This window comes from Hyphococcus formosus (genome assembly GCF_046736345.1).
GTDB lineage: Bacteria > Pseudomonadota > Alphaproteobacteria > Caulobacterales > Parvularculaceae > Hyphococcus > Hyphococcus formosus.
In genome coordinates, this window is record NZ_CP157210.1 from 946,707 (window position 1) to 1,408,079 (window position 461,373).

Here is a 461,373-nt window from a genome sequence, read left to right on the forward strand (position 1 = left end):
CCCAGGCATATTGCGTGGTCAAGAAATACTGTCCGGCAAAATTCCAAACTTCGTTTGATATTGTCACATAAAGTGTTCGGTCAGCCGGATAGCCGCTATCGATAAGGCTTTCGACAAAATGGTCGGCATATCGATCCCACTCCGGGCTAGCGAGAACTTGTTCCGGGTTTTCGCGCACTAGCTTGCGGTAATTACCAGCCCATCCGCCGAAGTCCGGTACGATCACTTCCGAGTCAAAAATATCCAGTGGCGCGCCAAGTGTGATCGGCACATGGGTCCAAAGCATGTTATCTGCTTCCACGGCCATTTTGAAAATTGGCTCTAGTGGCGCAGATCGATAAGGCGGTTTGTGAGACGGATTATTGATATAGGCAATATTGCCCCAGAATGGGGCATTTTCACCCGGTAAATCATCAATAGACCTGACGGCTGCGCGATTTGTCTCTTGCAGGTCCATAGAGCGAACGATGTCATACTTACCGACCGCATTCGTGAATTTTGGTGTGAATACCTTCCCTGCACGGAGCGCCTTTTCGTTTTCTTTTCGATAAATGCGTAAATCTTTTAATGGCTCTTTTAATCGTTTCACCTGAATTGCGGCGTGGTATGGTGTTTTTCCACCTTTAAAATCACGCGTAAATTCAATTCGGTTTTTCGATGCTCGCCATTGAAGTTCTTTAGGTAAGTAGAGAATAGACAGGTCCGCTTTACCTTCCCATTCTAATACCCACTCTCCGTCCCAATGCCCTTTCTGAACGTCGGAATTGCCTGTAAAATAGACCCCCGTCGTTAACGTCTTCCCGTTTGGTAACTCGACTGGTAATCCCGTAGACGGATCAATATAGCCGCCCTCTAAAAGTTCTTTGGTGTTTTTATCGTCTCCAGACCACTCAAGCGAACTTGCGTGCAAAATATTGATATAGGGCTCTTCGATATTGAAGGTCGCCGGGTACCATGGTCCGACTTGAGACAATGGCGGCACGTCTGGCTTGGGTTGGACGGCCTCAACCGGCGATCCCGCGAAATAAAATGCAGCTGATAATCCTGCAAAAAGCGCTACAGCGGCGCTCCCCCCAATTATTTTGACCATTTTTACAATGCCTTTTGTGTGCTCTTTATTAGTGCCATTGTTGCGCAACTTAATTTGCTCGTCCACATGAACCGAAATTCCAGCCGATTATTTCGATAGAGTACGAAATCGGCCATTGGCGTAGCCCAATGCCATTAATGTGCCGTTTCTGATCCAAACCGGCAGTCCGATCCGGTCTCTCCTCACCGAACGTAACATTTGAGTGATTGCTCAATAAATCTCTTGAGTGACCGCTCAAGAGCCCTATTTCTCAGATCGCGGATTGAGCCGCGCCACTGAAAAGATTGGAGAGAACCCATGACCGAATTCACGCTCTATGACGAAAACAATGCCCCCGAAGAAAGCAAACCTCTTTTACAAAACTCAATTGCAGCATTTGGGATGATCCCTGGCTTGCACGCCGTTATGGCTGAAGCACCAGGACTTCTGGAATCCTATCAGGTCGTGCACGATCGTTTCACAAAATCCAGTTTTGACAATGACGAACAAACCGTTGTTTGGCAGACCATTAACGTTGAAAACGAGTGTCACTATTGTGTTCCGGCACACACAGCGATTGCGAACAGCATGGGTGTTGATAGCGCAATTTCTGAAGCCCTGCGCAACGAGACGCCATTGCCAAATGCGCGCCTCGAAGCGCTTCGCGATTTCACACTAAGTGTCGTTCGTGACCGCGGGTTCGTTGATGAAGCAAAAATTCAAAAGTTTCTCGATGCAGGCTTTACAAAACGTCATATCCTTGAGGTGGTCTTAGGCTACGGACAGAAGATTATGTCTAACTATACAAATCACCTTGCGAAGACAGCAGTCGATAAACCTTTCCAAAAATATGAATGGAAAAAAGCTAAATAGGAATATTCTATTCCTGTAGGAATTTCATGAAAAAGCTCGAGCAATCGATCATTGCTCGAGCTATTCTCATTCTGCGGACCATTTTAAAGCTACAAAATTTCAAATATGTTTCTGATCTGAATTCTAGATAGCTCGACTAAAAGGCTTCGGTTTTTAGAAGATCAAAGCGAGACGAAAGTTTGCCTCGCTTTGATCGTATTATTTACCCGCCAAAGTTATATCTTAGACGGAAGCCATACATTCTCGGCTCATTATAGATCCGCTGATTAAAGCCTAACCCCGAGTTTACGAGGGAGGCACCAGCAATTTTATAGGTGGTGTCCGTTAGATTTGTGACGAAGAAATTCGCGTCTACTGAGCTTCCACCTACATTGGCCCAGCTTACATCGAGATCAAGCGTATTTGACGCTCCTTGCGAGCTTTCGCCGTCGAAAACATTTGAACCATCTGGCAATGTTATGAAGGGAACAAGGCCCAAGATCATGCTTGATTTATGTGCCCAGTTTAATGAGGCCGATAGATCCCCTAGACTATCGTCCAATGGTGCGTTCAATATAAGCGCAACATTGACTTTATTTTTGGGTGTAAATGGGAATATTCGACCAGACTGAAGCGAGGGTTCTCCAGTAACCGGATCTCGCCGTGTGTAATCTTCAAATTGGCCATATTCAGCATCTGTATGTGACCAACCGGCTATAACTTCAATAAATTCGTTCGGCACGAAAATAGCGTCAACATCCACACCACGAACTTCGGCCGTCGCTGCATTTGTCACGGCACTGACCGTGACACCGCCGCCACCCGTAAATGTTTGGTTGAGCTGAGCATCATCTAGGTTCGATGTATAAAGCGCGATGTTGGTACGTACGTCCATACCACCTAATGACCAGTCGCCTTTCAAACCAATTTCCCAGTCCGTAACAATTTCTGGTGCGTAGGCAAATAAACCCGCGGCATTTGGAATTGGCGGCATGGCTGTCAGCGCAGGCCCGGCTAGCGGGTTGTATCCACCGGCGCGATAGCTCCGCCGATGGGTCGCATAGACCATTACGTCGTCCGTAACATGATAATCCAGACCAAAGGTATAGCTATCACTCGTTGCTGGTGCTGATACGCTCTGCAGGCAATTAAACGACGTCGACGGATCTGGCGCGGGAGCACCAACGTCACCTGTAGTACAGCGACCATTGTCTACTTGCGATATTTCAACGCTGCGCTCATCATCGGAATATCGATAACCCGCCGTTGCCTTAAGGCCATCAAGCAACCAGTCAGAAAGATCTAATGTCGCCTGGCCATAGACGGCCTTACTGGTGTCATCGATAAACTGATTGATATCGGTGTTAAGGCCGAAGACCCCAATCGACCGGTGGATGTAATTGGCGTCAGGCGATTTCGTTGTCAGATAGAAACCGCCGATTGTAAAATCCAATCGGTCGTCGAGTAACGTACCGGTAAGTTGCAACTCTTCGGTAATCTGACGAATACTGATTCCCCAAGGTTCGCCTGTGGCCATCGTATTACACAAAGCTTCGGTTGCGCAGGTGTCGAAGTGTAGTAGTGGCAGGCTTGATCCGTCAAAGTCCCACCGGTTTATCTGCCGTAGCCTGCGAAAGCCAAATATATTTTTCAGTGTAAGGTTATCAGCAATTTCGAATTCAGTTTTATTCGCGATGCCCCATGATTTGAGGATATTCACCGTTGGCGAATCTGTCAGCGAAACGTAAGGCCCTGCGGCAATTTTTGCGTCGAGAGCTGCTTCCACCGCACCACCGAGTGCACGCGGAATGCCTGCATTGGAATTCACCAAAGTTATATGGTTGGAGCTTCCATTATTGTCACGATCGAGAATATCAAAAACCAGTGTGTTATTTATTTTCTCATGCGGTGTGAAAATGGCAGATACACGTCCGGCCCAATATTCTCGATTGTCTTGAGTGCCGCCGACCGTTGCATTTTCGGTAAATCCATTACGTTGATGTGCACGTCCTGAAACACGCAACTTAAAAATGTCGGAAAACGGAAGGTCGATCGCGCCTTCAATCGCCATATGATCATAATTTCCGTATTCAGCCTGAAGATATCCGCCATATTCGTCGCCGGGTAATCGTGGCTGGAATAGAACGGCACCACCAGTTGCGTTACGGCCGAAGAGCGTGCCTTGCGGACCTTTCAAAACCTGAACATTCTCAAGATCAAAATAACGCCCAGCGCCACCCCCATCGCCGATTGGCAGCGGGACTTCGGAAAAATACGCGGCGACGGTTACCTGTTGACCAGTGATAGACGCGCCAGAACCAGATTGCCCCCGCATAACGTAATTCTCTTCATCACGACTACTTTGCGCGGATGTCAGGGCCGGTACAATTTTTGTAAGGTCCGTTGCATTATCAACATTTCGACGGCTTAGCGTCTCGCCATCAAAGCTTTGAACCGATAATGGAATGGCCTGTAGATTTTCTTCTTTTCTGCGCGCCGTTACATATATCGTATCTAATGCTGACGCTTTCTCTTCCTCAACAATTTCCTTACTTTGCGCTGGTGCACCGCTCGCCAACGCAAGCATGCAAACTGATGTAAGTAAAAAACTAACCTGTTTCATTAAATTACCCCTCTTTCACTCCCTAAAAAATCAGCCCTTATTCATTCATTCTTGGATTGGTCAGGCCGCCATCAATCGGAATTGCAGCGCCGGTGATGTATGAGGCATCGTCGGACAATAAAAATGCTAATGCGCTTCCGAATTCTTCGAGATCGCCGACGCGGTTTAAATGCGACAGCTGGTCTAAATAATTTTGCCGTTCGTCCGTACGGGTATGGTGTGGTGGGTTACCTAAGATCGCGGCATTTATATTGACGCCGAATCTCGCCGCTTCCTTACTCACGGAGCTAACCAGTGCGTGTAATGCGAGTTTCCCGGAGGCATAAGCACAGCCATATTCCTGCCCCAAGACTGCGGAAATAGAGCTAATACAAACGACTTTCCCGTAACCGCGCTCAATCATTCCAGGTAAAACCTTATGAAGGACCATGGCTTGACTGAAAAAATTCAATTCAAAGATTTCGCGGAAATGGGAAAAGTCACATTCGCTAAAGCCCTGCCACGGTATATTAGCGGGCCCTCCGCCGGCATTATTTAGAAGTAGGTCAATTCGCCCATGCTTGCGCGTTACATCGTCAATCATATCCGTGACAAAGTTTTCATCGGTGACGCTACCTTCGTGCGACGTTACATGTGCTCCAATTTTTTCTAATTCCGCTTTGGTCTCACGTAACGTTTTTGGATTTATATCATTGAGCGCGAGATCTGCGCCACCTGAGGCGAGTATTCGAGCAGTCGCTTTTCCGATGCCCTGCCCGGCTCCTGTAACCAACGCTATTCGATCACGGAACGCGGTCATTTTTCTGCACGTTTCCCAAACATGGGGTTTGCAGCATTATTGGTCCAAATCAGGTGTTGAATAAATTGCCAATCATCGCCGTTATTAATAAAGCTAAAGAGATAAGTTCCTTCGTGTAGTCCGTGTTCCCATTCTTCGTTTTCTTCCCCCACGAGCGCCATTTGATAGTGACATAAAGCCCACGCTTTTTGGTCATCGTCGCTGATGCGAGTCATGAGCGTGCCAATTAAATGGCGTATCTCTAGATTTTTTATTTTTGTAAAATCACGATGCTCAAACTGAGAACCCTTTTTGCGCGGTAGCGCTGGCTTTTCGTGGAGGGCAATAAGCGCATCGCGCCCCTTAACATATTCGTCGAGCGTGCCCTTCATGATCCGCTCGATATCTTCGTGATATATTTTTCTGAGCACATCCCATGACCGGCTATCGCAAGCAAAGGCGTATTCGTTGACAAGATCTCGAATACGTTGCTTGTTCCAGAGGTGGTTCGTGCGCTCGGAGTCAGTTTCCCGGCCCCGTTCCCATAGCGGGGTTTTTTCTCGCCAAGTTTTGTAAATGTCAGCCAGCATTTATTATATTTCCTGTTATCGCTTACACCGGACCGCGTATGCCGCCGGTGACATTGATCAGTTCGCCATTAATGAATGAGGCATCATCGCTAACGAGAAATGCTATCGTCGATGCAATATCTGCAGGTTCTCCAACACGGCCCGTGAGGGTAATTCCTGCCAGAAATTCGATTTCTTGTTCGCTGCGATTTCGACGCATCAGGGGCGTCATGATTGGGCCGGGCGCAATGGCGTTGCAGCGGATCCCACGCGATGAATGATCGATTGCGAGGGCTTTCGTAAACGCAATAAGGCCGCCTTTCGCAGCAACATATGCTGGATTCTTTGCCATTCCGGTTACGCCTGCCCCGGATGATACATTGATGATCACACCACGACCTGCAGATTCCATTTCCGGAATTGCGGCGCGGCACATAAGAAACGCAGAAGTGAGGTTCAAATTGACCCAATGTTCCCAGTCATCAAGGTCAATCTCTGGTGTGGTCAAGCCAGGCCGACTGCCCCCTACAACATTTGCTAATGCATGAACGCCACCAAATTTCGATTTTGCGAACTGAACTATCTCTTTTGCACCACTCTCGGTCGTGACGTCAGATTTGATAATTTGCAAATGTTCTTTGTTGCTCGCTAATCGGCGTGTCTCCGTTAAACCGATCTCATCAACATCTGCGGCAACAACAGCATATCCCCGGTCAACTAGTTTAAGTACAGTAGACTGACCAATTCCCGCGGCTCCGGCTGTTACGATTGCAACGGAATGGGCTAATGAAGACATTCGCTTCCCCTAATACCTACTTCAAGCAAGGAAACGGAATGCTCTATTGGGTGGAGTAAGGAAAATATCGCTTGAAATTTCTTTCCGTCGCGTCGCCCGGTTGATTTTTTGCACAGCGCTATCGTTTCCGCGCTGCCGATTCTGGCATATGCGGGCATCTCTTCCCTCCCATAGTGGCTACATGTCAGCCTACGCGTTTTTGCGTCTTGTTATATAAATCTTTATATAAATGAAAATCTATAATCGGTCAACGGATTATTTGAGTCGATATATCTGTGCTCTCTTTTTGCAATTGCGAAGTGTTGGAAAACCTATCTAACGCCAGTATAAATATAGGATTAGTGAGGATAATGGTTTTTGAGGAACAGCATCGTTAAGACTGTTCAGTTTTGCGCAAAATCGTTATTATATAAATCAATAATAATACAGGAGAGGATATGCCACCCACAAAAGTCGGGTTTTGGACAAAGTTCTGGTTTGGTTTCGGGCAAGGTGCCGAAGGAATTAAAACCGGGGCGCTGACGTCAGTTTTATTCTTCTATTACAGTCAGGTTTTAGGCTTAGATCCAGCACTTACCGGCTTGGCTTTGTTAATCGGTGTAGTAACCGATGGTTTTAGTGACGCCTTGATTGGGTCATGGTCGGATTCGTTGAAGCACAAATGGGGGCGTCGGCATCCATTCATGTATGCTTCTGCGGTTCCGTTCGGATTCAGTTTTATATTGCTTTTTTTGCCACCAGACAGGCTCGTTCAATGGCAATTATTTGCGTGGTTAGTCTTCTGGGTGGTGCTAGCACGAAATTTTATGACATTGTTTGTTGTTCCCCATTACGCTCTGGGTGCGGAATTATCCTCTGACCATGACGAGCGAACAAATATTGTCGCCTATAGAGCCTTTTTTGGATATGTCGGGTCAACGCTGGTATTCGCTTTGGGGTTATGTTTTTTTGCGTCCACTGACCTTTACCCTGTCGGCCAGTTAAATCCAGAGAAGTATCCGTTATACGGAATCGTTCTTGGAGGAGCGATCAGTATAATGATAATATTCTCTGCCTTAGGCACACACAGCGCAATTCCGACGCTGCCTAAACCAAACACAGCCGCTTCAGGGGTGTTGGTCCGCACAACAATTTCTGACATTAGAAGTATTTCAAAGGGAGCGGCATTTCGACATTGTCTTGCTGGTTATTTTGTGTGGGTGATCGGCATAATCCTGATGCGAACACTAGAAATTTACATGGGAACCTATTTTTGGCGACTTGAGAAGTCTTTGGTCTTTTTGTTGCCTACGATTGCTACGCTTACGATGCTAGCCGGTACGCCCTTTTGGCCTCTAATAATCAAATACATCGGAAAAAAGCGCGGATTCATGCTCAGCGTTTGCGGCTATGGTGGCGTGCTCTCGGCAATGGTTCTGATGCATGTTTTCTCGCTAACTCCAACTCAAGGTACGAAAAGCTACTTAGTTTTTGTGTTTGGCGGTACAATCGTAGCTAGTTTATTCGCCGCCGCTCCCCCTGTGGTTGGCGGCTCTATGATAGCGGATATCGCCGATGATCATGATTTACGCACGGGCATGCGGAATGAAGGTATTTTATTCGGTGCCATTAGTTTCACAACCAAGTTTTCAATGGGAATCGCGGCGCAATTGGCCGGGCTCATCCTATCGTTAATCGGGCTTGAGGCCCGTTCAGATCCGGCTGCTGTGCCAACGGAAGTAACATTGCGTTTGGGTTTTGTTGCAGTGTTGTTATTGCTGGTGATTGGTACGGTGACGCTTCTTGTTTTTAGAGGGTACCCAATTTCGAGAGAGGCGCATGATCAGATTAGAAAAGAGCTTTCAGAACGAGACCGGAAAGCTGCGCTGGATGAGACGCCGACTTCAGTTTTGAAATCATCCAATCAAAACATTACTCAAAGGACGATCAATATATCTGACAGTCTGCAATCCACGTGAGGCAGCACGGCTCAAGGTAATTCGTCTCTGAGGTAACGAGACGTCGCATTTCTCTTTCTCCCTAATCTCAATGATTGGGGAGAATAAAAGGCTTGACTCTTTTTTGGTAATGAGAACAAAATAGGAACATTATGGAGGAAGTGCCAACCAGAAAATTTGCTATTAGCAGTGTAAGCAGGGAAATTTACCCGAACGTTCAGGGATTAATTGCCTTAGGCGACAAGGCTGTACTCCATCCATGTCGAATACACGAGGTTATGGGGAGTTCCGCTGACGTCTTTGCGCTCTTCGCTGCATCACGCACTAGCGGGCCTGTGGTCTGGATTGCTGACCAAGCGAATAACGCCAGCTTCTCGCCAACAGGTGCTCAAAGTATAATTGATCCTACACGAATTATTTCGGTCGCTTGTGTGTCCCGCGCTGAAAGCCTTTGGGCAACCGAGCAAGCTCTACGCATGGGTGGAATTGGTGCCGTAGTTGTAGAGCTTTGGGATGGCCCCTCACTTAAAGAGAGCCGGCGCTTACAGTTGGCAGCAGAAGAAGGTGGTGTCCTGGGGATTATTCTTGTCGCTGGTCGCGCGCAAACCTCCGCCACACAAACGCGATGGTTTTGTAAAGCGTCAAGCAAGCGCGACGCTAAATGGGTGTGGGAAATGATCAAAAACAAGAACGGTCTGGGCGGTGTGTGGCGCGTCGATGTAGCAGACCACGATGAGTTAAAGTATGCGTCGGATCTTGTCCTTATGGCTGCCACAACTACCGCTTGATCGGCGTGTGCGGCTTGGCGACTCGCGGAACGAAGGGCCCTTCGCGATCATTAGCGAGGCCAAAAACGCCTGGCGCGTAACACATCTTAATGCTCATGCGCGTAAAGCGGGCGTTAGAGAAGGCCTTTCCCTACCCGATGCTCGCGCCATTTGTCCTGACCTTTTGACTGAGCAAACTGATACTATGCGGGAAGCCGGGCTCTTGCGTGCGCTATCGCGCTGGGCTGATCGCCTGTCTCCGCGAGTTGCAATAGATCCGCCAGATGGGCTTCTTTTAGATATTATAGGCTGCGCCCATCTTTTTGGTGGCGAGGGAGCCATGGGCGACCACGTGCGCGCACTCCTGAGTGACATGAATATCTATGCGCGGATTGGAATTGCTGACACAAAAATTGCCGCTCGCTGCCTCGCCCGCTATGGCGAAAACTCAGTTGCCATAGCACCTGCTGGTAAAACTGGTGATGCTCTTAGAACACTTCCTATTGAGGGGCTTGGCATCGACCATAAGATAGGTAGTGAACTCTCCCGTGCAGGATTTAGAGTCATCGGCCAGCTGTATAACGTAAAATCTTCAGAATTGGCCCGCCGCTTTGGGTTAGAGTTAACCAAAGCACTCAGTGCTGCCGTTGGGGTTACTCCTGACCCAATCCCCCCTACTGCGGCAGACTCGGTTTACGCGGCGCGCATAACACTACCGGAACCGATCGGGCTGTTATCAGATATCGAAGCGGCTCTTAATCGCCTAGCAGAATCCGTTTGTGGACGGCTAAAAAAGGATCAGAAAGGCGCTAGGAGGTTTGTTTTAACGATGCGCTGCGTCGACAGTGGTGATCGCATTACTTCCATCGGCTTTGCTGTACCCTGTTTTGAGACTGGCCCAGTGCTGCAGCAGTTCCGTCACCCTCTAAGCATGCTCAAAATTGAATACGGGGCTGACTGGTTGCGCCTTATTGCGGAGCATATCGAACCTATTCGTCCGCGTCAGGTAAACTTTAATGATTCCTCACAAGAAGCTGATGCGCGTGCGCGCCTCATTTCAACCTTGGGGAATCGGATCGGCTTTGACCATGTTACGCAATTTGTCGCAAACGACTCTCACTTACCCGAGCGTGAATTCGGCAGCGTCGAAGCGGCCGACAACAAATTTGATCGGCCTTGGAAATATGCACCAGCTAGACGCCCACTTCGACTTTATAAAATACCTGAGCGTCTGGTCTCGTTGAAGCCTGGCCGACCACCGAGGCAATTTGAGTGGCGACGTAACGCCTATGAAATCAAATCTGTGAAAGGCCCAACGCGCATTACCGCCGAATGGTGGCGCGACAGCGATCAGCGGACACGCGATTATTGGACGGTAGAAACAAAGAACGGTCCACGTTTTTGGCTTCTAACATATCCTGGTGACAAAAACGGTAAATGGTTTGTGGCAGGACGATTTCCATGAGTTATGTCGAGCTTTACACAACGAGTAATTTCACGTTTCTGACGGGAGCAAGCCATGCTGAAGAATTAGTCCGGAAGGCTGCTGAACTGGGTTTGGGTGGAATTTCAATCACCGACAAGAATACATTTGCTGGGATTGTGCGAGGTTATACTGCGGCTAAAGAGTTGAATATCCCTTATATTGTTGGTGTTCGTCTTGTTCTAAATGACGAAACTGAACTTCTTGCATACCCTAAAGATCGTGAGGCGTTCGGTCGCCTTTCGCGTTTGCTTACAATCGGCAAGCGACGCACAGTTAAAGGCGAATGTAGTCTAGACCTTGAAGATGTTCTCCAGTGGGGTGAAGGCTCAGTTTTGGTTGCTTTATACGGGCCGGAATTTCCTAGCATTCTTTTGACATTAAATGATGCTTTTGGTGATGACGTATTTGTTGGTCTACCCCCCTGTTATGACGGTTGTGACGAGGAACGGTTTTCCGAACGTGCAAAACAAGCTGAAACTGCAGGGCTTCGCCTCGTCGCTTTAGGTGATGTGATCATGCACGAGGCAAAGCGTATTAGGCTTGCGGATATCCTTTCCTGCATCCGAGAGAAAACCACCATCGACAAGCTGGGTCGCGTAGCATTGCCGAATGCTGAACGCCGTCTCAAATCAGAATTCGAAATGCGCCGGCTGTTCAAGAGCTATTCAGGTGCCATCACGAATGCACAGGCAATCGCCGAACAATGTAAATTCTGTCTTGATGAGCTTCGCTATGAATATCCAGACGAAATTACTGACGGCCGTGACCCCGACGAGCGTCTGCGTCACCTTACTGAAAAGGGGCTGATAAGGCGTTACCCAGATGGAACTCCCTTGAAAGTCCAAGCTATGGTCGAGAAGGAGTTAAGGCTTATCAAGACCCTCGATTATGCGCGGTACTTTTTGACGGTTCATGACATTGTCGAATTCGCTCGGGATAAAGGCATTCTCTGTCAAGGCCGTGGTAGCGCCGCTAATTCTGTAGTCTGCTACGCCCTCGGCGTGACTGAAGCCTCGCCCGAAACTATCACAATGGTGTTCGAACGCTTTATTTCCGAAGCACGTAATGAGCCCCCTGACATTGATGTCGATTTCGAACACGAACGGCGAGAAGAAGTGATCCAGCATATTTACGAAAAATATGGCCGCCATCGCGCGGGGCTCTGCTCTACGGTCGTTCATTATCGATCACGCCGGGCGATCCGAGAAGTCGGTAAAGCGATGGGGCTATCTGAGGATGCTGTCGCCGCTCTTGCAAGTCAAGTTTGGGGGACCTCCAACTCCGGGCTTGGGGCCGCACGCGCCAGAGCTGTCGGCCTTGACCTCAAAGACAGACGCTTGCGTCAAGCGTTGGAACTTGCCAAAGAAATTATTGGCTTCCCGCGCCATCTGTCGCAACATGTCGGCGGGTTTGTCATCACGCGCGGTCGCCTTGACGAGCTTTGCCCCATTGAAAACGCATCTATGGATGACCGTACCGTTATTGAATGGGATAAGGACGATATTGACGCACTAGGCATGCTGAAAGTCGATGTTTTGTCGCTTGGTATGCTGACTTGTATTCGTAAAGCCTTCGACCTTTTGAAGGTCTGGAAAGGCGAACGCTACGAACTGTCAACCATCCCCCAGGAAGATTCAGCTGTGTACGATATGATCTGTAAAGCCGATACGGTCGGTGTTTTCCAAATCGAATCCCGTGCGCAAATGAATTTCCTCCCGCGAATGCGCCCCCGTAACTTCGAAGATTTAATCGCCGAAGTCTCTATCATCCGTCCAGGTCCTATTCAAGGAAACATGGTTCATCCTTTCTTGCGTCGCCGTAATGGCGAAGAACCAGTCACCTATCCGTCCGAAGAACTGAAAGAGGTGCTTGAGCGCACCTATGGTGTCCCTCTTTTTCAGGAACAGGCAATGCAGATTGCCATTGTTGCTGCGGGTTTTTCACCGACGGAAGCCGATGCGCTCCGCCGGGCTCTTAACGGCTTCCGGCGGCAGGGAGCTGTCGAGGATTTCAAAGATCGATTCATAGAAGGCTGCGTCTCGCGCGGTTACAATCGCGACTTTGCGGAGAATTGTTTTAAGCAGCTTGAAGGGTTTTCAAGTTACGGCTTCCCTGAAAGTCATGCTGCGAGTTTCGCGCACCTTGTCTACGCATCGTCTTGGATCAAGTGTCATCACCCGGAAGTTTTTTGCTGCGCAATTCTGAACGCTCAACCCATGGGTTTTTATGCTCCGGCGCAGATCGTGCGAGATGCGCGACAGCATGGCGTTAACGTTCTCCCCGTTTGTGTCGAACGCAGCTATTGGGACAATGTTTTGGAACCATACCATGATGGTTCTCTGGCTGTGCGACTTGGCTTTCGGCAAATTAAAGGCTTTTCTGAAGACGACGGTCATTGGATCGCGTCAGCCCGCGGCAATGGTTACCGCTCCATTGATTCTGTTTGGCGGCGGGCGGGTTTAGGGCGTGCCGCGCTTTCTCGCCTCGCTGGGGCTGATGCTTTTGCGAGCTACGGGCATACGCGCCGCCAAGCCTTATGGGAAGTAAAAGCTCTTGGCGGTGATAAACCACTCCCCTTATTCGAAAATGACGGCGAAGGCCTGCCAGCGATAAAAACAAATCTGCCGAAAATGTCTAACGGAGAAGAAGTCTTCGAAGACTATGTAGCCACCCGACTTACCTTAAGAGAACACCCGGTTAAACTCCTCCAGCACGCTTTGGCACCCGTAACACCTGCATCATCGCTTCGCATGACCTCCGATGGTAAATGGCTGAGTGTTGCCGGGCTCGTCATTACCCGCCAACGGCCCGGTACAGCTAGCGGAGTTATTTTTATCACGATTGAAGATGCGGATGCTGTCGCCAACATCATTGTCTGGCCGAAAACATTCAAGAAGTTCCGTAAGGAAGTAATGGCGGGGCGTTTGTTACGCATTACTGGTAAGTTACAGCGCGAAGGCGTTGTTGCCCATATCATTGCGGCAAATATAGAAGACTATTCCTATCTGCTTGATGACCTCGGCGATACCCGAAACGGAGCTGGCCAAATAGATCCGAGCCATGACAACGCTGATGAGGCGAAACGTCCGATTTGTAAGGAGCGTCGTAGCAGACCACGCCAGCCTACCCGTCCCGTGTCAGAATCAATTTCGTACGAATTACAGCACGCGCACTATGGTGCCGGTGCCCGCCACCCTCGCGAACAGGCGAAAAAATTATTTTACAGCCGCGATTTTCATTAACTGGAACCCACTACCTTAGGCATCAAATCAAAAATTCTCGATAATTTTTATTTTACGAGAACCCATCAGTGTAAAGAAATATAGATATTCGACTGATAGTTTCGAATTGATGTATAGTGCCTGAATGCTGTGGCTGATACGATAACAGCAATCGTCCAGATGCTTGACACGCGTCAAATTGAATTGAATTTCAAGAGTAATGTGATTGCCTGAAAAATGGCAGGGGCGGAGGGACTCGAACCCACGGCCCTCGGTTTTGGAGACCGATGCTCTACCAACTGAGCTACACCCCTAGGCCAGCACAACCCAATAGTCTGACAAGCGCCTCTATTCAATAGCGGAATGCGTTATTTTCCCTCAATCAGGGATAAAACTGCCCGGGCGGCCTTATTCTCAGCCGGCTCAGAGCCTCCAGTCACCATTGGTAGGACCTTCGAAAACGCAACCAGCTGGCCCATTCTGGCATCTTCGTTCTGGAGTAAATCAGCCACGGAATCCGCCATTTTTTCGGGTATGCACTCCTCTTGTAGGAATTCGGGGACGACCGCCCTGCCCGCAGCAATGTTTACCAAGGACACATAGGGCGAGGTGATTACATGGCGCGCCCACGCGGCGGCTACAGGGCCAACTTTGTAGCTAACGACAATCGGTGTTTTTTGGATAGCAAGCTCAGTAACGACGGTGCCCGATGCTGCCAGCGCGGCGTCAGCGGCAGCGAAGGCGTCCAACCGCTCATCCCTTGATATGATAATCGGATTTCCCGCCCATGAAACAGCCCTATCGGAGACGGCACGGGAAACGTTGGGCGCAGCGACAACAACCGTACGAAGCTCGGGCACTCTTTTAGAAATTAATGCGACCGCCTTACCAAATGGCTCGCTCAAGCGCTCAACTTCTCCTCGCCGACTGCCAGGTAATATGGCGAGCAAGGGCGTGTCACTAGGAAGGCCGTGCGTCTTTCGAAATGAAGCACCGCTGTAGCGGCTGCGTTCAATTTCCTGAAAACCTGAATGCCCCACCCATTGGGCCCGAAGTCCGTGTTTTTCGAAATATGGGGCTTCGAATTCAAAAAGGCATAAGATTAAATCGAACAATGAGGCCGCGCTTTTTGCTCGGTTGGGGCGCGAAGCCCATACTTGCGGTGCCACATATTTCACGCATGCTGTGCTCGGCGATAACTTCCGTACCTGTTTCGCCGCCAGTTTAGAAAACGCCCAACTGTCGATAAAGATTGCTGCATCAGCTCGATGGTTTACACAGGCCGCTGCGAGTTCCATTGCAGCCTTTATTGCCGCAGGTAACGCCCGGAGCGCATCAACAGGCCCCATGACTGAAAATTGCTCTATGGGAAATATAGATGCGAGTCCAGCTTGAGCCATCATTGGCCCGCCGCAACCAACGAATTCGATATTATTGTTTTGAGATTTTAGCGCCTGAATAAGAGATGCGCCTAGTGCATCCGCAGATGGTTCAACGGCACTAATCATTATGGTGATGCGCTTATCTTCGGTCACGCGTTGCGTAAATCAACCTCTTTAAATCCGTAAACGAATAAACCGGCTTGATCAGCAAGTTTAATCACTTTTGGCCGGTCAACTATAAGCGCTACCGATGCTTCAATGGCAATCCCTGAAAGACCGACCGCGGCAGCACGCCGGATAGTCTCTGTGCCTATGACCGGAAGGTCTACTCTAAGCTCCTGACCCGGCTTAGGGCGTTTCACCAATACACCGCCAGCTTGGATATTGTTCGGCAACGTGCCGCACCGATCAAGCATCGCATCAGTACCTTCGGCGGCTTCGATCGCCAAAACAAGACCATTAGCGACGACCGCACCTTGACCGATGTCAAACTCACCTAGTGCGCGCACAACGGCTGCAGCTTTGCGGATATCCGACAGGCTCTGCGCATCAGGTGTTACTTTTCCTATAGCCCCTTCAGTGGCCAAAAGATCATTAACCGCCTCATCAACGCCGATGACGATAAACCCTTCAGATTCTAGCGTTTTGACCAGGAATTCCAATATTGCGCCATCGCCTTTGGATGCGGCGGCCAATAGCCCCGGAAGAATTGCCGCCCCGCGCCAATCCACTTTCAAATCTTTTAACTCAGGTCGCTGAACCATTCCTGCGAGTAGAACCGCATCACAATTCGCGTCTTTCAGTGAGCGAATTATTTTACCGGCCTCGCCGAGCGCACAATCAACACCCGGGTATTGATCCAATTCCGGGTCTGCCAAGCCCTTTAATCGGACGAAAAAAATATCTTCGTTTCGTGCTGCCGTTGCCGCGGCGACGGTAAGTGGAAGCGCGTTACCGCCAGCAATGACGCCAAGTTTTTTCCATCGAGACATTTAGTGCCGTTCAGGGGTCATCAATGGGCGCGAGTCGCCTTTTTCAATAAATTCAAGAATGCTTATAACCTTGGGGCAGTCGCCATGCTTCTCACGAACCGCTGCAACGCGCTCTTTAAAGGTCTGATCGCCATCAAAAAGTAACCGATACGCGGCGCGTAAATTGAATATTTCTTGCCGCGAAAAACCACGTCGCTTAAGGCCAATGATATTCAACCCAACAAGATAAGCGTGATTGCCAATAGCGGAGCCAAACGGAATTATATCTCCGGCCACGGCCGCGCAGCCACCAACAAACGCGTAATCACCGATACGGCAAAATTGGTGAATGGCGCAAAGGCCACCGAGAAAAGCAAAATCACCAACCTGGACATGACCGCCGAGTGTCGCATTATTTGCGAAGATTACGTTGTTGCCAATATTACAGTCATGGGCGACATGAGCACCGGCCATATAGAAACCATTGTTTCCGACCGACGTTGTGCCGCCTCCAGCTATCGTGCCCCGGTTCATCGTGACATGTTCGCGAATGATGTTGTCAGAACCAATTTTCAGATGGGTGCCTTCGCCATTACATCCGAGGTGCTGTGGCGGCCCACCGAGCACTGAAAACGGGTGAACTATCGTCCGCGCACCGATTTCGGTGGCACCTTTGACGGTAACATTATTCTGAAGAACGACATCATCATGGAGAATGACATCTGAACCCACATGGCAGAAAGCACCTATTGATGCATTCCCGATTTGGGCACCTTCGTCGATGATGGCGGTGTTATGTACACTCATTCTGTTACTATTATATCGCTGTTGCTAGCATGGCTGAAAATTGGGCTTCGGCCACCCGCTTACCATCGACGGTAGCGACGCCTTCAAACCGCCATACAGGAGCCCGCCGCTGGACTGTTTTTACAGCGATACGCAATTGATCGCCCGGTATAACAGGTTTTCTGAAGCGCGCCTTATCAACCCCCATAAACAGGACGACCTTTCCTTCGGTGTCGAGATTTTCAGTATAGGACGTATAAGCCGCAGCAGACTGCGCCATCGCTTCAATAATCAGCACGCCTGGCATCACTGGCTTTTGCGGAAAATGGCCTTGAAAGAACTGTTCTCCGTAAGAGACATTCTTAATCCCCACAGCGCCTTCACCGGGTTCAATATCAACCAACCGATCAACCAGCAATAATGGGTACCGATGCGGGAGAAGTTGCATCAACTCCTCTACTTCTAGAACACTTTTCCCGGGCTCAATTTTTGACATGGTTTCAACCATTCCTTCTTTTTGTAAGTCGTGTCAGAGCCGCGACTTCTCGCAACCATTGTTTTACCGGTTTCGCGGGGGAACCACCCCATTTTTCGCCCGCAGGAATGTCATGCATCAATCCGGAACCCGCTGCAATCTGTGCGCCATCGCCGATATTTAAATGATCGGCCAATCCGACCTGCCCACCCATTAAAACGCCATTGCCGATCGTGCAACTGCCTGAAATACCGGTTTGTGCAGCAATAATACAATATTGGCCAAGTGTTACGTTGTGGCCGATTTGGACCAAATTGTCGATCTTGGTGCCTTTACCAATCACGGTGTCGGCAAGCGCGCCGCGGTCAATGGTTGTGTTGGCACCAATTTCCACATCATCGCCGATAATCACCCGGCCCAGCTGCGGGACCTTTACCAATCCTGAGTCGCCTTGGGTGAAGCCAAAGCCAGATTGCCCGATACGGGCACCTGGCAACACATGAACATTTGCACCGATCAGTGCGTGCGTGATGGTCGCGTCGGCATCAATGACCGTATTGGCACCAATTTCAACACCAGGTCCGACTGTTACATTTGGCCCAATGCTGACGCCAGATGCTATCTTAGCGTCTTTAGAAACAATGGCAGTTGTGTCGACTTTAATACTTGCATCAAATTCGCGTTGACGCTCGCTGAGTGGAATTTCATCATGCAACGCAGCCGCAAGAATCGCAAAGGCGTGTCGCGGGAATGGTGTTAAGGTGACGGCACCGCCCGCAGGAATGTCGCCGGTATAATTCCGTGGCAGGAACAGTAAACCGAAGCGTTTCGGGAGTTCCTGTTTGGCCGGTTTTTCACAAAATATCAGTGTGTCATTACTGTCGGATTTTGAAAGTTCCTCAGCATAGCAACATTGACCGTCCGAAGATCCGTTGACGAGTTTTGCCCCAACGCGTTCAACAGCGTCTTTTACGGATATTGGTTTGTTCGTAGTGAAGAACCGGGGATCTGGCATGAATTTAAATTCTCGTTCTTTTCTACTCATACCGCGATATAGAAACGGCCGGCGTAATGCGCCGGCCGTCAATATCATTGAAAAAGCGGGCGATTAATTCTTTTTCGAATTCTGTGCTTTCGCCTGAGCTTCCTTGATCTGCTTCTCGATTTCCGCAAGTGAAACTTTCTCAACTTCCACTTTAGGGAATTTCTTGTCGAGCGCCGCCATCACTTCTTGCGTGATGTCCGTTTCCGGTGCCGCATACATAACGGCTGACCGGTCTAGCAAGATCGTCGCGCCACGTTTGTCGACGATGTCTTTCAGGATTGGTTGGCTCTCAACGAGAATTTTTGTCTGCGCTTGTTGTACAGCTGCGGAAAACGCTTGTTCCATTATCTGTACACGTTGTGGCAGACCATATTGTGAGCGGACAGCGAGGTCTTGCTCAGTCTTCTGCCGAACTTCATCAGACATTAGTGAAGCATTTTTCTGGAAGGACTCAATTTCTTTCTTGAGCTTTCCGGCTTCCGCTTCGAGTTCTTTCTCGACATTTGCTTTTAGTGATTGAGCCTGATCCGGAATGGTTTTCCCGGCTTTTGACTGGCTAATCAGCATAGCGCGGTCAACAATCAGGATGACCGGTGCCTTTTGAGCACTCTGGGCTTCCGCATTGTTAACGAATGCGCCACCGGCAAACGCAGCAATGGTCAACGCCATAGCGCCAGTTATCGCAATCAGTTGTTTTTTCATTCTATGTACCTCTACCTTTTGTGCCCTTAACCCTTAGAAGCTTGTCCCCGCGCTGAATCGGAAGCCCTCAGTCCGGTCGTACTCTTCCTTGATCAGGATCTCTGCAAAATCAAATCTAACCGGTCCGAAGGGAGAATCCCAGCTTACCGTTACACCTGCCGTTACCCGCAATGATAGGTCATCTTGAATTGGTGCCAATTCGGCAATGCCATCACCATCGACATCAAGATAGAAATCCGGGTTTGCATTCAATGCCTTAGTTTCCGGATCGACCATGCCGACCGTACCGAAGTCACTGAATAAAGCGGCTCGAATGCCATATTCCTTTGGTAATGGTAGCGGGAGTAAAATTTCAGCAGAACCGATAGCATACATCTTCGCGCCAATCGACTGTCCTACCGGCTGCGCATTCTGAATTGTCGTTAAGAAGCGCGGACCGACACCAGCAACCTCAAAGCCCCGGAATGTCGATGCCCCTTCGAAGAAACGGTCTGAAAGACGAACGCCATCACCGCCATAGCCATCGATATAGCCTGCACGACCTTTTAGGGCACCGATGAAGTTACCGATGATTGGGTGGTAAAAAGCACCGGTCACTTCGGTCTGGTAGTAATTCACGTCACCGCCGAGACCCGCAAGACTGACTGCGCCACCGGCGCGCCAGCCACGACGCGGTGTGATGGGATCATCGCGATGGTCGAATGACAAACTAACGCCAACAAGGGAGGTCAGGAAGTTGCCGCGAGATTCGCAAGTCGGTGTCAGTGCCTGAATAACGAAATTACAAAGATTGGACTGAACCGTTTGTAATTGATTTCCTTCACTATCCACTAGCGGCACAACATTACCGCTCGAGTCGAAAGTGGTCGCCGGCGTCACCGTATATTCTGACGGCAGAACACCAGTGGAAAGAACCGTCAATGGGTCTGCATCGAAGGCAATATTCTGGGTCAGAACACTGTCAATGACGACGCTATCGCGTGTCAGTGTATAATTGACGCCGCCACGGCCATATTCCGAAACCTGGAAACCGGCATTCAATCCAAAACCGATCCGGTCACGGACGAACCCGGATTCGCGGAAATCTGTACGCTGATTGAAAATAGACCCGCCTGCCGCAAGGTTTCGGTCAAGGAAGTATGGCTGCGTGAAACGCAGATCGACCTGACGTGTTCGCGAGCTCGCCTGCACACGGAAACGCAAGAACTGGCCGCGCCCCATCAGATTTCGTTCTTCTACGGAGAGATCGACAATGAAATTCTCGGTTGAGGAAATACCGACACCGACACTGAACGAACCGGTCGACTGTTCTTCAACAGTCACATCTAACTGGGTTCGGTCAGGCGCGGATCCTGGCTTCTCTTCGATATTGACTTCTTTGAAGTATCCAAGTGAACGGATGCGTGCCTTTGAGCGATCAACTAGGACGCGGTTAAACGCGTCACCTTCGGCCAAACGAACCTCACGACGGATAATCTTGTCGAGGGTTCGGGTGTTACCTTTAATGTTGATGCGGTCAACATAAACACGAGGTCCTTCATTCACTTCGAAGGTTATGTCGATGGTGTTGGTTTCCGCGTGCCGCGTAAGGCGCGGATTTACGTCAACGAACGCATAGCCCGCAGAACCTGTCGCGAAAGTCAGCGCTTCGACCGCTTTTTCGACACGCTCTGAATTGTAGACTTGGCCTTCTCGGATCGGAACGAAGTTAGCTAGAACATCGCCATCGAGTTTCGCCAAAGTGGTTTTAACGCGCACTTCGCCGATTTCGTAAAGCGGGCCTTCGTCAACTGTGAAGGTAACAAAGAAGTCTTTTCGGTCGGGCGTTAATTCCGCAACCGCAGAGACAACGGAGAAATCCGCATAGCCATTTTTGCCGTAGAATTCACGCAACAATTGGCGCTCATATTCCAATCGGTCAGGATCGTAGTTGTCAAAATTGGTGAAGAACCGCCACCAGCGGCTTTCCTTGGTGAGGATTTCGCCGCGCAGCTCATTATCCGTAAAGACCTCATTGCCGAGGAAATTGACCTTCGCGATACCAGTTTTGGGTCCTTCATCGACCTCGTAAATTACGTCAATTCGGTTTTGTTCAAGCGGCGTCACCTTTGGCGTGACGGTCGTGGCAAACCGGCCCTTCGCGCGATAAAGCTCGATTATTCTTTGAACATCAGATTGAACTTTTGCGCGGGTATAAACTGTCCGGGGCGCGAGTTGAATTTCGTCAGTGATTTTGTCGTCTTTGAGACGGCGATTGCCCTCAAAGATGACCCGGTTAACGATCGGGTTTTCGGCGACTTCGATAAGCAACACGTCATTCGGCTGCATCTCCAATTTAACATCGGAGAAAAGACCGGTACGGAAGAGCGTTTTCAACGAAAGATCGAGAAGCTCCTCATCCGCCGGCATACCGGGCTGAACCGGCAAATAGGAACCGACCGTTTCGGCCTCAATCCGCTGATTACCGCGAACCGCAATGCCCTGAATGATGGGTGCTGGCTCGGTAGAAAACAGATTTTCGCTCAGGGAAGGTCCCTGAGGTGTCGCTGGCTGTTGCGCCCAGCCTGCTGTTACGGTCGCTGCGATCGCCGCAACGATACCAAAAATAGTGCGCATTACCCCGCCCCCCGACTTATACAAACTCATGCCGCCGCCTTAGCTAATTGTTGAAAGCAGGTTGTTGATGTCGTTCCACGTTACAAAAATCATGAGCGACGCCAGCATGACGATGCCCATTTTAAAACCGATCGCTTGCGCCCTAGCCCCTAACGGACGACCTGCGACAGCCTCGTATGCGTAATACAATAGATGCCCGCCGTCGAGAACCGGAACGGGAAGAAGATTAAGGAATCCGATAGAAACTGAAACAACTGCTGCTAAAAAGATGAAATCAACGAGACTAGCCCGCAATTTAACAAGAAAAGACGGCGGTTCGCGATAAGACGAATCATCAAAGCCGGACATTACAGACTGTCCCGCATATTGCGCCATCTTCACCGGTCCACCGAGCTGACTCGCGTCTTCTTTGCCGAGAATCACCTTGCCGAGGAACTGAATCGTCAGTTGAAGGATTCGGCCGAGCTCCTGAACGCCCATTGCAATCGACTTGAGCGGCCCGGATTTCTCATAGGTGTAATATTCCTCACCAGGCGGCGCGATGCCAAGCTGCCAGCGGCTGACCTTATTGCCATAGCGATCAATATCTTCGATGCGTCGCGGTGCAACATTGATCGTCTGGATGCTCCCTTCGCGTTCAACCTCGAAGCGAATTTCATTACCGCCGCTCACCAAAACGGTGTCATATAGATCGCCGAATTTTTCGATTTTGCGCCCATCAGCGGAAACAATTCTGTCGCCAGCCTCAAACCCGGCCATTGCCGCAGGGCTGTCTTCTGACACGCCGCCAACGACGGGTTCTAAAGACCCGCGCCCCAGCGTCATAAACAAAAGGGCAAATATCACGACCGCGAGGACGAAATTTGCAATTGGACCAGCGGCAACAATCGCGGCGCGACGCCATACCGGTTTGAAATGGAAACAGACTTTACGCTCTTCCGCAGTCATCCCACCGGCTATTTCTTTGGCTTCATTAGGCCCGGGGAATTGCGTTGTGACCGGCTTTTGGGCGGCTTCGGCGGGGGCCTGAGAGGCCGCATTCAAATCGCCGAAAAATTTCACGTAACCGCCCAAGGGCAAAAGCGAAATCCGCCATTCGGTACCCTTTTTATCCATCCACCGAAGAATGGGCTTTCCAAAACCGATGGAGAATACGTCAACGCGCACACCCAAAAGTCGCGCCACAGAGAAGTGACCGTATTCATGAAAGAATACAATGATCATCAGCAGAAAGAGGAACGCAATTATAGAGATAGGCAAAACGAGCACAGCCTCGAGTGGGATCCCTGCGAGCGACATGTATCTTATTCCGTCCTAGTTAGGCCGCAGCTCTTGCTGCAACGCATTCTTCCGCCATACGGCGCGCTTGAGAATCGGCGTCCATGGCCTCTTCCAGTGTACTCAGAGTCGCCGGACCATTAAGCCTAACAGACCTATCTAAAACCTGCTCGGAAATTGCAGCGATATCAAGGAATTTGATCCCGCCACTTAAAAATGAAGCCACTGCGACCTCATTCGCCGCATTGAGTGCCGCAGGCATAATGCCGCCGGCAGAGATCGCCTCACGTGCGAGGCGAAGCGAAGGAAACCGAATTAAATCAGGTGCTTCGAAGGTTAATTTCGCGACTTCCGCGAAGTCGAGTTTTGCGCTTGGGCTCGACGTCCTTGTAGGCCATGCCAGCGTTGTCGCGATCGGTGTACGCATATCCGGCGTTCCGAGCTGCGCAAGGACCGACCCATCTACATATTCGACCATCGAGTGAATGACCGATTGGGGATGAACAAGGATTTCGATCTTTTCGTGGGAGACCGGGAAGATATGAGCGGCTTCGATCAACTCCAGGCCCTTATTCATCATGGTTGCGGAATCGACCGAAATTTTGGCCCCCATGGACCAATTCGGGTGTGCAACGGCTTGCGCAGGAGTTGCCGTCCCCATTTCCTCTTTGGTCCAACTTCTGAATGGCCCTCCGGAGGCCGTCAGGATCAGGCGCGAAATACGCTCTGGCTGGTCAAAATCGAAAACCTGAAAGATTGCGTTATGCTCGCTATCAACGGGCAATAGCGCGCCGCCAGCCTTGGAGATCGCGGCGGTAAGCACGTCGCCGGCGCAGACGAGACACTCTTTATTGGCGAGCGCAATGTCCGCACCGCGCTGGGCGGCTTTTAGTGTTGGGCGCAGTCCAGCAGCCCCAACAATTGCGGCCATCACCCAATCGGTTTCCATTTCTGCCGCTTCTTCAACGGCCGCAGCACCAGCACCGCATTTGATATCGGTATCCGCCAGTGCGCTGCGTAATTCCTCGCCTTTGCTTTCGTCCGCTACGGCAACGAAAGCCGGCTTATATTTCCGCGCCTGTTCGGCGAGCTTTTCGACATTGGTATTTGCGGTCAGCGCGACAATTTCAAAGTCGGCCTCGCCTAAATCATCCGCATGGTCGAGAACGCTTAGCGTGGATTCGCCGATTGAACCGGTAGACCCAAGAATTGCGATGCGGCGCGTCGCCGAAGTTGTTTTCGTAGTCCGCATGACTATCCCTGTAATTTTTCGATCAGCATATAGACGAACATGCCGCCCGTCATGGCTGTCGTCGCGAAAATCATTCCGTCCAACCGATCAAGGGCACCGCCATGGCCAGGAATGAAGCCCGAAATGTCTTTGAGCGAGAAGTTTCGCTTGAACCCAGATTCCACCAAATCACCAATTACCGATGCTGCTCCTAGCCCACCTCCGACAAGGAAATATGACAGCATCACATCTTGCCCGAACAGAATGACCCCGGTGGTCGCCCCTATAATACTGCCAAACAGGATGCCGCCGCAAATGCCTGACCACGTTTTGGTAGGCGACAATGCGTGACTGATCTTCGGTCCGCCAATGAATTTGCCGAAAACAAAAGCCCCCGTATCCGCTGCCCAAACGACGGTGAAAAGGACAATTGTCCGCGCTAAACCTTGTGGAAGGTCCAATCTAAGCCAAATTAACGCGATACAGGGCAGGATTATGTAGATCGCGGCGAAGGCAGACCATACGCCTGTGCCGGAGTTTTTTCGCGCGAAATACGCCGCAACGATGCTGCCAAAAAAGGCGATCACAAATGATATCAAATAATTACCGCTGGCCGCAAAGAACAGCGAAATCGCGCTGCCAATCGCGAGTGCGTAAAATCCATGCGTGAAGGGCTGTCGCTCGACCATACGTGACCATTCGAACAACATGATCATACAGGCGAAGGCGATCATCGCCGTAAACGCAGGGCCACCCAGATATATCGCACCAACGACAAGCGGTATCATCACGAACGCAGAAAGGATCCGGCTCGCAAGCGCGCCGACTACTGCCGGTTTTTCAGGCTCGTTATTGTCGATAATGGGTGACAAATTTTGTCCCTAACTCGTGCCGACGCCGCCATAGCGACGCTCGCGGTTGTAATATTCCTCGATGGCTTCCGCGAATTCCTTTTTGCTGAAATCCGGCCAAAGGACATCTAGAAAAATATACTCCGCATAAGCGGCTTGCCATAACAGGAAATTCGAAACGCGCTTTTCACCACTTGTGCGAATTACAATATCAGGGTCAGGCACACCGTCAGTATCAAGATAACCAGCGATAGTCTTTTCATCGATATCTTTTGGTTGCAGAGATCCGGATTTAACGTCTTCTACTAAAGACTTTGCCGCGCGTCTTATTTCATCGCGACCGCCATAGTTAAATGCGATCTGCAGAAGAAATGCCGTGTTATCGCATGTTTCTTTTTCAGCCTTGTTCACCAAGGCCCGCAGATCAAGCGACAGGTTCTCGCGATCACCAATAATCCGTACACGACAATTTTCTTTTTTTAGCCGTGGCAGATCACCAACGATAAATTCGCGCAGCAAACCCATAAGATCGCGGATCTCACCGGCTGGCCGCCGCCAGTTTTCCGTAGAAAATGAATATAACGTTAGATGTGTGAGGCCGAGATCACGGGCCGCTTCGACACAGCGACGCGCGGCCTGAACCCCTTCCTTGTGCCCTTCCGTACGCGACAGACCCCGCGCCTTTGCCCACCGACCGTTCCCATCCATGATGATGGCAACATGTTTTGGCGGGCTGAGATCGCCTTTTTCCGGCCGGGCAGATTGGGAATGTGCAGGTATAGCGGTCATGACCGAATTGGCGCCATTTCTCGCCTGCCTAACTCACATCCGCATTCCTGTGGCACAAAACTTATCCCAATTATACTTGCAGTATTTCTTCTTCTTTGTGGGCGAGGGCTTCGTCCACTTTTTTCACCATTTCATCCGTGAGCTTTTGAACGTCGTCAGACAGCTTCTTCTGCTCGTCTTCGCCGCCCTCTTCTTTTTTCACGGCTTCCATTCCCTCGCGGCGAACATTGCGGATCGCGACTTTGGCCTGTTCCGCATATTTCGCTGCGACTTTGGTAAGCTCGACCCGGCGTTCCTCCGTAAGCGGTGGGATCGGCACGCGAACACTCTGGCCGTCGACGACCGGGTTCACGCCCAGGCCCGATTCACGGATCGCCTTTTCGACAGCTCCAACGAGGCCTTTGTCCCATACGCTGATCGAGATCATGCGCGGCTCAGGGACGCTTACGGTGCCGACCTGGACCATCGGCATTTTGGAGCCATAGGCGTCGACGTCGATCGGCTCGACCAGACTAGCGCTGGCACGACCGGTCCGAAGGCCAGAAAATTCAGATTTGAGTGCCGCAATCGCGCCGTCCATACGCTTGCGTAAATCCTTAATATCAAAACCGCTCATGCCGTATATTCTCCTAAGTTTCTTATCGCCTGATTTTACGGTGAAAATCGGCTTCTGTCTTGTTCAGATTATGGCTTTTGATCGCTAATTACGGTCGAAGCGCCCTCGCCCGTCAATGCGCCAACGACGCCGCCGCCAACGCCAATTGGGAAAACCACAATCGGAATATCGCTTTCCCGGGTAAGTGAAATCGCTGCCTGATCCATGACTTTGAGATCCCGCATCAGGACCTCGTGATAGGACAAATGTTCAAAACGCTCGGCGTCAGGGTCCAATTTCGGATCTGCTGAATACACCCCGTCAACCTGAGTTCCCTTCAACAGGGCGTCGCATCCCATTTCTGCGGCGCGGAGCGCTGCCGCGGTGTCTGTCGTGAAGAACGGATTGCCGGTACCGGCGGCGAAAATCACGATCCGGCCTTTTTCCATATGCCGGAGCGCCCGCCTGCGGATATAGGGCTCACAAATCGCTGTCATCTCAATCGCTGATAAAACGCGGGTATAGAGGCCAATCCGTTCAAGCGCATTCTGAACTGCCAGCGCGTTCATGACCGTGGCCAGCATGCCCATATAATCGGCGCTGGCGCGCTCCATACCTTGCGCGGCCGGCGATACACCGCGGAAAATATTACCGCCGCCAATAACGAGGCAGATTTCTGCGCCCAGTTCCTTGGCTTCTTTTATCTCATTGGCGATCCGGCTGACGGTTTCATTGTCGATTCCATACTGACCGGGCCCCATCAGAGCCTCACCGCTGATTTTCAGCAAAACCCGACGATATCTAAGGGAGGCGGAGCTTTTCTCGGTGGATGATTGGGTCATGGTGTCAGCCTTCTGAGTCGCGCCCTTTTACACTACTGCCTACTTGGTAATTTGGCAGCCCCGGCGCTTACTATACATATGTAAAAGCGCCGCGAAGGACTGCCCCACGCGGCGCTTTTGAAGCGTTTGGCTGCCGCCGTCAAACGCCGACAGCGCCATTTTTAGTCTTCGTCGTCGCTTTTCTCGACGCCATCGCCCAATTCGAGGCGGGCAAAGCCGACGAGTTCGATTGGAGCGCCGACATCTTTTGCCGCGTTTTCGAGAACGGCACCGACTTTTGTCTCGCCGTCGATAACGAAAATCTGCTCAAGCAGGACAGATTCTTCGTAGAATTTACGAAGGCGACCTTCGACCATTTTCTCAATGATGTTTTCTGGTTTGCCTGATGCGCGAGCCTGATCGGCGAGAACGCTTTTCTCGCGCTCAATGACTTCTGGATCAAGATCTTCGATCCGGCTTGAAAGCGGCCGTGCCGCAGCAACATGCATCGCAATCTGTTTGCCAACAGCTTCGAGCTTGGCTTTGTCACCCGATGATTTCAGACCAACGAGAACGCCGATTTTGCCAAGACCGTCTGCTGCTTGACCGTGAATGTAGTTTGCAACGACGCCTTCTTCGACAACGATGCCCTGCGCGCGACGCAGGTTCATGTTTTCGCCGATTTGACCAACCATCTCTGCGATATGTTCGTCTACAGATTTGTCAGCACCTGGGAATTTTTCAGCGCGAAGTTTTTCGAGATCGCCATTAACTGACAATGCCGTCTGAGCGATATCGCGAACCATGTTCTGGAAGATTTCGTTCCGTGCAACGAAGTCTGTTTCTGAGTTCACTTCGACAACAACGCCAGTTGCGCCTGAAGCGTTTGCTTCAACGGCAACAGCAACCAGACCTTCTGATGCTGTACGGCCTGCTTTTTTCGCAGCTTTGGAAAGACCTTTTTTACGAAGCCAATCTACAGCCGCTTCCATGTCGCCATTGGTTTCCTGCAAAGCGGTTTTGCAGTCCATCATGCCGGCGCCGGTCATTTCGCGCAATTGTTTCACTGTCGCTGCGGTAATGCCAGACATTGGTTTGCTCCTTTGTTTGATTCGTTCAGCGCCTATATCGGCGCGTTTTGTCACAATTTTATTCGCGTTTTGCGAAAGGCGGGCGTTGGTCTTTAAACCGCGCCCGCCTTGTGTTCTTTGACGCTTTACGCGCCCTTAGGCAGAAGCGGCGTCTGAATTGTCGCCGCTTTCAGCTGGCTTTTCAGAAAGTGCTGCTTCCGCAGGGACTTCGTCGAATTCGCCAAGATCAACGCCCAGCGCAGCTTGGCTTTCGCCGATGCCGTCGATCACTGCGTCTGCCACAAGATTGCAGTAGAGCGAGATCGCGCGTGATGCGTCGTCATTACCCGGGATCACATAGTCGATATTATCAGGGTCGCAGTTTGTATCGACAACTGCGATCACTGGAATGCCGAGTTTGCGTGCTTCCTGAATTGCGATCGCTTCTTTTTTGACGTCGATGACGAACATCAGATCCGGCAGACCGCCCATTTCACGAATACCGCCAAGTGATGCTTCAAGACGCTCGCGTTCGCGGCTGAGTTGTAGAATTTCTTTTTTGGTGAGACCTGCGCCACCACCAGCAAGACGTTCTTCCATCTCTTTTAGGCGACGGATCGAGTTTGAGATCGTTTCCCAGTTTGTCAGCGTTCCGCCGAGCCAGCGCACATTCATGTAATACTGCGCGCAACGACGTGCGGCTTCTGCGACTGGGCCCTGTGCCTGACGCTTCGTACCAACGAAAAGAACGCGACCGCCACCAGCAACAACATCGCGCACTTTGACGAGTGCTTGATGAAGCAATGGAACGCTCTGCGATAGATCGAGGATGTGAATGCCGTTACGCTCGCCAAAGATGTAGTTCTTCATCTTTGGGTTCCACCGGTGTGTTTGGTGGCCGAAATGTACACCAGCTTCTAATAGCTGACGCATGGAATATTCTGGCAATGCCATTTTCCTATGACTCCTTCAGTTTTGACCGCCGCGGCGCGTGGAATTACCGACAAAGCCCAAAAGCCCGCCGGATCACTGAGGATCACGCCGCGTGTGAGATGGCGCGGCCTATACGACCTCTTACGTTTCGGCGCAAGTCAAAACCCCGATTTTCTGGGCGTTTTCGTTAGATTTCCCGTTGATTTCTCCAAAGGCGATTGCGGATACTATAAGGCCGTAGAAAAAGGCGTGGATAACTTTTTCTAAACAACTGAAAACTTTCAGTTTTTTCATGTTTTGCCGGGACCGGTACCCTATGACGGGGTGACGAACATGTTAGGTTTTGAACGAGCGAATTCTTGCGCAGCCATTTCAAGGGTGAGGTATAAGATGCGAAAACAGAATTATCTTATTGGCATTGTTTCGTTATTCGCGGTGCAGGCATGCGGAAACCAGGCCGCAACGGGCGAAAACGAGCAATCCGCCACCACGGAAACCGAAGAGGTCGCCGCATCCGAGGACGGTGAAATGAGCCAAGCCAATGATTGTCCAGTCATCGCAAGTCGGAATTGGAATGCCTGGATAAACGCAATGCCGGGTCCTGACGCTACGCGCTCCTTGCATGTCACGGGCGAGATTGATTTGCCGACACCGGGTTATGAGATCGAAATGATCGCCGGAGTTGCGGACCGAAGCGCCATCCCTACCCAGCGGCTCATTATCAAGGCCACGCCGCCATCCGGCATGGTCACTCAGGTCATTACTACCGAATCTGTTTCTTACTCAGGCCCGGCAATCGCAGATCTATATCGGTCAATTATGGTCCTATGCGGTGATACGGTCCTGACCGAAATCACGGAACTTCAACTCGCGCAGTAACTACTCTGCGCTTAATCGCTCAAATAACCTTTGCCCGGATGAGAAAGCGGCTCTTAGCTCATGTTCATCCGGTTCGGTTGGTCTTCCGTTCAGTGTCTTCCGCGCGTGTATGATCTTTTCGCCGTCAAATGCAATGTCGAAACTCTGCTCATACCAACCGTCCGACGGCGCACCATTGTCGCTGAGAACTCGTGACCATGCCTGATAGGCTCTCAAGCCAGAACCAGTATATTCGTATACGGTCCACCCCTCGCCTCGGTTTTCCAGTTGATAGTGCTCGATAACTTGATTGGGTTTTCCGTTGTCGATAAAGGCTATGTAATCAGTATTAATACCGTCAATGAGCGTTGATCCCACCAAAAACGGAATTCCGCCACGTGTTTCCGATGACATCTTATCGCTCGTCGCGCATGCGCAGAGCATGAAAATCAAAAAAACTGTAAGAGCCTGTTTCATTGCACTGCCTTCTGCATTCTAGATAACAGCAATTATAGGCCGGATTATGGCGCTTAGACGTAACCATGTAGCGACGCGCGTTTTTTCGTGATTTTGTCGATCTCTAACAGATCACTGATAAATGCTTCGAACTGGCTCATGGGAATCATATTCGGCCCGTCAGACATCGCGGCATCAGGGTCCGGATGGGTTTCGGCGAATACGGCCGCAACCCCAACAGCAACAGCGGCGCGTCCAAGGGTCGGCGCAAATTCCCGTTGGCCGCCTGATGTCGTTCCTGCGCCGCCAGGCGTTTGCACCGAATGCGTAATATCAAAAACCACGGGGCATTGAGTTTCCCGCGCCATTATCGGTAAGCCGCGATAATCGCTTACAAGAGTGTTGTATCCGAAACTCGTGCCGCGATCGGTGACAACCACCCTATCGTTTCCGGCTTCACGCACTTTCGCGACCACATTCTTCATATCCCACGGGGCGAGGAACTGCCCCTTTTTGATCTTGATCACTTTCCCTGTTTTCGCCGCGGCGACGAGCAAATCGGTTTGCCGACAAAGAAATGCGGGGATCTGGATTACATCCACGACCTCGCCCACTTTTGCGCATTGACCCGGCTCGTGGACGTCGGTCACGACCGACAGGCCCGTCGTCTCGCGAATTTCCGCAAAGACATCGAGCGCTTGCGAAAGGCCCATCCCGCGCGCAGAACTTGCGCTGGTTCGGTTTGCCTTGTCGAAGGACGATTTATAGACAAGACCAATGCCTAACCGCGCCGCGATTTCTTTTAACGCGCCAGCGCATTCAAGCGCGTGATCGCGGCTTTCCATGGCGCAGGGTCCCGCAAAAACAGACAACGGCAGGTGATTGCCGATCGAGACATCTCCGGCTTTGGCCGATATTTCGACAATCTTGCCATTTTCGGGCATGGTGAAGCTCCGTTAACTTGAATTTTCCGGGCGATTCCGGTGATGAGTGTACATGGCCCGAGCGCCCCAAATGGGCAAGTTTTCGAACGGTAATATAGTCAAATGATTGATCCCTTGAATATCGCCCGCGACGTCATTGTACAGGAAATCGCCGGGCTGGAAGCCCTGAAAAACTCGCTGGGCGAGGACTTTAAATCCGCTGTGGCGCTATTGGGAGGCGCAAAGGGACGGATCGTCGTCACCGGAATGGGTAAGTCCGGTCATGTTGCCAGAAAAATTGCCGCGACTTTTTCATCGACCGGGGCACCGGCAATGTTCGTGCATCCTGCCGAAGCAAGCCATGGCGATCTCGGTATGATTTCCAAGGACGATGTCATTCTCGCATTGTCGAAATCCGGTGAGACCGCCGAACTCGGTGATATTCTCGCTTATGCGGCGCGCTTTGATATTCCGATCACCGCAATTACTGCCGTCCCCGGTTCGGCATTGGCCAATAGCGCTACGGTCGCGCTTATTCTTCCGGACGCGGAGGAGGCCTGCGGGCAAACATTTGCGCCAACGACTTCAACGACCATGATGATGGCGCTCGGGGATGCGCTCGCCGTCGCCAAATTGCGACAACGTGGGTTTACCGCCGGTGACTTTAAAGGGTTCCATCCCGGCGGAAAGTTAGGGGCTGCATTACGCCGCGCCAGCGACCTTATGCACGGAAAAGATGCCCTGCCGCTTTGTCATCCCGATGCATCCATGCCAGAGATTATCGACGTGATTTCTAACGGCGGATTTGGATGCGTCGGCATCGTGAATGATGAGGGGTTGCTTAAAGGCATTATCACTGATGGCGACATTCGCCGTCACCTGTCAGGTGGACTAGACGCCAAGACCGCCGCAGACATCATGACAACAAATCCGCGTACTGCAGAAGCCGACACGCTCGCGGGTGATATCCTCTCTTATATGAGCAAGAATAAAATTACTGCGTTATTTGTAATCGAGGACAAAAAACCAATCGGTATTGTCCATGTCCATGATTGCTTGTCGATCGGTGTGATTTAACGCCGGTTGAGTAAACCGCGCAAAAGCGATCGCGGCTCCGTCGCCGCGCTTCGTGCTGCTGCTAAATCTTTATCATCTAAATCTTCGGTGCGTTGTTCGTTACTTGCGGGCTCGGGTGCCAGTTGGGAAGTGTTTCCGGCAACGGGTGTAGGTTCGTGCGATTTCAACTGAGCTGATAACGCCGCCTGACGATCAGCCAGGTCTTGCCAAGCGCGCTCAACCTGACCGGTCAAATCGCGCATTTCCGACATTTGACTTTTCAGACCCGCGACGAGGTCTTCGGCCTCGGCAAGGGTTGAACGGGCATGCGAAGATGCCCTCAACGTCATAATGGCGACGATTAAGGAACCAATAAAGAAAGCCAATGTTCCAATGAACAAACCGCTCACCAGAGCAGTTTCATTTACCGACAAAAAATCAGCCAATCCAGAAACGGATATAATTGCAGCAACACTCATCTAAATCCCCCACCCAAACGTTCACAAGACTAAGCCTGCATGAAACATCTGCGTGTCTACCAATACCGAATCGAACAAGCCGGGTCCACCCGGCGTTAACAGTGCGAATAATACATAAATGAAACAAAGCCCTATCATCGTTTGGTTTCGCAATGATCTCCGCATTGCTGACAACCCTGCCCTCTCGGCTGCTGCAAAGTTAGATGCGCCGGTCATTCCGCTATACATTTATGATCGAAATTTGCGTTATGCGCCCGGTGGCGCATCGCGATGGTGGCTGCATGAGAGCTTGTCGGTTTTGAATGATCGGCTCAAAAATATTGGTTCTAAACTGATATTACGCAGCGGTGACGAAAGCGACATAATCCGCAAACTTATCAAAGAGACAAACGCATCGGCCGTCTATTGGAACCGTAGATATTATAAGCCCGAAGTTGATACTGACAAAAAGCTAAAAACCGCATTATCCGATGCCGGAATAAATGTTGAAACCTTCAACGCATCCCTCTTGCGTGAGCCTTGGGAAATCGAAACCGGTTCCGGGACGCCCTATCGGGTATTTACGCCATTCTGGAAAAAGCTAAAGGAAGCCGGGCCTAATCGCGTGAAAATTCTTCCCGAGCCTAAAAAATTGAAAAGTCCAAAAAATATTTCGAGTGAAAACCTCAAGGATTGGCAGCTCCAACCCACCAATCCTGACTGGGCAGACGGTATCGCCGAGCAATGGAAGCCCGGTGAAACCGAAGCAATGAATAGGCTGAATGAATTTCTTGATGATGAAATCGATAGCTATTCCGAAGGGCGCGACAGGCCGGACAAAGAGTTTACCTCGCGACTTTCGCCCTATCTCCATTTCGGCGAGATCAGCCCTAATCAGATTTGGAATGCTGTAAAGTTGGGTATAGACGCGGATGCGTTTTTGCAAAGTGCTGGCTACAAATTCCTGTCCGAACTCGCATGGCGCGAATTTTCATATTCATTACTGTATTACAATCCTTCCCTGCCAAAGAAACCGCTGCGTAAGGAGTTCACATCTTTCCCTTGGCGTAAAGACACCAAAGCACTTTGGAAATGGCAGCGCGGCGAAACCGGCTACCCCATCGTCGATGCCGGCATGCGTCAACTTTGGCAAACCGGGTGGATGCATAACAGGGTACGGATGATCGTAGCGAGTTTTCTCATTAAAGACTTGCTTATACCGTGGCAGCAAGGCGCAACCTGGTTTCTGGATACGTTGGTCGATGCGGATCTCGCTAACAACTCTGCGGGTTGGCAATGGGTTGCGGGCTCAGGTGCTGATGCGTCCCCATTTTTCCGAATCTTCAATCCTGTCACTCAGGGTGAGAAATTCGATCCCCATGGTGACTATGTGCGCGAATTTGTACCCGAACTAAAAGACCTCCCCGATAAATACATTCATTCACCGTGGAAAGCGCCTGAGCATGTGCTGCAAGAGGCTGGCATAACGCTCGGAAACAATTATAATAAACCTATCGTCGACCACGCCGTAGCTCGAGATCGTGCACTTGCCGGTTATAATGAGATTAAAGGCAAGTAAAGGTGTTCGATCTTGCAACGGACGCAAATAACGTTTTTGCAGGAGCGAAAAATGACGAATACGAATAGCGTAGATCTGGATTTTTCAAAATTTCCATTTGCTTTCCGGCAGCTTTTAAAAATTGCGGATAAAATACGCTATGGCCGTCTGGATATTATTCTTCCAGACGGGAACCGGCTCACATTTTCTGGTGATGAAGAGCCGTCATCGGTTGGAGTAATTGAAGTCAAGAATTTTCGATTTGCGCGGCGCGTGCTTATTGGTGGCGACATAGGTTTTTACGAAAGCTTTGCGGATGGCGATTGGACCACTCCAAATTTAGCGGATTGCTTATATATATTCGCTCGGAATGCGGATCATATTCAAAATGCATTCACAGGATCACCGATCTGGGACCTCATCAACAATATTCGCCACGCTTGGAACAAGAACACCAAAGCAGGATCGCGCCGAAATATAATGGCGCATTATGATCTCGGAAATAATTTCTATCAAGAATGGCTCGATCAAACGATGACCTATTCCTCGGCATTGTTTCCGACACCGGATGCCGATTTGAGCGCCGCACAGATTTACAAATATGAGAACCTTGCCCGATCTATCGATCTTTCAGAAAACGATCACGTTCTTGAAATTGGGTCCGGTTGGGGCGGCTTTGCGGAATACGCTGCTAAAGAACATGGCGCACGAATTACGGGCCTGACAGTCTCACCGGCGCAATATGATTATGCGAAACAACGCATCTTTAATGCGGGCTTGGCGGAGAAGGTTGATTTCAGACTACAGGACTATCGCGATAGCGACGCGACTTTCGACAAGATCGCATCAATTGAAATGTTCGAAGCTGTCGGCAAAGAATATTGGAACACCTATTTTGAAAAAGTCCGTAATGCCTTAAAGCCTGGCGGTATTGCGGGCCTTCAAATTATCACAATCGCCGACCGGTTTTTCGATCATTATTCAAAATCAACCGATTTCATTCAGCGCTATGTTTTCCCCGGCGGCGTTTTGCCGAGCGAGTCAATTCTGAAAAACTTGATCAATGAATCCGGTTTGTCCCTTCGGAAAGCAAATCCCTTTGGTCAGGATTACGCCCGCACATTGAATGAATGGCATCAGCGATTTTTGTCAAAATGGGATACGATTCAAACGCTCGGGTTTGATGACCGGTTTAAGTCGCTATGGCAGTTCTATCTCGCTTATTGCGAAGCTGGTTTCAAAGCCGGCACGACGAATGTATCGCAGTTTTCTGTGGCGCGGGTCTAAGCTGGTTTTTGCTCTTCGATGAGCCGCTGATCACGAATTACAAATATTCTATCCATGCGGTTTGCAAGACGTTGATCATGGGTCGCGATCAATGCGGCTAGCCCTTCGGTTTTCACCAAATTTAACAACGCATCGAAAACAACGTCGGACGTTTTCGGGTCGAGATTTCCTGTCGGCTCGTCCGCCAACAAAATATCAGGTCGGTTCGAAAGCGCCCGCGCAATCGCCGTGCGTTGCTGCTCACCGCCAGATAGCTGACCCGGCTGATGATCGACGCGCTCCCCGAGCCCCATCAAGGTTAGCAACCGCCGCGCTTCTTGCTCGGCCTCTTGCTTTTTGATCCCAGCAATGAGCTGAGGCAGTGCCACATTTCCAAGGGCGGAGAATTCCGGCAAGAGATGATGAAACTGATAGACAAAACCGAGTGTGTTGCGGCGAATATGGGTCCGATCCGCATCACTGAGCTTCGACGTTGGCTGGCCGAGAATGTGCACCTCGCCCGCCGATGCGGTTTCTAGCAATCCTGCGATATGCAATAGCGATGACTTGCCCGAACCGGATGGCCCTAACAACGCGACAGTTTCGCCAGCGCGAAGCGCAAAGTTTATTTCCTCGACGATGACGAGATCACCATAATGGCGAGCGACATTCTCGAGGCGGAGTACGGTGTCTCGTTTACTCATAACGCAGAGCCTCTACCGGGTCTAAACGGGCGGCGCGGGATGCGGGGTAGAGTGTCGATAAAAACGACATAAAGAGCGAGAAGCCGGTGATTAAAAGGACTTCTGTCACTTCGAGTTTTGCAGGCACGCCATCGAGGTAATAAACTTCTGCGGGGAATAGATCGGTCTGGAATAGCGCCGAAAGACCGTTCTCAATCGCGTCAATGTTCAATACAAAAAGAGATCCCAAAATGATCCCCGCAAGCGTGCCAAGCGTTCCAATCATCGTGCCGGAGATCAGGAAGATCCGCAAAACCGATCCTTGCGTTGCGCCCATTGTTCGTAGAACGGCAATATCACCGGTTTTATCTTTCACCAACATAATCAAGCCGGTGACGATATTCAGTGTCGCAACAATGATGATTAAAAACAAAACCAGACGCATGGCAAATCGTTCGATCTGAAGCGCATTGAAATAACTTTGAAACTTTTGCTGCCAATCCATTACGCGAAGGCCCGGCCCTACCGCCATCAAAACGTCACGATAAGACTTTATCTTTTCGGGGTCTTCGACCATGACCTCGATCTGTTGAACGCTTTCACCGAAACCAAAGAAAAGCTGCGCTTGTTCAAGCGGCATGAAGCCATAAATCGCATCATATTCAGCGTTGCCAACATGAAAAATTGCGCCGACCGTATAGGTTTTACGGCGCAGCGTTCGACCAAACGCGGTTTCTGGACCTTGACCTGATATAAGCGTGACAGGATCGCCCGCCCGGACGCCTAACTGGCTTGCAATGCGGCTGCCGAGAGCGATCTCCAGCCCCCCTTTATCGCCGACGCCAAAATTCTCGAACGAGCCATCAACGACATGCTCCGGCCCCGTTACATATGAATTCTTTAACAGGTCTTCACGGCGGACCCCACGAACGACCATGCCTGTTTCGCCAGTTGCACTCACAAAGACCGGAAGCTCAATTAGTGGCGTGGCCGATGTCACGCCGGGTGTGATGGCAAGGGCTTTCGCCATTGAGTCATAATCAGCGATTGATTGTTCTGCGCTGACATGGGCGTGACCATTCACCCCAAGCAATTGATCCAGCAGGGTCAAACGAAAGCCCTGCATGATAGACATGACGCTTATCAGCGCAGCAACAGCCAGCATGATCCCGACAAAAGCAATGCGCGTGATCAGGGAGACGCCCTGCCCGGTTCGCGTCGCCCCCAGATAGCGCCGAGCCACCATCCATTCGAAAAACGAAAAGGGCTTCGTTTTACCCGGTGACGACGGTTGCTGACTGGCCATGCTTTTGCGCCCTATGCGTAATCGAGTGCTTCGGCGATCCGTTCAGCTAAAACGGAACCGACTTTATCAATCGCAAATGTTTCGCGTTCATCGGTAGAGCGATTCTTGACTTCGGCTTCGCCCTTGTCGAGACCGCGTGGCCCAATAACGAGCTGGTATGGAAGGCCGATCAAATCCATCCGCGCAAATTTCTCACCGGGGCGCCCGGCCGTGTCGTCATAAAGAACCTCGACACCTTTTGACGTGAGCTCGGCATAAAGCTTTTCACACGCCGCATCGGAGGCTTCGTCGCCTGTTCTGAGATTGACCAACCCGACCTGATAAGGCGCGACCGGGATTGGCCATTTGCAGCCATTTTCGTCGTGATAGGCTTCGATGATGGCACCCATCAAGCGCGAGACACCAACGCCATAAGACCCCATCTGCACAGGAATTTCATTGCCATCTGGGCCGGCAACTACGGCCTTCATTGGCTTTGAATATTTGTCGCCAAAGAAGAAAATATGCCCAACCTCGATCCCACGCGCAGAGACCTGATGCTTTGCATCGACATTATCGAACTCCGCTTTGTCGTGCATCTCATCCGTGGCGGCATAAAGCGACGTAAACTGATCAAAGATCGGTTTTAGATCGCCGTCAAAGTCAACATCCTTTTTAGGCGTATCCATTTCAACGAGGCGCTTGTCACAGAAAACCGCACTCTCGCCAGTTTCGGCAAGCACGATAAATTCATGGCTGAGATCGCCCCCGATAGGCCCCGTATCGGCGCGCATCGGAATCGCCTTGACGCCTAACCGTGCGAATGTCCGCAGATAAGCCACGAACATTTTGTAATAGCTTTTACGCGCCGCCTCTTCGTCGATATCGAAAGAATAGGAATCCTTCATCAGGAATTCACGGCCGCGCATCACGCCAAAACGCGGACGGATCTCATCCCGGAATTTCCACTGGATATGGTAAAGCAGTTTCGGCAGGTCTTTATACGAACGAACCCCCGCGCGGAAAATCTCAGTGATCATTTCCTCATTGGTCGGGCCGAACAGCATCTCGCGGTCGGCACGGTCAGTAATTCTGAGCATCTCTTTGCCATAGGCGTCATAGCGACCACTTTCGCGCCATAGATCAGCCTGCTGAATCGTCGGCATCAACATCTCGGCGGCACCGGCGCGGTCCTGTTCCTCGCGGACGATCTGTTCGATTTTCTTGAGAACCCGAAAGCCCAGCGGCAGCCACGCGTAAATGCCCGCGCCTTCCTGGCGGATCATGCCGGCGCGCAACATCAGACGATGCGATGCAATCTGCGCCTCTGACGGCGTTTCTTTGAGAACGGGTAAGTAATATCGGCTTAGACGCATATAGGTAACCAAAACTGCTGCTTCGGTTTGCCTTCTAGAGCGTTTTCGCCGGAAGTGGAAACCCTTTGCGCGCCTCAGCGCTCATCGGCGGCAATGACTATTCGGCGCAACCCTGTCCGTTTGCCGTTACGACGCCGGCCTGCGCCAGATAAAGCTCGCTCTGGGGCCCCGCCTCGGCCCACATTGGTTGGCTCGCGTCACATGGCTCTGATGCGGCCAGCATGGATTGCGCAAAACTGGCGATGCCCCAATAAAGGACAGCCATAATCACGATGAAAACGCCCATTTTCATTGCGTCCCCCTACAAAATACGCCTGAATTTCGGAAGGTTGGCCCATTTTCCTCGAGCCGTAGGTCAAACCGGGTCAAAAGCCGTTGGCTTGCCCAGCCATCAAGGCCGTGCTGGCGGAAAACGATGACATCGTTCTCGCCCTGCTGCGGATCCGTTAGGTTAATATTGATGATTGCGCCGCTATTTCGCGCCAATAAATAGCTATCCTGCGCGGCGCAGGCACCGGGGCGCACGATCACGGGTTGGCCCATCGCGCCCAAACCCGCAATCGAGAAACACACACCCGCAATGATGACCCGCCCTTTTTCCATAAGGTCGGATATGCATTGATCGTGCCTTGTTAACCCTCGCGCATGATGAAGGGTTAATTCATGCGGCTACTCTGCCGCCTCAAGCGCGCTTAGGTCTTGGGCGCGGATAGCCGATAGGTTGCGCGTGATCTTATCCGAAGGCCAATCCCACCATGCGATTTCTAAAAGCCGCGCGATGGTTTGCTCGTCGAAACGGCGCTTGATCGTCCGCGCTGGATTCCCAACCGCAATGCCATAGGCCGGTACGTCACGGGCCACCACGGAATAGGAGCCGATGATTGCGCCGTCACCGATTGTCACGCCGGGCATGATAACAGCATTGGTGCCGATCCAGACATCATTACCGATGGTCGTATTCCCGCGTGACCCGCGGGCCCAATCCGCATCAGGGTCTTCCCACCCTTCGCCAAAGATCGCGAAGGGATATGTCGAAAAGCCATCAAGCGCGTGGTTCGCGCCATTCATGATAAATTCTGCACCGGTCGCAATCGCGCAGAACCGACCAATCTTTAGCCGGTCGCCCATATGCTCGAAATGGTAACGCACACAATTGGCGAGGAAGTTTTCCGGGCCCGCCGGATCATCGTAATAGGTATATTCGCCAATCTCGATCATTGGGTGATCGACAATCGGTTTTAGAAACGCGACCTGATTAACGCCTTGCATTGGATGGGTTTGATCGGGGTTCGGGCCCCGTTTGATATCAGACATAAATGAACCTCAAAGTCAGAAATTTCAGGATATATGTAAAATCCGCCACCGGAAGAAAATTCGGCAGAGTGCGCATCGCGCGGCACCTGAAAAACGGATCTAGCTTTAATTGTTCACTGGTCTGAGTACCCTCTTTTGTAGGGTTCTAATGTTTCGATTTTCGCTCAGCGGTCAAGCAAAAAATCTAATCTTTTTTCTGATGCGATCCGACATTGCGGAGATACATGAACGCGCTGGCTAATCGAATTGGCTGGAGCATGATCCAAAAACCGACAACGACAACAGCTAGATTCGGCCAAAATTCGAATGAAAGAACATCACGATTAAGCTCGCCATTAAATTGTCGTGAGGGCTCGTTCAAAAACCTTATTAAATCAAAAGCAATCAGGGGAAGCTTGCCGATAATCAGCGAGAATCCAATCAAGAAACTCCCGATAGAGACTAACATCCGCGCGTCGACATTCAAATTTAGACCGCCGTCGGACTTGATCGTTCGCCTTGCCAAAACGGGAGCGGCAAACCAAATAAATATGGCAAGGGCTAACTGTAATCCCATATTCGCAACAAGGGAAAAATAACCATCGTGCAAAATCTCTTCCCACGACGAAGTTAAAAGTGGTGGCAAATAAAATAATGTCGATGGGAGGTTTGCAGCAAACGTCGCCGCCGCCCATAGGCGCATGATTACAACCAATATCGCTTGAATGCCCGTCATGCGCCTCTCCCCCGAGAAAATGGCTTAAAACTGATCGTAATCAATAGGCTTTGTACGGTCGATTGTTTGGCTATCGCTCGCCATGGGGTATTTAAGACCGGTTGCGCAGTTAAATAAAACGACTTTGTCCGATTTCGCAATTTGCCCGGTTTTTAACGCCTGTCGATAGGCCGCGTAGGTTGCTGCGCCTTCGGGGCATAACAAAAACCCTTCATCGCGCGCGACTTCGCGCCAGCTATCGAATATATCTTTTTCATCGACTGCAATCGCGAACCCATTTGTCTCGCGTACGGCGCGCAATATTAGAAAATCACCAACCGCTGCCGGAACCCGTATCCCCGCCGCCGCAGTCGTTGCATTCTCCCATAGAGGAGCGTGCTCGACGCCCTCTTCCCAAGCCTTGACGATAGGCGCGCAACCGGATGCCTGCACGACGATTAGCTTTGGTCGTTTTGACCCGATCCAGCCGATGGCTTCCAACTCGTCGAAGGCCTTGGCCATCCCGATAAGGCCCGTACCGCCGCCGGTCGGATAGAAAATTGCATCAGGCAGCTCCCAACCAAATTGTTCGGCCAGCTCTAGGCCCATGGTTTTCTTGCCTTCGATCCGGTAGGGCTCTTTCAGGGTTGAAACATCGAACCAACCGACTTTTTCTTTGCCTTCGCCGACGATTTTTCCGCAATCGGTAATTAATCCGTTCACGGTGTAAACATCTGCGCCTTGAAACGCGATCTCTTCAATATTCACGCGCGGCGTGTCATCGGGGCAAAAAACTGTTGTGCGCATATCGGCGGCTGATGCATAGGCGGCCAGTGCCGCCCCTGCATTGCCATTGGTTGGCATAGCGAGATGTTTGAGGCCAAATTCCTTGGCCATTGATACCGCAAGACATAAGCCCCGCGCCTTGAATGATCCCGTTGGCAACCGGCCTTCGTCCTTGACGATCAATTCGCCCGTATGGCCCTCTTTCCGCGCCATCTTTTTAAGCGGGATCAGGGGGGTGACGACTTCGCCAAGTGACACACGGTTTTCCGGCTCTGCCACCGGTAAAAACTCCCGGTAGCGCCAAAAGCCTTCGGTGCGTTTTGAAAGCTCCTCTTTGGTAATGGCTCCCTTAATCGCATCAAGGTCATAGCGCGCCAATAGTGGTTTACCCGCTTCCGACAAATTATGCGGCTTGCCCGCTTCGTATTTTTTGCCGGTATATGAACATTCAAGATGCGTCAGAAAACTCAACGTAGTTTCTCCAGTTTCTTTTGGGCCTGAGTGAAATTTGGATTCACATCCAAGGCGTTTTGATAGGCTTCGATTGCCTTAGCCGGTTTCTTGGTGGCTTCATAGACGAGGCCGATATTATACCACGCGGCCCACGGCTTATTTATTGAAAGCGCCAAGGCGCGTTCATAGTCCGAAAGCGCATTGTCATAATCGAGGCCGAGATAATAGCTGTTCCCCCTGTTGAGAAATGCTTCAGCTAGGGTTTCATCGAGGGCAATCGCTGCATCTAGATCCAGACGCGCGCGTTGATATTGACCAGCACGATTAAGAATGACACCGCGATTGACGAGCGTCTTTTTACGGTCAGCGCGGGTCATATCGCGCCGCTCCAGCGCAGCGTCACAATTCGCCGTGTCTGACGAGAATTGATTGGACGCGTCCTGATAGCATGCCATTGCCTCGGTCGCGCCCACGGTCGTAACCGACATCTGGGCCGAGGCTGTTTGTATGAAAACCGTGAAACTCAATATCGAAACTAAGGTAGACCGCATGGCTGTTCTCCCGTTTCTGCGCAATCCCTAGCCTATGATAGATTTATGAAACCTCGAAACGGGACGACGATTTGTGAGTTGTATTTATTGCGCCGCAGCAAATATGATAGACCAAAGAAAACTGATCAGAGGACGAAAACATGACTAAAACGCTCAACGCCGTCATCACTGGTTCTACCTCGGGAATTGGCCTCGGAATTGCGACCTCCTTCGCTGCTGAAGGGTGGAACGTCATGCTGAACGGCTTCGGTGATGCGGACGAAATCGAAGCGACGCGCGCAGGGCTGGCCGAAAAATACAATGTTGATGTCCGCTATAACGGCGCGGATATGACCAAACCGGACCAAATTGATGACTTGATCAAGGAAGCCGAAATTGCGTTTGGCCAGATTGATATACTCGTAAATAATGCGGGCATTCAATTTGTCTCGCCTATTGAAGATTTCCCTACCGAGAAATGGGACGCCATCATTGCCATTAATCTAACCTCAGCGTTTCATACGACCAAGGCTGTTTTCAAAGGAATGAAAGAACGCGGGTTTGGGCGCATCATCAATGTGGCTTCCGCACACGGATTAGTCGCTTCCCCGTTCAAAGCCGCGTATGTCGCTGCAAAACACGGTGTCGTCGGGCTGACAAAAACTGTCGCGCTTGAGGGGGCAGAATTTGGCGTGACCTGCAATGCGATTTGTCCTGGTTATGTTAAAACGCCCTTGGTCGAAGCACAGATCCCGGATACTGCCAAAGCGCGCAACATGAGCGAAGAAGAAGTCGTTCAGAAAGTCATTCTGGAAGCGCAGCCAACCAAACAATTTGTAACGACCGAACAGGTTGGAGCGATGGCGGTGTTTCTCTGTTCTGATCATGCGGCACAAATTACTGGCGCAGCCCACCAGATTGATGGTGGCTGGGTCGCGAAATAATGGCAGCGCCTAAAAAGATAAATCTTGCCTTTCAGGGTGGCGGCTCACACGGAGCCGTCACATGGGGCGTTGCGGATCGTCTGCTTGAGGATGAACGCTTAGAGATCGACTCGATTTCAGGCTCAAGTGCGGGGGCCGTCAACGCGACCGCCCTCGCCTATGGCCTCCATAAAGGCGGCTGCGAGGGGGCGCGTGAGGCATTAGACAACCTATGGAAACAGATTAGCCGCGCGGGCGAACGCTATAGTCCCGTTAAAGCTAACCCTTTTCCAATGGCTGTCGGTGCGACAGACCTCGTGAACGCATTCTCTTATCAGATGTTTGAAACCATCACGCGCGCACTTTCGCCCTATCAATTTAATCCGTTCGACATAAATCCACTTCGAGAAATTCTTGACCAATGCATTGATTTCGAAAGCCTGCGCGATTGCGATAAAACCAGGCTGTTTGTCGCCGCGACGAATGTCAGAAATGGTCGTGTGCATGTTTTTGAAACACACGAAATGTCGGTCGATGTCGTTAGCGCCTCAACCTGTCTTCCGTTTCTTTTCAAAGCGGTCGAAATTGACGGTGAACATTATTGGGATGGCGGCTATATGGGTAATCCGGTCCTTTTCCCGTTTTTCTATGAGGCCGACACATCGGATATAATTATCGTTCACGTAAATCCGATTGAACGTGATGACCTCCCTACGACACCAACCGAAATTAGCAATCGTATAAATGAGATCAGTTTTAACTCATCTTTGCTGCGGGAATTGCGCGCAATTAATTTTGTGCAGAAGTTGCTAGATGATGGTTGGATAAAAGATGAGTATCGTGATCGCCTACGGAATATCCGCATTCATTCCATTCGATCCGACGAAGCGCTTATGGATTTTGATGTTTCTACAAAATTCAGAACCGATTGGGCGTTCCTTTCGGGGCTGAAAGAAAAAGGCCGTGCAATCGCCGATAGCTGGCTCGAAGATAATTTTGAAAAAATCGGGCAGAAATCGTCAGTGAACTTACGCGACATGTTTGCCCGCGAGGGCCGCTTTAAACGCAAAGATCTATAAAGAGTTCCAACAATAATTGATTAAATTGATGTCATGACAAGGACGTCATGACACAGGCTTAACTTACATTATTTCGAACAGCTCCTAACTTTATCACTGCACGGCGTATTCACGCTACGTGTTCAGGAAGATAACAAAGGAGCAACCCCATGTTACGATCATCACTGATTAGCGCGTCCGCAATCGCATTGTTAACAACAGCTGCATGCGCGCAGGACACACCAAAGGTTGAAGCCACGAAATTAGATTCCGAAACAAAAATCGTAGATGCATCTCAGGTTGAAACCCGCGATGAGGCCAAATTATTTGCGGAATCTGAATTTGCACAAGCCGACCTAGATGGTGACGGACAAATCGATAAGTCAGAATTTTTGGCCTATGCATCTGTCCATGCGCCGGTCAATGAACCAGCGCTGACAAATGAGCCTCGCGCCGATCATGCCGCAGAAATTGCAGAAGCGCCCGCACAAGAGAAATCCGCAGAAGAAACCTTTGCGGAAATCAGCAATGGCGATGAAGCGATTTCAGAAACAGAAATGGTTGAAACGCGTGTTGCGCAATTTGATGAAGCTGACGCCAATGATGATGAAAAGCTCGATGAGCAAGAAAGTCAGCAATTTGCGAGCATGACCAAGCCGCCCGCAGTCGATACTCTTTAATGGATAGGAAAGCGGTGCCCGCGCAAAACGCGGGCACCGTTATTTTTAAAATTCCCCGCGAAGGGTCACTTTGAAATTGCGGCCTGGTAACGACGCAACGTCTTTCAGGAACGAAGTATGCAAACGCGCTTCTTCGTCAGTAAGGTTGTCGGCACGGAACTGAACGGAAAGGCCGTGACCTTTCCCGCCCGGACGCCAGGTCATCGCTAGATTTACGAGCGCATAACCATCAGTCGGAAGCTCTTCCACGGAAATCTTGTCTTGCTTGGCAGCGAGTTCGACTTCGCCACGAAGATCCACATAAGAAGAGTTTGCTTCGATACCGAGAATTGAACGCAATGGCGGAATGCGCGGAACGTTTCCGCCATTGTCTTTGAATTTAGCGCGGACGTAATCAACCTGTGCTGATGATGAAACATCGAAACCGCCGACCGTAAAGAGATCCGCTTCAATCTGTGTTTCGAACCCTTTGAAGACCGCATCCCGGGCATTGAATTCAAAGACAGGGAGTTCGTCTTCTTCTTCGCCAGTCGCAATAAGAGCAACGAAGTCATCATAGCTTGTATAGAAACCGTTTACAGTGACCGACAATGGGCCAAGTTCACCGTGAACAGTCGATTCGATGCCCGTCGCGGTTTCAATACCAAGATCCGGATCACCGACCTCATACGCATTTGTCGCAAGGTGCGGGCCGTCTGAGAACAGTTCCTCTGGTGCCGGTGCACGCTCCGTACGAAGACCATTTACGCCTATGAAAAGGTTTTCGTTTGGCTCGAAGCCGATACCTGCAGATACACTAAATGCGTCAAAGGTTCGTTTCAGTGCAATGGATTCGGCCTCAGTTGAGGTATGTTCATAACGGCCGGCCACCTGAACATGGACCGGGCCATTTTCATATTCACGCACGGTGAATACGCCGAACTGATTTGTTACGTTTGGCGGCGTGAATGCCTCTGCGCCAATCGCTTCGAAATCACGGTGCTTGTACTGGAAGCCCGTCGCGCCGCGGAAATTACCGAAGCGTTTTTCAAGGAATTCAACGCGAGCCTGATAGCCCGTATTGTTGAACTCGGTTCCGACTTCATCACCTTCGAGTTCGCGGTGAACATAGTCGGCATAGCCAAACCGGACCTTCGTTGTATCGATGAAGAAGAATGGCTTGTTTAACTCGCCCCGAACATCGAAACGTTTTTGCTCAAGTGCGATGCGCACGTCCTCTTCACCATGCGCATGTTCATCATCATGATCCTCGTCGTGATCTTCATCATGATCGTCGTCATCGTGATCATCATGTTCGTCTTCTTCATGTTCTTCTTCATGGTGATGATGGCCGCCACCAGGGATGCCGTAATTCGATTTGGTGGTTTTGCCAGAAATACCGAAGAAACCATCTTCGAAAATCAAGGAAGCACCGATTGAACCGCCTTTGGTCACCATGTCGGAATTATCGACAAAGCCAAACGCTTCTTCCTCTTCGTGCTCATGGTCATGATGCGCTTCATCGTCGTGATCATCATGATCGTCATGGTCATCGTCATCATGATCATCGTGCTCTTCTTCCTCTAGAGCACGAAGCGCTTCGGATTCAGCAAAACCAGGAATCTCGTAATCATCGGTTTTCCGATAGAAACCGTCGCCGTGGAAGACCAAGGCAGTGTCCCCGAACTTCCCGAGGAGAACATCAAAACCGCCAGCGGCCTCGATGGAATCATTCACCGTTCCATAGCTTGTGCGGAGCGCACCATCGATACCTTCTTCCGGCACTTCGCTAGGAATACGGCCATCGAATACGTTGACGACACCGCCAGCAGCCGAACTTCCGAAGAAGAGTGCCGCCGCGCCGCGTACAATTTCGATACGTTCGGCGGTCGCAGGTTCTACTGCTACCGCGTGGTCGTCACTAACGGTCGATGCGTCGATAGAACCGATACCCGCATCAAGAACGCTGACCCGGTCACCACCAAGCCCACGAATGATTGGGCGGCTGGCAGCCGGCCCAAAGAATGTCGATGAAACACCAGGCTCCTGACGGATTAATTCGCCAATAGAGGCCTCGCCCCGTGTGGCTAAATCCGCTTCGGTCAGAACAGAAGCCGCAATAATTGACTCATGTTCTGGATGAGCAATCGGAGATCCCGTTACGATGATTTCATCGTCTTCGTGACCATGGTCATTCGATAGGTCTTGTGCACGCCCACCGGCATTCACAAATAAAGTCGTGCACGCAGAAAGGCATGCGGTTGTCATAAATAGATTTCGCTTCACAGCATTAACTCCCAAATAGCCGCACGCAGCCAAATGCGTCGGCGCAACAATCACAGAAATGAGTGGATTGTTATTTGGAAGGCGGTCCGCGAGGGCGCGCAGCACGGATTGCGACTAACGCGCGTTCTGTCTGAGTAATTTGATCAGCTGCGCGCCAAACGGTAAACGCCACAAAAAGCACGAATGCAGAAGCTGGCACGGCTTTATCGTCACCCGATTTAACCAATGTCAGAACACAAGCCTGGCCATCATGCTGGTGGGGCCGGTCACCATATTTAGAGCTGTGAGCCGCTGACAGAAGTTGTGACAACAGAAACGCGGAGACCACTGCGATAAGCATGGCAGTCCACCGAGTTGGCCCCATTGTCGACGGTCGAAGCGTCATCTTCTATCCCTAAGCGATAAGGCGTACCCCTAGCGCGAATTGTTATAATCTCACAACCCAAAATAGTTGTCTAGGATGGATTAAATGCGATCATCCTCATTAATGCCTTCGCTATCGTCATCTTGTGCGGGTATCGCATAGCTGCCATTCAGCCACCGATGGAGATCGACGTCGGCGCAGCGTTTCGAGCAAAATGGCAGATATTCCTGCACCGTTGCCTGATTGCATATCGGGCATTTTCCACCCGAATTGTCATTACTGGCTACAGTCAAATGCCCGCTCCTTCAGTGCTGGGTTCTCGGAGATTTCGAAACGAGCGCCATAGCGCGCCTCCAGCCGGGATGTCCAGACCGGCTTCTCGGCCAAATATTTTGCAATTGCTGCGCCTACCCCAAGATCCACGGTGTTACTCGTATTTTCTTTGAGTGCACTCTCTAGCGCCCATATCGCCATTTTTGCCGCGGTTTCAACCGTGAACACCCGCCCGGAAACCGGCTCACCACCGGAAAATTCGGTGAGTTGATCGAGCAAACTCAAGCCCCGCCGAGGGAGTAAAAAGCTATAGAGGCCCGATCTGGAAAAGCTCGGCGATTTCAGCCCGCTGACGCCTTTCGAACGCTCCGAAAGATGGGATGAAAATTTGGCTCTCGCTTTTGCGCTGGTGATCGAAGGAAAATCCACAACGACATGACCGCTAATATTCCGAATGCTGATTTGTCGGAAAAGCTCATCCGCCGCAGCGTAGGCCACGCGCTCTCGTAACCTCGCCGATGATGCGGCAATCATTGCTCCGGTATCAACATCGATTGAAGTAAGCGCCTGCGCTTCGTCAATTATAATTGCACCGCGGTTATTCAGTTCGACTTTCCGCTCCAACGCGCGTTCAAATTCTTGCGTCAATTCGTAAGCTTCAAACAAGCTTGTGGGCTTGCTGAAATGATCGATGTTTTTCAGGCCCGCTTTGATCAACACCTGAACCGCATCGCCATCATCTATTGTAATGCAGTCAAAATCAGCACCTAAAGCATCGAATGGCTCAATCGCGGCATCCTTGATCGGTTCTGACCTACCGATCGTTTTTTGGTCGCTACACGGATCGATGAAAATCAGTTCTGCGCCTTTTTCCTGTCGCGGCGGCGTTTTTACTTCTATTTCAATAAAAGCACCTTCGACACACGCATCTTTGAATTTAGGTTTTATGGATAAGAAACCGGATTGCTTATCGTTCAAGGCAATAAATGCAGCATTCAAGCTATTATCGATGCGGGAAATTTTTCCGATGAAGCGCCGCCCTTCTCGCGGTTCAATGTCTACGGCTTCATCACCGCGAGCAGGGCCAAACCAAAATTGAGAAACCTGATCATCCTGTAATAATGCTGCGCGCGTTTGCGCTACACCACATTCAATAATCAGATGACTGCTCACTTCTTGTACCCGGCACCGTCAAGGAGGTTAGCTGTCTCAAAAAGCGGTAAACCAACGACGTTTGAATGGGAGCCTGTGATCATGACTATATGTTTGGAGAATAACCCTTGAATGGCATAGCCGCCGGCCTTGCCATCCCATTCTCCGCATTCAATATATTCATCGATCGCCTGTTGATCGAGAACACGAACTTTGACGCGCGTCTCGACTGCTCGGCTGAGAACACGACCATCGGGCGTCACCAATGCAACGCCGCTATAAACCCGGTGAGATCTGCCAGACAACAACGTTAAACATTCACGCGCCGTGTTTTCGTCTTCTGATTTTGGTAAAATTCGCCGCCCACAGGCAACAGCCGTATCTGACCCCAGCACAAAAGCTGGCGCATTGTCTTGCGCAACTTTCTCGGCTTTTTCGCGGGCAAGTCGCTCGACATAATGATATGCGCGTTCGCCAGGCTGTTCCGTTTCGTCAATATCGGCCGGAATGATTTTGTCTGGCGTGACGCCAATCTGCGCCAATAGCGCCTTGCGCCGCGGGCTGGCGCTAGCAAGGATTAATGGCGATTTTGGCATTGCGGAGATCGGTTTACTTAAAGCGATAGGAAATACGGCCTTTTGTCAGGTCGTATGGTGTCATTTCCACCAGAACCTTATCGCCAACGAGAACCCGAATACGGTTCTTGCGCATTTTCCCGGCGGTATGCGCGATAATCATATGATCATTTTCGAGTTTTACCCGGAATGTCGCATTCGGGAGGAGTTCTTCAACAACCCCTTCAAACTCTAGCAATTCTTCCTTTGCCATAGGCGTCTCAACCTTGATAATCCCCTAGCGGTGGTTCACCCACCCTGAATCCGCGCGGAACCTTGGTTCCTAAGGCCACGAAAATCAAGACTTTTCCTTGATATCAGCGAACCTGCGCTCAATCTTTTCCTTTAGTGTGTCCCTTACTCTCTTATAGGACGCGACGATGGCGTCCCGTCCCCCGCGTTCTTCGGAGGGATTTTCGATATCCCAGAACTCGATTGCCGCCCGAGGCAACTTTCGGCGCGCTTCTACCGCAGCTTCCGGGGTCAGTGCGATGACGACGTCAAAGCTCTCCAGATCGACGTCATTCAGCGTTTTCGGCTCGTGATCATGCATCGCGACGCCCAATTCATTCATGACAATTTCAACGAATGGATCGAGCCCGCCTTCGTAAATTCCCGCTGAATCAACGCGCAGCGAATTTCCGGCTTTGAGGCGCAGCAATGCGGCCGCCATAGGCGAACGCACGGAATTCATATTACATGCAAAAAGCACATTGCTTGTCATTTGGTTCTCACCGCATATGGAAACTGCATATCAGCGTAAATAATCGCCGTGCAGTGTTTTCATCTAATTCAATCTTATCTTTGAGGCGTTCTTGTAATATCTCGGAACCCTCATTGTGCATGCCGCGCCGCGCCATATCGATTGTCTCAATCTGCGCTGGTGCTGCCGTGCGGATGGCGTCGTAGTAACTCTCACACAACATGAAATAGTCTTTGATGATGCGCCGAAACGGCGTCATCGACAGATGAACTTGGCCGAGCGCCTGTCCGCCCGCCATGCGAACATCGAAAACCAACCGGCGCTCTATATTCGACAAATACAGTTCAAATGGACCGCTCTCGGCACCAACGGGATGAAAATAGTTTTCCTCAAGCAGATCATAAACGGCGACTTTCCGCTCATGCTCGATATCGGCTGTCGCGGGCGCGAGGGAGCGTTCGTCAAGCTCAATCTTGACGATATATAGCTTCGCTTGGTTTTTCTCGTCGCCAGTCATCCCCGCTCCGACTCGGTTCATGATCTTTATTAACCGGCTGCGCCTTGCCAGTCACGTAGCCATTCGTCAACTTGCGTTATAAAGAAAAGCGTGCGACTTCCTTAGCCACTAATACTTACAGTTTAAGAGTAACGAGCCTGTCCCGATGCCCAAGCTTATGCCTGCGCTTTATGCGGTCCCTTTGTTTTTAGTTTCAACCGCTCAAGCGCAAGAAAGCCCGGCCATCCCTGATATCGCTCAGGCACTGCTCGACGAGGCCTATAAGACCGAATCGCCAGAAGAGATCGCCGCTGTAGCAAACGCGGTTAAGGCGGTTTTTCCCGATTATGCGGATCAAATCGTTGCACAAACCAGCGAAAAAATCGCCGCTTTCACGCCGCCTGAACCGCCAAAACAAAAAAAGCAGCCGAAAAAGACCCTCGCCGCCAAGCCAAAACCCTCTGCTGGGCTATTCGCGCTCGAGCCTTGGACCGGTAAAGCACAGGCCTCTGGACAGCTATCAACGGGGAATTCGGAAAATGCGAGCATCGGCATTTTGGTCGATGCAAAGCGTAGTACCCAGCGCCTGACCCATAATTTCAAGGGTTATATCGACCTTGGGGAATCGAATGGCGTAACCAACCAAAAACGTTGGGGCGGCTCATATCAGCTAGACGTCAATGTCAGCGACCGCAGTTATGCCTATGGCCGTGTATCTTTCGACGAAGACCAGTTCACGGGCTTTGATTACCGGATGTTTGGCGGTCTCGGTCTTGGTTATTACTTCAAACAGGCCAATGAATTCACCTGGAAGGTCGAGGGCGGTCCGGGTTATCGATACTCGCCAATCGCGGACAGTAAGGAAATCGACCAATCTTTCGCGCTTTATGCGTCGAATGAGTTTATTTGGCTGATCCGCGAAGGGGTGAAATTCGAACAAGATGTCACCGTAACCTGGACAGAACCTACAACGACGATTGAATCCGTATCTTCTCTAACCACCAAGATTTGGGGCGATATTTCGACAGGGTTATCCTTTGAATACCGCTATGAGACCGATCCACCGGAAGATAGCGAAAATACCGATACAATCGCTAAGGCATCACTTATCTACGGGTTCTAGTTGAGCCTGAGCGCTTGCTCGCGTATGACGCCCCCCATGTCGAATATAGTTGTTGCTGCTTTTTACAAATTTGCCGCGCTCCCGGATTACGCTGAATATCAGGCCCCGTTACACGATGAGGCTATGGATGCCGATGTCCGGGGCACGATTTTACTCGCTAAGGAAGGGGTAAACGGAACAATTGCCGGCCCTCGGGCGGGCATTGATCGCGTTCTGTCGCATCTTAAATCCCTGCCCGGTTGCTCTGACCTTGAATGGAAAGAGTCTTATGCCGACGAAAACCCTTTTTTGCGGATGAAAGTCCGCCTCAAAAAGGAAATTGTGACGATGGGTGTTGGTGATATCGAGCCGGAAAAAAGCCACGAAATGTATGTGGAGCCACATGACTGGAACAATGTCATCTCCGACCCGGATACAATCGTTATCGACACGCGCAATGATTACGAAGTCAGTATAGGGACCTTTGAGGGTGCGATTAATCCAAAAACGAAATCTTTCCGCGAATTCCCGGAATGGTTCCGAAAATTTCGCGAAGAGAACCAGGTTAAAAAAGTAGCGATGTTTTGTACTGGCGGTATTCGCTGCGAGAAATCGACGGCCTTTCTTCGTTCCGAAGGTGTCGATGATGTTGTTCACCTAAAAGGCGGGATACTGAAATACCTAGAAACCGTTCCGAAGGAAGAAAGCCGTTGGAATGGCGAATGTTTCGTATTTGATAATCGCGTTTCGGTTGGCCATGATCTTGAACCCGGCTCCTATGACATGTGCCACGCTTGCCGCCAGCCCATCACCGAAGAAGACAAACAGTCTGAACATTATCGCCCGGGCGTATCCTGCCCGAATTGCCATGACCGCCTGACCGAAGAGCAAAAGCGCAATTTTGCTGAACGACAGAAACAAGTCGAACTCGCAAAAGCGCGCGGCGAAACCCATATAGGAATGCAGACACCAAAATCGGAGGGATAAATGTCTTTACCGATCCTCTATTCTTTTCGTCGTTGCCCTTATGCCATGCGTGCGCGGATGGCGCTGGCGGTTAGCGGCCAAAATGTACGGCTTCGCGAAATCGTTTTACGCGACAAGCCCGATGAAATGATTGAAGCATCCCCAAAAGCGACCGTGCCAGTGCTTGTCGCCGATGACAAGGTTGTTGACGAGAGTATCGCCATTATGCGGTGGGCGCTTGGGCGTCACGACCCCGAAGCCTGGCTTGAGAAAGCAGATTTTTCTCTCATTGAGGAAAATGACGGACCGTTCAAGCACCACCTCGATCGCTACAAATACTCTACTCGGTATGAAGATGTAGACGCACTGGAGCATCGCGAGGCGGGCGTTGCGTTTTTGCGCAAACTGGAAGCTAAGCTCGACGACGCCCCCTATATTGCAGGTCAAAAACGGGGCCTCGCGGATATGGCAATTTTTCCGTTTGTTCGGCAATTTCGCATTGCGGATATGGATTGGTTCGACGAGACAGACCTGCCCAATGTACAGCGTTGGCTTTCTGAATTGATGGAATCGGAAATTTTCAAATCTGTGATGAAAAAATATCCGACTTGGAAGGAAAGCGGCGAAGAATTCGCCTTCCCCGCTTAAGGTCTATTTTAGCCGTACCCGTACAGAGTTTGCGTGGCTCGGTAAGCCTTCTGCGTCCGCAAGGGTCGCTGCGGCAGGACCAATCTTCGCCAAGGCGTCCGCATCACACCCAATGATGGATGTGCGTTTCATAAAATCAAGCACAGACAAACCTGAAGCGTAGCGAGCCGAGTGAACCGTTGGAAGAACGTGATCTGGACCCGCAACATAATCGCCGACTGCCTCGGGTGTATAACGGCCCATGAATATTGCGCCCGCGTGACGGATTTTAGTCAGGAGTTCTTCCGGGGCCTCGATGGCTAACTCAAGGTGCTCCGGCGCAATCCGATCGACGATTGCGGGCGCTTCATCAAGGGTTCCTACGACGATGATCGCCGAATTATCGTGCCACGCCGCTGCGGTAATCTCTTTGCGCTCACTCTCCGCAATTTGCTCATCAACCGCATTAGATACGCGATCCGCAAATTGCGCATCGTCAGTGATAAGAATGCTTTGTGACGAAGGGTCGTGCTCCGCCTGCGATAGCAAATCAGCAGCGATCCAAGCAGGCTCGTTCTGACCGTCAGCGACGACAAGGATTTCCGATGGCCCTGCGATGCTATCGATACCTACTTTACCAAATACCTGCCGTTTCGCCTCGGCCACATAGGCATTGCCCGGCCCTACGATGACATCAACCGGCGCAATCGGGCCAGCACCATAAGCAAGCGCCGCAATCGCTTGTGCGCCCCCGATACGGTAGATCTCAGTTATGCCGGCGCGCTTGGCCGCTGCTAACACGAGCGGGTTCATCTCGCCGCCTGGCGCGGGGGTTACCAAGGCTAGTCGCTCAACCCCCGCGACCTGAGCCGGGATCGCATTCATCAACACGCTCGAAGGATAAGCGGCGCGTCCGCCTGGCGCATATAATCCAGCCGCATCGACGGCGTTCCAACGCCAGCCGAGGGTCACACCCATATCATCCGTGTAACGCTCATCTTTCGGAAGCTGTTTTAGGTGATAGCTGCGAATTCTATCGGCGGCAAAATCAAGCGCCTTTAAATCTTCCGCGCGGCACTGTTTTTCCGCGTTTTCAATCTCTGCGTCGGTGATTTTGAGATTGGCTTCACTAAGTGCGAACCCGTCGAATTTCTGGGTCAGCTCTGAAAGAGCATCCATGCCGTCAGCGCGGATTTTATTGATCACTTCCCGGACGACTGCACTAACATCCGCGCCGCCGTCTCGGTCTTTTGATATGAATTGCTCAAACGCGGAAGCAAAATCCGCAGAGCTGCTATCTAGTCGCAAAACCATACTTCGTTACTCATCGTGTGCCGGTTTGGCGCGCGTACGCCACGGATCTGAAATGTCCGACATGAAACAATTGACGCTTTCGACATCAAGCCGAATGCCGCCGCCGCCTGCAAAATCAAGGTCGATCACCCCTGCGCCATCGTCTTTAGCACTGAAACGTATCGAAAGTAGTTCAATTACAGCGTCTTTCGTATCGGTTTTTAACCGCGAATATTGCGCTGATTTGACGTCATCAAAATGAATACCAGCGCGTACCCGCGCAAATGACCCGACTTTGCGTTTTCCAGCGCTTTCCCAAAGGAAGCGGTTCATCACAAAGGCAAAGCGTCTTTGTTCGGGAAGGTAGCTGAAATCCCCGATTTTACCGACCGCGTCTTGTAGGTAAGCAGAAATGACCTGAAGATCATCCGCATCACCGGCCATCAGGCGTAAGGGTTTATAGTCTTTGAGCGAGGCCAATGCCCTCTCCTATTCTTTGATCCGTTCAATCAACGCGCCGCAGGCTTGCAGCTTTTCTTCCAGCCGTTCAAAGCCGCGATCAAGGTGATAAACGCGATTGACCATAGTTTGCCCTTCGGCCGCTAGCCCCGCGATGACCAATGACATAGACGCACGCAAATCAGTCGCCATTACCGGGGCGCCTTTTAATCGCGCAACACCCCGAACGGTTGCGGTTTGTCCGTCAACGGAGATTTTCGCCCCCATTCGCCCAAGTTCCGGCGCGTGCATAAAACGATTTTCAAAGATGGTTTCTTTGATCGTAGACACGCCATCTGCGGTCGTCATAAGCGCCATAAACTGCGCCTGAAGATCGGTCGGAAAACCGGGGAATGGTTGCGTAACGATATCAGTCGCCGTGCAACGTTCGCCAGCGCGCTTAACACGCAATCCATCGTCCAGTTCCTCAAGATCGATACCAACCTCTTCTAGAACCGCCCACGCAGCGCCGAGTAAATCAGCCCGCGCGCCTTTCAGTGTTAGCTCGCCTCCGGTCGCTGCGACGGCCATAATATAGGCACCGGTTTCGATACGGTCCGGCAGGACCGCATGTTCCGCTCCATTTAATGCGGCCACACCTTCAATCGTAATTGTTGAGCTACCCGCGCCAGAAACATTCGCCCCCATAGCGTTGAGGCAATTGGCAAGATCAGCGATCTCTGGTTCGCGCGCAGCGTTTTCGATGGTCGTGGTGCCCTTGGCACGCACAGCGGCGAGCATGGCATGTTCCGTTGCGCCGACCGACACAAAAGGAAATGCGATATCCGCGCCCTTGAGGCCGTCTGGGGCTTCTGCAAAAACATACCCCTCGTCGAGCTCAATTTTCGCGCCCATCGCTGTAAGCGCCTTAAGGTGTAAATCGACCGGACGTGCCCCAATCGCACAGCCGCCCGGAAGCGATACTTTCGCCTTGCCTTCTCGCGCAAGAAGAGGTCCTAACACGTTGAAACTAGCGCGCATTTTTCGCACGAGATCATATGGTGCTTCGGTCGAGATTATGTCTTTTGCATGCAGCGTAAGGGTCGAACCTTCAAACTCACTGACGGCACCATGTTGCTCAAGAAGACGCAAAAGCATGTCCACATCTGCGAGACGCGGGACGTTTAAAAGCTTCAACGGCGCGTCGCTCAACAGCGATGCAGCCATAACCTTCAGGGCCGAGTTTTTCGCGCCGCTTATCGGGATTTCCCCATAAAGCGGTCTGCCGCCAATGATCGCCAACTTATCCATCAATTATCCTTTTTGTCAGTCCCGGTTGGACCTGCTTTGCGACGACGCAGATTGGCGCGCAAGGCAGCGGCCAAGCGGGCCTCTTTATCCTCGCGCTTGTCCTTGTTGACGGAGGCCGGCTTTTTCGTGGCAGTCTCTCGACAATCTTGGGGTTTTTCCTGCTTCTTATCCAATTGGATCAACTCTTTGCTTTGGTTCATACCTAGTCAGCGTAGCGGCGGACTAAAAGCCCTGCCGCGGCTGGCGTCAAGCGCATTAGCCGCATGAGCGCGTGGTGATTTCTACGCTTTCCCATGGCGACATGATGCCGTAAACCCGTGATCATGACACAAATGCAGCGTTTAAGCGGAAATCTGATCGGCGCGCAGTCCTTTGACACTGGGCCTATAATGACGCGTATCGCCCAAAAGGACGATATCGATGAACTCGGCCATGTAAATAATGCGGTTTATCTCGTTTGGGCTCAGGATATCGCTGTCGCCCATTGGAATAGCGTCGCGAGTGCTGATTTGCGCCAAGAAGCGGTTTGGGTCGCCCTTCGCCACGAAATTGACTATCGCGAACAGGTTTTAGAGGGAGAGACGGTCGAAATCCGGACATGGCTCGGCCGGGCTGCGGGACCCCGCTTTGAACGCCACGTCGACATTCGCAAACCTGACTCGCCGCGGTTCTCCGCAAAAGTCGTGACGGACTGGTGCCTCATCGATGCGAAAACCCGCAAACCCCGCCGCGTCGGAGCCGATATTTTGGCGTTTTTTGGTCTCAGCGGCTAAGTGCCTGTTTTTTCCGTTTGGTGCTTCCCAAGCCGCACTTCACGCGCTATACCGCCGCCTCTTTCTGGATGTCTTTTCAGAATCGCTGCCGTAGCTCAGGGGTAGAGCACTCCCTTGGTAAGGGAGAGGCCGAGAGTTCAATTCTCTCCGGCAGCACCAGTAAAACCCGCATAAAATATGATTTAAACACTGGGCTTGGGGCCTTTCTTAAATGCCCCGGTTTGTGTCCTTTTGTACGGAACTGCCCGTGAACGTCTGTTTTTTTGACGAAAATTGACGAACTTATTTGATCGCGTCGCCCGTCCGGTGCCGTCCTTATCCTCACGGATGTGCAAAGGGCGCGGCTTTGAAAATAGAGCCGCAGTGACCAAGAGCAGGTTAATATCTCTTAGGAACTATTGGAGGAATGGATGCGTTTCCTTGAAAGACAATGCGGAAAAATGATTCAAGAATTCTAATGGGAGAGCTGCATGAGCGAAAAGTCTGAACGCTATTGGCGTTTCGCCGCGATGATTGCGACTTCTATGATAGTAATGTTCGCACTCATGTATCTCCACACTTACGAAGTAGCCCATATTCGGTTCAGTGAGACCAGATTTTACATGGTGCTTATCATGGGTGCTGGGATGGGCATGGTCATGTTGACTTTCATGCTTGGCATGTATCGCAACACGAAAATTAACATCGGAATTTACATATTGAGTGTTGGTGTTTTCATTATTGCTCTTTGGCTAATGCGCACTCAATCGATTGTCGAAGACCGTTCTTATATGAACGCAATGATCCCTCATCATTCGATAGCCATCCTTACGAGTGAACGATCAAAAATTGAAGATGTTCGGGTGCGAGCATTGGCGGACGATATTATCCGCGCGCAGCGCCGAGAGATTCAAGAGATGGAGTGGTTGATCGAAGATATAACAAAAAATGGAATAGCACGTACATCACACGAGGCGGACGCACGACCCGTACCGAAATTTGAACCTAATGAGTAAAGGTTTGCGGGGCTAAGGATCTGCACTGATTAATGCGCAATTAACACGAAGCCTTCAGAGTCTCTCGAAACATTTCTTTGGCAATTTGCTAATTTTAGAAAATAATTGGTGCCCGCCGTTAGTGACATATGAACGGCGGGCACCGAGACGAGGCCCGGAGGCTTGTTACGCTACGCGCCTAAATCGGGCCTGCGCCCCATGGGCCATAGATCGCTAGCGTTACGCCAGGTGTTTGCACGTTCACGAACAACGTGTCGCCGGAGGCGTTAAAGCACGCACCACACCATTCCTTATTGCGGAAATCACCTTCTTCGATGAACGCAGAAGAAAGCCCGGCCTTCACGATATCGCTGTTGTCAAGCTGAATATTATTCTTGGCAAAGATGAATGGTGCCCCCGAAGGTGTCAGGCCCAAAAGCCGTTCACCGAAGCCAAAGTCATCTTCGACACCGCCGCCGTCTTCACAAAGAACGATCCCGCCACGTGGGCTTACCGTAATGTTGTCTGCGTTGTTTCCGGCCAATGGGTTCGACGAAACATAAATACAGGTCATGACATCACGATTAGGGTCAAGTGCCCAAACCGCGCCATCGCCGCGACCCGGACGACCATTGCTGTCGACGCCCGCGCCCGTATCGACGAAATAGATCAAGCCATCTTTGGTCGAATACCAACAGCCCTCACCGCGGCTCATGCGGATACCACCTTTGGCGCGCGCTTGAATGAACGGGCCACTCGCCTCACCTGAAACGATCTGGTCTGAATATTCTTCCGGATCGGCGTCTGGTTCTTCGATGCGAACCCATTCAAGTTGATAGCTATCCCCAATCGCCGGCGCATTAATGTCGACATTCTCCTCACCGACAACTTTTGCTGCATAAAGCGATCCGCCTTTGGCCAATGCACCGAAACGGAATTGCGGAAAGTCAGGGACATATTTATAGAGCGCGGCCATATTACGGCGGTCTTCGGTCAGATAGACTGTGCCCGACAATGGATTGACCGCAACGGCTTCGTGGGCAAAGCGGCCCATCTCAACGATCGGCTCCGCAGAGCGCTTATTGCCGTTCCAGGTTACTTCAAACACATAGCCATGTTTTTTGCCGCCCAGTGGACGAAGGTCTGTCGTTGTCTCCTCGCAGGTCAACCAAGTACCCCACGGGGTGGCACCGCCAGCGCAATTTGTAAGCGTACCGCCTAATGACGGAAGGGTTTTGTAATACTCGCCATTGCGCAAAATGACGGTCGTCGTGCCGCCGGAAACACCTTTTGGCGCACCGAGTTCTGCATTGACCGCATCATCATAGATCGCGCGCGCATCGATTAGCCCAAACGGGTTTCCGTTTAGGTCATTCACGACGCCATTTTCGTGGTTACGGATGAGCATTGTTAGAGGTCCACGCTCCTCAACAACGGCCATGCCGTCATGACGTGGTGGTGTCGGCTGACCATTACTCATTGGCTCACCGGTCCAACCCATTGAGCGATATGAAAAGCCTTCCGGAAGCTGTAAAAGTTCAAGACCCGTGTTCAAGTCTGCTTTCGGAGAAATCGGGCCATAAGGGCTAGCGATTGGCGTCGCATAAGATGATACGGCCGCCTGAAATGCAGCAAGCCCGCGCAAGGGCGTTGTGATCAACGCTGCGCCAGCAAGCGCTGCACCGCTTTTCATCACATCGCGACGACTAGGATTTAGACGCATAAGCTGATCGTTCGACATAAGAGAATCGTTCCTCCTGATATAGCGGGCGCGCAATATGGTCTGGCCGCTATCGGTGAGTTTAATGTTCAGGGTACGGTTTGTTACGCAACGATGGCTGCTTATCCCTATTGCTTATCACTTGTATGACATTGACGCGTCAGAACTACGACAATCCATCAAAGCTGATGTTACAAATTCAACGAATGCAAAAAATGCGCCTGAAATATACTTTCAGGCGCATTCAATGCATAAATAATTTTGGACTGATTGCCCTAGGGCATCATCTTTTCGATTGGCAGAACCAGTATCGCACTGGCACCAAGTTTCTTGAGCTCTTCTAAAGTATCCCAAAACACGCTTTCCCGACATACCGCATGTATCGCGACTTTGTCGGGATTGCCCGCGAGTTCCAACACTGTCGGTGCATCCGCGCCGGGAAGAAATTCGGTGATCGCCTCAACGGCGCTGCGCGGTGCATTCATCATGATGTATTTCGCATCTTTTGATCGCAGCACACCATTGATGCGTTTGATGAGAGCATCAAATATCGCCTGTTTTTCCGCGCTAAATTTTTCTGCGTTACGGATAAGGATCGCTTCTGAGTCAAAAACGGTCGCCACCGGCTTTAGGCCGTTTGCATCGAGCGTTGCGCCGGTCGACACAATATCGCAAACCGCATCTGCGATTTTCAATCGCGGCGCGACTTCAACCGAGCCTTTCATCATCACAACTTTGGCTTCGACGCCCTCGCGCTCCAACCACGCTTTGGTCAGTGCAGGATAAGAGGTCGCGATACGTTTGCTTGCGAGATCGTTGGCACCGTCAAAATTCCACTCTTTCGGCGCGGCAAGCAGCAACCGGCATCGAGCAAAGCCAAGCTGCATGACTTCTTCCGCCGGTGCCTCATGGGTCTCACTCAGCAATTCTTCTTCAAATACGTTTTGGCCCACAATGCCGATGTCGCAAGCATTATCTGCAACAAAGGCGGGGATGTCGTCATCGCGAAGCAACAGGACATCAATCGGCATTTCTTGAACCCGACCATAGAGCTTGTCCCGCCCACGAGACACTTTAAGGCCGCAACTTTTCAATAGCTCGAACGAGCCATCGGACAAACGTCCGGATTTTTGAATTGCGATACGTAACCGTTCTTCGGCCATTTTACTCTCCACTTGAATCTTTTGTCCGGTCCAGAACGAGCCTGTACCCTTGATGTGTTTCCTCGCGCAAAAAGCGCGCAACGCGGCCAACGGTGGTCGTCGAAGCCCCCGTTGCCGCTGAAATTTCTCGATAGGAATAACGCCCCTCGTCCAGCATTCGCGCAATTCGCCAACGCTCGGCAAAGGCTTCGAGTTCACCCGGCGTAGCGAGATCACGCAAAAACCGTGCGGCTTCGCGCCCGTTTTCGAGTTTTGAAAAAGCCGCGAAAAGCGCCTTTTGATCCCGTACGCGGCTTGTCTGATCCGGTTTTTTTATTGGCCCACGCATAAGTTAGCGTCTTTGTCACTCTGTTGGGCGGAAGAGATAACCATCATCCGCAACTGTATCGCTGTATTAACACGGTGATACAGGGACAAAACGAGATGTCAACGACGGTTTTATTAAAAAGGCCGTGAGAAATGCAGATTATCTACGCAGATACCTCAACGGCGGCCGGTACCAGCCAACGATCCAGAACATCCTCAACGGCGTCCTTTTTCATAGGCTTGCTCAGGAAATCATTCATGCCGGCCGAGATACATCGCGTGCGGTCACTGTCTAAAACATGTGCCGTCGCGGCAATAATTGGCACTGCGTTCATGCCTCGCGTTCGCTCATATTCGCGGATTTTTTGCGCGGCGCTTATGCCATCCATGACCGGCATTGATAAATCCATAAAAACGATCGCCGGAGAATGTTTTTGGTAAAGCTCGACCGCTTCTTCCCCGTTTTCAGCGATGATGATGTCGAACCGGCTTTCATCAAGGAAACGCTTTATCACGAGCTGGTTGACCTGATTATCTTCGGCCACAAGAATTGTTTTTCGGCCGGCTGCCGCAATATTCTTTCGTTCCTTCGCTATTCCTTCTTGGCGAATTTGCGCGCTTCGGCGCAATAGCCTTGGCGCACTATCCGATAAGATAGCAGCAATCGAATCCATCAGGCGTGATGGCCTTATCGGTTTTGATAGCAGCTTATCAATTCGCACGCCTTCTTTGGATGCGGTTGCCATAGCTTCATCAATAGATGTGAGAATGATCGTAGGAATATTTGCGAATTTCGGATCGGCCTGAATTCGTTTCGCTAAAGACACGCCGTCTTCGCCCGGCATCTGGTAGTCGAGAATAAGTGCATGATATTCATCATCCACAACCCTCGATTTCTCAAGCTCTGCCATCGCCTTGACTGGATCGCCGACGATTGTTGAGCGGAAACCCCACCCGTCCAGAAATTCCTGCAATATCCGTCTGTTTACCGCATTATCATCAACACCCAGAATTCGGACCTGATCAAAGGTGTCCTGCTTCACGACTGGGAGCGACCGGATTTCCTCATCGACCGGAAGGTTTAGTTTGAACCAGAAACGAGACCCGGCACCGATTTCACTTTCCGCACCAATTTTTCCGCCCATGAGTTCAACAATGTCCCGGCAAATGGCCAGACCGAGACCGGTTCCGCCAAATTTGCGCGTATGGGAGCCGTCGGCCTGCTCAAATTTTTCAAACATGCGCGGAATTTGTTCAGATGAAATCCCGACCCCGGTATCTTTAACGCTGAACATTAGATCGATTGTTGTACCGACTTTCTCACCGGTGACCTCGACCAGAACATAACCCTTCTCAGTAAACTTAACCGCATTACCAATGAGGTTACCCAAGACCTGCCGTAGCCGGGAATCATCGGCGATCACCCCTTCAGGAAGATCCGGCGCGTATCGGACAATTAATTCAATGTCCTGTTCGTGCGCCCGCGCCTGCATCATCGTCGTGACCTCATAAACGGTCTGTCGCAGATTAAACGGCCTTGGAGCTAGCTTTAACTTGCCGGCCTCCAGTTTGGCAAAATCGAGAATGTCATTGATAACCGCCATCAAGGCGTTGCCTGAGGAGATTATAATAGACGCTAATTCATGTTGCCGCTGATCAAGATCAGTTGACGACAGAATCTCTGCCATACCCAAAACACCATTCATTGGTGTACGAATTTCATGACTCATAGAGGCAAGAAAGTCCGATTTCGCGACATTGGCAGCATCGGCCGCTTTGCGCGCATTCATCAATGGTCTGACCAATACGCGGTGGATCACAAAACCAAGAACCACAATCATAAGCAGACAAGCGACCAAGGTTGCCACAGCCGCGGATTGCCGGAATTCATGGACGCTGTGAAACGCCGCGCGCTTATCAATTGATAGACCTAGATACCAATCCACTGACCCCAAATTTGGAATTCGATAGAAGCTAACGATTTGCGGGTTCTTCATCGTATCGAGATATTGAATTTCGTTGTCGATATTCGGTCGCTGTCCGGGATATGCGAACGCGATATCTTTCGAGACTAAATCCCGATCCGGATGAGCGAGGATTTTGCCGTCGCCCGTTACAAGAAACGCAAATCCCAATCCGCCAAGATTAGTCTCGGCGAGCATTTCCGCGAGGGTCAGGGTCGAAAAATCAGCGCCGACGACCCCCAATAATTCGCGATCACGATAAACGGGGGACGCGACCGTGATCGTCTCAACATTCGTTGTGATGTCAAAATAGGGCTCGGTTAGCGTTGCTTTTTTCGCCATGAGCGCCGCCGAATACCAGGGGCGCGACCGGGGATCGTAATCCGACGGCAACTGATCATCAGCAGGCCAAATGTGGTAGCTTCCGTCGACCTCGCCGAAATAGGTCCAAATAAAGGTCTTTTCGTAGACCGGGCTTTTGACGATTTCGACCGCATTATTCCCGTCAAAGGTATCTGCCAGCGTATCAGCGATATTTTCCGTCAATCTTGTCCGATGCGTCAGCCAGTTATCTGCGCCCCATGCGGTCGCGGTACCAACGGTTTCAAGATATTTTTCAAGCTCTTTTCTACGGAGATCGTGCTCGGAAAAGTCATGAAATGTGGCGAAAAGGCCGAATATCAAGAGAACAGTTACCGTTCCCGCCGCCAACGCCGACACCATCAGTCTTGTGCCAGACGGTCCGGTCCCGTCTGTACTTGCACTTTTCATTAACTTCATTTGGCTCTGCACCCAGTCTTGATAAACCCCTGAGGTCAAAGCTTAGCTCGGTTTAGTTAATGACTATTTTCTTTGGATAGAAATAGCTAACGATTAGAAGAAACGCCCATTTACGCCACGCTTAGCCCAGTCAAAGCGACGAGATCTCTTGCCCCATTGGGCCAAATTGGGCGGAAAACCCGTTCGATTTTCAAGCTGACAGGGCTAAAGTCAAAGGGGCACCGCCGTTAGGTAAAAATTTGCCCCATCGCCGCCTAAAACCGGGGGTTCAGCGCTTGCAGTCTTTAAGGCTTTGATTTATAGACCGCTCCTCAATTTGAATTTCCGCACTGCAGCGGGGGCTCGCATAGCGCTCCGTAGCGGTGGTTTTTGCGCTAAGGACGCCGAATAATCATGGCAACGACTGAAGTATTTTACTGTGAAGCTCGCGAAAAAACTGGCACTGGCGGTGCCCGTGCTGCGCGGCGTGAAGGTTGGGTTCCAGGCGTTCTTTACGGCGGCGACCAAGATCCCGTCGCGGTTAACCTTCGCAGCAATGAAATTTCAAAGGCCTATAATTCTGGCCGTTTGATTTCTCACCTCGCGAAAATCGACGTTCCCGGCGAAGACGGCCAGCAGCCAGTCATCGCCCGTGCGGTTCAGGTTCACCCTGTTAAAGGCATGCCAGTGCATGTTGACCTAATGCGCGTGAACGAGAAAACACGAATCGACGTTGCCGTGCCTGTTCGCTTCGTTAACGAAGAAGCATCACCGGGCCTCAAAAAAGGCGGCGTTCTCAACGTTGTTCGTCACGCGGTCGAAGTTTATGCACCGGCGACATCAATTCCTGAGATTTTCGAAATTGACGTCACTGGCCTTGAGGTCGGCGACAGCATCCACGCTTCAGCGATCAAACTGCCTGAAGGTGTGACCCACGTGATTACAGATCGTGATTTCACGATCGCGACGATCGCGGCACCATCTGCTCTCCGTTCGGCTGACGAAGCTTCAGACGAGGAAGAGACAGAAGCGGAAGCTGAAGGCGAAGAAGCAAAAGAAGAGTAGTCTTCCTGACCTCTCTTCTTATTTATTCATCGCCCAAATTCTTGTGGAGCGCTTAATGCTGCTTCTTGTGGGCCTCGGTAACCCTGGCGAAAAACATGCCCGCCAAAGGCATAATGTGGGCTTTATGGCGGTTGATGAAATCGCCAATGCCCACAATTTCTCTGTGGCAAAATCGAAATTTCACGGTGAAATCCGCGAAGGATTTCTCGACGGACCGAATGGCCGTTCAAAGGCGCTTATCTTAAAGCCCCTCACCTATATGAACGAATCAGGTCGTTCCGTGGGTGAAGCCGCACGTTTTTTCAAAATACCCAATGAAAACATTATCGTTTTCTATGATGAACTTGATCTCGCACCGGGCAAATTGCGGATAAAGACCGGCGGCGGCGCAGCGGGCCATAACGGTATACGCTCGATTGACGCGCATATCGGTAATGACTTTAAACGCGTGAGAATCGGTATCGGTCATCCCGGCAGTAAATCAAGAGTGACCGGACACGTTCTGGGCGACTTCGCGAAAGCCGATCAAGATTGGCTCCAGGGCATGCTTAGGGTAATCGCCAAATCCGCCCCAATGCTCACCACCGGTGACGGCAACCGATTCGCCACGGCTGTTGCCCAAGAGTTTGCGCCGGCAAAGCCGCCAGCGAAACAGGAAAAGACCAAACAAAAACCGGCTGAAACATCTAAACCGGTAACACAGTCGAATGAGCCAGACAAAACTGAGACAAATGCGTTCGCCGCTGCGTTCCAGAAAATCCTCGGCGGTAAGAAGTAGAAAGAAAAATCATGGGCTTTAAGTGCGGTATCGTCGGCTTGCCGAATGTTGGTAAATCAACCTTGTTCAATGCGTTGACCAAAACCGCTGCGGCGCAGGCAGCGAACTACCCGTTTTGTACAATCGAGCCGAATGTCGGTGATGTTGCCGTTCCTGAGCCCCGATTGAAAAAACTCGCCGACATCGCAAGCTCGAAAGAAGTCATCCCTGCACGGATGCAATTTGTCGATATTGCCGGGCTGGTTAAGGGCGCTTCTAAAGGCGAAGGCCTTGGCAATCAGTTCCTCGCGAATATACGCGAGGTCGATGCAGTTGCTTATGTTCTGCGCTGTTTTGAAGATGACGACATCACCCATGTCTCTAACAAGATTGATCCGATCGCGGATTTCGAAGTGGTCGAAACAGAGCTGATGCTCGCTGATCTCGAGAGCCTAGAAAAGCGCAAAACAAACCTCGAAAAGAAAGCCCGAGGCGGCGATAAAGACGCAAAAGAAACCCTCGAACTCGTCGAGCGTGCGCTAGTCGAATTAAATAACGGCCGCCCTGCCCGCCATGCCGAAATCGCCGAAGATGAGAAAAAAGCGTGGAACGGTCTGCAATTATTGACTGCAAAGCCGGTCTTATTTGTTGCGAATGTCGATGAAGATTCAGCCGCGGACGGCAATCAGTTTTCGAAAGTCGTAGATGACCGGGCTGCGGTCGAGGGCGCTGCCTCAGTCACAATTTCGGCGAAAATCGAATCCGAACTCGCGCAGCTTGATGACGAAGAACAAGCGGAATATCTAGAAACTCTGGGGCTCGATGAACCGGGTCTAAATCGATTGATCCGTACTGGCTTCGATCTATTGGATCTTCATACTTATTTTACCGTAGGCCCAAAGGAAGCGCGCGCCTGGACAGTCAAACGCGGCGCAACAGCGCCACAGGCCGCTGGCGTTATTCATACGGATTTCGAAAAAGGCTTTATTCGCGCCGAGACGATTGCCTATGCAGATTTCATTGAATTGGGCGGTGAGCAACCTGCAAAAGAAGCTGGTAAATTACGCCTCGAAGGCAAAGAATATATCGTCAAAGATGGCGACGTGATGCATTTCCGCTTTAATACCTAAGCGGAATAACGGCGCGCAAAATCGTTAATTTCCGTAAACCCTATAATCGTTTGGGCGCAAACGGCTTTTACATTAGATTAAAACAAATGCTCTAAATTGGGGGCATGAGCGCAAAACCGGAAACAAATAGTCGCCGATCCCCCCGCTTTAATGCGGCGCTCGAGGTGCGCTTTTCTATCAATGGCGGCCCCGAGGAAGTTTCCAATACATTAAATTTTACAACCCGAAGCCTCGCAATTCGAAGTGAATGTGACGTCGCAAAGGGTGACTCCGTCGCCGTGCGGCTTGGGGGATTACCCGTCCTTTCCGGTCAGGTCGTCAGGGTGTTTCCCGAAGGATTCGCGGCGACGCTTGATGACGCGTCGCTCAAACTGATGGCTGGCGGACAAAAAGAAGTATCGCTGGCACCGTTTGGCGAGGTCGATATCCGCGATAAATCGAAAAATAAAAGCAGCCCATTTATCAACGCCGAATCGAGCGTTCCGACACGCATTCAAATTACCACGAGCTTGGCGCATGAAATTGATGCGCACCGTCACCTCATCACGCTCGTCACCGCGGACCCGGCAGCAGTCAGCGGCATAAACACAATCTGGTTGTCCGCAAGCGAGACCCGCTGGACCGCTCAGGCACTAAAGTTTCATAGCCGCGGTAATCGCGGGATTGTCGTCATGAACCTCAATGACTGGCAACTTCATATGGCCGCAGCCTACGGTCTAACGATCAGCATGATCAAAGATAATCTCGATGAGCAGCTGATCGAAATTGATGCCCAACCGATCGCTGAACACCTTGCGCAAGTGATGCCCGAGAAAAAAGCCTCTAACTGTTAAGAAACCGACCAGCGATTACATTCAACTTTCGAATCATCGACTGATCGCGCGCATTTGGCGGCGTAATCACAGCCATATCAAGCGCAGTTTCAATTCCTAGCGGCGACGGTTTTCGCGTTGCGCCGAGACGCGGAATCAAGTGGGAAACCAAGCGCGCTGCATTCTTCGTGTTTTGCTGCATGGTTTCTAAAATGTGACCAACTTCAACGGCACCGGTGTTTTCGCGCCAACAATCGTAATCTGTCACCATAGCAAGCGTTGCATACGGAATTTCAGCTTCGCGCGCCAATTTTGCTTCGGGCATATTCGTCATCCCGATTACATCGCATCCCCACGCTCGATACATGTGCGATTCAGCGCGCGACGAAAATTGCGGGCCGTCAATCGCGAGATAGGTTCCCTTAGCCGCGTGCGGAATGTTAAGCGCCGCACAGGATTCTGCGAGTGCTGTCGCAAGCGCAGGACATATCGGATCGGCCATCGACACATGGGCAACAAATCCTGAACCGAAAAAGGTTTTCTCGCGCATCGTCGTTCGGTCGACGAATTGATCAACGACCACAAAACTGCCCGGTGCCAGATCTTCTCTGAACGAACCGCAAGAAGAGATCGAAATAATATCAGTGACCCCGAGCCGCTTCATCGCGTCGATGTTTGCGCGATAATTCACCTCATTGGGTGGAATTCGATGGCCATTCCCATGCCGTGCGAGAAACACGACTTCAACACCCGCAAGCTTTCCGCGGACCAGAGCATCAGACGGTTCGCCCCACGGGGTCGTCACAACAATTTTCTTCGGGTTTTCAAGCGCATCGACCGAATAGACGCCTGAACCACCAATAAACCCAAGAATTCGTTTTTGATCTGCCATGATCCGCTTCCCAATCAATTTTTGAAGCTATGATAGTATAGCGCCGTGGGATGGCTGCAATACGCAATATCGTTACCGCACAACATAAAAAAAACGCCCCGGACGAAAATCCGGGGCGTTTTAATGTCTACTCGGTCGAAAAATTAGTGCTCAACTTTCGACCAAATTTTCCGATACGACCAGTAAAGAATGATCGAGAGGATCAACAGGTAAATAATCGTCATTACACCGAGTTTCTTACGGGCTTCGAGCTTTGGTTCAGCAGCCCACATCAAAAACTCAGTGACGTCTTTCGCATATTGCTCAACCGTTTGCGGGGAATCGTCACCATATTCGATAATTCCGTCCGCCAGTGGTGGGGCCATCGCAAGGACACCACCGAGCGGCACATGGACGCCCTCGACCGGATCACCTTCTTCATCGAGATATTCTGGTTTCAACGCTTGCGAGAGGTCGCCGTGGAAATACGGGTTATAGTATTGACCAGGGCCAACCTCGACCGTTGATGGAACCTCTTCGTAACCTGTCAAAAGGCTATAGATGTAGTCAGGTCCACCATGACGCGCCTTAGTGATCAATGAAAGATCTGGCGGCAGAGCATTGTTGTTTGCCATACGCGCAATTTGCTCATTGGCATATGGACCGGGGAAACGGTCAGACGCCAATGGAGCACGGTTGAACATTTCACCAGTGTCATCGGGGCCATCAACAACCTGATATTTGTACTGTGCAGCCAGCGCTTTTACGATTGGATTATCGTTCGGATTAGAACAATCAACCGTATCAGGAATACCGGCCGGGCAATCTTCCAAATAAAACGGTCCACCTTTTTGACCAAGGTTCCGGAAGGAAACTTGCTCAAGGCCGTGGCAGTTCGAACAGACCGCTTCGTAAACCTGATAACCACGCTGTAGCGCGTCTTTATCAAAAGTGCCGAACGGGCCGTTAAAGTGCCAGTGTTGGTGCTCGTAATGTTTGGCCTCGCCAGCGGCCGCAAAAGCAGCAGACTGACCTGCTACAGTTGCCGCCAAAGCGATCGTTAGTGTGCGGGCGATGTTGATTAATTTCATCCCTCGTCCCCTATTCCGCAGCCGCTTTTACGCCCGGCGCGGCGGATGTTTCGGCTTTAGATGATTTATGCAGAACTGCCTCGGAAATGGATCTCGGCAGCGGTTTAGGCGTTTCCAGAAGACCCAACAGAGGAAGGATAATCAGGAAGAAGCCGAAGTAATATGCGGTCGCGATCTGCGCGAACATCACATAAGAGCCCTCAGCTGGTTTGCCGCCAAGCCATCCCAACGCGATACATGCGATGACAAAGAGCACAAACCACATGCGGGCAATCGGACGGTACCGCATTGAACGTACTTTTGATGTATCGAGCCACGGCAGAACGAAGAGGATCAAGATCGATCCGAACATCGCCATCACGCCGCCAAGTTTCGACGAAATCGGCCCAATATCAAAAGTGATCGCACGCAAGATTGCGTAGAACGGTAGGTAATACCACTCAGGCACAATCGATGCGGGCGTCGAAAGCGGGTTTGCTTCGATATAGTTGTCCGGGTGCCCGAGGCCATTTGGATTGAAGAATACGAAGGCCGCAAAGAGCACCAAGAAGACGACAATCGCGAAACCATCTTTCACCGTATAATACGGGTGCATCGGCAGTGTGTCTTTTTTGACGTCTTTTACCTCTACGCCGGTCGGATTGTTATTGCCCGGAATGTGAAGCGCCCAGACGTGAAGGATAACAACACCGAAAATAGCGAACGGCAGGAGGAAGTGCAGCGAGAAGAACCGGTTCAGCGTCGGGTTATCAACGGAGAAACCACCCCAGAGCAACGTACGGATGTCGTCACCGATAACCGGAATTGCTGAGAACAGGTTCGAGATAACGGTCGCGCCCCAGTAAGACATTTGTCCCCATGGCAAGACGTATCCCATAAATGCGGTCGCCATCATCAGGAGATAGATAACAACACCGAGCATCCAGAGAACTTCGCGCGGCTCTTTGTATGAACCGTAATAAAGGCCACGGAACATATGCAGGTAAACCGCAAGGAAGAACATGGACGCGCCGTTCGCGTGAACATAACGCATCAACCAGCCATAGTTCACGTCGCGCATAATGTGCTCAACGCTATCGAAGGCCAGATCGACATGCGGCGTATAATGCATCGCAAGGATAACGCCGGTCAGAATTTGGATGATCAGGCAGACGGCGAGGATACCGCCGAATGTCCACCAGTAATTGAGATTCTTCGGAGTTGGGAAATCGACAAAGCTGTCATGCGCAAGGCGGACAAGCGGAAGACGCTTGTCTAGCCAATTCTCGATCCCGGTTCCGGGCTTGTATGTGGAAGCATGGCTCATGGGCTTTTTGGCTCTCCTAGCCGATCTTCACGACAGAGTCGGAAATGAATTGATAGGGTGGCACGATAAGGTTCTCTGGTGCCGGACCTTTACGGATACGGCCGGAGACATCGTAGTGCGAACCATGGCACGGACAGAACCAGCCATTATAGTCGCCGCGATTCTCGCCAGCAGACGTACCAAGCGGAATACAACCAAGGTGCGTACAAACCCCGACAAGCACGAGCCATTCAGGCCGCGCCACGCCGAGCGAGTCGGTGACCCGCGCCGTGTCGGTCGCTTCGTCCTTGGCGGACACATTGTCATTTCGCGCAACGCCGTCTTTTAGGCTCGCAACAGGTGTCGCTTCAGCCTCTTTGATCTCTTCGGGCGTACGGTGACGGATGAAAACAGGTTTCCCCTGCCACATCACCTTGATCGCCTGGCCTACTGGCACAGAAGAAAGATCAACCTCTTTGGTGGAAAGCGCCAGCACCGAAGCATCGGGGTTCATCTGGTGAACCAGCGGCCATAAAACCGCGCCTGCCCCGACTGCAGCGGTCGCTGCGCCGAAAATATGGATAAAATCGCGGCGTGTTGTTTCGCCGTCTTCAGTCTCGTCAGGTGTCGTCATTGTCTATTCGCCTTTGGGCCCGCTTCACCAAGGATAGTCACGCCCTTAAAAACAAGAAGAATCGCCGGGGTGTTTGGCATGTCCTATGTACAAAGTCTAGGCGCGAACGCGCTGCGGCCTAGCGTCGCGAGTGGTCGCGACAAGGAACGAAATCTGTGTAAAAACAGCGCTATGAGACTTGCCCTATACCAACCAGATATTCCACAAAATGTGGGTGCCGCTATTCGGATCGCCGCCTGTTTCGGTGCCGGTCTTGATGTTATCGAACCTTGCGGTTTTCCACTTGATTCGCGAGAGGTTCGCCGCGTGGCCATGGATTATGGGGCAAAAGCTGGCCCGATTGCCCATTCTGGCTGGCGCGCCTTCCACGAAAACCTAGGAGATTCGCGGCTTATTCTAATGACGACCGCTGCTGCGGATAATATTTACGACTTTCAATTCCGGCACGACGACATCTTGCTCATGGGCCGTGAGAGTGCCGGTGCCCCGCCAGAAATCCACGATGCGGCCCATTCACGCATCTTCATCCCCTTGGCACCGGAAGCGCGCTCGCTAAATGTCGCAGTCGCCGCTGGAATCGCGCTGGCAGAGGCCAGACGGCAAATTGGATGGGAAACATCGTGACGGACTTGGAAAATAAAAAAAATAATGCCGCAGCGTGGTTTTCCGACCTGCGCGACCAACTATGCGCCGCATTTGAGCAAATTGAAGACCAGGCCGGCGCGCTTTATTCGGAAATGCCGGCTGGCCGATTCGAAAAAACGCCCTGGAAACGCGGCGATGGAACGTCCGATCAGGGGGGCGGCACAATGGGCATGCTGCATGGCCGTGTGTTCGAGAAAGCCGGAATCCATACCTCAACCGTATATGGAGAATTTTCCGAGGAGTTTCGCAACCAGATCCCCGGCGCGAGCGAAGATCCCCGTTTTTGGGCCTCCGGCATTTCTCTGATTGCTCATCCGCGAAACCCACATGCGCCAGCGGCGCACATGAATACGCGGATGATTGTCACAACCAAATGCTGGTTTGGCGGCGGCGGGGATCTGAACCCGATGCACCCGGCCTACCGGCGGGACGATCACGAAGATACCATTGCGTTTCACGCCGCCATGAAATCAGCATGTGACGCCCATGATCCGGAATATTTTCCCAAATTCAAAAAATGGTGCGACGACTATTTCTATCTCCCGCACAGGGACGAGCCGCGGGGTGTCGGCGGGATTTTTTATGACCGCCATGATAGCGGCGATTGGAACGCTGATTTTGCCTTCACAAAGGATGTCGGAAAGGCATTTTCACAATCCTATCCGGCACTCGTGCGAAAGCGGATGGACCAACCGTGGACGGATGACGACCGGGAAAAACAATTAATTCAACGCGGGCGCTATGCAGAGTTCAATCTGCTATATGATCGCGGAACGACATTTGGCTTGAAAACCGGCGGGAACGTAAAGTCGATTCTTTCCTCCCTGCCCCCGGAAGCAAAATGGCCGTAGAATAAAACCCGCAAACGGTATGGAGGACGATGCAATGCACAAAAGTAGCGTAGTTCCCGGGCCGCTCAATCTCATAACCGACATTCCGTCGATCAAAGTCGGAAATGCTTCAAGCGATGCTGCAAAAACCGGCGTAACCGTTTTACGCTGCGCCCGATCATTTTTGACCGCGGTTGATATTCGTGGCGGCGGTCCCGGCACCCGCGAGACAGATACATTATCACCGGAAAACCTCGTTGGCCGAGCTGATGCGATTGTGCTTGCTGGCGGTTCTGTTTTCGGCCTCGCCGCCGCAGACGGGGTAGCCGCCACACTTTCTGATCAAAAAGTCGGCCTCCGCTTGGGTGAAAAAGGACCGGCAATACCGATTGTTCCCTCTGCAATTTTACATGATCTCACCAATGATGGTGACAAGGATTGGGGTGCAACGCCGCCCTATCGTGATCTCGGGATCGAAGCGCTTGCCAATATTGGTGATCGCTTTGATCTCGGCAATGTCGGCGCTGGCATGGGCGCGATGGCCGGAACCCAAAAAGGTGGGCTTGGCTCGGCGTCGATCGTTCTGGAGAATAATGTAACGGTTGGCGCGCTCGTCGCTGTTAATCCGGTTGGGTCTGTTTTTATGCCTGATGGGAAATGCTTCTATGCGTGGCCATGGGAGATAGGCGATGAGTTTGGCGGGGTTAGCCCACCGACTGAACGCGATCAGCGTCATCCGTTCCCTGATCATTCGCGGTTGAAAAAAGCCCCCCCGGAAACGTCAAATACGATCATTGCTGTCATCGCCACCAATGCTGACCTTACCAATACCGAAGCTAAAAGGGTTGCGATGATGGCGCATGACGGCATTGCGCGCGCAGTCAGGCCGGCACATACGCCGTTTGACGGTGATACCGTATTTGCGGTTTCTACCGGTGATATTCCTTTCGAGGATCAATCCCCTGCCGCGCGTCATTTTGAGATTGCCCATATCGGCAGCGCCGCGAGTGATTGCCTCGCTCGCGCCATTGCCCGTGGTGTTTACGAGGCGCAGCGTTAACCAAGAATTGCATCGCCGATGCGACCGGCCTGATCCTTGTATATAAAACAGCTATCTGGCGGGATTTTCCCGTATTGAACCGGCGAACAAAGTCATGCGCGACATAATTTTGTTGATCTTCACTGCGCTATGCCTAAGCGCAGCGTTGCGGCATCCCTTTGTCGGCCTGTTAACTTGGGCGTGGTTTACCCTGATGACCCCTCACCAAGCGGCCTATGGGGTATTTGGCATTCCGCTTAATGTCATCATCGCTGGCGTGACGATCGCGTCTTACATCGTGTCGCGCGAATTCACGAAATTCCGGTTTGACCCGATCACAACGTTGATAATCATTTTTGCTGGCTGGCTTACGGTCGCGCAATATTTCTCGCTCGCGCCTGAAAGTTCCGCCGTTTACCATGATCGCTTCATCAAAACATTGTTGTTCATCGTCCTGTGCGCGCAAATGACGATTGACAAATTGCGTTTTAACGCGCTGGTCTGGACGACCGTTGTCTCTATTGGATTTCTCGCCGCAAAGGGGGCGGCATTTACCGTCCTGACTCTCGGCCAATATCGGGTGCAAGGTCTGACGAATACAATACTGGAGGACAATAATCACTTCGGTATAGCGGTTGCGACCATCCTGCCCCTGATTTTTTACCTGCGCGACGAAGCTGCACGGCCCATTGTCAGACACGGATTGCTCGCCCTCTTCGCTATGGCCGTTATCGCGATCATCGGTACGCAATCGCGCGGGGCGTTTATCTCGCTCGTGGTGTTCGGTGGTTTTTTCTGGCTACGATCAAAACACAAATTCACTATCGCAGCGGGCTTAGCCCTTTTGATGGTACCGACAATTGCGTTCATGCCGTCGAAATGGACAGAACGCATGGCGACGATTGGCGAAGCTACACAAGACGCTTCGTTCATGGGGCGCGTCGATGCATGGGTCATCAACTACAAACTCGCGAAGGAGAACCCGCTAACCGGTGCTGGTCTTCGAAATTCCTATGAGAAGGAAATCGCCGCAGCGGTAGACCCAGAGCGGGCCGAACGGGCAAAGGCCGCGCATTCAATTTATTTCGAGGTTTTAGGCGGATCTGGTTTTGTGGGCCTTGCAATCTATCTTGCGTTGCTCGCGACCGCGTATTTCTCAGCGTGGGGAATTAGCCTGAAACGAAAAGACCCAAAACTCGCGCCGTGGAAATGGCGGTTCGCCTATTATGCTCAAATATCCATGGTCGTATTTGGCATTGGCGGGGCATCGACCTCGATGGAAATGTGGGATGGCTATCTGGTGATTATCGCATTGATCGCGGCGCTAACCCGACTTGTTTATCCAGCACAAAAGAAAACCGGGCATGCATTGGCCAAGATCCGGGCCCGCTCTTGGCAACCGCCGGATACCCTAAAATCGAGCAATAGCTTATAGTTGGAAGTTGTTTGGCGTTGCGAAAGCGGCAGCGCTACCTGAACTTTGGTCGCTTGCCTTTTCAGGTGATTTTTCGTGTTTTTCGACCGGTTTGCTTGGCTCTGCCTTTTCAAGGCCATCAGGACAGTTCGGGCCAATTTCAATCTGAATCGTAGAGTCATGAATATTATAATTACGCTCTAAATAGCTCTTTGCCGAAGCGAGTGCGCTCGGCGCTTTTTCCGCATTGGCAACGCAAACATGCATGGTCAATCGCGGTTGTTCAGGCGTAATTTGAGAAATTTGAACGTGATGTACGCCGATGATTTCCGGTGAGGTATCAACAAGACCACGGCCGAGTTCATTGACATCAATATTTGTCGGCGCGCCCTCAAGCAAAATGAAACCAGTTTCTTTCACTAGGCGGAATGCAGAAATTCCGATCAAAACCGCAACAGCAATTGAGAGGATCGGGTCGATGGCCATCCAGCCTGTCAGGCCAATGACTATTGCTGCGATAATCGCTGCGACCGAGCCAAGCATGTCGCCCAGTACGTGCAATATCGCGCCGCGCATATTGACGTTTTTCTCGTCAGGGCGATGAAGGATTAAAAATGCAACCGCATTCGCCGCAAGGCCGGCAATTGCCACCCACAGCATCAAACCCGATGCGACCTCAACCGGTTCAATGAAACGACTGATCGCCTCGTAAATAATCCAAAGCAACAACACGCCAAGCAACAAGCCATTCACGAAAGCCGCGAGAACTTGTGCCCGCCGATATCCGAAATGAAGTCGCGAATCTGCAGGGCGCGCTGCGAAAAATTGTGCCGCAACCGCAAGCGCCAATGCTAACGCATCGGTGAGCATATGCGCCGCATCCGCCAATAGCGCCAATGAGCCAGAGATTATGCCGCCAACAATCTCAACGACCATGAATGTGGCGATCACAGCCAAAGCCGCGAGCAAACGCCCGGTTACTTTATCGTTTGGAGTATGGTGGTCGTGATGACCGCAATTGCTCATGCGTTTGCCAGTTTTTTTTCTTTGCAAAACTTTAATACGCGACGATTTGGCTGAACATTAGTCTGTTCGCGTTGGACAGAGCAAGGCGTTCCGACAGGGTTTCACTTTAAATTCACCATAATACCCTCGCTATATTCGCCACACCCATCCTCAAAAAAGAGTTATATGATAACATTTTTATTGCTATCTCGGCTCCCTTGTCCGATTTAGGGTGCGAGTGGCGCACTAGTGGCAGGAAGGGGCCCTGCAGGTTGAACGGGGATACAGCATATTTTTACGGCTTCGTTGCGAGCGTCATAGCCGCGGCGATGAGTGCGTTCGGAATATTCGCTATGGCGTCTTTCGGCGATTGGGCCAAACGCAATAGTGCATATTCATCATCTTTCGCCGTAGGGTTGTTAACAGTCGGGGTCCTCTTCCATCTAATTCCAGAGGCGGCGAGCGAATCCCAACTGGCATTATTATGGTTAGCCGTCGGTTTTGCGGGCATGGTGCTGATCGGAATCACCGTTCAGAGCATTTTCCATTCCGGACCAGAAGGCGCTGCCCTCACCTTTGGATATGCCTCAATCATCGCATTGGCATCGCACTCATTTCTTGATGGAGCGATTTACGCGGCGTCTTTTCAGGACGAGATTTTCACGGGCTGGATCGCGACCAGTGGGCTTTTGTTTCACGAATTTCCCGAAGGGGTAATCGCCTATGCCTTGCTGGCGCAGGCGGGTCTCCGACGCGGCCGCGCCATCTTACTTGCGATGATTGCCTCTGCGCTCACTACCATCGCCGGGACGATTATCTCGCTAATCCTTTTGGATGTAAGCGGTGAAATTCCAATCCCGGCAATGCTTGGTATTGCAGCTGGCGCGCTAATTTATGTGTTGATTGTCCACCTTGGCCCGGACGCCGCCAAGACACCTGGCCGGCGCGGCTATGATCTCGCTATGCTCGGCGTTCTGTCGGGAACAATCGCAATCGTCTTACAGCAATTAGGCGGCGGTCATCACTGATCTAGCTTCGGCATCCGGCGATGCCGGCCGTTGGCGAGACAAGGCTCCAACCGTGGCTGTCGGTGATCTTCACAACGCCCTGTTCGAGATATGATCCGCCATTAAACCCCAGCCCGAATTTAGCGTTTACCTCGACGGCCACGCCATCCGTACTCTGAAAAAGCTGGCTCTCATAAACGCCGTAACCGCTCGCCCCGCTATAGTCCATGCGGGATAACTTAACGAGGGTGCCACCAATATTGACCTCGGCTTCCTTGCCAGAGACATAGCGGAAAATCGCCTCGGGCCGATTACCTTCGAGCGTCCACAAAACCATGCCGCAGGCTTTCTCCGGCAAAGCGGCATCATCAAGCGCACCGAAACCATCCTGAGCAATGCGTTCGTCTGCGAGGCTAAGCGCTACCGGTTCTGCTGATGTATTCGCCGTTTTAACCGGTCCCGATTTCCCGCCGATTGTCGTGCAGCCTGACACGCAAAGAAGTGAGATGGCAATTGTTGTCATTCGGATCATGATCCGGCGCTCCTGAATATTCCGGCGGAACCATAAACCAGTTCGCCATCCGCGTCTTCAAAACCTAAAAAGCGCAGTGCAGAATTTATATCATCCTCAGGGGAATAGGCCCGCGCCGCGAGTTCATAGGCTAAATCCTTATTGATCCGCAGGATGATTTCCGCGCCCGCCCGGTCATTCTCGCCTTCAAGAACGACGAGCAATTGCTCCCCTTCGCAGGTTACATCTCCGTTTAACGGCAGTGCAGGCATATCATGCCGAAAAGCAGGCGCATTCAAGACGTTCGTCCAAAGCGTGCCGTCTGCGTTGATGCACCCCTTTTTCGGCGATAACGCAATTTTATCAGCGCTGACGCGCGCAATCCCCTGGGTGGGCGCGCCAAGAATACCGTATGGGGCTAAAGCACCTAAATCGAGATCTGCGTTCAAATCTGCGATAGTAATTCTTTGGGCTGGATTTACGGAAACAATCGCGTCGCCAATGACAGCGCCCTCCTTCGCCGATAGATCGAACTTCGGGAACAATGTCAGCAATGATAACGCCGAGAGCCGGAAAGAGATATCGCCCAACGGGGCTGAGCCAATATTGACGTTTTCGAATGACCCGTTCCAAATTGTGCCGTTCGCAGCCATATAAGAAACACGCTGGCGATCAAAATTGACAAACGTTGACACCAGACTGGCCGGCAACATCGTCACGACACCGATTAAAAAAACGGCGCACACAACGAGCCCCATAAACCGGCTCGATAATTCAGATGTTACTTTCTTCGTCATGACATCCGTTCAAAAACGATAATCTGCGCGTTGACCATGCCGTCCGATCCATTGGCGATGTCGGCAAACGCAACACTGATCCCATATTGGTTTTCGAGTTGCGCAATCCACGCAAAAAGCGCATCCCCGGCGAGTGGCGCAACCTGCACCTCGACTTGCCCTTCAGGCGTTTCCGATCCGATCCGCGTCAGGTCAACATTCCAATTTTTTGCGGTGGCAATCACCGCTTGCCGCAATGCCATGGGATTATATTGGTCATCGCCCCGATCCCCGGCGACCGCAGCGGCCGCGAGCGTAAGCTCGTACCCATCTCTTGCTGTTTGTGCCTTGCGCGCCGCATCGCTTTGCCAGTCCGCAATCGGGCGAATAACGAGAAGCGAAAGCACCACAGCAACCCCGAGACCGCCGGCAATCAGAATTAAAACCCGCTCGCGCGCGGAAAGATCTTGCCACCAAGCGGTCATGACGCACTCACTTTCAATTCACCGAGATAAATGCCGCCGCTGCGCCGAACGCCGCCCGCTTCGCTGGCCGATATTCCCTGCGCCGCAAGACTTTGCTTGAGCACCTCAAGGTCGTTGATGTCGGCGAAGCGCAAATTCAGCGAATACTCGTTGCGCAAAGCATTATACCGTATCCGATCAATTTGGATATTTTCGTTTTCTTCAAGACCTAAAGCGACCGCATTCGTCAATCGCGTAAACATTGGCGATCCGCTCCCGGAACCAAGAACCTGGCGCGCATGGGTACGCGGATTGACATTGGCGTAATCTGGAAATGCCGCAGCGTGAACCGCGCGCGCTTCGCGATTATACGCATCAGCGATGCGAAGGGAGCGTGCAGCATCAGCAATATTCAATACAAAAACCGAAAGGGCCAATCCCGCCGCAAGCATTGCGGCCCGCTGCCAAGGCTTTGCGGCGGCGCGCCAATTGCTCGTTTTCTTATAGGCACCTTGCAGAAAATTGACCGCGCCCGATTGCTGAAGCGCTCCGGCAAAAGTGGCGTAAAGGCTCTCACCTTCCAGCGCCGGACGGCGTTCCTGTTCAACACCCTCGGGCAGTGCGAAAGCATTCGAACCGTAAGTGATAATTTTTGAAACCGCACTATCGTTCAATAAGGTTTCGATTATATCATCCGCTATCGGACGTTCTAGCGAAAACCCCTGTAACGACACTGATCCGACAATTCGGTCATTCGCCTCGACGATTACTGCCTGTTCTTGGTCCGCTGGTAATAGCGCAAAATCGACCGTTACGATATCAGGAGTGATCCCGATATTGCCTAACTCATCAATCCATTCATCAAGAATCGCTTTTTTAACGGCCAAAACCAAACCGGCACCGCTTGGATGTCGCGCTATGGCGAAATGCACTTGATCAAGATTCTCAGCCAATTCGTCTTCTAATAGAAACCGAGCAGCATTCCGGAATTGAGCCTTTCCCTTGGGCGGTGACGGCATCATCCGCATCGCGACGTCTTCGCCGGGCAAGACAAGCGCCACCATCTTTGCCGCAGACGCACGTTGTCCTAGCTCGCTCAAGTGATCGAGGTTTTCCGCAATATCCGCAAGCTGAATACGTCCGTCCGACCAGAACGCCCATTTAATGGGTTCATCCGGACCACGCCCAACGATGAGAATTAATGTCTCGTTCACTTTTCTGCTCCGATCCGGCGCGACACGATACGCGCGCGGGCCCCATCAAGGGCTAGCTCTGATGTCATATTGAATACAGCCCTATCATAAACAATCTCTGCATGCGCGCGAAGATAACGCGACGTGATGTGAAACCGGCTGGTCATCTCGTTCGGCAAATGCAGTTCCTTAATGGCGGGCATGTTCAGAAAACCAGATACATCCGTATAGCCACCGGGTGGCCGCGCACCGATAATATCGCTCGCTTTTTGCATGCTGATGTCATCCCCAAGGATTGCCGCCAATATCGGTGCATCGCGGCGTTCGAGCATGTTCACATTAATGGGCGATGGGCCAGTGTTTTCCAGCGCGCAAACATAAGGCTCCAATGCCAGATAGATCTCTTGAGAAACGCCTCTGACCGCGCGAATTTCACTGACGCTAGGAATGACCTGATTTGCGGTTCTATAGGGCGATGGGCGCGTTGTGTAATATTCATCTTCTGCGCCTTGTGGCCGGCGTTGATTGTCAAAATCAATCCAGTCGGCGATTGATTGCCCCAATGCTTGTGCTTCGAATTCACTGACCCCGACTAAACTCGCCAGTCGAACAAATTCATTGAGGGCTTTTTCGCCCGCATCTTCCTCTGATGACTGCGCGAGACTGTTCAGGTTGAAACAGGCGGTCGCATCATCAAGCACAACCCGCGCAAAACCATTATCCAGCGGCAACTCAATTGGCTTGTTTGCCCACGGATCTTCGGAGGACATCTTGCTGTTATTCGCTTCGAATGCGGTTTCTATGGCTTTTTTCGCCAACACCTCAATCGCAAGCGCCTCCCAAAGCGCTTCACTCCGCTCGCTTACATTACCGACCCGCGCCGCCGTCAACGAGATCTTTTCCATTGTTGCGAGGGCGACGAAGGAAAGCGTCGCCGCCAAAAGCAACACGACCAGCAAAGCGGCACCACGTTGATTGGTTCTCTTGTTCATCATCCGCCCCCAACTGAATTGCCGAGGGTACCGAGCCAAAAGCGTTGCTCTAAGGCGGGTTTGTTAGGCCATTCCATAGTGATGGAGATCGCCCGAGGTGATCCGGTTGCGCCGCTGGCGGGCCACATTTCGGCCCAAAGCAACTCGCCGCGATATTCGCCGCTCAAATAAGAAACGGACACATTGTCGAGATTTTCGAACAAGACCCGATCGCGGGTTTGCGCATTCGGTGCCGCATCAAGATAGTCTCGTGTTCTGCGAATAAGCGTTCTGTCGCGATAGATATATTCAACATATTGCAAAGCGCTTCTTGGTTCTTTGGCCGCTATATTGATTGCGCCGTTGCGGACGAACGCCGCAAGAATTTGTTCGTCTTCGTCACTACGCGACCCAAAGCGCGAAACATTGCCAACAAAAACCGCATTGCGCGCAATTCCAAATTCATCGCGGATAGACCGCGGGCTGAGCTGGACGAAATCCGTCTTCATCAAGCTGCGCGCGATTTGAAATCGCTTTAATTCGTCGTCTGCCCGTTCCAACTGATCGCGGCTATCAACGCCCAATCGGAGCGCATAGACACTCGTCGAAGCAATGGCCGCAAATATCAGCAAGGCGACCAACACCTCCGGCAATGTCATGCCGTGCTGCTTATCTCGCTGTGTCACGGCACCCTCCGCATCGAGGTTGCACGGGCAATCACCTGATCGCTGTCTTTTGGCATGATGGCGATCTCAAGACGGAACACACCCTCGACACCGCTTTCGATGGTGGTTCGCCGGTAAAGCAACGGAATACTTCCGACGGTGGTTTCCCCTTCCTCGACACCAAGTTCGAGCGCCCTGGGCAATACCATCGCTTCGACCATCAAATTATCGGCTGCGATCATCCCCAGATGACGATTTTCGATGGTTGAAACAAAACGGGTGTTCTGTCCGATCAGCGCCAGCAAGGCGGCAATGACAAAACCCATCACCGCAAGCGCGACCAATGTTTCAACAAGCGTTATGCCCCGTTGATTATTCCGGCGCATTGGCATTCACCTCAACTTTGCCGAAATCATCCATCGTCACATAGAAAATTTCACGGCCGCGCCGAATTCCGACGCTCATCGGCATCGTTTCTCCGGTCGGGCTAAAAATTAGTGTCCGTATTTCTGGTTCAGACAAATCTGATTGCGCTTCGCGATTGCCGGTGTTTTCGCTCAGAATTTGCAAACTCGTTTCGCGATCCAATTCTATGTCGTGCAGGCCCGGCTCGCTTACGGCAATCCACGCGCCATTTTCATATTGGCGAAAACGATACCCGGTGGCGTCAATTTCTAACGCAATCGGTATGCCCGCCGTAATCGCCGTACCGGCCGCGTGATTCAGTTTCGCCGCAAACCGCTCAGCACTATTGCGCAGATCACTAACGGGTGGCGGCGTCGTCAAAATGACAACACCGGCAACCATGGCCAAGATCACCAACACCACCAATAGCTCGACGAGGGTTACGCCGCGCTGATGGTTTGGATCAAATGCGAAACGCCTATTCCGTCGTCCAGTTACCAATGTCCGCGTCCTGACCTTCGCCGCCGGGTTCGCCATCTGCGCCGTATGAATAAAGATCATAGGCACCGCCGCGTTCGCCCGGAAATTCATATTGGAATTCATTGCCCCAGCCGTCTAACGGCAAACCGCCGCGCAAATATCCGCCCGGTCGATAATTGGCGCTATTCTTCGCATCACTGGGCACATTCACCAGCGCTTCCAGGCCCTGCTGGGTGGTCGGATAGCTGCGCATATCAAGACGATACTGATCGAGCGAATTCTCGATGATATCAATCTGAATTCTCGTTGTGTCCACGGCGGCTTTATCCGCCGCAGGCAGAACATTGATGACAACAATGGCGGAAACAAGCGCCAGAATTGCCAATACAACAAGCAATTCGACAAGCGTAATACCGCGCTGGTTACGACGCTTTTTTGCTGATTTCCGTAGGTCCATCTTTTTCTCCATCATTACCCCGCCGCCAATGTATTGAACTGAAGGATAGGCATTAAAATTGACAATACGATCACCAAGACCGCTCCGCCCATCGCTACGATGATCGCCGGCTCCAGCAATCTTAACGCTACGGTCGAGGCGGTATCAAACTCTTCTTCGAGCTGTGTAGCGGCCTTGTCGAGCAGATCGGAAAGCGCACCGGAGCGCTCTCCCGCCGCCACCATGTGCACCATCATTGGCGGTAATGCGTTTGCGCGCTTTAGCGCTGCTGCAAGTGATGCGCCCTCGCCGACCATCGTGACAGTCTTATCAAGGCGCGCGCGAATATAGGCGTTGCTGACGGTCCGTTGCGCGCCGACAATACTGTCGATCAGCGGCGCACCGCCAGCAAATAGCGTCGCCAATGTTCGGCCAAAACGCGCACCATCAACCGCGCGGGCCAAGTTCCCAAATACGGGCAATCGTAGCACCCGTTCATCAACCCAAAGCCTGACGTTAGGCTCTTTCATCGCGCGCCAGGCAGCAAAGCCCAAGGCGATCAAAACAAAAAACGCAACGAGACCATATTGAACGATCCAGTCAGATATTCCGACCACGAGCCGCGTCAGAAAGGGAAGCTGTGCCCCGAAACTGTCGAACTGGGCGACGATCTTTGGGACGACATAGACCATCAGTGCCGTGACGACCCCGCCAGCGATCACGGCTAACGCGGCCGGATAGATCAGTGACGAGATAGCTTTGTTTTTGAGCGCGCGGTTTTTCTCGAGCATGGTTGCAAGCCGCGAGAGAACCCCCGGCAGGTCGCCGGACATTTCACCGGCGGCGATCACCCCCCGGTAAAGCGCCGGAAAGGATTTCTGATCCTCAGCCAAGGCGTCAGCAAAACGCCACCCTTCCATCACCCGTTCACGCACCGCAATCAGGCGTGTTCGACTACCGGGCGCTGATGTCTGTAACGATACCGCGTTCAAAGCCTCTTCCAACGGTGTGCCGGCACCAATCAGCGCCGCGAGCTGGCGCGTAATGGAAACAAGTTCCCCCGCCGGAATCCGCGCCGGTTTTTTACTGGCCGAAGCGGCGGTTTGCTCATGGCGTGGCGCAGAGAGTTTCAGCGGCGTGAGCTTCATTCGCCGCAATTCATTCCGCGCCTGCCGTTGACTATCCGCAGAAACGACACCTCGGCGGGTTTTCCCGCCAAGATCGACCGCCTCATATTCAAAGGCTGGCATTGTCGCCCTCCTTGCGGACAACACGCATGACTTCCTCAACGGAGGTGACGCCATTCAAAACATGCTTGAAACCAGATTGCGCCAGCGTATCGACATTTCTAAAGACGTAATCTTCTAATTCGTGCTCGCTGCCATTATCGTGGATCAGGCGTTTCATCTGATCATCAACGATAATTAATTCGTACACACCGATACGGCCTTCATAACCGGTTTGATTGCAACGGCCACACCCCACAGGCCGCATCAATTCGACATTGCCGCTAACGCCCAAGAGCTTTTTAGTTGCTTCATCGGCGCTATAGGTTTCCTTGCAGGACGGGCACAAACGCCGCACAAGGCGCTGCGCTAACACGGCCACCACCGTAGACGATAGCAAAAATGGCTCAACGCCCATGTCACGCAACCGGGTGATCGCACCCGCTGCCGAATTCGTATGAACCGTTGACAAAACCAGATGCCCGGTAAGCGAGGCCTGCACCGCAATTTCCGCCGTTTCGACGTCGCGGATCTCACCGACCATTACAATATCCGGGTCCTGACGAAGGATCGCCCTAAGGCCCGTTGCGAAGGTCATACCCACTTTTGGATTAATCTGGGTCTGGCCGACCCCATCGACCGCATACTCAACCGGGTCTTCGACGGTCAGAATATTCCGGCTCGGCTCGTTCAATAGGCTTAATGCGCCATAAAGCGTCGTTGTCTTCCCGGAACCGGTCGGTCCGGTTACGAGAATAATTCCGTTTGGGCGCTGGAGAACCTGTTTAAACCGCTCAAGGATCGGTGCCGGCATCCCCAGACCATCAAGATCAAGCCGCGCTTCATCTTTATCGAGAATACGCATCACCACGCGCTCGCCAAAACGGGCGGGAAGCGTAGACACACGCACATCAACCGTTCTGCCGCCAAGCGCGAGGGAAATTCGCCCGTCCTGGGGTACCCGGCGTTCCGCGATATCAAGCCGCGCCATCACCTTCACGCGCGATGTAAGAACTGGCGTCATCCGCGACGGTAGCGATAAAACTTCGCGCAATACGCCATCAATCCGTAACCGGATCGATAAAGTCTTTTCATACGGCTCAATGTGAATGTCGGAGGCTTTTACCTTCACGGCCTCGGCGATCATCGCGTTAATCAAGCGGATAACCGGCGCGTCATTTTCTGAATCGAGAAGGTCCGCTGTTTTCGGCAGGCCTTCTGCGAGCGATGCGAGGTCACTTTCATCGCCTTCAAGGTCGAGGTCAGCCGCCGAAATCCCTTCAACCGAATAGATCTCCGACAGGCGACGCTCGAACATTTCGGGCGGAAGAATATCGACCTTAATCGGTGCACCAATGGCGCGGCGGGCTTCGATGATCGCCCATGGTTCGGGCGTTGTCCCGCGCGCACCAAGCACAACCGGGCTTACCTCATCGTCTAAAACGATAAGGCCCCGCTCCTTTGCAAAAGCGTAGGAGAAACGCGCCGAAGAAATGGTGCTTTGTTCACTCATGGCCTGTTCGCCTATTGCGGTGCTGTTGTTCCCGTCACTTCATCGATCAGTTTTTCCATGCCGGAGATCGGTGTTCCATCACGCAGGAGTTCACGGGCGCGCATGTAATCCATTTTACGACCGGTCGCCAAATTCGCCGATGACTGATCGCGGATGATAGATGGTCTGATAAAGACCATCAGATTTTGCCGTCGCCGCTCGCGCGATGTGGATTTAAAGAGATTACCAACCGCCGGAATATCGCCAAGATAAGGCACCTTGGATTCCTTGTCCTCGCGGGTATCGTCAATCAATCCACCAATCACAAGAATATCGCCGTCATCAACCAGTGCGGTTGTCGAGATTTCGCGCTTATTGGTGATAAGATCCGTAGACGTTGATAAAATCGGGCCTGCGACACTAGAAATTTCCTGAACAATTTTAAGCGTGACGGTGCCGCCCTCATTCACCTGCGGTGTGACCTCCAGAATAACACCGACTTCCTGACGGCTGACGGTTCTGAACGCATTGGTCAGGTTATCGCCAACGGCCTCGCCAGTAGTGACCGGAATTTCCTGCCCGACCTGCAAACGTGCGGTTTCATTATCGAGCGTCATGATCGATGGGGTTGAGAGTACATTCGAAAATGAATCGTCCTGAATGGCCGTTAAAATAGCGCCGAAGAAGGAATTCTCGCCAAGTTTCCCTGCCCCGCCAAGCGCAAAGCCATTAAAGCCAAGCAGTGAATTCACCGCGGCTTCGGTAAGCGCGCTTTTTTGGTCGCTAAGATCACCGCCCACAACATCAGACTCGAGCAACGCTGCGCCCGCCGCTGCCAGAATATTCGGTTGCGCGCTTGAGAAATTGGTCGTCGAGAACGGAACTCGAGAACCTTCTGTTCCGGTCAAGAAATATTGCAGGCCAAGGTCGCGAACAGTCGTATCGGACACGTCAACAATAATCGCCTCGACCAGGACTTGTGCGCGCCGCACATCAAGCTGCGTGATGACATTTTGCAATGTCCGCTGAATTTCGGCGTCGCCATTGATAATCAGTGAATTGGTTGGCTTGTGATAAGAAACACTCGCGCGGGTGCGGCCCGGCGCACCATCAATGCCAGATCCCGATGTGCTGTTCACCACTTCGGTTAAGAGCGGCGCCATTTCCTCGGCGTCCGCATGTTTTAGATAAACGACCGAAAGGTTTGAGGTGGCCCCGCCAAATTGATCAAGTTCGCTGACCACCAATTCGAGCCGGCGCATTAATGATGGCTCTGCACGGATCAGCAGTGAATTGCTCGCCTCAACCGGTACGACAGAAAATGCACCGCGCGCGCCGGATTCCTCGTTCATCTCCGATGCCAATTCGCTGACCAAGCGCGATAGTTCGACAGCGGATGAATGCTGCAATGGGATCGTGCGATAAATCGTCGTGTCCTGATCGAGTTTTTTCAGAACCTCCGTAATGCGGGCTACATTATCGGCAGTATCCACAACGATAATTGAATTGCCGGTCCGTACCGGACTAACAACACCATTATTCCCGATGATCTGAGCGAGATTGGCCGCCGCTTCGCGCGCATCCACATAATTGAGACGTATGATCTGCGTTGTCAGGTCCGATCCGCGCCCTTCACCGACGGGGCCCGCAGCGCGCGCCGCCTCTTGAAGGGGGACAATCCGGTATTTCCCGTCACCTGCAGGGGTCGCCGCAAAATCATTGACCCGCAACACCGCCTGAAACAGCTCCCACGCCTCGTCCGCACAAAGGCGGCCATTCGGCGGTGATTTAACGGTTACCCGGCCTTGCACGGCGGGATCGAGCAAGAATGTCCGACCTGTCCGAATAGCGATCTCGTCAACAACCGCGCGAATATCAGCGTCTTCATAATTTAGCGCCGCGCCGCAATTCTCTTGTGCCATTGCTGATAAAGGCGTGACTGCCCCAATCGCCGCAACAAGAACAGCCGGTATGGCTCTCGCTAACTTCACCATTACTCATTTCCCCTTACGGACAAAACGATCGGGATTCTTTGCCCGTCACGCTCAATTACGATTGTTGCCTGACTTTCGCGCGAAAGTTCATTCATCATTTCAAGTAGCCCCGCCGGATCGCTTGGTGCCGCTTCGCCATTTACGGTGCGCAGGAAATCACCATTTTTGAATCCGATACGGGTAAAGACATTTGCATTTCGTCCCGCGTTTAATGCGATGACAGGTTTGCCATTATCATCGGTGGTCGATGACATGCGGATCGCGTCGGTCAATTCACGCGGTGTCACCGTTAGCGCCGCCGCAGCGTTTTGGGGCTCGCTGCGTTTTGGTGCCGGGATTTTTGATTCAAACCGTAATGACTCGCGCACACCATTTTGCTCGATGATGACTTGATCCTCGTAAACCGAAACCAACCGAACGCCGGATGATATGCTTTCACCAACCGCGTAGCGTTTGTCTTTGCCATACTCGCCACGGATAATTGCAGATCCGTCGGGCCCGTCTGGCCACACACCGGTGAGCTTGAGGTTCAATGACGTTTCCGCAACTTCGGGGGCCTGTTCGACCGGCGCGTTTGGCATCGGTGCCGATCCGAACGGATTTTTCGGCTCTGTCGTAGTCTGAATCCGCTGGCCTTGTGGGCTCGACATTGCTGCGCTGACCATATCGCCGCGCGGGGTCGGCAATGGCGCAAAAACCGATATTGCGAGTTTCGCAAGAACGAGTCCGATGGCGATCAATAGCGCGACCTCAATCACAAGGCGCAAGGTGCCAGCACCGCCATTCTTGAAGAAAGTGGTTCCTCTTCCCAGTCCGAATTTGTCGAAATCGACCAAAGTTAACCACCTGCGCCGTTTTGCGGATTAAGCGCTATCGCATTGCTCCCCCGGATTGATACCGAAAAACCCTTAGCAAAACGATATACAACCACCGAATTGTAAGGATGAATGCATGCATTTATCGTACCAGAATGTCCAAGAACCTCTTGAAATCCTTGCGAAATTACGCCTACTGCCCGCAAAATTTAACCTTTCCGACTATCATCGATTTCAATCAAAGCCCTTCACCCTCAATCATTCATGCCTAAGAGGCACAAAGGCGATCGTTCACCGTGAAAAAACGGGTAGAGAATTGGCTCAATGCGGATGGCCCCGATTAAGCGCGCACGCTTGTTGAAACGGACGCCCCACGCGCCAGCTTGTGCGCCCCGTTAGAAGAGCCGTTTGACAGCAGCGTGACAGGTTTATCTCAGTTATATGACATTCCCGTTTTTCACCCATTCATTAAGCGCAATTTGTGCATTGCATTTCAGGCGCAAAAAGCGCGCCTTCGTTAACGGTCTAAGCGCCCATCAAATAAGAACTTTTGACGCCTTTTAAGGTATAATTCTTTAATGCTACTTTACGCTCTAAAGCGCAGAAATTGCGCATCTATTCGGCATAGGAAAAACCCTAAATGATTCCGCAGTGGGTCCTTTTGACCACAATATTCATCCTTGGCTTATTGGCCGGTAGCTTCCTCAACGTGGTCATCTATCGCGGCCCGCGCATGTGGGGCCTGATCGATGGACCAGAACGCGGAAATCTGGCCTTCCCGCGATCATCCTGCCCGGAATGTGGCGAGGCGATTAAACCGGTTCACCTAATTCCGATCATTGGTTTTCTTCTGCTACGCGGGAAATGCGCGGCTTGCGGCACAAACATTCCAATCCGCTATCCACTCATCGAATTTGCCGGTGCCCTATGCGCGATCGGTTCCGTCGTTTTGTTTGGCTTTACGGTGACCGCTGGGCTGGCCGCGATATTTCTCCTCTTTCTTGTCACCCTTGCGGCGATTGATTTTGAAACCGGCTATCTGCCCGATGCGTTGACCCTGCCCCTCGTGGCGCTCGGTATTATTGCCAACGCGGTGGATCTCTTTGTCCCGTTCCTTGAAGCGGTTATCGGAGCCGTCGCCGGCTACGCCGTGTTTCGCCTGATCGACATTGTCTTTACGAAGCTGCGCGGCATCGAAGGTTTGGGCCAGGGTGATGCGAAACTTCTCGCGGCGATTGGTGCATGGCTCGGATGGGCCGCCCTTGCGCCAACGGTATTTGTTGCGGCCATGCTTGGCCTCGTGACCGTTGGGCTCATCCGCCTCAAAGGCCATGCAGTCACAAGCGATATGGCCATCGCCTTTGGCCCCGCTTTGGCGGCCGCAGCGATCATCATGATGATCGGGCGCGGGCTTATTTCCCTTTAAAAACGGGCTTTCGTTTTCCGAGTAGCGCCGCCACGCCTTCGCGGCAATCCTCAGTCGCGATCGCGGCCCGCTGGTTCTGCGCCTCAAAAGCCATCGCGTTATGAAGCCCGCCCTGCGCTGCAGCTCTGAAGACGCGCTTGGTCAATGACAGCGCCATCGGCGCACGTTGGGTCAGGCTTTTAGCCCATTCGACCGCATTAGATAAAACCTCCGTATTCGGCACAACCCGGTTCACAAGCCCCCAATCGAGCGCTCTTTTTGCGTCAAGTTTTTCCGCCTCAATCGCCAGTTGATAGGCCCGCGCATATCCTATTTCACGGGTCAGCAAATAGGATAGACCGCCATCAGGCACCAAACCGATATTTGCGAATGCGCTCATGAGATAGGTTTCCTCGCCCATGACGCGCAAATCACATGTCAGCGCCGTCGTCATCCCAATCCCTGCGGCCGGTCCGTTGATCGCCGCAATGACCGGTTTCGGCATCGTCGCAATCGTTGAAAGAAACGCCGCATATTCCGTATTAAGAACATCTTCGACATTGAATTTGTCATTCACTGCCGTGACATCCGCACCCGCACAAAAAGCGCGCCCTTCGCCGGTCATAACGACCGCGCGGATGGCATCATCCCCGGATGCTTCCCGCACGGCGTCTGCCAAATCCTTGCGCATTTCTCCATTGAATGCGTTCAACCGGTCTGGCCGGTTCAGGGTGATTACGGCGACACCATCATGCGGGGTTTCATAGGTTACGGTCATAATAATTCTCGCTGGAACCAAAGGATCTCGATTTAAGTTCTCCATCATCGCAGTGTTTTATCGGATTGCAAAACCTTGGTGCAGTGATATTCCTTTAAGGGGTTGAAAAACGGAGGCATTTTCATGGACAGTCGTTTCTTTCGGCAAGAGTGCTTTATTGGCGGTGAATGGCTGGCAGACAGCGCTGACGCGGTGATCGAGGTCACGAACCCCGCAACCGGCGAGAAAATGGGCACCGTTCCTGATCTTGGCCGCGAAGAGACGCGAAAAGCCATTGCCGCCGCCAGTGAAGCCTTCCCCGAATGGCGCGCAAAACCGGCCGCCGAACGGGCGAAATACTGCCACGACATCCATGATGCTTTGATGGACCATCAAGATGAACTGGGTGAACTTCTGACCCGCGAGATGGGAAAACCGCTTAACGAAGCGAAGGGCGAAATCGCCTATGGGGCCGCGTTCTTTAAATGGTTCGCCGAAGAAGCCATCCGTATTTACGGCGACGTCATCCCCTCGCCCTGGCCCAATAAACGCATCGTCGTCACGAAAGAACCTGTCGGTGTGGTGGCGTCGATTACGCCGTGGAATTTCCCGACGGCCATGATCGCGCGCAAAGCCGCCGCCGCGCTCGCCGCCGGTTGCCCGATTGTCTGTAAGCCCGCCAGTCAAACACCCTATTCCGCCTTGGCCTATGGGGTGATCGCCGAAGATGTCGGCCTGCCAAAAGGCGTATTGAATGTCATCACCGGATCGCCCGCACCGATTGCTGACGAGTTTTGTGAAAACCCGGACGTCAAGAAAATCACCTTCACCGGTTCGACCGCCATCGGTAAACAGCTCGCCGCCAATGCCATGAAACAAATGAAACGGGTTTCCATGGAACTCGGGGGCAATGCGCCGCTTATTATTTTCGATGACGCCGATATTGATCGCGCGGTCGAAGGCGCGATTGCATGTAAATTCCGCAATGCCGGACAAACTTGTGTTTGCGCAAATCGTATTCTCGTTCAATCGGGAATTTACGATCGGTTTGCGGAGAAATTTGCGGCGGCGATCAACGATCTTAAAATCGGTAACGGCCTTGAGGACGGTGTCGACCAAGGGCCGTTGATTGACGACAAGGCCGTGAAAAAAGTCGAAGAGCATATCGACGATGCGACCGGCAAAGGCGCGAATATCGTCACCGGCGGTAACCGCCATCAATTGGGCGGCACCTATTTCGAACCGACCTTGCTGCGCGATGTCACCAGCGAAATGCTGATCGCAAATGACGAGACCTTCGGCCCGGTTGCGCCGCTGTTTAAATTCGAGACCGAAGAAGAAGCGATCAAACTGGCCAATGATACCGAATATGGTCTCGCGTCGTATTTTTACACCAAAGACCTTGGCCGCGCCTGGCGCGTTATGGAAGCGCTGGAATATGGCATGGTCGCCATCAATGAAGGTATTCTGTCGACGCCCGTCGCACCCTTTGGCGGCGTCAAGGAATCCGGTGTTGGCCGCGAAGGCTCGAAATACGGGCTCGAAGACTACCTCAATATTAAATATGGTTTGTTTGGCGGGCTGGAATAAGCCCGCACGCCGCGCATATTGATATAATCCGTCCACTGCATTTCCCTTTCTTCATTGGGAGCGCCAGCATAGGACGGATATCGCAGGGGGTGGATATCTATCCACCAAATGCGGGATTGAGCACGATTTTCGCGCCTGTGGCGTTAAAATAACAACGCCTACACTTTATTCGGGTTTGGATTTTTCGGTATTTCTGAAAAATATTCCGCGAGTTTCGCCGCTTCTTTATCGACGTCATGGGCCGTTTCAATTCGGCGACGTCCCTCTTCGCCGAAAGCGGTTAATTGTTCCGGTGAAGCTTCTAGTGCGGCGCGCATGACGTTGAGCAAGCTCTGTTCGTCCCCCGCCGGAACAATCCAGCCGCAATCCTCGTCAATGAGTTCTGGAATACCGGCAATATAAGTCGAGATAACCGGCCGTCCCAATGCCAGCGCTTCCATGATGACAACCGGCAAGCCTTCGGCAAAAGTCGGTAGCAAAAAGACACGGGCATTACTGACGGCCTTGCGTACCTTTGCGTTTTCCATCCAGCCGGTGATTTCGATATTGTCACCAACGGAAAGCCGCGCAATCTCCGATTCAATTTCCTTGCGCGATGGACCATCGCCAATCAGGACCACTTTCACATCGGGATGTTCCGCGCGCAATTTTGCGACGACAGCGGGCAATTGCGCCTGACCTTTTTGCGGGCATAAACGCCCGACACACACAAACGTTTTATTATTTGGGACGGGCGTTGCCGTGAAATCTTCGAGATTAAGACCGCAATGAACAATCTTGATTTTGTCACTCGCGCTAATATCCGAAAACCGAATTAGCTGAGAGCGGCAGAAATTGGTAATCGCCGCAATAAAAGACGCATGCTGAATTTTTGCCGGAAAATCGAGAAGCGGTGCATCGGTCAATTCATCTGGCCCGTGCACCGTTGCGCTATAGCTTGGCCCGCCCATAATCCGCGCGAGCATCGCAACCGCGGTTGAGTTGGTCAGAAAATGAACGTGGACATGACCGATCTTTTCTTTTTCCGCCACCTGCCGAAAATAGATCGCCTCTAACAGATAGGCCACATGGCGGACCAAACCGCCGCGCGCCGACCGCAGCAATGAAAACCACGGCCCAATCGCTTTTGCCAATCCGCCGGGATTGGAAACAATCTCCCGCGCCAGCGCCTTTATGAGGCCAAGCTTATTGCCGGAAAGAATGTAATGGGTACGGTCGATCTCGGCGATATCAAGCGGATCGACCAATTGGTCGTCCCAACGGCGCAACGCAAATCGTTGCACCGTCACGCCTTGGCGTTCCAATGCCTCAATCTCACGCCGGATAAACGTTGTTGAGGTCAACGGATAAGTGTTCATCAAATAGGCGACGTTCACAAATAGACTTCCTGTTTGCGTCACTGATTAATGCCGCTTATCCGTTTATAATCTATGACCAAATTTGGCCAGAGAGCCTAAGCCGCGGTGTGGAATTTGACGATTTTGGTTGGCGTTGCTGGCGGCTCGCCAACATTGACCGCATCAACATTGTCCATGCCTTCAACGACCTTGCCCCAAGCGGTGTACTGACCATCAAGGAATGATGCGTCATCGAAACAGATAAAGAACTGGCTGTCCGCACTGTTTGGATCTTGGGCCCGCGCCATAGAGCACACACCGCGCTGGTGACTGACATCATTAAACTCGGCTTTGATCTTGTTGCCTGAACCGCCGGTGCCGTTTCCAATTGGGCAGCCCATCTGGGCCATAAAGCCGGAAATCACCCGGTGCAGGGTCAATCCGTCATAGAAACCTTCGTCGGCAAGTTCTTTGATACGGGCAACGTGATTTGGCGCTTTGTCAGGAAATGTTTCGATAACAACATCTCCGGTTTCCAGCGTCAGAATAAGTTTGTCCGTCATAATTCAATCTTTCCGTCTTTTTTAATCGGTACGCGTATTTCGCAAATATCTTTGACAAGACCATCATCGCTAAGCTGGCCACGGGTCTTTAGATATTCGATAAATACAGGTTCGCTCGTTTTGAGCACTTGAATATTTTCGCGCTCGGATTCGGGGATGTCCGCTTCAATCCGCGCACGAATAATGGGTGTTGGTCGTGAAGGCGGCTCGCCGCGAGCAATGCGCCGCGATGCCTCAAAACCATCGACAATCCAGCCCCATCCCGTATAGCGCTTATCGAGATTAAGCCGGGAATCGCCGATCATCAGGAAGAATTGACTGTTGGCGCTGTTCGGGTCGGTGGCCCGCGCCATAGACATCACGCCGGGGCAATGAACCGGCCAAAGGTCAACGCGGCTGCCTTTGATGAAGGTTCTTAACGCCTCCGGCTGTGCGGCAACGGGCATCCCGTCCACATAACCAATACGCGGCGCGATGCGGTCACGACCGATCACCGTCAGCCCTTCAACTTCGGCAGCATCGCGGGTGAACTCTGCCTTAAGGTTCGGCTTGTCCGAAGACCCCGTCCCGGTGCCCGTGGGGTCACCGCCCTGGGCCATAAAGCCTTCGATCACCCGATGGAAAACTACACCGTCATAGAATTTTTCGCGGGTCAGTTCCTTGATGCGCTGAACATGGTTCGGCGCAAAATCAGCCCGCAATTCGATGATGACCGTACCGGCAGGCAGGTCGAGATATAGCGTATTTTCAGGATCGAGCGAACGCCACGCATTGGCGGGCGCATTTTCGATCAACTCACGCGATGTTGGCTGTCTGACTTCGTCATCATCGGCAAGCGCAGATGTGGACAGCGCCAATGCCGCGAATAACCCGAATACTGGCCTTAAACGCATAAAGAAACTCCTTTGGCCCCTAGCCCCAAAACGTCAGCCGCCCTTCATATAGGGTACTCACCGGAAAAATGAAATTATGACTTGGCAAACTTGGCTTTCAGCCTTTTTTCGACGCCGCTAGGCACAAAAGATGAAATATCGCCATCGAGGCGGCAAATTTCCTTCACAAGCCGTGATGCAATTGATTGATAACGGGCATCCGCCATCAGGAAAACAGTCTCGATATCGTCATTCAAGACCTGATTCATGCCGACCATTTGAAACTCATATTCAAAGTCAGACACGGCCCGCAGGCCCCGGATGATGATATTTGCGTTCAGCTCCTCGGCGAATTTCATCAGCAAGGTTTCGAACGGCACAACGCGGATCGTCGCCGAGTTGGTCTTCGCAATCTCTGCGATTTCCTCCTCGACCATGGCGACCCGCTCTTCGAGCGAAAATAAAGGCGATTTGTCTCGATTAATCGCAACGCCAATGACCAATTCATCGACCAGTTTCACCGCCCGCTGCATCAGATCCACATGGCCTAGGGTCACTGGATCAAACGTACCGGGATAAAGGCCGACTAATTTCGTCATTCTTCTTCGCCCTCTTCCTCGCCTTCTACTTCTTCGACCCGGCCGACGGAGACAACATTTTCGTCCTCCCGGGTTCTGAAAATGGTGACGCCTTGTGTATTACGCCCCGCAACGCGGATGTCATTGACCGGTGTACGGATCAATTGTCCGCCATCGGTCACGAGCATAATCTGGTCGGTATCTTCGACCGGGAACGCCGCAACAACCGGGCCATTACGCTCGGTCGTCTGTATCGCAATGATCCCTTTACCGCCGCGACCAGAGGTGCGGTATTCATAAGACGACGTCCGCTTGCCATATCCGTTTTCGGTCACGGTAAGGATGAATTGCTCCGCTGCGCCCATTTCCGCCAGCCGCTCAGGGCTAATGGCAATATCTGCGGTTTCCGTATCATCCGGCTCGTCCGCATCGCCCTCGCCCGCCGCACGGCGCATCGCCGCTGCGTGTTTGAGATAGGCTTTTGACTCTTCGGAATTGGTGTCGATGTGATGCAGGATCGCCATCGAAATCACGACATTCCCTTCGTCAAGACGGATACCGCGCACACCGGTTGAGGTTCGGCCCGCAAAGACCCGAACCGCATCAACCGGGAAGCGGATGCAATAGCCTGCTGATGTTGTCAGCAAGACATCTTCGTTTTCGCGGCAAAGCTGAACGCCGACTAAGCGGTCATTATCATCAAGCTTCATGGCAATCTTGCCATTACGATTGATGCGCTGGAAATCAGAAAGCTTATTCCGGCGGACATTGCCCGAACGAGTCGCAAAAGTGATCTGCATTTCGTCCCAGGATTCTTCATCTTCGGGCAGCGGAAGAATATTGGTCACCCGCTCATCCGGCCCCAGCGGCAGCAGATTGACAAATGCCTTACCGCGAGAGTTCGGCGCACCTTCGGGAATGCGCCAAAGCTTGAGCTTGTAGACCATGCCCGTTGACGTGAAGAACAGAAGCGGGGTGTGCGTATTGCCGACAAAAAGTTGCGAGACGAAATCTTCGTCCTTGAACTTCATACCCGCGCGGCCCTTGCCGCCGCGTTTCTGCGCCCGGTAGGTCGAAAGCGCGGTCCGTTTGACATAACCCGCATGGGTTACGGTCACGACCATCTCGTCACGCGGGATAAGATCTTCGTCTTCGACCTCACCTTCCGCATCGACAATTTCTGTTCGGCGTGGCGTCGCAAATTCATCACGCGCGGCAATCAGCTCATCTTTGATGATCGCCAAGACGCGCTCACGATTGCGGAGGATATCAAGATAATCGGCAATCTTTTCGGCAAGGCTTTTCAGCTCATCACCGATTTCATCGCGGCCTAGTGCCGTCAGACGTTGAAGCCGCAGATCGAGGATCGCTTTCGCCTGTTCTTCTGACAGCGTTAGCGTATCGCCCTCGGTCATCATGTGACGCGGATCGGCAACCAAGAGCACCAAGGGTGCCAAGTCCTTGGCCGGCCAAGAGCGCTCCATCAATTGCGCCTTCGCGGTTGCCGGATCAGGGGCCGCCCGGATCAAGGCAACGACCTCGTCGATATTGGCGACCGCAATCGCCAAGCCGACCAAAATATGCGCGCGGTCGCGCGCTTTGTTGAGGTCAAATTTCGTCCGCCGCGTAATCACTTCCTCGCGGAAGTCGATAAAGGATGCCAACACATCCCGCAGCGTCATCTGTTGCGGCTTACCGCTATTGAGCGCGAGAAGATTGACGCCAAAGCTCGTTTGAAGCTGTGAATGACGATAAAGCTGATTGAGCACCACATCCGGGCTCGCGTCGCGCCGCAGCTCGATCACAACACGGATACCGAGGCGGTTGGATTCGTCACGAATATCCGCGATGCCTTCGATCTTTTTCTCGCGCACCAAGCCCGCAATACGTTCGACCATCACGGATTTATTCAACTGGAACGGAATTTCCGTGATGATGATGCCGTAACGATCTTTGCGAAGCTCTTCGATCGTCGCGCGGCCACGCATAACAACCGAGCCGCGCCCGGTCAGCAGTGCCGATTTTGATCCTGCGCGCCCGAGAATGATCCCGCCGGTTGGGAAATCAGGTCCCGGTACGATCTCGATTAGTTCTTCATCTGTGATCGCCGGATTGTCGATCATCGCCAAAGTCGCGTCACATACCTCGCCGAGATTATGTGGCGGGATGTTCGTCGCCATACCGACCGCAATACCGCCCGCACCATTGACGAGAAGATTGGGGAACCGCGCCGGCAGAACCATCGGTTCATGCTCTGAACCGTCATAGTTCGCCTGAAAGGCGACTGTGTCTTTTTCGATGTCCTCAAGCAGCGCATGCGCCGGTTTGCCCATGCGAACTTCGGTATAACGCATCGCAGCCGGGGGATCGCCGTCGATGGAGCCGAAATTCCCTTGCCCGTCTAACAATGGCAAGCGCAGTGAAAAGTCCTGCGCCATACGCGCAAGCGCATCATAAATCGATTGGTCACCATGCGGGTGATATTTACCGATCACATCCCCGACAACACGTGCCGATTTTCGGTATGGCTTGTTGAAGGCATAGCCATTTTCGTGCATCGACCACAAAATCCGGCGGTGCACAGGCTTTAAGCCATCGCGTGCATCGGGAATCGCACGGCTGACGATCACACTCATCGCGTAATCGAGATACGATTTTCGCATCTCTTCTTCGATATGAATGGTCGATACGCCGTCGCCTAATTGTGGCGGGGTGTTTTCTTCTGCATTATCCGGGAGATCGCCGTTATCTTCGGCCACGAAAGAACCTTTTGGAATCAGTTAAAAATGAACTGCTCTGACTAGCATTGCCCCCCAACAAAGCCAAGCATTTGACCTGTTTATTGCACGGTTTATTCGCGGAAGTACATCGGTTAACATAGACAGGCAATTTCATAAGGAAAAAGCATGTACTCAAAAGCAAAATTGCTCTCCATTTCAGTAGCTTCTATAATATTCCTCGCAGCCTGTGGAAAATCCGATAACCCGGGTACAAGCAGCAAATCTGACGCAGGTTCACTCTTACCCACGCTAGCCCCCGCCGATTGGGCGGATGCGGCAAGCAGTTTCATCGACACCGAAGGCAACGAAATCGGCTATGTCGTCTTTAAAAACGCGCCGCGCGCCGGCGTTTTAATCCGCGTTGACGTCAAAGGTCTCGATCAAGGGTGGCATGGCATTCACCTTCACCAGGTTGCCGATTGCTCTGACGGCGCTGAGGGTTTCAAAGCATCGGGCGGACATATCGACCCTGATGACAATCCGCATGGCTTGTTGCACGAAGATGGTCCCGAACGCGCCGATATTCCGAATATCTATGCCGGTGCCGATGGCCGCGCGACAGCAGAAATTTTCAACTCAACGATTGGCCTGTTTCCGAGCGAGGCCGCGGCCGCCGAATCCGGCCCACATCCGCTGATCGATGAAGATGGGTTTGCAATGATCATTCACGTCAATCCTGACGACCACATCACGCAGCCTATTGGCGGCGCTGGTTCGCGTGTCGCCTGCGCGGCAATCAAACCCCTCAATTAAAAAGCGTCAAACGATGAACGCTCAGGGTGACACGCTAACGCGCCTGCTGATGCAGGACCGGCGAGCTTCCTATTACAGATTACGAGGCGGCTTTCCGGTCTTGTTTGCTGGCGCAACATATTGGGGCGTTCTGACCGCCGCAGGGTATTTCGCCAATCAATATGCGTGGTTTCTGATCGCGCTTTTGGGCAGCGGAGCAATTTTTCCAGCCGCGCTTTTTTACAGCAAAGTTTTTCGCATTGATTTCATGCAGGACCGGACCTCGGTCACGAGCGTTCTTCTTCCGGCTTTTATCGCCATGCTTCTTTTCTGGCCGATGGCAATTGCAGCGCTTTGGGAAGCACCTGCAATATTTCCCCTGATAATGGCAATCGGCCTTTCTTTACACTTTCCGGTAATCGGCTGGGCCTATGGGCGCACGGCGATTTACAGCGCACATGCCCTATTCCGTGCTATCATCGTTTTTGTGATATGGTGGAAACTGCCGGAACACCGGCTGACATTGTTACCACTAAGCGTCACGGCGATATACCTGCTCACGGCGCTAATTGTTGTGGTGGATTCAAACCGGTTTCGGGATGTTGAAAGACCGGTTTTAGACTGAAGATATTATCTTCAGTGCGTATGGGGGTGCGTAAAATGACGAAGGTGAACAGAAGAAATTTCGTTCTCGGTAGCGGCGCAATTCTATCGGTGGGATTGACGACAAACGCGCATGCCAATGATGCAACGGGCGCATGGACTCCGCTGCGCGATATGCCCTTCCCCGTGCAGGAAATTTATCCTGCGGCTTTTCGGAAATCGTCCGATCCCGGCCCTTCGCTAAAACCAAAGCCGCTCGATATTTTGGTCAATGCAGGCGGCATGACACCCGATGATGAATATTTCAACGTCACCGATGCGGTGACCTTTTATGACCCCGCATATGACGCCTGGGGTTATGGCACACCCTTGCCTGAACCGCGCCATCATCTTTCGCTCGTCAATAATAATGGTCTTTTATATGCCATTGGCGGTTTTGCGCGGAATGATCGCGGCGGTTGGCAAATGCGTTCTGATTGCTGGCGTTTGCGCGAATTAAATGGCCGATGGGAACGCATGCGTTCTTTACCGCATCCGCAAGCCGAAAGCGTTTGCTTGTCACTCAACCGATATATTCATGTTGTCGGCGGCCGTGCTCCGGCGGGCAGTTCCAATGCGCAATGGTCAGACCATATCGACACAGACGAACATTGGTATTTTGATGCCGGCGAAAATCGTTGGCATTCACTTGCGCCTTTACCGCGACCGCGAAATTCTTCTGCTGGTGCTGTTGTAAATGGCGTTCTCTATGTGATTGGCGGACGCACGGTCAGCGACGGCAATATGACCGCGGTTGATGTCTATGATCCGCTCGCAGACCGCTGGGAAGCCGCAAAACCAATGCCGAAAGCACAAGCGGGCCTGGCGGCTTCGGTATTGAATGGCAAAATCTACGTATTTGGCGGCGAATATTTCAAACCCGGTAATGGCGGCGTCTTTGCGGAAGCATGGGAATATGACCCGGACAAAGACGATTGGCGCGCCGTTGCCGCAATGCCGCGACCACGACACGGCTTAGGTGCGGTTACACTTGGTAATGCAATTTATGTTTTGGGCGGCGCAAGTCAGCCCAGCGGCGTTGGCACAAGCGCCGCATTAGATCGTTTCGAAATTTAGTCCGCACTAATTTTGATCAACCGGCAGACAATCTGCATAAACCGGATTGCCGACAACTTGTTGGCTCATCCACGCTTGGCCGGCTGCACGACATTCCGCCTCGCTTTCATAGATACCGATAAATTCCGGTTCACTCGTCGGGCCCGGTGTTAAATATCCCTGTGCGGCCCATTGCGTAACGTCAGAACTTGTCGCGCATGCAGAAATCAAAAACAGTGTTGCGAACAATGTTGCAATGCGAAAGTTCATTCGTGCGTTTTGAATTTTTGATACGCGTTTTTTGAAACATTCCGTGATGATCATCTTTCATCCCTCCCCGGATGTTTGTTTCCTGACAATCAAACGCAACAACAATGGCGAAGACATGGCGTTGATGCGCAAACGCAAACTTATTCCGGTTATCGGAACTGATTTTGATACGGAAATCAAACGAGCGAAAAACAAATAAAGCCCCGGCGAATGTTGCGCCGGGGCTTTTGGTGAATTCATAAAATGAATTTCGGTAATTTCGAACGTAAACGTCCGGATAAACTCGCTGCGGACTGCCCCCGCATGCCATCGGCCCAAAACATCTTGATCGGCCCGATGAAAAACCCCTCTTGGTGCGTTTGAGATGCTTCAAAACACCTGAAACGCGAGCGGTGAATAGCAAAAAATAAAACGATTAGCGTGGTTTACGCTAAATCAGCCGCGTTTAGCGTCTTGTCGTCTTACGTTTTGTTGTTTTGCGCTTAGCGGTTTTTTTCTTGGCTGTTTTCTTTTTAGCCGTTTTCCGCTTCGCAGGAGCTTTCCGCTTCACTGCTTTCTTGGCTGTTTTGCGCTTAGTGGTTTTTTTCGCCGTTTTGCGCTTAGCGGTTTTCTTCTTGGCTGTTTTTTTCTTAGCCGTCTTCCGCTTCGCTGGCGCTTTCCGTTTTACAGCCTTCTTCGCTGTCTTACGCTTTACGGTTTTTTTCTTAGCCGTTTTGCGCTTGGTCGTTTTTTTAGCGGGTGACTTCCGCTTCACAGCTTTGCGCTTAGTCGCTTTTTTCGCTGTTGTTTTACGCTTTACAGTTTTCTTCGCGGTTTTTTTCTTAGCCGCTTTACGCTTCGTCGTTTTTCTCTTTACCGCCATGGTTCACCTCCGAATCATGCGTTGAAAGAGAAACTGTAACTTAATTTCCTAAAAAAGTATTGTATATGCGCAACGCTTAGCGTGCGCATTTGCATTTTTTTGCAATTTTTGATTCGTTTTTGCGATTAAAACGGAATGTCGTCGTCCATATCGTAATTTTGTCCGCCCGAAGATGGACCTTGATCGGACATTCCGCCTGCGTTGCGATCTGAAAAACGATCACCGCCGCCGCCGCCGCTTCTTCCATCGAGCATTACAAGCGTTGAATTGAAATTACGCAGAACAACTTCGGTTGAATAACGGTCATTGCCGTTTTGATCTTGCCACTTGCGTGTTTCGAGTTGCCCTTCGATGTAAACTTTCGAACCTTTCCGAAGATATTGCTCCGCAACGCGGGTCAAACCTTCCGAAAAAATTGCAACTGAATGCCATTCGGTTTTTTCGCGACGCTCACCGGTGTTGCGATCTTTCCAGCTTTCAGAAGTCGCAATCCGCAGATTGCAAACAGATCCGCCATTTTGAAATTTGCGAACTTCCGGATCTGCACCCAGATTCCCTACCAAAATGACTTTGTTGACGCTGCCTGCCATGAGACTCTCCTGAAATACCCGAATTCATTCTTATCAGAGCTAATCGCTCGATTTTCCATCAAGCTCAATGATTGGTTCTCCCCACCCACCAGTTCACTTTAGCCTGATGGGAACACAAATGTTCACACCTTGTTCTTGCTGTCAACGGCGATATATAGGACATTCACTGGCAATTTCCGGATTTATCGCCATATCGCGCGTCCAATCACCGACCTGAACCGTTTGAAGAAAAAAAGAAGTCCCTATGAGTTTGAAATCAATTCGCGTCGCTGGCGCGCGTGAGCACAACCTGAAAAATGTGACGCTTGAGGTGCCGCGAGACAAATTGATCGTGATGACCGGATTGTCCGGTTCCGGTAAATCCTCGCTCGCATTCGATACGATTTATGCGGAAGGGCAACGCAGATATGTCGAGAGTCTGTCTGCTTATGCGCGGCAGTTTCTTGAATTGATGCAAAAGCCGGATGTCGATCAAATTGACGGGCTGTCACCGGCAATTTCCATCGAACAAAAGACAACATCGCGCAATCCCCGTTCAACCGTCGGTACGGTTACAGAGATATACGATTACATGCGTCTGTTGTGGGCGCGCATTGGTGTGCCTTATTCGCCCGCAACGGGCCTTCCGATCACATCGCAAACGGTCACCGAAATGGTCGATCGATTGATGAACGAAGACGAAGGCGCGCGTTTTTACCTGCTTGCGCCGATTATTCGCGGACGCAAGGGCGAATATAAGAAAGAATTTGCTGACCTGATGAAAAAAGGTTTTCAGCGCGTCAAAGTTGATGGCGAATATTACGAGATCGCCGACGTTCCCAAACTCAACAAGAAAATCAAACATGACATCGAAGTGGTTGTAGACCGCGTTGTCGTGCGCGATGGGGTTCAGTCACGCCTTGCAGAGTCGTTTGAAACCGCGTTGGAACTTGCAGACGGTATCGCCATTGCGGAAAGCGCGGACAAAAAAGACAAAGACGGTGCGCCGCAACGCACAATTTTCTCCGCAAAGTTCGCCTGCCCCGTATCCGGTTTTACCATTGACGAAATTGAACCGCGGCTGTTTTCGTTCAACGCCCCTGCTGGCGCATGCCCATCTTGCGATGGCTTGGGCACCGAAATGATCTTTGATGAAGATCTTGTGGTCCCGGACGGTTCAAAACCATTAAATGACGGTGCGATTGCCCCTTGGTCGAAAGGGACCTCACCTTATTACGCGCAAACCCTTCAGGCTCTGGCCCGGCATTATAAGTTCAAAATCACCGTTCCATGGGATGAATTGGATGATACCGCGCAATCGGTCGTTCTCTACGGCACGGGCGATGAGGAAATTAAGTTCATTTATGCGGATGGTGCCCGCAAATTCGAAACCATCAAACCGTTTGAAGGCGTAATACCGAACCTGGAACGGCGTTGGCGCGAAACCGACAGCAATTGGGTACGCGAAGACCTTTCTCGCTTTCAGTCAATTACCGATTGCGATGCCTGTAATGGCATGCGTCTTAAACCCGAAGCGCTGGCTGTTAAAATTGATGGCTTGTCTATCTCTGAGGCAACAGCGTTTTCGATTCAGGCCGCGGGCGAATGGTTTAATGCGCTTGAGGACAAACTCAGCAAAAAAGACCTTGAGATCGCTGCACGCGTTTTGAAAGAAATTCGCGAGCGTCTTTCCTTCCTCAACAATGTCGGTCTCGACTATCTCACCCTTTCGCGCGCGTCCGGTACTTTGTCGGGCGGTGAGAGCCAACGCATTCGTCTTGCGTCACAAATTGGCTCTGGTTTAACCGGCGTACTTTATGTTCTTGATGAACCCTCAATCGGATTGCACCAGCGCGATAATGAACGATTGCTCGAAACGCTCAGTCGCCTGCGCGACCTCGGAAATTCGGTGATTGTTGTCGAACATGACGAAGATGCGATCCGAACTGCTGATCATATTGTTGATATTGGTCCGGGTGCGGGCATTCATGGCGGTCAGATCGTTGCGCAGGGTTCTGTCAAAGACATCATGAATACAAAGGAATCGCTTACGGGCGATTACCTCGCCGGTCGCCGCGAAGTGCCGATCCCGGAATCGCGTCGCCCCCATGTGAAACGCAAATCGATTAAAATTACTGGTGCGCGCGCGAACAACCTTAAAAATGTCACTGCCGAAGTTCCTATCGGGCTTTTGACATGCGTCACCGGCGTTTCCGGCGGCGGTAAATCGACCTTGGTGATAGAGACTTTATATAAAGCGGCGGCGCGCCGTCTTTATAATAGTAAAGACGCCCCTGCAGAGCATGACAAAATCACCGGCCTCGAGAAATTCGACAAGGTGATCGATATCGACCAATCACCGATTGGCCGTACACCGCGCTCCAATCCGGCCACTTATACGGGCGCGTTCACGCCGATGCGCGAATGGTTTGCCGGCCTGCCGGAAGCAAAAGCGCGCGGTTATAAACCCGGTCGCTTTTCTTTTAACGTCAAGGGCGGACGTTGCGAGGCGTGTCAGGGTGACGGCGTCATCAAGATAGAGATGCATTTTCTACCGGACGTTTATGTCACTTGTGATGTCTGCAAGGGCCAGCGCTATAATCGCGAGACATTAGAGGTCAAATTCAAGGGTAAATCGATTGCTGATGTTCTAGACATGACCGTCGAGGAAGGGGCAGAGTTTTTCAAAGCTGTGCCGTCGATCCGCGATAAGCTTGAGACGTTGAACCGTGTCGGTCTTTCTTATGTAAAGATCGGACAGCAGGCCACGACCTTATCCGGCGGCGAAGCGCAACGGGTCAAGCTATCAAAAGAACTTTCAAAACGCGCAACGGGGCGTACGCTTTATATTCTTGATGAGCCGACAACCGGCCTTCATTTCGAAGACGTCCGTAAGCTGATGGAAGTTATTCAAGAGCTAACCGAAGGCGGTAACACGGTTGTTGTCATTGAACATAATCTCGACGTGATTAAACAGGCCGATTGGATCATCGATATCGGTCCCGAAGGCGGCGATGGCGGCGGCACAATCGTTGCGGCCGGTACGCCCGAAGATGTCGCCGAAGTCCCCGAAAGTTATACGGGCAAGTTTCTAAAACCATTGCTTACGCCCAAAAAAGCGACGGCAAAGAAAAAGACCACGAAACGCAAACGCGCGGCTTAAATGGATCCCGGATTAAGCCCGGGATGACGGTTGAGAGGCTCACGTCCAACACAAAAAAAAGGCCGGCGGTGCGCCGGCCTTTTCAGTCAATTTATACCGTCTACTGATCGATAACATCTTCAGCAGCGTCACCGACATCATCGGCGGTGTTTTCTACGCCTTCGCGGGTTTTATCCCATCCTTTTTGAAGAGCGTTGCGGCTTTCGGTAAAGCGTGGCGAAGCGGTCAGTTCGGCCTCGGATAGATCGAGGACAAGGCCACCATCACCCTGCTCTACGGCGAGCTTGGAATAAGCAACCGCATAACGCTCACCCATACCGATCGAACCGATAGCGCTTTTCTGTACCAGCAGATGCTCTACGCGACCATCGGCTGAGAGAATAATGTCGTTGATGACCGCGTCATCGTCGTCATTATCATTTGCCGTCTCAAGATCGACTTTGGCACCGATAATCTCTGATGCGAGGCTGTAATCATTCATTTCTTCGGTACGATATTCAGCGACCGCCTGAATTGCCTCTTCGCTCAGCGAGACAGAAACGATTGGCTCATGCTCTGAGTCAATCTCGATGTCCATTTGCTGATAGTCGAGGGCACCGCGTGTTCCGCCAAGGCCGAATACGCCGCCTGACAGGAAGATGGCTTTACTTGCGTTACCGTTCGCATCGATTTCAATATCGTCGATGCGCGCAATTCGCTCGCCATCAGCGCCGCGAATACCTTCGCCCAATAGCTCTTTAGCGCTCAATGATGATGGGCTCATCCAAACTGTACCACTCGCTGAATAATCCGCAGTTGTGGTTGTGCCAGCCTCCATGTTTGTCCGCGCTTCGGCGTTCATTTCGGCTTTGTTTTGCGATTCAGCATTTGCGCTCAGCGGCAACAACAATGCTGACGCGGCGGCAGTGATAAGCAATTTATTCATAATAGTCCGTCCTTTCCAAACTACACCACCGCCAACAAAGCGATTAGTAATTTGTTCCAAGTCAAAAATTGATCTTTGGAAAGAAAGCCGGACCGGGCCTTTGCGTTACTGGGCCCTTGCGCTATTGAACCGCAATCATACTCGGACAACGATAAGGCGGTGGTGCGCTGACGACCATATTTTCAGAACTGAACCACGTTTTTTCAAGCTCATCCCAATAGCCTTCAAGGTCTTGAGCCATTACCCATTCGTTCAACGCCATGCGCAACTCTTCGCTATTCTGGTCAACGGCAAAAGCCTCAATCGTCCGTGTGAGGGCATATTCGTGCGGGATCACATATTTCCGGGATTTAATGTCTTTCGCGACCTCTAAATAAGGCTCAAACATGACTGCACCATCGACAGACCCATCTTCAAGCGCCTCAACGATCTGCGTAAAGGAGCTGAACGGTGTTAAATCTGCGCCCGGAAATTCACCTTTCGCGACCTCACCGGAAACACCGCCTTCCTGATATGCGATTTTGATGTCCTTGCGGTTTAATCCGCGGACAGTCCGCGCGCGTTTGGCAACCTTTTTGGCGACCACCACGAAATATTCGGTGTCGTGATAGGGTAAGGAGAAATCCAAGAGGCGTCGCCGCCACGCCATATTCGAATAGCCAGACGCGATCATATCGGCCTCGCCCTCGAGGACAGCATCGGCGAGTTCGCAAAATGGTTTTTCGATATATTCAATATCGACGCCTAAATGCTCGCCCAGGCCGGTTGTTGAATCGATTTCAAAGCCGCGCAGATTGCCCTCATCGTCACTGATGACAAAAGGCGAAAGGCTGGCCACCGCGACACGCAAGGTTCCGCGCGATTTTATTTCATCGAGATCCGCAGCCATTGCGTTGCCCAACAGGGATAAACCCGCGACCGCGCAGCCTAGCAATTTATTCATCAATGACGCCCTCCAAATCATATGGGCTATATGACATGCATTTGCCCGGAGGGACAACATCGTCAGAACAGTGCGACACCGGCAATATATTGATGCAGGTAAAACGCGACCGCCCCATAGGCGATAACACCCACCGCAACCGCGATCAGGTCATTCTTGATTGGCCCCGCTGTTGGCGTCGGCGCGCCGCGACGCTTGAGAACGATGCGGTCAATCACCGAAAACCCGAGAAACGAGCCGAACAACAATAAAGACCTGACATCACCATTCACCAATAAATGCGCGAATGCCCAAATTTTAACGCTCGCGAGCATCGGGTGTTTTGCGGCTGCAGCGATTTTACCGGCCGGCAGATACGCCGCCGCCAGAAGAATGAACGCAATCAAGACGAGCCCATAGGTGACATGCCGCAGCGCTGGCGGCGTGACATAAAGGACAGTCTTATCCGCGTCAGGCCAGCCAACAATAATCAGCGCCAAGCCGATAAATGCGACAAGTGAAAACAAGCCGCGATACCGCATCGGCCCAAGCCGGGTAATGACGTCCGCACGGGCGACACGGGCAAAGGCCGTAAAGAAATGCGCTCCGAAAAAGATAATCAGACCTAAGATGAATAACAGCATTTTCGCCGCCTCCCCTTCACTGGCCCTCGATGGCAATGGCCCGTATCGGCATTTTACTCGCCTTCGAACTCTACCAGAGCCGTCACGTTTTTACCGAGCGCGCGTAATTTATCGGCACCGCCCAAATCAGGTAGGTCGACAACGAAAGAACAAAGAACAACATCGCCCCCCGCCCGTTCGACCAGTTTAATTGCCGCCATTGCCGTACCGCCCGTTGCGATCAAATCATCGACCAGCAAAACCCGTTCGCCCTTCTCTATGGCGTCCGTATGAATTTCGACTTCGTCGGTCCCATATTCGAGATCATAGGTTTCGCCGATCGTTTCATAAGGCAATTTGCCTTTTTTGCGGATCGGCACAAAGCCAACTGACAATTGATGGGCGATGGCCCCGCCCAGAATGAATCCGCGCGCTTCGATACCGGCGACTTTGTCAATCTTCGCGCCCGCCAATGGTTGCACCAATTCATCGACTGCACGCCGGAAGCCCCGTGCGTCGGTCAACAAGGTGGTGATATCGCGGAACATGATCCCTGGTTTTGGATAATCCGGAATGGTGCGGATTACGGATTTCAGGTCCATGTGGTCTTCCTTTATGTCTGGCGTGTCAAATTCCGGCCCACAATGGCGGAATCGCTGCACCCCGGCAAGTCGGCTTTCGGCATTGCAAAAAAAGACCCGGAGCAATGATTTCAATGTATTTCCCTATCTGCCGGTCGGCTCATCGCCGCGCGGAAACGCTTTGTCCCGCGCCTCTTGCACTTGGAAATCAAATTACGAAATCTATTTCTGGGGAACGAAGCCTATATAAATAGACCGGAATTACGCGAGGAGATTATCTTGAAAAAGATCCTGTTGTGCGGCGTTGCTGCACTATCACTGGCCGCCTGTAGCCAAAACACCGATACGAACAACCCGGCTACAGAAAAATCTGAACCATCCACCACCGAAAAACAAAGCGCCGCTTTGGGCGCCGCATTAGGCGATTGGGGCGTCGAACTCTCGGATATTGATGCCGATGTCGATCCGGGCGACGATTTTTATCAATTCGTCAACGGGAAGTGGCTCGAAACATTCGAAATCCCGGATGAGTTTTCGAATTACGGCTCCTTCACTGTTCTGTTTGAGCGTTCAGAGGACCGGGTGAAAAAAATCATCGAAGAAGCAGCATCGGGGAATGCGCCGGAAGGATCACTGGAAGACAAAATCGGCGATTTTTATGCGGCCTATACCGATGTGGATACAATCAACGAAAAAGGCTTTTCCGTCCTTGATGACGACTTTGCCAAGATCAATGCGCTGAATACCCATGAAGATGTCGCACGCGCGATGGGTGATCCGCGGATTGGCGCAATGTCACCTGTGGGTGCCTTTATCTCGGTCGATTCGAAAAAGACCGATCAATACATCACCTATCTCACCCAATATGGACTGGGCCTTCCGAACCGCGATTATTATCTCGATGCCAAATTTGCGGATAAACGGCCAAAATATGTGGCCTATATCGAAAAGGCATTAACGCTGGGCGGTGTCGATGATGCGGCGGCGAAAGCCAGCGCGATCATGGATCTCGAAACGCGCATGGCCGAAGTTCATTGGGAACCAGCGAAACGCCGTAATCGCGACCTGACTTACAACCTTAAATCGATCGACGAGTTAAAGAGCTTCGCGCCCGGCATTCCTTGGGACGCCATGCTCGAATCTGCCGGTTTGGCCGATCAGACGCAGTTTGTTGTGCGCGAGGATGACGCGATTGCAAATCTCGCGCAGATATATGCCGACACGCCAGTAGAAACATGGAAGGCATATCTGAAATATCACCTTTTACGTGAAAACGCGGACGTACTGCCGACCGAACTTGATGAAGCAAGCTTTGCCTTTTTCGATACCGAACTACGCGGCACACCAAAACAGCGTGAACGCTGGAAGCGTGCTGTCGCTGCGGTCAATGGTGCCCTCGGTGAAGCGGTCGGCAAGGTCTATGTCGAAAAATACTTCCCGGCGGAATCCAAAGAGCAGATGCAGGATCTTGTCGAAAATCTGCGTCGCGCATTAGACGAGCGGATCACGGACCTTCCGTGGATGAGTGAAGCGACCAAAGCCGAAGCGCATGCGAAGCTGGAAAAATTCACACCGAAAATCGGCTACCCTGATAAATGGCGCGACTATTCCGGTCTTATCGTGACCGAGGGCGAAGCCTATGAAAATGCGCGCAATGCGGTCGCCTTTGAATGGAATTACTCGATCTCTCGTCTGGGCGGTCCCGTTGATAAAACGGAATGGGGTATGAACCCGCAGCGGGTGAATGCCTATTACTCGCCGCCACGCAATGAAATCGTATTCCCGGCGGCAATTCTGCAAGAGCCATTCTTTGATCCGCATGCTGATCCTGCTGTTAATTATGGCGGCATTGGCGCGGTGATCGGTCACGAAATCGGACACGGTTTTGACGATCAGGGCCGCAAATCCGATGGTGACGGAATATTGCGCGATTGGTGGACAAAAGAAGACGCGGAGAATTTCAGCAAGCTCACCGATAAGCTTGGCGAACAATATGCGAGCTACCAGCCGATTGACGGGTTCTTCATCAATCCGAAACTCACCATGGGCGAGAATATCGGTGATGTGGGCGGTCTGGCCATGGCCTATCACGCCTACAAGCTTTCGCTGAATGGTCAGGAAGCGCCGGTCATCGATGGCTATACGGGCGATCAGCGCTTCTTTATGGCTTGGGCGCAAGTCTGGAAACGCATAGTTCGCGAAGAGGCACTTAAAAACCAGATCGCCAGTGACCCACATTCCCCGGCCCGCTATCGGGTGAATGGTGTCGTCCGCAATATGGACGCCTGGTACGACGCGTTTGACGTTACCGAAGAGGATGATCTCTATCTCCCGCCGGAAGACCGCGTCGAAATCTGGTAATCACTCACCAAATACGTCTAAGGCCCCGCATGTTCGGGGCCTTTTTCTATGGTGGGTGAGGTGAAAAGCCCTCTTGGGAATTCGCTTGGCCGCGCCTATTATCCCGCCCATGACAGATAAAGAGAAAATCCGCGAAGGTTTTAAACGCGCCCTGCTCCAGACTGCACGGGCGCTATCGGCACAACATGATGTCGAAGTCGCCTTTGGCGGAGACCATGTACAGGTTCAGGGTAAATCAGCGCGTATTCCTTTGCCGGCGCGGGTTATCGACAAAAAAAGCGCTGCGATTGCGCGCGGCGAAAGTGATGCGGCGGCGCTTCGCCTCGCCCATCATGATCCGGAGGCCCATATGCGTCTTGCGCCGAATGGCGCGGAAGCCCGGGCGGTATTCACCGCCCTTGAAAATGCACGTTGCGAAGCGATTGGCGATATCGCCTTAAAGGGCGTGGGCGACAATCTTGCCGCATCGCTGGCCAAAGCAATTGGCGACAAAGGCTATGAACAGCTTGGCCCATCGGACAGCGCACCAATACCGGATGTTGCTGCGCTTTTATTGCGTGAACGCCTGACCGGGCGTGCGGCACCGGCCATTGCATCAAACATTATGGACGCATGGCGCGAAGATCTCGAAGCGCGCGCCGGAGATGCGCTCGACGCGATGGCGAACGCCGCCAATCTCGACGATCAGGAAGCGTTCGCGGCGCTCGCGCGGAATTTCATTCACGTCCTTGATCTCGACGATGATGATCAAGGCGACCAGACAAGCCAGCAAAGCGCCGAAGATAATCAGGACGACGATAAAGACAGCGAAAACGAAAATGAGGGCGATGACGAAACCGGCCCTGATGAAATGCCCGAAGACCCGGGTTCGGGCGACGCTGACCCCGGCGAGACCGAGATGTCGGAACAGGAAATGGATACCGACATGGAGGATGATGACGGCGCAAGTGAAAACGCCAAGATCTCGTCCTTGCAATCGCAATTCGATAGCGACAGCGGCGCGGCCTATCACGCCTTTACCACCGAATATGACGAAATCGCTGAGGCGGTCGATCTATGTGACCCCGAAGAACTGGCGCGCTTACGCCGATCGCTCGATCGCCAGCTTGAAAATCTTCATGCGGTGGTGGCGCGGCTTGCGAACAAGCTACAGCGGAAATTGATGGCGCAGCAGAACCGAAGCTGGTCATTTGATCTTGATGAAGGGGTGCTCGATGCGGCGCGCCTTGCGCGGATTGTTGTCGATCCGATGCAGCCGCTTTCCTATAAGATGGAACAGGAACAAGAATTCCGCGACACGGTCGTGACCTTGCTCATCGACAATTCCGGCTCCATGCGCGGGCGGCCCATTACGATTGCGGCGATCTGCGCTGATATTCTCGCACGGACGCTTGAGCGTTGCGGCGTTAAGGTCGAGATTCTCGGCTTTACGACCCGGGCCTGGAAAGGCGGCCAATCGCGCGAGAAATGGATGGCCGAAGGGCGACCGAAAAACCCGGGCCGATTAAACGATCTGCGCCATGTGATTTACAAACCCGCAGATGCGCCTTGGCGCCGATCGCGTACATCGCTCGGTCTGATGATGAAAGAGGGCCTCCTCAAGGAAAATATCGACGGCGAAGCGTTGCAGTGGGCGCATAACCGCCTTTTGGGCCGACCCGAAGCGCGCCGTATTATGATGGTGATCTCGGATGGCGCACCGGTTGATGACACGACCTCATCGGCCAATGGCGGTGCTTATCTTGAACGACACCTGCGCGAGATGATCCATTTCATTGAGACCCGTTCACCGGTTGAATTGCTTGCGATCGGGATTGGTCACGATGTTACGCGCTATTATCAACGGGCTCTGACTATCGTCGATGTGGATCAATTAGGCGGAGCCATGATTGATAAGCTCGCCGAGCTATTCGACGAAAATCCGCCCAGCGATAAATCGCGCCGTGGCCGCGCCGCTTAATTGCGGCGCGTCGCTTCGATCGTGAATTCTACCCGGACATTGAGTGCAATTTGTTCTTCATTGAGCCAGTCGTCATTTTCGCCGAGGCCATAATTCGTACGGATTAAATCAACGCCGCCATTGGCGCGCGCGTTGTTGCCATCAATCGTCAACTCAAACTCAAGCGTGATTGGCTGCTCGAAAGATTTGATCGCCAATACGCCATGCGCCGCGTAGCGGTCATCGCCAATCTGCCGGATTTCCGTCGAGGTAAAGCGGGCCTGATCATAGGACTTTGTATCGAACCATTCTTTCGAGGGAATATTGGAATCGCGTAGGCTGTCACCGGTCGTTGCAGACGGCGTTGCAACGGTCACTTCGATCACGGACTGGTCTAACGCTTCCGGGTCGAAATTGATATTCGCGCTAAATTGTTGGAACTCGCCCGTAAAGGGCTTGCCTTTTTCCTCGCCGATAAAGCGAAGCGTGCTCGCATCATAATTGACGGCCCAATTACCGCCTTCGACGCGCTCGAAGCTCGCATTATTGCTGGCCACACTCGGCACCGCGAGATAAACCAAAGACCCAAGAACCAACACGCCGAAAATAGCGGCGATCCCGCCCCAGCTTTTCGCACCGAAGGGCAACATCGAGCGCAACACCCCGTCTTTATTGAAGAAATGGTGTTTCAGCGCAGCGCCGACATGAAGTGCCAAAAGGAATAAAATCGTAAAGGCGAGATATTCGTGAATCTCTTTCCAGAGATCTTCTGCCGCTTCGCGATCAACCACGCCGCCAAAAAACGGTAGATGCGGTACCGGGATTACCCCGAAATATTTTGTCGGAATGTCGGTGGGCGAAACACTGACCATCACCCAGCCAGCAAGGGGCGTTAACACCATCAGGCCATAAAACGCCCAATGGGTTGCGCGGGCCACCAGCTTTTCCCATTGCGGCATTGCGCTCGGAAGTGCGGGCGCGCGGTGGGACAACCGCCATCCCAACCGAACAATGGTCAGGATAAGGACAGACAGCCCAAAAGATTTGTGAAATTGATAGAGGTCGAATTTAATTGCCGAGCTATTCGGCAAATTGTGCATGTATAAACCACCGGCGATCTGACCGATTATGAGAATCGCGATTGCCCAATGAAGGGCAACCGCGACAGCGTTATATCGCTCGGTGTTTGTCGACATGACTATTCAGCAGCCATGTTAAATTCGGTTTCGATCTGGATATCGACTTCGTCACCGACATAGGGAACATAAAGACCGAGGCCAAAATCAGAACGCTTAATTTGCGTCGTGCCTGAGAAACCAATTTTGTAAACGTTATTCCGTTCGTCAAAGGCACTCGTATTATAGACAACGTCCAAGGTCACCGGCTTGGTAACGCCCATCATTGTCAGGTCACCTGTAATCTCGCCCGTCGTCGCGCCGGTGGATTTTACATCGGTGCTGACAAAAGTAATTTCCGGATATTCCGCCGTGTTGAAAAATTTGTCGCCGTTCAGATGGCCATCAAAAACATCAACGCCCGAGTCAATTGAAGTTGCATCGATTGTTACGTCTACAGAAGATTCCGTCGGGTTTTCCGCATTCCAGTCGAGCGTGCCTTCCCACTCGCGCCAACGAAGCATTGGCCGCGACAAACCTTGGTGAAGATAGGAGAAAGTAATGTAACGATGGGTTGGGTCGGTCACATAGATGCCCGATACAGCATCAAAAGTCGGGGCCGCGTCTGTGCTTTCTTCAGCTTTCGGTGTTTCAGTTGGCTTTGGTGATTCAGCATTGGCTTCGGTCGACGCCTCACCGCATGCGACAATCGCAAATGCTGCGACAGCCGATATCCCGGCGTTCCTCATAGTCAGAAAAGTCATGATATTTTCCTTCTGGTTCAAAAGTCGGTTTTTAAAAGGTTGTAGGCTTGCAAATTTTCAACGTAATTGCCGCCCACCTCACCTGATTTTGATCAATCCTGATAATGCGAGACAAGCGCACTCATATCCGGACGACCACGTTCTTTCGGCATCTGCGTCGCAGTTCCAATATAAATAAAACCTGCGATCTTTTCATCTGCCGTCAATGACAGCGCTTTCTCGATTCGCTCGTCAAAAGCATACCATTCCGTCAGCCACTGCGCAGCAAACCCATAGGCACATGACGCAAGCAAAAGGTTTTGCCCTACCGCACCGGCCGTCAGAACCTGTTCCCATTCCGGCGTACGGTGATCTTTGTTGACGCTGGAAATCAACGCAATAACCACAGGCGCACGTTGAAACCGATTTTGCTCATACGCAATCTTATCTTCAGATGCGTCAGGGTTTGTCTCGACGAAAGCCTCTTTCAAGACCTCACCAAATTTTGCCCGCGCCTCACCTTCAAAAACGATGAAACGGAACGGCGCAACCCGGCGATGATCGGGAACCCTCGCGGCGATTGTCAGAATATCTTTAAGCGTTTCCGCATCCGGGCCTGGCACGCCCAAACAATCCGCGGTCGTCGACCGGCGCTGACGCAATAATGTCAGCGTTTCTTCACTTTGATGCGCCGCTGGCAGATCATCGCCTAATTCTGGGTAATTCAACAGTTTTCTCCTATCGCTATTCAACGCGCACTACTTGGCAAACCAAATTGGTTTGATAGGAGATAGAGCTATTGCGATGAAATTCAAATTCGCATATCGGATAGAATTTTTACGATAGGAAATCTATATGGCGGGGGCAATCGCAGCATCAGGTGATGGTTTTCTGGCACGGCTCAAGGACAATCGCCTGCCCGATGCCCTGAGCACAACCTCATTGGAGGACGCGGGCTTATCGCGCACAGACCTTGTTTCCCTATTTGAGAGCCAACTCACAAGCCGCTGTCTAGACCTGCAAGCCCGCCGTTTGGGTGCCGAACGCCGCGGCTTTTATTCGATCGGCAGTTCAGGCCACGAAGGCAATGCCGCGATCGCGCATGCATTCCGTGTCAGTGACATGGCGTTTTTGCATTATCGCAGCGGTGCATTTTACATTGAGCGCGCACGCAAAGTGCCGGGCGAAACACCCATCTGGAATATGGCGTTGTCGTTCGTTGCATCATCGGAAGATCCGATTTCCGGCGGCCGGCATAAAGTCATCGGTTCAAAATCGCTTTTTATACCGCCGCAAACCTCGACCATCGCATCGCATTTGCCAAAGGCGATGGGTGCTGCATTTTCAGTCGCCCTCGCCCGCACGCAAAAGAAACCCGATCCGGAAATGCCGATTGACAGCGTGGTGATTTGTTCGTTTGGTGATGCATCTGCAAACCATTCAACCGCCGTTGGCGCGATCAATGCGGCCGCTCATACGGGTTATCGCGGCTTGCCGCTTCCGCTCGTATATGTCTGCGAGGATAACGGCATTGGTATTTCGGTAAAAACGCCGGATGGATGGATCGCCGCAAATTATGCAAACCGCCCCGGTCTTCGTTACATCGCTGGCGATGGCCGCGATGTAGTTGATGCCATGCGCGCCGCCCGCGAAGCGGAATGGTGTGCACGCGGCGCACGCAAACCGGTTTTCCTCCACCTGCGGACTGTACGCCTGATGGGACACGCCGGTTCCGACGTTGAAAGCGCCTATCGCGACAAATCAGAAATTGAGCGCCAGGCGGATCAGGACCCATTATTGCATACTTCGCGCCGCCTGATCGAAAACAATGTGATGTCACGCGATGACATTATCAATCTCTATGCTGATATTATGGGCCGTTGTTATCGCGCGATGGAAGAAGCGACCACACGCCCGAAACTCACAAGCAGCAAAGATGTTTGTGAAGCCCTGATCCCGCCCAAAGCACCGAGACGCGCAATGCGCAAAGGCACGCTGATGCCGAAAGCGCCAGATGACAGCCGCGCCAAAAGCGAGCCGCAACATCTCTCGCGCCTTGTCTCGCTCGCTTTGGCAGAGCAGATGGAGCGCGACGCAAATGTGGTCGTCTTTGGCGAAGACGTTGCCAAAAAAGGTGGCGTTTACGGCGCGACCACGCGCCTTCAGCAGAAGTTCGGTCCAAGCCGGGTTTTTGATACGATCCTCGATGAGCAATCCATTCTCGGAATGGCAATCGGCCTTGCGCAAAATGGATTTGTTCCGGTCCCGGAAATTCAGTTCCTTGCCTATGTGCACAACGCCGAAGATCAGCTACGCGGTGAAGCGGCGTCGCTATCGTTCTTCTCCAAGGGTCAATATAAAAACCCGATGGTGGTGCGGATTGCGGGCCTTGCCTATCAAAAAGGCTTTGGCGGGCATTTCCATAATGACAATTCCGTCGCCGTATTTCGCGATATTCCGGGAATTATTCTCGCGGTCCCTTCAAGCGGCCAAGAAGCCGTCAAAATGATGCGCGAAGCGTTTCGGCTTGCACGCGAAGACGGGCGTGTCGTAGTCTTTCTGGAGCCGATTGCGCTTTATGGCACCAAAGATCTGATCGAAGATGGTGACGGCCTGATGACCGCCACCTTTAATGACATTTCCGGCGACGCGAAGCTTGGTGACGTCAACGTCATTGGTGACGGCAAAGACCTTACGATCCTCACCTATGGGAATGGCACCTATCTTTCGCAGCGCGCAGCACATGCGCTTAAAGCGAAAAACATCTCTGTAAAGATCGTCGATCTACGCTGGTTGACGCCGCTGCCGATGGAAAGTGCAATTGCCGCTATTGGCAAATGCAAGAATGTTTTGGTTGTCGATGAATGCCGAAAGTCAGGCTCGCCAAGCGAAGAAATTATCGCACAGCTGAGCGACCGGAACAGCAATTACAATCTCGCGCGGATCAATGGCGATGATACCTTTATCCCCCTCGGCCCCGCTGCGGACGAAGTCTTGATCAGCGTTGACGACATTATCGACGCGGCGACAAACCTGTTGGCCACCGGCAAGAAATAGGCAGCAAACCAATGAAAAAATCAGCCGTCGTTATTTTTCCCGGACGGGGCACCTATGGCAAAGACGAGCTTGGCTATCTGAACCGGTATCACAGCGATAAATCAGCGTTCATTGCCGGTGTCGATCAATGGCGGCGCGATGCTGGCCGGACGCCAATCTCCGAGCTTGATAATGCAAAATCCTACGCCGCATCAAAACATGCGTCGAGCGTCAATGCTTCAGCCTTGATTTACACCTGCGCCTTGGCGGACTTCGCCAGCATCGACCGCGATGAGTTTGATATTACGGCCGTATGCGGAAATTCACTTGGCTGGTATTTAACGCTCGCCGCGGCCAATGCTTTACCGCCCGCGAATGCCATTCGCCTCGTCGATACGATGGGCGCATTGATGGAAAAAGAAGGCGTAGGCGGTCAGCTGATTTACCCCTTTGTCGATGAGCAATGGAAGCCAAGCAAAGCCAACGAAAAGGCCATCGGCGAAGCGCTCCATGCAGGCCGAACCGAAGGACATGCCTATCTTTCGATCCGGCTTGGCGGCATGGCCGTTCTCGCGGGCGATGAAGCGGGCATGAGCGCAATGGAAAAAGCGCTACCACAAGCGGAAGGCCGCTATCCATTCCGCCTCGCGCGTCACGCCGCGTTCCACACGCCGCTTCTTGACCATGTATCCAAAGCGGCTTTCAGCCATTTGGGTAAAGACCTTTTCCATGCGCCAGACATACCGATGATAGATGGCCGCGGTAAAATCTGGTCGAACGGCGGCAGCGATATTGATGCGCTTTATCAATATACACTCGGTGATCAGATCGTTGAGACCTATGATTTCTCAAAGTCCATCGAGGTCGCGATAAAGGAATTCGCGCCTGATTGCCTGATATTGGCCGGACCGGGTTCGACCTTGGGCGCGCCGATCGCACAAGAGTTGATCAGCCATCGCTGGAAAGGGCTTACGTCGAAATCAGACTTCTCGGCCCTTCAAAAGGAAAGCCCCTACCTGTTGGCGATGGGCCGCGAAGACCAACGCGGGCTTACGACTGCGTAGTTTGGTGCGGCTCTTCGATCCAAAGCCGCGCCCGGTCGCGTTCATGCATCGGGAAAATCTTTAGTTTGATATGTGATCCGCGTGCGAATAACTCGAAAATCCGAAACATGATTCCCGGATTATCGCTGACCAATGCAAATTTACGCATCTGTCTGACGAAAGCATAGTCATCGGGATTTTCACTTGCGCTCGCGGTTTTCATCATCGCGGAAAACAAATTTTGCGGTTTGCCGTGATGTATCTCAAGCCAGCTGATAAAACGATGCTGGGTCGCTAATTCGCGCATATTCTCCACAAGCTCGGGCATACGCTCGACCTGATAAGCGCCGAATAGTTCGATCTCCATATAGCCATGGGTGTCGTCACGCCTGATATTCATCATCGGAGGTTATTCCTCGCCAATATGCCTGAGGGCTTCGGGTTTTATCAGCGTGATGATCCCCGATTCCTGGCGCACCAGCCCTTCGGCCTCCCACATTTTAAGCTGTCGATTGACGTTCTCTCTCATCATCCCCGCATGCGCCCCCAAATTGCCCTGAGACAATTTCATATCAATTTGCAGCGCGCCATCGTCATCTGTGTGGCCATAGACCTCCGCAATTCGGAGCAATGCCCGCGCCAGTCGCGGCGCTGCCGGTAGGGTTGCGATATCTTCAAGCAAAAAGTTGGTGTGGCGCAGGCGCTTGCAAAGGGCCGAAATAATCTGAAGAGCGACGCCGTGATTGCGCTCCAGAAAATCGAGCACATCCCGGCGATAAAGGCGCAGCGCACGGGTTTTCTCAAGCGCACTCGCAGAAGCCGAGCGCGGACCGCCATCAAACACACCCATTTCACCGAGCACTTCATTCTCGCCCATAAAGGCCAGAACGGTTTCTTTGCCGCCATCGGAAAAGACACTGATTTTCACGCGGCCAGAGAGAATGATGTAAAGGCAGTCACTTTCATCCCCTTGGGCGAAAATCTGTTTCCGCGCAGCGAACACCACCGTTTGCGCAGCATCAAGCAGCCCGGTGAGCTTGTCGTCAGACAAGGCCTCAAAAAACGGGTGACGTTTCAATTCCCAAATCAAACTGCTGTTTTCTGGCACGCGTTCGTATAACTCCCCTTGGCTTTCTACCAGCTTATTAGAGTTATACTCGCTTGTCGCGCTAGCCCCCAAAAAGAGACGGCGCGCCCCTCCCCCAAAGGACGCGCCGTTTCAGTTAAGAAGCCATGGCGGGGCGGGCCATGACCTCTTGGGGCGTTCGGTTAGTGGTTCAGCATGATCAGGCTTGAAAGACCAAGGGCTGCATTCAGTGCGATAAATCCGATGATGATGATTTCGATAACGCCCATGATCTTCTCTCCCATTTCCCGTTCCGGTCTCTCCTGACCGCCGATGATTAGAAATTACGCCTCCCGCTGATTTCGCGCTGTGATGTCCGTCACAGCTTCGGTGCATTTCGCAAAATTTCTATAAGCCTTTGTTTTTCCTCAAGAAGCGCGGCGCGTCCCTCTCCCCCAATAGGGACGCGCCGGTCTCCCCCTGCTGTCTGGTAGCAAGCCGGCCAATTGGCGCGACCTGCGGTATCAACGGCCAACCGGAAGGAGGACAGAAAGTCCGAGCGCGGCATTGAGGCCAATGAAACCGATGATGATGATTTCGATAACGCCCATGATCTTCTCTCCTGTTTCCCGTTCCGGTCTCTCCCGACCGCCGATGAACAGACATTAGAAGAGGGCCTGATTTCTCGCTGTGACGGGCATCACAGGCAGGCGCAATTCGTTAACAAAAAAGCCGACTTCTGCGCGGAAATCGGCTTTTTCTTATGTTTTTCAGTGCTTTAAAGTATTAAATCGGGGCTTAACTCATCTGACGCAGCGCTCTGGCCTGGTCGCAGAAGCGCTCAATCGCCTGATCGATGCCAAAAGTGTCGCCAGAGCGGCAATTTTCGAAATGCTCCAGCGCCAGATCGGGTTCCGCCTCGTCGATGGCGATTACTGCACTCTCAAAGGACTGGCGGAAGGATTGGAAACTCGGCTTTTCCGCGACCGTTTCATCGCCGATCAGCGCAAAGATGACGGTCGGATCGCTCCGCCCTTTCACCGTGAACGTCCCAAGCGGCACGGCAGCGAATTCCGGTATCCGATTTCGCGTGTCTTCCGACATGATGATCGGCACGCCATATTCCTTGGTGAGCGATTCAAGGCGCGAGGTGAGATTGACCATATCGCCAAGCATTGAATATTCGAGATGGTCTTCCGAGCCAAAATTACCGACGCGGGCTTCGGCCGTATGCAGACCAATACCGATTTTAATTTCCGGCAAGCCGAGAGCTTTGTCCCTGCGCCATGACGCATTGAGATCATCCAGTGATTTCAACATGGCGAGCGCTGCCCGCGCGGCCTGTGCCGGATGGTTGTCCACATCAATTGGCGCGTTCCACATCGCCGCAAGGCCATCGCCCATATATTTATCGACAAGACCTTTATGCTCGACGACGATACGGGTCATCGGCGTAAAATATTGATTGAGCATCGCCGTCACCTGTGGCGGTGAAAGCGCCTCGGAGATCGAGGTAAATCCGCGAATATCGGAAAAGAACGCCGTGATTTCTCGCTGTTCCCCTTCGAGCTTTAAGAGGCTCGGATCTTTTTCAAGCCGGTCAAGAATAAGCGGCGAGAGAAATTTCCCGAAGGCCCCACGGATGAATTTTCGCGCAATCTGTTCCTGCTGGAACATGATGACAAAGGCCGAAAGAAAGGACGCGCCCAAAACCAGATTGGGCGTCACCGGATCAAGCAATAAACCCGAAGCGGAAAAGGCCAGATAAGAACCAACCATCGTTCCGACACTGAGTAAAACCCAAATCACGAAACCAGTCGCCGCAGCAATCCGAGGCAAGACCAATAACAAGAATAGCGAGGTGATGAGCGCTAAGATGATCTCGATGGGCCGCATGATCCCCCACGCCCGGAACAAGGTTTCACCGGCCAAAGCCTGTTCAATTACCTCGGCATGGATATGCACACCCGGACGGTCATCACCCATCGGCGTGACGAGCACATCGCGCAGGCCCTCAGCTGAGGCACCGATCATTACGATCCGGCCCTTCACCGCATCGGAAATCTCATCGGGCGTTCCATCAAGAATATCGACGACCGAAAGACGCCGCTTCATGACGCTCTCGATCCCGGAATAATGTATCCAGAGTTGTCCATCATCGGTCGTCGGAAAACGCAACCGACATAAGATGACTTCAGAAACTGATTCCTGCGCCACGCCGGTTACGTGGATGCGACAAGGGCCCTTTTCCGCCGCTTTAACGAAAGGGGTCGGCGCAAATTTCGGATCTAGTCTTGGTGCCGCGACCCGCAACGCCTCTAACGCGAGGCTTGGGAAAATCTCTGCGCCATCGCAGGCAAGCGCAATCAACGGCACGGATCGAACAATGGCATCATCTGCGAGGGCCGCACGGGCAAATCCCTCGCCGCTTGCCGCTTCACGAAAGATTGGCAAAGCCGGCACGACATTGCGAAAACTCGGCGCGACGCGGGCAAGTTCATTCGCTGTCATGCCTTGCACTTTTGAAAGCGCCGGTGGGCAATCGCTATCCGAGCCGCCGGCACGGGCGGTTAGATGCAAAATCGTCGGTGCCGCCGCAAGAGACGCCGCAAATCGCCGGTCGTGATCAACTTCATCGAGATTTGCCGCACCAAGCTGAGATTTAATTGGCGATAGCTCTGGCCGATCAAGCCAGCCCGATGCGACATTGCCGGGGCTTGTCCGGTCAGGTTCCGCAAAGATCACATCAAAGACAATCGCTGCGGCACCGGCCTCGTTGAGTTTATCAACCAATGTTGCAAATCGGTGGCGCGGCCACGGCCATTGGCCATATCGCTCCAGTGCGGCGTCATCAATCTCGACAACCCGAACCGGGCTTTCGTCATAATGGCGCGGCGAAAAGCGTTGGAATTGATCGAAAACACGGTCACGCGCGACATTGATTAATGTCGGTTGCTGAAAAATCAGCGCGAGAGCCAAAATCGCACCGAAGATCCCGGCAACGCGTGGACCGAGTATATTTTTGCGCCACCCCGCCATTATCAACCCTGCGGTGTTGCGCCGGCCCGGATCGGAATGCTTTCAATAACGCCCTCACCGGCACCGTCAGCGCCATCGGTGAAATCGAAATAAATATCCGCATTTTCACCGGGACCGACCGTTTGGCCATCATGCAACAGGATCAACATTGAGTTTATGTTGTTACCTGCGAAATCTTCAGCATCGAGACCAAATACGCCTAGCCCTTCGGTCGCATCATCAAAGCTGATCGCATTGATCCCTTCAAACAGTGTGAGGCTGTAATTCGCAAGTGGGTCCTCCACATCTACAAAGACGAAAGACCCGCCGCCACCGATGGTGCGGTTACCGAAATTAATATCCAAAGAGATTTCCGACGTACCAAAGATCGGCAAACCATTCGGCAATGTGACAATTGCATCACCCGGCTGGCCCGTGAACTGAGTTTGCTCATACCGGAAGGTGGTTCCTTGCGCGACATCGAAAGCGGATTCGATTAAACCGGATTGCCCCTCAAGCCCTGCGATTGTCGAAACCGCATTGCTGCCTAACAAACCAAATGCCTCAAAAAGTTCGAACTCGCGATAGAAATGATTGCCGCCACTATCCCCTAAAAGCGCCGCAATATCCGCATAGCCCATACCTTCACCGTCAGCGACCAGCGCCTGCCCTTTAAGGACATCGGGATCACTTGAAAGAGAATTAATCGGGAAGAACGCCAGATCGAAAAGCCCGGTATCAAATGATACCGCCTGATCGAGGCCGATATAGTTTGTGGTTGTCGCGCCGCCGATTTCATTACTCGCGGGGCTCGTGAACGCGATATAGGAATCGCCGCCGCCAATGGTCCGGTTGCCGTAATCAAGCTCAATCTGGGCCGCCATGATACCATCAACGACCGTCGGAACACCCAATGTCGTCAACATACCGGCACCGGAACCACGCAATAATATTGCGCCCGGACCGCGCTGCATGCCGGCCATATCAAGGTCGTCAATCGTTAGCACACTGGCGAGCGGAAATTCGAAATAAGCTAGATCACCCGACCCCGGTAGGACCTGAAGATCCGTCAACATTGCCGTGCCGTTATAGGTTGTGCCTTGTTGATCGGTGACCGAAGCATCGACGTCCACATCGACTGTTACGGTATCATTCGCCCCCTGACGGATCGTGAAGGTATAGATTTGCGTTGGGAAGACCGCGAAATCATTTTCGCCAACCGAAAACGGGATAGCGCCATCGGCAATCATCTGGTCGAGATAGGCTTTGCCGATTTCCTCCGGGAAAAAGAAATCTTCATCCGGGGTTATCTGACTTGCGTCAGTCACGGAAAAATCAAAAACGACGAAGGACGCCAACGCTTCGGGCGCAATCGTCCGTGACGCCCAATCAACCGTTAGCTGAACAATCGCGACCCCTTCATCCTCTAGCTGGGCACCGGTACCGTTATCAACAAACAGCTGCGCATCGGCGATCGCAAATATGTGACCATCAACTGCAGTCTGCGCGGCAGCGAAATCTTCCAGCGCGTCGAGCGGTAAAATCTCTCCAACTTCAATGACCACTGGCGGCGGCACAATCGGCCCTTCAGATTCGCCGGGCGTTTCGGTCGGATATTGGTCCGTACCTTCATCTTCGTTTTGCGCGAGATCGTTTGAGGTATTGCTCGCGGGGTCACCTTCTTGTGCGCCCTGCCCTGATTCATTGACCGGATTACCGGCATAGTCGGTGTCTGATCCTTCACCTTCCGGCACCGCTGGGACAAAGGCCTGATAAATCCGGCGCAGCAAATCGTCATCGGCGCGGAAAGGCAAAGACACGCCATTATCATCAATGCGAACCGCAAACCCCGGACGCTTTAATGACGCTGTAATCGCGTTTCGATTGTCATCGGTCCAGAAATCGACGAGCCCGCGTGGGCTCAACCCACTATTTTCGCGAATTGGCCCTTCGAGCAGCGCGTAAACTGCCCCATCAAGTTCCACCAGAATGACATTCGTGCCGCGGACACCCATGGTGACGCCGGTGTCTTGCAACTCAATTTCGGTTGAACCGGGTTCCGTGTCGCGCCCCGAGGCAAAACGGAAGCCACCCCGCACAAAATTGACCGCGCGTCTGCGCCCAGCGCCCGCCGCATCATAAAACTCGTTAATCGTCGCATCTGAATTTGGCGAGAATGTATAGGTACTCCAGTCACAAAGCTTTAGCTGGAGGTGCGAAGCGTCACCGGTTCGCACATGATCGCCAGAAAATAGATCTGCGCCATTTTCAGGCCGGCTGAACTCGCTTTCATCTTCGCTGCGTAGGTCAACGATAGGCCCCACGACCGCAGTCGCATTTCCCGCTTTTGGGTTATCGGTATTTTTGTCAAAACATTTCGCGGCATTTGCCGAAACCGAAAGCGCCACAAAGGCAATCATTGAGCTTGCAGTCAGGAAAGCCGATCTTGATACTGGGTACTTCATTATCTCGCCCTCCTAAAATGCGAACCGACGCGACAACAAGAATGAAATCTTGTGTGTGTCATAGTCATAATTCGCAATATTCGAATCGACGGTCTCATACTCATATTGCGCGATGAGGTTGATGGATTTTACGCCGTCAGGCGCGCCCGGGAAGAACAGTGACAAGGGAGCGCCGATCGTTGCTCTGCCGCGGTAAAGCCATTCCTCGCGGACATTTGCAGACACGAACGGATCATTCGCTTCATAATCTGAACGCTCAGCCCACGCACCAATTTGCGTAAAGGCACCGAGTCCCAAAAGCCAACTATGTTGCGCATTGACGCCATACCGGTCATAGGCCTCATAGGTGCGCGCAGCATCCTTGTTGCTGTAAAGGCCAGCAACAGTGATCGTTTGCGTCGGACTAAGCCGCCATGCGATACCGCCACGGGTCGTCCACCGGGTGCCCGAACGCTCAACCGCAGACGCAAAACCCGGTGTCGCGCGGAAATCCTCATCCTCGACACGGATCGCTGCGAAAGACTTCATGCGCGGGTTAAACCGATAGGCAACCTCTAATTCGCCGCCCAGCGTGCGCAGATAGTCGTTGCCATCCAGCCAGAAAAAACCGCCACGGGCACGCGGCGTGATCGACCAGTTCCCCGCGTACCAGGTACCGCCAAGCGCTAAAGATACGGCATCAAGATCGAGACTATCGAATTCGAATTTATCGGAGCGATAATATCCCGCATCCGCATGGAGGACGTGACCCTCTTGCGATCCCAGGTCGTGGACCAAGCGTCCCTGAAGCGAAAGCACATGCGCGACATCACTCACGCGCGGATTGGCATCAAAGGGAATGTCCTGAAACAGAATAATGCCGCTAGACGGCGATTGATTCCGGTTATGATCCCATTCGATCCCGGTCGTTAAAGTGAATGTGCCCCGTGTTGTTCGCTGATGGTATTTGATACGGCTGAGATAGGTTTCCGCTTCTGCACGCATGGTCGGCGTCAGCGTACCACTAGCAATCGCCAGTTCCAGCTCATAGCGCGCGCGATCAAATAGACCCAATCGATAAAGCACAAATCCGTAAAGAACACGCACGTCGTAAAGCTGAGGTTCAAGAAGTAGAACCCGCTCAAGCGTTGCACTCGCCTCTTTAAGGTCTCCCGCCGCGATCTGATCTCGCGCGTAGGCGATGTTCAATCGTACATCATCGGGTGCCGCTAGAACTTGTTCAAAGCTGATCGTTCCGCCGCTATAATCACGGCGCGTATCTTCGCGCTCCAGCGATTCCGTTAGCGTCCGATCAGCCGCTTCGCGCGCAGATTCTTCTGGCTCCTGTGCGTTAGCAGATCCGGTCGCCACCACGCATAAAGAAGCGAATGCGATTAGAGATGCCGTAACATTACCGCGTAATGCTGCCATTATTGGTATTCCCCCAGCCCGTTTCGATGAACATTCGACCGCTAATCGATTGATTAATCAGCAGGAACGTCCAACCGCTATATGCTCGTATATATGTTAACGCTTCCCCACAAAAGTGAGAAAATTGGATTTTTCGCACTGCAATAGCATTAACCGAGTTTCTATTTGACTATGCGCCGCGCCCCATGCAGTCGCAACCATTTTCTATAATAAATCGGCCCGATTTCATCTGACCTATTGCCATTGCTTGAAGTCGGAAATCACCCCGGAAAATCACCGTAAAGAGACCAAACTCCAGATAATGAAATAATGCGTAAGGTGGTGGACCATCTGATCCAATCCAAATGGAATCCAGAAAGATTGCTTGTTTACGTCTGTGTACCGCCCGAAAAGGCGCGGACTAGCCTTGATTCGATCCATGCTGAAATGCACCGCAAAATCGAGCGCCGCGAGATACCAAAGGGACGGATTAAAGACGAGCATTATGGCCAGCGTCATCAGCGCATGAACGCTCACATGGACAGAAAGCGGAATTATGAATCCGGGCCCGGATTTTGATTTTCCGCGCACCATCCATCCGGTTTGCAATAGATAGTCGCCAATTAGCTGCTTGGCCTGAAAAATAACCAGCATCATAAAAACGAACTGGATATCGCTCATTTCCATTGAAAAATCGCTCCCCCGCGATGTTCGCCGACAATCGTTCGGCGCTTAATATTTTTCGTGCTACCGCAGCGCAACAATTGCGTAGGCCATAGGACCACGTTTGCATTGCAAAAGTAAACTAATCGGTACATCAATACACGAAAACCAAATCAAAAGGTTACGCCCAACTTCCGCGCGAACGCAAGAAGGCTTTAACGATAGTTTTATAGGTTGTTTGCTTTACATACGAACGGGCATATTGGGTTCGCGATAATAAAAACGATCAATTTGCGTACATATCGAAAACGGTGCCTGCGCTGGATCGCACCAATAATTTTAGATATGCTGATCAAAGGCTGGGGTGGGAAAACTGTTGGAAACCGTGAAGATCGCCATAGTCGGCTCTGGCCCTGCAGGGCTGAGCGCGGCGGGTCGCGCCGCTGCGCGTGGGATATCGCATGTCTTGTTGGAAAAAACCGATCACCTCTCCGACACAATTTTCAAATATCAGCGCGGCAAATATATTATGGCGACTCCGGACCAATTGCCTGTCCGCTCTGATATCAAATTCGAAGCAGGTTCGCGCGAATCTATTATCGACCAATGGGATGTCGACGCCGATAGCCTGAAGCTCAATGTCAAACTAAATTCGGACGTTTCTGCGATTGAAGGCAGCGTCGGAGATTTTCGCCTGACATTGACAAATGGCCAGATCATCAACGCCGAATTTCTCGTCCTGGCCGTTGGGGTTCAGGGTAATCCAAACAAACTCAAAAATCCGGGAACGGATCAACCTTGGGTGCAGTATCAACTCGACGATCCAAAAGAATATTACGACGAAAATATCATCGTTATAGGCGGCGGCGACGCCGGGATCGAAAACGCGCTTGGGCTGGCTGACCCGGAACAGGGCAATGTCGTAACGCTTCTGCAACGTTCCGATGGGTTTCCGCGTTCAAAAGAAGCCAATGTTCAGGCTTTATATGCGGCGCGCGATTCCGGTCGGCTCGATTTCATAACAGAAGCATCATTAATCCGCCTCGAACAAGGCGGCTCAGGTGAAAGCCTTTGGGTTGCGGTTGTTGACACCAAAGACGGTGAAGCGCGCCTGCCCTGCGACCGGATTATCGCGCGCCTGGGCGCGGCCCCGCCGCGAAAATTCGTCGAAGCCGCTGGCGTCGAATTTACCGGGCCGGACCGCGAAGCCTTCCCCGTCTTGACGCCGCAATATGAAAGCACCGTACCCGGCCTTTATATTATCGGCGCGCTTGCCGGTTTTCCCTTGATTAAACACTGCATGAATCAAGGCCACGATGTGGTTGAATTCATTGCCGGAAACACCGAATTACAGCCGCCCGACACACCGCTATTGGAAGAACTCTTCCGCGAAGCACCACAAGAGCGAAGCGTCGATGATTGGCTCACCTTTATTCGGGACCGCGTTGATGTTCTCACTGATGTATCGCTGCTGCAAATGCGCGAATTTCTGTTGTCATCCACGATTCATTACAAGAAACCCGGCGAGCTCGTTGTTAAAAAGAATGATATCGGATCGTCAATTTTTGCGATTGTCGATGGTTCTGTTGCGGTCGAAGTCGACGATAAAGACAAGCGCAAAACTGTCCCGATCCCAAGCGGAAATATTTTCGGTGAATTGGGTCTGATTTCTGGCCGCCGCCGTACCGCGACGGTTCGCGCGGCCGAGCCAACCATGCTTCTCGAAATTCCGCGAAACGCGACTCTCAAGCTAATGGCGTCTGTCCCCGGTGTTCGTCGCCGCATGGACCGCATTTCCACCGAACGCCAGGTTGGCCAGATATTTGGCCAATTGCTCCCCCGCGAAGGCATCAACTTGATTATCGATCAAGCGGAGCTTTTACATTTCAAAGCCGGTGAAGCGCTCATCAACGAAGGCGAACGCTCAACCGATATTTATATCATTCGTTCCGGCAGTGTTGTCGTTGAAAAACATATTGGCGGGAAAGATGTTTTCCTGTCTTACGTTCTCGCCGGTAATTATGTCGGTGAAATGGCGCTTTTTTATAACGGTCTGCGGACCGCAACCGTCCGTGCCGCAATAAAATCCGATGTTGTGCGATTGCCCGGCGAGATATTTGAGCGGCTCCTTTCAGAAAACCCGACCCTATATAAATCGGTTGAACGGCTGGTCGCGGATCGGCGCAAGCTCAATGACTATATCGAAGCCAAACGCGAGAGCTTTTCCTCGGTCGTTGACATGCACACGTCAGTGGCGCGGTTCCTGCTCGAGGAACAAGGTTTGTCTGAAGCGACGGATGCGTTGGTCATTGATGAAACATTGTGTGTGGGCTGTGATAATTGCGAAAAAGCCTGCGCTGATGCGCATGAAGGTATTTCACGTCTCGACCGCGAGGCCGGTAATTCCTATGCCTATATTCATGTTCCGACCTCTTGCCGGCATTGCGAACATCCCCACTGCATGACCGACTGCCCGCCGGACGCAATTCATCGCGGGCCGGACGGCGAAGTGTTCATCGACGAAAAATGCATTGGCTGTGGTAACTGCCAGCGTTACTGCCCCTATGGCGTTATTCAAATGGAGGCCGTTCCGCCAAAGAAGCCCGGTCTTTTGTCATGGCTTGCATTTGGTATTGGTCCCGGCCCCGGCCAGCCTGATAAAGATTGGATTTCGAACCATCGTAAAGGCGACGATGACGCCCCCAAAAAGGCCGTAAAATGCGATATGTGCGCAGGCATAAAAGGCGGCCCCGCCTGTGTTCGGGCCTGCCCAACGGGGGCTGCAAATCGTGTGTCCCCGGATGATTATCTTTCGTTAGCTGGGGAGGGCTCGGATTAACGCGATGGCGCATTCTTCCTCCAGTCGAAGATCGGATATGCCCATTGGCCATGAAGGCTTTCTGGGTCATAAGCGCTATCGCTATTTTAAAATTGCGCTGGGCATCAGCATATTGGCAATTGTCGCCTATCTCTTTGCCGATGTATCGCCGCGCCCAAATGGCGGAAGCTGGCTAGGCTATACGCTGGGAACCATCTCCGCATTGCTCATCGTCTGGCTAATGCTGCTCGGGATGCGCAAACGGGCGATCACACCCGGTCATTGGAGCCTGAAAGGCTGGACCTCGGCCCATGTTTATCTGGGTTCTTCGTTATTGGTTTTGGCGACCCTTCACACCGGATTTCAATTTGGCTTGAATATTCACACCCTCGCCTATGGCCTGATGGTGTTTGTCATTTTGTCTGGCTTTGTCGGCATATATTTTTACGCCACCGTCCCGCGCAAAATGAGCGATAATCGCGCCCATCGCACCCAAAGCGAAATGCTCGAAGCGATAAGAGCACTCAACCGGGAATTAAACGAAGCGGCACAGCCACTCGATCAGAAATATCTGGGTGATATAAAAAATGCGATCCGAAAAACGAAGATAAAACCCGGATTGTTTTCTTCGTTGAGCGATATTCAAAAGCGGTGCGCAACCACACGCGCGGCAAAGCGATTACGCAAGGGATTAGCCTCTGCCGATGAGGACATGCGCGACCCCTTGGAACATGTCATCGCGATTCTGGATCGTAAATCCGCACTCTTACTACGTACCCGGAAACATATCCGCAACAAAACCCTCTTGCAGTTGTGGTTATATTTCCACGTCCCTGTTTCCTTTGCCCTGCTTGCGGCGCTTACAGCGCACATCATCAGCGTATTTTTCTATTGGTGATGTGATATGGCAATCAGAATTGAATTCATAAAAAGAAGACCCGGCGGGCGCATCACAGTCCGGCCCACGATATACGACAAGCGCGATATCACCTTGGGCCGCGCGACCGATTGCGATGTTCATCTCGCCGATTTACGTGTTGGCCTTCATCACGCAACGCTGACACAGATATCACCGACCAAGGTCCGGCTTGAAGCCAATGGCGATCACCGCGTCAGGGTAAATGGTACGCAAATCCGCCGCCGCGATATTAATCTAAGCGATGGGTCGATCATAAGAATTGGACCATATCAAATAGAACTCGCGCCGATGGAAAAAGCGGGTGATCTATTGGTGACGTTCGAACTGGTCGAACCGCCAACACCCACAAGCGACGAACGTGATGAGAATTCCGTATTCGGAATGAAAGGGTATGCGCCGGATAAACGCTTAACGGCATGGTCTGCCATTCTGCTGATTTTAATTGCCTTTCTTGCACTACCAATCGGGCTGCATTTTCGCGCAAAGCAGGACAATCCCGAAATCGCAAGCCAAACCTTGCCCGACAAGATTGCTCATAAAACAACCGATCCGTGGATGGCCGGCTCAATTTCCTCGTCTCATGCCAACCTCACAAATGATTGTCGCTCGTGCCATGTAAAGCCATTCACCCGTGTCCTCGATGAGACTTGTCTTTCCTGCCATGAAAAAATGGGCGATCACGCGAAGCCAGAAATAATGACCGCCGCGAATGTGTTTGGCGACACGAATAAAAGCTGGATGAGCAGTGTGCGGGACGGATTCAATATTCCGGCCGGTCGCTGCGGCTCTTGCCATTTCGAACATAACGGCACCGAAGGGGTACTACCTTCGAATTCAACTTTTTGCGTCGAATGCCACACGGATCTTGATAAGCGCGTGCCCGATACAAAGCTCGTAAATGTCATTAATTTTTCGCGTTATCATCCGGAGTTCAGCCCCGCAATCGTGAAAAACCCGCAATCCGATCCGGTTTCCATCGACCGTATTTCTTTGGTCGAACACCCGAAAGAAAATAACGGCCTCACCTTCCCGCATGATCTGCACCTGCGCGACGAAGAAGTGATCCGAAAAATCGAAACTTTGCCGGCACCCATACGGGCGAAATATGGGGAGGTCCTTGAATGCGCGAATTGCCATGAAGCCGACAAGGCCGGGGCGCTTTTCAAACCAATAGAAATGAAGACTCATTGCGCTGATTGCCACTCCCTCGCCTTCGCCGCCACGGATGGCGCGGTCCGTAACCTGCCCCATGGGGAGCCTGCGGAAGTCCGTCGCGTGTTGGAAGATTTCTATCTCGCGCAAGCGACGACAATGCTGCTTGGAGACGAACGCACAGGCATCTTGAACCAGCAGCTCAGCGCCGAAGCCCGAAATCGCCGCGCGCGATTGCGCGAACAAGCCTTGGAAAATGCAAGAGAGACAACGGAGCGGAATATCGCGCGGATTTTCTCTGAAGATGGTCTTTGTCAAAAGTGCCATGATAACCGCGACCCCGGCCAATCGGCGAACATCGAAATTCAGCCGGTTCATCTTATGACGGATTATTTGCCAAAGGCCCGTTTCAGTCATAAATCGCACGAAACCGGCAATCTTGAATGCGTCACCTGTCATCGGGCCGAGCAATCAAGCACCGCAGATGATGTATTGATGCCATCAATCACCACATGCCGTACGTGTCACGATGATCGGGCACGGCAATCGACGATTGAATCCGATTGCCTCACCTGCCACATTTATCATGACGATGGCGATGACGCTCATCCGATGATGCCCCGGAAACCGCGCGCAGCAATGAATCGGTGGCCCCAATGACCAGTAAATTAATAAAATTGATCAGCGCAATTACGACCTCGGTTGTTTTCCTACTGAGCATTACGGCGATCGCGAAGGCGCAGCCTCACCCCGTGCCTTTTGTTGATGGATTAAATCATACGGGCGTTGCCAGTTGCGCAACCGCCGGGTGCCACGGTGATCAGGTCACTGGCGATGGCGCAGGCCCCGTCGTTGGGCAGAACGAATATTTCCAATGGCGTTCAAACACCGAAAAAGGCGCGCACTCCCGCGCTTATGAGGTTTTGCTAACCCCACACGCCAAGCGGATCGCGAATAATCTTGGGGTTGGTCCCGCGGAACAGGCCGCCGAATGTCTTGATTGCCACGCAGATAATGTACCCGCAGCAAAACGATCTCAGCGTTTTCAAATTAGCGACGGTGTCGGTTGCGAGGCGTGTCATGGGGGCGCGCAGAATTGGCTTGCCTTTCATCGCATTGGCGCAGGCCATGAGAAAAATATAGAAGCCGGTCTCTACCCAACTGAAGACCCAGTCGCACGGGCGCGATTGTGTTTCGGCTGTCACCTTGGGTCGAGTTACGAAAACCAGTTCGTCAATCACCGCATCATGGGGGCCGGTCATCCGCGATTGAAATTTGAACTTGATCTTTACACGACCATTCAAAAACACCATCGGGTTGACGCCGACTATCGAGACCGCAAAACCGTCGCGCCCGGCACCCAGGTCTGGGCCGTCGGACAGGCAATGGCGCTTGAGCGCACCTTAGAATTATTGATTGATAATAATACAGGTCGCGCCGGTGCATTTCCCGAACTTGTCTTCTTTGACTGTCACGCATGCCATCAACCCATATCGAACGGCACAAACGATCTTGATTGGCGGCCCAATCCCGGTCGATCTCTCGGCCCCGGCGCACCCATCTTAAATGATGCGAATTTGATTATGTTGGTGGCGGCGATGCGTGTCATCGACCCGGCATTGGCAACGCAGCTCGAAAATGAAGGCCGGGTTCTGCACGCCGCATCTCAACATAGCGGTAGCCAATTCAGAACGGCCGCAGAAGCATTACGTATCACCGCCGCGGCTTCGGCAGAGCGCATCATGAACACAGATCTGTCTAACCCGGCTTTGGTAAAATCAGTCCTGCGTGAGATTGTGAGCGCGGACACATCCCGTCTGTACACGAATTATACCGCCGCTGAACAGGCCTTGTTTGCTGTTCAACGGCTAAGCGCAGCACTAGATATGACCGATTCCGCCATCACCAGCAGGATTGAAAATGCAAGTAACGCAGCCCAAGGGCCCTACGCCTTTCAGTATGGTGCGTTCAGGTCGGCACTCTTCGAGATTTCAGCTCAGATAGAGCAATAAAATTGGAATATGCGATAGGCAGGCTGGCCTGCATCATATAAACTTGATGGTGCTGCGGAAATTGGGTCGCGGGGGGGAATCATATGTTTTGGCGCAAGAAAACAGAACCATCAGAAAAAACCGCTTCTATTCAATCAATTGAAAAGGCGCAAAAAAGCATGACGTCACAAATTGTGACTCATAAAAGCCCTCCGACGAATACCCAAAAATTTTCTGTCGGAAGTGGAAGCGGTCCTGTGGTAGTGCGAGAAATTGATGACTTTATGGACGGGCTTATCCGTCGCAATCCCTATGAGCCCGAGTTTCATCAAGCGGTGTTTGAGTTTGTAGAAACGGTTATGCCTTATTACCTCGACAACCGAAAATATCGCGATGCGCGAATTCTGGAACGGATGACCGAACCTGATCGCATCGTCAGCTTTCGTATTGTCTGGGAAGATGATCAAGGCATTCCGCATGCGAATAAGGGCTATCGGGTTCAATTCAATTCTTCCATGGGCCCCTATAAGGGCGGGCTGCGATTTGATCCAAGCGTAAATTTCAGCATCCTGAAATTTCTTGGCTTTGAGCAGACCTTCAAAAACGCGCTTACGCGCCTACCCATGGGCGGCGGCAAAGGCGGCGCGAACTTTAATCCGAAGGGCCGCTCCGACGCAGAAATCATGCGGTTTTGCCACGCAATGATGAGCGAACTCTTCCGCCATATTGGCGAGAGTGTTGATGTTCCCGCTGGTGATATCGGCGTTGGCGCGCGCGAGATTGGTTTCCTCTTCGGCAAATACAAACAACTTGCCAATCATTACACGGGCGGTGTTTTAACCGGCAAAGGGCTATCCTTCGGCGGCAGTGAAATCCGCAAAGAAGCGACCGGCTTTGGCGTCGTTGTCTTCGCCGAAGAAATGCTGAATAAGCATGGCAAATCGATGGAAGGCAAAACCGTTGGTGTATCCGGTTCCGGTAATGTCGCAATTTATGCGGTACAACGCGCAATGCGCCTCGGCGCAAAAGTCATTACCGTATCGGATAGTCGGGGCTATGCGCACATTCCCAGCGGCATGAATGACGAAACGCTGGCGATCCTGAAAGACGTCAAAGAAAACCGCCGAGCCTCGCTTTCGGAATTTGCGAACGAAGCCCGCGGCGTGACCTATCACTCAGGCAAAAGCCCTTGGTCCGTGCCGTGTGAGATTGGTCTTCCTTGTGCAACGCAAAATGAAATCGATGAAACCATGGCCGCGACGATGGTCAAAAACGGTATTCAATGCCTTGCCGAAGGCGCAAATATGCCGCTCACGGCTCGGGCAATCCACGTTTTAAAAGACGCGAATGTGATCTTTGGCCCGGCGAAAGCAGCGAATGCGGGCGGGGTTGGGTGTTCGGGTCTTGAGCAGGCGCAAAATGCACAACGCTTGATTTGGACCCGCGAACAGGTGGAGCAAGAGCTTGAACGGATCATGCGCTCGATACACGAACAATGTGTTTCCTATGCGCCGGTCCGAAATGGCATTGTGGACTATCAAGCGGGAGCGAATATTGCCAGTTTCGCCCGTGTTGCAGACGCAATGATTGGCTATGGCTACGTATAGTCGCCTAGCCACAACGGGGAAACGGGCGATTTTGGAATCGCGCGTTTAAAGGGAGAATTGATGGTTGGGGGTCTATCGCGCTGGCGACGTAGATTGATATGCGGAATCTCTCTGTTCGCTCTTGCTGCCTGCGGCGGCGGCGGCGACGATGAAACGATTTTACCTCCGCCAACGACATCGCCCCCTGCCACGCCATCGGCCAGCCCCCTGTTCAAGCCCGCGTCACGCAATCTTTCTATTGTTGAAGTAGAAACAATCATCGCGCAGGCCGTCGAGGAAGCGCGGGCGCGCGCGACCCCTGCAACCATCGCCATTGTCGACCGCTCGGGGAATGTGCTTGCGGTCTTTGCGATGAACGGTGCACGAACAACCACGAAGGTCCGCCCCGCCCCCAATGCGCCAAACACATCGCTACAAAATATCGATGTTCCCGCAACGCTGGCAGCGATATCGAAGGCCATAACGGGCGCGTATCTTTCTTCTGGCGGCAATGCCTTTTCGACACGCACTGCGAGCCAGATTGTTCAAGAACATTTCCCGCCAGCGCCAACGACACCGGGGCTTGAAAGCGGCCCGCTTTTTGGCGTGCAGTTCAGCCAGCTGCCTTGTTCCGACCTTAACACCCGTGCGGTCGCCAGCGGCCCGTCAATCGGCCCACAGCGAGCACCGCTCGGGCTTGCGGCGGATCCTGGTGGCTTTCCGTTATATAAAGATGGTGTTGTCGTCGGCGGCATCGGTATCGTCATCGACGATGATTATGGTTTTGACGAAGACACGCTCGACACTGATGACAGCGACGAAGAAGCGGTCGCCTGGGCGGGATCAACGGGCTTTATCGCGCCCGCCGACATCCGCGCAAACAGAATTGCCGTAGACGGAACGTTTTTGCGCTTCACCGATACGACCACAACGATGAGCACGCCCGCCTCCGCGCCCGGTTTTAGCGCGATTAACGGTGTTCAAGGCAGCCTTGCTGATGTGACCGGTTATTTTGACAGTAGCGGCGGCGTCTATGCGGGTACTGCCTATGGTACAGAAGCCTCCGGTATTCGCCCCGCAAGCGGCGCGGAGTATAGCAATAGCGATATCTATGTATTGTCCGATGGATCGGGCGTTAATCGATACCCCGCCAGCGGCGGCACCGACAGTGCGAGCATCCCCACCCCCCTCAGCGGCACCGAAGTTACTGCGATCCTCGAGGAAGCCTTTCTGGTTATGACGGCCGCACGCGCCCAAATTCGCCAGCCGCTAAATAGCCGCGCGCAGGTGACAATTTCGGTGGTTGATACATATGGCCAGATTTTGGGGATTGTCCGGGGGCCAGACGCGCCAATCTTCGGGACGGATGTTTCATTACAAAAAGCCAGAACCGCAGCGTTCTTTTCAAATCCCGTCGCCGCATCGGACCTCAGCAACACATCACCGCCGGTTATCGCCGGTTTCAACACAACGAAATCCGTTCCGTCTTATGTTCCCGATATTCGCTCCTTCATTCCTGATCCGACTGCCTTAACCGGCGATTTCGCATTTTCCGACCGCGCGGGCGGAAATCTCTCGCGACCCTATTTTCCCGATGGTGAACTCGGTACTGCCAATGGTCCGTTCTCGCTACCGATTGATCAATGGAATATTTTTGCGACGGGCCTTCAGACCTCTTTGATCGTTGAAAATATTTTAGAGCATGTCATTCACGTTTCTGGCGGCGGTGCGGATACGGCTGTCGGCTGTACATTTCTGCCGGATATTCCCAGCCTTCCGGGCACGCAAAACCGATTGCAAAACGGCATACAGATTTTCCCCGGTAGTGTTCCAATCTATCGCGGCTCAACTTTGGTCGGCGGCATTGGGGTGTCCGGCGATGGTATCGATCAAGACGATATGATTTCATTCCTCGGTGTTGATCGCGCGGGCGAGCGTCTGAATGACGCGATTGGAAATGCACCGCCAGCCATACGCGCCGACCAAATTACCATTAGCGTCAATGGCGCGCCGGTTCGGCTGCGCTATGTGAATTGTCCGTTTACGCCCTTTGTAGATTCCGATGAACAAAATGTCTGTCAGGGAAAATAAGAAAATGACCCTACGTTCCATCATGACATTTTGGATTTGCGCAATCGGTCTTGCCCATGCGGAAGAACCGCCGCTTAATCCCGGTGCAGTGCCGCCGCCACAGATCGGTGATTATGCGGATTGCCGCACGCCCGGTCGTGAATTTGTGGAATGCGCGCCCGCAATTCCTGATCGTTGGCGATTGGCCGAAAATTTGGGACTTTTAAAAACGCGATGGTGGGACCCCTATAATCAAAACACCCTGAAAGGTGACAGGCCAATATTCGGAAAGGATTGGTTTTTTGTTGCCTCGATTGTCTCCGATACCTTTGCCGAACCACGCTCCTTTCCTATTCCGGTTGGCGTTCAAACGACAACGGACCCCGGCGATCTCGATGTTTTTGGCGACAGTGACAGCTTTGCGTTTAATCAAAACCTGATCACCAGCTTTTCTCTGATTAAAGGGTCAACCGCCTATAAACCGCAGGATCTCGAATTTCGACTAACGCCGGTCTTTAATTATAATTTCGCGCGGGTCGAAGAGAAGCGCATTCTCTATGTAGAACCATCCGAAGATCTTCACCGCCATGACGGCTTTATTGGGTTGCAAGAGGCGTTTGTCGACTACCACATCCGCAATGTTTCCGAGCGGTATGATTTTGATTCTGTCCGGTTTGGTATTCAGCCTTTCTCCAGTGATTTTCGCGGGTTCCTGTTCCAGGATAACCAACTGGGCGTCCGGTTTTTTGGGAACCGCGACAACAACCGTTTTCAATATAATCTAGCGGCCTTTGCACGGCTTGAGAAAGATACCAATTCCGGCCTGAACGACGTTACCGTTCGTCCGCGAAAGGATTACGTTTTTCTCGCAAATCTATACCGGCAGGACCTCCCCTTTCCCGGAATGACGAGCCAGATCACCGCCGTTTACAACATGAATCGTGAACGGAACGATATCGAAATCGACAAAAACGGTTTTCCCGTGCGCCCGGCTCTTCTTGGCTCTCTTCGTGGTCGCAATTATGACGCCGCCTATCTCGGTTATAATGCTGACGGACGTGTCGGAAGAATAAACCTGACTGCCTCTGCCTATTACGCTATTGGCAAGGATCGAAATTCTATTTTCACGGACGAAAGCGCGAATATCCGCTCTTACTTCGCGGCGATTGAACCATCTTATGATCGCGACTGGGCGCGGTTCCGCCTGTCCGGCCTGATCGCAAGTGGCGATGGCGACCCCTTTGATGGCACCGAACGTGGGTTCGATGCGATTTTTGAAAACCCGCAATTTGCCGGTGCGGATACCAGCTATTGGATAAGGCAAGGCATACCCTTTATTGGCGGCGGCCGGGTCATCGGCGTCAATGGCCGAAACGGACTATTGCCCGATTTACGGTCGAGCAAAGAACAAGGGCAGTCGAATTTCAACAATCCGGGTCTCATTCTTGCGGGCGCTGGCGCAGATTTCGACGTCCTGCCCGAATTGCGGATTTCACTCAACGCCAACCGGCTATGGTTTCATAAAACCGATACGCTCGAAGCGCTAAGGGTTCAGGGTGACATCGACAATTCTATCGGCTGGGACCTTTCGAGCGCAGCAATTTATCGGCCCGGCTTCATTCAGAATGTCGTCCTCCGCCTTTCCGGTGCCGCACTCAAACCCGGAGACGGATTTAATGCCCTTTATGACAATAACGAAAAGCGCGATCTTTATTATTCGGTACTATTCAACGTGGTGTTGAGCTACTGATGCGTGGTTTACTGATCATATTCCTTTTCTTGGTTGCTCAACTGAGCCATGCCTTTGCCGCAGGCGAAGAAAAACCGGTTGATCGCGATTATTCTCGAGTCACGGCGGCCCCCGCCCCTATATATCAAGACCAAGCGGCGGCGGACGCAAAAAGCATCGGTTGCCTGACCTGCCACACGGCCACAGACGCACCGACAATGCATAATCCCGTCGCTGATATCCGTCTTGGATGCACCGACTGTCACGGGGGCGACCCAACCATTAATGCCGCAGGGTTAAATACTGATAGCGCCGCCTATAACACCGCGCGCGATCAGGCGCATGTATTGCCGACCTACCCTGATAGCTGGCATTACCCAAGCTCAGCGAACCCGAAGCACAGTTTCTCGCTTTTGAACCGAGAGTCCCCTGAGTTTATCCGGTTTGTAAATCCGTCTGATTATCGCGTCGCGCGGGAGTCCTGTGGGTCGTGCCATATGCGAGAGATACTTGCGGCCGAGCGTTCAATGATGGCCACGGGGGCCATGCTGTTAGGCGGCGCGGCCTATAACAATGGTATTCTTCCGTTTAAAAACTATATTCTGGGTGAAGCCTATACCCGCGATGGCGAGGCCGCCGCCATTTGCTCTCCCGGTGAACCAATAGAACCCGGCAACGACAATATCCTTGGCTGTCCGACCCAGCCCTCTGCGGCCGCGATGGCCCGTGGCGCACTCCCTTTCCTTGCCCCGCTTCCGACCTGGCATGTTATCCCACCTGCGGATGTCTTTCGCGTGTTTGAACGGGGCGGGCGCAATATCCTCACGCAATTCGCTGAGATCGGATTGCCGAACCCAACCGGCCAAATTCAACGCCTTGAAGAGCCCGGCCGCCCTGACATACGTCAATCCAATCGCGGCCCCGGCACCGGGCTTCGTGTTGCAATCCCTGTATTGAATATTCACAAAACCCGTCTCAATGATCCGTTTACGTGGTTTTTGGGAACAAACGATCAACCCGGCGATTATCGCTCATCAGGCTGTGCGTCATGTCATGTGGTCTATGCGAATGATCGTGAACCGCGCCACGCCCTAACCTATACCCAATTCGGGCGTGATGGCGAAACGACAACCGCTGACCCGACCATCAACAGGAACGAACCGGGCCACCCCTTAAAACACGCATTCACCCGCGCTATTCCGACGTCGCAATGCATGAGCTGCCACATGCACCAGCCGAATATGTTTATGAATACATATCTCGGTTACACGATGTGGGATTATGAATCCGACGCCCCATCCATGTGGCCGGAAAAACAGAAATACCCGACAATCGACGAACAACGGAAAATTTTGGACAGAAACCCAGAAGGAGCGTCTGTTCGCGGGAAATGGGCGGATCTTGATTTTCTGAGGGACGTCTATGATTTGAACCCAGACCTCAAGGATACGCAATTTGCCGATTATCACGGGCATGGCTGGAATTTCCGCGCCGTATTAAAGCGCGACCGTAAGGGCAATTTGCTCGATGCTGAGGGCAATATCATCGACCCCGATGACCCTGAGAAATGGCGCAAAGGCGACGAAGGCAAGTTTGTCGAGATCGGAAAAAATCCGGGCAAGACCGTTCATATGATGTCGATCCATGCGGAAGTCGGCATGCAATGCGCTGATTGCCATTACGCGCAAGACAGCCACGGCAACGGATATATTCACGGTGAGGTCGCAAGCGCCGTTGAGATCCGTTGCAAGGATTGCCACGGCACCGCGGAAAACTATCCGACCTTGAAAACGACCGGCCCGGCCGCCGGGCCGAATGGCCGCGATTTAAGCGTATTGAAAAACCCCGATGGTCGTTATCGCTTTGAATGGCTGACCCGCAATGGTCGCAAAACGCTTGTTCAACGGTCTATCATTGATCCGGACCTTGAGTGGGAATTGTCCCTCGTGAAGGATTCCGTCACCCCGGGCGCGCCAAGCTATAACCCTAAATCTGCGCGGGCAAAAACCGTTTCTCTTGGCACTGATGGTCAAATGAAATGGGGCGCTAAAGGCGCCACAGGCGACCTTGCCCACAAGGACGACGAGATGGAGTGTTATACTTGCCATCTTTCGTGGACGACCTCTTGCGGCGGATGCCACCTTCCGATCGAAGCGAATTGGAAAACGTCGGTCAATCACTTTGACGGCGAAACAACGCGCAACTATGCGACCTATAACCCACAGGTCGCCCGGGATCAGATGTTCCAGCTCGGCAAACACCAAAACACAAAAAACAATAGTATCGCGCCGGTGCGTTCTTCATCCGCATTGGTGCTGTCATCAACCAATGTCAATCGCGAGCGAATTTACGCCCAACAACCGCCTATATCCGCAATTGGCTTTTCCAGCCAGGCCTTTGCGCCGCATTTTCCGCATACGGTGCGAAAGACCGAAACGAAGACCTGCACCGATTGCCACCTTTCGGCCGACAACGACAATAACGCGATTATGTCTCAACTCCTCCTCTTGGGGACAAACTTCGTTAATTTCGTCGGTCTGCACGCATGGACCGGCCTTGATGGCGGTATCGAAGCCGTACGCGTGACCGAGTGGGACGAGCCGCAAGCGGTTTTCGGGTCCTATTTACAAAAATACGCCTATCCTGATTACTACAAAGCCCATGTGGAACGTAATGATCGTGAACTGATCAATTGGACACGAGGCAAGGCATTTGGTGACGGCCTTAACGGGGAAACAGGCGCGCTCGAAGAGATCGCTAATGTCACACAGGATACTGGCGGCGCTGTTCGTTGTATTCAGTTACGCGGTGAATACCTCTTCACTGCCGAAGGTAAAGGCGGCTTCCGCGCCTATGACGTCGCCAATATCGCCAACAAGTCATTCTCAGAACGTATCGTCACGGCACCCTTCTCTCCGCTAGGGCATGACACACATGTAAAGTCTAAGAACGCGACCTGTATGGCGCTTGCCACAAATCAACCGATTGATCCCGCGCGAAACACCCCTGAAATGCGCGCAATGAACGACGAACAAGCGTTTCATCCGATTTACAATTACGCGGTCATTACCGATGCAGAAGAAGGCCTGATCCTCGTCAACATCAATACACTTGCGGATGGTGAGCCGCGAAATAACTTTTTTGAACGTGCGGTAACATGGAATGATGGAGACGTTCTGACGGGCGCACGTCACATCACCCTTGCGGGCCATTACGCCTATATTACGACGCCAAATGCGCTGGTTGTCGTCGATCTGAACAATCCGCTTTCGCCAAAGGCGACGGCGGTCATTCCAATGAATGACCCGCGCGCCAGCGCCCTTCAATTCCGGTATCTATTTGTGACCGATGCCGAAGGCTTAAAGACGCTCGACGTTACGGAACTCGCACAACCAAAGCCTGTTCCGGGCGCAGTCGTTCCAATCCAAAATGCGAAGAAGCTTTATCTCGCGCGGACCTATGCCTATGTCGCGGCTAAGCAAGAGGGCTTGGTCATTGTGGATATCGAGAAACCCGAAACGCCGTCGATCTATCAAAAATATTCCGCAAACGGTCAATTAAACGATGCGGAAGACGTTATCGTCGCGACGACCAACGCGTCATTATTCGCCTATGTCGCTGATGGAAAGAACGGCCTCAAGGTGCTTCAGTTAACCAGCCCCGAAAGCCAACGAAACTTTTATGGCTTTTCGCCAGAACCAAAGCCCGAGTTGATCGCCTGGCGGAAAACCGTAAAACCCGCCTTGAGCCTTTCAAAAGGGCTCGACCGTGATCGCGCCGTTGACGAAACCGGACACCAGATGGCGGTGTTTGGCCGGTTGGGTTCACGTCCGTTTAACCGCACGGAAATGGAACGGCTATTCCTGACCGAAGACGGCAATCCTTATTTTGTGACGGATGATATCGAGCCTTGAGCGAACCGGTTTGTCGCCTAAAGGCTCTCAATCATACTCCGTACACTGGCGGCCTCTGGAGCATCCGCTGGCATCGTTGCAAGGAGCCTTTCCCAATAGGAACGCGCGCGCGCTTTATCGCCTGACTGGCTCGCGGCCAATCCTTGGAAATAGAGCGCAAATGGATGTTCGGGGCTCAGTTCTGAGACCTTATCGATCGCCGCTTTTGTTTCTGCGTCAATCGGTTTGTTCTCTGAACGCAGGACCGTCAAAAGCGCTTCTGCCCGCCCTAAACTCAAGGCTACATCTTCGGGTGCCAGTTTGATCGCATTGGCGTAGGCATCCGCACTATCGCGGTAACGCCCCAAGACCGCATAGGATCGCGCGAGCATGGTCCAGCCTTCGATATCATCAGGGTTCTGTTCAAGGCGCGAGGCAAGACCAGACACCATGCCTTCGATCATGGCCTCTCGATCTTCGGCGGACATGTTTTGCGCTGCGGCCATTTGCTCTTGCGATGGGCCACGGCGCGGCGTGCCGTCGGCCAGTCCCGCCTCTATGGCATCGAGTTGCTGCAACACAAATGGTGCCTGCGCATAGCGCTCCCGCGCCTCAGCGAGGATACCCTTTGCACCGGTGACATCACCCTCAGCCAATCGCACTTCGATCGCATTAACCCAATCATCAAACGAGGACTCCCGAGACAATACGCTAACTCCCGTGTCCTCTTTTGCACCAAGACCCAAACTTTCCGGGTCGATACCAAGCTCATTTGCAATGAGATCGATCTGTGAGCGCACAATCGTTAGCCATGGCGCACCCGATGGCGCTTCACCCGCCAAACGAACGAGCTGATCCAATGCCGATTTTGGATCATCCTGTTGATAGGTGCCAAGGGCCTTATAAAACCGAGCCCGCGGTTCGGCGGGGTCTATCGCGAGGGCGCGGTCAAATGCAGCCTGCCCATCAGCGCTAACCACTCCACCAGCCGCCATCGTAATGGCCTCACCTTCGGCTGCGTGTAAAAACGCGCGTTCCGGCGCGAGCGCGCGTGCTTTCCCAAACGCCTGTGCCGCAGCGCTGAACCGGTCCATCCGCGCATAGGATTCCGCCAGCAAAATCCAATCGTCTAAATTTTCCGGATTGGCCGCAACACGCTCTTCAAGCGCCGTAATTGACTCCGCAAGCGGCGGTGCATTCTGATCTGTTTGTTGCTGCGACCGCGCCGCGATCATTGTGGCTTCCTGACTCGTCTCACCACCAGGATTACCAATTGCCATATAAATAGCGAGGGCCGCTATCGGCGCAGCCGCGATAATCATTGTGCTGATTTGAGCGACCGTCCGGTTTGGTTTCCCGCCAGTTTCGCCTTTATCACCGCGTGCGGCCGCCAACAGCCGTCGCCGCGCATCAAGCCGCGCTGCATCAGCTTCCGCTTCGTCAATTAATCCTGCGGCTTTGTCGCGCTCAATATCATCAAGCTGTGCCGTGAGGTAATCTTGTTCATCGAGATTATCCGATTGCTGCGAGCCGCGGAAAAATGGCTCTACAAGAAACGCAATAATAATGGCGCACAGAAGAATAAAAACGAACCAGATCATCAGCCGCGCTCATCAATGATACGTTGAACCGTGGCTTCTTCCTCGTCAGACAAATCATCCTTTGCAGCGACCGTCGGCTTTTGGTTGCGCAACACAAGAAAGACCCCAAGCGTGCCAATTACCAACGCAAAAGCCGGAAACACCCAAAGAAAGACAGTATTGCCCTGAACCGGTGGTTTCAAAAGAACATAGCTACCATAACGCTCGACAATGTAATCAATAACTTCTTGATCGCTCTCGCCGGCGGAAATGCGCTCACGAACCAGAATGCGAAGATCCTTCGCCAGTGGCGCATTTGACTCTGCGATCGACTGGCTTTGGCAAACGACACAGCGCAATTGCATATCAATTGCCTTTGCCCGTTCTTCAAGCGCTGGATCGGCCAAAACCTCGTCCGGTTCTGCTGCATTCGCGATACCAATGGCGAGCCAAAGGCATAATGAAAGGAAAATTGCTCTCATGACCGCCTCAGATCCTCGATCATGGGTGCCAGCACCTCTTCCCAATATTGATCCGTAATCGGACCAGCAACACGAAAACGAACCCGCCCTTGTTTATCGATCACAAAGGTCTCGGGCGCGCCGGTCACACCGAGATCAATAGCAACACGCCCATTCTGATCGTCACCGATCAATGAATAGGGGTTACCGAGCCGATTGAGCCACGCAATTCCCTCGCCTGGTTTTTCTTTCCAGTTCAATCCATAAATCGGAATTTCATCGCGCGCGGCCAATGCCATCAATGTCGGGTGCTCGATGTGGCAACTCACGCACCAGGAGGCGAAGACATTGAGCAACGCCACTTCACCTTTAATGTCATCGCTTGAAAGGCCGCTCTCCATGCCTTTAATCGCGGGTAGATCGAATTCGGGCAAGGGCCGGTCAATAAGTTGCGACGGCATATTCGATGGATCGCGCGTTAGCCCGTTGGCCAGAAACGCACCAATGATCGCAAACAATGCTAATGGGGCAATAAACAGTAAGCGCTTCATGCTGGTAAACCTTCAACTGCTTTTGGCGCAGGTTTTCGGCGGAGTTTCGCCGGTTTTTTACCGCGATCCGCAAAAGCGACAAACCCGCCAAGCGCCGTCACCGCCGCGCCCCACCAAAGAAAAGCAACAAACGGATTAAAGAACAATCGTACCGGCCAGCCGCGGCCCGAGGTGTTCTCACCAAAAGAGATATAAAGATCGTTCGTCCCTTGGGCACGGATCGCGGCTTCGCTCGTTTCCATGCCGCGCACGGGGTAATAGCGTCGCTCGCCCCAAAGCGTGAAGGTCCGGCTGTTCTTCTCCGCGCGGAAGGTTGCGCGTTCGGCCTCATAATTCGGCCCGCTGATGCGCTCAACCGATTGAAGCGTCACCGAATACCCAGCGACTTCGGCCGCATCGCCTTCGGCCATCAGCGCAACGGTTTCCGTTTTCCAAAGACTGATCCCAACCGCGCCGAGCGCGAATACCGCCAGACCGATATGTGCAATCGCGGCACCCCAAGCGGCTCCCGGCAATCCTTTTGCGCGAGCCATGCTGTCCTTCATCGGGGCACGGAACAGCTTAACGCGCAGGAAAATCTCAGTCGCCGCGCTGATAATGAGCCAGGCTACCAGTGCGATCCCGATTGCGCCGGTCACCCGTTCGCGCTCCGCGATTACCGCCACAACCAAAGCCGCGACAACCGCACCAATAGCTGCCGGAGTGAGCCAGCGGATGGTCTGACTGATATTGGCCCGTTTCCATGCAAGCAATGTCCCTGCCCCTGCGAGCGCCAGCGTGATCGCCGCGATCTTGGTGAAGACCAGATTGAAATAGGGTGCACCGACGGAAATCTTTTCGCCGGATAGAACGTCGATGAACAACGGATAGAACGTTCCGACAAACACCGTCGCACAAGCCGTCAGCATAAGCGCATTATTGACGACTAAAGCCCCTTCGCGGCTGACCGGTGCAAACGCGCCCGTAGGCGATAAAGCATTTGCGCGCGCCGCGAAGACCGTCAACGACCCGCCAATTGCGGCGATCAAAATCGCCAAAATAAATACGCCTCGCGCAGGATCGACCGCGAATGCATGCACCGAAGTAATCACCCCCGAGCGCACAAGAAATGTCCCCACAAGGCTGAGGGAGAAGGCCGTGATTGCCAATAAAACCGCCCAGCCTTTCATGGCGTCGCGACGTTCAACCACGCGAATTGAATGGATCAATGCTGTGCCCGCAAGCCAAGGCATGAACGAGGCATTTTCAACGGGGTCCCATGCCCACCAGCCGCCCCAGCCCAACTCGTAATAGGCCCACCATGAACCAAGCATGATGCCGATCGTCAAAAACGTCCATGCAATAAGCGCCCATGGCCGCACAAGCCGCGCCCAGACTGTGTCTGCTTTTCCGCGCAGGAGCGCCGCAACCGCAAATGAAAACGGTATCGAGAATCCGACATAGCCAAGATAAAGAAACGGCGGATGGATGGCGAGGCCCGGGTCCTGCAGCAAGGGGTTCAAGCCGACACCATCCTGCGGCGTAGGAAACAGCCGTTCAAACGGATTAGACGTAAACAGAATAAATGCAATGAATGCGACAATAATCAGCGATTGCACGCCGAGCGTCAGGTTCAACAATTCGCGTGGTGCCGCCCTTCCCTGCGCCGCCAATACGCCGCTGAACAATGTCAGGATCAACACCCATAACAGCATCGATCCTTCGTGATTGCCCCACGTGCCGGTCAATTTGTACACAAATGGTTTGGCGCTATGGGAATTTTCGTAAACATTGATGACCGAAAAATCAGATTGCCCAAAGGCGTTCATCAGTGACAAAAACGAAACCAGCGTTAGCCCAAAAACAACAATTGAAGCTCGTTGTCCAAATATGGTGAAGCGCGCGTCATCCTTGGCGCTACTTGCTCCCACAAAAAGTGAAATTGCCTGCGCGATAGAAACCGCGAAGGCGAGGATTAAAGCGAAATGTCCGATTTCAGGGGTCATTCGGGGGCCGGTTCTGGTTACTGGAGCGGCGAATATAACTGATTTTCGCGAATCTCGCCCCCCGAGACCCGCGATATTTCCGCGCTATTGAATTGGTATATTACCGCAATCCGTCGACGATCTTTGCCATAACGGTCAGATGCTCTTGCGCGAAGTTACGGCAACGGGCCGGCGACCAGCCATATTTTTGGTCCGGATTAACATTCGCATCTTTGAACGGCATTTCCAGCGTCATCGACAAACAGCCCCATGTTTCGGCGACATAGGAATTGGCGATATCGAGATTTGCCTTCCCCGGAGCCGACGGTGGATACCCGTCTTTGGTCTGGAAATCTGCGCTTGTTTCAAGCAGGAGATTCGAGAACCGTTCAAAACGCTGTGCGTGAACATCGTCCCATGACGGAATCCCGTTCGCACTATCGAGGAAATTATTCGGAATCGCCTCATCGCCATGCACATCAAGGAAAAAGTCTACGCCGATCTCCCGCATCCGCTCACGCACGAGATAAACTTCCGGACTTTTCTCCATCGTCGTATTTTGCCATGCGCGATTGAGATCAATGCCCGCAGCATTCGTTCGCAAATGGCCACGCTTCGCGCCGTCTAGATTCATGCATGGCACGATATGGAGCGTCGCTTTTTCCATGAGCGTCGCCGCATCTTCGTCGCCCTCGGCGGTCAGCTTGTTCAAAAAGCCTTCAATCCACCACGAGCCCATCGTTTCGCCCGGATGTTGGCGCGCAATCACCCACATCTGACGAGGACCATTCCCGGCGCGGAGATAGGAAATATCCTGCCCGTCCAGGGTCTGCCCCAAGATCTCGTGACTTAAGACCGGCGATGATTGGATAGACGCGATATAACTGCGATACCGCTCGGTCGTATAAGGCGCAAAATAGGCGTAAAAAATGCGGTCTTGTTCTGGCTGATGCTTGATCGTCAGCTCTTTGCCGTCGAACGCTGCGTCAATGCGAAACCATTCTTCGCCATCATAGGACGCAACGGCGCGATAATCTTTCCAGCCGTCAACATAAGATGCGCCATGGGCATTCATAAGGCGCATCGTCAGTGGACGGCCCGAAGCACCGTCCACCTGATAATAGAACCACTGATAAAAATCAGCTTTACCGTCCGATTTTATCTCAAGCTTAATGTCATTCGGATCATTCGCATCCACGACAGCAATGTTTCCGCTATCGAAATCGCTTGAAATTTTTATCATATCGGTATCGTCAGTCCTTTTTCTCAACGATTGGCATTGCAACGCGGATATGAACATCCTTGAGCTGCGCATCGGACGCCGGTGCCGGCGCGTCCAGCAACAAGTCTTCACCTTGCTGGTTCATCGGGAACATCGTCACTTCACGGATGTTTTCCTGATCACAGAGCAACATAACAATACGTTCGATGCCCATTGCACAGCCGCCGTGTGGTGGTGCGCCAAATTTGAACGCATTCAACATGCCGCCAAACTGCTCTTCAACCACTTCCTTGCCATATCCGGCATTCTCGAAAGCTTTGTACATGATGTCCGGACGGTGATTCCGGATCGCACCCGAACCAAGCTCATAGCCATTACAAACGAGATCATATTGATACGCTTTAAGCGCCAGTTTCTCTTCGTCGGTTTTTGCGGCTTCCAACGCTTCCAGACCGCCTTGCGGCATTGAAAACGGGTTATGCCCGAATTCGACTTTCTTGTTCTCGTCGTCCCATTCGTAAAGCGGGAAATCCACGATCCAGGCGAGTTCAAAGCTATCTTTATCGCTTAAGCCCAGCTCATTGCCGATCACGACACGCGCCTTTGCGGCGACTGGCAAAAAATCTTCCGGTTTGCCAGCAAGGAAGAAGGCCGCATCGCCCGCCTTGAGGCCAAGTTGCGCGCGCACAGCCTCTGACCGCTCAGGACCGATATTCTTCGCAAGCGGGCCTTTGGCCTCGTTCTCGTCGAAGATCATATAGCCCATGCCCGGCAGGCCTTCTTTTTGCGCAAAAGAATTCATCCGATCACAGAATGCGCGGCTACCGCCACCCGGTGCCGGAATTGCGCGAATTTCGTTTTTCGGATCCGATTCGAGAATCTGCGCGAAAATCTTGAACCCTGAACCGCGGAAATGATCGGAGACAATTTGCATCTCGATCGGGCATCGAAGATCCGGCTTATCGGAGCCGTATTTCAACATGGCTTCGTCATAAGGAATCATCGGGAATGGATAGCTCGTGACTTTTCGATCACCCGCAAATTTCTTGAAGGTGTTTTCCATCACAGGACCAACAGCGTCGAACACGTCCTGCCGCTCGACAAAACTCATTTCCATATCGAGCTGATAGAACTCACCGGCGGAACGGTCCGCACGCGCATCTTCGTCACGGAAACATGGCGCGATCTGATAATAGCGATCAAAGCCCGAAACCATGATGAGCTGTTTAAAGACCTGCGGTGCCTGCGGCAGCGCATAAAACTTGCCCGGATGCAGGCGTGACGGCACGAGAAAATCGCGCGCGCCCTCAGGGCTGGAAGCCGTCAGGATAGGCGTTTGAAAATCGGTGAAACCGGCTTCTTCCATCCCGTCGCGAATTTCCCGGATGACCTTTGCGCGGGTCATGATGTTCTTGTGCAAGGTCTCGCGGCGCAGATCGAGATAACGGTGCTTCATCCGAATATCTTCAGGATATTCAGGCTCACCAAAGACCGGCAGCGGTAGCTCATCGGCCGCAGAAAGCAGCTCGAACTTTTCAATGCGGACTTCAATTTCACCGGTGGGCAGGTTCGGGTTAACCGCCTCATCTGCACGAGCGACCACATTACCTTCGATCTGGATTACGCTTTCTTGGCGAACCCGCTCGATTTCGGCGAAAAACGGCGCTTCTGGCTCAACCACGAGTTGGGTCAGGCCATAATGATCGCGCAGGTCAATAAAGAGGAGCCCGCCATGATCGCGCTTGCGATGCACCCAGCCAGACAGGCGAACCGTATCGCCAACCTCTGATTTGCGCAGTTTTCCACAATGATGCGTACGATAGGCGTGCATGCAATTCCCCTGTAATTCCTGTTTGGGCCGGAGTGGCAATGCCGGTATGCAAAGTCAAGGCCGGTTCGGAAACCATTCCGTCTGATTTAGCGTGCTATTTCCACTGTGGCGCTGGCATTGTCTAGCCCGTCCGCAGGCCTTGATCATTTTCACCCCCAAAAAGTCAGGCAATTTCCTATTTTTTGGCGAAAATACTGCGGCAAAGCGCTTGCGGCTCCGAAACCGTCTTGTGCGTTGCCCCCTGCGCCGATAGAAGCGCCCGTCATGCAAGTCATTTCTACCACCGACGATCTGGCCCGATTCACTAAGTCTTTGCGTAAACAGCCCTATGTGGCTGTCGATACTGAGTTCATGCGTGAAAAGACCTACTGGCCGATCCTGTGCCTCATTCAGGCCGCTGGCCAAGGCGAAGAAGCCGCTATCGACCCATTGGCGGACAATATTGACCTCTCGCCTTTTCTGGAGCTGTTAACCGATAAAAAGGTCGTGAAGGTCTTTCACGCAGCGCGTCAGGACCTCGAAATTTTCCACAAGCTGATCGGCGGCGTTCCAGCGCCCCTATTCGACACCCAGATCGCCGCGATGGCCTGCGGTTTCGGCGATCAGATCGGCTATGAGCCGCTAATGCGGACCCTGCTCAAGGCCAAGATCGACAAGGGCTCGCGTTTTACCGACTGGGCACGCCGTCCGCTGACGGATTCGCAGCTCAGCTATGCACTCTCCGATGTGACGTATCTGCGCGATGCCTATCCGTTGCTTCTCGATACGCTTGATAAACGCGAACGCCAGCATTGGGTCGAAGAGGAAATGGAAGCCCTCTATAATGACGACCTTTATTATGTTCACCCGGAGCGCGCCTGGAAACGGCTCAAACTAAAAGGCGTGCGCGCCAAAGAAATTGGCGTCCTTATGAAACTCGCCGAGTGGCGCGAAAAAGAAGCACAAACCAAAGACACGCCGCGCAACCGCATCTTGAAAGACGAAGCGATTTTCGAACTTGCGCGCCTGCAACCGAAAGACGGTGCATCGCTCGCGCGCGCACGATCTATTCCTTCTGGCTTTGAACGCTCACGCACCGGCGCGTCCATCGTTCAAGCTGTCAAAGAAGGCCTCGATATACCAAAGGAACAATTGCCAACGATCGACAAACCCGATCGGGACAAAGCCCCTGCGGATGTATTGGAACTCTTACGCGTTCTCTTAAAGCGCCAATGTGAAACGCACCATGTTGCGCCAAAGCTCATCGCATCGAGTGCAGATATCGAAGCGATTGCACGGGACGACAACGCAGATGTTCCTGCCCTATCCGGATGGCGGCGCGAAATCTTTGGTGAAACCGCATTGCGCCTCAAACGCGGAGAGATCGCGTTGAAACTGGATAATGGCCGCGTCGATATTATCGACAGCTAAGGTTTGATTGCCCCGCAAAAAGCAAAAATGCGGCTTTAACTGTCACAAATCCAAATTCGGGAAAATAATCCCGCTTTGGGCCTTGCGACAGCGAACCGCCTTCGCTATATCCCGCTCTCCCCACAGCGGGCGCGCAAAATGCGCAAAAGCCGTGGCGGTATAGTTGGCGCGGGGTGGAGCAGCCCGGTAGCTCGTCAGGCTCATAACCTGAAGGTCAGAGGTTCAAATCCTCTCCCCGCACCCAATTAAATCAATCCTTTAAATTGAATTCTTCAGACGAGATTGAATTACCGATTTCAGCTCGAAAATGAAAATACGCATCACAACTTCGCCGAATGCTGCGTATAGCGCGTTACGCCTTAGCAATTCGGCCTGTTGAAGTGTGATACGCACCCCAACGTCATTGTGGCGCGATCAAAACAGATTAGAGATCGGGCTTTAATAGCCTCACAAAAAATTCGTCTCGATGACCGCTAGTTTTTCTTTGCGACATCCTCAACCGCAGACCAGACACGCAACGCGTTCTCACCGAGCACTTTACGAATTTCTTCGTCCGAGTACCCGCGATCAATCATTTCCTGAATGAGAAGCGGAAGGCCCGACACGTCTTTGAGGCCAGTCGGTAATGTATCCCCCACACCATCAAAATCGGACCCGAGCCCCACATGGTCTATACCGACAAGGTCGCGCACATAATCAATGTGATCAACGACATCACTGACGCTTGCGAAGGGAACGGCGACGTTTAAATCAAACCATCTGCGAAACTCTGAATAGACCGCTGCTGTATCGTTTAAGCCGCGTTCTGCGCGATAATCCACATAGGCCTGATCGCGCCCAAGGCGACGCCCACTACCGTCTTTCGTCAAAAAGTGCGTACCAAAATTAATCATGATCACGCCATCTTTTTCGGCAAGTCGCTTGATCATTTCATCCGTCATATTCCGCTCGAACCCCGGCGTGAAATGACGTGCGCCGGAATGGGATGCAATGATCGGTGCTTTCGACAGCTCAATGACGTCATAGAATGCGTCGTCAGAAATATGACTTACATCAACGATCACACCAATATCATTCATTTCACGAACCAGAACACGCCCAAAGGGAGAAAGACCGCCCCAGCGTTTGTCAGCGTCATAACTTGAATCAGATATGTGGTTTGCCTTCGAATGGGCGAGCGTAATATACCGCACGCCGCGATCATAAAAATGATGTAGGTTTTCCAGATCGCCCTCTAGTGGCGAGCCGTTCTCCATCCCCAGGGCGAACGATATTTTCCCCGCTTTCGCCGCTTTCCGAACATCACGCACAGAAGTCGCAATGGTGAATTTATCGGGGTGCTGATTGGCGATTCCCTCCATTAATCCGATCAACATATCCGCAATGGCTTTTGCGCCGCCTGTGCCTTCATAATGCGCACTCACATAAATCGACATAAACGGCGCATTAAAACCGGCGCGGATCGCCCGTTCATAGTCAAAATTAGTCGCGCCATTATTGCTGATCGGGTCAATTCCCTTTTGCATAAGCTGCATCGGGAAATCCACATGCCCATCAACGATGATGGAATTTTGAGCGAGATCCATGGCGCGTTCTGATGGTACCGGTAATTGACTTTCGTCACTCCCCAGCGCGCCCGTCGCGGACCCTAACGCGAGAACCAAGCCCAACATAAGACCACTGTGAGTTTTGATCGTTTTCATCATCTTACTTTCCCTGCCAGCATCCTTACGCAAAGCAATTACGCTTTGTTGGAACGTCTTTCTTCAATATCCGAAAGCACTGTCGTCCACACAAGATCGCCCATCACATTGACCGTCGTACTGCCCATATCGATCAAGCGGTAGATCCCTGCAACAATCCCGGCGACTTCGACGGGTAAGCTAAACGCTTCGACGAAGATCAGCGCGATCACCAAACCACCACCGGGAATTCCGCCCGAGCCTTCCGACAACAACAAGCCGATAAGGACGATGGTTACAGCCTGCATCAAAGAAAATTCTACGCCCGCCGCTTGAGCGGTGAATAACAACACCGCCGCTAACATGATGGAGGTACCATCTTTGTTTAGCTGAGCGCCGAGCGGTAGGGTAAAACTGTAAACGCTTTGCGGTAGTTTCAGTTTCTTTTCAGCGACATCCATCGCCACAACTAAACTTGCCAAACTGCTACAGGTTGCAGCCGTGGTGGCGTAAAGCGAGGCGGTGGTTTTCAACCATTCAATCGGGTTGCGACGTGAAAGAAGCACCAACAGGACCATATAAAAACCCATCATCACAAATTGGGTGAACCAGACCGAACCAATAAACCGCGCAAGCGGGCCAAAGATCGCACCGCCATACTCGCCAACCGTGTTCGCGGCCAATGCCCCCACTCCGATGGGCCCGAAATACATTATGATACCAACGAGTTTGCGCAGAAGCTCCGCAATCAGCGCAAATACATCCTGGAGTTTTTCTTTCTGGCCCGTTGGCAATAATAGCGTTGTAATACCGATGAAAATCGCAAAAACGACGACTTGCCCGATATTTCCATCCGAGAACGCCCGAAAAATATTTTCCGGAAAAAGCCCGAGAATAACATCCGTAACGGCCGGAACATCGCCAAAATGTTCGCTCACCTCTTCATTCAGGTGCATTCCCCGGCCGGGCTTGAATAAGCTGACCATTGTCAGGCCGAGCGTTAACGCCGCGGCTGTCGTCGTCAGATAATAGGCAAAGGTTCGAAGCCCAAGCCGCCCAAGGATCGCAATATTCTGCAGGCTGGTTATGCCGGCAATGAGATTAAAGAATACGAGAGGCACCGCCGCCATAAGCAAAAGCTTGATAAAAAGCTCACCTATCGGCGCAACGATTGTTGCCTTCTCCCCAAAGACCACTCCGGCCGAAATCCCAATCCCCATCCAGATGAGAATTTTCAGCCCGAGTGATCTGTTTGTATAGAAACCAAAAAGCCCGCTATCCTTCCGGGCTTCGGCAGAAATATTCGCACTAGTCATTAGATAGAATCTCGATGCTACGATCCATCAGGATGTCGTAATAAGTCTCAAAATTATCGCGCGTCAGCGGTATATATTCGTCCACTGGGGACGGATCGCCTTCTACGATATGACCTTTCGGCGCAATGGTATGGCCGATAGACCACATATAGTTCACAACCGGCTCCGAGGTTCCGGGCCATTTCAACGTTTCTGTCCATTCCCATGTGTTTGAATACCCACCGGCAGGCATGCCCAAAATCGTACACAGATCGTTATCGGCGACGATCGAGGCAAACTGGTCAAGATGCGACCCGCCGCGGGGACTTAACCAACACACCATATCGCCAGTAAAATGGTCTGCGGCCGGATATAGAATGCCGTCAGAATATTCCGGCGCGTGCGCTGATTTGAACGGAACATTATTTGTATAAGCCTGCCCCGCTTCCATGCCCTTGGTTACATCTCCGAGCAGCCATTCTATTAGCCATGAGCCGTCGTCAATCAGCTCAACCGATCCATCCGACATGGTTTTCGCCTGATCGAAAAATGATTTTCGCTCAGCAATGAAATCATCGGTTATGTCGCTTATCCGCAGGTTTCCGAAGGTCGTCTTAAAAGGTTTTGGCTGTAGCCGTTGAATAGCGTAGGCCCCTCGTCCGCCACCCCGAGAAAACGTCCCATCCCAAATCACATCGTGATCAAGCAGGTTTTCACGCTTCGCATATGAGACAACTTCATCCATCGCATGCACGATGTCGTCTCGGAACCCATACCAATCGAAGAGAACCTGATTTGCACCGTCTGTTGAGCGATAAAAATCAAACGATTCGAAATCCAGAACTTTTTCAAAACCGTCATATCGCTGCGCGCCTATCCCGCGAAACGATACATCTTCGCTATCCAGATAAGGAAGTGAAACGGAGTATTTTCTTCCTCTCTTCGGCTTTAGGGTCAGGGTAAGTTCATCTGCGTAAAATTCCGCCGGCAATGTTGATGACTTTTCATTGAGCGACATCGCGTATCGCATGAGGAACCCGGCCTCAGTCGAAGCGCGATGATAGGGCCGGGTCTTTTCAAGATATTCGGCGACCGAATGACCGTTGATTTCTACGACAAGTTCACCAGGCTGAATCTTTTTACCGCCGTCGATATTTGCGAGCGCCGTAGCGACATCGAAGACGAAAAATGTTGGCTCGTCCTGACTAAAATCATGCATGAATTGCACTGGCGCAATCTGCATTGGTCGCGGATCAATCGCTAATCCGCCCTCCGCTGGTGTTACTTTCAAATGGCGGTCATGGCGCGCGTTTGAAAGCATCGTAATCGCGTAATACAGCTCCTCATCGGTTTTGGCATCGATGAATTTCTGTCGAAAGGGTTCGAAAGCATCAGGATAAGTGACGCCATATTTCTCATTTTTTACCGGTGACCATGCCTCGCGCATCATTGTCTTTGCAACGATGTCTTCGAACAGCGCCTCTCGATCTGCCTCAGTTTTAATATCGGCGAGCGCTGGAAAGGACAGCAAGCCAAGCAGCGCAGGCGTAAAAGACAACAACTTCTTCATCATAGGCCCCTTTGTAATTTTTCTACGAATTGAGCTATTCGCTCAATTCCTGTCGCAATATCGACATCCGACTTAACGCAGGTAATCCGCACATAATGATCCCATTCAGGCCCAAAACTTTTGCCCGGTACGGTAGAAACATAATGTTCCTTTAACAGACGATTTGAGAACGTCTCGCTGGCGATTTCCAACTCATCGATATTCATCCACCCATAAAAGCCGCCTTCGGGCATCGCGCATTTAATTCCGCTCATTCCGTTCAACGCGGTCGAGACAAATTCGCAACGCCGTTCCCACTCTTTCCAAACTGTTTTTTTCAGTTTGGTGGTTACGTGCTCTGACAAGGCGCTGATGCCAGCGCGCTGACCAATAGAGCTAGCGCAAGTCATCATATGCGCCTGTATATCTGACATTTTGGCGATGACCTGACCCGGACCATAGGCATAGCCGACGCGCCAACCACCCATCGAGTAGCTTTTGGTCATCCCCATCATTCCAATGGTTCGCTCGCGCATACCCGGAAGGCTCGCAATTGGAAGGTGCGTCCGACCGCCCCATGTGACCGCCTCATAAATCTCGTCGGCAAACACCATGAGATCATGCTCGCGGGCGACCGACGCGATCACTTCAAGATCATTTTGCGTATGGACAACCCCCAACGGGTTATGCGGAGAGCAGAATAAAATGGCTTTTGTACGAGACGTGACTGCCGCTGATAGCTCGTCTTTAGTCCACCGGAAATTATTCTCCGGTCGGAGACAGACCGTCTTTGCGACACCGCCCAGCAACTCAATGGTCGGTGCGTAGCTCACGAATGCGGGCGATTCTATAATGACCTCATCGCCCGGATCAATCAAAGCAGACAAACCGAGTACGAGCGCGTTCTTACACCCTAACGTCGCCTGAATCTCAGTCGCTGGATCATAAGACATTCCGTTATCGCGTTCGAGCTTTTCAGCCACGGCGTCACGGTAACGCGACGTACCTCGCGCAGGCGTTTGATGCGTATCCCCCTCGTCAAGCGCGGTTTTCACTGCTTCGCAAATATCCGCATCCGTCGCTTCTGATGCACGACCGGCCGACATGTCGACAACATGATGCCCCTGCTCTTTCAGTTGCGTGGCGATATCGGCAAATCTTACCGTTTGCGACGGCAATAGCGCTCTTGAGCGGTTGGATAACACTTTTTGTCCTTTGCTTCGATAGAAATTAGAAAAGGCAGTAACGGCAAGCCTAAGCTTTCCGTCACTGCCTGCACGCGCAAATTTAGAAGCGCATTTTCACGCCGCCATAGAAGAAGCGACCGGTTAGATCGTAAAGCGTGTGATGGTTATCATCGGCGTTACCTACATTCCCGGTGCCGTATAGAAGCGGTCCTTGATTGTTGGTTATATTGTTCACGCCAACATAAAGTTGCGTTTCTTCACCGCCGAACACACCCGGCATGTCATAGCTTACCCGGAGATTGTGTGTCAGTTCGCGATCGAGGAACAATCCGATTTTATCATCGCAATTGTTGAATTGTTCGCATGCCGTTAACCGTGTGCGACCATTGTCGTCGTTCAACATGGAACCAACAACCAATGTTCTCCACGATGCCTTCAGCGGGCCGTTCTGCCAACTCATCGAGAAGCGACCGGTGAATTTCGGCGTGCCCAATAATCCAAGTTCATCGTCGATGAACGTCGTGCTTGTACCTGGAACTGGCGCTTCTTCTTCGAATTGAAGAACCCGAGAAAGTGTGCCCGTAAAGCTGACATCCCCCGGCACTGAACTGAGGAGCGGTGCACCTGTGTCCGCTGGCGTAAAGCGGTAAGCAATCGTCGCATCAACGCCTTTTGTCCGCAGTTGGTTGATGTTCAGTGATGTTTGACGAACCTCTTGCAACTGGCCAGTCACCGCATCACGGACAGGAATTGAGCAGGAAGGCGTTCCTGAAAAATCGCCTGATGTGTAACAAATATCGAGAATATCGTCGGCAGAAATCTCACTGATCGCGCCGTCAATTTTAATACTGTAATAGTCAACCGCAATTTGAAGTCCCGGCACAAAGCTTGGGGTGAATACACCACCTGCGGTAATCGTGTTTGCGGTTTCTTCCGAGAGCGCACCATTACCAAATGTCGGCTGCTGCACCTGCACCATCGGATCGGTAAAGCTGCCCATTGACGAAATAACACCAGCAACGACTGGGTCCTGACGACAGGTATCGTCAAATGCCCCGACGGATGATGCTGTCACCCCGTCACACGGGTCAGGCAGGCTGCTTTGCGATCCTAAGCCGCGGCTGAAGAGTTCGATGTTGTTTGGTGCACGGTTTGCTTGCGCAAATACGCCCCGGAACACGACGCCATCAACCGGTTGCCATGTACCGCCACCTTTAAAGCTAAGTACTGAGCCAACGGTTGAGTAGTCACTGACGCGGACCGCACCTTCGATGGAAAGGCTTTTCGCAAATGGAGCATCTGCCAGCAAAGGAATAATAACCTCCGCAAAGCCTTCATGTACGGATTGCTCACCGTCTTGATTTACCTGTTGCGTAACCGTGCCGCCACCGGATGTTGAAATCGGATCCCAACGTGTACGGCTGCGCTCTTTGCGGAAATCATAGCCCGCTGCAATGCTGACCGGGCCTGCCCATAACTCAAACGGCGTACCCGTTATCCACGCACTGGAGGTCGTTGTACGATTTCGAGCGCGTAGTTGGTCCCGCAGGATGAGCCAGTCGGTTTGCTCTTGTGATACCGAGCCAAGCGCGAAAGGATTGAGCGGTACACAACCTGCGTTGCGCGCAAATTCGTCAGCACATTGCAAACCCAAACTCGGATTTCCAGCATCGACATATTCAACATTGATCGCATTCAAATAGTTCGGAATGACGAGGTCGCCGCCGCGGCTTTGTGATCTACGAAATTCGCCATAGCCAAAATTGACCTCATACGACCAGTCTTCGGATAGATCCCCTTTAAAGCCCGCCCACATGCGTAACGTATCATTTTCCGCCTCACGATAGCGATTACCAAACTCGCTCCAGCGCCGGCGGAAGAATACATCGTCATTTCCTAACTCAACCGCATCATCGAAAATTGCCTGCGGGACGAATGGGTGTGGAGTCACGCCATCCGCCAGATAAATCGGAAAATCCGCGCCTAGTCGTGAGCTATTTGCCGTATCGGGCGAACGCTCGGATTTCGTTGCGATCGTTGAATATTGCGCGCTGGCGAAAAATGTAACCTTTTCGGCAAGCTCGTAATTGACCTTACCCGCCAGAAGAAAACGTTCGCGCGGAATAGAAACCGTTTCTGGACCACGTTCATCAAAGCCATTGAGTGACGTACTATAACCCGGTGTAAGCGCACCGGTTCCGCCATTGTCAAAAAACCAATAGCTTGTGTCTTCTTCAGGGTTCAGAAGATCACCACTATTGCCACCGAACAGACCGCCTGGAATGTTGCTGCTAAGGCGCGGACTTAACTCATCCGGATCACCATTCCGGTTTTCGACAAGACCTAAATTGTAAAGCGTTTTATCGCGCTGATAGCCATAAATCGGAAGCTCTTTATCATATTCAAAAGAGAACATGACATTGCCGCGATCATCGGCAAAGTTAGATCCGCCCGCAATGGTAATGCCGTATTCGGTGTTTCCGCCTTCTTGCGAGGTGCCGACACGGCTTTCAAATGATAGGCCCTCAAAATCATCGCGTAGAATTACGTTGATAACCCCGGTCACAGCATCAGAGCCATAAACCGCAGATGCACCGCCTGTGATGACCTCAACACGCTCGACAAATGCGCTCGGGATTGTTGAAAAACTAACCGTACTACCGGTTGATGAATTACCCACGGTCCGCCGACCATCGATCAGCGTAAGCGTACGTTCAGCACCAAGATTGCGAAGAGAGACCGTAGAAATCCCGCTGTCTTGCGTACTCGATTGGGAGTTCTCGGATGTAATCCCCGCTGAAACCGCAGGAAGCTCAACAATTGCCTCCCCAAGCTCATTGGCCCCTGTCAATTCCAGCTGTGCTGCATCCAGTGTTTGCGCTGGAACGGGAAGAGAAAATTCCGTTCGTTTGATTCGTGTCCCCGTTACCACAACGGTATCATTTTCGGCGGCGTTATCACCGCTTTGTGCCAGCGCCGATATAGGTGCCATCCCCCCGGCGATCACGACCGCAACTAATGCAGACGTGTTTAAAAACGCGGACTGGGCCCGCTTTCGACTAAGAAACATGCTCATACCCCTCTATGTTACTGCGCGATTTTCTGCTAATTTTTCGCACAAGGCCTTGATAATCACCTGTCGCAAAATGCGCTGGTTTTTCGACACATGTCAACTTTTAATTGACATGTGTCCACTTTTAATAGTGATGTGCGGGTATTGCGCTAAGCACGAATTCGGCGAAAAAGACGCCCCACAAGGGTTCCGGACCAACAAAACATCGCCTGGGTAGAGGAATGAGAAACGAACCGTCGCAAAAGCGAAGCTCCAATAAGGTCGACGAGATTCTTAAAGCTGCCGAAGAGCTGCTGGTAGAATTACCGATCGAAGAGATTACGACGACGATTATCGCAGAACGGGCGGGCGTTACGCGCACGTCTATGTATCATTTCTTTCCGTCCAAGCTCGATGTCTTTGACGCGCTAACGGAAAAGTATCACGCGACGCTGAGACAAAAACTCTTAAATTTCTTCGATCCGCGCACGAACGAAGAATACCACCAGGCTTGGGCGGGGGTCGCTGGCGTCTATAAAGATTTTTTTGAGAAAACCCCCTCGGCTGCAATTTTGCTATTAGGAAGAAAAGGCGCGAAACAGGCGATATTTGGGAATGACGAATCTGAAGAACGCTTGGCTGAAGACATCAGCAATTTAATGGCGCGTCATACGAATTTTACAGAAATTGCAAAGCGCAATCCGCCCGAACCCGATTTCTTTCAATTCGTACTCAGAATAATGACGTCGTTATTTTCGGCGGGCGTCAGAAAAGATGGCCGAATCTCCGAAAGAACAGAAGAAGAAGCACGCCGCGCGACCATTGCCTATATCGACGCACGCGTGAACAGCGATTCAAGCTAACTTTTTTAAACCTCGCGCCCACGCACATTCAAAATTGACATTCCCAACAACGCCGTTTGGTAAACTTATAAGGCGACTAAAGCCGGTTTATCGCTCGCTAACCTGACAAAGGATTCCTTCGTTCAGTATCAGCTTTTCGCCTTTTTTCGCCGTCGTCGTGATCGCGACTTTCGGCTGCGTTGATGTTCGCGGCGGGCCTGTTGTGCGAGATCGGCCAATATCCCTTCCCTTAGTCCACGATCCGCTACGCGTATGCGGCTTGCTGGCCATTCCCGCTGGAGCGCATCAAGGATTGCACAGCCGCACACAACCAAATCCGCCCGATCTGGTCCAATGCACGGCTCACCGGCACGCTCATCGAGGCTCATTAAGCGCAACCGTTCGGTAACGCCACGTGCGTCTTTTGCGCTTAACCAGACCCCGTCAATTTCATCGCGCCGATAGCGTTTGAGCCCCAAATGAACGCCAGCGATGGACGTTACCGTTCCTGAAGTACCGAGAAGATGCGCGTTGTCTTTTTCAAAGAGCGCCTTGACCGATCCGGGATCACCAACCGAAATGATTTGCGCGCGGATTTCTTCGATCATTTGATCGTATTTTTCTCTGGTGATCTCTCTCCCGTCCCATTTGTCCGCAAGGCTAACCACCCCAAAGGGAAGCGATGTCCACGCCAACACATCCACTTTTGGCGATTGCCCCTCGCCGCGCTTGGAAATCTTGACCCATGACATTTCAGTAGAGCCGCCACCAATATCGAAGATCAGACCCGCTTCTGCGTTAGGGTCAAGGAGTTCAGCACACCCGACAACCGCAAGGCGCGCTTCTTCTTCGGTAGGAATTATCTCGAATTCAAGGCCCGTTTCTTCGGTGACGCGTTCGAGAAATATTTCGCCATTATCCGCGCCGCGGCACGCTTGGGTGGCAATACACCGGATATGCGTAACGCCGCGCTTCTCTATTTTCTGTGCACAGACCTTTAGCGCATTGACAGCGCGGTCCATTGCGCCATCGGATAACCTTCCCGTTTGGCCCAACCCCTCTCCTAGACGAACAATGCGGGAGAATGCGTCAACAATTCGAAAGTTTCGGCCGCGCGGTGCTGCGATCAACAATCGGCAATTATTCGTGCCAAGATCGATCGCCGCAAACCGCAATTGCCTTCGGTCGCGGCCCGAATTGCGAGAAGGTCTATTCTGGTTTTGTTGTGGGGGGCGATCTGCGGGGTCACTGCCGCCGCTGGCGCGTATATTGCGCTTTTTTCTGGTCATCACATGCGTCCTCGCTGGGGCCGTATTCAGCCCGGATGTATGATCAGCAGCTTAAGGGGGTGGACGCATCCTAGCAAGCGCCGCCGGATAGCGGCGCTCATCCAAGGTACCAAAACGACTAAAGGATCGTGAATATGCAGCCCGGCAACGGCTGGGCTGCGCATGACGCCACCTGTCGCGCAGCCGCAGGTTCAAACCCCAGACCAGCAACCAAGGCCGAGAATGCTACGACTGCCAACAGCACCAAAAACATCCCTTTGGCCATCATGATAATTATACTCATCTCGCTCTCTCCTCCGTGCGCGCCAGGCGCACTTTCCCCATCTCTACCCTCGTGAAGGGCTTCCATTCCGTTCAAATATTCAAATTATTCAGTTGCCGCGTTCGAGATCGCGAAACGCTTTTCTTAATCCGTATTCATCGGATGTAACCGCATATTCAAGGTCTGAGATGCGCGTGTCCAATGCCCGGAACCGATGCTTCAATTCCGAAAAGGTTGCCTTTGGCCGCGTATTAAACGTCCGCCAGAAACGCTCTGTTTCCGGGTCCCGGAACTGCGCGTCCTCTGCGTCATACGGATCATTATCCGATTTAACGACGACCGCGAGCCCTAAATAAACAAGCGCCGGAACCGGAAAGAAGAACACCGTCAGCAAGACCGTTGCTACTCGCACCCATTTGAGGTCCCAACCAAAATAGTCGGCAATCCCCGCGCAAACGCCCGCAATTTTTCCGCGCCGCGTATTGCGGCGGAAATGATAGTAATTCGGACCTGGACCCGGTTGGCCCGCACGATAAGCGTAGCTATCGCGGTCGCGCCAATGATAATGGTAATGATGATGACGATCAGGCATGTGGCCGCTCCGGATAATCGCGGCGCCATTCCGGCGCTTCTTTATCGAGGATCGTTTCCAACGCATCGACCCGACGTTCAAGCCGTTGCGCGGTCTTCCATAAATCGTCAACAAGCCGCTCGTCGTCAGCAGAAATCGTCTTTGTCTTCCGTAGCTCTGTCCGGTAGTGCAAAAACACCGCCGGACAAGCCACAAAAATGATCGCAACGATAGCGACAGCCATTTGCATTTCGCCCATTATTCAGCCCCTAACCCTGGTTTTGCCCGGAACCAGAAGTGCGACTGGCAACCCGGCGTTTCAAGTCTTCTAGCTCCGCATTGACGGCATCTTCGCTCTCTAGCTCACGGAATTCGTCTTCCAGCGTCCGCGGGCGACCCATCGTCCAAGTTTCCGCCTCTGCTTCCAATTCGTCAATCCGCCGCTCATAGCGGTCAAAACGCGCAAGCGCCTCTTCGATCCGACCGTCATTAACCTGACGGCTCACACGGACACTGTCTGACGCTGCGTTTCGGCGAATTTCCAGTGAACGCTGCTTTGCCCGCGCTTCTTTCAATTTCGCCTGAAGACGTTCAAGATCGCCATTAGTCTTATCGACCGTTTCGTCAATCGCTTTTAGCTCATTATCGAGAAGACCAATCATCTCCTCGGCTTTGCGTTTTGCTGCGACTGCACCGCGCGCCAGATCTTCCCGGCCTTTGGCAATCGCCAATTCCGCTTTTGACTCCCATTCTTTCGCACGGGAGGCAAAATCCGCCTTTTTCCGGTTTACCTCTTTTCGGTCGGCCAAAGCGCGAGCCGCATTGGTCCGCACCTCAACTAATGTGTCTTCCATTTCCTGAATAATCAGGCGAACGACCTTTTCCGGATCCTCAGCTTTATCGAGCATGGAATTGAGGTTTGAATTCACAATATCGCTTAAACGCGAAAAAATTCCCATGATTTAACTCCTAAAAAATAATGCCGCCGAGGATGAAACCGAGGAAAAACGCGCCCCAGGCAAAGCCGGCGCGCCCCCTGAAGGCGCTATGCATGCGGCTATCCCAGTCTCTGTCGTAATCATATCGGCTCATCAAAATTCTCCTTGGTCATTGGGTTGGTTAACCCCGTCGCCAATCTTCTTTGCCAGAACCGTGCCAAGTTTGAACAAAACCTCCATGTATCTGTTTTTATTTGGTTTTTGAAGTTTTGGCGAAATTTGCGGTATTTCGTTATAGGTATTTATCACCGCATTTATTGTATTTTTTACCATTTTAATATGGTATTATTTGCCTATGTCACCTGCACCGACCCCACCGGAACTCATTGGCCAATCGCAGGCGTTTCTTGACGCCCTCGACCACGCGTCCAGCGTCGCCGAGATTGATCGGCCGGTCTTGGTGATGGGCGAACGCGGCTCGGGCAAAGAACTCATCGCAGCGCGCATTCACTTCCTGTCAAAGCGATGGGATGGGCCGCTGGTAAAGGTCAATTGCGCCGCCATGAATGAAGCCCTCCTTGAGAGCGAGCTTTTTGGCCATGAAGCCGGTGCGTTTACTGGTGCCACGAAACGCCATCAGGGTCGGTTCGAACGTGCCGAGGGCGGCACACTATTCCTTGACGAAATTGCGTCGGCCTCATTACGCGTACAGGAAAAGCTCCTGCGGGTAATTGAATATGGCGAATATGAACGCATAGGCGGCGAGGAAACGCGCATTGCCGATGTCCGTATCATTGCCGCGGCCAATACTGATTTGCGCGCGCAAGCGAGCGAGGACAAATTCCGCGCCGATCTATTAGACCGGCTCGCATTTGATGTCGTCGCCGCGCCTGCCCTGCGAAACCGGCCCGAAGACATACCGCTATTGGCCAGCCATTTTGGCAACGGCGCAGCTATAGAATTGGGGATAGGCTTTCCGGGCTTTACGCCTGAAGCTATCGCGGCGTTAAGGGCACACCGTTGGCCCGGCAATGTCCGTGAACTGAAAAATGTGGCAGAGCGCGCAGTGTTTCATTGGGCCATGTCAGATGGTCATGGCCCTATTGCAGAAATCGAGATTGACCCGTTTGAAAAAGTATTCGGCGCAATCAACTCGAAACCTGCGCCGACAGCGGATCTGACAACAACAACCGCAGCACCTAATGGAAAGATTTCCGATTTACGTGCCCACCTAAATGGGATCGAAAGATCGCTGGTCAGGGGCGCGTTAGAGGCGAATGGCGGCAATCAGAAGCGCGCCGGTGACGCGCTTTCATTGACCTATGATCAGATCCGAGGCTTGGTCAAAAAGCACGGATTAACGCGCTAGAACTGGCCCTTATTGATAACAGTGTCCGTCGGCAGGATCTTTTCCGGAGAGATTGGCTCTTTGCCTGCTCCGCGCTCATAAAACGGCGTGAAATCGCAATCGCTAATTTCAAACAGGCTTTCGAAACTATCGACGACAAAATAGGTCTTTTGGAAATCATCGACCATATAGGCCGTATTCAGCACACGTTCCAAATCAAACGCGATCCGGTTTGGTTTCGGACTTTCAATCGAATAAATCGTTTCGTCCTTCGATGACAGCATCCCTGCCCCAAAAGCACGAAGCCCGTCGGGCGTCTTAATCAGACCGAACTCAACAATATACCAATATAGCCGGGCCAACATTTTCTGCGCGCCATGTTCGATCGCTTTTGGTCCACCCTTACCGTATTTGCGCATATATTCTGCAAAGACCGGGTTCGACAGAAGCGGGACATGGCCGAAAAAGTCGTGGAAGTAATCCGGCTCGACGAGGTAATCGAGCTCGTCATCGCCGCGGATCCACCAACTTACCGGAAACCGACAATTGGCGAGATGGTCGAAAAACACATCGTCCGGAATAAGGCCGGGCACGGCAACAAGCTGCCAGCCGGTCGCATCACCCAAAATCTTGTTGGCGTCTTCAACGCGCGGGATGGCATCACCGGCATTTAGCGATTCCAATCCATCAATATATTCCTGCGCCGCATAGCGCTTCAGGAGTTTCTTCTGCCGGTTATACAAAAACCGCCAACGTTCCTGATCGGCCTCAGTATATTGGTCATAGGGCTGATCGACCGTGTAGTCGGCGCGCATATGTTCGTAATCACCGCGCAAGACATGGCTGGTGTTCGCTTCAAATGGGTTTTTCGGTGTTTGTGTATGGTTCTGTTCCATGCGCCATTTATAACATTGCCCAATTAGGAAATTTTGCCATTCTTAGCGTGTTATTGATATTTTACGGGATATTTTCTATCTTCTCATCGCTTTTTCGGGAATATTTCTCATGATAGACAAGATCGACAACCAAATTCTCGACCTTATCCAGGCTGACAGCCGACTCACCAATGCGGAAATTGCCGAAAAAGTCGGCCTTTCCCAATCCGCCTGTCATCGCCGTGTCAAACAACTCGAAGATGCGGGGGTAATCGAGGGATATTCGGCGCGAATAAATCGTGGCGCAATCGGACTTAACGTCTTTGCCTATGTTTTCGTCAAGCTTGATTTCCATACAGAGGAAAATATCGATGCGTTCGAACGAGGCGTGAATTTGATCGAGGAAGTAGTATCGTGTTCCGCAATTTCGGGGGGCGGCGATTACATTCTACAGGTTGTGGCACGGGATATGGATGGTTTTGCCGAAGTCGCACTTAAAAAACTCGCGCGACTTCCGGGCGTAAAAGATTCATCGTCCAACTTTGTACTCTCGACAATGAAACAGTCGGCGGGATGGCCACTCTCAATCTAGCTGGCGGCGAGCATGCTCACCCTGCGTCAGGCTTCGGGGCGCAAGAAAGCCTGACGCTGGGCAAACAATGCAAGCTCGGCGCGCGTCAACGCACCGTTGGCATTAAGGTCCGACGACAAGAAAATCGCTTCTTGCAGACCTTTATACTCCCCGTGCTGCATTTTTCCGTCCTCGCCCGCATAGGCGTAAAACGTATGACGTGAGACCGCATCAATGCGCGCATGTTCGGCAGGCGACAGCGCAGCGGATGTGCGATCAGGCAAAGAAATCGTCTCGTAGGAGTTTGTTTTCTCAACAACGACAAAGCCGTTCAAATTCGCAAGCTCAGCGGTCACGATATTGAGCGCGGCAAATTCATCGACACTAAGCGCGTTGTCGCCATCCTGATCGGCGCGGAAAAATACCTGATCAGCATGAATAGATGCTTCGGTCTTTGAAAGCTTGGTCAACTCATCATTGTCATAAGCAGGACCGGGATTGATACCAACCAAAGAAGTAACAGCAACACCAGCGGCTGCGAGTGTAGCGACGACTGAGTTCATAAAAATTGAAGTGGGCATGACAACGCTCCTCTAACTCAGACATTAGATAAACGCCTGAGCGGGGCCGAAGTTCGGGTTAATCATGAATTTATCGGGGCGAGCGCGGCAAAAATCGGGCGAATAAGGCGAAATTCCGCCATTTTCTACTGCCGCGTGTATCAAGCCCAATAAGGTCGCCCGAGACCTATTCAGCGGGCTGCTGCGCCAATTTCTCCGGCGTTTGGGCCTGTTCCGGCGGGGTGCCATGTACCCGCGCCCATCGCTCTTTGATCATCTTTGAGGTCAGCCGAGAGCCGTCTGGCGACCATCCGGGCGGTCCAAATGTATAGCCGAGCACCTCACGAAGGGACTTTGCCGAGACTACGTCTTTGGCGATCCCGATCCATTCATGGAATGAAATCACGAGCGGATTGAATGTGCCGAGGTTTTTGACAATTCCATAGCGCGGTTTTTCGGTTTCATCTTCTTTTATGAAAGTACCGAACAGCCGATCCCAAATAATCAGTGTCCCTGCATAATTGGCGTCGAGATATTTTGGATTGGTTGCATGGTGAACCCGATGGTGGCTCGGCGTATTAAAGATCCATTCAAATGGCCCCATCCGCGAAATCAGCTCTGTGTGTATCCAGAATTGATAGAGCAGATTGATCGCGCCCACGAACAAAACCATCGCCGGATGAAACCCAATCAAAACCAAAGGCGTTTTAAATAGCACCTGCGCTAAAATCTGCCCGGTCCAGGTTTGGCGCAATGCCGTCGTCAGATTGTAATGTTGCGATGAGTGATGGACCACATGACTGGCCCAGAACCATCGGCGTTCATGACTGATCCGATGCCACCAATAATAACGTAAATCATCGATGACGAAGCAAATAACAACGGTCCACCAGGTGTTGGGAATCTCAAACAGGCGGTATTGGTAAGCAGCCGTGAAGATGGCCGCGACTAAAGCAGCCCCACCTAATAAAGGCGCAAGCTCGCTACCGAAGCCCATGAGCAGACTCGCCGCGGAATCCCGCGCCTCATACCGGCCACGCTTCATGATCCGTACAGCGATTATTTCGGCAACGACAAAGATAAGAAATGCAGGAACCGCATAGGCGATGATATCGGGAAATTCCATCACTTACGCCCTCGCCGTTGCAATATGACGTCGCGCCCACAAGCCCGCTTCTGGCGCGTTTACGCGCACAGCGCGAGAGCCCGGATCTGCGGGATAAATTGTGAGCGTTTGGTCACTAATGGCTGTTCTGGGCAAATGACCGGCCGCAAACCGGCGCGTCACCAGATCAAGCCCAAGCCGGGAAATGATTACGAGGCCGCCGCATTCCCCTAATGCTAAAACGGCGCGGCCATTTTCATCGACCAGCCATTCGCGGACCTGAAAATCAGGCTCGTCAAATGACAATCGGTCCTGCGCCTCTTCGACCGTTAATGCGGGCACCGGCGCGCGAAATACCGCCCATGCCAACAGCACCATCGCGCCAATGGCCAGCAGAGAAATGATTGAATCGATTAAAAGATTGCCCGTCATGGGCCCGCTATCACTCCGTTTCCAGAGCGCAATTAAAGCGGATTTGCCCTGCTCAGCCAATAGCGGTGAGCAGGGCGGAAATTCCGGCTTAGCCGACGAGTTCTTCTTTCGTGAAGAAGAATTCGATTTCTTGCGCCGCAGTATCAGGGCCGTCTGAACCGTGAACTGAGTTTTCGCCGATTGATTCAGCGAATTCAGCGCGGATCGTGCCCGGTGCAGCTTCGGCTGGATTCGTTGCGCCCATGATTTCGCGGTTACGCGCAATCGCGTTTTCGCCTTCGAGAACCTGAACAACAACAGGCTCGGACATCATGAATTCGACCAATTCGCCGAAGAATGGGCGATCTTTGTGAACGCCGTAAAAGCCCTCGGCCTGTTCGCGGGTCATGCGAATACGCTTGGAAGCAACAACGCGAAGGCCGCCCTCTTCCAGCTTGGCAATCACTTTGCCGGTGATGTTGCGACGGGTCGCATCAGGTTTGATGATAGAAAAGGTGCGTTCGAGCGCCATGTCTTTGGTCCTCAATTGTGGAAAAAATGATGAATCTGTAGCGCTTCCTATCAACGCTTTTGCATTGCGGCAAGAGGCAAGCCGCAATGGCGTTTTCGGCCCCAAGAAAAAACCCGGCCGAAAATTCTCGGCCGGGTTATTATCCTCGGAATTATAGGGATTTAAGCGGCCTTTCCGCCATAGAGCGTCTCGCCGGATTTTGCCATTGAGCGGAATTTCTCCGGCGGATTAAAGCGCGCGCCGTATTTCTGGGCGAGGCTTTCGGCTTTACGGACAAAGGTCTCTAGGCCGATCGTGTCGATATGGCTCATCGGTCCGCCGGTCCACGGCGCAAAGCCCCAGCCGAAAATTGCCCCGAGATCCGCTGATTGCGGGTCTGAAACAATATCCTCCGCGTAACACTGCGCCGCCGGGATCAATTGCGCATAAAGAAGACGCTCCTTCGCCTCTTCCAGGCTTGGCTGATCATCAGAAAGCGGGAAATGCTCAGAGAGCCCCTCCCAGAGGTGTTTCTTTCCGTTCTCTGGATATTCATAGAACCCGCCACCGGATTTGCGGCCATGACGACCAAGATCGACCACCATTTTCTCGAGCAACTCTTCATTGCCCGATGGCTTATAGTCCTTGCCCAGCTCTTTCTTGGTGGACGTCATCAACATATGACCAAGAGAAAGTGATGTTTCATCGGTCAGCGCAAGCGGTCCGACCGGCATACCCAGCGATTTCGCTGCGTTTTCGATCAATGCTGGTTTCACGCCTTCCTGCACCATGATCATGGCCTCGCCGAGATAAGGCGGTACAACACGGTTCGTATAGAAACCACGTGTATCCTTAACGACGATCGGCGTTTTGCGGATCATGCGAACATAATCAAGCGCCGTCGCCAAAGAGCGATCACCGGATTTCTCACCCGGAATGATTTCAACCAACGGCATTTTATCAACCGGCGAGAAAAAGTGGATGCCGATAAATTGATCTGGCCGCTCGGAGTTTTTCGCAAGCCCCGTAATCGGCAGTGTCGATGTATTCGACGCAAAGATAATATCTTCGCCGATAACAGCTTCGGTCTTTTTAATCACGTCCGCTTTGACTTCCGGATCTTCGAAAACAGCTTCGATAATCAGATCAACATCTTTCAGGTCGTTATAATCCGTTGTCGGCGTAATCCGCGCCAATAGGGCTTCGCCCTTTTCCTTGGAAACCTTGCCGCGTGAAACACCTTTTTCGACGATCTTCTCAGAATAGCCTTTGCCCTTTTTCGCATATTCAAGATCGCGATCAAGGAGCACAACGTCCATGCCGCCCTTAGCCGTAACATAGGCGATACCCGCGCCCATCATACCGGCACCAAGCACACCAACTTTTTTCAACGAAGTCGGCGGAACATCTTTCGGGCGTTGTTCACCCTTCTCTGCTGCCTGTTTGTTTATAAACAGTGTCCGGATCATATTGCGTGTTTGCGGGCTCGAAAGCAGCTTGACGAAATATTTCGACTCGATCCGAAGCGCCGTATCCATCGGCACAATTGACCCTTCATAAAGGCAGGACAAAATATATTGGACCGCCGGATAATTGTGGTTGGTCTCGCGCTGCGCCATAGCGTTTGCCGCCATGAAGAACTGCGCCGCACGCGGGTCCATCGCACCGCCGCCACCGGGGAACTTAAAGCCTTTTTTATCCCACGGCTGCGTCACCTTTGGATTCGCTTTAACCCATTCCTTGGCTTTGGCCACGACCTGATCGGCAGGAACCACTTCTTGAATGATGCCCTGGCCTTTTGCGGTGTTCGGGTCAATCGGCTTGCCTTGCGTTGCCAGCATGGCCGCATTTTGAAGGCCAGCCAAACGCGGCAAACGCTGCGTACCGCCCGCGCCGGGAAGCAACCCGACCTGAACCTCAGGGACGCCCAACTGAATTTTTGGATTATCCGCGACCACGCGGTGATGACAGGCAAGTACCAATTCAAGACCGCCACCGAGCGCAAGGCCATTCACCGCCGCAGCGACCGGCTTCGCCGCCGCCTCGCCTTTTAACAGCGCTTTTACTGGCTGACCGCCTGTTTCGAGTTTCCGCAATACACTATTGAGCGCGAATGCAGAATTGAATTGATCCTCTTTGCTCGCGCCCGCGCCTTTACCGACCGAGCCGCTACCGAGCATGTTCAAGTCAGCACCAGCGAGAAACCCTGACGCCTTGCCCGAAGTAATGACAGCGCCTTTGATGTTGTCGTCCGCAACAAATTCATCGACCCATTTTGCGAATTCTTCCATCAAATCCGCATCCCAGACATTCATAGACTTGCCCGGCAGATCAATGGTCACAAGCGCAATGCCGTCGCCGTCGACTTCGATATTAAATGTTTTATAGCTCATTGTTCTGTGTCCGTCCTAAATCTGTGGTTTAAACGCGCTCGATGATGGTGGCTGTGCCCATGCCCGCACCGATACAAAGCGTTACTAGCGCCGTGGATTTTCCAGAGCGCTCAAGTTCGTCAACCACGGTACCCATGATCATAGCGCCCGTTGCCCCCAACGGATGTCCCATCGCAATTGCGCCACCATTCACGTTGATGTCGGAATGATCAATATCGAGCGCCTGCATGAAGCGAAGCACGACAGAAGCAAAGGCTTCGTTCAGCTCCCACAGGTCAATGTCTTTCTTATCCATGCCAGCACGTTTGAGCGCTTTTTGCGCGGCAAACTCAGGACCGGTCAGCATAATTGTCGGCTCAGAACCGATGGATGCCATGGAAACGATCCGCGCACGCGGCTTAAGGCTGAGTTTCTTACCGGCCTCTTCATTACCGATCAGAACACCAGCGGCACCATCAACAATCCCAGAGGAATTGCCCGCATGATGAACGTGATTGATTTTCTCAAGCTCACCATATTTTTGCAGCGCGACTGCATCGAAGCCGAAATTTTCACCGAGCATCGCAAATGACGGGTTTAAAGCGCCAAGCGACTGCATATTCGTATCCGCACGGACTGTCTCGTCATGATCGAGAAGCGTCCCGCCCATTACGTCACGCACAGGCATAATCGATTTCTCAAAGCGCTTTTCTTTCCATGATTGCGCCGCGCGTTTTTGGCTTTCGACTGCATAAGCATCGACGTCATCCCGTGACAGGCCATATTTGGTCGCGATCAAATCGGCTGAAATGCCCTGCGGGACGAAATAAGTCTTGAACGCAGTCTCAGGATTGGTTGGCCATGCGCCACCGTCTGAACCCATGGGCACGCGGCTCATCGATTCAACGCCGCCGCCGATCGTTACATCGGCTTCGCCCGCTTTCACTTTCGCAGCAGCGATGTTGATGGCCTCAAGGCCACTCGCACAAAAGCGGTTAACCTGAATGCCTGAAGTTGTCTCATCATATCCTGCATTCAAAACAGCAGTCCGCGTGATCACGGCACCTTGTTCACCAACCGGAGAGACACAGCCCATTGCCACATCTTCGACGGCATCGGCTTCGAGACCATTCCTGTCGCGAATCGCTTCGAGTACCTGCGTGGCCAACTGCACGGGTGTAACCTCATGCAAAGACCCATCGGATTTGCCTTTTCCGCGCGGTGTGCGCACTGCGTCATAAATATAGGCTTCTGTCATTCTCGCGTCCTTTCGACCGAAATCAGTGTCGTCTTTGATATATTCTTGCGGCGCGTGGCGTTTACCCAACCACAACCTACTCTTACCTAATTAAGCGCCGGGCCAAGCCGTTGCAATGCTGCTATGCAGCGGCCAGAAATGTTGAACTTTCGGCCCAATAAAAGTGGCGTACAGCGCGGGTTTCGGGCATGGAGCCATTATGAACCATTAGAAGTTCGGTCCATATTTCAACTCGTAGAATGGAAACGCAATGGAAACGTCATCACCGCTCAGCTCAATCCGCGAACGGATCCGCAACCACTATCTATTGTCTGAGGAAACGCTGGCCCCACGACTTATTGATGCCGTGGGTCTGGATGACGCCACACGAGACCGCGCACAGGAAGAAGCCGCATCATTTGTGCGCGCGGCGCGCGCCGGTGCCGTCCGCTCAGGATTGATCGATAAATTCCTGCAGGAATATGGTCTATCAACGGCAGAGGGTGTCACGCTCATGCGTCTCGCAGAGGCATTGCTGCGTACCCCAGACGCCGCAACCGCAGACGCATTGATCGAAGACAAGATCGAAGCGGGTGATTGGGCGGCCCACAAAGGGAAAAGCCCCTTCCCACTGGTGAATTTTTCAACACGGGCGTTGATGCTAACGGCTGCGTGGCTTGACGATATCGAAGCCAAAGACCCCGTGCGCAAAATGGCAGCCGCAACCAAAGCGGCCCTCGACCGTCTGGGCGAGCCTGTCATTCGCGCATCGGTCGCACAGGCCATGCGCATCATGGGCGAACATTTTGTTCTCGGCGAAACAATTGATAGCGCCATGAAACGTGCCCGGCGTTTTGCGGACAAGGGATATGTCTTTTCATTCGATATGCTTGGTGAAGCCGCACATACTGCAAAAGACGCAGCGAAATATTATCGCGATTACGAGAATGCGATCGAAGCCATCGCCAAACATTCAACCCGTGATCGCGCCGCAGAAAATCCCGGTATATCGGTCAAGCTTTCGGCCCTGCATCCGCGCTATGAGTTTGTCAAAAAAGAGCGGGTACTGACCGAATTGGGCGACCGCGTCCGCGCGCTGGCCATAAAAGCCAAGGCCGCGAATATGGGCTTTAATATCGACGCGGAAGAGGCAGATCGCCTCGACCTGTCGCTCGATATTATTGAGCAGCTCATGCGTGACCCCGCCCTTGCTGATTGGACGGGCTTTGGCGTTGTGGTCCAAGCCTATCAACGACGCGCATCAGACGTTCTCGATTGGTTGGCGACCCTCTCCCGCGAAACCGGACGACGGATCATGGTCCGACTTGTTAAAGGGGCCTATTGGGACTCGGAGATCAAACGCGCCCAAGTCATGGGCCTTGAAAGCTATCCGGTATTTACCCGTAAGGTATTGACTGATCTCAGCTATATCGCCTGCGCTCGGAAACTGCTTGAAAACACAGACGTATTCTATCCGCAATTTGCGACCCATAATGCGCTTACCGCAACGATGGTAAAAGCAATGGCGGGCGATTACACCGATTACGAATTGCAACGCCTCCACGGCATGGGCGAAGCACTGCATGACAGCCTGATCGAAAGCGGCGTCCGGTCTCGTATCTACGCGCCTGTGGGCGGTCACAAAGAATTGCTGCCCTATCTCGTCCGGCGTCTACTTGAGAATGGCGCGAACTCATCCTTCGTCAATCAGTTGATCGATCCGGATTTATCCGTAGACGACGTGGTTGCCGATCCGCTGGAAGAGATCGCCGAGCTAACCCAATTCGCCAATCCGAATATTCCTGCCCCGCGCAATTGCCTATATGGCGAACGGTTATCGGCAAAAGGTCATGACGAAACCCATCCGCCAACCGCGGAAAACTTTTCGCCTGAAGCGCGGTCAACACTACCGAAGCTCGTTGCAAAACCGATCATTAATGGCGAGCTGCGGAACGGAAAAGGCGTCGATGTCACGAATCCCGCAAATCATGACGATATCATCGGGCGGGTCGAAAACGCTGCTGAAAGTGACGTCAATGATGCCTGCGAAACTGCTCATGCCTATGCAGCCGAATGGGCGAACACGCCGGTACAAAAACGCGCGCAGGCCCTTCAACTCGCTGCGGACCTTCTTGAAGAACGCGATCATCTGTTTATGGCGCTTGCGGTATTTGAAGCCGGCAAGAGCTGGCCAGATGCAATTGCCGAAGTCCGCGAGGCGGTCGATTTTCTTCGCTATTATGCCTTGCAAGCAGAACGTTTGGACGGCGAACCCGTTGGCGTGATCGGCTGTATATCTCCGTGGAATTTCCCGCTCGCCATTTTTCTCGGACAGGTAAGCGCGGCTCTTGCCGCGGGGAATTGCGTCATCGCGAAACCCGCAGAACAAACACCCCTGATCGCGTTCGCGGCCGTACAGCTATTGCACGAAGCGGGAATCCCCGCTGGCGCGCTACATTTCCTGCCTGGCGACGGCCCCGAAGTGGGCGGGCCCCTTGTTGCAAACGAACATGTTAGCGGCATTATCTTCACAGGTTCGACCGAAGTCGCCCAGATCATTAAACGCGGCCTTATTAGCGCCGGAAAGCATGACGCAATCCTAATCGCGGAAACTGGCGGCATAAATGCAATGATCGTCGACTCGACGGCCCTTCTTGAACAAGCTGTTACCGATACGGTCGCATCGGCGTTTCAAAGTGCCGGGCAACGTTGTTCTGCATGCCGCGTGGTCTGCATTCAAGAAGATGTGGCCGACCGGTTTATCGAAATGCTGGAAGGCGCAATGGCGGAAATGACCGTCGGCAATCCTGCCCTACTTTCAACCGATGTCGGCCCCGTTATCGACGCTGAGGCAAAACAGAATATCGCTAATCACATCCGTAGACTGAGCGATATTGGTAAAAAGGTCGCCGAAATTGGAACCCCAGACAAAAACGGCACCTTCATTACGCCGGCAGCCTATGAGTTGCCCTCCATCAGCGACGTCACACAGGAAATATTCGGCCCCGTCCTTCATGTCGTACGGTTCAGCGCCGATCATCTCGATAACCTGATCGAGGAAATCAATGCGCTCGGCTTTGGTCTGACCATGGGCGTTCACACCCGTATTGACGAGACGATGGAGAAAATTTCTCGCCGCGCTCGGGTGGGTAATCTTTACGTGAACCGCAACCAAATTGGCGCGGTTGTCGGGGTTCAGCCTTTTGGCGGCGAAGGCCTTTCCGGAACCGGCCCCAAAGCCGGTGGCCCTCACTACATGTCCGCCCTTGTCAAACGGCAGCGACCCGACAACGAAAATTCAGTTCCGATCAAAGAAGGCGGCTTATCGCAGATCGAAGATGAAGCACTGACTGCCGCTGCTCTTAGCTATCGCGCATGGAACAGCGCCGACCGGGCTCGCTTTGTCAAAGAGATCGCATCCCATCTCGACGCGCCGGAAGCTGCGGCAATTTCAGCAGTAATCGACGGCATTGAACTTAACGTCGAACTCCCCGGCCCGACCGGCGAATCCAACACGCTCAAACAGCGCGGTCGCGGTGTTGCCCTATGCTTGGGCGGTGAAAACGCACTTAAGCAAATTCTTATGGCCTTGGCGTGCGGCAATACGGTGGTAGCTGCAGATAATGAAGCGGCACAAATGGTCAAAACTGCCGCTGAGAAAGCGTCACTCCCTGCGGGGGTATTGTCTCTCGTCAGCGAACAGGTGACGACGGGCTTATTGAACGATCACCGTATTCGGCTTGTTGCCTTTGACGGTGGTGCCGATGCCCGCGCCGCCATTGAAAAGCAACTCGCCACACGCCAAAGCTCGATAATCCCGCTGGTTTCGACGCTGGATGCACCGTGGCGTTACATGACCGAGCGGACGCTGACCATCAACACAACTGCTGCTGGCGGCGACGTCCGTTTGTTGTCTCTAGGCGAATAGGGTTAAAATACCTGCTGGCGACCGGATCCTGCGACATTCATCGCGTCGGAGGAGCCGTTCGCCGCAGCGCGCTTGTATTTCAACCCGGACAGGCTTTGTTTTTATGAATAAACCCGAGCAATTACAAAGTTCTGAGTACGCCCAGATGAGTTCCGCCGATATCACCGCGCGCCAAGCCGCGCCGTTCATACCAACCCAGGGGCGATCCCGCGGGTGGATGAACTGGTTTTTTGCGGATAAGGGGCGGATGTTCTGGATCCTTCAGATCGCTGGTTGGTTCGGATTCTTCGTTCTTCATATTCTGAGCGTGTCATCATTCGTAGCCGGAAGGTCACCGGATGCGCTTCTTTATTCCGTCGCATCATCCTTAATCGGGTTCATGACGACCAGTATTCTTGCCCGCCCAATTTATTGGTTCGCGCGCCGCCAAGGTCCGGCTGTGCTTCTGTTAATCGTCATGACATCGACCTTGTTAATGGCCGTTGCCATGTCAGCCATGAAAGCGCAGACCTTCGGCTATCTGTTCGGCAATGCCTGGATGGATTTACGCGGTGCCAGTCTTGGTACTCGAAACTTCCTTGTGCTGATTTCACCGGATTTGCCCGTCAATATCTTTTTGCTGGGTTCATGGGCAGGGTTTTATTTCGGCATCAATTATTATCTGAAGCTGCGCAATGAAACTGATCGCGCCCTACACTCAGCGCGCCTCGCCGATCAGGCACAATTAAAAATGCTGCGCTATCAGCTTAACCCGCATTTTCTATTCAACACGCTCAATGCAATCTCGACATTGGTGATGGAGCAGGACGGCAAACAAGCTAACGCCATGCTCACGCAATTGTCTGCCTTCTTGCGATATTCACTCGATAGCGATCCGTTGCAGAAAACGACACTCGCCGACGAGATCAGGGCGCTACAGCTCTATCTTGCGATCGAGAAAACACGCTTTGATGATCGTTTGAGTGTAAAATTCGACATCGATGATGACACAATGGATGCCTATGTGCCGTCACTCATTCTTCAGCCCGCCATCGAAAATGCAATTAAATATGCGATCGCGTTGATGGAAAGTGGCGGCGAAATTCGCATCGAAGCAAAGCGCGAACGGGATACGCTGGCACTGCGCGTCTGTGACAACGGCCCCAATGCGCCCGACGATCCGCGCGCATTATTATCTGACGTGAAAAATGGCGTTGGCCTCGTCAATATGCGTGATCGGCTTTTATTTATGTATCAGGAGCGGGGCCAGTTTCAGCTTAGCAAAGCCGATCCGCAAGGGCTTTGCGTCAGCTTGCGCTTACCGTTCGAAACACGGGGATAGATGATGAGTGACGAAAAAATCCGCGTTCTACTCGTAGATGATGAACCGCTTGCATTGCGCGGACTAAAACTCCGGCTGGAAAAATTTCCGGAAGTCGAGATTATTGGTCAGTCTACGAATGGGCGAGAGGCGGTAAAGGACATCAAAGCGTTATCTCCCGATCTCGTTTTTCTCGATATTCAAATGCCAGGCCTCGACGGTTTCGGCGTGGTGCGTGCCTTGATCGGCGCGCCGGCCCCTTTGTTTATCTTTGTCACGGCCTACGACAAATATGCGATCGAAGCATTCGAAGCCAATGCGCTCGATTATATTGTAAAGCCAGTCGAGGAGGAACGATTGAGCGATGCCCTACATCGCGCTCGCGAAGCGATCAAAAATAAAGTTGCCGCGAGCCGCGAGTCGAAATTGATCGAGATGCTGGCGTCTTTGTCTGATGATGATCGCGACCGCATCAAAGAGCTGATAAGCGATCCCGCTTGGACAGAAAAACAACGATATTCGGAACGGTTGTCATTCAAGGACGGTTCAAAAGTCGTGGTTCTCATGGCCGACGAAATCGAATGGATTGATGCTGCTGGCGACTATATGTGCATTCATGCTGGCGGAAAGACCCACATAATTCGCGAAACCATGAAGGCCCTGCAGGCCCGGCTTGACCCGGCGCGGTTCCAGCGCATTCACCGGTCTGCGATCGTCAATATCAGCAAGGTGAAAGAGCTGCATCCGCATTCGAATGGTGAGTATTTCATCATTCTTGAAAACGGCGCGGAGTTGAAATTATCGCGATCATACAAAGAAGTGGTCGCGCGTTTTCTATAAATTTGAATTGGCATATTCGGCTCTACGCGACTAGGTTAGCCTATTTGCGAGCGTCGAAATGCCGATCCTACTTGTCATTCTGTTCTTTCTGACGGCGGCCCTTTACGCATCAGTCGGTTTCGGTGGCGGCTCAACCTATAACGCGCTTCTGGTTTTAAATGGCGTTGACTACCGCGTTCTTCCGACGATTGCTCTTCTTTGCAACATCATCGTCGTTGCTGGCGGCACATTTCGATTTGCGCGGTCCGGACATCTAAAATTCAAATCGCTCTATCCCTTCATTATAATGTCGATACCGCTTGCGTGGCTCGGCGGGCGCATTCCGGTTTCGGAAACACTTTTTATCGGCGCGTTGGGATTTTCGCTTCTCTTTGCGGGGCTTCATCTCGCCTTCAGCCGGGTGTCCGAAAGTGATCAAAAACAAAAGACACGACCGGTGTTTATTTCCGCAATAACGGGCGGCGGCATAGGGTTTTTGTCTGGCCTCGTAGGGATTGGCGGCGGCATCTTTTTGGCACCGGTTCTCTATTTTTTAAGATGGGGACGACCAAAAGAAATCGCGGCGGCATGCAGTTTCTTCATTTTGGTGAATTCGATTTCTGGCCTTGCAGGGCAAATTACTAAACTCAATGACCTTGGCATATTCTCGATGGTCACGCCCTATTGGCCGTTATTCCCTGCCGTTCTGGTTGGCGGGCAATTGGGCTCGATGCTTGCCAATGATCGATTGCAGAGCATCACGATAAAGCGCCTGACCGCGCTCTTGATTTTATATGTAAGTGCTCGCCTGATCCTGCGCTGGTTGAATATTGTATTCTAACGTAAACGGATGACTTCTACTTCATCACCCGCGTTCAACGCTGGTGCTTCGACTTCTCGGCGTATAAGGCCGTTGGCGTTACCGAATGGTGACAAGAGCGAGCTATCCTGATTTACGGCAGGAACGACTTTCAACCGGCCCGTTTCACCGATGATCTGGCCACGCAAATAAAGCTCTCGGCGTCCATTCGCGCGGATCGGTTCGGCCAATTCGGCAATTTCCCGGACAGGTCGCGTCACATCGGCAGCAAGTTTTCGCACGAGCGGCTGTAGGAATAGCGCCGCGGTGACAATCGCCGAAGCCGGATTACCCGGCAGACCGAGCACCAGTGTTTTATCGATATTACCGAACCATGTTGGCTTACCCGGCTTTACGGCGATTTTCGTAAAATCGATCTCGCCGCCGACATCGGAAAATGCCGTTTTAACATAGTCATAATCGCCCACGGACGCGCCTCCAATTGGTACAATAACATCCGCATCCTGACCTTGTTCAAAATACTGGCATAAAACGGTAACGTCATCTGGCGCACGGCCGAGATAAATGGGCTCACCGCCCCACGCCTTGATCATTGCGCTTAATGCGTAGCGATTTGAGTTGACGATTTGCCCCGGCGATAGGTCTGCACCGGGCTCAACCAGTTCGTCGCCATTCGCAAAAAACGCCACTTTTGGTCGGCGCATGACCTCAATTTTCGGGATATTGGCCGCGGCACAAATAGAGCCATGAATTTCGTGAAGGCTGGTCCCCGCCTTGACGATGACATCACCCTTCAAAAAATCGATCCCTGCCGCGCGAATGTTTGACGATCCGGATTGCTCGGCCTCAATACAAATGATGTCGCCATCACGGCTGACGTCTTCTTGAATGACCACATAATCCGCACCAGCCGGAACAACGCCGCCCGTATAAATTCGAACAGCACTTCCGGGCTTTACTTCGCCATCAAAGGGCGTGCCCGCCGGTGCCTCGCCAATGATGCGAAGCTTAGCGCCTTTTACGGCGTCTGCTTTTATGACCGCATAACCGTCCATCGCCGACGCCGCATAAGGTGGCTGCGTGATTTCCGCTTTGACATCGGTCGCAGCAATTCGCCCCACAAGTGCGGAAATAGAGACCTGTTCCGTACCTAGTGGCGCTGCCCTATTCAATATTCGTGAAATCGCGTCATCGACAGTTATCATTATGCCTCGCGGGTAAAATCTGATTTGCCGCCGGACTTCTCCAGCAATTTTACGTCTTCGATGGTCATCGATTTATCGACCGCTTTCGCCATATCGTAAACCGTCAGGCATGCCGTCATCACCGCCGTAAGCGCTTCCATTTCGACGCCGGTTTTGCCGGTCGTTTTCACTTTTGCCGTAACATTAAACGAATGCTGTTCATCGTCAGGGAGGATTTCCAAATTGACGCCCGTTATCGGCAATGGATGACAAAGCGGGATAAGATCACTTGTTCGCTTTGCGCCCATAATGCCGGCTAACTCCGCGATTTTTCCGATATCGCCTTTCTTGACGCCTTTACTACGAATAATCTCATAGCTGCTTTTTGAAAAAACGACACGCCCACTCGCGACCGCATGGCGATCCGTGTCCGCTTTCGCCGACACATCAACCATCTGTGCACGACCCTTTTCGTCAAAATGCGTCAATTTATCGGTCATTATTGTTCCATCAAACGCGGCATAAGTTCGACCAGATTGCACGGCCGATGGCGCGAATCCAACTGAAACGAGATCACTTTATCCCATCCATCTTTTACCGCCCCATTTGAGCCCGGCAAACAAAAGATGAATGTCCCGCGCGCAAGGCCCGCAGTCGCCCGTGATTGCAGGGTCGAAAGACCAACAGACTGAAAACTCACTTGGTGAAAAATTACGGAAAAGCCTTCGATCTCTTTTTCGAAAAGCGGCTTCACAGCATCCGGCGTCACATCGCGTCCTGTCAAACCGGTTCCGCCGGTTGAAATCACGACGTCGACCGTCGCATCGTCTATCCATTTCGAAACTCTATCCTGGATCGCCTCTTTATCATCGCGAACGATTGCGCGATCCGCGAGTTCGTGCCCCGCCGATTTAACCCGCTGCTCTAGGACATCACCGGAGGTATCATTATCAGCAGTGCGGGTATCTGATACGGTCATTATGGCGACACGTACCGGTTTAAATTCCAACGCTTCATTTATTCCATGCATCTTACTTACCTTTTTTCCACCGTGCGGCGTCGTTATAATCGTCCGAGCGCGGTTCAATCCACGATTGTCCGTTTGCGCGAATTTCCTTTTTCCAAAACATGGCTTCAGTTTTTAGATAATCCATCAGGAAGTCCGCCGCTTCAAACGCATCGCGCCGATGAGCCGAACTCACACACACCATCACAATCGCCTCTCCCGGCAGTAATTTGCCGACACGATGGATGATGGCCACCCGGTTGATTGCCCAGCGCGATAACGCCTCATCTTCGATCTTTTGAATAGAGCGCTCGGTCACGCCCGGATAATGCTCTAAAACGAGTGCGGTAACCGTGTCATTCTTGGCAGCGGCTCGCACCTTCCCAACAAAACTGACGATTGCGCCCTCGCCTTGTTCACCATCTTCAAAACGGGCGAGAAATTCACTGGCGACAAAGGGGCGATCAGCGATTTCGATCATAAGATTACCCCCCACTTACAGGCGGCAAAAATCCGATCTCATCGTCGTCGCTAATTGAGGCGGTTTTTTCCGACATCTCTTCATTAATGACGACACGGACGGATTGTTCTTTCAATGCCGCACCGAGATGATTGTCCGCATCTTCAAAATATGAAATCAAATCGCTGACGAATTTAATCGACGTTCCTAATGGAATTTCGCGTTGCGCAGAACCAGCGAGTTCCCGTAATTTTCCGAAAAACAAAACCCGTGCCACTTTATCCTCCCGTTACCGACATATGCCGAGGAACAGAAGGATCGGCCCCACGTTTAGAAATTTCGAAATTATGCCGCTCCGGTTTTTTGATCATCGCCTGATCGAGCGCGGAGTTGAGTTCGTCAATTGGATTTTCGCCGCGCAAAGCCGCGCGCAAATCGATCTTATCGGAATGGCCGAGGCACATATAAATCTGCCCCGTACATGTTACCCGAACGCGATTACATCCCGCACAGAAATTATTGGTGAGCGGCGTTATAAACCCGAGTGTTCCACCGGTTTCCCGCACGCGGACATAGCGCGCCGGACCGCCGGTTCTTTTTTCCATTGGATCAAGCGTCCATTGCGTTTCTAAAATATCCCGCACAGCGCTAAGCGGCAGGTATTGATCTACGCGGTCCTCATCAATGGCCCCGAGCGGCATCACCTCAATGAGGGTTAAATCCATCTGCCGGCCATGGGCCCACGAAATCATTTCCGGTATTTCGTGATCGTTAAAGCCTTTAAGCGCTACCGTGTTGATTTTGACCTTCAATCCAGCATTCTGCGCGGCATCCAGCCCCTGCAATACCTTTGATAAAACATTGCGCCGGGTCAGCTGGGTAAATTTCTTATCATCTAGCGTATCCAAGGAAACATTGATCCGCTTGACCCCGACAGATTTCAAAACATCCGCATGATGATAAAGCTGTGTCGCATTGGTCGTCAGGGTCAACTCCTCAAAGTCACCTTTCTCAAGCCGCCTTCCAAGCCTCGCCATCAGCGTCATAATATCCCTCCGGGTCAGCGGCTCGCCCCCGGTTACCCGAATTTTTTTAACGCCCCGGTCAATAAAGGCACCGGAGAGAATCTCTAACTCTTCGAGGCTTAACACTTCGCGCTTCGGAAGAAACTGCATTTCTTCGGCCATGCAGTAGGTACAGCGCAGATCACATCGGTCTGTTACTGACAATCGCAGATAATCGATATGGCGACCAAAGCTATCTTTGAGCGGTAATGTTGTCACTGTCTACCTCTGCGATGTCGGTTCATAAATCACCGATCCGACTTTGCCTTTACAAACGCTCACTATGCCATCGAATATGGTCATCAATGAAGCTCGCAATAAAATAATATGAGTGATCGTAACCTTCTTGCATCCGGAGCGTATGGGGCTGCCCCGCCCGTTCAGCCGCCGCGGCAAAAATCTCTGGTTTTAATTGTTCCACCAGAAAATTATCTGCGGTTCCCTGATCTATAAGAATTTCAGCCTTACTCGGGATACGCGACACCAAAACCGAAGCATCATATTCGGCCCAGGCTGCTTCATCCGGGCCAAGATAATTGGAAAGCGCTTTTATGCCCCAAGGCACCTGCGATGGCGCGACGATGGGTGAAAATGCTGAGCAGGTCTTGAATATTTCGGGATTTTTCAAATGAATTGTTAGCGCGCCGTGACCACCCATTGAATGTCCGAAAATGCCAAATCGTTCGGGGTCTACCGGAAACGATTTTTTTACAAGCGTCGGCAACTCACGGGCCACATATTCATACATATTATAATTTTGGGACCATGGTTCTTGCTGCGCATTCACATAGAAACCGGCACCCAGGCCAAAGTCATAAGCACCATCGGGGTCGTCCGGCACATTCTCACCGCGCGGTGATGTATCGGGCGCAATAATGACCACACCTAATTCGGCCGCCATGCGCTGGGCACCGGCTTTTGAAATAAAGTTTTCTTCGGTACAGGTCAGGCCAGATAGCCAGAACAACGCCGGAAATGGCCCGTCGCCATGCTTGGCCTTAGAGGGCGTGAAAACCGCAAACCGCATTTCACAGCCGCAGGCTTCGCTTTGATGCGAATAGACCGATTGCGTTCCGCCGAAAGTTTTTGTGGCACTTAGCTCTTTAATGATGCTTCTCCATTATCCGACGTTGACTTGCCTTAGAATACGACAACCGAACGGATGCTCTTGCCTTCGTGCATTAGATCAAACGCGTCATTAATTTTTTCGAGCGGCATCGTATGGGTAATCAGATCATCAATATTGATTTTCTTATCCATATACCAATCGACAATTTTCGGCGTATCGGTGCGACCACGTGCACTGCCAAAGGCAGAGCCTTTCCAAACTCGGCCAGTCACAAGCTGGAATGGCCGCGTAGAAATTTCTTTACCCGCTTCCGCAACGCCAATCACAACTGAAGTGCCCCAACCGCGATGACAACATTCAAGCGCCTGACGCATGACATCGGTGTTCCCGGTGCAGTCAAAGGAATAGTCTGCGCCGCCACCGGTAAGTTCAACCAGTTTATCGACAACATTTGACGCGCCAATTTCAGCCGCGTTTACAAAATCGGTCATCCCGAATTTTTCGGCAATTTCGCGTTTTGCAGGATTAATATCCACACCAACAATTTTGTCAGCGCCAACAAGCGCCGCCGCCTGAATTACGTTCAATCCAATTCCGCCAAGACCAAACACAACGACATTGGAGCCAGGCTCTACGCCTGCTGTCCAGATCACTGCACCAACGCCGGTGGTGACACCGCAACCAATATAACAAGCCTTATCAAAAGGCGCGTCCTTGCGAATTTTTGCGACGGCAATTTCCGGCATGACGGTGAAGTTCGAAAAAGTCGAACAACCCATATAGTGATGCAAGGTCTGGCCTTTAAAGGAAAAGCGGCTGGTGCCGTCCGGCATAAGGCCCTTTCCTTGCGTCGCCCGAATTGAAGTGCAGAGATTGGATTTTTGCGACAAACAGGTTTTACACGTCCGGCACTCTGGCGTGTAGAGCGGGATCACATGATCGCCCGGTTCCACCGAGGTCACACCGGCACCAACTTCGCGCACGATACCCGCGCCCTCATGGCCGAGAATCGACGGGAATATCCCTTCGGAATCTTTACCTTCGAGCGTGTAGGCATCGGTATGGCAAATGCCGGTGGCCATAATCTCGACCAATACTTCGCCGGCCTTTGGCCCTTCCAGATCGACTTCCTCGATTACAAGAGGCTTGTTTGGTTCAAATGCGATGGCGGCTCTGGTCTTCATGGCGAGTCCTGCTTCTTTTGTGATTTCGTCGTTATCGGCGCTTTATAGGCCATGATGCCGCCCCTTTCCAGTGGGGGAACCCAACGAAAACGAAAGGCTAGCGCCTATTTTAGAGTAAAACTTGTGTGATCGCGAAAAGCGATGCGACCGATATAAAATTGCTATCAATATGCGGCGTGATTTTCGAAGTGGGATTTACCACTTGCTCAGCATACCGCTTTTTTTAATCTAAAAAACGACTGTCTTGGCACCGTTCAAAATTACGCGATCTTCGATGAAGCTCGTGACTGCGCGCGCCAATACGCGGCGTTCAACATCTCTACCGCGGCGGATAAGATCCTCTGGCGTGTCCACATGGGAAATATGCTCAACGTCCTGCGAGATGATGGGGCCTTCGTCGAGATCCGGCGTCACAAAATGCGCTGTTGCGCCGATCACCTTCACGCCGCGCGCATGGGCCTGATGATAGGGCTTAGCGCCCTTGAACCCCGGCAAAAAGCTATGGTGAATATTGATGCAACGGCCCGCCAGATATTGCGCCAGATCATCGGACAGGATTTGCATATAGCGCGCGAGCACGACCAGTTCTGCCCCCGTCTCTTCAATGATTTTCTTAATCTGCGCTTCCTGCTGTGGCTTTGTATCTTTTGTCACCGGCAGATGATGATAGGGAATATCTCGTATCGACGTCAGGTTTAACGTCTCGCGCGGATGGTTAGAAATAATCCCGACGACATCCATATCCATTTCGCCAATGCGGCGACGATAAAGAAGGTCACCAAGACAGTGGTCGAATTTGGAAACTAGAATCAATACACGCTTTCGCTGATCCTTTGGCCGGATTTGCCAGTCCATTCCGAATTGCTGGGCGATTGGCTCGAAATTTTCGAGGATTTTTTCGTGGCTGCATTGCTGATCATCAAGGTCAAAGACCACCCTCATAAAGAACTTACCGGTTTCGGTATCATCAAATTGATGCGCATCAAGAATATTACCGCCGGACTCGAATAAAAGTCCCGCAACTGTCGCGACAATACCGGGCTTATCAGTACAAGAGAGCGTAAGAATATATGCTTTTTTCATCACTTTTTACTCAACATTTCAGTCAAAATTCGGTGGTCTCTGATCTGACACCGACAATTTCTTTTCAAGCGCCGCACCAAGCGCAAGTATTTTCCGCTCTTCAAACAGATCCGCCCAAAGGCTGATACCACGCGGCGCTTTAAAAGTTTGTTTTTGTATCGGCTCATCAAATAGTGAAAGCGCCGGACGTTGCGAGAAGCCCGCCCGCAGCGCCAATTGTGGATGGCCGGTCGCGTTTGTGGCCAATAGTGCACCGCCAGCAAAATGAGGTCCGATGAGCGCGTCGAAACCCTCAAACGCGGTCATCATATCTTGCATCAAGCGCCGGCGCAGTCGATCTATCTGAACATAATCAACAGCGGACACAAACCGAGCCGCCCGCCACGCATTTGGCCATGCTTCTTTTGCCTGCCACACCAATTCGTCATCGCGGTTTGAGAGTGTAAGGTCAGCGAACGCAGCGGCGGCTTCGACCTGCACGATCTCGATCAGCGAACCAAAATCGATTTCTGGCCAAGGAAATTCTTTAAGAGTGACACCGATATCCTTTAATGCCTCAAGCGCTTTGCGGTCCGCGCTATCTCCCTCTTCGAACCAGGCCGGCACAAATCCAACTGTCATCTTGGTTATATCTTGCGGCTCATAGGTAAAACCTACACGCGCCGCCGAAGGATCGTCCGCATCAAAACCATTAATCGCAGATAATACGGCTGCGTTATCTTCGACCGTTCGGCAGATCGGCCCGACTTTATCAAGCGACCAACATAGCGCCATAAACCCGGCGCGCGAGACACGACCAAATGTCGGCCGCAATCCGGTTGTACCGCAGCGTTCGGAAGGTGATATGATTGAGCCAAGCGTTTCGGTGCCAATTGAAAAAGCGCAAAGACCACCAGCAACCGCAGAGGCTGAGCCTGCGCTGGAACCGGACGATCCTTCTTCGGCGTACCACGGATTGCGCGTTGTCGCCGCAAACCATTGATCGCCATAGGCAATAGCCCCGCAAGCTGTTTTGCCCAATAAAACAGCGCCCGCGCGGCGCAATTTTCTTGTGACTTCGGCGTCCGTTTCCGGAAACCGATCTTTATAGGGCATTGCGCCCCAACTCGTTAAAACATTCTTGGTGTCAGCAAGGTCTTTAAGGCCGTAGGGAATGCCTTGCAGCGGTCCGCGATCGCGCCCCTCCGCAAAGTCCACATCCGCCTTAGCTGCCTGCGCCCGCGCCAGATCAGCCGTTACAGTGATATAGGCGTTCAGCGTGCCATTATATTTCTCGATCCGGCGTAAATATATATCCGTCAACTGAGCGCTTGTGATTGCGCCCGCCCTGAGCCAGTGCCCCTGCTCAACCACGCTTGCAAATGCAATATCTGCCTCGGATTGCGGCAAATCCCGCGTCACTTCGGACAGGTTCAACCGGTTTTTCTGTGACGGGATTTTTTTACGCGGTAGCTTCGGGTCAAACACACAGGCTGGAGCCAGTTCATTCGGAAACTCAATCGCCCGCAATGCCGCGAGCGTGGTTAAGCGCTGCTCAATATCATCGAGCATCATCGCCCGTTCTTGCGGCGTATATTCGATGCCCTGTAATTTCTCTGCTGCGGCGATCGTCTTGGTTGTCAGGTCATCCTCGGCACCGGAATTTTGCCCCCCGTCATCACCGCCGGGATTACAGCCGCCCATCGCGCCGAATGCGCCGGTCAATGCCGCACCACGTAGCAGCGCGCGTCTGTCGGTTTTTATGTCCACCGGAGGCCCCTCATCGGTCATTTTCGCCTATTTAGTCAAAACTGCCCCGAACCCCCGTCTTTCACAAGCAAAAATCGCCAAGTCTATGAAATTGTTAGTTATTGTCGCTCATTGACGCGGTTGACCAAGGGCGCCAAACCTAGGGGTAATATTATGAACCGATGAGGAAAGAATGCGCCAAGCCTTTTATAGCAGAATCGCAGAGACCATTGCCGATATTCGCGATCAGGGCCTCGAAAAACTCGAGCGTCAGATCACATCCCCGCAGGGACCCGTTATCGAAGTCGATCATAAGGGCGAACGAAAACGCGTATTGAATTTCTGCGCCAATAATTATCTTGGCCTCGCCGATAACAAGGAAATCGTCGATGCCGCCAAATCGACTATGGATGATTATGGTTTTGGAATGGCGTCGGTCCGGTTCATTTGCGGAACGACAGACCTTCACCGGAAAGTCGAAAAGGAAATAGCCGATTATCTAGGCTACGAAGATGCGATTCTGTTCGCGGCCTGTTTCGATGCGAATGGCGGTGTGTTTGAACCTCTACTCGAAGCCGACGATGCGATCATCTCTGATAGCCTGAACCATGCGTCGATCATCGACGGCGTTCGGCTTTGCAAGGCAAAACGCTACCGGTTCAAAAACTCCGACATGGATGATTTGCGCAAGAACCTCGAACAAGCCGATCTGGATGGTGCACGAACAAAACTCATCGTGACTGACGGCGTCTTTTCGATGGACGGCTATATCGCAAACCTCAAAGAGATCTGCGCGCTTGCCGAAGAGTTTGGTGCGCTCGTCATGGTCGATGATTGCCACGCCACTGGCTTTATGGGCCCCCATGGTGAAGGCACACCCGCCCATTGCGGCGTCGCCAAACAGGTCGATATTCTGACAGGCACACTCGGCAAGGCGCTTGGTGGCGGAATGGGCGGTTATATTTGCGCAAGCAAAGACGTCGTTCATTTGTTGCGCAACCGCGCACGACCATATCTGTTTTCAAACGCACTGACACCGGCCTTGCTCGGCGCAACGATGAAAACCATCGACCTCGTTCGAAATGGATCGGCGCTCAGGGAGCAACTCTTTAGAAATGCCAACCGGTTCAGACAGCAAATGAGTGACGCGGGGTTTGAGCTATTGCCCGGCGAGCACCCAATCATTCCAATAATGATATATGATGCGCGGAAAGCCGCGCAGCTTGCAGATGCGTTGATGGACGAAGGTGTCTATGTGACCGCATTCTCTTATCCGGTTGTGCCAAAGGGACAGGCCCGGATTCGCACACAGATGTGCGCTGGCCATAGTGACGAGCAAGTTGACGCCGCCGTGAACGCGTTTATTAGCGCTGGCAATAAAATTGGCGTGATTTAGGAGCGTTCGATGAAAGCATTAATGAAAGCCAAGCCCGAAGAAGGCATTTGGATGGTTGACACCAGTCGGCCAGAAATCGGCCCTAATGATGTATTGATCAAAGTCAAAAGGACAGCGATCTGCGGCACAGACATGCATATTTACAATTGGGATGCATGGGCACAAGAAACGATTCCCGTACCGATGACTGTGGGCCATGAATTTTCCGGCGAGATTATTGAAATTGGTTCCGAAGTCCATCTCGAACATTTCAATATGAAAATCGGTGACCGCGTTTCCGCAGAGGGGCACGTAACATGCGGATATTGCCGCAATTGCCGTGCGGGCCAACGTCACCTCTGCCGCAATACCGTTGGCGTCGGTGTTAATCGTCCCGGGTCGTTTGCAGAGTATGTGTCAGTGCCGGCATTTAACGTCTACAAATTACCGGCTGACATCTCCGATGATATGGGCGCGATCTTTGACCCCTATGGAAACGCGACCCATACCGCGCTCGCCTATGACCTTGTTGGCGAGGACGTTCTGATCACCGGCGCTGGCCCTATTGGCATTATGGCTGCCGCGATTGCGCGTTTTGTTGGTGCACGTCACGTTGTCATCACTGACGTCAATGATTACCGCCTGGAACTTGCCGAAAAAATGGGCGCGACCCGTGCGGTCAATGTAACCAAACATGCCCTGCGCGATGTAATGAACGAACTCGGCATGACCGAAGGGTTCGATATCGGTCTTGAAATGTCAGGCGTACCGTCTGCATTTGAATCGATGCTCGACACCATGAATCACGGCGGCAAAATTGCTATGCTTGGCATCATGCCGAAAGGTGCCGGTATTGACTGGGACAAAGTGATTTTCAAGGGCCTTGAAATCAAGGGGATCTATGGCCGCCGCATGTTTGAAACCTGGTATAAGATGGGTGCAATGCTGCAAGCGGGATTGGATCTCTCTCCGATTGTCACCCATCGCTTCCCGATCAATGATTTCCAAAAGGGTTTTGATGTAATGGGTTCCGGGCAATCTGGTAAAGTTATATTGGAATGGTGAGCCAGCAAACGAGCCCATGCACGGATTGATCAAATCAGCTCTCGGAATACTCGCTGTCGGCCTGATTGGCACGGCAGCACTAGTCAGCGACTATATTCCGGGGTCTGCGCAATCTGTTGAACAGGTTTTGCTGGAAGATGCGCAACGGGCTGTGCCGCCAGAATTGCCTATTGATCTCGCTATTGATGGTCAGAAACTCATCCTTAAAGGTGAATTAAACGATACTGACACCCGCACGCGCACGCTTGCCCTTGCCGCCGACGCGGTTTGGTCCGGCGGCATTATCATGGGCGGAATCACTGCGATCGATGCATCGGGCCTCAAAGTCACCACGCTGCCGCCAAAAGCAGATCCATTCATATGGTTCGCGGAAAATGAAGGTGACGCGCTCGTATTTTCAGGGTTCGTGCCAAGCGCGGCGGCCCGCGAAACACTATACAGCCTCGCAGAGGATATATTCACCGGGCATGAGATTTCCGGCACGCTCGAAATCGCTAGTGGGGTTCCCGGTACGGATGCGGACTGGGTCAAAGCCGCATCGGCATTGCTGCGGGGTCTTTCCTATTTGCGCGATGGCGTCGCGCAGGCAAATGGACCCGAATTTTCGCTCAATGGTGTAACGCGCACTAGCGAGAACGAAGCCCTCGCCCGTGCGGCGATGACGTCCCTACCCGATTTTTACCGGTCAAATATTCTGATCAATATCTCGCCGGCCCCTGTGTCTATTGATGACCTGTTGACTGAAACCGTTTTGGACGATGCCGTGGTCAAAAGCCCCGTCGAGACGACCGACCAGGAAACAGAAATATCCAGCGAGCCCAATAATGTCACTGTTAGATGCCGTGACGACATCGCGGCAATAATCGCACGGCGAAAAATTGGCTTTTCAAGTGCGCTCGCCGATCTAGATTTACCGTCTCGAAATCAGTTGCGTGAGATTTCCACGAAATTGAACGAATGTGAAAATATACGCCTACGGATTACCGGACATACAGACTCAAGTGGGAACGCTAACCGCAACCGACAACTCAGTGGCTATCGCGCAGATGCGGTTCGCGCCTTTATGATCTCGGTCGGCGCACCTGCGGAACGACTTTCAACCCGCGGTGCTGGCTCATCAGAGCCGCTTGTCAGTAATGCTACACCGGCTGGTCGCGAGCAAAATCGACGTATAGAATTCGACATCATTACCGACGACAATTAGCCGATAATTCCCGGTACGCCCTTGCAAATTGCGAGGAAAAACCACACTAAATTGAGATCAGGACATAAAAAATCAGGAGTAATGCATGTCTCGTATCGATGACCGTTTAAAAGAACTCGATATCACCCTGCCGGATCCGGTAGCGCCGGTCGCCAATTATGTCCCCTTCGTCAAGTCTGGCAATCTGGTTTTCATCTCAGGCCAAGTCTCAATCGGTGCTGATGGCCTGATTACTGGCAAAGTCGGACAGGATTTATCTGTAGAAGCCGGGGTAGAGGCAGCCAAGGCCTGCGGCATCAACTTGATTGCACAACTCAAAGCCGCATGTGACGGCGATCTTGATCGGGTTGTGCGCGTCGTAAAGCTCGGCGGATTTGTGAATTGCAATCCTGATTTCACGGACCAACCAAAGGTCGTCAATGGTACTTCTGACCTTATGGTCGAAGTCTTTGGCGATGCGGGGCGTCATGCCCGCGCGGCTGTTGGCGCACCAGCGCTGCCGCTAAACGCCGCCGTTGAAGTTGATGGAGTTTTTGAGATCAAATAATGCCTGATGGGTCGGAGACAGTAACAGCGCGAACGCTCGCCTCTATTGGCGAGATTCGCGCGGATATCTGGAACGATCTCGCAAACCCGCCCGGCGCTCCGTATAACCCGTTTGTCAGTCACGAATTTCTTTTAGCGCTCGAAAAATCGAAATCGGTTGCGCCAGAGGTCGGCTGGGCACCGATGCATTTGGTGCTCGAAAGCGGGGATAAGACGCTTGCTATCGCGCCGTTATATGCAAAGGGCCATAGTCAGGGCGAGTATATTTTCGACCATCACTGGGCCGATGCCTATGCCCGAGCCGGGGGAAATTATTACCCGAAACTTTTATGCGCGGTTCCGTTTACGCCCGCACAGGGGCCGCGCTTACTAGCAAAAGACACAACTGCGAAACGCCACCTTGCTCAGGCACTCGTTCAAGTAACCGAAGCGATCGGTGCATCATCGGCGCATGTGAATTTCATCATGAACGATGACAAAAACGCGCTCGAACAATCGGGCTACTTGCTGCGCATGGGCGAGCAATATCATTGGCTCAACAATGGCTATGGGTCTTTTGATGATTTTCTGGAAGCGCTTTCCTCGCGCAAACGAAAAGCCATCCGCCGCGAAAGGCGCGAAGCACAAAAAGACGTAACGATCAGGCGATTGGTCGGTGACGAAATCACTGAACGATATTGGGATGCTTTCTGGACATTCTATCAAGATACAGGCGCGCGAAAATGGGGCACGCCATACCTCACCCGGAGTTTTTTCCGCGAAATCGCATCATCGATGCCCGAGCGGATTTTGATGATTGTTGCGGAGCAAGACGAAATACCCATAGCCGGCGCGCTAAACATGATTGGCGGTGACACGCTTTATGGGCGCTATTGGGGCTGTACGGTTGATATCCCTTTTCTCCATTTCGAGCTTTGTTATCATCAAGCCATCGATTTTGCGATTGATGCCGAACTTTCGCGGGTCGAAGCTGGCGCACAAGGCGATCATAAAATTGCCCGCGGCTATGAGCCTGTGGCGACCTGGTCGGCGCATTGGCTTAGAGACGAGCGCTTCCGTGATGCAATCGCCCGCTACCTCGACGCAGAGCGGCGCAATATTGATGACGAAATCACGGCGCTCAAAGACTTCACCCCTTTCAAAAAAACCTAAACCCGAGTGATCTATGAAAGTTATCAAACGAATTCGAGATCAGCAGGAGGCAAAGATTATTGTCAGCTTCCTAAACGCCAACGGCATAGCGGCGGAGTTACTTGATGGGGCGATGAATTCGGTCCTTCCTGTCTTGCCGCGCGGGGTTAGAATTGCTGTTCCCGAGGATCAGGAACAAACGGCGCTCGCGCTTATCGAAAAAGCGCAATCGGGTGAACTAACGATCGACGAAGAGGACGAATAATGAGCCTGAATGAAACTTACGACAACGACAATGTTTTCGCGAAGATCATTCGCGGGGACCTTCCGAGCGTAAAGCTGTTTGAAGATGACAAGATCCTATCCTTTATGGATGTGTTCCCGCAGAGCAGTGGCCATTGCCTCGTTATTCATAAACAGGCAACCGCTACCAATCTGTTTGATATTGACGAAAAAAGCCTCGGCGAGATCATGACAGCGACGCAAAAAGTGGCGCGAGCCGTTAACGATGGTCTAAGCCCGGATGGCATTCGCATTGTCCAGTTCAATGGCGCGCCTGCGGGTCAAACGGTGTTCCACCTCCATTTCCACATCATTCCGGTGTATGTGGATAAAACACTAGGCGATCACGCTTCTGGCGGCCCTGCCCCAACCGATCAATTGGAAGAATTAGCCCAGAAAATTCGCGCGAAACTTTAACGAATCCCCGCTCACATTTGCTCTCAAATATGTGTTTTGCCCTCGGGCAAGGGCACCGCTATCTGTTATCTCACAGGCGGGATCAGCCCCCCCTCGAGCGAATGGCATCTCCCCCTCGGTGCACATTCGCTTTTCTCGCCTGTATCGTGCCGTGCGTATTGCGGTGCTTGATTTGGACGGCAGGTGCATTAGCCCCCCGCTAATTTCGATGCATCTGTGAAGGCCGCCGCGCTTCTTCCCTCGCGGCGGTCTTCGTGCATTCGGGAAAGACTTTTGGCGCGCGTGGCCGCGCTAGTACAGTATCCAAAGATAAATCGAATGGTGTCAAAGCCCGCCGACACGGCGTGATTCATGATAAAATTTTAGGCGCAAAAAAACCCGCAGCGGAAAATGCTGCGGGTTTTAAAATTATTCGACAAGTGCAGGAACCGAAGACCCGTCACCGCCGTCTTTTGGCTTGTCGGTATTTTCCGTATCTGGAAGATACTCGAAGGCAAGCTTGGTGGCGTCATCCTTATCGAGAAGGACCTTCACAAGGCCGCCATTTTTAAGGCTACCGAACAGAATTTCGTCGGCGATTGGCTTTTTGACATGCTCTTGAATGATACGTGCCAATGGCCGCGCGCCCATTTCATCGTCGAAACCACGTTCCGCAAGCCATTTAGTGGCCCCATCAGAAAGCTCGAAAGTGACCCCGCGGTCCGCGAGTTGAACTTCCAGTTGCAGCACGAATTTCTCAACGATGCGATTGATAATCGCAGGTGAAAGCCCTGCAAATTGAATGGTCGCATCGAGGCGGTTTCTAAACTCAGGTGTAAAGAGCCGCTTGATCGCCGCATCGGTTTCGTCGACCTTTCTGCCGCCAGCAAATCCGATTGCAAATTTCGCCGCATCGGACGCGCCTGCATTGGTCGTCATAATAATAATCACATTACGGAAATCGACCTTGCGGCCATTTGCATCCGTAAGCTGACCATTATCCATGACCTGCAGCAGGATATTGAAAATTTCCGGATGGGCCTTTTCAATTTCGTCCAAAAGCAAGACGCAATGCGGGTTTTGGTCAATCGCGTCGGTCAAGAGACCGCCCTGATCGAACCCGACATAGCCAGGCGGCGCACCTATAAGCCGCGAAACTGTATGCCGTTCCATATATTCCGACATATCGAACCGCACGAGTTCCATTCCCATGACGAGCCCGAGTTGCTTTGCAACTTCTGTTTTACCAACACCCGTCGGCCCCGCGAAGAGATAAGACCCAATCGGTTTTTCTGGTTCGCGCAACCCAGCCCGCGCCAGCTTGATTGCCGCCGCGAGTTGGTCGATGGCTTCGTCTTGGCCGAAAACAACCCGGCGTAAATCTTCGCCCAGCTTTTGCAGCCGCTCTGTATCTGATTTCGATACGCTCTTCGGCGGGATGCGCGCCATCTTGGCCACAACCTCTTCGATCTCCGGCTCGTCGATAACCTTTTTACGATTATCAGCGGTGAAGAGCATCTGACGCGCACCAGCCTCGTCGATCACATCAATCGCTTTATCCGGCAGCTTTTTGTCAGTCATATATTTCGCTGACAGCTCTGCTGCAGCGCGAATCGCTTCGTCCGTGTACTTAATTTTATGGTGATCTTCGAAATAAGGTTTCAATCCCATGAGGATTTGAATTGTATCTTCTTTCGAAGGTTCCAAAACGTCAATTTTCTGGAACCGCCGCGCGAGCGCACGATCTTTCTCAAAGTGCTGACGATATTCCTTATAGGTCGTAGACCCCATGCAACGCAGCGCACCCGATTGAAGCGCAGGTTTTAACAGGTTCGACGCATCCATCGCGCCGCCAGAGGTCGCACCAGCACCAATTACGGTATGAATTTCGTCGATGAACAGAACAGCATCTTCATGTTCTTCGAGTTCTTTAAGAACCGCTTTGATCCGTTCTTCAAAATCACCGCGATAACGGGTGCCCGCCAAAAGCGAGCCCATATCGAGGGAATAAATGGTCGAACCGGCCAAGACTTCGGGCACGTCTTCGTCGACGATTTTACGCGCTAACCCTTCAGCAATCGCGGTTTTACCGACGCCCGGATCACCAACCAAAAGCGGGTTGTTCTTGCGGCGACGACATAGCACTTGGATCGAACGCTCAACCTCGCTGTCGCGCCCAATAAGCGGGTCAATTTTACCCGAACGCGCTTTTGCGTTCAAATCGACACAATAAGATTCCAGCGCGCTTTCCTGTTTCCCGGTTTGCGCTTCCGCTTCTTCTCCAGCTCCGCGCGGCGTTCTTTGCTGGCTCTCGCCGGCACGTTTCGCAATGCCATGCGAGATATAGTTCACAGCATCGAACCGGCTCATATCCTGCGCCTGAAGGAAATGCGCAGCGTGGGATTCGCGCTCGGCAAAAAGTGCGACGAGCACATTCGCGCCCGTGACTTCTTCACGCCCAGACGCCTGAACGTGGATCACCGCACGCTGAATTACCCGCTGGAAACTGGCCGTCGGTTTGGCTTGCTCACCATTTTCGAGTTTCAGATTCGCAAGGTCGTTTTCGATGAATTCGTATAGCTGGCGACGAAGCAAATCGACATCAACATTACATGCTCGCATCACCGCAGCGGCATCTTGGTCGTCGGTCAAGGACAGCAACAAATGTTCGAGCGTCGCTAATTCATGATCGCGCTCAGTCGCCAGTGCAATCGCACTGTGAAGCGCTTCGTCGAGATTTCTACTAAATGACGCCACTTGCTACTCCCGTTCCATCGTACATTGCAGCGGATGCTGGTTCCGACGCGAATATTCCATTACTTGCGCAACTTTGGTCTCCGCGATTTCATAGGTGTAAACACCGCACACACCGATTCCGCTCTGATGAACGTGCATCATAATGCGGACTGCCTCTTCGGCGTCCTTTTTGAAGACGGCCTGTAACAACCACACCACAAATTCCTGCGGAGTGTAATCGTCATTGAGCAAGAGCACTTTGTAGAGCGATGGACGCTTTGTCTTGGGCGCTGTTTTCGAAACAACCCCTACGCCTTGCCCTGGCCCTTGGCCATTGTCGTCGTCATGTTCGTGGTCTTCAGCCATAAGTCTTTTGGTTTCCATATCCCGGCAGGATACAGCAATCTGCCGTTTTCGTCTTTCGCTTTCCAATATCGTCTTATTAGATATGTAATCAGATCTGGTTGAAAAGACGCAAATTTTTCACCGGCCCAGAAACTTTCCAATATCTGGACAAAAAAAGAGGTCGGCGATACGCACCGACCCCTTTAACGCAACTGTTTACTTGTGAACGCGTACTAAACTTTTATGGGCGATAGGCCTGAATTTTCTCGACCAGATCGCTGTAACGGGTGGTCAGCGGTTCGACTGAGTCTTTCGCGGTTTCCGCGCAAATGTCAGCCACCTTATTGATTTGCCCGAGATTTTTCTCGATTGAGGTACGTACAAATTTGCTATTTAGCTCCATCGCGTCGTTGAGCGTTTTAGAGCTGGAAGCTGCTTTCACGTTTGAAACAGTGTCTTCAAAGGCTGCCTTTGAAAACGCCGCTTGCTCAGCGGTCAATTTTTCAAAACCTTTTGTGAACGCGCCAGCGGATGCCATAAGTGCGTTCAATGTCTCTTTCTGGAAATCAGCAATAGATGAAACGCCTTCGGCAAATTTTTCATAGCCTTCTTTAAAGCTTTCCGGGCTGTAGGCTTTGATGTCGAAGACATCGGCTGTGGTCGTTGTTTTGGCTGTTGCCATGATGCTCTCCTGATGATTCTAAACGCTACTGAATTGATTCAATTGCGTTCTCCCTACCAGAACGCCGTTTGTGCACTGCAACATATGCTCGCCTTCCCAAAATGTCAAGGAATTTTGTGCAGCGCACAAAATACGCCCCGTCATCAAACCGTAAAGTTTTTGTTAACCTTCCATTTACCGCACTGACTCATATTCGTCCGGTCGGCATGACGCTTGCTCGCATAGGGTTGAGATCTCCCCGAAATGGAACGGGATCGATGCTTTTGAGGGGTGCGAGTACAAAAATGCGTCAGTTTCTGGGGGCGACGTGTCTCTCGAATATTGAAAACGACTTAAAATTGGGCGAGGCTCGCTAGATGGTAATGGCGTATCGTAGCGTAATAGTATGGGTGCTGGCGTTGGCTGTGGGCGTATTTTTGGCTCCGCAGGCCCAAGCTAATTCAAAATATGCAGCCTTTGTTATCCACGCTGATTCTGGTGACGTGTTTTTTGACCGTTACTCAACCGGTCGCCGATACCCCGCTTCATTAACCAAGATGATGACGCTCTACCTTCTCTTCGAAGCGCTCGAAGAGGGCGAAATCACCCTCGATTCCAAGATAAAAGTTTCGGCCCATGCCGCCGGCCAACCGCCGTCGAAATTGGGCCTCAAGACGGGCACCACCATTGATGTGGAATCCGCGATTAAAGCGCTGACCGTTAAATCGGCGAACGACGTCGCCGCAGCCGTGGCCGAAAAGCTGGGCGGATCTGAATGGCGATTTGCGCAGACGATGACCGCAAAGGCCCGTTCGCTAGGCATGCGCAGTACAACTTTCCGCAATGCGTCGGGTTTGCCGAATTCGAAACAAGTCACAACGGCGCGTGATATGGCGATATTGGGACGCCGCCTTATTCAGGACTTTCCGCAATATTTCCATTATTTCTCGACCCAAAGTTTCACCTGGGGCGATCGGACCTACCGCACCCATAACGCCCTCGTCCGGACCTTTGACGGCGCTGATGGCCTCAAAACCGGATATACCCGCCGGTCGGGTTTCAATCTCGCGACGACAGCGAACCGCGACGGCAATCGCCTGATTGGCGTGGTCCTTGGCGGTCGGTCTTCAGCGACACGCGATGCGCATATGCGCAAAATTCTCAACGAAGCTTTTGCGGCAATCAAAAGTAAACCAACGCTGATCGCTGCACTCCATCGCAATACGCCCGCGCCGCGCCTCAAACCTACGCTTGCAGCGACAATTGCAGCAAAGAGCGCTATTCCAACGCTCGCCGCAAATGAAGCCATGCGCGACGAAATTGAACTGGCCGCGGGGTCAATGACCGACGCTGAAGCCGGAAATCCGAACGGAACGAATGACAGTATCGGTGCGCTCATTGCTCTAGCAGACACCGACGACTTCAATGAGTTCCAAAGAAACCGGCTCGCCTCGCTATCGGCCATCGATGAATTTACCAGCGAAGGCGATACCGACAGCAATATCGATTTCAAATGGAGCGTTCAGATTGGCGCATATTCGTCAAAGGATATGGCCCAAAGAGAACTGGAAGAAGCCGTCAAATTATCCGGGATGGATAACCGTGACCGCGCGGTATTACCGACACCGCGCGATAACGGGAATACGCTTTACCGTGCGCGTATTACTCGCCTGACCGAGATTGAAGCTGCCGCCGCCTGTGCGAAGCTCAAAGACATAAGCAAATCGTGCTTTGTTGTTTCTGACGGCGACACCAAGCTCAATTAGTTTTCCGTGTCGGCGGATTGCGCAATCAATCTCTCGACGTCACGCCAATCAACGATCTTGAAATTCTGTGCGCTGCCCTTTGGGGCATTGTAGCCATCTTGCACGACCAAAATCCCGTTCGGAAAGTTTGGCCCGAGATTGACTGAACTCGCTTCAATCCCGTCGGTTTCTTCGGCTCCGTCTACCTCTGCTCTCGACGCAACAGCGAACCGCGTAACAAAGGCATTGTCACCTTCCCGGCGGTATAATGCGTAGCTGTTATTGCCCTGAGACGACGCGATAAGATATCCGCTTTCCGGTCCTGATTTATAGAGCGCCAATCCTTCAACATCGGCTTTGAGACCGCTCTCTGCACCGATGACATCAACGAGGCTCGGCGTCGTGAAATCACCGCCGCTATAGCTGGATTTCCAGATACCGCGATTTTCTTCACCAATATAAAGTGTCGACATCTCATCGTCATACACACAGCCCTCAAGTTGAGATTCAAAAGAGAGCCGGTGAACTTCGCTGGCGCGATCCACCCCGGTAAGCTGGTAGACAACGACCTCGCCGGTTTTGTGCGTCACAAATACGAAGACGTCTTCGCCGACGGCCCCCATACACACACCATAGGGTTCTGCGATTCCAGATTGAAACGAACCTGAATGGCTGACTACACCGTCGGTGATCGTGAATAACGTAACCACATCGCCTGTTCGGTTACTCGCCGCAGCGACGTCGCCCGACCATTCCCCGATTTTCACATTCTGGCGCAGGTCGACATTGTTTACCCGCCCAACCTCTAGGAATTGTTGAACGTCACCGTCGAGATTATAAACATATAACCCGGCACGTTTGTCTGTTCCGAGAATAAGACTTGCTTGCGCATCAACCGGATTAATCCAGATTGCAGGATCATCGGCAGCGTCATCAAGCGATCCCACCGGTTCCGTCTCGCCAGTCGCAAATACCTTTGGAATATTTGAATTCACCGGCGCACAACCGAATGACAAACACGAAATTGCAATTGCTGCGGTTGAAGTCCTTTTCATTTGTATACCCCCGTTTTTTTGAACCGCGGCGACGGGTTTACCGCCGCCGCTAGCCATTAATTTTTTGTACTCGTGATCGCTTAATACTTGAATGAGATCCCGGCTTTTGCTGACCAGCCATATTCTTCGAATTGAGCATTCAAACTGCCAATACCGGCCGGACGGATACTCGCCTGGAAAGGTTCATTGGTGATGTTCTTGAATTCGATAAACGTCCGAAGCTGATCCGTGATCCGGTATTTTGCCGATACGTCGAACTGAAGATGGCTATCAACGATCCGGTCGAGTGCATTGCCGGCAGCGTCTTCGGTGACACTGATCTCATCAAGATATTCGCCGCGATATGTCGCCGCAAAGCGAAGATCAAGCGGGCCTTTTTCATAGCCCAAAATACCGGTTGCAACATGCTTTGACTGACCGGGAATTGAGATTTCTCGGCCATCCGCCAAAGTCGCTTCGCCTTCGATATAGGTGTAGTTTGCACTGACGATGAAACCGTCAAGCAATCCCGGCAGGAAGTCGAGCGGTTGTTGTGCATTCAACTCGATACCGAAAATCGAAGCATCCGGAAGGTTCACATAGGTGACCACTTCATCGAAATCGACGCCGTTGATTGACAGATCGTCAAATTGTTGCGTGGCGATGAAGTCCTGAATGTCCTTATAGAAAACACCGGCCGAAAGGATTGATTTGTTGCCCGGATAGAATTCCAGCGATGCGTCAAGATTATGGGCGCGCTGACGTTTCAGCAGCGGATTGCCCGCTTCACCTTCGACATCGTCTTCGCCTTGCTCAACCAGTGTCCGTGGTGCCGCCGCTTCAAGGTTTGGCCGAACAATCGTTTTATAATAACCGAAACGCGCAACCACCTCGTCTGAGATGTCGTAACGGACATTCAAACTAGGCAACCAATCTGTGTAGGATTGTTCGGACGTAACGGTCTGGGAATATACACGAACCAGTTCGAGAACAGTCTCATCATCACCGGCGTCATATTCAAATTCGAGATCTTCCGCGAGTAGATCACCAGTAACGGCGGGCGCAGGAATAACGCTTTCAGGGTCAAGCGTTCCCGTAACATCACCAGCTTCCGAATATTCAAACTCCTGGGTCAGAACATTGTTACCCGTTGCAGAATATTTCGTGTGTTCCATACGCACGCCAGCGACGACATTTATGTTGCCGCCAAATGTCCGCTGCGCCATTGCATAGCCCGCATAAACATCTTCATTGGCGATGTAATTAGCGCCCGTTGATTCGATCGCCGTATCGATTTCATTCAATTCAAAATCATCGATATTTGCATGGAAGAATTCGTTCAGCGCTGTCGGGCTTACACTCGGATTGATCCGCTCAAGGCCATATTCGACCAAAGATGAGAAATCGGAGAGTAACAGATCGTCGCCGTCAAACCCGTCATAGACCTTTAGATCGAGATCATAAGATTTTTCCCGAAGGCGCGCCTTCCCACCGAATTTGACATAACCCGGTACGCCGAACAGATCGAGATCATAACGAATATTCATCGCGAGTGCGATTTCGTCATCTTTCGAAACGCCATTGGTTAGCTCAAGGCTATCGAATTCGTATTTGCTTCCGTCGAAATAATCCGCCTCAGCACTCGCATCAGGGAATGAAAGCTGTGGCAACATCGGATTAGCGATATCAATACCAAACAGCCCCGTGTCGAATTTAGCACGGAACCCGCCATCAATACGGTTAGGTTCGCTTTCTTCCGCATAGGAATAAGCGCCCGACCAATCGACCGTAAGTGCGTCATTCGTATATTCGCCGCCACCGACGAATGAATAGATTAGCTGGTCTTCGAAACGGTCTTTTAAGTCACGGTCAACTTCGTATTCATCGCCAGATGCCGCATCAACGACAGCGACCGTTCCGCCGCTATTTACGTCATCGTAATCCGGATCGCCGAATTTATTCTCAATACGGCTACGATATTCCTGATCAGAGAAATCTGAATACAGGCCATGCGCATAAAGCAGCAAATCGTCTGTCGCCTGGAAATCGAGGTTAAGCGCGAGTGACAAACGCTCGCGCGTAAGTTGGTAATCACGAAGCTCAACCTCTTCCGGGTAAGGAACGCTTTCATCGAGCACCCAATCGGGGCCGTCGACCTCGATGTTTTCTGAACCGAATTTCCGTTTTTGGAACGCGGCCGAAGCAGCAACACCGAAGCGGCCATCCATAAAATTATTCGCGAAAACGCCTGAATAACGCTGCCCCAACTCGTCTTGCAGGTTGGAATAAACACCAGCGCCTTTTAGCTTGAACAGAATATCTTTTTGCTCAAGGCCAGAGAGCGTCGAAATTTCGACATTACCGCCGATTGAATCCCCATCTACATCCGGTGTCAGAGATTTCGTAACCGTGATGCTCGAAAGAATATCACTATCAATCACGTCTAGCGGGACTTGGCGTTGATCTGCATCTGGCGACGGAAGGCGCACACCGTTCACAGTGGTCGTAACAAAATTCGGGTTCGCACCGCGTATCGACACATAGCGGCCCTCGCCCTGATCGTTTTGAACATTCACGCCAACCGCCCGGCGAACGGCCTCGGCGACGTTCTCATCGGGCAGCTGACCGATCGCATCAGAAGAAAGAACTGTGATGACTTTATCCGATGATTTTTGCTTGCTCAGCGCTGAATTGAGCGCCCCGCGCTGACCGACAACGAGAATATTGTCCACAAGCGCGACATCATCACCCATCGTGATGTCTTGGCGTATTGTCGCATCCTCTGACGGAACATTCACTGAGACGCTTTCACTTTCAGCGCCAACATATGTTGTTACCAATGTATAATTGCCCGCCGGAACACCGCTGAAGCGATATTCACCGGCGCGGTCCGTCGCGACCGACTGTCCCGTTTCCTCAATGCGCACAACCGCACCGTCAAGAGAGACCGCATTGCTTTGGTCACTGACCCGGCCTTCGATCACACCCGCCATTGCCGGCAACGGCAAAGAAATGGCCACTGCTAACAAGGAAACTGCACTCGAGAAATTAAATTGATGTTTCATATCTACCCCACCCGCTTTAAATTACGGCTGCGGAGATGCGCCTATTTTGTAACGCCGAAGTGACAATCAGGTGACGTAATTGTTAAATGAGAACTGAGCGCGCACTTGCATTTTTGCGTTAAACTGAGCGGTCTAATTACCAAGACGCACCATTTGCGCATGGCCTATATATCTACTAACGTCCGGCAAAAATCGGAGAGAACAATGACGCACGAGGAAATTTATAAAGTGACAACCGACGCTGCAAAAAACACCCTGACAACGACCGAACAAGCGGCGGCCGATCGTGCTCGCGCAGCGGAAAATCCAAAACAATTCTGGTCGGAGGTCGCGCAACGTTTAACGTGGTCAAAACCTTTCTCCAAGGTCAAGGGCGTCTCCTTTGATGCATCGGATCTGCATATAAAATGGTTTGAAGATGGCGAACTCAATGCGTCCGTAAACTGTCTGGACCGGCATCTCGACAATCATGGTGATGAGACTGCCATCATCTGGGAAGGTGATGATCCGTCTACCGATAAATACATAACCTATCGCCAAGCCTACGAAGAAACCTGCCGGATGGCCAATCTCCTCAAAGCGCGCGGCGTTAACAAGGGTGATCGCGTTGCTATTTATATGCCGATGATCCCCGAGGCCGCTTATGCCATGCTCGCCTGCGCACGGATCGGCGCGGTTCACACCGTAGTTTTTGGCGGCTTTTCGCCCGATGCCCTTGCCAGCCGAATAAACGATTGTTACGCAGTTGCTGTCATAACTGCCGATGAAGGCGTTCGCGGCGGAAGAACAATTCCGCTAAAAGCCAATGTCGATAAAGCGCTGGAACAATCCAGCAGTGTCCGCCTTGTCCTAACAGTGGAACGCACAGGCGCGAAAGTCGATATGAAAGGCGGACGCGACCTGTTCTGGTATAGCGAGGCGCGCAATGACGTCTCCCCCGACTGCCCGCCAGAACCGATGAATGCAGAGGACCCGCTTTTCATTCTCTATACATCTGGCTCGACCGGCACACCGAAAGGCGTACTTCATACAACCGGCGGCTATATGACCTTTTCGGCTTATACCCATGAGGTCGTTTTTGATTATCGCCCCGGTGATGTTTACTGGTGTACTGCCGATGTCGGCTGGATTACGGGACACACCTATATCGTATACGGACCACTCGCAAACCGCGCGACGACGCTGATGTTCGAGGGGGTTCCGACTTATCCCGACGCATCCCGGTTCTGGAATGTCGTCGACAAACATAAAGTCAATATCTTCTATACCGCGCCAACGGCGCTTCGGGCGTTGATGCGCGAAGGCGATGAACTGGTCGAGAAGACTGACCGGTCTTCGCTTCGGTTACTTGGTTCCGTTGGTGAACCGATCAATCCGGAAGCCTGGGTATGGTATCACCGCGTGGTCGGAAATGGAAAATTGCCTATTGTCGATACGTGGTGGCAAACCGAGACCGGCGGTATTTTGATTTCGCCGCTACCCGGCGCAACTGATCTCAAACCCGGTTCGGCGACGTTACCATTGCCCGGTATACGGCCCGCGATTGTCGATGCCGAAGGCAACTTCCTTGAAGGCGCGTGCACGGGCAATCTCGTCCTGACCGATTCCTGGCCCGGCCAAATGCGAACGGTCTATGGTGATCACCAGCGGTTCATTGATACATACTTCAAAACCTATCCGGGCATGTATTTCACCGGCGACGGCGTAAGACGTGACGAGGACGGCTATTATTGGATCACGGGCCGTGTTGATGATGTAATCAATGTCTCCGGACACCGGATGGGCACCGCCGAAGTAGAGAGCGCCTTGGTTGCCCACCCATCCGTCGCCGAAGCTGCGGTTGTGGGCTATCCGCACGATGTCAAAGGTCAAGGCATTTACGCCTATGTCACTTTGATGGAAGGGGTCGAAGCGTCCGATGAGCTTGAAAAAGACCTCGTTGACATGGTCCGTTCAGAAATCGGGCCGATCGCCAAACCCGACCTGTTACATTTTACACCCGCCCTGCCAAAGACCCGATCTGGCAAGATCATGCGGCGTATTCTTCGGAAAATTGCCGAAAATAAATTCAGCAATCTTGGCGACACATCGACCCTCGCAGAGCCCGGCGTTGTCGATGCGTTAATCGAAGGACGAAAAAACCGTTAATTCTGGCCGGATTGTAACCTTCCAAGGGGTGTTTCTTAACAATGCAGAAACGCCCCGCGTTTAGTCTAAAAAGCGGGCAAATCCGAGAGAAACCGCCGCTTTGAACGACACGCTCAAACATAAAGGCCGCCATCAATGGGTCGCGCCGGTCGCAACCTTTGGCGTCTTTGTGGCCGTGTGCGTGATTGCGCTTCATCCGACCGCCTATGACATGGTGCGTCAGTGGATTTTCTCTTCCACCTATCACCACGGGGTCATCGTCGCGCCTTTGGCGATCTGGATGATCATGCAGCGCCCTCTGCCGACGCCGAACACACATCTGCCATCACTGGCAATCATTATTGTTGCGTCGCTCGGATGGCTTGTTGGTCGCGCCGCCGGGATTTCCCTCGTCGAGCAGCTTGCTTTAATCGGTATGCTGATCGGGGGTGTCGCCGTTATATTTGGAACAACCGCCTTTCGGCAATGGGCGTTCCCGCTCGCCTTTCTGTTTTTCATGGTGCCTTTCGGCGAGACCATCATACCGCCATTGCAAGACCTGACCGCGAATGTCGTTGTTTCATTGCTCAGTTTATTTGGGTTCGACGTCTCGATTGATGGCGTACTCATCCGAACGTCATCGGGCCTGTTTGAAATTGCTGAAGCCTGTTCAGGGTTGAATTTCCTCCTGGCGGCTTTGATGATTTCTAGCCTTTACGCATATCTTTCATTGCGTGATTTCCGAATGCGTCTCGCGTTTGTTGTCATCGCCGCCATTATTTCGCTAATCGCCAACTTCATCCGCGTATTCCTGCTGATCTGGATTGCGACGATTACCGACATGAGAATTGCCGTGGGCCCGGATCACTTGATTATGGGATTGATTTTTTACGGGCTGGTATTTCTGGCGCTTTTCTATGTCGGCGAACGCATGCGCTTGCGGGCACCGCAAATCGTCGCCGATGCGCCGCTTGTGATGCATGATCAATGGAAAGCATCCGTCGCAATCACGACGCTCCTGCCCATTATTGCAATCAGTCTCTATGCCACGTTTTTGCATAACCAAACCACGCGCGATGAAATCGCCTTTAGCGCCGTGCCGCTAGAGGCTGATGGCTGGTATCAGCGAAGCGCCCCGGAAAACTGGTCGCCGGTATTTGCCAATCCCGACTTCGAAATCGGTCGCACTTACGAGAAAGCCAATGATGCAGTTTACGTCAATCTGGCCGTCTTTTCTCATGACCGGCCTGGCGCGGAAATCGTCACGAGCGGCCATCGTAGTTGGGACGACACGGAGTGGCATCGGGTGAATTCTGAAAATGAAGTGATTTATCTTTTCGGCCAATCATCCCATACAGATATAGATATCGTGGCCGGCACACAGGGCCGCCGCTTAGCCGTGGCGAAAGCCTATTGGCGTGGATCAAATGTCTATACGGACCGGAAAGCCTTTAAAATCGAACAGACCAGAGACAAATTACAGGGCAAAAACCCACCTGGCGGCGTCATTATGATTGCTGCGACATTTATCGATGATCCGCAAGAAGCGATCAGAAAAATCCGCGCATTTACCGGCGATCTTGAAAGCTTGCGCGACTGGCAAACCCGCAATGGGTTAGAATATTAGATCATGTGCGGCATAGCAGGCATTTTTGATTTACGCGGCGAACGCGACGTAAACCGCGATGCGTTAAAGGCGATGAATGACTGCCTTATCCATCGCGGCCCGGACGGCGAAGGGTATTATTATGCGCCGGGAATTGGCTTGGCCCATCGTCGCCTCGCAATCATCGACCGTATTGGCGGTGCGCAGCCGTTTCATGCGCAAAAAGATGGATCAGTTTTAAGCTTTAATGGCGAAATTTATAATTATCAGGATCTAGCGAGAAAAATCACCGATATAGATTTTCGCACTCGTTCGGATACGGAGGTTCTGGCGGAAGGATTGGCGGCGCAGGGAACGGCGTTTCTTCACGAACTCCGCGGCATGTTTGCGATCTCCTTTTGGAACCCGATCAATAAATCATTGCTGCTGGCGCGCGACCGGATTGGCGAACGCCCGCTTTATTATGCAGTGACCAATGATGGATTTTTGGTTTTCGCTTCCGAGATCGGTGCAATTGTCGCCTCGGGCCTTGTCGAGACGGGTCATGATCCGCGCGCTATCGCAGATTATTTTTTCTATGGCTATGTCCCAGACCCGAAAACCATTTATCGCGGGATCTATAAGTTACCACCCGGCCATATACTTTCATTGAAAAAGGGAAGTAAGCCAAATCCAGAACGTTATTGGCGGCCGGTATTTACCAATGGCGCGGCCCTGACGATGGACGACGCCGCAGAACAATTGCGCGACAAAGTTGACGAAGCGGTCCGGTATCAATTGGTTTCTGACGTCCCATTGGGCGCGTTTCTTTCCGGCGGCGTAGACTCTGCGAGCATCGTCTCCGCAATGGCGCAAACCGATACTGCGATAAAAGCCTGCACCATCGGATTTGACAGCGATAGTCATGACGAACGCGCTGCCGCCCGCGAGATCGCGACGAAATATAACGCCACTCATTTTGAAGGCATGGCCAAATGCGAAGCGACGGCCTTGATCGACGTCATCGCCAAGACCTATGGCGAGCCCTTTGCTGATGCGTCGGCGCTGCCATCTTATTTGGTATCACAGATCGCAAGGCAGCATGTCACCGTTGCGCTGTCCGGCGATGGCGGCGATGAAATTTTTGCAGGATACAGACGATATCCGTTTCACCTTGCAGAGGAAAAGTTACGCCGTTTCGCTCCCCTTTCCTTGCGTAAAATGATCTTTGGGACCGCAGGAGCCCTATATCCCAAACTCGACTGGGCACCGCGCCCCTTGCGGTTTAAAACCACCTTTCAATCGCTTGGAATGTCCTCATCTGCTGGATACGCGGCTGCGGTCGCAATAAACTTACCCGATCGCATTGGCCGAATGTTGAACCCTGACTTTTATCGGTCATTGGCCGGATACGAGCCGCAATCGGTTATCAGTGACGCGATGGATAAAGCGGGAACGAATGACCCGCTGGCGCGCGCGCAATATGCCGACATGATGACGTGGCTTCCCGGCCGAATGCTCACCAAAGTTGACCGCGCGTCTATGGCGCATTCGCTTGAGGTACGCCCGCCCCTACTCGATCATAAAATAATAGAATGGGCCGGTTCACTCCCTGCGAATTATAAGCTCGATGGCCATTACGGAAAACGTATATTGAAGTCCGCATTTACGCCACGTTTGGGGCGAGAGTTCATCGCCCGAAAAAAACAGGGCTTTGCGCCGCCGATCACCGAATGGCTTCGACGCGACAATGATAATCCCGCGCTCAGATTGAATGCCTCAAGATACTGGCGCGATAGTGGTATTTTCAACGAAAAGCAGATTGACCGAATGATCGACGACCACCGACGCAGCAGTGTCGATTGCGCGCAGGAATTATGGTCAGTCGTAATGTTTGATGCCTTCTTGCGGACATCGCGTATCTAGTTATTCAATAATTTTGAAAATATTTCTTTATACTGATTGACCATCCGTTCTTGCGAAAATAATCGCGCCGCTTTCTTGCGGTTCGCCTCACCAATTTTCTGGCGGAGCGCTGGCGAGCCACATAGTGTTGCCAGCGCTTCACAATAGGCGTCATCATCTCCCAAAGGCGTGATGTAGGGCTGATTTTCGTTCGATACCATTTCGAGAATATCCCCGACATTTGTCGATACCACCGGCAGAGCAGCGGCCATCGCTTCCATCAAGCTTATCGGGGCTTGTTCCGTATCGGACGACAGCGCAAAAATATCGAATTTGGCAAATTCTTTTTCGGGCACTGGTGTCTGTCCGGGGAAAGTGATTTTGTTGTCGCCGCCGGCCGCCTCACAAAGCGCATTATGTTCGGGGCCTACACCGACAATCACCAAACGCTTTTCGCCGCTAGTTTCAATCTTTTTGAATGCTGCGATCAGTCGCCGATAATTTTTCTCAGGGCGCAGCGACCCGACCGAACCGATCGTGACGAAATCACCCGGCGCGCGGGTCGATGTAAACCGATCAATTTCAATGCCGTTTTCAACCCGCGTTACTTTTTTGATCTTCCATTTTTCACGCGCAGCTTTTTCCAATCCATGCGACGGGACAATCACCCAGCTATTGCGCAAGAAAAAACGCCGCCCCAAAATCCGTTTTTGGGATTGATTTTCGATGGTTTCGCCCGGCCCAAAACCATCTTCGAAATGAAGGCATGGAATCTTGGGCCCCATTCTGTTGGCGATTACAGCCTCTATCGAGCCCCAATTATAAGTACACAGAATATCTGGATTTGCCGTCCTTATCGCATTCATAAGCCCGCGAATATTAGAAAAGCTAATCGCAGAATTCTTTTTCATCGCGAAATGCGCGAAATTGACCTGAGCCTGATCTGATATCATCGCTTTCGCTGAAATATCACCATCGAGGGTTACGATATGATGGTTATACCCCTCGCCAAGACCGTCAATCAGAGTTGCAAGACGCGCTTGCTGCCCGCCAAAAGCGAAACTCGGAAACACATGCAGCAACTTTAGATTGCCGCGATCATCACCTTGTTTATGCGTATGGGGAGCGCTTTCGGTCATCCTTAAGGTCTGCCAGAAATCGGCATGGTGCGCAAAGGCCGATTGGTCAGATTTCGGCCCTTAAAACCAGCCGCGCCTCGCCGGGCGCGTAATAGTCTTCTATTTGCTCGACATCCCTAAACCCCTTCGCCCGATAAAGGCTCAGCGCGACGAGATTTTCCGGGCTGACCGTCAGCGAAAGGGTGTTCACACTATTGGATTTCGCCCAATCGAGCGCAGCGTCAATCAATGACTTGCCTATGCCATAACCGCGCGCTTTGTGCGCGACCGCGACAGAATAGATTTCAGCAGCCGCTCTATCTTCTTTGTGTTTACCGACGAGAAGATAGCCGCAAGGCAGGCCTTCCCGCATAGCGACGAGAAACCCGTCGCCAAAAATCGATAATGCCTGACGAAAGAAAAATGCCGGATAAATGACCGGTGCCATGACCTCGCGTTCTATGGCAGCAATGTCATTTATATCGCGCAGCGTCGCAGACCGGATCTGGACCGAACCTGCTTCTTTGTCCGCCATCGCTTAGGCGTAGATGTCAGTGAAGAGTTCCGAGGCTTCCGGCTCAGGGCTTTCGAGTGAGAAATCAGCGGCTTCTTTGACGACTGCTTTGATTTCCTTGTCGATTTCCTTGAGCGCATCCTGATCATCGAATCCATTGTCCCGAAGCCGCTGTTCGCAGCGCTTGATCGGGTCATTGTGCTCGCGGATGTCATCGACTTCTTCACGGCTACGATATTTTGCGGGGTCCGACATGGAGTGACCGCGATAGCGATAGGTCTTCATTTCGAGGATATATGGCCCGTCGCCATTCCGCGCATGATCTACAGCTTCACGCGCTGCCTCGCGGACTGCCAGTACGTCCATACCGTCAACCTCCATGCCCGGAATGCCAAAAGCAGCACCGCGGCGATAGAGATGGGTGTCGGAATGCGCGCGGGTTACGCTGGTTCCCATCGCATATTGGTTGTTCTCAATGATGAAAACCACCGGAAGCTTCCATAGCTGGGCCATATTCATGGCCTCGAAAACCTGCCCCTGGTTAGACGCACCATCGCCAAAATAAGTCAGGCTGACTTTTTTCTCATCGCGATATCGATTGGCAAAACCAAGACCGACCCCAAGCGGAATTTGCGCGCCAACGATGCCATGGCCGCCATAGAACTCTTTTTCCTTGGAGAACATGTGCATGGAGCCGCCCTTACCTTTGGAATAGCCGCCCTCGCGACCGGTAAGCTCAGCCATCACGCCTTTTGCGTCCATGCCGCAAGCGAGCATATGGCCGTGGTCGCGATAGCCCGTAATGGTCTGGTCGCCTTCCTGCTTAACGGCTTCCATGCCCACGACAACAGCTTCCTGACCGATATAAAGGTGGCAAAAACCGCCAATATGGCCCATCCCATAGAGCTGACCCGCACGCTCCTCAAACCGGCGAATGAGTAGCATATCGCGATAATACTGAAGTAACTCGTCGGTGCTGGCAGTCAGATTTGATTTCGCTGAGGCGTCGGCAGGCATTTCATGTCTCTCCACAGTCATTTGCCCCTCTCATACTCGGGCAGACCGCTGGCGACAAGTTCAAGATGTCAAATGTTCAAGATTATCAATGTTATTCAGAGAGTAACCGGTCTAATTCCCGGCGTGGGATCACCACATCGCCCTCTTTGGAATAGCCCAAAATCGCGCGAATACGCTCATCAAGCATATCCGGATCCAGCGATTTAGAATTGAGAAGATCGGCGTTTTTCTCAAGCGCGCGCCGTCTTTCGACCAACGCTTCCAATTCCGCCGATTTCATTTCCGCTTCTTTTCGTGCCTCTGCCAGTGCCCGATAGCCGGTGTCGCTGGCCACGGCGCTGTATAACAGCACGCTGGTCAAACAAATCACCAAAGCGGGAAATGCAATTTCTAAAAGGAAGCGGCTACGCAACATCTTTTGGTTCTTTTCGTTATTGCGTTTTAAAAGAATCAATCTTGGTTAAAAATTGATTAACGCAATCACGTCCCCAAAATTAAATATCCAGCGCTAGCGCCTGATCGCATCTCCGCTCCAGAGCGGCCGCCTCGGATAGCTCGAACCCATGCTTTTTATAAAGGCCGATTGCCTCTTCTAGAACGCGAGCTGTCTGTAATTCGATGCGCTGAAATCCCGCCTCTTTTGCGCGCTCAATTGCGTGCAACAGCAATCGCCGTCCATAGCCGCGACCGCGATAGCTGGGCTTTAGATACATCTTGCGCAGTTCGCAAACACCGCGCCCCAATGGCGCAAGACCAACGGTTCCGACGATCACGCCGTCCGACGTTTCTAAAACATCAAAAACGCCGTCCGCGTAAAAAGTTTCGAGATCCGCCAGATCACGATCCGTGGTTTTCGGGGCTGGCTCAAGACCATACTCGTCGAGTACGGCAAAGATCAGCGCCCGAATTTCCGGCCCGTCATCATTTGTCGCCTCACGGATGACGGGCGCAGTTGCGTTTTTATTTGCCAAATGCTTCGCCGCCTGCGTAACGCGCCATGTCGCCTAGCTCCTGTTCGATCCGAAGCAATTGGTTGTATTTCGCCAACCGGTCAGAACGCGCGAGCGAACCCGTCTTGATCTGTCCGCAATTGGTGGCCACTGCGAGATCAGCAATGGTTGCATCTTCAGTTTCGCCAGAGCGGTGTGACATCACTGCTGTGTAGCGGGCACGATGCGCTACATCGACTGCCGCCAATGTTTCCGTCAGCGTACCAATTTGATTGACCTTAACGAGAATAGAGTTTCCGCACCCTAGTTCGATACCGCGGCGCAGGCGTGTTTCATTCGTAACGAACAAATCATCGCCAACAAGCTGACATTTATCGCCAATGCTGTCGGTCAGTGCACGCCAACCATCCCAATCATCTTCGGCCATGCCATCTTCGATTGATACGATTGGAAACCGCGAAACCAGATCCGCAAGATAGGCGGCCATACCCTCGCCATCGAGTGACTTACCCTCACCCGCAAGTTCGTATTTACCGTTCTTGTAAAACTCAGTAGACGCCGCATCGAGGGCGATGAAAACATCTTCACCGGGACGGTACCCGGCACCTTCAACCGCTTTCATGATGAAGCCAAGCGCATCATCCGTCGAGCTGAGATTTGGCGCAAAGCCGCCCTCGTCTCCAACATTCGTATTGTGGCCCGCGTCCTTGAGGCCTTTCTTGAGCGTATGGAAAATTTCCGCGCCCATTCTCAAGGCGTCAGAAAAACTTTCCGCGCCGAGCGGCATGATCATGAATTCCTGAATGTCGATCGGATTATCCGCATGCTCACCACCGTTGATGATGTTCATCATCGGCGCTGGCAGAACACGAGCGGACACACCGCCGACATAACGGTAAAGCGGCATCGCCGAGGCTTCCGCCGCAGCTTTTGCAACCGCAAGCGAGACGCCGAGCAGCGCATTCGCGCCTAGTCGGCTTTTGTTTTCGGTTCCATCAAGGGCGATGAGCGTTTCGTCGATATAATTTTGCTCTTCCGCCTCAAAGCCGGACAATGCATCAAAGACTTCGCCATTCACGGCCTCGACCGCTTGCTGCACGCCTTTTCCGCCATAGCGCTTGCCGCCATCGCGCAATTCATGGGCTTCGTGGGCACCAGTCGACGCGCCAGACGGCACGCCAGCGCGGCCTGTCGATCCGTCTTCAAGGGTTACATCAACCTCGACGGTCGGGTTGCCCCGGCTATCAAGAATTTCACGGGCGAAAATATCAACAATCGCGGTCATTTATGTGGCTCCGTTCGGGTCAGGAATCTCTCCGCGCCTTATTAACGCGAATGGAGCCACAAGCAACGGCCTAGCGATGTTCTTCTTCGGGGTTCCGCTCACCGCGCGCCGGCGGATTTGGTTTTCGTGGCTGCCGCCGTGGTGGTTGAGCCCGTGGTTTTGGCGGCGCTGCGGCCGCATTGGGCGGTCTGGACCTCGGCGGTGTCGCTTGCGGCGGCTTACTCCGCGGTGGGCGCGCGCGTGGCGGCTGGCCTGCTGGCGGCGTCACATTATTGCCGCGCCGTGGCGGACGATCAGACCGGTCGCGACGCGGTGGCCGTTTGCCATCATGGCCTTTGTCCCGATCATAGCGAGGACGTCGCCCGTCCCGGCCACGATCCCTGTCATAGCGCGGCGCTTTCCCGCGGTGCGGCGACCGATGACGATGCCGATCCCGCGGCCGACCATAGTAATAGTGGTTTCGCGAATAATAGTTGAAGTTGAAATAGTAGCCATATTGCGGCCGCCAGGAGCCATAACGCCCCGTCCAAGGCCACCGGTCATAGGCCCCATAGGCAGTGCTTCCCGCGTAGTATCGGCGATCATAGGCTTCGGCGAAACAGCGATTGGCCTCTGCATCGCAATCGGCGTGGCAGGCGCGATAATCCTCTTCGTAATCAGAAAAATCTTCGCAATACCGGTAGCACGCGCCCGCTTCATTATCGCATGAGGAAAACGAGGTCTGGTATGGGTCAGTGGTGACGCAACCGGCGACGGCAAATAGCGATCCGCCAAGGATCACTTTGATCAGGTTCATCCCGATCCCCCTAGAATTTACACCAAGCCCAGCCCCGGAAGCGGCTTAAGCATAAATTCCGCCCATGCCAAATGCAAACGCCGCCCGATTGGGCGGCGTTCACTGCAATCTTAAACGGCCATAAGCCGTTGGAAATTAATCTTCTTTTGGCTCGAGAACCTGACGACCACGGTATTTACCGGTTTTAAGGTCGATATGGTGCGGACGGCGAAGTTCGCCCGAGTCCTTGTCCTCAATATAAGTACCGCCTTTAAGGCTATCATGCGCACGGCGCATGCCGCGTTTGGACGGTGTGACTTTCCGCTTAGGAACGGCCATGGGAAAACCTCTGTATCTTCTCTATATGGTCAAAGCTGCGACGCAGGCAGGACGAACCGCCCCTTCGGCGCGCACGCGCAAATACGAAGTTCGGTCGTCTAAGGCACCGCGCGCCTCTTGGCAAGGCTCAGCCTGAGGAAAATGATTATTTTCCAAATTAACCAGAATCGGAAAATTTGAAACGATCCTTTTCAGCCGATGGAAAGAGCTGATGTGTAAGGTGGGCCTTAAACCTCTTGGGGGAACGACCTTTGCCGATGCCTAAGCTACTCTCCGCATTATTCTTCCTTTCATCAATTTCCACTGCATTTGCACAAGAATCATCAAGCGGCGCACCTATTGCGCCCAACGCAATTACAGAAGCGCCAATATTGGCGTCCCTGCCCGGTCTGAATTCTGGGCCCGATCTGAATTCCGGGAATGGTGGCGTATTTGTGGAATTGATTGCCGCAGATTTCTATGAGCACCAATTGCGATTGTCGCAATCGCGCCGAATCGAGGCGGCTACGGCCAAACGATATTTATCGCTTACAGAGACAGAACGGGCGCGCTACCGCGCGGAACGCCGTAAAATCTGGACGTCGATGAGTGAAACGGAACGGGCGGCACTGCGCTCAGTCAAACGTCCGAAATATGCCAATCTGGATGAATGGCAAAAACAGACCTTCCGGCGCATTGCATCTGACGAGCTCGGCGGCTCGATCTACTCTGCCGGAAACGCCGTCAGCGAGGACGACGTTTAGTACATCATAGAAAGACTAGTTGTTTGAACGCGGACGATGCGTCAGCAGATATTCGCGCGCCATACGCTGGGCTTCTGCAATTTCTTCAGACGTCATCTCTTTGGCGAGTTCAGCACGATATGCGCGCGCTTCGAGATTTCCCTGCATGGCCGCAAGGTTAAACCATTTATGCGCCGTGATCAGATCGAAAACACCTTCTTCACCACCGGTCGATGCGACCAGCCCGAGACGATACATTTCTGCGTCACTTAAAATCGGTTCAGCGGCGGCTTCTAACGCCTCAACACCTACTGCAATAGTCATCTTAACTTCCCCTGTTTAGATCCCCGCCTTAGTCGGGCTCAACTGAATTAACCAAGTTGAGGATGATAGGGAGATGACTAAATTCTCGTTAATGGCGTATTAGCCAATCCTTTACGTTTCGAAAAGGCTTTGTTAACGTTGTCGATTATTCCGTATGCATATTATTTAATGAAAATTGCGCTAAAACCGCGGTTAAATATGGCAAATATAAAAGGTGAATAAATTATACAGCACCCGAACCAAGCGGTTAGGTTTTGTTAATCATTTATTCCGCTTGAGAAATTTCTTTGAGTTTTTCAAAACTTCCAAACGAACAAGACCCGATAGCGGTGCCAAAATTACTGACCACACGGATCAGATCACCGCGGCACATGCGATTGGTCGTCGCCTCATGAATATAGCGGCGCTCCCGGCCCAGGCCGATACAACGCCCGAGTAGTTCACTCATATAGACACTACCGCCCTGCGCCGTAACGAAAATTGTGTGGTCATCAAGCACATCGGTGGACCGAACACTTGATAAGGAAAGGCAGTAAATGCTTTCGCCCGTTTTCTCGTAGCGCGAAAGGATCTCCTGCGTACGTTCTTCCTGACGCTTGTTTGCGGCTGCACTTGGTGCAGCCGCAAGAGAGATAGAAACCCCGGTCAGGGCCAAAAGTGCAATCTGACGAAGTTTCATATGTTCAGGACCTTCTCTTATTCCTCAGCCGGCTCTTCAGGGAGTTCGCGCAGCTCTTCGAATGAGTTAAGGCCACACGACCCTACCGTGGTATTGAGCGAATTATCCACGACCGTGATAATTTCGTTTCGGCAGAGTTGGTTCGCTGTGATCGTATATTGCAACCGGTTGCCGACACGGCTCGCGCCATGGCACTTCCCGGATACCTTATTCAGATAAACATCGCGGTTATTCATATGGACAAGGAAATTACGATCATCAATCGGATCGATTGACCGAATACGCGATGTGCTCAGGCAAGTTTGCGTTTCGCCAGTCTTTTCGTATTTCGCAAGTTCTGCCGCTGCTTTTTCCGACATCTTGTCTTCGCCCGCCTGCGCAGACACGCATGCAGACAAAGCAATCGCAGAACCAGCGACTAAAAATAGATAGTTTTTCACGTTCGTCCTCCTAGACGCCCCAGCCTTCGAAGACCTCAGGCGATGATCATCGCCGTCAACAGTATACTATGTAAAATCGAACACGCGCAGGAACCCAAGAGTTCAAATTTACGCGAGCAGTTTACTAAGCTGATAGCTGGTAACCGTCAGTCGACCGCGAAATCTCCATTTCCTCTACGCTCATATCCGCTTCGATGCCCGCAAATAAAGGCGTTGAGAGATAGCGCTCACCCGTATCTGGCAACATGCAAAGAATGGTTGAGCCCTTTGGCGCTTCGTTCGCGACTTCTATCGCAGCTGCGAAGGTTGCCCCCGCAGAGATACCGGTGAAGATGCCTTCTTTTTGCGCCAACGCCTGAGACCATTTCATGCCATCTTCGGGCGCGGTTTTGAGCACTTTGTGAATGACCCCCGATTTGACGGCTTCATCGGTGATGGCGGGTATGAAGTCCGGGCTCCAGCCCTGAATCGGATGCGGCGTCCACGCAGGATGCGACGCTGCCGGACTACCATCGTCATTGCGCTCTTGCCCCTGCCCGCTGGAAAGCATCGCAGCACCAGACGGTTCACACACGACGATCTTTGTATCCGGGCTGTGTTTTTTCAAAACGCGGGATACGCCCGTCAATGTACCGCCCGTGCCGAAGCCGGTGACCCAGTAATCGAGCTTCTCGCCCTTGAAGGCCTCAATGATTTCCGGACCCGTCGTCCGTTCATGGATCGCCGGGTTTGCGTCATTTTCGAATTGGCGCGTCAAGAACCAGCCATTTTTCTTGGCCAGTTCTTTTGCCTTTTCGACCATGCCCGTCCCTTTTGCGGCCGCTGGTGTCAAAACGACTTTTGCGCCCAAAAACCGCATCAGTTTTCGTCTCTCTACGGAGAAGCTTTCGGCCATCGTCACCACAAGCGGATAGCCCTTTGCCGCGCAGACCATCGCAAGACCGATACCCGTATTACCACTCGTGGCCTCGACAACTGTCTGTCCGGGTTTTAACTCACCCGACTTTTCTGCGGCTTCGATTACGCCCAAAGCCAAGCGGTCTTTGACTGAGCCAAGCGGATTGAACGCTTCAAACTTGACGAACATATTGACACCGTCCGGCGCGAGCCGGTTGATACGGATGACCGGCGTGTTGCCCACCGTGCCAAGAATGCTTTCGTGTTTCATGAGTTTCTCTCTCCTTGAGTGTCGGCATTTATCTAAGTCGCTGGCGACTGAACACAGTGACGGCTGTCACATCTCATAGCTCATATAGAAGCCTTAAAAAGGGGCGGTCGTCCAGTTTCGGATTTGTACTCGCCCACCGACACGGCGGACGATCAGTCTTCACTATCCGGAAGTCTAGCCAAAATCTCCTCGGCTTCACGTTTTAAATTGGCAATAACGAAGTGATTCAAGATGGAAACGTTGTGAAGCGCCCGCAAAGAGGCGATAAATTCCGGATCTTCCTGCAGCGCGGTCACGACAAGATCATATGAGTTGTCGCCAAAGGGGTTGAACCCGTGACGCCTGGCGACCGTTGTCGTCGCATCGCGCGCATGGCGCGCAGTGCCGCCTTCAAAATAAACCAAATCCTCGATATTGGCGTAGTAATCCGTAATATCGAGAGCTAGGGTCTCATCCCTCAAAATTGTGATATCTCCGGTCGATCGCAGGGTGCGAAAGGTGGAGTTCTTTTCATTGAATGTCCGCGCCAGAATACCGTAAGTCAGAAAATAGTCGCGCTCATCCTCATCGATGGGAAAAAACTCCGGTGCCGGAATTTTCCTGGCGACATCAATCGTGTTGGAGGGCGCTGACATTTTGGCCTCACGCCGGGGCGGCGCACCGCCCGCATCGGTCAACATCCTGTCAATCACCGTTATGCGCACGCGATGAGCAAGCATCATCTCATCCAACGCAACAACTTCTTCCCTGATTTCGACAGCAAGGTTGTTCAGATATCTGGCTTCGCGCACATGATCCACTCGAGCCGCGTTCCAGTTGCTAACCTGAATACCGATAAAAACGCCGACAACGACAATGACGAAGTCAAGGGCGACCGCCGTCCAGTTCTGCGCTTTGACGTGTTCGGTGATGCGGCGGAGAAGCATTAGTTCTCCCCCAGTCTGGCAAGGCGCGCGACGGCGTTCGCGGCGGAGGAATCATAAGCGGCTCGCAAGGTCTCGGCGTGAGCGCGCTGTTCATTTAGTATGTCGTAAAGAAACGCGGACAGGTTCCGAATCCGCCGGTCGTCGAGCATTTGCGTGTAATCGGAAATATCGTCGCGACGCGACTCTACCTCCGCCCCGTCGAAGTCAATCATATTGCCAATGTGATAGTTTTCGAGGAGAAACTCATCGACCCAGCGATGCTGGAACCGCGCCATATCTGCTTCGTATTCGCGGATCGCCGCAATCTGAACGGTCTGATCGACCAAGGACTGTTGCAACGCTAGATCCCGCAGCACGCCAATCCGTCCGGCATTCTCCAGCGCCTGATAGGTGTTGCGTTGAACATTGAGAAACTGCAGCTCATAAAGTCCAATGCGCATGAGGTCGTCAAAGACCTCGCGTGCGACGGAGTCTTTGTCTGCGTTGGCGAGCACGGCGAGCGCCCGCTGGCGATCAGCGATATGAGCAATGTGCTCATCGAGAAGATTGGTCGATACCGCGATATCCGTTTGCAATGACCTCAGATAGGTCGTTTCCGTCGCACGTTCCTGACGCGCGTCATTCCAGTTCGCGACCTGAATACCGATAAAGACGCCGACAACGACAATGACGAAGTCGAGGGCGACCGCCGTCCAGTTCTGCGCTTTAACGTGTTCGGTGATGCGGCGGAGAAGCATTAACCTGCCCCTTTCACTACGCTTATTCGTCGCCAGCCAGTTCTTTCATGATGACATACCAGTGATCGAGGCCACCATAGAACGCATCCACGGCCAAACGCTCATTGAGGCCATGAGCAAATATATCCGATGGTTTCATCCACGCACCAGAAATCGCCACGGTATCGTACCCCTTAATGCGATAATGCATTCCGTCGGTACCACCTGATTCCATATATGGAATTATCGGGGTATTGAGGCCCCTTGCGGATAATGAAGCCTCAATGGCGGCCATGACCTCGGGCCGCAATTTTGATTCCGGGCTTTCAGTAACGTCAGTCATCAATTCAAATTGAACGGCTTCGTTATCCACTACTTTTTTTAGTTTCTCTTCGACCTCAGCGATACCTACCCCCGGGAAGATACGGCAGTTCACCGTTGCCGTTGCAGATTGCGGCAAGGCGTTTTCCGCATGGCCCGCGCGCAACATGGTCGCAACGCAGGTCGTGCCCGTTGTCCCTACTGTCTCAGGATCATCCCTTAAAATCGCGATTGCTTTTTTATTTTTTGGATTCTCTGAAAAATCCCGCATTGCCTTACCCAATGCGCCGGGAGTGACGGCCCCTGATGCCTTAAATGATGCGAGCGTTAAATCTGAATATCGGACCGGGAATTTGTATTCTTTGATTTTGCGCAGTGCGTCGGCCAAATCATAGATGGCGTTATCTGAACGTGGCCGCGAAGAATGGCCACCAGGATTGGCAACCGTCAATTCGAATGTCGCATAAGTTTTTTCGGCACCTTGAACAGCGTAGAATAATGGCGCGCCATCGTCTGATAGCACACCGCCACCAGCATCGGTATTCAGGACAAATTCCGGATCGATATTTTCGGCCACATAGTCCGCCTGCGCACGGGTACTCACCATTCCGGTTTCTTCATCACCCGAAAGAACGATGACGAAATCACGATTAGGTTTCCAACCTTCTTTCTTTAGGCGGATGAATGTCGATGCGATATTTGTGATGCCATATTTGTTATCCATTGTTCCGCGTCCGAAGAAATATCCGTCCTCTTCGGTCAGGGTAAATGGCGGACGCTCCCAATCGGCTGCTAATGCATCAACAACATCCATATGCCCCAAGATAACAACCGGCTTATGTTTCGACGTACCGTCAGCACGGTAATAGACGATCAAGCCCTGGGTGTGTTCGCCATCGGAATCATAATCTGTAATTTGAATATCTTCATCGGTGAAACCGGCTGACTTAAACTGGTCAGCCAGATACTCGACCATCTCCGGCACTTTTTCCTGACCGCGTGCTGTCCGAATGGAAATTACTTTCTCATAAATTTCCCGAGCGAATTGCTCATGTTCGGACCGGTCCTGCGCAATTGCAGCTGGTGTTAAAAACGAAAACGATAGACCCAATGCCAATGAAATGGTTGAAATATTCACGCTGCTCCCCTCATCTATTGCAACGATATGCCCCGTTCGAGAAGGCACATCATGCGACACCGTAAACCGTTCGGTCCAGATGTCACCATGAACGCTACAAGAGAGCAGCAGACGACGGCACAATTATAAGTTACAGATCCGGTTAGAGCACAACTATTCGACGCCGAGCTTTTTACGCAGCAATTCGTTCACAGCCTGCGGGTTCGCTTTACCGCCGGTTTTCTGCATCACCTGCCCGACGAACCAACCCATGGTTTTTGGTTTTTCTTTGACCTGTTCAACCTGTTTCGGGTTCGCAGCCATAATCTCGTCGATAACCGCTTCAATTGCGCCTGTGTCAGTGACCTGTTTCAGCCCGCGCTTTTCAACGATGTCTGCAGGGTCCGAAGTCTCCTCGCCCGAGAACATCAGCGCAAAGACATCTTTCGCGATTTTACCGGAGATTGTTTTATCTTTGATCAGGTCAAGGAGTTTGCCCAAGCGGTCGGCGCTAATCGGGCTTGCAGCAATTTCGACGCCCTCTTTATTCAGTGCACCAAATAATTCGCCCATGACCCAGTTCGCAGCCATTTTGCCGTCGCGGCCTTTGGCCACTTCTTCAAAATAAGCGGCGCTTGGTTTATCCGCTGCGAGGACTGCTGCGTCATACGCAGAAAGCCCGTAATCGGAAACGAAGCGACGCTTTTTCGCGTCAGGCAATTCAGGCAAGCTAGCGCGGATTTCATCGACCCATGCCTGATCGATTTCCAGCGGTAACAAATCAGGATCGGGGAAATACCGGTAATCATGCGCGTCTTCTTTTGAGCGCATCGTCCGGGTGGTACCGGATTTTACGTCGAACAAACGTGTTTCCTGATCGATTTCACCACCGCCTTCGATCACTTCGATCTGGCGGCGCGCTTCATAATCAATGACCTGACGCACATACCGAATTGAGTTGACGTTTTTCGTCTCGGTCCGGGTGCCGAGATAGCTGAAATCGCCGGTCTCGCGGAATTTCTCGTAATTGCCAGCCGGGCAGACCGAAACATTGACGTCAGCCCGCATGGAGCCTTCTTCCATATTGCCGTCGCACGTACCGAGATACCGAACGATCGTCCGGATCTTGGAGAAATAGGCTGCGCCTTCTTCGGCTGAGCGCATATCGGGTTTTGAGACGATTTCCATCAACGCAACACCCGAGCGATTGAGATCCACATAGGATTCTTTCGGGGCAAGGTCATGGATTGATTTACCGGCATCTTGCTCAAGGTGGAGCCGCTCGACGCCTACCTTGATGGTTTCGCCGTCATCAAGCTCGACCTCAATTTCGCCTTCGCCGACAATCGGGTCTTTATATTGCGAGATCTGATAGCCCTGCGGCAGATCAGGATAGAAGTAATTCTTCCGGTCAAAGCGCGACCAGAGGTTGATTTTAGCGTTTAGACCCAACCCCGTGCGAACCGCCTGTTCGACACAATAGCGGTTAATCACCGGCAACATGCCGGGCATAGCCGCATCAACGAGCGATACATTCTCGTTTGGTCCCGCGCCATATTCCGCTGATGCGCCAGAAAACAATTTCGACTGAGATGAGACCTGCGCATGAATTTCCAGCCCGACAACGACTTCCCAGTCGCCAGTTGCACCCTGCAGCAGTTTTCTTGGTTCCGCGCTCATCTCTTCTTCCTGTTTAAAGTCACAAGCAATCAGGCGGTTTTGCCCGCGCTTTGCGCTTCATGCAAGCCGTTCTGATCAGTCTGTTGCTCTGCGCGAGAAATAACTCGCTGAATCGCGCGGTGAAGCCGCCGGGGATACTGCATTTCGAGATAATGGGTGCCGCCGGGGATGATTTCCAATGCCGCGTCGGCCTCTGGCCCAAGCGCCTCTATGAGGGTTTGAGCATTCGATCGGGGGACGAGCGCGTCGAAATCCCCATGAAGTACCTCAACCGGCTTTTTGAGGCTCGGCAGTGCTTCAAGCACCGGGCCAATCTGCCCCCGCCGCTCGGCAATCTCAGTCCTCACTTTATGCCATCGGTTGGGCACAAAAGGTTCAATCGCGCTTGCGCCGCCGATCTGCTCCAGTTTCAGCGCATAATCATGGGGCTCATCAATGAGCGCCGCCACAGTGACAACACCATGCACCTGATCGGGGAAATCGAGCGCCGCTTTGAGCGCCAGTTCTCCGCCATAAGACACCCCGAGGGTGATAACATTCATATCGCCATAGGGGCCGCCCGGTAGAAACGGCTTCAGGGCCGCAACCTGTTCATTAAAATCGGGATAGACCTTGGTGTGGCCGGTGCCGAAACCCGGCCGGGACAAAACCACCATATCGACCCCTTGGGGCGCGGTGCGCAAAAGCCGGGTAAATAAGAGCCGATTACATGGTGAACCCGGGAAAACGACAACCCGCCAGCGCCCGGACGACGGCAGGTGAAATGCGTCCATATCCAGCGGTTCGGACAAAGGCGCAGTAAAACGGATCTCCCGAAATCGACCAAACATCAGATTTTTTCCTGTCACCAGAAAGGCAAATTGTTTCAAAGTGATTATATGCTACATTAAGGCACTCAGTGGGGAACGGGTCAAAGTATTAAGACGAACTGATAGGATAAAACGTGTCTACTGAGTCAGTACATTCCTTGCGGGATCTAAAAATCCTCGCGCGCGACGAAACCAGGGGCTTCCAATGGCCAACCCTGTTTTTCTCGCTGTTCGTCATTTCCATGACCTTACTCTCGACCGGACTAGCACTTGCCAATGTCATTCCGCTCTGGGTCGGCATGTTAATCAACGGGTTTTTCATGACCCAGGGTTACACCGCCGTACATGAATGCGCCCATCACAATATGAATGGCAAACACCACAAATTGCGGTGGATCAACGATGTCTTTGGCATCGCCGGTTTTTCTTTCACGCTCCATTCTTATACCGTCCATTGCCATGTGCACCGCTTGCACCATGCACACACCAATGACCCCTATCGCGATACGGATTCGTGGGTTTCTGACGCGCCTAATTTGTTTTCTGCGATCCTTCGGTCTTTCGCATTTTATTTCTATACGAATTACCACATTTTCCGCATTTTTCCGCTGGTCAAAAATAAGCGGCGTTTTGTTATCCGCGCGGTTCTTGAAACGGCCATCCCGATTGGGCTTGCCATATATCTTGCGGCCATAGGCTATTGGCAGGAGGTTTTAATCCTGTGGGTAATACCGACCATCATCGCCTTTGCCGGTGTCAGCTTTTTCGTTGACTGGTTACCGCATCATGTCAAAGACAAAACTGATCCGATGAAATCAACCGCGATCCGTGTCCCAACCAAGGGCCTGCGCGGCAAGATTTTTTCGTGGCTTTATAATTTTCACAATTTTCATCTCATCCATCACCTTGTCCCAAGCGTACCGTGGTACGCTCAGGAAAGAACTTTCGCCAAAGCGGAAAAGTTTTTGAATGAGAATGGCGCGCGGATAAAATATCCGAGTGGCGCTTAAGCCCACCACTCTTTCGGACGCGCACTCACCTTCGCGGCCTGTTCCAGCGCATACATGCCCTTGAACATGGTTTCTTCGTCAAACGGCCGCGCCAAAAGCTGAAGACCCAGTGGCAAGCCGTTTTTATCAAAACCTGCAGGCACGGACGCCCCCGGAATACCAGCCAGATTGCCGGTCACCGTAAACACGTCATTCAAATACATCTGGATTGGGTCATTCGACTTTTCACCCAAACCAAATGCGGCAGACGGTGCAGAAGGCGTCAGGATCAAATCGACCTTGCTGAATGCGTCGGTGAATTCGTCGAAGATCTTTTTGCGGACCTTTTGCGCGCGCAGATAATAAGCGTCGTAATATCCCGCCGACAGAACATAGGTCCCGATCAGAATGCGGCGTTTGACTTCGTCGCCAAATCCTTCCGCGCGGGTATTTTCATACATCGACAAAATATCTTCGTAATTGTCAGTGCGGTGGCCATATTTGACGCCGTCATAACGCGCGAGGTTTGACGACGCCTCTGCAGGCGCAACGATGTAGTAAACTGGCAGCGCGTATTTCGTCATCGGCAATGAAATATCGACGATTTCACAACCGGCATCTTTCATCCACGCAATACCCTCGGCCCATAGTTTTTCAATCTCTGCTGGCATGCCATCAAGGCGGTATTCCTTCGGAACGCCGATCTTCAGGCCCTTCACCGATTGCCCGAGGACGGCTTCGTAATCCGGCACAGGCCGATCAACCGAAGTTGAATCTTTCGGATCGTGCCCAGCCATCGACCGCAACATGATCGCCGCGTCGCGTACATCCTGGGTAATTGGCCCTGCCTGATCGAGCGAAGACGCAAAAGCAACAACGCCCCACCGCGAAACCCGGCCATAGGTCGGCTTAACGCCGACGGTCGCCGTCAATGATGCGGGCTGGCGGATTGATCCGCCTGTATCGGTTGCTGTTGCCGCCGCGCAAAGACGAGCGGCCACCGCGGAAGACGAGCCACCGGATGAGCCGCCAGGCGTCAATGGTGTTTCATCGCCTTCGCGTTTCCACGGATTGATGACATTGCCATAAAAGCTGGTTTCGTTTGATGAGCCCATGGCGAACTCATCCATATTGAGTTTGCCAAGCATCACCCCGCCATCACGCCATAGCTGGCTTGTGACTGTCGATTCATAACGCGGATGAAACCCGTCAAGAATATGCGACGCCGCCGTTGTCAGCGTGCCTTCGGTGCAAAACAGATCTTTGATGCCAAGCGGAACGCCTTCGATGGGGCCGCCTTCACCCTTGGCAAGTTTCTCGTCAGAAGCCTTCGCCATCTCGCGCGCTTTATCGCCCGTTACGGTGATAAATGCGTTCAACGGATTAGCGCTCTCAATGCGGTTCAAATATGCATCAGTCGCTTCGAGCGAGGTAATGGATTTGGATTTCAGCGCGTCACGCAATTGAGCGAGCGTCAGGTCAGCAATATTCGTCATTATTCAACAACCTTCGGCACGACGAAGAAATTGTCTTCGGTCTTTGGCGCATTAGCGACGACATTCTCAGGCTGGCCACCGCCGGTAGGGCCGTTTTGAAGTTCGTCATTTCGGAATGGCGTGGATACATCAACCGTAGAAGCCATCGCTTCGACGCCTTCAATATCGACCTCGTTCAATTGCTCGATCCAGCCAAGAATGCCGGAGATTTCCTTGGCGAGCGGCTCAAGGCGCTCTTCCGGTTCGGCAATCCGCGCAAGCCGCGCGACCTTGCGTACAGTGTCCTTATCAACTGACATGAGGCTCTCTTGTTATTTCGCAATAGCGTTGTTGACTATCAATGCCCTGCCCCGCTGGCAAGCATTCTGGTGGACTGATTGCGTAAATCCTTAGCCGTTAACCGCGCTGGCCGCCGCAAACAGATCACCGATCGCCTTTTCGGGGTTCGCATAAGGGGTCCGGACGAAGCGGCGGATTGTATTGGTAAAGTCCACATCCCCGGTCCGTTCAGCGACCAGAGCATAAAAAAGGTCCTCGTCATATCCGGCGTTATCACCGGATTTCGCCACAAACGCTTTCCAGAATGCTGCGGTTGATGTCCCTTCCGCCCGGCTTATGGCCTGCGCGATGACCTGCCCACAGGCATATAATGCACGGTAATCCCCGCGTTTCGCGGCGCTGGCCACAGGTCCATAATAAAGCCGCGCAGTACATTCCCGCTGGGCGCGTGCTTCGTCTTGGGCAAAAGCGTCACCATCCCACCAGCCGGCTGCGACCAGAACTTCTGCTGTAATCGCATCAGCCGCTCCTTCGTGGATCCAGCCGGGGACCTTGTCGTTCAGGGGCCGCGCGCTGGTCTGCCAAAGATGCACCGCTTCGTGGAGGGTCGAATGGGCAAAAATCTCCCGGCCTTTATCCGTGGGATTTTGCCAACCACCGCCCTCCAGCGTGATCTGGATCTGTCCGGGCAAGGCGTCCCCGGCATAGCTGAGTTGACCGTCATTGCTATCGAGCTTCACGGAAATAAATAGATCCGGCTTTTGAATGGGCTCGGCTTCAAACATCGCGGCCAAAGTTTCGAACCCGACGCTGGCAATGTGATTAAATTCGTCAACGATCCATTGCGGCGTATTGGGATCGATGACCGCAATAAATTCGCTCGTCTTAATCGGTTTTTGTGGCCCCAAATACAAAAACGCAGGATGCGCATTAGGGCTTTGCCATGAACGCAATTCCGGCGCAGCGCGCCCTAAGCCAACCACAGCGCCATTGTTTGCTGGAAGTACATCAAACAAGGTTTTCATTCGCTGCCCGTTCGCCAATTTCGGCCAGAAATGTCCCGTATAAATCAGCTGGCCTTGATCGCCATAAGGCGCAAAGGGCTGATAATCTTTGTTCAAACGATTTTCATCGGGCCGAGCATGGATTTCAATCTCGTTAAATTGCCTATTGTCGTCGGGTCGGATTATGCCCTTTTGCGAAATAGAAAATCCCTCGGTCGCGACCGACCATAATCTCGCGCGATAATTCTCAGGTAGCGTTGAGAGCAACAGCGCGTGTTGCGGCTGCGCGAACCGATAGCGAACGGACAGCAACCCATCATCCCGCTGCGCGATGGTAACGCGCGCCGATTGGCTCGGCCTGTCCACCGCAACCAAGCCATAGGCCAACCCGCCCAAAAAGAGCGTGGCAAGAACGCCAAAAATGATAAGGCGATGTCCGCCCATTATGTTTTGCCTTTTTCGACTACAGGCCCTAAGTCGCGCCTTTTAACAAAGGGTGGTACCATTCAGCCATGACTGGACAATTAGAACAACAGGCAGATGCCCTTGGCAGCCACGGTGCCCTTTTGGGGCTGGACTTAGGCGATAAGACCATTGGTGTCGCGGTGTGTGATCCGGCGCGCATGGTGGCAACCCCGGTCGAGACGATTCGGCGGCGGAAATTCACAATTGACGCCACCCGGCTTCAGGAATTAGCCGCTGAGCGAAATGCGGTTGGTTATATTCTCGGGCTCCCCCTCAATATGGACGGATCAGAGGGCCCGCGGGTCCAATCAACCCGCGCCTTCGCCCGCAATCTTTCAAACATCCAGACATTGCCTGTGGCCTTTTGGGACGAGCGCATGTCCACTATGGCGATGGAGCGGGAATTGATCTCGCTCGATACGAGCCGCGCAAAACGCGCTGAAAAGATCGACGAAATGGCAGCAACCTTTATACTTCAAGGTGCAATTGATCGATTGAGGAGCTTATGAAACCACAAATCCTCCGCCACATCATTATCGGGCTATTGCTGATTACCGGCGTATTTCACCTGCTGGTTGCAATGTTCAATGGGGCACCGGGCATGGGCGCAGGGTTAGCGGTTTTCGGATTTATCTATTTCCTCCTCAGCTTTTATGTCCGCAGGGACATTCACGAGAAAAAAGCCTCAAAGAAAAACAAACATCCAGGCAAAAAAGCGGTTGTCGCCGCGGTTCTTGTTTGCGCACTGGGCCTGACTTTGGGCGGATATCAATATTTGCAAATCGGCGGTCCGCTTGCTCTACCCATGATGTTCCTGATCGACATCGCGATTATAGTCGCCGGGATCATGTGGTTGCTGAAAACGCGGCCCAGAACGTGATTGCCGACTCAACAAACACACACTAATGGTCAGAATTTGATGACAGTAAGTGAACGCCCTTCCCCGCCTTCCAGCGGATTTTCCGCGCGCCGCCTGATCGCAATTGACGATCTGAGCGATGACGAAATCCATTATATTCTCAATCTGGCCGAATATTACGCCGGTTACCTCAAACGCGCGGCACCGCCGCCACGGCGACTGGCCGGCAAAACGCAGATCAATCTCTTCTTCGAAGATTCGACGCGGACCAATCTCTCATTCGATCTTGCCGGTAAAAAGCTCGGCGCGGATGTCATAAACGTCCCGGTTTCTGCCTCGTCGGTTCATAAGGGTGAAACACTGGTCGATACGGCGCAGACCCTGAGCGCTATGGGCGCGCATGTGATGATCGTCCGCGCAAAAGAAGAAGGCCTGCATAAGACGCTCGATGAAACGCTGGACTGCCCGGTGGTCAATGGCGGCGCGGGAAAACTCGAACATCCAACACAGGCTCTTTTGGATGCCGCAACGATTTGTTCCGAGTTTGGCACGCTTGAAGGGCTGACAATTGCAATTTGCGGCGACATAAAACATTCGCGGGTCGCGGGTTCCGATGCACGCTTGTTCCGTCGTTTAGGGGCGCAGGTCCGCTTTGTCGGGCCTGAAAACCTTTTGCCGGACAGTAATCAGTTTACAGATATTTCGCGCTTTCACGCTCTCAAAGAGGGGCTTGATAGCGCGGATATCGTCATGGGCCTTCGCATGCAGTTCGAGCGCATGGAAGGTGATGGCCGCGCCCTAGCGCAAGGCTTTTTCGACGAGTTCGGTCTTACCCAAGAAACCATAAGCTATGCGAAACCCTCTGCGCGGGTCATGCATCCCGGTCCGATGAATCGCGGCGTCGAGATTGACGGCGCATTAGCCGATGACCCGGAGCGCTCGCTCATTTTACGGCAGGTCTTTTATGGCGTTGCCACGCGCATGGCGTGCCTTGATGCGCTCATAACCAAGGGGATCTAATGTCTATCATTCTCCCTGCCCTTATCGGTTATCTTCTCGGCTCTATTCCGTTTGGTCTGGTCATTACAAAACTGGCGGGACTGGGTGATATCCGCAATGTGGGCTCCGGCAATATTGGCGCAACGAATGTCTTGCGCACGGGCCGAAAAGACCTCGCGCTTGCGACGCTCCTCCTTGATGGCGGGAAAGGCGCAATTGCGGTTTTCATCGCCCTTGCTCTTGGATGGCGGCCCGAAGTGGCAGGTGCGGCGGCGTTTCTCGGGCATTGTTTTCCGGTGTGGCTAGGGTTCAAAGGCGGGAAAGGCGTTGCGACCTTTATGGGGACCTTATTCGCCCTTAATCTGATCGCCGGACTATTCGCTGGTGCGATCTGGCTCAGCGTTGCATTCCTTTTGCGATACTCATCGCTCTCTGCATTGATTGCCGCAGCGGCGATGCCATTCGTTCTTTTTGCCTTAGGCCTTCCGACCTATGCGATTGCCGCGCTGTTTATGGCGATGCTCATTTATATTCGTCACAAAGAAAATATCGCGCGGCTAATCAGCGGCACGGAGCCAAAGATCGGCGCAAAGAAAAGTACTGCGTAACGTGCTCAGCGAATTTGAAACGCTCGACTGGCTTCAACTGATCCGCACGCCAAATATCGGGCCGGTTACGTTTCATCGCTTGATCGCCAAATATGGAACCGCGTCCGATGCGCTCGCCGCGCTTCCCGAACTTTCGCGCAAAGCTGGCCGTAAAACCCCATTCAAAGCATCAGACCGCGCGGACGCCGAACGGGAATTGAAACGCGCAGACAAACATGGCGTTCGCATTATCGCCGCCTGTGACGAAGATTACCCGCAAGCGCTTAAAGCAATCGCTGATCATCCGCCCGTCCTTTATGTTCGTGGTCACGTCTCGCTATTCGAAAAACCCGGTATCGCAATTATCGGCGCACGCAATGCATCAGGCGTAGGGCGAAAGATTGCGCGCATGTTAGCGACTAACCTCGGCGAGGCTGGCTATACAATTATCTCCGGTCTCGCGCGGGGCATAGACGGTGCTGCTCATGCCGCTTCGCTTTCGAGCGGCACGATCGCTGTCGTCGCTGGCGGCGTTGATGTCATCTATCCGCCTGAGCATGACACGCTGACAGAAAATATCGCCAGTCAGGGAGCGGTGATTTCGGAGTGCCGCATGGGCGCGACACCCACGGCGCGAGATTTCCCAAAACGCAACCGCCTGATTTCCGGATTGTCACGCGGCGTTATCGTGGTCGAAGCGGCTGCGCGATCCGGCACATTGCTGACCGCAAATTTCGCCCTCGATCATGGCCGCGAAGTTTTCGCTGTTCCGGGCTCACCGCTCGACCCGCGATGCCAAGGGGCCAACCGTTTAATCCGTGATGGGGCAACTTTGGTCGAAAGCGCCCAAGACGTGATCGATGCCTTGGCGGCCCAAACCGGCGGCATGAACGACACCGGCCGAGATCTATTTGATTGGGCTGAGGCGGATGGCCTCGACGAACCTGACCCAGTTGAAATGGTCACGCTGCGCAAGCAACTGCTTGAAATCCTGAGTTTCACACCCCTTCACCGTGACGAAATCAGACGCGAAGTGGATGCGCCGCCGGGGATCGTCGCGGATATTTTGCTCGACCTCGTGCTGTCTGGCGAAGCGGCCGAACATCCCGGCGGAAGATTTTCCTTAAATGCAGAAGAATGATTAGAAAGCCGAGAGTGGGCTTTGCCATTGCTCAAATTATAGATCGCAAATTAGTTATAACCTATTGATATAATGCGATATTTTTGATCATAGCTAGATCAAACCTAAAGGGTGTCACCCGGCGCAAAAGACGCAATAATCGTCGGCCTTTTCCCCATATTCTGCCATTACGATATTCGCCTTACAGTTGACAGGCCCCCTGCGAGCGCCGCATAGGGCCCGCCAACCATTATTTCCGTTACCTGGTTCCGGGGACAGTTCCTGCATGCAAGTGGTCATCGTCGAATCGCCATCCAAAGCGAAAACTATCAATAAATATCTGGGGTCGGGCTTTAAGGTCCTCGCCTCTTACGGGCATATCCGAGACCTTCCGTCAAAAGACGGCTCGGTCAAACCCGATGATGACTTCTCGATGGTCTGGGAATCCGACACCAGTTCCAAAAAGCGGATGAACGAAATCGCTGCGGCCGTAAAAGGTGCAGACCGGCTCGTTCTCGCAACTGACCCCGATCGCGAAGGAGAAGCGATCTCGTGGCACCTGCTCGAAGCGTTGAGCGATAAAAAGGCGCTCAAAGATGTGCGGATTGACCGGGTCGCCTTTAATGCGATTACGAAAACCGCTGTTCAGGAAGCGATGGCACACCCGCGCGAGATCGATAGCAATCTCGTGGATGCCTATCTGGCGCGGCGCGCGCTTGACTATCTCGTGGGCTTCACGCTCTCGCCGATCCTTTGGCGCAAATTGCCGGGCTCTCGCTCGGCCGGTCGTGTGCAATCGGTGGCGCTGCGCATCATCTGTACGCGTGAACTGGAAATCGAAACTTTCGTTCCGCAAGAATATTGGTCGGTTAAGGCGCAGGCTAAATCAGGCACTTCGGTTCCGTTCGAAGCACGCCTTGTTCTTCATAATGGAGAGAAGGTCCAGAAATTCACCCTCGGCGACGAAGCGGCGGCAATGGCCGCGAAAGCCGCTGTTGAGAACGGCACATTCAGCGTCGATGCTGTTGAGGCGAAACCGGGCAAGCGCAATCCACCCCCGCCCTTTACGACCTCTACCCTTCAGCAAGAAGCCGCACGGAAGCTCGGGTTTAATGCCCAGCGCACCATGCGAACGGCGCAGAGCCTATATGAAGGCATCGACATTGGCGGAGAAACCACCGGCCTTATCACCTATATGCGTACTGACGGCGTTGATATGGCCTCCGAAGCCGTACAGGACGCGCGGCGCTGTGCTGGGGCGCAGTTCGGTGACAGCTATGTGCCGTCCTCCCCGCGCATGTACAAATCCAAAGCGAAGAACGCTCAGGAAGCGCACGAATGTATTCGCCCGACCTCCTTCGCCCGCACGCCAGAAAAGCTGCGCGGATTAAACGATGACGAGTTCAAACTTTACGATCTGATCTGGAAGCGCGCTATCGCCAGCCAGATGGAATCAGCACGCCTCGAAAATACGACCATCGACCTTCTCTCTGCGGATAAGAAAACCGGACTACGCGCAACGGGGTCGGTCATTCTGTTTGATGGCTTTCTCGCGCTTTATGAAGAAGGTCAGGACGATCAGGAAAACGAAGATGGCGGCGGCGTCCTGCCGAAGCTCACTGTTGGTCAGGGCGCTGACATCAGCAATGTCAATGCGGACCAACATTTCACACAGCCCCCGCCCCGTTATTCTGAGGCGAGCCTTGTTAAGCGGCTCGAAGAATTGGGCATTGGCCGCCCTTCCACTTATGCTTCCACACTGACGACCTTGCGCGATCGCGGTTATGTCACCATGGAGCGCAACCGCTTTATCCCGGATTCAAAAGGTCGGATCGTAACGGCATTTCTGGAAAACTATTTCCGCAAATATGTCGAATATGATTTCACAGCGGATCTTGAGCAAAAGCTTGATGAAATTTCTGCCGGTGAAGCAGACTGGAAAGCGTTTTTGCGGAATTTCTGGTCAGAATTCCACGCAACCGTCGAAGGGATCGGCGAGCTTCGCATTACCGAAGTGCTCGATGCCCTGAACGAATCCTTGGGGCCTTTGATCTTCCCGAAAAAAGAAGACGGTTCCGATCCGCGCGCTTGCCCGAATTGCGACGATGGCCGCCTTTCGTTGAAAACCGGCCGCTTTGGTGCATTCATCGGTTGTTCCAATTACCCTGATTGTAATTACACGCGGCAACTAACGGCGCTTGGCGAAGGCGAAGACCCTGCAGAAAATTCAGACCGCGTATTGGGCCAAGACCCCGAAACTGGTCTTGATGTCTGGCTCAAGGTTGGCCGCTTCGGCCCCTATTTCCAGCTCGGTGAGCCGGAAAAGGGATCAAAGGAAAAACCGAAACGGGCAAGTCTTCCGAAAACATGGAGCCTTGACGACGCTGATCTTGAAAAGGCGTTGATGATGCTTTCGCTGCCGCGCGAAGTTGGTCCGCATCCAGAAGATGGCCAGATGATCGAAGCTGGTCTTGGCCGCTATGGCCCCTTTGTCAAACATGGCAAGACATACGCAAATCTCGAAAGCATCGATGAAGTTTTCGAGGTCGGCATCAACCGTGCCGTTACATTGATTGCGGAAAAAATTGCCAATCCGCGCGGCCGTAAAGCGGCAGCGCCCCTTAAAGAATTGGGGCCACATCCGGTCACGGGCGAGCCAGTCAACGTCATGAATGGCCGTTATGGACCTTATGTCAAACACCAGAAAACCAATGCGACCCTACCGGCCGGCGTCGAGCCAGAGGCAATTACGCTTGATCATGCGGTTGAGCTAATCACCGCGAAAGAAAAGAAACCGGCGAAAAAGAAGGCAACGAAGAAGAAAGCCACCAAGAAAAAGGCCACGAAAAAAACAACCAAGAAGGCCACAACAAAAAAGGCTACGAAATCCGCCGATTAAGAAGCGATGCTTAAATTCATCAACAACATCGAATGCCGGGCCGATGCCCGGCATTTTTGTATGGGCGGCGCTGGATAAAATTTCCGCCGTCTGTTTAACTTCGCCCTAGCCAATTTATGCAAAACCAAATGCATCAGGACAGGACCCGAATTTGATGTTGCGTAACCGAGTAATGATGGCATTTGCCGCAGCCGCTTCGCTGAGCGCCTGTGCCACAACTTCAAATTACGCAGGGCCAACTGGCGGAATTGCGCCAAAGCTCGCGCTCTGTTCTGGCACGTCAATTTCCAATGCACCGCCTATTGATGGTCGGCGGAATATTATTGGCTATGACCCCGTTACCGATATTCGCGGTGTACTGATTTACCGCGCGCCGGTTTCTAGTTGCGTTTCTTCTGGCTTTGGCCCCCGTCGTGGCGGCGCAGGCAGTTTCCATCATGGCGTGGACCTCTATACCCGCGCACCCAGTGCTGTTTACGCCGGTGCCGACGGCCGCGTTGAAAGTGTGGGTTCCCTTCGCGGCTATGGCAAAACGATTGTCATCACCCACGCATCTGGCATCAAAACCAGATACGCCCATCTTTCCGAATATGTTCGCGGCCTTCGGCGCGGTGGCCGCGTAAAACGAGGCGCAGTCATCGGCAGAACAGGTAACACCGGAAACGCAACGGCAGTTCACCTTCATTATGAAATTATAATTGACGGAAAAACCCACAACCCGTTGATTGTTGGCCGATAGCGCTCAAATCTATTGCCTCGAATAACGCCCAGTCGCGCTTTTTGGCAAAGCGTGTTACGGCATAAAGTCGATAGAGTTTAAAAAGGCATTCAGTTGAACAAACGCCCAAAACGGACAACGACCAAGCGATCACCCGGCCTGCCATCGAAGGCAGAAATTATCGCATTTCTTGAACAAAGCGATCATCAGGTTCACCGGCGCGATATTGCGCGCGCTTTCGGTGTGAAGGGCGAAGCCCGTGCGAAGCTGCGTTCGATGCTCAAGGAAATGGATGCCGACGGATCGATCAATCTCGGTTCAGGAAAGCGCATTGAGCGAGCGGACGCGCTTCCGCCAGTTGCGCCGATTGATGTCATGTCGGTTGACGACGATGGCGATCTTATCTGTATGCCGGCCAATTGGCGCGGTGAAGATAAACCGCCGATCATCACCATATCCGCGCGCCGCGCCGCAAAAGCAAAACCTGCGCCCGGTGTTGGCGACCGTTTGTTGGCCCGGCTCAAACCGGCGGGCGACGCCGGCTATGACGCCGAGATCATCAAACCCATCGGCAAAGGCGCTCACCGGTTTTTGGCGGTATACCGAAAAAGACGGCGCGGCGGCATCGCCGATCCGGTTGAACGGCGCGCACGAAATTCCTTCACGATTGATGACGGCGATGAAGGCACCGCCAAGGACGGCGACCTAGTTTGGGTCGAGACCAAAAATGCCCGCGGCTATGGGCCACAAAAAGCCCGTATCAGAGGCATTGCGGGTCATATTGACGACACCCATGCCTATTCGACGATTGCTCTTGCCAATCATGGCATCCCAACCGATTTCCCGCCCGCGGTTTTGGAACAGGCCGAAAAGGCAAAACTCCCGCCGCTTGGTTCGCGAACGGATCTTCGTGACATTCCGCTCATCACAATCGATCCGGCTGACGCAAAAGACCATGATGACGCCGTATTCGCCGAACCGGATAATGACGAGAATAACCCCGGCGGCTTCAGGGTCATCGTTGCCATTGCGGATGTTAGCTATTTCGTCAGCCCCGGCTCTGCCCTCGATAAAGAGGCATTAAAACGCGGCAACTCTACCTATCTGCCGGACCGGGTTGTGCCGATGTTGCCCGAACGTCTGTCTAATGATCTTTGCTCTTTGCGCGAACATGAAGACCGCCCCTGCATGGCCGTTGAAGTGATCCTTGATGCCAATGGTCAGAAGAAACGTCATCATTTTATGCGGGCCATGATGCGGTCGCACGGCAAGCTCGCCTATGAGGAAGCACAAGCCATCAGCGAAGGCGGAAAAGCGCTGGATGGCCTCGGGCCCGTGGTGAAAGCGCTTTATGACGCGTATCAAGCGCGCATGAAAGAGCGCACCAAGCGCGCACCGCTCGATCTTGATCTACCGGAGCGGAAAATCATCCTCGATAAAAATGGCGATGTCAGCAAGGTCGTAAAACGCGAACGCTTCGATGCTCATAAAGTCATCGAAGAGTTTATGATTTTAGCCAATGTTGCCGCCGCCGAAGCGTTGGAGCGCGCGCGAACGCCGCTGATCTACCGGGTGCATGATCAACCGGACGGAGAAAAGCTTGATGCGGTGCGCGAATATCTCGGCACGCTTGATTACTCTCTGGCCAAAGGCGGGTCAGTCCGGCCTGCAAACTTCAACCAGCTTCTTAAAATCGCCGAAGAGCGCGATCAAAAAGAGATGGTGTCTGAAGTGGTCCTGCGCTCGCAACGCCAGGCGATCTATGACATCGATAATGTGGGCCATTTCGGCCTGAACCTGCCCCATTATGCGCATTTCACCTCGCCCATTCGTCGCTATGCGGATTTGACCGTACACCGCGCATTGGTGAAGGCGTTCAATCTCGGTGAAAATGGCCAGACCGAGAAAGAAGCAAAAGCCCTTGGCGAAATTGCTGAACAGATTTCCGATCTGGAGCGCCGATCGGTCGCCGCCGAGCGGGAATCGAATGACCGTTATTTGGCCGGTTATCTCGAGAAAAAAGTAGGCACAGAATTTGACGCCCGTATTCGCGGCGTTACCAAATTCGGGCTCTTTATCATGCTTGATGAAAGCGGTGCCGATGGTTTCGTTCCTATGCGCAGTATTGGTGCAGAGCGTTTCCGTTTCGAAGAAGCGGAGCACGCAGTCATCGGCGAGACCACTGGCGGTATCTATAGATTAGGACAGGCGGTTCGCGTTGCGCTTGCGGAAGCAACGCCGCTTACCGGTAGCCTGCGATTTGAGATGCTTAGCGATCCACTCCCCGGCGAGCGACGGGGACGCAGGAAATCGACTGCGAAATCCACAAGGGCCAAAATAAAAGGGGCCAAAACAAAAGGGGCCAAGTCGAAAGGCCGCAAAACTACGAAGCGCTCGAGTAAGAGCACAGCAAAACCGGCCCCCAAAAAAGCGAAACGCAGGAAATCTAACGCGAAACCAAAACGCGGATAGAAAAGTGCCCCGACCAATATAAAGCCGGGGCACGATTGTCTTAGTTATGTTTTACGGGCTCTGCATCTTCGTAGCCCCAAACCTTCAACGCGAAGGCATAAAGATGGGCGGTCTCTTCGAGCCGTTCAAACCGCGCAGCCGAACCACCGTGACCGGCACCCATATTCATACGCATCACAAACGGGCCGCCTTTCGCTTCTTCACGCAGGCGCGCGATCCACTTCGCTGGCTCCCAATAGGTCACGCGGTAGTCGGTCAGGCCACCAGTCGCCATCACCGGCGGATATTCGGTATCCTTGATATTGTCATAGGGCGAATATTCCGCAATCCAACCATATTCTTCGGCACTGGTGATTGGGTTACCCCATTCTTCCCATTCGGGCGGGGTTAGCGGAAGGTCCGCATCTGAAATCGTGTTGATGACGTCAACAAACGGCACCGCCGCGATAACGCCGCCAAAAAGATCCGGACGCAGATTGACCGTTGCGCCGACCAACAAACCGCCAGCACTACCGCCGTAAATGACGATCTTTTTCTCAGACGTATAGCCCGCATCAATCAACGCCTCGCCCGATGCGGCGAAGTCAGAAAACGTGTTCTTTTTGTTTGCTAACTTACCGTCAAGATACCACGCCCGGCCCTTATCTGCACCGCCACGAATATGCGCGATTGCATATACGGCCCCGCGATCCACAAGCGAAAGAACAGTGGTCGAGAAACGCGCCGGCATCGCATAGCCATAAGAGCCATAGCCGTATAGCAGCGCCGGTGCCGAACCATCGGTTGGCGTTGTTTTCAGGCGAAGCACGGTCACGGGAATGTCCGCACCGCCCTCACCTTTCGCGGTGATCCGCTCGACCACATAAAGCGATGGATCATGTCCGCTCGGGACTTCCTGTGTTTTGACAAGCGTCCGTGTGCGATCCGCCATATTATAGTCGAATGTCTGCTCAGGTGTCGAAGGCGATTCATAGGTGAAGCGGATTTCATCCGTGTCATATTCGTAGCCCGCGCTCATGCTGAGGCTATAGGCGGCCTCGTCAAATGAAACGGTGTGCGAATTACCGTCATAATCCGAGACAACAATCCGAGGTAGCGCGTTTTCACGCTCCATCCGAACGAGATAGTCGTTGAGCGGCGTAAACGTGACCACTTGGCTACCGGGTTTATGCGCTAGCCAGTCTGACCAGTTTTCCCGTCCTGGTGCCGAGATCGGCGCAGTTACGATTTTAAAATCAACCGCCCCATCGGCGTTCGTCATAATAAAGAAATTATCGCCATGATGTTCGGCGTAATATTCCGTACCATTGTCACGCGGCGCGATTAACGTTGGCGTCAGGTCCGCCGCATCCGCGTTGAGAAAACGAACTTCACTGGTGATCTGACTGCTTGAGGTGATGAAAATGTAATCACCGCTCTGGCTTTTCGAAACGCCTAGGAAGAACGCGTCATCTGGCTCCTCGTAGATCACCGGATCATTCGCAGGGTCAGTCCCTAAACGGTGTAGCTTGACCCGCTTAGGACGTTGATTGTCGTCACGCTCTACATAGAAAAATGACTGAGAATCTGCGGCCCAGATCGCACCGCTCTCATCAGCACTTTCAATGGTCTCTTCATACTCTTCGCCAGTTTCCATATTGCGCACGCGGATCGCGAAATATTCTGACCCCAACCGATCGACCGCATAGGCGATCAGGTTTTGATCTGGGCTATGATTAACCGAACCAATATCAAAAAACTTGGAATCGCCGCGTTCTTTATCGCCATCGAAGAGAATCTGCTCATTGCTACCATCAAGAGCCGCGCGCATATAAATCGGATATTCGCCGCCCTCGTTATATTTTACCCAATATTTCCAGTCGCCGTCTTTGCGCGGGACCGAAGTGTCATCTTCTTTGATTCGGCCGCGCATCTCGCTAAATAGCGCCTTGCGGACTGGCTCCAGATCATCAGTGACGGCAGCGTAATATTCATTCTCTGCATCGAGCGCCGCTTTGATATCGGCATCTAACGTAGAAGGGTCACGCAAAACGTCTTGCCACTCTTCATCCCGCAACCACGCATAATTATCAGTACGCGTAATACCGTGCTGCGTGATCTCGACCGGTCGCTTTTCAATTTCAGGTGGTGTAATTGATCGCGCGTCGGCGAACGGATCTTTTGCTGTCATTGCCTTCTCTTCTTTATGCGTCTGCGTGGTGGTTTCATTCTGACCACATGCCGTAAGTGACACTGCCATGACCACACCCAGAAAAGCCTTTTCGAATTTCATAATTCCCCTCGCGGTTGGAGTCGAAATGCTGAGTTAATACTGTTTTTTTCGGTTCGGCAATGTGGCCTTGTCGTGCGCAGTCATTCACTTAACAAGTCATAACGATCCAGTGATCCCGACTTTTCGTATAAGTAGAAAATTCTATAATTGCCCTGTAAATTCGCCGGAGATGTTGTTTTGAGACGCCTAATATTTGCTGCTATCCTCGGGTTATCGAGCGCCCTCTCAGCCGCCAGCACAAAAGCCAGCTCGGCCGGTGATGAGAATACCGCCAAAGCCGTTTTCGCGGGCGGATGTTTCTGGTGCATGGAAGCCGATTTTGAAAAACTCGATGGCGTCGGTGATGTCAATTCCGGCTATGCCGGCGGCCTGATGGATAATCCGACCTATGAGCGCCATGGCGGCCATCTGGAGGTCGTTCAGGTTCCTTATGATCCGTCCAAAATCACTTATCGCGAATTGGCCGATTATTTTTTCCGGCATATCGATCCGTTAGATGATAAGGGACAATTTTGCGATCGCGGACATTCCTATACGACCGGATTGTTTTATTCGACAGTCGAAGAATATGACGCCGCAAAAGCCGCGAAAGCGGAGGCTGAAAAGGTGCTTGGCGAGACTGTCGTCACGCCATTGCTTGAATTAAAAAAATTCTGGATCGCTGAGGGGTACCATCAGGATTATTACAAAACCAATCCGCTTAGATACAAACTCTACCGCACGGGCTGCGGCCGTGATCGACGCGTCAATCAGCTTTGGGGTGATAAGTAAACCAATGGCCGCAACAACGATGCTGCGGCCATTGTTTTTGGCTTAATCGACCGTTTTATTGTCGGTTTCGGCACCGGGAACCGGGAAGCCGCGGTCACGCATCAGCGCCTCAATCTTGGCTTCACGGCCACGGAATTTGATATAGGCTTCTGCCGGGTCAACCGCATTCCGCACACGGAATAGGTTATCAACGAGGCTTTCGGCTACTTCCTTGTCGTAGAAGCCCCCCGGCGCTTCGGCAAAGGCTTCAGCTGCGTCAGCGGTAAGAACATCAGCCCACATATAGCCATAATAGCCAGCGGAATAGCCCTCGCCTGAGAAGATATGCCCAAAATGCGGTGAGCGATGGCGCATCACCAATTCATCGGGCATGCCTAATTCTTCAAGCGTTTCACGCTCGAATGCGTCCGGATCAATTCCGGTCGGATCACTCATATGAAAGCGCATATCGACCAGCGCGGAAGCCAGATATTCAGTTGTCGCAAAGCCCTGATTAAAGGTCGAGGCGGCCTTTATCTTCGCAACCAGCTCATCGGGAATTGGCTCGCCGGTTTCATAATGAACCAGATAATTATCGATGACTTGGTCGGTCGAGAGCCAGCGTTCCAATAATTGCGACTGGAACTCAGTGTAATCCCGAACGCCGCTATTGAGCGTCGGGTAATGTACATTTGACGAAAGCGCATGAAGCGCGTGACCGAATTCATGGAAATAGGTTTCCGCATCATCCCATGAGATCAAAACCGGTTCGCCCGGTGCGCCTTTAATGAAGTTTGAGTTGTTGGATGACAAAACAGATTTCTCAATGCCGTCAAGCGTATCGTGGCTACGATATCCGGTAGCCCATGCGCCTGAGCGTTTGCCAGGGCGTGCAAACGGATCGAGATACCAAACGCCGATATGCTTTCCGCTGGATTTGTCAGTGACCTCCCAGACTTTTACATCCTCATGCCAAACCGGCACGGAACCATCGGTAATTGGTGCAAAACTGAAATTGAATAATTCTCCGGCAACGAAGAACATCGCATCACGCAGCTTGTCGAGCTGGAGATATTGTTTGACTTCATCCGAGTCGAGATCATATTTCGCCTGGCGCACTTTCTCCATGTAATAGCGGTAGTCCCATGGTGCGATTTCGAAATCACCGCCTTCGGCGTCGACAATCGCCTGCATCTCTGCAACCTCTTCACGGACACGGGCTGTCGCCGCTGGCCATACGGCTTCCATAAGGTTCAGTGCACGATCAGGCGTTTTCGACATACGGTTCTGTAACCGCCATGCGGCGTAATTTTCATACCCGAGTAGCTTCACCCGCTCATCCCGGAGTGCAAGGATCTCGGCAATGATGGCGTTATTATCGTATTCGTCACCATTATCACCGCGATTGTAATAGGTGCGCCACACGGTCTCGCGCAGATCCCGCTCATCGGAATAGGTCAGGAACGGGTCCATCGATGATCGCGTATTGGTGATCGCATATTCACCGACACGTCCCCGGCTTTCTGCCGCCGCCGCTGCGGCCTTAACAAAACTCTCGGGCAGACCGCTGAGCTGATCCGCCGAAAGATAGGTTACGTAATTCTCTTCGTCCGCAAGAACATTATTGGCGAAATCCGTGTGCAGCGTCGCGAGGCGTTTATTGATCTCCGCATACCGCTCTTTCGCTTCCCCTTCGAGGGTAGCGCCATTGGATGCGAAACCATCATAAACCAGCCACACCAAGCGCTGTTGGTCCGGACGCAGCGTGTCCATTACATCGCTCTCATAAACGGCTTTGACCCGCGCAAAGAGCTTTTCGTTCTGATTAATTTTCGAGAAAAATTCGGACAACTTTGGCGACATCTCGCCTTGAATTTCGCGAAACTCCGGCGACGACATATTCGATGACCAGATTCCCCAATAGGTGAACACTCGGCCCAGTTCATCGCCGGATTTCTCTAGCGCGACAATCGTATTGGCAAAGGTCGGCGGTTCCGGGTTATTCGCAATTGCCTCAACTTCGGCGAGGTTCTTTGCCATGCCGGCTTCGAGCGCGGCTTTCAAACCGTCGAGATCCATTTCATCGAAATGCGGCACGCCCTGATAGGGGCCATCATAGGGCGAGAGCAATTTATCCGCGGCGGGGTTGCCCGTTTCATCCAATGAAATGTCTGCGAATAAATCGCCAATGTCTTCTTTTACCGGCGCTGCCGTCATCTGTTTCGTCTCACCTGTATTTGTCGATTGCGCGTCATCTGCACCCCCGCAGCCATAGAGTGCTGTTAACAAGGCGAGTGTCGATACTAAAGACGTGATCCGCATTGTGCGGCTCCTTTCGTTCTTCTTAGCCATTTCGGTTGGCGTTTTTTTGTTTATCTGCGCCTTGGGCGCAGCCCCTGCAAACTTGGCCTATCCTGATACTGCTCAGGACGACACGCAAGGACGAATGGGGGTCGCGCCGCTCATTTCATCGCGAAAAACGCTCGCCCCATCGGGATGCACAATGATTGTTACATTCGTGGTTGTTGTTGCGAAATACAATGAAACGAACCGCCACCGGAGAGAATGTGCGAAGAATCGACCGCGACAAAATATTGCCGATCAATCACTGATTTCAGCGTTTCAATGGCTTCGATCCCGGGTGCACTGTCCCCGCTCAGAACCCCATAAACCGGCACAACCACCGAATGATTGGCAATATAGAAATTCATGTGGCTCGCCGCGACCGGCGCATTGTCAATTTCGATACGGCCGGGCGATGGGACCGTAATGACCTCTAGCTTGCGTCCTTGCGCGTCCGTCGCGGATTTTAGCGTTTTTTCTATATCGGAAAATATTTCCGCATTCGGATCATCATCACCCGTAGGACGCATGCACATAACTTTGCCCGGCGCAACAAAGCGCGCAATATTATCGACATGACCATCAGTATGATCGCCGATTAACCCTTCATCGAGCCAAATGGTTTTTTCAATACCAAGCGCGGATTTCAACACCGCTTCGACATCTTTCTCATTCATGTTGGGATTGCGGTTTTTGTTCAATAGGCATTGCCGCGTGGTGATCAAGGTCCCCTCGCCGTCAACTTCTATCGCGCCTCCCTCGCCAATAAAATCATCAAACCGGCGTAGGCGGACATTTGCATGCCTCGCAATTTCATCCGCTATTTTGTCGTCTGACGGCAATTGATATTTCCCGCCCCAACCGTTGAAACGAAAAGCGCTGGCGACAAGTTCTCCGGTTTCTGATTTTGCGAAAACCGGACCGGTATCCCGCAACCAGATGTCACCTAATGGGGCTTCGAATAGCGTAAGCAGGCTCGGATCGGGCAATCGCCCACGCATGATTTCCGCTGCGCTTCGTGCCTCGCCGCCGCGATAAACAAGATTGACCCTTTCGCCGCGGATATCTGATCCATCGCCGCCCGGAAAGAGGATACCTCGGACAAAATCATCGACCTCAGCGCGCGCGGGGCCAAGATTGTCTTCCCATAAATCCGCAGCACTCGGCCAGCCGATCCAAACGGAATCATGTGGTGCCCATTCTGCGGGCTGGCGGCGTGATGTGATCATGGCGGATCCTTTATCGATTGGGGCCTCCATATATCCATCAAATACCGCTGACAAAAGAAAAAGGCGACCCGAGGGCCGCCTTTTCCGTAATTCGTGGTCGTTTGCGGGTTACCCCGCCATTCCGACTTAGAAGTCGTAACGAAGACCGAAGTTAATTTCCCAAACAGACGCACCAAAGATACGTGACTGTTCTGCTGGGCCATCATCAAATGACTGGAACTCATACTGGCCGCCAGAAATGATCGCGGAAACGATCTCTGCGTTGTGGCCAGAGTTGCCGAAGGTCTTCTCACGATAGATGCCCCAATCGTCGTTGAGCAGGTTCGTGAAGTTATCGACGTCGATGATGAAGCGTAGGCGGTCACCAGAGCGAAGACCAGGAAGTTCCTGTTCAAAGCGAAGGTCAACTTTACCCCACCAATCGGATTCGAAGCTGTTACGCGGTGCAATCTGACCACGATATTCGTCGAGGCCTGTAGCCGCGAGGAACGCATTGAACCCTGCAAGGTCGAAACCACCAGCATAAGTCACCAACGGATCATCCGTCGCACCTGGGCCTGATGGGATGTACAGAAGCGAACGATCTTCTGAACGGTCACTGTCACCAAAGAGGTTTGTGCCGCCAGCAATCGCATCACCTGAGCTAGAGCCAGATGTGTCGAATGTGTAGCTGAATGGCTTACCGCTGTTGAGCTGACCCGTTAGCGAGATACGTGTTCTGAGGTCTTTGATGAACTCATAGCCAAGATCGATACGGCCTGTGAACGCATGTGTCACACCATAGTTCGAACGTGCAACGATTGGATTGTTGTAATCTATCGCGGCAACGTTTTCGTAGTTCGACTGTTGGGTCGAGCTTGTTCCTGGGTTCACATCTTCAGCATCGGTGTACGCATAACCGCCGTAAATTTTCGCGGTGAAGCGGTCTTTTTCAAACTCTTTCGCGAAGAAACCAGAGATAACTTTTGTCTTTGGCTTCGTGTCAGAGTTTGTCAGCAACAAGACACCGCCATTACGGTATCCGAACTGAGAGTTGTAGATCGGACGACCATCAGGCGCAGTACCGATCACAGCGAGATCGAGGTTTTGCCAGATATTTGGGTTTTCCTGAATGTTGTAAAGGAAGTCGACACCGAAATCCCATTCATCACCAAGACCGATGGCTGAAAGGTCAGCCACATATTTCGCACCAAGTGTGAAACGCCAGATTGATGACATTGTGTAGTCAATATCAACAAGTGCTGTTGCGCCGGTACCTGCTGCGGCTGAGGTTGTAACTTCGTCCTGCATTGCAGTTGGCAGATTGAAGCCATCGAAGCCATTGATCACAGCCGGATCGCTAGAGAATGACGAACCAGGAAGGAAGCCGGTGTTCGAGAAGCTGTTCGACAACCAAACTGAGGGGTCGCCACCAGAGAAACGACCAGCACCCGCTGTAATGTTCAGACGCTCCGTTGCATCCCAGTTCACACCAACACGTGGCTGAAGAAGTGACAAGCCGTCGAAGTTCGTATCATTTGGCAGGTTGAAGCGATCAACAACCGTTTGGTTGAATGCTGGCGCTGTATCCATTGAAATCCAGTCATAACGAAGACCAGTCGTCACCGTTACAGTGTCGCTGACTGTCCAATCGTCCTGAATATACATAGAATTCAGTGTACGTTTGAATTGGGCAGCACCGTCGAACTTATTGTTTGTTCCTGCGTTCTGGTAGAAAATTGAATCAGGCATCTGATTTTCAAGATCGTCAATAGATGCGAATTCAACCTGACCTTCGGAGAACGGAACAAAGAGGTTGAACGCTTCATAGATGTCGCGCTCGTAGCCGGTTTTGATGAGGTGGTTACCCGCATCATATTCCGCTTTGAATTTGATGTTCCAAACATTTGAAGAAAGCGCATTACCGTGACGGAATGAGTCTGGACCAACAAAGATCGAACCGCCGCCCGGCGTAGTGATTTCGAACTGGGCGAAATCGGTGCCGTTCAATGATTCCTGACCGGTCACGCGATCCTGATAAGAAACACGCATCTCGGTTGAGAACTGGTCTGTCCAATCAGAGAAGATACGTGCTGAATAGGCTTCGAGGTCTTCTGAACGTGCATACGCATTCGACAGTAGGCCAAGATTGCCTTGTGATGCACTTGTGTTTTGTGGAGCGATCGTATCACCGAATGTATCCTGATAAGCCAATTCAAAACGGTGATTATCGGTAATGAAACCGTTCAGCTTAACGTAGAAACGTTCGTCTTGTGTCGCGCCATTTGTAGGAACGCCAAGTGGATCGAAGCCGTATACATTGTTCATGATCGAAGTGACACGGTCAACATCAGCTTGTGTGACTTCGTCAACTTCGTTCGCGAAACCAGAACCGGCAGGGCCAGTGTTGAAGGTTTCAGAGCCTTTGAACTTCTCATAGGCAGCCGTAAAGAACAGACGGTCTTTGATGATTGGGCCAGTGATAACGGCACCATATGATTTTTCATCAGCGTCTGGCTTGTTTACGGGATCACCTTCGAGTGAATCACCGTGCATGCTCGCGAAGTTGTAATCAACGAACAGACGACCGTGGAACTCGTTACCACCAGATTTCGTAACGACGTTGACGTTACAACCGGTGAAGCCGCCATATTCAACGTCGATTGGAGCGATCTCAACAGCGACCTGCTCTGATACGTCGAATGGGAATGGAAGGCGCTGTGTTGGGTAGCCGTTATTGTTAAGGCCGAAATCGTCATTCTGACGAACACCGTCAACAGTCAGCGAGTTAAAGCGCTCGTTTGAACCAACGCAACGGATGCCGCGTTCAAATGATTCGTCGATCGTAATCCGTGGGTCGAGACGAATAACGTCTTTGATGTCGCGGTTAACAACAGGAAGGTCGGAAAGGTCAGCAACGCCGAAAACAGCAGAAGGACCAGAAGCAACTTCAGCGGCGGTGTTGCGGGTCGCAACAACAACGATCTCGTCTGAAGAAGCTGAACCGCTCAGGCGGACCACAACGTTCGTTGTATCACCCAACGAAAGGCGGATGTCTGAAATCGTTTGGTCAGCAAATGTGTCGGTGTCGACGCTAACTGAGTAGCGACCTGAAACTGACAGACCACGTGACGAATAAGTACCGCCAGAACCGGTAACAACCGTTGTTGAGGCACCTGTTGTTGTGTCTGTGATGGTTACGCGAGCGCCGGAAACTGGCTGGCCGTCTGGGCCAACAACTGTACCGCGGATCGCACCTGTTGTTGATTGCGCCATCGCAGGCGTTGTCACAACAGTGGCAAACGCCGTGGTAAGCGCGACCGCCGCCACACCGGCGGAGAGCGTCTTCATAAGTGTCATATTGGTATCCCCAAGCTGATCTGGATGACCGCATTACCTTGTGCATTGCGGTATACGCGACAGCCATTAGGTAAATTAGATGACAGTCCCGTGACAATGGCGTGAGGTGAAGGTGAATTTTAAACGCCGGGATTCGAATTTTAAATTATGGCGTCCAATGGGGATAAAAAATTGTGCATTCACAGCATGTTAGAGAGCACTATAAATTGCCGGGGCTTGTTATCGCCGTTATGCGATAACAATATTCTCTATACTGTGTGTGGAATGTGCAACAGGTCCATACGCCTACATTCGCTCTGGCGCGTCGAGCCCCAATAGCGAAAGGACAAGATCAAGTTGTCCGCCAGTAATTGACGCAAGACCGAGTCGCGATGCCCGCTTCTCCGGGTCTGCTTCATCGACCATCCGGCAGGATGCGTAGAACTTCGAAAATGCCTGCGCGAGGGAAAAGGCATGATCGCATAATATATGCGGCATACGCTTTTCGTATGTTTCGCGCAGTACATCGGCAAAATTCAAAAGAACAAGCGCGAGGTCGCGTTCCGCGTCTTCGGTTATTTTTATTGCGCCGGGGGCACCCGCTTTCGCGCTCTTTGCTTTTTCAAGCACCGACCGCACGCGGACGCTGGCATAGAGCAAATAAGGCCCGGTTTTTCCTTCGAACGCCATGAACCGGTCGAGATCGAAAATGTAATCGCTCGTGCGCGGGTTAGAAAGGTCCGCAAATTTAAGCGCGGCGACGCCGACCTGACGCGCGATCTCGTTTTTTTCCGCCTCGCCATAGCCTTCGGCAAGACCGTTCTCTTTAAGGCGTTCAAGCGCGCGTTCAGTCACCATATCAATAAAGTGACGAAGTTTTAGCGTACCGCCTTCGCGTGTTTTAAAGGGCTTGCCGTCTTTCCCATTCATGGTTCCGAACCACAAATGTTCAAGCTGCTCTTCGGGATAATATCCCGCCTGCTCTACGGCGCGGAAAACCTGTTCGAAATGCAAACGCTGCCGCGCGTCCACAACGTAAAGAATTCTATCCGGATCAAGCGTACGTTTGCGGTCAACGATGGTTGCCACGTCAGTTGCGTGATAGCCGACCGCTCCTTGTGAATTCACAAAGATGATCGGCGGCATTTCCTTTTTGTCGCTCTCGCGCGCAACACGGATGATCTGCGCGCCGTCCGATTCCTCGATGACCTTTCGTGCCTTGAGGTCTTCGGTGAGTTCAGGGATCAGCGGGTCTGCATCCGCCTCGCCCTTCCAAAGATCAAACTCGACATCGAGATCGGCGTAGTCTTTCTTCATGGCAGCGACGGAAAGATCGACGAAATGCTTCCAGAGCGCACGATAACCGGGACGGCCATCTTGCAATTCCTTGGTCGCTTTTCGCGCGAGATCGGCCCGCGCCGGATCCGCTTTCGATGCAGCCGAAGCGACCGGATACATTTCTTCTAAGTCTTTAAGGCTGATCGGCGGTTCGTCGGGATAGGGCCCCGATTGCGCAGCATCAAAATAAACGAGATCTGGCTGGCGCAGTTTCAACTCGGAAATGAGCTGCCCCATTTGCAGACCCCAATCGCCAAGATGCACATCCCCCGTGACCTCGTCACCGGAAAAACGCAAAATCCGCTTCAGGCTCTCGCCAATAATCGCTGCTCGCAAATGCCCGACATGAAGCGGTTTTGCGACATTCGGCCCACCATAATCGATGACGATTTTTTCCGGCGTTTCATGAAGCCAGCCGCCATAGCGCGCGCCATCATTTGCCGCGTCGACCTGCGCGGACAGAAATGCGTCAGAGAGCTTGAGATTGATGAATCCCGGGCCAGCGACGCTGACCTCGCTGAATTCAGCAGTATCAGCAAGACGATCGGCTATCGCCTGGGCGATTTCGCGCGGGTTCTTTTTCGCGACTTTAGCGGCGGGCAACGCGCCATTACATTGAAACTGCGCAAGATCTGGCCGGTCGGCGGTTTTTACTGCGCCAAGTCCACGATCAAGCCCCTCGGCGGCGAATGCGTCGCCGACGATTGCTGATAGGTCGTCTTTTAAGGTCATTTGAGATCTGGGAATTTCAGGCTTTTGCCGGACCGGTTAAAGATCGCCTGTTTGGGCGTTACATTAAATCCGACAATAATTTCAAAGTTCACGCCGGAAACTTCTTCGTCGCGGCGCGGAATGGTAATTTTATCGATATCAACACGTTCAACGGCCACCGGACGGTCATTGCTGAACTTGATTGGCACCTCAAATTCTTTTTTCGCAATAACTTCAATGTCTTTGCGGGTGACCGCCACAAAATAGCTGAACACTTTTTCCGCTTCTTGACCCTTCGGCCCCTTGCCAAAAGCGAAGTCGAGCGAAATCTCGGCATCAATCGGCTTGTCGCCAAAATATCGGCAGGTCGTCGTGACATCCACGATTTCACCAGAATACGCGACGTTTTCAGCAGTTTCTTCACCTTCGAAGTCGATAAATCGGGCGGCCTCCTTGAGGACAACGATATTGGGACAAGGCGCAGGATTGGCTTCGCGGGCCTTTTTCGTGTTGCTGGAACAACCCGCGATGGAGACTGCGGCGATAAGCGCTACGGCGAGGAGTTTGTTCATCGAACTGAACCCTTATATCTGAACATGAAATCGCCTTGAGCTCGCCCCAAGGTCACCCCTGGGTCGCCGCGCCGGCGCCCCGTTGACAGGGCAACTTCTCGTAGCGCCTCACTGCCGATGGTGCAACGCCTCTTGTGAAGGCAATCAGGCCGAAGATGACTTAAGGACCGAATTAGAAGAAAGACCCGGAAGGATGCGCACAGAAATTACCGTGCCCACGCAAATGCCAAAAGGCCACACAAAATCACGCGCTAAGCCCCAAATCACTGTGCGCATGGCGTCTCCGCGCGGCTTCTGCGCCGGTGTTGAACGGGCCATCAAGACCGTTGAAGAAACTTTATCGATTTATGGCGCGCCGGTTTATGTGCGCCACGAAATTGTTCACAACGCCCATGTAGTAGCCCGGCTTTCGGCCATGGGCGCTGTGTTTGTCGAATCAATTGACGAAGCGCCTGATGATCGCCCAATCGTTTTCTCGGCGCACGGGGCACCCCAATCGGCCCATGCGGCAGCGGAGGCGCGAAACCTCGTTAAGATCGATGCCACCTGTCCGCTTGTTTTAAAAGTTCACACCCAAGCGAAAAGACATGTTGCGGCGGGGCGTCAGGTCCTGTTGATCGGCCACGCCAATCATCCCGAAGTCGTCGGCACGATGGGTCAGGCGGACGATGGCGAGATTTTGTTGGTCCAAACAATCGAAGAAGCCAACACAATTGCCGTTAAGGATGAACGCGCCCTCGCCTATGCGACCCAGACCACCCTTTCGGTGGACGATACGGCCGGGATCATCGCGGCGCTCAAGAAACGCTTTCCCGATATCGCAGGCCCCGCGAAAGAAGATATTTGCTACGCGACCTCCAACCGGCAGAAAGCGGTCAAAACCGCAGCGCCGGGAGCGGACCTTTTTATCGTTATCGGCTCGCCCACATCGTCAAATTCGGTACGCCTTGTCGAGACCGCGAAAGCCGCTGGCGCGCGCGACGCGATTCTTGTTGAAGATGCAGATCAATTCGATTGGAGCATTCTCGAAGGCGTCTCAACGATCGGCATGAGCGCAGGGGCATCCGCCCCTGAACATCTTGTCGAAGCGTTTCTGACGGCCCTTGCGAACAGACGCACGCTCGACATCAAGACGATTGAAACCGCGAAAGAAAACGTTGTTTTCAACACGCCGCTACGGTTGGCGAGTTAAACTGTTTTTCCTCAAATGGCTGACGCTTGCTTGCGTTATCAAGTGACGCAGCTTTATGTCATGCCGCAAAGATTGACGGAAAAACCATGATCGAAATTTATACTGACGGTGCCTGTCTTGGAAATCCCGGTCCCGGCGGCTGGGGCGTTCTAATCATCAATGGCGAAGAACACATTGAGATGAATGGCGGCGAAGCCGAAACCACAAATAATCGTATGGAATTATTGGCCGCTATTCGCGCGCTCGAAGCCACAGCGGATGCGCCGACTGTTATTCTGCATACAGATAGCCAGTATGTGAAAAATGGCATCAATAGCTGGATACATAACTGGAAGCGCAATGGCTGGAAAACCGCCTCGCGTAAGCCCGTCAAAAATAAAGATCTATGGGAAGCGCTGGATACGCAAATTACCGGGCGCGATATAGAATGGCGCTGGGTCAAGGGCCATGCAGGCGATCCGGGCAATGAACGCGCCGACGAATTAGCGAGCACGGCGGCGCAGGCATATGCCTGACACCGCCGATTGATTTCCTAGTTTAGAGCTGGCCGAGCATATGTTCGGCACTTGAAACGTCGAAAGCACCCGGCTCTTCGACATTCAATTCTTTCACTGCGCCATCTTCGATAATCATTGAAAAGCGCTGTGAACGCTCGCCCATACCAAAGCCTTTACCATCCATCACAAGGCCGAGCGCGCGTGCGAAATCACCATTTCCGTCTGCGAGCATTTCGACTTTTTCGCCGGCATTCTGGTCGTCTGCCCAAGCCTGCATGACGAATGCATCGTTGACTGACATACAGACAATTTTGTCGACGCCTTTTGCTTTGAACTCGTCTGCCTTTTCAACGAACCCAGGAAGGTGTTTTGCTGAACATGTTGGCGTAAACGCACCGGGTACGGAAAATAGTGCAACTTTCCCAGAACCGAGAAGGTCGCCCGTCTGTGCTGCCTGTGGCCCTTCAGCGGTCGCAAGCATTACTTTTTCATTCGGAATTTTGTCGCCTTTAGAAATCGCCATTTGGGTATCTCCTTTAATTTCCGTCCCCAATATTCGCTGAGGCCGGCCCAGTGGAATATGCGTTTATCTAAGGCGCTCAGACGCTTGCGTCCACCAGCAATTGTTTCCCTTGCATCATCATGCCGTGAACCTTATTTTTCATGGGTATGAGCGATTTTCTCGAAGATACAGGCCCAGACGACGCGGCCCCGGCTGCACAGGACTTTCTAGTCGGTAAAATGCTGATCGCGATGCCCAGCATGGGCGATCCGCGCTTTGACCGCGCCGTGATATTTATGTGCGCCCATGACGAAGAACATGCTATGGGCGTCATTGTGAACAAGCCGCTCGACGATGTTGAGCTATCTGAGCTTCTCCAACAGCTCGAAATCCCGCCGCAGGAAAACGCTGATGAAACGCCGGTCTTTTTTGGCGGACCAGTGCAAACGGAACGCGGGCTCGTTTTACATACGCTTGATTATCACCTCGATGGCACATTGCCGCTCAATGACAAAATCGGCCTCACGGCCAGCCGTGATATTCTCATCGATATCGCAGGCTCTTCACCAAAACGGCCCCCGCCCCGCCGTTTTCTTTTGGCCATCGGTCATGCCGGTTGGGGACCGGGGCAACTCGAAGAAGAGATTGCAATGAATGCCTGGGCACATTGCGAGCCGGATGAACAAATTATTTTCGACGGCATGAACGAAGCCTTGTGGAAGCGTGCGCTTTCCAAGCTGGGTGTCACGAGCGCAATGCTGTCCCCTGAATGGGCAACGGCCCGCCGAGATGACGGGCCGCTTAACTGACAATCTGATTTTTCGCTAATTAGCGCAGATCGCCCGCCCCGCCCCAAAACTTCCAGCGACGGCCCCTTGGCTCATCATCTTCTTCGAAAGATGCCTCGTCGCTTTCAACTTCTTCTTCTGCCAGCGCAGTTTCGTTTTCCGGCACTGGTGCTTTTTCAGGCTCGACCGTTTCGGCCTCGTCTTCTTTCAAGCTTGGTTTTTCTGCGACCAGTTCCGGTGCCGCATCTTGCGCCGGTTCTTCGGTCAATTCTGCATTAGTCTCGGCTGTGCTCTCAGCAGGTTCCGCAACGGGCGCAGGAGCAACCTCATTTTCGATTGGCTTGCCGAATAAATAACCCTGACCGAATGAACATCCCATCTGCCGGGCCTTGTGCGCCGCGCCTTTCGTTTCAATCCCTTCAAGGATAACTTTAAGCCCCAGTTCTTTGCCGAGATTAGCCAGTGCACTGACGATTTTGGCGTTGTCACCACCATTTTCCAATTCGGCGGTAAAGGATTTGTCGATCTTCAAATAATCAAAGTCATATTTGCGCAAGTTAGACAAACAGGTGAACCCGGCGCCGAAATCATCAAATGCGAGCGACGCCCCGGCTTCTTTCAATTTTTTGAAAACCTCGCCTGCGAGCGCAACATCCGAAATCGCATCGGCTTCCGTCAGTTCAAGCACCAATGCTTTTTTCGGAAGATTATATTTGGCAATGGTCTCTTTTACCGCCTGCGGGAAGCTTTCATCCCGGATCTGCCCCCAGGAGACATTCATCGCGACAAACAAATCTTTGCGCCGCTCGGTCGCCAATGTCTCACTCAGGAACGCAGCAGCCTGATCGAGCATTGTGCGCGCAAGCTCGCCGCCCTTGCCGCAATTCTCCGCCGCGATAACAAATTGTTCTGGCCCTTCGTCGGCACCATTCTTTTGATCGCGCCAACGGGCGAGCGCCTCAAATCCTGCGACTTTGCCATTGTCGAGCGCAACCACCGGCTGGAAGGCTGCGTTTATGTCGCCATTCTCGAGCGCCTTTGTCAGATCAGCAGACAATGCGGCCGTCGGCACAACCGCAGCTTCGGTGGCTGACCGAACGGAGTCTTCGCTGACGCCATTAGGCGCTGGCGAGACCTCTTCGACAAACGCAACCAACCGCTCGATTTCGCCGGTGTCTTCGTCTGCCGCCCGCGCGCCGCGCATCCGAATGACGCGGCCGTCGAATAAACGGAAATTAGTGTCAAAGGCCCCATCGCCGCCGGACATGATTTCGCTATCAAACCGGGGAGCGTCATCTTTATGGACGAATTCACGCATCGCATCCGGCGTGAATGGCGCATTTGAATCCGCGCCCATAAGCGCCGGAAGCGACGCCGTCTGGTCCATTGCATCAACGCCCCAATCCCAAATGCCAACGCCGGAATAATCGAGAACGCGCGCAATCTGGCTGTCGAGAACAATCTCTGATGCTTCGCGCGAGGCGCGATATTCCCGGTGGCGCTCATGGCCATTGACCGGCCCACGATTTGACGCCGCGAAGGAGAACTGATCCGAACCGTGTGAAAGCTGCGCAGCAGGCAGTTCGGTTAGCGCAACGAGACTGGCCGCAAGAACGCCGAGCGTAAACAACCCATGCGACGCGAGAATCATTGCGCCCGATTCAGCCGAACCGAACAACGCAATGATCGGCGCAGCGGCAGCCAGGGCGATCCCCGGTAACACCAGTCGCGCACCGCTATCGCCACGGAAGGCTTGTATTGCTGACAGGACAACTGCGAAGCCGCCGACGCCGATCAATGACCAGCGCATCAACCCGCTCAATTCGATCCGGTCGAGGAAATTGATGGCCCCCATCCCCGCGATGACCAGCGCCGCTGTAAACATGACGCCGCCTAAAAGCGGGTTATATCGTGCAGCGCCAATGGCCGCCGAAAGAAATACGATTGCCGCCGCCCCGAACAACGCCTGCATCATGACAACGCCTTCGGCCGGAAGCCCGGAGAAAAACCCTAACCATGAAAACTCAAGTGCCGCCGCGCCGGCGACCATGACCATGGCGCAAACAGCTAATCCGCTGCGCCGTATGGCGGCGTAACCCGCTAAAAATGCCAAAGCGACGATAAACGCACCGGCGATGGCCCCCCTTAACAACTCCGCATGGGCTAACCCTGCGACACCTTCGGTTACGCCAAACACACTCACTGTGATCATGTTTTTCCCAACACCCCTAGTACAGAACTTACGCACCGGCCCAAACTTGGCCAGATCTCTAGTTCCCCACAAAATTCGGGCCATCATGATATCAAGATGGCCCAACCCTTATGCGCGACCCTTGCGATTCGCGCTTGCCCGGCATCATCATCACGCTTGTGTGACATTATCGCAAGGGGTCGGAGCCCGTGGAAAAAAAATTAATTAAACTTTGTAGTGTTTTTTCGCTTCAATCTTGCAAAGAGCCATCTGATGCAATCTTGCTATAAATGAGATGGTCCCGCCATTCTCCGTTGATCTTGAGATAATTTCTCGCGATCCCCTCTTGGGAAAAACCACAATTCTCCAAAAGCTTCTGCGATGCACCATTCTCAGGTTGGCACGCAGCGACGATCCGATTGAGATCAATTTTTTCAAAAGCGTGATGAATCACAGCGTTCACTGCGGCCGTTGCATAGCCCCGCCCCGTAAACTTTTCCCCAAGCCAGTATCCCATGAGGCCCGAGCGCGATGCGCCATAGCGGATGTTCGTTAACGTAACACCGCCGAGCAAAGTGTCGTCAGACTGGCGAAAGATAAGAAGAGATAACCCGCCGCCGCGCTTTCGGTCGCGTTCATATGACCGAAGCCGTCGTTTGAACGACGATAGCGTCGCCTGATGGGGAGCCCACTTTTCTTCCCAGCGGGTTAAATGTTCGCGGCTTTGTTCGCGTAATGCGTGCCAAGCCGGATAATCGCTGACCTTTGCTGACCGAAGAACGACCGGATCATGAACGAGCACCGGATCGAACAAGGTTTGGCTATTGGTCTTGGTCAAAAACATCTGCGCACTATACCGGAATGCTAACGACCGGCGCTATGCCGATCACTCAAAGACAGAAGCGACTGCCTCAACGTCACCGGGGCCGACAATCGAAACGGCGACCTTGCCTGAAAGCGCCCGCTCGCCGCATCGCTTCAAATCGTCAAGGGACACCGCATCGATCTTAGCAAGAATTTCTTCAGGGCTCATCAACGCACCATAAACAAGCAATTGCCCGGACGCGGATTCAATACGCGCTGCAGGGCTTTCAAGTCCCATCATCAATGACGACCGCAACAAGGCACGCGCCCGAGAGACTTCATTGTCATCAAGTTTCTGACAGGCAGCTTCCATTTCTCGCCGAATGATTTCCGCTGCTTCCACAATATGCTTTTCCTCGGCATTTACATAGGCACCGAGCAAGCCGCACTGGTCAAAACCATCCGCAAACGAATAAACCGAATAAGCGAGCCCCCGCTCTTCGCGAATTTTCTGAAATAATCGCGACGACATCCCGCCGCCCAACACATCAGCAAACAACCGCGTTGCGAAAAAATCATCATCCCGTGACGAAACGCCAGGAAAGGCGAGCGCCAAATGGGTTTGTTCGATATCCCGCGCATCATGGCGCGTGCCGCCGCGAAATGCTGCCTTTTGCCGGGCCGTTCCCTCGCCTTCTGAGGCGAAATCACCAAAACATTTTTCGGCAAGCGCGAATAAATTGTCTTCGTCAATTGCACCGGCCGCGGCGATAATCATGTCTTGCGGTCGATAACACCGATCCATGAAACCGCGCAGGGTCTGAGCCGTTTGTGCACGGACCGTATCCGGCGTTCCGAGAATCGACCGGCCCAGCGGGTGGGTATCCCACGCAGATTGCGTCAGCAGTTCAAAAACAATGTCGTCCGGCGTATCAATCGCTTCGCCGATTTCCTGCACAACCACTTCGCGTTCTTTGGCCAGCTCATTTTCATCGAATAGCGGCGCACGCAATATATCGGACAAAATATCCGCGCCGAGTTCGAGATCATCCTTCATCACGCGCGCATAATAGCCCGTACGCTGATGAGAGGTGGCCGCATTCAGATACCCGCCGACAGATTCAATCGCTTCTGCCAGTTCGAGCGCAGATCGCCGCTTTGTTCCCTTGAACGCCATATGTTCAAGCAAATGCGCGACGCCATGCTCGTGATCAAGCTCGTCAATTGACCCCGCCCGAACCCAAACGCCAAGCGCTGCGGTCTGCAATCCCGGCATTGGGTCGGCGACAACCCGAATGCCGTTGGATAGCGTGTGAACGCGCCTCATAGGCGGGACCCGAAAGCGTCGCGGATAATCGACTTGATTGCGTCTTCGCTCGCTGGCGCTTTTGTCATTTCTTCCGGCCGATCAAAAAGATCAGAAAAGAAATCAGGTAGGTCCGGGTTTTTCCCCGTCGCCTCTTTGACCGCATCGGGGAATTTCGCCGGATGTGCCGTCGAAAGCGTAACAGTCTTGCCTTTAAGGTGGCCCTCTTCGCGCAAACGAATAGCCGCCGACCGACCAACCGCTGTATGCGGATCAATCAACGCGCCTGTCGCTTTTTCATGGCGAGCGATTTCTTCTAGCGTCTCAGTTTCGGAAACCGCGCATGAAACGAAATCCTGACGAATGGCATCTAAAGTCTGCGCGTCAATCTTCATACCTTTATCGCGCGCAAATGCTTCCATCATTTCACGCAAAGCCGCATGGTCTCGGCCTTTTGCTTCGAACAAAAGCCGCTCGAAATTACTGGCGACCTGAATATCCATCGATGGTGATGCGGTTGGGCGCACAGTTGATGGGGTGTAATCCCCCTCGGAGATCGCGCGATGAAGAATGTCATTTGCATTTGCTGCAACGCCGAGAGTCGCCACCGGAAGCCCCATGCGCTTAGCGGCATAACCCGCAAAGACATCGCCGAAATTCCCGGTCGGCACGACAAAATTGACCTTCTCGTCGCCCTCAGCAATCGCGGCCCAAGCGGTGAAATAATAAACCGTCTGCGCTGCAAGGCGCGCCCAGTTGATTGAATTAACGCCGCCGAGTTTTACGTCGCCTACGAACTTTTCGTCCGCAAAAAGCGACTTAACAATTGCCTGACAATCATCAAACGATCCGTCTATTGCAATGTTACAGACATTCGGCGCGATCACGCTCGTCATCATCCGGCGCTGGACGTCACTCACGCGGCCCTCCGGGTGAAGCACAACCACATTGACCCGCGAGCAAGCTTTGAGCGCATCAATCGCCGCCGCGCCGGTATCGCCAGAGGTCGCCGCAATAATGGTGAGATATTCATCCCGACGCGCGAGCGCCGCATCAAACATCCGCCCAAGGATCTGCATGGCGAAATCTTTGAACGCCAATGTCGGGCCGTGGAACAGCTCAAGAATGTAATCTTCGTCACCGACCTGAACCAATGGCGCGACCGCATCCGCATGAAACCCGCCATAGGCATCCTTGGTCATGGCCAAAAGCGCATCTTCGGCAATCGCATCGCCGGTAAACAGCGAAAGGATTGACGCCGCAGCGTCCGCATAAGGCTTTTCGCCCAGCTCGCGCGCTTTGCCGGCCGTCAATTGCGGCCAGTTGGTTGGCATATAGAGGCCACCATCGGGAGCAAGCCCCGCAAGTAAAGCGCCCTCGAAATCAATGGCGGCGGCCCGCCCACGTGTAGAAATATACTGCATGGCGCGTGTCTTGGCTCAATCGACGCTATTAGGCAATTCGCAAAACAGGAATTTTTCGTCGTAAAGTGCCCCAATCAGCAATTTATTAGCCGATCGTGCCGCAACGGTGGTCGCTGAAATCTCTGACCCATCATTTCGGTAGACCGTTGAGACCTCTCCATCGGGGCTGATTCTAACAACCTCAGACGCTGCCCTTGCGTTACGATTAGCCATCGATTGCGGTACCGAAAGTGGTTTCGGCATGGCCCCAACCCAGACAGCGCCGTCATTATCGGTCGTGATATTGTCGGGTGCCGCATCAAGCGAAATGGTTTGCGCATAGGTCAGCGCGCCATTTTCGGGGTTACGAGCATAAACCTGAATTCTTTTGCCTGCGGTTTCGGCTACATAGAGCATTTTTTGATCAAGACTCATGGCTAACCCGTTTGCGAATTTCAGGCCCTCGGCTTCAAGCCGCCAGACTTTGTCATCCACAAAAAAGACCTCACCGGAACCGAGCCGGAATAAAAAGGACAGATTGGCAATCAATCCTTCGCGCCCGCCACGGGCGTCATTGGTCACATAAAAAGAACGCGGCCCCGTTACGAGAATATTGTTCGGGCTCATTAAACGGCGTTCGTGCATGGTCTCAACATGGGTCAGATCACCGTTCTCTTCGATGTCGAAGATTTCGATTGATGGTCCTGCTTCATTGACCACAAAAAGCCGACGGACATCGCCATCCTCAAAATAGTCGAGACCCAATGGCCGAAATTCTTCCGGTTGACCGCCGGTCCGATCCCTAAAGCCCGCCGCCGCCAAGGGATCGTTTAAGGAAAAGACGTGAATCGCACCGCGAGCATCCTTCGCGCGGCGATCCTGCGACGAGATAAAAGCGAGCCCCTTTGCGCGGTCGATATCGATATCCTCAGGCCCCGGTATCCCCGACACTGGCGTGCATTGCGCGGTCGAAACCGGGTCGATTCGCGAAAAGTAGTTGAAAACATGCAGATTAAAGGAAAGCGCGCCCAGAATGACCAGAAAAAACGCGAACAGGAAAAGCCAAAAACGCATGGAATACCAAAGGGGTAAAATTGCGGAAAAGCCCGGACTTTGTAGGCCGATAGCGGGATTATCCACACCATTGCCGTAAAATCACCGCTTGACCAGAGGCAATTCGCGGCAAAAGGTTCGATTTTTCGAATTCGGGGTTGCGCGTTCGTCGCGGCTTGCGTATATGCGCCGCTCTTATCTCCAGTTTAAAGAATACCCGAGCGAAGGGCTGATGCCATGAAAAAAGATGTCCATCCGGAATACCACACGATCAAAGTCGTGATGACTGATGGGTCCAGCTTTGAAACCCGCTCAACCTATGGTGAGCCTGGCGGAACGCTCAATCTCGATATCGATCCATTGAGCCACCCTGCCTGGACCGGTGGTCCGGCTCGTGTTGGTGAGCGCGGCCGTGTGTCGAAATTCAACCAGAAATTCGGCAGCTTCGGTCTCAAAAAGTAAGACCTTTTTCAGCGCTGAAATTAACAAAGCCCCGGAATTGCTTCCGGGGCTTTGTTGCATCTGGAACGGTGTTTTTCGGGAATTACCCCACCTTACCGAAAGCTTTTAACAAGGCGCGCTGTTGAGCGACGGCATCGTTCTTTTCTTCGATCACTTCTTCTTCGACAAATAGCTCATGATCAAGACGGCTGATCCGGCTGTATAATTGTTGGGCCGCGTCAATCAAAACCACCAATTGCTGCGGCAGGCCCTCAGAACTGAAATGCACCTTTGAGGCTTCGGTTGGCGTCAGGCGATATTTCTGATCGCAGGCCTCGCCGATTTTCATCTCGCCTTCGCGCACCGCACGAAGCACCAAGAGCCATGATGCAATCTGCATCAGCTGTGTCGTTAGTCGCATCGATGCGCCAGCATAGGACAATGCAGAATCCCGACCGAGTTGTTTGGAAGCATCGCGCCCCTCACCGTCGAGATAATTTGCGGTCTCCTCCACAAGGGCCATGCCCTCCCGGAAGGTTCGCGCGAATAATTCAGACTGAACAAAGCTCTCTGTGCCCGCTTTGGTCGTCTCTTCTGCGATTGAAATACCCATACCCATCATCGATCCGCTGTCCTAAAAATGCCGCCCCTCTCAGGGCCTTACCATCCGAGATCGCGCCAAATGGGATCACCTGTGATCCGACATGACGAAATTCCGTAATATTCAATAGGTTTCAGCAATGCTCATGCCAGCAACCAGAAGGCGAATTTTACGAATGCAACGACCGCCACCCCCACACTATAGCAAATCTGGTCGCCTAGCGTGAGCGCGCATTTTCCAGCCGAAAATCTGGTTAAAATGGGGATTATTCGCCGGTTGAGAGCTGTCGGTAGATGATGGCGTGTAAAGACGCCTGCACGCCGATAATGAAGATATTATAGACGACCATCAGCCCGAACAGGATGAATTTCGAAAGCATCGCGATTACGGCCAAAATGTTGGGTCCGCCAATCGTCGCCATCATCTCGAAAATACCAGTAACGAGTGAATAGATAATCCCGACAAGCAAGAGCGCGAGGGTAAACAAGAAGAAGAGACCAAGCAGACTAAAGAAACGGCCTTTGGTCAGCTCCAGTGAGCCAAAGAACAAGAGCCGGTTTTCCGCTGCCGAGCCCGGTGAAAAAGGTGACAAGCGGATATTGATATAGGCAAGCGGCAACAAAGCCACAAAGACCCCGAGGAAAACGCTCCCCAATGGGGCATATAAGGCTTCGAGTGTTGCTTGATCCGGTTGACCCACATTGGGATCCGCCATCGCACTTTGCATTAAAAGCGAAAACGCACCGAGCGATTTAAACACCTCGCCAAAAGAAGAACCTGTCATCGGAATAGCGATGACGACAAAAACCAGAATGACCGAGACATTAATCAGGGTCACAATCAATTGCGCCCAGAACACCCGCTGCGCCGGACCATCAAAGCGAAGATCGACATATCCCTCGCGCTCCTCGCCCAGCGCAACAAGCCGATAAATCGAGGCCAGCAAGCCGCTGACGACGGCGATCATGAACACGAACACAATGAGCATCAATCCAAATGCGAGGAAGGACGATACGCGCATGACTTCGGCGAGATTGAAATTCGCACCGGCTTCCACCGCAGCCTCAAGCGCAGCCATGTCAAAGATCAAATATTGCAGCCCCAATGCCGCCATGCCTGACGCAAGAAGCGGTAACCAGCCCAAGCGGAATACCGTGAACCATCGCCGCAATCCGAACTGAAAACTTTCATTCAGTGCATCACCGATCCGAATATTATGCGACATGAAGATGGCCCTTCGCTGAAATAACGCAATCTGCTCCTGATGGGGCTATTACTGCGCTACTTCACTCTCGCGGTAAAGCCGACCATACAGCGTAGCCCAAACACTTACGGAGAAAATTGTCCAGACCAGATTGATCAGGATCTTGGTGATGTTCCAAATCCAGACAAATGTCGGAAGAACCCAGGACGCCACTTCGCCGCTATTCACCAGCTTGGTCGATACTGCCGTTGCTTCATAAAGCAGCGAGGCGATTGCGGGCAAAAAGCTCTTGAGCAAAATGCCGTTTATAAAGACCGCCTGCACAAGCAGGAGAACGCCGCCGACAAACCCGACAATCACCGCAAGGCGCAGGATATTCCAGCCGCGCGAAACCCGCAGCGTACCGCCCGGCCCCAAGGAGCCGCGACACACCGCGATCCCCACATAGGGCATCAGACGGATACTGACATAATTCATCAAAAAGAATGACGCGACGCCAAAAAATAGCAGCCGGTTTACCGGTGACTTGATCAGAAACATCACCGCTTCTTTCAGCGTCGTGAAGTCTAACGAAAGGCTCGCATGCAGCGCATTGGCCTGTTCGACGAAACTTGCAAAGCTCGCAAGAAAAATTGCGTCGGATCGAAACTGTTGGATGACCGTTTCAGCTAAGAGGAAATAAGCGCCGATCATGCTGACGATTGTAACCAGAAAGGTAACCAACAAACGCGCGATAAAGTTTCCGCCTTCGGCATCCGTGTTGCGATTTCGCGGATGAAAGTGAAAGAACAAAATCATCCACAAAAGGAATATCAGCGGCGCGACACCGGCGAGCGGGATTACATGATTATAAATCCAGTCAGACCCTTCGGCGGCCATGGTCTTGCCGGCGGTGGTGATCTCGATGGTGTGAAGGCTCGTCGCATCGGGGAATGACGCCACCGTCTCCGCAAGCGCATTGGCAACATATTTGAGCGTATAAAACCCGGCCACCGCGATGGGCACGAACATCAAAAACGCAGTGACGACGAAACTAAGAATACTCGCCACCAAAAACCGAAGTTGACTGGCCCCGAACGGCAATCTTATCACGCCGGGCCTCGGTTTTATGCCCAACCCCGCATACCGAATGAGCGGTGCCATATAGGATGAAACCAATAGCCAGCTTATGAAAATGCTTATGGCTGTAATCAGCCACATCTCTGCGGGCGATTCCGAAAAGCCTTTACTGGCGAATTGCGACACCGTTATCTGCGCGCGCGCATAGGTCGGAATATCGGCAAAAGTGACCAAGCGTCCGGCGATGACCGACAGATAGGCAAAGATTGCCACCATATTTGCGATCAACAACAGAACAAGCGGCAACCACGCGACGCGGGCAACTGTTTCCATGCGACGCGCGCCTAAATTCAACGCCTCACCGACAATCGGAAAAATACGCAACTTCATAGACGCCCCTCAACCAAGCCGATATGCGGCTCCCCAGCCCCACCGATAAAAATCCGCTGATTTTGGATCAGGCTAACCGCAAATTATCGCAAGCGCCACCAGAGGCAGGCATTTGCGTGTGCGGTGGCGAAACTTTCGGCTTTAGCGCGTGTGAAACCGGGGCAGCCGGCCCGCTTATCTATGGGCCTAGGTCACCCCATGCGCCGCAGGAATGTCCGCCATTGGCCCTTCGGGTCGTCGCAGAAGTTCTTCCTCGGACTCGCCATTGCGATAGCGCTCAATCAATTCGTCGGGATCAAAACTCACGCCGATTGGATTTTCGCTGAACGCATCGCTTTTCATGAAAGCGAACGAAGCCTCTGAATCAAAACAATCGACCTGAAGCTCAATGCGGTTCCCATCCGGATCAAGGTAATAGAACGACAGTGTCATTCCGTGATGAACCGGCCAATAGGGTTTTATCCCCTGATCGCGCAGGCGCTCATAAACGCCGAGCAGATCGCCGAGATTGGCATAGGTGTAGGAGAGATGATTGACGCCAGTTTCCGCTTTGCCGGCCTCTTTCATCGGTTCGGGGCGCAGGGCATCAAGATTGGCAAAGCCAAATCTGTGATTTTCGTCATCATAGGTCAGGAACGCCACCGCCGGGTCCTGATGAACAATCGTGGCCTCAAATACGTTTTTGTACCACGCAACCATGTCGTCGAAACGTCGTGTTGAGAACAACACATGCGCAAATTTTATAGGTTTCGCCATAAATCCCCCCTGTTTGAAGGAATAATTGGTACGCGAATACGGTGAAACCGTAAAGTTTAGGCGCTTTACCCGATATAACATCGAATAGAATGAAACTCAGTAGTGTTAAGATATTGCACTCCGCGCCAGCTACAGTAGAAGCCTGTCATGCACAATAAAGACACACAAAATACCATCCATATCATTGGGGCTGGCCTTGCTGGCTCTGAAGCTGCCTGGCAGGCCGCAAATGCAGGCGCGCGCGTCATCCTACATGAAATGCGCCCGGTCGCCGCGACCGAAGCCCATGCGACCGGCAATTTTGCGGAAATGGTCTGCTCGAACTCTTTCCGGTCTGACGATGCGGAAACCAATGCCGTTGGCGTCCTTCACGAAGAGATGCGCCGTGCGGGCTCTCTCATCATGCGCGAGGCTGATGCGAACAAAGTCCCTGCGGGGGGTGCACTCGCGGTGGACCGTGAAAACTTTGCGCTTGGCGTGACCCGCGCAGTTGAAAACCATCCCAATATCGAAATTCGGCGCGAGATCATCGAAGCGCTGCCGCCGGAAGAATGGGACAATGTCATCATCGCCACCGGCCCCTTGACCGCGCCGCCACTGGCCGAAGCGATCCGCGCCTTATCTGGCGAAGAGAGCCTCGCCTTTTTCGATGCGATTGCACCCATCATCTACAAGGAATCAATCAATTTTGACGTGGCCTGGTTCCAATCCCGCTATGATAAAAAAGGCCCCGGCGGTGATGGTGCGGACTATATCAATTGCCCGATGGATGAAGCTCAGTACACGGCTTTCATCGATGCGTTGATCAATGGCGAGAAAACCGAATTCAAGGAATGGGAAAAATCGACCCCCTATTTCGAAGGCTGTCTGCCGATTGAGGTCATGGCCGAGCGCGGCCCTGAGACCCTTCGCTTTGGTCCGATGAAGCCGGTTGGGCTGACCAATCCGCATACGGGCATAAAAGCCCATGCCATCGTTCAGCTTCGGCAGGATAATGCTCTGGGTACGCTCTATAATATGGTCGGCTTCCAGACCAAGTTGAAATATGGCGTACAGAAAGACGTATTCCGCATGATCCCGGGTCTTGAAAATGCGGAGTTTGCACGGCTTGGCGGCATCCACCGGAACACCTTCCTCAACTCGCCGAAATTGCTTGATGGGCGGCTGCGCATGAATGCGCGCCCTGCACTTCGCTTTGCGGGCCAGATCACCGGCGTCGAGGGATATCTCGAAAGCGCTGCAATCGGACTGTTGGCCGGGCGCTTCGCCGCTGGCGACGCCCTAGGCCAAGAGGTCCCGCCGCCGCCTGCAACCACAGCGTTAGGTGCCCTATTAGGACACATCACCGGCGGGCATATCGCCGATGGCGCAGGCAAGGCATTCCAACCGATGAACGTCAATTTTGGCCTGTTTCCGGAAATTTCGACCCCACGGGTCGATGCCGACGGCAAGCGGATCAAAGGAAAAGAGCGCGGATTTGCGCGGAAACGGGCGCTCAGCGCCCGTGCGCTATCCGACATCAATGATTGGGTGAAAGAACAACCGTTAGTAGCTGTATAAATTGAGCAAACCGTGCAACAAACTTCGGAGTGGGCTGCGGCAAAGAGACTTCACCGCAGCCCCCCCGACGTGCAGCAGGGGGAGAACACCGCACAGCCGGGAAACTTGTTTGGATATAGTTCAGCTTATTCGAACCGGTTGTCCAAGCTAAATGTTTTTAATTTAGGTCATACGACCTAACACGAAGTTGGCCATTTAAGGGGGAGTGATGACGTCGTCAACACAGGGGAATGAAAATTCCTCAGAAAATGAATTCGAGCGACAACAATTTTCTGCGAGCGAAAAAGACAAAGCGCTTGTTACCATTCTCGATCATCTCGATTTTCTTCGGGGCGGCAGACCCACGCCGCAAATGGTCGACGCAAAATCCGAGCGTACGCAGCGAACCGTAGAGCGCATTCTATCAGGGGCGCGGCGGGTTTTCACAGAAAATGGCTATGGCGGCCTGTCACTGCGTAAAGTTGCGGAAGAAGCGGAGATTGCGGTTGGGAACCTCACCTATCATTTCCCCAACAAGCAAACGCTGATCGAAGCGATGCTCCGTGACTCTTTGGCGCGGTACATCAAAGACCATCTTGATCAGTTTCATGTGGGTCGCGATTCGGCATCGGATATTTTGATTACGATTATCCGACGCAATGGCGTGCTCTCACGAAAATTTTACCGGTTCTTTTTTCAGACATGGGGCTATGCTGCATCAAGCGAACAAGCCCGCGAAACTGTGCGAGAACTTTACCGTCCGCTTGGGAAGTTTATTTTCCATATGGTGCGTGCGGCTAATCCGTCGCTGGATTACATCGCTGCGCGGCGCGCAACGCTGCAATATTTCAGCCTTGAAGAAGGTTATAAACTTTTCGTCGGCTATGGCCCTACCAACGAGGATGCAGCGATCACCGCCGAAAAGGACATCGAAGAGCTGGTGCGCGAGATTGTGGGCTTACCGCAATAGACTTCCGCTTTTGCTTGCCAGTTTTGAAGCGGTGATCCACACTGCGTGAATGGCAAATAATCATTTGATTATCGAACCGCGCACACGCGATTTAGGCGGCTTTACCGTTGGTCGCGTCCTTCCCTATGCAAAGCGCCGCACCGTTGGCCCGTTCATCTTTTTTGATGAAATGGGCCCTGCGCAATTTGATCCCGGCGGGGGCATCGACGTCAGGCCGCATCCGCATATCGGCCTGGCGACGGTGACCTATCTTTTTGACGGCGAGATCCGCCACCGTGACAGCCTAGGCTATGATCAGGTCATTCGTCCCGGTGATGTCAATTGGATGACCGCTGGCCGCGGGATTGTTCACTCAGAGCGGACCGACGAAGCGCTACGCAAACGCGGTCAGTTCATGCACGGCATCCAAAGTTGGGTTGCCCTCCCGCTTGAGCATGAACGCACTGACCCCTCGTTCCACCACCACCCCAAAGACACGCTACCAGAAATCAATCGGGACGGCGTTTCGATGCGCCTTATTGCGGGGGCTGCGTTTGGTGAAACCTCGCCGGTCGAAACATTTTCGCCGATCTTTTATTTGGCGGCAGAAGCGCAAAAAGGCGCAAGCATCCCCCTACCCGGCGACTATGAAGAGCGCGCGATTTATGTTGTCGATGGATCAGTCGAGATTGATGGCGAAACCCATGAAGGTGGCCGGATGGTCGTTTTCGACAATGGCCACGAGCCAACCATAACCGCAATAGAAGAATCCCGATTGATGCTGCTTGGCGGCGCACCAATCGGTAAGCGTTTTATCTGGTGGAATTTGGTGGCAACGGATCAATCCCTCATTGAAGAAGCGAAAGCCGCGTGGACTGCATCAGCGCAGTCTAATTTTATCGATAGCGTATTTTCGCTACCGCCTGACGAGAATGAATTTATTCCGTTGCCGGAGGATTGATTGTCTTGTCAAAATTTGAACAGTTTCTCTGCTTCAGATTTTGACGAGCCGCGTTCGTTTTTCGCCGCTTCGCAACGCACAATTTCTGCTTTCAATGCTGCAATACGCTCATCTAGGTCATCAACCGAAAGGCTATAAAGATCTTGTTTCGCAAGATAGCCGAGCGTCATATCCGGATTTTCATTTAGCTCTTCTGGGTCCATAAATACCACCTGCTCCCATATCGAAAATATGGGAAAATGGTATTTCAGAAAAATCGCGCAATCAAACTTCATTATTCAATTGCGCGATAAAAAATGCTCTGAGGTTACGACTCTGCCTTAACCTCAGAGTCTTTAACGATCGGGATCAATTGGCCATCAGGTGTCATATGGCCAACAACCTCACCGTTAGCGGTGACTGGAGTGGATCCCTCTGGAAGCGATGCCTCGGCAACATTATCGATCTCGTCTCCAGAAACCGGATTACCCAATGACTTGGAAATTAGACGCCCATCCTTGTCGTAATTCGCCGTAATCACGATATATTTTTTCTTTTTACTGGCTTCTATTGGCGTTCCTGCAACTTCCCATATTCCAAGGGTAGCCACGTCCAATAACCCATGCATAGCAGCACGCCCTGCGGAGCCTCGTTTGATTTGGAACCGGTAGGTTTCGGAAATACCTCCATCATCGCGCTGAGAGGTCTGAAGTATTTCCACAGTATCTTGTGTTATAAAGCACTCACGGCTTTGGCATTGGGTGGTTTCTTCAACTTTAACACCCCCCGTTCGAGCTGCCATTCCTACCGAACAACCTTGTACTAGAACGCATACTGAACCAATTAAAAGTAATGATTTTTTCATCCCCATCTCCCTTTTGTTCATTAACTATATTTCACATTTAGAATTTTTTTCAATAAAAACGATCAGAGAGAAAATAAAAATGACTGATATTCCTCATTCCATGCGCGCCATCGAAATTACAGAGCCCGGCGGACCGGAGGTTTTGCGCATGGTGGAGCGGCCAACACCGCAAGTTCAGGAAAACGAGATTTTACTTGCGATCGAAGCTTCGGGCGTCAATCGCCCTGACGTCCTGCAACGCATGGGGATGTATCCGCCCCCGCCCGGCGCGACCGACATTCCCGGCCTTGAAGCGGCCGGTGTTGTCGCGGCGGTTGGCAAGGAAGTCAGCACCATCAAAGTCGGCGACAAAATATGCGCGCTCTTACCCGGTGGCGGCTATGCGGAATATGCGACAGTCGATGCAGGCTCCTGCTTGCCGGTGCCATCTGGGCTCACCTATGAACAGGCCGCCGGACTGCCCGAAACAATTTTCACGGTCTGGGCGAATGTGTTTGATGATGGCGATTTGAAATCCGGCGAAACTCTGTTGGTTCATGGCGGCACAAGCGGCATCGGCGTAACCGCTATTGCGATGGCAAAAGCCTTTGGCGCAAAAGTCATCGCCACCGCAGGCAGTGACGAGAAATGCGAAGCCTGCCGCACCATCGGCGCTAATGCGGCCTATAATTACCGCGATTGCGACTGGGACAAGGACATCGCCGAAAAAGGCGGCGCCGATGTGGTGCTTGATATGACCGGCGGTGATTTCGTCGCTCGCAATCTCAATTGCCTCAATCCCGGTGGCCGGCATGTGTCGATTGCGTTTCTTCGGGGCGTTGAAGCAAGCGTGAACATCTTCACGATCATGCAAAAGCGCTTGCGCCTTTCAGGCTCAACCATGAAATCACGCGCCCTCTCAGAGAAAGCGCGACTGGCCCGGGACATCGAAAAAAAGGTCTGGCCGCATCTCGAAAGTGGTAAAATGCCGATCACCACCGATGAGGTTTTCCCCCTCGATCAGGTGGCCGAAGCCCATAAACGGATGGAATCAGGGGCGCATATCGGCAAAATCATCCTAAAAACCCGATAAAACCGCCTTGGCGTCAGCGGCCAAACGGTTTATATCCGGCCTAGATTTTCGCTTTCCCCCAAAATTTCCGGCGGTTAGCGCGGCTCTCCAGACCGGGGGGCCGCAGTTTGAGACTTTTGCCGGGTTCACTTTGGGTCGACCCTTTTGGAGACTATTCATGGCTGATCTACCCCTCATGCCGATTGCGACTGCCGTTTGGCTGATCGACAACACGTCATTGACCTTTGACCAGATTGCCGAGTTCTGCGGGCTTCACCCGCTACAGGTGAAAGGCATTGCTGATGGCGATGTTGGCGCTGGCGTGCGCGGGATCAATCCGATCACCACAAACCAGCTGACCCGTGATGAACTCGACAAAGCTGAAAAAGACGGCGATCACCGCCTGAAATTGTCGCGCCCGAAAACAATCGTCCCGGAAAAGCCGCGCAAAGGCGGTCGTTATACGCCCGTTTCCAAGCGCCAAAATCGCCCTGACGCGATTGCGTGGATGGTGCGCAACCACCCTGAGGTAACGGACGCCCAAATCGGCAAGCTGCTTGGGACAACCAAGACCACGATTGCCGCTGTTCGTGATCGCTCGCACTGGAACTCCGCAAACCTTGTTCCGCGTGACCCGGTTGGTCTCGGCTTGTGCTCACAGATTGATCTTGATGCGGTCGTGCGCAAAGCCGCTGCGAAACGTGCCAAGCTGATGAAAGAAAACCCAGAGGCCTTCGCCAATGAAGGACCATCGCTTGAACCGACCCAAGACAAGGAAGAAGAAGCGGAAAACGAAAACCGTAACTTCGATCCTGAAAAAGTCTTTGCTGAGTTCAGCGATAAAGATCAGTCTAGCGACGAAAATTGATGGATTGCTCATATTGAGCCAAGTAAAGCCCGCCATTGGCGGGCTTTTTTGCGTTTTATTGCCGTGTTTCCCCACGAAACGAATTCAATTAAAGTCACAACCGAGGTGATTTGATGCAAGGCGAGAAAAACCTGGATACGCTGCTTAGATCGCTCACGGCGACACTCAAAGACGGCACCTATGTCTTTGTCACCCTGCCCGACAACGACATTCCAGCGGGCATTAACCCGCGCATGATCTTTCGTGAAAGCGAAGGTAAAACACTGATCTTGACGAAAGAAGAGGCGGAAAAAGCCGCGCTTGATTATAGTTTCCCGTGCCGAATGATTACGCTCAATGTTCATTCAGCACTCGAAGCGGTCGGCTTTATCGCGCATATCGCCACCAAACTCGCGCAGCACGGCATGGGTGTTAATCCCGTTGCCGGCTTTTATCACGATCATCTTTTCGTGCCTTTGGGCCGCGAAAATGATGCGTTAAAGATTTTGGAAGAGATCGCGAAAGACGCGCAAAAATAAACCGCCTAGAGGTTTATTCTTGCTACGTCGCTTTCTTTTTCTTGACGACACTGCCCGAATTAACGGCCAGCTTGCCGCCGTCTACGTAAAGCGTCTGGCCGGTCACATAGGACGCGGCGTCACTCGCAAGGAAATGCACCACATCCGCGACTTCATCCGGATCGCCGATCCGCTGTAGCGGTGTCGCTGCGCGTTCGCGGTCGCGATCATTTTCGTCCATCGCTTGGCCTTTTAGCGTTCCGACGCCCACCAGATTGGCGCGCACACCATAAGGTGACATGGCCATGGCGATGGCCTTGGTCAATTGGCTAAGCCCCCCCTGTGACGCAGCAAAGGCCACATGGTCCGGGTCCGCCGTCACCGCTTCGACCGATCCGATATTGACGATCACACCGGGTGACGCGGGCCGGTTTTCATCATCCAGACGTTTGACGAATTGCTTCGCTACCGCCTGATTGATCAAAAACGCACCGCCAATATTGCCATTCACGACGCGGTCGAAATCTTCTTCGCTGGTTTCCAGAAAAGGAGCCGCAAATTTCACCATGACCGTATGCGCCAAGACATCAATTCGCCCATAAGCATCAATCGCCTCAGCGATGATGTTGTGAACTTGCAGCCGGTTGGCGACATCAGCGTGAACATAGGTCACTTCGGCCCCTGCCTCGCTCAATTCCTCGGCTAAAAGTTTGCCGGCCTCCTCATTCGGGTCAGCGAGAACAAGTTTGTCACCATTTTGCGCAAAACGACGTGCGCAGGCCGCACCAATACCCTTGGCGGCCCCGGTTATGACAACTGAACGTTGGGTCATTTTGATATTCCAAAATAAAGACGCGGCGCACGATAAAGTGCGCCGCCCATGATCGATATTCTAATGTCTGTATTGTAATCGCATGGTCATAGGATAACAACCCAATGCCATTTGATTACCAATCTTGTTAATTCGGACTGTTATTCTGTGCCCTGAATTCCCTTAACTGGTCTTTGATCTTAAGTTTCTGCCTTTTTAGTTCCACAATGCGAAGGTCATCAGATCCCGGGTGTTTGATTTCAGCAGAAATAGCTGCTTCCAACTCCTGGTGCCGCTTGCTGAGCGAATCCATATGAGCCTTTATTGCCATAATTGGCCTCCTTTGCTTCGTGGGATAGCATATTAAAGCACAAAAACCCCCGCCTTGTCACGCATCGTTGTGTAATTGCTAACGTTGTAATTGCGATGGCGAAAGATACAATTTTACGTTATGAAAGAAACGGCCAAGTTACTGAGTTTGTGATGAAAACACCCCGTCGAATAATCATTGGCGTGACCGGCGCATCGGGCGCAATTTACGCCAAACGGACGCTCGAATCCCTCAAGGAAACCGATGTGGAAACCCATCTGGTTATCAGCAAATCGAGCGAGATCACGATTAAATACGAACTCGAAATGAGCGCCGCCGATCTGGCCGCGCTGGCCGACCAGCGCTACCCGGCGGGCGACATTGCCGCCCCGATTGCGTCGGGATCTTATAAGACAATTGGTATGCTGATTACACCTTGCTCTATACGGACAATGTCTGAAATTCAGTCGGGAATCACCAGCTCCCTGCTTACCCGTGCGGCGGATGTCGTCTTAAAAGAACGCCGCCGTCTTGTGATGATGGTTCGGGAAACGCCGTTTCATTTAGGCCATCTACGCACTATGACAGCCCTGACGGAAATGGGCGCGATTATCGCACCGCCCTTACCCGCCTTTTATGCAGAACCCCAGAGTTTAGAGGATATCGTCGATCAATCGGTGGGCCGAACGCTGGACCTTTTCGATATTGATACGCCGCTGGTCAAACGCTGGGGTGAAGATCTTGAAAAGGGACGACGCTGACATTGGGCGCTGAACCTGCGGACACCCCCTTTTGGCATTGGTCTCTCGCCCATTATGGTGCAGCGGAGCAGAGTTTATTGCGTCTGCAGGATGAATTTGATTGCGATGTAAATATCATTTTGTTTTGCTGTTGGTGTGCGGAAGAATTCGAAGCGCTTTCCGAAAAGGAAATGGCATCGGCGCTCGACCTCGCGCGATCATGGACCGATAAAATCGTTCACCCGTTACGGTCGGTGCGTCGATCACTCAGTAAAACCAATCCCGCGGAATCAGATTTACGGGGCATGGTTAAGGACACCGAACTATCTGCCGAGAAAATCCTGCAAGACATGCTTTTCAACTTCGCCGATGAAAATTTATCGCGCAGCAAAAACGTCAATTCGGCCATCATCGCCCAGCAAAATCTATTACGTTATGACGCACATTTAAAACCACCGAATGACGTGCGCGTAACATTGCTTAAAGAATTGATCTCTCATATTTTTGACGCGGCCAAACGCCAAGAAGCCAAGTGATCAGGATTTTTGATGACCGATACGTCTGAGCCAACTGACGATGAAAAAAAGCGCCCGAAAACGCTTCTGCGTTCTGGTGAGGATAACGGCCCCTGCGACAAGGATTTCGATGGCGCGAATGACGAAGCGCTGGTCATTCGCTTGGCGATCCTCGAAGAAGAACATCGCGACCTTGATGCAGCGATCACATCGCTCGAACAGAATTCGCCCTATGAGCGGCTGACCATCGCGCGCCTCAAAAAGAAAAAGCTGCAGCTCAAAGACGAAATTGGGGAAGTCAAAGACGCGATGCTGCCCGACATCATCGCCTAAGCTTTAGCCGCTTTTCTGGCGCGCTTTCACTTCGTACATCGCATTGTCCGCGCGTTCCATGGCCTCATCGGCCGAAAGACCTTTCGCGATTTCAACGACCCCGCAGGAAATGCGCGCGTTGAAGGTTTCGCCCTTCCAGCGCACCGGCTCAGCGGCGACCGCCTTGGTCAACTGAACGGCCTTGAGTTCGCCCGTCTGCTGGTCAGCTTGGTTCAACAACAAGCCAATTTCATCACCGCCCAAACGACCGATCACATCGGTCTGGCGGATATTGTCGATAAGAACCCTGCTGACATGCTGAAGCGCCGCATCACCGGCCGCATGGCCCAGCGTGTCATTGATTGTTTTCAATTCGTTGAGATCAATGAAAATCAGGCTGGCCGTCATGCCATAGCGTTCGATCATCGCCAGCGACCGGTTTAATTCGCGTACAAAAGCGCGGCGATTAAATAGATCCAGCAGCGGATCACGATCGGCCAGGCGCTCGAGTTCGTAGATGCTTTCGCGCGCTTGGGAAAGTTCGGTGCGCAGGGTTTGAACCTCGGTCATCAGCGCGACCAATGCTTCGCGCACTTTCGGCGTCAGTTCCGCCTCGGGGATGCCGCCGAGCGAAACGACATCGCTGATGCTCGTTGAATTGCTCGCCGCTCTGGTTGTAGCGCTCGTCCCCTGTTTGCGCCCGATACGCGAACTGGCCAGAGATTTAGGCGCATCGCCGATTTTCATTCGCTACTCCCGGTCGCGATCAAGGCCGACAGTACGACCACATTACAAGATATCCATAACGTGATTGCATTTCATCCGCCAATAAGCGAGATCACGCTTTTTTCCCGCAAAGCGCTGAAACCGCGCAACAAAATCGCGCTCGATTAGCCCTTCCATGCCGCAATTGCGCGGTGAGCACCATTCGGCGCAGCCTATGCTCGGTTCAACGCTTGCCGCCTTGTGACAGGCGTCGCGGCGGCCCAATTTAATCCTTGCGGATATGACCGTGTAGGAGTCCCCTTCAAGCGCACGGTTAGCTCCCGCGTCCGGTGAGAGGAGACGTTGGTTTTCGCGCCCCCGTCAAATGGCTGGCGTCTCCTCGTCGGTCGCGGCCAGTTCGCTGATTTGCCGCTGAAATTCCGCTTTTCCTTGCGCCGGAGTGTGCCCCTGCTATAAGCGCCGTTTCTTTGCGAGGGAGACGAGGTCATGGGCCAAACGGAAGCGCGCCCCGAAGTCGGCATCATCATGGGTTCACGGTCTGATTGGCCGACCATGACGCGCGCGGCTGAAATGCTCGACAAGCTGGGCGTCGCCTATGAGACCAAGGTCGTCTCCGCCCATCGCACGCCTGATCGCCTCTATGACTATGCAAAGACGGCTAAATCTCGTGGCCTCAAGGTCATTATCGCGGGCGCTGGCGGCGCGGCGCATTTGCCGGGCATGGCCGCGTCGATGACACCGCTGCCGGTGATTGGCGTTCCGGTTCAATCAAAGGCGCTTAAAGGGCTCGATAGCCTGTTGTCGATCGTTCAAATGCCCGCCGGAATACCGGTTGCCACCGTGGCCATTGGCGAAGCGGGCGCGGCGAATGCGGGCTTGATGGCGGCGGCAATTTTGGCCACCAATGATGACGCGCTCGCAACGCGGCTTGATGATTTCCGCGAAAAGCAATCTGCATCTGTTCTGGAGACCGTTGAAGACGAATGAGCGTCGCGATCAACCACCCTGATATCGTAGAGCCGAACGGCACCATTGGCATTCTTGGTGGCGGACAGCTGGGCCGCATGCTTGGCGTTGCCGCCGCAGAGCTTGGCCTTAAATGTCATATCTATTGCCCCGATGAGCGCGCGCCGGCATATGACATCGCAGCGAAGACGACCATTGCATCCTATACGGATCAAGACGCCCTTGCCGCTTTTGCTGCCGACGTTGATGTCATCACCTATGAATTTGAAAATGTACCGGCGGAATCGGTTGCTTATTTGACCGGTCTTGGGGCAAAGGTTCGCCCCGGCGCAAAGGCGCTTGAAACATCGCAAGATCGTTTGGTTGAAAAGCAATTCGTCAACACCATCGGTGCCAAGACAGCCGCTTTTCATCCGGTTGATGATTTAAGCTCGCTGAAAGACGGCCTTGCAAAAGTCGGTCGGCCAGCGATTCTTAAAACCCGACGTTTTGGTTATGACGGCAAAGGTCAGACGCGGATTAAGACAACCGAAACCGATCTATCCGCCGCGTTCGAAAAAGCCATCGCTTTTGCATGGGAAGAAGTTGGCGCTGCGCCGTCGATCCTTGAGGGCTTTGTGCCGTTTGAGCGCGAGATATCGATCATCGGTGCCCGCTCAAAAGATGGTCAGATCCGGCTCTATGACCCGGCAGAAAATGTCCATCGCGACGGCATTTTAAAGACCTCTTCGGTGCCCGCGACGATTACTGATCAAACCGCAGAGAACGCGCGCGCCATCGCCACAAAAATGCTGCAAGAGCTGGACTATGTGGGCGTGATGGGCGTTGAGTTTTTCGTCCTCAAAGACGGCGATCTGATCGTCAACGAATACGCTCCGCGCGTGCATAATTCCGGTCACTGGACCCAGGACGCCTGCGCAATTTCGCAATTCGAACAACATATCCGCGCCGTCGCCGGCTGGCCGCTGGGCGATCCGCGCCGCCATTCAAACGCTGTAATGGAAAATCTGATTGGCGATGAGGCCCATAATTGGCGCGCCCTTGCGAGCGAGCCCGATACGGGGGTCCATCTTTACGGGAAACGCGAAGCGCGCCCGGGCCGCAAAATGGGCCACGTGACGCGCATCACAAAACCTTAGGGCGACCAATAAGGCGCATCACTCGCAGGGAATGTCTCTTCCAGCGCCTCGTCGATTTTATCTTCGGTTTTTAACGGCTCATTTTTATCGCCGGGCGTTTTTGGCCTTGGCTTTTTCTCAGTCTCTTTATCGCGCGATGGTGTTTCTTCGCCGGTGCCATAGCGAAACTGCGCCAGCCATTCGAGCGGCTTGGTCGGATCGATATTCAGATCACGAACTTTTGCCTTCACCTTTTCAATCTGCATTACATTTTCGATGCGCGCATCCAGAAACGCATGGGTCGCAGCCTCCGACGGGTCATCATCAGAAAGCCAGCGCGCCAAGGTGGAGGTCCACACAGCCGTCAAGATCCCGCGCTTTGAGTAAAAATTGAAATCGGTCGATTGATCGCCAAGACCGCGCCAGATCACGTCAGAGGTCTTCCAGGCAAGATCAGCGGCCAGCGGCGCATAGATCGGCAGCGCCAGCATTGCAGCGGCCCGTCGCGCCGCCTCTTTGTCCGGGCGGATCGCATCAAGGCGCGCTCTTATGGCAAAGGCGACTTTCTCGCGGATTTTGAGCCCTTTAAATTCCGGGGCTTCCATCGCTTTGCGCATACGCTCGTCAGATCGCGCCGACCAGGCGCGAATCGCATCAATCGCGCCGCGCGGAAATGCGGCCCGGATTGTTGCATCCTCAACCCCGGCTTCGCGCGCTGCGAGCTTGAGTGCAGTGTCGGTCCAGCCGTCAAATGGGACCAGCGGCAGGAGTTTTTCGAGAATCAGCGCTCGCTCGTCTTCGAATCCATCGACCGGGCGATCGCTATTTGCGGCGTTTTTAGCAGAATTTACGTCAGATTCCGCCTTTGGGCCGTTGTTTTCTGTGGATTTTGGGTCACTAGGCATAGATGACCATCCTTTCGGTCGCTATATTATCAGCGGTTATAGACATCGGGTTGGCCTTTTGGTATAGGCCGCCCTCGCCTCGCGCGCTTGCACAAAACAAGCGCTTGCTGAGTTAGATTGTATTTCGCGTCGCGGTCTGCAACCCGTGGCGCTTTTGTTTCATAGGAGCTGAAGTCCTTGGTCCAGATCTTTGTCCGCGACAATAATGTCGAACAAGCCCTTAAAGCGCTGAAAAAGAAAATGCAGCGTGAAGGGACGTTCCGCGAAATGAAACGTCGGAAGTTCTTCGAAAAGCCGTCAGAAAAGCGCGCTCGCCAGAAAGCCGAAGCGGTTCGCCGCGCACGCAAACTGGTTCGTAAGCGCCTGCAGCGCGAAGGCGGCCTTTAAGCCCCTTTTTGCGTCTGCTCGTTTATCTGGGCGTGATGGGAACGGTTTCCGCGTCCCGATGTTTGAATACGCTGGCAGGCCCTAATTGGTTCTGCTAGTTTACGGTGAGCGCTTTTGGCCCGTCACAACGCGTTTAGCTTCGCGGGCTTAGGATTGAATGGGGTTATTATGCGGATTTTGTCCCTGATTTTGGCACTTAGCTTTTTCCTATCGGCTTGCGAAACCGTCAAAGGCGTTGGCCGCGACGTAGAGAGCGCTGGCGAGGCACTGGACGACGCCATCAACGATTAAGCGCTTTTCGCTTTCTCAATCAGATCAACCGGCACGTTTCGCGCGCCGGTTTTTTTGTGCCCACAGACCACCCAAAACGCCCAGAAAATCCCACATTGTTGGCTCCGAATCGCCTAATGATGCGGGAAATTAATAATAACAACTGTGTTATATGGCGAAAAAACGTGTTCCTGTGATGGAATTGCGATATTCGCACGATAAACTGGCAATGTATAAAAAGATCGAGGGATAGCGCTGCGGCGCACTATATTAGGTGCTGTATGAGGGGACTTCCTAATTTTCGCGGCGTGGCCGCAGCAATGTGTGTATCCGCAATTGCGGTAATGGCAGCACAGCCAGCCCATGCGCAGCGGCAGATTGATGACCCTGCCCTAAGCCCGATGTTGTTCGGGCCCACGGAAAAAGAAAAGCGCGACAAGATCCGCCAGGACGAGCAAGATCAGGAAGAAGCGCTGTATCTGACAGCCGAGCAGGAACGCGACGCAAACGAACTTGATGACCCAAAAGTCAGACCGATATTTGGCAGCGGCGACGATCAAGAAGATCGCACGCGCACACGGATTACCCTTGGCGAGAAAGACGAGAATCGCGGGTTCTTTGGTGCGCTGACCTTTCTGACGCCAGAAGAAACCAATCTCAGCATCGGTGTCGGCCCGGTCTACGAGCCGGATTATTTTGGCTCGAACGATTACGAATTTAACGCGGACCCACAGGTCTATGTAAAATTCCGCGACTTCATCTTCCTAGATGATGACGGCGCGGATTTCGGCATTATCGGGTTTTCGCGTTTTCGGCTCGGGCCATCGGTCCGCATCAAAGCGCGCCGCGATCAGGACGATAATCCCGCGCTCGACGGATTGGGCGATGTGGGTACGACCTTCGAGTTCGGCGGCTTCGTCGCAACGACCTTCCTTGACCGTTTCGCATTCAAGGCAAAGGCTCGTCATGGCCTGAAAACCGGGCACCGCGGCACCATTGTTGATGGCTATATTACCGCCCTTCTTTTCCGCGCTGGTCCCGTTTCGGTTTCAACCAGCGGTCAGGCAAGCTGGATCGGCAATCGATATGCGGACGCATATTTCTCGATCACGCCAGAACAATCTGCGCGCAGCGGCGGCCGTCTTGGCCCCTATGATGTCGATGCGGGGTTCCGCGATGTTGGCGGATCGGTGAACGCCTATATCAATATTCGCGACCGTTGGTCCCTTAATCCGTATGCGCGGTATAATTACATTTTCGATGATTATGCAGAAACACCAATCATCAAGGATTATGGCGACCGCCACCAATTCGCGGTTGGTTTTCACATCATGCGTGAATTCACCTTTGGCGGTACAGGTCAATAAAACCTAATAGAAAGAAAAACTCCCCGGCATGACCGGGGAGTTTTTTTATTGAGCTGACTGGAACCGAAACTATTCCGGCTTTTTGAATTTGAGGGTCATGCGATCAGATTCGCCGATCGCAATTGCCGCTGCTGCGGCTTCCGGGTCATCGCCGCTCGTCGCCAAGGTCGGCGGCAAGCGCCACACAAAATCGCTTTCCGTTGGCTGATCTTTCGGGTTTGCATTGATCTCGCTCTGATCGGCAAGATCAAATCCACCAGCCTCAAATGCGGCAACAATCGCAGATTGCTTCACATAGCCATTATCACCATTCGCCCAAGCATCGTCATTGCTTTCGGGTGCGCGGTGCTGAACAACCCCAACGATACCGCCGGGCTTCAAAAGTTTATACATGTCGGCAATCGCCTGACTGCGGTAGCCGCCTTGATCTTCGAAGCGGTTGAAATGGTGCATTGACCGGATCTGAAGGACGACATCGACAGTGCCCGCCATATCATCCGGGACTGAACCGAAAGCAAAAGCACCAACCGCTGCATCGCCTTCATCGCGCCAGCCTTCGGCTTTCTCAGTCCATTCGGCGGCCCAATTTGCTTTCGCACCTTCGGGCGGCGCAAATGATCCGAACAGTGACCACATCTCAGGCGAATAATCAGCACCGATCACTTTGCCGTCTTCACCCAGATAGTCGAGCAGAATACCGGTGTACCAGACTTCGCCCGGTAGCGTATCAACGACGGTCATGCCGGGTTTGATCCCGAAAAATTTCAGCGTCTCTGCCGGATGACGATATTGATAGCGCGCTTTGGCATCATCGGACTGCGCCGCGAGAACCGTATCAAGGCGCTCCCACGCCGTGGGTTCCTTTGCGGCATCGGTTTCATCAACCGCCATTTCGGTTTCGGCCGTTTTCGTGAGTGTTGTCTCGTCAGCACTCGGCGCTTGATTTTCCTGTGAACAGGCAACGAGAGCGAGCGCGGTCGCGCCCATCAGTAAATATTTCATGGCATCCTTCCCCTAACCACGTGATGACGATCATCATCACTTTTGAAAAGGCACCAACGAAACAAAGGCAGAGGCCAGCTTTCCGCCATCCACAGAAAACGCAGTTTGCGCCTCTGCCAGTATCAAAGCTCGTTAAAGCGCCTTGACCACTTCTTCGCACATTTTCTTGGCATCTCCGAATAACATCATCGTGTTATCACGGAAGAACAACTCGTTCTGAACGCCCGCATAGCCGGCAGCCATAGAGCGTTTCACGAACAATACTGTTCCTGCATTTTCAACGTCAAGAATCGGCATGCCATAGATCGGCGAGGTTTTATCAGTTTTCGCGGCCGGATTGGTGACGTCATTCGCACCAATCACAAAGGCAACGTCAGCCGTGCGGAATTCCGCATTGATGTCTTCCAGCTCAAAGACCTCATCATACGGAACCTGCGCTTCAGCCAGCAAAACGTTCATATGGCCGGGCATCCGACCCGCAACCGGGTGGATCGCATATTTCACTTCGACGCCCTCTTCCTTGAGGGTATCCGCCATTTCCTTGAGCGCGTGCTGCGCCTGCGCAACGGCCATGCCGTAACCGGGAACGATGATGACCTTGTTCGCATTCTTCATGACGAAAGCCGCATCATCCGCAGAACCCTGCTTGATCGGACGGTCATCATCACCGCCCGCGCCAGCGACAGCATCGTCACCGCCGAAGCCGCCAAGGATCACCGAGATAAACGACCGGTTCATGGCCTTACACATGATGTAAGACAGGATCGCACCAGACGAACCAACCAAGGCACCAGTGATAATCAGCGCCATATTTTCGAGCGTGAAGCCGATACCGGCCGCCGCCCATCCTGAATAGGAATTGAGCATTGAGACCACAACCGGCATGTCTGCGCCGCCGATTGGAATGATCAAAAGGAAGCCCACGATAAAGGCGATCAGCGTGAGGATGAAAAAGGTCGTCGCCGATTGCTCGCCGGTCATCAAAAGACCAATGCAAATTAAGATCGCAAGGCCGAGGCCGAGATTGATCGAATGGCGATAGGGCAACATGATCGGCTTGCCGGACATATTGCCGTTCAGCTTGGCAAAAGCGATCACGGAACCGGAGAAAGTAATCGCACCAATGGCAACACCGAGTGACATCTCAACAATGGATTGAAGATGAATATGGCCTGGATCGCCGATGTTGAAAGCGCGAGGCGCTAGAAACGCCGCCCAAGCAATAAACACCGCCGCAAGACCAACCAATGAGTGAAACGCAGCAACAAGTTGCGGCATCGCGGTCATCGGAATTTTGCGCGCAATATAAATCCCCGGCGCAGCACCCGCCGCCACCGCAAACAGCACCAGAACCCAAGTCCCGAAGCCTTTATTTTCAAGAACGAAAAGCGTCGTCAGAACGGCAATCGCCATCCCGATCATGCCAAAGCGATTACCCTGACGCGCGGTTTCCGGCGAAGACAGGCCCCGCAGCGCGAGGATGAACAAAATGCCGGATGCAACGTAAAGAAGCGCTGGTAAATTATCTGCCATTCTAATCCCCTAGCGTTCTTTTTTCTTGTACATGGCCAACATTCGCTGGGTCACAAGGAACCCGCCGAATATGTTCACGCTCGCCAATGCGACGGCGATAAAGCCAAAGAGCTTTGGTGCAAAACTGTTCGCCGATTGTGAAAGATCCGCCCCCAACGCAATCAATGCACCAACGATAACCACTGAGGAAATCGCATTCGTCACCGCCATCAAGGGCGTGTGCAGCGCCGGCGTAACCGACCAGACAACGTAATAGCCAACGAAAATCGCCAGAATGAAGATGGTCAGCAAAAAGACAAAATCTGAAATCGGGCTCGCCGATGCGATGATCGCAAGCTGATCGGCAATCATGCGCGCCTGCTCTGCGGCGGCGGTTGCTGCCTCTGCGTTACCGCTGGCATTTGCCGCAGCGGTTTCGGCGGTTTGCGCAGCCTGCTCCGCCGCTTGCGCGGCCTCTTCTAGTTGTTCTGCTTTTTCCGACGCGGCCATCAGGCTCCTCCCGGGATGTTACTCGTCGCCGTCCGAAGACGACGGCTCTTCAACTTCGGCTTGCTGAGCTTCGGCCGGAGCCGGCTCTTCTGCTTTGTCCTCAAATGCGGCGTGTACGACCTTGCCGCCGCGGGTCAGGGCAATGCCCTTAATGATCTCGTCTTCAGGATCGGCAACGAAATTGCCGTTTTCCTTGTCGGTGAAGGCCGCAATGAAATTATAGACGTTGCGCGCATAAAGGCTCGACGCATCGGCGGCCAAACGACCCGGAACGTTGGCAAAGCCCAGAATGGTCACGCCGTCGATCTCAATCGCTTCGCCCAAACGAGCCAGCTCGACATTGCCGCCAGCCTCTACCGCGAGGTCGACAATAACTGATCCCGCTTTCATCGACCGCACCATATCGGCGTCGACCAGACGCGGTGCCGGACGACCGGGAATAAGCGCCGTTGTGATAACAATGTCCTGTTTGGCAATGTGCTCAGCCACGAATTCTGCCTGACGCTTTTTGAAATCGTCTGACATTTCCTTGGCGTAACCGCCTTCGGTCTCAGCCTCTTTCATGGCTTCTTCATCAACGGTGACGAAGGTCGCGCCAAGGCTGTTGACCTGTTCTTTTGCGGCAAAACGAACATCGGTTGCAGACACCACCGCACCAAGACGACGCGCCGTTGCAATCGCCTGAAGGCCAGCAACCCCGGCCCCCATGACAAATACCTTGGCGGCGGCAATCGTGCCCGCAGCGGTCATCATCATCGGCAATGCCCGACCATAATAGGCGGATGCGTCGATCACCGCTTTATAACCGGCGAGGTTTGATTGTGAGGAAAGAACGTCCATGGACTGCGCGCGGGTAATGCGCGGCATGAAATCCATCGCCAACGCATCAATTCCCATCCGCGCATAAGCCGGAACGGAATCAGGCGCGTTAAAAGCGGACATGATCCCGATCAGGGTCTGACCTTGCGTGAAAACCCGCATCTCTTCGCTCGAAGGTGCCTGCACCTTGAGGACGATATCCGCCCCTTGCACTGCATCTGCCGCACTCGGGCTAATCTGTGCGCCCGCTTCAGCATAGTCAGTATCGGCAAATCGCGCGCCCTCACCGGCACCGGTTTGAACACTTAGCGTAGCCCCAAGCCCCATAAATTTTTTGACGGTCTCGGGTGTCGCCGCAACCCGTGTTTCACCGGGGCGCGTTTCTTTCAGGACGGCAATTTTCATCTGGCCTCCGAAGGCGGGTCACTTAGATCAATGCGAGAAGAATAGTTTCACGACAATGTGCGAAAAGATATACACACCTACACCTGCGAGCAGGGAAATTAGCAGTCCGTTCGCCATCACGAGGCTGGTGAACATCATGGCGAGGCCAAGCGACGCCGGAACGCCAACTTCGGTCGCTGCACCCATAATTGCGTTGTAAGATTTGCGATGCTCTTCCGCATCTTCAATCCGCTGTTGCACTTCGTCAGTCATGGAAACTCCGTAATTTTTTCAGTGTTTTGGCTGATAACGACCCTTTGGGCAAGAGTGGTTAGCTGCCGAAAATGTGAACTCAAATATATATTTACTACTGCAATCAGGCGCTTCGCAACATTGCTTCAAGCGAGAAGCCGGATCTACCAACATTTCTTCACATTTGCCTGATTTCTCAGACGCCAAAGCGCACTGGCCATGCACTAAGCAGTGTACGAAGGGTCGAAACGAAGGCCAAAGGCTGGTCCATCATCAAATGATGATAGGCGGCGGGAATCACCACGAAGGGCGAACGCCCCCGCGCCTGCTCCTGAAGATGCTGATAACCGTCACCCTGGGCAAAAAGCGACTTTTCCCCATAGATGAAGGCCAGCGGGCACCGCGCCGCGCGCAAGAGATCGCGCTCGAAATGGATCTCAAACCGGCCGTCCTTCACCGGATCGAATTTCCAGGCCCAGCCCTTCGACCCGTCTTCCATCGTTTCTGGGCGCAAGCCTTCCCGGGCGATATAATCAAGAAGATAGAGGTTCTCCGCCGGCTGGTTCGGCAAAAGCCTGAACCGGGCGATCATCTCCTCACTTGTACTATAAGTATGTCCTCTGCGGCGGACACCGTCGCTCTGGGCTTCGGGCTTTTTCTTGATGACATTATAGCCTTCATGCGGGTCCGGGACCCCAAGCGGGCTATCAACGACCACCGCCCCGCCCAGCCGTTCGCCCTCGCGCTCAACCGCCGCAAGGGTCACCCAGCCGCCAAAACTATGGCCGACAACGATGGGCCGCCCGCGCGATGCGAGGTCCGCCTTGTCGATCACTGCAAAGACCTCATCGACCAAGAGATCGAGCGAGTAATTCTCGCGCCAGTCAGAATCGCCCATGCCCGACAAATCGAGCGCGGCCACCCGGCGATTTTGCGCAAAAAACGGCGCGAACGGACGCCACCAATTCCGGTGTGCGCGCCCGCCATGAACAAACAAAAGCCCCCGCTGATCGGCCTCGCCCCAAACGGAATAGCGAATCCGTGCGCCAGCAACATCGACCGCACCTTCCTCGGACGGGGTCGCAATCGCCTTTTCGAACCATTCCGGCGCAGGCGGTTTTTGCCCCGCCAATTCCGATAATGGACGGATCAAGTCTTCGCGTTTGGTCGTTTCAGATGTCTTGCTCATAACCCTGCCTGCCTTACGCTTTATCGATAGCCCAAAGCGGTAAAAACGCAAATCCTGACCGCAGCGCGGGCTTTATGCTGGCAATAGAGCAAACGTCGATGGGTTCGCAGCATAGGAACCGCGGAAATAATGGTAAACCAAATTTTAATTCGTAAACAAATGATTAAACGCAGCTAAAACAACGATTATCTGCCTTTAAAAGCCGTAAAATCGTATCGGAATGACACGGTTTTAAACCGATATTTACACTGTGGGTCCATTTTTGCGGGGTAATTCAGAATTTCAGAAGGGCCTGCCTCGAATGGTGAAAACGGTTTTAATCGTCGATGATGATCCCACCCAGCGCCGCTTAATGCGCGCTGTTTGTGAAAAAGCAGGTTATCCGGTCCTTGAATCCGCCGATGGCGAAGGCGCGTTGTCACTGTTGCAAAGTCAACAAGGTCAAGACATTGCGCTGATCATGCTCGATTTGCGTATGCCCGGCCTTGGCGGGATGGAAACGCTCAAACGCGCGAAATCTTTTCGTGAAGACCTGCCGGTAATCGTACTGACCGCACAAGGCGGCATCGACACGGTTGTTGAAGCCATGCAAAGCGGCGCAGCCGACTTTTTTGTCAAACCCGCATCGCCTGAGCGCGTTATTGTTTCCATAAAGAATGCTTTGAACCTGACAACGCTTCAGGGCGAAGTCTCGCGCTTGAAACGCAAACATGACGGCGCGATGGGCTTTAAAGACCTGATCGGCGAAAGCCCTGCCCTGCGTCATGTCACACGTCTTGGCGAGCGCGCAGCGGCATCAAACATTCCGATCCTGATTACCGGTGAGTCCGGTACCGGTAAGGAAATGATCGCCCGCGCAATTCAAGGGTCATCTGATCGCTCTGGCCGTCCATTCATTACGGTCAATTGCGGCGCGATCCCGGAAAACCTCGTTGAAAGTATCCTGTTCGGTCACGAAAAAGGGTCGTTCACAGGCGCGAATGCAAAACATATCGGTAAATTCCAGGAAGCCAATGGCGGCACGATCTTCCTTGATGAGGTCGGCGAGCTTCCCAGCGACATGCAGGTCAAACTGCTCCGTGTACTTCAAGAAGGCGAAGTTGACCCGATTGGCTCTAAACGCCCGGTCAAAGTCGATGTGCGGGTAATTTCTGCGACCAATCGCGAACTTGGGGAAGAGGTCAAAAATGGCCGCTTCCGCGAAGACCTATATTATCGGCTCAATGTCTTTCCGATCGAAATTCCGTCGCTGCGCGATCGCCGCGAGGATATTCCTGCCCTCATTGAACACTTCATCCATCGTTATAACGCCGAAGAGCGCCGCGATGTTCGGGGCGTTCGCAACGAAGTGCTCGAAGTCCTTTGTCAGTATAATTGGCAGGGCAATGTGCGGCAGCTTGAGAATACGATTTTCCGCGCTGTTGTGCTTGCGGAACATCCATATCTTTCCGCCGAAGACTTCCCGCAATTGACGGACGAGTTCAAAGCCGCTGGCATCGAAGCCGGGCCGCCCCTCTTGCTCGACGACGGGGATACCGCCGCGGAAACACCGCCGCAGGTTAGCCATCCGAATGGCATCACATCAATCGGCGAAAGCCATGATGCCGTCGCCATTTTTGATCGCGCCGGTCATTTGCGGTCATTGCAGGAAATCGAAAAAGACCTCATCGCCCTCGCGATTGATACCTATGAGGGCAAGATGTCTGAAGTGGCGCGCCGCCTCGGCATGGGCCGCTCAACGCTCTATCGCAAATTGCGCGAGCACGATCTCGAAGTGAAGCGCGCGAGTTAAGCGCGCTTAGGCTTCACCAAGGGCCGTCAGGTAAAGGTCGAGCATGGCCTCTTGCTCCTGGCGGTCAGCCGTTTCCATTTTGCGGATCTTCACGACCTGACGCAGGGTTTTGACATCATAGCCGTCGCTTTTCGCTTCGGCATAAACTTCCTTGATGTCGTTCATGATGGCGGCCTTGTCTTCTTCAAGGCGCTCAACCCGTTCAATGAATGAACGCAGCCGATCGGCCGCAATGGTGGTTACGCCTTCTACACTTGCCGATCCGTCTGCCACGCGCAAACTCCCTTACAATTGGTCATGACACGGATGAAATATCCGCATATCTGACCCATAGGTTTAGGATTGGCCGCCCATAAGGCCAAGTACGAACAACGCGAGTGGGGAAAATTAAATTTCTTGACCGTCTATTTCACGGCGCAGGTAACGAGCGCGGTCACGGGCATTTTCATCGTGGGGATTCCACTCAAGCGCCTTTTGAAACATCTCATAGGCTTCGCGCTTTGACCCGCCCGCCAACAAGATTTCCGCAAGGGTCACCCGTACCAGAAAGTGCCTTGGTTCGAGTTCCAGCGCGCGGGAGAAATCTTCAATCGCCCCTGCCCGGTCTTCCTGCGTCAGACGGACTGTCCCACGCAGCGCATAGCTTTGGGCGAAATTTGGCGCGAGGCCAATGATATGATCGAGAAGCGCAATCGAGAGATCAAACGCACCATTATTCGCGCTTAATTCTGCGCGTTGATACAACAGATCGACGGTATCGCTCTGAGAGTCAGCCCAGATCTCGATTATCCGGGCGACATTTTCCTCTGCGCGAATCGCATCGCCGACGCGCAATTCCTCAAACAGCGAATCGAGCCGCGGATCAGTTTGATCAGCGAGAGCAGGAAAAGCCGCGAAAACGGCCAAAAACAGACCTGAGAAGAGAGCACAAATACGCGTTCGCATAGGCGAGAGCCTACCGCGTAAACCATTAAAAACCAAGGAACAGCCGCGCAAACGGGGCGTCAGAATTAGGCTTGTTTCGCCTTAAAACGACGCTGCGTCTTGTTGATCACATAAAGGCGGCCCTTGCGCCGGACGACCTGACAATCTTTGTGCCGGTTTTTCAACGACTTAAGGGAGCTGCGGACTTTCATGGGACTAGCTTTCAATTCATGCGTGAAGCCGGGGGAAATAGTGAAATTGCTGGCCCCTGTCAACCGCCCCGCCCGGTTTCTGTGGCAATCGCTTACGGAAAATCCACATTGGTCAGCTTGAGCACAGTTAATTCGCCCGTTGCGTCCCAGACATATTCGAAATGCTCGCCCTGATCGATGGGCAATGACAATGCCGCAGGCCGAAAGATGCAAATATTCTCGCCGCCATCGCGCCGAACCGAATCATACGCCAGCGCATCCACCGGTTCGTCCGCGAATGGCCAGCGATGATTAAGCGCAAATAGCTGAGCGCCCGCATAGTCGTCTTTATCGTAAAGCACCGGGTCATCCACCCCGCGCAAATCGAGGCATTTCATATCAACATGGACGATCAATTCGCGCAGCTGGATCCGGTTCGGGAAGCCCGCCTCCGACATCCGCAGACGGCGCTCATTATGATAAACCGTCTCGGCAATGGCCGTCCGTTGATCAAGAGCCGCGTACCACCCTCCGAGCCGCGCATCGTTGAACCGCCCACCACTATCCGAGCAATGGAGAAACGCCGCCATGGCAATAGAGGCAGTCGGACCTGTCACCACCCCGCCTTCGGGCAGCGCCGCCAGCCGCCGATAGGGCTGCAATCGACCATTGGTCATGGCTTCGAGTTCAAAGGCCACGCGCATTTCATCTTCATCGGCGGCGATGTCGTCAAAGACGCCAATGGTCGGATAGCGACTGGCGATGATCCGATGCGTTCGCGATGTAACCTTGCTTGTTTTCACGGTCGCTATTTCACGCCCCGCCAGGCATCGAGATAACGCCGCACCGCATAAAGGTCGTTGATGCTGCCTTGGGTCATGCGATCAAGCGGCGCACGGCCAGCAAATTCAAATTCGTGGTTATTGGCCTTGAGCCAGCGGATCGCATTATCGTCAGACGCGAAGACCAGCCGCAGCCCCTTTAGAATACCGAGCACCAGCGAAATCCGCTCCAGCTGATCGCGGGTCAGCGAGGTCACACTGCCTTTTTGCCAGTTGTAATAGGTCTGTTTGGAGACATCACCGAGGATCGCCCGGCGTTGATCGACCGTCAGGCCCCAAAGTTCTGCCACCCGGAAGAACAGCTTGATCGCGGGCGCAGACATGCGTTTGCGCTCATCGGGCTCACGGAGAGCCAGATTGTCGTCTACCGGCGCGTCGAGCACGGTTGCGCTCATGGGATTCACCTCAATCGGTCTATTTATGGACTAAATATACATATTTAGACCATTCTATTCAAGACCCACCAACCGGGCGAATCCCCCAGGAGATTCACGATGTCAAAGAGCCGACCCCAGCCGGGCAATGCCCGCCGGTGCCTGACGCCGTGATGAGCCAAAGATGGGTGTTGCGGGGTGTCCTACCGCCGCCTGTGGTTTCGGCCCTATCCAGCGCGAGAAGCACTATAAGGCCGCCCGGAAACAGGGGGATATCTATCCACCAAATGCGGGTTTGGTGTCGATTGTATTGACATCGTCCATACAAATCATCATTCTAGAGCATGGACAATGTCCATACAAATGGAAGGCAACCATGCTATCGGCCGACGAAAAGCAACAGACAGAATCCAGCGACGCGGTGAAAATCCAGCTCCGCGCGCCCAAAGTCGTGCGCGATAAGATCGACGAGGCCGCTGCACTCCTCCACATCTCACGCACCGAATTTATGCTTAAAGCCGCCTCTACTGCGGCCGAAGACGCGCTTTTGGATCGGCGCTTGTTCGCTTTGGAGGAGGATCAGTTTCACGCCTTTGAAGCAGCGCTTGCCGCCCCTCTTCCCGAAACTGCCAATCTGGAAAATCTGCTGGCTAAAAAACCGGCATGGGAACGATAGACCCAGATCAATCCGACATCATTGCCGCGCCGGAGAGAATGACTTCGGCGCATGATGTTCGTGATTTCGATTGCGGAATTGAGTCGCTGAATAGCTGGCTCAATAAACGCGCCCTCGCCAATAACAATCGGACAAGCCAAACTTTTGTCATCCAGCAACACGATATGGTCATCGGTTATTATTCTCTGGCCGCAGGATCGATCGACCGGTCAAGCGCCGCAAAAAAACTAAGCCGCAATTCCGTTGATCCGATACCGGTCATTGTGCTTGGCCGGCTTGCCGTTGATAAGGCGCACCATGGCAAAGGTTTGGGCGCTGATTTATTGCGGGATGCATTATTGCGCTCCGTAAGAGCTTCTAAGGAAATCGGCATCCGCGCGATCCTTGTTCACGCAATCGATGATGCGGCAGCGGCCTTTTATAGACGTTTTAACTTTCTTGAATCGCCCATTCAGCCAAGAACGCTGATGTTGCCACTCGACGCCGTTGCCGCGCTATTACGGCGTTAGGCGGTCATTTCCCACAGCCGTCATTCGTTGCGAGGGCGGCCATTTCGGCGGCATAGCGAATATCGACCGGTTGGAATTTACCGCTGGCTTCGTCATAGGCATCGACGCCGCCGGATTTAATGTCATAAACCCAGCCATGAAGTTGCAGATCGCCCTTGGCGAGCCGCCGTGCAATCGCCGGGTGGGTTTTCAAATGCTGTAATTGCAAAACCACATTTTGCTCTGTGAGCATGGCAAGGCGCGCTTCGTCATCAAGCCCCTCACCTTTGACCCGTACATGATCGAGCGCCGCGGCGGCATAGCCCAGCCATTGGCGGATATGGGGCAAGTCCGCCGATAGCGAAGGCCGCATCAACGCCGCCATAGCGCCACAATTTGTGTGACCGCACACCACCACATGGGGGACATTCAACGCAGCGGCGGCGAACTCAATCGACGCCGTAATCCCCCCGGCATTGGTCATATGCGGGGGGACGATATTGCCGGCATTTCTGACGATGAATAATTCGCCCGGTTCGGTTTGGGTTATCATCGCGGTTTCGATCCGCGAGTCCGAACAGGTGATAAATAACGCTTCCGGTGTTTGCCCTTCGGCCAGTTTTTCAAACAGCGCCCGCTTTTCGGGAAAGACTTCGTTTTGAAAGCGAACAACACCGGCAGCAAAACGGGGCATGGGAAACTCCTGACTGTTTCTCCCCCCTTTGATATGGGGCTGTCATTTTGTCAATGACAGCCCACCAGAATTAGAGGTTCTGTGCGCCGACCATGCCGAAAAGCATGGGGATCGACAGAACCGTGTTCGTCCGTGAAAAGAGCATCGCCGTCCGCGCCGATGCAGCTTTCGCGTCCGCCGCAAGGTCGGGATATTTATTCCCGATATTGAGGGCTTTTTGCTGGTTCGGCCAAATTACGAACCAGACATTGAACCACATGATGATGCCCATCCACATGCCGATACCAAGAATGACATGATTGCGGTTGGCGAAGCCGTCCACCGCGCCAATCGTCAGCACATTGACGATATAGCCGTTCAACAGCGCAAGAATTAGCCCGGTTACGATTGTTCCCATTGCGCCCCAACGAAACCACCACAGCGCCTTGGGCGCGATATGCTTCCCGACGGCTGGTTTCTGATCATCGGGGATAGATGGCATCATGGGAATTTGCACAAAGTTAAAATACCAGAGCAAGCCAATCCACATTACCCCGGATAGGACATGAAGCCAGCGAAAGAAAAACCGAGTGTAATTGGCATCAAATGCACCGCCCATTGCCATATAGACAATCGCTAAAATGATTGCGAGGACAAAGCCCGTAATCACCGCATTGCGCAAATTGGTAAGAATGCCCGCCATTGTTCCGTCTCCTGTTCAATTCTGTTTATCGTTGAAACGCAACATTGTCCGGGCACCATAGCGGATACCCGGACTTTTATACATTTAACCCTGAATCGGAAACATTAGGCAAGCAAAGGATGTCTCTCTAACAAGACCTGCCCTCTTGAATCGGCGGGCATTTAACATCTCCGAAGGAGCAATAGACGCAGCAATCCCCCTCTATCGGTTTTAATATCGCTCCGCATCCTTCACAATCGTAAAAATACTGGCATGCATCAATGGGCATTTCATTCAATGATTTATGCCCGCATTCAGGACAAGTTATTGTTGATTTCAACTCAATTCCGGTCGTCATGAACTTATCCATTTAACGATGCTTGGTTCAAAGAACGGAAGGATACTCGCGAATACTATAAAAAAACTCGCCAATATCAGTAAACCAATCATTACGCCACGTGGGCGATTTCCGTGGCGGTATGCCGCGATAAAGCTTAACACCACCAACCCGAGAGCACTCAAAATGAAATAAGGCCTTGCCGCCGACATTAGGGCCAAGTTACCGACAACGGCGACGCTTATTCCCAAATTGATTAGAACGAGAGGTAGTATACAGCACGATGCCCCGATAACCGCAAAAATCGAAGCTATGACACCACCGCTGGCGAAAAGACTACCGGATATTTTTGTTTTTTCAGACTCGATATTTTTTTTCATTTGGTGATACTACTATCTGTAGTAACTACAGGTTCAAGACCGAATGTCTGGCGAACAAATCACGATTGGGCGATTAAGTACCTCTACCGGGGTCAACATTGAAACTATAAGATATTACGAGAAAGTTGGAATCATGCCCAAACCCAATCGTTCTCCCGGTGGTCATCGGCTATATGATCAGCTTGAAACTGACCGACTCACATTCATTCGCCGCTGTCGTGAACTCGGGTTCTCTTTGGATGAAATTCGGACGTTACTTAGTATTGGCGATGATCCGTTCGCCTGCGATATCGTTTACAAAATTGCGACAGACCAAATCACGTCTATAAAGACCCGTATCCGTGATTTGCGGAAATTGGAGAAAAAATTGGTTGCGTTAGCTGATCAATGCAAAACAAATGATAACGCTCCCTGCCCAATGATTGACGCGCTTTCCCGAGCTTAACCTCGGTTGGGTTATTTGGCGACTTTCTCGCCACCAACAAAGACACTGCCTGAGCCAGAGCGGTTAATCCGCCCATTGACACTATCCATACGGACTTCCGCTGAGCCATTAAGGCGAAGGTCAGGCTGTGTCACCCGTCCGCCAAAGAAAACCCCGCCAGAACCGTCAACAATCGCTTTTAACTTGTCGGCATGACCGGCCTTGACCAGCACCGCGCCAGAACCCGCGATGCGGGCAGTCATCGGGCCATCCACACGCGTTGCGCGTACGAGCCCCGAACCGGCAATCGATACATCGAGCATGCCGTCAATATCCCCCAGAACGACATCCCCCGGCCCCGCTATATCAACATCAACCATAGACGCATCAGCAACGCGCACATCCGCATCACCGGACACATCAATTTCGAGCCCCGATTTTACACTTCCCATAACAAGCCGCGAGCCGTGAACAACGCCAATAACGGCCTCGTCTACATCGCTTGTTTCGCCATAAACATAACACGCATCGAGCTTCAGCGCGCCGCCTAAGCGTTCCATCGCGAGTTTGATCCGTGCGTCAACAAACTCAACATTCCCCTCATAGGGAACGGAAATTTCGATGGTCGGATAGTCTGCGAACATGCCTTCATCAAGTGGCTCACCGGTTGTCAGCTCACGCCCATCACGGGGAATGAACTGGCGGTTGATGCGGGTATTACAACAATCAGTGCCTTCGTCTTCTTTCCAGCGCTCACCGGAAATAATGACCAGGCCATCTTTTTCCTCGACAGTGATCTGCCGATAGGTCTTGCCCTGACGGATCTCGACATCGATCTCGTCGCCACTTGTGGTTTTAACTTCGATTGTCCCCGTGACGTCCCGGAATGAAACATCGGCAGCGGTAAAGGTTTCCGCATTTGAGACACTTGATAAAGCGGCCAATCCTGCGCCCATGGCCGCAATGCGGCTAAATAACTGGCGGACAGTGGTTTGTTTCAAATTTCCATTAAGCATGGCGTCACCTGGTTTTCGTTCCCCTAACCGGCGCATCTGACACCGGCAGATTACCATCAGCAAAAACCGCGCCGGAGCCTTTGTTCGCGCCGCCGCGCGGCGCTTTTCAATGGCCGCCGAACAAGGATACACTGAACTGATGTGGGATAAAATCTATATAAACGCGGCGCTCGCCACGATGGATGGTGATGCGCCTTATGGCCTGATCGAACATGGCGCATTAGGGATTGAAAACGGCATCATTTGCTTCGCCGGTCCTATGGCGTCGCTGCCTGACCAGCCCGGCGGACTGGCGCGCGAGGTCATCGACCTTGAGGGCGATTTGATCACGCCGGGGCTTATTGACTGTCACACGCATCTTATTTTCGGCGGTGATCGCGCCGGAGAGTTTGAGGCGCGCCTACTGGGCAAAAGCTATGAAGAAATTGCCCGCGCTGGTGGCGGCATAGTCTCGACCGTGCGCGCCACTCGCGACGCAAGCGAGGACTTGCTCGTTGAAACCGCATTACAACGCCTTGATGCGTTTATTGGCGAAGGCGTGACGACCATCGAGATTAAATCCGGTTACGGATTGACCGTCACCGATGAGCTGAAAATGCTTCGCGCCGCCAAACGGCTTGAGCGTGAACGCTTCATTAGAGTGCAGACAACCTTACTCGCGGCCCATGCGGTTCCGCCCGAATTCACCGGCAATGCCGACGGTTATATCGACCTAGTCTGTAACGAGATATTGCCGGCCGCCGCGGCAGAGGGGCTGGCCGATGCGGTCGATGGTTTTTGCGAAGGGATTGGCTTTTCACCGGCGCAAATTGAACGGGTCTTCACCGTCGCCCAAGACCTCGGCCTGCCCGTAAAGCTTCATGCGGAACAATTATCGGATCTGGGCGGCGCGCGGCTGGTGGCCCAGCATCGCGGTTTGTCCGCTGACCATCTTGAGTATCTCTCCCCCGGTGATGCGCAGGCCCTCGCGGAAGCCGGAACGGTCGCCGTCATGCTGCCCGGCGCGTTCTATTATTTGCGCGAGACCAAGCTGCCGCCGATTGCGGCCCTGCGCGCGGCCGGGGTCGAGATGGCCGTCGCCACCGACTGCAATCCCGGCACATCGCCAATGACCTCGTTACTGTTGGCCATGAATATGTGTTGCACATTATTTCAAATGACCCCCGAAGAAGCGCTCGCCGGGGTAACCCGCAATGGGGCGCGGGCCTTGGGGCTTACCGATTGCGGTGTCTTGAAGCCCGGCTTACGCGCAGATCTGGCGATTTGGGATACGCAGCATCCATCGTCGCTGGCCTATCACATTGGACATAATTTATTGAAAATGCGGGATTTTTCTGATGCTCGCTAGCGTGCCAGAAACCTTTTCGCGCCGCGCGGGCCGGATTTTCATTCTTCGCGCGTTATAGGATTCTCGAATTCCGAAAGCGGACCGCACCTTGTGCGCTTAAACGGAACGTGAATTACAGAGAGCTGTTATTTCCTTCGACCTTACCTAAATGGCGATTGCTAAGTTGCGGGTTTCGGTGGATAAATATGTCCGAAATGTGACAACTTAGCTGGTTACATGGGCTCAAATTTTTGGGCTGTCGGGGCAAAGCAATATAGGCTGCGCGATCTCGCCATGACTGGTGTTGGTGCAGACATGGCTACTGCCTCAAACAAATAAAAGTGACGGTCTGGCGGCGAATGGCCATCAGGCGAAGACGGGATGTGTACGATGTCTACTGCATCGATGATAATAAATTCAAAAAGTACACGCAGTGCGATGCTCGCCGATGATCTGCTTTACGTATCAAAGCAACATACGAATATTCGACCCTATGTTCTCGACCAATTCGAAGATCTGGTGCCTGCGCTCGACGACATTGAAAAAGGCGATTCCGATACGCTGATTTTATGTGGCGGTGACGGCACGATGCAGGCGACAATCACCAATGCGATCAATCGTCGGCGTTTCGATCGTCAGCACAATTATGTTGCACTCCCCTGCGGCATGACCAATGTGATTGCGAATGATTGTGGCCTACAGGGCCCGCCCGCGACATCGCTCGACAATTTCTTGTGGCGGCGCAATCGCGGCGAGGTCAATCGCGTGGAACGCCCATTGATCGGTATGCAGCTTTCTGAGCGCCAGGACCCGATCTATGGTTTCTTTCTCGGCGCGGGTTTGTTCCATACGGCAGTGCATTTCAGTCGGCAGAACGTCCAGAAAATGGGCGCGAAAAGTTCGCTCGCCGTCGCGCTTACGACTGCGGGATTCATCCTCAAAACCGCCTTTGATAATTCCGGTGGCCCCACACCATTGGTGACACAGATTCGCGACGAGCACGGAGAATTGCAAGACCGCGATCTTTCGATGTTGCTTCTTACAACGCTTAACCGTCTTTCCGCCGGGATATTCCCGTTCTGGGGGGAAGGCGACGAGCCCATGCATGTCATGGCGATGGATTATCCGCGTAAGCGCTTTTTGCGGGCAGCAATCAATGTGATCGCCGGGCGGAAGGTGCCTTGGCTATCGGACAGCGGCTATCATAGCTGGAAAAGCCATGAGATGCGGTTGCGCTTTGACGGGCCCGTGGTCTTTGACGGCGAGATCTTCCATACCAACCCGGAAGAAGATCTGATCCTCAAAGTTTCTGAAAAAGCTGCCTTCCTCACCTGATGACAGCAGCAAATCCCACGGAACATGATGATCCGGTATCATCACTTCGCGCGCGCATAGCTCAGGTTTCTGCGCCGCCCATGAGCGATGCCGCAAAGCATCTGCTTGATGCGCTCCTAGAGAAATTCCCGACGTCTGCGGCGCTATTTTACGGATCGGGCGCAAGCGTCAGCAGCCACGAAGACCCGACCAATATCATTTTCGATTTCTATATCATCGGGCCGTCATATGACGCGCTCTACGCGTCAGGCATGCTTGGCCTCGCCAATAAAATCATGCCGCCCAATGTATTCTATTTTGAGACGCCCTCACCTGACGGCACGCTTCGGGCAAAATATGCGGTATTGACGATTGATCATTTTGAAAGACTCGTCAGTACAAAAACCTTTCATTCCTATTTCTGGGCGCGTTTTGCGCAACCGTGCCGCATCTATGATCCCAACAATCAAATGCACGACCGGTTGGAAAATGCGTTAGCGCAATCAATCATCAGCTTTTGCGCCAATGCTGTGGGACTTGTCGGAAAATCATTCACCGCAAAAGAATTATGGCTTGCGGGGCTTAATGCCTCCTACAAGGCTGAATTAAGAGCCGAAGATTCTGACCGCGCCGGCAAACTGATCGAAAGCTATGGGGATTGGGCCGCGACGGTTACGGCCCCTGCGCTGCGTGCGGCGGGCTATTCGGTCACCAAAGAAAATGACAAAATTACCATTGGCGAAACTCCAAAACCGGCGGACCTGTCTTGGCGAATGCGGGCTATGGCCGGTGCCGGCCTTTCGGTTGCGCGCCTTTTAAAGGGTACACAGACCTTTAATGGCGGGATCGACTATATCGCCTGGAAGATCAAACGCCATTCCGGCATCGATATTGGCGTGACCGAATGGGAGCGTAAACATCCGCTCTTAGGTGCGCCCGGCGCGGGATTGCGTTATTACCGTCTCCGCGCCAAACAAAAAAACACCTAATCGAGATAAGCCGGAAATTCAGGAAGCGATTTGAAATCTTCCATCGAATGTTGAATGACCACGCGCGCGTCAATCTTTTGCGCGAGGTCTTCAAACCGATCCATCGAGGCTAAGGTGTCCTCCACATCGGTATTGAATTTCGGGACGTAGCGGTTTTCGCGCGATTCATGAAAGTGATAGAGATCGCCTACCAAGAGCACCGGACCTTCATTCTCAAGATCTACCTTCAACACCGTATGCCCCGGCGTATGCCCCGGCATCGACAAGATCATTACGCTGCCATCGCCAAAGACATCATAATCGCTGGTAAATTCGATAGTTTCGGCATCTTCCAATGCGCTATAGGCCGCAAAGCCATCTTCATCCGCGCGGGCTTCGTCACGGAACATGAATTCGCGCTCTTTCTCGTGAACGATAAAGGTAGATTCGGCAAATTGGCCGGCACCGCCAGCATGATCAAAATGTGAATGCGAAAGCGCAAGATATTCGACATCGTCGATCGACATATCAATCATTTCGAGCTGGGTGCTGATTGTTACTGGCAACGAAACATGAAACGGCTCATTCGTTACGCCACCCTCAATTTCGTTTAATGCATTTGGCAGACCGGTATCCCACATCAAGTCGCCTTTAGGGTGACGGATAAGATAACACGATGCTGGCGCTAATTTTGTGCGATCATCAAACTCGCTGCCTTGCGTAAAAATCGATAAGTCATTGATCATGACCTGACCGCAATCAAGCGTATAAAGCCTAAGGCCCGCTGATTGTGATTGCGTAACGTCTGCGTTCTGTCCGCAGGCTACCAAAGCGAGAAATGACAAACCAAATAGATACTTCATACTACCTCTCCGGGGAAATTGGGCGTTTTGAATATCAGTATTTCTAAATATAGAGAACCGCATTGAACAATTGTCTCAAATTTTTCACACTGACATTTAGGGGTTATGGCACCGCGTCGTTCACGTTAAACTATCGAAAACGAACACGAGAAGATGAGCGCTATGAGTGAAACCCACCCCCCTTATATTCTCGCAATCGATCAAGGCACGACATCAAGCCGCGCCATTGTTTTTGATCCATCGGGAAAAATTATCGCACAATCCCAAGCGGAATTTCCGCAGCACTATCCGAATGACGGTTGGGTCGAACATGACCCCGAAGATATTTGGCGAACGACACTCGAAACGGCGCAAGAGGCGCTGAAACTCGCCGAAGATAATGGCGGTGAAGTTGTCGCCATTGGTGTTACCAACCAACGGGAAACGACGATCCTGTGGGACCGGAAGACCGGCAAGGCGCTTTACAATGCGATTGTCTGGCAGGACCGGCGCACCGCAGATATTTGTGCAAAGCTGCGCGAGGACGGCTTTGAAGACCATGTGACGGCGCGCACCGGTCTTTTGCTTGATCCTTATTTTTCTGCGACCAAAGCCGCGTGGATTCTCGACCATGTTGATGGCGCACGAGAACGCGCCGAGAAAGGCGAAATTGCCTTTGGTACCGTTGATAGTTTTTTGATCTGTCGCCTGACCGGCGGTGAAACCCACGCAACAGACGCAACCAATGCCAGCCGCACCAGCCTTTATAACATTCATGAAAACCGCTGGGACAAAGGCCTGCTCGACAAATTCCGTGTACCGATTGAAATGATGCCCTCGGTGCGCGATTGCGCCGATGATTATGGCGTCACTGATCCCGAACTTTTTGGCCGCCCAATTCCGATTTGCGGCGTCGCGGGCGATCAACAGGCGGCAGCTTTCGGTCAGGCCTGTTTTGAACCGGGTGACATTAAAAGCACCTATGGTACCGGCTGTTTCGTTCTTGTTCATACGGGCAAAAAAGTTCTTCATTCCCGTAACAAACTTTTATCGACCATTGCCTGCCGCCTCGATGGTGAGACAACTTACGCATTAGAAGGGTCGATCTTCATTGCAGGTGCCGCAATTCAATGGTTGCGCGATGAGCTGGGGCTGATCAAATCTGCCGGAGAGACCGCTGCGCTCGCGGAAAGTATTGAAAGCAATAACGGGGTCTATCTTGTGCCCGCCTTTACCGGGCTTGGTGCGCCCCATTGGTCACCGGGTGCCCGCGGGCTGATTTCCGGTCTGACACGCGGATCGGGCAAAGCAGAACTCGCCCGGGCTGCCCTCGAAAGCGTTGTTTATCAGACTGCGGACCTTATGGACGCAATTGCCCGCGACGGCGCAGAGACCAAAACCTTGCGCGTTGATGGCGGCATGGTCGCCAATGATTGGACCATGCAATTCCTTGCGGACATTTTGGATCTGCCGGTCGAGCGGCCAAAAATACTGGAGACAACGGCGCTTGGCGCGGCCTATCTTGCGGCGCTCAAGGTCGGCATTTTCGAAAGCATAGACGACATCGCCGAACGCTGGCGGCTGGATGCGCGTTTCCAACCGGCCATGGCCCCAAAAGAACGCCATCATAATTTGACCGGTTGGGCCGATGCCCTCAGGCGGACATTGGCCTAGCGAACCTGAATAAACGGGCTTCCCTCGCGGACCTCGCCAATAACGCATGCCTGCGTGTGACCATGCTGCTTGAAGGTCTCTATGACTTCGGCTGCGCTGTCAGGGTGGCAAGACACCAATAGACCACCGCTGGTCTGTGGATCGGTCAGCATATCTCGCAATTCAGCCGGGGCATCGACCCAGTCTTTTATGCTTTCCCAATTGCGACCACTTGCGCCGGTTTTGACTCCATCCGCCAAAAGCGTCTTCGCCTCGTCGAAAATCGGCACGGCGTTTTGATCGATTTCTGCGGCAACACTACTGCCTTTGCACATCTCGGTGAGATGCCCCAAAAGACCAAAACCGGTCACGTCGGTTATCGCATGCACGCCATCAATTTGCGCAAGGTCCGCCCCCGGACGATTGAGCAAGGTCGTTGATTGAATCATCGCGTCATAACCGGACGGGCTCAGAATTTCACGTTTCAGGGCCGCGCTGAAAATCCCGACACCCAAGGGCTTACCCAGAATAAGAACATCCCCCGGTTTTGTATTCGCATTGCGCAAGATACGATCTGGATGGGCAAGCCCCATCGCCACCAAACCATAAATCGGTTCAGCGGAGTCGATCGAATGACCGCCCGCCACCGGTGCGCCGGCCGCCTCGCTCACCGCGCGGCCACCATCGAGAATTTTCCGGATCGTTTCGGTGGACATCTTACCGATTGGCATACCGACAATCGCCAATGAAAAGATGGGTCGCCCGCCCATGGCATAAACATCAGACAGGGCATTTGTTGCGGCGATCCGGCCAAACTCAAACGGGTCATCGACAATCGGCATGAAAAAATCGGTGGTGGCGATCAGCGCCACCTCGTCCGAGATCTTGTAAACTGCGGCATCATCGCTAGTCGCCGCATCGACCATTAACGCCTCATAGGCCGAATTGACCGGGGCAGCGCCCAAAATCTCCCGCAGAACATTGGGCGCAATCTTACAGCCGCACCCGCCCCCATGGGCCAAACTGGTTAATCGCGGTTCGTTTTCACGCACTGACAAAATATCTCTCCTTGCCCATTGGCCAGAAGATTCTAGAACATCTTTTTGCCTATACAAACAAGGCGGAATTCGGAAAGGCCCCATAATTACTGCTGCAATTCATCATATCACCGAGACCTCGCTTGAGACGCTCGCGCAGTTCGACGCCATTATTGATGTTCGCTCCCCCGCCGAGTTTGCCGAGGACCACATACCCGGCGCAATCAACCTGCCGGTTCTTGATGATGCGCAGCGGGCCGAAGTGGGCACGATCTATAAACAGGTTTCGCGGTTCAAAGCCCGGCGGATCGGCGCTGGCTATGTGGCCAAAAATGTTGCGCACCACCTGGAGACCGCCCTTAGTGACAAACCGGCAAAATTTCATCCATTGATTTATTGCTGGCGCGGGGGCATGCGATCAAACGCCATGGCCACGATCCTGACGCAGGTCGGGTGGCGGACCGGCCTTTTAAGAGGCGGTTACAAAACATGGCGGCGCAGCGTCGTCGCGGGGCTTCGCGATTCAGATGACGATCTTCCGCTCATCTTGCTAGACGGACAAACCGGAACCGCGAAATCCGATATTTTACGGACATTGACGGGCGTACAGACCATTGATCTCGAAGCGCGGGCCAATCATCGGGGGTCTGTCTTTGGCGGTTATTCCGGCACGCCGCAACCGCATCAGAAATATTTTGAATCCCTGTTATGGTTCGATCTTCAGCATCATGATCTTTCCAGACCGATCTTGCTCGAAGCAGAATCAAACCGGATTGGCCGATGTGAAATCCCCAAACGGATCTGGAACGCAATGCGCCGCGCGCCGCGTATCTCCCTGACAGCCCCAGTGCCCGCACGCGTTGACTATCTGATGAATGCTTATGCGGATATCACAAGCGATCAACGTCTGGTTGACGCGGCATTGTCTCGGCTGCGCCCTTTCCATCCGAAAGACGCGCTGGCGGATTGGATGGCCCTCGCCGAGGCAAAAGATTACCGCACGCTGGCGGCTGCCTTGATCGAAGCGCATTATGACCCACTCTATGGGCGCAGCCGGAAAAAGGACAAATCCCCAACGCTCGCGCAAATTTCTTTGCCTGATCTTTCAACCGCGACCTTTGAAACGGTTGCGAAAGAGATCGCTTTGGTTCTATCCAAGGCGGAAAATAAGGAAGATTTCCATGGCTGACCTCGATCTCACCGGAAAAACCGCCCTCGTCACCGGCGCATCGCGCGGACTGGGCCGTTCAATGGCTTTATCGCTCGCGAAAGCGGGTGCGCATGTTCTTGCATTGGCGCGAACCCCCGGCGCGCTTGAAGAGCTTGATGACGCTGTGCGCGAAGCAGGCGGCACAGCCTCTTTGATCCCGCTCGACCTGGTCGAAGGGGATGGGATTGAGCGCTTGGCAGAAGCGCTGACTGGCCGGTTCGAGGCGCTTGATATCCTGATCTTGAACGCCGCGGTTTTGGGCGAATTAGCGCCCCTCCCCGATATTGATCCGAAAGTCTGGAATCACACGCTCGATTTGAACGTCACGGCCAATTGGCGCCTGATCCGGGCACTAGACCCATTATTGCGCCGCGCCAAGCGCGCCGATGTTATTGGCATGACGTCGAATGTCGGCGGCAATAGCTCACGGGCGTTCTGGGGTAGCTATGCGATCTCCAAAGCCGCGCTTGAGATGTTGCTTGAAACCTATGCGGAAGAAACCATCCGTACAGAAATTGAAGTTTCGCTTATCGATCCCGGCGCGATGCGGACAGATATGCGCGCCCTCGCCATGCCCGGCGAAGACCCGAACACCTTGCCGTCACCGGATGAAATCATCCCGGTTCTGCACCATGTTCTGACACGGGAAAAAGCCGACCCCATTCGGGTAAGCCGCAAAGATTTTCAGGCCTGATTTATTTTCGCTTTTCCTTGGCGAACGGATTGCCCGGCTTTTTCAATATTAGCCGGATCGGCACCGCACGAATATCGAACGCATCCCGGATACCGTTAATCAGATACCGCTTATAGGCCGCAGGGAGATCTTCTGCGCGCGTACATTGCGCAACGAATGTTGGCGGACGGGTCTTTGTCTGCGCAATGTAACGAAGCTTTATCCGCTGGCCCGATACCGCAGGCGGAGCGTGACGCGCGGTTGCTTCCTGTAGCCAGTCATTCAGCTCCGGCGTTTTCACCCGCGCATTCCAGTCAATGTAAATCCGTGTGACCGCCGGCATCAGCCGGTTGGTGCCCATGCCGGTCAGAGCCGAAAACGCAACGATTGGAATACCCACCGCTTGCGGCAATAACCGATCGGCCATTTCGCGCATTGATCGCATGGCCGCATCGCGATCCTCGATCAGGTCCCATTTATTGACCGCGAGCACCAAACCGCGCCCTTCGCGCAGCGCAAGGTCGGCGATCTGTAAGTCCTGTTTTTCAAATGGCGACGTCGCTTCCATCAAAAGAACAACAACCTCGGCAAATTTGATCGCACGCAGACTATCGGCAACGGAAAGCTTTTCGAGTTTCGACTGGACCTTGGCTTTTTTGCGCATACCGGCAGTATCGAACAATTTCACCGGCCAATCGCGATCTTTGCCCTGCCATTTCCATTCAACAGAAATTGAATCGCGCGTAATGCCCGCTTCCGGCCCGGTCAAAAGTCGGTTCTCGCCAATGAGATGATTGACCAAAGTTGACTTGCCCGCATTCGGCCGACCAACAATTGCGACCCGAAGCGGCTTTAACGGGTCATCCCATTCCGCCTCTTCTTCGTCCTCTTCGGACTGCCATTCCGCTAAAAATGGCTCGAGCAGATTGTATAGCTCGGCCATGCCTTCGCCATGCTCAGCGGAGATCGCCAACGGCTCACCAACCCCAAGCCCATAGGCATCGTAAAGCCCTGCGTCACCGGCGGAGCCTTCGGCCTTGTTCGCGAGCAAAATGACCGGCTTGCCGCTCGCCCGCAGGATCGATGCGAAAGTCTTATCAAGCGGCGTCACGCCAGCGCGCGCGTCGATCAGGAACAAACACGCGGCAGCTTCGGCCAGCGCGATGTCCGTTTGTTTACGCATCCGACCTTCGAGCGCGGCTTCGGGCGCTTCTTCAAGGCCCGGTGTATCGACGACCGTAAAGGACAAATCGCCCAGACGTGCCTCGCCCTCGCGGCGGTCACGAGTGACGCCCGGTGTATCATCGACAAGCGCAAGGCGCTTTCCGACCAAACGATTGAACAAGGTGGACTTGCCTACATTAGGCCGCCCGACCAGTGCGATTTTTACTGACATTGCGTTCGATTAGGTCCTGCGGTTCTAAGCGCCGCCGTGCGCCCTAGCGCATGGCGATAAGCTTGCCTTCCTCCGTCAGGATAAAGACTTTTTCGCCAGCGACAACCGGAGCGACGACTGAGCCACCATCAAACTTGTCCGTTTCGATGACTTCACCCGTTTCCGGCGATACGCGCACGATCTCTTTTTCCGTCGAAACAAGGATCAACTGTCCGCCAGCGAGGACCGGTCCAGCCCAGGAAATCCGGCCTTTTTTCTTCTTTTCTTTCTTGTAGCGGCGCAATTGGGTGACCCATACAATGCCGCCATCCTGCCGCGACACGCAGATCAATTCGCCCTCGATCGAGACCAGATAGATGAAATCGCCTGCAACCCAAGGCATCTGAAGGCTGGCAACCGGCAATTCCCATACTGGCTGGCCTGAGCGAATGTCGATTGCAGAAAAGCGTCCGCCATGGCTGACCACATAAACGAGGCCACGGTCGATCACCGGGCTGCCGGCAATATCATTAAGCTGCGATAGCGCCGTCAAACGGGTCTCGCGCACCATGGTCGTATCCCATACGGCGCGGCCATTGTCGGCAATAAAGGCGACAAGCTCACCGGAAGAGAACGGCGCAACCACAAGGTCGCCAGCCGCCGCCGGGCTTGAGGATGACAGGAACCGCGCAGATTCTTCGAAGGACTGAAAGGCCCAAGCGGTTTCACCGGTTTCCTGATCGAGTGCCAGAAATTCATTCGTATTCGTCGCCAGATAGACTTTTCCGCGATAGGCCGTTGGTGGTGTCCGCGCCGGTGCCGTGGTTTCGATCTGCCAAAGCTTTTCGCCAGTTTGCGCATCAAGGGCGGCGACAAAGCCGAAACCCGAGGTCACAAAAATACGGCCCTGATCAAAGGCAACACCGCCACCGAAACCGATTTGCGATGGCTTTGGCCGGCTCATGAGAACAAAATCACGAAAACGGAAACGTTCTTTGATTTCTGGTGTGAGTTCGGTTTCCCAGATCTCATCGCCAGTTTCTGCGTCAAACGCCGTGACATTCGCCGCAGCATCCAGAACGAAAACCCGGTTATCGACAACAATGGGTGGTGATGTGAGGCGTGCACGGCGCGCAGACGCCTTGCCGACATCGGCCTTCCAAAGGGTTTCCATGGTCAATGGCGCGCTCAAATGGTGGAGCGTATGGTCGGCTTCACCGCCCGGCTGCGTCCATGACTGGTTTACATAAGACGGCGGCACCTCGACCGTAACGCCCGCGAAACGCGGATCGGGCGCAAGGGCCTGATCCAGCGCGAGAATGGAAATCCGCTCATCTTCTTCTGGCGCTTCCCCATTTTCGTCAGAGTCATCTCCGCCAAACAGACCCGTTATCGGGTTCGAGCCACATGCGGATAATAGAGACAAGCCCAAAGCCACTAATAAAGCGCGCAAGGGCGAGGAAGTTATGCCTGTCATATTTTACTCTTCGTGATTGTGATCAGCGTGGTCATCTGACGGCGTATCTTCTGGCGCGTCAACAGGCTCGGCCGCAGAGTTTTCGCTATCTGTGTTTTCGCTATCTGTCGGCGCGGTGTCTGAGGTTTCCGCTGGCGCGGTCGCTTCGCCAACCGCCTTTAGGAGATCATCGACCCGCGTTTCGCCGGTAATATTCACCCCTGATTTCGCAGCCTCCGCCAGTGCTGCCAATTCTTCTGCGCGGCCACGAACACCTTCGGGTGCGCCAAGATCAATCGACAGTGCACGGAAGGACGACAGCGCGACCTCATAGTCTTCTTCGAATAATGCTGCGAGGGCCATGACTTCCCGCGCATGATACCCGAACGGGCCAGACGCTTCGGGAAGATTGCCAAGATCTGACATAACGACGTCGCGCCCATCGGCCAGCGACAGATAACCCGCACGGATCTGCGCCAACTCGCGAACCCGGCGCGGCGCATCGCTTGCGGCCAATTCGCGATAGGTTTCGATCGCTTTCAAGCGCTCGCCATTCGCCGCGTAGGAGCCCGCCCGACGGAGCGAGGCCAGCGCGCCATAGCCGCCTTTTGCCTCGGCAACCTTTTCAAGTTCCGCGCGGCCCAAGGTTGGGTCTTCTTCGAGCGTATCCACAGCATCGAGAAACTCAATCGCGAGCTTTTCCGCCTTGCTGGTCTGGAGGTGGTTCCAGACCTGCCACCCGGCGACGCCGACGACAATCGCAATCGCCGCGCCAATAACCGCAGGACCATGTTTGCGGAACATCGCCCATTGGCGTTCCTCCGCAAGTTCCTGATCCACTTCTCTTAATATTGTTTCGTCTTCGTTCGCCACTGACGCGTTTCCTGCCGCTAGCTATCTATAAAGCCGAGCCGTTCTAACGGCCTTTGTGCCCGCGCGCAACGCGGGCTGGCCCCTCGATTTGGCAGTTTAACGCTCGGAAGGATGATTTATCGCCCTCAGATCATGCCGCCGCGCGCAATCCGGTCCGGATGGCGTCGATCATCATGTCGATTTCCGCCTTGCCAGAGGTCAGGATCGGCGCGATTGCCAGATGTTCACCATTGGCCCTGATGGATACGCCCTGCTCATAGGTTTTGACGAAGACCTCGTTACCGCGCGCGCCCGGTGCGCCATCGCGGCCTTCCACCGTGACCCCGGCGGCCAAACCAATATTACGGATATCGACCACATGCGGCTCGCCTTTGAGGCTGTGAACCGCATCTTGGAAATAATCGGCCATGGACGCTGCATGCTCGTAGACGCCTTCTTCGCGGAAGACCTCTTGGGCGGCCAGGCCCGCGGCCGCAGCCAATGGGTGCCCCGAATAGGTATAGCCATGGAAGAATTCGACGCCCGCAGGGGTCGCATCCATAAAGCCATCATAAATGTGCTTACCGACAATCGCGGCCCCCATGGGCACGGCACCATTATTGATCGCCTTTGCAACCGTGACGATGTCCGGCTCTACGTCAAAATAGGTCGCCGCATTCGGCGCGCCCAGACGGCCAAAACCGGTGATGACTTCATCCACGATCAGCAAAATGCCGTGCTTCTTTGTAACTTCGCGCAGACGCTTGAGATAATTCTTCGGCGGTACGAAAACACCGCCCGAACCCGCAAAGGGCTCTACGATAACAGCCGCAATTGTCGATGCGTCGTGTAGCGCAATGACATTTTCAAGCTCGCGCATATAGGGCTCAACGTCGATCTCTGCTTCACCCTGGGTGAATGCTTGCGCCGCAGGGTCATAGGGGAATGACAAATGATCCGTACCGGGCAGAAGGCTTCCGAAGAATTTACGGTTGTTGACCATTCCGCCTACGGAGATACCGCCAAAGCCGACACCGTGATACCCGTTTACCCGACCAATAAGACGAGTGCGCGAGCCCTCCCCGCGCAGCCGGTGATAGGCAATTGCCATCTTCAGCGCCGTATCCGCCGCCTCTGATCCGGAATTGACAAAGAACACATGGTTCAAGTCACCGGGGAATTGATCGGCAACCACATTCGCCAGTTCAAAAACCTTTGGATGACCGAAATTAAACGCATTGGCGTAATCCAGCTCTTCGGCTTGTGTCTTGATTGCTTCGACAATTTTCGGATGACGGTGCCCCAGATTACAACACCAAAGCCCCGAAAAGGCATCGAGGATTTTTGTCCCCTCAGAGGTGTAATAATAATGCCCCTCTGCGCGCTCATAAATGCGCGGTGCCGCTTTAAAGGCTTTGTTCGGGGTGAATGGCATCCAATAGGATTGAAGCCAGTCATTGCGCCGTTCGACGGAATTATCTTGCGTCATAATATAGCTTTCGTCTTTATCAGGAGAGTTTCATCCAAATTGTTTTTAGTTCAGTATATTTATCGAGCGCATGTAATGATCGGTCACGCCCGAAACCCGATTGTTTAAAGCCGCCAAATGGTGTCGTTATATCACTGCCGTCCCAGCAATTCACCCAAACATTCCCGGCACGGATCGTTCTTGAGGCTTTGTGCGCATAGTTGAGATTGCTGGTCCAGATACCCGCAGCAAGGCCATAAACCGTGTCATTGGCAATGCGCATCGCATCGTCGAAATCATCAAAACCAATCGCCGAGATAACCGGGCCGAAAATCTCCTCCTGAGCGATGGTCATCTGGTTGTCCACGCCGTCGAAAATTGTCGGCGCAACATAGAAACCGCCGCTTTCGCTCAAGGCGCGCTCGCCGCCACAAACAAGTTTTGCGCCTTCGGCACCGCCCTTCTCTATGTAACCGAGGACCGTATTCATCTGGGTCTCGTCGACCAATGCGCCAAACCGCGTATTTTCATCGAGGGGATCGCCGGGTTTCAGGCCTTTTGCGACCGCCGCAACCTTGGCGAGGAATTCATCCTTGATCGAGTTCTGAACCAATAGGCGCGTGCCGGCCGTGCAGACCTGCCCTTGGTCATAGAAAACAGCCCAGGCCGCCGCAGACGCCGCCGCGTCAAAATCGGGGCAATCTTCCATGATGATTTGCGGGCTCTTGCCGCCACATTCGAGGGCGACACGTTTCAAATTACTCTGTGCACCATAGCCCATGATCAATTTGCCGACCGCGGTTGAGCCGGTAAAGACGAGCGCATCAACATCCATATGAAGCGCAAGCGCCTTGCCCGCCTTGGCACCGTCACCGGGCACCACATTAAGAACCCCGGCGGGAATGCCGGCTTCCTGCGCAAGCTCGGCTGCGCGCAGCATGGTCAGGCTTGCCTGTTCTGCCGGTTTCATGATGACCGAATTACCGGTCGCGAGGGCCGGCGCGAATTTCCACGACGCCATCAGCAACGGAAAATTCCACGGGGTGACCGCCCCGACTACACCTAACGGTTCGCGAACGATCATCGAGACCGCATCATGCGGCGACGGGCCTAGCTCGTCATAAATTTTGTCGATGGCTTCGGCGTAATAACGGATCGTCTGAACCACCAGCGGAATATCCGCATTGCGCGTGTTGCGAATGGGCTTGCCCATATCGAGGGTTTCGAGCAGTGCGAGTTCGTCACTATGCGCTTCGATCTTGTCGGCAAAGGCCAACATTACCTGACGGCGCTTGCGCGGCGGCATTTTGCTCCAGACGCCGCTTTCAAAACTTGCGCGCGCAGCCTGCACGGCCGCATCAATATCCGCCGCATCACACGCGCTCAGCTGCGCAATCTCAGACCCGTCAATCGGCGTGATGCACGGCAATGTTTCGCCCGATCGCGCAGGCGTAAATTCGCCGCCAATAAAAGCCTCAGTCCGTATCGTGACTTTTTTAAGGGCCGCAGCCACACCATTTGAGAACGTCATGATTATCTTGCTTTCATTCGATTAGGCCTTGAGCGCGAAGCTCGGCCCGTTCTTCTTGCCATTTGAGCATATTCATTTCGATAAAGAAAAACGCAACGATCCATAACATCGCGTCCCATGCATCCCATGGCTCTCCTAAATACCACCAATAGGCAGCATTTACGAAGAGAATTGAATATAACAAGGCCTTAAACGACTTATAGGCGAGAAAGAATTTCGTACCGATCAGCGCCGATGATTTCAGATAGATTTCAAGCTCAATAATGATGACGATCAAAACCCAAAGACCGGCATTCAACACATCGGTCCAGGCGAGCCGTTTGATCAGGCTGAGATTTTCCGACGAGGTGAACATATTATCACCCGCATTATAAAACGCGTTCGCGACTAGCGTCTGGCAATTGGTTGCATTGAGCAGTTCATAATCGTCAAGCGCATTCGCAAAAGATGCCCCCGTTCCCACAAGCCCACATGGGTCTGGCCCGGTGTAAGCATCGAACCCGAACGGCACATGCAGCGTCGCGATATAGCCATAAAAGGAATAAAGGATCACTGCCCAGCAGGCGAAACTGACAACGCTGATGACGCCATCAACCCAACCTTTGATTTTTTCGTCAGGCAGAACCCATGTTTCAAGCTCCAGGAGCATCAACAATACAAGCCAAGCGGCCGTGTCGATAGAGTCTGTGTAGGCGACAATGATGTCACCCAGACCGACGCCATTTTCATAAGTGAACGAACTGCCCGAAAAATTTTCCAGAAAGAAATGCCCGGTATTGATCGCCAACAGGGCGTAAACGGAATATTTGAAAATCTGGAAAAATCGGCCAGTGCGTATAAACATATGTTACCCAATAAACTGCGTCGGCACGATTGGCCGACGCAAGGCAATTTAAAACTACGAGGGGTGTACGCGGTGACCGGTTGGTCAGCCGCCCCACTCGTAACTCATACGGACACCAAAGGTGCGTGGCCGGATTGGCCCAACAAAATGCGCCGGAATGATGCCGCCAGATTCTTCTGCGCCCGCGAAGCCATCCTGATCGGTCACGTTTTCCACATAGCCAATGACCGACCAACCCGCTTCGGCTTTATAGCCCAGCCGCAGTGCCATATCGAACAGGCTTGGGGTGATTGCTTCATCAAGATGCGCCGCGCCGCCATAGGTTTTGCTCTGCGCGGTGAATTCCGCCGCGCCATAAATCTCACCCGCACCGGCAGGAACATTCATCCGCAAGACACCGGCACCTGAGAATTTCGGCACATTGGCGAGCGACAGCCCTTCGCAATCATCCGTACCGTCACAGATTGACTGAACATTCGTGGCTTCCGTGCCTAAATAAGACCCGGACAGGAGAATACCGAAATATTCACCGAGGTCAGTATCGATCGATCCTTCGATACCCCAGCCTTTTACGTTACCGATATTTTCGACAACGATGCCGCCACCAGTTCCGGCCACGGTCTGTTGCAGGTCTTTATAGGTGTAATAATAGACATTGCCATCGATGCGCGAGCGCCCGCCAAACGCGGTTCCCTTGAACCCGGCCTCGTATGACCATGCCTTTTCCGGATCGAATGTGTCTGGTGACGCATCCCCTGCCGCAAGATTAATACAATCGGTCGAAAATGGTCCGCAATAGGTTGTGGCCGAACCATTTGGCACAACGGTAAAGCTACCAAAACCACCGGCCTTGAAACCGCGTGTCGCGCTGGCAAACAGCATCACATTATCACTGGGGTGATAGCGCACCATAAAGCGCGGGGTGAATGCATCCCAGCTTTGCTTGGCCTCATGGAAGTCCGCAGAGGTGAAGCCAAGCGCAAAATACGGGCCGAGCTGGCTGTCCACCGGTAAGGCGCGAATTCCGAATTTTTTGGTATCGCGCGAATAGCGAAGACCGACCCCAATATCGAACTGTTCGCTCAACTGCCAAGTCGCATCAACATAAGCCGCAAAGCCATGATAACGGCCACGAACCTGATTGCTCTCAACTAGCCCGTCTGGGTTTGGCGTGAAGGAATAATAGTAATAAGCGAAATATTCCGTACAGGAATTGATGCCGTAATAGCTCAGATAATACTGACACATGACCTCTTCATCAGCGGCCTGTGTGAAAAGGACATCGATTTCTTCGTTATAGTAGGATGCACCAGCATACCACGATAGCGGACCATCATTATCGGAAACGACGCGCAGTTCCTGCTCGAAATAACTGCCTTCCTGATCTTGGCTATAGTCGTTTATCCGAAGCGGCGTTCCGTCGAAATCTTCAGCATAGAAATAGGAATGATCTTTATAGCCCGTGATCGAACTTATTATCGCGCCACCAAGATCATAATCGAGCTGCAGACCAAAGCTGAGGATCTCGCCATTATCGGCCTCGCCCAACCCTTGATCGCTATCAATATCGTTGGGCGTTCCGCCAAGCGAGAGGCCAAATACATCAACCAGCGTATCCCATGAATCGCCTTTTTCTGTTGCGCGATAGAGCGCACCAGATTGCATCCGCTTTTCATATTCAACGGTAAACAGCGCCTCAAATGCGTCTTTGCTGTAAAGCGCAGAAAGACGACCGGCATATTTTTCCGGCTCGACCTGTTTATCGATACCGGGCCGCGCAACATTTTCGACATAGCCATCTTCATGCGCGCCATAGCCAGAAATTCTGAGGGCAAAAAATTCGTTGACAGGAAGATTGAGCGCCGCCTCACCAAAAATCCGGTCGCGTTCACCGACATCAAGTTCAGCATAGCCGCTATATTCATCGAGCCTTGGCTTTGCGGTGTGTACGCTGATCGCACCGCCAATTGCGTTCCGGCCAAACAAGAACCCTTGCGGGCCGCGCAATACCTCTGCGCGCTCCATATCAAACAAGCTAGAAACAGCCGCGCCATTTCGCCCCTGATAGAGACCGTTCTTGAAAAGCGGAATGGATGGATCGCCACCCACACCAAAATCATTTGTGCGGATACCGCGGATGTTTAGAAAGTCGATAAAACTATCGAGTGAATTCCCGCTTACGCCCGGCGTAAATTTCACGAGATCCTTGATGTCATCAAGATTGGCGTCGCGCACAAACTCACCGGTATAGGCCGAGATCGCCAGCGGCACTTCCTGAATTGACTCGTCTCGTTTGGTCGCGCTGACGATGATTTCGTCCCGTTGCGCCAGTGCCGCGCTCGATGTCAGCATCGCGGCCGCTGAACATCCGGTTAGCAGGAAGGCTTTTTTGAGATTGATCTGTGCCATGATGCTGCCCCTCATCTATGTTGCCCCTTCTTTGGTGCGCCGACAATGAACGCGCGGCCGGTCACACAACTATTTTCAATCTGAATTGGTAACAACAAAGCGAAATCGCGACAATAGGAGATGCATTTTTGCGATCCCGAAAAATAATTTTTTGGACAATTCGAGGCGAAAATACAACGCCGGCTTAACCGATGCCGCCTCTAAATACTCCATAATTTCAATAGAGTAATCATTTCCTCCAAATAAATAGCATATCTGGCAGCAATCTTGAATTTTTTGCCTTTTTTGTGATCACAAAAGCGAATCAACTATCGAGTTCCAACCCGCCATCGCGCAATATTGTCTGCATCGGCACCAATTTATCCTGATAGCGCCGCCAGCGCCCGACCGAACGTTGATGCGGCTTCTCCCTTACCTGAACTGCGCTTGCGGTCGCCACCGCCGCTTTCTGGGTATGAAATTCAAGGCAGGCATCTTCCCAATCAAGGCCGAGAAATTCGATCAAGCGGCGCGCGTTTGGCTCATGGTCCGCGACCGTATCTTCGTAGGAAATATCAAGGAAACGGCCCGGGAATCGCTCCCTCCATCGCGCCATCAGATTGGCATAACGCAGGTGATGCCGCGCCATTTCTTCTTGATCGTAAGAATGAAAATAGGCTTCGGCGAAAAGCTGTTTATAGCTCGCAAAACAACTATCCATCGGGTGACGGGTTAAATGGATGATACGCGCATCCGGCAACGCCTTTAGAATAAGCGGCAGGTGCAGGTAATTACCCGGCAGCTTATCAACAAAGCGCTCGGCATCTTTCCGCATTGGCGCAGACGCGCGCAGATATTCCCGGCCCAGATCAGTCGGGTTTATCTTCGCAGATGCGCGGATTGCCTCGGGCGATAGGCGGTCACTAAAGCTACCCTCGGTTAAGCGGTGAATGGAAAGCCCAAATTGTTGCAACTCACCGGCCGATTCAACGGCGGAATGACTTGTGATGATCCGCTCGATCAGGGTTGTGCCGGTGCGCGGCTGCCCCACAACAAAGATGGGTGCCGGATCATGATGCCCTCCCCCCGCACGCGCGGCCCATTCTTCGGTGAAACTATCTTCCAGCGCCGCGAACATCGCCTCCTCTTTTGCCTCATCAAAGGTCAGGGTGCTTCGCTTTGCGGCTGCTCCTAATGAAAAGGCGCGAAAGGCTTTGTCCCAGACTTCACAATCCTCAAATTCCTTACCGGCCGCGTAGCCAAGAAATGCCTTTGAATGGGGGTCTTTTGCCGCTTCTGCCTTTTTCAACAGCGCATCCGCGCGCGCAGGCGTTTCCGCTTTTCGCAGCGAGGATAAAAGCCACTCCGCCTGCGCAATATTGTCATTGCGGTCCAATAAGGTTTTAAGCGTTGCCTCGGCCTCGTCTGTCTCGCCAAGAAATATTTGCGCGCTCGCAAGGTTCACCGCATAGGCCGCTCGTTCCGGCGCTTTTTGAACGGCACGTTTATACCATTTCTTTGCGTCGTGCTGATTGCCCAAAAGCGACGCCACAACACCAATAAGATCTTCAACCGCGGGGTCATCCGTACCCGCATCGGTGGCCTTTGAAAGCGCCTGCTCCGCTCGCGCTGGTTGCCCCATCCGCATAAAAATACGCGCGAGCTGCGCCCAGGCCGCTGCATGATTTTTAGATAATTTCGTGACCGATCCGAATGCGCTGGCCGCCGTTTTCAAATCATTCATATCGAGCGCAACCAACCCGACCAGAAAATGCACTTCCGGATTTGCGCGATCCAATGACATCGCCGCGCGGCAACATTCCGCTGCGCGTTTTGCGTTTCCCTCGTTCAATGCCGTAAATCCGGCTCGGAGAATTTCAGTTATTTTGCTCTGTTTTACATTCATCTTTTCTGCCGGAAGTATAAATCCGAGAAACCCTCTTGTGATCACGTTCGGTCATTGTCATCATATGATGCAGAAAATTGCACGTCATAGAAAGCACTGACCATGAGATCTGCTTCCCTTCTTGGTGCCGTCCTACTCGGCTTTGTCGCCGCATGTAATCCCGCAGAGGAGAATTCGTCCGCCAATACTGAGGCCCTGACACCACCGGCGGAAAAGCTGTTTATCAATGGGCGCATCTATACCGCCAATAACAGCCGCGAATTTATGACAAGCATGGCCCTGCGCGGTGATGAAATTGTCGGCGTCGGAAATATCGTCGCCAATCAGGATAATCTTGATGGTCTGATTGGTCAGGGAACAGAAATCATCGACCTCGAAGGCAAGCTGGTTCTGCCGGGGCTGCATGATGCGCATCTTCACCCCATCGGCGCAATGCCAATTCCGTCTTGCAATCTGGAAAACATTCCGATGTCCCTTGCGGACATCGTCGCCTTTGCCGAAGCCTGTCTCGAAGAAGATGACATGGCCAATGATGAATGGATCACCATTGAGCTGTGGAACTTCGCAGCGGGCAATCAGCCGGGCGAAGACTATAAAACCATACGTCAGGCGCTTGATGCGGTATCAAGCGAAAAGCCGGTCATCCTGTTGGGCAGTGACGGTCATCATTATGCGGTCAATTCTGTCGCGCTGGCCCGCGCCAAAAATGACGCGGGTGCGGTCGTTGGCTTTTCGGCGGAAACCTTGGCAACAGATTTCGCCGCCCTCGCCCCCTATATCGGCGTTGACGATAGCGGCGAGCCAAACGGCAAGCTGACCGAAGATTATGCGCTGTCGGCGATTGGCGCTGGCAATCTTTTAAGTGCGGGGATCGAAAAACGTCGGGCATCGCCGGAATTGATGATGGACGTTACGCTGCCGCGCGGGATTACCTCGTTTCTTGATGCGGCTGCCGATCCGAATACGCTCGACATCTATGACCGCCTCGTTGCCAATGATGCCTTCCATGCGCGGGCGCATCTGGCGCTTTTTTACGATCCCAGCACCTATCGCGACGAACAGGGCGTGGTTGATTTCGACACGCTATTGTCAGACGCGCAGGTTGTTCGCAAAAAATATGAACGCACAGAGAATATCGAAGCTGATTTTCTAAAACTCTTTGCCGATGGAGTGATCGAGGGTGATCCGCTTTCGGAGCCACCAACCCTGCCAAATGCGGCGTTCTCCCGCGATTATCTACAGCCCATATTTGAATGGGATGAAGAAAGCCAATGGGTCAAAGTCAGCGATTATATTGATACCGACAGCGAACTTTGCGTAGCGACGCGTGCCGCCTTCGCCGCGGAAGAGGAAGTCGACATTGCCGCATTCAAGACTGAAAATGGTTTCCATCCACAACAATGCGCAAAGAGCAATGGCGTCTTACAGCATCCTGAAGACGTCATTATGGATTACGTCCAAAAAGGTGATGCGGCGGGCTTTACCTTTCACATCCATGCAATCGGTGACCGCGGTATTCACACGGCATTGAATGCGGTCGAGGAAGCGCGCACCAATAATGACAGCAACAAAAATCACATCATCACCCATCTTCAAGTGGTGCATCCCGACGATATTAATCGCTTTGCCGCGAACGATATTTATGCGTCCTTCACCTTCGCCTGGGCAGTGCGGGACCCGCAATATGATACGACCGTCATTCCTTTTATAGACCGCGTTGATGGGCCCGGCGGCATGTATGATCCGGCTGGGTACTATATTCAAAATGGTTATCCGGCGGAGTCCATTCGCGAAGGTGGTGCAACCTTGATTGCTGGCTCTGACGCCCCAGTGGACACCAAAGACCCCCGCCCTTTCACGAATATCGAAGCTGCGGTCAGCCGGTCGATTTATGACCTGCCGCCGATGAATATCGATGAAGCGATTTCCATTTATGACGCGGTTGATGCTTATACGATCAATGCGGCTAAAGCCTTGAAACAAGACAATATCGCGGGCTCGATTGAACCGGGTAAAAAAGCGGATTTCATCATCCTAGATCAGGATATTTTCGCTCTCGTTGACGAAGGGGAAACCGCCGCCATTAGCGATACAAAGGTGTTGGAAACATGGTTCGGCGGTAAAAAAGTCTACGCCGCAGAGGAATAAATTAAAGGTCAGCGCGGGCGATATTACTCATGCCCTCGCCGATATCGTTCCTGATGGCCTTTGCCATTTTCGGCGCATCATCCGCGCGCAAGGCGCTTATGGCTTCTTTATGCTGATCAACCAGTGATGACGTTCCAAGCCGGCCAATGACAACCCGCATAAACGGGCCGATTTGCAACCACAGGCTCTCAACCAAGCCGAGATAAACAGGCGATTTCGCGGCTTCGTAAAGTTTGAAATGAAACTCGCTATTATAGCGCGCATAGGCGGCGCTATCGCCGCGCTCGATCGCGCGGTCTAGTTGTTCATCAATGCGCGTGAGCCTGAGGGCGAGCTTTTCGCGCGCTGCGCTACGGCCCTTTAATTGTTTCAAAACACGCGCCGCAAGCGCAGGCTCCAGCGCCAATCGTGCCTCGCTGATTTCCTCAAGCTTGGCCTTGTTCATCTGCGCAACACTAACCCGCCGGGTTTCGGTCAACTCAAGCGCGCCAAGCGCCACGAGCTGGCGGATCGCCTCGCGGGCGGGCATCGTACTGACCCCGAATTCAGCCGCCAGTCCGCGCACAGATAAAGTGCGCCCCGGCTCTAGCTGGCCCGCAATAATTGCGCGGCGCAATTTGCCGTAGACCTCTTCATGGACGATCTTGGGGCGCGAATCACCAGCCTGCGTTTTTGTGCTTTCTGGTGCCGTGCTCGCCGGTATGGTGTCGGCCTCTGCCAATTCTGATCCTTTTCTCGTTGTGATCTCACTTATAGAACGAAGCTGATGCGATTTCACCCTAAATAGTGTAACCTTTCCGCGATCAGCCCTCTGAAAATGGACATAAAATCGATTATTCGCCCACTTGCGAAAAGGCAAATCCCATTCTATTTGTGATCACGTTTTAACCCGTTGCGTTGGCTTAGGCACCCGTTAGGCTATTTTGGACAAAAATCGAGCCTTCTCTGGCATCATTCATGCGGGAGATTCGGGAAAATGAGACTGACTTAACAAAAGGCGCGCGTGCCGCCTCGACAAAGGCGCGCCCCGCGAAGTGATTTATGGACTTGGAAGAACTAAAAGAGTGGATGCGAGAACGCCGGATTGGCGATGTTTCCTGTCTGACGCCGGATATGAGCGGCACTGCGCGCGGGAAAAACATGACCCCGGGATTGTTTCTTGCGAGCCTTGAGAACAAAAGCCTGCGCATCCCCGAACTCACTTATACGATCAGCGTTCACGGCGACACGATCTTTAACGACCATGTGCAACGGACGGAACAGGATCTTGTTCTGTCGCCGGACCTTTCAACCATTCACCTCGCGCCATGGAATACAGACGCGACAATGGCGATTATCTGTGATGCCTATACTGATCAGGGTGCGCCATTTAACCTCGCGCCACGCCAGGTCCTTCGCAATGTGATCGACCTCTATCAGAAAAAAGGGTGGACCCCGATTGTCGGCCCCGAAGTCGAATTTTATCTAATCGCGCGATTTAATGATGTCGTTCTCGAACCGCGTGCACCAGACGGTGCGTCGGGTCTGAGAGAATTTGGTCAGCATGTTTACAGCCTCGATGCGATCGACGAGTTCGATAAGCTATTCGAAGAGCTTTACCAGTTCTGTGACGTTCAACATATCGACCTTGAAACACTGATCCACGAAGACGGACCCTGTCAGTTCGAGGTCAATATTCGTCATGGTGACGCGATAAAGGTTGCGGATCAGCTTTTCCTTTTCAAACGCTTAGCCCGCCAAGTCGCCAAGCGCCACGGCATGTTTGTCACCTTTATGGCCAAACCCTATGCCGAGGAAAGCGGTTCGTCGATCCACCTTCATCAGAGCGTTGTAGACACCAAAACAGGCAAGAATATTTTCTCCAATCCGGATGGGTCCGATGCGGATATTTTCCGCCATTTCATCGGCGGTCTACAGGCACATTTGCCGGCGGCTATGCCATTGCTCGCGCCTTACACAAATTCCTATAACCGGTTCGAAGCCTTTATGAGCGCGCCAACAAATACCCATTGGGGCCGCGAAAACCGCACGGTCGGCCTTCGCGTACCGGCCAGCGGGCCTGACGCGCGCCGGGTTGAAAACCGAATTTCTGGCGCAGACGTAAACCCCTATCTCGCCATCGCCGCATCATTGGTTTGCGGCTATATTGGTATGGCCGAAAAAATTGAACCCCGTGCGGAATATATTGGCGAGGGCTATGAGGATCGCGAACGCCCACTACCATCGACCCTCACAGATAGTATCGAGACCTTCAGCAAGTCCGATGCCTTAAAGCAATATCTCGGCGAGGCCTTCGTCGATACTTTTGCGGGGTTAAAGCGTGCGGAATATGAACACCGCTCCAGCGTCCTAAGCCCGTGGGATGTACGATTCCTGATGGTAAATGTTTAACGGTACAAGTGATAAAATGACAGCGACAACCAAAGACCTACAAAATATTGATAACGCGCATCACCTTCATCCGTTTACGGTGCATCACGAACTGCGCGAAACGGGCCCTCGGGTGATTACCCGCGGTGAAGGCGTTTATCTTTGGGATTCAGAAGGAAACCGCATCATTGACGGCATGGCCGGCCTTTGGTGCGTCCAACTTGGCTATGGCGAGCAGGAACTTGTCGATGCGGCCGCCGACGCGCTTAAAACCCTGAGCTATTACAATACGTTCTTTCAGACGACGACGCCCCATGCGGCGCGCCTTGCACAGCTCATCGCCGAAAAAACACCTGACGGCCTTGATCAGATCATGTTTGGTAGCTCGGGTTCTGAATCGAACGACACCGCAATCAAACTGATTTGGTATTACTGGAACCTGAAAGGCAAACCGGAAAAGAAAGCCATCATCAGCCGCGAGCGGGCCTATCACGGATCGACCGTCGCTGGCGCGAGTCTTTCTGGCCTGCCCTTTATGCAGGGTATCTTCGATCTGCCCCTGCCCCGGTTCCATCATGTGGGCCCGACCCCGCATTATTATGAATATGGCAATCCGGGTGAAACGGAAAAGGAATTCGCCCTCCGCTGCGCCAAAGCGGTTGAGGACAAAATCCTAGAACTTGGCCCGGAAAATGTTGCGGCCTTTGTGGGCGAACCGGTAATGGGCGCTGGCGGATTGATGTTGCCGCCGGAGGGCTATTGGCAAGAGATCGAAAAGATCTGCAAGAAATATAACGTTCTTCTTTGGTCGGATGAAGTGATCTGCGGCTTTGGCCGAACGGGCGAATGGTTCGGCTGTCAGGCCTATGGCTACACGCCCGATATTATGACGATGGCAAAAGGCATTTCCAGCGGATATCAACCGCTATCCGCCGTCGCGATCAATCGGGAAATGGCTGACGCGATCGTCAATGCCGATAGCGAAATGGCCCATGGCTATACCTATTCTGGCCATCCGGTCGTCTGTGCGGTCGCGCTGCGCAATATCGAAATGATCGAAGAGCTCGGATTGGTTGGCGCGCGCGGTGAAGAGATATCTGCCTATTTCCAGAATAAGCTCGCCGCGCTTGATGATCACCCGCTGGTTGGTCAAACGCGCGGGATCGGCCTTTTGGGCGGGATCGAGCTTGTGAAAGACAAATCAACAAAAGAGCGCTATCAGCCCGAAGGCGAAGCGGGCCTTATTTGTCGCCGTCATTGTTTTGAGAACGGCGTTATCATGCGGGCGGTTGGCGATACGATGTTCCTTTGTCCGCCATTGGTTATTTCCAAAGACGAAATCGATGAGCTTTTCGACCTTGTACGGAAAAGTCTGGACCTTTCACATAAGGAACTTTCGGCGTGAGCACGTCGCAAACATATGATGATCGTCAGGCAATGTTGTCGAGCGCGAAAGCGATGCTCGATGCTTCGCCTAATCTCGTCTTTGTGGATGCCTTTTTCGCCGATTTGAATGGCGTGTTGCGGGGCAAGCGTCTGCCTGCGCGGGATGCGTTGAAACTATTCAAATCGGGCTTGCGTTTGCCGCGCTCTTTGGTCGGCGTTGATGTCTGGGGTGAAGATGTCATCGGCAATGGGTTGGTGATGGAAACCGGCGACAGCGACGGCATTTGCCATCCCGTCGGCGAAGGATTGATCCCGACCCCGTGGACCGGCGACAGCACCGCACAAGTCATGCTGATGATGGGCGATACTGACGGCTCTCCCTTTCTCGCAGACCCGCGGCAGATGCTAATCGAAATGAAAGATCGTTGTGCCGCGGCTGATATGTTTCCTGTTGCCGCGATGGAATTGGAGTTTTACCTCCTCGCGCGCGATACCGACGATCAGGGCCGCCCGTTAACCGCCAATATGGGGGCAACAGGCCGCCGGGTTAGCGACGCAAAATTATATGCGATGAACGAGCTTGATGCGTTCAGCGATTTTTTCAGTGATCTTTACGCCGCCTGTGACCAACAAGGCGTTTCACTTGGCGCAGCGATCGTCGAAGGCGGTGCCGGACAATTCGAGGTCAACCTTCTGCATCAGGACGATCCCGTTCGGGCAGCCGATCAGGCCATTTTGTTTCGCCGCGCCGTAAAAGGCGTGGCCGACAAGCACGGCTTATTGTCGACCTTTATGGCAAAGCCGTTCGGCGATCTTGGCGGCAATGGGCTTCATGTGCATATGAGCATGCTCAATGGCGAGGGTGACAATATTTTCGACGACGGCACTGAAAAAGGATCTGCAAAATTGCTAAATGCCATTGCCGGTCTGATTGATGCTTCGCCCGAGGCAATGATATTTCTCGCGCCGCACCTTAATTCCATGCGTCGTTTTCAAGATGAGTCCCATGCGCCAACGCGCCTGACATGGGGGTATGAAAACCGAACGGTGGCGATCCGCGTTCCGAATGACAGCGGCAAGAATCGGCGTTTTGAATACCGCATCGCCGGTGCCGATGCGAACCCCTATCTTGTTCTGGCTGCGCTTTTGGCTGGTGTGCTCGACGGTGTTTCCAACAACAAAACCGCGCCCGCATCGACCACAGGAAACGGGTACCTTACCGATGCGCCGCGGATACCGACCTCTTGGCGGGACGCATTGGATTGTTTTGCAGGCGGGAAAATACTGTCACCTGCATTCGGGCCGCTTTTTACGCAAGTCTTCTGTGCACTGAAACAACAGGAAATGCGCGTTGCGAATTCGCGTGTCACCGATTTCGAATATGACAGCTACCTACAGGCATTTTAAAAAGACCTAACGTGATTAACGATCCGGAACATAAGCATAATTATTACGCGGCGACCGCACATCCCGTGCCCGTTCGCCCTGCCCTTTGCGATGATGTTGAGTTCGATGTAGCGATCATCGGCGGCGGCTTTACGGGCGTTGCTAGCGCGCTTTCGCTGGCGGAACGGGGTTTATCAGTCGCCATTGTCGAGGCAAAGAAGGTTGGCTGGGGCGCATCGGGCCGCAATGGCGGGCAAGTCCTTGGCGGCTGGTCCGGCGAAGGTGCGCTGATAAGACAACTGGGTGCACGCGCCGAGGAGTTCTTTTGGCGTACCCGCTATCTTGGAAACGAGATTGTCGAAAAGCGGATCGAAAAATATCAAATCGAATGCGATTATGTGCATGGCGCGGCGACCGTTGCCTTTAACGCGCGGCAAATGGAAAGTCTTGAGCAGGAATATAACGAATGCGCCCAACACGGATTTGGCGACGTTCTTTCGCTCGCAGATAAAACTGCTCTTCGCGCCCATGTGGCGAGTGACATTTATGTGGGCGGTCTGATTGATCGTCGCGGCGCGCATTGTCATCCATTGAATCTATGTCTTGGCGAGGCGGAAGCGGCCGAGAAACTCGGCGTACAGATATTCGAAGACACACGGGTCACGTCAATCGACCATGGCGATCGGCCGACCGTTCGTAGCGCTGGCGGCACTATCCGCGCGAAATGGGTTATCCTTGCGGGCAACGCCTATCACAATCTGGAAGGCAAACGCCTCGGCGGTTATATGCTCCCCGCCAAGACCTATATCTCTGTCACGGAACCGCTTCCCGAAGAGGTCGCGAAGTCTATTTTGCCCGATAATCTAGCGGTTTGCGACGCAAATTGGGTTCTCGATTATTATCGCCTAACGCCTGATGGGCGGCTGCTCTTTGGGGGCAAATGCAACTACGCGAATAATGATATCACCGATATTGACGGCGCGATGTTGCCGCGCATGCGCTATGTCTTTCCACAGCTGAAAGACATAAAGTTTGAATATTCCTGGGGCGGGATCATCGGGATACCGCTAAACCGGATCCCGATGGTGGGCCACTTGTCGGAACGGGTTTTGTATGCGCAAGGCTATTCAGGACACGGTGTAAATTGCAGCCATATCATTGGCGAGATGTTCGCGGACGCAATTGAAAACGAAAGCAGCATTATCGATCCGTTTGAGGACGCAAAGCATTTTAAAGTGCCGGCCAAGGATTTGATCGGCAGCCCGTTAATGGCGCTGGGCATGAGTTATTATCGCCTGCGCGATAAGCTGGGGATCTAGGTTGAATGAAAATGCGGCGTTAGCGCATTCGCTGACTGCGCCGCAGGCTAAGAACGCCCCTTAGAACAACCCACCCAACATTGCGGATTGGCCGACCAATTGGGATGTATAATTCATCGTGCGGGTTAAACCCATTTGGAAGTCATAACCGGAGACTTCGACCTGCATGCTAACCTGCTGGCTCAGCACCACATTATCCAACGTATTATTGATCGTCGAATAGTAACCGTTTGGTACTTCATGGATGCCATTTGCCGCGTCAGTTTGCGGCGTCGAGGCTACGTTCGATTGCTCATCTGCGGCGTTGCCTGAATTGTCAGCGACCACCAACATGGGCTGCACCGAACCACCACCAGACCCGCCCGTTGGCGCATTCGTGCTTGGTGCGGGTGTAGAGGACGTATTCTGCGGCGGCGTAGCATTCTGTGTCGGTGCAGATGATTGCTGCGTTGGCAATGGCTGCTGCTGTGTTGGGCCTGCATCCGCGACCACAACAGGCGCTGGCGAAACAGGGTCAGGCGTCGATGGTGCCGAAGGTGTTGGCGTTGTCGGAGCCGGATTGCTCTCGACTTGCGTCGGCGCAGGCGTTGGATTGCTGGCAATTGATGTTGGCGCGGATGGCGTCGGTGCGGGCGCGCTAGGTGTTGATTGCGCGGCTGGAGGCGTTGGTGCCGGCGTACTTGGCGCAGGAGTAGATTGGGTTGGCACGGACTGCGTCGGTGCCGGATTTGATGCTGGTGCCGTAGATGCGATTTGGGTCGCCTGCGACGCAGAATTGCTATTTGGTGGCGTCGCAGGTTGTGACACCGCGGGCGTGTTATTCGTTGATGGCGGCGGCGATGCTGGCGGCGTAATCGCGGCAATCAGACCGGTAGCCGGTGGTTGCGGATTACCCTGCGCATTTGAGGCCGCGTTCTGGGCATTCGAAGCAGCATTGGAGGCTGGCGCGCCATTGTCACCGAACGGCCCATTGGGAAGCGGACCGCCGCTATCACCAAACACACCGCCCTCGCCAAATGGCCCCCCATTGGGTAATGGCCCGCCACTATCACCGAAAACGCCATTTGGGAGCGGATCGACCGCTGGCGGCGGGATAATGACACCGATATTAAAGGTCAGACCACCAATCGAAAAACCGCCGCGGGCATCGCCCAGTTCTTTGGCGGACATCGGCCGCTCGTTCAGTTCGAGCAAGCCGTCTTCGGCAAACAAATCGTCTTCAAAGGGAAAATCCTCTGCGAATGCAGTTCCCATAGACGCAACACTAACTGCACTGACGAAACTAAATGATTTCTTCAGCATCGACATTACCGACTCTCCACGGTGGTATTGATCGTGAAACCGGAGGTAGATGGCCGGGTCTGGTTAATGGAAACAGATTGCAACGATTCTAAATCAAGCGCGCGATCATGGGGCGCAGAAGGCGCTAAACGCCAATCAGCAACACGATTGAAGCTTGCTTTGCCGCGGAGCACGTCTGAGCGGATAAAGAGAATTGTACCATCCCACCGATCCTCAAAAATATGCCGAGGCATCGATGTTACACCAGAAGAAGGGTCGCCGATCAGAACGACCTCTTTCGTAATACCCTTGATTACCACAAAATGCTTGTACCCACGTATGTCGATCAGCGCTATTCCTGGCACGCCGATTTCCTGAATACGATCAAGCGTCAAAACAAAACCGTCCGCCTTTAGCTTTTCGCTTTCGAGATAACGTTTCATCTCGAGGAGTGAAAAGCCGAGCTTTCGGATACGTTCTTGATCGCCCACTTCCCACATGGCACGGAAAGCCTCTTCCTCTGTGGTCGGACGATCATAATGATAGGTCAGCAATGTCGCCAGCGCAGCAGAACCGCAGCTAAAATCGAATTGCTGTTTAACAACAGTTTGGTACTTCCGCTCCGCCATGCTGACAACTTTGACGCGAGGCGACGAGCCACCGACAAAAAGCTGTAAATCGCCAGCGAATGTGGGCGCGGAAAAACTAAATGACGAGAAGATCACAGCCATCAGCGCCAGAATTTTCTGACCCAGGCGCTTTTTATTTAATTTTGGCTGCATTCGTTCCCCCTGAACACAAAAACGTAAAAGCGGCGATTATGGCGTTGGCCCACCGCCCTGCAGGAAGATGTTGAGATTAACGATACTGTTCATCACAACACCATTACCGGTGTTGTTAAACACCGTCGTGATCCCGCCATTGTCGGAAACCACGTTATTGGCAATTTCGCCATTATTGGTGTTGGAAACATTAATATTACCGACGGTACCCATATTCTCGGCGGCATTGGCACCAAGATTGGCAATATCGATTGCGGTCGCTGAACCACCGGAGGCAACAGACATCGCACCATCGTCTAGCGCAGCGACACCCTCCAGCCCAGCAAGATCAGCAAACAGGTCTACGTCTTCAGCGGTGACGTTCTGCGCGTAATCAAGCAGATCTGCTTCGCGCTGTTCGTCGGTAATTCTTGGATCTGGGTCGGTGGCGATTAACATCGGAGTGATAATCAAGCCAAACACGCTTGCAGCACCCATCTTTTTGGTCCCCCTTAACACGACCATCTTGCAATATTTTGACCATTTTCGGAGCCCGATTGGGTGGGCAGAATGGGTCAGAATGGCAAGAAACTACTCAATTAAAATACCACATTCCGTGGTCAGAAATAGTTATCTTTTATTAATAAGTGGGCACCGCAGCATGGTTGCTGCGGTGCCCCCTGAAATCACGCCTTAGTTAGGCAGATTTACAGTACCAACATTGACGCTTTGCGAGTTCGTAAAGCTACCATTGCCAGTGTTGTTGTTGTTGATAACCAAACCACGGTTGTCCGTCATTGTCTGGTTATTGATGCTACCAGTCGTAACAGGGCCCGCACCTGGGATTGTGCCCATGTTGACGTTGGAAACAGTTGTCGACAGTTCAGCTGAGTTCAACTGGACATCGCCAATCGTCAATTCAAGCGTAACGTTGTTTGAATCGTTGACTGAGTTGTCTGAGTTGTCGACCGTTACAGAACCGCTGTCGTTAGCGACTGCAGAGCCGTTGTCAGCATCGTTGTCGTCAGAATTGTCGATATCGACATCCAACACATCGTTGTCTGAACCGTCGCCGTCAATGTCGACGCCGTCATTGTCTTCTTCGGTATTTCCAGAGTTATCAACATCGATTACATCGCTGTCTTCACCTGTAAATGCCTCAGTTGAATTGTCAGAGTTGTCAGAGTTGTCAGAGTTATCTGAATTATCAGAATTGTCTGAGTTATCTGAGTTATCTGAGCTATCAGAGTTGTCGACAGTTACTGAACCGCTGTCATTAGCAGTCGCAGAACCATTGTCGGCAGTGTTGTTGTCAGAATTGTCTGAGTTGTCGTTTCCTGAGTCGGAAATATCAACATCAAGACCGTCATTGTCGGAATTGTCGCCGTCAATGTCCTGACCGTCATTGTCTTCGTCAGTGTTGCCACTGTCTGCGACATCAACGTTAGCATTTGTGTTGGTCTGAGTAGAACCACCACTTGCTGAGTTTGAACCATCTGATGTTTCATTTGTCTCGTTGCCGTTGTCTGAAACGTTCAGATCAACATTGTTCGAGTCATTGGTTGAATTATCAGAATTGTCAGAGTTGTCAGAGTTGTCAGAGTTATCTGAATTATCTGAGTTGTCTGAATTGTCGTTCAAGCTGTCGGTCATGTCGACATCGATCGCGTCGTTGTCTGACCCGTCACCTGTGAACGCCTCAGTTGAGTTGTCTGAGTTGTCAGAGTTGTCAGAGTTATCTGAGTTGTCTGAGTTATCAGTCGCAGTCACAGCAATTGAGCCGTCATTTGCTGCAGATGACTGGTTGTCAGCACCGACATTGTCAGAGTTGTCTGAGTTGTCAGAATTATCTGAGTTATCAGAGTTGTCTGAATTGTCGTTACCAGAGTTGTCAACGTCGAGAACGTCGCTGTCAGCACCGGTGAACGCCTCAGTCGAATTGTCAGAATTGTCAGAATTATCTGAGTTATCTGAATTGTCTGAGTTGTCGTTGCCAGAATTATCAACGTCTAGAACGTCATTGTCTGATCCGTCGCCAGAGAAGGCGTCGAGGTCAGCATTGTTAGAGTCGTTCGTAGAGTTGTCTGAGTTATCAGAATTGTCTGAATTGTCATTGCCAGAGTTGTCAACGTCGAGAACGTCGCTGTCATCACCGGTAAACGCTTCAGTCGAATTATCTGAGTTATCAGAGTTGTCTGAGTTGTCATTACCTGAGTTGTCAACGTCGAGAACATCGTTGTCTGAGCCGTCGCCAGAGAACGCGTCTACGTCAGTTGAGTTGTCAGAGTTGTCTGAGTTGTCAGAATTATCTGAATTGTCAGAGTTGTCGTTGCCTGAATTATCAACGTCAAGAACGTCGCTGTCAGAACCAGTGAACGCTTCCTGATCATTGTTATTCGAATCATTCGTTGAATTGTCCGAATTATCCGAATTGTCAGAGCTGTCGTTACCTGAGTTGTCAACGTCGAGAACGTCGTTGTCTGAACCGTCGCCAGAGAACGCGTCGGTTGAGCTATCAGAATTGTCAGAATTGTCTGAGTTATCAGAGTTGTCTGAATTGTCGTTGCCTGAGTTGTCAACGTCTAGAACGTCACTGTCATCGCCAGTGAACGCGTCTGTGTCTGTTGAGTTATCAGAATTATCAGAGTTGTCTGAATTGTCAGAATTGTCAGAGCTGTCATTGCCTGAGTTATCAACGTCAAGAACGTCGTTGTCTGAACCGTCGCCAGAGAACGCGTCTGTTGAGCTGTCAGAATTGTCAGAATTGTCAGAGTTGTCTGAGTTATCTGAGCTGTCGTTGCCGTTGTCCTGGATATCAACGTCGTTGATGTCGCTGTCAGAACCGGTGAACGCATCAATGTCAGCATTACCGGAATCATTCGTTGAATTGTCCGAATTATCCGAATTGTCTGAATTGTCGTTGCCAGCATTGTCAACGTCTAGAACGTCACTGTCGTCGCCAGTAAACGCGTCTGTTGAGCTGTCTGAATTGTCAGAGTTGTCAGAATTGTCTGAGTTATCTGAGTTGTCAGAGTTGTCAGAGCTGTCGTTGCCTGAGTTGTCGACATCAAGAGCGTCGTTGTCAGAGCCGTCGCCTGTGAAGGCATCGACATTACCGGAATCATTTACGGATTCATCATTGTTGGAACCCTGATCACCGGCACCTGATTCAGAAGCAGATCCGTTGTCGGCATTACTGCCAGAACCTGGACCAGCTTCGGACTGCTGAGCGAGTGCGCTACCATACGAGGTAAGCAGTGCAGCCGCAGCAATCGATGACAAAAGTTTGAGTTTCACTTGTCGTCTCCCACTATTGGTTTCACTAAACTACCGACTGGAGACGCCCTTCCCGATCTTTGCAGAACGGCCTCCCCAGACCCATTGGGAGCTTTGTCCCCCCCAACGCCACTTTAAAATGCAACGACTGTGCCAACTTGGTTTACTGGACAAAAATTAATGATTAATTTTGGGTTAATGCCATAAAATCAACAAGTTACAGCATTACTAGCGCGTAATGTTAAGAAATTTGTGCGACGCATCAAAGTGTCAAACTCACTGTTCAGGTGTCTAAACAAACCGAAAAACCCACCCGGATAGGTGGTGTAACGGGCTAAGTTTTCGCGCAATTTTTGAATGCATTTCATTAGGGCACCACTACCTTTTGGGGTATTGTTCAGACACGCTTCAATTCACCGGATTAAAAAATTTCCCACCGCAAATTTGTGGCCCTAGATTTGCTTCTGGGGACATTAAGATGTTTAACCTGTCCATTGGGGGAACGGTGTCTAAGGGTATGCCTAAACATCAGAGCGGCAATATTATTATTCGCATGCTGATTGCTTTAGCGGTCGTCAGTGGCATTATTGCTATTTGGGCGATTGAAACTGCACGTTACTCTGAGATCAGACGCCTGCGCGAGCGCACAAACGTCTTGGAACAGGATGTACGAACCGCCCAGGAAAAGGCTGATGCGGCGCTTTCTGCGGTGATCGAACCTGAAACGCTCGCAAAAGCACAAAACTCAGTGTACCTCATTGTGGTTAATGGATCCGCACGAGGTACGGCTTTTGTTATCGACCGAGAGCGCGGAATATTAGCCGCGGCAGCGCATACGGCGACCTCCCTCCCCCTTGATGAAGAAGACGCAACAGTCACGATTTTGAACCGGGGTTCACGCAAGGCACTTAACGTTCAATCGGTCAGGCTTCATGCGGGATTTGGCGCGTTTCGCGAGCTCGTAGAAGATCACCAACCCATGCGGGGGAACAGCACAATTTACTCGCCGCATACGGTTCCGTTGCGCGATTTAGCCTTCGACGCCGCGCTCATTACGGTTGATCCCATCGACCCGGAGACCGGCGAAAACATGTTGGGACCGGATCTTAAAATCGCTGACGAAGATGCCTTATTAAAGCTCGAAGCTGGCGCACCCATTGCGGTAATCGGCTATCCGTTTGATACGTTGGATGACGGTTTTGCGTCTGATGCCGCTATTGCACGGGTCGAGCGCGGCGTGATTGCGGCGATGACCCCTCCTCTCGATTCCGTCGAGGAGAACCGGGATCCCGTCATCGCGAATTTGATTATACATCGCCTTGCCACCGCGGGTGGAAATAGCGGTAGCCCACTTTTAAACGCCGCTGGTGAAGTGATCGGCATCCATACCCATGGGATTGTTTCACCCGCCTCAAATGGCGACGGCGCAGCGCAGCGCGCAGAAGTACTCTACGATCTGCTTGATCGTGATCGCGAGGAAACCCGGCTGCAGGAAACTTTCTTCCCCTCCTGGAAGCGCATTCTCGGCCATTGGTCGCGCGCCGAAGAAGTGATGCCTTGGTCTTTCTATATGGAGTATGCGCGGCCTGACGAAAAACCGGCCCCCTTGGTGCGTACGGTTACGCCAATTGACCCGCTTCCCTTTGACCGGGTGGTGGAACGGCTGAATTTTGAAGCGGAAACCGAAAGCCGCTTTGTGGAGGCCAGCGACATCACCGGTCAGTCTTCGCAATCGGAACTCGTAAATGGGATTACCCGCAAAGAAGCCGGGTTCATGATCAAACATCCGGGACAATTTGCCGAAATCTGGCGCACCGTCGATCGCAGCCGCGATCACGTTATCTTTGCGTTCGATTATTCGCTTCGCTCAACGCGGGGGTTTTGTCCATTAACAGGTTACTACCGTAAAAAGGGCGAAACGCGCCTGCGGGTTATGAAATCCCGCGCGTCGTTCGAACTTTATCTCCCCGCTTCGGAAAACGTCATTGAGGATTATCAAATCATCTTACGCCGGCGGCCGAAATGTGACCCGTTAAGTGATGAGTTTTTCGTCGGCAGCGTAAGTTGGCCCTTAAAGATACAAGATGCCGCCCAATCGGTCGCTTTCGCGCCGCGTATGCCAATTTCTACTATAGAGGGTGATAAAGACGGTTTACTCAATCACCTTGGGGGTTCTATCCACGCCTTCATCACATGCCGAAAACCGGGCGGACATAAATTAGAAGAGTGTCAGGAACCGGAATTTATCGAACTGGAATAAGCGATTGCGCAAATTTTGCGTGTGGATGAAACAATGTAACGAATGGAGACGGAATTCTTTGTAGGTACTATCGATAGCCGCATGTGCAAAACCTAGCACAAACACCTAAATTTCACCGTTCCCAAGGATTTCGGTTGATTCCTGCGGCCATTGATTTAGCTTGTAAGTTCAGTAATACAGTTGCTGTCTTGTGGGAGAGAGATAGCGTCTGCCGACCTAGTGGGGGTCCAAGGCGCAACCGAAACAGAAACGCCGATCGTCAAATGATCGGTATGCCTGCCTTTTTCACGATAAATGATTGCGACTGTTGTCCTAAGCGCTTTGGGGGAAGCTATGGATGATCACGACATGAGCGGCGCAAGCCGTTCATCTTATTATGATACTGGCTATTCGTCGGTTAACAAATATTCGTCGCAAACACACGTTCCGGCGAATTCCGGCAACAATTTGCCAAAATCCAAAGAAGACAAATTTCAGCCGAAACTTGTCAAGCTTCGGAATGGATCGGCCACAAATCAATCGCGTCGCAATCGCACTGAATTTCAGGTCCCGTCTATTATCGGATCGAGCGATCAAGCGGTCGAACTGCGCGAGCTAATTGCTCTTTATGCTGAAGATGACTCGCCCGTGTTGGTTTCTGGCGAAACCGGTGTCGGTAAAGAGCTGGTGGCAAAACACCTGCACGCGCTAAGCGATCGTCGCAATGGCGGGTTTACGCCGCTCAATGCCGGTGCGGTGCCTGAAACATTGGCGGCCGCCGAATTGTTCGGGCATGCAAAAGGTGCCTTTACCGGCGCGGTCGGCGAGCGCGAAGGCGCAATCGCACGATCCGAGGGCGGCATTTTGTTCCTTGATGAAATTGGCGACATGCCGGCATCGGTTCAGGTTCATCTGCTTCGGGTTCTCGAAGACGGGATGGTCACCAAAGTTGGCGGCAAGAACGCAACCAATGTCGATTTCCGACTTGTCACAGCAACCAATGTTGACCTGCGTGAGCAAGTTGCGAGTGGCAAATTCCGCGCCGATCTATTCTACCGCATTAACGTTTTGGTAATTGACGTCCCGCCTTTGCGGAAGCGCGGTGATGATGTCATTGAGATTGCCGAAGCAATGATCGCGAACCATAAGGATGAGCGTTACCGCAAAATGGTTTTAACGCCGAATGCGGCGGATCGCCTGCGGAATCATAAATTCCCTGGTAATATTCGTGAATTGCGCAATGTGATCAGTCGGGCGCTGGTCCATGCGCGTAATGGCAAAATTATGCCGGATGATCTGCGTTTCGAGGCAACATCCGGCATTCATCAAGCTGCGGCTTCCGACGTCTTGAACGTAGACGAAGGTAAAAATTTGATTAGCCGCTTTTTAATGATGAAAGCGCTCTGCGCCACAGACGGAAATGTAACAAAAGCGGCGGCGTTAACCGGACGTTCGCGCGGTACGTTGCATAATATGATGAAAGATCTTGAGGGAGAGGATTTCGCGAAGGCATTTCAGTCCGTCTGCGCTGAAATCAAAGCCCTTACGAGTGGTTGTTGATTTCGAGGGGAATTCTGATGAAAACGAAATTGCTGCGCTACAGTGCTGCAGCGGTATTTGCTGCAGCGATGAGCGGTCCGGCCCTCGCTGATCAAAACCCTGCGGTGACCGATACGCCCGCAGGCACAAAGATCATGCCTAAGCCGACCATGGGAGAAGACCTTGTCTATTTGAAAGACATCGTCGCGCTACAGACGATCCGTCTGGACGAAGCGGAAGAATTGATCAAGCGTCAAAATGCATTGCTCGAAGCGCAAGCACAGCAGATCCAGATGTTGCAACAAACCGTGGCGTCCATCAGCCAAGGCCAAGCCTATGCAAGCGCTGGCGGCACATACAAAGTGAAAAGCGGTGATACACTTTCTGCGATCGCTCGGCGCAACAATACGACCATCCGCAAATTGGCTGAGGCCAATGACCTCAAAGCACCCTATCCGCTTCGCGCGGGACAAGAGCTGAAACTTCCGGGCGCGCCTGCACCACAAATTGCGGCGACCCCGACACCACAGCCAAAACCGAAGCCAAAGCCGGTTGCGGTCGCGCAGGCACCTAAGAAAGCGGAACCTGCGCCGCAAAAAACCGAGAACCAACCAGCGGCAGCGCAAGCCACCGCGCCCGCACCACAGCCAACCCGCGTCGCGACAAATAACAACCAACCGCCGAAAGACGACAAGGATCGCAAACCTGATGCCTTGCCGACCGAAGTTGGTGTTCGCCCAGAGGAGGAAGAAGAACGGCCCTATCTGGCAATCTTCTCTGATGCTGGCGGTATTCTGACGCCGCGCGGCACGATGTTTATCGAGCCGTCGATTGATTTCACCGTTGCGTCCGATAACCGTTTCTTCTTTTCTGGTGTTGAGATTATTGACGCCGTTCTGATCGGCGCTATCGAAGCAACGGATACGGATCGTCGCGCAGTCTCCGAAAGCATTTCGGTCAAATATGGCCTGACGAACCGCTTGGAAATTGATGGCCGGATTGCCTATGTCTCGCGCCAAGACCGTATTTCCGGCGTCGCCATCGACGATTCAACCACTTCTGTACGGGACCTTGATGGTCGCGGCATTGGCGACGCAGAAATGGGCCTCCACTATCAGCTCAATAATGGCCGGAAATTGCCCTATACGGTTGCGAACCTTCGGGTGAAAGCACCAACCGGCACCGGCCCGTTTGATGTTGAACGCGATCCCGACAATGGCATTGAAACCGAACTGGCAACCGGTTCAGGCTTCTGGACGATCGAGCCTAGCCTTTCCTTTATCCTGTCGAGTGATCCGGCTTCGCTTTACGCCAATGTGGGCTATCAATTTAACCTGCCGACATCGCCGAACGAACAATTGACGGTGTCTGAGCCCTTCACCTCGACCTTGCTGGACTTTGATCCCGGTGATGCGATCCGCACCAGCATCGGCGTTGGCCTTTCGCTCAATGAGCGCCTGTCCATGAACTTTGGCTATGACCAGAGCTTCTTCCTCCAGTCGCGCAACGATTTTGAGATTGTCACGCGAGCACCAATCCTGTTGCCAGATGACGGTAATCCGAACACGCCGCGTGAACAGGCCCAAGACGGTGCCGGAAACCTTCTCTACGAAGACCCCGTTACGCTATTCACAGTGACGAAATCACCGTCATCAACCGTCGGTTCGTTCCTGTTCGGTGGTTCTTACGCGATCAACAACCGCTTACGGATCAATCTCAGCGGAGCCATTGGCGCGACAGCCGAAGCGCCCGATGCGCGTCTTTCATTACGGGCGCAATATCGCTTGTTTGACTAATTCAATGGGGCTCATCAGCACTCAGGCTTGATGAGCCCTATTCCCTTCCCCCTGCAAATTTTGTCAGCGCTTCAATCCGCTTCTCAATCGCTGGATGCGTCGCGAATATGCCCGCAAAACGCGCGTCATTTTCGATCATCATTTGTTGAATGTCGTTGGGCGCGTTGATTTTGCTGCGCCCGGATATCTTGCGCAGGGCCGAGATCATCGCGTCGGGATTGCGCGTTAATTCGACCGCGCCTGCATCGGCCAGATATTCGCGCTTACGCGACAATGTAAACCGGATCACCAGCGCAAGTAGATAAGCGAAAATGACAATAAGCGCGGCGATCAGGATCAAAATACCGCCGCCGCGACTATCCCCCTTGCGAGAGCGCGTATGACCGCCCACCCGCACACCGCTCCGGAATGCATTTCGAAAAATCATCTCGCCAAAGAACGAAAAGATGCCCACAAAAATGACGGCGATAATCAACAGCCGTACATCGCGGTTCATGATGTGGGTCAGTTCATGGGCTAACACCGCTTCCAATTCATCGCGGTCGAGCGTTTCCAGCAATCCGCGGGTGACGGTCACCTTATAGCTTTTCTCGCTCAGTCCGCTGGCGAACGCATTCAGCGCCGGAGTTTCAATAATATTTATCTTGGGCGTACGCAGCCCGCGCGAGACACACAGATTTTCCAACAGATTGTACAAATCCGGCGCTTCTTTGCGGGTCAGTCCACGAGCGCCCACGGCCGCCTCAATCATCGTTTGGTAAAACAGCCACGCAATGCCGAACCAGACGGCCGCGCCCAAAAGCGCAAACGGCCATAAGCGCGCGACATGATCCGCCGCGAGCGACAAACCACCGCCTACTGAAGTGACATCGCCATTCAAGACAACAAATGCGACCGACAACCCATAGAGCAACAACACCAACAGGAAAGGAAACCCTGCGAGCAGGAGAATGGATTTTAGATTATTGTTCCAGATATGAGTCTGAAGGCCAAACGCGCCCACAGCTACCCCTCCCCAAAGGCGAATGCGCTTGCCGCTTGCGCATGGATGCTTGTGGTGTCCAGAACCGGCTGCGAGAGGTGGTCCTGAGACAGGATCATGCAAAGCTCGGTGCAGCCCAATATCACGCCATCACCACCGCTGCGTTCACATACATCAAGGAGTTCCTGACGCGAGGCGTCCCGAACGACGCCCTCAACCAATTCCTCAAGTATGATCCGCCCGACGATTTCACGATCCTCCGCAGACGGTACGGTGACATCGCCGCTGAACCGCTTGGCCAATTCATCGCGGTAGAACCCTTCGGCCATGACAACGGGTGTCCCAAGCAATAGCGGCTTCTCGACCGACCGGCGCTGCATTTCCGCAACAAGCGTATCAAGAATGTGAATAACCGGAAGCCCGGTCGCTTCTGCGCTCGCCTTCGCGCCAACATGGGTCGTATTCGAACAAATCACCAAGGCTTCGGCTCCCGCTGCGGCCACTGCTTTCGCGCCGCGCACCACTTCCGCCCGGAACTGATCCCAATCGCGGTTATCATAGTGTTTGATCATCACCCCATAATCGAGGGTATAGACAATGAGATTGGCTGAATGCTGACCGCCACATTTTTTCCGCGCGGCGTCATTCAATAGGCGGTAATAGATTTCTGTCGATTCAGGGCTCACCCCGCCCACAAGGCCTAATAGCTTCATTTTACGTCTCCACTCGGCGCCGCACCGACCGCCGCCGAGTGCATCTATGCGCCGCCTAGAATTTGACTTCCGGTGCCGCCTCAACCTGCGCGCGGTTGACCTCGGGAATCTCAAAATATTCCTTGGCGCTGAAACCACCTAGGGGCGCAACAAAATTGCCGGGAATTTGCTGAATGGCCGTATTAAATTCCTGCACAGCGTTGTTAAAGAACCGGCGCGCGGCTGCGATCTTGTTCTCAACATCAGAAAGCTCGCGCTGAAGCTCCAGGAAGTTCGTATTCGCTTTGAGGTCCGGATAGGCTTCCGCCAGTGCAAATAGCTTCCCGAGAGCCGCCCCCAATACGCCTTCGGCCTGGCCCTGGGCCGCAGGGCCACTGGCCGCCTGCGCCGCGTTACGCGCGCTTATGACCGCATCAAGGGTTTCTTTTTCGTGGCTGGCATAGCCTTTCACGGTTTCCACAAGATTGGGGATCAAGTCATGGCGCTGGCGCAATTGCACATCCACATCCGCAAAGGCCTGCTCCGTACGCTGACTGAGCGCAACAATCCGGTTGTAGATGATGATAACAACGAAAATGAGTGCGGCAACAATCGCGAGTAAAATTAAAAAGCCGGACATGCGGTCTCCTTTTCATTTGGCGCAATCAGCACGCCTCGGCACTGTTGCTTCCGAATCTTTCAATCATTGTAGGGGGTTCGGTCTCTTGCGGCAATCGTTACCTAGCCGCCTTCATTGGCTATATTCTATGGTCATTTGCGCGGTGATCGATAAAATACAAACTATATTGGCGTTCTGCCGAATGGAGTTCCCGATGCCTTACCAACTCATGCGTGCATTGATCTGCGCGCTGTCAGTCCTAACCGCGAGCTGCACAACCGCCTATTATGAATCGTTAGAGCGCCAAGGCATCGAAAAACGGGATATCCTGACCGAACGTGTCGCCGAAGCACGCACCGAGCAAGCTAGGGCGCAGGCTGTCTTTACAGCGGCGCTTGATGAATTCCGCCAGTTGGTCGATGTCGATAGTGCCGCACTCGAACAACAATATGACGATATGGTCGCGGCGCTCGACCGCTCCACGACCCAAGCCGAAGACGTTCGCAAACGGATCAAGCGTGTCGATGACGTTGGCTCGCGTTTGTTTCGCGAATGGCAAAGCGAATTGAAATTATATGAAAGCAAGGAATTACGAGACCGGTCTGCCGCACAACTCGCCGCAACCCGGCGCGATTACGACCGCTTGATGACTGCCATGGAAAGCGCGGCAGATTCAATGGACCCGGTCTTATCGATCTATCGTGATCAGGTTCTGTTTTTAAAACACAACCTAAATGCCCGAGCGATTTCCTCGCTCGAGCTGGAACGCACACAAATCGAAACGCGCGTAAATACACTGATCGCGCAGATGAATGTCGCGATCAAAGAGGCCGACCGCTTTATCGAAACGATGAATGATTAGCGCCTTTTATTGCGCAGTTATGCCGCCGTCGATTTTGAACTCGGACGCCGTGACATAACGGGACTCATCCGATGCCAGATAAAGCACGCAATAGCCAATATCTTCGGGCTCTGCGAGGCGCTTCCACGGGATCTGCGAGACGAGGCGTTTTTCACCCTCTTCATTTCCGCCACCCATGGCAATTAACGGGTCGATGATCGGCGTACGGGTAAAGACCGGATGCACAGAATTACAACGGATATCATAGCCCGACTTGGCGCAATGAAGACCGATGGACTTTGTCATCATCCAGACCGCCGCTTTCGCGGTGTTGTAGGCAATCATGTTTCCATCAGCGATCATGCCTGCGACCGACGAGATATTGATGATGGATGCCGGTTGCGATTTTTTGAGATAGGGCATCGCCAATTGCGTTCCGGTGAAAATCGAATCCACATCAATCGCTTGGGTCAGACGCCAGTTCTCTTCGGTTTCGGTTTCAATTGAACCGAATGTCCCGATCCCGGCATTATTGATCAGGATATCAATGCCGCCCATGAAATCAGCACCAGCTTCCAGCGCGGATTCCCATTGGTCGCGCTTGGTCACGTCATGGGCAATGGAACTCGCAACCCCTTCATGTTTTTTGTTGATCTCGGCCGCCACCGCCGACGCTTCGTCGCTCTTTACATCGGTTAGGAAAACCTTTGCGCCCTCATCGGCGAGCATGCGTCCAAAGCAGGCACCCAGCCCCTGCGCTCCGCCCGTGATGAATGCTTTTTTTCCGGCGACCCGTCCCATTCGATACTCCTTCGATTTTTTATAAACCTACCCCAAACGAAAAAGCGCGCCCATTGGTTTATGCAGTCCAATGAGCGCGCTTGTATTAATCGAATTATGATAGAACCGATTAGCCCTCGGTCTGTAGCTGACGCAACGCCTCGCTCATGAAATCCTGCATCTGGCGGCGGATCTGGTGATCAGATTGCTCGACATTGGCGGCGTCAAAATCAGCGCGAATTTTGCGGAAAACGTCTTCGTCGCCCACTTCTTCGAAATCCGCTTTGATGACCTCTTTTGCGTATGCATCGGCGTCTGCGCCAGTTTTGCCCAATAGGCCAGCAGCCCATAATCCGAGCAATTTGTTCCGCCGCGCCTCGGCCTTGAACTTCAACTCGGCGTCATGGGCGAATTTTTTCTCGAACTTGTCTTCGCGGTCATCGAAAATAGACATCTTTAAGGTCTCCGGAACAGGGCTGGTTTTGGGACTAAACCGTGCAATTTCATGGTACTTAGTATTGGTTTTGCCTGTGCGCAACGCAATGCATTCAAATGATTTTTCCCAGGGCTTTTCTAATTGGCGCACAGAGCGTAAACCGCCATCTTCTATCTATGGGCTAGCCGTGCTAGCGACAGGATGGAAACACAGCACTTGAGTCGCTGACATCTGATTTTATCGGCTTGATACAAGCTGAAAAGTTGCCGTTAAGGCATTGAAAGGATTACCAAAAGATGGCCCGCCGCAAACAGATCTATGAAGGTAAGGCAAAAATCCTGTTTGAAGGTCCAGAACCGGGTACGATTATTCAGTACTTTAAGGACGATGCGACCGCGTTCAATAATCAGAAAAAAGCGGTCCTGGAGGGCAAAGGCGTCCTGAATAACCGGATCTCAGAATATGTGATGTCGGGCCTTGAGCGAATCGGCGTGCCGACCCACTTCATCCGTCGCCTCAATATGCGCGAACAGCTGGTCCGCCATGTAGAAATTGTGCCGCTCGAAGTGGTTGTGCGGAACTACGCTGCCGGCAGTATTGCCAAGCGCCTTGGTATCGAAACCGGCGCGGCCCTGCCCCGGTCGATTATCGAATTCTATTACAAGAACGACGATCTCGGTGATCCGCTAATCTCCGAAGAGCACATTACCGCGTTCAACTGGGCCAACCCGCAAGAGATTGATGACATGATGGCGCTTGCCCTGCGGGTGAATGATTTCCTTTCGGGCATGTTCACCGCTGTGGGCATCAAACTTGTGGACTTCAAAATCGAATTTGGCCGCCAGTATGAAGGCGACATGATGCGCCTGATCGTGGCCGATGAGATCAGCCCTGACAGTTGCCGTCTTTGGGATATGGAAACCGGCCATATCATGGATAAAGACCGCTTCCGTCAGGATCTTGGTGACGTCACCGACGCCTATCGCGAAGTCGCGCGCCGTTTGGGTCTGTTGCGTGAGAACGAAAGTTCTGGCCAGACCGGTCCGGTATTGGTCAGCGATAACGAAAAATAGTGGCCGGCATTCGGCCATTTTGAGAGCAATTGATGTGTCGTCTTTAGCGTGGTTGCGTCTGATTTTCGTATTTCTGGCTTTTCTGGCTCAGGAACTAATCGCCGCTTCAGCCTTCGCGCAAAACACAAGCGGTGTGAGCAACCCCAATATCACCGAAGGGCGGCGGGATTTTGGCTATCGCCTGTCTGTCGAACCGACCGGCGGCAGCGATGACTTCACCCATCGCTTTGATTACGGGCATTCCGTCAGCGACCGCACCCGAATGAAATTCGTGGTCACGCAAAACAACAAAAATGGCGATGTTAAAATCCGCCATTTTCAAACTGAAGCGCAATATCAGTTCCGGAAAGTACAAGAAGGCTGGAACAGCGCGGTTCAGGTACAAGGCCGGATCCCCACAGCAAATAACGTCAGTGGTCGGGCGCGCTTCGCATGGCTCAACAGTATTGATCTAAGTCCGCGCGTTGAACTCCGGGCCAATGTCTATGCGGCCAAAGAGGTCGGCGATCTGGCAAAAAAGGGAATTAGGCTTGAAACCCGATCAGAGCTGACGGTCTCAGATGTCCGTCAAATGCGGGTTGGGGTGCAGATGTTCAATCGATACAATACGACGGCCGCCTTTGGTGATTTCAACGATCAGTCCCATCAGGTGGGTCCGATTGTGCGCGGCCGTATCGCAAATGATATCAGCTATGGCGTGGGGGCATTATTTGGTATCTCGCGCGCCGCCAGTGATGCAGAATTCCGTATCTTTCTAGGCTATTCGCTTTAGGTGATTGCACTTATGGGCGCATGGGCGTAATCACTGCCGCGAAGCTAAGCGGAACGAGCCTAATGAAAGCCAAAATTACGATTACCTTGAAAAATGGTGTCCTTGATCCACAGGGCGTTGCCATTGAAAACGCCCTCGCCGGATTAGGCTTTGAAGGCGCAACTGGCGTTCGTCAGGGCAAGGTCATCGAAATGAAACTGGCCGAAACCGACGAGGTCGAAGCCCGCGCAAAAGCGGAAGAAATGTGCAAAAAGCTGTTGGCCAATCCGGTCATGGAAAATTACGCAATCGAGATTTTGGCCTAGCCTTATGAAAACCGCAGTTATTGTTTTCCCTGCTTCAAATTGTGATCGCGATATTGCGGTTGCCCTCGAACAAGCGACCGGCAAAAAGCCGGAAATGGTCTGGCATGGTGACAGCACTGTTCCGGATACAGATCTGATCGCCCTGCCCGGCGGTTTTTCCTATGGCGACTATCTTCGCGCTGGCGCTATGGCGGCGAAATCGCCGATCATGCGCGACGTGATTGAAAAAGCGAAAAATGGTGCGCCGGTCATCGGTGTCTGCAATGGCTTTCAGGTGCTTTGCGAGACGGGCCTTCTGCCCGGCGCATTGATGCGCAATGCAGGCCTTGATTTCGTTTGCCGCTCGGTGAATCTGCGTGTTGAGAATAACAGCTCGATCTTCACCAAAGGCCTCGACAAAGACCGCTATCTGAATTTTCCGGTCGCCCATCATGACGGCAATTATTTCGCCGATGATGAAACGCTGGACCGGCTCGAAGCGGAAGACCGGATCGCATTCCGGTATGTCGATAATCCGAATGGCTCTGCGCGCGATATTGCCGGGGTCATCAATGATGCCGGAAATGTCTTGGGCATGATGCCCCATCCGGAGCGGGTGATTTCGCCACTCCTTGGCGGCACTGACGGCACCGAGTTTTTCAAAAGCGTTATCAACGCGGTTGCCTAGACAACCGCGCCATCATCGCCGCTAGCCAAACAGGGGTGGTCGCCGCCCCGCCCATGGCATTGCCTCTTCAAGCTCGTAGGCGAGCGCAAGCAGCATTGCCTCCTGCCCGAGATTTGCAGAAAACATACTGCCAATCGGCAGATCATTATCTGACATGCTCAAGGGCAACGAAATCGAAGGTGCACCGGTTATATTGTAGAGCGCGGTGTACTGAACATATCTTGTCAAGCGGTCCAGCGTCGTTTCAAAATCAAGCCCACCATCAAGGTAACCAATCTCCGGCGGCGGCGCAGATACGACAGGAGATAACACCACGTCGTAATTTTGGTGGAATTCGTTCATCATCCCTTCAACGGTTTGCAAACGGGCAATCGCGCCGTCAAACCGGTCCATATGGGCTTCGAAATGCTTTGTCAGTCCGAGCGTGAACGGTTCGAATGCCATACCGTTTCTGGGTAGATGAGTTTTCTTCTCCCAAAAGGTGACCGCGCTATGGGCAAAGGCTGCCCAATAGAGGCTGAAATCCTCGTCGAGCCCCTGCTCGATCGGCAGTTCGACTTCTTCAACCTGATGACCAAGCGCCTCGCATTGCGCAGCCACATTACGGGTCGCAGCATCGACCTCAGCCACCGGCCGCAAGCCGCCAAGCCCCAGGGTTGTAAAACCGATCCGCAAACGGCGCTCAGACGGGCCGGATATCAAAGGCAATGGTTCGAGACCGTTGTCCTGCACCGCCAGCGCTGCCGCAATAGCGGCCGTATCCCGCACCGTTCTCGTTTGTGCGCCGTGTACGGACAAGCGAATGGGCCCGACAACATCATCGGGACGCGCGGTCGGATTACGTCCCCGTGAAACCTTGAGCCCGACATTGCCGCAACAGGACGCAGGGATTCGAATGGACCCGCCCCCATCGCTGGCATGAGCAATCGGCACAACCCCGCTGGCCACAAGGGCCGCTGCGCCGCCTGATGACCCGCCTGTCGAATGATTTGTGTTCCACGGATTTCGGGTTTTTCCGCTGCTAAGTGGTTCCGTGGTGGCTGAAAGACCAAACTCAGGGGTCGTTGATTTTCCGAGACTAACAACGCCGAGGCCAAGAAACTCGTTAATGAGCGGGACTTGTTCCTTTCCGCGATAACCGGGAAAGGCACGGCTGCCGAAGGCGGTACCGACACCGGTAACATCGTCGAGATCTTTAATGAACGTTGGCACCCCGGCCCACGGCCCCGATGCGCTCACCGCTTCTTTGCGTGCACGGCGGAATGTCTTTTGAACGATCGCATTGATCTCAGGGTTTATGCGCTGCGTCCGTTCAATCGCAGCCTCAACCGCTTCTTCGGCGCTTAACTCACCCGACTTGATCCGCGATGCCGTTTCCACGCCGTCAAGCGCAGCTAGATCGTTCGATGCTTTTTGATCAGGCCGCGAGCATGCGCTCCCCATCATCAGGAGCGCCGCCCCGATACTGCCATTTCCCATCAAATTCCGTCGCGTCAGTGACATGCAAAGCTTCCTTTTATTCCTGTTGCGATTCCGGCATCATGAAATGCTGTAAGCGTGCGCCAGTAAAATCAAGACAAGAGCGCAGAGGGAATGAACAATTCGAACTATTAAGGGGAGTAACTATGAGGAAGACCGCCTTCGCAATCGCAGCATTTCTTTTTGTTGTTTCATGCGGTGAGAAGACACCAAAAGCGCCCGAGGGAGATTCCGACTATCAAGAGGTGCTGATGGCACAATTACTTGATGCCAAGCCGGGCGATGTTATCGAAATTCCAGAAGGACGGTTTTCATTCGATCGATCCCTCAGCCTTACGGTGGATGGCGTAACGATCCGCGGCAAAGGGATGGACAAATCGGTTCTGTCTTTTGCGGGACAAATGGCTGGTGCTGAAGGGTTATTGGTCACCGCCAGTGATTTTACGATTGAAGACCTCGCGATTGAAGATACCAAGGGCGATGCCCTCAAGGTGTCCGAGGGAGAGAATATCATCATCCGCCGTGTACGTACGGAATGGACCAACGGACCCAAAACGAAAAATGGGGCCTATGGCATCTATCCGGTCCAGGTGCAAAATCTCTTGATGGAAGAAAATATCGCCATCGGCGCTTCAGATGCGGGCTTATATGTCGGGCAGTCACATAATGTCGTCATCCGCAATAATCGCGCCGAATATAATGTCGCCGGTATCGAGATCGAAAATACTTTTGACGCCGACGTTTATGGCAATGTCGCTACCAATAACACTGGCGGAATTTTGGTTTTTAATATGCCGAATTTGAAACAACCGGGTGAACGCACCCGCGTTTTCGAAAACGATGTATTTGAAAACAACACAAAGAATTTCGGCCATAAAGGCACCCCTGTCGCCTCAATTCCTGCGGGGTCTGGTATTGTCGTCAATTCAAATGACGATGTCGAAATTTTTGACAACACCATCCGCGATCACCGAACCGCCAATGTCATCGTCGCCAGCGTATTTTCCTCCGATATTGGGAATAGCGACATGCAGGATGATTTTGATCCCTACCCCGATGGTATTTTTGTTTATGACAATCGCTTTGAGGGCGGCGGAAACAACCCGGACGGCCTGGACCTTCAGGCACTAAAGCTTGCCGTAGTCGGTCCGCAAGGGCGGCTGCCGGATGTGCTTTGGGACGGCTATACCGTTGATGGTGCCACCGGAAGTGATGCGTTGTGCGTGCAGAATGGCGACGCGAAGGTGTTAAATGTTGATGGTCCGAACGGAAACAAGAACCCGCATATTGTCGAGGACGGCACCCACAATTGCACCTTTGAAAAACTTTCGCCGGTGACGCTGAAGGGACCACTCGTTGATCTATGAGTATTTCGATTTACGTCAGGCGTATCTTCCTTGGGTTACTTCTAATAAGCGCTGTTGCATGCGCCGCTGAGGAGGATACGCAACCTACCTTTCACGAAGAAGAAAACCCCAACGCGTTAAGCGATTGGGGTATGTTCTCCGTTCGTGAGAAAACAATGACACTCGCTGATAATGTCATTCCCTATGATATCGCCACGCCGCTTTTTTCAGATTATGCATTGAAATTGCGCACGATATGGCTCCCGGACGGAACGCAGTCCGTTTACAATCCTGATGAAGCGTTTGACATGCCTGTTGGCACCGTCATTACAAAGACTTTCTATTATCCAACGGCCGACACAAAGGACGAGGTTACCTACAACCGCGCCCGAACTGTTTCGAGCCGCATGATGGATCTACATGGTCTTCGCTTGATCGAAACGCGCATTCTGACCCGTCGGGAATCTGGTTGGGATGCCGTCGCCTATTTATGGAATGATGAACAGACCGACGCATATTTAAAACGCACGGGCGCGATCATTCCGTTGACACTCAATCGCCCTGACGAACGAAGCGAAGACTTTGCGTATCTGGTGCCGAATGTAAATCAATGCGCTGGATGTCATGCCACCAACGCGACCACAAAAGCCATTAAACCGATTGGGATCAAAGCGCGTCACCTCAACAAACAATCGAGCTTCGCCGCGGGCTTCAATCAACTCGATCACTGGATTGCCAAAGGGTTGCTTACCGCTGAATTGACGGATGAAGCGCCGCGAAATGCAGATTGGCTTAATTTTGACGAGCCGCTCGATCGGCGCGCGCGGGCCTATCTCGATGCCAATTGCAGTCATTGCCATAACCCCAACGGACCGGCAGATACCTCCGGTTTAGATTTGGAACCGGATGCCACGGGCGCATCCCTCGGGATCTGCAAAACGCCGATTGCCGCCGGTACCGGTACAGGGGGACGCATTCACGGAATCGTCCCCGGTGACCCGGACCGGTCGATCCTCGTATATCGCATGGAGACGAATGATCCCGGCGCAATGATGCCGGAGTTAGGACGCGGCGTCACCCATGAAGAAGGGGTTGGTCTAATTCGCGAATGGATTGCGCAAATGGATGGTGCCTGCGGCACTTGACCTATTCCGTTTGCCGCATAATTCGCGAAATGTTAGAATTCGCCGAAATGGGGAGTTGTATTTGATGAACGATTTAAATCCCGGCCATATCCTTCAGACCGCAACGGCATTTTTTCCCGCAAAGGTGCTTCTGTCCGCGACAGAACTTGGGCTTTTTACCAAGCTATCTGAAAAGCCCATGAACGGCGTTGAACTTTGCAATTCGTTAGGGCTGCACCCACGCGCGAACCCCGACTTTTTTGATACGCTGGTCGCACTGAAATTCCTTTTGCGAGACGGCAATGGAAGCGATGCCACCTATCAAAACACACCGGAAACGGCTGCGTTTTTGAATAAAAGCAGCCCCGCCTATATTGGTGGCTTCCTCGAAATGGCGAATGCACGGCTCTATCATTCCTGGGGTGATCTGACCGAGGCGTTGCGCACGGGTAAAGCGCAAAATGAATTAAAGAACTCGGACAAACCTTTGTTCGATGCAATTTATGACGACCCCGCAAGGCTCGAACAATTCATTGATGCCATGACAGGCATCCAAATCGGTAATATTATGGCGCTTGCGGAGAAATTTGATTTCTCCGGTTACAAAACCCTTTGCGATGTTGGGGGCTCTGGCGCAACGCTCGCACGCGCCATTGCGCTAGGCCATCCCAATATAAAATGTATATCCGCAGACCTTCCTGCCGTGACGGCTATTGCAAAGAAACGCATTGCGGACTCGGGTCTAAGCGACCGTATCGATGCGATTGACCTTGATTTCTTCAAGGATAGCTTCCCAAAAGTCGATATCATCACCATGGGGAATATTCTCCATGACTGGAATCTCGACGTCAAAAAAATGCTCATCACCAAAGCGTATGAAGCCCTGCCCTCTGGCGGTGCCTTCATTGCCATTGAAAACATCATTGACGATGAGCGCCGCGAAAACGCCTTTGGCTTATTGATGTCGTTGAATATGCTCGTCGAAACCGGCGACGGTTTCGATTATACCGGTGCCGATTTCGATGGTTGGTGCAAGGAAGTGGGCTTCTCTCGCACCGAAATACTGCCGCTCGCCGGACCGACAAGCGCAGCAATCGCGTATAAATAACTAGATCGAATATTTCTCGCGAACACGGCCTAGTGCCATCAGCGGGAAATAGTGACGATACAGATTATAATTGATCATGAACGCACGGGACAATTCAGGCCCTTGTTTTAGCCGTTCCTTGAGTAACGGATCATTGAGCTTGATCGTTTGCCCAACGCCGTACCCCGGGAAACCCGTGCCGGTATATTCGGGCTCGTTCCATGTGCCGTCGCGCTGACGCTCGATCAGGAACTCGATACCGTCCGCAACCGCGCGCTCGTCCTCTGGCCGTCCGACGGCCGCAAGCCCCATAAGTGCCCACGCGGTCTGTGACGCAGTGGATGTCCCCTTGCCCATTTGCTTGACGTCCATATAGGACGCGCAACTCTCGCCCCAGCCGCCATCTTCATTTTGATGCAAGATCAACCAATCGGACGCTTTGCGGATATAGGCTTGGGACATGTCCTCGCCGATCGCCTCAAGCGCTGGCAGGACAGCGCCGGTTCCATAGATGTAATTGACACCCCACCGGCCAAACCATGCGCCATCGGCTTCCTGCTCGGATTTAATATAGTCGAGCGCACGCACCATTGACGGATGGTCTTTACCGATCCCCAATTTGCCAAATGCCTCGATAATATGCGCCGTGACATCAACCGATGGCGGATCAAGCGCTTCGCCAAAATCACAGAACGGAATTTTGGTGAGGATTTGCTTTTCGTTATCCTTGTCGAACGCGCCCCAGCCGCCATTTTTGCATTGCATGCCGATGAGCCAATTCACGCCGCGATCAATCGCTTGCTCGATTCCGCGCTCACGCCATTTCGGGTCATTCCGGAAAGGCGCGAGAACAATCAACGCAACAGCGGTATCATCTGTATCGGGATAAAAGTAATTCTTATATTCAAACGCCCAACCGCCCGGCTCAAGCTTTGGGCATTTTACCTTCCAGTCGCCATCGCGCAAAACCTGCTGGCCCAAAAGCCAATTGATCGCCTTTTCAACCTCTTTGGCTTTGCGCTCGTTAAGGTCACAATCATCGAACGCCAGCAGCGTCAAAACCGTATCCCAAACAGGGCTGGTCGATGCCTGGATCCAGGTCGCATCGCCAACATCAACCCGCCAACGCGGATCGTCGAGCGCGCCCAAACCCTTAGCGACAACAGGGTGATCAAGCGCATAGCCTTCGTTATAAAGCGCCATCAAGGAATAGATCCATGGCGGTTGAATACCGCCCCAAACACCATCTGCATCTTGATGCTCGATAATCCATTCAAGGCAACGCTTGACCGAGCCATTACGCGCCAAGCCAACCTTGGCCGTCGTGCCAAAGCTTTGCAGCGCATGTAACACTTTATCCGCACCAAGAAAGAACTTATCGAGAAATCCTGCACCGGGCTTTTGTGGATAAGAATAATCGAACTTATCGCGACCTTCGGGAAACAGCTCATCTAATTGCCGGCCCTTTGGCAGCGGTCTTGACGGACGCCGCGCAGATAGAACCGCAATCGGCATAAGCGTCGCGCGCGCCCATTGCGCGAAATTATAGATCGAGAAAACAAACCAGTTTGGGAAATGAATAACTTCGACCGGAAGGTTCGGTGTTTTCTCCCACGGATATTCACCAATCAGCGCGAGCCAATAACGCGTAAACACGCGGATATTTTTAAGGCCACCCTTTGACAAAATCCATTCACGCGCTTTGACCATATGTGGATCGCTCGCGCGGTCACCTACACAGCGAAGCGCCGCATAGGCTTCAACAGTGGTATTGATATCACCCGCAGGCGCATCGTGATAAATTTCCCATGAGCCGTCTTCCCGTTGGGTCTCGCGCAAGCTTTGGGCTAGGCGTGGGCGCAAATGGTGATCATCCAGCCCCATAAACCACAGGGCCAGAATCCATTGCGCCTCCATACAAGCGTTTGATTCGAGACGACCCACCCAATAGCCCTCGGGCTTTTGGCGTTCGGCTAACCATGATGCTGCACTGTCGATTGTACTTTCAAGCTGGCGGTCAAAATTGGAACGGCTTTCCGCGCCGGCCACTTTGTCGTCATACATGGTCAAACCCTTTATGAGCTTCAAAACAACTGAGGGGTTTGTAGCCCTTAAGGACTTTGGCGACTAGGCCCTTAAATAGCCCCGCGACCACATGCCCAAGGCCATTGCGCCGATAAACGCCCACGGCATAACCCCGCCAATCGCGGCGGCACTTATCCCCGGCCCGGGGCAGAAGCCTGACATTCCCCAACCAACCCCAAACAGGACTGCCCCCAACACCAGTGGGCGGTCGATCACCGTTTTCGTGGGGATCTGAAACGCGTCGGCCAAAACTGGCTTTTGCCTTTTGAATACCAGACGGTAGCCAATGAAGGTTGTGAGCAAGGCACTCGCCATCACGACCAATAAGGTCGGGTCCCAGTTTCCGGTTATGTCGAGAAAGCCGATTATTTTCTCGGGATTGACCATGCCGGATACCGTTAAGCCCAGACCGAATAAAAGCCCGACAAGCAGTGACGCTAAAATGTTCTTATTATTACCCATAGAATTGCCCTATCACAAACACAGTGATCATCGCGCTCACCATAAAGGTCAGTGTCGCAACTATTGATCGTTTAGAAAAACGCGCAATGCCGCAAACCCCATGGCCGGAGGTGCAACCGCCGCCCAAGCGCGTACCAAACCCGACCAGAAATCCACCAATGACCACCATCCAAAGTGGCTGCGGAAAATTCACGGCCGGCCGCGCCTCAACAAGCCAAACCAAAAATGGCGCGATGAACAAACCGGCGATAAACGCCAATCGCTGATAACGGTCCGCGCGATCTCCGCCCGGTACCAGAACGCCCGCGATGATCCCGCTGATACCGGCAATGCGGCCATTCAGGAGCATAAAGAGCACCGCGGAAATGCCGATCAACACCCCGCCTATCATTGCCGATATTGGCGTAAAGCTTTCCAATTTACTGCTCCTTATTAGCGCCTTGACGTCTAACATATATCACTTATGTTAAATGACAAGTATTGTATGGAGTCACATGTCTAGAACACCAGATACCAGCGATCTACAACGCCATGCACAGGACGCTTCGGCGCTTTTGAAAACCCTGTGTCATGCCAACCGGCTGTTAATCGCTTGCACTTTGAAGGAAGGTGAGAAAAATGTATCCCAGATCGAAGCGGATATTGGAGTACCACAACCACACCTTTCGAGAGATCTTGGCCGTTTGCGCGATGCGGGCTTGATCAGTGCACGGCGGGAGTCAAAAAATGTGTATTACTCGATTACCGATCCGCGCTTGGTAAAGGTGATTGACGCATTATGTACGGCATTCGCGCCTGAACAATCATAACGCTTTCGGGGAGAATAGCATGAAACCACACGTAAAGACCTTTTTCGATGAGGAGACGTTTACTGCGAGCCACATTGTCTCCGACCCATCGACAAAGCGGTGCGCAGTCATTGACTCGGTTCTGAACTTCGACGCCGCCGCCGGGCGAACCTCGACGGAGTTCGCCGATAAGATGATCGACTATATCAAACAAAACAACCTGAAACTTGAGTGGATTTTTGAAACCCATGTGCATGCTGATCATTTAACGGCTGCGCCCTATTTCAAACAAAAGCTTGGCGGCAAGCTGGGTGTTTCCGCGCATATTGATACTATTCAATCGACCTTTGGCGAGGTATTCAATGCCGAGAACGGATTTGCGCGGGACGGCAGCCAATTCGACAAACTCTTTGACGATCAAGAAAAATTCTCCCTAGGGTCGATCGACGGATATTTTATGCACACTCCCGGTCATACGCCGGCTTGTGCGACGATTGTCATTGGCGATGCGGCCTTTGTGGGCGATACGTTATTCATGCCCGATTATGGTACGGCCCGTTGCGATTTTCCCGGCGGAGATGCGCGCACATTGTTTTGGTCCATTCAGAAAATATTTGCGCTGCCCCCGGAAACCCGACTTTTCTTGTGCCATGACTATAAATCCCCCACCCGCGACGAATTTGCGTGGGAAACGACAGTGGCCGAACAGCGCGAGAAAAACGTTCACGTTAAAGACGGTATCAACGAAGACGAATTCGTCGAGATGCGCGAAACCCGTGACAAAACCCTTTCCATGCCGCGCCTGATTTTGCCTTCGGTGCAGGTCAATATGCGCGCCGGCGAAATGCCGCCGCCTGACGACAATGGGATCAGCTATCTCAGAACCCCGATAAACGCGTTTTAATTCACGCTCGTCAGACATCACAAAATCGCTTAGCGTTGTCATATGACCAATTTTTTTGAAACGCTTCATTCGGCATTCGCTGATCGCACCGATAAAACCTTTCTGCGCTTGCCGAACGGGACGACCTATAGCTATGGCGACATTGATGCGCTTTCCGCGCGCATAAGCGCAAGCTTGACCAAAGCAGGCGCAAAACCCGGCGACCGCATCGTCGTGCAGGTTGAAAAATCACCGGAGAATGTCGCGCTCTATTTGGGCGCCATGCGTGCGGGACTAACCTATGTTCCATTAAATACAGCCTATACTGCCGATGAGGTTGATTACTTTCTGAAAGATGCGGACCCCGCGATTTTTGTTTGTGCGCCTGATCGGCAAAAGACGCTTTCTGCGGTCACACAAAATATCCCACGAGGTTTTACACTCGGCACAGATCATGACGGCTCATTGATTGACGCGCTTGAGCCGGAAAACTTTCATATCGAAGCCCGTGGCCCTGATGATCTCGCGGCGATCCTTTATACATCCGGTACAACCGGGCGCTCGAAAGGCGCGATGTTGACCCACGATAATCTCCGCTCGAATGCGAAAGCGTTGAATGAATTATGGGGGTTTTCTGGCGATGATGTGCTTCTTCATGCGCTGCCGATTTTTCATATTCACGGTCTTTTTGTTGCCCTTCATACGGTGATGCTGTCCGCCGCAGAGATCATCTTTCTTCCGAAGTTCAATAAGACACAAATCCGCAAACAACTTCCCGATGCTACCTTATTGATGGGTGTACCGACCTTTTATACCCGCCTTCTTGCGGACGAAGATTTCGGCCTCGAGGATTGTAAAACTATTCGTCTGTTCATTTCCGGATCGGCCCCACTCACGAAGGAAACATTTGAGAGTTTCGAAAAACGGACCGGACATAAAATCCTTGAACGTTACGGCATGTCGGAAGCCGGTATGATCACCTCTAACCCGCTTAAAGGTGATCGCATTGCTGGTACCGTTGGCTTCCCCTTGCCCGGTATATCCGTACGCGTCGCATCCGGCGAAGATATTGGCGAAATCGAAGTCAAAGGCCCGAATATCTGCGCCGGTTACTGGCGCAAAGAGGACAAATCCGCCGAAGCCTTTACCGATGACGGTTATTTTAAAACGGGTGATGTCGGCCACATCGATAAAGAGGGGCGGCTTTCGTTGGTGGGGCGTGAAAAAGATCTGATCATCGTTGGTGGCCTCAATATTTATCCCATCGAAATCGAACAATGCCTCGACGCGATCCCGGGTATCGCCGATAGCGCCGTCATTGGTGTGCCCCATCCTGATATGGGCGAAGGGGTGGTTGCGGTGCTGGTCGCCGAAACCGCGCCGCTGGCACAATCGGTGATCGACGCGGCGTTATCATCGCTCGCCGATTTCAAACGCCCGCGCAAATTTTTCTGGGTTGATGCCCTGCCCCGAAACACCATGGGTAAGGTCCAGAAACAGGCCATGCGCGAGCAATATCGCTCAGCCTTTTCTTAAGCGCCCGGCTCGCGGAAAAACAGGAACACCTCGTCGCCTTGATATTCGGTCGTCGCAGATTCCTTAAACCCAATCCGTTCGGCGAGTTTTATCGACGGCGCATTCTCCGCCGTGATGATGCAAGACAGACGTTCACCCGGCCATTTCTCTTCGCCCCATGCGAGCGCGGCTAGCGCAGCTTCGGTAGCTAATCCTTTCCCATGAAACGCGGGGTCGAACGCCCAGCCCATTTCGGGCACGATCGAGGGCGTTGGCGACATGTTACGTTTGAATTCCGCAAAACCAAGTTCGCCGATAATCTGGCCGCTGGCGCGTTCTTCGACCGCCCAAAACCCATAGCCCATCAAATGCCAGTGCCCCGCCATTCGCAGGAATTTCAACCAACTGTCTTCTTCGCCTCTGGGTTCGCCGCCGATAAAGCGCGTTACTTCGGGGTTTGCCCAGAGTTTTTTGATCGCTGGATAATCATCAAGACGGTGCACCCGAAGGCGCAACCGTTCGGTTTCTATCTCAAGCTTCATTGGTTTTTACTTCTTTTTTTCGTCGTCAATATATTTGTTTATCCGCTCACGCAGCAATTCCAGCGGTAATCCGCCGCTCGTCAGTACTGCATCATGAAACACGCGAATATCGAAATCGTCACCCAATTCTTTTTCGGCTTTCGCTCTTAATTCCCACAGCGTCAATTCACCCATTTTATAGGCCAATGCCTGGCCGGGCCACGCGATATAACGATCAACCTCGGTTTGAACATTATGAAGCGATAGCGCCGTGTTCGATGCGAGATAATCCATCGCCTGTTCGCGGGTCCAACCTTTTGCGTGAATCCCGGTGTCGATTACCAATCGGCATGCCCGCCACATCTCGTAGGAAAGCCGGCCGAAATGATCATAAGGCGTTTGATAGATACCCATTTCCACGCCCAGCTTTTCCGAATATAGCCCCCATCCCTCGCCATAGGCGTGGGGGTAGAATTGCTTGCGAAATTCCGGCGTGCCTTCAAGCTCCAGCGCCAATGCGCTTTGTAAATGATGCCCCGGTACCGCCTCGTGCAGCGTCAATGCGGGCAATGCATAAAGCGGGCGTTTGTCGAGCGCATAGGTATTCACCCAATATTGTCCGCCCCGATCCGCATCGGCTGGCGCGCCAACATACCGGCCCGTGGTGTAATTCGGCGCAATATCTTCCGGCACCGGCTCAACCGAATAGGGTTGGCGCGGCAACTTTCCGAAAAACGCAGGCAGTCGCCCATCAATATCCTTTGAGAGCCACGCCGCGCGTTCGAGCAGCGCTTCTGGCGTTTTCGCATAGAACTGTTCGTCCGTACGGAGATATTCGATAAATTCTTTGAACGATCCTTCAAAACCTGTTTCTTTGGTGACCTCATCCATTTCCTTGCGGATGCGCTTAACTTCTTTAAGGCCAAGTTTGTGAATTTGCTCGGGCGTGGCGTCGTCAAGCGTCGTATAATAACGAACAAGCGCCGCATATAATTCCTCGCCATTCGGCAATGAATAGGCACCCAGCGTTGTGCGCGCGCCGGGCAAATATTCTTCATTCATGAATTCATAAAGCCGCTCATAAGCGGGAATGATTTTCGTCTCGATGACCTCTTTACCCTGGGCGGTTATTTGGCGCTGCGTTTTTTCCGAAATCGTCGCCGGGTAATTTTTGAACGGTGCGAAATAGGAATGCTCTTCCGGGTTTTCTTTTATCTGCGCCGCAAATGACGGCATAATCAGCGGCATTATCTCTTTTGGCTGGGTGAAGCCGTCACGCAATCCCTTGCGCATATTTTCGATATTTTGCTCGATATATTCCGGCAACGCTTCAAGGCGGGCCATATAGTTCTCGTAATCGCTTTCTGTACGGAACGGTGTTGCGCTCACGATATAGCCAAAATCCGTATGAAACCCGGTATCCGCCAAAAACGGGATGCGCCAGCTATCAAAGGCCGACAACGCGACATCATGTTTAAGAATAAACGCCAATAATTTTGCGCTGAGTTGCTCCTCTGCGGATAGGGCCGCCAGATCGATTTCGTTCAAGCGCTCTAAAAACCGCTCGGCTTCGGCGCGGCGGCGCGCATGGTCTTCGGGCGCAACTTTAGGAACCTCAGCTTCATAACCACTCACGCCCGAATAGGTCGCGCTGAATGGATTCTCCTCCATTTCATTCGCCCAATATTCGTCAAACAGCTCGGTCAGATCATCCGATGGGGCCGCATGGGCCGAAACGGAAAGCGCTACTGCGCTGGCTGCGATTCCGACCGTCTTGAGTATTTTCTGAAGCTGCATCCTGCTCTCCCATCTCGAAATTTCCGATACGCTATCACGATCATTCTGATGTTCCAGCGGTTTCTGCAATATTGTTTGCTGTCGCCAATGTCGAACATTTCAGTGTCGAACTCGCCATCTCGTGATGCGTTGTGTTTTGCCTCGCCGAATTAGGGTTCTTACCTTTCGGCCGAAATTGACTTCAAAGGAAAACACCATGGTTAGAAAAATAATTGCACTGCTCGTAGCAGTTGCAACCGTAACCGGTTTTGCATTTGCGAAAGATCCCATCAATACCGGGCGCTTCTCCGATGTCGCCGTCGGCGGCTATGACGCAGTTGCCTACTTCACCGAAGAAACGCCAACCAAAGGCAAAAAGGAATTCTTCTACAAATATAAAGGGGCCACATGGCGCTTTGCGTCGGCGGAAAACCGCGCGACCTTTATTGCCGACCCTGCGGCCTACGCGCCGCAATATGGCGGCTATTGCGCTTGGGCCGTGTCACAAGGTTACACCGCGCCGGGCGATCCCACGGTCTGGAAAATTGTCGATGACAAGCTCTACCTGAACTACAACAAACAGGTTCAGCAAGATTGGATCAAAGACATTCCGGGTTTTATCGAACTTGCGGACGAAAACTGGCCGACCGTTCTTGAACAATAAGCACCTCCTCCATAGCGAACAGGCACGATAGCCGCGTTCGCTATGGGGTGGATAACTACGCACCAAATCTAGGATTCAGTGCGATTTTCAACCTATTGGCGTTGTTCATCGCGCAATGCGCGGAACTCGTTACCGTCATACCAGTTTGGCCAGATATCTGTGTACGCCATATCGGCACCGACCTCGGCGAAGATGGTCATTGACTGAGCCATGCCGGTCAAATCCCAGTCGGGCGAATATTCGTCCGACGGCTGGTGATAGTGATTGACCGTATAATTCTCTGCCAATTCACGGCCCGCATCTTCACCGCCATCGACGAGATCAATCCCGCTATCGGCATAGAGCATAGGCACGCCCTTTTTCGCCAGCGAGATATGGTCGGAGCGATAGAAATAGCCTTTTTCCGGCTCGGCATCCGGTCGCAAATAGATGTCACGCTTGTCCGCCGCTTTTTTCAAAAGGTCTTCAAGCTCTGACGCGCCATATCCAACAACGATAATATCCTTTGCCGGTGGCATTGGCAGAACACCATCGATATTGATCCCGCCGACAATGTTCGCAAGCGGTACAATCGGATCTTCCGCAAGATAGGCCGACCCCAAAAGGCCCGATTCTTCGGCCGTGACCGCAACAAACATAAGCGAGCGTTTGGGCCGGGTTTCAGAATTCATGAAAACTTCGGCAATCGACAGAATTCCCGCGGTGCCTGTTGCATTATCGACAGCGCCGTTAGAAATCGCATCGCCTTCGGTCACCGTCGCATTAAAGCCGAGATGGTCCCAATGCGCCATATAAAGAACATATTCGTCCGGGTTCTCCGTTCCCGGAATAACACCCGCAACATTCGCCGACTCGCTCCGCCGAACCGTATTCTTCAAGGTCGCAGACGATTGAAGGTCGCCCATTTCAACCGCTTTGAACCCGCGCTCTTTTGCGGCGGCGGTCAATGCATCAAAATCAAGCCCGGCTTTATCGAAAAGGCCACGGGCGATGTCTTCTTGTATCCAGCCTTCAAGCGCGACACGGCCCTCGCCGCCATCAGGGCGTTCGAGATCGAGCTGTGGCCCGGTCCAACTGCCCTCGACAACATTCCAGCCATACGCCGCCGGTGCGGTCTGGTGAATGATCAATGCACCCGCAGCGCCCTGACGCGCCGCTTCTTCATATTTATATGTCCAACGACCATAATAGGTCATGGCGCGGCCCTTGAAGAACGCATCATCGCCGCTCGCATAACCGGGATCATTAACGAGCATGACAACGGTTTTTCCGGTCACATCGATATCAGCGTAGTCATTCCAGCCATATTCCGGCGCAACAACACCGTAACCGACAAAAACCAGATCACTATCCGTATAGGACACATCTTCCACGACGCGTTTGGTCCAATATACCGCTTCGGAACCATATTCGATCAGCTCGCCGTCAATCATCAGGTTTGATTGTTCCGGTTCGACCGTTAATTCGACCAATGGCACTTTCTGCTCGTAGCTATCGCCATTACCGGGCTCAAGTCCGATCCGCTGCATCTCGGCGGTTAAATATTCGCGGGTCTTCATTCCGCCCTTCGACGCCGGCGCGCGGCCCTCGAACTCATCGGAGGACAATTTCGCAATCCGCGCACGCAGGTTTTCTTCATCTAAGGGCGCGAGAACAACGGACGAGCCTTCTAGTGTCGTCTCGTCCTCGGCGCTTTGCTGTGCCGGTTTTGTCGTTTCGTTGGCTTTGTCGCCGCTCTGGCCACAGGCTCCGAGCGTTAGCATGGTCAATGCCGCAATCGCGGCATGGGTTCTGAAAGTCATTTGGCGGCCCCTCAGGAATCAAATTGTTGAAGCCGGGACTCTGCACGCCTCGCGGTCACTGGTCAAATGGCAAACCAGTCAGCATTTACGCCCATTTTTTGTGCGATTTTTAGATATTTATATCGGTAACTTTGAGTGCGCGAGCACCTTCGCGATTTCCAAGCGCGCCGGAGAGCGATAGCTTGGATTTCGATTTCAGCGCCGGATATACGACGACATCGTCAATTGTCGCCGCACTGAGGTTAATCACCTCGCCTGCTTTGAGGTTCATCAAACGCCGGATGTCGATCATCTGTTCGGTCAAAACCGCGCGCATGGAAATGGGCGAGATCGCAGCCAGTTTCGCCAGGTCACGCTGCCATTTTTCTTCCGCTTCGACGAGCGTTGTGTCGTAATAGGTGCGCATCGCCATCAGTGACTTTTCTGCGACGATCATCGTCACGATGCCAAGCGAATCCCCTTCGATCGTTTGTACGTTTACGGAGAATATCACAGATTTTTGCTGCGGATCATTAAATTCAAACCGTCGCGGATCGCCGCCACTGGCCAATAGCTCAATGCCGCCATTCACCAAGCCACATTTTTGTGCGTTGTCGAACGCACATTCCGCGGACCGGATCGCCACTTTTTTCGCCAGGCGCCGATCAATAGCACTAACGGTTTCGGGCATCTCTCCGGGAAGATCGCGCGAGCCAGACAATGACCACCCCGCTGCGCGCAGTGATGTTTCCATATCAAACAGGAGAATGAACTCAGCTTCGCCATTTTGCCGGAAATGGTAAATCGCGGTTTCGGCCCCATAAGCGGATAATGCGTCACCAAGCCGGCAAAATTCTGCGGGCTTCGCTTCGGTCACTTCGCATTTCTCGCCGTAATATTCGGAAAATGCAGCAACAGCCTGCGCGCCGATCTGCGTCGGCACATTTTCGATCAACTCCACCGGCCCCTTATCGCGGCCGGAAACTTCCATTTTACGCTTGATGATATTCGCGCTGCCTTCGCGCATAAAACTCTACCTTGATACCCGTGTGCCAATTTGGGTCCATTTGAACCACGAATAGCTATAAATAGAGTAAACGCATAAAAGGCGTATAAACGATTTACCGCTAACGCTGTGTAGTAAGTGCAAAAAGTTGTGTTGGGTAATTCGAATGGCCGGCGGGGCAAAAGCGGTAGCGCCAATAATTATAAAGAAAAAGAAGGTGATCGCCGGGGGCGGACACCATGGCGGTGCGTGGAAAGTTGCCTATGCGGACTTCGTGACCGCGATGATGGCCTTCTTTCTTTTGATGTGGCTGTTGAACGCGACAACCGAAGACCAGCGCAAAGGCCTTGCGGATTATTTCAACCCCTCAATTCCGATCAGTAAAGTTTCCGGCGGCGGTAACGGCGCATTGGAAGGCTCATCAGTCTTTGAATCGCGCGATTTATCCCGCGACAAGGCCGGTGCCAGCGATGAATTCCCTAACGCGCAGGAACGCCCGGTCGAAGGCGGCGAAGAACCGATTGAAGGTCCGGCAGACAAAGCCGGAACCGGCATTGACGCCAATGCGGGCGCAAACAAATTAGAAGAGATTCAGGACGCAATCGATTCACAATCTGTTAATGCGATGGAAGACACCCTCGCAAAACATATCCAAACACGGATGACCCCTGACGGTTTGGTAATTGAACTTGTCGATATGGATGGGAAGTCTCTTTATAACATTGGCTCTGCGGAACCATCACAGCTAATGCATGATTTGCTTTCTGTTATCGGGCCGGTGTTAGGTACCGTCAGTAATGAGATGGCCATTGTGGGTCATACCGATAGCCGCGCCTTTTCAAATTCTGCCGATTATTCGAATTGGGAATTGTCAACGGATCGCGCGCACACCGCACGGCGGATGTTAATAAAAAGCGGCATTCCGTCGGGGCAAATTGTTCAGGTTACGGGAAAAGCGGACACAGAACCTTTCGCAGATGATCCGCTAGCGGCAGAAAATCGGCGTATCGCCATTACTCTGCTGAACCCAAATTAAATGAAAAACAATTCGTTTCATTAGCTCTTCTTTAAATCAAGCGGAGATATGACTAACGCCTGTAGTAAAATTTTTTCCGGAATGGAGCTTATTTATGGGCATTTCGTCGTCGCTGAACGCTGGTGTGATGGGGCTGGCCGTTAATTCTGTTAAACTTGGCACCATTTCCGACAATATCGCAAACTCCCAAACCTATGGCTATAAACGCGCGGACACGATGTTCGCCGATATGGTTCTTGCACAGACAAAAGGCGATTACTCCGCCGGTGGTGTGCGCGCCGTCACCTATCGCGACGCCAGCGCACAAGGCCCACTGATCGGGACAACAAACTCAACTGATATCGCAATCGACGGACGCGGCATGTTGCCCGTTACCGATCTTGGCGGCGTGAATTCATCCGCCGGTGACCGGTCTTTGATGTTAACGTCAACAGGGTCATTCAACACCGACGATCAAGGCTATCTCCGTACGCTTAGCGGCCTTTACCTGATGGGCTGGCCTGCAGATGTGAACGGTGATGTTGGGGCACCGCCGCGTGATAGTTCTGCGGGGCTTGAGCCAGTTCGCGTGAACCTTAATCAGAACGCCGCCTCTCCTACCCAGAATATCCAACTGGGTGTGAACCTGCCTGCGACCCAAACCGAAGCTGGTGCGGCGGGTACGGTCTATGATTTGCCGGTTGAATATTTCGATACGCTTGGCCGTTCGCAATCACTTAATTTCGAATTTACACCGACCGTTCCCGCAACGGGCGCAAGTAACGAATGGACGGTGAATGTCTATGACGATGCTGGTGATCCTGCGGTTTCGATTGCAACATTTACTGTGACCTTCGACGATAGTGTCTCTGGTGGCGGTAATATTGCCTCGGTCACGGCCGGTGCTGGTGCCACCTATGATGCGGCGACAGGCCGTATTGGCTTGAACACTGCGGGCGCACCGATGGAAGTTTTCGTGGGCACGTCGGGTGAGCCATCACCGCTGACGCAGCTTTCTGCGAATTTTGCGCCATTGAGCGTGACCAAAGACGGTTCGCAGATCGGTAATCTCAGCAGCCTGGAAATTGATGAAGGCGGCTACTTGCAGGCGGTCTATGACACCGGCTTCCGTCGCACGCTCTATCAGATCCCTGTTGCTGACGTACCAAACTTTGCGGGTCTCGATGCGGTTGGAAACTCAGCCTATGTGGTGACGCCATCAAGTGGTGACGTTTACTTCTGGGATGCTGGTGATGGCCCTGCGGGTTTCACAAACGGGTATTCACTCGCGGAATCGACCACTGACATCGCGTCAGAACTGACCGATTTGATCCAGACACAACGCGCTTATTCGTCTAACGCGAAAATTATTCAGACCGTTGACGAAATGCTTCAGGAGACCACCGACATTATTCGGTAATTGTTGTCGTTAGTAGGAAGGGAACGTCATCATGACAATCTCCCAAGCGCTTTATAATGCCAGTTCTGGCCTTACTGCTGCTTCGAAACGCGTAAGCGTTACGTCCAACAATATCGCAAATGCGCTTACGCCGGGTTATGCCCGGCGTACTGTGCATCTGGCGGAGCAGACAACCGGCGGCGAAGGCGCTGGCGTTTCCGTTGCGGGGATCTCCCGCGCGACAAACCCCGCGCTCACCTATGAGCGCCGCATTGTTGACGGTGAACTCGCCTATTTCAGTGCCAATGCTGGCGCGATGACGCGGGTTTCAGACCTGTTGGGCGGTGTCGAAGACCCCACTTCCCTGTTCCAGAAATATAACAATTTCGAAGCCTCTTTGCGCAATCTCGCAGAGACACCCGACAGCGCTGCACTTCAGCAAAAAGTGGTTTCCACGGCGCAAGAACTTACCCGTGCACTGAACAAAACCGCCGAAGGCTATCAACAGATCCGCGCTGATGCGGATATGGAAATCAGCAACCGCGTGAAGTCAGTGAATGATGCGCTGCAAACGATCGAAGACCTCAACGACTCGATCAGTCGCGGTCTTGCCACCGGCAAAGATGTAAACGCGCTTCTTGATCAGCGTCAGCAACTCGTTGATCTCGTCAATGAGAATATTCCGGTAAAAGAAATTCAGCGTGAATATGGCAAGGTCGATCTTATGACGACCGAAGGTGTATTCCTGCTTGCTGGCTCGGCGAAGACGATTGAATTTACGCCGTCACCGGTCGTCACGGCGGACCTTACCTATAATAACGGTGCGGGCACGCTATCTGGCCTGACCATAGACGGTAACGACATCACCCCCGGCGGGCCGAGCGGACAATCGCCGCGCGATGGTGCGGTCGCCGGCTTATTTAATGTTCGTGACGTCACCGTCCCTGAAATGGCGTTGGCGCTTGATGCATTAGCCTATGACATTGCCAGCCGCCTTTCCGACCCGGCGGTTGACCCGACGCTTAACCCTGGCGATCCCGGCATTTTTACCGATGCGGGCGCAAATGCGGATGTTGCTAACCTCAACGGTCTCGCTGGCCGTATTTCGGTCAACGCCCTTGTCGATTCTTCTCAGGGCGGATCGCCTTCGCGTATTCGCGACGGTATCGGCTCGGTGGTACCGCAAGCAGCGGGTACGGATGCGTTTGTTCGTTCCCTGCTCTCCGCGCTCGCCGATAACCGCCCGCAGCATGCAGCGCTTCAAACCGCTGGCGATCTGACGGCCGCGGAAAGCTTTTCGCATATGACCTCCCTCGCCGCTGGTGCGCGCGTGGATGCTTCTTCCAAGGAAGCAACATCGGCAACGCTGGCCACAAGCCTTAGCGAAGCGGAACAGCTCGAAAGCGGTGTCGATACAGACCGCGAGCTTCAGGACCTTTTAGTGATCGAGCAGGCCTATGCCGCGAATGCGCGCGTTCTTGAGACCATCGATCAAATGATGCGCAGACTGATGGAGATTTAAAATGAACTCCTATGGATTTCCATCAATGCTTCAATATAGCCGATTGAACACATCAATCGCCGATACGAAAGCAAAAGCCGAAGCAGCCCGGATCGAAGTGGTGACGGGACGCATTGCCGATTTAGAAGCCGAACTTGGCGGCAGTGTCGGCGACGCCCAATTGCTCCGCAAGGCAATTTCCGACGTTGAGTTGATGCAGGCCGCAACGCAGCGATCCCTCGGCCGTGCGCAAATCGCGCAAGTCGCCCTTACGCGCTCAACCGATGGCGTTGAAACCAATGCAACGAATATGTTGAGCGCCATTGGCCGCAATGACGAACAAAGCATCAATATCGCTGCCACCCAGGCGGGATTACAGCTTGATGCCGCGATTTCTGCGTTCAACACCCGCTATGAAGGCCGCAGCCTGTTCTCAGGCGATGCGACCAACCAACCGTCATTGGCCGATGCGGAAACTTTGTTGACCGATATTCGCGCGATCTTTGCCGCTGCGCCTGACGCCGCAACGCGCGAAGCGGATCTCGATACCTATTTCAACGACCCCGCCGGTGGCTTTGCCACGAATATTTATCTCGGTGGCGACGGCCTCGCACCGCGTACGGAAATTTCCGAAGGCGAGCTAATCAATTATAGCGCGAAAGCCGACGAACAAGCGGTAAAAGACCTGCTGCGCGGCCTTTCAACCGCTGTCATCGCCAACGAAAACACAACCTGGCCAGACCGGGAACAAGCGTTGACCCGCGCCGCAGCCGGCATGATCGAAGCAACCGAAGACCTTGTCACCATTCGTGCGCGCGTTGGCGCCGCGGAGGAACGCATGGTCGCCGCTGACACCCGGCTCGAAGCTGAAGCGACTGCCCTTGGTGCAACCTATAACGAACGTACTGCGCGCGATCCTTATGAAGCCGCATCGATGCTGCAACAACTCGAGTCGCAGCTAGACGCGTCTTATCTCGTTACTGCGCGTATCTCTCAACTGTCATTCGTCAATTACGTAAGATAACCATGTTCCAAAATTTCAAACTGTTCTTCGCGACCTTTCTAGCCGGATTTCTGATGTGCGTTGATGCCGCCGCAGAAGTCCGCCTGAAAGATATCATCAATATCGAAGGCGTTCGCGGAAACGATCTCGTTGGATATGGTCTTGTTGTTGGTCTTGATGGCACCGGCGACGGTATGCGCAATTCGCCCTATACGGAGGAAGCGCTTTCAAGCCTTCTTGAACGTCTGGGCGTGAATGTGCAGGGCGAAGATTTCCGCCCGCGCAATGTCGCTGCGGTTGTGGTAACGGGCACCCTACCGCCCTTTGCGCGCGCCGGATCACAAATCGATATTACGGTTTCGGCGATTGGCGATGCCAAAAGCCTTTTGGGCGGCACGTTGATTATGACGCCGCTACATGCTGGCGACGGTCAGGTCTATGCGGTTGCGCAAGGCCCCGTATTGGCGAGCGGCTTTAGCGCCGAAGGCGAAGCTGCGTCGGTCAAATTTGGTGCACCGACCAGCGGCTCCATCCCGCAAGGGGCGCGGATCGAACGCGAAATCGACTTTGATTTCGGCTCAATGGAAACATTGCGACTTTCCCTTCGCTCTCCGGATTTCACGACGGCGGCGCGTATTGAAACCGCAATCAACACAGCCTTCGGAAAACCCATCGCGACACTACAAGACCCCGGCACAATCGAACTGGCGATGGCCGGCACGGGCTTAAGCCCTGTTCACATGATCGGCCGGATTGAAAACCTAAGCATCACACCGGAACAAAAAGCGCGGATCGTCATCGATCAAAAATCCGGCACCGTGGTTCTTGGGGCGGATGTTAAAATCTCGAAATTCGCAGTTACCCAAGGCAATCTGACGATCACCGTTCGCGAAACGCCTTTTGTATCACAACCGAACCCGTTCTCTCGTCGCGGCGAGACAATTGTCCTGCCCGATACGACCATCACGGTCGATCAGAACCCGGAACGGCGCATTGCCGAAGTTGACGAAAATGTCTCCCTGTCGGATTTGATCGAGGGCCTCAACGCGCTTGGCGTTGGTCCGCGTGAGCTGATTGATATTCTCAAATCAGTCAAAGCCGCCGGTGCGCTGCATGCTGAATTGGTCTTGATGTAACAATGGATTGCGGATCAAGTCCGCAATGACCAAGGCTCAGCTTTCCGCTTGCATTTCCAATAGTTCAATTACCCGTCGCCTTGCTTCGGGTAATTGCTTATTCGATAGATGCAAAATCCGCGTTTCAATGAAATAGCCCGTCGTTTCGAGCGCCTGTAGCGCCTCTCCGGGTGTTGCCGTCGTCGCTGCCCCACGCAGAAATGCCGGCAGCGGTAATAGTTTATCCTTATACGGCTCACCGGCTTCCTCGCAGACGGCGCAGGCCGATCGCGGTGAAACGTAAATCAAATTCTCTCGCGCCCCGGTCGCCGCGCACCGATCTAGCGTCAGCCCGAAACCAAGTTCTGCGAGCAAGCCCAGCTCCCACCGGGCCATAAGCGCCGGCCACACATCAATATCATCAAGCGTCGCCATCAATACCGACATCGCCGAAAAAGCGCGAGCATGAGCTTCACGTTCTGGCAGGGTCGCAAGTGCAACCGCACAAGCCGCCGATAGCGCCGCCAGCGATAGGCGCTCCCCCATGGCTTCACCGGCGCGGGCATGAACCATCTCTAGCGTGAAATGCCCGAGCGTATCTTCGCCGCGCCCTTTCCAATCGGCGTTGACCACATTTCCCGGCTGCAATAACGGCCGCATGCGCCGCCCCTGACCGCCATAAACCAACCCCGCCCACCGGCCATGCTCTTCGGTGAAGACGTCCACGATGGCGTGTGTCTCGCCATGGGCCCGCGCATCGAGAATTATGCCTGTGTCCGTGAATTCCACTCGCTAGCCTTTTCGGTACAGCCCATTATTCAACCACATCAAGGCCCATTTGCCGAAGGCGTGCGGCCTCCTCTGACCAGCCTTCGCGAACTTTGACATGAAGGAATAAATGCACCGGCACGCCCAGTTGTTCGGTAAGCTCTTCGCGCGCGGCTTGCCCGATGACTTTCAGGGTTTGACCGTTCTTGCCCAACACGATGCCTTTTTGGCTATCGCGTGCCACATAGATTGTCTGGTCGATACGTATACCGTTTTTTGTCTCTTTCCAGCTCTCGGTCTCGACCGTGGTGTCATAAGGCAATTCCTGATGCAGGCGCAAAAATACCTTTTCGCGCGTGACCTCAGCCGCCATAAGCCGGTCGGAGATATCGGATAGCTGATCTTCGGGGTAAAGCCACGGCCCATTTGGCGCGGATTTAATCAAAAATGATTTTAGATCATTAAGGCCGTCACCATTCTTCGCCGAGATCATAAAGACGTCAGTGAACACGCCTGCTTCGTTCAATTCCTGCGCCAGCGCCAAAAGTTTTGGCCGCGCGATATCGTCGATCTTGTTTAAAACCAGAACCGCTTTGCGGTCCGCTTTGACAAGGCCCTCGATGATGCGGTCTGTGTCGGCGCGTGATTTGCCCGCCTGCCCGCGCTCAGCCTCGCCGGACAAATACATCGGCGCATCAATCACCAACAGCGTTTGATCGGAACCGGAAAGACCGTCCCACGCGGCGGCGACCATGGCGCGATCCAGACGGCGGCGCGGCGCAAAAATACCGGGCGTATCAATGAACACCAATTGCGATTGATCCTCGGTGATGATGCCCCGAACGCGCGCCCGCGTGGTTTGAACCTTTTGCGTTACGATTGAAATTTTCGCGCCAACCAGCGCGTTGACCAATGTGGACTTCCCCGCATTTGGCGCGCCAATAACGGCGATCACGGCGCATTGGGTTTCGCTATTTTCTGTCATTCTAGAACCTGTAAAAAACCGTCAGTGTATCAATGACACGCGGTATTATTTCGATTTTCTTTTCTCATTCCACACGCCTTCCCTTTCAAGGAAAGCGCGCGCCGCCGCCATTTGGGCTTCGCGTTTCGAACGCCCTTCTCCGGTGGCTGGCTTTGCACCCTTTATGCGGACCTCAATGGTGAAGGCGGGCGCATGGGCCGGGCCTTCGGCATCAAGGACATTATAACTCGGGGTGCCGAGTTTTTTGTGCTGGCTCCATTCCTGAAGCGCAGTTTTCGGGTCTTTGTGAAGGCGCGAAAGATCTTCGATATTCTCTGTCCAGAACAGGTCAAAAACCTTGCGCGCGGCCTCAAGCCCTGCATCGACATAAAGCGCCCCTAAAAGCGCCTCCATGACATCGCCGAGGATCGCAGTTTTCCGCCGCCCGCCAGCGCTGTCCTCCCATTCCGACATCAGAATAAATTTATCCACGCCAAAGAAAAGCGCGGCCTTGGCGCAGGTTTCTTTGCGGACCAGCGCATTGAGGCGCGGCGCGAGATCGCCCTCATTGAAATGCGGATATTTGCGCCACAGCTCTTCGGCCGTCAGCAGGCCGAGCACCCGATCACCAAGAAACTCAAGGCGCTCCAAATCACGGACAGAACTATCGCCGCCAGAAAGGCTGGAATGGGTAAGCGCGCGTTTTAGTAAAGTCGGATCAGAAAATTTGTGTCCGAATTTTTTTTCCAGCGCGGCAAAATTATGTTTGCTCATTCAACCTTATCGAGGATGCGGCCATAGCGAATTGCGAATGGCCATTTCCAAACTTCCCAGAAACTTGTTTTTGCGCCATCCACAGAAAAGAAAAAGCGCTCAGCGCGGCCAACAATATCGTCCAGCGGAATGTAACCCACCGAAGAAACGACACGGCTATCTTGGGATTGGTCGCGATTGTCGCCCATCATGAAATAATGCCCGGCAGGCACATGATAGACCGCGGTTGTGTCGAGTGCGCCATCATCGCCCGAGCATTCCTGAACCAGATAGGAAACCCCATTATCAAGGGTCTCGCGATAGGTCGGCGCATCACCACCACCGCAGACGTCTTCGGCGATTTCGACAAATTCTTTTTGAACGGCCTGACCATTAATATGAAGGCGACCACCCAGCATTTGAATCTGGTCGCCGGGCATCCCGATCACGCGCTTGATATAATCCTTGTTGCCATCTTTTTTATTCTTGAAGACGACCACGTCACCGCGCTCTGGCGTGCTCGCAAAAATCCGCCCCTCTATCGGAAGTCGGGTCAGCGGATACACCAATGACGCTTTTGAGTAGCCAAAGGTCGGCTTTGACACGACAAGAAAGTCACCGACCAACAGGTTCGGCTTCATAGACCCGGACGGAATGTTAAACGGCTGGAAAATGACAATCCGCAAAACAAGCGCAATCGCCACCGCCACGAGGACAGTTTTCGCAAGATCCCACGCTTCTTCAGCGGCGGTCATAGGCGGTTGAGACTGTTTCATGGATTTATTCTCTGGCTCATTCGCGGCATTGGCAATTACTGCATCATCGGAAGCGGTAGGATTTACAACCACTTCGCCGCCATTGTCAGGTGTCGCCATACGCCAGATACCTCGTTTTGCCCCGACCGAATGCCCAGGAAGATTACTCTATTTAGCCTGCGCCTCGATAATGACAATGGCTTGGGCGTTAGGAAAGTCATCGGTGATGGTCAAATGAATAGAGGCAACATGGCCGTCCGGGGTCATTTCCGCCAATCTTTTTGCGGCACCGCCGGTTAAATTCATGGTTGGTTTGCCGCCCGGCAAATTCACCACCCCCATATCGCGCCAATAGACCCCGCGTGAAATTCCCGTCCCTAAAGCCTTGGCGCAGGCTTCTTTTGCGGCGAATCGCTTGGCGTAGGATGCCGCCCGGTTGTGGCGGCGGTCAGACTTCCCCTGTTCAATCTCGGTATAGAGCCGCTGGGTGAATCGCTCGCCGTGCCGCGCCAAGGTTTTTTCAACGCGGCGAATATCGATGATGTCGTTACCGATTCCGATAATCATGACTTTTCCTCAATCTTGGCCTTTATGCTGGCTTGGCCCTAAAACTGGCTCATCGGCCCGCGCGTAGGCTCTACGGCGCGAAGATAGGTCTCGTCGGTGACCGGCACACCAATTTCGATTGCCTTGTCTCTTTGTGCCGGCACAGGCGTTCGCAGCATAGCCATCGCCCAATCCGTCGATCGCGCCAGCGCCGGGTGCGCCTCTGTCCGGGCGATCCACGCAGCCGCTTTCGGCCATTGCTTTGGATCAGGCTGCCAACGCGCGACGCGCATATTCCAGAATATGATCGCAATCGAAATATCGCCCAGGCCAATATCGCCGAACAGAAAGCCATCTTCGGGCGCAATGGTTTCGAGATAGTCCATGATTTCAACGACCGGCCCGGCCAATGTTTCGCGATAGGTTTTGAGATCGCGCTCTTCATTCCATAGGCCCGGCTTGAGAACGACTGAACCGAAGCAGCGCCACAGGAAAATATCGGCCATGCGCGTGTCAGAAAATTCTTCGAGCCATCGCGCTGTTGCCCGATCACCGGGGGATGATGGCAGCGTGCTCGGTGTCGGAAAGGTTTCTTCGATATAAGCGGCAATCACCGAGCTATCGATAATGGTATTCCCATCATGAAGAAGAACCGGAATACGGCGCAGCGGATTGATCTTCAGAAAGTCTTCATCCGTATAGAATGCAACCACCGGGTCAATTTTATAGCTGATTTTTTTTAGCTCCAAAAGCGCCAACACCTTGCGCACATAGGGCGATACGGGCGTGCCGATAATTGTAACTTCGTCAGCCATAGATGTTTCCTTTAATAATGACCGCCCGTGCGGACATCCTGCATCAGTTTTTTCATCTCACGCACGGCTTTATCGAGCCCCATGAATACCGCTTCCCCGATAAGGAAATGACCGATATTCAATTCAACCACTTCTGGAATTGCGGCGATGGGTTGAACGTTCAAAAATGTCAGCCCGTGACCGGCATGGACTTCGAGCCCTAATTCGTCAGCGATCTTCGCCGCTTCCCGGATTTTTTCCAATTCCTCGACAATGCGGGTGTTCGTCGTTGCGGCCGTGGCTTCGTAATAGGCACCGGTGTGAATTTCGATGACGGGCGCGCCAGCCGATTTTGCGGCTTCAATTTGTTCTCGTTCAGGGTCAACAAAAAGCGAGACGCGAATACCGGCATCGTTCAGCTCACGTACAAAAGGCGCAATGAAATTTTGCTGACCGGCAACATCAAGCCCGCCTTCCGTCGTCCGTTCATTGCGATTTTCGGGAACAAGGCAACAGGCATGCGGCTTCACTTGGGTACAAAGCTGGAGCATTTCTGCAGTTGCAGCCATTTCAAAATTAAGCGGCAGTCCGATTTCTTCCTTCAGGCGGCGCATGTCATCGTCGCGAATGTGCCGGCGGTCCTCGCGCAGATGCGCGGTAATGCCGTCGGCACCCGATGCTTCCACGAGTTGCGCTGCACGGACCGGGTCAGGGTGCGGCCCACCGCGCGCATTCCGAATGGTCGCCACATGGTCGATATTCACCCCGAGGCGGATCGGCTTGGTTGCTCCTGATTGGCTCACTGACTAACTCCGCGACTACCGGGTTTCATTGCTGGTGTCCCCTCTAGATGCGGGGGAAGGTTGTCCGGCTCCCACGCTTCAACCTTGAGTTCGACCAGCGGCAAAATCGGTGCGCCGACATCCACCGCGCCAGCGGATCGATCAACCAAGCATCCTAGTGCCAAGACTTCTGCACCCGCTTTGGTTACAGCGGCGATCGCTTCGCGGGCAGAAAGTCCGGTTGAAACAATGTCCTCAACCACAACAACCCGCGCGCCCCTTTCGACCGAAAAACCGCGTCTGAGCACAAATTCGCCATCGACCCGCTCAAGGAACATGAACGGCGTTTTCAGATGCCGCGCAGTTTCATAGCCATATATGATCGCGCCCATGGCCGGTGAAATCACATAGTCGATATTCTCGACTTCGCTGGCGATCTTCTCCGCAAGGGCACGGCAAAGGCGCTCCGCCCGGTCCGGATACATCGAAACGATTGACTTGTTCAGATAGGTATCGCTGTGAAGGCCCGATGAAAGAATGAAATGGCCCTTCATCAGCGCGCCAGCTTCTTCAAATTCCTTCAGTGCATCAAAGTTCTTCATGGTCGCCCGCTCCTATCCGGTCTGCATCAATAACGCTCGCGCAGGACCGTACGCCCGCGAGCATCTGCGTAAATTGCCGTGTATCTTTAACCTCAACGTCCATGATGAAATCGACAAACTCCTTTGACCGGTTCTGAATTCCAATATTCGCGATCGAAACCCCATATCGCGCGATGATCCCGGCGATTTCGCTCAACACACCAAGCCCGTTGCGCGTCGTTACACGGAAGCGCGCAAAGGCCGTCGCCTCATCGTCTCGCTTGCGCCATCTTAGATCAAGCCAAAGCTCTTGTGCCGGGTCTTCTTCGGCGAGGGTTTCACAATAAATTGTATGGACCTTGATCGTCGCGCGACCATTCTCGTCCGTGCCTTTGATCCCGACAATGCGCTCTCCCGGCAATGGCGTACAGCACCGCGCCATTTTCACCGATGCGCCGGGCGTTAGGCCCATAATCGCGTCACGGGGCCGAAACTCGCGCAAGGATGCCGCGCGGATCTCGCTCTCGCTCTCTTTCGAAGCACCGGGATAAACCGCCTCGATCACCTCGCCCACCGCGAGATCGCCCCGACCAATGCTAACGAGGACATCATCAACGGTCTTTTTACCGAGCCGCTTGAGGCCCTCGCGCACGCCTTTGAGGGAGAATTTCAGATGCGCTCCGGTAAATACCGTTTCCGCGATGGACCGGCCAAGTTCCAGATGTTCGAAATGCTGCATCTTCTTGATCCGGCGCCGAATAGCACTACGGGTCCGGCCCATGACCGCAATGCTTTCCCATTCCGCAGGCACCGGTGCCTTTTCAGAACGCAGTATCTCGACGACATCGCCCGTATTCAGCGGTGTACGGAGCGGTCTTGGCACGCCATTAATTTTCGCGCCGATACATTGATCGCCAACATCCGTATGAACGCCATAAGCAAAGTCGAGCGGTGTTGCGCCTTTTAACAACGCGATAACACGGCTCTTTGGCGTGAAGCAGAAAATCTGGTCCTGGAACAATTCCAGTTTTGCATATTGCAGCGCCTCATCCGGGTCCTCGCCGGATTGAAACATTTCAACGAGCCGCCGCGGCGTTTCGTAGGGGTCGAAATTCCCGCGCGGTACGATTTCGACGCCACCGCCCTTGCTGGGATCTTTATATTGCCAATGGGCCGCAACCCCGCGCTCGGCGGTGTCGTCCATTTCATGGGTGCGGATTTGAATCTCGATTCGCTGGCGCCGTCCCTCTGCGCTCGGCGGGCCGATCACCGCCGTATGGATCGAGCGATAATTATTCGGTTTCGGGGCGGATATATAATCGTCGAACTCTTCGGGGATAAGCCGCCAATTTGAATGGATCACCCCAAGCGCCCGATAACAATCGGGCTGGTCTTCGACCTTTACGCGAAACGCATAAATATCGGCGAGTTCGTCAAACGAAACATTCTTCTTCGCCATTTTCCGCCAGATCGAAAATGGCCTTTTTTCACGGCTGGAGACCTGCGCCTTGATCCCGGCTTCTGCCAGTTGTTGGCGCAGCACATTGGCAAGCTCAAGAACACCGCCGATGGAATTGGTCTGCAGGTCTTCTAGCCGGTGCGTAATCGTTTCATGGGCATCGGGGCTTAGCTCGCGAAAGGAAATATCTTCCAACTCTTCGCGGATCTTTTGAACGCCAATTCGCCCGGCAAGCGGCGCGTAGATATCCATCGTCTCGCGGGCAATGCGCTGACGTTTCTCCGCTTTCGGAATGTAATGAAGCGTCCGCATATTATGGAGGCGGTCAGCAAGCTTCACCAAAAGAACCCGCACGTCCTCAGCCATCGCCATGACCAGCTTGCGGAAGTTCTCGGCCTGTTTGCTTGTTTCTTGTTTAAGTTCGATTTGCGAGACCTTGGTCACGCCATCAACAAGCAGTGCGATTTCAACGCCAAATAGCTTGCGGATATCATCAATGGTCGCGTCCGTATCTTCGACCACGTCATGCAATAATGCCGTTGCGACCGTTGCAGGGTCTGCCCGCAATTCCGTCAGGATCGCCGCCACCGCCAATGGATGAGAGAAATAAGGATCGCCCGATGCGCGTGTTTGCCCGCCATGGGCCTTCATCGCATAGACATAAGCCCGGTTCAGCAGGTCTTCGTCCGCATCCGGATCATAGGCTTTGACACGGTCAACGAGCTCGACTTGGCGAATAAAACCAATCGGCTGCCGGGACACAGTTTTTTTCTGTGCCTTTTCTCCTGATGAAGGATTGTCCGTTTCGCCGACCGTATTTTTGTCCGCCATATTCCATCGGCCATCATAAAATTACGAAGGCCGTCGGCGGTATCTGCGTAAATTGGGGGCAGTTACAAAAACCAGCGGCCCGAAAGCTTAGCCCTTCGGCAGAGTCTGAGGCGAAGTGATGCCTGACGCCTGGATCGCCTTGAGATACTCGTCTTCGGTGAGTGTATCGAATTCCGGCGTATCGGCTTTTTCTTGCGCTGCTTCCGCCTCTTCGCTCTCGTCCAGCTCGACCTGCTTTTGCAGCGATGCAACCAGATCCTCTTCGATCTCGGCCGGCGCTAATTCGCTTTCCGCGATCTCACGAAGAGCAACAACCGGGTTCTTGTCATTGTCCCGCTCAACCAAAAGCGGTGTACCCGATGCCAAAACGCGGGCGCGATGCGCCGCCAGCAGGACCAGTTCAAAACGGTTCGTTACTTTATCAACGCAGTCTTCAACGGTAACGCGGGCCATTCACTTCTCCAGATCGCATAGATTTCGCGGGCCGTCGGCCATATGACCGAGGCAAGTCCCCTGCCTTATCCCCGCTTGGGCATTGAGGCAAGCATTGCACCGCAAAAATGGGTGAATAATTCGCCTATTTCAAGAAATCAACCTAATCTCGGAGGTTTCGAGCCCCGCCAACAGCGCTTTCACGGTTTTCCCGCTATTGGGTTCGATCCAATCCGGCGCAATTTCCGCGAGTGGCACCAGCACAAAAGCCCGCTCGGCAATGCGCGGATGCGGCAAAACCAATCCGCCATTTGCCCCATCAAAGCGCTCTTCATTATAGGCCAATAGATCGAGATCCAGCGTCCGCGGCCCGTTTTTGCGGGATCGCACCCGCCCAAACCCGGCCTCAACCGCATGTAGCGCGGCCAACAGGGCCTCTGGTGATAAATCTGTTTCTATTTGCGCGGCAGCATTTACAAAGGCGGGATCGCTTGGGTCTGGCCATGCCGGACTTTCATAGAGTGATGACACGGCAACAATGTGCGCAAAGCGTTCAATAGCCCTGAGAGCGCGTGTAACTATCTGTTGCGAATCAAGACCACTGACAGGCAGACTTGAACCAATTGCGATTAAAAGCATTTATTACTCAAATGGATGAAGAGATAATTTTCCATTTATAATAAATGGCATTTACAGAGGCGTTTATGAACTCATTTCTTGGCCTTCGTGAACAAGAAAAGACAGCGTTTTTTATTGACGGCGCAAATTTGTACAAGGCTGCGAGAAATCTTGGTTTTGATATAGATTACAAGAGCTTGCTGGCCAAAGCCCAAGACAGCTGTCAACTTGTTCGTGCATCCTATTATACTGCGATCCAGGAAGATCGCGATCAGGACTACTCCCCGTTGCGGCCCTTGGTCGATTGGCTCGACTATAATGGCTACACCATGGTCACCAAAACCACCCGCGAATTCACCGACTCTGCGGGCAAAAAGCGGTTTAAAGGCTCGACCGATGTCGAGCTTGTGGTGGATATGATGTTGCTCGCGGACCGGCTCGATCATCTCGTCCTGTTTTCCGGCAATGGCGATTTCAGACGTGCGATCGAAGCCATTCAGGCAAAAGGCGTACGGGTGACGGTCGTTTCAACGGTAAAATCGTCACCGCCAATGGCGTCAGATGAATTGCGCCGACAGGTCGATAGCTTTTTTGACCTTGCGGACCTTGAGAAATCTATCGGACGTAGCGTACCACAGCGCAAACCCCGCCCCGATCTGATCGCTGATGAGTTCGAGGACGATTTCGAAGACGACTACGAAGACGTAGATTAAAGCCTGATTGCTGTGGCCAAAACAAAACCTATGATTGCGGACCCGTCAGTGACGGATCCGCCCGTCGATTGTCGATTGTGCGATCGCCTTGCGGCTTTCCGTGATGACAATCGCGAAGCCTATCCCGATTACTTTAACGGTGCTGCGCCGTCCTTTGGTGACAAGAACGCGAAATTGCTGATTGTCGGCCTCGCACCGGGGCTGCATGGGGCGAACCGCACGGCGCGACCTTTTACGGGCGATTGGGCGGGTGATCTCCTTTATGCGACCATTGCAAATTTCGGTTTTTCTACCGGTGAGTATAAGGCCGATCCGAATGACGGGCTGAAACTAAAGGGTGCAATGATCACCAATGCGGTCCGTTGTGTTCCGCCCGCGAACAAACCGATTGGGGCGGAAATCAAGACCTGCCGCCAGTTCCTGGTCAACCAGATTGACGCCCTTCCCCGCCTCAAAGTCATTATGTGTCTGGGGCGGATTGCGCATGATTCCACACTCGCCGCGCTAGGCCTGAAGCCAAAAGAAGCGCCCTTTTCTCACGGCGCACAGCATGTTGTGAACCAAAACGGCCTACAATTGTTCGACAGCTACCATTGCTCGCGATACAATACGAATACTCGTCGCCTGACACCTGAGATGTTCGAGGATGTTTTCGCCGCAATTCGTGATACGATAGATCAACGCTGACGCCGAATAAGCAGTGCTGGAGACGCTTAGATGAGCAACAGGAACTGGGGCTTGCCCCCCAAAGGCAGCCAGCTTGCGTTTCGCGATGCAAAGACCGCGAAACCATTGATGACGTTATTCATCAGCGCAGTCTTTGGTGTGATCGGCGCGGCGGTTGCCGTAATCAGCTTTGCTGAAGCCCGCGATACCTTGGCGGACCTGTTCCACGGATTAAGTCTGATTGGCGCAATCATCTCTGCAGGCTTTGGCTGCTGGATGTATATCTGGATCGCGCGGCCACGTTTCGCGGCGCAATTCACGACCCGTGGCGACGCCTTTTCAAAGTTGCTGCGCTTTTACGCCCGCGCGATGGTCGCCCTTGGCGTCATGCTCGGCGTTGCGCTTTTGCTTGGCGGCGTTGAGCCGCGCATCATCAGTGTGCTGTTATTGTGTGCCTCTGGCGGCGCGGGTGCGGCGGCGGCCTTCCAGACTGTTCTGGCATTCGTGCCCTATTACGAAGAAGAACCAAACGGGGCGAAAAACCCTTAGCCGCGATCACGCAGCAGACGTTGTTTCTGCCGACCCCAATCCCGATCTTTCGCCGTTTCGCGTTTGTCGTGAAGCTTCTTACCTTGCGCCAAACCCAATTCGAGCTTTGCGCGGCCGCGTTCGTTAAAATAGAGCCGCAAAGGCGTCAGCGTATATCCTTTACGTTCCACCGCCTGCGCCAGTCGCGCGATTTCGCGTTTATGCAGCAATAATTTTCGGCGGCGCTTGGGTTCGTGATTTTCACGATTACCAGCGGAATATTCAGGAATATTGGCATTGATAAGCCAGATCGCGCCATCCTCCGGCGAGGCATAGCTTTCAGCGATATTGGCTTTGCCTTCGCGTAGCGCTTTCACCTCGGTCCCGGTCAACACCAGCCCGGCCTCGATAACATCTTCGATAAAATATTCATGCCGAGCGCGGCGGTTTTCCGCCACGATCTTACGGCCATCGGATGCTTTGGATGCCATTAGCCGATAAGGCCAAGCTCACTGAGCGCGGCCTTCACCTTCGCTTTGGATGCATCGCTCGGCGCAACCATCGGCAAGCGCAATTCATCTGTGCACAAACCCATGAGCGACATCGCATATTTCACCGGCCCCGGGCTTGCGTCCGTGAACAAGGCGTCATGCAATGGTGCCAGACGATCCTGCAATTCGCGCGCCGTGACGTAGTCGTCATTCAGGCAGGCTTCCTGCATTTTTGCGCAAAGTTCCGGCGCAACATTCGACGTCACCGAAATACAGCCGACACCGCCCATGGCATTAAAGCCAACGGCCGTCATGTCTTCGCCGGAAAGCTGGACGAATTTCTTTCCGCATTCGCGGCGCTGAACCGCAACCCGCGCAAGATCCCCAGTCGCGTCTTTCACACCAACGATCCGATCGAGTTTCGACAGCGCTGCCATCGTCTCACGCGAGAGACCAACCACCGTCCGCGCCGGGATATTATAAATAATGATCGGGATATTCGTTGCGTCATGCAGCGCCGTATAATGCGCGAGCAAACCAGCCTGACTTGGACGGTTGTAATAGCCGGTGACAGACAAGATCGCATCGACGCCGGTGTCCTGAAGGCGCTGAGCCATTGAAATCGAATAAGCGGTTTCGTTTGATCCCGCCCCGCCGATAACCGGAACGCGGCCATTCGCGACCTTAACGCAAAGGCGCACAACCTTTTCGTGTTCTTCATCGGTCAGCGTCGCTGATTCGCCAGTTGTCCCCACCGGCACCAGACCGTGGGTTCCCGCCGCAATCTGGCGCTCGACCAGGGCTTCAAATGCGGCTTCATCAACCGCGCCGTTTCTAAAAGGTGTTACAAGGGCCGTAATGGCCCCACTAAATGCTGTCATTGGCTCATTTTTCTCAAATTTAAGGTTTGCATAGTCTTCTAGCACCATTTCAGCAAGCCGGTACTGTTTTGAACAAACCAAAGATGGGGTAATGTCAGGAGTGCGAGCGAGTTTCAAGGGGATGATCGTTGCGTATGTCTGGCAATAAATGTGTACGACCCGGCCGAGTCTCATGCCGGAATACGATTTTTTCACGCAAAGCGAATGGAAACCGCGACGCCCGGCGCGGCGGCGTTACCCAAAATCGCTGGGCGCTCCTCCTTAAATCCGGTCTGTTATCCCTCGCCATCGGTATCGCGCCGGTTCTCGCAACCGGGGCGGCACAGGCCGCGAGTTTTTCCGATGCGCCGCGAATAAAACCGCCTGCACCCGGCCCGACCTATATTTCTCTTGCGGACAAGAAGCGGCTTATCGCCGTCAAGGAAGCGCTGAAGTCGCGCGACTTCGCAACCGGCAAGGCGCTTGCAGATCTTGTGGAAGACCCGATTGCGCGCGAACTGGGCCGGTGGATGTATTTCATGGCCCAAGATCCGAATGTGGATTTCAACGCGGCCGATCGATTTCTTGACGCGAACCCGGACTGGCCCGCACTGACCCGCATTCACGCCTATGTAGAGAAGCACATTCCCAATGATGCCTCGGCGCATGATGTTCTCGCATTTTTTGACACGCGCGAGCCGGTCACCGGCAAGGGGAAGATACAGCTTGTGCGCGCGCTTTTCGCAGTGGGCGATAAAACCGGCGGCGAACATTTCCTTCGCAATGCCTGGATCAACGACACCTTCACGGTGTCCGAAGAGCGCCAGATTCTTTCGACCTATAAAAGCCGCCTTTCAAAAGAAGACCACGCCGCGCGCGTTGATCGGCTGTTATGGGACCGGCAGGTCACAAATGCGCGCCGGATTTTCCGCGAATTAGACAGCAAAGAGCGCCGCAAAGCCGAAGCGCGCGCAGCCCTATTGATGGCAGCATCGAGCGCGCCAAAAATGTACAACGCCCTCCCTGAAGAGGCGCAACTGGATTCTGGCGTACTTCACGCAGCCGTTCGTCATTTCCGTCGACGCGGTGATGAACAATATGCCATCGCGCTCGCGGCCAAAGCGCCAACCGATCCGTCAGTCGTGCGTAATGGTGGCCGCTGGTGGGATGAACGTCAGCTCTTGATGCGCTGGGCACTGAAAAACGGACGTTTCTCCGACGCCTATTCTCTTGCGGCCGCTCATGGCCTCGAAGATGGCGGCGACTTTGCCGAGGCGGAGTTTTATGCGGGCTGGATCGCGTTACGTTTCCTTGATGCGCCGGACCGGGCTGAATCGCATTTTCTCGCCCTCGCCTCTGCGGTTGGGTCGCCGATTTCGGTCTCGCGCGCCTATTACTGGCTTGGCCGCGCGGCAAAGGCCCAAGGCAATGACATTCGCGCGCATAATTATTTTGTCGAAGCGGCGAAGCATTATTATTCCTATTACGGACAACTGGCCGCCGAAGAGGTTGGCGGCGCGCTGAGCAATGCGAAGTTCTCTCCGCCGACCGAGACAACCCATACGGACCGTGCGCTCTTTGCGTCGCGCCCGACCGTTGCGGCACTGCGGATTCTGACCGATCTCGATTTCGAATATGAATTCATGGTCTTTTCCTATCATGTCGACGACCAGCTAGAGCGGCCCGGCGAATATCTAGAATTTGCAAAGCTCACTGATGGCGAAGGCGCACCGCACCTCACCGTTCGTGCAGGCAAGGTGGGCATCCAGCGCGGTGCCTTTGCCCCTGAAGTTGCTTATCCGCTTGTCTTCGTGCCGGATGAAGCAAAGCGTTATGTCGCGCCGGAAATCATTCTGGGCCTGTCGCGTCAGGAAAGTGAATTTAACCCCCGCGCCTATTCTCGGGCCGGTGCGCGCGGCGTCATGCAGATTATTCCGAGCACGGCGCAAATCACTGCCCGCAAAGAAGGATTGACCTATTCCCGCTCGGCGCTGTTGGACGATCCGGTCTATAATATGACAATCGGCTCGGCGCATCTTTCGCATTTGATCGACCGTTTTGACGGCTCGCTGATCATGACCCTTGCGGGATATAACGCCGGGGCCGCCCGGGTGGACCGCTGGGTGCAGGAATATGGTGACCCGCGCAGCCCCGATGTGGACCCGCTTGATTGGGTGGAATTGATCCCGTTCTCAGAAACCCGGAACTATGTTCAACGGGTTCTCGAAAATGTTCAGGTCTATCGCGGACGGATTGGCGACCGCGCGATCCCCGGACGGCTTTACGCCGATCTTGAGCGCGGCGGCCCCGAGGGGCGTTCAGCATCCACCGAGGGCCCGTCCTATGTATTGGCTAATCTCGCGGCTGTGCGCGGCAAACAGACATTGCCGCCCCTGCCTGCACGGACGGCCGATCGCGCCAAGCGTTTTGCCGAAGAAGCCGAAGCGGCGCTAAACCCGCCGATTGAGGTTGAAGCGCCCGCAGCGCCGGCACCACAGAAACAACGTCGCGGCCGGAAGGCTTCGCCAATATCGTTCCCCGAGAACGAAACGATACCGGCCCTCGACAAAGAGCCTGCGCCGATCTCGGCACCTGCCAAGATCGAGCAGATACCCGCGAATGTACCGCCCTCAACCGCGCCAGCAATCATAACGGCGACGATAACCGAGGAGGAAAGCGCAGCAACGCTTACCCAACCTCAAGTGGCCCAACCTGAATTGGCCGAACCCCTTCCCAACGCTGCGCCCGCACCGGTCATCATCGAAGCGAGCACCACAACAGAACTCACCACATCCGACGACATGGACAACTGCCTGACCTATCGGGCATTCATCGCCAGTAATGCCGAGGACGACGCGGAGGCAACGGACCTTAATGCAGGTATGTTGGCGGAACTCAGGGGCGGCAATAAGACCTGTTAACCACGGCCCAAAACCATCCGGGGAAATTCATTCACAATTTCGCGGCGTTAGCGCCTTGCCAAAGCTTTCATTTCCGGGCAAAAGCGGCGGTGGAGAGGTGGCCGAGTGGTCGAAGGCGCTCCCCTGCTAAGGGAGTAAGGGCTTTATCTCCCTTCGAGGGTTCGAATCCCTTCCTCTCCGCCAGCGCCTCTTTTCTCAGATATCGTGCTCGTTTCAAACCGCGCCAAATCTGATCTCCGATAAAAGCTAACGGGTCCGCGAAAGACATTGAAATGTGCTTCGCAGGTAATTTCCGTGGCACCGTTCGATCTCAGCGCTGTCTCTTCCCTTGTGAGAGAAATTAAATTTTTTCATCCCGCACTCTTTCTGACGATGCGGCACAGTACGGAATTTTTGAAGGATTGCCCTTGGACCGGATGCGAAACACAAGCTTTTACGCGCTATGGTCGTTTTTATGTGTGCACTGCGCGTTCAGATAGCGAACCGAACCACCTTTTCGTTACGGCATACAACTTAGTAATTGCGCACTCAAAGAACAGTCATAAAATTTAGTCAGACCTATCGCGGGAGACGAGAGCTGTTCGAATGAAACGTATTTTTTTGACCCTAATCGGATTGATCGGTGCGACCATCACCATTGCCCAGGCCCAGACATCGCAACGGGCGTGGTCACCGTTTGAAGAAAATCCGACCTGCCTGATCTCAAAGACCTACTTCAACAAAATTGGCACGATGTGGAGTATCCCTACCTATTCCGATGCAGCCATGATTTTGAAGTGGCACGTCGCTGGCGATCAGTTTACGAATGAATTGTCATACACTGACATCGAAAAGTTTTCAGCTTGCTTCGATGGACAGCGCGATTGTGGCCTGCCGGTTAATCACGAGATCGCCAACACGCTCAAATCAAGAGAAATTGCGCCCGGCAGTGCTACCGATGCGTATTTCAAAAACCCGCCGCCCGAAAGCGCTATTCGTTTTGCGATGGGCACGGTGGGTGATTGTTTCGGCTCGGCTGGGTCGGGCATTTTTCTAGACGAAGTTGGAATGTCCGAAATGGCATTGCCGATGGATATATGCACAAGGGCGGGCAAGACTATTTATTGGCGCGGCAAACGAGAAAGAGACCAGGCCCCGAAGATGACCGACGCGCAGATTGAGCGCTATGACAATTGGGGTCGGCTTGTCTTCGGGATGACCAATTTACGAAAAAACCGACCCGAGCCAAAACCGGAAACCTGCTCTCTTGTGCCGAGTGAATTGGTCCCAAGCTTTATGGCGTTTTATGACGAGAATGGTTATGGGGCCGCCAGTGACGCCGCCGCTATTGCCGCAGCGGAACAAGCCGCTCAACAAGAAGCCAAAGAAAAAGCCGAGGCCAAAGCGCGAGAAATTGCGTATCTAAGAGAGTCCAAACGGAAGGAGCTACTGTCCCGCACGGACCGAGAACGCTTCGGCACGCTTGATGGCTGCCAGATCGCTTATAGCTATATTTTTGCAGGCATTAACCGCCCACCGACGAGTTTCATTGTTGATCCGGTGCCCGATGGCGCAATCGGTTGGGCCCTGCGCTATGAACAAGCCCATAAGCAAGGCAATGCCTGCCCGCCCATGCCGGAAGTATTGAGCAACTGGTTACAAAAGCAGGATACGAAGCTTTTTGTCGCCTATGGCGCGAGTTACGAGTTCCGCGGTAAACGCCCCGTCGTTTATAATGACAATGATTGGAAAAACTTTGCCGAGAAATGGATGTGGCGCAACCAGACGATTTCCGATCCTGATTACCGTCAGGGTTCCAATTGCTATGCCGCCGTATGGCATGCGCGCAATATCGCGCATGACTGGTCGTCGATGACGCTAGCGGAACAAGACTTTGTCGGTCTCGCCCTTAAAACCAAACCGTGGGGTGCGCCGGGGTCGGCTTTTTGTACGGTCATCCCGCCAGAAATCTTGCCCCTCGCCCATAAGACCTGGTCCCGTGCCTATAACCAACAAATGCGCGCCGAAGCGGCGCAACAGGCAAAATGGGACGCCGCCAATGCCAAAGAGGCCGCCCGCCGGGCACAGATCGACGCGGCCTATGACGCCTTGGGAAATTGGAAACCGTCAAACAATGCTGCCGTCTCGACCCGTTGTTACAACACGGAAACAACGAAATATGGCGTACGGCAAACCTGTTTCACGAACTAGGGTGCCGTTGGCCTGTCAGCTAAAAACCGATGACAGGCCATTTTTTACTCTGCACACTTACCTAATTTATCGGTGAGCGCCGCGATTTGCTGATTCGTATTCAATAGTGGAAGCAGCAAATCGAAATTTTTCAATGTAAACCGAATGCGCCCGAGCTCCTGCGTGGCCATTTCGGCCGTTTTACCGGTATCCAGCGCACTCATCGCCTCAGCGGTCGGGCCTGCCCATTGTTCAAATCCGGTACCCCATCGCTGAACCACCCGCCCATCGACCATAAGGAATTCTTTCTTCGGAACATAATCGTTATCCCCGTCTCTCGCGGCGATATAGATATTGTTCGTGGTCTCTATCGGCTGGCCTTTTGAATCGAACTTCGTTCGGACCGTTACGCCAAAGCGCACCTTTTGATCGCCGACAGCGCCCGCATTGAGAAATTCCGGATTTCGAACATAGAGCGTGCCCAATTTTGGCGACCAGGACATCACCCAATCGTCATACATGACCGTGCCCACACATTCGATCGGTTCATTTTCCGAGGTTGCAGCGGTATCCTTTGCAAGGGCTGCGGTCGCGCGCTCATGCAGTAATTTCATCAGATCACGCGCTTTCTCGGGGATCCGGTAAAAGTTCTCTATCACCTCGCCCTTCATATGAATAACGACCGTATAAAGCATTGTGCCGCCCGCCAATTCGCGCGCAATAAGCGCACACCGCGGGTTGGCCACACTGTCGACTGTCTCATACCCAATGATTGGTAGACTGTTTTCCGGAACGTCATTCGCCGGATCGTCATCAATTTTTTTCAGCGCAGCCATAGCCGCCGCAAACAGCTCGTATTCCGGCTTGGTTTCGGCATTGGCCAATGCGGGACATTTATCTATCTTGGCGCGCTCTTGCTTTGTTTGCTCAAATGCCTCCGCAAACGGAATACCCGTGCGCCGGTCCGCATAAACAAGGATCGCAACGTCATGATATTCTTCATTATAGATACGCCATACGTCATCGGTAATTTCGCGGCCGCTCCATTGCGGCCCTAGCGCTATACTTTCGCGCGTTTGCGCATTCGCGGCAGCAAAGCCAAACGAAACAACACACGCCAAGAGCGCGACGGTAACCCGAATTTTCACTGATACTCTCCCCGGTCGAATAGACAAATAGACCGGTAGAACTGTTAACCGCTGCTTATGTTTTCACAAGCCCTGAGTGGCGAATATCCAGTTATAATTTTCGCACCGCGCAATAGAAAACCAAATCGCCACGCAACAGTCTTATTGCTGTCCGATTTTCGCCATACTTGCTTTTGGGTTTTGAATTTAGCGGTCGTGGAACCCTTTTCCCGAAAGTATCTTGTCGCGATATTTATCGATACGAGCGAAACGGGTTTTCGATTGTTTGGGCGCAGAAAAATAAAGGTTATAGCCGCGCTGGCGACCCGGCGTTAACGCATCAAAAGCTGATTTTAATTTGGGGTCATCGCTTAAGGTCTCAATCAGCTCTTTCGCCAATTCCATTTTTTCTTGTTTAGGAATTTGACGTCCATCGGCTTCCGCCTTGATCGCGTCATTGACAAGGCGTTTTATACGCGCGCGGTTATCCGCAATCTCACTTTTTTCGGTGAACATTATTCGTTTTCCGGATCGCGAGTTTGGCCCCGGCTCTTCGAGAATGTCTTCTGGATCAGATAAAATCGCGCCTTTGAAAAACATCAGGGCAAGGCCGTTTTTCATCCGCTGAATGATTGCGATGTTATTCCCATTATGGGTGTAACAGGGTTTTGCCCATTTGATTTCCTCATTAAGCGGACATTCCAAAAGGATCTCGCGCAACAAAATGCCTTCGTCGCGCCACCGCTCAGCTTCTGAAAACATCTTATCCAATGGGGTTGTGCCTGCCATTATCTTATCCCTATTCCGATGGACACGCTAACGCGACCACTGTCCCATAGTCTTGGTCGCGATTTCGCCAATTGCGGTGATCGCAGTAAAATTTTCCGGACAAGCCGAAAGGCGCGTCATGATCGTCACACGGGGTCAGTCGTTTGTCACAAGTGACCGTGTCCGGACACCCCCACGGCTCGCAATTCTGGTAATCCGTATGTTTCGCGCATTCGATGATATGTTTGCGCGCTTCATTGCGGCAGGCTTCCAATTTAGGGTCGAGCGCCTCCTTCGTTGAACCGGCCGCGCCGAATTTTTTATCCTGCGCGCTGTCAACAATGATTTCAAAATTACGCCGGGGGCAATGTTCACGCATTTTCTGCGCCAGATCCGATGAAACCCGAGCGACGCCGAATGCCTCAGAATTTTGGCAAGATCGCAATACTGACGCTTTATCGAAATCGCCGACTGCGTGCGCAAGTTGAATTGCATAGTCGTAATCAAATGCGGTTTGTTCCGATGTCTCCTGCGCAGCCTTGGGTTCGGTCGCCTCTGGCGATATTTCTTTTTCTTGCGCTACCGTCTTAGACGGCGTGTCTTTTTGTATTGCCTTGCGAAGCTCTTCTATCGCCTCGGCTGAGATTTCGGCCTTGTTTTCATTCGATGTAGCGACATCGGGTGCGCTGGTCGTCCACGCATTTTGGACACGTTCTTCAAGGCCGGGCTTAGACTTGGCGTTCATCATTCGAATGCCCACAACCAATCCAGTGACCGCGATAAACACGCCAATAATTAGTGGTGCATTCTTCACAACACGCTCCCCGTCATTGCAAAGCAATATGTATCAAGTATTCAATGAAATCCCAAATGAAGAATCTGAATTATTTTCCGGCCCCAAGATCAGTGGGCGTGTCGATATCGCGGAGTTGTTCCGGGTCGACGGGCAATCGCGCGATGGGGCCATGCGCGTCGAGAATTTGCTTTGCGCCTTGATCGCCCGTTAACGCAATCAATGCGGGAAAGAGTGTTTTGGCAAATAGCGCCGGTGGTGTTGTGCGCTTGCCATCTGTGGCAATCGCAAGGTTCGCATTTCCGATAGTTGCGGCAAGCCGCAAGAATGTATCCGGTTGCACAAACGGCATGTCTGCAAGGGCGACAAAAATCCCGGCGGGGGAAAGGGTCTGCGTTATGGCTTTTACGCCCATCGCTAGCGATGCGCCCTGCCCCGCGTCGGGGTTACTATTTTCGAGGATAGTAAACCCGCGTCCCGTAAATATCTCAGCCAGCATTTCTTCGCCATGCGGAACGACAACAAATTTTTGCCCGATTGGTGTCGTTTCAATCCATTGCGCGATGTGATCTGCCAGTGGCCGACCTGATAAATTAGCCAGAAGTTTATTCGCGCTACCAAACCGGCGTGACAGGCCGCTTGCTAAAACCAGTATCGCGCATTCCTCGAGCTTCATCCATTGCTCCGTCTACGCTGGAAATGATCGATGATTTCGGCGAGTGTTGAAATTGCGAGCATTGACGCATTACGCATTGAAGGAACCAATCCGATGGGGCCGCGCAGTCGATCTAGTGACGACTGGTCGACGCCGCGAAGCTTTAGCGCCTCGATGCGCGCCTCATGGGTCACTTTACTGCCTAGCGCGCCGACATAAAACGCATCGGTCGCCAATGCCTGTTCAAGCAAAGGCGGCTCCCATTCATGTTCGTGGAATAACAAGATGATTGCCGTCCATTGATCCGCCTTCAAATTATTGACATCCCCAATTGCCGAGAGCTGAAAGGCTTTGCCAAACGCCGCGCACGCATCACGATCCGCGCCGTCCGGCGTGTAGGAAATAATCTCGAAATCCGCCGCCGCCGCGGTTCGGCAAAACTGCAATAATTCCAGCCCCCGGCCTGCGAGACAAAGACGGATTTTCGGCTCATAGGTGAATTGAAATATTTCGTCACGCGGCTCACACACAGCCAGAGAAATTCCCGCTTCGCTCAATTCAAGCGAAACCGTCTCTCGGCGCATCAATTGATCAAGAAAATTGCGGACGACATCTGCATCCGGCATGGGCAAAATCAAAAGGTCAACGCCGCCGCCACAAGGCAATTTGACATCGACAAAAGGCGAACCTTCGCCGAACTGAACACGTTTCGATTGGCCTGTTTCAATTGCATCAAGCGCCATAGCAACGACATTACCGTCGATGCACCCGCTAGAGACCGAGCCCGCATAAGTTCCATCCTCACAGACCACCATATGTGCGCCGAGCTTGCGTGATGCGCGGCCAATAATTCCGACAATTGTAACAAGCGCAGTTTTCAAATTCTTTTGGTGACATTGATCAATAAACCCAAATTGATCGACAGCATGCTCGCCAATATTATTTATCTGTTTGAAATTCGGCATTTTTAAATCCTGATGAAACGCAACTCGCAATGCGCGAAAATACGCAACCAAAAAAATCCACACTGCGACATATTTTATTCCGCTTCCGTGATATAGTCATTTTACCTGACAATTAGCTGGTGCGCCGAAAGGCATCAACTTATAGTGCCAGCCAGAATTTTCACAGCACTTTCACGGGGATCCGGATAATGGCTGAACTCACCATAAACGGTAAAAAACACACCATTGATGACGACGAAACAATTCCGCTTTTGTGGTATTTGCGAGACGTTCTCGAAATGCGCGGCACGAAGTTCGGCTGCGGTATGGCGCAATGCGGCGCTTGCACGGTTCATGCTGATGGCGTCGCCATTCGCTCTTGCGTCACGCCTGCGGTGACATTGGATGGGCGCACCATCACAACGATCGAGGGGCTAAGCGAAAACGGCGACCATCCGGTTCAACAAGCCTGGCGCGAACATAACGTTCCGCAATGCGGATATTGCCAGTCCGGACAAATGATGCAGGCCGCTGCGCTTCTCGCATCGAATCCGAACCCAAGCGACGAAGACATCGACCAGACAATGCAGGGCAATATTTGTCGCTGCGGTACCTATCCCCGCATCCGCGCCGCAATTAAAACTGCTGCGAGGTCAGCACGATGATTAAAATTGAAAAAGTATCCCGACGAGATTTCTTGCGCGCTGGCGGTGTCGGCGGCGCATTCATATTAGGAACGACGCTGATCGGATGCAGTGACAGTTCGCAATCGATCACCGAGACAAACGCGGCCAAAGATGCGGTTCTGAAACCGCTCAATCTTTTTGTGAGCCTCGATGAAGATGGCAAAGTCCAGATCCTTTGCCACCGGGCAGAAATGGGCCAGCATGCACGCACCGGCATGGCCCGCGTTATCGCGGACGAACTGGAAGCCGACTGGAGCAAGATTGTCGTCGTTCAGGCCGAAGGCGAAGCAAAGTATGGTGATCAGAATACGGATGGATCAACGACGATCCGTGCTGATTTTACTCGGCTGCGCCGTATCGGTGCCAGCGTCAGGTCTATGCTTGAACGCGCCGCGGCACAGGAATGGGACGTCCCGCTTAACGAATGCACGGCCGAACTTCATGAGGTTGTCCATGAGCCGACCGGACGCCGCGTTGGCTATGGCGATCTAGCCGCCATTGCTGCGAGCTTTGATCCACCTGCCTATGAAGGCGATGATATTGAAGCGATTGTAAAAGACACTTATTCGCTCAAAACACCGGATCAATGGCGCTATATCGGTAAGGCCGCCGCGACCGTTGATCTTGATGATATGCTTACCGGCAAAGCGGTTTTCGGTCAGGATGTCAGCCTTCCGGGCATGAAAATCGCGGTCATCGCACGGCCACCGGTTCTATACGGAACAATTGCATCCGCCGATCTTGAGGCCGCAAAAGAAGTACCGGGCGTCTTGCATGTTCTCGAAATGCCGGTTGGCGACCGCAAAGGCGGTTTTAATCCGGTTGGGGGTATCGCGGTTGTTGCCGAAAATACCTGGGCCGCTATTCAGGGACGCAACGCCCTATCGATAGAATGGTCCGATGGCGATAATTCGGACTATGACTCCGCCGAATATCGCAAAGAACTCGAAGCGGCGGTCGCGACACCGCAAAAAATCATCCGCAATAAGGGCGATATTGACGCTGCATTTAAAAATGCGGCCCAAATCGTCACCGCTGATTATTACGTGCCGCACCTCGCCCACGCTCAGATGGAGCCGCCAGCCGCCCTCGCGCAATTTACTGATGGCAAGGTCGAGGTTTGGACATCGACCCAAAACCCGCAGAAGGCGCGTCTCGATCTCGCTGATATTATGGGCATCGACTACAGCGATGTTCGCGTCAACAACGCCCTCTTGGGCGGCGGCTTTGGCCGAAAATCCAAGCCCGATTTCGTTTATGAAGCGGCATTGCTAGCGCGTGAACTTGATGTTCCCATTAAGGTCATCTGGACGCGCGAAGATGATATTCAGCACGATTATCTGCATACGGTCGCCGCACAGCGGGTCGAAGGTGCGCTCGACGCTGATGGCAACTTGGTGGGCTGGCGGCAACGGGTCAGCTTCCCGTCAATCGTTTCGACATTCAATCCCGCCGCCGAACACGGCTCGGATGGGGAATTGTCCCTTGGCTATATGGATAACCCATTCGCCGTGCCCAATATGCGTCTCGAAAACGGCAAAGCGAAAGGCAAAATTCGGATTGGCTGGCTAAGGTCCGTCAATAATATCCAACATGCATTTGCAACGCAGTCTTTCGTGGCTGAACTCGCCCATGCAAGTAGCCGTGACCCGAAGGACTATCTTTTGGAACTGATCGGTGAAGATCGTGAGATCGACATCGCCAATGAAGGCCTTGAAGTCGATTACAGCAATTATGGTCAGCTCTATGACGAATATCCGATCGATACGGCACGCCTCAAAAACGTCGTTAATATAGCCGCGGATAAAATCGGGTGGCGATCCGATTTACCGCAAGGCCACGGCATGGGTATCGCTGCTCATCGCAGCTTCCTGAGTTATGTGGCGACCGCCATCGAAGTGAAAGTTAGCGATGATGGGCGGATTGATATCCCGAATGTCTGGGTTGCCTGTGATTGCGGTATCGCCGTTAATCCCGAATCCGTTCGTGCACAGATGGAAGGCGGAAGCATTTTCGCCCTCTCCAACATGCTCGAGAGCGCAATCACCGCAAAGAATGGCCGGGTAGAGCAAAGTAATTTCCATGATTACAAACTACTGCGGATTCACAACGCGCCCCGTCAGGTCAATGTGGCCTTGGTCGAAAGTACCGAGGCACCGGGCGGCGTGGGTGAACCCGGCACACCGCCCTTTGCCCCTGCACTAGCGAACGCGATTTTCGCCGCTACAGGCAAACGCATTCGTGAACTTCCCATTGGCGACCAGCTCACGGCGTAAACTCGCACCAACCTTCGACCAAAAGGCCATCGTGATTGCGATGGCCTTTTTTTGTGTCGGCCCAATCAATCATGCCAAAAAGTTGATCAGAGTTTACCCCTTAGATTTTGAAATGGCGGTATGAAAGGCCTGCTGGCAAGGGGCCGGCACAGGTTGTTTCTTCCGTCAGGGGATTATTTGGCATGTCCATTGAACGTCATTCATGCTCTTTACTTGCGCTGTCTTTCTGTATCTTTGTTTCAACGATTGCGAATGCTCAAGAAAATATTGATGTCGTCCTCGTTTCTGCACAAAAGCGGGTTCAGAATGTTGATGACGTTCCGATTTCAGTTGGTGTCATTGATAGCGAGACCCTTGATGTAATCAGTGCTGCTGGCGAAGACATTCTTTTTCTCGCTGCTCGCTCCCCTAGCCTATATGCAGAAGCCTCTTCCGGACGCACCTATCCACGGTTCTATATTCGCGGGCTCGGCAATACTGACTTTGATTTGAACGCGAACCAACCGGTCAGCCTCGTTTATGACGAGGTCGTGCTCGAGAATTCGGTTCTGAAAGGGTTTCCCGTCTTTGATCTTGATCGCGTCGAAGTTTTACGCGGCCCACAGGGCACTTTATTTGGCCGTAACAGCCCGGCCGGCGTCATCAAATTTGAATCAGCAAAGCCAACCGAAACATTCGAAGGGTATGGCCGCGTCGCCTATGGCAGCTTTAACAGCGTCGATGTCGAGGGGGCGGTCAGCGGGCCCATTGCGGGCGAAAAACTAACCGGGCGACTATCATTGTTGACGCAGCGCCGCGATGATTATGTCGACAACAGTTTTTCCGGCGGCGAAGACGGATTTGAAGAGTTTTTTGAGTTTGCCGGACGCGCTCAATTATTGTTCAAGCCGAATGATCGAATAGAGACGCTGTTGAACATTCATGGCCGCCGCCTTGATGGTGGTTCTCGTTTATTCCGTGCAAATATTATCAACCCCAGCGTTGGGGGATTGGTATCCGGTTTCGACCGCCGCACCACCGCCCAAGACGCGACACAAGTGCTTGAGGTTTACAATTTCGGCGCGAGCCTGAAAACCGAAATTGAATTTGATTTTGGCACCCTCACCTCAATCAGTGGATATGAGCAGGTTGGCATTTCCGCGCGCGGCGATGTAGATGGCGGGTTTGGCGCGGACTTCGCGCCGCCGGTCGGCACCGGGTCTATTCCCTTTGCAGCGGAAAGCGCCGACAACATTACCGACCAGGACCAGTTCACGCAGGAAATTCGGCTGAATTTCGCCCCCTCGCAATCGCTGAACTCAACCATCGGCGGATATTTCTTCTACGAAAAACTTGGGATCGAAAATCTGAGTTTCGATACCCTATCGGGCGGCATTGAGAACGGCCGTGCAATTCAGGATCAGGAAACCACGGCATGGGCGATTTTCGGCTCTACTGAATGGACAGTGTCAGACCGCATTACCCTTCAGGGCGGCATCCGCGTTTCAGGCGAGGACAAATCCTTTATCGCAGAACGCCTGATCGGCCCGTTTGGCACTGGCGCGCTCGCGCCGGTGCGGAAGGATCTTGATGATTTGGTGGTGTCCGGCGACGCAAGTATCACTTACGCACTTTCGCCATCCACGAATATATATGCCCGTTATGCCCGCGGGTTCCGAGCGCCAAATGTTCAGGGACGCATCGTTTTTGGAGATGCGGTCACAGTCGCAAATACAGAGACAATCGATTCAATTGAAGGCGGCGTAAAAGGCTCGTTCCTCTCCGGTATAGGAAGATATTCTTTATCCGGATTTTATTATCAAACCAACGACCAGCAGCTAACGGCCGTTGGCGGCGCTGGGAATTTCAATCAACTTCTCAACGCCGACGAAGTGATCGGCTATGGGTTTGAAGCAGAAGCGGCCTTAAGCCCGATTGCGGGGCTTGACCTTACTGCTGGCTTGAGCCTCAACGAAACGAAAATTAATGACCCGGATCTTGAAGTCGGCGTGTGCACGATTGGCTGTGTCGTCCTTGATCCTGTTAATCCTGCAACGAACAATGCGTTGATCGATGGCAATGCCCTGCCGCAAGCGCCGCGCTGGATCGCGAATTCCACATTGCAATATGCCGTACCCGTCTTCGATGGTCGGGGCGAAATTTTCCTGTTCACCGATTGGGCCTATCGCAGCAAGATCAGCTTTTTCCTGTATGATAGCGCAGAATTTCAGGACGAGAATTTGATCGAAGGCGGTGTTCGGGTCGGCTATCGCACAACGGATGATCGCTATGAAATTGCCGCCTTTGGCCGAAATATTACCAATGATACGTCCATCGAAGGTGCGCTTGATTTCAATAATTTCACCGGTTTTATCAATGAACCGCGCGTTTGGGGCGTCGAAATTTCTTCACGCTTTTAATGACTGACTTCCGAGGGGTTTGATATGTATAGAACAGTACTCGTTCTTATCATCTGGATCTTTGGCCTGCCTGCGCTGGCAAACGACCTAGCGGATTTAGGTCGGTGGTCGGGTGACAGTGAAACCGTTGTTGACCATGCCGACTGGGGATCGATGCTCTCACGCTATCTCGATACGTCCTACGAGGATGGCATCAACAGGTTCTCATATGGCAACGTCACCGCCAGCGATAAAAGCCGGCTGAAAAATTATATTAACCGGTTGACCAATATTGACCCGACGACGCTGAACAAGGCAGAGAGCTTTGCTTATTGGGTGAACCTTTATAATGCGCTTACGGTCGACCTGATCATTGATCGCTATCCGGTCAAAAGCATCAAGGACATCAAGCCGAATGTCTTTGCTTTTGGCCCGTGGAAGATGAACATGATCGAGATCAATGGGCGCGAGTTATCGCTTGATGATATCGAGCACGGTCTTTTACGCGCATATTGGTCAGATCCGCGGGTACACTACGCCGTCAATTGCGCATCAATCGGCTGCCCTAATTTGCGCCCCACCCCATTTTCGGCCGCTTCCCTGGACGACGACCTCGACCGGGCCGCGCGCGACTATATCAATCATCCGCGCGGCGTAAATTTCGAATCTGACGGGGCGCTCAAGCTCTCGTCAATTTATAATTGGTTCAAAGAAGATTTCGGAACATCGGGCGAAGCAGTAATCGAGCATATTTCAACATACGCAGATCAAGACCTCGCTTCCCGATTAGAAAGTGCCACAAAAATCGACCATTACGATTATGATTGGACCCTGAACGGGACGGATTAACCTCGGCCAATCCCGTTCGCCAAAAAAAATTCCAAATCGGACCTGTGGTTAAATTTTCTTGATGATTTGGGAATAACCGTCGATAACGAATCCTCTTTACAAAAAACGCAATTTGAGGGGGGCTTCTTGGCTTTTCTGGAATCGATCGTAACCGCAGCCGCGAACTGGATCTGGGGTTTGCCGCTGGTGCTTCTCATCACCGGAAGCGGGCTATTTTTCTTTTTGTTTTCGCGCTTTCTGCCGTTTCGGCATCTCCCCCACGGCATCGCAGTACTGACCGGCCGTCATGATCAATCTGGCGATCCCGGCCTTATCAGCCATTTTCAGGCGCTATCAGTCGCCCTCGCCGCGACGATTGGTATGGGCAATATCGCTGGCGTTGCGATTGCGATTTCCGTTGGCGGCCCCGGCGCGATTTTCTGGATGTGGATGTCGGCCATTTTAGGCATGGCGACAAAATACTTCACCTGTACCCTCGCCGTTATGTATCGCGGGCGCGACTCCGAAGGCGTCATTCAAGGCGGGCCGATGTACGTCATCATCGAGGGGCTGGGCCGCAAATGGAAACCCCTCGCCATTTGGTTTTGTGTCGCGGGCATGGCCGGTTGCTTGCCGGTCTTTAATGCCAATCAATTAACGCAGGCCGTGCGCGATATTATGCTGATCCCCGCGGGCGTTCAGAATATCGAAATGGCGAGCTTTATAATTGGCCTCATCCTGATGTCGGCGACAGCCGCCGTGATTTTTGGCGGCCTGAAACGCATTAGTCATGTCGTGACCATGATCGTTCCGTTTATGGTCGTAATTTATGTGGTCGCCGTTGTCGGTATTATCCTCATCAATATTGGTGAAGTGCCGAAATATTTCACGCTGATCTTTACGGATGCGTTCTCCGCGAATTTCTTCAAGGGCGAAGCCATGTTTGGCGGCGCATTGGGTGGATTAATCCTCTTGGGCGTTCGACGCGCCGCTTTCTCGAACGAGGCTGGCCTCGGCACCGCGCCCATGGCGCATGGTGCCGCAAAAACCAGCGAACCCGTTCATGAAGGATTGGTCGCAATGCTTGGCCCGGTGATCGACACACTTATCATCTGTACGATGACAGCCCTCGCGATTTTGATGACCGGTGTATGGCAAACGACCGAAAGCAATGGGGTTACATTGACCGCGAATGCATTCGAATCCGCCTATCCCGGCTTTGGGGGTTACATCCTACTTTTGTGCATTCTCTCATTCGGCGGATCGTCGTTGATCTCCTATTCCTATTTCGGAAAGAAATGCTTTTCGTTCCTGTTCGGCGTTAAACGGTCATGGGTCTATAATGTCATCTATGTGGCCACGATCCTGATGGGCGCTGTCTCGTCAATGGGGCTCATTTTGAACTTCATTGATTTCAGCTTCGCCATGATGGCGATCCCGACTGTCAGCTCGGCGTTGATCCTGTCGCCAAAGGTTGTCGCTGCATCGAAAGAATATTTCGCGCGGCAACAACCCAATAAGACGTCATCATGAACGGAATTGGTTTCGCTCAAAGAAAATCGTCTAATGCCTGATCGATATAATCGATCATCAGGTCTCGGTGGTCTGATCGGACCTTGCTGCTCTGCTCGATATGCAGGTAGCGATGGGTGTTGCTGGCGTCTTCGGCTGCCATGTCGCAGACGTCAACAGAACCGTTGGTGTAACGACCAGACGTATTGGTCGTGCCGCCGAGGCTGGTCGTATAGAGATCGTCACCATCGACATTCAGAACCGGGCTATAAATACATGCTGAAATTTGCCCACCTGCGTTAATGATCGACTCCAAAGTGGTCATCAAGGTCACACCACTCGCATTCACCAAGGAACGGGTTTCACTAAGATTGACGAGCTTATCATTGTCACCGGGTGCACATTGCGACTGTAGCGTCGCAAGGCTCGTTGCACCGAACCCGTGAAACTCTATATAGTGGACGGTGCTATCAAAATCTTCGATCGCTTTTTGCGCAACAAAAAACAAATGCTCATCATTATGAACAGCATCACTGACCCGATAGTCGCTAAAGTTCTGGCAACTGCTGGCCACAGGACTGCTCCGGCGGTGAACACCGGCCATCAGAAAATAACGCACATCTAACTCAAGATATGCAGCGATCCCTTCAAGGTTCGTATTTTGATCGAATTTGGGGTGCGGCACATGAATTGCGACATTGCGGCTAGCGGCCGGATTGAAAACAAAGGTTCCGCCTCCGTGGCTTCCGGCCGATGGAACCATATTTTTCTCACGCAATAGATAATGGGTAATGCCCGTATCGGTATCATTGAACTCAATAAGTTCGTATCCGATCGTTTCCGCTTTATCATGCGCATCTGAGTAGTCTGAATTCAGAATATCGACAATCGTATCGCTTAGGGTCGAACGTTTTGATGCACCGGGAACCTGGAATATACCGTCATTCGCCGTCCCGAATTCGAGTGATGTAAGATAGCTGCTGAGACTCCCCGATTGTGATGGTATCGGGTCAACCGGCGCTGGCGTCGGCGTAGCAGGAGGCGGTGACGGGGTCGGTGTCGGCGGCGTCTCACCATTGCTACCAGAGCATGCACAAAGTGAAAAAAGTACAAGAGATGTAACTAGCCATGGTCTTGCAATCATCGATTTCCGTCTCCCAACGATCATGTATATTTCTTGTGATAATGCGACGCGAGTTACGCATTAATTTCGCGAAGCTTTGTCTTTACCCAAATCTTCTTCGTCGTAAGAAAGAAGCGTTCGCATCATTTCTTCCGCAAAAACGACCGCACTCGCAGAGACAGCTGCACGATTGCTTTCATCGCCAACTTCATAGGTCATTGCAGGCGCACCAAAACGACCGAATGAATAATTTTTCGATGTTGGTAGATTTCTCTGGCGTCGCTCTTCGCGCGTGAATTCGTAATAATCAAATCGACGCTTTGCTGCCTCAAACCAGCGGGTTGTAAATTTATCCGGATTTGTTTTTTCTTTTTTCGTTTGCGTATAAAACAAATTTCTTTTCGTTGAATGAAAATCGAGCATCAGTCGGAGCTGCCTATTTTCATCATCGGCAATAGCGTCGAGAATCTTTTGCGCTGCTTGCGTTTCTGGTTGAGAAAACGGCCCCCAATCCCGGTTGAGATCTTTACCGTTCACATTGTGCCGCCAATGACCATTGGCCACCCCATCCGGGTTCATCAAAGAAATTGCAACCACGTCGAAACGATCACGAAATCTGGATGCAAGCTCCGTATCCGCGAAGACAGTATTCACGAACGAAAACATCGCGAAAGCACCGGTTAACTCAGGCGGATGTTGTCGGCCCAATAGGACCACATATTCGCGATTGGGGCCCGGATTTGGCGGGGTGCTGATCAGGGCGTAGATCGGGCGCCCTTCGACCGAAGTGCCAACCTTTTTGCGTTCAAGAAATGAGTGCTGCGCAACCATTCCTTTTTCCCAACGATCATATGCCTGAACGCCAACGAGTTCTTGTGCGGAAACGATAAATGGCTCTTCCCCCATCTCAAGGGTCATCACCACACGCTTTCCTTTTTGGCGCTCCCTCACATAGATCGGGTCGACAATCGTCCATGTGCGACCATCGCTACTCCGCTTCGGGTGATAACGATGCTTCCCGTAACTATACCGTATACTAACCTTTAAATCGCCAGTCTGTTTCGGTGTCACGCGAAACGAATACCATGGGCTGGGATTGATAGGCTGGTCTTCGGGATCGATACGAATTTCAAAACTATCGCCGTCAACAACGCAGTCAGATATTCGGCCGCCGTCAAAATCGGCATCAAGACGGGCTAAGTCATTATCACAGGCCTCGAGCGCCATTGCCGGTAATGATAGGCCGCCCGACAAAAATACCAGTGCTCCGATAAGCAAAGTTCGCATGGTTCTATCCCGATTTCCGATAACGACGTGACTTAGAAGCGCACATCAATGCGAGCGGTAACGCCATTGCGCAGATAGCCATTCCCATCGCCGTACCGATAGTTCACTGACGCGTTCCACCACTCGCTACCGATCGACAGACCTGCGGTTGCTGAAATCACTGTGCCGGGAAGATTGGCCCCGCGCGCAATCATCACCCCACCAGCATTGGCATTGCTAAAGCTGGCGCGGATATCGGAAGCGGCACCGGACAAGCGAGCATTCCAGGTGATTTCGGCTTCCGGCCGAATATTCAATCCATTTGGTAACGCCCAGCTATTCGAAACATAGGTTCCCAACTTGGCGTAAGAGATAGATTGTTTTTTCTGGTCAACGGCTAAACCGAGTGCGGTGTCACCGCCTTCTTCGAAACCGTCTTGGCGGATTGCGTAATAATCAAAAGTCACGCTCGGACGAAGCTGGAAGGCAGAGTCTTTTCCAAAAACGTCATATGAGAACCGATGATGGAAGACCAACGAATTCGCATCGAACTCAGCTAGTGCCTTTGCCCCACTGAGACCATTCGCGACACTTCTGTCGGCGTCGAAATTTGATTTCGCATAGGCCAACAGCGAATTTACAGCAATCTTGCCAAAATCAACAACGGCATAACCGCCGAAGCTATATGTGCTACCACTGATCTCAGAACTTAGGCCGTCCGCATCTGTCGATGAAAATCCGAGCATAGCGCCTAATGCTACACGGCGACGAAGTTGGGTATCAAAACCCATTGCAAACGATTCATCTGACAGATCATAAGCAACGGTCCCGCCATCTAGATCATAAAATGCATCGCCTACCGACAGCGTCGACCAGACATAGTTACTGCGATCGCGATCTTCTTTTACGAAGGCACGACGATCAAAGGCAGCGGTCATTGCCTCGAACTGTTCGAACAGAACCATGGTCGGCGCGTTGGTATAAATCTCAGGCGACAATCCGCGTAGCGCATAATCTAATGTTGCCGAATTTGACCCGCCCGACACGGTCATAAGCTCGTTCAGAACTTGCGCATCGACTTCGCCACCTAGCTCATTTTGCAGAACCGCACCGGCTGAACTCGCATTCATCGATAATAGAATAGACGAGCCATCAAGCAACTGATTGACCTGAACCACGACGTCGTTGCCTGAGGACACGACATCAGCAATTTCGGCAAACAAAAGATTGGTCGCAGAAATAGATAGCGGGCTGTTTTCTGTTATCCCGCCATCGGCAGAGATAATCGTGAATTCGCTGCCGACACTGGCAAGATTACCTGAGAGCGTGATTTCACCGCCGTCGATTACGGCTTGCCCCGCGACATCAATCAAGCTCGATGTGCCGGACGAGAAGTAAATCGTAATATCAGAACCCGGCATAACCGAAAGGTCGCCGCCAATACCGACAGTACCGGCCTGACCGGACGGATCGCCAACTAAAAACGTTCCAGCAAGATTAAGATCACCGCCAATATCGCCCAAACCGGAGATCACAGCGCCGTTCGCCACAGTCACATCTGCATCTAACTCCGCACCCGACATGATGTTTAAATTACCGCCGCCAATGGTCGCGATATCAAACGAAATATCATCGGTTACGTTACTGCTGCCGGAAAGCTGATTCAGAATTTCAAAATTTGTGATCTGCGACCCGGAAAGGCTGGTCACGGCATTGTCGATGACAAAAGTATCAATATCGTCATCACCATTGATCGTTCCGGAAACCGCATCCGCGCCTGCCCCCGAAAGGACAAACAGGTCATTATCGCTACCCAGATTGATCCAGCCGTCGACCGTACCCGCATCGACAATTCGGAATATGTCTTCACCGCTCTCGAGAATTGAGTTCCCGGTGATGCTACCGGCATTGGTTATTTCTTCGGTACCGAGACTACCATTAATGGCGTATTCCGACGCTCCGCCAATAATGACGCCCGTCGCATTATTGATTACGGAAACGACTTCACCGGCTGAACCACCAATGACGTTGATCCCTTCACCATTAACCGCACTGATAAGGCCATTATTTGTAAGCGTTCCGACACCTTCATCAAAACGAACACCAATTGCGCCGCTCGCGCCGCTCGCAACGACACTGCCATCATTTTGCATCTGGGAGCCGGTCCCCAGAACAACGCCCTCGGCACCGTCACCGGAAACCAAAATCGATCCGGTTGAGCCGATTGTAACAATCGTTTCGTTGTCGCCATCAATACCGTCGGCATCGTCACCGGTCGCTTCAATCGAACCATTTAGCGTAATCTCGCCCTGCAGAACCGAATAAATCCCTTCAGCGCCTTCACCCGCCGTGGAGATCGAACCCGTTTCTGCGATATTGACGATCCCCATATCGACGATTTGGATCCCCTCGCCCTGATCGCCGGTCGTCGTTATAGAACCTGCGTGATTGACAACCGAATTATCGTTGATCAGGATGCCTTCGGCTCCTTCGCCACTGGTTTCAATCGTAGCGCCCGATGCAACCGAAATGGTCGAGCCGAAATTGGTCTCTAGACCTTCAGCATTTTCGCCGTCAGTGATAATCGACCCTGTGTGGGTGATCGAAACATTATCGCCACTATCGATCCCTTCAGCAAAATCCCCGGTTGTTACGATATTGGCGTTGTTGATCAGCGTGATGTTGTCATTCGCGAATATGCCTTCATCGTTAGCGACATTGATGTCATCATTGTTGATAACGATACCATCGCCAGAAAGAACAATCCCGCCTGAAAGCGGCGTACCCGCCGCAATGGTAACGGTGGTTGCGGCACCATTGGCGATGATACTTTGCGTCTCAAAACCTGTCGTCGCAAAAAGGCCGGATGTACTTCCGCTGGAATTGTAAATCAGAGAAAGCTTATCACTACCATCACCGCCATCGAGCGTGCCCGATAACATTCCCGCACTAAGGTCGACAATTTCTGCTGTGTCATCGCCAAGGCTGAGATCAACCGACCCGTTTATCGTAGATCCATTTAATAGTTGAATTGAATCCGCGCCGGCACCCAATAAAATATCGCCGGTAATGTCACCCGCATTTTGTACATTCTCGACCGTTGCATCGCCAGCCAATATGCCGGCTGTCAAAATCGCGCCGCCACCGCCGGAAATCACACCACCAGCGTTATTGACGATATTTGTAACGTTACCAGGGTTATCGTCGTCGACGAAAACGCCGTAACCAAATGTCGATAAAATTTGCCCACTATTGTTCAGTGTGCCTCCGGCTTCATCAAAAAGAACGCCATGAGAGTCTGTTACGCCGCCGTCAACCGCACCTTCCGACGACACCAGACCGCCAGCTAAAACATTAACGACTGAGCGCTCGCCCGCGAGAATACCGCCCGCCGAATCTCCTGTCGTCCGGACAACACCGCCAGCACCAATCGTCACGATGCTGTCGTCATCCACATCAATACCATCTGAATCGAGACCGTTTGTTGTAAGTATGCCGGTATTCAGAACGACAGTGTCGTCATCCGTATTAATACCATCTTGAGCGTCATCGTTTATTGTGATTGTACCGTTATTGGTAACATCACCACGCAAATCGACCTCAATACCGCGATCTGATGTACTCGTAATCTCCCCATTGTTTACGACCGTAGCGTCATTATCAAGATAGATCCCGACAGCAACGTCGGCACCAGCATCAATGTTCAAGGTTACATCGTCTTGGGTGGAAGCAATAAAACCGTCAGCATCAACACCCGTACATGAAATAATTGTACCCGGCGGAAGTGAACCGTCCGTGGTGTTGGGTGTACAGTCAGCACTCGCGCTGCCGAAAATACCCAAACAATTTACCAAAACAGTGGTACCAAGAAGTTGCGATAAAACTCTCATTAGAATCCCCCCAAAACATAAAAACGGACAGCGGAAAACACACCGCCCATGAAGGGCGGTGTGCCATGCTAGAAATTAGAAACGTTTCCGAACATCAAAATAGAAATAGCGTGGCGTAACCGAATGTAGCCGTCCGCTATAACCAGCAGAATTGTCGTAAAGCGGGGGCTCATTATTCGTCAGATTGTTGATACCCACGCGAATACGCGTTCCGCTCAATGGTCCGCTTCTTCTAAAGCTGTAATCCGCATAGAAGTCCAACCGATACCATCGGCTTACTTCGAAATCGATTTCCGTTCCGTCTTCCAGTGTTGCGGTCACGTCAGGATCATAAACACGGCCGACATAGCGGGCATTCATCCCTACACCGACATTGGAATTATAATTCCAACGGAAATTCGCTGACCCACGCCATTTTGGACGGCTCTCTACCTGAATAAGGTCGCCCACAGATGACGGATCAATATTTTCAGAACTGATTGAATCGCTAAGAAGCGGTAGCACTTCGTCAAATGGGTCTTGCTCGTATTTAGTCAAAAGTGCCGCATTCACGCTCACCTTAAACCGCCCATATTTTGTACGCGGCGTCTCATAACGTCCGAAGAAGTCAAAACCTGCTGTTTTGCGGGTCTGTAGGTTCAGGAATGTTTCGTTGACGAAGAGAATATCCCCGAATGGTTCGATAGAGGTGCCATTCGCAATATTATAGGCCGCAATATCCGCAATACGATCCGCATCAGGGTCCTCACGTTCGACATTTGGATTGAAGCCCTGCCCCGTCCGGCGCAAGAATTCATCGATCGCGATCTGGTCATTACGCGGAATAGTACCGACTGTGCCGTTCAACTCTATCGACCAATAATCAGCCGTAAACACCCAGCCATCAGCCGGCTTCAACACGATACCCGCAGAGAGGTTCGTACTTGTTTCAGGCTTCAGGTCAGGGTTACCCGAGATTACGGAGGTCACGGCGAAATCGAGGCAACTCGCTCCGCTTGACTGTTGTACGAATGTACAATGTGACCAATCTTCCTGGAAGTTCGAGAACCGCGAGAATGACGGGGTCGATGTTTGCACGAGGTTCGGCGCGCGGAAACCGAGCGAATAAGCCGCCCGGAAGCTCAGCTGATCCGCAGGTGCCCATGTCGCCAACACCCGTGGTTTCAATACCGTTTCCTCGATATCCGTATAGTGCTCCATCCGGCCCGCCGCCTGAATTGAAGCAGAACCGATTCCGGTATCCGTAAAGACCGGGATGATCATCTCACTATAGGCAGAAAACACATTCCGCTCTGCGGCAACATCTGCCGTCGCACTCACACCGAGAAGATCACTCTCGAAAAATTCGCCCGTGAGCGGATTAGTGAATGAAATCGTCCCATCAAGGCGTTCGTCGCGATCGTCTTCAATGGTTTCTCGGCGCCATTCAACACCCCAACCGAAACCAACGTTACCAGTCGGCAGGGTAAACAAGCGCGGGGTTGATGCCCGCAGATCCCAGGTCATCAATGTGTTGGTACTCTTGCGCGTAACATCAACACCGATACCCGACGCTTCAACAGCTTCAACATCGGTAATATCGGGGCCGTCAAAGATATTCAGCGCCCCGGCGTCGGAACGCGATAATTCCGCATACAATGCTGACCGAGACACCAACAGACCAACGTCTTTCGCAGACGCTCGCGAATAACCGAAAGCGGTGTCCCAATCCCAATTTTTGTAAACACCGCGTGCACCGCCCAAGGTACGCCATTGCGTTTGAGATACGTCAATTGTACGTGCACCGAGCTCATTAAAGCGGTATCGACGGACCGCGATATCCAGCCCCTCTGCTGGCGCATCAATATCCGGGAGCCGGTTTGGATTTGCCGATCCGTCAGGCAGCATCTCTGCGCCAAACGGGTTCCAGTAATAACTGGCCGGAATTACAAAATTGTTCGATGTCGAAAGAACCGATGGGCCAAAGAACTTTTCTGATTGCGAATTATAGAAAATAAAATCGCCATAAAGCTCGATGGAATCGTTAAGCTCATGGGTTGCATTCAGCGCCAGATTGAAACGCTGCGTATCGGGAATAATTTTGCGCAATCTGTTTTGGTTGTCGTATAGAGGACGCGTGCGATATGCCTCATCCCCCACCAACAAATCGAGACCATTTCCCGACGTCGTTGTTGAGGACGTAAACGACCCATCATCAAGCTCTAAACCATTTCCGAAAGGAATACTGTGCTGTGACGAGTTTGGAAAAAACCCTTCTGGCTGAAGGTGGAACAGACCTGCACTACTGGTGATCGAATCGCCATTTTGACGGACCCGTTCTCCATCAATGCCGTCCGCGCTCGAATCTGCATGACCGACACGGAACTCACCATAGGGCGAGAAGCTGGAATCATTTCTAAAGCTGGTCGACCCGTAAAATGGGCTATCTGGCGAAAGCCGAGGGTCGAACTGATGATCAGCGTCCGCCGTAAAATCTAGATCGGTAGCATCAAGCCCCTTACGGTCGTAATATTGTGCGGAGAACGACACATTGGTCCGGTCATCATTGAAATATCTGCCGCCATACACCCGCAAATTGAGATCGCGTTGATCCGTACCTTCGGCCAGGCCATAGCGGACGCGCGCATTCAACCCTTCATAATCGTCACGAATAACCGCATTGAGGACCCCGGAAATCGCGTCAGAACCGTAAAGCGCAGACGCGCCATCCCGAAGGATTTCAACACGGCCCAAACCATAGGTCGGGATCGCATTCATATTGACAAATTGAATCGGTACACCGCCAAAAGTCTGTGTTTGAGGGTGCGAAACGATACGGCGGCCATTCACCAAAACCAGCGATGTATCAGCCCCGAGCGTACGAAGATTCAATGATGCGATATCGCCCCGTGCATCATTGGAAAGCTCAGCCGTGCTGTTGAAATCAAGCCCACCAGCCTGCGGAATATTGGTTAAAAGATCTTCGAAAGTGAGGTCGCCCGCGCCTTCAATATCATCGCTTCCGAGAACCGTAACCGGTAATTCCCCAGCGATATTTGCCCCTTTAACCTGCGTACCGACGACGACAATTTCATCTGTTTCTGATTGAGCGTCAGGTTCGTTTGCGTCATTGGAATCTTGCTGCGCATGAGCAACGCTCGAAAATGCCAACAAGCTAGCGGTGCCAAGTAAAAATTGGCCAAGCAGATTTTTTTTCACGCTATCCCCTCGTGTGATTTTTTTAAGATTCGAGTTTTAAGTTTTGCATTGTCTGGTTTCGACACCAAATACGTATCGTTTACAGACCAATAACCAAAACACATACGTCAAGCGCAAAGCACACGCTAAAGACGCAGGAGCATCATAAAATCAATTTTACGTGGAAGGTTTTGTTATTTGTCTGTGTGGTGACTAATTACGGTCAGGTCGCACGCAGAATGGCTTAAGGTTTGAATATGGCTCGCTTCCGCAACATCCTGCTCCGCGATGACGTCCAAACTGGAAAATGGCGTTTTCCACTCTACCAACGTCAGGTCATCTATCTCTACTCGCGCCGCCTCTTGGGCAACGCTTTCAAATTCCAATAGAACGCGAATCGAACGGGTACCCACGCGCGGGCTTGCGAAATCAAATTCTAACGCTTCTTCGCTTTCGGGCGATATCAGGACAGACCCCAACTCAATCGTCGGACCGTTTGAAAGCGCGTCACTAAGGCCCTGACTCGATTTTCGCCGTTGAAGTTTAGCGGTCACGCGAACCGGTACATCGCTCGAAATATTCGCCGCCAGGGTCATCGTTGACCCACTCTTATACACCCGTAGAAACTTGCGCATGCCCATTTTGGCGCTCTCATCCGCACCAAGCGTCACAACAAGCTTTTTATCACCGGCATAATCATCATCTGATGAAAGGATTATACGCTTGTCCTGATCAAGCCAGCTTCGGTCCTTACTCTTGAACAGGTCATAGGCGTCAAAATCACCTCTTGCCAATAGGTCTTTACCGAGACGAACTTTAGGCGGTACCGCACATGCCGTACCCGTTTCTACCGCCGCCAGATCATTAAACCACGGCACGCCATCAAGCGAATGGAGACGCGCGTCACCTGTAAGTACGGTTTTCAACGGTTGAACAGGACAGCCTGTCTCGGACTGCGCTTTGGCAAACAAATGACCGCCCGACGGAGTAATTTCGATATTCTTGTTTGATGATAGCGACATGATCCGTTTGTTGATCATTCGGCGCATTTGATCCGTCGCCGGCGTGGGTTTATATCCTTTGATATAGAGCGGAACCACTTCAGCGCGATAAAACTCCCCATCATCGAGCCAGACATAAAGCAATGCCGTGGCCTGTGGTGAATAGAAATATTGATCGAACAGAAAATTCCCCAACGACCAGGCAATTAGCCGATTGTTGTATAATTCCAGCCCTTGGAAAACATGGGGATGATGGCCGATCGCCACGGCCGCGCCTTCGTCAAGCGCGAGCTTTAGCTTGGTTTCCATATCCATTGTCGGCCGGTCCGCATATTCAAGACCGCCATGATATTGAACAATCGGTAGCGCGCCCGCCGACGCGCTTTTACGCACATCCGAAAGAATATTCGCTGTCGTTCCTAGCGCTGCGCCCCCTTTTGTATCAGTCGCCGATTGGGTGGGATTGCCCCCTTCCCAACCAACATAGCTCATAAAGGCATAACGACGACCGGCGAGATCGGTTTTATATGGCTTAAGCGCTTGTTTTTCATTCAACCCCGCACCGGAATAGCCAAGGTCACTTTTGCGGATATGCTCAAGCGTTTTCTTGAGACCGCTATCAAGGTAATCATAGGTGTGATTATTGCCTAACGCGACGTAATCAACGCCGGCCCAACGCAGCGCATCAAGCGTCTCAGGCGGTGAATAGAACGTCACAAGTTTCTTCGCTGCATCATTTGGCGGCTCAGAAAAAACCGACGTTTCCAGATTGATGGAGGTAAAATCCGCCACCTTTAAGTAGGGCGAAATAACCTCAATTAGTTTCTTTGTGTCGGTCTCAATGCGGTCAGAATCAATAAGCTTCGGCTCACCACGAAATGGCTTGGAATATCGCCGCCCCATCATGGTGTCCCCGCCAAAGGCAAGCATCACTCGGTTCGGCTTCTTCGTAACTAACTGAATGCCGGGTAGCTCGCCATGACCGTTCAAGGCGCTGCCGGTTGCGATCTCGCTCGAACTGAAGGATTGAACCATCGCATAATGGCCCGGCGCTTTTACGCTCAGCGTAACGGTTTCTGCATCGGCGACGTCGATCGAGAAAGCACCCGCAGCATCGGTCTTGTATTGATTGCCGTTAAATTCAACGGTTGCGGAAATCGCCTTTCCGTTTTCATCGGTTACGCGGCCCCGGAGATCCCCGCTCTGCGCATGTGCAATAGTAGAAAAGAATAGGATGAATGAGCTGGTCAAAGCCCCCGCGAATTGTGTTAGATTTATCTGCACAGCCTGCCCCACCGATTTTTTGTCGGTGGAGCATAGTCAACAACGCGAAATAATCGCAAGAGCAGTGATCAATTTCGTCGTAAAAACATGCAATTAACGTAAAGCTATGACCTAACACCCATAGTCTATAGGTTCGGTCAATAAGCCTGTTAATAGGTCTGTTATTTTATTCCGTATAAATACTGTCAACCTATTTGACGCAAGTCGATAATCGTAATCGATGCGACATGGCCCAAGTCAACGCCATACAGAGATCGCTAACTTGGACCACTTCAACGCCTTTATTGTTTCGCGCTTAGATCTTTCTCCGCCGCGAGATAGGCCCAGGTACTCCAGAAAGGTGTTTCGACCACGCTTTTATGTAGCGCATTCGCCTTTTCGGTTTCGCCTTGATAGGCGTACCAATTGCCGATGCCATAGGCCACCGTCATGTCGCGGCCATTCCATTCAGAAACAGGCTTGTTCGGATCAAGAATTTCATCCGGCGTGACAACACCTTTATAAAGCATGACCCGCTTGAAATAAGGATAGGTTCTATCTGCTTCGATATCAGGTGAAATCTCCGCGACAAGTGCTCTAGCCTTCTCGTCGTGACCGGATCTTTTATAGATATTATACAGCCAATCGGTAGTTCCGATTAACATGTCATTCGTATCGCCCGTTTTTAGGCAACGCTCAAAAGCACTCGCTGCCGTTTCATAATCTCCGTGTAGATAGTAATAAAGACCGATATGGTACCACACCCAATGTTCATAGGTGCCGTGCGGCTTTCCTTTGGCATCGATTTCATATTCGCGAACTTCTGACTCCTCAATCAGGGATAGCGCCTCGGTAAAATCAACAATTGCGTTCTCGAGATCGCGAACCGTCATATATCGATGACCGCGATGGCGGCGCAGCTTGTAGGAATTCGGGAATTTCAATAAGCCCTGGCTATAAACACCAATCGCAGCTTGGTATTGGCGACGCGACGCATAAAGCCCACCGAGAGAAATATACTCATCTTCGCTTAATGATACCTTTGACTTCAGCTCACTGATTTGTTCGCGAAGTCGTTGATCACGCTCAGGTGCTATTGACTGTTGGTATAGTGGACCCCCCAAAAACGAGGTCGTTTCGACAATTTTCTCAGTTTGATCTGTCTCCGCGCTCGCCTTGTTATCGGCCGAAACATTGCTGCACGCAGATAATAACATAATCGCTACGACCGCTACGCCTGTCATTTTTCTCATTATTTTTCACCTGATTATTGAAGTCGGGTATTTGTTCGACTGAACATGGCGAGACCGCTTATGCGCTCGAACTGCCAGATACAAATTGGCCACAGAACGATCGCCCGTTCTGTGGCCGTAAATGTGTAGCGACTAGAATCTAACTGTCGCGCCCGCAAAGACGTAGCGTCCCTGCGCATCATAAATTTGTGGATATGTATTTCCGCGACCAGCATCTTCACCACCGCCGAAACCGGCAAGTGATGTCAATGGTGGATCCTGATCGAGGATATTATTTACACCGGCGCGTAGCTCTACGCCGTTCGACAACTCATACTGCATCGACAAATCAAAATAAGATGTCGCATCAAGGAAATTAACTTCGGTCGGTGAAGTCGAATATTCCTCTACGCTTGAAAGATAGCGCCAGCTTAATGTTGTGCTGAGGCTACCCAGACCCCAACCGAGGTTGACTCGGTGGCGATATTCCGGTGACGGATTATCACAAGCGCCGCCATGGAATCCTGCACAATCAATGGCCGGATTTCCTGGCAATGACTGCTCGCTAAGCTCACTCAGGAATGTAGCGATATAGCCAAGACGAATATCACCGGCATTACCGAGACCCAGATCAGCAAGGTCAAAGCTGTATGACGCATTCACGTCAAAACCGCTCGTAGTCAGGTTACCTGTATTGATATTGGTTCCCTGAATATAGGCTTCACCCGGAATAAGGAACAATGTTCCCGCAGAGTCACGATTGATCAAGCCACAGAAATTTGGATCTGCGGTATCAAGGCACTGACCCAACGCATCATTGGCATTGACCGTTCCGATAAAGCCTTCGACGTCGATCGAGAAGTAATCAACACTAACCAAAAGGCCCGGCACAGCATTCGGAGAGAGAACAACGCCCGCCGTCCAAGTGTTTGATGTTTCAGGATCAAGGTCTTCGTTACCGCCAACCAATGTGAAGATGTTGCCGGCACTATCGAGGATCGTGCCATATTGCGCAGACGTAACGCCGGTACGTGCACATTCCTCAAAGCTACGTAGGGGCTCAGGAACCGATGTCGCCGGATCAAAGTCACCCGCACACGGATCATTCAAGCCATTTGAACCACCTGACAGTGTTTCAAGGCCAAATTCCTGCGGATTGAACAGTTCAATCGGGTTCGGTGAGCGTGTTGCGCGCTGATATTGCGCACGCAAACGAATATCCGGGACTGGCTGCCATGCGACACCAACGGAATAGGTGTGCTGGGCACCAGTTGTTTGATAGTAATCAGAGAAGCGATACGCGCTTGAAAGCGTTAGCTCTTCTGCGAATGGAAGATCCTGAAGAACCGGGACCTGCATCTCGCCGAAGAATTCGTAAACACTAACCGTGCCATCAACAGGGACGCGTGTATTCGTTGTTGTATCGCTATCATCAGGCGTCAGAGAAAGTGAATCCTGACGATATTCGAAACCGGCCGCCACTTGAACGCCATCGGTCGCGAATGGGCTAACGATGCCCCAACGATCCAATCCGCCAGAAAGGCTACCGCCGAATACGAGCTGGCTGGTGTCGCCGATACGGAGTGCCGGTGTCGAGATATAGCTACCCGCTGCATCGGTAATTGGCGCGCCTGTGAAAATGTCAAATGGAACACAATCAGGGTCTTCACCCGTCACAACAGACCGACAAGTGATATCGCCGGAAAGCGGATCGGCAACAATATCAATTGCCTTCGCGACTTTCGACAATGACACGTCGTTCAAGAACAACTCGGTATAGCTGACTTTCGAGAACTGTCCGAATACCTCGTAATCAATGCCTTCCATGACTTCGCCACGGAAACCGCCGACAAAGCGCTGGGTGTTGAGGTTGTATTCAACATTCCGCGGAAACTCGACATTCCGGCGACCAACATTCAATGGCGCGCGCTGAACGCCGTCAGCATCCGTGAATACAACAGCCGGATCACAGAATACATTCTGCATTTCCGACGTCAGCAACGGATTATCGCAGTTGATTGTGCTGGTTTGGCCAAGGGAGACGCCGCCACCAGCGATCTGCGCCGTTGTTGTGTTGTCCGCACCGGAGAAGTCGAAGAAGAACTCGACATTATCGGCGATGTCATAGCGCGTGAACGCACCATAGGTGAAACGTTCACGCGGACGCTGCAGGTAGTTGCCGAGCGCAAAGTTAAACGCATCGGTCGCAGAATCGTAATTGCGCAGCATCCCGGTGTCTTGATCAACTGCGAGGTTGAACCCGCCAACACCTGTGCGGCTATAGCGCGTGTTTGCTGGCTGTGAGTTTGAACCGCTACAAGAGAAATCGGTGCCGCCATTGCGCGTGCCGAATGGGCATGCGGTGATGTCACGATCTTCCCAGCGGATCGCGTTATCGCGTGAGTAGCCGAAATACGCCGTTACATTGCCGCGACCATCTGCGATATTTGAACCCGCAACCAGATTGAAATCGTAGGTGCCGCCATCAACCACACTGCCAGGATCGGCCTGGTTATAGTCAGCGAGAACGGATTCGACCGCTGCGTTATTGTTGTCCGCTTGATAAAAGCTGCCTTGGAAGCTTGCTTCGACACCTTCAAAGTCACGCTTCATGATGAAGTTGACAACACCAGCCACCGCGTCAGAGCCGTAAACTGCTGTCGCGCCACCGGTCAGAACCTCAACGCGGTCGATCAATTGTGATGGAATTTGGTTGAGGTCAACGGCCGCATTGATAGGCGAGCCATAAGGCAAGCGACGATCATCGACGAGAACCAATGTCCGAACCGCGCCAAGACCGCGCAAGTTCACCGTTGCCTGCGCACCGTTCACACCAGTGGTAGATGACTGGCCTGAATAGGCTTGCGGCAGAACATTGATCAAATCTTCAACGCGCAAAATACCGCGTGTATCAACCTCATCGGCACCGAGAACGGTGACGGAGCTGCTGGATGTAATATTAGAGTTCGTAATGCGTGAACCGGTTACAACAATTGTGTCACCGGAATTATTGTCATCGGTTTGTGCCGCAGCGGTTCCTGCGCCAGTAAACCCGATAACGACCGAAGAAACACCTCCGGCCAATTTTGTTAGTAGAGATTTCTTATTCAACTGCCCCTCCTGGCTTGCCGATTTTTCAGCTGCACGTGAAATCGTAATCACGCCGCTCGTTGTAAGGCCGCCAGAAAATTCGACATCGCGCAGTAGAATCTGCAACGCGTCTTCGACAGTGTACGTCCCAATGACAGGATTAATCCCTGTTTCATCCGCAAATTCGAATGGATAGAGCGCAAGAAATCCGGTCTGATCAGCGAATTTCTTTAGCGCCGGGCCAAGTTGATCCTCTTCAATGTCAAACTCATATTGAAGCGAAGCATCCTGTGCACTCGCGCTATCGACATAACTCACCGTTGCCAAAACCAAACACGGAACAGTGAAATATCGAAGAGCAAGCGCTGCCCATCCACTCTTGTTTGCGGCCTTGGTCAGCATTCGCAATGCGTAATTCTGTCGGCCTCAGGAGATAGGATGCCGACAAATTGAAAACCCCCACGTCGCATTTGCATTTTTTTCCCTCTACGTCGTTTTTATTCTGTTTGTGACGACGCCTCCCTACCGCCCTCACCATATTTGTCAGGAAGCACGGGAAATTTTTATGCTCTTGTCATCCACATACTCGATTTGAAGTCCGAAGGTCATTTCTAACGCATCGAACATCGCATCTATTTCACCCACGCGAAAAGTGCCGCCCACCGGCAACGATTGAATCGCCGCATCGGAGATCTCAATATTTATATCCGTATAACGGCTGACATCCGCGACCACTTCGGAGAGCGGCTCGCCTTGATACGTCAGCAATCCAAGACGCCATGACGCCTTGCGCGTCAACACATTGGGCTCGATAGAGACAATCGATTCCACCTTGTCGGTGAACACGGCGTTCTGTCCCGCATCAAGCGCGGTCCCCAATAGATGTTGATCTTTGATTTTCGTTGCTTCCGCCGTTTCGGTTACCTGCGCCAAAGCACGCTCCGCCGCCATGGCGATGCGCCCTTCAGAAACGGTAACCTCGACCTCTGCGCCGGGGCGCAACCTGACAGTATAAGCCGTACCAACGGCGGTAAACACACCCTGCCCGGCGAAAACCGAAAACGGCCTTTGCGGATCCGTCGCGACCTCGAAATGCGCCTCGCCCCGTTCCAGCGTGATATGTCTGGCTTTATCGTCGATTTTCACCAGAATCTGTGTGTCGGTATTGAGCTGGACTTCGGACCCATCTTTCAGGCGAATGGTCTTTTGCTCGCCGACCGCCGTGGCATATCGCTCAGGCGTGAAAGACGTATAGAGCATACTGATGACGCCAACGCCCACAACCATCACAATGGAAGCGGCCATGGCGACGATCTTGCGGCGGGTAATCAATGGCGGTTTTGACGGCTCACATTCCTCGGCCGAAAGCGCGATATCCTCAAGCTCTTTGAGCACGCCAAACCCGTCCCACAGCGTCGCAACCCGTTCAAAGGCTGCTTTGTGGTGCTCGCTCTCGGCAATCCACTGGCCAAAAGCCGCGCGGTCTTCGGCGGTGACGTCGTCACCATCAAGGCGCGCATACCAAGCCGCCGCTGCGGCGTCCATTTCCGCGCGAGTTGGGAAGGCTACAATTTTGTCGCTCTCACTCATCGCTCATTCGCCGCTTTTTTTGACGGTCGGAGCGCCATCGTCAGGGCAGTTTTGTTGACGGGCGAAAATTCTGACGGCTCCAACCCTTGCTGAAGAAGATACTCGTTACATTTGATCACGGCGTTCGCTACATGTTTCTCGACCGCGCTGACACTAATGTTCATGCGGTTCGCAATTTGCTTATAGCGCAGACCATCAACCCGACGCATCAAAAATGCCCGACGGCATTGAGGCGGCAAGGTCGCGACGGCGCGAGACAGGATGTATAGCTTGCGCCGCCCATCAATCTGTTCGCTTACACTCGGCTGCTCTGTATCTTCTAAGAGTTCCGAACCGCCGAAATCCTCAATGTAACCCACATGATTTTTTTGCTTTTTTCGGATTTCATAAAGCGCGACATTCTTTGCCACGCGATAAAGAAACGCCTTGGGTTCGAGAATGTCGGTTTTCGTCTCTGCGGCGAAGCCCTTTAAAAAGGTTTCCTGCAGGGAATCGTCGATATCCTGCCGGTTTTTGAGAAATCTAGAGAGGTAGCGCCGGATACCCGCCTCATTCTCCTGGAAAGATTTCAATATTTTCGACACCGGCACTCAAACCTATTTCGCGCAACCAATAGTGGATTATGCCTTCAAAAATGAGTGCCGCAAAGATTTTTTGCTAAAAGGGGTGTGGATTTATGGTCAATCGGAATCACAATAACTGCCGGCATTGTATGCGAGGGTATTTATTCGCGCGGATCAATAAAAACTATACTTTGTATTCTGAATAAACAGACGAGTAATGAAATAGCCCTGCCCATCTAGGTCATAGTCTACCGTAGAATTATGGTCTGTTATTGGAAAGCTTTCCTAATACAATTTTCGGTAAAAATTGACGGTGCCGGTTTCCATCTGAAATTTTCCCCGGCCGGACGGCTTCCGCCCGTCGAGACCGATAAAATCCCGACTGGAATTTGCAACCATCACGGCAACCGGAAGCTACTCTGTCGTCCACGGTCACCGCACCCAAATCGGCGTTGAACCGCATCTCGCCGCGCAGGTCGAAATAGCATCATCGATATTGGCGATAAAATTCGATGTAGTGATTACCGCTTGGGCCGGCAAAGGTGCAAATATATCGCCACTGAAAAGCCAGCGGATTGCAAAACCATCGCCATGACAACAATTTGATAGCGCACCGCCACCAACGGATCGACCCCGGCAAGAATTTGCCCGGTCATCATCCCCGGCAGAGAAACCAGTCCGACAGCGAGCAACGCATTAATCTGCGGGATAAGAGCCGCGCCCCAAGCCATATTGCGGGCCTCGACATAGCCGAGCCCCATATCGGTTTCGCGTTCATAACGATCTGCAGCCAGCGTGACCGCTGTCATGGCATTTGAAAAAATCATGCCGGCTAGCGGAATGATAATGCGCGGCTGATAAATTGGGTCATTAAGGCCGAGAACCGCATACAAAACGAAAACGAGCACAAAACTGCCGCCAATGCCAATCGCCAGTAATGCGCGCCGAAAGGCGCGTTTCCTATCCTGTTTAACGGTCCGTATTCCAATCATTGATGATACGCCGATCATCGCGCATACGACCAGAATACCAATCAAGACATTTTGCGAAGAGAACAGAAATGCCAGAAAAAACCCGGCTGCGAGCAATTGCACCAACATGCGTCCGGTTGCAATGGCAATTTCGCTTGCGCTGCCAGACCATTTCAGGGAAATCCATGCTACCGCTAACGTCGGCACCAGACATAAACCGACCGCATAAAGAGGTATTTCCGTCATAATTCGCGCGTCCGATTGAACAGCCGATCAACGCCCCTCATCACTTGATGATCGGCACCGATCGATAACGCGACTATCGTTTTGTTTTCTCAAAAAGGTCAATCAATTCGGAGAACTTTTCCCGCTGGGCTTTTACGCTTCCTGAATCGATAGCTTCGGCGATGCAATGATTGGCGTGATTTTTCAAGATTTCACTTTCAGCCTTTGAAAGCGCTGATTTTATCGCGCGCACCTGATGCAAAATATCGATGCAATACCGGTCCTCTTCCACCATCTTTGCAACGCCGCGAACCTGACCTTCGATACGCACAAGGCGTTTTAAAATTGCGTCCGACATATTATCCATCTTGATCTATACCTAGGAGGGGTATAGATATTATTCGTCATTGAATGGGTCAAGCTAATACCGATGGGCGCTTTAAGGCCAATTCTGTTCGCGATTATCGCCCTTATCATAAGCGCGGGCCATTCCGCCTGCGCGGATATACTGCCTCAGGGAATAATCTCGGCGCATCAGACAACATCTGCTGATCACGGCGCTTCGTCGGATCACCGGGCAGACCCAATGACCGAAATGACGATGACGTCAGATCACCAAAAACATAATATGGGTGATTGTCCGCATTGCAGCGCCGCTAACTTTTTCAAAATAAAGAACGGCGTTTCGGTATCTGCCCTCTCGCCTCCAACAATCGCTATCATCTTTCCGGTCACTAAACCGTCGATTGCCGATAATCCCCGCGTCAATAAATGTACGTATTATGCGAGCCGCCATAGCTGTGGCCCGCCTGGTGAAACGCCCGTCTCCCAGAAAATTCGGTTGTTGACCTGAGATTTCTTTCTTCGCCGACATCAATCTGCGACGCGCATTTTTGCGCAACGAAGTCTTAGAAAAAATAATCTTCTGGAGTACCAATATGGTAACGCGGCGTAACCTCCTTCAATCCGCTCTGGCAAGCGGTGTTTTAACCAGCGCTAGTTCTCTATTTCCCGCTTGGGCCAAAAGCGCGACCAACGGCAACACAGGCATATTCGAAAAAGCCGGAAATAGTTTCGACCTGACGGTCGGACACAGCGCAGTCAAGATCGGCGGTCGTTCGGGCCATGCGATAACGGTGAACGGGACGGTCCCCGGCCCTCTCCTGCGTTTTCGCGAAGGCGAAGGCTTATCACTTCGGGTGCATAATACGCTCACCGAAGACACATCGATCCATTGGCATGGTTTGCTAGTACCCTTTTATATGGACGGTGTACCCGGCGTGTCTTTTCCCGGCATAAAGCCCGGAGAAACCTTTGAATATAAATTTTCGCTGCCCCAAAGCGGAACCTATTGGTATCACTCACACTCGGGGTTGCAGGAGCAATCCGGGCATTACGGACCAATCATTATTGATCCCGCTGGAAAGGACCCGATCGAGTATGACCGGGAATATGTTTTGGTTCTATCGGATTGGCTGTTCGCCCATCCCCATGAAATTTTTGCAAAGCTCAAAAAGAATAGCGAGATCTTCAACTATCAGGAAAGAACATTCCCGGACTTTTTAAGCGACGTGCGTGCAAATGGTCTCGGTAAAACCGTCAATGACCGAGCAATGTGGGCACAAATGCGTATGTCGGCGACGGACATTGCTGACGTGACCGGGTCGGCCTATACATATTTGATCAACGGCCATTCAACACAGGATGATTGGCGCGCGATTTTTGATATCGGCGAACGAGTCCGCCTGCGGATTATTAATGCCTCGGCGATGACTATTTTTAATTTCCGCATACCGGGCCTGTCGATGCAGGTCGTTGCCGCGGACGGTCTACCGGTTCGCCCTGTTGAAACTGACGAATTCCAGATCGGCGTGGCTGAGACCTACGACGTCATCGTCGAGCCAAATCGGATGAGCGCATTTCCAATTGTAGCCGAGTCAATTGATCGATCAGGACAGGTGGTTGCGACGTTTGCGCCGTCAAAAGATATGCGCGCCGCCCCGCCGGCACTTCGTGAAAGGCCGATCCTGACCCATAAAGATATGGCAATGGACCATAGTTCAATGTCAAAAACCGATCACGGTTCAAATGCCCACAACGGCATGAACCACGAACATATGGCTCATAAGATGCCGGCAGACATGGCGCATGGCCAAACCCATAATCATAAACGCGGTGTTGGCGTTGATATGGTTGCGGCGATGCCGACCAACCGTCTTAATGAACCGGGATTGGGGTTAGAGAATGTCCCGCATCGCGCATTGACCTATTCCCAATTACGGAGCCTCGACGCCAACCCGGATCAACGCCAGCCCGCACGCAATATCGAAATCCACCTCACCGGCAATATGGAACGATATATGTGGTCATTTGACGGCGTTAAGTTTTCTGAGGTTACTGAACCCATCGTTTTTCACTATGGAGAGCGCGTCCGCGTCACCTTGGTGAACGATACAATGATGACCCATCCGATTCATCTGCATGGGATGTTTTTTGATCTTGTCGTCGATGAAAGCAATTTCAAACCCCGTAAACATACGGTCAACGTAAAACCGGGCGAAAAATTATCATTTGACGTCACCGCAGAACATGTCGGCGATTGGGCATTTCATTGCCATCTACTGATGCATATGCATGCGGGAATGATGCAGGTCGTATCCGTGCGCGCGCAAACAGCACAAACCCGAATGCACGACGGGCATAAATCCGCGCCGCCCAAAGATGATCACCCACCCGCAATGGAACATAAAACCCACCCGCCTGCGCATCAGCACGGAGGGAAGAACTAATGTCGAAATCGGTTTATCTCTCTTTATTACTCGGCCTTGGCGCGCTGTTACCAATCAACGCCTTTGCGCAAGATACTCCAGCGGAAAATTCGGATGACAAATCGGGCTGGTACGCCGCCGATGAATATTGGAACCCCGCAGAAATGGCGCGTGCGCGCGCGATGGTCAAAAATGAACATGGCGGAATGAAAACATATTTCGCGCAGGTTGAACGCCTCGAATACAGAACAAAGGCTGGCGACGACGTAGCCCTCTGGGATGGTCAGGCTTGGTATGGCGGCGACCGAAATAAAATCTGGGTAAAGACCGAAGGCGAATTTTCGATTGGCGATAACGCATTTGAAGAGGGCGAAATACAGGCGCTCTGGTCTCGCGCAATTACGCCTTTCTTTGATTTTCAAATGGGCGTCCGTCAGGACTTCGCATCAGGGCTCGACGACACCTATGCAGTCGTCGGTATACAGGGTTTAGCCCCCTATTGGTTTGAAATTGATGGAGCAATATTCGTCAGTGACGATGGAGATGTTACCGCGAAATTCGAGGCAGAATACGAATTGTTATTGACGCAACGGCTTATCCTGCAACCACGGTCGGAGCTTAGTTTTGCGGCACAGACAATCGATGAAAAAGGCTTAGGATCGGGCCTGTCAAAAGCCGAAATGGGTTTGCGACTCCGCTATGAATTTACGCGGGAATTTGCGCCCTATATCGGTGTTTCTTGGGAGCGCTCAATCGGCGAAACAGCGGACTTCCTCCGGGCAGAATCAGAAAACCCCTCAGCGGTATCATTCGTTGCCGGACTACGGCTCATGTTTTGATAGCCAATCGCAAAATCGTAATCGCAATTTGGGCACTGCGGCTTTGATCTGAGCGTGAAAAAGCAAATTCGACCGGCGCTCGGTTGCATTTGCTTCAATGGGCCAATCTTATCTTTGGCTCGGCCAAATTCGATGCGCCGTGTTGATCGGGAAATACCCCAACCATAAATTTAAGCCATCCGGCGGCGGGGCTTTCGACTTTGCAATTTGCGGGCGCTCACCCTCGTTCAAAGTAAATTCATTGCGAATTCCAGCCGCCGGATTGAGTTTTGCTGTCATCTGCATACGAACATCAACCGCGTTTTGCTTCATCAAAAGTGAGAAAATCGTGATTTCCCGTAGAAATTTCCTATCGGTTCATCGTTGGCTATCTATCGGCTTTGCCGCATTCTGGATCATTCAGGCGCTCAGCGGGATGATCGCTGTTTTTCATTGGGAACTCGATGACGCGACGGTATCGGGTGAGCATAAGCCTACGGATTTTGTCTTGATCGAAGAGACCATCAACGCTCATGTCACACCCGATTCTGGGCGGAGAGTTTCGTCAATTTGGACAAGCGCAGGCTTTGCGGACCGGTTTGATATCAATATCGCCACGACCGGCCCAGAGGCGAGCCATGTACTGCGGGTTGATGGTCATGGAAATATTCTGCGCAAGCGCAGTTCCGAAGAAACCTTTTCGAATGGCGGGTTAATCAGTCTCGTAATCTCGTTACATCATAATCTGTTGGCCGGTGAATTAGGGTCTTGGATTGTCGGGATCAGCGGAATTATTCTCCTGAGCAATCTTCTGCTCGGTCTATATTTTGCCTGGCCACGCAATGGCATGTGGCGCACCCTTGTTCCGAAGGCGCAAAAGAATTTAAGCCCCGCATGGTATTTATCATGGCACAAATTATTAGGCATCATCTTCGTCGTGCCGGCAATCGCGATCGTGACTTTCGGTGTATCATTAGCGTTTGAAAGCGCGCTTTCAAGGTTTCTGAACGCGCCAGCCGCAAGTGCAACCGCACCAGAGGGCAGTTGGGTCAATCCCGATATTCGGCTTTCGAAAATCGTTGCCACGGCGCAGGCGCAGTTCCCGAATGCCAAAATCGCAGGGATCTCTTACCCTTCTGCGGACCACCCCGTCTGGAAGGTAACGCTCAATCAACCGAGCGAGCCCGCGCGCGCCTATGGCAAAACCCGTGTGTTTCTGAATGCCTCAGATGGCAGCGTAATCTCGAATTACGATACGCTCGCTGCGCCGACATCAAACCGCTTTATGGATGCCTTGTTCTCCATCCATACCGGCGAGATTGGCGGCCAATTTGGACGATCGATTACGTTTATGGTCGGCTTTTGGCTGGTAATGATGATCACACTTGGCATTGGCTTGTGGTACACACGCCGCCAACGCGCGAGCAATCGCCCACGGTCATAAGCGCCAATCGGGATTGGTCAGCGCTTTTTTAATTGCCCAAATTTATCGACGGTAGGCGGGCCTTAGGATTTCATTTTTTGGAAAATATCGCCGCGTCAACAAATCCTGCCGGGATGTAAGCGAGATCTCCTCACCTTCGATCAACATGCGCTCGGCCATGCTCAGCGGCTCGATCGGATCACCGCTCCAGATCACCAAATCCGCTGATTGTCCCGGGGCAATCATGCCGTATTGATCCTCAAGGCCCCAGATCGCGGATGGATTAATCGTCAGTGCCCGTATTGCGTTTTCCCAAGACAGACCAAACGCTGCTGCGAACCCCGCGGCATCACGAATCCCTGAACCCGCGTCGTGGCTATAATGAATACTTGTCGCCATAAAGGCGATCTTTACACCTGCGGCTGCCAATATCGCCGCGTTATCCGACCGCGCGCCAAATTCATCAAAAGTGTTGGGTTGGCCGCCATAGGCATCCAGAACAACACCGATATTGCGCTGTGCAATTTCATCCGCGACGCGCCAGGCCTCCGCACCGCCGATAATATTCACGCGAATCCCATAATCATCGACGAGTTTTACGGATTGCCGGATATCAGATTCCCGAGACGTATGGATCGCTAGTGGGCGTTCACCGGAAAGAACTTTTTTCAACGGGTTTGAACATTCATTTTCCGGCGTTGCGTCCGCTTTTTCGTTCGATGCGGCCGCGTCTAACGCCATCCGAAGGCTCTGCCATTGCGCCGCGCGCGACCCACCGACCACAGAGGATGACGCACCCCCAACTTTCGCAAATACCGCTAAACATCGGCGCTCCAATATATCATCCGATTGACGAAGTGTAATCGCGGCACCCATCCCATCAAATGGCGCGGCCGCCCCGCCGCCGGGAATGGTCATTGCCCGCACCAATCCGTCTGTTCGAGCGAGTGAAATTAAAGTCGAATTCGAATTCAATGCGTAACTGACGTCAAAGGCCACGCCCAGATCACCGCCTGAAGCGCTATGATCGACGGTACCCGATATCGAGTTGACTTCTGTCAAACCGAGCTGGGTTGCACCATTCATAAACCCGGGCGAGACGTATCTTCCCCCAGCGTCTATTATTTCGGCATTTTCCGGCGCGATAATATCTGCACCAACAGCTTCGATCTCGCCGTCACGAATAATGATTGTCGCTGAATCGATAACTTCATTATCCGCAACCGTTATGGCGCGCGCATTTATAATCGCCTTGGTTTGTGCATGACCGAGCGACGTCGATCCCAAACATGCTAAGATTACGAATATTGATTTTTTCATTGTACCCGCTCCGCCGCTGGCTGCCCCATTTCGATGTCCGATCGTGGCTGGATCGCTGTATCTTCACGATCATAAACAAACGCCCCGTCAATCATGACCATATCGGCGCGACTATAGGTACTCAGAGGATCGCCGGACCATAAAACTATATCGGCATTTTTATTCGGCTCTAGTGACCCGATCTGATCATCAAGGCCAATGACACGCGCGGGATTTAACGTAATCCACTTAATCGCCTCTTCCGGCTTGATTTCGATCCCCGCTCTAAGCCCTGCGGCAATCGCTTTGGCGAGTTCCATATTCATTCGCTGGCCTAAACTTGGCGAGTCGGAATGCAATGCGACACACACACCAGAGGCATGAAGTATCGCCGCATTCGCCCGGATACCGTCATAGGCCTCCAGCTTATATCCCCACCAATCGGACCACACGACTGCGCAGGTATTTGTCTGTGAAAACTCATCGGGAATTTTATAAGCTTCCGAAGCATGATGGATTGCCGTGATATCAAAGCCGAATTCCTGCGCCAGCCCAAATAGGAACGACATATCCTCCGCACGGTAACAATGTATGTGTATGTTGGTCTCGCCACTTAACGCATCGCGCAAAACGGCTGAGCGTTCATCGCTACTATTCCCGTTTTTGGCGTCGGAAAACGCCCGGCGCATACCTGCCATTACGCCCATACGGCTGGCAGGAAACGCCCCCTCTTCACCATAGGTGAATTTCGGGTTTTCGCCGCAAGCCATTTTCATTGCCGATGGTGCCGCCGGAAACTTCATGTCCTGAACCGTAACCCCGGCAACATTTTTTAAGACCACACTTTGCCCGCCGAACAAATTTGCAGAGCCCGGCAATATATGGAGCGTGGTCACCCCGCCCGCTAACGCCCGCGCAAAAGCGGGGTCCTGCACCCGGATCCCATGTTCCGCGCGCATATCCGCTCCATTGGGGTCTGTGGTTTCATTGACATCCCACACCGGAAGCTCATCCGGGACGAAAGGCAGCGCCGCATTCCCTAGATGAGAGTGCGGATCAATGATGCCGGGCGTTATCCAGCGTCCAGTAGCATCGACGATGTTGAGATCATCAGAACGCTCAAGCTCGGGACCAATAGAAACAATCTTTCCGTCTATGACCAGAATATCCGATCCATCTAATCGATTACCAGCACCATCGAGAATTGTTGCATTAACGAACAGCGTATCATCCGCGGGAAACGGCTTATAAGTATTTTCATAAGGATCTGTTCTTTTGGCTGTCGCAACGACTTTATCGTTTTGATCCGTACAAGCCGTAACACAAAGCAGAAGGCAAATTCCCGGGCCGAATGGAATAATTTTCAAACAAATGCGCATCCGCCACGTCAGGTCGCGATATAACACATTAAGAAGCGTCGCCGAAATATCGTTCATGTGATTATATCTCGATCCTTATGACTAAATTGTCGGCCCTTTGAATTGGTGACTACTCGGCAAAGGTTGTAAATTACGCCTAACTCTACGCACAGATTCTGTAAGCGCCAACACCAGCGTTGAGTAAATCGCGCGCTGTCACGAACAATGAGCGAGCATATAGTCCGCGATCTTATCCGCGCCTTCACGAACCGGGTCGCAACATGGCAATTTTACCTCGTCTTCAATCCTGCGGATAGCGTCTTGGGCCTCCTGCGCGGACAATTTTGATGTGTTCGCGCAAACACCGACTGTTTTGACATTTGGGTTGGTAAGCTTTGCAATCCGTTCATTTAAATCGATACACGCAGGCAGTGATGGTAATGGAAATCCGTCAACACTGATAATCTCCTTACGCCCCGGTTGATGACACAAGACAAGCGCATCGGGCTGGCTGCCATGGATCAATCCAACCGAAACCCCTGCGTAAGCCGGATGGAATAAGGAGCCCTGCCCCTCGATCACGTCCCAATGATCTGGGTCATTATCGGGCGAAAGCCACTCTGCGGCACCGGCCAGAAAGTCTGAAATAATTGCATCGATTGCGATGCCCCGCCCGGCAATCATAACCCCGGTCTGACCCGTTGCACGAAAATCAGCTTTGACGCCTCGCTTCCGTAATGCCTGCTCAATCGATAGTGCACTATATTTTTTGCCAATCGCGCAATCGGTACCAACGGTCAAAACTCGCTTGCCGGATCTCTTTCGCCCGGTTCCGGTTTCAAAATCACGCGTGTTACTCCGTACATCAAATAATTGCCTATTATTCCGATCCGCAGCCTCTTTTAGTTGCGGGATCGACGCAAGGCTCTGATGCATCCCGGATACAAGATCCAAACCGGCATCTAATGCATCAACGAAATACGTGATCCATTCATCGGGTATAAAACCGCCCGCATTTACAACACCTATGACAAGCGATTTTGCCCCCCGCGCAGATGCCTCTTGAATAGACAAATCCGGCAATCCTGTATCGATTTTGCAAGTTTCGAATCGGAGCTGCCCTAAACATTGATCGCGTCGCCATTGCGCAAGACCAAACGCCGTTTTGGCCGCCTCTTCGATTTCGCAATCGCCCAAAAACAGAAGGTAAGGCGCCGGCATTGGAACTGTATCGGTTTGAGCGCCTTCACGATTGGAGTCTGATTGGGTTGATTGATTTTGAATGCCGGTCATTTTGCAAACCATTCTGTTTTCTTTAAGCCTTCACAATGCGGATTTACTGATTTATGCGCCGCCAATAACGGTTGGCGTGCGCTTCATATCCGTTTGTCCATCTAACGCGAGCCCCCTAAAAGCCGCTATCTGTTGAAAGAAATTAGTTAGCGAGAAAGGGCCAACCGCGCGCAGATACGCAATGTGCCTTTGTCAATTCGCCCCCGAATTGGACCGCACTCCAACCGCTGACAATAGGTCATCCGGCTCGTAAATTTTGTTCCGCATTATAATAAATTCTATATCGCGCACTGCACTTATGTCATCCAATGGGTTTGAATTTAGCAATACCATGTCCGCGCGTTTACCGACGGTAATAGAACCAACGGCATCTTCTTGCCCAATAACACGCGCAGCATCAATCGTTGCAATTTTGAGAATATCTGCATTCGGAATACCTGACTGCGCGTAGAGCTCCAGTTCCCTATGAAAGGCGAAGCCCGGCAGCGCATCAGTCCCCGCAATTAACTGTACGCCACCTTCATGGAGCTTGCGAACAAACGCGAGTGAATTTTCCTGCGACTGCGCCCACGCTTCTGCATTCTCATCGGTTATTTCAAAACCGGGAGAAAGCGCTGAACGATATTCACCGATCGGAAAGCGATTTATTACCTCAGTGAATAATGGATTTGGCTGCCCCGCATGATGGCCAATCATCGAGTCAAAAACGGCAACTGTCGGATCCACGACGACATCATTCGAAGCCAGTAGTGCGATGAAACTTTCTATGTTCTCACTCTCGAGATCTACATTTCCCGCCTCATCGCCATAAAGATAAAACCGCAAACGTGTGCGCGTATCATCCTCGTCGCCCGCCAGGAAGTTCAGGAAAAGAAAATTTATATGGGAAATTTCGTCATAACCGACACGCACGGCCTTTTCCGCCGTCATAAATGCCGGAATATGCCCACCAATCCGAAGCCCCTTTTCATGGGCGAATTTTGTTAACGCTGGCACCCAATCCGGTGAGATCGAGCTATAAAGCTTGATCTGTATATAGCCATTATCTGCATACCACTCGATTCTCTCTAGCGCTTCATTGAGCGTTTCGACGGCACGGGTCTCTGCAAATGGGCTTTTTTGGTCAATGAATCCGGCTGCGTAAACATTTGGCCCAACGAGGACGCCATCATCAAAATTGCTCTTTGCCCGCTTAAGTGCGTCGTGATCGCTACCCATATCGCGAACGGTGGTTACACCGCCGGCGACATTGAATATTCCGCCATAATACCCGAAGAATTCAACATGGCCGTGCATATCCCATAGCCCCGGAATTAGTGTTTTTCCGGTACCATCGATCTTTTTCGCATTGCTTAATTCGATGGGGTCATTCGAAATTGTGGTGATAACGCCGTTTTCGCTAACGACATTTTGCGCCAGCAAAAGTTCACCGGCTTCGACATCGACCACATTCACATTGCTGATCAGAATTGGCCTTGAAACGTCCTCAACTTTATCCGATGCAATGCTTTGATAATATTTTTCCTCAAATTCGTTTTGGATTTCTTTGAGCGAATTTCGGACCTCATCACCCCAGCCCGTTTGTTGGAGCGTCATTCCCCAAAAATTAAAGGCAAAGAAGTTCTGATTTTCATCGAGCCATACATAGGTCGGTGCAAATTCAAGCCCTGTGATCGCATATAAACTTACAACCGCCTTCGTCTTGCCTTTCTGGATCGGTTTCTCCGTTAATTTTCGGACCCGCGCCTCTCCGCTCGGCAAAAGCGATACGGCACCGTCGGCATTATTCGTCGCGATCCTGATAATCCCGGCCAGTGTCTCCGTCGCGCCACTTCGCGCGGGAACGTAAAACGCCTTTCCGTCCGTTGCGACTTCCCCCGTTTCCGCGGGGTTTCTCCATTTCGCGACCCCATCCTCGATGCGGAAGGTTTCATCAATTTGCGCGCCAAATGCCGATGTTCCCGCTAGCGACTGCAATACGACATATCCGTCATCGGAAAACTGCATCCTATTGTCGAGCGTAAAATCGCGATTGTTCCACTGAAGCCGCATGGTCGAATGCCGCGATCCGTCCTTTTCAATGGTGAGCGTTTGCTCCCCTGCCGGGGTGTCGCCATTAAACCATTCATATTCGACGATAACCGGAAACGCGTCGCTGGTCGCACTATCAGACTGAATATCGCCACAGCCCGAAAGCAATACGCCCGCAAATATTGCTGCTATTGCGATCCGTCGTTTGACACCTGTCATAAACATATCGTGGATTTCTTTTCGGATTTGTATCGAACGCATATTTCATTCCGTTCTTCGTTCAGTGCCCGTAAATTCTTTTTATTATTGCCGCTCAAAACATTTGAGTTTCAAGTCAAGTGACCGAGAAGGCCGCAAGCGTGCACCTAGCTCCCTATATCACTCAGGAAGGTCTTCGTGATGCCATGCTTTTGAACGCTTCTTCTTGTCGGGCCAAATCTCGTTCAGCGTATCGCCATCGTAGATTCTACCGTTCTTGATCACATATTCTATGGACCGCGCATTTTTTATATCCGTGAGCGGATTGTCACGAAGAATCACTAGGTCGGCGAGCTTACCCGTTTCAAGGGTACCGATATCCGCTGAGCGCCCGATTATCTCGCTTCCCATTCTGGTTGCCGCTTGCAAGACTTCGTGGGGAGATAATCCGCCTGAAGCTAAGGCCTCCATCTCCCAATGATATCCGAGGCCCTGAAATTCCGCATGGCTACCGACACCAATCACGCCACCCGCGCGGTAAATATCCCGGATTACCTTTGCCGTCTGCGGAAAGGACTGCTCTTCTGGGCGAACCCATTTCGCGGCACTGGCACGTGTATCCTTTACATAATGCGGCATGAACCGCGATACTTTGGGGTTGTCATGGGGCGGATCAGTAACAAAGAAATAGTCTTTCGCCGTCGACCCGCCGCCATTTGGATCAATCATCAATGTAGGCGTGTAACCAATTTTCGTTTCGGCTAGAAGACGCACGACATCATCAAAAAGCGGAACGACGGGGATCGTATGTTCATTGCCGGCAAACCCGTCAATCGCGTGTGTGATATCCAATGAATAATCGTCACCACCCTCGGTCGTGACGACGACACCATATTTATCCGCTGCCTGGACCATCCACTGACGCTGCTCGCGGTCGCCGATGAAATAAGATTTGATATTATGCGTTCGATATTTCTCCGCATATTTTTTTACGAGATCATCCGCCATTTGCTGCGAACGTATTTGTGTGTTCGGGAACATTCCCTGCCCGACCGACCAAGCGCGCGGGCCAACCATTAACCCCGCATCGATGAGGTCTTGATAGGCGAACATATCTTGATCCATTGCCTGCGGATCAAGACCAGAAGTTACCCCGAAGGCGAGCGATATTAGAAAGCTCCAATTTTCCAGATCAAGCACATCATGACGAATTTCGTACCAATGCGCATGGGTATCGACGAAGCCCGGCGTGATAAATGCACCCTCAAGGTCGAATGTTTTATCGACCTCAGGCACATCGAAGCTGTCGCGCGCTCCAATAGCGATAATTCTATTATTGCGGATTAGGATATCAGCATTTTCGATGATTTCGTCGCCGCGCATCGTGATGGCGGTGCCGCCGCGCAGCAATGTCGACCCGGTTGGTATATCTCGCGGACGCTCGACAATAATTTCTACAGGTTCGACGACATCATCCGCGTCTGTTTGCGGCATAGCTACCAAAGATTTTATATCGTCGACGGATAGCTTATAAAAGCTGGACCCTACGGCCCAATAAAACGCTTTACCGTCTTTAGACCAGCCGTAATAGTCCGCACCAAAACGAGATATCTTCTTGACCTGCTGATCTTCTGCACCGAAAACATCAATTACCGGTGTCTCTTCAGTATCGTCCGGAATTGCCGCCAGAAATAATTGATTAGCTGACGTGGTGAGAAGCCATTTTCCATCTGGACTGAAAACCACATTGTTGACCGGATATGGCGAGCCTGCACGTGTCCATGCGTGCCGTCCATCAATGCGAAAATGTGATTTTTCATCGATCCCGGTGCCATCATTACCTGATGCCAAGACAGACTTTACCCCCTCAGGCGTTGTATAAAAAACGCGCTCGATATTGTCAGTTACGAATGGCCGCTCCGCACCCGTACCCGCATGGGTGATGACTTGCGGCTCTCCGCCATTCGTCGGAACTTTTACCAAATTGGAAAATCGGCGCGGCGTGACTTCCTCCTGTAGGCCCATCCGCTCGTGATTGTTCGAGCTTAACGCATATATCCACTGGCCATCAGGCGAGAAAACCGGATCGCTATAGAAGTGACCGACCGGCGTTAAGCGTTGCGCCTTGCCCCCAGCCGCCGGCTTTTTCCAAATTGCGCCGCCATTTTTCGCGTCCCAGGTCACATAGGTGATCCAGCGCCCGTCCGGCGACCAATTCGGTTGAAACTCGCCTATCGTGTCTGCGTTAAGCTCCTCGACAGCTCCTGAGGCAATGTCATAAAGATGTAGCTTAGCAAAGGCAGAGAAGGCAATCTTTTTGCTATCTGGAGACAAAACGGGGTCTTGAACCAATCGCGCGCGAACCGGTCCGGTTTCGACCTGCTTCACCGGGCGATCGAAAGTAGCAATCCCGATATCAAGATCCGCCGTAAACGGAATTATTTTCTGCTTTGAAGATTTAACATTGATTTTCGTCAGCTTCCCGCCGATGGACGCAACAATATATTTGCTATCCGAGGTAAAACTATAGGCAGGTAGAATATCACTATTAAAACTGGCATCACGGTTGTCGCGCTGCACCGGATACGCCAACCAGCGATCTTCGCCTGTTTCCAAATTCCGTAGACGCAATCCAGTTTCACCGTCAAACCGCGTGCCATAGGTGAGCCATTCCCCATTCGGAGATAATTGCGGGCGGAATGCACCGCTCAACGCAGTGACAACCGATGTCACTTTTTTCGTTTCTAAATTGTATCGCGCAATTTGCCATGCGGGAATGGAATAAAGTGTTGCGGCAGAAGTATCTAAATTCGCGAAGTAAAGTGACCGCCCGTCGCGCGATGCTACCGCGCCCAATGCGTGGAACTTATCGCGCGATCCGTCGTCAAATACCTTTTTCCCTTCGCCACTGGCCACATCAAATTGCCATAACTGGTATGGTGTATGGCGACCAAGTCGTTTTGAGGCATAGATTGTTTTTCCATCCGCAGACCACGCTGGTGATGTAAAATGCGACGCATCCTCACTGCTTGAAATTTGTCTTGCTGTTGATCCGTCGACAGCAATTATCCAGATATTCTCACTGCCCGATATATCGCTAACGAAGGCGATTGATTTTCCATCGGGAGAGAACGCAGGTTGTGTTTCATAGGCCATACCGCCACGGAGTAATTTCGCCTCTCCGCCACTGATTGGGAGTGTGAATAGGTCGCCCAAAATATCAAATACGATGACCTTACCGTCGGGACTTATATTGACCGACATCCATGTTCCCTCGTCTACCTCGAAGGAAAGTTCTCGCGTCGGCTCCAATGCCAGACCCGATTGGTTCTCGGGTGTTGCCGCGCCGGCAATCGAAAATGAAAGCAATGCCGTAAGGAGGAGGATCGACAACTTATAGAAAGATAAAAATTTACTAGCGGTTATCATTCTGAAGGTCCTGTCGATCCTGGATATGGTCAGCGGCTTCACCGGTCGTTTCATACGTCATCTAATCGTCACCGCGTGGATTGGTCTATTAAAGTTACAGCCGTGTATCGCTGACAACAAGCAACCGCATCAAGCAAAACAGGACTATGACTGAATTTTCGTGGCCCGAGTGATATGACGAGGCATGAGCGTATTTGCCACAATGCCTCGTCGGAGTTGAACCAGCCAAATCGATCATTTGACCGATGTAGTCATGTTATTAGAAACGGCGCGTAATTGTACCGGTGATGAGACGCCGTGAACCATAGAAGCAATTCGCCGTGCTACTGCAACGATCAATGAATTTTTTATCGGTGAAGTTACTGGCGTTAACCGAGAAGCGCCAATCATTCACGTCATAATGCACGATCGCATCAAAGAGCGTGATCGCTTCACTTTCGAACGTGTTTGCAACATCGCCGAACTGTTTACCGCGATAACGAACACCGACCCCGGCACCGAAGCCTGCTAATGGCCCCGTTTGGAACGTATAGTCTGCAAGGAATGACGCCACCGTGCGCGGAACCGCACGAAGCTCTTTACCAAGATTTGCCGTGTTACTCTTGGTCACTTCCGTATCGGTGTAGGTAAAGGCTGCGTTCAATGAAAGACGCTCATAAATTCGCGCAGCGGCTTCGACCTCAACACCCTTCACTTCGACTTCACCGGTCTGAATATTAAACCCAGGGTGATCCGGATCGGCCGTAGCGATATTTTCTTGGGTAATGCGATAGACAGCCGCAGACGCGAACAAATCTACGCCCTTCGGCAGATTACGTCCGTCATACTTTAAACCGCCTTCGATTTGGTTGCCGGTTGTCGGTTCAAAAATGTTGCCCGCGAAATCTGCACCCGCCAATGGGCTAAACGATTTCGATGCTTGCACATATGGCGTAATACCATTTTCAAAAACATAGTTCACACCGGCGCGGTATGAAAATGCGTCCTGACTGGTTTTCGTTGAAGACGCAGGATCTCTTGAAAAGAAGTCCTCACGCGCGCTGAGTGTCACGATCAAATTATCGAGACGAATTTGATCCTGCACATAAACACCGACTTGACTTTGTGTTTCATCGACAAACGGGAAGATAGTCGGGTCATCGGTAACCACCGCGTCATAGACCGGGTCGAATAGGTCAATCGATGGTGCGAGACTAAAGCCAAACTCTGAATATCCATTGTAATGACGATAATCGACACCCACGATCATTGCATGTTCGAGCGCACCCGTATCAAACTTTAGATTCGCGCGAGAATCGACACTTGTCGTTTTGATGTCCTCATTGAAAGGGAAATCATAGCGGATGACCGTACGATAGTCGTCTGGCACGCCATCAAAATCAGCGTCCAACAATCCGGCACCGTAGATCGCCCGTGAGAAGACTTCGACGTCGAAGTGCTTCATGTTTTGCTCAAGCGTAAGCCAGTCATTGACCTCATGAACCAATTCATAGCCGACGCTATACTGTTTCCGGTCAAAGAAATTTACACCGGTCTCACCAAGGTTACGACCGACTGGCACTTCACCAAGCGGGTTTGGCAAGATCGTACCAAAGGCCGGCAAGAAACCTGTACTCTGATTGTCGAGATGGTCTTCCTGAAAATTCGCCAGTAAAGTCAGGCTCGTTGCCGGCGAGAAATCGAAGGTGATTGCCGGCGCGACGTAAACCCGCTCCGAGTCCAGAAAGTCCACCTGCGTTCCGCGATCACGATAAAGCGCAGTCAGGCGAACAGATACCGTGTCAGAGATCGGACCAGTAATGTCACCATTGAACTGCAGGTGATTATATTCGCCAGCCTGAAAGCCTAGCTCCGCGCTAAAATCATTTTCCGGTCGACGGCTGGTCATATTCACAATCCCGCCGGGAGGCGATTCACCATAAAGGCTGGATGCTGACCCTTTTAGGATTTCGACGGACTCAAAGCCGTATAAATCAGTACCGGAATTGTTTACCGATGCAATCGGCGCGCGAACACCATCAATAAACTGAACTGGATCAAAGCCGCGAACAGTCAACCAGTCATAACGCTCATCCGGACCAAATGCCTCGCCTACCGCACCAGAGACGTAGCGCATTGCTTCGTTTAGACTGTCGAAATTCAATAGATCAATCATGTCGCGTGAAATGACCGCAACAGACTGCGGCGTTTCGACTAGCGGAATATCCGCTTTATTTGCGGAGCGCCCACCAACCGAAACATAATTCGGTGCAGTAACAATGATCTCATCAACTTCATTTGTTTCTACTGAATCTGATTGATCATCTTGCGCATATGCCGCCATTGAAAGCGATGTCGTGCCTAGCAAAAGGCTCGTTAATATTGTTCCCCTGACTTTTCGCGAAGCACGCATTCGGCTCATCCTTTTTACCATTGCCATCTCAAAATCCCCTGCCAATTTTTATATTGATTTGAACGCCTATACACTGAGGTGTGTTAAGGGAAATCGCTCCCGCGAGAAGGCCATTGATTATCTAAAAGGCGCCATTTGATGCGTCGGCTCCATGTAAATTGGCCAAAAACTCTACATTATGCGGACAATCTTTCGCGCCCAGTCATGCGTTTCATGCTTTATTCGGCATTATTGTTTCGGCATTCACATCGCCTGTTAGGCCCCTATCAATTCGCGAAATTGGTTTGTTCTGCATCTCTTTGCAATTGACATTAATCTAAACCATCCATAGCATTCATCGACAATAGTTGCGTTTTTGTCGAGATTGGGCCAATGGCAGAATTTGATATAAGCACCGATTTTGATCATTTGCCGGTGATCGGATTAGCCGAGGAATATCAACCGAGCGAAGTACACTCAACGCACTCCCATCGCCGCGCGCAGCTGCTTTATGCGTCATCGGGCGTAATGTCCGTGACAGTCAGTTCTGCCAATTACACTATCCCGCCGCAACGCGCGCTCTGGATCCCCGCGAATGTCCCGCACGAAGTGTCCTGCCGGGGGCACGTGTCGCTCAGGACTTTGTATTTTAATGACGAGCTTGCAGCACGGGTCGAGCAGGAATCCTTCATCGTTGAAGTTTCCGATTTTCTCAAAGCGCTCATATTAGAATTAGTTCGATTAGGAACAACCAATTCATATGGCAAGCGCAGCCAGTTGATTACGGAATTGTTGCTTGGTGAATTGATTTCTATGCCGCCGGCCCCCTGCACCGTCCCGCTACCGGAAGATTTCCGGCTACGGCGCGTGTGTCAGCACATTCTTGAAGACCCCTCCAATAAACTGACCCTCGATGATCTCGCGGCCATTGCAGGCATGGGGCGGCGTACTTTCTCTAGACTTTTTAAAGTCCAGACAGGCGTTGGGGTCGCTGCATGGTGGCGACAAGTGCGTTTAATGGAGGCGCTATCAATGCTCTCCTCCGGTGAACGCGTGACAACAGTCGCGTTGGCCGTCGGTTACGAAAGCCCGAGCGCCTTTACCTCAGTCTTTCAGAAAACTTTCGGCATGTCGCCAAGCGAATACCGCTCATCGGAAGTCATTCAGCACACACAGCAATAGCAGTGTTTGCGTAGAACGATTGTTTAGCGCTCTCTAAAACGCCTCATCCATTGAACCATGGATGGATCAGACATGTGTTCAACTATATCTGAAAATACTTCGTCGTTTTCATCTTGCCCAAGCTTGAATACGCCGCGGACAGACCGAACCGAAGCCCGGAAAGGAATGACCATCTCGGCTAGGCCTTTATACCGTTCGCCAATCTGGGAAATAGTCCAATCACTGTTCTGCTTATCTTCCTGAAACTTGGCCAATCGCTCTAACGCTTCATCAATGGACAACGCTTCAAATTCGATTTTTGCGTTGATTGAAACCCGCGCATAATTCCATGTGGGTGCCCAGTCTGGCTTTCTGATCCATGAAGGCGAAACATACGCTTGCGGCCCTTGAAACAGAATACTCGCCTCGCCCAAAGTTTTTAAAGCGTCGTGTAATGGGTTTTTGCGAGCCATATGACCGATCAGACTCGAAAGTTCTCCATCAGCATTCAATTCGGCGATGAGCGGCAACAGCGCACCCTTGTGACCTTCGTCACCGATCGGTTGCACCCACGCTAAAGGATACTCCGCAATAAGCGCGGAAATGTCATTATCGTCATAGTGTTCAAAAATTGACGGCACGATTAGCGCTATCCCCAAATTAACGACGATGGCGGCGATACCCAACCATCGCGATACTGCATCGCCGGATCGCGATCTTCACCAATCAACAAAGGCGCATCCAGATCTACAAAAACACATTTTTGCGCAATGTAAAAAGCCGGTGCCATGGCGAGCGAAGTGCCAAGCATACAGCCAACCATCGGCTGAAGCCCCTTGGCGAGCGCTCCGTCAAGTAAACGTAGAGCTTCGGTGAAGCCGCCTGTTTTATCCAGTTTGATATTCACCACATCATAGCGTTTGGCAACATGCGCGAGATCCGTAGATACATGGCACGATTCATCCGCGCCGATGAGCGTATGGTGCTCAGCTATTTCGAGTAAACCATCACCTTTTACGGGTAATGGCTGTTCAAGCATCGCGATACCGGCCTCGGCGACCGATTTTTGCAACGACGCAAATAATTCACCCGTCCAATATTCGTTCACATCAGCGATAAGTATCTTATCTGGAGCGGCAGCGCGAACGGCCTTTACCCGCTCAAGATCGCCCTCGCCCCCAAGCTTTAATTTTAACTTCGAGAAATTCAGCGCGGTGCTGGCTTGTTCGGCCATCACTTCCGGGGCAGCAAAACTGATTGTAAAAACCGTTTCCACCGGACGCGGTGCGTCAATGCCGATTAGATCATATATCGGTCTGCCCAGAGCCTTCGCAGCAAAATCCCAAACTGCGCAATCGACCGCATTTCGCGCGGCACCAGCGGGTAGACGATCATGGATCGCGACCCAGCTTTCACCGCACTTTATGAGATCGAGGAAAGAATTGACCTGCTCGACGACACTCTCTGGCGTCTCACCATAATGCGCTACGGGACAGGACTCCCCCATCCCTTTCACGCCTCCACCGGATAGCTCGACGACAACGAGCGTGATTTCGGTCTCTGCGCCGCGCGCAATGATGAAAGGCGTTTTCAGCTTCCATGACTCAGCGCGTACCGTTGCGCTTTCAATTGTCGGTAAATCAAGCGCCGCTATTCGCGTTAAAGGATCAATCACGAACGCGCTCCGGAAATAACTTGCACGCCGTTTTCGACTTCTATCGATTCCACCGAACCCATCCGCGAATTACGATATCCGTAAAAGACATAAATCGATGCACCCACGCCAATAAACCCAGCCAACAACAATACCGGTAGCGGATTTCCGTTTTGGGCCTTGGATACGAGGTCAAGGATCAGCGGCGTAATCATGAACAGGCACATGAAAATACCGAACGCAGGTACATAACCGATCCAGTAACCCCGGATTCTGAATCCACCAAACGGGACCTTGAATGGGCGCTCCAATTCAGGTGCAGTATTCCGTAGGCTAATCACTGAGAGACAAACGATGCTGAATGTTGCCGCGACGCCGATGCTAATCAGGTCTCCAAGTAGCGTGATGGGCAATGCACCAGCAGCAAACGCCATACAGGACGCAATAATGATCGTGCCCACCCAGGGCGTTTGATGCTTTTTGTGTAAGCGCATAAAGGCTTGAGGCAACAAACCGTCACGCGCCATAGCGAAGAATATCCGCGACTGACCATAGCAAGTGGACATAAGAATAGACGTCAGGCCAATCACCGCGCCAACTTTGACAAAGAACAGAAGCCAAGGCTTACCGATGTGATCGACCGCCAATGCCAATGGATCTGGCACATTAAGCTCACGGAACGGAACGATCCCAATCAGCACTGCGGCGACGGCCATATAAATCAACGTACACACTGCCAGCGAGCCAAGAATGCCAATCGGCAGGTCACGTTGCGGTTTCTTCGCCTCGGCGGCTGCAGTCGATACGGTTTCAAAACCGATATAGGCGAAAAAGATCATCGACGCAGCGCGAAACACACCTTGCCATCCATAGGCAAATCCGCCCTCATTTTCCGGGATCAATGGCGAGAAGTGATCGGGGATGATCGAGCTAAACCCGAAAGCAACAAAAACCAACAGGACGAGAATTTTCAATAGAACAATCGAGCTATTTACAATCGCGAAATTGCGCAACCCGAATAAAAGGGGTGTCGCCATTATAAGTACCGCAATAGCCGCGATTAAATTGATGCCGCCCCCGGCAACAAAGGAATAACCGCCACTTGTTGGAATCGACTGCACAAAAGGTGTCGATAACGCTTCGGGAATGACAATGCCGAAACTCGCCAGCAAGCTCACGAAGTAGCCGGAAAAACCGACCGCGACTAACGAGCCTGCAACACCATATTCCAGAACCAATAGCCAACCCAATATCCATGCAGGCAACTCGCCAAGTGTCGAATAGGCATAAACATAGGCAGAGCCGGTCACGGGCATACTTGACGCCAATTCCGAATAACAAAGCCCGGCAAAAACGCAGGCAAAGCCGGCAATGACAAATGAAAACAAAACGCCTGGCCCCGCGAAGCTTGCTGCAGCCGCGCCGGTCAATACATAAATGCCTGCGCCAATAATTGAACCAACGCCCAATAACAGCAAAGCGAGCGGACCTAGGCTTCTTTTAAGCCCATCATCCGCCGATCCCTTTTCTGGCAAGGAGCATGGCTTTTTTACGAATAACGAATTTTTACGCCTGATTATGCCGCCCATTTTTTGTCCTTACCTTTTAGGAGTATAGTTTCTTCGAAAGCCAGTCAGATGATAGCTGCAAGGCTTCATCTGCGAGTTTGGAAATAGACACAGCTTCGAGAAAACTATGCGTCGCCGTTTCGTAAATTGAGAACTCTACATCATTCCCTGCAAGGATCATTTTTTCGACCATCCGTTTATTGCTATCGGCCAATGGGTCGCAAGCGGGAATAACGTGATAACTTGGCGGCATGGCATCCAAGCGGGCCGCCATCGGGAACGCCAGTGGCTCTTCAGTAAAAGCCGTCTCGCCAACATAATTGTCCCAATACATTTGCAGTTCTTCAGAAGTGAGTAATTCCCCTGCACCGCCATAGAGCCGATGGGATTCTGTCGATTTATCGAGTTCGAAAAATCCATAGTTTAAAATAAGGGCCTTGATTGGCGATGGCCCTATTTGCTCGCGATACATTAAACACGTCGCAACACACAGATTTGCACCAGCGGAATCGCCTGCCATCGCCAGGCGGCGTTTGTCTATACCCAGTTCCGTTGCATTTTCACTGAGCCAATCAATGACCGAGACGGTTTCATTGAGCGCCGTTGGATATTTGAATTCCGGAGACAAGGAATAATCAATACCGATAACGACAACACCAGCACGATGTGCATATTCGCGCATCAATCGGTCATGTGTATCGAGACTGAAATACGTAAATCCGCCGCCATGCAAATAAACAAGGCCAGCACATTTCTCACGAAGGTTAGCTGGTCGTATAATTCTTATGCCGATCGTTCCTTCGGTCGTTTCGATTGAACGATCATCGCGCGCGACCTCCGGCCCGCCAGCGGTCCATCGTTCTCTTAATTTTTCGGCTAATGCCCGCTGTTCGTTCAGGCTTAAAGAATGCGCCGCATTATCAACACTGCCGCCCGCCAGAATGTCTGAAACAAATTGCTGAATTTCCGGATCAACCGAAGGAGAGCTACTAATTTTTTCCTGCATATAAACGCTATTTATCTTTCAATCACGCCGACAAAATAAATGTCTTGTGATTGCTAAATAGCGCAAACATTCTCTTGGCCTACATATGTAAAAGGGTCATTTAAAGGCTACTTTGGGCCGCGACGAAATCGCTGCCCCGCCAACGCTGCCGCCACACTTGATCCCTTCCTTGATCTCGCAAGCGCAAAAGCCTTACCTCGGCCCTGCCAGCATGCCATTGAATGAATTGACGGAACGTTATGTTGCTTTGCCCCGTACATTCGCTGTCAACGCGCCCGTTAAATGCAGTTTTTTGCCCAAACCCGACAGCGGCACAACATGAATTATAGCTATGCTTTTCCCAGCTTATAGACATCAAAACTGGGAACCAAAATGAAACGTGTACGGCACCGGCAACATTCTCTTCATCTTTTTTTACGCACCCTTTTCAGCGCATTTATCCTAACCAGTATCGTTGCACCGACCGCATCAGCGCTTGAGACGGATAAGGCAAAAGCACAAACACGGCCGAATAAAGTCCTTATCGAAATTTACCGAATTGCCCCTGGTAAACACAAGGCATTCCTAGAGGCGATCGAAAGCTTTGACGAGGCCAATGAGCGTGCGGGCTTACCGCCACGACAACTCTATGTTCATAGCGACGGAGCGAACTGGGACTTCATGCTAATTCAGCCTGCCAGCACACCGCCGGAACATAAAGAAGCACTCAACAAAGCTTGGGACGATCTCGACCTTCCCTCTGGCGCGAAGTTTTTCATCTCCTTCCGTGAAAATATCGCCGAACATAGCGATACATTCGCATACGGACCGACGTCAGCTGGCGCTTTTCTGTCGTCACTCGACTAATTGAAGAAATCGTGGGGCGTGTCTCCTAAACCGAGCGCCCCATGATTCTCATCGCCTCGAACCTTACTGTTCACTTATTCCGTTTGCTATTTTTTTCGTCATGTATGTTCAACCAAACGCTCACAGAAGCAGTTCGAGGTCGCTTATTCCAATGACTAAGAACCATCATATAGCAAAGTGCGTTTTCGCCATTGGCTGCGCGATTACCTATCCGGCAATGGCGCAAGGTCCGGCGGAAATTGCGCAAATCCGTGACGAATTACAATCGCTACAGCAACTTCAATTAGAGTTGGATGACCGCATTAATGAGTTAGAGGGCCGGCTAACGCAGAGCGAATCCGCATCTGAACATCATCCAGAGATAATTAAGGTTGCTCAGCTAAAACCGCGCCCCAAAGAACCCCCGCAACCTAAAGCTTCTCAAATTCGGCTTTCCTTGGGCGGCGATATGCGCGTTCGCTACGAGGCCAATTTTTCAAGCCATGATGACTACAACCGTTCTCGCGGTGCTTTGCGCGCAAGGCTACGTGCAAAATATCTCGTGAACGATCACATTGCATTGGGTGGGCAACTCAGCACTGGCGATCCCGATGACCCAAATAGCGGCGATATTACCCTTTCTAATTTCGTCGATGACTTTCAAGTCAGTTTGGACAAAGCGTATATTCGATCGCAGTTGGGCGGTCTGAACCTCGTCGCTGGCAAGTTTTCGAACCCATTCGATCGGACAGATAGAATTTGGGACGGCGATGTAAATCCGCAAGGGATAAGCGGTAGTTTTGATTTGCTCGAATCGGAATCGGATAGTCTAAAGGCGCATACTCTTGTTTTCCTTATAGACGAAGAACCTGTAGGAGAAGACGCAGCAATGGTTGGTGGACAGATTGAATTGGTTCATCAATTTCAGCCATCTTTCCGAACGCATTTGTCTATCGGATATTACGATTATCGCTTGCACAATACGAATAATGCGGACCTAGGTGATATTCGCACAAATCGATATCTAAACGGTGCCTTTTTATCGAATTTCGAGATTTTATCCCTAATCGCGCGCGCGAATTGGACAATATCCGAGCAATGGCCCCTCGAAATCAGCGGCGATTATTCTCATAATTTTGGTGCCATACGAACAAACGGCACCCATACAGACGATTCATTCGGAATCGATTTACGCGCTGGCAAATTGTCCCGCCGAGGCGACAGCCGCTATTCGTATGGCTACGCAGAGTCGGACGTCGATTCGACGATCGCAGCTTTTGCACAGGATAATATCGATTTTGGCACAAACTATATCCTGCATAGCCTGACATTCGACTATGCGCTGTCCTCATCGCTCTATTTCAATGGCAGCCTTTACCATTACCGATTGAAAGACATGCAATTCGCACCCTTCGGGGAAGGAACCGAATGGCGAAACCGGCTTCGCCTGAACCTTATGGCGAAATTTTAGCTCGGCCCAAAAGTACCATCAGGCAATTGATAGAAAACAACACGAAATTCAAATCTCGGATTAAGCGGATAACAAAATGATTTTTCTCTCTGTACTTGGTTCAATGATAGCCAGCAACGCGGCAGCACCGGTCGAACCTTATACCGATGATCCCGCGATCGTGTTTGAACTCGATTATACATCTGACATTTGGGGAAATGTCTCTGGTGGCACCGAAGCCGGGGTCCGCTATCTAAACAATGTCGATGCAACACTCGAACTCGATCTCAACAAACTTGGCATCATGCCGAATACCACAATTTTTCTTTACGGCCTTTATAATAATGGCGAAGCTTTTTCCGGCGATCTCGCTGGTGATGCGCAAGTCATCAGCAATATTGAAGCTCCTGTTGAGGCCATCCGGCTCTACGAAGCATGGATCGAACATGAGTTCTGGGATGGATTAGTCTCCCTCCGCGCGGGCCTTTATGACGTAAATTCCGAATTCGATGCACTGGAAACATCGTCACTATTTATAAATAGTGCACATGGCATCGGCACTGAAATCGGCCAGACCGGCGAAAACGGGCCATCAATTTTCCCGATCACTTCTCTCGGTGCACGCGCATCCATCAAACTAAGCGACAATTGGACATTTCGCTCGGCAGTTCTCGATGCCACGCCGGGCGACCCAAACGCATTGAAGCGGACAGCCGTATCGTTGAATGACGGCGCACTCATATTTAATGAGCTCGAATATAAACTACCCAAGCTCAAGGTCATTGCCGGGCACTGGCGATACACAAATTCTTTCGAAACTTTCGACGGTGATTTAACCGACGGCAATGCTGGCTATTATGCACGAGGTGAAGCCGTCATCCGCGGCGATCATTTTGAGGATACTAACGCGGTATCCATTTTTGCACGGTTAGGAAATGCGATCGATCAGCATAACGACTTCCAATTTTTTTACTCGGCTGGTGTTGTCATGAACAGTGCGCTCCTTGAAGGTGACAAGCTCGGTCTCGCTGTGGCGATCGCAGAAACATCAGCGGAGCGAAAACGCACCGATCCGCTCGCGCTACCCAATGAGACCGCGATAGAGCTCACCTATGCTGTCGATATCTCGGAACGAATTCAACTCCAACCGGACATTCAATACATTATCTCTCCGGGTGCTGATGGCCACACAAGGAAAGATGTTCTTGCCTTTGGCTTGCGTAGCGTATTCCGTTTGGGGCCATAATAGTTCACCTGTAACAGATCTATTTCCGATAAATCAATGCTGACCCGAATAGGCATTAATGTCGGTCAGGTTGAACCGCCGAACGTCGTAATCGCTAAGTAACGCATACGGTACAGACCCCGTCAGGATTTTATCCCAAATTCAAACGCCTTACTCTGTGTCCTGGCGCCTTCACATGTAAGCGAGCTCGCCGAACAACATGCATTGTCAATTTCAACATTCGCGCTCTCCGATTGGCATCGTAGCTGGCTTTCACGCACTTTATAAACCAATGGCGTACAGAGACCGCTTCAAACAACGATACCCCCAGAAACGGACCGCTGGCTCCGACTAACCGCCTGTTCAGGTATTCGCTAAACGCATCTGTTGCATTCATTTAACTCCCAACTTTTGGTCTATCCACGCTTGCGATGGTAAGATAACACCTCGCAAAATTAGGAGTATTAAAAGTCGACCCCGCCGACCGTTAAACCGCCGGCGGGGCACAGCAGCGCTCCTGCAAGGGTGGGGAAATTTGGAGCGCGCAAAGAGTAATTATTATGATCGCTCCGCTTGCCGGCCCATTAATCGCTGAAAACGATCAATCGAAGTAAGGTGTAAATAGACCAGACCTAACCAGCCCTTTTTATTCCAATCCAGAATTGTCGCCTCCGGCAGAGCATCAAACCGTTGAGGGTCCACAATCCTAAATCCGGCAACACCTAATTTATCGCCGCTTACCGGGAGCGTAACGTCAGCCCTACGGTCGACCAATATATCGGCCTCTATCAGTGCTTGTCCGAATTTCTTGGTGACAATTACATCGCTGTGAAATCGTTCACAAAAGCGCACCAAATTTTCGAGCGGTGCCGAAGGCTTGCCGTCTTCGAACAGAGCAATTCCTTCTGGTTCCTGATTGTCGTTCATATTGCTGTTGATTATTCGCTCGCTGGCGGAATCGATCATCAGGACTGGAGCATTCTCCGATTGTACCTGAATGCTACCGAATGGGTATCGTCGAACATAAGCAGGGATATATAATAATGGATCCCACTGTCCATCTAACACTGAGAGGTTTTCCCCCTTCAACCCTAACAGTGCAATCGGCGCCGCAGTCTCTCCGGCAAATAGAATTGGATAATCATGGCACGCCATAGAAAATTCTGTCGCGGTGACCGGGGCGACCACCGTATCAGAGGCGAAACTATAATCGCCTTCACGAATTCTCCAATTTGCGTGCTCCTTCGTAGAGAGAACGACGGGCTTTTTGTAGAATAACGGAAGTTTTTCCTGTGAAGAGTTACTCATAATATTACTTTCTTTTACTCAGACGCCTTGCGTCAGCCAATATTAGCTGACGCCTCAAGTAGGCCCGTCTATTGGGCTTTACGGATCATAATCGTTTTATGATCGACGGGTACCGCAACGAACGCATCCCCGAGAAGCTGGTCGAACGCGTCTTGCATTGTCATTGTTCCGTATACACCTGATGTTTGACCGGCTGTAACGGTACCTGCGTCATACAGTATGTTGTATCCGCTGATCTTTCCAAGGTCCTTAACAGCAATATCAAGATCGTTGGATGCAATATTAAATGTCATTGGTTCGTCTGACCACGAAACTTCTTCGTCTTCATTTTCAGTCGGCGACGGTTGATTACCATTGTCGCTGCTTTCGCATCCATCAACATTACCAGCATCATCTTCACATTGCTCATCGTCATAGCCTGTTACCTCGACTTCGATCAGTGATGGTGAGGTGACAGCGTTATTGTTTTGAACCGCTTTAATCGCATCATCCAAAGCATCACCCGCAGCTAGAGACTTAGACCCCAGGTCACCGACATCCAGCGATGTTGGAGGGGCCGCAGGAGGAACCGGTAGACCGCTTGAACGACCGATAACGTCGATATTATCCGTTCCAAGAATTTCGATTGCGAATACATTGAAATTCCCGGACACGCGAACCCCGGCATCACCAGCATCGACCAAACCATATGATGCAACAAGGTCAACGTCAGCGGGCGGTGTGCCCTCAGTTGACGCCAATGTGCCTATCCCCGCCCCTGTCGGAAGGCCAGCTGGAGATCGGGTGAGGTTGGCGATTTCGTCAGTGGCGTATTCATAAGTCGCTGGCGAGAGTGATGTCTTTGCGCCATTACCGGCGGCGATATTCCCGAACGATGACCATATCATCAGGTTCCCGCCCTCTGTCGTAAGAATGCGCGACTGATTAACGTCAATATCACCATGGGCAAGGATATTCACTGCACCACCATTTTGAGTGACGATGCCAGACCGAAGCGCGTCACCATTCTGATCTTCGTCAGACGGCTGTCCAGTTTGAGCATTCGTAGCAGATATACTTGCTAATCTGAAAAAGCCCCCCGGTACCACCACGCTTACATCACCACCCTCGGAGATGATGCGACTAGCGAAAGTTTCAAAATCACCTTTCCAGCGGCTATCACCGTCGTTGAGTGTTTCATCGGCCGCTTTTTCGGCACCGGGATAAAGCGTAGCGATCGCGTCATACCCACGGTTTGCTGAACCAAACCGATCATTTTCGAAATCATTTGCTTCGCGACTTGCGGTCCGCATTTCGAGGAACAGAACATCACGATAGAACGATGTTTTGTGTTCAATCGGAAGTTCGTTCCAGAATGCGATGGCATCCGGAAGATAGGCAAACTGCTCCTCTGCGCTATCTAAAGCTTCAAGCCCCTGCAGGGAACGGACAAAATTTACTAGGCCTTCCCGGCGTTCCGGCATGAAGAATTCCGGTTTTAGGTTCCCTTCATCAGCCTGCGCAGCAGCTAAACGTGGAATCAGGCCATCATATGGAGTGACCTGGCTATCCGGCAGGGTCAGCCAATAATCCCACGCGTCAGACAGATAGGATTGAATATCGGCTTCGCTATTCAGTTCGGTTAGCCCTTGAAGCGTCCGAATGAAATTGACAAATCCACCTGCCATTTCTTCCGAAACCAATTCAGTGACCGCACCACTTCCGCGTGCATAGAACCGGTCGAAAAGGTAGATAGGCAGTTTTTCGCCATCGGTTACCTCCGCCAACAGAAACTCTGCCATGTCGTTGACTGTCTCGGGATTGAAGTATGCGTCTTCAAAAGCCATATAATTGGGTAGTTGGTTATACCCAACGCTGATGCCGATATCCGCAGTTTCGGTGTGACCTGCCCAGACGGTGACGCCGTCTTCCAATGTGCTCCGGCGCGATACGATACCTTGGCTATTGTCCGGGATCCAAAGATCGCCTCCCGATTCAATCTCTAAGCGTCCCGGCCCCGCGATCGTGACATGGCTCTTCGCCGCAAAATAGTCTCCGTCACTTTCAGCCGGCGTGTAATCGGAAAAGTATATTCCCTCCCCTGCTTTGATCAACGACAGATCCGAAGAATGATTGTGTTGAATGTCGAATGTCGGGAAATAAATGTTTTCGCCCGCCTTGACCCAAAGGGCTTCCGGTAAACTAACGCCCGCCATCGCGTTTAGATCACCATTACCCGCGTAGATCTTGCTTGGGGTTTGATCGCCATCGTGAAGGTTCGGCGTGAATGGACCTACATCGGTCGGTTCACCGACCAGGATCGGTAGATCGTAGACCCAATTCCCCATCGTGATACCGGTTACAATGTTCCGGAAATTATTTTCGAACCGATGCAAGTACCATTCGGGGTCAAATTTTGTTCTCGGCGCTGCAAGATCAACCTGATCATACTGTCCGATTGTTACGCTCTCGCCCGCAATAATTTCCAAAGTACCGATCGCTGATGGTGCCAGCTTCATACCACCAAGGACAGAAATGTCTCCGCCTGCCGCAACCATACTTACGATCCCAGGCCAGTACTCGATCATTCCCGTTGCGTTATTGTAGGTCGCTTCTTGAGTATTAATATCCCTACTGCGTTCTTCGTAATGGAACGGTTGAAGGATACTGAACCGGTTCGCGCCTTCTACATTTTTGTGATTATTGTGTACTGTGAGATCACCGCCAGCCGAGAACAGTTCAACCGAGGCATCTTCGGAGTAGCTGTTGAAAAACGCAACCTTGTTCGCATCATAACGACCATCATCGTCTAACGTGTAAACAGCGCTCAACAAGGGGTCCATCACGGCTTCGAGGTCAAGGTCGCCACCACTCGCAATGCGAATATTAGCGTCTGACGCATAGACCATTGTATAAAGATCGAACTTCCGAAGCGCACCTTTACCGGAAATATTGACTGAACAATTCCGATCACCGAACTCACAATTCAGCGGGTAAATCGGATCTCCATCGACAATATCATATTCGTACTCCTCTACATGGCTCGATGACTTAAACGAGCCCGAAGCCGTGATTTTGGCGTCGCCTTTCATCACCGTGAAGACGCCACCAAGAATATCCCCACCGGCAGTGACTTCAACATCGCCGCCACCGAGTTCGGTAAGCGTATAGGGTTCTGCTACACTGCCGTCACCGGAAATCCGACCGTTTGTTGGTGAAGAAACACCCAGATTACGGATATCTCCGCCCGCGACGATAGATATATCACCACCACCAAGAGCACCAATACCTGCTTGGTACTGACTATAATCAACATACCAATGACCGAGACGATGCGGATACGAATAGCGTTCCTTCAGCGACCGCATCCAACCGACTGGCGTTTGTGGGCTATCGGTATTGGCCAAAATATCATCACCAACGTTGATGTTGATATCGCCACCATTCTCACCGAACATCATTTCCGGCTCGAGCGAATTGTTAAAGGGAATGTCGGCCGCACGCGAACCTGCCGTATAGATTACGGATGGGCGCTGTTCCAGAACTAAATCATTATCCGCATGGATATTGATATCGCCATTACCAGTTCGAACCAAAAAGCCAGTCGGATTATAGACCTGTCCGTGCTCAACCGCGTCGTCATAGTCCCCCGAACGGGCACCGACAATCCAAGGAAGCGGACTGCGCGCATAATAGGAAGTATCCGTGTAATCGTTTTCACCTGCTTCGTACTGAATTAGCATATTTGTTACTGGATCAATGTAGTAGCCAGTATCAAAATCGCGATCGAGTTCAGCACCTAGCGTCCCGTCTGGATTGACGTTGTATAGCGCGCTTTCGACACCGTTCACGCGCAAATAATATGGCGCAGCCGGCGTTGGTTCTGTTTGCGGCACGTAACCTAGAGAATCCTTAAAGACTACTGGGTAATTGTTGTAGAGGAACACCGCGAATTGAACGAAACCTTCCTCATAGGTGTATGTACCACCTAGAGTATCGTTCATGATGCGGTCGAATTCCGCTTGATCTGCCGGCGACATATCTGCGCGTGATCCGTATGCGTTCGCAAGCAGGTTTATGAACGAGTCATTGTAGCTAGCATCCGCCAAGAATTTCGGATTATTCGCGATCAAATAGGCAACAAAATCGTTATAAGCATATTCCTCTGTGATCGTTCCGGCACGGAACCTACTCCATAGATCAGAGAAGTACGCGTATTCTGGATCGGTGTTGTCCATGTCTTTTCCGAAGTGGTAAAAGAACGCGGAGCGCAACTTAATCCAACCAGCGTAATAGTCCTCCGTTGTGTTCGGATCTCCGATGATTTGCGACATGTCATAATTATTCGGGTCAAGACGAATAATCTCCAAAGGATCACTCGCACCGCCAATAATAATTGATCCACTGTCCATTGTTGAACCATTGTAGTTCAACAGCGCATTGACCAGCGGGCTATCGATATTTGCGCCTGCAACGAGGTTCAATGTCCAGCTATTTCCATCAATCAGTTGCGCGTTGGGTTCCGAACTATCAAAGCCATCACTGATATTTCCGTTGATAAGAAGATCACCGGCGGCGCGAAGACTTAACACCCCTGCCACATTATCTGGACCATACCGCATATTGTGTAGGTCCCAATCGGTGACGAGTTCCATATCGCCGTTATTTCGCAAATCTATGCCGGGTACTAAAGTCGCATTCCCCAAGCGGGCTTCGACATGATTTGCATATGCGGCCGTCATAAACGCGTCAGCGTCTGCGGTAACCGTGTCGATTACTGCCTGGTCTATTGTCGCGATGTTGTCGTAGGCACGGAATGCTTCAGCTATAATACTCCGGGCTCCGTTGATAGCGCCAGCAATGGACCCAATAGCGATGTCGTTTCCGCCAACTTGTGGCGCACGGAAATGTACTTTCCCGCCTTGCGCGTTGTTGCCACTCACATCGATAACACCAGCAGGCATATCAGTCTGACCACCGTTTCTCCCCGCAGTAGAAATCGATACTGTACCGCCCTTGCCGCTTTCAGCTTTAGCTGAAGCGTCCAGAATTCCATTTGCGGTGAAGTTTATATTCTCAGCCGCTGCAAGGATAATATCGCCACCATTTGTGCCAATGGTGGAAATGGTTCCATCAACGAGGATTGATCCATCATTAGTTAGAAGGGCGAATTCGTGCACATTAATACGATCATCAATAGTGACGTCGCCAGCGCTAACTTCAAAACTACGCTTTTGATCAAAGCCAGCATTATTCAGAACTTCGTTGAGTTCTCCGAGATTTGAAAGCCGCTCAACGATTAACGAGAAACTTCCGCCAGCCTGTCCATTTGCGGCGTCCCCACGGATCTCCCCGTCAAGTTGAATATTTCCATTCGGAACACGGAGCTCGACGAAACCGGCGTTACCACCATTGTTGCCGCCGGAAACATTAATGATCGCATTATCCGCAACTACAATGTCATGATCGTCAGACGTCAGAGAAACGGTACCACCTGATATCCCGATTTCATGGTCAAAGATTGAAATATCAGTACCGCTTACGTCGATCACACCACTCTCGGCAATGTCAACATTCCCGGCAGTTGCATGCATTTGAACATTACCGCCGTTCAGTACAATGTGACCAGCATGACGGATGCTCGCACCTTTCAACTGTAGCGTCGCGCCAAGCGAATTGGCGGAACCCGTGACAGGCTCACTCTGTCCTGCGAGAATAATATCACCAGTTGCGATAAGACCGAGGCGGTCACCATTATTAACGGTCAAAACCCCCGCATCTACGGAGAGGTCACCTGCCGTATTTAAATTCCCCTCGCCCTTTCCGGCAAGTTGGCCATCGGTACGAAGCGTCACTGACGACACACCTGAGATGGCCTTATCCGATCCCGATATCGTGATATTCCCGCCTTCGAGCACAAGCTCTGAAGGCCCACTCGTAGCTGTAGCCGCTGCACCCGCTGTTGTATTACCAATGGTCAAGTTTTCGGCACGGATTGTCGTTTCCCCACCGTCACTATCGATGATATGAATCTCCCGCGAGTCCAGCGTCAAATCGCCGGTGGTATGAAACCCAACGCCGCCGTAGAGATCAATACTACTATAGCTTTTCAAGGAAAGGTCAGCTGCCGTCGCCAACGCATTCGCGGCGCTGCCACTAAACACTAGCCCGTCACTTACCCCAGAGACATCACCAAGGCTAATACGGGAAGCCGCGGCTGTGAGCTGCTCGGTACTAATTGTCGCTCCCTCGGCAAGGGAGGTATCTGCGGTTCCATCAATAGCAATAGACCGTTCACTGATTAATGATGCACCATCTTCAATTGAGATCTTGCCGTTATCAGCACTAATCAACACAAGGCCTAGGGCGTCGCGAACCGTATTGATTTCCGCAAGAAGTGATGGGTTTGCAATTAAGTCTCGTGTGGCTTCGATAGCCTCTGCGTCTCTAACGAACTCGGCTCTCTCACCGGCGGAAACGTGCAAGATTGCACCAAAATCAAGACTTCCATGGATGATCTCATCATCATTTGTGTAGCTGGTCCCTTTATCGTCGATCAATAAGGGGGCCGAAGCGATCATTTCGTAACGATCTGTGCCATCACTCATCTCACCGGTCGCCTCAATTGTCGTTCCCGATTTTACTTCAATATTCGAGGACGCGACAAAGATCATATCCTTACCGGAAAGCGTCGTTCCAGCGGTATCAAGTATAACGTCATTAGAGACCGTGGTGATCGTCGCGCCATTCTCATTCTGTCCGCGAATGCCACCTAGCAGCAAACTATTCGCCCCGAGGCTTTCAAGACTTTCGGCGTTAAGTTGTAAATAGTTTGCATACGCATCACTGTCTGTGTCTTCGCTTGTTACAACAAGACGGTCCGCCGCGATATCAACATATCCACTTCGTTTGCCATCAGATGGTGAAACATCTACTTTGCCATTTAGCGTCAACTCGGATCCAGCCAAAAGTACAACACCTCCTCCGTCATTCGGAGTCCGTGGGACTCCAAGATTGGATGTGTTGCTTCGTAATGAATTCCGGAGGAAACCCTCAGAATCGAAGAATGTATTCGCTAAACCAACATTATATGTAGACCGGGCACCCAATGTTGCTTGCGGCATAACAAGATAGCCAGCAGTTCGCGGATCTCTATATTTAACTGTCCCATCACCATTCGTAATAAGGCGGTATCCAGCTTGAACCACCGACCCATCAGGCTTGGGTGCTGACTGACCGAGCGGCATATCCGCGAATTCGCCGTAATGGTGCTTCGCGGTGACGCGATAGGCACCCGGCAAAATCGCATATCGCGCTGGCAACAACGTATATTCACCCTCAGGCAATCCATTTGCACCAGATAAATAAATTTTTCCTAGGTTTTCGACCGTATACCCATTTTCAGTACCGATTGGTGTAACATCTGTTTCATATCCTGGCAGGATCGCAAAAATCTCAGAATTATCTGCAACCCAATTATAATTTTGGTCACGATAACCAGATAGCCAATCGTTGGAACCACCGATTCCCGGAACAAACTCGTACGCTAATAAATCACCGCCACCGGAAACATCAACAATCGCACTGTCTTCCAGATGTACCTTGTCAGCGCTTATAGTGACGTTGCGATCTGGCAAATAGGAAAGTTCCAGCCTGCTGAATGGGTCAACCCAAGTATCGCCATCTCTTAAAGCACCATAGGGAATCACATTTCCGTCAGCCGAGACAGATGTAATTGAGCCCGGAATCAATTGAATTGTATCGCTCCCTTCTGAGCCATCATCATAAGCTTCAAGCGAAATAGCGCCTAGCGGTGACCGGAGCACACCCCCTTGCGTGATACGCGTAGCGCGTAGAGTCAGCTGTGCGGCCCCTTCTAGCGGAGAAGCATTGCTGAATGCATCATCTTCATCTTGCGCCAGGACGATAATCGAATGTCCGGCATCCAGTGTCATTTCTCGACCGGAAGCAACATAAGTCTGGTCGGCTTTGAGTGTCAGATTCCGGGCTGTTTCTATTGTACCGGCTGGCACTTCGAACGTATCGAATACGGTCGGCGCAAAACGAATATCACCATCGCTAAATAGGTTTACATTTTCAAAACCAGTAAAGTTTGCACCGGTTGAGTTAAGAACGGTACCAGCCTGCAGTGTGAACGAGGTATCTTCAAGAGTGTCAGATACGCCCAACTCGACGAGCGCTGCTTCATACCGATCATTGTCAAAATTCGAATCGCTAAGAACTTGTCCACGTAGACCGCCAATTTCGGTCAATAGGATATTTTCCGCATTCGCCGTGAAACTTGCGCCTTCGACGCTGTAGAAATTTTTAGCAGAGAGCTCGACTGAAAATAACGAATACGAACCACCTTCAACGCGTTCACCCAGAACAGACTCACCGGCAAAAACGATACCGCCATCACTTGCCGCAATATTGACCGACGAGAATCCACCGGCGTTAATATTTGACGGGGAAAGTGAGGTCTGAGGTACGACTTCTGCCAATGTCGGCATCTCAAATCCGTTCGCTTCAAAAAGCGGCAAAAATGTCTCATCAATCAATGGAGGTGGGGCTGGCATTACCCGATCAATTTCAACATCACCAATGAAGAACATCGGTGTTGGGGCATTCTCGGCCGCATCGATCCAGGCATCCAATGTCTGGGCGTAGGCAACGAGATCATCCGGAAGGTAGGTCTCTTCGTCGAAATTTATGCCCGCATAAATATGGCTATAGTCACCGAAGTCGACGGTACTCAAATCAACGCCAACCAAAGAGTAAACATAAGGTCTGCCATCGTCAGACAGATAGCCTTCTTTTAGGTTCCATGTTCCGCTGATAAGGCGATTGACCAAATGTGAAGCTCTTGGCCCTATCGATGCGCCTGCTCCACGAGCCGACCAGGTGAAATCAAAGGTACCACCACGCGCCCCTTCACCGCCCGCATGAGCCAATAGAACAGCGTTATCAATATCGATACTGTTACCAACAAAACTTAGCGTTCCACCGTTTGAGGAAATCGTTTGCTTACGGCGTATAATCGAACCATCACTAAATGTCGCGATATCGAGGTCAGCACTTGTGCCGGATACGTCGAAGACGACATCTTCACCAACAACCAAATTACCGGTGCGATAGTTCCCGGATATTATCCCCCCGTCGAGGACCTCTCCTGCCAGAAGCTCTCTGCCGGTTCTATCGGTTAAGCGTTCCGTAATGCGTACTGCACCCGGCGCAAGGATCTTCGCACCCGAAAGTGCCTCACCAACACTAATGAAACCAGCTGGTGCCAATAATGTACCGCCGACCACATCGGCAACGATAGAACCGCCGGGATTGACCTCGACATGGGCACCAGCTTCGACAATCGCGCCGGTAACCGTACCGGGTGCATCGCTGATAGCGGGGAAGAATGCCGTAAGATCGACCTTTACCTCTTCGCCAATTACGTTGAGCAAAAGATCAACGCCATTTCGTTGACCGGCCGGGCGCAATCCCGGCTGGACGTAGCCAGTGGTCGTCACATCCAGAATGTCACTTCCAGAAGGAGTGGTCCACGCCTTCGGTACGGCACCCTCCAAAGTCGCTTGAGCAATTTGCATTGTCTCTTGCGTAGCTTTTAATCGGGTGTTCTCAACAACAGTTAGCCCACCACTGAAGAAACGCACCGAAGAGAACGCGAGATTTTCAAAGAAACCTGGTGTCAGGAATTGCGCGACTTTGCGATCACCTAGATCGTCAGGCAATTCATCTCCGATGATAATCTCGCCACTTGTTTCCAATGCGAAGCCACCATTACCACCGAGGCCATACGCAGTGGCGTTATGGATAGCGCTGAAATCAACTTCATCATCAACATGCATGAAGTTGGTGATTGTTATGTCACCTCCTGTTCCACCGGATAGCACGCCATCGCGGTCCAACCAGCCGCCACCATTTGCCGTAATCTTCATCGTTTCTGGTAAGATGAACTTTACTTCGTCTGCAGAATTCACCCAGCTACCGTGGAAACTCGTAAGAGAGATATCACCCGCATCGATACGTGGCTCCGCCGCGATCGTAACTTCATCGTAGAGTTCGTAATCGGTGTACCACTTCGCACTCGTGTCGATGAAACTATCCGCACCAAAAATAATTCCCTGACCTTTAATCGAAACATCACCACCTTCAGTCAAAACCGAACCGAGGAAATTGACTGACGAAGTCGTGTTGAGGTCAAATGAAGCACCTTGCGCTAGATCTAGAACAACCCCACTCTCAACAGCAGTATAAAAACCATCGAGCGCACTATACCCGGTCTCCACGGGTGCGGGGGTTTCAAGCGTATGGTATTGATTGATCTGATAAGATCCCATCGTCGAGCGGTCGAACAGTGCTTCGGAAAGAAGAGTCGTGTTGTCGCGACGCCAGAATTTGTCTGAATAATCGAGATCGTCCGGCTCAACTTCCTCTCCGAACAGTACGCCATACTGATCGGCAAGAGAGTCTATCAGACCGAAAGAATCTCCGAGTAAATCCTCGATCTTAGTAATCAGAACCCGGCTGCTAATATATTCCCGTTCGGTTTCCGTCACCTCATTGAGAACGAAGCTCCCCCCAACCGGCATGTTATTCCGCTGATATTCTCCAACCGTAACACCACCCAGAAATGTACCTTGGAGCAAGCTATCGGGTGCGAATATTTTTATCGAACCGGCATCGCTACCTTCTACATAACTTTCTTCATACTGACCACGCGAAGAAGAAACGAGCGGGATATAGTAGGTTGTTTGCAGTCCCCACTTCGTATCATAATCAACCCATTGATCCGCCAACCCCATATAAACTTCGTCCGGGTCGGCTTCACGGATATCGATTACCGTTCCGTCTAACCGGCGGAGCATAGTTGTATAGACAAATCCATCTTCGTACGTAATCGAACCGCCAGAGACGTCGATCACTGATCCCGATTTCATAATCAGATCATCACCGGAAGCTAAGAAAAACTTCCCGCCTTCCGTGAGCAGTTGCTCCAGACCGACCTCAGTCTCGTTGTCGAAATTTTCCCAATCGACGATATTCGTGCCGAAGCGCCGATCTACGCTAATCTCTTTGCGATATAGCGGGCCGTCTTTCTGAACGGGAGAATTTTTTAACTCCGCAACGTAAACCGTACCGGTTACCTGATTGCTCTCCATCGAACGGGTTATTTCCCACCCTGATAGGTCAATGGTTGCACCGCTATCCATTAGGAAACGCGAACCATCTTCGTTGTTAGAATTACGCCCTGAACCAATTGGGTCGAGAATGTTGTGATCGCGATCAAGATAGAAACTGATCTCGCCTGAAGGCATATTGATGATCGAATCGCGCTCCATATGCGCTCGACCCGCATGCAATACAATCGATCCGACCGACTGCGCGCCTTCGGTAAGCGGTATAGTATCCAGCGCATTAAGATCCGGCGTGATCTGCGTTAGAGAACCTTCACCAAAAACAACTGTACCGTTTCCAAGCACAAATGGTCCGGACGTGTTTTGATAGTCCTTATAGTCACGCATCCACGCTTCGAAAGAAATATCGCTGCGGAAATTCGCAGTCGACGTCATAGTAATCGCGCCCATCTGCTCCAAATTGAAACCGCGAAAATCAACATTTCCGCCCTGAGAGGCGTTTATAATTCCTTCGTTTCGGGCTACGAACCCAACTTCCTCGGCGCGTTGTAACTGCTGATCAGCAATGTATTTTCCGATCAGACCACCGACAATATTGCGCCCGTCAAAGACACCGCTCTCGACCATCGACTGCGCGACGGCCGCGGGCATCACATCGCCTGCCTCATACCTTATCCCAGTGACTGCCTCGACGAAATCAACCCATTCCGCCGGAACTACACTATCTGTTGCGACATATACGAAGTTGACTCGGTCCCACTGAAGGAACGACGGCGCATATGGCCGAGTGTTGATAAAGTTTCTATGAATATCAAAGTTGTTGATAGCCCCGACATATACATCAAGATCCGCACCGCCATCTGAATCAATATAAATATTATCGCCGGCCGCCAGGATGATTTGTCCCTCGTCCTTAACGCTTAACATTCCCTGGTTCAGAACATTCGAGCCAAAAAGCATTATTTTGCCCTTATTACCGGCTTCGATCACACCAGATTGCGTTACCGTTACCGAAAAGCGCTGTGGGTCATTCTCATCAAATGCTGTAGGCAGATCTTGGATGAGGTTAAAATAGCGCTCAGAATCATACCGTGTCGGACTGCTCGAACTTTCGGGGTAAATCCACGTGTTACTAAATGTGGGATTAACGCGTTGGCTGTTCGCACTTCGAGAAAAAGACAATAGCCCTTGTCCATTTCCGCGCGAAACGTTCCAAAACCCATTAAAAGCATCGTCTTGAATTTCGAGAGAAGAAGCTACGACCTGTTGTGCATTGATCTCGCCGGCAATTACTAATCCTTCGCGTCCGATTAGAACAATGGATCCATTCGCATTGATCGTACCGCCAAGATTGACCACATCTCCCGACAGATCGCGACTGACTGCAATCCAATCCGCCTCACTTTGTTTCAACTCAAAGGTAGCATCGGAAGCGAGATTCATATCGCTCCAACTAATGACCGCTCTTTCGCGGTTTTGTGTGATGGTCACATCGCCATCAGCGATTACAACATCCGCAATACCCTGTGTTAGGAAATAGCGCCCAGCGTCTATTTCCGCACCCTCAGAAATATTGAATCCAGTTTCATCATTGATGACGACCGTCCCAGTGGCTTCGATACGACCATCGATTACAGCGTTGGCATTACGTCTTTGAGTATCATTTGTAACATCCGTGGGTTCAGTCAGATCACGATTGAATACCAACCAGTCTTCTGATTGTTGTTCGAACTTCAGAATATTATCGGTTTCGACTTCGAACTTTTTCCATTGAAGATCCGCACGTTTCTGGCTTTGCACAAAAGTCGTGGTGTCACCATCTACGTCGACATCACTAACGCCGCTCCCAACAACAAGCTGACGCGTATTGATCTGAGCGTCATCACCAATAAGAACGCCATTGTCATTGAATATATAAACAGATCCAAGGGCGCGAATCTCGCCATCAACTGTCGCAGCGTGATCGCCATGAACCCGATTCACAGCGATCCAATCTGATGACGCTTGCTGAAACTCAAGAATCTCATCTGTCTTCAGACGGAAATCTTCCCAATCAAGTACCGCCTTCGCTTCGGTTTGTTCGATCGTCATCAAATGCCGATCACCCTCTGTGCCAATGATGGGCCGATTTGCTCCGGTCCACTGCGACACTTGTCCATTCGCCCCTATTGTGCGACCGGCCTGCATTCCAACCATTGTACCGAAGGGTGTTTCTGCGGACGCAGATACCGGAACAACCACACTGGCTGCAGCAAATGCGAGAATACTTGAGCTCAGTTTGAGCGTTTTCGTTGAAAACCGACGTGAACTCTTAACGGCATTAGACAACATGACGAGATTCCTGATTACAATATTGATGCGTGTTGCGAAGTTTGACGGGATGACGAAGGGCTAGTCCTTCGTCTCCTGCAACGCCTCTTCCATTTTTTCTTGTACGCTCGGCGGCAAAGTCGATTCGTAGATTCTCGCCGCTCTCGCACGATCCTCGTAATCCTGCTTGAGATTTTCGATCTCCACGCGTTTTAGCTGTAGAAAAGGTTCCAACGATTTTTTCGAAAGCCCCTTTTCGATTATTTCGACAACGATGGCGTAAAGTTCCGCATTTCGTTCGATCCCTAGATCGATTAATTCATCTCGCAACAGAAGCTCCTTACGGAGACGTTCTACTTCAAGCCTCGCATTCTCTGCGATCTGTTGTTGGCGCTCCAGTTGCTTCTGCACCGATTGGCCCTGCTGCGCGGACGCTTCGTGACTAGGCATCGCTACCAATGAAGCAGCGACCATCGACATTGTGAGAAATAACTTTTTCATGGTTTATGGCTCCCCGATCAAAAGTTTACGTTCAGGTCGATTTGAAGAACGTCCAACGATAATGGCGCGCGTTCAATCGAGTCAGATGAGAACCAACGAAGATTTAAATTGATATTGTCGTAGATACCGTAAGCTGCTTCAACTTCGTATCCTTCGACGTCGGTACCGCCGAGCGCAAAGTCAGAGTCGGTAAAGATATCGAGAACCGCATCCGTTTCGACATGGCGATAGCCAGCACTTACGCGCCATTCACCAGCTTTTGTTATCACCGGATAACCGGCTTCTGCACGTATGTACCAACCTATATCGCCTGGCGTCACGCCCTCTTCACCACGCAAAACATTAATTTGCTCTTCGTCCAAAGCAAGGTTTTTAACAACCTCACCAATAAGACGGAAGCTTGTGTCGCCTACTGAGTAGCCTAGTTCTGCTGTACCTGAGACCAGTTCAAACTCGGACGCCAAACCGGCGAGCGTAGTAAGTCCATCTGTACGCATATTAAATAGCGAATTACCTTTTGATAAAAACTGCGGCGCACTCCAGTCGGTCAAGCGCGAACCATCAGGAGCGTTTTTCAAACTTTGAACTTTATCGTAGTGATAGTAGGCACCCGCAACTTTCGCAAAGAAGCTATCATTATAATCTACGCTGGCACCAAACTGTCCCGCATACAGATAGCTGTCGTCAAACAACTCTCTTTCCTGGAGTGGAAATACGCCACCAGAGGCAAATAATTTGCCTAAACCCGCGAATTCATATTCGCCCGCTAGTATTACTCCTTCGGGATTAATGTCCTCATCCCACACGAGATTTGTACTATAAAAAGGATTAGGCATCCGACCCGCAATAAAATGAAAACCGTCAACTGGTTCGACGTCAACGAACGCATGATCAACCCAAATTGCATTGCGATCGAAGTAGCTTCCGAAACTTGAATTGGTAGAAATTGCACCTGGTTCATCTCCAGATGCGAGACGAACACCGACTTTTACACGATCAGTGACATCAGCCTCAAAATTTAAGCGCGCGCGATACATCACTCGCTTTCGATCGAAGATCGAATTCAACAAAGGAAAGCCATCTGCATCAGTAACACCGCCTTGCTGATTAATAGCGTTAGCATCCGGGAAGAATGGGAAGTTGTCCTCTCCATAACTCTCAAATTGGCCACGAACACGGAGGTCGCCAGAGATATTGATGCGTTTCGCCCAATCAGGAAGAACATTCGGCGCTATCCACCCTTCGCTCTGAGCCGAAGCGGTGACATCGTCTTTAACCGTCTGGGCAATTTCTTCACGGACAGTCTCAGGAACGTATGGGACGTTTATCACGTCCTCAGCAGATGCGGCGGCTTCAGCTTGCGCTCTTTCGGCTGCGTTCTGTCGAGCCTTAACAAGAATTCCCTGCGCCTTATCGAACGGGATCAGCCCTTCATCCACCAGCAACTGCAGAATTTCAACGCCGACATCTTCGGTTGATTGCGCCATGGCAGTAGTGGCGCTAAAAAAGGTCGAGGCGATAGCCGCGCCGCTTAAAAAATATTTTCGAATGGACATAGTTACTCTCTCTATTTTCCAAACGGGATCATTCGCCCGCCCGCTTCAGGTTTATGATTAAATTGGTTGTCGCGTTTACGCCGGAGGGGCGACCACGACCGAGTGGTTTCAAATTCGCCAAAACATCCTGTATGGCTTCGTCAAGATCCGGGTCTCCAGTCGACGATGTCAAAACTGCCGACGTAAAAACACCGTTTTTGTCCACGGTTATGGAAACGCCTACTTTACCTTTAGCGCTCCGTGTACGTTTGTCCCTCTGTAGCGCTCGAGTTATGTGCAGCGTTAACAGCGCTTCCCAACTCGTGCCTCCTCTTGTCCCGGTTCCGAAAAGGCCACCACCACCTCCAGCCGCTAAGCGAAAGCTATCGCTTCCCGAATCCGCAAGCCTATCCAAGCCTCCCAAACGTTCCGTAGACGGCTTAGGGGGATCCGAGACAACCGGCGTAGGATCAGGCGCTGCAACTGGTTCCGGCGTTTCTTCAACAACCTCTTCCGGCTCTGGCTCTTCTTCTACGATCTCCTCTTCAGGTTCCTCTGGAACCTCAGCGACCGTAATTTCATGAATTACTCGCTCCATCTTTTCGGCGCTATTCGTTGAATTGACCCAGAGTGCAACTGCGATCGCCCCTGCCAGAAGCCCCGCCGCAAAAACAATGAGCAAAACCCGATCAAGAATGCTCGGCTTTGGCGCTTCGATCATGCTGTTAACTTCCCCTTGGACGTTCGCTTACAAGACCGATCTGCGTAATTCCGGCTCGACCACATGCATCCAACGCCTCCATGATCTTCCCGTATTGAGAGACACGATCACCGCGAATGACGACAGGTAAATCTGGCGTAATGGACTTTTGAATGCGCAGTTCTTGCTCAAGCTCTGCGGGCGTCACAGGATAGGTATCTAGATAAATTTGCCCCCGACTATCTACTGTGATCGCCTTCGTCGTTGGCGAAGCCATACTCTGACTAGAACTAGCCTTAGGTAAATTAATCCGTATTCCCTCTATTGATGCTGTTGTCATCAAAATAAAAATAACCAAAAGCACGAACGTCAAATCCACCATCGGCGTAATATTGATATCGTCGTAAGGTTTTCGTTTTTTCTGAACTTGCATGCTCTTCCCCTATCCTTCATTGCGATGGGAAGTCGCATTAGCTCGGAATATCTCGGCCATATTCTTTTCGAGTTCATCAACAAAAATTTGATTTTTCGCCAAAATATTATCGAGTTGCCCGGTCAGATAATTGTAGCCAAACAAGGCAGGTATAGCGACCGCGAGACCTGCGACCGTCGCCAACAAGGCAGCTGCGATACCTGGCGCAATTGCCGTCACATTCACCTCGCCAGCAGCTGCAACCCCAGCAAAGGTGATCATCACGCCGAGGACGGTACCAAGCAATCCAAGGAATGGTCCACCGGAAATCGCAATTGTAAGAAGAACCATCCAGCGCCCTAATCGCTGCTCTTCTTCGACCGCGCCTGCGCTCATTGCCGATCGGATAGCGGCC

At 52.4% G+C, this 461,373-nt stretch carries 403 protein-coding genes and 4 tRNA genes (2 of these 407 running past the window's edge); 150 read left to right on the top strand and 257 right to left on the bottom strand.

Translation table 11 applies throughout. The annotated features are described in order from the left end of the window. Nucleotides 1-1,090, bottom strand: partial view of a hypothetical protein gene (locus ABFZ83_RS04400; protein WP_411818215.1) — the 5' portion only. 713 nt of this gene lie to the left of the window's left edge; the window shows 1,090 of its 1,803 coding nt (coding positions 1-1,090); its start codon is at nt 1,088-1,090; its stop codon lies off the left edge, out of view. A gap of 297 nt (nt 1,091-1,387) precedes the next feature. Here ABFZ83_RS04400 and ABFZ83_RS04405 point away from each other — a divergent pair, with 297 nt between their 5' ends. Next, nucleotides 1,388-1,942, top strand: a complete 555-nt coding sequence (locus ABFZ83_RS04405) for a carboxymuconolactone decarboxylase family protein (protein ID WP_411818216.1) — start codon at nt 1,388-1,390, stop codon at nt 1,940-1,942. A 202-nt stretch (nt 1,943-2,144) separates the two neighbouring features. Here ABFZ83_RS04405 and ABFZ83_RS04410 read toward each other — a convergent pair whose 3' ends face one another. From ABFZ83_RS04410 to ABFZ83_RS04425, 4 genes are read right to left on the bottom strand one after another with little or no spacing between them, the layout of a single operon-like run. Then, nucleotides 2,145-4,544 (bottom strand): TonB-dependent receptor, encoded by a 2,400-nt coding sequence (locus ABFZ83_RS04410; protein ID WP_411818217.1) that lies wholly within the window; start codon nt 4,542-4,544, stop codon nt 2,145-2,147. 37 nt (nt 4,545-4,581) lie between these two features. After that, complete coding sequence (locus ABFZ83_RS04415; protein WP_411818218.1) at nt 4,582-5,343, bottom strand: SDR family NAD(P)-dependent oxidoreductase; 762 nt, start codon at nt 5,341-5,343, stop codon at nt 4,582-4,584. Then, a complete protein-coding gene (locus ABFZ83_RS04420; protein WP_411818219.1) occupies nt 5,340-5,912 on the bottom strand; it encodes a nuclear transport factor 2 family protein in 573 nt (190 codons plus the stop codon). The genes ABFZ83_RS04415 and ABFZ83_RS04420 overlap by 4 nt, the downstream gene beginning before the upstream one ends. 22 nt (nt 5,913-5,934) lie before the next feature. After that, nucleotides 5,935-6,687 carry an SDR family NAD(P)-dependent oxidoreductase gene (locus ABFZ83_RS04425; RefSeq protein WP_411818220.1) on the bottom strand — a complete coding sequence of 251 codons (753 nt, stop codon included), beginning with the start codon at nt 6,685-6,687 and terminating at the stop codon, nt 5,935-5,937. A gap of 437 nt (nt 6,688-7,124) precedes the next feature. On the opposite strand from ABFZ83_RS04425, the gene ABFZ83_RS04430 reads away from it, so the two are divergent. The 4 genes from ABFZ83_RS04430 to ABFZ83_RS04445 all read left to right on the top strand — a co-directional run bounded on the left by ABFZ83_RS04430 (nt 7,125) and on the right by ABFZ83_RS04445 (nt 14,119). After that, nucleotides 7,125-8,645, top strand: coding sequence for an MFS transporter (locus tag ABFZ83_RS04430; RefSeq protein WP_411818221.1), 1,521 nt, complete (start codon nt 7,125-7,127; stop codon nt 8,643-8,645). A 257-nt stretch (nt 8,646-8,902) separates the two neighbouring features. Beyond that, complete coding sequence (locus ABFZ83_RS04435; RefSeq protein WP_411818222.1) at nt 8,903-9,412, top strand: ImuA family protein; 510 nt, start codon at nt 8,903-8,905, stop codon at nt 9,410-9,412. Further along, nucleotides 9,369-10,856, top strand: a complete 1,488-nt coding sequence (locus ABFZ83_RS04440; RefSeq protein ID WP_411818223.1) for a DUF6504 family protein — start codon at nt 9,369-9,371, stop codon at nt 10,854-10,856. Before ABFZ83_RS04435 ends, ABFZ83_RS04440 begins: the two co-directional genes overlap by 44 nt. Beyond that, complete coding sequence (locus ABFZ83_RS04445) at nt 10,853-14,119, top strand: error-prone DNA polymerase (RefSeq protein ID WP_411818224.1); 3,267 nt, start codon at nt 10,853-10,855, stop codon at nt 14,117-14,119. Before ABFZ83_RS04440 ends, ABFZ83_RS04445 begins: the two co-directional genes overlap by 4 nt. A 217-nt stretch (nt 14,120-14,336) precedes the next feature. On the opposite strand, the gene ABFZ83_RS04450 is transcribed toward ABFZ83_RS04445, so the two are convergent. The 16 genes from ABFZ83_RS04450 to rpsB form a co-directional block, all read right to left on the bottom strand. Next, nucleotides 14,337-14,412: transfer RNA gene (locus tag ABFZ83_RS04450), tRNA-Trp, on the bottom strand. Between the two features lie 54 nt (nt 14,413-14,466). Next, the gene (gene lpxB / locus ABFZ83_RS04455) at nt 14,467-15,633 is read right to left on the bottom strand and encodes a lipid-A-disaccharide synthase (RefSeq protein ID WP_411818225.1); all 1,167 of its coding nucleotides are present in this window, start codon (nt 15,631-15,633) and stop codon (nt 14,467-14,469) included. Continuing rightward, nucleotides 15,630-16,472, bottom strand: coding sequence for an LpxI family protein (locus tag ABFZ83_RS04460; protein WP_411818226.1), 843 nt, complete (start codon nt 16,470-16,472; stop codon nt 15,630-15,632). Before ABFZ83_RS04460 ends, lpxB begins: the two co-directional genes overlap by 4 nt. After that, complete coding sequence (gene lpxA, locus ABFZ83_RS04465; RefSeq protein WP_411818227.1) at nt 16,473-17,258, bottom strand: acyl-ACP--UDP-N-acetylglucosamine O-acyltransferase; 786 nt, start codon at nt 17,256-17,258, stop codon at nt 16,473-16,475. Nucleotides 17,259-17,268: 10 nt separating this feature from the next. Continuing rightward, nucleotides 17,269-17,733, bottom strand: a complete 465-nt coding sequence (gene fabZ / locus ABFZ83_RS04470) for a 3-hydroxyacyl-ACP dehydratase FabZ (protein ID WP_411818228.1) — start codon at nt 17,731-17,733, stop codon at nt 17,269-17,271. Nucleotides 17,734-17,737: 4 nt separating this feature from the next. Next, a complete protein-coding gene (gene lpxD / locus ABFZ83_RS04475) occupies nt 17,738-18,727 on the bottom strand; it encodes a UDP-3-O-(3-hydroxymyristoyl)glucosamine N-acyltransferase (RefSeq protein WP_411818229.1) in 990 nt (329 codons plus the stop codon). A gap of 93 nt (nt 18,728-18,820) precedes the next feature. Continuing rightward, nucleotides 18,821-19,459 carry an OmpH family outer membrane protein gene (locus ABFZ83_RS04480; RefSeq protein ID WP_411818230.1) on the bottom strand — a complete coding sequence of 213 codons (639 nt, stop codon included), beginning with the start codon at nt 19,457-19,459 and terminating at the stop codon, nt 18,821-18,823. Between the two features lie 33 nt (nt 19,460-19,492). Beyond that, complete coding sequence (gene bamA / locus ABFZ83_RS04485) at nt 19,493-22,075, bottom strand: outer membrane protein assembly factor BamA (RefSeq protein WP_411818231.1); 2,583 nt, start codon at nt 22,073-22,075, stop codon at nt 19,493-19,495. A 39-nt stretch (nt 22,076-22,114) separates the two neighbouring features. Then, nucleotides 22,115-23,374, bottom strand: a complete 1,260-nt coding sequence (locus ABFZ83_RS04490; protein WP_411818232.1) for a M50 family metallopeptidase — start codon at nt 23,372-23,374, stop codon at nt 22,115-22,117. A gap of 19 nt (nt 23,375-23,393) precedes the next feature. Next, entirely contained in the window at nt 23,394-24,605 is a 1,212-nt protein-coding gene (locus tag ABFZ83_RS04495; RefSeq protein ID WP_411818233.1) for a 1-deoxy-D-xylulose-5-phosphate reductoisomerase, read from the bottom strand. 2 nt (nt 24,606-24,607) lie between these two features. Then, nucleotides 24,608-25,456: a phosphatidate cytidylyltransferase gene (locus tag ABFZ83_RS04500; protein ID WP_411818234.1), complete on the bottom strand. Its 849-nt coding sequence runs from the start codon at nt 25,454-25,456 to the stop codon at nt 24,608-24,610. Nucleotides 25,457-25,465: 9 nt separating this feature from the next. Then, nucleotides 25,466-26,224, bottom strand: coding sequence for an isoprenyl transferase (locus tag ABFZ83_RS04505; RefSeq protein WP_411818235.1), 759 nt, complete (start codon nt 26,222-26,224; stop codon nt 25,466-25,468). A 70-nt stretch (nt 26,225-26,294) separates the two neighbouring features. Continuing rightward, nucleotides 26,295-26,840: a ribosome recycling factor gene (frr, locus tag ABFZ83_RS04510; protein WP_411818236.1), complete on the bottom strand. Its 546-nt coding sequence runs from the start codon at nt 26,838-26,840 to the stop codon at nt 26,295-26,297. Between the two features lie 68 nt (nt 26,841-26,908). After that, nucleotides 26,909-27,661, bottom strand: coding sequence for a UMP kinase (gene pyrH / locus ABFZ83_RS04515; RefSeq protein ID WP_411818237.1), 753 nt, complete (start codon nt 27,659-27,661; stop codon nt 26,909-26,911). Between the two features lie 161 nt (nt 27,662-27,822). Continuing rightward, nucleotides 27,823-28,731: a translation elongation factor Ts gene (tsf, locus tag ABFZ83_RS04520; RefSeq protein WP_411818238.1), complete on the bottom strand. Its 909-nt coding sequence runs from the start codon at nt 28,729-28,731 to the stop codon at nt 27,823-27,825. Between the two features lie 135 nt (nt 28,732-28,866). Beyond that, nucleotides 28,867-29,664 carry a 30S ribosomal protein S2 gene (gene rpsB, locus ABFZ83_RS04525; protein ID WP_411818239.1) on the bottom strand — a complete coding sequence of 266 codons (798 nt, stop codon included), beginning with the start codon at nt 29,662-29,664 and terminating at the stop codon, nt 28,867-28,869. Between the two features lie 369 nt (nt 29,665-30,033). Here rpsB and ABFZ83_RS04530 point away from each other — a divergent pair, with 369 nt between their 5' ends. Further along, nucleotides 30,034-30,522 (top strand): hypothetical protein, encoded by a 489-nt coding sequence (locus ABFZ83_RS04530; RefSeq protein ID WP_411818240.1) that lies wholly within the window; start codon nt 30,034-30,036, stop codon nt 30,520-30,522. Here ABFZ83_RS04530 and ABFZ83_RS04535 read toward each other — a convergent pair whose 3' ends face one another. Then, a complete protein-coding gene (locus ABFZ83_RS04535) occupies nt 30,523-30,915 on the bottom strand; it encodes a hypothetical protein (protein WP_411818241.1) in 393 nt (130 codons plus the stop codon). It lies immediately after the preceding gene. 116 nt (nt 30,916-31,031) lie between these two features. Then, nucleotides 31,032-31,901, bottom strand: coding sequence for a 3-deoxy-8-phosphooctulonate synthase (kdsA, locus tag ABFZ83_RS04540; RefSeq protein ID WP_411818242.1), 870 nt, complete (start codon nt 31,899-31,901; stop codon nt 31,032-31,034). 102 nt (nt 31,902-32,003) lie between these two features. Between kdsA and ABFZ83_RS04545 the strand changes: the two genes are divergently transcribed. Continuing rightward, complete coding sequence (locus ABFZ83_RS04545) at nt 32,004-32,957, top strand: SIS domain-containing protein (protein ID WP_411818243.1); 954 nt, start codon at nt 32,004-32,006, stop codon at nt 32,955-32,957. Here the strand turns inward: ABFZ83_RS04545 and ABFZ83_RS04550 are convergent. Further along, nucleotides 32,954-33,415 carry a hypothetical protein gene (locus ABFZ83_RS04550; RefSeq protein WP_411818244.1) on the bottom strand — a complete coding sequence of 154 codons (462 nt, stop codon included), beginning with the start codon at nt 33,413-33,415 and terminating at the stop codon, nt 32,954-32,956. The genes ABFZ83_RS04545 and ABFZ83_RS04550 overlap by 4 nt on opposite strands. Nucleotides 33,416-33,533: 118 nt before the next feature. Between ABFZ83_RS04550 and ABFZ83_RS04555 the strand changes: the two genes are divergently transcribed. Together ABFZ83_RS04555 and ABFZ83_RS04560 are read left to right on the top strand one after the other, a co-directional pair. Then, nucleotides 33,534-34,973, top strand: coding sequence for a cryptochrome/photolyase family protein (locus tag ABFZ83_RS04555; protein WP_411818245.1), 1,440 nt, complete (start codon nt 33,534-33,536; stop codon nt 34,971-34,973). A gap of 51 nt (nt 34,974-35,024) precedes the next feature. Further along, the gene (locus ABFZ83_RS04560; protein WP_411818246.1) at nt 35,025-36,239 is read left to right on the top strand and encodes a class I SAM-dependent methyltransferase; all 1,215 of its coding nucleotides are present in this window, start codon (nt 35,025-35,027) and stop codon (nt 36,237-36,239) included. On the opposite strand, the gene ABFZ83_RS04565 is transcribed toward ABFZ83_RS04560, so the two are convergent. The 9 genes from ABFZ83_RS04565 to ABFZ83_RS04605 form a co-directional block, all read right to left on the bottom strand. Then, entirely contained in the window at nt 36,236-36,922 is a 687-nt protein-coding gene (locus ABFZ83_RS04565) for an ABC transporter ATP-binding protein (RefSeq protein WP_411818247.1), read from the bottom strand. The genes ABFZ83_RS04560 and ABFZ83_RS04565 overlap by 4 nt on opposite strands. Continuing rightward, nucleotides 36,915-38,207, bottom strand: coding sequence for a lipoprotein-releasing ABC transporter permease subunit (locus tag ABFZ83_RS04570; protein ID WP_411818248.1), 1,293 nt, complete (start codon nt 38,205-38,207; stop codon nt 36,915-36,917). Before ABFZ83_RS04570 ends, ABFZ83_RS04565 begins: the two co-directional genes overlap by 8 nt. 11 nt (nt 38,208-38,218) lie before the next feature. After that, nucleotides 38,219-39,562 (bottom strand): proline--tRNA ligase, encoded by a 1,344-nt coding sequence (proS, locus tag ABFZ83_RS04575; RefSeq protein WP_411818249.1) that lies wholly within the window; start codon nt 39,560-39,562, stop codon nt 38,219-38,221. Nucleotides 39,563-39,659: 97 nt separating this feature from the next. Next, nucleotides 39,660-39,854 carry a hypothetical protein gene (locus ABFZ83_RS04580; RefSeq protein ID WP_411818250.1) on the bottom strand — a complete coding sequence of 65 codons (195 nt, stop codon included), beginning with the start codon at nt 39,852-39,854 and terminating at the stop codon, nt 39,660-39,662. Further along, the gene (locus ABFZ83_RS04585; RefSeq protein WP_411818251.1) at nt 39,851-40,165 is read right to left on the bottom strand and encodes a hypothetical protein; all 315 of its coding nucleotides are present in this window, start codon (nt 40,163-40,165) and stop codon (nt 39,851-39,853) included. Before ABFZ83_RS04585 ends, ABFZ83_RS04580 begins: the two co-directional genes overlap by 4 nt. Before the next feature lie 66 nt (nt 40,166-40,231). Then, entirely contained in the window at nt 40,232-40,876 is a 645-nt protein-coding gene (locus tag ABFZ83_RS04590; RefSeq protein ID WP_411818252.1) for a CatB-related O-acetyltransferase, read from the bottom strand. A gap of 184 nt (nt 40,877-41,060) precedes the next feature. Beyond that, nucleotides 41,061-41,558, bottom strand: coding sequence for a hypothetical protein (locus ABFZ83_RS04595; protein WP_411818253.1), 498 nt, complete (start codon nt 41,556-41,558; stop codon nt 41,061-41,063). Nucleotides 41,559-41,615: 57 nt separating this feature from the next. Continuing rightward, nucleotides 41,616-42,827 carry a threonine synthase gene (locus tag ABFZ83_RS04600; RefSeq protein ID WP_411818254.1) on the bottom strand — a complete coding sequence of 404 codons (1,212 nt, stop codon included), beginning with the start codon at nt 42,825-42,827 and terminating at the stop codon, nt 41,616-41,618. Further along, the gene (locus ABFZ83_RS04605; protein WP_411818255.1) at nt 42,824-43,360 is read right to left on the bottom strand and encodes a tetratricopeptide repeat protein; all 537 of its coding nucleotides are present in this window, start codon (nt 43,358-43,360) and stop codon (nt 42,824-42,826) included. Before ABFZ83_RS04605 ends, ABFZ83_RS04600 begins: the two co-directional genes overlap by 4 nt. Nucleotides 43,361-43,500: 140 nt before the next feature. Between ABFZ83_RS04605 and ABFZ83_RS04610 the strand changes: the two genes are divergently transcribed. From ABFZ83_RS04610 to ABFZ83_RS04620, 3 genes are all read left to right on the top strand, one after another. After that, nucleotides 43,501-44,283, top strand: a complete 783-nt coding sequence (locus ABFZ83_RS04610; protein ID WP_411818256.1) for a 3-hydroxybutyrate dehydrogenase — start codon at nt 43,501-43,503, stop codon at nt 44,281-44,283. Beyond that, on the top strand, nt 44,283-45,341 hold the full coding sequence (locus tag ABFZ83_RS04615; protein WP_411818257.1) for a patatin-like phospholipase family protein: 1,059 nt from the start codon (nt 44,283-44,285) through the stop codon (nt 45,339-45,341). Before ABFZ83_RS04610 ends, ABFZ83_RS04615 begins: the two co-directional genes overlap by 1 nt. Nucleotides 45,342-45,490: 149 nt before the next feature. Next, nucleotides 45,491-46,000 carry a hypothetical protein gene (locus ABFZ83_RS04620; protein WP_411818258.1) on the top strand — a complete coding sequence of 170 codons (510 nt, stop codon included), beginning with the start codon at nt 45,491-45,493 and terminating at the stop codon, nt 45,998-46,000. 45 nt (nt 46,001-46,045) lie between these two features. Here the strand turns inward: ABFZ83_RS04620 and ABFZ83_RS04625 are convergent, their stop codons facing one another. The 8 genes from ABFZ83_RS04625 to ABFZ83_RS04660 all read right to left on the bottom strand — a co-directional run bounded on the left by ABFZ83_RS04625 (nt 46,046) and on the right by ABFZ83_RS04660 (nt 51,909). Further along, the gene (locus ABFZ83_RS04625) at nt 46,046-48,247 is read right to left on the bottom strand and encodes a TonB-dependent receptor (protein ID WP_411818259.1); all 2,202 of its coding nucleotides are present in this window, start codon (nt 48,245-48,247) and stop codon (nt 46,046-46,048) included. Between the two features lie 88 nt (nt 48,248-48,335). Next, nucleotides 48,336-48,650: a hypothetical protein gene (locus ABFZ83_RS04630; protein ID WP_411818260.1), complete on the bottom strand. Its 315-nt coding sequence runs from the start codon at nt 48,648-48,650 to the stop codon at nt 48,336-48,338. Between the two features lie 80 nt (nt 48,651-48,730). After that, the gene (gene yacG, locus ABFZ83_RS04635; protein WP_411818261.1) at nt 48,731-48,922 is read right to left on the bottom strand and encodes a DNA gyrase inhibitor YacG; all 192 of its coding nucleotides are present in this window, start codon (nt 48,920-48,922) and stop codon (nt 48,731-48,733) included. After that, nucleotides 48,906-50,075, bottom strand: coding sequence for a ribonuclease E/G (locus tag ABFZ83_RS04640; protein WP_411818262.1), 1,170 nt, complete (start codon nt 50,073-50,075; stop codon nt 48,906-48,908). Before ABFZ83_RS04640 ends, yacG begins: the two co-directional genes overlap by 17 nt. Continuing rightward, the gene (locus ABFZ83_RS04645) at nt 50,072-50,659 is read right to left on the bottom strand and encodes a Maf family protein (RefSeq protein ID WP_411818801.1); all 588 of its coding nucleotides are present in this window, start codon (nt 50,657-50,659) and stop codon (nt 50,072-50,074) included. Before ABFZ83_RS04645 ends, ABFZ83_RS04640 begins: the two co-directional genes overlap by 4 nt. Nucleotides 50,660-50,663: 4 nt before the next feature. Further along, nucleotides 50,664-50,882: a translation initiation factor IF-1 gene (gene infA, locus ABFZ83_RS04650; protein WP_411818263.1), complete on the bottom strand. Its 219-nt coding sequence runs from the start codon at nt 50,880-50,882 to the stop codon at nt 50,664-50,666. Nucleotides 50,883-50,966: 84 nt separating this feature from the next. Beyond that, the gene (locus tag ABFZ83_RS04655; RefSeq protein ID WP_411818264.1) at nt 50,967-51,392 is read right to left on the bottom strand and encodes a low molecular weight phosphatase family protein; all 426 of its coding nucleotides are present in this window, start codon (nt 51,390-51,392) and stop codon (nt 50,967-50,969) included. A gap of 7 nt (nt 51,393-51,399) precedes the next feature. Then, on the bottom strand, nt 51,400-51,909 hold the full coding sequence (locus tag ABFZ83_RS04660) for a UPF0262 family protein (RefSeq protein ID WP_411818265.1): 510 nt from the start codon (nt 51,907-51,909) through the stop codon (nt 51,400-51,402). 124 nt (nt 51,910-52,033) lie between these two features. Here ABFZ83_RS04660 and ABFZ83_RS04665 point away from each other — a divergent pair, with 124 nt between their 5' ends. The 3 genes from ABFZ83_RS04665 to ABFZ83_RS04675 are packed head-to-tail and all read left to right on the top strand — an operon-like array spanning nt 52,034 to nt 54,583. Next, nucleotides 52,034-52,990 (top strand): YdiY family protein, encoded by a 957-nt coding sequence (locus tag ABFZ83_RS04665; RefSeq protein ID WP_411818266.1) that lies wholly within the window; start codon nt 52,034-52,036, stop codon nt 52,988-52,990. 36 nt (nt 52,991-53,026) lie between these two features. Further along, the gene (locus tag ABFZ83_RS04670; RefSeq protein WP_411818267.1) at nt 53,027-53,956 is read left to right on the top strand and encodes a rhodanese-related sulfurtransferase; all 930 of its coding nucleotides are present in this window, start codon (nt 53,027-53,029) and stop codon (nt 53,954-53,956) included. Then, entirely contained in the window at nt 53,957-54,583 is a 627-nt protein-coding gene (locus ABFZ83_RS04675; RefSeq protein WP_411818268.1) for a glutathione S-transferase, read from the top strand. A gap of 3 nt (nt 54,584-54,586) precedes the next feature. Here the strand turns inward: ABFZ83_RS04675 and hisD are convergent, their stop codons facing one another. The 3 genes from hisD to murA are packed head-to-tail and all read right to left on the bottom strand — an operon-like array spanning nt 54,587 to nt 57,604. Further along, on the bottom strand, nt 54,587-55,876 hold the full coding sequence (gene hisD, locus ABFZ83_RS04680) for a histidinol dehydrogenase (protein WP_411818269.1): 1,290 nt from the start codon (nt 55,874-55,876) through the stop codon (nt 54,587-54,589). Between the two features lie 6 nt (nt 55,877-55,882). Further along, the gene (locus ABFZ83_RS04685; protein WP_411818270.1) at nt 55,883-56,335 is read right to left on the bottom strand and encodes a DUF2948 family protein; all 453 of its coding nucleotides are present in this window, start codon (nt 56,333-56,335) and stop codon (nt 55,883-55,885) included. Nucleotides 56,336-56,344: 9 nt separating this feature from the next. Then, nucleotides 56,345-57,604: a UDP-N-acetylglucosamine 1-carboxyvinyltransferase gene (gene murA / locus ABFZ83_RS04690; RefSeq protein ID WP_411818271.1), complete on the bottom strand. Its 1,260-nt coding sequence runs from the start codon at nt 57,602-57,604 to the stop codon at nt 56,345-56,347. 389 nt (nt 57,605-57,993) lie between these two features. Between murA and ABFZ83_RS04695 the strand changes: the two genes are divergently transcribed. The 3 genes from ABFZ83_RS04695 to ABFZ83_RS04705 all read left to right on the top strand — a co-directional run bounded on the left by ABFZ83_RS04695 (nt 57,994) and on the right by ABFZ83_RS04705 (nt 59,372). After that, nucleotides 57,994-58,377 (top strand): acyl-CoA thioesterase, encoded by a 384-nt coding sequence (locus ABFZ83_RS04695; RefSeq protein ID WP_411818272.1) that lies wholly within the window; start codon nt 57,994-57,996, stop codon nt 58,375-58,377. Nucleotides 58,378-58,461: 84 nt separating this feature from the next. Then, nucleotides 58,462-58,536 (top strand) — tRNA-Thr (locus tag ABFZ83_RS04700). A gap of 311 nt (nt 58,537-58,847) precedes the next feature. Next, complete coding sequence (locus tag ABFZ83_RS04705) at nt 58,848-59,372, top strand: DUF305 domain-containing protein (RefSeq protein WP_411818273.1); 525 nt, start codon at nt 58,848-58,850, stop codon at nt 59,370-59,372. Nucleotides 59,373-59,550: 178 nt separating this feature from the next. Here ABFZ83_RS04705 and ABFZ83_RS04710 read toward each other — a convergent pair whose 3' ends face one another. The 4 genes from ABFZ83_RS04710 to ABFZ83_RS04725 form a co-directional block, all read right to left on the bottom strand. Continuing rightward, on the bottom strand, nt 59,551-61,092 hold the full coding sequence (locus ABFZ83_RS04710; RefSeq protein ID WP_411818274.1) for an alkaline phosphatase PhoX: 1,542 nt from the start codon (nt 61,090-61,092) through the stop codon (nt 59,551-59,553). A 254-nt stretch (nt 61,093-61,346) separates the two neighbouring features. Further along, nucleotides 61,347-62,234, bottom strand: a complete 888-nt coding sequence (gene hisG, locus ABFZ83_RS04715) for an ATP phosphoribosyltransferase (protein WP_411818275.1) — start codon at nt 62,232-62,234, stop codon at nt 61,347-61,349. A gap of 1 nt (nt 62,235) precedes the next feature. Further along, entirely contained in the window at nt 62,236-62,562 is a 327-nt protein-coding gene (locus ABFZ83_RS04720) for a YerC/YecD family TrpR-related protein (RefSeq protein ID WP_411818276.1), read from the bottom strand. A 142-nt stretch (nt 62,563-62,704) separates the two neighbouring features. Beyond that, on the bottom strand, nt 62,705-65,284 hold the full coding sequence (locus ABFZ83_RS04725; protein WP_411818277.1) for a response regulator: 2,580 nt from the start codon (nt 65,282-65,284) through the stop codon (nt 62,705-62,707). Between the two features lie 393 nt (nt 65,285-65,677). On the opposite strand from ABFZ83_RS04725, the gene ABFZ83_RS04730 reads away from it, so the two are divergent. From ABFZ83_RS04730 to ABFZ83_RS04745, 4 genes are all read left to right on the top strand, one after another. After that, nucleotides 65,678-66,328, top strand: coding sequence for a 50S ribosomal protein L25/general stress protein Ctc (locus ABFZ83_RS04730; RefSeq protein WP_411818278.1), 651 nt, complete (start codon nt 65,678-65,680; stop codon nt 66,326-66,328). 55 nt (nt 66,329-66,383) lie between these two features. Continuing rightward, the gene (gene pth / locus ABFZ83_RS04735; RefSeq protein WP_411818279.1) at nt 66,384-67,106 is read left to right on the top strand and encodes an aminoacyl-tRNA hydrolase; all 723 of its coding nucleotides are present in this window, start codon (nt 66,384-66,386) and stop codon (nt 67,104-67,106) included. An 11-nt stretch (nt 67,107-67,117) separates the two neighbouring features. After that, on the top strand, nt 67,118-68,215 hold the full coding sequence (gene ychF, locus ABFZ83_RS04740; RefSeq protein WP_411818280.1) for a redox-regulated ATPase YchF: 1,098 nt from the start codon (nt 67,118-67,120) through the stop codon (nt 68,213-68,215). Between the two features lie 104 nt (nt 68,216-68,319). Further along, a complete protein-coding gene (locus ABFZ83_RS04745; protein ID WP_411818281.1) occupies nt 68,320-69,048 on the top strand; it encodes a hypothetical protein in 729 nt (242 codons plus the stop codon). Here the strand turns inward: ABFZ83_RS04745 and ABFZ83_RS04750 are convergent. The 4 genes from ABFZ83_RS04750 to petA all read right to left on the bottom strand — a co-directional run bounded on the left by ABFZ83_RS04750 (nt 69,038) and on the right by petA (nt 72,908). Next, the gene (locus ABFZ83_RS04750) at nt 69,038-69,919 is read right to left on the bottom strand and encodes an S-methyl-5'-thioadenosine phosphorylase (protein ID WP_411818282.1); all 882 of its coding nucleotides are present in this window, start codon (nt 69,917-69,919) and stop codon (nt 69,038-69,040) included. The two genes, ABFZ83_RS04745 and ABFZ83_RS04750, sit on opposite strands and share 11 nt — an antisense overlap. A 143-nt stretch (nt 69,920-70,062) precedes the next feature. Then, nucleotides 70,063-70,989: a cytochrome c1 gene (locus ABFZ83_RS04755; RefSeq protein WP_411818283.1), complete on the bottom strand. Its 927-nt coding sequence runs from the start codon at nt 70,987-70,989 to the stop codon at nt 70,063-70,065. 10 nt (nt 70,990-70,999) lie between these two features. Further along, nucleotides 71,000-72,295, bottom strand: a complete 1,296-nt coding sequence (locus ABFZ83_RS04760; protein ID WP_411818284.1) for a cytochrome b — start codon at nt 72,293-72,295, stop codon at nt 71,000-71,002. A 16-nt stretch (nt 72,296-72,311) separates the two neighbouring features. Continuing rightward, nucleotides 72,312-72,908, bottom strand: coding sequence for a ubiquinol-cytochrome c reductase iron-sulfur subunit (petA, locus tag ABFZ83_RS04765; protein WP_411818285.1), 597 nt, complete (start codon nt 72,906-72,908; stop codon nt 72,312-72,314). Nucleotides 72,909-73,079: 171 nt separating this feature from the next. Here petA and ABFZ83_RS04770 point away from each other — a divergent pair, with 171 nt between their 5' ends. The 4 genes from ABFZ83_RS04770 to ABFZ83_RS04785 all read left to right on the top strand — a co-directional run bounded on the left by ABFZ83_RS04770 (nt 73,080) and on the right by ABFZ83_RS04785 (nt 76,857). Further along, the gene (locus ABFZ83_RS04770) at nt 73,080-73,532 is read left to right on the top strand and encodes a tRNA (cytidine(34)-2'-O)-methyltransferase (protein WP_411818286.1); all 453 of its coding nucleotides are present in this window, start codon (nt 73,080-73,082) and stop codon (nt 73,530-73,532) included. Continuing rightward, nucleotides 73,517-74,404: an oxygen-dependent coproporphyrinogen oxidase gene (gene hemF, locus ABFZ83_RS04775; RefSeq protein WP_411818287.1), complete on the top strand. Its 888-nt coding sequence runs from the start codon at nt 73,517-73,519 to the stop codon at nt 74,402-74,404. The genes ABFZ83_RS04770 and hemF overlap by 16 nt, the downstream gene beginning before the upstream one ends. A 34-nt stretch (nt 74,405-74,438) precedes the next feature. Continuing rightward, nucleotides 74,439-75,443: a P1 family peptidase gene (locus ABFZ83_RS04780; protein ID WP_411818288.1), complete on the top strand. Its 1,005-nt coding sequence runs from the start codon at nt 74,439-74,441 to the stop codon at nt 75,441-75,443. A gap of 94 nt (nt 75,444-75,537) precedes the next feature. Next, complete coding sequence (locus ABFZ83_RS04785; RefSeq protein ID WP_411818289.1) at nt 75,538-76,857, top strand: putative O-glycosylation ligase, exosortase A system-associated; 1,320 nt, start codon at nt 75,538-75,540, stop codon at nt 76,855-76,857. Here ABFZ83_RS04785 and ABFZ83_RS04790 read toward each other — a convergent pair. Beyond that, nucleotides 76,852-77,862, bottom strand: a complete 1,011-nt coding sequence (locus tag ABFZ83_RS04790) for a cation diffusion facilitator family transporter (protein ID WP_411818290.1) — start codon at nt 77,860-77,862, stop codon at nt 76,852-76,854. The genes ABFZ83_RS04785 and ABFZ83_RS04790 overlap by 6 nt on opposite strands. Nucleotides 77,863-78,113: 251 nt before the next feature. Between ABFZ83_RS04790 and ABFZ83_RS04795 the strand changes: the two genes are divergently transcribed. Continuing rightward, on the top strand, nt 78,114-78,869 hold the full coding sequence (locus tag ABFZ83_RS04795; RefSeq protein WP_411818292.1) for a ZIP family metal transporter: 756 nt from the start codon (nt 78,114-78,116) through the stop codon (nt 78,867-78,869). Nucleotide 78,870: 1 nt separating this feature from the next. Here the strand turns inward: ABFZ83_RS04795 and ABFZ83_RS04800 are convergent, their stop codons facing one another. The 13 genes from ABFZ83_RS04800 to ABFZ83_RS04860 are packed head-to-tail and all read right to left on the bottom strand — an operon-like array spanning nt 78,871 to nt 90,297. Next, a complete protein-coding gene (locus tag ABFZ83_RS04800) occupies nt 78,871-79,380 on the bottom strand; it encodes a hypothetical protein (RefSeq protein ID WP_411818293.1) in 510 nt (169 codons plus the stop codon). Then, nucleotides 79,377-80,156, bottom strand: a complete 780-nt coding sequence (gene gspN / locus ABFZ83_RS04805) for a type II secretion system protein N (RefSeq protein WP_411818294.1) — start codon at nt 80,154-80,156, stop codon at nt 79,377-79,379. The genes ABFZ83_RS04800 and gspN overlap by 4 nt, the downstream gene beginning before the upstream one ends. Further along, nucleotides 80,153-80,620, bottom strand: a complete 468-nt coding sequence (gene gspM, locus ABFZ83_RS04810) for a type II secretion system protein GspM (protein ID WP_411818295.1) — start codon at nt 80,618-80,620, stop codon at nt 80,153-80,155. Before gspM ends, gspN begins: the two co-directional genes overlap by 4 nt. Then, on the bottom strand, nt 80,617-81,813 hold the full coding sequence (gspL, locus tag ABFZ83_RS04815) for a type II secretion system protein GspL (protein ID WP_411818296.1): 1,197 nt from the start codon (nt 81,811-81,813) through the stop codon (nt 80,617-80,619). The genes gspM and gspL overlap by 4 nt, the downstream gene beginning before the upstream one ends. After that, nucleotides 81,810-82,787: a type II secretion system minor pseudopilin GspK gene (gene gspK / locus ABFZ83_RS04820; RefSeq protein WP_411818297.1), complete on the bottom strand. Its 978-nt coding sequence runs from the start codon at nt 82,785-82,787 to the stop codon at nt 81,810-81,812. The genes gspL and gspK overlap by 4 nt, the downstream gene beginning before the upstream one ends. Continuing rightward, entirely contained in the window at nt 82,784-83,449 is a 666-nt protein-coding gene (gene gspJ / locus ABFZ83_RS04825) for a type II secretion system minor pseudopilin GspJ (protein WP_411818298.1), read from the bottom strand. The genes gspK and gspJ overlap by 4 nt, the downstream gene beginning before the upstream one ends. Further along, the gene (gspI, locus tag ABFZ83_RS04830) at nt 83,446-83,814 is read right to left on the bottom strand and encodes a type II secretion system minor pseudopilin GspI (RefSeq protein WP_411818299.1); all 369 of its coding nucleotides are present in this window, start codon (nt 83,812-83,814) and stop codon (nt 83,446-83,448) included. Before gspI ends, gspJ begins: the two co-directional genes overlap by 4 nt. Further along, nucleotides 83,801-84,394: a GspH/FimT family pseudopilin gene (locus tag ABFZ83_RS04835; protein WP_411818300.1), complete on the bottom strand. Its 594-nt coding sequence runs from the start codon at nt 84,392-84,394 to the stop codon at nt 83,801-83,803. Before ABFZ83_RS04835 ends, gspI begins: the two co-directional genes overlap by 14 nt. Beyond that, the gene (gene gspG / locus ABFZ83_RS04840) at nt 84,312-84,785 is read right to left on the bottom strand and encodes a type II secretion system major pseudopilin GspG (protein WP_411818301.1); all 474 of its coding nucleotides are present in this window, start codon (nt 84,783-84,785) and stop codon (nt 84,312-84,314) included. Before gspG ends, ABFZ83_RS04835 begins: the two co-directional genes overlap by 83 nt. After that, nucleotides 84,785-85,999 carry a type II secretion system inner membrane protein GspF gene (gspF, locus tag ABFZ83_RS04845; RefSeq protein WP_411818302.1) on the bottom strand — a complete coding sequence of 405 codons (1,215 nt, stop codon included), beginning with the start codon at nt 85,997-85,999 and terminating at the stop codon, nt 84,785-84,787. Before gspF ends, gspG begins: the two co-directional genes overlap by 1 nt. After that, nucleotides 85,986-87,488 (bottom strand): type II secretion system ATPase GspE, encoded by a 1,503-nt coding sequence (gene gspE, locus ABFZ83_RS04850; RefSeq protein ID WP_411818303.1) that lies wholly within the window; start codon nt 87,486-87,488, stop codon nt 85,986-85,988. The genes gspF and gspE overlap by 14 nt, the downstream gene beginning before the upstream one ends. 11 nt (nt 87,489-87,499) lie before the next feature. After that, complete coding sequence (gene gspD, locus ABFZ83_RS04855; RefSeq protein WP_411818304.1) at nt 87,500-89,461, bottom strand: type II secretion system secretin GspD; 1,962 nt, start codon at nt 89,459-89,461, stop codon at nt 87,500-87,502. Then, nucleotides 89,461-90,297: a type II secretion system protein N gene (locus tag ABFZ83_RS04860; protein ID WP_411818305.1), complete on the bottom strand. Its 837-nt coding sequence runs from the start codon at nt 90,295-90,297 to the stop codon at nt 89,461-89,463. Before ABFZ83_RS04860 ends, gspD begins: the two co-directional genes overlap by 1 nt. A 619-nt stretch (nt 90,298-90,916) precedes the next feature. Between ABFZ83_RS04860 and ABFZ83_RS04865 the strand changes: the two genes are divergently transcribed. Continuing rightward, nucleotides 90,917-91,702: a prepilin peptidase gene (locus tag ABFZ83_RS04865; protein ID WP_411818306.1), complete on the top strand. Its 786-nt coding sequence runs from the start codon at nt 90,917-90,919 to the stop codon at nt 91,700-91,702. Here ABFZ83_RS04865 and ABFZ83_RS04870 read toward each other — a convergent pair. Then, nucleotides 91,689-92,459: an enoyl-CoA hydratase/isomerase family protein gene (locus ABFZ83_RS04870; RefSeq protein ID WP_411818307.1), complete on the bottom strand. Its 771-nt coding sequence runs from the start codon at nt 92,457-92,459 to the stop codon at nt 91,689-91,691. The two genes, ABFZ83_RS04865 and ABFZ83_RS04870, sit on opposite strands and share 14 nt — an antisense overlap. A gap of 123 nt (nt 92,460-92,582) precedes the next feature. Between ABFZ83_RS04870 and ABFZ83_RS04875 the strand changes: the two genes are divergently transcribed. Further along, nucleotides 92,583-94,028, top strand: a complete 1,446-nt coding sequence (locus tag ABFZ83_RS04875) for an NAD-dependent succinate-semialdehyde dehydrogenase (protein ID WP_411818308.1) — start codon at nt 92,583-92,585, stop codon at nt 94,026-94,028. Nucleotides 94,029-94,186: 158 nt separating this feature from the next. Here the strand turns inward: ABFZ83_RS04875 and ABFZ83_RS04880 are convergent, their stop codons facing one another. The 5 genes from ABFZ83_RS04880 to gyrA form a co-directional block, all read right to left on the bottom strand. Then, on the bottom strand, nt 94,187-95,404 hold the full coding sequence (locus ABFZ83_RS04880; RefSeq protein WP_411818309.1) for a glycosyltransferase family 4 protein: 1,218 nt from the start codon (nt 95,402-95,404) through the stop codon (nt 94,187-94,189). A gap of 77 nt (nt 95,405-95,481) precedes the next feature. Then, nucleotides 95,482-95,928 (bottom strand): peptidylprolyl isomerase, encoded by a 447-nt coding sequence (locus ABFZ83_RS04885; RefSeq protein ID WP_411818310.1) that lies wholly within the window; start codon nt 95,926-95,928, stop codon nt 95,482-95,484. Continuing rightward, entirely contained in the window at nt 95,925-96,821 is an 897-nt protein-coding gene (locus ABFZ83_RS04890) for a peptidylprolyl isomerase (protein ID WP_411818311.1), read from the bottom strand. Before ABFZ83_RS04890 ends, ABFZ83_RS04885 begins: the two co-directional genes overlap by 4 nt. 74 nt (nt 96,822-96,895) lie before the next feature. Beyond that, nucleotides 96,896-97,399, bottom strand: coding sequence for a pantetheine-phosphate adenylyltransferase (coaD, locus tag ABFZ83_RS04895; RefSeq protein ID WP_411818312.1), 504 nt, complete (start codon nt 97,397-97,399; stop codon nt 96,896-96,898). Further along, entirely contained in the window at nt 97,396-100,137 is a 2,742-nt protein-coding gene (gene gyrA / locus ABFZ83_RS04900; RefSeq protein ID WP_411818313.1) for a DNA gyrase subunit A, read from the bottom strand. The genes coaD and gyrA overlap by 4 nt, the downstream gene beginning before the upstream one ends. Before the next feature lie 147 nt (nt 100,138-100,284). On the opposite strand from gyrA, the gene ABFZ83_RS04905 reads away from it, so the two are divergent. The 3 genes from ABFZ83_RS04905 to ABFZ83_RS04915 are packed head-to-tail and all read left to right on the top strand — an operon-like array spanning nt 100,285 to nt 102,609. Then, nucleotides 100,285-100,911: a superoxide dismutase family protein gene (locus tag ABFZ83_RS04905; RefSeq protein ID WP_411818314.1), complete on the top strand. Its 627-nt coding sequence runs from the start codon at nt 100,285-100,287 to the stop codon at nt 100,909-100,911. A 13-nt stretch (nt 100,912-100,924) separates the two neighbouring features. Then, nucleotides 100,925-101,515 carry a DUF7010 family protein gene (locus ABFZ83_RS04910; RefSeq protein ID WP_411818315.1) on the top strand — a complete coding sequence of 197 codons (591 nt, stop codon included), beginning with the start codon at nt 100,925-100,927 and terminating at the stop codon, nt 101,513-101,515. A gap of 35 nt (nt 101,516-101,550) precedes the next feature. Next, nucleotides 101,551-102,609 (top strand): Kelch repeat-containing protein, encoded by a 1,059-nt coding sequence (locus tag ABFZ83_RS04915; RefSeq protein ID WP_411818316.1) that lies wholly within the window; start codon nt 101,551-101,553, stop codon nt 102,607-102,609. A gap of 6 nt (nt 102,610-102,615) precedes the next feature. On the opposite strand, the gene ABFZ83_RS04920 is transcribed toward ABFZ83_RS04915, so the two are convergent. Beyond that, the gene (locus ABFZ83_RS04920; RefSeq protein ID WP_411818317.1) at nt 102,616-102,912 is read right to left on the bottom strand and encodes a hypothetical protein; all 297 of its coding nucleotides are present in this window, start codon (nt 102,910-102,912) and stop codon (nt 102,616-102,618) included. Here ABFZ83_RS04920 and ABFZ83_RS04925 point away from each other — a divergent pair. Together ABFZ83_RS04925 and ABFZ83_RS04930 are read left to right on the top strand one after the other, a co-directional pair. Further along, nucleotides 102,905-103,057: a hypothetical protein gene (locus ABFZ83_RS04925; protein WP_411818318.1), complete on the top strand. Its 153-nt coding sequence runs from the start codon at nt 102,905-102,907 to the stop codon at nt 103,055-103,057. The two genes, ABFZ83_RS04920 and ABFZ83_RS04925, sit on opposite strands and share 8 nt — an antisense overlap. 298 nt (nt 103,058-103,355) lie before the next feature. Then, the gene (locus ABFZ83_RS04930; RefSeq protein WP_411818319.1) at nt 103,356-103,745 is read left to right on the top strand and encodes a hypothetical protein; all 390 of its coding nucleotides are present in this window, start codon (nt 103,356-103,358) and stop codon (nt 103,743-103,745) included. 100 nt (nt 103,746-103,845) lie between these two features. Here the strand turns inward: ABFZ83_RS04930 and ssb are convergent, their stop codons facing one another. Next, nucleotides 103,846-104,310, bottom strand: a complete 465-nt coding sequence (ssb, locus tag ABFZ83_RS04935; RefSeq protein WP_411818320.1) for a single-stranded DNA-binding protein — start codon at nt 104,308-104,310, stop codon at nt 103,846-103,848. Nucleotides 104,311-104,554: 244 nt separating this feature from the next. On the opposite strand from ssb, the gene uvrA reads away from it, so the two are divergent. Continuing rightward, nucleotides 104,555-107,452 (top strand): excinuclease ABC subunit UvrA, encoded by a 2,898-nt coding sequence (uvrA, locus tag ABFZ83_RS04940; RefSeq protein ID WP_411818321.1) that lies wholly within the window; start codon nt 104,555-104,557, stop codon nt 107,450-107,452. Nucleotides 107,453-107,552: 100 nt separating this feature from the next. Here the strand turns inward: uvrA and ABFZ83_RS04945 are convergent, their stop codons facing one another. The 4 genes from ABFZ83_RS04945 to ABFZ83_RS04960 form a co-directional block, all read right to left on the bottom strand. After that, nucleotides 107,553-108,377, bottom strand: coding sequence for a hypothetical protein (locus ABFZ83_RS04945; RefSeq protein ID WP_411818322.1), 825 nt, complete (start codon nt 108,375-108,377; stop codon nt 107,553-107,555). 121 nt (nt 108,378-108,498) lie between these two features. After that, nucleotides 108,499-109,320 carry an ABC transporter substrate-binding protein gene (locus tag ABFZ83_RS04950; RefSeq protein ID WP_411818323.1) on the bottom strand — a complete coding sequence of 274 codons (822 nt, stop codon included), beginning with the start codon at nt 109,318-109,320 and terminating at the stop codon, nt 108,499-108,501. Nucleotides 109,321-109,382: 62 nt separating this feature from the next. Further along, the gene (locus ABFZ83_RS04955; protein ID WP_411818324.1) at nt 109,383-109,943 is read right to left on the bottom strand and encodes an NnrU family protein; all 561 of its coding nucleotides are present in this window, start codon (nt 109,941-109,943) and stop codon (nt 109,383-109,385) included. Nucleotides 109,944-109,996: 53 nt separating this feature from the next. Further along, nucleotides 109,997-110,524, bottom strand: a complete 528-nt coding sequence (locus tag ABFZ83_RS04960; RefSeq protein ID WP_411818802.1) for an adenine phosphoribosyltransferase — start codon at nt 110,522-110,524, stop codon at nt 109,997-109,999. Between the two features lie 258 nt (nt 110,525-110,782). Here ABFZ83_RS04960 and ABFZ83_RS04965 point away from each other — a divergent pair, with 258 nt between their 5' ends. After that, nucleotides 110,783-112,864, top strand: coding sequence for a M13 family metallopeptidase (locus ABFZ83_RS04965; RefSeq protein ID WP_411818325.1), 2,082 nt, complete (start codon nt 110,783-110,785; stop codon nt 112,862-112,864). 85 nt (nt 112,865-112,949) lie between these two features. Continuing rightward, complete coding sequence (gene cobT, locus ABFZ83_RS04970) at nt 112,950-114,824, top strand: cobaltochelatase subunit CobT (RefSeq protein ID WP_411818326.1); 1,875 nt, start codon at nt 112,950-112,952, stop codon at nt 114,822-114,824. On the opposite strand, the gene ABFZ83_RS04975 is transcribed toward cobT, so the two are convergent. From ABFZ83_RS04975 to ABFZ83_RS04985, 3 genes are all read right to left on the bottom strand, one after another. Beyond that, on the bottom strand, nt 114,821-115,999 hold the full coding sequence (locus tag ABFZ83_RS04975; protein WP_411818327.1) for a cytochrome b/b6 domain-containing protein: 1,179 nt from the start codon (nt 115,997-115,999) through the stop codon (nt 114,821-114,823). The genes cobT and ABFZ83_RS04975 overlap by 4 nt on opposite strands. A gap of 2 nt (nt 116,000-116,001) precedes the next feature. Then, a complete protein-coding gene (locus tag ABFZ83_RS04980) occupies nt 116,002-116,682 on the bottom strand; it encodes a YceI family protein (protein ID WP_411818329.1) in 681 nt (226 codons plus the stop codon). 92 nt (nt 116,683-116,774) lie between these two features. After that, nucleotides 116,775-117,389 (bottom strand): nitroreductase, encoded by a 615-nt coding sequence (locus ABFZ83_RS04985; protein ID WP_411818330.1) that lies wholly within the window; start codon nt 117,387-117,389, stop codon nt 116,775-116,777. Between the two features lie 127 nt (nt 117,390-117,516). On the opposite strand from ABFZ83_RS04985, the gene ABFZ83_RS04990 reads away from it, so the two are divergent. Continuing rightward, a complete protein-coding gene (locus tag ABFZ83_RS04990) occupies nt 117,517-119,718 on the top strand; it encodes a thiamine pyrophosphate-dependent enzyme (RefSeq protein WP_411818331.1) in 2,202 nt (733 codons plus the stop codon). 11 nt (nt 119,719-119,729) lie between these two features. Further along, nucleotides 119,730-120,761 carry an ACP S-malonyltransferase gene (locus ABFZ83_RS04995; RefSeq protein ID WP_411818332.1) on the top strand — a complete coding sequence of 344 codons (1,032 nt, stop codon included), beginning with the start codon at nt 119,730-119,732 and terminating at the stop codon, nt 120,759-120,761. On the opposite strand, the gene ABFZ83_RS05000 is transcribed toward ABFZ83_RS04995, so the two are convergent. Next, nucleotides 120,748-121,143, bottom strand: coding sequence for an STAS/SEC14 domain-containing protein (locus ABFZ83_RS05000; RefSeq protein ID WP_411818333.1), 396 nt, complete (start codon nt 121,141-121,143; stop codon nt 120,748-120,750). The genes ABFZ83_RS04995 and ABFZ83_RS05000 overlap by 14 nt on opposite strands. Before the next feature lie 6 nt (nt 121,144-121,149). Next, a complete protein-coding gene (locus ABFZ83_RS05005; RefSeq protein ID WP_411818334.1) occupies nt 121,150-121,848 on the bottom strand; it encodes a Crp/Fnr family transcriptional regulator in 699 nt (232 codons plus the stop codon). A gap of 464 nt (nt 121,849-122,312) precedes the next feature. Between ABFZ83_RS05005 and ABFZ83_RS05010 the strand changes: the two genes are divergently transcribed. Continuing rightward, nucleotides 122,313-122,588 carry a hypothetical protein gene (locus ABFZ83_RS05010; protein ID WP_411818335.1) on the top strand — a complete coding sequence of 92 codons (276 nt, stop codon included), beginning with the start codon at nt 122,313-122,315 and terminating at the stop codon, nt 122,586-122,588. Between the two features lie 16 nt (nt 122,589-122,604). On the opposite strand, the gene ABFZ83_RS05015 is transcribed toward ABFZ83_RS05010, so the two are convergent. From ABFZ83_RS05015 to ABFZ83_RS05030, 4 genes are all read right to left on the bottom strand, one after another. Then, complete coding sequence (locus ABFZ83_RS05015) at nt 122,605-124,845, bottom strand: CHASE2 domain-containing protein (protein WP_411818336.1); 2,241 nt, start codon at nt 124,843-124,845, stop codon at nt 122,605-122,607. A gap of 2 nt (nt 124,846-124,847) precedes the next feature. Beyond that, a complete protein-coding gene (locus tag ABFZ83_RS05020) occupies nt 124,848-127,289 on the bottom strand; it encodes a FecR domain-containing protein (RefSeq protein ID WP_411818337.1) in 2,442 nt (813 codons plus the stop codon). Nucleotides 127,290-127,301: 12 nt separating this feature from the next. After that, on the bottom strand, nt 127,302-128,699 hold the full coding sequence (locus ABFZ83_RS05025) for a surface lipoprotein assembly modifier (RefSeq protein ID WP_411818338.1): 1,398 nt from the start codon (nt 128,697-128,699) through the stop codon (nt 127,302-127,304). A gap of 273 nt (nt 128,700-128,972) precedes the next feature. Beyond that, nucleotides 128,973-129,359 (bottom strand): DUF3307 domain-containing protein, encoded by a 387-nt coding sequence (locus ABFZ83_RS05030; protein ID WP_411818339.1) that lies wholly within the window; start codon nt 129,357-129,359, stop codon nt 128,973-128,975. A 355-nt stretch (nt 129,360-129,714) separates the two neighbouring features. Between ABFZ83_RS05030 and ABFZ83_RS05035 the strand changes: the two genes are divergently transcribed. The 8 genes from ABFZ83_RS05035 to ABFZ83_RS05070 all read left to right on the top strand — a co-directional run bounded on the left by ABFZ83_RS05035 (nt 129,715) and on the right by ABFZ83_RS05070 (nt 145,520). After that, nucleotides 129,715-132,180, top strand: a complete 2,466-nt coding sequence (locus tag ABFZ83_RS05035; protein WP_411818803.1) for a cyclic nucleotide-binding domain-containing protein — start codon at nt 129,715-129,717, stop codon at nt 132,178-132,180. Nucleotides 132,181-132,217: 37 nt separating this feature from the next. Beyond that, nucleotides 132,218-133,057, top strand: a complete 840-nt coding sequence (locus ABFZ83_RS05040; protein ID WP_411818340.1) for a hypothetical protein — start codon at nt 132,218-132,220, stop codon at nt 133,055-133,057. A gap of 6 nt (nt 133,058-133,063) precedes the next feature. Further along, nucleotides 133,064-134,890 (top strand): cytochrome c3 family protein, encoded by a 1,827-nt coding sequence (locus ABFZ83_RS05045; RefSeq protein ID WP_411818341.1) that lies wholly within the window; start codon nt 133,064-133,066, stop codon nt 134,888-134,890. Beyond that, nucleotides 134,887-136,242 carry a multiheme c-type cytochrome gene (locus tag ABFZ83_RS05050; RefSeq protein ID WP_411818342.1) on the top strand — a complete coding sequence of 452 codons (1,356 nt, stop codon included), beginning with the start codon at nt 134,887-134,889 and terminating at the stop codon, nt 136,240-136,242. The genes ABFZ83_RS05045 and ABFZ83_RS05050 overlap by 4 nt, the downstream gene beginning before the upstream one ends. A gap of 236 nt (nt 136,243-136,478) precedes the next feature. Continuing rightward, nucleotides 136,479-137,828 (top strand): NADP-specific glutamate dehydrogenase, encoded by a 1,350-nt coding sequence (gene gdhA, locus ABFZ83_RS05055; RefSeq protein WP_411818343.1) that lies wholly within the window; start codon nt 136,479-136,481, stop codon nt 137,826-137,828. A 60-nt stretch (nt 137,829-137,888) separates the two neighbouring features. Next, nucleotides 137,889-139,898 (top strand): heme-binding protein, encoded by a 2,010-nt coding sequence (locus tag ABFZ83_RS05060; RefSeq protein WP_411818344.1) that lies wholly within the window; start codon nt 137,889-137,891, stop codon nt 139,896-139,898. Between the two features lie 22 nt (nt 139,899-139,920). Then, nucleotides 139,921-141,627, top strand: coding sequence for a hypothetical protein (locus ABFZ83_RS05065; RefSeq protein ID WP_411818804.1), 1,707 nt, complete (start codon nt 139,921-139,923; stop codon nt 141,625-141,627). Continuing rightward, nucleotides 141,627-145,520, top strand: a complete 3,894-nt coding sequence (locus ABFZ83_RS05070; RefSeq protein WP_411818345.1) for a hypothetical protein — start codon at nt 141,627-141,629, stop codon at nt 145,518-145,520. Before ABFZ83_RS05065 ends, ABFZ83_RS05070 begins: the two co-directional genes overlap by 1 nt. 17 nt (nt 145,521-145,537) lie before the next feature. On the opposite strand, the gene ccmI is transcribed toward ABFZ83_RS05070, so the two are convergent. The 6 genes from ccmI to aspS all read right to left on the bottom strand — a co-directional run bounded on the left by ccmI (nt 145,538) and on the right by aspS (nt 153,108). Continuing rightward, the gene (gene ccmI / locus ABFZ83_RS05075; RefSeq protein WP_411818346.1) at nt 145,538-147,100 is read right to left on the bottom strand and encodes a c-type cytochrome biogenesis protein CcmI; all 1,563 of its coding nucleotides are present in this window, start codon (nt 147,098-147,100) and stop codon (nt 145,538-145,540) included. Next, nucleotides 147,100-147,561, bottom strand: a complete 462-nt coding sequence (locus ABFZ83_RS05080) for a cytochrome c-type biogenesis protein CcmH (RefSeq protein ID WP_411818347.1) — start codon at nt 147,559-147,561, stop codon at nt 147,100-147,102. Before ABFZ83_RS05080 ends, ccmI begins: the two co-directional genes overlap by 1 nt. Next, entirely contained in the window at nt 147,558-148,091 is a 534-nt protein-coding gene (locus ABFZ83_RS05085; protein WP_411818348.1) for a DsbE family thiol:disulfide interchange protein, read from the bottom strand. The genes ABFZ83_RS05080 and ABFZ83_RS05085 overlap by 4 nt, the downstream gene beginning before the upstream one ends. Further along, nucleotides 148,088-150,076: a heme lyase CcmF/NrfE family subunit gene (locus ABFZ83_RS05090; protein ID WP_411818349.1), complete on the bottom strand. Its 1,989-nt coding sequence runs from the start codon at nt 150,074-150,076 to the stop codon at nt 148,088-148,090. Before ABFZ83_RS05090 ends, ABFZ83_RS05085 begins: the two co-directional genes overlap by 4 nt. 100 nt (nt 150,077-150,176) lie before the next feature. Continuing rightward, complete coding sequence (locus tag ABFZ83_RS05095; protein ID WP_411818350.1) at nt 150,177-151,298, bottom strand: M14-type cytosolic carboxypeptidase; 1,122 nt, start codon at nt 151,296-151,298, stop codon at nt 150,177-150,179. A 10-nt stretch (nt 151,299-151,308) separates the two neighbouring features. Further along, nucleotides 151,309-153,108, bottom strand: coding sequence for an aspartate--tRNA ligase (aspS, locus tag ABFZ83_RS05100; protein ID WP_411818351.1), 1,800 nt, complete (start codon nt 153,106-153,108; stop codon nt 151,309-151,311). A 264-nt stretch (nt 153,109-153,372) separates the two neighbouring features. Between aspS and rnd the strand changes: the two genes are divergently transcribed. Both rnd and ABFZ83_RS05110 read left to right on the top strand, forming a co-directional pair. Then, nucleotides 153,373-154,518, top strand: coding sequence for a ribonuclease D (gene rnd, locus ABFZ83_RS05105; RefSeq protein ID WP_411818352.1), 1,146 nt, complete (start codon nt 153,373-153,375; stop codon nt 154,516-154,518). A gap of 167 nt (nt 154,519-154,685) precedes the next feature. Continuing rightward, a tRNA-Met gene (locus tag ABFZ83_RS05110) sits at nt 154,686-154,762 on the top strand. Between the two features lie 229 nt (nt 154,763-154,991). Here the strand turns inward: ABFZ83_RS05110 and ABFZ83_RS05115 are convergent. The 5 genes from ABFZ83_RS05115 to ABFZ83_RS05135 all read right to left on the bottom strand — a co-directional run bounded on the left by ABFZ83_RS05115 (nt 154,992) and on the right by ABFZ83_RS05135 (nt 163,301). Then, complete coding sequence (locus tag ABFZ83_RS05115; protein WP_411818353.1) at nt 154,992-156,224, bottom strand: dipeptidase; 1,233 nt, start codon at nt 156,222-156,224, stop codon at nt 154,992-154,994. A 35-nt stretch (nt 156,225-156,259) separates the two neighbouring features. Continuing rightward, nucleotides 156,260-157,516, bottom strand: a complete 1,257-nt coding sequence (locus tag ABFZ83_RS05120) for a dicarboxylate/amino acid:cation symporter (RefSeq protein WP_411818354.1) — start codon at nt 157,514-157,516, stop codon at nt 156,260-156,262. Beyond that, on the bottom strand, nt 157,509-159,068 hold the full coding sequence (locus tag ABFZ83_RS05125; RefSeq protein ID WP_411818355.1) for a hypothetical protein: 1,560 nt from the start codon (nt 159,066-159,068) through the stop codon (nt 157,509-157,511). Before ABFZ83_RS05125 ends, ABFZ83_RS05120 begins: the two co-directional genes overlap by 8 nt. Continuing rightward, on the bottom strand, nt 159,065-160,222 hold the full coding sequence (locus tag ABFZ83_RS05130) for a pyridoxal phosphate-dependent aminotransferase (RefSeq protein WP_411818356.1): 1,158 nt from the start codon (nt 160,220-160,222) through the stop codon (nt 159,065-159,067). The genes ABFZ83_RS05125 and ABFZ83_RS05130 overlap by 4 nt, the downstream gene beginning before the upstream one ends. 109 nt (nt 160,223-160,331) lie before the next feature. After that, complete coding sequence (locus ABFZ83_RS05135) at nt 160,332-163,301, bottom strand: TonB-dependent receptor plug domain-containing protein (RefSeq protein ID WP_411818357.1); 2,970 nt, start codon at nt 163,299-163,301, stop codon at nt 160,332-160,334. A gap of 224 nt (nt 163,302-163,525) precedes the next feature. Here ABFZ83_RS05135 and ABFZ83_RS05140 point away from each other — a divergent pair, with 224 nt between their 5' ends. Then, the gene (locus tag ABFZ83_RS05140; RefSeq protein ID WP_411818358.1) at nt 163,526-164,146 is read left to right on the top strand and encodes a TetR/AcrR family transcriptional regulator; all 621 of its coding nucleotides are present in this window, start codon (nt 163,526-163,528) and stop codon (nt 164,144-164,146) included. Nucleotides 164,147-164,274: 128 nt separating this feature from the next. On the opposite strand, the gene ABFZ83_RS05145 is transcribed toward ABFZ83_RS05140, so the two are convergent. The 5 genes from ABFZ83_RS05145 to pspA form a co-directional block, all read right to left on the bottom strand. After that, a complete protein-coding gene (locus ABFZ83_RS05145; RefSeq protein ID WP_411818359.1) occupies nt 164,275-165,414 on the bottom strand; it encodes a Ppx/GppA phosphatase family protein in 1,140 nt (379 codons plus the stop codon). A 118-nt stretch (nt 165,415-165,532) separates the two neighbouring features. Beyond that, nucleotides 165,533-165,697 (bottom strand): hypothetical protein, encoded by a 165-nt coding sequence (locus ABFZ83_RS05150; protein ID WP_411818360.1) that lies wholly within the window; start codon nt 165,695-165,697, stop codon nt 165,533-165,535. An 88-nt stretch (nt 165,698-165,785) separates the two neighbouring features. Beyond that, nucleotides 165,786-166,268 carry a PspC domain-containing protein gene (locus tag ABFZ83_RS05155; protein WP_411818361.1) on the bottom strand — a complete coding sequence of 161 codons (483 nt, stop codon included), beginning with the start codon at nt 166,266-166,268 and terminating at the stop codon, nt 165,786-165,788. After that, nucleotides 166,261-166,506 (bottom strand): envelope stress response membrane protein PspB, encoded by a 246-nt coding sequence (gene pspB, locus ABFZ83_RS05160; protein ID WP_411818362.1) that lies wholly within the window; start codon nt 166,504-166,506, stop codon nt 166,261-166,263. The genes ABFZ83_RS05155 and pspB overlap by 8 nt, the downstream gene beginning before the upstream one ends. A gap of 10 nt (nt 166,507-166,516) precedes the next feature. Next, nucleotides 166,517-167,206, bottom strand: a complete 690-nt coding sequence (gene pspA / locus ABFZ83_RS05165) for a phage shock protein PspA (RefSeq protein WP_411818363.1) — start codon at nt 167,204-167,206, stop codon at nt 166,517-166,519. 334 nt (nt 167,207-167,540) lie between these two features. Here pspA and pspF point away from each other — a divergent pair, with 334 nt between their 5' ends. Beyond that, entirely contained in the window at nt 167,541-168,554 is a 1,014-nt protein-coding gene (gene pspF, locus ABFZ83_RS05170; RefSeq protein ID WP_411818364.1) for a phage shock protein operon transcriptional activator, read from the top strand. Here the strand turns inward: pspF and phhA are convergent. After that, a complete protein-coding gene (phhA, locus tag ABFZ83_RS05175) occupies nt 168,551-169,429 on the bottom strand; it encodes a phenylalanine 4-monooxygenase (RefSeq protein WP_411818365.1) in 879 nt (292 codons plus the stop codon). The genes pspF and phhA overlap by 4 nt on opposite strands. A 109-nt stretch (nt 169,430-169,538) precedes the next feature. On the opposite strand from phhA, the gene ABFZ83_RS05180 reads away from it, so the two are divergent. After that, nucleotides 169,539-170,000 carry an Lrp/AsnC family transcriptional regulator gene (locus ABFZ83_RS05180; protein ID WP_411818366.1) on the top strand — a complete coding sequence of 154 codons (462 nt, stop codon included), beginning with the start codon at nt 169,539-169,541 and terminating at the stop codon, nt 169,998-170,000. Between the two features lie 26 nt (nt 170,001-170,026). Here the strand turns inward: ABFZ83_RS05180 and ABFZ83_RS05185 are convergent, their stop codons facing one another. The 6 genes from ABFZ83_RS05185 to ABFZ83_RS05210 all read right to left on the bottom strand — a co-directional run bounded on the left by ABFZ83_RS05185 (nt 170,027) and on the right by ABFZ83_RS05210 (nt 176,196). Continuing rightward, on the bottom strand, nt 170,027-170,560 hold the full coding sequence (locus ABFZ83_RS05185; RefSeq protein ID WP_411818367.1) for a hypothetical protein: 534 nt from the start codon (nt 170,558-170,560) through the stop codon (nt 170,027-170,029). Nucleotides 170,561-170,726: 166 nt separating this feature from the next. Then, a complete protein-coding gene (locus ABFZ83_RS05190) occupies nt 170,727-171,665 on the bottom strand; it encodes a sterol desaturase family protein (protein ID WP_411818368.1) in 939 nt (312 codons plus the stop codon). Between the two features lie 3 nt (nt 171,666-171,668). Continuing rightward, nucleotides 171,669-172,076, bottom strand: coding sequence for a hypothetical protein (locus ABFZ83_RS05195; protein WP_411818369.1), 408 nt, complete (start codon nt 172,074-172,076; stop codon nt 171,669-171,671). An 88-nt stretch (nt 172,077-172,164) separates the two neighbouring features. Further along, on the bottom strand, nt 172,165-172,587 hold the full coding sequence (ndk, locus tag ABFZ83_RS05200) for a nucleoside-diphosphate kinase (protein ID WP_411818370.1): 423 nt from the start codon (nt 172,585-172,587) through the stop codon (nt 172,165-172,167). A 161-nt stretch (nt 172,588-172,748) separates the two neighbouring features. Further along, nucleotides 172,749-174,959 (bottom strand): 3-hydroxyacyl-CoA dehydrogenase NAD-binding domain-containing protein, encoded by a 2,211-nt coding sequence (locus tag ABFZ83_RS05205; RefSeq protein WP_411818371.1) that lies wholly within the window; start codon nt 174,957-174,959, stop codon nt 172,749-172,751. A 28-nt stretch (nt 174,960-174,987) separates the two neighbouring features. Next, entirely contained in the window at nt 174,988-176,196 is a 1,209-nt protein-coding gene (locus ABFZ83_RS05210; RefSeq protein ID WP_411818372.1) for an acetyl-CoA C-acetyltransferase, read from the bottom strand. 250 nt (nt 176,197-176,446) lie between these two features. On the opposite strand from ABFZ83_RS05210, the gene putA reads away from it, so the two are divergent. The 4 genes from putA to ABFZ83_RS05230 all read left to right on the top strand — a co-directional run bounded on the left by putA (nt 176,447) and on the right by ABFZ83_RS05230 (nt 183,063). Beyond that, nucleotides 176,447-180,103 (top strand): bifunctional proline dehydrogenase/L-glutamate gamma-semialdehyde dehydrogenase PutA, encoded by a 3,657-nt coding sequence (putA, locus tag ABFZ83_RS05215; protein ID WP_411818373.1) that lies wholly within the window; start codon nt 176,447-176,449, stop codon nt 180,101-180,103. Nucleotides 180,104-180,320: 217 nt separating this feature from the next. Further along, on the top strand, nt 180,321-181,424 hold the full coding sequence (locus tag ABFZ83_RS05220; protein WP_411818374.1) for a sensor histidine kinase: 1,104 nt from the start codon (nt 180,321-180,323) through the stop codon (nt 181,422-181,424). A gap of 3 nt (nt 181,425-181,427) precedes the next feature. Continuing rightward, nucleotides 181,428-182,243, top strand: coding sequence for a LytR/AlgR family response regulator transcription factor (locus tag ABFZ83_RS05225; protein ID WP_411818375.1), 816 nt, complete (start codon nt 181,428-181,430; stop codon nt 182,241-182,243). Nucleotides 182,244-182,301: 58 nt separating this feature from the next. After that, nucleotides 182,302-183,063, top strand: a complete 762-nt coding sequence (locus ABFZ83_RS05230; protein WP_411818376.1) for a sulfite exporter TauE/SafE family protein — start codon at nt 182,302-182,304, stop codon at nt 183,061-183,063. Here ABFZ83_RS05230 and glp read toward each other — a convergent pair. The 10 genes from glp to ABFZ83_RS05280 all read right to left on the bottom strand — a co-directional run bounded on the left by glp (nt 183,060) and on the right by ABFZ83_RS05280 (nt 191,841). Next, entirely contained in the window at nt 183,060-184,247 is a 1,188-nt protein-coding gene (gene glp / locus ABFZ83_RS05235) for a gephyrin-like molybdotransferase Glp (protein ID WP_411818378.1), read from the bottom strand. The two genes, ABFZ83_RS05230 and glp, sit on opposite strands and share 4 nt — an antisense overlap. Next, nucleotides 184,247-184,726, bottom strand: a complete 480-nt coding sequence (moaC, locus tag ABFZ83_RS05240) for a cyclic pyranopterin monophosphate synthase MoaC (protein ID WP_411818379.1) — start codon at nt 184,724-184,726, stop codon at nt 184,247-184,249. Before moaC ends, glp begins: the two co-directional genes overlap by 1 nt. Continuing rightward, the gene (moaB, locus tag ABFZ83_RS05245; RefSeq protein ID WP_411818380.1) at nt 184,726-185,256 is read right to left on the bottom strand and encodes a molybdenum cofactor biosynthesis protein B; all 531 of its coding nucleotides are present in this window, start codon (nt 185,254-185,256) and stop codon (nt 184,726-184,728) included. Before moaB ends, moaC begins: the two co-directional genes overlap by 1 nt. A gap of 1 nt (nt 185,257) precedes the next feature. Next, nucleotides 185,258-185,713, bottom strand: coding sequence for a molybdenum cofactor biosynthesis protein MoaE (locus ABFZ83_RS05250; protein ID WP_411818381.1), 456 nt, complete (start codon nt 185,711-185,713; stop codon nt 185,258-185,260). Between the two features lie 4 nt (nt 185,714-185,717). Continuing rightward, on the bottom strand, nt 185,718-185,969 hold the full coding sequence (locus ABFZ83_RS05255) for a MoaD/ThiS family protein (RefSeq protein WP_411818382.1): 252 nt from the start codon (nt 185,967-185,969) through the stop codon (nt 185,718-185,720). 1 nt (nt 185,970) lies between these two features. Then, complete coding sequence (gene moaA, locus ABFZ83_RS05260) at nt 185,971-186,975, bottom strand: GTP 3',8-cyclase MoaA (protein ID WP_411818383.1); 1,005 nt, start codon at nt 186,973-186,975, stop codon at nt 185,971-185,973. A 49-nt stretch (nt 186,976-187,024) separates the two neighbouring features. Further along, a complete protein-coding gene (gene fghA, locus ABFZ83_RS05265) occupies nt 187,025-187,864 on the bottom strand; it encodes an S-formylglutathione hydrolase (protein WP_411818805.1) in 840 nt (279 codons plus the stop codon). A 32-nt stretch (nt 187,865-187,896) separates the two neighbouring features. Beyond that, the gene (locus ABFZ83_RS05270) at nt 187,897-189,009 is read right to left on the bottom strand and encodes an S-(hydroxymethyl)glutathione dehydrogenase/class III alcohol dehydrogenase (RefSeq protein ID WP_411818384.1); all 1,113 of its coding nucleotides are present in this window, start codon (nt 189,007-189,009) and stop codon (nt 187,897-187,899) included. A gap of 228 nt (nt 189,010-189,237) precedes the next feature. Further along, complete coding sequence (purU, locus tag ABFZ83_RS05275) at nt 189,238-190,092, bottom strand: formyltetrahydrofolate deformylase (RefSeq protein ID WP_411818385.1); 855 nt, start codon at nt 190,090-190,092, stop codon at nt 189,238-189,240. Between the two features lie 18 nt (nt 190,093-190,110). Further along, entirely contained in the window at nt 190,111-191,841 is a 1,731-nt protein-coding gene (locus tag ABFZ83_RS05280) for an amidase (protein WP_411818386.1), read from the bottom strand. Between the two features lie 172 nt (nt 191,842-192,013). Here ABFZ83_RS05280 and ABFZ83_RS05285 point away from each other — a divergent pair, with 172 nt between their 5' ends. The 7 genes from ABFZ83_RS05285 to ABFZ83_RS05315 all read left to right on the top strand — a co-directional run bounded on the left by ABFZ83_RS05285 (nt 192,014) and on the right by ABFZ83_RS05315 (nt 197,840). After that, nucleotides 192,014-193,216 (top strand): glycine C-acetyltransferase, encoded by a 1,203-nt coding sequence (locus ABFZ83_RS05285; RefSeq protein ID WP_411818387.1) that lies wholly within the window; start codon nt 192,014-192,016, stop codon nt 193,214-193,216. A gap of 9 nt (nt 193,217-193,225) precedes the next feature. Continuing rightward, nucleotides 193,226-194,260: an L-threonine 3-dehydrogenase gene (tdh, locus tag ABFZ83_RS05290; protein WP_411818388.1), complete on the top strand. Its 1,035-nt coding sequence runs from the start codon at nt 193,226-193,228 to the stop codon at nt 194,258-194,260. Between the two features lie 16 nt (nt 194,261-194,276). After that, entirely contained in the window at nt 194,277-195,464 is a 1,188-nt protein-coding gene (locus ABFZ83_RS05295; RefSeq protein WP_411818389.1) for an OmpA family protein, read from the top strand. An 85-nt stretch (nt 195,465-195,549) separates the two neighbouring features. After that, the gene (locus tag ABFZ83_RS05300; RefSeq protein WP_411818390.1) at nt 195,550-196,011 is read left to right on the top strand and encodes a RidA family protein; all 462 of its coding nucleotides are present in this window, start codon (nt 195,550-195,552) and stop codon (nt 196,009-196,011) included. Beyond that, nucleotides 196,011-197,162 carry a GNAT family N-acetyltransferase gene (locus tag ABFZ83_RS05305; protein ID WP_411818391.1) on the top strand — a complete coding sequence of 384 codons (1,152 nt, stop codon included), beginning with the start codon at nt 196,011-196,013 and terminating at the stop codon, nt 197,160-197,162. Before ABFZ83_RS05300 ends, ABFZ83_RS05305 begins: the two co-directional genes overlap by 1 nt. 13 nt (nt 197,163-197,175) lie before the next feature. Further along, nucleotides 197,176-197,406: a putative signal transducing protein gene (locus ABFZ83_RS05310; RefSeq protein ID WP_411818392.1), complete on the top strand. Its 231-nt coding sequence runs from the start codon at nt 197,176-197,178 to the stop codon at nt 197,404-197,406. Next, a complete protein-coding gene (locus ABFZ83_RS05315; protein WP_411818393.1) occupies nt 197,406-197,840 on the top strand; it encodes an HIT family protein in 435 nt (144 codons plus the stop codon). The genes ABFZ83_RS05310 and ABFZ83_RS05315 overlap by 1 nt, the downstream gene beginning before the upstream one ends. Nucleotides 197,841-198,248: 408 nt before the next feature. Here ABFZ83_RS05315 and clpA read toward each other — a convergent pair whose 3' ends face one another. The 3 genes from clpA to ABFZ83_RS05330 all read right to left on the bottom strand — a co-directional run bounded on the left by clpA (nt 198,249) and on the right by ABFZ83_RS05330 (nt 201,582). Continuing rightward, nucleotides 198,249-200,576 (bottom strand): ATP-dependent Clp protease ATP-binding subunit ClpA, encoded by a 2,328-nt coding sequence (gene clpA, locus ABFZ83_RS05320; protein WP_411818394.1) that lies wholly within the window; start codon nt 200,574-200,576, stop codon nt 198,249-198,251. A gap of 3 nt (nt 200,577-200,579) precedes the next feature. Continuing rightward, the gene (clpS, locus tag ABFZ83_RS05325; RefSeq protein ID WP_411818395.1) at nt 200,580-200,921 is read right to left on the bottom strand and encodes an ATP-dependent Clp protease adapter ClpS; all 342 of its coding nucleotides are present in this window, start codon (nt 200,919-200,921) and stop codon (nt 200,580-200,582) included. 220 nt (nt 200,922-201,141) lie between these two features. Next, the gene (locus ABFZ83_RS05330) at nt 201,142-201,582 is read right to left on the bottom strand and encodes a phasin family protein (protein WP_411818396.1); all 441 of its coding nucleotides are present in this window, start codon (nt 201,580-201,582) and stop codon (nt 201,142-201,144) included. 362 nt (nt 201,583-201,944) lie between these two features. On the opposite strand from ABFZ83_RS05330, the gene ABFZ83_RS05335 reads away from it, so the two are divergent. Then, a complete protein-coding gene (locus tag ABFZ83_RS05335; protein ID WP_411818397.1) occupies nt 201,945-203,327 on the top strand; it encodes a D-alanyl-D-alanine carboxypeptidase in 1,383 nt (460 codons plus the stop codon). On the opposite strand, the gene ABFZ83_RS05340 is transcribed toward ABFZ83_RS05335, so the two are convergent. Together ABFZ83_RS05340 and ABFZ83_RS05345 are read right to left on the bottom strand one after the other, a co-directional pair. After that, nucleotides 203,324-204,361 (bottom strand): phytase, encoded by a 1,038-nt coding sequence (locus tag ABFZ83_RS05340; protein WP_411818398.1) that lies wholly within the window; start codon nt 204,359-204,361, stop codon nt 203,324-203,326. The genes ABFZ83_RS05335 and ABFZ83_RS05340 overlap by 4 nt on opposite strands. Before the next feature lie 80 nt (nt 204,362-204,441). Next, nucleotides 204,442-207,405, bottom strand: coding sequence for a TonB-dependent receptor (locus tag ABFZ83_RS05345; protein ID WP_411818399.1), 2,964 nt, complete (start codon nt 207,403-207,405; stop codon nt 204,442-204,444). 204 nt (nt 207,406-207,609) lie between these two features. Here ABFZ83_RS05345 and acs point away from each other — a divergent pair, with 204 nt between their 5' ends. From acs to asnB, 3 genes are all read left to right on the top strand, one after another. Continuing rightward, the gene (gene acs, locus ABFZ83_RS05350) at nt 207,610-209,553 is read left to right on the top strand and encodes an acetate--CoA ligase (RefSeq protein ID WP_411818400.1); all 1,944 of its coding nucleotides are present in this window, start codon (nt 207,610-207,612) and stop codon (nt 209,551-209,553) included. Between the two features lie 100 nt (nt 209,554-209,653). Then, nucleotides 209,654-211,159 carry an exosortase A gene (gene xrtA / locus ABFZ83_RS05355; protein ID WP_411818401.1) on the top strand — a complete coding sequence of 502 codons (1,506 nt, stop codon included), beginning with the start codon at nt 209,654-209,656 and terminating at the stop codon, nt 211,157-211,159. A 3-nt stretch (nt 211,160-211,162) separates the two neighbouring features. Then, on the top strand, nt 211,163-213,043 hold the full coding sequence (gene asnB, locus ABFZ83_RS05360; RefSeq protein ID WP_411818402.1) for an asparagine synthase (glutamine-hydrolyzing): 1,881 nt from the start codon (nt 211,163-211,165) through the stop codon (nt 213,041-213,043). Here asnB and ABFZ83_RS05365 read toward each other — a convergent pair. From ABFZ83_RS05365 to rpmF, 8 genes are all read right to left on the bottom strand, one after another. After that, nucleotides 213,040-214,161 (bottom strand): glycosyltransferase family 4 protein, encoded by a 1,122-nt coding sequence (locus tag ABFZ83_RS05365; protein ID WP_411818403.1) that lies wholly within the window; start codon nt 214,159-214,161, stop codon nt 213,040-213,042. The two genes, asnB and ABFZ83_RS05365, sit on opposite strands and share 4 nt — an antisense overlap. Before the next feature lie 46 nt (nt 214,162-214,207). Continuing rightward, the gene (locus ABFZ83_RS05370; protein WP_411818404.1) at nt 214,208-214,675 is read right to left on the bottom strand and encodes a GNAT family N-acetyltransferase; all 468 of its coding nucleotides are present in this window, start codon (nt 214,673-214,675) and stop codon (nt 214,208-214,210) included. Between the two features lie 3 nt (nt 214,676-214,678). Next, nucleotides 214,679-215,692: a pyruvate dehydrogenase (acetyl-transferring) E1 component subunit alpha gene (gene pdhA / locus ABFZ83_RS05375; RefSeq protein WP_411818405.1), complete on the bottom strand. Its 1,014-nt coding sequence runs from the start codon at nt 215,690-215,692 to the stop codon at nt 214,679-214,681. 70 nt (nt 215,693-215,762) lie between these two features. Beyond that, the gene (locus ABFZ83_RS05380) at nt 215,763-216,086 is read right to left on the bottom strand and encodes an FtsB family cell division protein (protein WP_411818406.1); all 324 of its coding nucleotides are present in this window, start codon (nt 216,084-216,086) and stop codon (nt 215,763-215,765) included. A gap of 79 nt (nt 216,087-216,165) precedes the next feature. Further along, a complete protein-coding gene (locus tag ABFZ83_RS05385) occupies nt 216,166-216,642 on the bottom strand; it encodes a GNAT family N-acetyltransferase (protein ID WP_411818407.1) in 477 nt (158 codons plus the stop codon). Then, the gene (eno, locus tag ABFZ83_RS05390; RefSeq protein WP_411818408.1) at nt 216,632-217,906 is read right to left on the bottom strand and encodes a phosphopyruvate hydratase; all 1,275 of its coding nucleotides are present in this window, start codon (nt 217,904-217,906) and stop codon (nt 216,632-216,634) included. The genes ABFZ83_RS05385 and eno overlap by 11 nt, the downstream gene beginning before the upstream one ends. A gap of 70 nt (nt 217,907-217,976) precedes the next feature. After that, on the bottom strand, nt 217,977-218,702 hold the full coding sequence (locus ABFZ83_RS05395) for a hypothetical protein (protein ID WP_411818409.1): 726 nt from the start codon (nt 218,700-218,702) through the stop codon (nt 217,977-217,979). Between the two features lie 135 nt (nt 218,703-218,837). Continuing rightward, nucleotides 218,838-219,020 (bottom strand): 50S ribosomal protein L32, encoded by a 183-nt coding sequence (rpmF, locus tag ABFZ83_RS05400; protein ID WP_411818410.1) that lies wholly within the window; start codon nt 219,018-219,020, stop codon nt 218,838-218,840. Between the two features lie 257 nt (nt 219,021-219,277). Here rpmF and ABFZ83_RS05405 point away from each other — a divergent pair, with 257 nt between their 5' ends. Next, nucleotides 219,278-219,763, top strand: a complete 486-nt coding sequence (locus ABFZ83_RS05405; protein WP_411818411.1) for a hypothetical protein — start codon at nt 219,278-219,280, stop codon at nt 219,761-219,763. A 15-nt stretch (nt 219,764-219,778) separates the two neighbouring features. On the opposite strand, the gene ABFZ83_RS05410 is transcribed toward ABFZ83_RS05405, so the two are convergent. From ABFZ83_RS05410 to ABFZ83_RS05450, 9 genes are all read right to left on the bottom strand, one after another. Further along, nucleotides 219,779-220,066 (bottom strand): hypothetical protein, encoded by a 288-nt coding sequence (locus ABFZ83_RS05410; protein WP_411818412.1) that lies wholly within the window; start codon nt 220,064-220,066, stop codon nt 219,779-219,781. Between the two features lie 265 nt (nt 220,067-220,331). Then, nucleotides 220,332-220,745 (bottom strand): hypothetical protein, encoded by a 414-nt coding sequence (locus ABFZ83_RS05415; RefSeq protein WP_411818413.1) that lies wholly within the window; start codon nt 220,743-220,745, stop codon nt 220,332-220,334. Between the two features lie 17 nt (nt 220,746-220,762). After that, a complete protein-coding gene (locus ABFZ83_RS05420; protein WP_411818414.1) occupies nt 220,763-221,185 on the bottom strand; it encodes a DUF6491 family protein in 423 nt (140 codons plus the stop codon). Nucleotides 221,186-221,309: 124 nt separating this feature from the next. Beyond that, nucleotides 221,310-222,353: a cysteine synthase A gene (gene cysK, locus ABFZ83_RS05425; RefSeq protein WP_411818415.1), complete on the bottom strand. Its 1,044-nt coding sequence runs from the start codon at nt 222,351-222,353 to the stop codon at nt 221,310-221,312. Between the two features lie 152 nt (nt 222,354-222,505). Further along, on the bottom strand, nt 222,506-223,279 hold the full coding sequence (locus ABFZ83_RS05430) for a DUF6090 family protein (RefSeq protein ID WP_411818416.1): 774 nt from the start codon (nt 223,277-223,279) through the stop codon (nt 222,506-222,508). Continuing rightward, on the bottom strand, nt 223,279-224,016 hold the full coding sequence (locus ABFZ83_RS05435) for a hypothetical protein (RefSeq protein ID WP_411818417.1): 738 nt from the start codon (nt 224,014-224,016) through the stop codon (nt 223,279-223,281). Before ABFZ83_RS05435 ends, ABFZ83_RS05430 begins: the two co-directional genes overlap by 1 nt. Before the next feature lie 22 nt (nt 224,017-224,038). Next, complete coding sequence (locus tag ABFZ83_RS05440) at nt 224,039-225,454, bottom strand: M20/M25/M40 family metallo-hydrolase (RefSeq protein ID WP_411818418.1); 1,416 nt, start codon at nt 225,452-225,454, stop codon at nt 224,039-224,041. A 153-nt stretch (nt 225,455-225,607) separates the two neighbouring features. After that, nucleotides 225,608-227,113: an Asp-tRNA(Asn)/Glu-tRNA(Gln) amidotransferase subunit GatB gene (gene gatB / locus ABFZ83_RS05445; RefSeq protein ID WP_411818419.1), complete on the bottom strand. Its 1,506-nt coding sequence runs from the start codon at nt 227,111-227,113 to the stop codon at nt 225,608-225,610. 29 nt (nt 227,114-227,142) lie between these two features. Further along, on the bottom strand, nt 227,143-227,943 hold the full coding sequence (locus tag ABFZ83_RS05450; RefSeq protein ID WP_411818420.1) for an alpha/beta fold hydrolase: 801 nt from the start codon (nt 227,941-227,943) through the stop codon (nt 227,143-227,145). A 113-nt stretch (nt 227,944-228,056) separates the two neighbouring features. On the opposite strand from ABFZ83_RS05450, the gene ABFZ83_RS05455 reads away from it, so the two are divergent. Continuing rightward, a complete protein-coding gene (locus ABFZ83_RS05455) occupies nt 228,057-228,932 on the top strand; it encodes a fatty acid desaturase family protein (protein WP_411818421.1) in 876 nt (291 codons plus the stop codon). Here the strand turns inward: ABFZ83_RS05455 and gatA are convergent. From gatA to ABFZ83_RS05470, 3 genes are all read right to left on the bottom strand, one after another. Further along, nucleotides 228,929-230,407, bottom strand: a complete 1,479-nt coding sequence (gene gatA, locus ABFZ83_RS05460; RefSeq protein WP_411818422.1) for an Asp-tRNA(Asn)/Glu-tRNA(Gln) amidotransferase subunit GatA — start codon at nt 230,405-230,407, stop codon at nt 228,929-228,931. The genes ABFZ83_RS05455 and gatA overlap by 4 nt on opposite strands. After that, nucleotides 230,407-230,706 (bottom strand): Asp-tRNA(Asn)/Glu-tRNA(Gln) amidotransferase subunit GatC, encoded by a 300-nt coding sequence (gatC, locus tag ABFZ83_RS05465; protein ID WP_411818423.1) that lies wholly within the window; start codon nt 230,704-230,706, stop codon nt 230,407-230,409. Before gatC ends, gatA begins: the two co-directional genes overlap by 1 nt. 90 nt (nt 230,707-230,796) lie before the next feature. Continuing rightward, nucleotides 230,797-232,134, bottom strand: coding sequence for a hypothetical protein (locus ABFZ83_RS05470; RefSeq protein WP_411818424.1), 1,338 nt, complete (start codon nt 232,132-232,134; stop codon nt 230,797-230,799). A gap of 68 nt (nt 232,135-232,202) precedes the next feature. Here ABFZ83_RS05470 and ruvX point away from each other — a divergent pair, with 68 nt between their 5' ends. The 8 genes from ruvX (at nt 232,203) to rnr (ending at nt 241,809) form a co-directional block, all read left to right on the top strand. Next, nucleotides 232,203-232,664, top strand: coding sequence for a Holliday junction resolvase RuvX (gene ruvX / locus ABFZ83_RS05475; protein WP_411818425.1), 462 nt, complete (start codon nt 232,203-232,205; stop codon nt 232,662-232,664). Beyond that, nucleotides 232,661-233,035 (top strand): hypothetical protein, encoded by a 375-nt coding sequence (locus ABFZ83_RS05480; protein ID WP_411818426.1) that lies wholly within the window; start codon nt 232,661-232,663, stop codon nt 233,033-233,035. Before ruvX ends, ABFZ83_RS05480 begins: the two co-directional genes overlap by 4 nt. Before the next feature lie 39 nt (nt 233,036-233,074). Next, nucleotides 233,075-234,034, top strand: coding sequence for an aspartate carbamoyltransferase catalytic subunit (locus ABFZ83_RS05485; protein WP_411818427.1), 960 nt, complete (start codon nt 233,075-233,077; stop codon nt 234,032-234,034). Then, complete coding sequence (gene plsY, locus ABFZ83_RS05490) at nt 234,034-234,621, top strand: glycerol-3-phosphate 1-O-acyltransferase PlsY (RefSeq protein ID WP_411818428.1); 588 nt, start codon at nt 234,034-234,036, stop codon at nt 234,619-234,621. The genes ABFZ83_RS05485 and plsY overlap by 1 nt, the downstream gene beginning before the upstream one ends. A 1-nt stretch (nt 234,622) precedes the next feature. Further along, nucleotides 234,623-235,741: a DNA-processing protein DprA gene (gene dprA, locus ABFZ83_RS05495; RefSeq protein ID WP_411818429.1), complete on the top strand. Its 1,119-nt coding sequence runs from the start codon at nt 234,623-234,625 to the stop codon at nt 235,739-235,741. Nucleotides 235,742-236,006: 265 nt separating this feature from the next. Further along, on the top strand, nt 236,007-238,619 hold the full coding sequence (gene topA, locus ABFZ83_RS05500; protein ID WP_411818430.1) for a type I DNA topoisomerase: 2,613 nt from the start codon (nt 236,007-236,009) through the stop codon (nt 238,617-238,619). Nucleotides 238,620-238,773: 154 nt separating this feature from the next. Next, on the top strand, nt 238,774-239,358 hold the full coding sequence (locus ABFZ83_RS05505) for a M23 family metallopeptidase (protein WP_411818431.1): 585 nt from the start codon (nt 238,774-238,776) through the stop codon (nt 239,356-239,358). 93 nt (nt 239,359-239,451) lie between these two features. Then, a complete protein-coding gene (gene rnr / locus ABFZ83_RS05510) occupies nt 239,452-241,809 on the top strand; it encodes a ribonuclease R (protein ID WP_411818432.1) in 2,358 nt (785 codons plus the stop codon). Nucleotides 241,810-241,849: 40 nt separating this feature from the next. Here the strand turns inward: rnr and ABFZ83_RS05515 are convergent, their stop codons facing one another. After that, a complete protein-coding gene (locus ABFZ83_RS05515) occupies nt 241,850-244,081 on the bottom strand; it encodes a S9 family peptidase (RefSeq protein ID WP_411818433.1) in 2,232 nt (743 codons plus the stop codon). 177 nt (nt 244,082-244,258) lie between these two features. On the opposite strand from ABFZ83_RS05515, the gene msrA reads away from it, so the two are divergent. Then, the gene (gene msrA / locus ABFZ83_RS05520) at nt 244,259-244,852 is read left to right on the top strand and encodes a peptide-methionine (S)-S-oxide reductase MsrA (protein WP_411818434.1); all 594 of its coding nucleotides are present in this window, start codon (nt 244,259-244,261) and stop codon (nt 244,850-244,852) included. Between the two features lie 42 nt (nt 244,853-244,894). Here the strand turns inward: msrA and ABFZ83_RS05525 are convergent, their stop codons facing one another. The 5 genes from ABFZ83_RS05525 to ABFZ83_RS05545 form a co-directional block, all read right to left on the bottom strand. Continuing rightward, nucleotides 244,895-247,153: a M3 family metallopeptidase gene (locus ABFZ83_RS05525; protein ID WP_411818435.1), complete on the bottom strand. Its 2,259-nt coding sequence runs from the start codon at nt 247,151-247,153 to the stop codon at nt 244,895-244,897. A gap of 188 nt (nt 247,154-247,341) precedes the next feature. Further along, entirely contained in the window at nt 247,342-248,403 is a 1,062-nt protein-coding gene (locus ABFZ83_RS05530; protein ID WP_411818436.1) for an agmatine/peptidylarginine deiminase, read from the bottom strand. A 126-nt stretch (nt 248,404-248,529) separates the two neighbouring features. Continuing rightward, nucleotides 248,530-251,742 (bottom strand): TonB-dependent receptor domain-containing protein, encoded by a 3,213-nt coding sequence (locus ABFZ83_RS05535; RefSeq protein WP_411818437.1) that lies wholly within the window; start codon nt 251,740-251,742, stop codon nt 248,530-248,532. A gap of 285 nt (nt 251,743-252,027) precedes the next feature. Next, nucleotides 252,028-253,791, bottom strand: a complete 1,764-nt coding sequence (gene argS / locus ABFZ83_RS05540; protein ID WP_411818438.1) for an arginine--tRNA ligase — start codon at nt 253,789-253,791, stop codon at nt 252,028-252,030. Next, nucleotides 253,788-254,342 (bottom strand): hypothetical protein, encoded by a 555-nt coding sequence (locus ABFZ83_RS05545; RefSeq protein WP_411818439.1) that lies wholly within the window; start codon nt 254,340-254,342, stop codon nt 253,788-253,790. Before ABFZ83_RS05545 ends, argS begins: the two co-directional genes overlap by 4 nt. Before the next feature lie 193 nt (nt 254,343-254,535). Between ABFZ83_RS05545 and ispH the strand changes: the two genes are divergently transcribed. Both ispH and rnhA read left to right on the top strand, forming a co-directional pair. Continuing rightward, nucleotides 254,536-255,534 carry a 4-hydroxy-3-methylbut-2-enyl diphosphate reductase gene (gene ispH, locus ABFZ83_RS05550; protein ID WP_411818440.1) on the top strand — a complete coding sequence of 333 codons (999 nt, stop codon included), beginning with the start codon at nt 254,536-254,538 and terminating at the stop codon, nt 255,532-255,534. A gap of 86 nt (nt 255,535-255,620) precedes the next feature. Continuing rightward, nucleotides 255,621-256,049 (top strand): ribonuclease HI, encoded by a 429-nt coding sequence (rnhA, locus tag ABFZ83_RS05555; RefSeq protein ID WP_411818806.1) that lies wholly within the window; start codon nt 255,621-255,623, stop codon nt 256,047-256,049. Between the two features lie 22 nt (nt 256,050-256,071). Here the strand turns inward: rnhA and ABFZ83_RS05560 are convergent, their stop codons facing one another. Further along, the gene (locus ABFZ83_RS05560) at nt 256,072-256,554 is read right to left on the bottom strand and encodes a peroxiredoxin (protein WP_411818441.1); all 483 of its coding nucleotides are present in this window, start codon (nt 256,552-256,554) and stop codon (nt 256,072-256,074) included. Between the two features lie 146 nt (nt 256,555-256,700). On the opposite strand from ABFZ83_RS05560, the gene ABFZ83_RS05565 reads away from it, so the two are divergent. Further along, entirely contained in the window at nt 256,701-257,342 is a 642-nt protein-coding gene (locus ABFZ83_RS05565; RefSeq protein ID WP_411818442.1) for a YqgE/AlgH family protein, read from the top strand. Between the two features lie 19 nt (nt 257,343-257,361). Here ABFZ83_RS05565 and ABFZ83_RS05570 read toward each other — a convergent pair whose 3' ends face one another. The 5 genes from ABFZ83_RS05570 to ABFZ83_RS05590 form a co-directional block, all read right to left on the bottom strand. Then, nucleotides 257,362-259,533: an EAL domain-containing protein gene (locus ABFZ83_RS05570; RefSeq protein ID WP_411818443.1), complete on the bottom strand. Its 2,172-nt coding sequence runs from the start codon at nt 259,531-259,533 to the stop codon at nt 257,362-257,364. A gap of 229 nt (nt 259,534-259,762) precedes the next feature. Next, nucleotides 259,763-260,350 carry a GNAT family N-acetyltransferase gene (locus ABFZ83_RS05575; RefSeq protein WP_411818444.1) on the bottom strand — a complete coding sequence of 196 codons (588 nt, stop codon included), beginning with the start codon at nt 260,348-260,350 and terminating at the stop codon, nt 259,763-259,765. A gap of 48 nt (nt 260,351-260,398) precedes the next feature. Beyond that, entirely contained in the window at nt 260,399-261,643 is a 1,245-nt protein-coding gene (locus ABFZ83_RS05580) for a M16 family metallopeptidase (RefSeq protein WP_411818445.1), read from the bottom strand. Then, nucleotides 261,640-263,046 (bottom strand): threonine synthase, encoded by a 1,407-nt coding sequence (gene thrC / locus ABFZ83_RS05585; RefSeq protein ID WP_411818446.1) that lies wholly within the window; start codon nt 263,044-263,046, stop codon nt 261,640-261,642. The genes ABFZ83_RS05580 and thrC overlap by 4 nt, the downstream gene beginning before the upstream one ends. Nucleotides 263,047-263,061: 15 nt before the next feature. Next, a complete protein-coding gene (locus tag ABFZ83_RS05590; protein ID WP_411818447.1) occupies nt 263,062-264,099 on the bottom strand; it encodes an SMP-30/gluconolactonase/LRE family protein in 1,038 nt (345 codons plus the stop codon). Nucleotides 264,100-264,315: 216 nt separating this feature from the next. Between ABFZ83_RS05590 and rpmE the strand changes: the two genes are divergently transcribed. Next, complete coding sequence (rpmE, locus tag ABFZ83_RS05595) at nt 264,316-264,540, top strand: 50S ribosomal protein L31 (RefSeq protein WP_411818448.1); 225 nt, start codon at nt 264,316-264,318, stop codon at nt 264,538-264,540. 82 nt (nt 264,541-264,622) lie between these two features. On the opposite strand, the gene ABFZ83_RS05600 is transcribed toward rpmE, so the two are convergent. From ABFZ83_RS05600 to ABFZ83_RS05615, 4 genes are all read right to left on the bottom strand, one after another. After that, the gene (locus ABFZ83_RS05600; RefSeq protein ID WP_411818449.1) at nt 264,623-265,141 is read right to left on the bottom strand and encodes a DUF1465 family protein; all 519 of its coding nucleotides are present in this window, start codon (nt 265,139-265,141) and stop codon (nt 264,623-264,625) included. A gap of 244 nt (nt 265,142-265,385) precedes the next feature. Further along, on the bottom strand, nt 265,386-266,345 hold the full coding sequence (locus ABFZ83_RS05605; protein WP_411818450.1) for a hypothetical protein: 960 nt from the start codon (nt 266,343-266,345) through the stop codon (nt 265,386-265,388). A gap of 48 nt (nt 266,346-266,393) precedes the next feature. Then, on the bottom strand, nt 266,394-267,773 hold the full coding sequence (locus ABFZ83_RS05610; RefSeq protein WP_411818451.1) for a hypothetical protein: 1,380 nt from the start codon (nt 267,771-267,773) through the stop codon (nt 266,394-266,396). Between the two features lie 186 nt (nt 267,774-267,959). Further along, the gene (locus ABFZ83_RS05615) at nt 267,960-268,529 is read right to left on the bottom strand and encodes a VOC family protein (protein WP_411818453.1); all 570 of its coding nucleotides are present in this window, start codon (nt 268,527-268,529) and stop codon (nt 267,960-267,962) included. A gap of 147 nt (nt 268,530-268,676) precedes the next feature. Between ABFZ83_RS05615 and trmFO the strand changes: the two genes are divergently transcribed. The 3 genes from trmFO to ABFZ83_RS05630 all read left to right on the top strand — a co-directional run bounded on the left by trmFO (nt 268,677) and on the right by ABFZ83_RS05630 (nt 271,978). Beyond that, nucleotides 268,677-270,089 (top strand): methylenetetrahydrofolate--tRNA-(uracil(54)-C(5))-methyltransferase (FADH(2)-oxidizing) TrmFO, encoded by a 1,413-nt coding sequence (gene trmFO, locus ABFZ83_RS05620; protein ID WP_411818454.1) that lies wholly within the window; start codon nt 268,677-268,679, stop codon nt 270,087-270,089. A 208-nt stretch (nt 270,090-270,297) separates the two neighbouring features. Further along, a complete protein-coding gene (locus ABFZ83_RS05625; RefSeq protein WP_411818455.1) occupies nt 270,298-271,038 on the top strand; it encodes a TetR/AcrR family transcriptional regulator in 741 nt (246 codons plus the stop codon). Nucleotides 271,039-271,087: 49 nt separating this feature from the next. Continuing rightward, on the top strand, nt 271,088-271,978 hold the full coding sequence (locus ABFZ83_RS05630; RefSeq protein ID WP_411818456.1) for a pirin family protein: 891 nt from the start codon (nt 271,088-271,090) through the stop codon (nt 271,976-271,978). An 8-nt stretch (nt 271,979-271,986) separates the two neighbouring features. On the opposite strand, the gene ABFZ83_RS05635 is transcribed toward ABFZ83_RS05630, so the two are convergent. After that, entirely contained in the window at nt 271,987-272,181 is a 195-nt protein-coding gene (locus tag ABFZ83_RS05635; RefSeq protein ID WP_411818457.1) for a DUF1192 domain-containing protein, read from the bottom strand. A 104-nt stretch (nt 272,182-272,285) separates the two neighbouring features. Next, entirely contained in the window at nt 272,286-272,822 is a 537-nt protein-coding gene (locus ABFZ83_RS05640) for a hypothetical protein (RefSeq protein ID WP_411818458.1), read from the bottom strand. A gap of 79 nt (nt 272,823-272,901) precedes the next feature. On the opposite strand from ABFZ83_RS05640, the gene ABFZ83_RS05645 reads away from it, so the two are divergent. From ABFZ83_RS05645 to ABFZ83_RS05655, 3 genes are all read left to right on the top strand, one after another. Next, nucleotides 272,902-273,894 (top strand): NAD(P)H-quinone oxidoreductase, encoded by a 993-nt coding sequence (locus ABFZ83_RS05645; protein WP_411818459.1) that lies wholly within the window; start codon nt 272,902-272,904, stop codon nt 273,892-273,894. A gap of 157 nt (nt 273,895-274,051) precedes the next feature. After that, entirely contained in the window at nt 274,052-274,741 is a 690-nt protein-coding gene (locus ABFZ83_RS05650) for a DUF1013 domain-containing protein (RefSeq protein ID WP_411818460.1), read from the top strand. 113 nt (nt 274,742-274,854) lie between these two features. Beyond that, a complete protein-coding gene (locus ABFZ83_RS05655; protein WP_411818461.1) occupies nt 274,855-275,259 on the top strand; it encodes an ACT domain-containing protein in 405 nt (134 codons plus the stop codon). 22 nt (nt 275,260-275,281) lie between these two features. Here ABFZ83_RS05655 and ABFZ83_RS05660 read toward each other — a convergent pair whose 3' ends face one another. Together ABFZ83_RS05660 and ABFZ83_RS05665 are read right to left on the bottom strand one after the other, a co-directional pair. After that, complete coding sequence (locus ABFZ83_RS05660; RefSeq protein ID WP_411818462.1) at nt 275,282-276,070, bottom strand: SDR family NAD(P)-dependent oxidoreductase; 789 nt, start codon at nt 276,068-276,070, stop codon at nt 275,282-275,284. A 127-nt stretch (nt 276,071-276,197) separates the two neighbouring features. Beyond that, complete coding sequence (locus ABFZ83_RS05665) at nt 276,198-276,380, bottom strand: YdcH family protein (protein WP_411818463.1); 183 nt, start codon at nt 276,378-276,380, stop codon at nt 276,198-276,200. Between the two features lie 152 nt (nt 276,381-276,532). Between ABFZ83_RS05665 and ABFZ83_RS05670 the strand changes: the two genes are divergently transcribed. Genes ABFZ83_RS05670 through ABFZ83_RS05680 form a run of 3 tightly spaced genes read left to right on the top strand, consistent with a single transcriptional unit; the run spans nt 276,533 to nt 277,947 of the window. Next, nucleotides 276,533-277,120 carry a UbiX family flavin prenyltransferase gene (locus tag ABFZ83_RS05670; protein ID WP_411818464.1) on the top strand — a complete coding sequence of 196 codons (588 nt, stop codon included), beginning with the start codon at nt 276,533-276,535 and terminating at the stop codon, nt 277,118-277,120. 2 nt (nt 277,121-277,122) lie between these two features. After that, entirely contained in the window at nt 277,123-277,635 is a 513-nt protein-coding gene (locus tag ABFZ83_RS05675) for a TIGR02444 family protein (protein ID WP_411818465.1), read from the top strand. Between the two features lie 12 nt (nt 277,636-277,647). After that, nucleotides 277,648-277,947 carry a YdcH family protein gene (locus ABFZ83_RS05680; RefSeq protein ID WP_411818466.1) on the top strand — a complete coding sequence of 100 codons (300 nt, stop codon included), beginning with the start codon at nt 277,648-277,650 and terminating at the stop codon, nt 277,945-277,947. 3 nt (nt 277,948-277,950) lie between these two features. Here the strand turns inward: ABFZ83_RS05680 and ABFZ83_RS05685 are convergent, their stop codons facing one another. Next, nucleotides 277,951-278,673 carry a GGDEF domain-containing protein gene (locus ABFZ83_RS05685; RefSeq protein WP_411818467.1) on the bottom strand — a complete coding sequence of 241 codons (723 nt, stop codon included), beginning with the start codon at nt 278,671-278,673 and terminating at the stop codon, nt 277,951-277,953. Between the two features lie 465 nt (nt 278,674-279,138). On the opposite strand from ABFZ83_RS05685, the gene purE reads away from it, so the two are divergent. Both purE and ABFZ83_RS05695 read left to right on the top strand, forming a co-directional pair. Further along, nucleotides 279,139-279,639, top strand: coding sequence for a 5-(carboxyamino)imidazole ribonucleotide mutase (purE, locus tag ABFZ83_RS05690; protein ID WP_411818468.1), 501 nt, complete (start codon nt 279,139-279,141; stop codon nt 279,637-279,639). Continuing rightward, nucleotides 279,636-280,757 carry a 5-(carboxyamino)imidazole ribonucleotide synthase gene (locus tag ABFZ83_RS05695; RefSeq protein ID WP_411818469.1) on the top strand — a complete coding sequence of 374 codons (1,122 nt, stop codon included), beginning with the start codon at nt 279,636-279,638 and terminating at the stop codon, nt 280,755-280,757. The genes purE and ABFZ83_RS05695 overlap by 4 nt, the downstream gene beginning before the upstream one ends. On the opposite strand, the gene ABFZ83_RS05700 is transcribed toward ABFZ83_RS05695, so the two are convergent. Next, the gene (locus ABFZ83_RS05700) at nt 280,754-281,641 is read right to left on the bottom strand and encodes a COQ9 family protein (RefSeq protein WP_411818470.1); all 888 of its coding nucleotides are present in this window, start codon (nt 281,639-281,641) and stop codon (nt 280,754-280,756) included. The genes ABFZ83_RS05695 and ABFZ83_RS05700 overlap by 4 nt on opposite strands. A 168-nt stretch (nt 281,642-281,809) precedes the next feature. On the opposite strand from ABFZ83_RS05700, the gene rpsU reads away from it, so the two are divergent. The 3 genes from rpsU to ABFZ83_RS05715 all read left to right on the top strand — a co-directional run bounded on the left by rpsU (nt 281,810) and on the right by ABFZ83_RS05715 (nt 283,665). After that, a complete protein-coding gene (gene rpsU / locus ABFZ83_RS05705) occupies nt 281,810-282,028 on the top strand; it encodes a 30S ribosomal protein S21 (protein ID WP_411818807.1) in 219 nt (72 codons plus the stop codon). A gap of 114 nt (nt 282,029-282,142) precedes the next feature. Beyond that, nucleotides 282,143-282,319 carry an entericidin A/B family lipoprotein gene (locus ABFZ83_RS05710; protein ID WP_411818471.1) on the top strand — a complete coding sequence of 59 codons (177 nt, stop codon included), beginning with the start codon at nt 282,143-282,145 and terminating at the stop codon, nt 282,317-282,319. A gap of 260 nt (nt 282,320-282,579) precedes the next feature. Continuing rightward, nucleotides 282,580-283,665, top strand: coding sequence for a MipA/OmpV family protein (locus ABFZ83_RS05715; protein WP_411818472.1), 1,086 nt, complete (start codon nt 282,580-282,582; stop codon nt 283,663-283,665). Between the two features lie 69 nt (nt 283,666-283,734). Here ABFZ83_RS05715 and ABFZ83_RS05720 read toward each other — a convergent pair whose 3' ends face one another. From ABFZ83_RS05720 to ABFZ83_RS05745, 6 genes are all read right to left on the bottom strand, one after another. Continuing rightward, complete coding sequence (locus tag ABFZ83_RS05720) at nt 283,735-284,667, bottom strand: class I SAM-dependent methyltransferase (protein WP_411818473.1); 933 nt, start codon at nt 284,665-284,667, stop codon at nt 283,735-283,737. A gap of 132 nt (nt 284,668-284,799) precedes the next feature. Beyond that, nucleotides 284,800-286,200 (bottom strand): NAD(P)(+) transhydrogenase (Re/Si-specific) subunit beta, encoded by a 1,401-nt coding sequence (locus tag ABFZ83_RS05725; protein ID WP_411818474.1) that lies wholly within the window; start codon nt 286,198-286,200, stop codon nt 284,800-284,802. A gap of 9 nt (nt 286,201-286,209) precedes the next feature. Next, the gene (locus tag ABFZ83_RS05730) at nt 286,210-286,689 is read right to left on the bottom strand and encodes a proton-translocating transhydrogenase family protein (protein ID WP_411818475.1); all 480 of its coding nucleotides are present in this window, start codon (nt 286,687-286,689) and stop codon (nt 286,210-286,212) included. A gap of 18 nt (nt 286,690-286,707) precedes the next feature. Further along, the gene (locus ABFZ83_RS05735) at nt 286,708-287,913 is read right to left on the bottom strand and encodes a Re/Si-specific NAD(P)(+) transhydrogenase subunit alpha (RefSeq protein WP_411818476.1); all 1,206 of its coding nucleotides are present in this window, start codon (nt 287,911-287,913) and stop codon (nt 286,708-286,710) included. A gap of 27 nt (nt 287,914-287,940) precedes the next feature. Next, on the bottom strand, nt 287,941-288,165 hold the full coding sequence (locus tag ABFZ83_RS05740) for a hypothetical protein (RefSeq protein ID WP_411818477.1): 225 nt from the start codon (nt 288,163-288,165) through the stop codon (nt 287,941-287,943). Between the two features lie 175 nt (nt 288,166-288,340). Then, nucleotides 288,341-289,333 (bottom strand): alpha/beta fold hydrolase, encoded by a 993-nt coding sequence (locus tag ABFZ83_RS05745; protein WP_411818478.1) that lies wholly within the window; start codon nt 289,331-289,333, stop codon nt 288,341-288,343. 301 nt (nt 289,334-289,634) lie between these two features. Between ABFZ83_RS05745 and ABFZ83_RS05750 the strand changes: the two genes are divergently transcribed. Next, on the top strand, nt 289,635-291,125 hold the full coding sequence (locus ABFZ83_RS05750) for a sigma-54-dependent transcriptional regulator (protein WP_411818479.1): 1,491 nt from the start codon (nt 289,635-289,637) through the stop codon (nt 291,123-291,125). A 6-nt stretch (nt 291,126-291,131) separates the two neighbouring features. Here ABFZ83_RS05750 and ABFZ83_RS05755 read toward each other — a convergent pair whose 3' ends face one another. The 5 genes from ABFZ83_RS05755 to ABFZ83_RS05775 form a co-directional block, all read right to left on the bottom strand. Further along, nucleotides 291,132-291,398, bottom strand: a complete 267-nt coding sequence (locus tag ABFZ83_RS05755) for a DUF2312 domain-containing protein (RefSeq protein WP_411818480.1) — start codon at nt 291,396-291,398, stop codon at nt 291,132-291,134. A gap of 114 nt (nt 291,399-291,512) precedes the next feature. After that, entirely contained in the window at nt 291,513-292,070 is a 558-nt protein-coding gene (locus ABFZ83_RS05760) for a tetratricopeptide repeat protein (RefSeq protein WP_411818481.1), read from the bottom strand. A gap of 65 nt (nt 292,071-292,135) precedes the next feature. Beyond that, complete coding sequence (ykgO, locus tag ABFZ83_RS05765; protein ID WP_369314393.1) at nt 292,136-292,261, bottom strand: type B 50S ribosomal protein L36; 126 nt, start codon at nt 292,259-292,261, stop codon at nt 292,136-292,138. Between the two features lie 92 nt (nt 292,262-292,353). Further along, a complete protein-coding gene (locus ABFZ83_RS05770) occupies nt 292,354-293,043 on the bottom strand; it encodes an RES family NAD+ phosphorylase (protein WP_411818482.1) in 690 nt (229 codons plus the stop codon). A gap of 5 nt (nt 293,044-293,048) precedes the next feature. After that, on the bottom strand, nt 293,049-293,477 hold the full coding sequence (locus ABFZ83_RS05775) for an antitoxin Xre/MbcA/ParS toxin-binding domain-containing protein (protein WP_411818484.1): 429 nt from the start codon (nt 293,475-293,477) through the stop codon (nt 293,049-293,051). A 163-nt stretch (nt 293,478-293,640) separates the two neighbouring features. On the opposite strand from ABFZ83_RS05775, the gene ABFZ83_RS05780 reads away from it, so the two are divergent. Together ABFZ83_RS05780 and ABFZ83_RS05785 are read left to right on the top strand one after the other, a co-directional pair. Further along, nucleotides 293,641-294,132, top strand: coding sequence for a DUF1778 domain-containing protein (locus tag ABFZ83_RS05780; RefSeq protein ID WP_411818485.1), 492 nt, complete (start codon nt 293,641-293,643; stop codon nt 294,130-294,132). Beyond that, a complete protein-coding gene (locus tag ABFZ83_RS05785) occupies nt 294,120-294,641 on the top strand; it encodes a GNAT family N-acetyltransferase (protein ID WP_411818486.1) in 522 nt (173 codons plus the stop codon). Before ABFZ83_RS05780 ends, ABFZ83_RS05785 begins: the two co-directional genes overlap by 13 nt. Before the next feature lie 4 nt (nt 294,642-294,645). Here ABFZ83_RS05785 and ABFZ83_RS05790 read toward each other — a convergent pair whose 3' ends face one another. The 4 genes from ABFZ83_RS05790 to ABFZ83_RS05805 all read right to left on the bottom strand — a co-directional run bounded on the left by ABFZ83_RS05790 (nt 294,646) and on the right by ABFZ83_RS05805 (nt 296,692). Continuing rightward, a complete protein-coding gene (locus ABFZ83_RS05790) occupies nt 294,646-295,314 on the bottom strand; it encodes a carbonic anhydrase (protein ID WP_411818487.1) in 669 nt (222 codons plus the stop codon). A 70-nt stretch (nt 295,315-295,384) separates the two neighbouring features. Beyond that, nucleotides 295,385-295,996: a urate hydroxylase PuuD gene (locus ABFZ83_RS05795; RefSeq protein WP_411818488.1), complete on the bottom strand. Its 612-nt coding sequence runs from the start codon at nt 295,994-295,996 to the stop codon at nt 295,385-295,387. 127 nt (nt 295,997-296,123) lie between these two features. Beyond that, nucleotides 296,124-296,333, bottom strand: coding sequence for a GDCCVxC domain-containing (seleno)protein (locus ABFZ83_RS05800; RefSeq protein ID WP_411818489.1), 210 nt, complete (start codon nt 296,331-296,333; stop codon nt 296,124-296,126). Further along, a complete protein-coding gene (locus ABFZ83_RS05805) occupies nt 296,330-296,692 on the bottom strand; it encodes a mercuric transporter MerT family protein (protein ID WP_411818490.1) in 363 nt (120 codons plus the stop codon). Before ABFZ83_RS05805 ends, ABFZ83_RS05800 begins: the two co-directional genes overlap by 4 nt. A 43-nt stretch (nt 296,693-296,735) precedes the next feature. On the opposite strand from ABFZ83_RS05805, the gene ABFZ83_RS05810 reads away from it, so the two are divergent. Further along, complete coding sequence (locus ABFZ83_RS05810) at nt 296,736-297,137, top strand: MerR family transcriptional regulator (protein ID WP_411818491.1); 402 nt, start codon at nt 296,736-296,738, stop codon at nt 297,135-297,137. An 11-nt stretch (nt 297,138-297,148) separates the two neighbouring features. On the opposite strand, the gene ABFZ83_RS05815 is transcribed toward ABFZ83_RS05810, so the two are convergent. Further along, nucleotides 297,149-298,132, bottom strand: coding sequence for a GIN domain-containing protein (locus tag ABFZ83_RS05815; protein ID WP_411818492.1), 984 nt, complete (start codon nt 298,130-298,132; stop codon nt 297,149-297,151). A gap of 109 nt (nt 298,133-298,241) precedes the next feature. On the opposite strand from ABFZ83_RS05815, the gene hutI reads away from it, so the two are divergent. The 3 genes from hutI (at nt 298,242) to ABFZ83_RS05830 (ending at nt 301,762) form a co-directional block, all read left to right on the top strand. Continuing rightward, nucleotides 298,242-299,480: an imidazolonepropionase gene (gene hutI / locus ABFZ83_RS05820; protein ID WP_411818493.1), complete on the top strand. Its 1,239-nt coding sequence runs from the start codon at nt 298,242-298,244 to the stop codon at nt 299,478-299,480. Nucleotides 299,481-299,849: 369 nt separating this feature from the next. Continuing rightward, on the top strand, nt 299,850-300,794 hold the full coding sequence (locus ABFZ83_RS05825; protein WP_411818494.1) for a diacylglycerol kinase family protein: 945 nt from the start codon (nt 299,850-299,852) through the stop codon (nt 300,792-300,794). Then, the gene (locus tag ABFZ83_RS05830; RefSeq protein WP_411818495.1) at nt 300,794-301,762 is read left to right on the top strand and encodes a hypothetical protein; all 969 of its coding nucleotides are present in this window, start codon (nt 300,794-300,796) and stop codon (nt 301,760-301,762) included. The genes ABFZ83_RS05825 and ABFZ83_RS05830 overlap by 1 nt, the downstream gene beginning before the upstream one ends. Here the strand turns inward: ABFZ83_RS05830 and ABFZ83_RS05835 are convergent. Beyond that, nucleotides 301,759-302,604, bottom strand: a complete 846-nt coding sequence (locus ABFZ83_RS05835; RefSeq protein ID WP_411818496.1) for an N-acyl homoserine lactonase family protein — start codon at nt 302,602-302,604, stop codon at nt 301,759-301,761. The genes ABFZ83_RS05830 and ABFZ83_RS05835 overlap by 4 nt on opposite strands. 162 nt (nt 302,605-302,766) lie before the next feature. Here ABFZ83_RS05835 and glpK point away from each other — a divergent pair, with 162 nt between their 5' ends. Then, nucleotides 302,767-304,257: a glycerol kinase GlpK gene (glpK, locus tag ABFZ83_RS05840; protein ID WP_411818497.1), complete on the top strand. Its 1,491-nt coding sequence runs from the start codon at nt 302,767-302,769 to the stop codon at nt 304,255-304,257. Here glpK and selD read toward each other — a convergent pair. Beyond that, entirely contained in the window at nt 304,254-305,294 is a 1,041-nt protein-coding gene (selD, locus tag ABFZ83_RS05845; RefSeq protein WP_411818498.1) for a selenide, water dikinase SelD, read from the bottom strand. The genes glpK and selD overlap by 4 nt on opposite strands. On the opposite strand from selD, the gene mnmH reads away from it, so the two are divergent. Both mnmH and ABFZ83_RS05855 read left to right on the top strand, forming a co-directional pair. Beyond that, nucleotides 305,218-306,462: a tRNA 2-selenouridine(34) synthase MnmH gene (mnmH, locus tag ABFZ83_RS05850; protein ID WP_411818499.1), complete on the top strand. Its 1,245-nt coding sequence runs from the start codon at nt 305,218-305,220 to the stop codon at nt 306,460-306,462. The genes selD and mnmH overlap by 77 nt on opposite strands. Then, on the top strand, nt 306,455-307,177 hold the full coding sequence (locus ABFZ83_RS05855; RefSeq protein ID WP_411818500.1) for an SDR family NAD(P)-dependent oxidoreductase: 723 nt from the start codon (nt 306,455-306,457) through the stop codon (nt 307,175-307,177). The genes mnmH and ABFZ83_RS05855 overlap by 8 nt, the downstream gene beginning before the upstream one ends. 1 nt (nt 307,178) lies before the next feature. Here the strand turns inward: ABFZ83_RS05855 and der are convergent, their stop codons facing one another. The 8 genes from der to ABFZ83_RS05895 form a co-directional block, all read right to left on the bottom strand. Further along, entirely contained in the window at nt 307,179-308,552 is a 1,374-nt protein-coding gene (der, locus tag ABFZ83_RS05860) for a ribosome biogenesis GTPase Der (protein WP_411818501.1), read from the bottom strand. 43 nt (nt 308,553-308,595) lie between these two features. Then, complete coding sequence (locus tag ABFZ83_RS05865) at nt 308,596-310,008, bottom strand: PQQ-binding-like beta-propeller repeat protein (protein WP_411818502.1); 1,413 nt, start codon at nt 310,006-310,008, stop codon at nt 308,596-308,598. A gap of 3 nt (nt 310,009-310,011) precedes the next feature. Beyond that, on the bottom strand, nt 310,012-310,860 hold the full coding sequence (locus ABFZ83_RS05870; RefSeq protein WP_411818503.1) for a tetratricopeptide repeat protein: 849 nt from the start codon (nt 310,858-310,860) through the stop codon (nt 310,012-310,014). A gap of 130 nt (nt 310,861-310,990) precedes the next feature. Then, complete coding sequence (locus ABFZ83_RS05875; RefSeq protein WP_411818504.1) at nt 310,991-312,328, bottom strand: aminotransferase class III-fold pyridoxal phosphate-dependent enzyme; 1,338 nt, start codon at nt 312,326-312,328, stop codon at nt 310,991-310,993. Between the two features lie 19 nt (nt 312,329-312,347). After that, complete coding sequence (locus ABFZ83_RS05880; RefSeq protein WP_411818505.1) at nt 312,348-313,838, bottom strand: aldehyde dehydrogenase; 1,491 nt, start codon at nt 313,836-313,838, stop codon at nt 312,348-312,350. A gap of 13 nt (nt 313,839-313,851) precedes the next feature. Further along, the gene (locus ABFZ83_RS05885) at nt 313,852-314,682 is read right to left on the bottom strand and encodes a hypothetical protein (RefSeq protein ID WP_411818506.1); all 831 of its coding nucleotides are present in this window, start codon (nt 314,680-314,682) and stop codon (nt 313,852-313,854) included. An 84-nt stretch (nt 314,683-314,766) separates the two neighbouring features. Beyond that, entirely contained in the window at nt 314,767-317,106 is a 2,340-nt protein-coding gene (locus ABFZ83_RS05890) for a TonB-dependent receptor (RefSeq protein ID WP_411818507.1), read from the bottom strand. A gap of 289 nt (nt 317,107-317,395) precedes the next feature. Then, nucleotides 317,396-318,976 carry a tetratricopeptide repeat-containing sulfotransferase family protein gene (locus ABFZ83_RS05895; protein ID WP_411818508.1) on the bottom strand — a complete coding sequence of 527 codons (1,581 nt, stop codon included), beginning with the start codon at nt 318,974-318,976 and terminating at the stop codon, nt 317,396-317,398. A gap of 102 nt (nt 318,977-319,078) precedes the next feature. On the opposite strand from ABFZ83_RS05895, the gene ABFZ83_RS05900 reads away from it, so the two are divergent. Then, on the top strand, nt 319,079-321,124 hold the full coding sequence (locus tag ABFZ83_RS05900; RefSeq protein ID WP_411818509.1) for an amidohydrolase: 2,046 nt from the start codon (nt 319,079-319,081) through the stop codon (nt 321,122-321,124). A gap of 1 nt (nt 321,125) precedes the next feature. Here ABFZ83_RS05900 and ABFZ83_RS05905 read toward each other — a convergent pair whose 3' ends face one another. Continuing rightward, nucleotides 321,126-321,845 carry a GntR family transcriptional regulator gene (locus ABFZ83_RS05905; RefSeq protein WP_411818510.1) on the bottom strand — a complete coding sequence of 240 codons (720 nt, stop codon included), beginning with the start codon at nt 321,843-321,845 and terminating at the stop codon, nt 321,126-321,128. 320 nt (nt 321,846-322,165) lie between these two features. On the opposite strand from ABFZ83_RS05905, the gene ABFZ83_RS05910 reads away from it, so the two are divergent. The 4 genes from ABFZ83_RS05910 to ABFZ83_RS05925 are packed head-to-tail and all read left to right on the top strand — an operon-like array spanning nt 322,166 to nt 327,585. Further along, nucleotides 322,166-323,515 carry a glutamine synthetase family protein gene (locus ABFZ83_RS05910; RefSeq protein WP_411818511.1) on the top strand — a complete coding sequence of 450 codons (1,350 nt, stop codon included), beginning with the start codon at nt 322,166-322,168 and terminating at the stop codon, nt 323,513-323,515. Nucleotides 323,516-323,531: 16 nt separating this feature from the next. Then, nucleotides 323,532-324,899 carry an aminotransferase gene (locus ABFZ83_RS05915; RefSeq protein WP_411818512.1) on the top strand — a complete coding sequence of 456 codons (1,368 nt, stop codon included), beginning with the start codon at nt 323,532-323,534 and terminating at the stop codon, nt 324,897-324,899. Continuing rightward, the gene (locus ABFZ83_RS05920; protein ID WP_411818513.1) at nt 324,896-326,287 is read left to right on the top strand and encodes a glutamine synthetase family protein; all 1,392 of its coding nucleotides are present in this window, start codon (nt 324,896-324,898) and stop codon (nt 326,285-326,287) included. Before ABFZ83_RS05915 ends, ABFZ83_RS05920 begins: the two co-directional genes overlap by 4 nt. Nucleotides 326,288-326,298: 11 nt before the next feature. Continuing rightward, nucleotides 326,299-327,585, top strand: coding sequence for an NAD(P)/FAD-dependent oxidoreductase (locus ABFZ83_RS05925; RefSeq protein ID WP_411818514.1), 1,287 nt, complete (start codon nt 326,299-326,301; stop codon nt 327,583-327,585). 60 nt (nt 327,586-327,645) lie between these two features. Here the strand turns inward: ABFZ83_RS05925 and ABFZ83_RS05930 are convergent, their stop codons facing one another. The 4 genes from ABFZ83_RS05930 to ABFZ83_RS05945 all read right to left on the bottom strand — a co-directional run bounded on the left by ABFZ83_RS05930 (nt 327,646) and on the right by ABFZ83_RS05945 (nt 332,924). Beyond that, nucleotides 327,646-328,893, bottom strand: a complete 1,248-nt coding sequence (locus tag ABFZ83_RS05930) for a hypothetical protein (protein ID WP_411818515.1) — start codon at nt 328,891-328,893, stop codon at nt 327,646-327,648. Then, nucleotides 328,893-329,648 (bottom strand): C39 family peptidase, encoded by a 756-nt coding sequence (locus ABFZ83_RS05935; protein ID WP_411818516.1) that lies wholly within the window; start codon nt 329,646-329,648, stop codon nt 328,893-328,895. The genes ABFZ83_RS05930 and ABFZ83_RS05935 overlap by 1 nt, the downstream gene beginning before the upstream one ends. Nucleotides 329,649-329,684: 36 nt before the next feature. Further along, nucleotides 329,685-330,125, bottom strand: coding sequence for a hypothetical protein (locus ABFZ83_RS05940; RefSeq protein ID WP_411818517.1), 441 nt, complete (start codon nt 330,123-330,125; stop codon nt 329,685-329,687). Between the two features lie 195 nt (nt 330,126-330,320). Next, on the bottom strand, nt 330,321-332,924 hold the full coding sequence (locus ABFZ83_RS05945; protein ID WP_411818518.1) for a beta strand repeat-containing protein: 2,604 nt from the start codon (nt 332,922-332,924) through the stop codon (nt 330,321-330,323). 496 nt (nt 332,925-333,420) lie between these two features. On the opposite strand from ABFZ83_RS05945, the gene ABFZ83_RS05950 reads away from it, so the two are divergent. The 3 genes from ABFZ83_RS05950 (at nt 333,421) to ABFZ83_RS05960 (ending at nt 338,477) form a co-directional block, all read left to right on the top strand. Continuing rightward, on the top strand, nt 333,421-335,163 hold the full coding sequence (locus tag ABFZ83_RS05950) for a trypsin-like peptidase domain-containing protein (RefSeq protein ID WP_411818519.1): 1,743 nt from the start codon (nt 333,421-333,423) through the stop codon (nt 335,161-335,163). Between the two features lie 333 nt (nt 335,164-335,496). Next, entirely contained in the window at nt 335,497-336,702 is a 1,206-nt protein-coding gene (locus tag ABFZ83_RS05955; protein WP_411818520.1) for a sigma 54-interacting transcriptional regulator, read from the top strand. A gap of 17 nt (nt 336,703-336,719) precedes the next feature. Beyond that, on the top strand, nt 336,720-338,477 hold the full coding sequence (locus ABFZ83_RS05960; RefSeq protein ID WP_411818521.1) for a LysM peptidoglycan-binding domain-containing protein: 1,758 nt from the start codon (nt 336,720-336,722) through the stop codon (nt 338,475-338,477). 37 nt (nt 338,478-338,514) lie between these two features. Here ABFZ83_RS05960 and ABFZ83_RS05965 read toward each other — a convergent pair whose 3' ends face one another. From ABFZ83_RS05965 to ABFZ83_RS05975, 3 genes are read right to left on the bottom strand one after another with little or no spacing between them, the layout of a single operon-like run. Further along, nucleotides 338,515-339,480, bottom strand: a complete 966-nt coding sequence (locus ABFZ83_RS05965) for a M48 family metallopeptidase (RefSeq protein WP_411818522.1) — start codon at nt 339,478-339,480, stop codon at nt 338,515-338,517. A gap of 2 nt (nt 339,481-339,482) precedes the next feature. Beyond that, nucleotides 339,483-340,172 (bottom strand): aspartate/glutamate racemase family protein, encoded by a 690-nt coding sequence (locus ABFZ83_RS05970; RefSeq protein ID WP_411818523.1) that lies wholly within the window; start codon nt 340,170-340,172, stop codon nt 339,483-339,485. 55 nt (nt 340,173-340,227) lie between these two features. Next, a complete protein-coding gene (locus tag ABFZ83_RS05975) occupies nt 340,228-340,791 on the bottom strand; it encodes a LemA family protein (RefSeq protein WP_411818524.1) in 564 nt (187 codons plus the stop codon). 193 nt (nt 340,792-340,984) lie between these two features. On the opposite strand from ABFZ83_RS05975, the gene ABFZ83_RS05980 reads away from it, so the two are divergent. Then, on the top strand, nt 340,985-341,632 hold the full coding sequence (locus ABFZ83_RS05980; RefSeq protein WP_411818525.1) for a DUF2959 family protein: 648 nt from the start codon (nt 340,985-340,987) through the stop codon (nt 341,630-341,632). A gap of 6 nt (nt 341,633-341,638) precedes the next feature. Here ABFZ83_RS05980 and ABFZ83_RS05985 read toward each other — a convergent pair whose 3' ends face one another. Both ABFZ83_RS05985 and ABFZ83_RS05990 read right to left on the bottom strand, forming a co-directional pair. Continuing rightward, nucleotides 341,639-342,412, bottom strand: a complete 774-nt coding sequence (locus ABFZ83_RS05985; protein ID WP_411818526.1) for an SDR family oxidoreductase — start codon at nt 342,410-342,412, stop codon at nt 341,639-341,641. 109 nt (nt 342,413-342,521) lie between these two features. Continuing rightward, on the bottom strand, nt 342,522-342,845 hold the full coding sequence (locus ABFZ83_RS05990; RefSeq protein WP_411818527.1) for a DUF1476 domain-containing protein: 324 nt from the start codon (nt 342,843-342,845) through the stop codon (nt 342,522-342,524). Nucleotides 342,846-343,123: 278 nt separating this feature from the next. Between ABFZ83_RS05990 and purC the strand changes: the two genes are divergently transcribed. From purC to purQ, 4 genes are all read left to right on the top strand, one after another. Continuing rightward, nucleotides 343,124-343,900: a phosphoribosylaminoimidazolesuccinocarboxamide synthase gene (gene purC / locus ABFZ83_RS05995; protein ID WP_411818528.1), complete on the top strand. Its 777-nt coding sequence runs from the start codon at nt 343,124-343,126 to the stop codon at nt 343,898-343,900. Nucleotides 343,901-343,934: 34 nt separating this feature from the next. Continuing rightward, nucleotides 343,935-344,672 carry a hypothetical protein gene (locus tag ABFZ83_RS06000; RefSeq protein ID WP_411818529.1) on the top strand — a complete coding sequence of 246 codons (738 nt, stop codon included), beginning with the start codon at nt 343,935-343,937 and terminating at the stop codon, nt 344,670-344,672. Between the two features lie 62 nt (nt 344,673-344,734). Continuing rightward, nucleotides 344,735-344,977 carry a phosphoribosylformylglycinamidine synthase subunit PurS gene (gene purS, locus ABFZ83_RS06005; protein WP_411818530.1) on the top strand — a complete coding sequence of 81 codons (243 nt, stop codon included), beginning with the start codon at nt 344,735-344,737 and terminating at the stop codon, nt 344,975-344,977. A 4-nt stretch (nt 344,978-344,981) separates the two neighbouring features. Then, nucleotides 344,982-345,644 (top strand): phosphoribosylformylglycinamidine synthase subunit PurQ, encoded by a 663-nt coding sequence (purQ, locus tag ABFZ83_RS06010; RefSeq protein ID WP_411818531.1) that lies wholly within the window; start codon nt 344,982-344,984, stop codon nt 345,642-345,644. A gap of 21 nt (nt 345,645-345,665) precedes the next feature. Here purQ and ABFZ83_RS06015 read toward each other — a convergent pair whose 3' ends face one another. Continuing rightward, nucleotides 345,666-347,147, bottom strand: a complete 1,482-nt coding sequence (locus ABFZ83_RS06015; RefSeq protein ID WP_411818532.1) for an amidase — start codon at nt 347,145-347,147, stop codon at nt 345,666-345,668. A gap of 122 nt (nt 347,148-347,269) precedes the next feature. On the opposite strand from ABFZ83_RS06015, the gene ABFZ83_RS06020 reads away from it, so the two are divergent. The 3 genes from ABFZ83_RS06020 (at nt 347,270) to ABFZ83_RS06030 (ending at nt 350,701) form a co-directional block, all read left to right on the top strand. Then, nucleotides 347,270-348,490, top strand: coding sequence for a parallel beta-helix domain-containing protein (locus ABFZ83_RS06020; protein ID WP_411818533.1), 1,221 nt, complete (start codon nt 347,270-347,272; stop codon nt 348,488-348,490). Further along, nucleotides 348,487-349,614 carry an SO2930 family diheme c-type cytochrome gene (locus ABFZ83_RS06025; protein WP_411818534.1) on the top strand — a complete coding sequence of 376 codons (1,128 nt, stop codon included), beginning with the start codon at nt 348,487-348,489 and terminating at the stop codon, nt 349,612-349,614. Before ABFZ83_RS06020 ends, ABFZ83_RS06025 begins: the two co-directional genes overlap by 4 nt. 64 nt (nt 349,615-349,678) lie before the next feature. Further along, nucleotides 349,679-350,701: a methyltransferase gene (locus ABFZ83_RS06030; protein ID WP_411818535.1), complete on the top strand. Its 1,023-nt coding sequence runs from the start codon at nt 349,679-349,681 to the stop codon at nt 350,699-350,701. Here the strand turns inward: ABFZ83_RS06030 and shc are convergent, their stop codons facing one another. The 3 genes from shc to ABFZ83_RS06045 all read right to left on the bottom strand — a co-directional run bounded on the left by shc (nt 350,702) and on the right by ABFZ83_RS06045 (nt 353,681). Further along, nucleotides 350,702-352,744, bottom strand: a complete 2,043-nt coding sequence (gene shc / locus ABFZ83_RS06035; protein ID WP_411818536.1) for a squalene--hopene cyclase — start codon at nt 352,742-352,744, stop codon at nt 350,702-350,704. It lies immediately after the preceding gene. Between the two features lie 63 nt (nt 352,745-352,807). After that, a complete protein-coding gene (locus tag ABFZ83_RS06040; RefSeq protein ID WP_411818537.1) occupies nt 352,808-353,227 on the bottom strand; it encodes a DUF6691 family protein in 420 nt (139 codons plus the stop codon). Then, nucleotides 353,220-353,681 carry a YeeE/YedE family protein gene (locus tag ABFZ83_RS06045; RefSeq protein ID WP_411818538.1) on the bottom strand — a complete coding sequence of 154 codons (462 nt, stop codon included), beginning with the start codon at nt 353,679-353,681 and terminating at the stop codon, nt 353,220-353,222. Before ABFZ83_RS06045 ends, ABFZ83_RS06040 begins: the two co-directional genes overlap by 8 nt. A gap of 40 nt (nt 353,682-353,721) precedes the next feature. On the opposite strand from ABFZ83_RS06045, the gene ABFZ83_RS06050 reads away from it, so the two are divergent. The 3 genes from ABFZ83_RS06050 to ABFZ83_RS06060 are packed head-to-tail and all read left to right on the top strand — an operon-like array spanning nt 353,722 to nt 356,434. Beyond that, nucleotides 353,722-354,036 carry a metalloregulator ArsR/SmtB family transcription factor gene (locus tag ABFZ83_RS06050; protein WP_411818539.1) on the top strand — a complete coding sequence of 105 codons (315 nt, stop codon included), beginning with the start codon at nt 353,722-353,724 and terminating at the stop codon, nt 354,034-354,036. A 19-nt stretch (nt 354,037-354,055) separates the two neighbouring features. After that, the gene (locus tag ABFZ83_RS06055) at nt 354,056-354,919 is read left to right on the top strand and encodes an MBL fold metallo-hydrolase (protein ID WP_411818540.1); all 864 of its coding nucleotides are present in this window, start codon (nt 354,056-354,058) and stop codon (nt 354,917-354,919) included. A 42-nt stretch (nt 354,920-354,961) separates the two neighbouring features. Next, the gene (locus ABFZ83_RS06060; protein WP_411818541.1) at nt 354,962-356,434 is read left to right on the top strand and encodes an AMP-binding protein; all 1,473 of its coding nucleotides are present in this window, start codon (nt 354,962-354,964) and stop codon (nt 356,432-356,434) included. Here the strand turns inward: ABFZ83_RS06060 and ABFZ83_RS06065 are convergent. Together ABFZ83_RS06065 and ABFZ83_RS06070 are read right to left on the bottom strand one after the other, a co-directional pair. Further along, on the bottom strand, nt 356,431-356,955 hold the full coding sequence (locus tag ABFZ83_RS06065) for a GNAT family N-acetyltransferase (RefSeq protein WP_411818542.1): 525 nt from the start codon (nt 356,953-356,955) through the stop codon (nt 356,431-356,433). The genes ABFZ83_RS06060 and ABFZ83_RS06065 overlap by 4 nt on opposite strands. Before the next feature lie 6 nt (nt 356,956-356,961). After that, complete coding sequence (locus ABFZ83_RS06070; protein WP_411818543.1) at nt 356,962-358,731, bottom strand: DUF885 domain-containing protein; 1,770 nt, start codon at nt 358,729-358,731, stop codon at nt 356,962-356,964. Nucleotides 358,732-358,927: 196 nt separating this feature from the next. On the opposite strand from ABFZ83_RS06070, the gene ABFZ83_RS06075 reads away from it, so the two are divergent. Next, nucleotides 358,928-359,374, top strand: a complete 447-nt coding sequence (locus ABFZ83_RS06075; protein WP_411818544.1) for a YHS domain-containing (seleno)protein — start codon at nt 358,928-358,930, stop codon at nt 359,372-359,374. 92 nt (nt 359,375-359,466) lie between these two features. On the opposite strand, the gene ABFZ83_RS06080 is transcribed toward ABFZ83_RS06075, so the two are convergent. Further along, nucleotides 359,467-361,176, bottom strand: coding sequence for a M28 family metallopeptidase (locus ABFZ83_RS06080; protein ID WP_411818545.1), 1,710 nt, complete (start codon nt 361,174-361,176; stop codon nt 359,467-359,469). 109 nt (nt 361,177-361,285) lie between these two features. After that, nucleotides 361,286-362,182, bottom strand: a complete 897-nt coding sequence (locus ABFZ83_RS06085) for a FliM/FliN family flagellar motor switch protein (protein WP_411818546.1) — start codon at nt 362,180-362,182, stop codon at nt 361,286-361,288. A gap of 145 nt (nt 362,183-362,327) precedes the next feature. Here ABFZ83_RS06085 and ABFZ83_RS06090 point away from each other — a divergent pair, with 145 nt between their 5' ends. The 5 genes from ABFZ83_RS06090 (at nt 362,328) to ABFZ83_RS06110 (ending at nt 368,215) form a co-directional block, all read left to right on the top strand. Then, complete coding sequence (locus ABFZ83_RS06090) at nt 362,328-363,197, top strand: flagellar motor protein MotB (RefSeq protein WP_411818547.1); 870 nt, start codon at nt 362,328-362,330, stop codon at nt 363,195-363,197. 94 nt (nt 363,198-363,291) lie between these two features. Continuing rightward, the gene (locus tag ABFZ83_RS06095) at nt 363,292-364,596 is read left to right on the top strand and encodes a flagellar hook protein FlgE (protein WP_411818548.1); all 1,305 of its coding nucleotides are present in this window, start codon (nt 363,292-363,294) and stop codon (nt 364,594-364,596) included. Nucleotides 364,597-364,627: 31 nt separating this feature from the next. Further along, nucleotides 364,628-366,097 (top strand): flagellar hook-associated protein FlgK, encoded by a 1,470-nt coding sequence (gene flgK / locus ABFZ83_RS06100; RefSeq protein ID WP_411818549.1) that lies wholly within the window; start codon nt 364,628-364,630, stop codon nt 366,095-366,097. A 1-nt stretch (nt 366,098) separates the two neighbouring features. Then, entirely contained in the window at nt 366,099-367,100 is a 1,002-nt protein-coding gene (locus tag ABFZ83_RS06105) for a flagellin (RefSeq protein ID WP_411818550.1), read from the top strand. 2 nt (nt 367,101-367,102) lie between these two features. Further along, nucleotides 367,103-368,215 carry a flagellar basal body P-ring protein FlgI gene (locus ABFZ83_RS06110; protein WP_411818551.1) on the top strand — a complete coding sequence of 371 codons (1,113 nt, stop codon included), beginning with the start codon at nt 367,103-367,105 and terminating at the stop codon, nt 368,213-368,215. Nucleotides 368,216-368,251: 36 nt separating this feature from the next. On the opposite strand, the gene recO is transcribed toward ABFZ83_RS06110, so the two are convergent. From recO to folK, 11 genes are all read right to left on the bottom strand, one after another. Next, a complete protein-coding gene (recO, locus tag ABFZ83_RS06115) occupies nt 368,252-368,983 on the bottom strand; it encodes a DNA repair protein RecO (protein ID WP_411818552.1) in 732 nt (243 codons plus the stop codon). A gap of 25 nt (nt 368,984-369,008) precedes the next feature. Further along, entirely contained in the window at nt 369,009-369,947 is a 939-nt protein-coding gene (gene era, locus ABFZ83_RS06120) for a GTPase Era (protein WP_411818553.1), read from the bottom strand. A gap of 45 nt (nt 369,948-369,992) precedes the next feature. Further along, nucleotides 369,993-370,700, bottom strand: a complete 708-nt coding sequence (gene rnc / locus ABFZ83_RS06125) for a ribonuclease III (protein WP_411818554.1) — start codon at nt 370,698-370,700, stop codon at nt 369,993-369,995. After that, complete coding sequence (gene lepB / locus ABFZ83_RS06130; RefSeq protein ID WP_411818555.1) at nt 370,697-371,554, bottom strand: signal peptidase I; 858 nt, start codon at nt 371,552-371,554, stop codon at nt 370,697-370,699. Before lepB ends, rnc begins: the two co-directional genes overlap by 4 nt. Nucleotides 371,555-371,602: 48 nt before the next feature. Beyond that, the gene (gene acpS, locus ABFZ83_RS06135) at nt 371,603-372,001 is read right to left on the bottom strand and encodes a holo-ACP synthase (RefSeq protein ID WP_411818556.1); all 399 of its coding nucleotides are present in this window, start codon (nt 371,999-372,001) and stop codon (nt 371,603-371,605) included. A 38-nt stretch (nt 372,002-372,039) separates the two neighbouring features. After that, nucleotides 372,040-372,795, bottom strand: a complete 756-nt coding sequence (locus ABFZ83_RS06140; RefSeq protein ID WP_411818557.1) for a glutathione S-transferase family protein — start codon at nt 372,793-372,795, stop codon at nt 372,040-372,042. An 11-nt stretch (nt 372,796-372,806) separates the two neighbouring features. Next, nucleotides 372,807-373,577 (bottom strand): pyridoxine 5'-phosphate synthase, encoded by a 771-nt coding sequence (locus ABFZ83_RS06145; RefSeq protein WP_411818558.1) that lies wholly within the window; start codon nt 373,575-373,577, stop codon nt 372,807-372,809. Further along, nucleotides 373,574-374,158, bottom strand: coding sequence for an orotate phosphoribosyltransferase (gene pyrE, locus ABFZ83_RS06150; protein ID WP_411818559.1), 585 nt, complete (start codon nt 374,156-374,158; stop codon nt 373,574-373,576). The genes ABFZ83_RS06145 and pyrE overlap by 4 nt, the downstream gene beginning before the upstream one ends. Continuing rightward, nucleotides 374,145-376,427, bottom strand: coding sequence for a RelA/SpoT family protein (locus ABFZ83_RS06155; RefSeq protein WP_411818560.1), 2,283 nt, complete (start codon nt 376,425-376,427; stop codon nt 374,145-374,147). The genes pyrE and ABFZ83_RS06155 overlap by 14 nt, the downstream gene beginning before the upstream one ends. 87 nt (nt 376,428-376,514) lie before the next feature. Next, entirely contained in the window at nt 376,515-376,880 is a 366-nt protein-coding gene (rpoZ, locus tag ABFZ83_RS06160; protein ID WP_411818561.1) for a DNA-directed RNA polymerase subunit omega, read from the bottom strand. Between the two features lie 129 nt (nt 376,881-377,009). Next, on the bottom strand, nt 377,010-377,498 hold the full coding sequence (folK, locus tag ABFZ83_RS06165; protein ID WP_411818562.1) for a 2-amino-4-hydroxy-6-hydroxymethyldihydropteridine diphosphokinase: 489 nt from the start codon (nt 377,496-377,498) through the stop codon (nt 377,010-377,012). A 65-nt stretch (nt 377,499-377,563) separates the two neighbouring features. Here folK and ABFZ83_RS06170 point away from each other — a divergent pair, with 65 nt between their 5' ends. Genes ABFZ83_RS06170 through ABFZ83_RS06180 form a run of 3 tightly spaced genes read left to right on the top strand, consistent with a single transcriptional unit; the run spans nt 377,564 to nt 379,405 of the window. Continuing rightward, complete coding sequence (locus tag ABFZ83_RS06170) at nt 377,564-378,190, top strand: NYN domain-containing protein (RefSeq protein WP_411818563.1); 627 nt, start codon at nt 377,564-377,566, stop codon at nt 378,188-378,190. 30 nt (nt 378,191-378,220) lie between these two features. Next, nucleotides 378,221-378,877, top strand: a complete 657-nt coding sequence (locus ABFZ83_RS06175) for a uracil-DNA glycosylase (protein WP_411818808.1) — start codon at nt 378,221-378,223, stop codon at nt 378,875-378,877. Between the two features lie 30 nt (nt 378,878-378,907). Beyond that, nucleotides 378,908-379,405 carry a hypothetical protein gene (locus tag ABFZ83_RS06180; RefSeq protein ID WP_411818564.1) on the top strand — a complete coding sequence of 166 codons (498 nt, stop codon included), beginning with the start codon at nt 378,908-378,910 and terminating at the stop codon, nt 379,403-379,405. On the opposite strand, the gene smpB is transcribed toward ABFZ83_RS06180, so the two are convergent. After that, the gene (smpB, locus tag ABFZ83_RS06185) at nt 379,402-379,875 is read right to left on the bottom strand and encodes an SsrA-binding protein SmpB (RefSeq protein WP_411818565.1); all 474 of its coding nucleotides are present in this window, start codon (nt 379,873-379,875) and stop codon (nt 379,402-379,404) included. The genes ABFZ83_RS06180 and smpB overlap by 4 nt on opposite strands. Further along, complete coding sequence (gene dapA / locus ABFZ83_RS06190; RefSeq protein ID WP_411818566.1) at nt 379,875-380,756, bottom strand: 4-hydroxy-tetrahydrodipicolinate synthase; 882 nt, start codon at nt 380,754-380,756, stop codon at nt 379,875-379,877. Before dapA ends, smpB begins: the two co-directional genes overlap by 1 nt. Nucleotides 380,757-380,890: 134 nt before the next feature. On the opposite strand from dapA, the gene ABFZ83_RS06195 reads away from it, so the two are divergent. The 3 genes from ABFZ83_RS06195 to ABFZ83_RS06205 all read left to right on the top strand — a co-directional run bounded on the left by ABFZ83_RS06195 (nt 380,891) and on the right by ABFZ83_RS06205 (nt 385,846). Further along, complete coding sequence (locus ABFZ83_RS06195; protein WP_411818567.1) at nt 380,891-383,656, top strand: transglycosylase SLT domain-containing protein; 2,766 nt, start codon at nt 380,891-380,893, stop codon at nt 383,654-383,656. 91 nt (nt 383,657-383,747) lie between these two features. Next, nucleotides 383,748-383,839 (top strand) — tRNA-Ser (locus ABFZ83_RS06200). 402 nt (nt 383,840-384,241) lie between these two features. Then, entirely contained in the window at nt 384,242-385,846 is a 1,605-nt protein-coding gene (locus ABFZ83_RS06205) for a hypothetical protein (RefSeq protein ID WP_411818568.1), read from the top strand. Between the two features lie 44 nt (nt 385,847-385,890). Here the strand turns inward: ABFZ83_RS06205 and ABFZ83_RS06210 are convergent, their stop codons facing one another. The 5 genes from ABFZ83_RS06210 to ABFZ83_RS06230 all read right to left on the bottom strand — a co-directional run bounded on the left by ABFZ83_RS06210 (nt 385,891) and on the right by ABFZ83_RS06230 (nt 390,133). After that, nucleotides 385,891-386,973: a hypothetical protein gene (locus tag ABFZ83_RS06210; RefSeq protein ID WP_411818569.1), complete on the bottom strand. Its 1,083-nt coding sequence runs from the start codon at nt 386,971-386,973 to the stop codon at nt 385,891-385,893. Between the two features lie 186 nt (nt 386,974-387,159). Further along, a complete protein-coding gene (locus ABFZ83_RS06215; protein WP_411818570.1) occupies nt 387,160-387,741 on the bottom strand; it encodes a YdeI/OmpD-associated family protein in 582 nt (193 codons plus the stop codon). Between the two features lie 10 nt (nt 387,742-387,751). Continuing rightward, on the bottom strand, nt 387,752-388,534 hold the full coding sequence (locus ABFZ83_RS06220; RefSeq protein ID WP_411818571.1) for a hypothetical protein: 783 nt from the start codon (nt 388,532-388,534) through the stop codon (nt 387,752-387,754). Nucleotides 388,535-388,604: 70 nt separating this feature from the next. Next, on the bottom strand, nt 388,605-389,189 hold the full coding sequence (locus ABFZ83_RS06225; RefSeq protein ID WP_411818572.1) for an NTP transferase domain-containing protein: 585 nt from the start codon (nt 389,187-389,189) through the stop codon (nt 388,605-388,607). Beyond that, nucleotides 389,186-390,133 (bottom strand): XdhC family protein, encoded by a 948-nt coding sequence (locus tag ABFZ83_RS06230; RefSeq protein ID WP_411818573.1) that lies wholly within the window; start codon nt 390,131-390,133, stop codon nt 389,186-389,188. Before ABFZ83_RS06230 ends, ABFZ83_RS06225 begins: the two co-directional genes overlap by 4 nt. A gap of 188 nt (nt 390,134-390,321) precedes the next feature. Here ABFZ83_RS06230 and ABFZ83_RS06235 point away from each other — a divergent pair, with 188 nt between their 5' ends. The 5 genes from ABFZ83_RS06235 (at nt 390,322) to ABFZ83_RS06255 (ending at nt 397,813) form a co-directional block, all read left to right on the top strand. Next, nucleotides 390,322-390,777, top strand: coding sequence for a (2Fe-2S)-binding protein (locus tag ABFZ83_RS06235; RefSeq protein WP_411818574.1), 456 nt, complete (start codon nt 390,322-390,324; stop codon nt 390,775-390,777). Next, the gene (locus ABFZ83_RS06240) at nt 390,774-393,074 is read left to right on the top strand and encodes a molybdopterin cofactor-binding domain-containing protein (protein WP_411818575.1); all 2,301 of its coding nucleotides are present in this window, start codon (nt 390,774-390,776) and stop codon (nt 393,072-393,074) included. Before ABFZ83_RS06235 ends, ABFZ83_RS06240 begins: the two co-directional genes overlap by 4 nt. Nucleotides 393,075-393,256: 182 nt before the next feature. Beyond that, nucleotides 393,257-395,473, top strand: a complete 2,217-nt coding sequence (locus tag ABFZ83_RS06245; RefSeq protein WP_411818576.1) for a TonB-dependent receptor — start codon at nt 393,257-393,259, stop codon at nt 395,471-395,473. A gap of 24 nt (nt 395,474-395,497) precedes the next feature. Beyond that, a complete protein-coding gene (locus ABFZ83_RS06250) occupies nt 395,498-396,301 on the top strand; it encodes a DUF547 domain-containing protein (RefSeq protein WP_411818577.1) in 804 nt (267 codons plus the stop codon). 126 nt (nt 396,302-396,427) lie between these two features. Beyond that, nucleotides 396,428-397,813, top strand: a complete 1,386-nt coding sequence (locus ABFZ83_RS06255) for an alanine/glycine:cation symporter family protein (protein ID WP_411818578.1) — start codon at nt 396,428-396,430, stop codon at nt 397,811-397,813. Nucleotides 397,814-397,829: 16 nt separating this feature from the next. Here the strand turns inward: ABFZ83_RS06255 and ABFZ83_RS06260 are convergent, their stop codons facing one another. The 11 genes from ABFZ83_RS06260 to ABFZ83_RS06310 form a co-directional block, all read right to left on the bottom strand. Continuing rightward, on the bottom strand, nt 397,830-398,936 hold the full coding sequence (locus ABFZ83_RS06260) for a hypothetical protein (RefSeq protein ID WP_411818579.1): 1,107 nt from the start codon (nt 398,934-398,936) through the stop codon (nt 397,830-397,832). Between the two features lie 60 nt (nt 398,937-398,996). Then, nucleotides 398,997-400,202, bottom strand: coding sequence for a M14 family metallopeptidase (locus tag ABFZ83_RS06265; protein WP_411818580.1), 1,206 nt, complete (start codon nt 400,200-400,202; stop codon nt 398,997-398,999). Nucleotides 400,203-400,234: 32 nt separating this feature from the next. After that, entirely contained in the window at nt 400,235-404,071 is a 3,837-nt protein-coding gene (locus ABFZ83_RS06270) for an autotransporter domain-containing protein (RefSeq protein WP_411818581.1), read from the bottom strand. Nucleotides 404,072-404,146: 75 nt separating this feature from the next. Beyond that, nucleotides 404,147-407,269 (bottom strand): TonB-dependent receptor domain-containing protein, encoded by a 3,123-nt coding sequence (locus ABFZ83_RS06275; RefSeq protein WP_411818582.1) that lies wholly within the window; start codon nt 407,267-407,269, stop codon nt 404,147-404,149. Between the two features lie 173 nt (nt 407,270-407,442). Further along, complete coding sequence (locus tag ABFZ83_RS06280; RefSeq protein WP_411818583.1) at nt 407,443-409,533, bottom strand: CapA family protein; 2,091 nt, start codon at nt 409,531-409,533, stop codon at nt 407,443-407,445. A 281-nt stretch (nt 409,534-409,814) separates the two neighbouring features. Next, nucleotides 409,815-410,765, bottom strand: coding sequence for a tetratricopeptide repeat protein (locus ABFZ83_RS06285; protein ID WP_411818584.1), 951 nt, complete (start codon nt 410,763-410,765; stop codon nt 409,815-409,817). Nucleotides 410,766-410,897: 132 nt separating this feature from the next. Next, nucleotides 410,898-414,236, bottom strand: coding sequence for a TonB-dependent receptor plug domain-containing protein (locus tag ABFZ83_RS06290; RefSeq protein WP_411818585.1), 3,339 nt, complete (start codon nt 414,234-414,236; stop codon nt 410,898-410,900). A 141-nt stretch (nt 414,237-414,377) separates the two neighbouring features. Next, nucleotides 414,378-415,424: a FecR family protein gene (locus ABFZ83_RS06295; protein WP_411818586.1), complete on the bottom strand. Its 1,047-nt coding sequence runs from the start codon at nt 415,422-415,424 to the stop codon at nt 414,378-414,380. Then, nucleotides 415,421-416,008: a sigma-70 family RNA polymerase sigma factor gene (locus ABFZ83_RS06300; protein ID WP_411818587.1), complete on the bottom strand. Its 588-nt coding sequence runs from the start codon at nt 416,006-416,008 to the stop codon at nt 415,421-415,423. Before ABFZ83_RS06300 ends, ABFZ83_RS06295 begins: the two co-directional genes overlap by 4 nt. 500 nt (nt 416,009-416,508) lie before the next feature. Beyond that, complete coding sequence (locus ABFZ83_RS06305; protein WP_411818588.1) at nt 416,509-417,204, bottom strand: ABC transporter permease; 696 nt, start codon at nt 417,202-417,204, stop codon at nt 416,509-416,511. A gap of 73 nt (nt 417,205-417,277) precedes the next feature. Then, nucleotides 417,278-417,550 carry a metal-sensitive transcriptional regulator gene (locus ABFZ83_RS06310; protein ID WP_411818589.1) on the bottom strand — a complete coding sequence of 91 codons (273 nt, stop codon included), beginning with the start codon at nt 417,548-417,550 and terminating at the stop codon, nt 417,278-417,280. A 571-nt stretch (nt 417,551-418,121) separates the two neighbouring features. On the opposite strand from ABFZ83_RS06310, the gene ABFZ83_RS06315 reads away from it, so the two are divergent. The 3 genes from ABFZ83_RS06315 (at nt 418,122) to ABFZ83_RS06325 (ending at nt 422,213) form a co-directional block, all read left to right on the top strand. Further along, a complete protein-coding gene (locus ABFZ83_RS06315) occupies nt 418,122-419,972 on the top strand; it encodes a copper resistance system multicopper oxidase (RefSeq protein WP_411818590.1) in 1,851 nt (616 codons plus the stop codon). Further along, complete coding sequence (locus tag ABFZ83_RS06320) at nt 419,972-420,790, top strand: copper resistance protein B (RefSeq protein ID WP_411818591.1); 819 nt, start codon at nt 419,972-419,974, stop codon at nt 420,788-420,790. The genes ABFZ83_RS06315 and ABFZ83_RS06320 overlap by 1 nt, the downstream gene beginning before the upstream one ends. A 328-nt stretch (nt 420,791-421,118) precedes the next feature. Further along, nucleotides 421,119-422,213 (top strand): PepSY-associated TM helix domain-containing protein, encoded by a 1,095-nt coding sequence (locus ABFZ83_RS06325; RefSeq protein ID WP_411818592.1) that lies wholly within the window; start codon nt 421,119-421,121, stop codon nt 422,211-422,213. Between the two features lie 42 nt (nt 422,214-422,255). Here the strand turns inward: ABFZ83_RS06325 and ABFZ83_RS06330 are convergent, their stop codons facing one another. From ABFZ83_RS06330 to ABFZ83_RS06355, 6 genes are all read right to left on the bottom strand, one after another. Continuing rightward, nucleotides 422,256-423,512 carry an amidohydrolase family protein gene (locus ABFZ83_RS06330; protein WP_411818593.1) on the bottom strand — a complete coding sequence of 419 codons (1,257 nt, stop codon included), beginning with the start codon at nt 423,510-423,512 and terminating at the stop codon, nt 422,256-422,258. After that, nucleotides 423,509-424,927: an amidohydrolase gene (locus tag ABFZ83_RS06335; RefSeq protein WP_411818594.1), complete on the bottom strand. Its 1,419-nt coding sequence runs from the start codon at nt 424,925-424,927 to the stop codon at nt 423,509-423,511. The genes ABFZ83_RS06330 and ABFZ83_RS06335 overlap by 4 nt, the downstream gene beginning before the upstream one ends. 138 nt (nt 424,928-425,065) lie before the next feature. Next, on the bottom strand, nt 425,066-426,070 hold the full coding sequence (dgcN, locus tag ABFZ83_RS06340; protein ID WP_411818809.1) for an N-acetyltransferase DgcN: 1,005 nt from the start codon (nt 426,068-426,070) through the stop codon (nt 425,066-425,068). 264 nt (nt 426,071-426,334) lie between these two features. Beyond that, nucleotides 426,335-428,434, bottom strand: a complete 2,100-nt coding sequence (locus ABFZ83_RS06345) for an amidohydrolase family protein (RefSeq protein WP_411818595.1) — start codon at nt 428,432-428,434, stop codon at nt 426,335-426,337. 117 nt (nt 428,435-428,551) lie between these two features. Then, nucleotides 428,552-431,800, bottom strand: a complete 3,249-nt coding sequence (locus ABFZ83_RS06350; protein ID WP_411818596.1) for an amidohydrolase family protein — start codon at nt 431,798-431,800, stop codon at nt 428,552-428,554. A 259-nt stretch (nt 431,801-432,059) separates the two neighbouring features. After that, complete coding sequence (locus ABFZ83_RS06355; RefSeq protein WP_411818597.1) at nt 432,060-434,192, bottom strand: TonB-dependent siderophore receptor; 2,133 nt, start codon at nt 434,190-434,192, stop codon at nt 432,060-432,062. A gap of 372 nt (nt 434,193-434,564) precedes the next feature. Here ABFZ83_RS06355 and ABFZ83_RS06360 point away from each other — a divergent pair, with 372 nt between their 5' ends. Beyond that, a complete protein-coding gene (locus ABFZ83_RS06360) occupies nt 434,565-435,353 on the top strand; it encodes a helix-turn-helix domain-containing protein (protein WP_411818598.1) in 789 nt (262 codons plus the stop codon). Between the two features lie 23 nt (nt 435,354-435,376). Here ABFZ83_RS06360 and ABFZ83_RS06365 read toward each other — a convergent pair whose 3' ends face one another. The 4 genes from ABFZ83_RS06365 to ABFZ83_RS06380 are packed head-to-tail and all read right to left on the bottom strand — an operon-like array spanning nt 435,377 to nt 439,560. Beyond that, nucleotides 435,377-435,973 carry an FMN-binding negative transcriptional regulator gene (locus ABFZ83_RS06365; RefSeq protein ID WP_411818599.1) on the bottom strand — a complete coding sequence of 199 codons (597 nt, stop codon included), beginning with the start codon at nt 435,971-435,973 and terminating at the stop codon, nt 435,377-435,379. A gap of 8 nt (nt 435,974-435,981) precedes the next feature. Then, the gene (locus ABFZ83_RS06370) at nt 435,982-437,007 is read right to left on the bottom strand and encodes a dipeptide epimerase (protein WP_411818600.1); all 1,026 of its coding nucleotides are present in this window, start codon (nt 437,005-437,007) and stop codon (nt 435,982-435,984) included. Beyond that, a complete protein-coding gene (locus tag ABFZ83_RS06375) occupies nt 437,004-438,575 on the bottom strand; it encodes an amino acid permease (protein WP_411818601.1) in 1,572 nt (523 codons plus the stop codon). Before ABFZ83_RS06375 ends, ABFZ83_RS06370 begins: the two co-directional genes overlap by 4 nt. A gap of 16 nt (nt 438,576-438,591) precedes the next feature. Then, nucleotides 438,592-439,560, bottom strand: a complete 969-nt coding sequence (locus ABFZ83_RS06380; protein ID WP_411818602.1) for an alpha/beta hydrolase fold domain-containing protein — start codon at nt 439,558-439,560, stop codon at nt 438,592-438,594. A 372-nt stretch (nt 439,561-439,932) separates the two neighbouring features. Between ABFZ83_RS06380 and ABFZ83_RS06385 the strand changes: the two genes are divergently transcribed. The 3 genes from ABFZ83_RS06385 (at nt 439,933) to ABFZ83_RS06395 (ending at nt 443,081) form a co-directional block, all read left to right on the top strand. Then, nucleotides 439,933-440,406 carry a hypothetical protein gene (locus ABFZ83_RS06385; protein WP_411818603.1) on the top strand — a complete coding sequence of 158 codons (474 nt, stop codon included), beginning with the start codon at nt 439,933-439,935 and terminating at the stop codon, nt 440,404-440,406. 151 nt (nt 440,407-440,557) lie between these two features. Continuing rightward, nucleotides 440,558-441,856, top strand: a complete 1,299-nt coding sequence (locus ABFZ83_RS06390; RefSeq protein ID WP_411818604.1) for a putative porin — start codon at nt 440,558-440,560, stop codon at nt 441,854-441,856. 76 nt (nt 441,857-441,932) lie between these two features. Then, nucleotides 441,933-443,081 (top strand): carbohydrate porin, encoded by a 1,149-nt coding sequence (locus tag ABFZ83_RS06395; RefSeq protein ID WP_411818605.1) that lies wholly within the window; start codon nt 441,933-441,935, stop codon nt 443,079-443,081. Nucleotides 443,082-443,618: 537 nt separating this feature from the next. Here the strand turns inward: ABFZ83_RS06395 and ABFZ83_RS06400 are convergent. The 7 genes from ABFZ83_RS06400 to ABFZ83_RS06430 all read right to left on the bottom strand — a co-directional run. After that, nucleotides 443,619-444,368, bottom strand: coding sequence for a SapC family protein (locus tag ABFZ83_RS06400; RefSeq protein WP_411818606.1), 750 nt, complete (start codon nt 444,366-444,368; stop codon nt 443,619-443,621). 68 nt (nt 444,369-444,436) lie between these two features. Then, a complete protein-coding gene (locus tag ABFZ83_RS06405; protein WP_411818607.1) occupies nt 444,437-457,831 on the bottom strand; it encodes a filamentous haemagglutinin family protein in 13,395 nt (4,464 codons plus the stop codon). Between the two features lie 60 nt (nt 457,832-457,891). Further along, a complete protein-coding gene (locus tag ABFZ83_RS06410) occupies nt 457,892-458,311 on the bottom strand; it encodes a hypothetical protein (protein ID WP_411818608.1) in 420 nt (139 codons plus the stop codon). Between the two features lie 17 nt (nt 458,312-458,328). Next, complete coding sequence (locus tag ABFZ83_RS06415) at nt 458,329-459,867, bottom strand: putative porin (protein WP_411818609.1); 1,539 nt, start codon at nt 459,865-459,867, stop codon at nt 458,329-458,331. Between the two features lie 28 nt (nt 459,868-459,895). After that, on the bottom strand, nt 459,896-460,567 hold the full coding sequence (locus ABFZ83_RS06420; RefSeq protein ID WP_411818610.1) for an energy transducer TonB: 672 nt from the start codon (nt 460,565-460,567) through the stop codon (nt 459,896-459,898). Between the two features lie 4 nt (nt 460,568-460,571). Continuing rightward, complete coding sequence (locus ABFZ83_RS06425; RefSeq protein ID WP_411818611.1) at nt 460,572-460,979, bottom strand: ExbD/TolR family protein; 408 nt, start codon at nt 460,977-460,979, stop codon at nt 460,572-460,574. A 9-nt stretch (nt 460,980-460,988) separates the two neighbouring features. Then, nucleotides 460,989-461,373, bottom strand: the end of a protein-coding gene (locus tag ABFZ83_RS06430; RefSeq protein ID WP_411818612.1) for a DUF2341 domain-containing protein. The gene runs 1,430 nt beyond the window's last position; 385 of the gene's 1,815 nt are visible here — the last part of the coding sequence; its start codon lies beyond the right edge, outside the window — the gene reads right to left on this strand; it ends in the stop codon at nt 460,989-460,991.

Bases quoted from the DNA above. Each gene is read 5' to 3' on its own strand.
- ssb (WP_411818320.1), bottom strand. From the start codon at position 104,310: ATGGCAGGCAGCGTCAACAAAGTCATTTTGGTAGGGAATCTGGGTGCA.
- ABFZ83_RS05865 (WP_411818502.1), bottom strand. From the start codon at position 310,008: ATGACAGGCATAACTTCCTCGCCCTTGCGCGCTTTATTAGTGGCTTTG.
- kdsA (WP_411818242.1), bottom strand. From the start codon at position 31,901: ATGCCCGAAAATGGCAAGATTGTCGAAATATCGGCCAAAGCCGGAGAT.
- ABFZ83_RS04505 (WP_411818235.1), bottom strand. From the start codon at position 26,224: ATGACCGCTATACCTGCACATTCCCAATCTGCCCGGCCGGAAAAAGGC.
- ABFZ83_RS05910 (WP_411818511.1), top strand. From the start codon at position 322,166: ATGGACTTGGAAGAACTAAAAGAGTGGATGCGAGAACGCCGGATTGGC.
- ABFZ83_RS05915 (WP_411818512.1), top strand. From the start codon at position 323,532: ATGACAGCGACAACCAAAGACCTACAAAATATTGATAACGCGCATCAC.
- ABFZ83_RS05570 (WP_411818443.1), bottom strand. From the start codon at position 259,533: ATGATCACAGTGAGTGTGTTTGGCGTAACCGAAGGTGTCGCAGGGTTA.
- ABFZ83_RS04750 (WP_411818282.1), bottom strand. From the start codon at position 69,919: ATGGCAGATCAAAAACGAATTCTTGGGTTTATTGGTGGTTCAGGCGTC.
- ABFZ83_RS06110 (WP_411818551.1), top strand. From the start codon at position 367,103: ATGTTCCAAAATTTCAAACTGTTCTTCGCGACCTTTCTAGCCGGATTT.
- ABFZ83_RS04885 (WP_411818310.1), bottom strand. From the start codon at position 95,928: ATGACGGACAAACTTATTCTGACGCTGGAAACCGGAGATGTTGTTATC.
- ABFZ83_RS05480 (WP_411818426.1), top strand. From the start codon at position 232,661: ATGAAACCACAAATCCTCCGCCACATCATTATCGGGCTATTGCTGATT.
- ABFZ83_RS04780 (WP_411818288.1), top strand. From the start codon at position 74,439: ATGCACAAAAGTAGCGTAGTTCCCGGGCCGCTCAATCTCATAACCGAC.
- dgcN (WP_411818809.1), bottom strand. From the start codon at position 426,070: ATGCCGGCGCCTTACCTTCTGTTTTTGGGCGATTGCGAAATCGAAGAG.
- gspF (WP_411818302.1), bottom strand. From the start codon at position 85,999: ATGCCAGCCTTTGAATATGAGGCGGTCGATCTTGGCGGGAAAACCCGC.
- rnc (WP_411818554.1), bottom strand. From the start codon at position 370,700: ATGAGCAAACATAATTTTGCCGCGCTGGAAAAAAAATTCGGACACAAA.
- ABFZ83_RS05070 (WP_411818345.1), top strand. From the start codon at position 141,627: ATGCGTGGTTTACTGATCATATTCCTTTTCTTGGTTGCTCAACTGAGC.
- ABFZ83_RS05125 (WP_411818355.1), bottom strand. From the start codon at position 159,068: ATGATGAAGAAGTTGTTGTCTTTTACGCCTGCGCTGCTTGGCTTGCTG.
- ABFZ83_RS06070 (WP_411818543.1), bottom strand. From the start codon at position 358,731: ATGCAGCTTCAGAAAATACTCAAGACGGTCGGAATCGCAGCCAGCGCA.
- ABFZ83_RS04905 (WP_411818314.1), top strand. From the start codon at position 100,285: ATGTACTCAAAAGCAAAATTGCTCTCCATTTCAGTAGCTTCTATAATA.
- ABFZ83_RS04695 (WP_411818272.1), top strand. From the start codon at position 57,994: ATGACGCGTATCGCCCAAAAGGACGATATCGATGAACTCGGCCATGTA.
- ABFZ83_RS04445 (WP_411818224.1), top strand. From the start codon at position 10,853: ATGAGTTATGTCGAGCTTTACACAACGAGTAATTTCACGTTTCTGACG.
- pth (WP_411818279.1), top strand. From the start codon at position 66,384: ATGCTGCTTCTTGTGGGCCTCGGTAACCCTGGCGAAAAACATGCCCGC.
- trmFO (WP_411818454.1), top strand. From the start codon at position 268,677: ATGCACAATAAAGACACACAAAATACCATCCATATCATTGGGGCTGGC.
- ABFZ83_RS04610 (WP_411818256.1), top strand. From the start codon at position 43,501: ATGACTAAAACGCTCAACGCCGTCATCACTGGTTCTACCTCGGGAATT.
- ABFZ83_RS06080 (WP_411818545.1), bottom strand. From the start codon at position 361,176: ATGACTTTCAGAACCCATGCCGCGATTGCGGCATTGACCATGCTAACG.
- ABFZ83_RS06335 (WP_411818594.1), bottom strand. From the start codon at position 424,927: ATGAACGATATTTCGGCGACGCTTCTTAATGTGTTATATCGCGACCTG.
- ABFZ83_RS06310 (WP_411818589.1), bottom strand. From the start codon at position 417,550: ATGGATAATATGTCGGACGCAATTTTAAAACGCCTTGTGCGTATCGAA.
- ABFZ83_RS04430 (WP_411818221.1), top strand. From the start codon at position 7,125: ATGCCACCCACAAAAGTCGGGTTTTGGACAAAGTTCTGGTTTGGTTTC.
- ABFZ83_RS05730 (WP_411818475.1), bottom strand. From the start codon at position 286,689: ATGGCCGCGTCGGAAAAAGCAGAACAACTAGAAGAGGCCGCGCAAGCG.
- ABFZ83_RS04755 (WP_411818283.1), bottom strand. From the start codon at position 70,989: ATGAAATTAATCAACATCGCCCGCACACTAACGATCGCTTTGGCGGCA.
- gspK (WP_411818297.1), bottom strand. From the start codon at position 82,787: ATGATGAACAAGAGAACCAATCAACGTGGTGCCGCTTTGCTGGTCGTG.
- ABFZ83_RS05930 (WP_411818515.1), bottom strand. From the start codon at position 328,893: ATGTCGATGCTGAAGAAATCATTTAGTTTCGTCAGTGCAGTTAGTGTT.
- uvrA (WP_411818321.1), top strand. From the start codon at position 104,555: ATGAGTTTGAAATCAATTCGCGTCGCTGGCGCGCGTGAGCACAACCTG.
- ABFZ83_RS06345 (WP_411818595.1), bottom strand. From the start codon at position 428,434: ATGCGTTCGATACAAATCCGAAAAGAAATCCACGATATGTTTATGACA.
- ABFZ83_RS06065 (WP_411818542.1), bottom strand. From the start codon at position 356,955: ATGAAGCTTGAGATAGAAACCGAACGGTTGCGCCTTCGGGTGCACCGT.
- ABFZ83_RS04630 (WP_411818260.1), bottom strand. From the start codon at position 48,650: ATGACGCTTCGACCGTCGACAATGGGGCCAACTCGGTGGACTGCCATG.
- ABFZ83_RS05095 (WP_411818350.1), bottom strand. From the start codon at position 151,298: ATGATAAAAATTTCAAGCGATTTCGATAGCGGAAACATTGCTGTCGTG.
- ABFZ83_RS06395 (WP_411818605.1), top strand. From the start codon at position 441,933: ATGATTTTTCTCTCTGTACTTGGTTCAATGATAGCCAGCAACGCGGCA.
- ABFZ83_RS06380 (WP_411818602.1), bottom strand. From the start codon at position 439,560: ATGCAGGAAAAAATTAGTAGCTCTCCTTCGGTTGATCCGGAAATTCAG.
- ABFZ83_RS05975 (WP_411818524.1), bottom strand. From the start codon at position 340,791: ATGTCCGGCTTTTTAATTTTACTCGCGATTGTTGCCGCACTCATTTTC.
- ABFZ83_RS04910 (WP_411818315.1), top strand. From the start codon at position 100,925: ATGAACGCTCAGGGTGACACGCTAACGCGCCTGCTGATGCAGGACCGG.
- phhA (WP_411818365.1), bottom strand. From the start codon at position 169,429: ATGGAACAGAACCATACACAAACACCGAAAAACCCATTTGAAGCGAAC.
- pyrH (WP_411818237.1), bottom strand. From the start codon at position 27,661: ATGACCCAATCATCCACCGAGAAAAGCTCCGCCTCCCTTAGATATCGT.
- infA (WP_411818263.1), bottom strand. From the start codon at position 50,882: ATGGCAAAGGAAGAATTGCTAGAGTTTGAAGGGGTTGTTGAAGAACTC.
- ABFZ83_RS05565 (WP_411818442.1), top strand. From the start codon at position 256,701: ATGAGCGATTTTCTCGAAGATACAGGCCCAGACGACGCGGCCCCGGCT.
- ABFZ83_RS04960 (WP_411818802.1), bottom strand. From the start codon at position 110,524: ATGGACCTGAAATCCGTAATCCGCACCATTCCGGATTATCCAAAACCA.
- ABFZ83_RS05980 (WP_411818525.1), top strand. From the start codon at position 340,985: ATGCCTTACCAACTCATGCGTGCATTGATCTGCGCGCTGTCAGTCCTA.
- ABFZ83_RS04495 (WP_411818233.1), bottom strand. From the start codon at position 24,605: ATGCGGACTACGAAAACAACTTCGGCGACGCGCCGCATCGCAATTCTT.
- ABFZ83_RS05660 (WP_411818462.1), bottom strand. From the start codon at position 276,070: ATGACCCAACGTTCAGTTGTCATAACCGGGGCCGCCAAGGGTATTGGT.
- clpS (WP_411818395.1), bottom strand. From the start codon at position 200,921: ATGGCTGAAGACCACGAACATGACGACGACAATGGCCAAGGGCCAGGG.
- ABFZ83_RS04920 (WP_411818317.1), bottom strand. From the start codon at position 102,912: ATGATCATCACGGAATGTTTCAAAAAACGCGTATCAAAAATTCAAAAC.
- gspG (WP_411818301.1), bottom strand. From the start codon at position 84,785: ATGATGGAGAAAAAGATGGACCTACGGAAATCAGCAAAAAAGCGTCGT.
- ABFZ83_RS05955 (WP_411818520.1), top strand. From the start codon at position 335,497: ATGGATGATCACGACATGAGCGGCGCAAGCCGTTCATCTTATTATGAT.
- ABFZ83_RS05050 (WP_411818342.1), top strand. From the start codon at position 134,887: ATGACCAGTAAATTAATAAAATTGATCAGCGCAATTACGACCTCGGTT.
- ABFZ83_RS05700 (WP_411818470.1), bottom strand. From the start codon at position 281,641: ATGCCTAGTGACCCAAAATCCACAGAAAACAACGGCCCAAAGGCGGAA.
- fabZ (WP_411818228.1), bottom strand. From the start codon at position 17,733: ATGTCAAAAATTGAGCCCGGGAAAAGTGTTCTAGAAGTAGAGGAGTTG.
- proS (WP_411818249.1), bottom strand. From the start codon at position 39,562: ATGCGTCTAAGCCGATATTACTTACCCGTTCTCAAAGAAACGCCGTCA.
- der (WP_411818501.1), bottom strand. From the start codon at position 308,552: ATGTCAGTAAAAATCGCACTGGTCGGGCGGCCTAATGTAGGCAAGTCC.
- ABFZ83_RS05890 (WP_411818507.1), bottom strand. From the start codon at position 317,106: ATGAGGGGCAGCATCATGGCACAGATCAATCTCAAAAAAGCCTTCCTG.
- ABFZ83_RS05530 (WP_411818436.1), bottom strand. From the start codon at position 248,403: ATGATCACATCACGCCGCCAGCCCGCAGAATGGGCACCACATGATTCC.
- ABFZ83_RS05790 (WP_411818487.1), bottom strand. From the start codon at position 295,314: ATGCCCCGTTTTGCTGCCGGTGTTGTTCGCTTTCAAAACGAAGTCTTT.
- ABFZ83_RS04990 (WP_411818331.1), top strand. From the start codon at position 117,517: ATGGCGGGGGCAATCGCAGCATCAGGTGATGGTTTTCTGGCACGGCTC.
- ABFZ83_RS06390 (WP_411818604.1), top strand. From the start codon at position 440,558: ATGACTAAGAACCATCATATAGCAAAGTGCGTTTTCGCCATTGGCTGC.
- ABFZ83_RS04675 (WP_411818268.1), top strand. From the start codon at position 53,957: ATGTCTTTACCGATCCTCTATTCTTTTCGTCGTTGCCCTTATGCCATG.
- gatA (WP_411818422.1), bottom strand. From the start codon at position 230,407: ATGACGAATATTGCTGACCTGACGCTCGCTCAATTGCGTGACGCGCTG.
- ABFZ83_RS04560 (WP_411818246.1), top strand. From the start codon at position 35,025: ATGACGAATACGAATAGCGTAGATCTGGATTTTTCAAAATTTCCATTT.
- ABFZ83_RS06415 (WP_411818609.1), bottom strand. From the start codon at position 459,867: ATGTCCATTCGAAAATATTTTTTAAGCGGCGCGGCTATCGCCTCGACC.
- ABFZ83_RS05775 (WP_411818484.1), bottom strand. From the start codon at position 293,477: ATGAGCGCAACCGTGCTCGACGCGCCGGTAGACGACAATCTGGCTCTC.
- petA (WP_411818285.1), bottom strand. From the start codon at position 72,908: ATGACGACACCTGACGAGACTGAAGACGGCGAAACAACACGCCGCGAT.
- flgK (WP_411818549.1), top strand. From the start codon at position 364,628: ATGACAATCTCCCAAGCGCTTTATAATGCCAGTTCTGGCCTTACTGCT.
- ABFZ83_RS06105 (WP_411818550.1), top strand. From the start codon at position 366,099: ATGAACTCCTATGGATTTCCATCAATGCTTCAATATAGCCGATTGAAC.
- ABFZ83_RS05740 (WP_411818477.1), bottom strand. From the start codon at position 288,165: ATGACTGACGAAGTGCAACAGCGGATTGAAGATGCGGAAGAGCATCGC.
- ABFZ83_RS05305 (WP_411818391.1), top strand. From the start codon at position 196,011: ATGCCTGATGGGTCGGAGACAGTAACAGCGCGAACGCTCGCCTCTATT.
- hisD (WP_411818269.1), bottom strand. From the start codon at position 55,876: ATGGTTTTGCGACTAGATAGCAGCTCTGCGGATTTTGCTTCCGCGTTT.
- ABFZ83_RS05645 (WP_411818459.1), top strand. From the start codon at position 272,902: ATGACTGATATTCCTCATTCCATGCGCGCCATCGAAATTACAGAGCCC.
- ABFZ83_RS04570 (WP_411818248.1), bottom strand. From the start codon at position 38,207: ATGGCCAGTCAGCAACCGTCGTCACCGGGTAAAACGAAGCCCTTTTCG.
- ABFZ83_RS06095 (WP_411818548.1), top strand. From the start codon at position 363,292: ATGGGCATTTCGTCGTCGCTGAACGCTGGTGTGATGGGGCTGGCCGTT.
- ABFZ83_RS05340 (WP_411818398.1), bottom strand. From the start codon at position 204,361: ATGAAAAGGACTTCAACCGCAGCAATTGCAATTTCGTGTTTGTCATTC.
- ABFZ83_RS06155 (WP_411818560.1), bottom strand. From the start codon at position 376,427: ATGGCGGACAAAAATACGGTCGGCGAAACGGACAATCCTTCATCAGGA.
- ABFZ83_RS06085 (WP_411818546.1), bottom strand. From the start codon at position 362,182: ATGCGCGAAGGCAGCGCGAATATCATCAAGCGTAAAATGGAAGTTTCC.
- ABFZ83_RS04925 (WP_411818318.1), top strand. From the start codon at position 102,905: ATGATCATCTTTCATCCCTCCCCGGATGTTTGTTTCCTGACAATCAAA.
- frr (WP_411818236.1), bottom strand. From the start codon at position 26,840: ATGAGCGGTTTTGATATTAAGGATTTACGCAAGCGTATGGACGGCGCG.
- aspS (WP_411818351.1), bottom strand. From the start codon at position 153,108: ATGCACGCCTATCGTACGCATCATTGTGGAAAACTGCGCAAATCAGAG.
- ABFZ83_RS04655 (WP_411818264.1), bottom strand. From the start codon at position 51,392: ATGACAAGCAATGTGCTTTTTGCATGTAATATGAATTCCGTGCGTTCG.
- ABFZ83_RS06260 (WP_411818579.1), bottom strand. From the start codon at position 398,936: ATGATTGCAAGACCATGGCTAGTTACATCTCTTGTACTTTTTTCACTT.
- hemF (WP_411818287.1), top strand. From the start codon at position 73,517: ATGGGAAACATCGTGACGGACTTGGAAAATAAAAAAAATAATGCCGCA.
- ABFZ83_RS05815 (WP_411818492.1), bottom strand. From the start codon at position 298,132: ATGCTTAATGGAAATTTGAAACAAACCACTGTCCGCCAGTTATTTAGC.
- ABFZ83_RS05250 (WP_411818381.1), bottom strand. From the start codon at position 185,713: ATGATCGAAATCGCTGATCGCCCCTTTGTCGCCAGTGAATTTCTCGCC.
- ccmI (WP_411818346.1), bottom strand. From the start codon at position 147,100: ATGATCTGGTTCGTTTTTATTCTTCTGTGCGCCATTATTATTGCGTTT.
- ABFZ83_RS04410 (WP_411818217.1), bottom strand. From the start codon at position 4,544: ATGAAACAGGTTAGTTTTTTACTTACATCAGTTTGCATGCTTGCGTTG.
- putA (WP_411818373.1), top strand. From the start codon at position 176,447: ATGGAAACGTCATCACCGCTCAGCTCAATCCGCGAACGGATCCGCAAC.
- ABFZ83_RS04790 (WP_411818290.1), bottom strand. From the start codon at position 77,862: ATGAGCAATTGCGGTCATCACGACCACCATACTCCAAACGATAAAGTA.
- ABFZ83_RS06040 (WP_411818537.1), bottom strand. From the start codon at position 353,227: ATGGGTAATAATAAGAACATTTTAGCGTCACTGCTTGTCGGGCTTTTA.
- ABFZ83_RS05825 (WP_411818494.1), top strand. From the start codon at position 299,850: ATGTCTACTGCATCGATGATAATAAATTCAAAAAGTACACGCAGTGCG.
- ABFZ83_RS05640 (WP_411818458.1), bottom strand. From the start codon at position 272,822: ATGAAAAAATCATTACTTTTAATTGGTTCAGTATGCGTTCTAGTACAA.
- ABFZ83_RS05725 (WP_411818474.1), bottom strand. From the start codon at position 286,200: ATGGCAGATAATTTACCAGCGCTTCTTTACGTTGCATCCGGCATTTTG.
- ABFZ83_RS05600 (WP_411818449.1), bottom strand. From the start codon at position 265,141: ATGATGGGTATGGGTATTTCAATCGCAGAAGAGACGACCAAAGCGGGC.
- ABFZ83_RS04660 (WP_411818265.1), bottom strand. From the start codon at position 51,909: ATGAACCGAGTCGGAGCGGGGATGACTGGCGACGAGAAAAACCAAGCG.
- moaC (WP_411818379.1), bottom strand. From the start codon at position 184,726: ATGACCGATAAATTGACGCATTTTGACGAAAAGGGTCGTGCACAGATG.
- gatC (WP_411818423.1), bottom strand. From the start codon at position 230,706: ATGTCAGTTGATAAGGACACTGTACGCAAGGTCGCGCGGCTTGCGCGG.
- ABFZ83_RS04545 (WP_411818243.1), top strand. From the start codon at position 32,004: ATGATTGATCCCTTGAATATCGCCCGCGACGTCATTGTACAGGAAATC.
- ABFZ83_RS06270 (WP_411818581.1), bottom strand. From the start codon at position 404,071: ATGAGAGTTTTATCGCAACTTCTTGGTACCACTGTTTTGGTAAATTGT.
- ABFZ83_RS05225 (WP_411818375.1), top strand. From the start codon at position 181,428: ATGAGTGACGAAAAAATCCGCGTTCTACTCGTAGATGATGAACCGCTT.
- bamA (WP_411818231.1), bottom strand. From the start codon at position 22,075: ATGCGCACTATTTTTGGTATCGTTGCGGCGATCGCAGCGACCGTAACA.
- smpB (WP_411818565.1), bottom strand. From the start codon at position 379,875: ATGGCATCCAAAGCATCCGATGGCCGTAAGATCGTGGCGGAAAACCGC.
- ABFZ83_RS05505 (WP_411818431.1), top strand. From the start codon at position 238,774: ATGTTGCGTAACCGAGTAATGATGGCATTTGCCGCAGCCGCTTCGCTG.
- rnd (WP_411818352.1), top strand. From the start codon at position 153,373: ATGCAAGTCATTTCTACCACCGACGATCTGGCCCGATTCACTAAGTCT.
- ABFZ83_RS04580 (WP_411818250.1), bottom strand. From the start codon at position 39,854: ATGAAAATGGGCGTTTTCATCGTGATTATGGCTGTCCTTTATTGGGGC.
- rpsB (WP_411818239.1), bottom strand. From the start codon at position 29,664: ATGGCATTGCCAGAATATTCCATGCGTCAGCTATTAGAAGCTGGTGTA.
- eno (WP_411818408.1), bottom strand. From the start codon at position 217,906: ATGACCGCGATTGTTGATATTTTCGCCCGTGAAATTCTTGATAGCCGG.
- ABFZ83_RS05830 (WP_411818495.1), top strand. From the start codon at position 300,794: ATGACAGCAGCAAATCCCACGGAACATGATGATCCGGTATCATCACTT.
- ABFZ83_RS05580 (WP_411818445.1), bottom strand. From the start codon at position 261,643: ATGAGGCGCGTTCACACGCTATCCAACGGCATTCGGGTTGTCGCCGAC.
- ABFZ83_RS05895 (WP_411818508.1), bottom strand. From the start codon at position 318,976: ATGAATGTAAAACAGAGCAAAATAACTGAAATTCTCCGAGCCGGATTT.
- ABFZ83_RS06315 (WP_411818590.1), top strand. From the start codon at position 418,122: ATGGTAACGCGGCGTAACCTCCTTCAATCCGCTCTGGCAAGCGGTGTT.
- ychF (WP_411818280.1), top strand. From the start codon at position 67,118: ATGGGCTTTAAGTGCGGTATCGTCGGCTTGCCGAATGTTGGTAAATCA.
- ABFZ83_RS06195 (WP_411818567.1), top strand. From the start codon at position 380,891: ATGTCTGGCAATAAATGTGTACGACCCGGCCGAGTCTCATGCCGGAAT.
- ABFZ83_RS05855 (WP_411818500.1), top strand. From the start codon at position 306,455: ATGGCTGACCTCGATCTCACCGGAAAAACCGCCCTCGTCACCGGCGCA.
- ABFZ83_RS05195 (WP_411818369.1), bottom strand. From the start codon at position 172,076: ATGACGGGCAATCTTTTAATCGATTCAATCATTTCTCTGCTGGCCATT.
- purC (WP_411818528.1), top strand. From the start codon at position 343,124: ATGGCCCGCCGCAAACAGATCTATGAAGGTAAGGCAAAAATCCTGTTT.
- tdh (WP_411818388.1), top strand. From the start codon at position 193,226: ATGAAAGCATTAATGAAAGCCAAGCCCGAAGAAGGCATTTGGATGGTT.
- topA (WP_411818430.1), top strand. From the start codon at position 236,007: ATGCAAGTGGTCATCGTCGAATCGCCATCCAAAGCGAAAACTATCAAT.
- ABFZ83_RS04625 (WP_411818259.1), bottom strand. From the start codon at position 48,247: ATGACAACCGCATGCCTTTCTGCGTGCACGACTTTATTTGTGAATGCC.
- ABFZ83_RS05330 (WP_411818396.1), bottom strand. From the start codon at position 201,582: ATGGCAACAGCCAAAACAACGACCACAGCCGATGTCTTCGACATCAAA.
- lpxA (WP_411818227.1), bottom strand. From the start codon at position 17,258: ATGAGTGTACATAACACCGCCATCATCGACGAAGGTGCCCAAATCGGG.
- ABFZ83_RS05470 (WP_411818424.1), bottom strand. From the start codon at position 232,134: ATGGGCGGACATCGCCTTATCATTTTTGGCGTTCTTGCCACGCTCTTT.
- ABFZ83_RS05045 (WP_411818341.1), top strand. From the start codon at position 133,064: ATGGCAATCAGAATTGAATTCATAAAAAGAAGACCCGGCGGGCGCATC.
- ABFZ83_RS04615 (WP_411818257.1), top strand. From the start codon at position 44,283: ATGGCAGCGCCTAAAAAGATAAATCTTGCCTTTCAGGGTGGCGGCTCA.
- ABFZ83_RS04585 (WP_411818251.1), bottom strand. From the start codon at position 40,165: ATGGAAAAAGGGCGGGTCATCATTGCGGGTGTGTGTTTCTCGATTGCG.
- ABFZ83_RS05745 (WP_411818478.1), bottom strand. From the start codon at position 289,333: ATGAGCAAGACATCTGAAACGACCAAACGCGAAGACTTGATCCGTCCA.
- ABFZ83_RS04835 (WP_411818300.1), bottom strand. From the start codon at position 84,394: ATGATCTTTATTCATACGGCGCAGATGGCGAACCCGGCGGCGAAGGTC.
- ABFZ83_RS05935 (WP_411818516.1), bottom strand. From the start codon at position 329,648: ATGCAGCCAAAATTAAATAAAAAGCGCCTGGGTCAGAAAATTCTGGCG.
- cysK (WP_411818415.1), bottom strand. From the start codon at position 222,353: ATGAAACACGAAAGCATTCTTGGCACGGTGGGCAACACGCCGGTCATC.
- ABFZ83_RS05310 (WP_411818392.1), top strand. From the start codon at position 197,176: ATGAAAGTTATCAAACGAATTCGAGATCAGCAGGAGGCAAAGATTATT.
- ABFZ83_RS05880 (WP_411818505.1), bottom strand. From the start codon at position 313,838: ATGACGTTCTCAAATGGTGTGGCTGCGGCCCTTAAAAAAGTCACGATA.
- ABFZ83_RS04875 (WP_411818308.1), top strand. From the start codon at position 92,583: ATGGACAGTCGTTTCTTTCGGCAAGAGTGCTTTATTGGCGGTGAATGG.
- argS (WP_411818438.1), bottom strand. From the start codon at position 253,791: ATGACCTTAAAAGACGACCTATCAGCAATCGTCGGCGACGCATTCGCC.
- ABFZ83_RS05180 (WP_411818366.1), top strand. From the start codon at position 169,539: ATGATAGACAAGATCGACAACCAAATTCTCGACCTTATCCAGGCTGAC.
- ABFZ83_RS04425 (WP_411818220.1), bottom strand. From the start codon at position 6,687: ATGTCTTCATTAGCCCATTCCGTTGCAATCGTAACAGCCGGAGCCGCG.
- ABFZ83_RS04535 (WP_411818241.1), bottom strand. From the start codon at position 30,915: ATGTCATCGGAAACACGTGGCGGAATTCCGTTTTTGGTGGGATCAACG.
- ABFZ83_RS06420 (WP_411818610.1), bottom strand. From the start codon at position 460,567: ATGATCGAAGCGCCAAAGCCGAGCATTCTTGATCGGGTTTTGCTCATT.
- ABFZ83_RS05000 (WP_411818333.1), bottom strand. From the start codon at position 121,143: ATGATGAATATCAGGCGTGACGACACCCATGGCTATATGGAGATCGAA.
- ABFZ83_RS04975 (WP_411818327.1), bottom strand. From the start codon at position 115,999: ATGTCGACAAACACCGAGCGATATAACGCTGTCGCGGTTGCCCTTCAT.
- ABFZ83_RS05190 (WP_411818368.1), bottom strand. From the start codon at position 171,665: ATGGAATTTCCCGATATCATCGCCTATGCGGTTCCTGCATTTCTTATC.
- ABFZ83_RS05370 (WP_411818404.1), bottom strand. From the start codon at position 214,675: ATGGCGGACAAAGAAGCAGGTTCGGTCCAGATCCGGTCTGCGACGCTG.
- ABFZ83_RS05120 (WP_411818354.1), bottom strand. From the start codon at position 157,516: ATGACTAGTGCGAATATTTCTGCCGAAGCCCGGAAGGATAGCGGGCTT.
- murA (WP_411818271.1), bottom strand. From the start codon at position 57,604: ATGGATAAGTTGGCGATCATTGGCGGCAGACCGCTTTATGGGGAAATC.
- ABFZ83_RS05680 (WP_411818466.1), top strand. From the start codon at position 277,648: ATGACCGATACGTCTGAGCCAACTGACGATGAAAAAAAGCGCCCGAAA.
- ABFZ83_RS05220 (WP_411818374.1), top strand. From the start codon at position 180,321: ATGAACTGGTTTTTTGCGGATAAGGGGCGGATGTTCTGGATCCTTCAG.
- ABFZ83_RS04865 (WP_411818306.1), top strand. From the start codon at position 90,917: ATGATTCCGCAGTGGGTCCTTTTGACCACAATATTCATCCTTGGCTTA.
- ABFZ83_RS04720 (WP_411818276.1), bottom strand. From the start codon at position 62,562: ATGCGTGGGCCAATAAAAAAACCGGATCAGACAAGCCGCGTACGGGAT.
- ABFZ83_RS05760 (WP_411818481.1), bottom strand. From the start codon at position 292,070: ATGCGAACGCGTATTTGTGCTCTCTTCTCAGGTCTGTTTTTGGCCGTT.
- ABFZ83_RS04460 (WP_411818226.1), bottom strand. From the start codon at position 16,472: ATGTCTCGATGGAAAAAACTTGGCGTCATTGCTGGCGGTAACGCGCTT.
- ABFZ83_RS06425 (WP_411818611.1), bottom strand. From the start codon at position 460,979: ATGCAAGTTCAGAAAAAACGAAAACCTTACGACGATATCAATATTACG.
- ABFZ83_RS05205 (WP_411818371.1), bottom strand. From the start codon at position 174,959: ATGAGCTATAAAACATTTAATATCGAAGTCGACGGCGACGGCATTGCG.
- ABFZ83_RS05380 (WP_411818406.1), bottom strand. From the start codon at position 216,086: ATGTTGCGTAGCCGCTTCCTTTTAGAAATTGCATTTCCCGCTTTGGTG.
- rpmF (WP_411818410.1), bottom strand. From the start codon at position 219,020: ATGGCCGTTCCTAAGCGGAAAGTCACACCGTCCAAACGCGGCATGCGC.
- asnB (WP_411818402.1), top strand. From the start codon at position 211,163: ATGTGCGGCATAGCAGGCATTTTTGATTTACGCGGCGAACGCGACGTA.
- ABFZ83_RS06350 (WP_411818596.1), bottom strand. From the start codon at position 431,800: ATGATAACCGCTAGTAAATTTTTATCTTTCTATAAGTTGTCGATCCTC.
- ABFZ83_RS05090 (WP_411818349.1), bottom strand. From the start codon at position 150,076: ATGACCCCTGAAATCGGACATTTCGCTTTAATCCTCGCCTTCGCGGTT.
- ABFZ83_RS04440 (WP_411818223.1), top strand. From the start codon at position 9,369: ATGCGTCGGATCTTGTCCTTATGGCTGCCACAACTACCGCTTGATCGG.
- ABFZ83_RS04745 (WP_411818281.1), top strand. From the start codon at position 68,320: ATGAGCGCAAAACCGGAAACAAATAGTCGCCGATCCCCCCGCTTTAAT.
- ABFZ83_RS04770 (WP_411818286.1), top strand. From the start codon at position 73,080: ATGAGACTTGCCCTATACCAACCAGATATTCCACAAAATGTGGGTGCC.
- ABFZ83_RS05285 (WP_411818387.1), top strand. From the start codon at position 192,014: ATGCGCCAAGCCTTTTATAGCAGAATCGCAGAGACCATTGCCGATATT.
- ABFZ83_RS05985 (WP_411818526.1), bottom strand. From the start codon at position 342,412: ATGGGACGGGTCGCCGGAAAAAAAGCATTCATCACGGGCGGAGCGCAG.
- ABFZ83_RS05150 (WP_411818360.1), bottom strand. From the start codon at position 165,697: ATGAGTATAATTATCATGATGGCCAAAGGGATGTTTTTGGTGCTGTTG.
- ABFZ83_RS05885 (WP_411818506.1), bottom strand. From the start codon at position 314,682: ATGTTTATACGCACTGGCCGATTTTTCCAGATTTTCAAATATTCCGTT.
- ABFZ83_RS04710 (WP_411818274.1), bottom strand. From the start codon at position 61,092: ATGTCGAACGATCAGCTTATGCGTCTAAATCCTAGTCGTCGCGATGTG.
- ABFZ83_RS04620 (WP_411818258.1), top strand. From the start codon at position 45,491: ATGTTACGATCATCACTGATTAGCGCGTCCGCAATCGCATTGTTAACA.
- ABFZ83_RS05080 (WP_411818347.1), bottom strand. From the start codon at position 147,561: ATGAGAGCAATTTTCCTTTCATTATGCCTTTGGCTCGCCATTGGTATC.
- ABFZ83_RS05030 (WP_411818339.1), bottom strand. From the start codon at position 129,359: ATGAGCGATATCCAGTTCGTTTTTATGATGCTGGTTATTTTTCAGGCC.
- ABFZ83_RS06025 (WP_411818534.1), top strand. From the start codon at position 348,487: ATGAGTATTTCGATTTACGTCAGGCGTATCTTCCTTGGGTTACTTCTA.
- pdhA (WP_411818405.1), bottom strand. From the start codon at position 215,692: ATGACTGTGGAGAGACATGAAATGCCTGCCGACGCCTCAGCGAAATCA.
- ABFZ83_RS06385 (WP_411818603.1), top strand. From the start codon at position 439,933: ATGAAACGTGTACGGCACCGGCAACATTCTCTTCATCTTTTTTTACGC.
- thrC (WP_411818446.1), bottom strand. From the start codon at position 263,046: ATGCAGTATATTTCTACACGTGGGCGGGCCGCCGCCATTGATTTCGAG.
- ABFZ83_RS06410 (WP_411818608.1), bottom strand. From the start codon at position 458,311: ATGAAAAAGTTATTTCTCACAATGTCGATGGTCGCTGCTTCATTGGTA.
- lpxD (WP_411818229.1), bottom strand. From the start codon at position 18,727: ATGCCAGATCCCCGGTTCTTCACTACGAACAAACCAATATCCGTAAAA.
- ABFZ83_RS06225 (WP_411818572.1), bottom strand. From the start codon at position 389,189: ATGAAGCTCGAGGAATGCGCGATACTGGTTTTAGCAAGCGGCCTGTCA.
- ABFZ83_RS04980 (WP_411818329.1), bottom strand. From the start codon at position 116,682: ATGACTTTTCTGACTATGAGGAACGCCGGGATATCGGCTGTCGCAGCA.
- ndk (WP_411818370.1), bottom strand. From the start codon at position 172,587: ATGGCGCTCGAACGCACCTTTTCTATCATCAAACCTGATGCGACCCGT.
- folK (WP_411818562.1), bottom strand. From the start codon at position 377,498: ATGCTTTTAATCGCAATTGGTTCAAGTCTGCCTGTCAGTGGTCTTGAT.
- ABFZ83_RS04730 (WP_411818278.1), top strand. From the start codon at position 65,678: ATGGCAACGACTGAAGTATTTTACTGTGAAGCTCGCGAAAAAACTGGC.
- glpK (WP_411818497.1), top strand. From the start codon at position 302,767: ATGAGTGAAACCCACCCCCCTTATATTCTCGCAATCGATCAAGGCACG.
- ABFZ83_RS05750 (WP_411818479.1), top strand. From the start codon at position 289,635: ATGGTGAAAACGGTTTTAATCGTCGATGATGATCCCACCCAGCGCCGC.
- ABFZ83_RS06055 (WP_411818540.1), top strand. From the start codon at position 354,056: ATGAAACCACACGTAAAGACCTTTTTCGATGAGGAGACGTTTACTGCG.
- ABFZ83_RS06265 (WP_411818580.1), bottom strand. From the start codon at position 400,202: ATGCGAACTTTGCTTATCGGAGCACTGGTATTTTTGTCGGGCGGCCTA.
- ABFZ83_RS06295 (WP_411818586.1), bottom strand. From the start codon at position 415,424: ATGAGTGAGAGCGACAAAATTGTAGCCTTCCCAACTCGCGCGGAAATG.
- ykgO (WP_369314393.1), bottom strand. From the start codon at position 292,261: ATGAAAGTCCGCAGCTCCCTTAAGTCGTTGAAAAACCGGCACAAAGAT.
- ABFZ83_RS05185 (WP_411818367.1), bottom strand. From the start codon at position 170,560: ATGCCCACTTCAATTTTTATGAACTCAGTCGTCGCTACACTCGCAGCC.
- tsf (WP_411818238.1), bottom strand. From the start codon at position 28,731: ATGTCTGGCATTACCGCAGCGACAGTGAAACAATTGCGCGAAATGACC.
- ABFZ83_RS05665 (WP_411818463.1), bottom strand. From the start codon at position 276,380: ATGGCAATAAAGGCTCATATGGATTCGCTCAGCAAGCGGCACCAGGAG.
- ABFZ83_RS05140 (WP_411818358.1), top strand. From the start codon at position 163,526: ATGAGAAACGAACCGTCGCAAAAGCGAAGCTCCAATAAGGTCGACGAG.
- glp (WP_411818378.1), bottom strand. From the start codon at position 184,247: ATGATAACTGTCGATGACGCGATTTCACGAATATTGAATAGGGCAGCG.
- era (WP_411818553.1), bottom strand. From the start codon at position 369,947: ATGACAGAAAATAGCGAAACCCAATGCGCCGTGATCGCCGTTATTGGC.
- purS (WP_411818530.1), top strand. From the start codon at position 344,735: ATGAAAGCCAAAATTACGATTACCTTGAAAAATGGTGTCCTTGATCCA.
- ABFZ83_RS05785 (WP_411818486.1), top strand. From the start codon at position 294,120: ATGGGAACGATAGACCCAGATCAATCCGACATCATTGCCGCGCCGGAG.
- ABFZ83_RS05545 (WP_411818439.1), bottom strand. From the start codon at position 254,342: ATGAACAAACTCCTCGCCGTAGCGCTTATCGCCGCAGTCTCCATCGCG.
- ABFZ83_RS05875 (WP_411818504.1), bottom strand. From the start codon at position 312,328: ATGACGCAAGATAATTCCGTCGAACGGCGCAATGACTGGCTTCAATCC.
- ABFZ83_RS05065 (WP_411818804.1), top strand. From the start codon at position 139,921: ATGACATTTTGGATTTGCGCAATCGGTCTTGCCCATGCGGAAGAACCG.
- ABFZ83_RS06205 (WP_411818568.1), top strand. From the start codon at position 384,242: ATGAAACGTATTTTTTTGACCCTAATCGGATTGATCGGTGCGACCATC.
- ABFZ83_RS04800 (WP_411818293.1), bottom strand. From the start codon at position 79,380: ATGATCCGAATGACAACAATTGCCATCTCACTTCTTTGCGTGTCAGGC.
- ABFZ83_RS06230 (WP_411818573.1), bottom strand. From the start codon at position 390,133: ATGCCGAATTTCAAACAGATAAATAATATTGGCGAGCATGCTGTCGAT.
- acpS (WP_411818556.1), bottom strand. From the start codon at position 372,001: ATGATTATCGGAATCGGTAACGACATCATCGATATTCGCCGCGTTGAA.
- ABFZ83_RS04890 (WP_411818311.1), bottom strand. From the start codon at position 96,821: ATGCGTTTAAGGCCAGTATTCGGGTTATTCGCGGCATTGGCGCTGTCC.
- ABFZ83_RS05650 (WP_411818460.1), top strand. From the start codon at position 274,052: ATGGCTGATCTACCCCTCATGCCGATTGCGACTGCCGTTTGGCTGATC.
- ABFZ83_RS06175 (WP_411818808.1), top strand. From the start codon at position 378,221: ATGATTGCGGACCCGTCAGTGACGGATCCGCCCGTCGATTGTCGATTG.
- ABFZ83_RS06090 (WP_411818547.1), top strand. From the start codon at position 362,328: ATGGCCGGCGGGGCAAAAGCGGTAGCGCCAATAATTATAAAGAAAAAG.
- ABFZ83_RS06330 (WP_411818593.1), bottom strand. From the start codon at position 423,512: ATGAAAAAATCAATATTCGTAATCTTAGCATGTTTGGGATCGACGTCG.
- ABFZ83_RS04555 (WP_411818245.1), top strand. From the start codon at position 33,534: ATGAAACAAAGCCCTATCATCGTTTGGTTTCGCAATGATCTCCGCATT.
- ABFZ83_RS05270 (WP_411818384.1), bottom strand. From the start codon at position 189,009: ATGAAGACCAGAGCCGCCATCGCATTTGAACCAAACAAGCCTCTTGTA.
- ABFZ83_RS05805 (WP_411818490.1), bottom strand. From the start codon at position 296,692: ATGAAAAAAAATATCGAGTCTGAAAAAACAAAAATATCCGGTAGTCTT.
- rnhA (WP_411818806.1), top strand. From the start codon at position 255,621: ATGATCGAAATTTATACTGACGGTGCCTGTCTTGGAAATCCCGGTCCC.
- ABFZ83_RS06360 (WP_411818598.1), top strand. From the start codon at position 434,565: ATGGCAGAATTTGATATAAGCACCGATTTTGATCATTTGCCGGTGATC.
- dapA (WP_411818566.1), bottom strand. From the start codon at position 380,756: ATGACAGCATTTAGTGGGGCCATTACGGCCCTTGTAACACCTTTTAGA.
- ABFZ83_RS04405 (WP_411818216.1), top strand. From the start codon at position 1,388: ATGACCGAATTCACGCTCTATGACGAAAACAATGCCCCCGAAGAAAGC.
- ABFZ83_RS04705 (WP_411818273.1), top strand. From the start codon at position 58,848: ATGAGCGAAAAGTCTGAACGCTATTGGCGTTTCGCCGCGATGATTGCG.
- shc (WP_411818536.1), bottom strand. From the start codon at position 352,744: ATGTATGACGACAAAGTGGCCGGCGCGGAAAGCCGTTCCAATTTTGAC.
- hisG (WP_411818275.1), bottom strand. From the start codon at position 62,234: ATGGCCGAAGAACGGTTACGTATCGCAATTCAAAAATCCGGACGTTTG.
- purQ (WP_411818531.1), top strand. From the start codon at position 344,982: ATGAAAACCGCAGTTATTGTTTTCCCTGCTTCAAATTGTGATCGCGAT.
- ABFZ83_RS05735 (WP_411818476.1), bottom strand. From the start codon at position 287,913: ATGAAAATTGCCGTCCTGAAAGAAACGCGCCCCGGTGAAACACGGGTT.
- ABFZ83_RS05950 (WP_411818519.1), top strand. From the start codon at position 333,421: ATGCCTAAACATCAGAGCGGCAATATTATTATTCGCATGCTGATTGCT.
- purE (WP_411818468.1), top strand. From the start codon at position 279,139: ATGGGCCAAACGGAAGCGCGCCCCGAAGTCGGCATCATCATGGGTTCA.
- ABFZ83_RS06060 (WP_411818541.1), top strand. From the start codon at position 354,962: ATGACCAATTTTTTTGAAACGCTTCATTCGGCATTCGCTGATCGCACC.
- ABFZ83_RS06355 (WP_411818597.1), bottom strand. From the start codon at position 434,192: ATGCGTGCTTCGCGAAAAGTCAGGGGAACAATATTAACGAGCCTTTTG.
- ABFZ83_RS04530 (WP_411818240.1), top strand. From the start codon at position 30,034: ATGCGAAAACAGAATTATCTTATTGGCATTGTTTCGTTATTCGCGGTG.
- ABFZ83_RS05365 (WP_411818403.1), bottom strand. From the start codon at position 214,161: ATGACCGAAAGCGCTCCCCATACGCATAAACAAGGTGATGATCGCGGC.
- ABFZ83_RS05835 (WP_411818496.1), bottom strand. From the start codon at position 302,604: ATGAAGTATCTATTTGGTTTGTCATTTCTCGCTTTGGTAGCCTGCGGA.
- ABFZ83_RS05525 (WP_411818435.1), bottom strand. From the start codon at position 247,153: ATGCGGATCACGTCTTTAGTATCGACACTCGCCTTGTTAACAGCACTC.
- ABFZ83_RS05405 (WP_411818411.1), top strand. From the start codon at position 219,278: ATGCCTAAGCTACTCTCCGCATTATTCTTCCTTTCATCAATTTCCACT.
- ABFZ83_RS05800 (WP_411818489.1), bottom strand. From the start codon at position 296,333: ATGACGACCGGAATTGAGTTGAAATCAACAATAACTTGTCCTGAATGC.
- ABFZ83_RS05040 (WP_411818340.1), top strand. From the start codon at position 132,218: ATGCCCATTGGCCATGAAGGCTTTCTGGGTCATAAGCGCTATCGCTAT.
- coaD (WP_411818312.1), bottom strand. From the start codon at position 97,399: ATGACGAAATTAGTCGGCCTTTATCCCGGTACGTTTGATCCAGTGACC.
- ABFZ83_RS04665 (WP_411818266.1), top strand. From the start codon at position 52,034: ATGCCCAAGCTTATGCCTGCGCTTTATGCGGTCCCTTTGTTTTTAGTT.
- ABFZ83_RS05795 (WP_411818488.1), bottom strand. From the start codon at position 295,996: ATGGCGGGCATTCTTACCAATTTGCGCAATGCGGTGATTACGGGCTTT.
- ABFZ83_RS05780 (WP_411818485.1), top strand. From the start codon at position 293,641: ATGGGTGTTGCGGGGTGTCCTACCGCCGCCTGTGGTTTCGGCCCTATC.
- ABFZ83_RS04670 (WP_411818267.1), top strand. From the start codon at position 53,027: ATGTCGAATATAGTTGTTGCTGCTTTTTACAAATTTGCCGCGCTCCCG.
- pyrE (WP_411818559.1), bottom strand. From the start codon at position 374,158: ATGAAGAACTTTGATGCACTGAAGGAATTTGAAGAAGCTGGCGCGCTG.
- ABFZ83_RS05670 (WP_411818464.1), top strand. From the start codon at position 276,533: ATGAAAACACCCCGTCGAATAATCATTGGCGTGACCGGCGCATCGGGC.
- gspE (WP_411818303.1), bottom strand. From the start codon at position 87,488: ATGAGTGAACAAAGCACCATTTCTTCGGCGCGTTTCTCCTACGCTTTT.
- ABFZ83_RS05990 (WP_411818527.1), bottom strand. From the start codon at position 342,845: ATGTCTATTTTCGATGACCGCGAAGACAAGTTCGAGAAAAAATTCGCC.
- moaB (WP_411818380.1), bottom strand. From the start codon at position 185,256: ATGCATGGAATAAATGAAGCGTTGGAATTTAAACCGGTACGTGTCGCC.
- ABFZ83_RS06170 (WP_411818563.1), top strand. From the start codon at position 377,564: ATGAACTCATTTCTTGGCCTTCGTGAACAAGAAAAGACAGCGTTTTTT.
- ABFZ83_RS05720 (WP_411818473.1), bottom strand. From the start codon at position 284,667: ATGAAATATTTACTGATGGGCGCGACCGCGCTCGCTCTCGTTGCCTGT.
- ABFZ83_RS05020 (WP_411818337.1), bottom strand. From the start codon at position 127,289: ATGAAGTACCCAGTATCAAGATCGGCTTTCCTGACTGCAAGCTCAATG.
- ABFZ83_RS06180 (WP_411818564.1), top strand. From the start codon at position 378,908: ATGAGCAACAGGAACTGGGGCTTGCCCCCCAAAGGCAGCCAGCTTGCG.
- gspD (WP_411818304.1), bottom strand. From the start codon at position 89,461: ATGGTGAAGTTAGCGAGAGCCATACCGGCTGTTCTTGTTGCGGCGATT.
- ruvX (WP_411818425.1), top strand. From the start codon at position 232,203: ATGACTGGACAATTAGAACAACAGGCAGATGCCCTTGGCAGCCACGGT.
- ABFZ83_RS05025 (WP_411818338.1), bottom strand. From the start codon at position 128,699: ATGGCAGCATTACGCGGTAATGTTACGGCATCTCTAATCGCATTCGCT.
- ABFZ83_RS04945 (WP_411818322.1), bottom strand. From the start codon at position 108,377: ATGAATAAATTGCTTATCACTGCCGCCGCGTCAGCATTGTTGTTGCCG.
- ABFZ83_RS05940 (WP_411818517.1), bottom strand. From the start codon at position 330,125: ATGGGTGCTGCAAGCGTGTTTGGCTTGATTATCACTCCGATGTTAATC.
- ABFZ83_RS05435 (WP_411818417.1), bottom strand. From the start codon at position 224,016: ATGCTTCTCCGCCGCATCACCGAACACGTTAAAGCGCAGAACTGGACG.
- ABFZ83_RS04785 (WP_411818289.1), top strand. From the start codon at position 75,538: ATGCGCGACATAATTTTGTTGATCTTCACTGCGCTATGCCTAAGCGCA.
- ABFZ83_RS05315 (WP_411818393.1), top strand. From the start codon at position 197,406: ATGAGCCTGAATGAAACTTACGACAACGACAATGTTTTCGCGAAGATC.
- ABFZ83_RS06140 (WP_411818557.1), bottom strand. From the start codon at position 372,795: ATGGCTGACGAAGTTACAATTATCGGCACGCCCGTATCGCCCTATGTG.
- ABFZ83_RS04725 (WP_411818277.1), bottom strand. From the start codon at position 65,284: ATGAAGTTAATGAAAAGTGCAAGTACAGACGGGACCGGACCGTCTGGC.
- ABFZ83_RS04915 (WP_411818316.1), top strand. From the start codon at position 101,551: ATGACGAAGGTGAACAGAAGAAATTTCGTTCTCGGTAGCGGCGCAATT.
- ABFZ83_RS04550 (WP_411818244.1), bottom strand. From the start codon at position 33,415: ATGAGTGTTGCTGCAATTATATCCGTTTCTGGATTGGCTGATTTTTTG.
- ABFZ83_RS06245 (WP_411818576.1), top strand. From the start codon at position 393,257: ATGTCCATTGAACGTCATTCATGCTCTTTACTTGCGCTGTCTTTCTGT.
- ABFZ83_RS05610 (WP_411818451.1), bottom strand. From the start codon at position 267,773: ATGAAGTTGCGTATTTTTCCGATTGTCGGTGAGGCGTTGAATTTAGGC.
- ABFZ83_RS05015 (WP_411818336.1), bottom strand. From the start codon at position 124,845: ATGGCGGGGTGGCGCAAAAATATACTCGGTCCACGCGTTGCCGGGATC.
- ABFZ83_RS05345 (WP_411818399.1), bottom strand. From the start codon at position 207,405: ATGAAACATCAATTTAATTTCTCGAGTGCAGTTTCCTTGTTAGCAGTG.
- ABFZ83_RS05335 (WP_411818397.1), top strand. From the start codon at position 201,945: ATGGCGTATCGTAGCGTAATAGTATGGGTGCTGGCGTTGGCTGTGGGC.
- ABFZ83_RS06020 (WP_411818533.1), top strand. From the start codon at position 347,270: ATGAGGAAGACCGCCTTCGCAATCGCAGCATTTCTTTTTGTTGTTTCA.
- ABFZ83_RS04435 (WP_411818222.1), top strand. From the start codon at position 8,903: ATGGGGAGTTCCGCTGACGTCTTTGCGCTCTTCGCTGCATCACGCACT.
- ABFZ83_RS06240 (WP_411818575.1), top strand. From the start codon at position 390,774: ATGATTAAAATTGAAAAAGTATCCCGACGAGATTTCTTGCGCGCTGGC.
- ABFZ83_RS05605 (WP_411818450.1), bottom strand. From the start codon at position 266,345: ATGTCGCATAATATTCGGATCGGTGATGCACTGAATGAAAGTTTTCAG.
- ABFZ83_RS05410 (WP_411818412.1), bottom strand. From the start codon at position 220,066: ATGACTATTGCAGTAGGTGTTGAGGCGTTAGAAGCCGCCGCTGAACCG.
- rpoZ (WP_411818561.1), bottom strand. From the start codon at position 376,880: ATGGCCCGCGTTACCGTTGAAGACTGCGTTGATAAAGTAACGAACCGT.
- ABFZ83_RS06250 (WP_411818577.1), top strand. From the start codon at position 395,498: ATGTATAGAACAGTACTCGTTCTTATCATCTGGATCTTTGGCCTGCCT.
- ABFZ83_RS05715 (WP_411818472.1), top strand. From the start codon at position 282,580: ATGAGGGGACTTCCTAATTTTCGCGGCGTGGCCGCAGCAATGTGTGTA.
- ABFZ83_RS05635 (WP_411818457.1), bottom strand. From the start codon at position 272,181: ATGGACCCAGAAGAGCTAAATGAAAATCCGGATATGACGCTCGGCTAT.
- ABFZ83_RS04420 (WP_411818219.1), bottom strand. From the start codon at position 5,912: ATGCTGGCTGACATTTACAAAACTTGGCGAGAAAAAACCCCGCTATGG.
- ABFZ83_RS05430 (WP_411818416.1), bottom strand. From the start codon at position 223,279: ATGCTTCTCCGCCGCATCACCGAACACGTCAAAGCGCAGAACTGGACG.
- ABFZ83_RS04995 (WP_411818332.1), top strand. From the start codon at position 119,730: ATGAAAAAATCAGCCGTCGTTATTTTTCCCGGACGGGGCACCTATGGC.
- ABFZ83_RS05230 (WP_411818376.1), top strand. From the start codon at position 182,302: ATGCCGATCCTACTTGTCATTCTGTTCTTTCTGACGGCGGCCCTTTAC.
- ABFZ83_RS05695 (WP_411818469.1), top strand. From the start codon at position 279,636: ATGAGCGTCGCGATCAACCACCCTGATATCGTAGAGCCGAACGGCACC.
- ABFZ83_RS04565 (WP_411818247.1), bottom strand. From the start codon at position 36,922: ATGAGTAAACGAGACACCGTACTCCGCCTCGAGAATGTCGCTCGCCAT.
- ABFZ83_RS06015 (WP_411818532.1), bottom strand. From the start codon at position 347,147: ATGTCACTGACGCGACGGAATTTGATGGGAAATGGCAGTATCGGGGCG.
- ABFZ83_RS06400 (WP_411818606.1), bottom strand. From the start codon at position 444,368: ATGAGTAACTCTTCACAGGAAAAACTTCCGTTATTCTACAAAAAGCCC.
- pspF (WP_411818364.1), top strand. From the start codon at position 167,541: ATGTCACCTGCACCGACCCCACCGGAACTCATTGGCCAATCGCAGGCG.
- ABFZ83_RS05060 (WP_411818344.1), top strand. From the start codon at position 137,889: ATGGTTGGGGGTCTATCGCGCTGGCGACGTAGATTGATATGCGGAATC.
- purU (WP_411818385.1), bottom strand. From the start codon at position 190,092: ATGAAAAAAGCATATATTCTTACGCTCTCTTGTACTGATAAGCCCGGT.
- ABFZ83_RS05450 (WP_411818420.1), bottom strand. From the start codon at position 227,943: ATGTTTGGTCGATTTCGGGAGATCCGTTTTACTGCGCCTTTGTCCGAA.
- ABFZ83_RS04605 (WP_411818255.1), bottom strand. From the start codon at position 43,360: ATGCGGTCTACCTTAGTTTCGATATTGAGTTTCACGGTTTTCATACAA.
- ABFZ83_RS05625 (WP_411818455.1), top strand. From the start codon at position 270,298: ATGACGTCGTCAACACAGGGGAATGAAAATTCCTCAGAAAATGAATTC.
- ispH (WP_411818440.1), top strand. From the start codon at position 254,536: ATGCGCACAGAAATTACCGTGCCCACGCAAATGCCAAAAGGCCACACA.
- ABFZ83_RS06030 (WP_411818535.1), top strand. From the start codon at position 349,679: ATGAACGATTTAAATCCCGGCCATATCCTTCAGACCGCAACGGCATTT.
- ABFZ83_RS05395 (WP_411818409.1), bottom strand. From the start codon at position 218,702: ATGAACCTGATCAAAGTGATCCTTGGCGGATCGCTATTTGCCGTCGCC.
- ABFZ83_RS05655 (WP_411818461.1), top strand. From the start codon at position 274,855: ATGCAAGGCGAGAAAAACCTGGATACGCTGCTTAGATCGCTCACGGCG.
- ABFZ83_RS06290 (WP_411818585.1), bottom strand. From the start codon at position 414,236: ATGCTGACCAAGGCCGCAAACAAGAGTGGATGGGCAGCGCTTGCTCTT.
- hutI (WP_411818493.1), top strand. From the start codon at position 298,242: ATGGCCGCCGAACAAGGATACACTGAACTGATGTGGGATAAAATCTAT.
- ABFZ83_RS04870 (WP_411818307.1), bottom strand. From the start codon at position 92,459: ATGACCGTAACCTATGAAACCCCGCATGATGGTGTCGCCGTAATCACC.
- ABFZ83_RS05685 (WP_411818467.1), bottom strand. From the start codon at position 278,673: ATGAAAATCGGCGATGCGCCTAAATCTCTGGCCAGTTCGCGTATCGGG.
- ABFZ83_RS06050 (WP_411818539.1), top strand. From the start codon at position 353,722: ATGTCTAGAACACCAGATACCAGCGATCTACAACGCCATGCACAGGAC.
- rpmE (WP_411818448.1), top strand. From the start codon at position 264,316: ATGAAAAAAGATGTCCATCCGGAATACCACACGATCAAAGTCGTGATG.
- ABFZ83_RS05210 (WP_411818372.1), bottom strand. From the start codon at position 176,196: ATGACAGAAGCCTATATTTATGACGCAGTGCGCACACCGCGCGGAAAA.
- ABFZ83_RS04590 (WP_411818252.1), bottom strand. From the start codon at position 40,876: ATGTCTGATATCAAACGGGGCCCGAACCCCGATCAAACCCATCCAATG.
- ABFZ83_RS06215 (WP_411818570.1), bottom strand. From the start codon at position 387,741: ATGGCAGGCACAACCCCATTGGATAAGATGTTTTCAGAAGCTGAGCGG.
- ABFZ83_RS06405 (WP_411818607.1), bottom strand. From the start codon at position 457,831: ATGTTGTCTAATGCCGTTAAGAGTTCACGTCGGTTTTCAACGAAAACG.
- ABFZ83_RS05810 (WP_411818491.1), top strand. From the start codon at position 296,736: ATGTCTGGCGAACAAATCACGATTGGGCGATTAAGTACCTCTACCGGG.
- ABFZ83_RS05145 (WP_411818359.1), bottom strand. From the start codon at position 165,414: ATGACCAGAAAAAAGCGCAATATACGCGCCAGCGGCGGCAGTGACCCC.
- plsY (WP_411818428.1), top strand. From the start codon at position 234,034: ATGTCTATCATTCTCCCTGCCCTTATCGGTTATCTTCTCGGCTCTATT.
- gspN (WP_411818294.1), bottom strand. From the start codon at position 80,156: ATGACGAAGAAAGTAACATCTGAATTATCGAGCCGGTTTATGGGGCTC.
- ABFZ83_RS06285 (WP_411818584.1), bottom strand. From the start codon at position 410,765: ATGAGAAAAATGACAGGCGTAGCGGTCGTAGCGATTATGTTATTATCT.
- ABFZ83_RS04950 (WP_411818323.1), bottom strand. From the start codon at position 109,320: ATGAATAAATTGCTAGGCTGCGCGGTCGCGGGTTTATCCCTGTTGGGC.
- ABFZ83_RS04490 (WP_411818232.1), bottom strand. From the start codon at position 23,374: ATGTCGCTCGCAGGGATCCCACTCGAGGCTGTGCTCGTTTTGCCTATC.
- ABFZ83_RS05295 (WP_411818389.1), top strand. From the start codon at position 194,277: ATGCACGGATTGATCAAATCAGCTCTCGGAATACTCGCTGTCGGCCTG.
- ABFZ83_RS06235 (WP_411818574.1), top strand. From the start codon at position 390,322: ATGGCTGAACTCACCATAAACGGTAAAAAACACACCATTGATGACGAC.
- ABFZ83_RS05615 (WP_411818453.1), bottom strand. From the start codon at position 268,529: ATGGCGAAACCTATAAAATTTGCGCATGTGTTGTTCTCAACACGACGT.
- ABFZ83_RS05300 (WP_411818390.1), top strand. From the start codon at position 195,550: ATGTCTCGTATCGATGACCGTTTAAAAGAACTCGATATCACCCTGCCG.
- gspI (WP_411818299.1), bottom strand. From the start codon at position 83,814: ATGCGCCGGAATAATCAACGGGGCATAACGCTTGTTGAAACATTGGTC.
- ABFZ83_RS05135 (WP_411818357.1), bottom strand. From the start codon at position 163,301: ATGTTTCTTAGTCGAAAGCGGGCCCAGTCCGCGTTTTTAAACACGTCT.
- ABFZ83_RS05085 (WP_411818348.1), bottom strand. From the start codon at position 148,091: ATGAAGCGCTTACTGTTTATTGCCCCATTAGCATTGTTTGCGATCATT.
- ABFZ83_RS06320 (WP_411818591.1), top strand. From the start codon at position 419,972: ATGTCGAAATCGGTTTATCTCTCTTTATTACTCGGCCTTGGCGCGCTG.
- ABFZ83_RS05630 (WP_411818456.1), top strand. From the start codon at position 271,088: ATGGCAAATAATCATTTGATTATCGAACCGCGCACACGCGATTTAGGC.
- lepB (WP_411818555.1), bottom strand. From the start codon at position 371,554: ATGGCGACACCTGACAATGGCGGCGAAGTGGTTGTAAATCCTACCGCT.
- pspA (WP_411818363.1), bottom strand. From the start codon at position 167,206: ATGGGAATTTTTTCGCGTTTAAGCGATATTGTGAATTCAAACCTCAAT.
- ABFZ83_RS04760 (WP_411818284.1), bottom strand. From the start codon at position 72,295: ATGAGCCATGCTTCCACATACAAGCCCGGAACCGGGATCGAGAATTGG.
- ABFZ83_RS05900 (WP_411818509.1), top strand. From the start codon at position 319,079: ATGAGATCTGCTTCCCTTCTTGGTGCCGTCCTACTCGGCTTTGTCGCC.
- gatB (WP_411818419.1), bottom strand. From the start codon at position 227,113: ATGAGCGCGGAACCAAGAAAACTGCTGCAGGGTGCAACTGGCGACTGG.
- ABFZ83_RS05970 (WP_411818523.1), bottom strand. From the start codon at position 340,172: ATGAAGCTATTAGGCCTTGTGGGCGGGGTGAGCCCTGAATCGACAGAA.
- ABFZ83_RS05560 (WP_411818441.1), bottom strand. From the start codon at position 256,554: ATGGCGATTTCTAAAGGCGACAAAATTCCGAATGAAAAAGTAATGCTT.
- ABFZ83_RS04415 (WP_411818218.1), bottom strand. From the start codon at position 5,343: ATGACCGCGTTCCGTGATCGAATAGCGTTGGTTACAGGAGCCGGGCAG.
- acs (WP_411818400.1), top strand. From the start codon at position 207,610: ATGACGCACGAGGAAATTTATAAAGTGACAACCGACGCTGCAAAAAAC.
- ABFZ83_RS05115 (WP_411818353.1), bottom strand. From the start codon at position 156,224: ATGATGAAAACGATCAAAACTCACAGTGGTCTTATGTTGGGCTTGGTT.
- ABFZ83_RS05960 (WP_411818521.1), top strand. From the start codon at position 336,720: ATGAAAACGAAATTGCTGCGCTACAGTGCTGCAGCGGTATTTGCTGCA.
- ABFZ83_RS04955 (WP_411818324.1), bottom strand. From the start codon at position 109,943: ATGCTGTTATTCATCTTAGGTCTGATTATCTTTTTCGGAGCGCATTTC.
- ABFZ83_RS05535 (WP_411818437.1), bottom strand. From the start codon at position 251,742: ATGACACTTATGAAGACGCTCTCCGCCGGTGTGGCGGCGGTCGCGCTT.
- gspM (WP_411818295.1), bottom strand. From the start codon at position 80,620: ATGACCGCTTGGTGGCAAGATCTTTCCGCGCGCGAGCGGGTTTTAATT.
- ABFZ83_RS05155 (WP_411818361.1), bottom strand. From the start codon at position 166,268: ATGCCTGATCGTCATCATCATTACCATTATCATTGGCGCGACCGCGAT.
- pspB (WP_411818362.1), bottom strand. From the start codon at position 166,506: ATGGGCGAAATGCAAATGGCTGTCGCTATCGTTGCGATCATTTTTGTG.
- ABFZ83_RS05515 (WP_411818433.1), bottom strand. From the start codon at position 244,081: ATGAAATTCGAAAAGGCTTTTCTGGGTGTGGTCATGGCAGTGTCACTT.
- ABFZ83_RS06075 (WP_411818544.1), top strand. From the start codon at position 358,928: ATGGTTAGAAAAATAATTGCACTGCTCGTAGCAGTTGCAACCGTAACC.
- ABFZ83_RS05485 (WP_411818427.1), top strand. From the start codon at position 233,075: ATGACAGTAAGTGAACGCCCTTCCCCGCCTTCCAGCGGATTTTCCGCG.
- ABFZ83_RS06305 (WP_411818588.1), bottom strand. From the start codon at position 417,204: ATGACGGAAATACCTCTTTATGCGGTCGGTTTATGTCTGGTGCCGACG.
- ABFZ83_RS05590 (WP_411818447.1), bottom strand. From the start codon at position 264,099: ATGCGTTTTTGGCTTTTCCTGTTCGCGTTTTTTCTGGTCATTCTGGGC.
- ABFZ83_RS05415 (WP_411818413.1), bottom strand. From the start codon at position 220,745: ATGAAACTTCGTCAGATTGCACTTTTGGCCCTGACCGGGGTTTCTATC.
- ABFZ83_RS04480 (WP_411818230.1), bottom strand. From the start codon at position 19,459: ATGAAAAAACAACTGATTGCGATAACTGGCGCTATGGCGTTGACCATT.
- ABFZ83_RS06045 (WP_411818538.1), bottom strand. From the start codon at position 353,681: ATGTTAGACGTCAAGGCGCTAATAAGGAGCAGTAAATTGGAAAGCTTT.
- ABFZ83_RS04595 (WP_411818253.1), bottom strand. From the start codon at position 41,558: ATGCGCCTATGGGCGGCGGCGACGTTTGCTGCAAACCTCCCATCGACA.
- ABFZ83_RS06375 (WP_411818601.1), bottom strand. From the start codon at position 438,575: ATGGGCGGCATAATCAGGCGTAAAAATTCGTTATTCGTAAAAAAGCCA.